Raw genomic sequence first — 455031 nt, forward strand, 5'->3', positions numbered from 1 at the left:
CATCGACCGTCAGATCGATGGCGATGCCGCGCGCGAACACGATGGGGCCCGGCTCCGGCACTCGCCGGTAGACCGGACGCAGGTTGCAGTGGCGCACGCCCTGAATTTGTTTGGCGATCGCCGGCTCGCTCAGGTTGCCGTACAGCCCCATCAGCTGGCGCAGGCTGGCGGCACCCTGTTCCGGATCGCCGTCCATCATGCTGAGGTAGTTCAGCTGCAGCTGGCTGATCAGCCGCCAGGTGATCATCCCTTCGGCCAGCGCCGGGCGCGGCGGGGTGGGGCCTTTGCGCAGCGAGACCTGCTTGATCGGGATTGAATCGGGCATCACGAAGTTGCCCTGATCTTGCTGCAGCAACATCAACGGCAGGTCGCGGCTGGTGCACAATACGTCGGCGGTGAGGTATTTCAGATCGCTGTGCCACGGCGATTGCCGTTCGTCCACCAGCGATACGAACACTTCCGATCCGGCATAGCCGGTGCGGGTGCCATAGCGGCGGGCGTGCTCCGAGAGCGTGCGCTGTTCGCGCCGCAGCGAGAAGTAGGCGCCATAGTTGCCGTCGTCCGCGCTCAGGGTGCTGTAAAACGGCCGAAACTCTTGCTCGTAGCGTTTTTCGCTGGCGCTGCCGCCGAGCCGCTGCACCGAGAACACTTCGTAATCCAGCGGCCGGATATTGTCGACCACCAGATGGTATTCGTGGTTTTTTTCGTTGATCGCGATGCGTTCGGCGATCTTCGGAAACAGGTTGATCACCGGCGTGCAGTGCAGCGCCAAATGGGCAACGTCGACCACCCGTTCCAGCGCGGCGTCGTGCCTATCGAGCAGCACCACGATCTCGAACTGGCGCAGCGCTTTTTTCCCTTCGCGCACGCTCTGCAGCAGCGGACGCAGGCCGTTGACGCTGAAAAACTGGAAGCGCGCCGGGAAGGCGAAATACTCCTGCAGCAGCCGGTAGCCTTCAAAGTTGCGCAGGTCGTTGGGCAGCAGCGCCTGCTCGGCGGCGAAGCCCTCCTGCCGCAGCCCGTCCAGCGCCAGCGCCCGCCGCTGCGGTTGCGCCTCCACCGTTTGGCAGACAAGCCCGACGCTGTGCTGCATCAGCAACTCCAGCAGCTGCTGCGCCTGCATGTCCGGCCCGGCCAGGTAAAACATCAATTGGTCCAGCTGCAGGTTGTTGAGCGTTACGCTTTCGTAGCACTCGAGACGAATGCGCAGCGCGCTGACGCAGCCGCTGTGCTGCAGCCCCAGCGAGGCCAGCGGGATATCGGCCGGAATGCCGCCCAGCTCGACGCCGGCGATGCGCACCGGCTGCAGCGTGACGTCATGGGCGGTGGTGTAGCTGCAGGTGATGCCGCTTTTCTTCAGCGTCTGGCTGTCCATCATGGTGCCGCGCGGCACCACGAAACCGTTGCTGATGTCGCCTTTGCTGCTGTCCGGCTGCAGCTCGGCGATCGCCATCGACGGCGTCGGTGACAGGTAATTGGGGTAGATGATCTCCAGCAAGCGCTGAGAAAAGCGCGGGAACTCGGCGTCCATTTTCAGCTGCACGCGCGAGGTGAGGAAGGCGAAGCCTTCCATCAGGCGCTCGATATAAGGGTCCGCCACGTCGATGCCGCGCATGCCGAGACGGCCCGCGACCTTCGGGTACTGTTCGGCGAACTCGGCGCCCATCTCACGCAGATAGGCCAGCTCGCGGTTGTAATAATCTAACAGTTTACTGTCCATCGCCTTACCCTATGTCTTTCAGATCGAAGTGGCCGTTTTCCAGATCCACGTCGGTACGGAACAGAAACTCCAGCGGATAGGGCACGCACCACAGGCGGCCCTTGATTTCGATCGACAGCACGTTGTGCAGCTCCAGCGAGCCGGTGTCCGAAATGCAGCGCACCTGCAGTCCTTCGGGCAGAATGCGCGGTTCGAAATGGAGGATGGAATCGGTCAGCGCGCGCTGAATGTCGAGCCATTCGATGTCCGACATGCGCTTGCCCGCCAGCGAGGCGATGCCGTAATTCAGCGTGGAGCGCCGCACCTGCGGAAAATCGCCGAGATCCAGATTGGATTCGCTGTTGACGCAGTTGAACAGCCACTGCAAATCGCGCAGCACCCGACGGCGCAGCTCGCTGTGCGACACCAGGTTGCGCACCTGCGCCTCCTTTTTTTTCTGCGGTTCGTCGTCGGTCAGCATGTCGAGCAGCACCGGCTGCATTTTGTCGCGCGACGTCAGGCGCTCGCTGTCCTGACGATTGCGATAGCCCTGGCGGCGCAGATCGCCGCCGTCGTAGTGGGGTGGGCGTTTATCGTTCATGTTCAGGCGCTCGCGTCGAAGCTCAGCTGCCGCAGGCTGTGCAGCGGGAATTCGTCGCTTTCGCTGAGCCAGGTCTTCAGGCCCAGCCCCGCATAGTGGGTGCCGTCGCCCAGCGGTTGCCATTCGGTGCGTTTGCCAAGCAGCAGCGCGTCGTCGCTGCCTTCGGCCAGCGGGTAACGGGCGGGCAGTTGGCATACCTGTTCGCGGCCGTCGGTCAGACGCACCAGTGCATGGCTCCACACCAGATCGATGGCGCTCTGCGGCGCCTGGAACTGGATCGCGGCGATATCGGCGAACGGCAGCCAGTAGTAAACGCCGTTCAGCGCCAGCTCGCATACCGGCCCGAGGCGGCCGTCACCGTCGGTCAGCCAGTCGAAACTCAGCTGCCGCTCTTGGTTCCCTTCAGCCAGCGTTAACTGCCCGGCGCCGGCCGGTGCGGCCTCCAGCGCTTCGTCGCGCAGCGTCTGGGCCTGTTCGGCCGCCCCTTGCGCATCCTGATGCAGCGCCTGCACCAGCAGTTGCAGCCAGGGCTGATCCTGCCGCAGCAGCGCCGGCGCGGCCGCGCCGGCAAACACCGCCTGGCGTTGCAGCTCGGCGTTGACCGACTGCATCAGCAGCAGCGTGGTCGGTTGAGCGATCGGTTTCAGCGCCTGCCAGGATTTCAGCTGCGCGTTGGCGCGCGTCCAGTTGCCGCTCAGGCACAGCAGTTGCACCAGCGCAGCGCGCAGGTCGGCATCCGCCGGTTTCGCCTTGATATCGTTTTCGACGGCGGTGATGGCCGCGGCGATCGACTGGCCTTGCAGCATGCTTGCTAATGATTTCACAGGCTTTCCTTATAATCAGTGAGTGGCGCCGTTAACCGACAGGTAGCTGCCGCTGGCGGGATCGACGCGGTCTGCGGCCAGCTTTTCCACCAGCTTGAAGGTCAGCGGGGCGGGGGCGCTTAGCAGCGGCTGCCAGGCGGTTTGCGCCTGCTGTACGCGCTGTTTGACCTTGTTCTCGTCGGCGGCATCGACGCGCGGCATTTCAACGATCGCTTCACCGTTGAACGCCCAGGCGTGCAGCTTCGGTTCGAAGCTCAGCAGCAGGAAGCTGCCCGGCGCCTGCGGGTTGCCGCCCAAAACCAGCCGTTGGGCGTTGGCGCTGACGACGGTCAGCGCGCGATCGCCGCCGTTCACCTTCGCCAGCGGGTAACCTTGCAGGAACCACAGCGTCGGCGAGAGGGTTTGGCCGCCCTGTTGCAGCGTGACCGCGCCGCTGCCCTGCAGCCAGCCGTCCTCGCCGCAGCGCAGCGCCTCACCAGCGGGAATGAATAGCGCGCCGCCGTTGGCTTCGTCACCCCAGAAGGTGCGGAAGTGGCAGCCCTGCGGCAGGCTGAAACGCTGAGGCGGCGCGGTGTCCGCCTGCGGAGATGTGACGGCCACCGCCGCAGGAATGGTCGGCGGCGGCGGGGTTTGCGCCTGCTCGACGGCCTCCTGTTTGACCACCGGTTTCCAGCCGCGCACTTTGGCGGCTTCGCCGCTGGCCAGCTTCTCACCGCGCTTGTCGGTCAGCGTCCAGGGCAGGTGGCCGGCTTTCGGGCACTGCTTTTCCAACAGATTGCCGACGCGCGGCAGGAAGTCGTTCAGCACCGCCGGATCCTGGCTTTGCGCCGAGACGATGCGCAGCGGGATGCTCTTGCCGCACCAGCTTGCCGGATTGCTGTTTTTGACGTCATCGATAAACACTTCCAGCTTCTGGCTGGGGGAGTAAACCAGGCGATAGTTCATCGCCTGCGCGGTCGGCACCGCCATCAGGGCGACGAGCCCCGGCATCCAATATTTCATAGTGAACCTTGCTGTGAATGTGCGCTGCTCAGTCGCGGCTCAGAAACCGCTCCGCATCCGCCAGCGAATGCAGCAGGGTGGTTTCCTGCGGTGAGCCAATCCAGACGGCGATAGCGCTGTAGTTATCGCTGTTATTGTTTTTCTTCCATGCCTGCTGCATCAGGGCGATCCACTCGCTGGGGGAGTTGACCATATGCAGCGACTGTTCCAGTTCGGCCTGGCTGAAGCTGTGCCAGAAGCCGTCGGTGCACAGCAGGAAAACGTCGCCGTCTTCCAGCTGCAGCACGTCGCTGTAGGTGGCGTCGCGCTCTTCGTTGAGCCCCAGCGCGAAATACAGCAGGTTGCTGTTGATGCCGTTGGTCTGGTAGCCGGCGTCCTGCATCTGTTGGATCAGGCTGTGGTCGGTGGTGACGGTATGCAGGTAGCCGCGGCGGAACAGGTACAGGCGGCTGTCGCCGGCGTGCGCCCAGTAGGCCAGCTGGTAATCGCGATCGATAAACAGACTGACCAGCGTGGTGCCCATCTTGCTGTATTCGTCCGACTGCCGCTGCTGCTGGTGGATGGCGGCGTTGGCGCTGGTGATGTGCTGGCGAATGCTCTGGGCGTTCAGGTGCTTTTCGCCGTCGAAGTTTTGCAAAATGGTGTCGCGTGCCAGTTTGGCGGCGATATCGCCGCCCGGAAAACCGGCGATGCCGTCGCACACCACGAAGCAGGCGGCGCGGTTGCCGAGCACCTCGCCGGTCTGATCCTGGTTGGAGGCGCGGCCGCCCTGGTTGGAGGTAGAGGCTATGGTGATATTCATTACGCGTCCGGTTTGGTCTGTGAGTCTTTGTATTGATTCACTTCAACGTCATAGGCGTGCAGGAAGGCTTCGCCGAACAGGGTGTGGAAATCGTCCTCGATTTCGCCGGAGGTTTGCTGATAGTTCTTCACGAAGTAGTCCCACAGCGCGGCCTTGCGGTTGGCGGGCAGCGACAGACGCGGCGCCACGCCTTCCTTGCGCGCTTCTTCTTCGAGACGCTCCGGGTTGAACGACTGCAGCATGGCGGCGATGATGGCGCGAATACCGGCGATCATCCCCAGCTGGTGCGCCTGCAGGTCGATCAGCGCGTCACGCACCGCCTGTTCCGGCGGCATAAAGCCCGGCATCTGGCTACCGAACATCTGCATCAGCACCGTTTTTCCCGAAGGCAGCAGCTTGAACGGGTTGTTGGCTTCGTCGAGGATCATGGTCATCTCGGCCTTCACGCCGCGCTTGAGGATCGAGCGGGATGAGAGCAGGGCGACGGTGCCTTGCGAGAACAGGCTCAGCAGGCGACCGGCCTGGCGGATCTGTTGTTCGTCAAAGTGCGGCTGCGGTTGCAGATCGTCGAGACCGATGCCTTGCAGCAGCGCCGCCAGCAACGGCCCTTCCAATGCGTCGCCACTTGGCGCGGCGGCGTGCTGCCGCTGAGCGGATTGGTAGGCGACCGGATCGATGCCCAGGCGGTTGCCCTGGCGCGGGCGCGGCGGCTGTGCAGGCGGTTCCTGCTGGCTGAACTGCGGCGCAGGTTGGGGCTGTGGCTCAGGCGTCTGCACGGGCGGCGGCGTCGGCTGTGGGCGCTGCGCTACCGGCTGTGCGGCGACCGGAGCCGGTGCTGGCGGCGGGGACGGCGGCTGTACCGCTTCCTCCGGCTGAGCCAGCGGCACGGCGCCGCCCATCAGCAGCCCCAGCGGATCGTTGCTGTTTAACGTCTCTGGCGAAGCGGGCGCGGATGAACCGCCGAACAGCGCCAGCGGATCCAGCTCTTGCTCCGGTTGCTGCGCATTCTGGACGGGGGGAGCCGGGCGCGTCGGCGCAGCCTGCTCCGCCAGCAGCGCGCTGGGGGTGGTGTCGGCCAGAATGTGTTCGCGCTCAAAGGTGGTGTCGGTGTTGAACAGCGCCGCCGGATCGGTTTGTTGCTGCTGCAGCTGGCGCAGATCGACCTCGCCCGCCAGCTGCGCCAGCGGATCGGCCGGGTTCAGCTCGCGAGCGGGAGTCTCCAGCAGCGGATGATTGTCCGGATTGGTGATCGGCGGCGGTATGACGGCGGCCGGCGCGTTCGGCGTAAATTCTTCCACCAGGCTGTCCCAGATTTCGTTGGGGATCGGCGCGGCGGATTTTTCTTTGGCGGCGGCTGCAGGGGCCGCAGCCGCGGCAACGGCCTTGGCCACCGGTTGAGCCTGCGGCGCGGCGTGCTGTTGCAGCGCGCTGACTTCAATCTGGTAATCGTCGATGCCGAGCACGTCGCCGTCCTGCAGTTCAACCTGGCGGCCACGTTCCAGCGGAATGTCGTTCAGCAGCACGCGGGTAACGTTGCCGCGATTGGTGATGCGGCATTCGCCGTCAGCGGAAATGTGCACGATCGCCTGCAGGCGGGAAATGGCGCGCTCTTCGTCCGGCAGCACCAGGTTGTTGTCCACGCTGCGGCCGATGGTGCCGCCCGGCGGCAGAAAATCGCAACTGCTCTGCGGCGGAACCTGGCCGCTTTTATTTTTTACAATGGAAAATCGCATAAGGCATTCCTGCTGATAAGATCTTATGGCTAGACAGTGGAACTCAATAACGGGATGAGTTCGACTTTATTTCTTTCCTAAGAGAGAACTTTGAACGTGAGTGACTAAATTTTTTTTGGTTAACGCATTATATGGTCGAAAACTTCAATGTAATAACGTGAGGCTGTATGTGTCAGGTGATGCCTTTGCTATTGCTAGCATTATTCTTACCCTTTTTCTTGTAATAGAGATTAGTCGGTAGTTGAGATAAGTAAATTAGGGCGAATATAATACTGGCGTACCATACCTCGTCATAATCTTGGAATTTTATATTGAGCATTGAATCCAGTATCTCAGAACCATAGTTAAATATTAAACCTTGGGTGATGCTTGTAAATAGATTTACTATGGTAACTATCACAAAAAGAGAATAAGATTTTTTATTGTTAACTTTCTTTTTTAGGTGATACAGCCCGACAAAAACTACAACTGACAGGAAAAAGTATAAAAACACAAATGAGTAAGAGTAGGTGGAAAGCGTGACGTCATCGCTCACTGTTTTGTTTCCTCATCGATTAATTTGTAAATTCCATAGCCGGTTATGGCATTGGAAAAAACCTCTGTGCCTAATGGAACCGTGCCAAGCTTTTTCCATCCAATAATATAATCGCTATTTATGTGTTTAAACAACCGCCAAGAGTCTGGTCTTAATGACTTGCTAAATATACCGTACCCAGATAGTGAGATGTCAACGGAACTATAAACGATGTCAGCTTCATTTTTATTATAGCCTAGATAGTTAGCCGCGTAGTGGTATGCCTCTCTTATACTGCTAACCTTATCTTTTCTGAAAAGTAAATAATAGCCACTTTCGTAAAAATTATTTGCTCCTTGAGCCATTAACGGTACGCCAACGCCCCCGCAGGCCATGCCTGCAGAAAGTGCACAGGTTCCGATTCCTGCAAATATCTGAGAGCCGCCACTGACAAAACCAACTTGTTTCATCACCAGATTTGAAAATCTTTCTCTTTTTTCTTTTTTTATTGCGATAAAGAGCTTGGCTTTACCTGTATTAATGTTGAATTCTTGTTGTTTGAGGTTGTTGATTTCCTCTTCAATTATACTGATTGCCCCAGAGTAGGATGTGCAGTATATACTGATATCCCTTTTTGCAAACTGAATAAGTTGGTCTATTTCCAGTGAGAAATTAGCTCTTGATTCGTTGGTGTATAGATACTGTCGTGAAAACGTTCTTGATAGTTTTTTGAGTTCATCGATAGATCTATCCAGATCTACTTTTGTTTTGTATTGCATAAGGATTCCTTTCCTATTCTTTATACCAATATTTACTCTGTGAAGGGATGCGGATTTACTCTCAGTTGTCGTCTTTCCCTTGGTATTTCTTGATGATGGCTTGCAGCGCTTGGCTGTGTACAAGATCGATGCACTTGGCCATCGTCATCGGCTCCCCTGACATACTGTCATAGGGCTTTGCCAGAAATTCTTTTGCCAGCGCCCTGACGGCGGTATGCGCTTCCAGAGAATAATCGCCGAATTCCGTGTAACCCCGAGCGGCGGCGGCGGCATCGTTTTTGACTTCTTTTGCTGAGTACCCCTCGGCGATGCAAACGCTAAGCGCGTAGTTTTTGAGGTACTCGGCAGAGGAGTACTTTCCGTTGGCGGAAGCTTCAGTATTCAATACCGCCAACGTGAGTAGGAATACAGTTTTAATCGTATGATGTGAGTTCATCGATTCGTTTTTGCATCGTATCGGCCAGGCAGTCTTTGTCATCTCGGCATTTATCCCTTTGCAGTAACCAAGATTTTTGCGTGCTGTTTAAAGAGGCTGCCAGCTTTTTATCTCCTGCATCGGTCGCCTGCTTTTTTGCCAACAGCCAAGCTTGGGAAACGCTTTTGTCATAGGCGGATAAATTGAAATCTGAGCAGATAGTTTTTTCAACAATACTTTTAGATTTAGCGCAGTCGAAAGACGCTGCAGGTTTAGGAGCTTTCGGTAACCGTTCTAATTGCAGTAGCGAGCCATCGTACCAATTAACCAGCATTTTTTGTGGATTGAGAGCAGCAAAACTGGAGCCTACACCATTATCGGATGGGCCGAATGATCCGGAGTGACACGCGATCTTGAAAAGAGAGACTTCTGCTTGGCCGTTTTCTTTCAATGAATAGTTTTTAGCCGAGATGCTTTTATCTCCGCCCATCGACTTGCCGATGAATTGATTTAGCGTGCTTCTCTCAATACTTAAGGTTGGCGCTGTGCAGACGTCTTTTTCCGGCAAATTGTTTTCTATTGATTGAGTGGAAATAGTGATTACCCTTCCTAGTAATCGAGGATCGTTAAATTGATAACTAAGCGTGCGGGTAGTCTCATTGTCTATGTTGACCTGAGTTACTTGCCATAAGCCATCAATAGTTGATGATGTCGGGGCATTAACGTTTTTTTCTGCTGCACATACTGTGAGTGGTAACAATACGCTACTGATTAAAAATGCAGATAATTTCATCATGGCGAAACCCTTAGCGATAGTTTCCATTTAAATAGAGCTTGGCTTGATAATTTCTTCTTTATTAGCTGCCATTTTTTTTGCCTGAAGCATTGGTGAGCTTTAGTGATATTTAAATTTTATCAGTACGCAATATTATGTCGACTATATGTAGCGTTTCTCTTACTTTTTATCGCCCAAAGGGGCATCATTGACTCTGTCAGGATTGTCTTTCACCCAATTATCATTAGGGCGCTGTACATAGTCTTTCGCGAGTTTGTCAAGATTTTCACTATGGTACATATCCATGCACTTCATTAAGTCTAAGCGGCTTTTTCCGTCCTTAGCATTGTAATTCTTTTGCAAGTACTGCTTTGTCAGTGCAATGATAGGGGACTCTTCATCACGAATTGCATAGTATGACCAAGCATCGATTCCATTCGATGAGGCAATTGCATCTTTGCTGGCTTCTGGTGATGTCTTATAAGCGACGGAAATGCAGTAGGTTAGAGCAATATCCTTGTAGTTTTGCAAATAGCTTCTGTATGCCGCTTGCGGCGGCCAATTTTCAATCGACTCTTTTTGATTTTTCTGCGCTATAGCACAAGTGGCATATAGACAAAAAAAGGAGATAAGGATTTTTTTCATCTCAACACTCCAAAATCCGTATGGTTTGTGCAGAGTAATACATAACCAGCGCATGAGTATCACAATGCTTGATGGCTAATACCCAGTGAAAATAATTAATAGAACTCTAATTTGCTTGAGCTGATGGTTTTTATAAAATTGCAATCTACAATGTTAATTATTGCTTTGAGTAACGTTCGAAGATGGCTTTAGCCTCACTGGAACTCTGCAGCGAAAGGCAATCTAAAGTATGATAACTTCCTTTAACTGAGCCTTGACTATTTTTATTTGCGTACTGTTCAGCCAGTTTTTCGCCTTGTTCGAATGCATCCATGGGGAGTTTACTGAATTCTAAATAGGCGGAAGCGGAACGGAAGGCATCTTGCTTGGTTTTTTCTGAGTCAGTAGACTTCCCAATACAGCGGCTAATCAGCCAATTTTCATAAATTTCGCTTTGAGGTAAGTTTTCTATTTTTATATCTTCCGCCAGCAACATAGGAGAAACGAGAAGAAGAGCAAGGGCGATGTGGGTAGTCTTCATTTTAATATCCAAAGTGATGCGACTTCAGGAACAAAAGATCCATTCTCAGGATCCCCCATGAAATGACAAGAGTCAGAGCAAATGTCACCGTTCCATAATGTGACATGCCCTCTGGCATTTCGCCAGCCATTTCCTTGTATAACCATTATCCCTTTTTTACCTGAAAATTTAGCTGGGGTAGGGGATTTCACCGTGATATCAGGCTTGCCGAAGTTCTTTTCTAAAAAGAGAATCATATCGTTAACACGATAAAGATACCATTTTTTATCTTTACCAGACACAGTCGCATAACCGGAGTTAGAGGGAATTGGTATGCCTGTATAGTTGAGTACATAACTCATTCGTATAGGACAAGCATTTTCAAAAATACCGTTTTCAATATTGCTTTCTACTTTTCCACCAATCAATGCACCCACTTTTTTTACATTGATATTGACTTCAGAAAAACGAATCCATGCGGGCCCAAATAGAGGTTTTTTCATCCTGACTCTCCATTGTATCCATGTTATGAACCCCCGGCCGTAGCCGGGGGCAGACAAATTAAGCTTCGCGGTTTTCCTTGATGTTCCAACCTGCGCTGCTTTCGGCGCCTTTGCCGCCTTTGTCGCTCTGCTCCCAGTATTGCTGTTTCACTTTCGCCGCCTGGAAGGAGTAGGTGACGCCCACGGTATCTTCGCCGCCTGCACCGGTGTACTGCACGGCGGTGACCAGCACGTCTTCCAGGGTGATTTTTGCGTATTCAACCTGGCTACCACCCGCCTTACAAACCGACAGCTCAATCTTGGTCAGGTGTTTGCCGCTTGAGCAGTGTTTCAGCAAGGCCGGGGTTGACTTGTCGATCAGCGCGTTGACGTGCAGATCGTTGAAGCACACTTTGCCGGCGCCACCGCCGCCGCCAACGCCCATATTGCCCGGTTGAGAAGCGCCCCAGGAGAAAGAAGTAATGTCGGTCCAGCCTTTGTGATTCGAATCTTTGGATTCGCCGCTGGCACCTTCAACTTTCAGGAACATATCAATAGCCATAGTTTCTTCACTCTTTATTAAGGGTTAACAGTAGTATTAACGTTACGTTGAAAAACTCAGGTAATAGCAGCAGGAATTGCAAGTGTGGTAATGCATTACCAATTTATATCCTTGTGCCATGCACCTTCTTAAATACCGAAAACTATCGGTACGGGTTACCGAGCCACTATTAAGTGCTAATGGCTCAATGCTTAATTATTTCGCGTTGTCTTGGTCCATGTGCGTTCTGGGTTGCTGACGATATAAAGGTTTCATGCTTTGCCTCCTTTGCAGGGGAAGCGAGTCGCCAGAGCCTCTTCAATCAGGGGGGCAGCCCTTTCGTGCAGGCGCGCAGCGGGAAGTTTATTAAAGAATTCGAACACAAACTCCTGCAGAGTGACGGTTTGTAGCTGGCTGTATTGGCACCAGCTTTTTCCTTCCGTCGCGTCCAGCACGCCCAGCAAATAAATCCGCGCTTTCTCTTTTTCCTGTTTATCTGCACTGCGATAGAAACGGAAAAAGTCGCTGCCTGGCAGATTGACATCATCGGACGTCAAATGCGCTATCGATGTCTGCTCTGCGAAAGCTGGCGGCGCGGCGGAGAGCGAGCAGACGACTGCCAACAGCGATGCCAGATAAAACCGTTTTGTCTTCATCTTTCTTTCCCTGTGATGAGGTTAATGTATCAGCCAGGCCGCACTACCGCGGCCTGACTTCAGTCCATCAGGACGCGTCGTTTTGCTTCAGCGAAGGCAGCTTCGACACCAGGCGCAGGGAGACGGTCAGGCCTTCCAGCTGGTAGTGCGGGCGCAGGAAGAACTTGGCGCTGTAATAGCCCGGGTTGTCTTCGATCTCTTCCACCTGCACTTCCGCCGCGGCCAGCGGTTTGCGCGACTTGGTTTCCTGCGAGGAGTTGGCCGGATCGCCGTCCACGTAGTTCATGATCCAGTCGTTCAGCCAGCGTTCCATGTCGTCGCGCTCGCGGAAGGAGCCAATTTTGTCGCGCACGATGCACTTCAGATAGTGCGCGAAGCGGCAGCAGGCGAACAGGTACGGCAGGCGCGCGGAAAGCTGGGCGTTGGCGGAGGCGTCGGCGTCGTAGTATTCCGCCGGCTTCTGCAGCGACTGCGCGCCGATAAAGGCGGCGAAGTCGGAGTTTTTGCGGTGCACCAGCGGCATAAAGCCGTTTTTGGCCAGCTCGGCTTCACGGCGGTCGCTGATGGCGATCTCGGTCGGGCACTTCATGTCCACGCCGCCGTCGTCGCTCGGGAAGGTGTGGCACGGCAGGTTTTCCACCGCACCGCCGGATTCCACCCCGCGAATGGCGGTGCACCAGCCGAACTCTTTGAACGAACGGTTGATGTTGGCGGCCATGGCGTAGGCGGCGTTGGTCCAGGTGTAATTGCCGTGGGTCGCGCCGTCGGTGTCTTCTTCGAAGTCAAACTCGTCTACCGGGTTGGTGCGGATGCCATACGGCAGGCGCGCCAGGAAGCGCGGCATCACCAGCCCCAGGTAGCGCGCGTCTTCCGATTCGCGCAGGCTGCGCCAGGCGGCGTACTCGGTGTTCTGGAAAATCTTGGTCAGATCGCGCGGGTTGGAGAGCTCCTGCCAGGACTCCATCTGCATCACGCTCGGCGCGGTGCCGGCGATGAACGGGCAGTGCGAGGCGGCGCCGATCTTGGCCATTTCGCCCAGCAGCTCCACGTCCTGCGGGCTGTGATCGAAGTAGTAGTCGCCCACCAGGCAGCCGAACGGTTCGCCGCCGAACTGGCCATACTCTTCTTCGTAGACTTTCTTGAAGATCGGGCTCTGGTCCCAACCCACGCCTTTATAGCGCTTCAGCGTGCGGCCCAGCTCCTGCTTGGAAATGCTCATGAAGCGGATCTTCAGCATCTCGTCGGTTTCGGAGTTGTTGACCAGATAATGCAGGCCGTGCCAGGCGCCTTCCAGCTTCTGGAAGTCGTCGTGGTGAATGATCTGGTTGATCTGCTGCGACAGCTTTTCGTCGATTTCCGCGATCAGCGCCTGGATGGTGCGATAGGCGTCGGAAGAAACGGTGACGGTGTTTTCCAGCGCCTGCTGCGCCAGGGTTTTCACCGCGTTCTCGACCGCTTCTTTGGCCTGATCGGTCTTCGGCCGGAACTCTTTGTTCAGCAGCGCGCTGAACTCATCGCTGGAAAAAGTCTCGGTGGTTTGCAACGCATTCTGTTGCTGAGGCGAGTTGCTCATCGATTAATCCTCACGCTCGTTGTTGTCGTCGTTAACCGCCGGCTTCGGCGCGTCGGTCAGGGATTGCAGCAGCGCCGGGTTTTGCAGGATCTTGGAGATCAGCTCTTCGGCGCCGTTCTTGCCGTCCATGTAGGACAGCAGGTTGGAAAGCTGGGTGCGGGCGTCCAGCAGATTGTCCAGCGCGTCGACCTTGCGGGCGATAGCGGCGGGGGAGAAGTCTTCCATGCTTTCGAAGGTCAGATCGATGTTCAGCTTGCCTTCGCCGGTCAGGGTGTTGTCGACCTGGTAAGCGACGCGCGGCTTCAGCGATTTCATACGCTCGTCGAAGTTGTCGACGTCGATTTCCATGAATTTGCGCTCTTCCACGCTGGCTTGCGGGTCGACCGCTTTCCCCACCAGATCCGCCATCACGCCCATCACGAACGGCAGCTGGATTTTGCGCTCTGCGCCATAAATTTCGACATCGTATTCAATCTGTACGCGCGGCGCGCGGTTGCGGGCGATGAATTTCTGCCCGCTGCGGGATTTCGAGTTTGACATGATTTACTCCATCTAATGGCGATTGGGAACGCGCCTCGTCCGGCTGGGAGAGTCAGGTTCTGATTCGGGTCTGCGCAGGGCAGACGGTATCGGATGCGTCAAGAGAACAAAGGTCGGCGGCTAGCTGTTCTCCTCGTTGTCGGGGCGACCGAGAATGGTCTCCAGTTGGTTAAGCCCATCGGGCGCCAAATCGCGGACGATTTGCATAAAGTCCAGCGTAATCAGTCGCTGGACCCGATCGATCATCAGTGGCGCCGGGTGGCTCGGTTCATGAAGACGAAAATAGTTTTTCACCTTGTCCAGCATTAACTGGGCGTCGTCGCGCGACTGGATCTGCGCGCTGCGCCAGTTGAGTGGAGCGGTGGCGCTCTGTACGGCGGCCGGTTGCTGCATGGCAGCCGCTTCAGGCGTCGCGTCTGGTTCGTCGGCGGCCGGGGCATCGCTCTGGCCGGCGAGCGCCACCAGAGAAAACACCTTGGTCAGCGCGCTCATTTCCGGCAGCGCGCTTTCCCCCAGATGGCGGGTCACTTCGCTGCGAATGGCGCTCAGGGTGTTGGCGATGCGCGTCACCAGGGCGCCTTCGGGGCGATCCTGCTGCGCCAGTTCATCCTGCAGCCGCGCACGGCCGCCGGGAAAGTTGGGGCACTCCTGTTTGCTGCCGTCGAGCAGGGCACCGGCATCGCGCAGCGAGATTTCTCCGGCGGCGCTTTTCAGCAGCGGCGCGGCGCGTACGCTGGCGGCCAGCGCCGCTTTGTCGCCAAGGTCGGCCAGCGCGTTGATGCGAAACAGCGGATCGGCTTCTCCATCGAACTCCAGCGGCGGCTGCAGGGTGTTCCAGTAACGGGTCATCGACTGGTGGACCAGCGTCAGCCCGTCGGCGTAGCCCGGCAACCCGCGCAGCTGGGTCCAGGCGCGGGTGAGATACAGCATGACGCGCAGGTCTTTGGTGCGCGTTAGCAGCGAGGTCGCGAGGCGCTCGACCTGCACCCAATCCGGCGCTTCTTCCGGAATGATGGTGCTGCCGAACTGTTGTTCGGCCTTGCCGGTGGCGGCTTGTTCCATCGCCAGAAAGTCGGCGTCGTATTCCAGGTTGTCGCCGCAGGGATTGTCCGCGTCAACCGGGGCCAGCAGGGTATCGGTATCGATAGCCATAGAATTTCCTTCAACGAACGATGTTAATCAAACATTTGCGGGTACTGGCCGCCGCGGCCGGGGCGCGCCCAGCCGTTGGGTTCGAACAGCAGTGAAAACAGCTGCACGGTGAGGTTGCCGCTGTGCACGTGGGTGTAGAGCGGATGTCCGTCGGCCTGATTGGTCCACCAGAAGCTGGTGTACTGCGCCGGATCGAAGCAGTCGGCGGCCTGTTGCCAGCCGAGGCCCGGTACGTCCGGATGCTGGAAACCGATAATCGACAATATCTCGGAATCCGCTTCCGCCGGTGGGCTGGGCAGCGCCGGGATCGCCTGCAACGTGCGGTCGATCTGCTCGGCGGAGAAACCGTTGCGCACGCCGTTCAGCAGGGTATGGCCGAGCTGTTGATACCAGCTCGCCGCCATGTTCAGCTGTTGCGGGCGCCATTCTTGCAGGCTGAACAGGCGCAGTGCGCAGATGGGGTAGCGCCGCCCGACGCGATCGCGCGCCGGCAACAGGCAACCCATCTGCACGTACGGGCTGCCGAGCGTGGCGGGGATCACGAAGTTCCACACCGGTGCGTTGCTGAACGGGTGGCCGTTCGGCCCCTGTGCATCGCGCTGTAAATTCACCAGCCCGTTATGGAACCAGTGGGCCCAGTTGTTGACCACCGGGTCAGGCAAACGGCGTTGCAGGAAGTCACCGGCGGAAGGAAGTTTGCCGTACCAGCCGATGCTCGTCGGGGCGCTTGAATCAGTGCTCATGGTCATGTCCTTTCGGGGCTACGGGCACGAGAAGGCCGGCAGTTGGAACGGATTGCGGATGCTGTTGGGCGTGAACTCCAGCGTGACGCGGTGGCCGTCGAGATTGAACGTCGCCTGGCGGCCGAGGCCGCCGGTGCCCGACGATTGCGCCATGTCGACCAGGCGATTCAGCGCCCATGGTCCGCTGGTCACCAGGCTGGCGGTGGTGCCGTTGGCCAGCGCCAGCTGCAGATGCACCTGGTTGGTATTGCGGGTGCCCGGCCAACTGACCACCAGCGGTACCTGTGGGCCGTGGCTGTATTTGAACAGCTGCCCGTCGATATCCAGCGTCAGGTTGAGGATGTCGTTATCCATCCGCACCGGCCGCACGGTCACGCGGTAGGAGGGCGTCGCCGTGCCGTTGGCGAAAAAGGCGTCGCGGATGCGCTGCGCCTGCTGGAACGACCGCAGGATGCCTTCGCCGCCGGGCAGCGTCTTGCCGTCCACGCCGGGCGTGAAACGCCAGTTGGCGCGGGTGGTATCGACCTTGCCCTGCAGATTGTCGCGGAAGAAGCTGTCCATCAGCCCGCTGTTCGGCGCGAACATGCGCGCCAGATCGTCCGGCGTCACTTCCTGCCGCGCCCGGGCCACCAGCGGATAACGGCCGGCGATCGCCTGGCGGCAGAAGCTACCGACCTCGAAGCTGATGCGCTTTTTCACGTTCTCCATCTCTTTGCGCTGGGTATCGCTGCTGGCGCCGATCGCCAGCGACAGCAGCATCTGTTTGAACGGCACCGGCAAGCGGCCGGATTCGGCCTGCAGACGCGGGATAATGTCGCTCGGCGGCGCCGACATGCCGCTGTTGGCCGCGCCCTGCACCGCCGTCAGGTAACTGTACAGTTCATCGACCTGTTTCAGCACGCTGTCGAAAGGGATCGCCTTATTGCCTTCGCCCTGGCTTTGCGCCAGCTCCAGCAGCGGCGCGAAGTGCGCCATCACCAGCTGTTCCGGCTGGGCCGACACGTCACCGTCGGCGTTGGCCGGTCGGTTGGTGAACAGCGCTTCCAGCGTGCGGTTGGCATTTTGGTTCAGCTTATCTTCGGTTTTTGCCAGCAGCGAGCGCGAATCGGCGTCGTTTTTTTCGTCGCGCAGGGTGACGTTTTTGCTGACGTTGACCAGCAGATTGCGCATTGGCGACGGGTTGCCGGACAGCAGGCGCGCGCTGCTGATGCGCTGGGTCAGGTTGCCGATGTTGGCCAGTTGGATATCCCCCAGCAGCTCATCCCAGGCGCTGATGAAATCTTGCATGTACAGCTGGCGGATGGTCTTGGTCAGATCGGCGCTTTTCTGCTCCGGCGTCTGGCTGTTCAACACCCAGACGTCTTCCTTGCGCAAGGTGTCGGTCACCGGGTCGATGTTGTCGTTGAACGCTTTCCAGTACCCTTGTGAGGTGAACAGGCCCGGTACGCCGTCGGTGACCGGTTTGCCGCTTTTGCGGCTGAACGCCAGTTCGGTCTGCGGGCCGGCCAAATCGACCAGGCTGACCGGCTTGATGTCGGTCTGTTTCAGCAGCAGGCGCTTGAGGCGGCCATAGACGCGCTGCGACAGCGGCGCCCGATTGAGTGCGGCCTGCGCCTGCGCCACCAGCTGTTCGTCTTTGGCGTAAGGCGAGGCCTGGATCTGCGCATCCAGCAGTTGGCTGAGGTGCCATTCGATCTGCTGCAGCTGTTTCTGCGTGCTGCCCTGCGGCAGGTTGCGTTGCAGGTTGAGCATCACCCAGGCGCGCAGGAATTTACCGTCGTACTGCTTTGGCAGATACAGCATCTGATAGGCCTTCAGCGCTTCGTAGCTGAAGTCCGCGTCGCCGTGGTTGTCGTTGCGCAGCGTGGTGGCGATCTGTTGCGCCACCTGCGGCAGCAGCAGCTCTTTCAGCGCTTTTTGGTACAACGCATTGCCGGCGTCGCCCACCTGATCGCCGCGGAACAGCCCCATGCGGTAGGTGAACGGCGGATCGTCCAGCGAAAAGTTCTGGCTGTCCGGCAGATGCAGCAGGCTGTTGAGGAACGGCAGCAGCGAGAACATGTCGCCGTTGCCCAACTGGGTCAGGCTTTGCCCCTGTCGCTCGACGCCGGGCACCTTGGCGGCCACTTCCGCCAGATAGGCCTTGTTGTTGCCGTAGCTGGTGAACCACAACATCGCCAGCACCGCCAGGATCACCGCCAGCGCGATGTACCCTGCCCAGTGCAGAGCGCGGTTGCGGTATTCCCACCAGCGGTTGCTGCCCGCCAGCCCGGACTCCTGGAAGACCACCGATTCCAGCGTCTCTTTCAGGAAGAAGCTCTGGCCTTTGGCTGCCGGGATCGGCGTTTCCTGCCCCACGCTGTCCCAGGCCGCGTTGGCCTGCACCCCTGAGTTGGCCGTCGGCAGCTGCAGGTAGCGGTTCAGTTCGCCCATCACCCGGTCAAACGGCAGACCTTCCTGCGTGCCGCTGGTGAAATAGATGCCGCGCGGGGTAAAGCGGGTTTCAAAACTGGAGGTGGCGAACACCTGTTCCAGATATTGGCCGAGCAGCGGGCGCAGCGCGGCGAACTCCTGCGGGAACAGGTAGCTTTCGGCGCGTTGGCGCGCGTCGTGCTCCATCAGCAGCGTATCCGGCAGCGCCGCATCCAGCCGTTGTTGCAGCAGGGCGTATTGTTGTTCGAAGGCGGCGTTCAGGTTGAAGTCCGGCTGCCGTGAGCGCTCGTAAGGGAAGGTGAATCCCCAGATCTGGTCGCGCTGCGCTTTATCGAAGCTGCCGAAGTAGGCCATAAAGCCGTTGAGCAGGTCGGTTTTGGTCACCAGCACATAGACCGGGAAGTGAATGCCCAACTGTTCGTGCAGTTCAATCAGGCGTTTGCGCAGTGCGCTGGCCTGGGCGGCGCGTGCTTCGGCGCTGTCGCTCAGCAGATCGGCGACGCTGATGGTCACCATCACGCCGTTGATCGGCTGGCGGGTGCGGTATTTTTTCAGCAGCGCGACGAAGCTTTGCCATTCACCGGCGTCTTCTTCGCGCTGGCTTTCCTGGGTGGTGTAGCGGCCGGCGGTGTCGAGCAGCACGGCGTCGTTGGTAAACCACCAGTCGCAGTTGCGGGTGCCGCCCACGCCGCGCAGCGCGGCTTTGCCGAAGCGATCCGCCAGTGGGAAGTGCAGGCCGGAGTTGACCAGCGCGGTGGTTTTGCCGGCGCCGGGTGCGCCGATGATCACATACCACGGCAACTGGTACAGATATTGACGGCTGAAGCGGGTCATCCAGCGATGTTTACCGTCGCCCTGGCCCGGTGCGAAGCGCGCCTTTTTCAGCAGCTGCGCCGCTTCGTCGAAACGCTGCGCCAACTGATCGTCTTGTTTGACCTCGGGCTTGCCGTCTTCCGCCGGCACCGCTTCGGCGGCGCGCAGATTGCTCAGCAGGCGGCTGTTGAACCAGGCACTGTAGAGGCGCGGGATCAGGCGGCACAGGAACCAGATCAGGTAAATCACGCCGATGGCGATCTGGCGGTTGAGTTCCGGCTCCAGCGGGCGATAGTCGCCGATGGCCACCAGCGGGCCGATCGTCCAGATGATGAACGCCAGCGCGGTGATGCCGACAAAGCCCCACAGCAGGCGGCTGGTGATGATGGAGAATAACGTACTGAGCATTACTTTCCGGTTCCTTGCGGCAAGCCGTTGATTTCCGCCTGGGTATTTTCAGGGGCGACCAACAGCGTAATTTCTACCCGGCGGTTCAACGCGCGGTTCACTTTGTTATCGTTCGGCGCGACGGGGTTGCTCTCGCCGCGGCCCTCGGCCTTGACCCGCTGCGGGTTGGCGAGGTGTTTTTGCAAGCGGGCGCTGACCGCTTCGGCGCGCGCCAACGACAGCTCCCAGTTGGAGGCGAAACGGGCGCTGCGGATCGGCACGTTGTCGCTGTAACCGGTGACCAGGATCTTGCCGCTGACGCCGTTCATGGCGGCGGCGATGCGGTCGATGACCGGAATATAGTTGGCGCGTACCGTGGTGGCGGCAGAGTCGAACAGCCCGTCGCCTTTGAGGATCACCACGCTTTGCTGCGCTTCGTCGCGCACCACCACCAACCCCTCGGCGATCTCTTTGCGCAGGAAACTTTTCAGGCTCAGCGTCGGCGGCGCAGCCGGCGCCGGGTTACCGATCGCCACCTGCGGCAGATTGGTTTGGTAAATCGCCGCCAGCACCGGGCTGGTGTTGTCGCCCAGTCGCCAGTTGAGGGCGATGAACAGCAGCGAAGCCAGGAAGCCGGTCAGCGCCACGCAGGCCCACAGCGGCACCAGCGGCCGCCACAGCTTCTGCTGTACCGGCAGATCCAGCGCATGAGGCGACAGCGGCGGGGCATAGCCGCCACGCACCGATCGGATCAGTTGCAGCAGGCGCTGCTTCATGGTTTCCAGCTGTGAGCGGCCGTTTTCCATCACCCGGTAGCGGCCTTCAAAGCCCAACAGCAGGCAATAATTGATCAGCTCCAGCAGGTTGATGTGCTCGCGCGGGCTTTGCGACAGCTTGGCCAGCAGCTGGAAAAACTTCTCGCCACCCCAGGTTTCGTTATGGAAAGTCACCAGCAGCCCGCTGCCGGACCACACGCTGTTGCTGCCCCACGGGGTCAGCGCCGCCGCTTCATCCAGTGCGGTGCACAGACAATAACGCGCGCCGATGATCACCTCGTAAGGCAGGTTGGCGCGTTGGCCGCGGATCTCGAAGCGGCGCATTTCGTCAATCAGCTGTTGGCGCAGCTGCGCCGGGTTGGCGTGCGTGGCCGATTGGCGGATCTGCGAAATGGCGTTCAGCAGCGGGTTGGCGGCGTCTACCAGCGGGTTGGCCGCCGGCGCCATGCTATTTTCCTGAGTCATAGGTTACCGGTCCGTATGGCTGCGAATCGCCCAAAATTCCATGTCCAGCCCCGGGAATTCGCCGGCTAGGTGCAGGGCGAAGGCGCTGGATTTTTCCATCTGTTTCCACAGGTCGCCGCCTTTTTCCAGCTCGAAGTAGGTGTAGCCGGCGTGATAGGGGATCTGGCGCGGCGCAGCGGGCATGGTGCGCAGACCGATGCCCGGCAGCTGCAGCTGCACCAGATCGCGGATGCGCGTGACCGGGGCGATCTTCATCTGCGCCGGGAAATGGGTCAGCAACACCTCGGCGGCCACGTCGGCGCGCACTGCCAGCACGAAGCCAAAATCGCGCATCATTTTGGCGTCCTGCACGGTGGCGACGTTCAGCCCGTGGGAGCGTTCGACCAGCGTCAGCTGAATGGCGTTGTCTTCCAGCACCACCGACAGCCCCTGACGCAGCAGCAGCTTCAGCTTGCCGAAGCACAGCGCCAGGTTGTCGTGGTCATACACCGGCAGGCGGCCTTCCGGGGTGCGCTGCGCCGAGAAGCTGGCGAGCTCGGTGGCGAACTGCAGCCAATCGGCGAACAGGCGCTCCGGGTGCAGATGATCGAGGTGGTAGGCGTGGCTCACCTGGCCGAGATGGCGGTTGATCAGCTGCAGCAGCATGAAATCGACCATTTCGGAACTGCCGCCGCGGCCCGGCTGCAGCAGGCGCTGGCTCATCTGCTGGCTGCGCTGTTGCAGCAGGCCCTGCAGATCGTTGATGAAGGTTTTCAGTACCGGGTTGCCCTGGCAGTTCAGCATCGGCGGGATCTGCGTGGTATCGAGACGCAGGCTGTTGTCGCCGCGCTTTTCCAGCACGCGGGTCACGCCGAGCGCCGTCCATTCGGCGTTGAGCTCACTCTCCAGCATCAGCCGCAGGCGCAGGCGACCGAACTGCAAGGCCGCGCTGCCCACCGAGACGGCGTTGAGATCGTCGACTTCGTTCTCATAAGCCAGATAGCGCGCCAGCGCCTCCGGGCTTTCCTGAAAGATCACGTCTTCACGCCCCGCGCGGTAGGTCGGCAGAGCCAGCACCACGTTTTCACCGGTCTTGTTTTCAGCGATGGTCAGCGGCGCGGGTGCCTGCTGGGCGCCGGAGAAGCGAAACGGCGTGCCGTCCGGCATGATGCCGCTGGCGGCGTTGAGCGCAATCTTGCCCTGGCGCAGCAGCGTTTGGTCCAGATCCAGGGTGAGGAACCCCCAGAAACAGCCGCTGTGGGCCTGGCCCCAGTTGCGCATATAGCCTTCGAGATAGTTTTCCGCCTGCTGGAAATGGTGAGGGCGCAAAAACATCCCCTCAGTCCAGACAACCTTATGAGCATCTTTCATCATCACACCTATAGTTACTTCGCTTCAGCGCAGCGGTAGGTCAGTCGACCTTTTTTACGGGGCGCAGGCCACTCACGCCCGCGACGATATGCGCTTCCAGCTCATCCGGCGAGAATTGCCATACCTTGTAGAAATTGGTTTCGGTAGGTTCCGGCAGCGGCAGTGACATGCGCCAGGTCTTGCCGTCCAGATTTTGATATTCGGCGATCACGCCGATGTAACGTGCGTCCAATGCGCTTTGCCCACCGAGCTTCTTGCCGGTCTGGCCCGGCGTCAGGAAGAACTGATCGCTGTCCAGCAGGCTGTTGCCGAGCACGCTTTTGGCGTCGTTTTGCAGACTGAAGAAGTCGGCATCCATGAATTCCGCATCCGAACGCAGCAGCAGCACGCGAATTTTGATCGGCGCCGGTTGCGCGCCGGCGGCGGCGTTGACCTGGCGGTCAGCGTCAAACACCAGACTGTAACGCGACGGCACGCTTTTGGCGGAAGACATGCAGCCGCCGAGCGCCAGCGCGCCCAGCAGCAGAAACAGCATCCCGCACCAGCGGGAAGCGATAGGGGTCGTCATCATAGGAATCTCGTCGCCCGCAGGCGTGCTGACTACTGGAGGATCCAGGTGGCTGAGCCGGCGTTTTTACACGCCTTGCTGTCGCCGCCGACTTTGACGCAGTCCTGTTTGGCGGCGCGCGCGCGACGCGGCAGATCTTTGCGCAGCGTTGATTTGTAGCGCGCTTCCGGCACGCCGGCGTTGGCCTGGATATACCCCATCAGATCGCCCCCGCGGATGGCGGAGATCGCCAGCCAGTTGTTTTCCACTTCGCCCAGCGCGTAGAACGCGGCGGCGTTGTCCAGGCTGCCGACGGCGGTGCCGGTATAATTCGGGCTACTCATGATGCTGGCGGCATACAGGCTGCGGTACTCCTCACCGATCGGCTTGAACTGTTTCGGCGCGCTTACCGCGGCGCGGTGCTGCAGGGTGACGCCGTTGACTTCACTGCTGATGAGGGCGTCGTTATTGAGCGCCGGCGGCGGTGGCGGCGGGGTGGAACAACCGGCAAGCGTCAGGGCGGTCAGCAGCGTCAGGGTAATCCGTGTTTTCACAATGTCCTCTTTTTCTTGATTGAATGGCTGTGTAATAAGGCGCCGTCATCAGGGCGCAAGCAGCAACACTTTTAATTGGCTCGGCACGATGCGCATGCCGAGCGCGTTGGTGGAATTCTGCAGGCTGAGGCTGGTCAGCCGGGTGGCCGGAGTGCCTTTGAGCAACACGGTAAAGGCGCCGGTCAGGTGGCGGGATGGCCCCATCACCGTCCCGGAAGCGACACCGGTGGCTACGCCGGGGTTGTCGCCGTTGGTCAGGGGCGTTACCGTCGCCATGTTGTGCGCCGGGGTACCGACGAACAGAATGTTGAACGCGTTCGGGATGGCGGTCGGCGCGAGGGCGATATCCGGGTAGGGCACGGGCACCGGCGCCGGGCTTGGCGTCAGACAGACGTCGGGAAACGCCAGGTCCACGCCGATCATTTGGCTGTTGGCAAACATAAAAGGCCTCCGCAGGTTATCCGACGTGGATTTGTTCCGAATCCAGCTTGGTGATGTCTTTTGAGGTAATGAGCGTGTTGCGGGCATGAATGCGGGCGTAATCTTCCGCCTGATAATCCAGCTGCCCGGCGCGCACGTGCTCGGTTTGGCGCACTTTGCGGAACAGCGAATGGCTGATCTGGCTGACCGAATGCCACAGCGACTCGCAGCGTTTACCGACCAAACGGCTGATGCTGACGAAGGCCGACAGCTCTTCGCCGCTGTATTTCATCTTGTCGACGTGGCAGTCGCCGCTGTTCGCCTGCAGCGTCATGGCGTCGCCGCTCAGTTTCAGCGCCTGCGCGCTGTGCAACGACAGCGAGCCGTTCGGCGTTTCAATCTGCAGATCGCCTGCGACGCAGAGCCGCGCCGTGCTTTGCGGCTCTGCCCGCTCGAGGACGGCGATCGCCCACAGCTGGTGGCCGCAGCCGGCGACCAGCACGTTATCGCCGAGGGCCGGCGTCAGCAGGCAGCTCGCCGCCCGGCGACAATGCCAGCCACGACCTTCACATTCCACCACCAGACTGCCGTCCGGCAACAGGTTGACGACCTGGCCAGCGGCCTGTTGGGGCGGTGCGATGTTGACGGCGCGAGTTGTGTTGGCAACGCTCATGGTGATCCCCTCGTGAAGTGGTCAATGCATTCAGATTCGGCTCTGGCGCTGTGCGCTCCAGGTTTCGGCGGCGTACAGCTCTTCGTCGCTCTCGAGGATCCCGCTGCGATCGCTCCAGCGCGTTTGCTGCTGGTGGGCGCGATGCATACGGGTGCGCATAAAGCGCGCGCGCCGGAAATCGGCGGCGCCAATGTCGGCATAACAGAAGTCGGCGTAGGTCAGGTCGCTGTCGCTGAAATCACAACGCGCCGATCGGCTGTGCTGAAATACGCATTGATACAGGCGCGCCTGGCTGAAGTTGGCGGCATCCAACGTCGCTTCGCTGAAGATCGCCTGATCGAACTGCCCGCCGCGACACTGCGCCTGAGTCAGATTGGCCTCCAGCCACAGCGACTGCTGCGCCTGTACGCTGGTCAGGTTGGCGCGCCGCAGCGAAGCGCCCTTGAAATTGCTCTGGCGCAGCGTCGCCTGGCTGAAGTCGACGTCGTCCAATTGGTTATCGGTAAACTGGCAGGCGATCAGGCTCTGCCCGGCGTAACTTTTGCCGCGGTGGTCACATTCGAAAAACGTGACGCGGTCGAAGTTCACGCCTTCAAACTGCGTTTTACAGAGATTTAATCGAAAGAACGTGACAAGGCATAAGCGCGCCTGATTCAACATGGCGCCGTCGAGCGGGCTTTCGTAAAAGGTAGTGCGATCGTGCTGAGTGGCGGAAAAATTCGCGCCGGCCAATTGGCACGACATCCAGTGACTTTGGTTGAGCGACAGCCGGCTGAAGTCGCTCTGTTCAAGCCGACAATCGTTGAACATCGTCAGTTCGATATGGCTCTCGCTGAAGCGGCTGGCCGACATGGCGCACTGATTGAAGGCCGTTTGCTTCAGATCCGCCCGCGTAAATTGTGCGTGTTCGAGCTGGCAATCGCTGAAAACGCTGTCGCGCAGATCGCAGTCAGAGAAGTTCACGCCGTTCAGGTTCAGTTCGTTGAACATGCCGCCGGCCAAATCCAGACCGGCGAATGACAGACCGTGCAAGTCCTCTCCGGCGATCGGCTCGCCGCGTTTTACGCGCTGGCGTATCTGCTCTGGTTTTGAGGTCATACTTCCTTCCCGTTGTGGCGAGGCAATGTTTTCACCCTGGCGGTATAGGCTCTCTCTAGCCGGGTTGCCTGATCCACTTGCGACTGCGACAGGTCAGCCCGGAACAGATTGGCGCCCTGCAGGTCGGCGCCTGACAGCACACATTTTTGCAGGATAGCCGCAATGAAATTGGCATCGCGCAGGCTGGCGCGAGACAAATCGCTGCGGATGAACAGGCTGCCACTGCCGTTGGCCTGGCGGAAATCGGCCTCGTTCAATCGGGTTTCCGACAGATCGCAATTATTGAGGCGCGCACGGCTAAAATTGGCCCGCTGCAACGGCATCTGGCGTAAATTGCACTGGTTTAGCGTCGCGTCGCTGAAATCCGCCTGCGGCAACAGTGTCTTCGCTGCAAAGGCGCAGGCCGTGAGACGTGCGGCGTGGAAGCTGAGACTTTGCGTCTCGGTGTCAACCCAGGCGCAACTTTCCAGCCGCGCCTGACTGAAGTTCACCGCCAGCAACCGGCATTTGACGAAGCTGACTTTGTCGAGCCGGGCGTGGCTGAATGTCAGCTGCTCCAGCTGCAGTTCCATCAGGGTAATGTTGGCCAGCGTGGCGCGGCTGAAATCACATTGTCCGAGCAAGGTTTCGTATCCCAGCAAATCGCGTAATGACGCCATCGTGAAATCGCAGCGTTGAAACAACGTTTGCTGAATACTGGTCTCATGCAGCTGCGCGCCGCCGAAATCTGTCGCTTCGCATTTCGCCAGGGCCAAAGAGGCGTGGCTCAGATCGGCCTGCTGCAAGACGGCGCCGCTGAGATCGGCGCGCGCCAACATCGCCTCGCGAAGATCGCAACCCACCAGTCGGGTTTGGCGTAGATTGGCGTTTTCCAATAAAGCGCCGCGTAAGTTAGCCTGGCAGAGATCCATGCCGGACAGATCGGCGCCGGTGAGATCAAGGCCGCTGAGATCTTTATCGCGCAGCATGGCGGCGGCGACGCGTTGGCGAATGATTTGCGCCAGATCGCCACTTAAGCGCAGTGCAGGGCTTTGCGCCTGCGCTGACATTAAATACATTTGGTGCAGCGCGCGCTCGCTTTCCCCCAGCTGCTTCTCGCTGAACGCGTCGGGATGCTGGCGCGCCTCCTGGAACAGCAGATCGCGCTGCTGCTGGTAGCTTTCCGCACCGGAGGGCGACACGTGATCCCCTCCGGGGTTAAGCGGATCGATACCCTCGGCGTGCGCCAGCTTGAGCATGTCCTGATACTGCACCTCGGCCTGGCTTTCCAGACGCTCGACGAATTCGGCGAGTTGGTCCAGCTTCGGCGGCGCTTCTTGCGACGGTAGCGGGAACAGTTCATCGATGTCCTGGCCTTCACGCAGCAGGCGCTGGCGATGCTCTTCGCGCTGCTGGTGCTCGTAGGCGGCGATATTTTCCGCCATTGGGCTTTGCTGCGTCGGCGTTTCCGTATCCAGCCAGGCACCGATGCACGCCTCCGGCAGCAATTCTTGTTCGCGAAAAGCGTGCAAAGCACCCTGTTCTTTATCCAGCCGCTGGGCCAACACCTGCCGATAATGCGCGGTGGAACGGGGCTCCCCTTCGGTTTCCAGGGCCGGCATCAGTTGCATCACGTCGGCGGCATCGTCCTCATTGATGCGCGCGCTACCCTGATAGATCAACAGCATCTGTTCCCGATGCGGGAAGAACCAGACGGTGGTATGGCGCATCGCGATCTCTTCGAAATGCGTTTCACCGCCGCGCAGTCGGTTGATGAAGCAGCGCGCGCGCCACGGCGGTAAATGCCCTTGCTGCACCGGTTCTGAAGGGTGCATATTCCAAATCCGATAGGCAGCCCGCGGCGGCAAGCTATCACGTTGAGGAAACTGCTGATCGCTTTCTGCCATGTTGAACAGGCGCCAGTCGATATCGTTGGCGAAGCCGGGAAAGCCGTGCTTCAACCAGTCGGCGTCGTAGTTTTTACCGATGCGGGAGAAGCGACGCGGCCAGGTGATATCCAGCGCGTCAAAGCTTGCCGGCTGGGCGCTTTGCCGAGGAGACGCAAGGCGTCCCTGCAGCGGTTCAACATTGGGTAGGCGATGGATGCGGCCCTGCGGAAATGTTTCGGGAGTGGCGCCGATGCCGTGCGGATTATCGGCGAACTGAGTACCGCCGTAAGCCCGGCGCCAGTCCAGACGCATTTCTGCAAAGGGTAGAGGCGTGGAGGGACGATCGTTGATCCAATGGCGATCGCCGAAAACCACCAGCGTTTTCTCCAGCGAATCAAACTGGATCTTCACGGCGCAGGCGGTTTTGTCTTGTTGATGGTGGGTGTAGGCGTTGCCAGTGGCGAGAAACTCCGCACAGGCTTTTGGGATAGCCAGATCGAGCACGCCGCCACTTAACGTAAGTTCGTCGGCGGCCAACTGCCACAGTTCCGGTTCGGGGCGCAGACGCGGGGAGGCCCCCATGTCGGCCAAGGCCAAAACGGAAACGCCCAGATGATTTTGCCCTTGCCAAGAGAAGGGGCGATGAAGCGCGCTGAGGCGCAGAGGTTTTACGACTTTCATTGTGTGTGTAAAGCTTCCTGTGGATATCAGCTGGCAGCCAGGCTGCTTGCTCAAAAACAATCCGTTTTTCGGTTTAATAGATATCAGGCTATGTCACAACAGATGAAGAAAACGATGCGGCGTTCAGCGCCGATCGCTAATGCGGGGAGAGTCCCACTTCGAAATGGATGATCAAGAGGACAGTGCGTTGTCCTTCCCGTTTATTCCGCGAGCCAGCAGCACGGCGGCGACGGACAATGACGCGGCGATCGCCTTGGCGGTAAATTGGCCGGTGCTCTCCAGGTGATAGGGCGCAAAAAATCCGACGCCGGCGGTGCTCAGAACCAGCAGCGCGACGAGCGCCGCAAAACAGGGCAGCTCTATCGCCAGCGTCAGTCTGCCGGGTGTCGCCGCACCGAGGTAACGCATCAAAAAACCGGGCAAAATCAGGAACCCGATCAGCTCTGCGGGAGCATTCACCGCAGACATCACCTGCTGATTGTATTTCAGGAGCGCCAGCATCAGCGCGACAAAGATCAGCAACCGCATGGGCAACGCGGCCGTTCGGCTTGCCGACAAAAAGGTTTTGCCGATCGCGGCGAGCAATACGCAGCCGACCAGGATGCCAAAGACGGTAAACAGGATCTGTCCCCAGAGGCTGTCCTGTGTCGAAAAGGCAATGAACGCGCCCATCGTGACACTTCCTTATGCAAGGTGATTTAGCGAACTGATGAACGATAAGCCGTTTGCAGAACGTTGAAATCGGATCGCGTGATTGAGGGATCCTTTTCGCTTAAAGCCGGGAAAGCTCTTCGATCACCGCTTTTTTGGGGTTCTTCGGGTCGTACTTTATCGCGGTGAAATGGCCCGGTTGATAACGCGGCAGATCCACGACGCTGATCGGGCCTTTCGCCACGGCCGTATGGTTTTTTCCGTCTTGGGCGATGTACTTGACTTCGACTTCGCAGACCGGCCGATTTCCGTCCCACAGGTTGGTCTGGCGAATGCTGACGATTTGCCCGGAAGCGGAAATACCGTTCTCCATCACGCTGAGGGAAGAACCGATATGTTTGAAATAACCCCAGATATCGACCGTGATGAATTTGAAAAAACCCACCAGACTGAGGATGGGAGCCAATAAAATCAACCCGATAACGGTGAAAACATTTTTGGCCTTCGACATGGGAGTCCCTTTACAAGAAGATCGCCAGCGCCTTGGTGCTCAATCGTAAGGCACCGTTGGTGACCAGCGCGCCAAGCTGAGTGAACGTCATGGGATCATTACTGAGCTTGAAATTGGTTTTGCTGATCGACAGCGGGTTATGCGAGATATCCAGCATCGTGTGTTTAAGGCTGGTCGCCGTCAACGAAAGATTGGAGCCGTAGAAGGCAAAATTGGCCCCGGTCGCCACCCATTTCCAGCCGTGGCAGTTATCTTTCCAGTTCGGCGTTTGTACCGAGACGCCATCCGCACTGGTGATATCAATGGTTTTCGCCTTGATGGTCAGCGTGCCGGTGATCGTCGTGTTCTGGTTATTATTATAGGTTTCGGTGACATCCCCGCTCACGGTAGCGGTCTGGCCGCCCGCTTCAATCGTCAGGACTTGCCCGCCGGCAGTAATGGTGGTGTGCTGACCGCCGGCGGTGATGTTGACGGTCTGCCCCTGCTTGATGGTGCTGGTCTGTTGCCCTTCGGTAATGTCGAGGGTCTGGTTGCCTTTCACCGTGACATGCTGGGTTTGCGTAATGTTTTGCGTCTGCGCGCCGTCAAGCTTGAAAGACTGATTGCCGGTGATGTCGATTTTATCGCCGCCGTCGATAATCGTCAGGTCGCGGCCGCCTTTGATGTTCACCGTCTGGTGAGCGTTCAGGTTGGCGGTGTCCAGCCCATTGACGGTCGTCGTGCGTTTCGCTTTGTACAGGAACGTGGCGTCGCCGGTGACGGTGTCGTCCTGCTGGCGCCCGATGGTGGTGGTGCGACTGCCGTCAATATTGACGTTCTTGTCGTTTTCCACCGTCATGTTCATGTTGCGTTCGGCATGCATGTCGAACGATTCGTTGCCGGGCGAGTCTTCCAGGAACAGGAAGCTGGCGTTGTCGGCGCCGCCGCCTTTACTGCGGCTCATAAAGCCCATTTTAGTGGCGTCGCCGGGCAGATCCCACGGCGGCATGCTGTCTTCGTTGTAAACGCGGCCGGTGATGATAGGGCGATCCGGATCGCCGTTGATAAAGTCGACCACCACTTCCTCACCCACGCGCGGGATCTGGATCCCACCGTATTTCCAGCCGGCCCAGGCGCTCGAGACGCGCACCCAACAGGAACTGGTTTCATTGCCGCTGCCGTGGCGATCCCAACGGAATTTGAGTTTCACCCGGCCATATTTATCGGTCCAGATGCTTTCGCCTTCCGGGCCCACTACTTCGGCAGTTTGCGGGCCGTGGGTTTTCGGCCAAGGCGTGGTGCGCGCCGGGCGCCAATTGATGTCCGCCGGAACGACCTGAAATTCGGTTCGCTGCTCGCCAACATCATTATCGTTGCTGGCGTAGCTGTTTTCCTGCATGAAGTACTGCGCGCTGACCACCAGGTAGGCGCGGTTGTCTTCCATACGCGGCGCCTGGGTCAGTTGAAAACGGTAGCCGGGCGCAATGCCCTGCGAATTGCCTTCGCCGCTCATCTGCTCGTGCTGCGCTTCGAACTCCTGTTGGCGAACCTTGACGTAAAACTGGCCGTGGGCGTGATCGGTATAGCGACCGGGCCAGTCGAACACCTCGGCTTTGTCCTGCGCGAACGAGGCGGGATTCTGCCGGGCCTCCAGCAACCGCGCGCGTGGCTTACGAAAATCGTAGTCATCCAGGCTATAGAGGCTGGGCGTGATGGCGTCAGAAACGCTCCAGCTATTGATGCTGTCCTTGTTTTCCACCAGGCCACCTTCCGCGAGCTGGTAGGGAATGCTGGCGTAGCCGGCGAGTTCCTGATGGGCCGCCGGCGCGTCAGCCAGCACCAGCGTATGGCCGTCTTGCTGGTGCGTGAAATAATAATAGATGCCTTCGTGTTCCATCAGACGGCTGATGAAATCGAAATCGCTCTCCTGATACTGCACGCAGTATCCCCAGATGCGGTAGTCGTAACTCAGGCGGTTATCGATTTTCACCTGATACTGCCCCAGCACCTGAGTCAGGATGTCGGGAACGGTTTTTTCCTGGTGGATGCGAAAATCGCGGTTTTGCGTCAGATACCACAGCGTGGGGCGCAGCACGGCGCGGTAGATATAGTAACGGTTGCCGCCAGCTTCTCGGCCGGAGAGGGTCATGCGCGTGATATTGCCGTTGAGATAACGCGGTGCCAACGGATTGCCCCGCAGCTCCAGCGTGATTTTTTGTCCCAGCAGCGCTTTCAGATCGAGCCGATTGTCGGGGCTGAGCAACTCGACGTCGAACTCGAACAATCCGGCCAGTTTTTCCTCGCCGGAAAGGCTTCTGAACAACAGCTGATGGGAGGGCAAGGGCGTGTGCGCAATGATAAGACGATCCATACTATTCCCCGCTTTAGGCATAGCTACCGCACGAGAATTGACGCGCGATCCCGATGGCGTATCTGTCACGAATAGAGACAGGAACTGACGAAAGATTTAACAAAGTTTACACAAAGGCACGATTTGTGCAGTCTACAATAGAGCTCTGCATTTGCAAAATAGCCTTGTGGATCAATGCTTAATTCGTTAACTTGCTCACGATCTTGTTTTTTATTATCTAAAACATATAGATGCGAGCAGATCATTTTTTATCTAAAATTATTGGGAAATTGGTAATACCAAAGAATAAATGTGTAACACATAAGCCAACGTGCTTATAAAACAACTCTTTTTTTACGTAAAAAAAGTCGCTGACTGTTTTTTATCCTTACCATTTGCCAGTTAAAGATGATCAAATATATAAATTTGGCGAATGTTAATTCGGATGATTCCTATTTGGTGGGCGTCCCAGGGCCCACCGACGGGCCTGGGAACATGCGTTTGAACGGTTGAAAATGCAGCGAATACCGTCGTTAACGTGGAGAGGAGTCGAAGGAGAGTTGACCTACCAGCTCGCAGAGCCAGATTAACGCCGGGTCGCGTTGCGCCTGCCGGCCGGCGATCAGCTCAATGGGGAAAGGCGCGATGGCCAACTCGTCAGGCAGCGGGAGAATGCGTACGCGTTGCGGATCGGAAAAATGCCGGGCCGCGCTGGCGGCCAGCGTGGCGATCAGATCGCTGTCGGCGACCACGGCCGGCAGAGCGGCAATATGTGAAAAGGTCACGGCGACGCGCCGCTGACCGCCGATTTCCGCCAGACGCCGGTCGACCAGCCCTCTGGCAGAGCCATCGTCTGCCGGTGCGTACAGCCCATGCGGCAGGCTGAGGTAGCGTGCCAGATCCCAGCGGCCATCCGCCAGCTGTGGGTGTGAACGGCTGGCGATACACACCAGATGCTCTTCAAACAACGTGCGCACATAGTGGCTCTCCGCACCGGAAAGGTGCCCTCCCAGCGCGATATCCACCTCGCCGCGATCCAGTTGCCGATAAATATTGTGGCGATCCAGACGCGAAACGCGAATATCGATGCCGGGGGCGGTCTGACGCAACCGGCTGATGAGGGTGGGCAGCAGCAAGATATCGGCATAGTCGCCGGCCGCCAGCGTAAAACGCCGCTGCCCGGCGGTAGCCGGATCGAAACGGGCAGGGGGGGCCAACGCCAGATGGATCTGTTCAAGCACCTGCTGTATTTGCGGCATCAATTGGTGGGCGCGCGGCGTGGGTGACATGCCGCCGCCGCTGCGCACAAACAGGGGATCGTTGAGAAGAATGCGCAGCCGCGCCAATGCATTGCTGACGGAGGGCTGAGCGCGGTTAAGACGCCGGCCTGCGGCGGTGACGTTGCGCGTCTGATACAACGCCTCAAACACCACCAGCAAGTTGAGATCGACGCTGGCTAAATTCATTTTATGAATACTCTATATACAGATAATCCATTTCCAGAATCATACTGTGTTCTTTAGGCTGAAAGCACACAAATTTAGCCTTCAATCAGGGGAAATGATGAACAAAGTCTTGGTCACCGGCATTGAGCCGTTCGATGGTGATGCGGTGAATCCTTCCTGGCAAATTGCGCAGGCGCTGGCCGGTGAACATATTGCCGGCGCGGAGATCGCGGTGCTCGAGCTGCCCTGCGTATTGGGCGTGGCCAATCAGCAATTGATCGCGGCGATTGAGGCGCTGCAGCCGCTGGCGGTGATTTGTCTGGGCCTGGCCGGCGGCCGGGCCGAGATTTCGCTGGAACGGGTGGCCATCAATCTGATCGATGCCCGCATTCCCGACAATGCCGGTAAACAGCCGATCGACGTACCGGTGGTGGCGGGCGGGCCGGTAGGGTATTTTAGCACGTTGCCGGTGAAGGCCGCAGTGCAGCAGCTGCGCCGACAGGGGATCCCGGCGGCGGTTTCTTATACGGCAGGTACCTATAACTGCAACCATATTTTTTACGGTCTGCGGCACTATCTGGAGACGCAGCACGTGAGTGTCAGGGGTGGATTCGTACATATTCCGTACAGTCATGAACTGGCGGCGTCCCATCCGGGCAAGCCGAGCATGGCGCTGGCGACGATGGTGGAAGCGGTGCGCACGGTCGTACAGGTGACGCTGACGGTAGAGGAAGATGTGCGATTCGGCGACGGCGCCGTACATTAAAAGCAGGGCGTGGTGTACCACGCCCTGCTACGGGTTATTCGTCGGCGACGCGGATCACCAGTTTGCCGAAGTTTTTGCCCTGCAGCAGGCCGATAAACGCCTGCGGCGCCTGCTCCAGCCCATCAACGATGTCCTCGCGGAACTTGATTTTCCCCTGTTCGACCCAACTGCTCATTTGTTGCAAGAATTCGTCAAAGCGTGAGCCGTAGTCGTCGAAGATGATAAAGCCCTGCATGCGGATGCGTTTGCGCAGGATCAGCCCTTCCAGCAGGGGCAAGCGGTCCGGCCCCGCAGGTAATCCGGTGGCATTGTAATGGGCGATGATGCCGCACACCGGAATGCGTGCTTTGGTGTTCAACAGCGGCAGCACGGCGTCGAACACCGCCCCACCGACGTTTTCGTAATAGATGTCGATGCCTTTTGGGCAGGCGGCCGCCAGCTGTTCGGCAAAGTCAGGGGCGCGGTGATCGAGACAGGCGTCGAAACCCAACTCTTCCACCACATAGCGGCATTTTTCCGCACCGCCGGCGACGCCGACGACGCGGCAGCCTTTCAGCTTCCCGATTTGGCCGACCACCGAACCGACCGCACCGCTGGCGGCGGCGACCACCAGCGTTTCACCTGCCTGCGGTTGGCCGATGTCGAGCAACCCCATGTAAGCGGTAAATCCCGGCATGCCCAGCACGCCCAGCAGGCGGGAAGGATGCGGCAGGTGCGGGCCTAGGTTGCGCAGGCCGCTGCCGTCAGACAGGGCGTAATCCTGCCAGCCGTCATAACCCAACACCCAATCGCCGACGTTGAAATCGGGATGCTGTGAAGCCGCCACGCGCGATACCGTACCGCCCACCATGACCTGACCGATCTCCACCGGCGGCGCGTAGGAGGGGGCATCGCTCATGCGCCCGCGCATATAAGGATCCAGCGACAGATAAACAGTGCGCAGCACCAGCTGCCCGGCGGCGGGCTGCGGTGCGGGGACGGTATCGAGACGGAAGTTGGCCGCCGTCGGTTCGCCGTGCGGACGCGAAGCCAGCAGGAAGCGGCGGTTCTGTTGAGAAGGGGACATCGAAAGCTCCTTTGCGTTGCGACAAACAAGATTCGTTAAGCCTAGTCCAGGGGCGGCAAGGCAACGTTACCGAATGTGCTTAGCCTTAGAGCGGAACGATCAGCACGTCGATATGGCTGATATTGATAAAGCGGGCGGCGGAACAGGAGACCTTATTCATCATGCCGTCGCGATGGTTGCCGCAGAGCAGCAGGTCGAACGGCTGACGGCGGCTGGCGTATTCCAGGCTATCACCCAGCTCGCCGTGCACGATCAACGTATCGGCGATCGGGTAACCGGCGCGTTGACGCAGTTCCTCCATAAACAGCCGGGTTTCCTCCTCCATCAACGTGCGTAAATCGCCCAGCATTGGCCCGGCGAAATTATTGTACATTTCCGGGTTGGCGAGCGTGCTCAGCAAGGTGATGCTGCCGCTGTAAGGGCGGACGATGGAGACGGCCTTTTCCACCAGACGGTGGCTGTCAGGGGCAACGGCAACGGTGACCAGAACGTTTTGATACCCCATATCCTACTCCTTGTTGTATCCATCGTGTTTCAGGCTGCCGCATCGGTGGCCTTGGTGGAAGTCTTGCGTCGGATAAAGGGTAGAACCTGGCGGGTGGAATAAATGTGTTTCGCATCACGCGCGGCAATAAAAGCTGAATTTGCACCGGTTATATAGCAATAAAAGATAAAACCGTTGCCGCACGTAATTTCACTGAATTAAAGCACCTGCGTCCACAGCGTTTTCGGCACTTTGCCCAGATCGAACAGTTTACCGGCAACCAGCTCAGCGCGACGGTGGTCGGCAGCGCGGTACATATTGCTCATTTCTGTATCATTTTCAATGGAGTAGTTCAGTTTGTCGTACACCTTCTCCAGGCTGTCCAAAGAGGAGCATTTACGGAATGTCAGCAGATATTCGAGCGTATCGGTCATGATTAAAATATAGCCTGTTAATAGTTAAAGCCGGGTGAATAACACATCGGCGGCTCACGGCGACGCCGTCGAGGTAGCGATGTACGACCTGACAAAAATCATTTCAAGTAGATAAATTGCACTGGGTAATGATGTCACGCCGCCCGTAGCGGCGCTTTGATAAATCATAATATGCCCGTGCGCCGTCAGCAATCTCATCCTGCTGATAAATGGAGAAATAGGGAAAGTCTCAGGGCGGCTGACGGCAGACGCGTCGTCGTCGCTGCTGTGCACAAGCACGCGCTGCCGTGCCAGGCCTCATTCTGCAGTGATTTTTTCACCCGGCCGCGGCATTGGGTGGTGTTTTTCGCCGCCGCTGACGTTAAAACGCCGTTTTTCTCGATGGAGAAATATGAAGAGTAAAACAAAACTGCGTTTTATTTTATGACCATAAGGGGATGAAATCGTAAGCCATGTAAATAATCATCTGGGGATGAGGGGAAATTATCACGACGACAAAAAAGAAATAAAAAGCATTAAAGTTTTATGGCGTGCTGCCGATATATCGTTTTGGCGGAATTTAACGCAAAAAAAGTATTCTTGCATCGTGCTAATACGGAAACATATCGTTACGTCTGTGAGCTTGTTCACTACGCCCGCGAATCATTGATAAGCCATAATCACCTGATGTTGAAAATTAAAACAGCCTCAGGCTGGGGGCTTAAGTCAAATCCGATAGCTAATAACCTTATAGTTTACACTGGTTATTTTTCAGCTTGGATATTTTTTAGTAACTCAAATGGTTATTTATACTGAGTTTGTTGCCTATATACAGATTTTTGTTCTGTTATTTTGGTTTGGTGATGCTTTTGTTCGAATTGATCTAAAAAAGATAATTTTTTGGCGGATAAACATTGTTTTTAAGACGTTTTTTTACCTATGGTTGTTTTGTGTACAAAATGGCGGTCAATAAGTGAGCGTATTTGGGGGTATTTGGCTTAATTATTTTTTATTTTTGTGATCTATGTCACATTGTATTTAAAATTGCCTCTCACTTACATTGTGTGTGCTAATGGTTCGGGGGTAGAGTTGCGCTGCTTTAGGAATAATCTTATTAAATTTGTAAAAATAGTTTCATGGTGACTAAACACTATCGAAGCAGAATGCTGTACATCCATACACGTAGGTTTACGCTCGTAGCAAATACTGAACAGTGGTCGAATTTAGCGATTGTAGAAAATTATAGCAGTCGTTTTTGAGAGATTAATTTGCCAACTTTGGGAAACAACCCAAGTCACGGGCGATAAAATTTATCACCCAGCGTATGTTTTTAAACATAGTCTGTCGGGATGGGGAATATGGGTACGTCTGAATTACTTAAGCATATTTATGACATCAATTTGTCATATTTACTTTTAGCACAGCGTTTGATCAACGATGAAAAAGCGTCCGCGATGTTCCGCCTGGGTATTGATGAAACCATGGCCGATGCGCTGGCGCAGCTGACTTTGCCGCAAATGGTCAAACTGGCCGAGACCAACCAGCTGGTTTGCCACTTCCGCTTTAACGAAAGCCAGACCATCGAACGCCTGACCAAAGAGTCGCGCGTCGACGATCTGCAACAAATCCATACCGGCATTTTGCTATCAAGCCATTTACTGCAAGAGCTATCGAGTAAAGACGCTAGCCCGACGAAGAAAAGAGCCTGATGATGGTTGAGAAAAGTATCGTTCAAGAAGCCAAGGACATTCAGCTCGCTATGGAGCTGATTTCGCTGGGAGCCCGACTGCAGATGCTGGAGAGTGAAACTCAGCTCAGCCGTGGGCGCTTGATTAAACTTTACAAGGAGTTACGCGGCAGCCCGCCGCCAAAAGGAATGTTACCGTTCTCAACCGACTGGTTTATGACCTGGGAACAAAATATTCACTCGTCGATGTTTTACAACGCCTACCTGTTTCTGATGAAAAGCGGGCAGTGCAGCGGAGTGGAGGCGGTGATCAAAGCCTATCGCCTCTACCTGGAACAGTGCCCGCAGCAGGCCGGCGAGGCGCCGCTGCTGGCGCTGACCCGTGCCTGGACGCTGGTGCGTTTCGTCGATAGCGGCATGTTGCAGCTCTCCGCCTGCAGCTGCTGCGGCGGCGCATTTATCACTCATGCGCATCAGCCGCTGAATGGTTTCATCTGCAGTTTATGCCAACCCCCATCCCGCGCCGTAAAAAGACGTAAACTTTCGCCGCAACTGGCCGATATTATTCCTCAACTGCTGGACGAGCAGGTCAAACGCGCCATTTGAGCCGCCACGTTGCCGGCTCTCGGCAATGAATACCGACGTGTGATACGCAGGGGCGGCATGCCGCCCCCAGACACGCAGCCTGGTCTGTCGCGCCAGGGCGCGTTTGCCCCACCTTCCATCCACATTGTTAATTTAAGGAATGCGTGTGCTAGTTATTTTGGGTTATCTCGTGGTATTGGGTGCGGTGTTTGGCGGCTACCTGATCGTGGGCGGTCATCTCGGTGCGTTATACCAACCGGCGGAGTTTCTGATTATCGGCGGGGCGGGTGTCGGCGCTTTCATCGTCGGCAACAACGGCAAGGCGATCAAGGCCACGCTGCGCGCGCTGCCGCGGCTGATGCGCCGTTCCAAATACAACAAAGATCTGTACATGGATCTGATGGCGCTGTTGTTCCGCCTGCTGGCCAAATCGCGTCAGCAAGGCATGCTGTCGCTCGAGTTCGACATCGATAATCCGCAAGAAAGTGAAATTTTCTCTAATTATCCGCGCATCCTTGCCGATAACACCCTGGTGGAGTTCATTACCGACTATTTACGGCTGATGGTGAGCGGCAATATGAATGCGTTCGAGATCGAAGCGCTGATGGACGAAGAGATCGAAACCTACGAGCAGGAAAGCGAAGTGCCCGCCGGCAGTTTGGCGATGGTGGGTGACTCCTTGCCTGCGTTCGGTATCGTCGCGGCGGTGATGGGGGTGGTACACGCCCTGGCTTCGGCCGATCGGCCGGCTGCGGAACTGGGGGCGCTCATCGCTAACGCCATGGTTGGTACTTTCCTCGGTATTCTGCTGGCCTACGGCTTCATCTCGCCGCTGGCCACGTTGCTGCGCCAGAAGAGCGCCGAAAACGTCAAGATGATGCAGTGCATCAAGGTCACGCTGCTGTCGAGCCTGAACGGATACGCACCGCAGATCGCGGTCGAGTTTGGCCGCAAAACGCTGTATACCACCGAACGTCCTTCTTTCGTTGAGCTGGAAGAACACGTGCGCCGCGTGAAAGCGCCGGCGCAGCAGGCGACGGAAGAAGAAGAAGCATGAAACAGAATCATCCGGTCGTTCTGGTCAGAAAGCGCAAGTCGCATCATGCCGCCCATCACGGCGGCTCCTGGAAGATCGCTTATGCCGACTTTATGACGGCGATGATGGCGTTCTTCCTGGTGATGTGGCTGCTGGCGATCGCCAGCCCGCAGGAGCTGACGCAAATCGCCGAATATTTCCGCACGCCGCTCAAGGTTGCCCTGACCAGCGGCGACAAGAGCAGTTCCGAAAGCAGCCCAATCCCGGGCGGCGGCGACGATCCTACGCAACAGCATGGCCTGGTGAGAAAGCAGGTCGACTCGCCGGACTCGCGCGCCGAAGAGCTGCGCCTGAACAAGCTGCGCGAAAAGCTGGATGAGTTGATTGAGTCCGATCCGCGCCTGAAGGCGCTGCGTCCGCATCTGTTGATCAACATGATGGATGAGGGGCTGCGCATTCAGATTATCGATAGCCAGAACCGGCCGATGTTCAAAACCGGCAGCGCGCAGGTCGAGAGTTATATGCGCGATATTCTGCGGGCGATAGCGCCGATCCTCAACGACCTGCCGAACAAGATCAGCCTGTCCGGCCACACCGATGATATCCCTTACGCCACCGGCGAGCGCGGCTACAGCAACTGGGAACTGTCGGCCGATCGCGCCAACGCCTCCCGACGCGAGCTGATTGCCGGCGGCCTGGCGGAAGGCAAGGTGCTGCGGGTGGTGGGCATGGCGGCCACCATGAGCCTGAAACAGCACGGCGCCGATGATGCGATCAACCGTCGTATCACCGTGCTGGTGCTGAACAAGCAAACGCAAGAGGGCATCGAACACGAAAATGCCGAAAGCAACGCGATGGATATCGCCCAGCCGGATAGCCTGAAGCAGCTGGCGCCGTCGGCGACTGCGCCGGCCAGCCAAACGCCGGAACCCCAGGCGGTAACGCCGACCGATCAAGCGACGCCGCCGGCGATGGACCCTGCCGCCCAATCGCAGACATCCCCGGCGATAGCCCCGGCCGGCCAAACGCCGGAACAATCGGCGGCTGCGCCCGCACCGACTAACCGCGACTCACAGCCAGAGGTGACCCCGTGAGCATGGACATTAGCGATTTTTATCAGACCTTCTTTGATGAGGCGGACGAGTTGCTGGCCGACATGGAGCAACACCTGCTGGAGCTGGATCCGCTGGCCCCCGATATCGAGCCGTTGAACGCCATCTTCCGCGCGGCACACTCGATCAAGGGCGGTGCGGCGACCTTTGGCTTTTCGGTGCTGCAGGAAACTACCCACCTGCTGGAGAACCTGCTGGACGGTGCAAGACGCCAGGAAATGAGCCTGAGCACCGAGATTATCAACCTGTTTCTGGAAACCAAAGACATTATGCAGGAGCAACTGGACGCCTATAAAACCTCGCAACAGCCTGACGCCGAAAGCTTTGAATACATTTGCCAGGCGCTGCGCCAGCTGGCGTTGGAAGCGCAACAGCAGCAGGAGGCGCCCGCGGTTCAACCGGCCGTTCAGCAGCCCGTTGTTCAGCACGCAGCCGCGCCGGCGGCGATCGAAGGCGGCATGCGCATCAGCCTGAACGGGCTAAAAGCCAGTGAAATCCCCTTGATGTTGGAAGAGCTGGGCAACCTCGGCGAGGTTAAAGATCCGCATCAGACGGAACACAGTCTGGACGTGACGTTGCTCACCTCCGCCAGCGAAGACGACATCAGCGCCGTGCTGTGCTTCGTGTTGGAACCGGAACAAATCAGCTTCTCGACGCCGACGCAAAGCGAACCGGCCGCCGTGGAAGCGAGCTTACCGGAAGCGGTCGCCGTGCCGGAACCTGCGCCAGCGCCGGTCGCCAGCGCCGTGCCGCCCGCCACTAAACCGGCCGCCGCAGCGGCGGAAGCGCCAAAAGCGCGCGCCAAGGCGAGCGAATCCACCAGCATTCGCGTGGCGGTGGAAAAAGTGGATCAGCTGATCAACCTGGTGGGCGAACTGGTGATCACCCAGTCGATGCTGGCGCAACGCTCCGGCACGCTGGATCCGGTGAACCACGGCGATCTGCTGAACAGCATGAGCCAGCTGGAGCGTAACGCGCGCGATCTTCAAGAGTCGGTCATGTCGATCCGCATGATGCCGATGGAATATGTCTTCAGCCGCTACCCGCGCCTGGTGCGCGATTTGGCCGGCAAGCTGAACAAACAGGTGGAACTGACGCTGCAGGGCAGCTCCACCGAACTGGACAAGAGCCTGATCGAACGGATTATCGATCCGTTGACGCACCTGGTGCGCAACAGCCTCGATCACGGTATCGAAGAACCGGCCACCCGCATCGCCGCCGGTAAATCGGCGGTGGGCAATCTGGTGCTGTCGGCCGAACATCAGGGTGGCAACATCTGTATTGAGGTCATCGACGATGGCGCCGGCCTGAACCGCGAAAAAATTCTCGCCAAGGCCGCGTCGCAAGGGCTGGCGGTGAGCGACAGCATGAGCGACGAAGAGGTCGGCATGCTGATCTTTGCTCCGGGCTTCTCTACCGCCGAGCAGGTGACCGACGTTTCCGGCCGTGGCGTCGGCATGGACGTGGTGAAACGGAATATTCAGGAGATGGGCGGCCACGTCGAGATCCGTTCACAGGCCGGTAAGGGCACCACCATCCGCATCCTGCTGCCGTTGACGCTGGCGATCCTTGACGGCATGTCGGTCAAAGTGAACGACGAAGTCTTTATCCTGCCGCTGAACGCGGTGATGGAATCGCTGCAGCCTCAGGCGGAAGACTTGCACCCGCTGGCCGGCGGCGAACGCGTGCTGCAGGTGCGCGGCGAATACCTGCCGCTGGTGGAGCTGTATCGGGTATTTGAAGTGGAAGGCGCCAAAACCGACGCTACGCAGGGCATCGTCGTCATCCTGCAAAGTGCCGGCCGCCGCTATGCGTTGCTGGTGGATCAGCTGATCGGCCAGCATCAGGTGGTGGTGAAGAATCTGGAAAGCAACTACCGCAAAGTGCCGGGCATCTCCGCCGCGACCATTTTGGGCGACGGCAGCGTGGCCTTGATCGTCGATGTCTCGGCGTTGCAAACCTTGAACCGTGAAAAGCGTCTGACGGACGCCGCCGCATAATAATGAGTTTATTGATTTAAAAGGTGAATGATATGGCAGGATTGGCAGCCGTCAGCAAATTGGCTGGCGAAACGGTAGGGCAAGAGTTTCTGATTTTCACCCTGGGCAACGAGGAGTACGGCATCGATATCCTCAAGGTGCAGGAAATTCGCGGCTACGATCAGGTGACCCGCATCGCCAACACCCCGGCGTTCATCAAGGGGGTCACTAACCTGCGCGGCGTGATCGTCCCGATCATCGATCTGCGGGTGAAATTCTCCCAGCAAAGCGTGTCTTACGATGAGAACACCGTGGTGATCGTGCTGAACTTTGGCCAGCGCGTGGTGGGCATCGTGGTCGACGGCGTTTCCGACGTGCTGTCATTGACCGCCGAGCAGATCCGCCCGGCGCCGGAGTTTGCGGTGACCCTCGCGACCGAGTACCTCACCGGGCTCGGTTCGCTGGGCGAGCGCATGCTGATCCTGGTGGATATCGAAAAGCTGCTGAGCAGCGAAGAGATGTCGCTGGTCGACAGCGTGGCGAAAAGCGTCTGATTCAAGACTCCAGGGGGGCAGGGCGCTGCCCCCTTGACCCATCACTCTTCCTGACCTGTCGCGATGCCGTCAGCCGCGCCCGGAACCCTTACTAAAAATAGTTACTTTCCCGCATAAAGTTTTGCCGCGCGGCGCCGATAACTCTCTCATTCAACGTCATCAGAGCCTGTCTGCGCGGGCTTCAACAAGGGAAATCATGTTAAATCGTATGAAGGTGGTCACCAGCCTGTTGCTGGTGTTGGTGCTGTTTGGCGCCTTGCAGTTGATTTCGGGCGGACTCTTTTTCTCCTCGCTGAAAAGCGATAAGGAAAACTTTACCGTCCTGCAAACTATCCGCCAGCAGCAGCTGCAGCTGAGTGAAAGCCGCGTTGACCTGCTGCAGGCGCGCAACTCCCTGAACCGTGCCGGTATTCGCTACATGATGGATACCAACAAGATCGGCAGCGGCGCCACCATTGATGAACTGCTGGCCAAGGCGAAAGAAGAGCTGGGCGAAGCGGAAAGACACTATGCCGCTTACGAAAAAATCCCGCAGGATCCGCGTCAGGACCCCCAGTCGGCGGAACGCGTTAAACAGCAATACGACATTCTGTACGGCGCGCTCTCCGAGCTGATCCAACTGTTGGGCGAAGGCAAAATCAACGCGTTCTTCGATCAGCCTACGCAGAGCTACCAGGACAACTTTGAGCAGAGCTACAACGTTTACCTGGAGCAAAATGGCAAGCTGTACCAGATCGCAGTCGACGGCAGCAACAGCTCCTATAACTCGGCCATCTGGACGCTGATCGTGATCCTGGTGGTGGTGCTGGCGGTGATCGTGCTGGTCTGGACCGGTATCCATCACATCCTGGTGCGCCCGCTGAACCGCATGATCGATCACATCAAACAGATCGCCGCCGGCGACCTGACTCAGCAGATCGTCGTCAACAGCCGCAACGAAATGGGCGTGCTGGCGGCCAGCCTGAAACACATGCAAGGCGAACTGATTGAAACCGTCAGCGGCGTACGTCAGGGCGCGGATGCCATCTACAGCGGCGCGTCAGAAATCGCTGCGGGCAACAACGATCTCTCCTCCCGCACCGAGCAGCAGGCCGCGTCGCTGGAAGAGACCGCCGCCAGCATGGAACAGCTGACCGCGACGGTGAAACAGAACGCCGAAAACGCCCGTCAGGCTTCACAGCTGGCGTTGAGCGCCTCCGAAACCGCACAGAAAGGCGGCAAGGTTGTGGCCAACGTGGTGCAGACCATGCATGACATCGCCGGCAGCTCGCAGAAAATTGCCGATATCACCGGCGTGATCGACGGTATCGCCTTCCAGACCAACATCCTGGCGTTGAACGCCGCGGTGGAAGCGGCGCGTGCCGGCGAGCAGGGCCGCGGCTTCGCGGTGGTGGCCGGCGAAGTGCGTAACCTGGCGCAGCGCAGCGCGCAGGCGGCGAAAGAGATCAAAGGCCTGATCGAAGATTCGGTCAGCCGCGTCGATATGGGCTCTGTGCTGGTCGAAAGCGCCGGTGAAACCATGGGCGACATCGTCAATGCCGTCACCCGCGTGACCGACATCATGGGCGAAATCGCCTCGGCGTCGGACGAGCAGAGCCGCGGTATCGATCAGGTTGGACAGGCGGTAGCGGAAATGGACCGCGTCACCCAGCAGAACGCCTCGTTGGTGGAAGAATCCGCCTCGGCGGCGGCGGCGCTGGAAGAACAGGCCAGCATGCTGACCCAGTCGGTGGCGGTATTCCGCCTGAGGTCGGAAGGCCAGGAAGAGTTTAAAGCGCCTGTCACCAGCAAGGCGACGGTAACACCGGTAATCAATCATAAGAAAATGAACGCCAGCGATCTGCAGGATAACTGGGAAACGTTCTGACCGGTATCGGGCCTCTCTCGCAGGGGCCCTTTTCCCTACGTAGGCCGGTCGCCGGCCGGCTGCAAGGAGGTTCACAGTGTTTAACCGAATCCGTATCTCTACCAGCTTATTCCTGTTGTTGATGACCTTCTGCGTTCTGCAGTTGGCCAGCAGCGGCCTGTCGTATTCCGCGTTTCGCTCCGATAACCACAACCTCGACATCATCACCCTCGGCAGCCAGCAGCGCGATTCGCTCAGCCTGAGTTGGGTGTCGCTGTTGCAGGCGCGCAATACGCTGAACCGCGCCGGCACCCGCGCGGCGCTGAAGCTGCCGCAGGAGCAGGTGAACGAACTGATGAGCAGCGCCCGCAGTTCGCTGCAGAAGGCCGATCTCTATTTCAATCAGTTCATGGCGGTTGAACGCAGCAGTGAACAGCAAAGCCAGCAGACGGCCACCACCAAGGCCAGCTACGAGCGGCTGCGCGGCGCGCTGCGTGAACTGATCGGTTTCCTGGAAAAGGGCGAGCTGCAGGCGTTTATGGATCAGCCGACGCAGAAAACCCAGGACCTGTTCGAGGCCGACTTCGTGCAGTACCTGCAGTTGGTCAACGGCGACATCAGCGAAGCCAGGGACGCCAACCAGTTCTCCTTCACGCTGGCGGGCCTGATGCTGGCGGGGGCGGTCTTGATGCTGATCGTGGTGACCGGCAGCGCCATGTGGTGGTTGCGCACCATGTTGGTACAGCCGTTGAACCAAATCCGCAGCCACTTTGAACGCATCGCCGCCGGCGATTTGGCGACGCCGATTCAGGTGTACGGCCGCAATGAAATCAGCATGCTGTTCGCCAGCCTGCAACGCACGCAGCAGTCGCTGATCGGCACCGTCGGCGCGGTGCGCGACGGGGCGGAGTCGATTCTGATCGGCCTGCAGGAAATCTCCGAAGGCAATAACGATCTGTCTTCCCGCACCGAGCAGCAGGCCGCTTCGCTGGAAGAGACCGCCGCCAGCATGGAACAGCTGACCGCGACGGTGAAGCAGAACGCCGACAATGCGCGGCAGGCCTCTCAGCTGGCGCGTGACGCCTCGGCCACCGCGGCCAAGGGCGGCGAGCTGGCCGGCGATGTGGTCACCACCATGCACGATATCGCCAACAGTTCGCAGAAAATCGGCGCCATCACCAGCGTGATTGACGGCATCGCCTTCCAGACCAACATTCTGGCGCTCAATGCGGCGGTGGAAGCGGCGCGCGCCGGTGAACAAGGGCGCGGTTTCGCCGTGGTCGCCGGCGAAGTGCGCAACCTGGCGAGCCGCAGCGCGCAGGCGGCGAAAGAGATCAAGGGGCTGATCGACGAATCGGTCAGCCGCGTCAAACACGGCTCGGTGCTGGTGGAAAACTCCGGCGCCACCATGCAGGACATTGTGCGTTCGGTGACCCGCGTGACCGACATCATGGGCGAGATCGCGTCGGCGTCGGATGAACAGAGCCGCGGCATCGAGCAGGTGACGCAGGCGGTGACCCAGATGGATCAGGTCACCCAGCAGAACGCCGCGTTGGTGGAAGAGTCCGCTTCTGCCGCCACCGCGCTGGAAGAGCAGGCCATTACCCTGGCCGACGCGGTCGCGGTATTCCGTCTGGCGGACGATAACTTCGTCGCGCCAGGTAACAGCAGCAACGCAGTTTCACCCGTGGTAAAGGAAGCCCAAGATTGTTAAACCGCATAAGCAGCACGTTTTTCTCCGGTGAGGCGGCATGAAACAGGCGCCGTCAACTTCTAACCGGGATACAGCGTCGATGTTGACGCAAATGGTGCAGCGTCTGCCGCTGTCGGACGTGCATTTTCGCCGCATCAGCCAGTTGATTTATCAACGCGCCGGCATCGTGCTGGCGGAGCATAAGCGCGAGATGGTTTACAACCGTCTGGTGCGCCGGCTGCGGCTGTTGGGATTGCACGATTTCGGCGACTATCTGGCGCTGCTGGAAAGCGATCCGAACAGCGCGGAGTGGCAGGCGTTCATCAACGCGTTGACCACCAACCTGACGGCCTTTTTCCGCGAGGCGCATCACTTCCCGATCCTGGCGGAGCATGCGCGCTCGCGGCCGAACGGCTACAGCGTCTGGAGCACCGCGGCCTCGACCGGTGAAGAGCCGTATTCGATCGCCATCACGCTGAGCGATGCATTGGGCCAGCGGGCCGGCAGTTGCCAGGTCTGGGCCAGCGACATCGACACGCAGGTGCTGGAAAAAGCGGAAGCGGGCGTTTACCGCCAGGAAGATCTGCGCACCCTGACGCCGACCCAAATGCAGCGCTATTTCCTGCGTGGCACCGGGCCGCATCAGGGGCTGGTGCGCGTGCGGCCGGAGCTGGCGGCGCGGGTGAACTTCCAGCCGCTGAACCTGCTGGCGCCGGAGTGGGCGCTGCCGGGGCAATTCGACGCCATTTTTTGCCGCAACGTCATGATCTATTTCGATAAGGCGACGCAGGAGCGCATCCTGCGCCGCTTCGTTCCCTTGCTTAAGCCGGGGGGGCTGATGTTCGCTGGCCACTCCGAGAACTTCAGCCAGATCAGCCGGGATTTCTACTTGCGTGGGCAGACCGTGTATGGGCTGACCAAGGAGAGGTAATGAGTAAAATCAGAGTGTTATGCGTAGACGATTCGGCACTGATGCGTCAGCTGATGACGGAAATCGTGAACGGCCATCCCGACATGGAAATGGTGGCGACCGCGCCGGATCCGCTGGTGGCGCGCGATCTGATCAAAAAATTTAATCCCCAGGTGCTGACGCTGGACGTCGAGATGCCGCGCATGGACGGGCTGGATTTCCTCGAGAAGCTGATGCGCCTGCGGCCGATGCCGGTGGTGATGGTCTCTTCGCTGACCGGTAAAGGGTCTGAGATCACGCTGCGCGCGCTGGAGCTGGGCGCGGTGGATTTCGTCACCAAACCGCAGCTCGGTATCCGTGAGGGCATGTTGGCCTACAGCGAACTGATTGCCGAGAAGATCCGCACCGCCGCCAGAGCGCGCCTGCCGCAGCGTTCCAACAGCCCGGCGCCGGCGATCCTCAGCCACGCGCCGCTGCTGAGCAGTGAAAAATTGATCGCCATCGGCGCTTCCACCGGCGGTACCGAAGCGATCCGCCAGGTACTGCAGCCGCTGCCGGCCACCAGCCCGGCGCTGCTGATCACCCAGCACATGCCGCCCGGTTTCACCCGTTCGTTCGCCGAACGGCTGAACAAACTGTGCCAGATCACGGTGAAAGAAGCGGAGGACGGCGAGCGCGTGCTGCCGGGCCATGCCTACATCGCACCGGGGGACCGCCACCTGGAGCTGGCGCGCAGCGGCGCCAACTATCAGGTGAAGCTGCATGACGGCCCGGCGGTCAACCGCCATCGTCCGTCTGTCGACGTGCTGTTCCGTTCGGTGGCGCAATATGCCGGCCGCAATGCGGTGGGGGTGATCCTCACCGGCATGGGGAACGACGGTGCGGCGGGGATGCTGGAGATGCACCGCGCCGGGGCCTATACCCTGGCGCAGAACGAGGCGAGCTGCGTGGTGTTCGGCATGCCGCGCGAGGCGATCGCCAGCGGCGGCGTCAGCGAAGTGGTCGAGTTGGACAGGATGAGCCAGCGCATGTTGGCGCAGATTTCCGGCGGCCAGGCATTGCGCATTTGATTTTAGTCCGCAGGGTTTACCCGGCGGCGATATGACCCTGGTTCGCCGCGCGGCGGCCTGCGGTTTTGCATCATTAAACGGTTAACTATTTCAGGAGTAACAATGGCAGACAAGAACCTCAGATTTCTGGTTGTGGACGACTTTTCCACCATGCGCCGCATCGTCAGAAATTTGCTCAAAGAGCTGGGCTTCAACAACGTCGAAGAAGCTGAAGATGGCGCGGATGCGCTGAACAAGCTGCGCGCCGGCGGTTTCGACTTCGTGGTGTCCGATTGGAACATGCCGAACATGGACGGACTCGAACTGTTACAGACCATTCGCGCCGATAGCGCGCTGGCCGCGATGCCGGTACTGATGGTGACGGCGGAAGCCAAGAAAGAAAATATCATCGCGGCGGCGCAGGCCGGCGCCAGCGGTTATGTAGTGAAACCATTTACGGCGGCGACGCTGGAAGAAAAGCTCAACAAGATTTTTGAAAAATTGGGCATGTAAGGAGAGGGCGATGAGAGACATTCCAATGCCTGCCAGCGATGCAGCGACCGCGGGAGAGATCATCTCCCGCATCGGCCAACTGACCCGAATGCTGCGCGACAGCATGCGCGAACTGGGGCTCGATCAGGCGATCGCCCAGGCGGCAGAGGCGATCCCGGATGCGCGCGACCGTCTTGACTATGTCGTAACCATGACGGCGCAGGCGGCGGAACGGGCGTTGAACTGCGTGGAGGCGGCGCAACCGCGCCAGGCGGAGCTGGAATCCGGCGCCAACGCGTTGAAAGGGCGCTGGGACGAGTGGTTCGCCAATCCCATCGAACTGGACGATGCGCGTTCTCTGGTCAACGACACGCGCCAGTATCTGGATCAGGTGCCGGGCCATACGGCCTTCACCAATGCCCAGCTACTGGAAATCATGATGGCGCAGGACTTCCAGGATCTGACCGGTCAGGTGATCAAGCGCATGATGGATGTGGTGCAGGAGATCGAAAAGCAGCTGCTGATGGTGCTGATGGAAAACATGCCGGAGCAGCCGGTGAAGGAAAAACGGCCGAACGACAGCCTGCTGAACGGCCCGCAGCTCGACCAGAACGGCGTCGGCGTCATCGCCAACCAGGCGCAGGTCGACGATCTGCTCGACAGCCTCGGTTTCTGAGGCTTTTCGGGGCGCGCGACGGCGCGCCCCGAAAGTTGCGCGGTGTCCCGCAAAGATTAATGTATATAGCATTACTATATACATCATGGCGGTTATAATTTGTACTCCAATTTAAGGAGGTCGCCATGACGTTAGGTTCTGTCTTTACCAATAATCGGACACAGGCTGTACGCTTGCCCGCAGAGGTGCGTTTCCCTGATACCGTTTCTAAAGTGACCGTTCGCGTAGTGGGCAAAGAGCGCATTCTTGCCCCCCTGGAGAATACTTGGGACAGTTTCTTCTGTGCGGCAAATGAGGTGAGCGATGATTTCCTCAATGAACGTGCAGGACAGCACCAGGGTGAGCGGGAAGATTTTTGATGTTCAGTCATATGCTGGACACCAACATTGTTATCTATGTCATCAAGCGCCGGCCGCTGGAAGTGCTGGAGGCATTCAATCGCTATGCAGGTAAAATGGTCATTTCGTCGATCACCTATGGCGAATTGGTTCACGGGTGGAGAAAAGCGCTCGTCCAGCGGTGAACGCCAGAGTCGTTGAAGATTTTGTCTCCCGATTGGACATTCTCGATTACAGCGCCAAAGCGACATCGCACTATGGCAATATCCGGGCTGCGCTGGAACGCCAGGGAACGCCTATTGGCGTAAACGATCTACATATCGCCAGGCATGCGCGCAGCGAAGGATTGATCCTGGTGACCAATAATCGACGCGAACTTGAGCGCGTTGAGGGTTTGCGGCTGGAAAATTGGTTGTAACGTCTCCCTGATGGTCTCATCCCCTAAATAACCCGCCTTTTTCCCCGTTGTTCCGCCAATGACATCGCCAATTTTTTGGCATGCTGACCGCCATTCTTTACCCTCCCGACACAGGAACGGCGTTTCGTGGCTGAAGACAGCGATCTGGAAAAAAGCGAGGCCCCCACGCCCCACCGGCTGGAGAAGGCGCGTGAAGACGGCCAGATCCCGCGCTCCCGCGAGCTGACCTCGGTACTGATGCTGCTCTCGGGCCTCGCGATCATCCTGATGTCCGGCAGCAACATGGCGCAACAGCTGGCGGCGATGCTCACGCAGGGGTTGAACTTCGACCATGGCATGGTCAGCAACGATAAACAGATGGTACGCCAACTCGGCATGTTGCTGCGTCAGGCGGTGCTGGCGCTGTTGCCGATCATGGCGGGGCTGGTACTGGTGGCGCTCGCCGCGCCGATGCTGCTGGGGGGCATTCTGTTCAGCGGCAAGTCGATTAAATTCGACTTGAAGCGGTTGAACCCGCTGTCCGGGTTGAAGCGCATCTTTTCCACCCAGGTGCTGGCCGAGCTGCTGAAAGGGATCCTGAAAGCGACGCTGGTCGGTTGGGTGACCGGTCTTTATCTGTGGCACAACTGGGCGGCGATGCTGCATCTGATGACTCAGCAGCCGCTCGACGCGTTGGGCAATGCGCTGCAGATGATCCTGTTCTGCGGTTTTCTGGTGGTGCTGGGATTGACGCCGATGGTGGCGTTTGACGTGTTCTACCAGCTGTGGAGCCACTTCAAAAAGCTGAAGATGACCAAGCAGGATATTCGCGACGAATTCAAAGACCAGGAGGGGGATCCGCACGTCAAGGGACGCATTCGCCAGCAGCAGCGGGCGATCGCCCGGCGCCGCATGATGGCCGACGTGCCTAAGGCGGACGTGATCGTCACCAACCCGACGCACTACGCCGTCGCGTTGCAGTACAACGACAAAAAAATGAGTGCGCCGAAAGTGCTGGCCAAAGGGGCCGGCGAAATCGCCTTGCGCATTCGTGAGCTCGGTGCGGAGCACCGCATTCCGATGCTGGAGGCGCCGCCGCTGGCGCGTGCGCTGTATCGGCACAGCGAGATTGGACAACATATTCCGGCCACCCTGTATGCCGCCGTCGCCGAAGTGCTGGCCTGGGTGTACCAGCTGCGCCGCTGGCGGCGCGAGGGCGGCCTGATCCCGAAAAAACCTGAACGTTTACCGGTGCCGGAAGCACTGGATTTTGCAAGAGAGAGTGACTCTGATGGCTAATTTGGCCTCCCTGCTTCGTTTGCCGGGCAATTTTAAAGATACGCAGTGGCAGGTGTTGGCCGGCCCGGTGCTGATTCTGTTGATCCTGTCGATGATGGTGCTGCCGCTGCCGGCGTTTATCCTCGATCTGCTGTTTACCTTCAACATCGCGCTGTCAATCATGGTGCTGCTGGTGGCGATGTTCACCCAGCGCACGCTCGAATTCGCCGCCTTCCCGACCATTCTGCTGTTCTCCACATTGCTGCGTTTGTCGCTCAACGTCGCGTCGACGCGCATCATCTTGCTGGAGGGCCACACCGGTTCCGCCGCCGCCGGGCGCGTGGTGGAAGCCTTTGGCCACTTCCTGGTGGGGGGCAACTTCGCCATCGGCATCGTGGTGTTCATCATCCTGGTGCTGATCAACTTTATGGTAATTACCAAGGGGGCCGGGCGTATCGCCGAAGTGGGCGCGCGCTTCGTGCTGGACGGCATGCCGGGTAAACAGATGGCGATCGACGCCGACCTGAACGCCGGGCTGATCGGTGAAGACGAAGCGAAGAAACGCCGCGCTGAAGTGACCCAGGAGGCCGATTTCTACGGCTCGATGGACGGTGCCAGTAAATTCGTACGTGGCGATGCCATTGCCGGCCTGATGATCATGGTGCTGAACGTCGTCGGCGGCCTGTTGGTCGGTGTCGTGCAGCATGGCATGGAGCTGGGGGCGGCGGCGGAAAGCTATACGCTGCTGACCATCGGTGACGGCCTGGTGGCGCAGATCCCAGCGCTGGTGATCTCCACCGCCGCCGGCGTCATCGTCACCCGCGTCGCGACCGATCAGGACGTCGGCGAGCAGATGGTGGGCCAGCTGTTCAACAATCCGCGCGTGATGTTGCTGAGCGCCGGGGTACTGGGGCTGTTGGGCCTGGTGCCGGGCATGCCGAACCTGGTGTTCCTGCTGTTTACCGCCGCTTTGCTGGGCCTGGCCTGGTGGCTGCGTGGCCGTGAACAACAGGCACCGAAAACGGTGGAAGAACCGGCGATGCCGGAGAATCCGCAGGCCGCCGAGGCCAGCTGGGCCGACGTTCAGTTGGAAGATCCGCTGGGGATGGAAGTGGGCTACCGGCTGATTCCGATGGTCGATTTTCAACAGAACGGCGAGCTGCTGGGGCGTATCCGCGGGATCCGCAAGAAATTCGCGCAGGACATGGGCTATCTGCCGCCGGTGGTGCACATCCGCGACAATCTGGAACTGCCGCCAGCCAGCTACCGCATCCTGATGAAAGGCGTTGAGATCGGCAGCGGTGAAGCGCAGCCGGGCCGTTGGCTGGCGATCAACCCCGGCAATGCCGTGGGCGAGCTGGCGGGAGACAAAACCGTCGATCCCGCCTTTGGGCTCGAGGCGGTATGGATCGACAGCGCCTTGCGAGAGCAGGCGCAGATCCAGGGTTTTACCGTGGTGGAAGCCAGTACCGTAGTGGCGACGCACCTTAATCACCTGATCGGCCAGTTCGCCAGCGAGCTGTTTGGCCGCCAGGAAACTCAGCAGCTGCTGGACCGTGTTTCACAAGAGATGCCGAAGCTGACCGAAGACTTCGTGCCGGGCGTGGTGTCGCTGACGACGCTGCACAAAGTGCTGCAAAACCTGTTGGCCGAACGCGTTTCTATCCGCGATATGCGCACCATCGTCGAAACGCTGGCGGAACATGCCCCGGCGCAAAGCGATCCTTATGAGCTGACGACCGTGGTGCGGGTGGCGCTGGGCCGGGCGATCACGCAGCAGTGGTTCCCGGGCAACGGCGAGATTCAGGTTATCGGCTTGGATACCCAGCTGGAGCGCCTGTTGCTGCAGGCGTTGCAGGGCGGCGGCGGTCTGGAGCCGGGGCTGGCCGACCGCCTGCTGGAACAGGCGCGTCAAGCGCTGCAACGGCAAGAGATGCTCAGCGCGCCGCCGGTGCTGTTGGTTAACCATGCGCTGCGTCCTTTACTGGCGCGCTTCCTGCGCCGCAGCCTGCCGCAGCTCGTGGTGCTGTCCAACCTGGAGATTAACGACGATCGCCAGATTCGCATGACCTCGACCATTGGAGCCGCCTGATGAAACGTTGTCTGTTCGTGCTGTGTTTGCTGGCGCCGTTAACCGCCGGTGCGGTGTCCGGCTCCTGGGTGGCCGAAGGGGCGGGCGTGACGTTGGAACAGGGCGGCATGCGCGATGAGTCCGCCGGTTTGCGGCCGCCGAACGCGCTGCCGGATGCCAATGCGCGCATCACCCGCGTCAGCTGGCGCTACCGTTTACTGGGGCCTGAACCATTGGGGCTGCAGGCCCAGCTGTGTACGGTGAACCGTTGCATTCCGCTCGGCGGCGGCAGCGGCAGCAGCAACGGCCTGCAGGGCGAACCGGCCAATGCGGAATTGCGCTTTGTCTATTACGTGCAGTCGCAAGGCGGGCTGAACCCGCCGCTGCGGGTGATTGGCAATCAGGTGATCGTCAATTATCAGTAGGATCAGGCCAGAATTTGCAGGCCGTTGCGTTCGACCAGTGACAGCAGCTTCATTGCGGCGGAGTTCGGTTGTGCTTCGCCGCGCTCCCATTTCTGCACCGCCTTTTTACTGACGTTGAGATACAGCGCAAACACCGGCTGACTGACGTTTTCCCGTTCGCGCAGCGCGCGGATCTCGGCCGGCCCGAACTGCTTCACCGGCCGCAGGCACAGCATGTCGAAAGTGCGCATGGTCACGTCGTCGACGAAACCGGCGCGGTGCAGGCCCTGAACTTCCTGGTGGATCTCGGCAAGAATTTTACTCATCGCTTAGCCTCCGTAACTCCCTGTTGTTGACCAGCTGGTAGAGTCTGAATGGCGAATAATCCAGATACAGCGCAGCCAGATGTTTCAATCCCTGTAACTCATCCGCACTGATGTTTTCTCTCTCGCTTTTGGCAAAGCCGCGCATAAAAAACAGGCGGTCTTCATCGCGAAAAACGATCAGCACCCGATAGCCGCCACGTTTGCCCGCACCAGCCCGAGCGATGCGCTTTTTGTATACGCAACCGCCAAGATTGGCGTCGTACCGCTGATGCTGCATTTCTCGCGCCGCTTTCACTATCGTGGCGTCGCTAATGCGCTCGCGTGCGGCAAAACCCTGAAAGGTTTTGGTGAGATAGATATCAGCCATTCGCTCTCCCTGCGAATCTATACCCGTTAAGGGTATATTTCAAGTGATTTAAAAATCACCACAGGGTGACAAGTGGCCAAAGGGAAAGAAACAGCCAAATTCACGTTCTGCGCAGCCTGACGCATAACGTTAAGGGAACTCAGGAGGTGATGAGGTGAAAATGCGAGGGGATGCGCAAAAGTCGGCTAACGCGTGCCCGGTGATAGGCTCACCGGGCGAAATGAGTCAGGTCAGACGCCGATTTTTCTGCCGAGCAGGCTGCCGGCGTGCGACTGGCCGTCCGGGCCATACAGCGATTTGTTGTTCTTACTGAGGATAGCCAGTGCCTGAGCGTTGTGGTCGATCTGCTGATTGAGCAGCAGGCCGTTGTGCTGGTTCTTCTCACGCAGCGTTTGGCTCAGCAACTGAACGCGTTGCCAGCGATCGGCCAGAGGCGCATGGCTGGCATAGGGCGCGCGTTGCCCGCAGGTTTTTTCCTGCCCCAGGCGCTGTTGCTCGAGGTAAGCGACCGTCGCCAGCAGTTGGCTTTTGGCATCGGTGACGCGCTGCAAGGCCACGCCGGGCAACTGGCCGGAACACAGCAAGTCGTGCTCTTCCTCCAGCACGCCATTGAGCGCCTGCAGTGTTTCCAACAGTTTGTCCAGCAGTTGTACCAGCTTTTCCATAGTGATGACTTATCCTTTATCGCTACCCGCCGCCGCGTTGTCAGTCGCGTCCGGCGATCCATTGAACATCGCTCTGCGCGTCTTGCAGCAGTGCGTCGGCGATTTTGCCGGCGTCCATCTTCAGTTCACCGTTGCGGATCGCCTGTTTGATGGCCTCGACCCGGCCCATATCGATATCCTGGGTGCCCGGTTGCATCAGGCGCGCCTGCGCCTCGCTCAGTTTGACCTGCGTGCCGCTGACGGCGGTTTCGGCCACGGCGGCCTTGCGCGGTTGGAGCGGGTTGTCGGCCGGGGTTTCACGCGGTTGCACAGTGGAAACCGGCTGTAACCGCTGGGTGCGATCGATACTCATGGTCCATCTCCGTTTACGCCGTGGCCGCTCGGGGGCGACGACGCTGCAATGAAAGTTTTGCGGCCCTGGTGGCCAATAAAATGCTGCTTGATTTGTCTTATCGGCAAGGTTTGCGGAACCTTTACTTTTTTATAACGTAATGCGGATCGCGCCGTCGTCCCCGACCACGCCGCTGACGATCTGCCCGGACGCCATGCGCACCCGCACGCTGTCTTCGGCGGCGGCGTTGTTCATCGCCTTACCCGCACCGCTGATGCTGAATCCTTCGCCCTGTGCATTGACCTGTACCGATTGCCCGGCCTTGATAATCCAGGCGCGGCGCAGCATGGCGAGGGTCAGCGGCTGACCGGGGCTAATGTTGCGCAGGCTGACGGCGCCTAACGCTTTGCTCGCTTCGGTCAGCGCACGCGGCGGCAGGGTATCGAGCCGGCCTGCTTTCAACGTCAGGTCCGCCGCGGTCAACCGGCTGCCGGCGCTGATGCCGCGCGCCGAAACGAGATAGCGGCCAAACACCTGCACCTGCGTCTGGATAAAACGCCGCTCCTGGCCACAGCGCGCCGAAATGCTGACGTTGCCGCCGATCCGCGCGTTGGGCGGCAGCGACAGCTGCGGCAGTTCGCAAGCGGGCCATTGGTTCGGCGGCGTGCGCACCCGCACTTTCACCTGTACCGGTTCGCCGCTGAACTTGCCTTGGATGAAGCTTTCGATTTGCGTCGCCAGATCGTCGGCGCGCGCGTTCAGACTGCACAGCAGGCCGATAAGCAGCAGCATTTTACCTTTCATCGTCATCTTCTCAAGCTTCATCGGGATACGCGTAAGTGTACCCGCAGCGCGCGCAGGCTAAGCAGATAAATAGCGCCCCATTTTGCGTTTATTCCCGCGATAGGGTAGCGCGGGGGGCGTTTATGCTGTCGACTCCAAATTCTAACCTCGCGGAGGGAGCATGCTCGACAAACTGGACGCGGCTCTGCGCTTTGGCCAAGAGGCGCTGAACTTGCGCGCCCAGCGGCAGGAAATTCTGGCCGCCAACATCGCCAACGCAGACACACCGGGTTATCAGGCGCGGGATATCGATTTCGCCAGCCAATTGAACAAAGTGATGGAGCAGGGGCGCGTCAGCGGCAACGGCATGTCGCTGAACCTGACGGCGGCGCGCCACATCCCGGCGCAGACCCTGCAGCCGCCGCAGCTCGATCTGCTGTTCCGGGTGCCGGATCAGCCGTCGATGGACGGCAACACGGTGGACATGGATCGCGAACGCACCAACTTTGCCGATAACAGCCTGAAATATCAGACCGACCTGACGCTGCTCAACGGTCAGATCAAAGGGATGATGTCCGTGCTGCAACAAGGATAAGGCGCATGTCTTTACTGAATATTTTTGATATCTCCGGCTCGGCGTTATCGGCGCAATCCCAGCGCATGAACGTCAGCGCCAGCAACATGGCCAACGCCGACAGCGTGACCGGTCCGGACGGCGAGCCTTACCGCGCCAAGCAGGTGGTGTTCCAGGTCGCGGCGGCCCCCGGGCAGCCGACCGGCGGCGTACGCGTCGCTCAGGTGGTGGACGATCCGGCGCCCGAGCGTTTGGTCTATCAACCGGGCAACCCGCTGGCGGACGCCAAGGGCTACGTGCGCATGCCGAACGTCGACGTGGTGGGTGAAATGGTCAACACCATCTCCGCTTCCCGCAGCTACCAGGCCAATGTCGAGGTGCTCAACACCACCAAGTCGATGATGATGAAAACCCTGACGTTGGGTCAGTAACCGGAGGTTCCCATGGCTATCGCCGCAACCACGAACGAGTCGTTGGACAACACCGTCATCGGTAACAACAGCAAAAATACCAACAGCCAGGATCTGCACAACAGTTTCCTGACGCTGCTGGTGGCGCAGTTGAAAAACCAGGATCCGACCAATCCGATGCAGAACAACGAACTGACCTCGCAGCTAGCGCAGATCAACACCGTGCAGGGCATCGAAAAACTCAACACCACGCTGGGGTCGATCTCCGGCCAGATCAACAGCAACCAGTCGCTGCAAGCCACTGCGCTGATCGGCCACGGCGTGATGGTGCCGGGCAATAACATTCTGGTCGGCAGCAAGGACGGCAAGGTCAGCACGACGCCGTTCGGCGTGGAACTGGAGCGCGCTGCCGATCAGGTGACCGCTACCATCACCAACGCCAGTGGGCAGGTGGTGCGCACCATCGAAATCGGCGGCCTGACCGCCGGTGTGCATGCCTTCACCTGGGACGGTTCGTTGGATGACGGCTCTACCGCACCCGACGGCGCCTACAAAGTGGCGATTAACGCCAAAGGCAATGGCGAGCAACTGGTGGCGCGCAGCCTGCACTTCGGCCTGGTGAACGGCGTGATCCGCGACGGCAACGGCGCCAAGCTGGATCTCGGTCTGGCGGGCAACGCCACCCTGGAAGACGTGCGACAGATCTTATAACCCTAAGCATCAGGCTCAATCGGACGATAGCCTGACCACTATTCGGAGAATAACATGGCTTTTTCTCAGGCAGTCAGCGGCTTGAACGCGGCAGCAACCAACCTGGACGTGATCGGTAACAACATCGCCAACTCCGCGACTGCGGGCTTCAAATCCGGCAGCGTCTCCTTTGCCGACATGTTCGCTGGCTCGCAAGTCGGTCTGGGCGTCAAAGTGTCCGGCATCACCCAGAACTTCAAGGGTGGCACCACCACCGGTACCAGCCGTGCGCTGGATGTGGCCATCAACGGCAACGGTTTTTTCCGCATGCAGGATAAAGACGGCGGCATCTTCTATACCCGCAACGGTCAGTTCAAGCTGGACGAGAACCGCAACCTGACCAACATGCAGGGGCTGCAGCTGACCGGCTACCCGGCGGCCGGTTCTCCGCCGACCATCCAACAGGGTGCCAACCCGGTGCCGTTGAGCATTCCTGAAGGTATGATGAACGCCAAGGCATCCACCTCCGGCGAGATGGTGGCCAACCTGAAGTCCACCCATAAAGTGCCGGAGAACAAGACCTTCGATCCGACCAAACAGGACAGCTACAACTACGTCAACACCATCACCGCTTACGACTCGCTGGGTAACGCGCACAACATCAACGCCTACTTCGTGAAGACAACAGACAATAAATGGCAGGTCTACACCCAGGACGGCAGCGCCGCGCCAGTGAACGCCGGCACCATGGAGTTCAGCACCAGCGGCAACCTGGTGAAAACCACCAGCACCAACGGCGCGCCGGGCGAGTTCAGCATGGTGATCCCGATGACCGCCAAAGACGGCGCACCGGCGCAAAACTTCACCCTGAGCTTCGCCGGCAGCATGCAGCAGAACGTGGGCAGCGACTCGGTGAGCAAGGTATCGCAAGACGGCTATGCCGCCGGTGAATACACCAACTTCCAGATCAACAACGACGGCACAGTGGTGGGCATCTACTCCAACCAGCAGACTCAGGTGCTGGGCCAGATCGTCATGGCCAACTTCTCCAACCCGGAAGGGCTGGCGTCGCAGGGCGATAACGTGTGGCAGGAAACCGGTGCGTCCGGTCAGCCGCGCGTTGGTCTGTCGGGCGGCGGCGGCTTCGGTAAGCTGACCAGCGGCGCGCTGGAGTCTTCCAACGTCGATCTGAGCCAGGAGCTGGTGAACATGATCGTCGCACAGCGTAACTACCAGTCCAACGCCCAGACCATCAAGACGCAGGACTCCATCCTGCAGACGTTGGTTAGCCTGCGCTAATAAGGCCGAGTTATGGATCACGCGATTTATACCGCGATGGGCGCGGCGCGCCAAACGCTGGAACAGCAGTCCATTACCGCCAACAACCTGGCCAATGCGTCGACGCCGGGCTTTCGCGCCCAGCTCGCCGCATTGCGCGCGGTGCCGGTCGACGGGCCGAGCCTGGCGACGCGCACCTTGGTGACCGCGTCGACGCCGGGCGCCGATATGAGCCAGGGGGCGCTGAACTACACAGCGCGTCCGCTGGACGTGGCGCTGCAGCAGGACGGTTTCCTGGCGGTGAGCCTGCCGGGTGGGGGGGAAGCCTATACCCGCAACGGCAACATTCAGATCTCCTCCACCGGGCAGTTGACGGTGCAGGGATTGCCGGTGATGGGTGACGGCGGCCCGATCGAGGTGCCGCCGTCGGCGGAGATCACCATCGCGGCCGACGGTACCATTTCGGCGCTGAACGCCGGCGATCCGCCGAACACCATCGCGCAGATCGGCCGTCTGAAGCTGGTGAAAGCCGATGCGCGCGAAGTGATGCGCGGTGACGACGGGCTGTTCCGCCTGACGCCGGAAACTCAACAGCAGCGCGGCAATCAGTTGCAAAACGATCCGCAGGTGCGGGTGATGCCGGGCGTGCTGGAGGGCAGCAACGTCAAGCCGATGGAGACCATGGTCGACATGATCGCCAACGCCCGCCGTTTTGAAATGCAAATGAAAGTCATCCACAGCGTGGATGAAAACGAACAGCGTGCCAACTCACTGCTCTCAATGAGTTAAGCAGCAAGGAAATAACCGATGATTCCATCCTTATGGATTGCCAAAACCGGTCTGGACGCGCAGCAGACCAACATGGACGTGATCGCCAACAACCTGGCGAACGTCAGCACCAACGGCTTCAAACGCCAGCGTGCGGTATTTGAAGATCTGCTGTACCAGACCATGCGTCAGCCGGGGGCACAGTCTTCCGAGCAGACCACGCTGCCTTCCGGTCTGCAGATCGGCACCGGCGTGCGTCCGGTGGCGACCGAGCGTCTGCACAGCCAGGGCAACCTGTCGCAGACGAACAACAGTAAAGACGTCGCCATCAAGGGGCAGGGTTTCTTCCAGGTGATGCTGCCGGACGGCACCCAGGCCTACACGCGCGACGGCTCGTTCCAGATCGATCAGAACGGCCAGCTGGTCACATCCAGCGGTTTCCAGGTGCAGCCGGCGATCACCATTCCGGCGAACGCGCTGTCCATCACCGTCGGCCGCGACGGCATCGTCAGCGTCACCCAGCAGGGGCAAACCGCCGCCCAGCAGGTGGGTCAACTGACGCTGACGACCTTTGTCAACGACAGCGGTCTGGAGAGCGTGGGCGAGAACCTGTATCAGGAAACCGAAAGCTCGGGCGCGCCGAACGAGAGCACGCCGGGGCTGAACGGCGCCGGTCTGCTGTATCAGGGCTACGTGGAGACCTCCAACGTTAACGTGGCGGAAGAGCTGGTCAACATGATCCAGACTCAGCGCGCTTACGAGATCAACAGCAAAGCGGTTTCGACTTCCGATCAGATGCTGCAAAAGCTGACGCAACTGTAATCTGTCATTGACGGGCCCGGCTTGCCGCGCCCGTCATTCTCTTTCGTGAAACAAAGGCGATACCCGTGGTAACCACATATTCGATGGCAATCCTGCCGCGGCAGGGACAACGCTGGCTGGCGGGAATGGTGATGCTGACGCTGAGCGGCTGCGCTTATATTCCGCATAAACCGCTGGTGGACGGTGCGACCACGGCGCAGCCCGCGCCGGCCAGCGCGCCGATGCCGAACGGCTCGATCTTCCAGACGGTGCAGCCGATGAACTACGGCTATCAGCCGCTGTTCGAAGACCGCCGTCCGCGCAACGTCGGTGACACCCTGACCATCGTGCTGCAGGAAAACGTCAGCGCCAGCAAGAGCTCTTCCGCCAACGCCAGCCGCAACGGCGCCAGCAAGTTCGGCGTCGCCACCTCGCCGCGTTACCTTGACGGCCTGTTGGGCAATGCGCGCGCCGATATGGACATTTCCGGCGACAGCACCTTCGGCGGCAAGGGCGGCGCCAACGCCAACAACACCTTCAACGGCACCATTACGGTGACGGTCAACCAGGTGCTGGCCAACGGCAACCTGCACGTGGTGGGGGAAAAGCAGATCGCCATCAACCAGGGCACCGAATTCATTCGTTTCTCCGGCGTCGTCAACCCGCGCACCATCAGCGGCAACAACTCGGTCACCTCGACGCAGGTGGCGGACGCGCGGATCGAATACGTCGGCAATGGCTATATCAACGAAGCGCAGACCATGGGCTGGCTGCAGCGCTTCTTCTTAAATGTTTCACCGTTCTAAGGATTGACTGATGCTGAAAAAATGGTTTATCGCGCTGTGCGTCGGGCTGGTGTGCTTGCCGGCGGCGGCGGAGCGCATCCGCGATCTGGTGACGGTGCAGGGCGTGCGAGACAACGCCCTGATCGGCTACGGCCTGGTGGTGGGGCTGGACGGTTCCGGCGACCAGACCATGCAGACGCCGTTCACCACCCAAAGCCTGAGCAACATGCTGTCGCAGCTGGGCATCACCGTGCCGCCGGGCACTAACATGCAGCTGAAAAACGTGGCGGCGGTGATGGTGACCGCCAAACTGCCGCCGTTCTCGCGCGCCGGGCAGAACATCGACGTGGTGGTTTCATCGATGGGCAACGCCAAGAGCCTGCGCGGCGGCACCTTGCTGATGACGCCGCTCAAAGGCGTGGATAACCAGGTCTATGCGCTGGCGCAGGGCAACGTGCTGGTCGGCGGCGCGGGCGCGGCGGCCGGCGGCAGCAGCGTGCAGGTCAACCAGCTGGCGGGCGGGCGCATCAGCAACGGCGCCACCATTGAGCGCGAGCTGCCGACCACCTTCGGCAGCGGCGGCGTACTCAACCTGCAGCTGAACGACGAAGACTTCACGCTGGCGCAGCAGATCAGCGACGCCATCAACCGCCAACGCGGCGGCGGCACCGCGACGCCGCTCGACGCCCGCACGATCCAGGTGCTGGTGCCGCAGGGCAACAGCTCTCAGGTGCGCTTCCTGGCGGAGATTCAAAACATCACCGTCAACGTCGGCGCGATGGACGCCAAAGTGATCATCAACTCGCGCACCGGGTCGGTGGTGATGAACCGCGATGTGATCCTCGATTCTTGCGCCGTCGCCCAGGGCAACCTGTCGGTGGTGGTCGATCGGCAGAACACCGTCAGCCAACCGACGACGCCGTTCGGCGGCGGCCAGACGGTGGTGACGCCAAACACCCAGATCTCGGTGCAACAGCAGGGCGGATCGCTGCAGAAGGTGAACGCCAGCGCCAACCTGAACAACGTCATTCGCGCGCTGAACGCGCTGGGCGCCACGCCGATCGATCTGATGTCGATCCTGCAGGCGATGCAGAGCGCCGGCTGCCTGCGCGCCAAGCTGGAAATCATCTGATGGCCGGCGATCTGATGGCAATGTCGGGTGCGGCCTATGACGCCCAGGCGCTGAACGGTCTGAAGCGCGATGCGGCGGCCGACCCGCAGGGCAACCTCAAGCAGGTGGCCCAGCAGGTAGAAGGCATGTTCGTGCAGATGATGCTGAAAAGCATGCGATCCGCCTTGCCGCAGGACGGGGTATTGAGCAGCGATCAAACGCGGCTCTATACCTCGATGTACGACCAGCAAATCGCCCAGCAGATGTCGCAAAAAGGGCTGGGGCTGGCCGACATGATGGTCAAGCAGATGAGCAACGCCAACGCGGTGCCGAGTGAAACGGCGGGCCTGTCGCCGATGGCGCTGGACAACGAGGTGCTGCAAACGCTGCCGAACCAGGCGCTGGAGCAGATGGTGCGCCGCGCGATGCCGAAAGCCCCGCCGGCCGCCGCGCCACTGTCGCTCAACAACGGCAACTTCGTCGCTCGCCTGTCGATCCCGGCGAAGGTCGCCAGCCAGCAGAGCGGCATTCCGCATCAGCTGATCGTCGCGCAGGCGGCGCTGGAATCCGGCTGGGGGCAGCGCGAGATCCCGACCTCAGACGGCACGCCGAGCTACAACCTGTTCGGCATCAAGGCCGGCGGCAGCTGGAGCGGGCCGGTGACGGAGATCACCACCACCGAGTTCGAACAGGGCGCGGCGAAGAAGGTGAAGGCGAAGTTCCGCGTCTACGGTTCGTATGTCGAAGCGATTGCCGACTACGTCAAACTGCTGACCAACAACCCGCGCTATGCCGACGTGGCCGCCGCGCGCAGCCCGGAGCAGGCGGCGCATGCGCTGCAGCGCGCCGGGTACGCCACCGATCCCCAGTACGCCAGCAAACTGGTCAGCGTGATTCAGCAGATGAAGAACGCGGGGGAACAGGCGGTGAAAGCTTACACCCACGATCTGAAAGATTTGTTCTAAATCCCCGTCATTCTTGACGCCGCAGCGGCGTTGACTGCACAAGCTCGCCCCGGTCACTTGGCTTAACCAAGCGCCCGGGGACGCCCTTGCTTGTCGCCTTGCTGCGACGCCAATTATTTAGGGGATAGGCGGTAACGAAGGCTAGCTGGATGCTGACCGCGTTGCCGCTTTTTTTCCTCAAGTTCTTCTCATTTTGGCCGATAACCGAAACAGGCTGAGCGAACAGGCTCAGCAGCTCAATTAAGAACCCTGTGGGCCACCGGCGCCGCAGCATAAGGAATTCCGATGTCCAATAGCTTAATCAATACCGCGATGAGCGGGCTGAATGCGGCTCAGGTGGCGCTCAGTACCGTCAGCAACAACATCTCCAACTACAACGTGGCGGGCTACAACCGCCAGACCGCGATCCTGGCGCAGAACGGCGGCATGGCCACCATGAGCGGCTTTATCGGCAACGGCGTGACCGTCACCAGCGTTAACCGCGAGTACAACCAGTTCATCACCAACCAGCTGCGCGGCGCACAAAGCGCGTTCGGGGCGCAGAACGCCTATTACGAGAAGATTTCGCAGATCGACAATCTGTTGGCGAGCAAGACCAACCCGCTGTCGACCAACATGCAGGATTTCTTTACCAACCTGCAGAACCTGGTGAGCAACGCCGGTGACGACGCCGCGCGCCAGACGGTGCTGGGCAAGGCCAACGGTCTGGTGAACCAGTTCAACAACACCGATAAATTCCTGCGCGACATGGACAACGGCGTTAATCAGCAGATCAGCGATACGGCGCAGCAGATCAACAGCTACGGCCAGCAGATCGCGAAGCTGAACGATGAGATCACCCGTTTGCGCGGCAGCGCCGGCGGCGAGCCAAATGCGTTGCTGGATCAGCGCGATCAACTGGTCACCGAATTGAACCAGCTGGTGGGCGTACAGGTCACGCAACAGGACGGCGACGCCTATACCGTCTCCTTCGCCAACGGCTTGACGCTGGTGCAGGGCAGCAATACGTATCAGGTGGAAGCCGTGCCTTCCAGCAGCGATCCTTCCCGTCTGACTATCGGCTATAACCGCGGCAACGGCGCCAGCGAAGTGCCGGAAGGCCAGATCACCAGCGGCACGCTGAGCGGCGTGCTGAAATTCCGCAGCGAAACGCTGGACGGCGTGCGCAATCAGCTGGGCCAGTTGGCGCTGGCGATGGCGGACAGCTTTAACCAACAGCATCGCGCCGGCTTCGATCTGAACGGTGACGCAGGCGGCGACTTCTTCAGCTTCAGCGGTGGCCGGGTGGTGGATAACACCCGCAACACCGGCGACGCGTCGCTGTCGGTCTCTTACACCGATACCGGCAAGGTGAAAGCCAACGATTATCGCGTCGAGTTCGACGGCAGCAACTGGCAGGTCAGCCGCCTGCCGGACAACGTGAAAGTCAACGCCACGCCGGGTACCAGCGCCGACGGCAAACCGACGCTGAACTTCGACGGGCTGGAAGTGAGCATCGACGGCAATGCGCAGGCTAAAGACAGCTTCACCGTGAAGCCGGTCAGCGACGTGGCGGGCAACCTGAAAGTGGCCATCACCGATTCGTCCAAGATCGCCGCCGCCGGTAAAGACGACAGCGGCCGCGGTGATAACGAAAATGCCAAGAAACTGCTGGATCTGCAGACCAAAAACCTGGTGGACGGTAAGGCGACCCTGAGCGGCGCTTACGCCGGCATTGTCAGCGGCGTCGGCAACCAGACCGCTGCCGCCAAGGCCATCGCCACGTCGCAGGCCAAGATCGTGACGCAGCTGGGTGCGCAACAGCAGTCGATGTCCGGCGTCAACCTTGACGAAGAGTATGGCGAGCTGCTGCGTTTCCAGCAGTACTACATGGCCAACGCGCAGGTGATTCAGACCGCCAGCTCGCTGTTCGATGCGTTGCTGAATATTCGTTGATTTCATTGTTAATCGGCGCCGATAACGGCGCCGGTCGCTCAGAGTAAGGAACCCACAGCATGCGCATGAGCACCAGCATGATGTACCAACAGAACATGAACGGCATCACGGGCAACCAGTCGCTGTTCATGAAGGCGGCCGAGCAGCTTTCCTCGGGCAAGCGGGTGATCAACCCGTCCGACGATCCGCTGGCGGCGTCGCGCGCGGTGATGTTGTCGCAGTCGCAGGCGGAAAACAGCCAGTACACGCTGGCGCGCACCTTCGCCCGTCAGAACGTGTCGATGGAAGAAACGGTATTGGCCGGCGCGACCTCCACCATCGCGGATATGAAGGCGTTGATCGTCAACGCCGGCGGCACCGAAAGCGATAACGATCGCCAGTCGCTGGCCACCCAACTGCAGGGGCTGAAAGATCAGCTGCTGAACCAGGCCAACAGCACCGACGGCAACGGCCGCTATATGTTCGGCGGATACGTGAACGACAAGGCGCCGTTCGTCGATAACGGCGGCACCGTCAGTTATCAGGGCGGGGACAAGACGGTTCAGCAGAAAGTGGACGCCAACCGCACCATGACCATCGGCCATACCGGCAACGCGGTGTTCATGTCGTTGACCAGCAATCCGAAGCCCGAGCCGGACGGCAGCGCGCCGGTCAGCAACGTATTCGAGAGCATCGATATTGCGCTGAACGCGTTGAAAACCCCGCTGCAGGGCGCCGATGAGGCCACCAAGCAGCAGGTGAACGATGCGTTGGCGAAAGCCAACCGCGGTCTGGACAACTCCTACAACAACGTGTTGAGCGTGCGCGCCGAGCTGGGCAGTCAGCTGCAGGAAATGGATCAGCTGGACAGCATCGGTAAAGAGCGTGACATGACCAACCAGATCCAGATGAGCGCGTTGACGGATGCCGATCTGGCCGAGTCTATCTCGTCTTATTTCATGCAGCAGGCAGCGCTGCAGGCGTCGTATAAAACCTTCAGCGATATGCAGGGCATGTCGCTGTTCCAGATGAATCGTTAAGAGCAATACCCCGTTGCCTGACCGCGACGGGTTTCCCTTTAGTGCGCTTAGAAAATGCCTTCTCCGTCTCGCGGGGAGGGAGGCTTCTTGAAACCGGGTGCACTCGTTTGGCGCGTCGCTCGTTCTCCCACTACTGACTGAGTGACGCGCCTTTTTTTCATCAGGAAAGAAATAATACGATTGTCACCCCTGTTTAATGCGCAATGGCATTATTGAAATCAGTGGCGGAATAATCGCGATGGATATTATTTTCCTGACGATAAATAGCGCTGCTATTTCTTTTTCTTCTCCACTTTCCATTTTCCGCCGTCGGCCGTCTCGGTAAACGAAACTCTAAATTTGTTGCTTTTCCAGTGGGTCAAACCGAATAACCGGCGTGCTTTGCGGTTGCTTTTCGCTTTAATCATGAACTCGCTCCTGTGGTTAGCAAAGGTCGATGCTGCGCCCTGCAGCCGGTAGGCGCCGGACGCATTTATTCAGGGTGTAAGTTATCTGTCGCGCATTTTACCCTGCGTGACTGCGTTATTTTTTATTTCCAATTGGGAGTCAGCGTTTTTATCGCCGCTGATGGCTAGCGTGGTACAAGCGATATTTCTGTTGCCGGGTCTATTCTAGGTCGGGGTTTTATTTATTCAAGCCGCCGGAGACATTTGAACCTTAATCCGGATAAAAGGCGTTTCTCAGGCTTTTGTCCCAAGAAAGCGTTTTTATTGCCATTTTGTCTCAGGCAGATAAGGGGGAAAGGGAGGGGCGTTGCAGGGGCTTAGAAGGTCATGCCGCCGATTACCGCCGCCAGTCGATCGAAGATTTCACCGAACAGATGTTCACAGAACGGCGCCAGCATCGGCATCATCATACCCAGCGTCATGATGCCGAAGGTCATGGTGACCGGGAAACCGATCACGAAGACCGACAGCTGCGGTGTCATGCGATTGAGCAGGCCGAGCGCCATGTTCAGCGTCAACAGCAGGCAGATCAGCGGCAGCGCCAGCATCATGCCGTTGATGAAAATCAGCGAGCCAACCTGGGTCAACACCAGGAAGCCGTTGCCGTTCAGCGGCTGCGTTTGGATAGGCAGGGTATGGAAGCTGTCCGCCAGCAGTGAAATCAGCCACAGATGGCCGTCGAAGCTGAGGAACAGCAGCATCGCCAGCAGGTTAAGCAGGCGCGCCAGCACCGGCATGTTCGGGCCGCCGCTGGGATCGAAGAAGGTGGCGAACGACAGGCCCATCTGCATGCCGATCACTTCGCCCGCCAGGCGCACCGCCGCGAAGGCGAACTGCATGGTCAATCCCAGCGCCACGCCGATCAGAATCTGTTGAACCGCCAGCCACAGGCCGGCGGCGGAGAAGATCGGGATATTGCTGGCGGGCAGCGTCGGCGCGATCAGGATGACGATCAGCCCGCCAAGGCCGATTTTGACCTTTTTGCTGATTTGTTTTTCGCTGAATATCGGCGCGGTGCTGATCAGCGCCAGAATGCGCAGCAGCGGCCAAAAATAGTGGCTGAGCCAGACGGTGAGCTGGGCGCTGTCGAAGGTGAGCACGGTCAGCCGATCAGGGTGGGCAGGTTGCTGAACAGAGTGCGCATGTAGTCCAGCAACAGATTCAACATCCAGGGACCGGCGATGATGATGGTGGCCACCACCGCCAGAATTTTAGGGATGAACGACAGCGTCATTTCGTTGATCTGGGTGGCGGCCTGCAGCAGGCTGACGACCAGGCCGCTGATCAGCGCCGCCAGCAGCAGCGGGGCGGCCAGCGCCAGCGCGACTTTCATCGCTTCGGTGCCGAGCGCCATAACCGATTCAGGTGTCATCTCGCGTTCTCCGGTCAGGGGTTACGAATAGAAGCTCTGCGCCAGCGAGCCGAGCAGCAGCTGCCAGCCATCGACCAGCACGAACAGCATCAGCTTGAACGGCAGCGAGATGGTGGCGGGCGGCACCATCATCATCCCCAGCGCCATCAGCACGCTGGCGACCACCAGGTCGATAATCAGGAACGGAATGAACACCGTAAAGCCGATCTGGAAGGCGGTTTTCAGTTCGCTGGTGACGTAGGCGGGCAGCAGGATGCGCATCGGCACCGCCTCAGGGCCGGCCAGCGGCGGCTGATTGGCCAGTCTGGCGTACAGCGCGAGATCGGTTTCGCGCGTTTGGCGCAGCATGAATTCGCGCAGCGGCTGCGCGCCTTTATCCAGCGCGACTTCCAGCCCGATTTTGTCCTGGCTGAACGGCAGGTAGGCGTCCTGATAAACCTTGTCGAACACCGGCGACATGATGAAGAAGGTCAGGAACAACGCCAGCCCCAGCATCACCTGGTTCGGCGGCGCCGAAGGCGTGCCCAGCGCGTTGCGCAGCAGGCCGAGCACGATGATGATGCGGGTGAAGCTGGTCATCATCAGCAGCATGGCCGGCAGGAAGGTCAGCGAGGTCAACAGAACCAGCGTCTGCACCGGCAGCGACCAGCTTTGGCCGCCATTGGCCAGCGGCTGACTGATCAGCCCCGGCAGTTGTGCCAAAGCCGCCGGGCTGATGAACAGCAGGGCGGCAGGGAGCCAAACCGCCGGACGGCGGACGAGGGTATGAAGAGTCGAGGTCATGCCGATTTTTCCGGGCGTTTCAGAACTTTTTGCATCAGTTGGCGGAAGTCCGCCGGCGTCGCCACGTCGGCCGCGCCCTCGTCTTTCGGCGGGGCGGGCAGGGTGTGCAGCGGGGTGATCTGCTGGGCGGTGACGCCCAGTACCAGCAAGGTGTCATCGACTTCCACCACCACCACGCGCTCGCGCTGCCCGACCTGGCAACTGGCGCGCAGGTTGAGCAGTTTGTTGTTGCGCGCCTGCGGGGCGAAACCCAGCCGACGGAACAGCCAACCGGCCAGCAGGATCAGCAGCAGAATGCCGCCGAGCGCGCTGCTGACCTGCATCAACACCGAACCGGCCGGCAGGGCCGGCGCGGCGGGGGATTGGCTGCTTTGAACGGTTACGGGCGCCGCAACGGTCATCAGCGGCTCAGTCGACGCATGCGTTCGGACGGGGTGATAATGTCGGTGATGCGCACACCGAACTTGTCGGCCACCACCACCACTTCACCTTGTGCGATCAGGTAACCGTTGATCAGGATGTCCAGCGGCTCGCCGGCCAGGCCGTCCAGCGCCACCACCGAGCCTTGCGACAGGCGCAGCAGCTCTTTGATGGTCATCTTGGTGCGCCCCAGTTCCACGGTCAGCTTGACCGGAATATCCAGGATCAGGTCGATATCCTGCAGGCTGCCGAGCGCATCCTGAGCTTCCAGCGACTTGAACACCCCTTCGGTGCTCGCGCCGGATTTCTCTGTCGACTGCTGCTCGTTAAACGCATCAGCCCACAGATCGTCTACGGATTCCTTTCCTTCGCCAGACGGTTGCTTAGGATCACTCATTGGGCTGTTCCTCACTCAGAGCATTCAAAATAGGGTTAATCAAATGTTCAACACGCAGGGCATATTGCCCGTTTAACGTGCCGTATTGGCTGGTCAGAACCGGTACGCCGTCCACATGGGCGATCAGGCGTTCCGGCTTGTCTATCGGTAATACATCGCCCGGTTGCAGCTTCAGGACTTTCGACAGCCGCATCGGGATATCGACGAAGTTGGCGATCAGCTCCAGTTCGGAGTGCTGCACCTGCTTCACCAGCGTTTCGCGCCAGTGGCTGTCTTCCTGCCGCGAATTTTCCAGCGGCGGGTTGGTCAACAGCTCGCGCAGCGGTTCGATCATCGCGAACGGAATGCAGATGTTGAACTCGCCGGTCAGCGCGCCGATCTCTACCTGGAACGGCGTGGTGACCACGATGTCGTTCGGCGAGGTGGTGATGTTGGTGAACTTCACCTGCATTTCGGCACGCACGTACTCCACGTCGATCTTGTAGATGGCGCTCCAGGCGTCGCCATAGGCGTCCAGCGCCAGGCGCAGCATGCGTTTGATCACCCGCTGTTCGGTCGGGGTGAATTCGCGGCCTTCGACTTTGGTCGGGAAGCGGCCGTCGCCGCCGAACAGGTTGTCGACGGCGATGAACACCAGACTCGGCGCGAACACGAACAGGGCAGTGCCGCGCAGCGGATTCAGATGCACCAGGTTCAGGTTGGTCGGCACCGGCAGGTTGCGGGCGAACTCGTGATACGGCTGGATTTTGATCGGGCCGACGGTAATGTCCGGGCTGCGGCGCAGCAGGTTGAACAACCCCATGCGGAACTGCCGGGCAAAACGTTCGTTGATGATTTCCAGCGCGTGCAGACGCTCGCGCACCACGCGGCGCTGGGTGTTCGGATCGTAAGGCTTAACCTCGCTCTCTTTGCCGACTATCGCTTCGGGTTCATCACCCGCGCTGTCGCCGTTGAGCAAGGCGTCGATCTCTGCCTGTGAAAGAATGCTATCGCCCATAGTGATTACCGCAGTATGAAGGCGGTGAACAGCACGTCGCTGACCACCTGCTTCGGTTGTCCCTTAACCAGCGGCGGGCTGAGCACGTCCTTAATCTGCGCCACCAGCTGTTGCTTCCCTTGTTCATTGGCCAGCTGGCCCGCTTCCTGACGGGAGAGCAGCATCAGCAAGCGGCTGCGCACTTCCGGCAGAAAATCGTTCAGCTGACGGCGGGTACTTTCGTCCGGCAGACGCAGCGTGAGGCCGATATACAGCACGCGATCCGGGTTGTTGTCCGGCGTCACCAGGTTGACGGTAAAGGTGTCGAGCGGCATGAACACCGGCGCGGCCGGCGGTTGCTGTTTGACGGCGGCCGGTTCGGCGCCGTTTTTATGCTGTTGCAGCAGCCACCAGCTGTAGCCCGCGGCGCCACAGGCGACGACGCTGATCAATACCAGCATGATGACCAGAAGGGAGCGTTTCGGTGCTGCCGGAAGGGTGTTCTGAGACATAGCCAAATCTAATTCCTGTTGTTCCACCCGCAGCCTGCGAGGCGGCGGGCATGGCGCGCGGCAAAGCCGCACGCATGACATGTAAAGGTATTATCGCGTCTATCACGGCGTGCAATAGCCTGAATAGACGCGCAAATGGGTGCCAGCTTGGGCGTTTGCGGCGGCTCAGGCGAAAATATCGACGCCGTTGACCGCACTGGCCATGCGCTGCAGCGCCACCGGCGCGCTGACGCCGTCGGCGGCCGCAGCCTCACCGCCAGCATGTTCAGCATAGCTGGAACGCCCCTGGCCGTTGGACGCCTGCTGCTGCCCCTGTTGCCATTGCGGGGTGGACTCGCCGCCCACGCTGCTTTGCCCCAGGTTGATGCCGCTCTCCGCCAGCGCGTGACGCAGCTGCGGCATCGCTGCTTCCACCGCCGCGCGCACCTGACCGTGGGCGGAGGCAATGTGCAATTGCGCCTGCTGATCGTCCAGTTTCAGCGTGATCTGCAAGGCGCCCAGCTCCTGCGGGTGCAGGCGCAGCTCGGCACTTTGCTGGCCGTTGCGGTGGAACATCAGCACCTGTTGGTTCAACGCCTGCTGCCATTCCGGGCTGCCCAGCTGCGCGTTGAGCTGCGGCGTAGGCGGTGCGGTCACCAGTGCGCTGGCCGGTGCGGCCGTTTGCGTTGGGCTGGCGGCGGCCAGGGCGACGGCATGGTTGAGCGTCGGTTGCTGCTGCGCATCGCTCGCCGGCAGCGGCTGTGCGGTACTTGCGCGCTCACCGCTGGTCGGTTGCGGGAGCGCCGCCTTGGCATTATCGTCGCCGGTGGCCGGCGTTTTCGCCCCTGTCAGCGACGAAGCAGGGGATGCCGATGAACGCGCGGCGGTTTTATCACCGGCCGCCGCAATGTTCAGCAGGCCATTGCCGGGCAGCAGTGCAGTCGCCTCGTCAGCGTTTTCCACCGGCAGCGAACGTTGGCCTTCGGTCGGTTGCGCCTGGGCGACGAGCGCGGCCGGCAGCATGGCGTACAGCGCCTGCAGCGTTGCGGCATCCAGCTCTTTGGCGGCGGCGATCGGTGGTTGCGCCGGTTTGTCGCCGGCGGTGGGTGCCTCGGCTTCGGCGCCTTCAGGTGAAAGCGCATCGGCTGGGGTGGCCGGGTTCTGCAGCAGGCCGCCGCGCTCGCCGAAGGTGGCTAGCAGTTGATTGAGCTGGTTGCGGCTCAGGGCCGGGGCGCGTTCCTCGTCCGCGCTCAGCGTGACCGGCGGCTGTTTGCCATCGGCGGCGGGCGCGAAACGTGCGCCGAGCAGCTGGGCGAAGGCCGACGACAACTGGCTCTCATCCAGCGCCGACGTCAGTTCGGCCAGGCCGCCGGCGTCGCCGGGTAAGGCCAGGCCGGGCAGGGCGTTCAGATTCATGGGTTGATATTCCTTTGTGCACTGCGTTGAGCGAACTCATCCATCAGTTTTTGATCCCGTTTGTTCTCCTGCTGCTGCTCCGCATTTAAGGCGCGGGTATGCAGGGTCTCGAAAGCGTTCAGCCGCTGTTGTTTGTCTTGCCATTGCTTCACCGCATGATCCACTTTCTGCCCCCACTGCAGCAGCTGCTGGCGGTGCTGGTCGATGGCCTGTTCCAGCGTGCCGATAAACTGCTGGTAGTTTTGCCAGCTAGAGCTGTCCATGCCGTCGCAAAGTGTATGATTCAGCTTCTGGCGGTATTCGTCCTGATAGTTGAGCAGCATCGACAGCTGTTGCTCTGCCGCCTGCTGCGCCTGCCGTACCTGGCCCAGCTGTTGCGCGGCCTGTTCCACCGCATCCTGCGCCAGATCTCGCAGGGTAATCAGGGGAGATTGTGATTTCATCGCTGTGCGCCTCTGGTGACGTTAAACAATCAACTGCTGCAGCTGTTGACAGGCTTCATCGTAGCCGCTGCGTTCAAAGATGCCCTGTTGCAGGTACGCTTCCATCTGCGGGTACAGCGTCATCGCTTTGTCCAGCAACGGATCGCTGCCGGCCGCGTAGGCGCCGACGCTGATCAGATCGCGGTTGCGCTGATAGCTGGCCAGCATCTGCTTGAAGGTGCGTACCCGGCGATAATGCTCTTCGTCGATCAGCGACGTCATGGCGCGGCTGATTGACGCTTCGATGTCGATAGCCGGGTAATGGCCGGCTTCCGCCAGGCGCCGGGACAGCACCACGTGGCCGTCGAGGATGGCGCGCGCCGAGTCGGCGATCGGGTCTTGCTGATCGTCCCCTTCGGTCAATACGGTGTAGAAGGCGGTAATGGAACCGCCGCCGCTGATGCCGTTACCCGCGCGTTCCACCAGCGCAGGCAGTTTGGCGAAGACCGAAGGCGGATAGCCTTTGGTCGCCGGCGGTTCGCCGATGGCCAGGGCGATCTCACGCTGCGCCATGGCGTAGCGGGTAAGGGAGTCCATGATCAGCAACACGTGCTGCCCGCGATCGCGGAAATCTTCGGCGATGCGGGTGGCGTAGGCCGCCCCCTGCATGCGCAGCAACGGCGATACGTCCGCCGGCGCAGCGATCACCACCGAGCGCGCCCGGCCTTCGGCACCGAGAATGTTCTCGATAAAGTCTTTGACCTCGCGGCCGCGCTCGCCGATCAGGCCAACGACGATCACATCCGCCTGGGTATAACGGGCCATCATGCCGAGCAACACGCTCTTGCCGACGCCGGAGCCGGCGAACAGGCCCATGCGCTGGCCGCGACCGACGGTCAGCAGACCGTTGATGGTGCGCACCCCCACGTCCAGCACCTGCTCGATCGGCGTGCGCTGCAAGGGGTTGAACGGCGCGGTGATCAGCGGCGCGCGGTAACCGGTTTCCGGTGAAGGCAGGCCGTCGAGCGGTTTGGCGCTGCCGTCCAGCACCCGTCCCAACAGGGCTGGGCCGAGCGGCAGCTGTTTGCCGGCGCTTTGGCCTTCCGGCGCGATGCGGGCGTAAACCCGCGCGCCCGGCACGATACCTTCCACTTCTTCCAGCGGCATCAGGAACAGCCGCTGGCCGTTGAAGCCGACCACTTCGCTTTCCACTTCCTGCACTTCACCGGCGTCGTGCCGTTCGATGAGGCAGGTCGCGCCGAGCGGCAGCTGCAGGCCGGTAGCCTCCAGCACCAGCCCGGTCGCGCGGGTCAGGCGGCCGTAGCGGCGCACCGTCGGCGCGCGGGCGATGCGTTTTTCCAGCGTATCCAGAGAACTCAGCCAGCGGCCGAGACGCGCGGTCATCAGACTTCTCCCGGTGCCGCCAGGCGGCACAGTTCATGCCAGCGCGTCGCCAGGCTGGCGTCGAGATCGCCTTCCTCTGCGCTGACCTTGCAGCCGCCCGGATGCAGTTCGCCGTCCGCCAACAGGCGCCAGCCGTGCAGGCTGAGGGTAACCCCCAACTGTTGCTCGACGCGGGGGTAGTCGTCCGGGTGGACCCGCAGCTGCGGCTTGCCGTTGAACATCGGCTCCTGCTGGATCAGCTGTTGGATCTGCGCGAGCAGGGCGGTGCCGTCGCACACCGGCGGCTGGCCCAGCACCTGTTTGGCGGCGGTCAACGCCAGCTGCATCAACCGTGAAGCGATCACGCTGTCGAGCGCGTCCAGCGTGTGCTGGAATTCGGTAACCAACTGCTGCCAGTGGGCGGTCAGCGGCTGTTGCTGCTGCTGCGCTTCCAGCAGCCCTTGCTGACGGCCTTCTTCCAGACCGGACTGAAAACCGGCTTCATAGCCTTTTTGCTGGCCGTCGGCATAGCCCAACTGCTGGCCCTGTTGCTCAGCCTGTAGCCGCAGCGTCGCCAGCTGCTGTTGCAATTCGGCCTGCGCGTCCGGCGCCGGATCGCTTTGTTCGAGATCCGGCAGCGGCGGCAGGTCGAACGCCGGTTTCTGTTCGCCCAAATCGTTGAGCGACCAGGGTTGCCAGGGCAGGGTGTTAATGTGATCAGACATAGGTGTCCTCGCCGCCGCCAATGATCATTTCGCCGGTTTCCGCCAGGCGTCTTACCACCAACAGGATGGCTTTCTGCTCGTTCTCCACCTGCGACATGCGCACCGGCCCACGGTTGGCCAGATCGTCGCGCAGGATGTCGGCGGCGCGTTGCGACATGTTCTTGAGGAACTTCTCGCGCAGCGGCTGTTCGGCGCCTTTCAATGCGATCAGCAGCGACTCGCCTTCCACTTCCTGCAGCAGACGCTGGATGCTGCGATCGTCGACTTCCACCAGGTTTTCGAACAGGAACATCTCGTCGATGATCTTCTGCGCCAGCTCGCCGTCGTATTCGCGCATCGCGTCGATGACCGCTTCTTCTTGCTGGGTTTTCATCAGGTTGATGATCTCGGCGGCGGTGCGCACCCCGCCCATTTTGCTGCGCTTGAGGTTCTGGCCGTCGAGCAGGTTGTTCAGCACTTCGGTCAGCTCCGCCAACGCCGCCGGCTGCACGCCGCCGAAGGTGGCGATACGCAGCATCACGTCGTTGCGCAGACGTTCGTCGAACAGGGCCAGGATATCCGCCGCCTGGCCGCGTTTGAGGTGCACCAGAATAGTGGCGATGATCTGCGGGTGTTCGTCGCGGATCAGATCGGCAGCGCTCTGCGGCTCCATAAAGTTGAGCGTTTCCATGCCGGTGGTGGTCTCGCGCGATTCGAGAATGTCTTCCAGCAGGCTGGCGGCGCGCTCTTCGCCCAGGGCCTTGACCAGCACCGAGCGCAGATAGTCGCTGGCGTTGACGCTCAGCGCCGCGTATTGCTCGGCGTCGTCTTCAAACTCGGTCAGTACTTCGCCGAGCTGTTTGTGCGAAACCTGGCTCATGCCGGCCATGGTGCCGCTCAGCAGCTGTACTTCGCGCGAGGAGAGGTGCTTGAACACCTCCGCCGCGCGATCTTCACCCAGCGTCATCAGCAAGATGGCGCTTTTGTCGGTTCCGGTCAGGCTCATATCTCGTTACTCATCCATTGGCGGATTACCAGAGCGACCACGCGTGGGTCTTTATCAGCCAGATCGCGGATCCGCTGGCTCTGGACTTCTGCGCTGACGCGCTGCTGCGATTTACGACGCTGCGCCAGCTCCTCGTTGCTCGGTTTGCCGCTGTCGGCCGGTTTGGCGGCAGGGGCATTGGCGGCGGCGATGGCGGCCTGTTGCGCCGCCTGGCGCTGTTGCAGCTGTGGCCGCACCAGTTTGCGCCACAGCAGCCAGGCCACCAGCAGCACCAGCAGATAGCGGCCCGCGTCGATCAGGCGATCGATAAACGACTGGCTTTGCCAGAACGGCAGTTCGCCACCGGTCACCTGACTGTCGGTAAACGGCGTGTTGACCACGTTCAGGGTATCGCCACGGCTGCTGGAGTAGCCCATCGCTTCACGCACCAGCGCTTCGATCTGCGCCAACTGCTCTTTGCTCATCGGCTGCGGTTTGCCGTCTTTATCTACGCCGAGGTAGTTGACTACCACGGCGACCGACAGACGCTGCACGGTGCCGGCTTTTTGCTGGGTGTGGCGAATGGTGCGGTCGAGTTCGTAGTTGGTGGTCGCGTCGCGACGGGTATTTTGCGGTACGCCGTTGGCCGCCGCGCTGCGGGTGGTTGCGGCGTTTTGCGCGGTGGCATTGTTGCCTGCGGCGTTGGCCGGCTTGGCGGTCTCAATCGGCGCGGTGGCCGGTGCGCTTGGCTGATTGGACAGCGCGCCTGGCACGCCGCCCACCTGTGGCCCGCCGATCTGCTCGCTCAGGCTGGTTTGCTGAGAGCGAATAGCGGCTTTGTCAGGCTGTTGGTTAGGTTGGTACTGTTCATCGGTTTGTTCGCGCGTGGCGAAGTCGATCTGCGCCGTGACCTGCGCGCGCACGTTGGCGCTGCCGACCACCGGGGCGAGGATCGCCTCGATGCGGCGCTGGAAGCCGTTTTCCACTTCGTTGGCGTATTTCAGCTGCGAGGCGTTGAGATCGCGCCCGGTGCCGTCGGACTGCGTCAGCAGGCGGCCAGCCTGGTCGACTACGGTCACGTTGCCCGGCGGCAGGCCGGCGACGCTGCTCGACACCATATAAACGATGGCGTTGATCTGGCCGTCGTCCAGCGCACGGCCGGGTTGCAGGGTCAGCGTCACCGACGCGGAAGGGGATTTCTGTTCGCGTACGAACAGCGAAGGTTTCGGCAACGCCAGGTGAACGCGGGCGTTTTGCACCGGCCCCAGCGACTCGATGGTGCGCGACAGCTCGCCTTCAAGGGCGCGCTGATAGTTGATCTGCTCGCTGAACTGGCTGATGCCGAATTTTTCCTGATCCAGCAGTTCGAAACCGACGGCGCCGCCTTTCGGCAGCCCTTGCTGCGCGAGGCGCAGACGGGTTTCATGCACTTTTTCCGCCGGGATCAGCAGCGCTGCGCCATTTTCGGCAAAGCGATAAGGGATATTCATCTGCGTCAGCTGGGTGACGATGGCGCCGCCGTCGCGGTCGTTCAGATTGCTGTACAGCACGCGGTAGTCGGGGCTTTTCACCCACAACAGCAGCGCGACGACGATCGCGATCGCGGCGGAAGCGGCGACCAGCAACGGAATTTTCGGGTTGGCGCGCAGACGATTCCAGATGGCTTGCAGGCCGTTGTCGCGGCTTTCGCCGGCGGTTATCGAAGCACTCATTTTAGGTCTCGTCCTTCAATGGCGCTCACGATCCCGTATGGGCGGCTGAGCAGCTCCCTGCCAGGCTGATGAACGGTATGGTTAGCGTTGTGTGACAAAACAGACTCCCTGATACACATATCTTCTAAATAGCGGCGCTCCCATTTCTGGGCAGGCCATTATTCGCCTTATCAGACGATTCCGATTGCCCGATAAGCCGGGTTTTTTGCAGTTAATTAACCGCTTTAGGTCTGAAAACGCTGTGCTAGGGTGTGCATCATTGGAGAAGTGCAGGGTGAAAACGTCACCCGGCGAGACGAGATGATTGAGGATCAGATGGCGATTCAGGGCATTGAAGGGGTACTGCAGCAGATGCAGACCATGGCGGTTCAGGCCGGCAAGATGGGGCAGAATGCGGCGCCGCAGGGCGTCAGCTTCGCCAGCGAACTGACCGCGGCGCTCGGCAAGATCAGCGAGACCCAGCAAACGGCGCGCAAACAGGCGCAGGATTTCGAACTGGGCGTGCCGGGCATCAGCCTGAACGATGTGATGGTCGATCTGCAGAAATCGTCGGTGTCTTTACAGCTGGGCGTACAGGTGCGCAACAAGCTGGTGGCGGCCTACCAGGATATTATGAATATGCCGGTGTGATGAACGTGCCGATCATTTTTCAGTGAAATTTGGGTCGGCGCTGTTACCCTATAGCGACGGTCATTTATCGGGATAGGATGATGTACAAATCGCTGTATCTTGCTCTGGGTATCATGGCGTTGTCTGGATGCGCCGGGCAAAACGATGACTATTCATCGGCACAAAAAAATGCGGCTCATCAGGACGCCGGCAAAGAATGGAAAGCGTTTGTCGCGCCACTGTCGGTGAAAACGCAGTCGCCCGGCGAGCGAGAAATGAAACGCGCTGCCCGGCAATACTGAAGTCACGACTTCAGCCAATAGGCAAAAAAAACCAGCTATCGAAATAGCTGGCTGAAGGTGCGATAAAACATTTATGTATGTGATGTAGGAGCGTCGACGCCCGCTCGAAGTGGTGCCGACGCGGTTATCATATTTGTTATGTTATAACAAATCAATGCTGCTGTGCGTTTGCTTCAGCCTGCCAATTCTGCGATCCGCTCGCGGGCGTTCGCCAACCCCTGAGCGAGGCCGTGCGGTTTCATATCCAGCCCTTCGGCATAGATAAACTGCACGTCGCCGATCCCCATCAGCCCCATCACCGAGCGCAGGTACGGCGTCACGGCGTCGGTCGGCTGGCCGGCGTGTATGCCGCCGCGTGAACTGAATACCAGCGCATTGACGCCTTCTACCAGCCCCACTGGGTAAGTGGCTGTATAGTTGAACGTCACCCGGGCGCGGGCCACCAGATCGAACCAGTTTTTCAGCTGGGTTGGAACGTTGAGGTTATACATCGGCGCGCCGATCAGCAGCAGATCGCTCCCTTTCAGTTCGGCAATCAGCCGGTCGGAGAGCGCTACCGTCGCTTTGGCGCGTGGACTGATGTTTTCTGCGCCTCGCAGCGCATCGAACAGCTCGCCGTCCAATACCGGCAGATCCAAGGCCGTCAAATCGTGTTCGACGATCTGATCTTCATATCCTTTGGCCCGACGCGCCGCCAGATAGTGGTCAATCAGATTATTGGTCTGCGAGTCGTTTCCCATAATGCTGGATTTGAGTACCAGTATTTTTTTCATGCTGTTGTCCTCTGACGGTAATCTGTGGTTTTCACCGGGACTCCGGAATAACTGCAGGTTACCATTGCCTGATTCTCACCAGTGGTGATAGGTTTTCACTTGATTGATTCCAATTTGGAAGCATTAAGATGAAAAGCGATCTCAGCGCACTGCCGGCGTTTGTTGCCGTAGCGGAAGGCGGCAGTTTTGCCGCCGCCGCAGAAAAACTGCATCTGACACGTTCTGCGGTCAGCAAAATCGTGTCGCGTCTGGAGGCGCGGCTGGGCGTGATGTTGTTTATGCGCACGACGCGCAGTCTGAGCCTGACGGATGAAGGGGCGTTGTACTACGAGCACTGCCGGCAGGCGTTGGCGAACGTTCAGGCGGCGGAAAACCAGTTGGACAGTGGCAAGATGCAGGTCCGAGGCCGGCTCAGGATCTCGATGCCGGTGTTGTTCGGCCATCTGTGCATTGCACCCTTGATGACGGCACTGGCGAATGAGCATCCCTTACTGACGCTGGAAATTTCGTTCAACGACCGCAGGATCGATCTGATCGATGAGGGGTTCGATCTGGCGGTTCGCATCGGCGAACTGGCGGACAGCGGCAGTTTGGTTGCCCGGCGCTTGGGCGAACACGGCATGCTGCTGTGCGCCTCGCCCGACTACCTGCGGCGCAGTGGTGAACCGAGCACGCTGGACGCGTTAAGCCAACACCAGGCGGTGGGGTATCTGCACGCCGGCGCCGTGTTGCCCTGGCAACTTCGCGGCGAAAACGGTGAGCTGCAGTCGTTCAGGCCACCGGCCAAGATGATGATGGATGACATGCAGGGGATCGTCGATGCCGTTTCCGCCGGAGCCGGTATTGCCTGGCTGCCGGAGTGGCTGGTACGCGAGCGGCTGATGGCAGGGACGCTGGTGGAAATCATGCGCGGTGGATCCAGCCTCAGTTTTCCGGTGAATGCCGTGTGGCCCTATATGCCTTACCAGCCGCTCAAGGTGCGGCTGGCGGTGGAAAAACTGGTGGCGGAGCTACCGGGGAAATTGGCGCTTGTGGCACCACCGGTATTGCCGTGCTAATGGCCGGTGTCGCAACCGACAAGGAATGGGCGCTAATCTACCGAATAGAGGGGCGAAAACGGTGCTGTCAGGCTTATTGAATACGCAGGTGACCGTTTATTATAGCCTGATTAGTAGGGTTATTATTCGAGGCAGGTCAATGAGCACGAAAAGCGAATCCAGATGGCGTCTGATCAGTATTTTAATGCTGACGGTACTTGCCGTATTAATTGGCGTTCTGGTTAAACTGGACTGAAGTCTGACCAGGCGATAAAAAGCCTGGCCGTTTTATTGTGCGGCAAGTAAACGCATCATGTCTTCTTCATACAACAATACCAACAGCCACAGCCCCAACAACGTGATTGCTAGAGAAAATAATCGCTTTTCATTACGCATCATTTATTTCGCTCTTCGGCGGATGAACGTTGCGTAGCGTATCTCGGCGGTGTGACAATCGTTAGGGATCTGTGTCAAATAAAGCCATTTTGTTACGCGTCTATTTAGGTTTCTCCGGCGACCAGCGACTCAATGCCTTGAGAGCCGGGTTCCATAATCCTTTGATGACCGCGAATAGCGGTAGGGGCGAAACCGAAACGTTTGCGAAAACGTTCGGCGAAACGTGATGCGCTTTCATAGCCGACATGTTGCGCAATGGCGGAGATCGGCCAGTCGGTCGACTGCAGCAGGGCCAGCGCGCTACTCATGCGCACGTCGATCATCAGATTACGCAATGCGGTATTTTCCATCGACAGTTTGCGGCGCAGCATCACTTCACTCATCGACAGGCTTTCCGCCACTTTGGCCGCCGTCCAAATACTGTGCGGATCGGTTGCCAGGCAGCGACGCACGCGTTGGGTGAGGTCTTTGGCTTCGTTGTGGATGAAGCGAATGCCGAACTGGGCCAGCCACAGTAGAATTTCCAGCATTTTGTGCCGCACGATGATGGTGGGAAACCGCTGCCGGAGCGCCAGCGCCAGGCTGGTCGTCTCAAAACTGTGCTTCAGGGCGCAGGGCAGGTTGCGCAGCGCCAGGACGGCATCGAACGGCATTGGCGTCGGCGCTTCCTCAGCCGGAGGCTGAATCGTGAGCAGCCGTGGATCGCAGGTCAGCAACTGGCAGCTGAAAACACCTTCTGCGGATGGGCCATTAATAATATCCACCGTTTGCCCCCCGTCGATAATCAACAGCTCGCCGGCATGAGCCACCACCTCGTGTTGTTGCCAGCGTACGCGCTTATGGCCTTGTTGTATCAGATACAGATGTGGTTGCTCAAAATAGACTGAAGGGAATAATAATTCAGTATGCTGAATGATGTGCGCTGAGGCGCCAATTCCTGGACAGAGATTAATTGTACGTTCCATCGATATTCATTTCGCAGCCATTATCTGAGAATATCTTTACGCTTTGATCCGCGTTGGAGCAACATTTTTCCATGGGCCGTGAAACACAGCGGCGTGTTTTATCTATCAAAAATCAATTTCCTGCTGAACAGAAAACGTCCGTGTCGGGATAATGTTTATCCATTAAAGTGAGAGCCAGGCTCGAAGCGCGCATTTTACCAATTACCCATAAACTGAATAATTCAAATGCCATAGATTAATATCCTAACGTAACCCGAGAGTAATAGCGCATAGTGCTATTTAATCCATTTTCGTCAGTATTGTCGATCTTATCGGACCTGTGGTTCCCCCAGCAACAGCGCACGATCATGAAACTGGCCGTAGGTATTGTTGACCACGTTCTGGCGCGTGGACTGTTCGATCAGCATCTTCAGCTCATCCATCCGCTGCTGTAACAGACGTTTGAGCTCGGTTTCGTTGTCGAGGATCTGTTGCAGCTTATTGCGCAGCATTTCCTGCAGCGCCATTGACGGGCCGGCTTGCCCGGTGAAGGCGGCGGTTTTTTCCACCGCCGTCACGTAAGCGAATTCGAGCTCGACGAGCTCCTCCCAGCGCCCGGTTTGCGCCAGCGCGATCATCTGGCTGCTCAGGCTATAAATTTGTTGATAAGCGGCTAACAGCTGCTGTTGACGTTCCATTACATGGCGTCCTGCGAAGGTTGGTAGTTAGGGCCAATCTGGCGCCAGGCGTCGGCGATGTTTTCCAGCAGTTTGACCACTTCGGCGATCGCCGCTTCGTCGTTGTGCAGGTTGGCCTGCATCAGCCGACGCTTCATATAGTCGTACAACGCCGCCAGGTTTTCGGCGATCTCGCCGCCCTGCTGAGGATCGAGGCCGCTTTTCAGGCCGTTGTCGATGATGTTGATGGCTTTGGACAGCGCCATACCTTTGCCGGCGATATCGCCCTGGTTCATCAGGATGCGTGCGCGAAGCAGGGCGCTGAGCGCCCCGTCGAACAACATCACGATTAACTGGTGCGGGCTGGCGCTCATGGCGCCGCTTTCCAGACTGACCTGCGCATAGGCCTGAGTGCCGCTACGGTTATACATGCTGTTTTCTTTACCTTGTTAAAGGGTTACTTGAACTGTTGAGCCAAATAGTTACTGGTGCCGTTCATTTTCGACATCATGGTATCCAGCTGAACGAACTGTTGTTTATAACGATCGATGGTGTTCTGAATGCTGGCGGTGACCGTGGTGATCTGGCTGTTCAGGCGATCGAGGTTGGTGTTGATGCTTTTGGTCGAGTTCTCGATGATGCCGCCGGATTTGATGTAGCTTTGGATCTGGTTGTGGATCTCGGTGGCCATGCCGGTGTCTTTGCCGTTGCCGACGAAGAAGTTGCTGACCTGATCCGGCTTCTCATCCATCGCTTTCTTCAGCTTGGCGCTGTCGATTTCCAACTTGCCGGTTTTGGTGTTGGTGGAAATGCCGAGGTTGCCCAGGCCTTTCAACTCCGGGTTGTCCTGGGCTGCACTCAGGGCGCTTTTGATCGACGACTGAACGCCGCGCAGGGTGTTGTCGCCCAGCAGCGGACCGTTGCTGGGGTTTGGCGCTTCGCCGGTTTTCACCGGGGTGAACTTGGACAACGCGTTGAAGGTATCCAGCAATGAGTTATAGCTGTCGACCCACTCTTTGATTTTGTCGGTGGTGCCGGCGGTGTTGGTGCTGATCACCAGGTGCTGCGGTTCATCGGTTTTGGTTTTGGTTTTCAAATCGATGGTGACGCCCTGCAGGGCATCGCTGATCGAGTTGGTGCTGCGTTTGATGGCCGTGCCGTTCACCATCAGCTCCGCATCCTGCGGCGCGACCGTCTGCTTCATGGCGGTGGAGGTGCCACGCGTGGCGTTGTAGTTCAGGATATCGCCCAGCTTATCGTCGTTATCGACCTGGAGGGAAATCTTGTTGTTTTCGCCGGTGGTGGAGGAACTGACCGCCAATTGATAATCGTTGTCGCCGACGCGCATGATGCTGGCGGTGACGCCGGCTTTGGCGCCGTTGATGGCGTCGCGCAGCTCAACCAGCGAAGTTTGATCGTCGCTGAGCGGGATTTTGGTTTCTTTCGGCGGGTTGCCGGCGGTGATGGTCAGCGAGCGGTCGGTGGCGCCTTCGGTACCTAATTTAGCGCCTTGGTCGCTGACTTTCGCCTGAGTGGTCAAAGTTTGCGCCTGCGCCAGGTTCTTGACTTCTACCACGTAGTTGCCCGGCACCGCCTTGGCGTTGGTGGTGATTTTAAAGGCGTCGTGTTCGGTGGCGGTAGTCGCCTTGAAGAAATCCTCCTTCGCCATCTCTTTGCTGAGGTTGTCGAATTTTTCCAGCGCGCCTTTCAACGTGCCGTAACCGGTCAACTGGGCGTTATAGCTGGATTGCTTGGTGGTGTAAGGGGTCAGACGCTGTTGTTCCGCTTTGGTCAGCTTATCCAGCAAGCCGTTGAGGTCGAGTCCTGAGCCGAGACCTAATGAACTGATCGTTGCCATGAGTAATTCTCCTTGATGATGACTTTATTCGCTTTACGCGTTATCGGCCCAGTGATGAAAAAGTTTACCGATAAAAGCAAAAAACCGATGGCGCAATAGAGGAGGGAAAAACCGCGTTATTTCTGCCATTGCCGCAGACGCAAAAAATTTTAAAAAATTGCTAAAGGTTGTTAGGGGAGGGCCGATACCTGAGGGGACGGTGGTTGACGCCGTGGGCAAATAAGCCCGAACCTTTTAACCGTGTTGCGAAGAACGCAACTGACTCGTAAGGAAAGCAAACAATGGCACAAGTAATCAACACTAACAGCCTGTCGCTGATGGCGCAGAACAACCTGAACAAATCTCAGTCTTCTCTGGGCACTGCGATTGAGCGTCTGTCTTCCGGTCTGCGTATCAACAGCGCGAAAGACGATGCTGCGGGTCAGGCGATCTCCAACCGTTTCACCGCGAACATCAAAGGCCTGACTCAGGCTTCTCGCAACGCCAACGACGGTATCTCTCTGGCGCAGACCACTGAAGGCGCACTGAACGAAGTTAACGACAACCTGCAGAACATCCGTCGTCTGACCGTACAGGCGCAGAACGGTTCCAACTCCACCAGCGACCTGAACTCTATCCAGGACGAAATCACTCAGCGCCTGAAAGAGATCAACCGTATCTCCGAACAAACTGACTTCAACGGCGTGAAAGTGCTGAGCAGCGATCAGAAACTGACCATTCAGGTTGGCGCTAACGACGGTGAAACCATCGATATCGACCTGAAAAAAATCGACGCTAAGCAACTGGGCCTGGAAAAATTTGATGTAACTGCAAAACCAGTAGCTATCGCTGACGGCGCTACAATCAATAACGGTACTAAAGACATCACTTACGATTCTAAAACATCGGGTCTGAAAGATGGCGAAGCTTTAGTAACTGCCAAAGATAAAGACGGCAAGGAAGCTTTCTATGTCCAAACCACCGCTTCAGATGGTGCTAAAACTTATAAAGCCGCAACCATCGCTGATGATGGTAAAGTGACTGCTGGTGCAGATGCCGATCTGAAACAAACGCCACTGGACACTCTGGACAAAGCGCTGGCACAGGTTGACGGCCTGCGTTCTTCTCTGGGTGCGGTACAGAACCGTTTCGATTCTGTTATCAACAACCTGAACAGCACCGTGAACAACCTGTCCGCTTCTCAGTCCCGTATCCAGGATGCTGACTACGCGACCGAAGTGTCCAACATGAGCCGTGCCAACATCCTGCAACAGGCTGGCACCTCTGTTCTGGCACAGGCTAACCAGTCTACTCAGAACGTTCTGTCCCTGCTGCGTTAATCGTCTCTCCCGATTAACTGTCGCAAAGAAACCCCGCTTAGGCGGGGTTTTTTTATGCTCGCGCACCGCGCGGTTATTACATGGCGCAAATAAAGCCTGTTTTGTGCGACTGTTCAGCCGATTGGCATTTCGCCCCCTACGCATAATAGCGCTGACTCTCTTATCCGCAGGTTTAAGACATAGTGAGCGATCTGTATACCGCCGAAGGCGTGATGGACAAAAATTCTCTCTGGCTGCGCTACGTGCCGTTAGTGCGCCACGAGGCGTTGCGCCTGCAGGTCAGGCTGCCCGCCAGCGTGGAGCTTGACGACCTGCTGCAGGCCGGGGGAATCGGGCTATTGAACGCCGTTGAGCGTTATGACGCCCTACAGGGAACCGCCTTTACCACCTATGCGGTGCAGCGCATTCGCGGCGCGATGCTCGATGAGCTGCGCAGCCGCGACTGGGTGCCGCGCAGCGTGCGGCGCCATGCGCGCGAGGTCGCGCAGGTGATGCGGCAACTGGAACAGCGTTACGGCCGCCCGGCGAGCGAGACGGAAGTGGCGCAGACGCTGAATATCTCGCTGGATGAGTACCGTCAAATTCTGTTGGACACCAATAACAGCCAGCTTTTCTCCTACGACGAATGGCGCGAGGAGCATGGCGAGAACGCGGAACCGATGCTGGAAGGGCATGAAGAGGCCAACCCGCTGCATCACCTGTTGGAAGGCAGCCTGCGCCAGCGGGTGATTGACGCCATCGAGGCGTTGCCGGAGCGCGAAAAAATGGTGCTGACGCTGTATTACCAGGAAGAGTTGAATCTCAAAGAGATCGGCGCCGTGCTGGACGTCGGGGAGTCCCGCGTCAGCCAACTGCACAGTCAGGCGATCAAACGGCTGCGTGCGCGGCTGGCGAACGATACCTGACGGCGACCCGCCGCCCCTCAACTCGATGACTCATGCGACAATCGGACTGCCCTTTATGCCAGGAATACTGTTGAAGAAACGGCCGCTTAGCCGTTACCTGAAAGACTACAAGCACAGCCAGACCCATTGCTCCCAGTGCGGCAAACTGTTGGACCGCATGGCGCTGGTGTTTCGCGGCAAGATTATCAATAAAGAAGCCATCGCGCGCATGGATCAGCCGATCGACGATGCGGTCTGGCAAAACGTGCAGCACGAGCTGACCGCGCTGTGCCGCTTTTGCAGCGAGATCTCCTGCAACAGCCACCCGAGCTATTTCGACATCATGGCGTTCAAGCAGTATCTGTTCGAACAGACCGAGATGAGCCACAGCACTATCCGTGAGTATGTAGTGCGGCTGCGCCGGCTGGACGAAATGCTGGTGGCGCGCAACTATCCGGCGGATAAATTCGCCAGCAGCGCCAGCCATCAGCGCATCATCGACGATCTGCCTACCGCGGCGCACAATAACTACCGCATTGCGCTGCGCAAATACGATCAGTATCTCGCCTGGCAGCGCAGCTACTGAGACTTTTCCCCGGCCGTTGGGCCGGGGCCTGCTGTTTCCCCCGTGATAAAGGATGATTATTCAGTTCACATCTGCTAAATCTATCGGTTATCAGATGTTGATATTCGATTCCCTGGGGGGAAGTAGTGAACCTGCAACAACAACTGGCGCAATTTCCGCGTCTGGATCTGGTTGGCACCGCCACACCGCTCGAAAAGCTGTCCCGTCTCTCCGATTACCTCGGCCGCGAAATCTACCTTAAACGTGACGATGTCACTCCTATGGCCATGGGCGGCAACAAGCTGAGAAAGCTCGAGTTTCTGGCCGCCGATGCGCTGAGGCAAGGCGCCGATACGCTGGTCACCGCCGGCGCCATTCAATCCAACCACGTGCGCCAGACGGCGGCGGTGGCGGCGAAGCTGGGCCTGCACTGCGTCGCGCTGCTGGAAAACCCTATCGACACCCGCGCGGAAAACTACCTGACCAACGGCAACCGCCTGTTGCTCGGCCTGTTCAACGCCGAGGTGGTGATGTGCGAAGCGCTGCACGATCCGCAGCAACAGCTGGCGGAACTGGCGACGCGCCTTGAGGCGCAGGGGTTCCGGCCTTACGTGGTGCCGGTGGGTGGTTCCAATGCCCTGGGCGCGCTGGGATACGTGCAGTGCGCATTGGAAATTGCCGAACAGAGCCAACGCAGCAACGTGGCGTTCAGTTCTGTGGTGGTGGCGTCCGGCAGCGCCGGCACTCACGCCGGGCTGGCGGTAGGATTGCAGCAGCTGTTGCCGGAAACCGAGTTGATCGGCGTGACGGTCTCGCGCACCGTGATCGATCAACTGCCGAAGGTGGAGCAGATCCAGAAAGCCCTGGCTTGTTCGCTGAATATCGACGAGCTGGCGCCGATCGCGCTGTGGGACGATTATTTCGCGCCGCAGTACGGCATGCCGAACGAAGAGGGCATGGCGGCCGTGCAGCTGCTGGCGCAGCAAGAGGGCGTGTTGCTGGATCCGGTATACACCGGCAAAGCGATGGCCGGTTTGATCGACGGCATCGCCCAGCGGCGCTTCCGCGATGAGGGCCCTATTCTGTTCGTTCACACCGGTGGTGCGCCGGCGCTGTTCGCCTACCATCCGCAGGTGTAAAAACCGCTTGTTATTCCATTTTGAACTATATTTATAAAGTTATATTCCTTTATGCGGGCGGTCGCACTGTTAAAGTGCTGATATCAAAAAAGATAAATAACACACAGGGGTGTTTATGATGTTTGCGAAAGTTCGTCGTCAATGGTTGTTGGGCGTGGTGGGTATTGCGTTGGCCGCCGGTGTGACGACTCAAACCTACGCCGCTGATAACCTGCTGCAGCAGGTGAAACAGCGCGGCACGCTGATCGTCGGGCTGGAAGGCACCTATCCGCCGTTCAGCTTCCAGGGTGAAGACGGCAAGTTGACCGGTTTTGAAGTGGATTTCGCCAACGCGCTGGCGGAACATCTGGGCGTGAAAGCCAAGCTGAACCCGACCAAGTGGGACGGCATGCTGGCGTCGTTGGACTCGAAACGTATCGACGTGGTTATCAACCAGGTGACGCTCTCCGATGAGCGCAAGAAGAAATATGACTTCTCCACTCCGTATACCGTTTCCGGTATTCAGGCGCTGGTGAAAAAGGGCAACGAAGGCACCATCACCAAGCCGGAGGACCTGAAGGGCAAGAAGGTCGGCGTTGGCCTGGGCACCAACTATGAGCAATGGCTGCGCGAGAACGTGCAGGGCGTAGACGTGCGCACCTACGACGACGATCCGACCAAGTATCAGGATCTGCGCGTTGGCCGCATCAACGCCATTCTGGTGGATCGCCTGGCGGCGCTGGATCTGGTGAAGAAAACCGGCGATACGCTGGCGGTAGCCGGCCCGGCGTTCTCTCGCCAGGAATCCGGCGTGGCGCTGCGCAAGAACAACCCAGAGCTGCTGGCCGCGATTGACCAGGCGATCGCCGAGATGCAAAAAGACGGCACGCTGGCGAAGATCTCCGAGAAATGGTTTGGCGCGGACGTAACTAAATAATGCACGAAAGTATTCAACTGGCGCTGGATTCAGCGCCATTTTTATTGAAGGGCGCAATACTGACGCTTCAGCTCAGCCTGGGCGGTATGGCGTTGGGGTTGCTGCTCGGTTTTCTGCTGGCGCTGATGCGTCTTTCACCGCTTTGGCCGCTGTCGTGGCTGTCGCGTATCTACGTGTCGCTGTTCCGCGGTACGCCGTTGATCGCCCAACTGTTTATGATCTATTACGGTCTGCCGCAGTTCGGCATCGAGTTCGATCCTTTCCCGGCGGCGCTGATTGGCCTGTCGCTCAATACCGCCGCCTACACCTCGGAAACGCTGCGTGCGGCGATTTCGTCGATCGACAAAGGGCAGTGGGAAGCCGCCGCCAGCATCGGTATGACCCGTTGGCAAACCCTGCGTCGGGTGATCTTGCCGCAGGCGGCGCGCACCGCCTTGCCGCCGCTGGGCAACAGCTTTATCGGCCTGGTGAAAGACACCTCGCTGGCCGCCACCATACAGGTGCCGGAACTGTTCCGCCAGGCGCAGCTGATCACCTCGCGCACGCTGGAAGTGTTCACCATGTACCTGGCGGCATCGCTGATTTATTGGGTGATGGCAACCCTGCTTTCCGCGCTGCAAAACCGTCTGGAAGCCCACGTTAATCGCCAGGATCAGGAGTAGCGCATGAGTGCCATTGAAGTTAAGCAATTGACCAAGCAGTTCAAGGGTCAGACGGTGCTGCATGGGATCGATCTGGCGGTGGACGCCGGCGAAGTGGTGGCGATCATCGGGCCGAGCGGTTCGGGGAAAACCACCTTGTTGCGCTGCATCAACCTGCTGGAGGAGCCGGATTCCGGCACCATTCGCGTCGGCGATATCCTGATCGACGGCAGCAAGCCGCTGAGCAAACAGAAAAATCAGGTGCGGGCGCTGCGTCAGCAGGTCGGTTTCGTGTTCCAGAACTTCAACCTGTTCCCGCACCGTTCGGTGCTGGAAAACATCATCGAAGGGCCGGTTATCGTTAAAGGCGAGGCGAAAGCCAGCGCGGAACAGCGCGCCCGCGCGTTGCTGGCCAAGGTGGGCCTGAGCGGCAAAGAGCAGGCTTATCCGCGGCGTCTGTCCGGCGGGCAGCAGCAGCGGGTGGCTATCGCGCGCGCGCTGGCGATGCAGCCGGAGGTGATTTTGTTCGATGAGCCGACGTCGGCGCTCGATCCCGAGCTGGTGGGGGAAGTGCTCAATACCATGCGCTCACTGGCGGAAGAGAAACGCACTATGGTGATCGTCACGCATGAGATGAGCTTCGCCCGCGACGTGGCCGACCGGGTTATCTTTATGGATCACGGCCGCATCGTCGAACAGGGCCCGGCCAAAGCGCTGTTCGCCAACCCGCAGCATCAGCGCACCCAGCAATTCCTCGACAAGTTCCGGAATCAATAAGGCGTCGGGGGCGTTTCCCCCGACCGCATTCACTCCGCTTTCAACCATTCGTTTCGCGCGGCGGCGAGAAATCCGCTGCGGCTGCCGTATCCCGGATATTGCCGAACCCGAGAGTCAATGCGTCTCGTAGCGCTCTGACGCGGCTTTCAAACAGAATAATCCGTCTATGTTGTTATCGTCCAAGAGCGACGCCCCACCCTGTAAGGATAATAAGGCGCTAACGGCTGATCGGCCTGCGGACAATAAAAAACCCTGCACGAGTGCAGGGTTTGCGTAGCGGTGAGCCAATCAGGCGGCCATGCATGGCCGCCTTGGCGATGCGTTAACCGATGGTCATCAGGCTGGCGTTACCGCCGGCGGCGGCGGTGTTGACGCTCAGCGAACGTTCGATCAGCAGGCGTTCCAACAGGATGTTGGTTTCACCGTGGGCGAAGCCCTGCACCGAAACGATGGCGCCGCCGCGCTGCGCGATCTGCTCGCACAGGGTGCGCAGCTGGTCGGCATCGCCGTGGTAGATGGCGGCGTCGAACTCGACCTTATCCTGCTGCCAGTCTTTGCTGAAGGCGATGCGCGCCTGCACATCGTTCGGCAAGCGGCGGAACAGATTGCGCTGCAGTTCCGCTTCCGGCCACAGCACGCAGCTGCCAACCGCCAGCACGGCGGCCAGCTGGGTCAGCGCGTCGGTTTCGTTATCCGCCAGGCACAGCACGCGTTCACGCGGCAACAGGGCATAGGTATTGCGCTCGCCGGTTGGGCCCGGCAGCGGGCGTACGGTGCCGCCCTGGCCCAGTTCCGCATAGCGCTGCGCCAATGCCGCCAGTTCGCCGTGTTGGCTGGTGACCGCCCATTTCTCCAGCGATTGCAGCGCACCCAGCAGCTGCGGCCGTGCGGTGGCTTCCATCGGGCGCTCTTCGTCCTGACGGTGCAGCGTACGTTGCAGCGCGTCGTCCGGGCGGTTGGCCAGCAGACGGTACAGGTACAGCGGACCGCCGGCTTTCGGGCCGGTGCCTGACAGGCCTTCGCCGCCGAACGGCTGCACGCCGACCACTGCGCCGACCATGTTGCGGTTGACGTACAGGTTGCCGACCTTGGCACGTTCGGTCACCCGGGCGATGGTTTCATCGATACGGGTGTGAATGCCCAGCGTCAGGCCATAACCGGCGGCGTTGATCTGATCGACCAGCGCGTCCAGATTGTTGCGCTGGAAGCGCACCACGTGCAACACCGGGCCGAAGATCTCTTTCTGCAGCTCGTCGAAGCTGTCGAGCTCGATCAGCGTCGGCTTGATGAAGGTGCCGCGCGCCCACTCTTTCTCATCCTGCGCGCTGCCTTTGGCGGCCTGGTACACCTTGCGGCCTTTGGCACGCATCGCTTGGATGTGGCGTTCGATGCCGGTTTTGGCTTCGGCGTCGATCACCGGGCCCACGTCGGTCGACAGGCGCTCCGGATTGCCCATGCGGCATTCGGCCATCGCGCCGCGCAGCATTTGCAGCGTGTGCTCGGCCACGTCTTCCTGAATGCACAGGATTCGCAGCGCGGAGCAGCGTTGGCCGGCGCTGTCGAAGGCGGAGGCCACTACGTCAGTCACCACCTGTTCGGTCAGGGCGGAGGAGTCGACGATCATGGCGTTCAGGCCGCCGGTTTCGGCGATCAGCGGCGTCGGACGGCCTTGAGGATCCAGACGGCCGGCGATGCTGCGCTGCAGAATGCCGGCGACGTCGGTGGAGCCGGTAAACATCACGCCGCGGACGCGGGCGTCGTTAACCAGCGTCGAGCCGACGGTTTCACCCTGGCCCGGCAGCAGCTGCAGCACGCCTTGCGGAATGCCGGCTTCCAGCAGGATACGCACCGCCTGCGCGGCCACCAGCGGCGTTTGCTCGGCCGGTTTGGCCAGCACGCTGTTGCCCGCCGCCAGCGCGGCGGCGATTTGGCCGGTGAAGATCGCCAGCGGGAAGTTCCACGGGCTGATGCAGACCACCGGGCCCAGCGGGCGGTGGCTGTCGTTGGCGAAGTCGTCGCGCACCTGGCCGGCGTAGTAGTGCAGGAAGTCGACCGCTTCACGTACTTCGGCGATGGCGTTGTTGAAGGTTTTACCCGCTTCGCGCACCAGAATGCCCAGCAGGCTTTGCAGCTGGCTCTCCATCAGCTCGGCGGCGCGTTCGAGGATCGCGGCGCGCTCCGTCGGCGGCGTAGCGAACCAGATTGGGCCGGCGGCCGCGGCGGCGTCGAGCGCACGGCTGACTTCGCCTTCGGTGGCTTCACGCACGTAGCCGACCACATCGCCTGGCTCTGCCGGGTTGATCACCGGCTGCTCGACGCCCTGATCCAACTCGGCATCGATGATAGGTTCCGCGCGCCATGGATGGCTAGCGCTGGTGAGCAGGGCGCTGGACAGCGAAGCCAAACGCTGTTCGTTGGACAGATCCAGGCCGCTGGAGTTAGTGCGTTTCTCGCCATACAGCTCGCGCGGCAGCGGAATGCGCGGATGCGGCAGACCAATCTGGCCTTCGCTGGCCGCCAGCGCTTCCACGGCGCTGACCGGATCGGCCACCAGCTCGTCGAGCGGCAGGGTGGCGTCGGCGATGCGGTTGACGAACGAGGTGTTGGCGCCGTTTTCCAGCAGGCGGCGCACCAGGTAAGCCAGCAGCGTTTCATGGGTGCCGACCGGTGCATAGATGCGGCAAGGGCGGTTCAGTTTGCCGTCGGCCACTTTGCCCACTACCTGTTCGTACAACGGTTCACCCATGCCGTGCAGGCATTGGAACTCATACTGGCCAGGGTAGTAGTTATTGCCGGCCAGGTGATAAATGGCGCTCAGCGTATGGGCGTTGTGGGTCGCGAACTGCGGATAAATCAGGTTCGGCACCGACAGCAGCTTGCGGGCGCAGGCCAGGTAGGATACGTCGGTGTACACCTTGCGGGTGTAAACCGGATAACCTTCCAGGCCGTCCATTTGGGCGCGTTTGATTTCGCTGTCCCAGTAAGCGCCTTTCACCAGACGGATCATCAGGCGACGGCGGCTGCGTTGCGCCATGTCGATCACCGCGTCGATGGCGAACGGGCAACGTTTTTGGTAGGCCTGGATCACGAAACCGATGCCGTTCCAGCCGGCCAACTGCGGCTCGAAGCACAGCTTCTCCAGCAGATCGAGCGAGATTTCCAGTCGGTCGGCCTCTTCGGCGTCGATGTTGATGCCGATATCATACTGGCGTGCCTGCAGGGTCAGCGACAGCAGGCGCGGGTAAAGCTCTTCCATCACGCGTTCGTACTGCGCGCGGCTGTAGCGCGGGTGCAGGGCGGACAATTTGATGGAGATGCCGGGGCCTTCATAGATGCCGCGGCCGTTGGAGGCTTTGCCGATGGCGTGGATCGCCTGCTGGTAGGAAACCAGGTAGGCCTGGGCGTCAGCTTCGGTCAGGGCGGCTTCGCCCAGCATGTCGTAGGAGTAGCGGAAACCTTTTTCTTCCAGCTTGCGCGCGTTGGCCAGCGCCTCGGCGATGGTTTCGCCGGTCACGAACTGTTCGCCCATCAGGCGCATCGCCATGTCCACGCCTTTGCGGATCAGCGGCTCGCCGCTCTTGCCGATAATGCGGTTCAGCGAGCGGGACAGATTGGCTTCGTTATGGGTCGACACCAGCTTGCCGGTGAACAGCAGGCCCCAGGTGGCGGCGTTGACGAACAGCGACGGGCTGCGCCCGAGGTGCGAATGCCAGTTGCCGTTGCTGATCTTGTCGCGGATCAGGGCATCGCGGGTCGGTTTGTCCGGAATGCGCAGCAGCGCTTCCGCCAGGCACATCAGCGCTACGCCTTCCTGCGAGGAGAGGGAGAACTCTTGCAGCAGGCCTTGCACCATGCCGGCGCGGCCGTTTGCACTTTTTTGGTTACGCAACTTCTCGGCGATGCCGTAGGCCATTTTGTGAGTAGCCTGAGCAAGATCGGCAGGTAATCGCGCCTGTTCGAGCAACATCGGCACCGCTTCGGTCTCCGGGCGACGATAGGCGGCGGTGATGGCGGCGCGGGTCACCGATTGCGGCAGAATTTGTTCGGCGAAATCGAGGAATGGCTGGTGTGACTCTTCCTGCGCTTGCGGCATAATGTCGTCCGCTTCAGGCTGGCCCACAGCGGCCAGCGCTGGAATTTCAGGAATATCGGTACCGCTCTCGAGACGCTCGAGGTAATTAAAGATGGCCTGCTTGATGAGCCAGTGCGGCGTGCGATCGATGCGCTGCGCGGCGCTCTTGATCCGGTCGCGTGTTGCCTCGTCGAGTTTCACGCCCATTGTGGTAGTGCCCATGCCTATCCAACTCCTGTGTTTAGAACCTATCCCATCAGGCTAGACAAACAGCAGGCTGGAAAGCCTGTTGGGATAGGTTCGTGTGATGTGTGGTGTCAAGAATGCAGACAATATCCTGCATGTTGCAACTTTGTGCAACCTTGTTAAATCAGGCGGATGAACGAAGTGTGAGTTTCATCGATTTTTTAACACAGGCAGTTGGCACGAATGTTGCGTTATTGAGCGAACGCGGCGGGGTTTATTACGCCGCAGGCGCTTTACCTTGCGGTATATGAGGGTAATAGCAGGGTGCAACTCATTTTGTTTGTCGTGAGTGCAACCTTTGAGCCCGGTAAATGTGACGCAGGGTAAACTTTGTGTAACTTTGTTGTTAAATATCTTGTTGGTTGATGAAAGGCTCATCTAGGATAACCGACGGTCAACAATTACGGGCAGAAACTATTTTACCTGCACTTGCTCGCAGGCTGCGCCACGTTCCGGCGCGGCGGCCAGTGAAATGCATTGCGCGTGGGTTTACCGGCGCCGGCTTGGCCGGAGCGAAACGCGAATAATAATGAAAGTGGAGAATTAAATGACAATGAGCACACCTATGCTGGTGACCTTCCTGGTGTACATTTTCGGGATGGTGCTGATCGGCCTGCTTGCCTACCGGGCAACCAACAACTTTGATGACTATATTCTCGGCGGTCGCAGTTTGGGCAGCGTGGTGACCGCGCTGTCCGCCGGCGCTTCCGACATGAGCGGCTGGTTGCTGATGGGCCTGCCGGGCGCCATCTTCCTCTCCGGCATCTCCGAAAGCTGGATCGCCATCGGCCTGACCATTGGCGCTTACCTGAACTGGAAGCTGGTGGCAGGAAGGCTGCGCGTACATACCGAAGCCAACAACAACGCCCTGACGCTGCCGGACTATTTCACCAGCCGCTTTGAAGACAACAGCAAGTTGCTGCGGGTGATCTCGGCCATCGTCATCCTGGTGTTCTTCACCATTTACTGCGCCTCCGGCATCGTGGCCGGCGCGCGCCTGTTCGAAAGCACCTTCGGCATGAGCTACGAAACCGCCCTGTGGGCCGGCGCCGCAGCGACCATCCTCTACACCTTTATCGGCGGTTTCCTGGCGGTGAGCTGGACCGACACCGTGCAGGCCAGCCTGATGATTTTCGCGCTGATCCTGACGCCGGTGATCGTGATCTTCGCCGTCGGCGGCATCGATACCTCGATGCTGGTGATCCAGGCGCAGAACCCGGCCAACCTCGACATGCTGAAGGGGCTGAACTTCGTCGCCATCCTGTCGCTGCTGGGGTGGGGCCTGGGCTACTTCGGCCAGCCGCACATCCTCGCGCGTTTCATGGCGGCGGATTCTCACCGCACCATCCGCAGCGCGCGTCGCATCAGCATGACCTGGATGATCCTGTGCCTGGCCGGCACCATCGCCGTCGGTTTCTTCGGCATTGCTTACTTCGCCAACAACCCGGATCAAGCCGGTAACGTGTCGCAGAACGGCGAACGCGTGTTCATCGAACTGGCGATGCTGCTGTTTAACCCATGGGTAGCGGGCGTGCTGCTGTCGGCGATTCTGGCGGCGGTCATGAGTACCCTGAGCTGCCAGCTGCTGGTGTGCTCCAGCGCGATCACCGAAGACCTGTACAAGGCGTTCCTGCGTAAAGGTGCCAGCCAGCGCGAGCTGGTGTGGGTCGGCCGCGTGATGGTGCTGGTGGTGGCGTTGATCGCCATCGCGCTGGCGGCCAACCCGGAGAACCGCGTGCTGGGGCTGGTGAGCTACGCCTGGGCCGGTTTTGGCGCCGCCTTCGGCCCGGTGGTGCTGATTTCGGTGATGTGGTCGCGCATGACCCGCAACGGCGCGCTGGCCGGCATGCTGGTCGGTGCAGTGACGGTGATCGTCTGGAAACAATACGAATGGCTGGGCCTGTATGAAATCATCCCGGGCTTCATCCTGGGCTGCCTCGCCATCGTGGTGGTGAGCCTGATGGGCCGCCAGCCTTCCGCCACCATGACCGAGCGTTTCGATCAGGCGGAAGCCGAGTACAAAACGGTGTAACGCCGTTCGATGTCAGTCGGTAAGGGGCGCGCAGAGCGTCCCTTTTTTTTGCCTGTTCGCCACTGTCACTCAGCTGTAACACCTGGCGACATTTGATTAGAAAAAATCACGCTTGCGCCTCTTGTATTTCTTCTTGGCAGAATGATAATCACTCTCGTTGGTTTTTACGTTTCTTTACAGAGTTGCCGCCGCTCATTTCGAGTCAGTTTTCTCTGCCGCTGCGGTCTTTTCAGGGGTGATTATTTATGTTCGTTCCCTTTCTTATCATGTTCCGCGAGGGGCTGGAGGCTGCGCTGATCGTCAGCCTGATCGCCAGCTACCTGAAACGCACGCAGCGCAGCCAATGGCTGGGCGCGGTGTGGATCGGCGTGATTGTCGCCGCGGCGCTGTGTCTGGCGCTCGGCATCTTCATCAATGAAACCACCGGCGAGTTCCCGCAGAAACAGCAGGAGCTGTTCGAGGGCATCGTGGCGGTGGTGGCGGTGCTGATCCTCACCTATATGGTGTTCTGGATGCGTAAGGTGTCCAAGTCGGTCAAGGTGCATCTGGAAGGGGCGATCGATCAGGCGCTCAACGCCGGTAAAGGGCAGGGGTGGGCGCTGGTGGCGATGGTGTTCTTCGCCGTGGCGCGCGAAGGGCTGGAGTCGGTGTTCTTCCTGCTGGCGGCGTTCCAGCAAGACGTGGGCGCCGCAGCGCCGATCGGCGCGGTGCTCGGCCTGGTGGCCGCCATCGTGCTGGGCATGATGATTTATTGGGGTGGGGTGAAGCTGCACCTGGCCAAGTTTTTCAAATGGACCAGCCTGTTCATTCTGTTCGTCGCCGCCGGCCTGGCCGCCGGAGCGATCCGCGCCTTCCACGAAGCCGGCCTGTGGAACCACTTCCAGGCTATCGCCTTCGATTTCAGCAGCACCCTGTCGACCCATTCGCTGTTCGGCACCCTGCTGGAAGGCATCCTCGGGTACCAGGAAGCGCCGACGGTCAGCGAAGTGGCGGTCTACTTCTTGTATCTGATCCCGGCGCTGATTTTCTTTTTCCTGCCGCAGCGCGCGGAGCCGGTAGCGGCCCCGGCGCAACGTAAAATCAATCATTAATGTTTAATAGGGAATCTCGTATGTCTACTCCGTTATTTCGCCGCAAGGCGTTGCACGCAGCATTACTGGCTATCCCGGCGTTTGCGCTGAGCATCGACGCGTTGGCGGCGGACGTGCCGCAGGTCAAGGTTACGGTTAACGACAAGCAGTGCGAACCGATGCAGCTGACGGTGCCGGCAGGCAAAACGCAGTTTGTGGTGCATAACACCAGCCAGAAAAACGTCGAATGGGAAATCCTGAAAGGGGTGATGGTGGTGGAAGAGCGCGAGAACATCGCGCCGGGCTTCACCCAGAAAATGACCGCCACGCTGGAAGCGGGCGAATACGACATGACCTGTGGGCTGCTCAGCAACCCGAAAGGCAAACTGACCGTCACCGCGGCAAGCAATGGCGCCACCGACGGTAAACCGAACGCGCTGGACTTGGTTGGCCCGATCGCCGAATACAAAGTCTACGTCATCAAAGAAGTCGATGGGCTGGTGAAACAGACCAAGCTGTTCACCGACGCGGTGAAGGCCGGCAACGTGGAGCAAGCGCGCAAGCTGTACGCGCCGACCCGCCAGCATTATGAACGCATCGAGCCGATCGCCGAGCTGTTCTCCGATCTGGATGGCAGCATCGACGCCCGTGAAGACGACTACGAGAAGAAATCGGCGGATCCGAACTTCACCGGTTTCCACCGTCTGGAGAAGGCGCTGTTTGCCGACAACTCAACCAAAGACATGGGCGCCTACGCCGATCGCCTGTACCACGACACCGTTGAGCTGCAAAAGCGCGTGAGTGAACTGACCTTCCCGCCGAGCAAAGTGGTGGGCGGCGCAGCCGGGCTGATCGAAGAGGTGGCGGCCAGCAAGATCAGCGGTGAAGAAGACCGCTACAGCCGTACCGACCTGTGGGACTTCCAGGCCAACGTCGACGGCGCACAGAAGATAGTCAACCTGCTGCGTCCTTTGCTGGTCAAGGCCAATAAGCCGCTGCTGGACAAGATCGACGCCAACTTCAAAACCGTGGACACCATCTTGGCGAAGTACCAAACCAAAGACGGCTATGAGTCCTATGAGAAGCTGACCGATGCCGATCGCAATGCGTTGAAAGGGCCGATCACCACGCTGGCGGAAGATCTTTCCCAACTGCGCGGCGTGTTGGGTCTGGACTGAGGCATAAGGTTATGAGCAACAAGGCAGGCCCGAATAACGGGCCTCATCCGCACTCTCAGGGGGCGGCATCGCCTTCGCGGCGCCGTTTGCTGCAAGGGCTGGGGCTGGGCGCACTGGCACTGGGCGGCACCCGTCTGGTGCAGGCGGCGGACAAAGCGGCGGAGCCGTTGGCGACGCCGCAGGATGAGCGCTGGCAGAAGCAGCCGTTTTATGGCCGCCATCAGGCCGGGGTGCTGACGCCGCAACAGGCGGCGATGATGCTGGTGGCGTTCGATGTGCTGGCGACCGACAAAGCGGGGCTGGAGCGCCTGTTCCGGCTACTGACCGATCGCATCGCCTTCCTGACTCTCGGCGGCAAGGCGCCGGAGGTGGACGCCAAACTACCACCGCTCGATTCCGGCATCATGGGGCCGGAGATTTACCCGGACAACCTGACCATCACCGTCTCGGTCGGCGCATCGCTGTTCGACGAACGCTTTGGTCTGCAGGCGCACAAACCGCTGAAATTGCAGAAAATGACCCGCTTCCCCAACGATGCGTTGGACGCCGGGCTTTGCCACGGCGACCTGCTGCTGCAGATCTGCGCCAACACCAACGAAACCGCTCTCCACGCGCTGCGTGATATCATCAAGCACTCGCCGGATCTGCTCAGCGTGCGCTGGAAGCGGGAAGGGTTCATCTCCGCGCACGCGGCGCGCAGCAAAGGCAAAGAGACGCCGATTAACCTGTTGGGGTTCAAAGACGGCACCGCCAACCCGAAGACCGACGACAAATCGCTGATGGATAAAGTGGTCTGGGTCGGCGACAGCGTTGGTGAACCGGCGTGGACGGCCGGCGGCAGCTATCAGGCGGCGCGTATTATTCGTTTCCGCGTCGAGTTTTGGGATCGCACGCCGCTGCAGGAGCAGGAAACCATTTTCGGCCGCGAGAAGCACAGCGGTGCGCCGCTCGGCATGAAGCATGAACATGACGAGCCGAATTACGCGAACGATCCCGATGGTAAGGTGATCCCGATGGATGCGCACATTCGATTGGCTAACCCCCGTACGCCGGAAAGCCAAAGCAACCTGATGCTGCGGCGTGGCTACAGCTATTCGCTGGGGGTATCCAATGCCGGGCAGTTGGAAATGGGGCTGCTGTTTGTCTGCTATCAGGCCGATCTGGAGAAAGGCTTCCTGACGGTGCAAAAAAGGCTGAACGGCGAAGCGTTGGAGGAATACATCAAGCCGATTGGCGGCGGGTATTTCTTCGTGCTGCCGGGCGTGAAAGAGAACGGTGACTATCTGGCCAGCGGCCTGCTCAAGGCCTGAACCCGAAATGACGAGGCGGGATCGCCTGCCTCGTTTTACTTTGTTTTGCCTGCCGTACGGAAGATTGAGCGTCGAAACTCAATTCAACACCTGGCCTATGGATTAAAAAGCACGCACCGCGTGCGCTTTTGTGGTGTGCAAAATTTAATCAGAAAACCAAAGTGTCATTCGCACTGTTTAATTATAATTTATTGATATTTATAGATTATAAATTCTTGTGGAATGATGTGTCGTGCGTGATATAGTGTTTTAGCGATAACTAAAAACAAAAAATATAAATTTTTTTACATTTTAGTAACGCGACAGGATTGAATGTCATTATACTGTAATCATCTGGCGGTAGTTTTCACACGGTGCACAGCTTGAAGCTGTAAATATCACTGCGGGGATCGCTAATGGTAAAGTCCTTGGTTGGGCTGGAAAGAAAAAATAACACATCTCCCCTGATTTCTCGTTGTAACGAGGGTTCTCTCTCCGACTCTCTTTTACCGGCAACTCCGCACTCTTATCGCTACCGAATCTCACCACTTTTTACTCCACGTTTATTGATGCAGTCCGCGTTGTCCCGTGAAAAAACGGCGCTTAAGCGTTGCCGTCAATTCACATTGTCCCTTGGCTCTTATTGGCTCGGAGGAGGCCAAAACCTAATACGTGTGTGAAACATAATCGCACGGCCTGGCCGTTGCGGTAGGTGAAACAAACTGTAAGGTGCCACTATGGGTAGACAGAAAGCAGTGATCAAAGCACGTCGTGAAGCGAAACGCGTTATTCGTCGTGACGCTCGTAGTCATCGCCAGCTGGAAGAAGAGTCTGTGACCTCGCTGGTGCAAATGGGGGGAGTCGAGTCTATCGGCATGGCGCGAGACAAGCGCGATAGCTCACCCATCGAGGCTAGAACCGAAGCTCAGGGTCATTACTTATCAGCCATAGAGAATAAGCAGCTGATCTTCGCCACCGGCGAAGCGGGCTGTGGCAAAACATTTATCAGCGCCGCCAAGGCGGCGGAGGCGCTGATCCATAAAGAGGTGGATCGGATTATCGTTACCCGTCCTGTTTTGCAGGCGGATGAAGACCTCGGCTTCTTGCCGGGGGATATCTCCGAGAAGTTCGCCCCTTATTTCCGCCCGGTGTATGACATTCTGGTACGTCGTTTAGGATCTTCCTTTATGCAGTACTGCCTGCGCCCGGAAATCGGTAAGGTAGAGATTGCGCCGTTCGCTTATATGCGCGGACGCACCTTCGAAAATGCGGTCGTTATCCTGGATGAAGCCCAGAACGTGACCGCCAGCCAGATGAAAATGTTCCTGACCCGCCTGGGGGAAAACGTGACGGTTATCGTTAACGGCGACGTGACCCAGTGCGACCTGCCGCGCGGCGTGAAATCCGGCCTCAGCGATGCCCTGGAACGCTTCGAAGAGGACGAGATGATCGGCGTTATCCGCTTTGAAAAACAGGACTGCGTACGCTCCGCTTTGTGCCAGCGCACGCTCAACGCTTACAGTTAACCTATCCGCTAATGGAAAGGCCGCTTCGGCGGCCTTTTTTATCGCCCCTCATTTATCATTTCGTTTAACCTTTGTGTAAATTATTGTGGTTTTCTGTATAGATTTTCGTTGAGTTAGCGTTAATGATTAATGGGTTCCAGATTGGCGCGCAATTTGCCTGTGCCGCCAAAAGGACATTATCTGGGGTGTGCGCCGCGCGGCGCATAGCGTGTGGGTTCCTTGATGCGATTCAAACATGAAATACATCATTCTGATTTTGCTTATTTTATGCGTCGTCTATGTGCATTACCGCGGACGGGTGCGCTACAACGTGTGGCGACAGCTGTCTGACCATTCTACCTTTACTGCACCGTTGAACGTTTTCATGTATCTGTTTTCCCGTGTGCCGACTACGCCGTACCTGAAGCCGGAGCAGTTCCCTGAGTTGGCGGTACTGCGGGAGAACTGGGAAACCATCCGCGACGAAGGACAGAAGCTGATGGAGATCCAGCAGATCAAGGCGTCCGATCAATTCAACGACGCCGGTTTCAACTCATTCTTCAAAACTGGTTGGAAACGCTTTTATCTTAAATGGTATGAAGACAGCCATCCTTCCGCCATGACCCTGTGCCCGCAGACCACGGAACTGCTGCGCAGCCTGCCTTCGGTCAAGGCGGCGATGTTCGCCGAACTGCCGGACGGCAGCCGGTTGCCGCGCCACCGCGATCCTTACGCCGGTTCGCTGCGTTATCACCTGGGGCTGATTACTCCCAACGATGACCGCTGCTTCATTGAGGTGGACGGCGAACGCTACAGCTGGCGCGACGGTGAAGGCGTGATGTTCGATGAAACCTATCTGCACTATGCGGAAAATCAGAGCGGGCAGAATCGTCTGATCCTGTTCTGCGACATCGAACGGCCGATGCGCTACCGCTGGGCACAGGCGGTGAACCACTGGCTGGGGCGCAATCTGATGAGCGCCGCCACCGCGCCGAACGAAGAGGGCGATCGCACCGGCGGCGTCAACAAGATGTTCAAATACATCTATGCGATACGCCGGGTGGGGAAACGCTTGAAGGCCTGGAACCGCACCGGTTATTACATCATCAAGTGGATTTTGTTCGGGGGGATCGCCGCGGCGATATTCTTCTCGGTATAACGAAGGCAGGGGCGCACAGAGTGCGCCCCTTTTTGATCAGGCGAAGATAGTCATCATGTAGGCGGCGAACAGCGCCAGGTGGGCGGTGCCGTTCAGCACGTTGGTGCGTCCGGTCGAGAACGACAGCTGGCACAGCAGCAGCACCGTCAGCATCACCACGATATGCGGCGTTTGCAGGCCGAAGATCAGCGTCTGCCCGGTCAGGGTGGCGATGATGGTCACCGCCGGCACGGTCAGGGAGATGGTCGCCAGCACCGAACCGAAGAACAGGTTCATGGCGCGTTGCACCTGATTGTTCAACACGGCGCGCAGCGCGCCCAGACCTTCCGGCGACAGGATCAACAGCGCCACCAGGAAACCGGTGAACTGCGCCGGTGCATTCATCTTGGTCAGCAGGCCTTCCAGCGGATTGGCGTTGAACTTGGTGACGGCGATAACCGCGATCAGGTGCACGATGAGCCAGGCGGCGTGCCAGGCGCTGCTGTGCGAAGAGGGCTTGCCGTGATGCGGATCGCCATCGTCGTCTTCATGCTCGTACACGAACAGGCTCTGATGGGTTTTGGTCTGGATCACCAGGAACACGCCATACATGGCGGCGGAGATCAACGCCACCAGCAGCGCTTGCCCGGTGCTGAAGTTGCCGCCAGGCAGCGCGCTCGGGAACACCAGCACGATCACCGCCAACGGGAAAATCGCCATCAGATACTGTTTGATGCCGCCGAGGTTGACGTACTGGGTGGCGAACTTGCGCCCGCCGAGCAGCAGCGCGAAACCGACCAGGCCGGCGGAAACGATCATAATGATGGAATACAGCGTGTCGCGCATCAGCGCCGGTGCGGCGTCGCCGGTGGCCATCAGCGCGGAAATCAGGCTGACCTCGAGGATCACCACCGACAAACTGAGGATCAGCGAGCCATAGGGTTCGCCCAATCGGTGGGCCAGCACGTCGGCGTGGCGCACCACGCTGAAGGCGCTGCTGAGGATCCCCACCAGCGCGAGAATATTGATGCCGACGATTAGCGGAAAGTTATCGGTGCTACCCCATAGATTTAGCACTACCAACGCGGCGATAGGGAAGATCAGAGAGTATTCGGTGTGGCGAGATTTGGTGGATCGGCCAGGATCGTGTTGCGACTTCATGAGGGTGGCACTCCTTCTCAAACAGCGTAGCCCGTCAGCGCCGGTTGCCGTGATACGGCAACTCTGCGTTTCCAGTAGGTATTTTATATTAGGATACACCCACGGCGCCGGTGTGATGTTGTTTTTATCTGAGAAAGCAATTGCTTGCTTTATGTGATCAGGGTAGCAAAAAAACCGCACGGGGTGCGGTTTTATTTACTTACTTTTACGCAATAACGTCAAGTTTTAACGTTAGATTTGAGAAAAGTCATGTTTACTTGTTTAGTACTCGGTTAATCAAGGAAAATGAGACGATCAGTCGTCAATGTTATCCATGATTTCATGCCGTTTATTGTGGTAACCCTCTTCATTTAGCCCCTCACGCCAGTAAGGCACAGCATAAAGACGATTACGATCGCATTGACGTTCACGGCGTAGGTAGCGGCGCAGCTCTACCACCAGGCGATCTTCACCGGCGAGCCAGAAGTGGGTATCGCTCTGCGGCACGGACTGCGCGCGGAACCGAGCGACCAATTCGTCGGTTTTCTCTGTGCCGCCGACAACCCAATTCACCTCAACGCCGGCAGGCTTTTTCAGGTCAATGACGTCAGCGTTGCTGTCGACGCGGACGAAAGCGCGTCCGGCGCTGTGCGGCGGCAGGTTTTCCAACAGCGCGGCCAGCGCAGGCAGTGAGGAGGGATCGCCCGCCAGGGAGTAGAAATCGGCGGCCGGCAGCATCGGTTTGGGGCCGCCCGGGTTGCTGATGCCGATTTTATCGCCGGCTTTCGCCTGGCGCGCAAAGTCGACCGCCGGGCCCTGATGGTCATGAATGGCGAACTCGATGTCCACTTCCGCCAGTTCCGGGCGCACGGCGCGGATGGAATAGGTGCGCACGATCGGGCGTACGGCATCTGCGGCCCAACGCGGGCCGTTTTCGGTCAGCGTCGGCAGGTCCGGCTGCGTCTGGCCGGCGAGCGGCAAAAAGACTTTGATGTGTGCAGCGGCGGCATTGGCCGGGTAGTAACGCAGATCGGGGGCGGTAAAGGTAATGCGGCGCAGGTGCGGCGTAATGTCCTGTACGCGGCTGACGGCGATCAGGTAGGGGGCGCGTGAGCGAGGGGCTTCGGTAGTCACGGGGATCTCCTTATAGTTCGTTTGGCGGTGAGTATAACATGTCGTTTGATAATGAGAATTGTTTGCTAATTGAGACGAAACCGCATGTGGGCTAGGCTTAAGGTTCACTCATCCTGAAAGGGGAGGCCATATGCCCTACCACAGCACGAACGACTTGCCGGACAATGTGAAGCATGTGCTGCCGGAACATGCGCAGGCGATCTATAAAGAAGCGTTCAACAGCGCCTGGCAACAATACCGCGATCCCGATGACCGGCGCGGTGACGACAGCCGTGAAGAGACGGCGCATAAGGTGGCTTGGGCGGCGGTCAAGCAAAGCTATCGTAAGGGCGATGACGAACGTTGGCATAAAAAGTAACGAATTATCACGCAGTAAAAATCGCGCAGACATTATGTGGAGCCCGGCAATTAATATTATTGCTGCTCAGTACAAATACTTTTTCACTTTAACGCCGCTTTGTAACTTGATTGCACGTCAGGAAAAGAATAAGGTCATTCTTATAAGGCGCGGTGATTGAATTAATAAAAATCCGCAGCCGAAAATAAAACATCAAAGGTTCAGCAGTGGCGAGGGAAGGCGAGAAATCGTATTCCCGGGAGGTAATATCAGTGTTAACGCGAGATTTTCTGCAAAAAGCGGATTGCAAAACTGCATTCGGCGCTATTGAGGAGTCGTTGTTGCTGACGCCTGAACAGCGTGCAGCCTCGTTGGATTGCACCTTATCGCGCCGGCCGGGTCACAGCCCCGTATGGATATTCGGTTACGGTTCGCTGATGTGGAACCCGGTTTTCGAATCGGAAGAAGTGCGGCCGGCCAAGCTGCAGGGCTGGCACCGGGCGTTCTGTATGCGCTTGACTGCCGGGCGTGGCACGCTGCATCAGCCGGGGCGCATGCTGGCGTTGAAAGCCGGCGGCCACACTACGGGCCTGGCCTTTCGCTTGCCGGAAAGCAAGCTGCGTGAAGAATTGGAGCTGCTTTGGAAGCGCGAAATGGTGACCGATTGCTACGTGCCGACCTGGTGCGAGCTGGAGTTGGATGGCGGCGAGAAGGTTACTGCGTTGGTATTCGTGATGAACCCGCAGCATCCGCTGTTTGAAGAAGACACCAGCTACCAGGTGATCGCGCCATTGATCGCCAGCGCCAGCGGCCCGCTGGGCACCAACGCGCAATATCTGTTTGCGCTGGATAACGAGTTGAAGTACCACGGCATGCAGGATGATTGCATCGGCGATCTGGTGCGCTGCGTACAGCAATGGCTGCAGCAGAACCGCACCGGCGGCATCGGCAGCGAGGCCACCGCCTGAGGCTGCTGCGGGAATGCGAACGGTGAGGGGCTCAGCATGCTGGGCCCTTTTTTATATCTAATGCCTATATTTAATAACTTTAATTTGCACAGTTATTGAAGGCATGTTTTTGTTGTGGTTATCTATCTCATTATTTTTAAAGCCATTCATCATCTACTCCTGTCTTTACCCCCCGAAAGTAACGATAAATAATTCACTTAGTATTAAATTGCATAACTAAAGGCTATTTCTTATTTGTTCAGCCCCGCGTGACTCCGTATCAATATGACAGAGGTTATCGCAAGAAACAGGGAGACGGGATGAACTTTCAACAATTAAAAATTATTCGCGAATCGGCGCGCTGCAACTACAACCTGACCGAGGTCGCCAATACGTTATTTACCTCGCAGTCCGGCGTCAGTCGGCATATTCGCGAACTGGAAGAAGAGCTGGGCATCGAAATATTCATTCGCCGCGGCAAACGGCTGCTGGGCATGACCGAGCCCGGCAAAGAGCTGCTGGTGGTGGCGGAGCGCATTCTCAACGACGCCAATAACATCCGTCGCCTGGCGGACGTCTTCAGCAGCAACGACTCAGGGCAACTGCATATCGCGACAACGCACACCCAGGCACGCTACAGTCTGCCGGGGGTGATCAAAGAGTTTCGCGCGCTTTATCCGCGGGTGCGGGTGGTGCTCAATCAGGGCAGCCCTGAAGAGATCGTCTCGATGTTGGCCGCCGGAGAAGCCGATATCGGCATTGCCAGCGAACGGCTGATGAGCGACGAATCGCTGGCGGCGTTCCCATACTACCGCTGGCATCACACCATTCTGGTGCCGGAAGGGCACGAGTTGACGCGTCAGCCGCAGGTGACGCTGGAAATGCTCAGCACTTTGCCGCTGATCACTTACCGGCAGGGCATTACCGGGCGGGCGAAGCTGGATGCGGCGTTCAAATCGGCGGGCCTGACCCCGGACATCGCGCTCAGCGCGCAAGACTCCGACGTGATTAAAACCTATGTTGAACTGGGATTGGGCGTGGGCGTGCTGGCGGACATGTCGTATGAAAAAGAGCGCGATCGCGGGTTGGTCAGCCTCAACGCCGAGCATTTGTTTGAACCCAATACGGTATGGCTGGGCCTGAAACGCAGCCAGCTGCAGCGCAACTATGCCTGGCGCTTTATCCAGCTGTGCAACCCGACGCTGTCGCTGACCGAAATCAAAGACAAGGTCTTCTCGTCGCAGCTGGACGCGGTGATTGATTACCAGATTTAACCGATAAGCGGCAGGCTATTCCTGCCGCGCATTCTGCATTGCCCGCCTAATAATCAAAACCCCATCTATATACATAAAAAGAATATCTATAGTGATTTAAGTACCTTCAGCTGCCGATCGCGCTCGCATACACTCGAAAAATTATTATAAATTCCATCCGCTTGGAGAGTTTCAGATGAAAGCGCTCGTTCCTTCTTTGCTGTTTTTGGCCGTGGCGGCCAGCGTTAACGCACAGGCGGCGACGCCGGCCAACACGTTGGTGATCGCACAGTCTATCGATGACGTGGTCAGCTTTGACCCGGCCCAGGGATTTGAGTTAACCACGGTGCAGTCGTTCAACAGCCTGTATCAACGTTTGATCCAGTCCGATCCGCACAACCCCATCGATCTCAAGCCGACTCTGGCCAGCAGTTGGCAGGCCGGCGCCGATAACCGCAGCCTGACTTTCAGCCTGCGCCCGGACGCTAAATTCGCCAGCGGTAACCCGCTGCGGCCGGAGGACGTGATCTTTTCGCTTTCACGGGTGGTGAAATTGAATCTGGAGCCGTCGTTTATCCTGACGCAGCTGGGCTGGAACGCGAAGAACGTGGATCAACACCTGACCAAGGTGGATGACCATACGGTAAAAATCAGCTGGGATGAAAACGTCAGCCCGGCCTTCGTGCTCAGCCTGCTGTCGGCGCCGGTATCCTCGATTGTCGACGCCAAAGAGGCGCTGGCGCACCAGCAGGGCGACGATCTGGGGCACCAATGGTTGAACAGCCATTCCGCCGGCAGCGGCCCTTACAAAATTCGCACCTATGTGCCGCACGAAGTGGTGGTGCTGGACGCGAACCCCGGGTCGCCGGAAGGGGCGCCGACGTTGAAAACCATCCTGATCAAAAACGTGCCCGATCCGGCCGCGCGCCGTTTGCTGATTGAGCAGGGCGATGCCGATATCGCCCGCAACCTGGGGGCGGACCAGATGGCGGCCCTGAAGGGCAAGCCGGGCGTCAAACCGTTGGCCATTCCTTACGCCTCGCTTTATTACCTGCAGTTCAACGCCAAGGCGTCGCCGGCGCTCGGCAACCCGGCGTTTTGGGAGGCGGCGCGCTGGCTGTTCGATTACCAAGGCATCGCCGACGATCTGCTGAAAGGGCAGTTCCAGAGCCATCAGGCATTCCTGCCGGACGGTTATCTGGGCGCGCTCAAGGATCAGCCGTACAGCTTCAATCCACAGAAAGCCAAAGAAATACTGGCCAAAGCGGGGCTGAGCAACGTCAGTTTCCGTCTGGACGTCAACAACCAGCCGCCGTACCTGGATATCGCTCAGGCGCTGCAGGCCAGTTTTGCTCAGGGCGGCGTGAAGGTCGAACTGGTACCGGGCATCAGCTCACAGGTCTCCACCAAGGTGAAAACGCTTAACTACGATGCGACGCTGACTTCCTGGGGACCGGATTACTTCGATCCTAACACCAACGCGGCCGCCTTTGCCTACAACCCGGAGGACGGCAGCAAGACGCTGGCCTGGCGAGCCAACTGGCAGATCCCGGCGCTGAGCAAGTTGACGCTGGCCGCCACTGCAGAAAACGACACCGCCAAACGGGTGGCCGACTACCAGCAACTGCAGAAAGAGGTGCAGCAAAGCTCGCCGTTTGTCATCGGCCTGCAGGCGCGCAGCCTGATCGCAGTGCGTGACAACCTTAAGGGCTATGTGCAGGGCATCAACCCTGACATGGTGTTCTACAGCAAGGTCAGCAAGTAATGGCTGCTGACCTGTCCGCCAGCGCCGGGGCGGCCCGGCGGTATTGGCGCAGGGGCGGGCGGCTGCTCGGCGGCGCGCTGTCGCTGGCGTTAACGCTGCTCGGTCTGCTGCTGTTCACCTTCATGCTGTCGCACCTGGCGCCGATCGATCCGGCGCTGCAGGTGGCGGGCGATCACGCCAGCGAAGCCACCTATGCGCAGGTGCGGCACGAGCTGGGGCTGGATCAGCCTCTGCCGGTGCAATTTTGGCGCTATCTGGTGCACCTGGCGCATGGCGATCTGGGCATTTCGCGCATCACCGCCCAGCCGGTGTTGAGCGATCTGCTGCGTACCTTCCCGGCGACGGTGGAACTGGCCACCTGCGCCATTATCCTCGGCGCTCTCGGCGGCATTACGCTGGCGTTTCTGGCGGTGCTCAAACCGGGCAGTTGGCTGGATAACGCGGCGCGCTTGCTGTCGCTGATCGGTTATTCGGTGCCGATTTTCTGGTTGAGCCTGCTCGGGCTACTGCTGTTCTACGCCACGCTGCACTGGTCGGCGGGGCCGGGGCGGCTGGATGACATTTACTTGTACAGCATGGAGCCGCGTACGGGTTTCGTGTTGATTGACAGCTGGCTGTCCGGCGATCGCGAAATGTTCTACAACGCCATCAGCCACCTGTGGCTGCCGGTGGTGGCGCTGGCGCTGCTGTCGATGGCGGGTATCACCCGGCTGCTGCGCGCGGCGATGCTGGAAGAATGCAACAAGGAATACGTGACGCTGGCGCGCTCCAAGGGCGCCGGCCGCCTGCGCATTCTGCTGCGCCATGTGTTCCCCAACGTGCTGGGCACGCTGATCACCGTACTGTCTCTCTCCTACGCCAGCCTGCTCGAGGGCGCGGTATTGACCGAAACGGTGTTCGCCTGGCCCGGCGTCGGGCGTTACCTGACCTCGGCGCTGTTTGCCGCCGACACGCCGGCGATCCTCGGCGCCACGCTGCTGATCGGCACCTGTTTCGTGCTGTTGAATGCGCTGGCTGACGCCTTGACCTATTTAGTGGATCCGCGAACCCGATGAGCCAATATCTCTCTGAACACGAACCGCAAAGCGAGCCGGCCGTCGGTTACCGCCGCGGTCGGCGCCTGACCACGCTGACGCTGGGCGCGGCGCTGGTGGCGATCCTGATCGTCACCGCGCTGCTGGCTCCGTGGCTGGCGCCTTTCGATCCCAATCTGCAGCATATCGAGCTGCGGTTACTGCCGCCTTCCGCCGCACATTGGCTGGGCACCGACGGCTTCGGCCGCGACTTGCTCTCCCGCGTGATTTACGGCGCACGGCCGACGTTGATCCTGGTGTCGTTGATTCTGGTGTTGACCATTCCCATTGGTCTGCTGGTCGGCATTTGCGCCGGTTATCTCGGCGGCTGGGTAGAGCGTATTTTGATGCGTCTGACCGACATTTTCCTGTCGTTGCCGAGCCTGGTGATCGCGCTGGCGTTCGTGGCGGTCATGGGGCCGGGGCTGATGAACGGCGCGCTGGCGTTGGCATTGACCAGCTGGCCGGCCTTTGCCCGCCAAGCGCGGGCCGAAACCCTGGCGCTGCGCCGCAGCGACTACCTGGCGGCAGCGCGCATGCAGGGCATCAACGGGCTGCGGCTGATGGTCGGCCACATTTTGCCTTTATGTCTGCCGAGCGCGGTGGTGCGCGCGGCGTTGAGTCTGGGCGGCATCATCTTGTCCGCCGCCGGTCTGGGGTTCCTCGGCATGGGCGTCGCGCCGCCGACCGCCGAATGGGGATCGATGGTGGCCGAAGGCAGTAAAGTGATTTTCGACCAATGGTGGGTCGCCGCCGCACCGGGCGGGGCGATCCTGTTCGCCAGCCTGGCGTTTAACCTGCTGGGCGATGGCCTGCGCGACAAAATGGATCCTCGTCATGGGCACTGATAACACCTTATTGACCGTTGAACGTTTGGCGATCGGCGTGCCGGGGCCGCAGCCGGTGGCGCTGGTGAAGAATATTTCGTTCAGCATGGGGCGGGAGCGACTGGCGCTGGTCGGTGAGTCCGGCTCCGGCAAATCGTTGACCGCGCGTGCGCTGATGGGGCTATTGCCGCCGCCGTTGCAGCTGCAGGCGCAGCGCCTGACGTTGGGCGATGAAGACTTGACGCGCCTGAGCGAACGCCAGTGGAGCCGCCTGCGCGGCGACCGGGTGGCGATGGTGATGCAAGATCCCAAACATGCGCTGAATCCCAATCAGCCGATCGGCCGTCAGGTGGAGGAACCGCTGGTGCTGCATGCCAAGCTAAGCCGCGCCGAGCGGCGTGAAAAAGTGCTGGATATGTTGGCGGCGGTGGGTTTGCCCGATCCGGCGGCGCTGTGCGGCCGTTATCCGCATCAGCTCTCCGGCGGGATGGGGCAGCGGGTGATGCTGGCCATTGCGTTGATCAACGATCCGCAGCTGTTGATTGCCGATGAACCCACGTCGGCGCTGGATCACCAGATGCGCGATCAGGTGCTGCAACTGATAGACAATCTGGTGGCGCAACGCAACATGGGGCTGATCCTGATCAGCCACGATTTGCAGCAGGTGGCGCACCACTGCGAGCGGGTGCTGGTGATGTACAAAGGCGAGCTGTTGGATCAACTGCCGGCAGCAGAGCTGGCGCAGGCCACGCACCCTTATACTCGCACGCTGTGGGCGTGTCGGCCGAGCCGCGAGACGCGCGGCAAACCGCTGCCGGTACTGGACCGCGCGCTGTTGGAGACGTTGAAATGAGCGTAATTGCACTGGAGAACCTCAGCGTCAGTCACCGTCAGGGCTATGAACAGCGCACCGTGGTGCACGACGTTAACCTGCGCATCGAACCGGGCGAGTGTTTCGGCCTGGTGGGGCCTTCCGGCTGCGGCAAGTCCTCGTTGCTGTGGGTGCTGGCCGGGCTGAACGACAGCTGGCGCGGCGGTTTTGAACTGCTCGGGCGGCAGCTACAACCGGGGCAGGCATTTACCGGCGAACTGCGGCGCGAGGTGCAGATGGTGTTTCAAGATCCCTATGCTTCGCTACACCCTAAACACCGGCTGTTGCGTACGCTGTCGGAACCGCTAAAACTGCTGCAGGAAAGCGACATCGAACGCAAAATCGGCGCGGGCTTTCGCCAGGTGGGGTTGGATCCGCGCCTGCTGGATCGCTATCCGCATCAGCTGTCGGGCGGGCAGCGGCAGCGCGTGGCGATCGTGCGCGCATTGCTGCTGCGGCCGAAGCTGTTGCTGCTGGATGAGCCGACCTCGGCGCTGGACATGTCAGTGCAGGCGGAAATCCTTAACCTGCTTAACGAGCTGAAACAGGCGGGCGATCTGACTATGGTGCTGGTCAGCCACGATGCGGACGTGATTGACCACATGTGCGATCGTTCGGTGGCAATGGCGCACGGCCGCATCATCGTTTGACCCTATGCCCGCCAACGTGGCGGGCATATCCATCTTGGTAATAAATAAAGCAATTTATCGTCGTTCTTCTGCTAATTCTTACCCTCTACACTCGTCAAACAGCGCAACCGCGTGATTGTGGAGAGTGTATCGATGAAACGGTTAATCCCAACCTTGTTGTATGGCGCGCTGGCGGCCGCTTTCGGTGCGCAGGCCGCCACCCCGCAGGATACCTTGGTGGTGGTCAGTTCGCTGGAGGGCATTATCAGCCTCGATCCGGCGGAGAGCTTTGAAACCGTCAGCTCGGCCAATCTGGTCAACCTCTATCAGCGCCTGGTGGCGCCGGATCGCGCCGCGCCGCAAAAGCTGGCGCCGGACGCCGCAGGCAGTTGGCAGGCGGGCGCCGATGGCCACAGCCTGACCTTTACCCTGAAACCGCAGCAACGTTTTGCTTCCGGCAATCCGCTGCGGCCTGAAGACGTGATTTTCTCGCTGGTGCGTGCGGTAAAGCTGAACAAGGCGCCGTCGTTTATTCTCGGTGAGTTTGGCTGGACGCCGGATAACGTTGAGCAGCAGCTGAAGAAGGTGGGGGATAACCAGGTGCAACTCACTTGGCCCGCCAACATCGGCAGCGAGCTGGCGCTGCGGCTGCTGACGGCGAACGTGGCTTCGATCGTGGATGAGAAGCTGCTGAACGAGCACGCGCAGCAGGGGGACTACGGTAACGCCTGGCTGCGCAGCCATTCCGCCGGCGGCGGCCCGTATCGGGTAAATAACTATGTGCCGCATGAGGCGCTGCTGTTTGGCCGCAACGATTACGCGCCGTCGCCGGCAAGGTTGAAAACGGTGCTATTCAAGAACGTCAGCGACGCCGGCACCCGCCGTTTGCTGTTGCTGAAGGGGGATGCCGACGTGGCCTACGATCTGGGCGCCGACCAGTTCGACTCGCTGCGCAACGCGCCGGGCGTGCGCATCGAACAGGCCGATGCGCCCCGGATCTATTACCTCGGTTTCAACACCGGCAGCAAAGACAATCCGGCGCTGGGCAATCCGGCGTTGTGGCAGGCCGCGCGCTGGCTGGTGGATTATCAGAGCATCGCCGAGCAGCTGCTGAAAGGGCAATATCGCGTGCATCAGGCCTTCTTGCCGCAGGGATTGGACGGCGCGCTCGACGATCGGCCATTTAAGCTCGACGTAGACAAAGCCAAACAGATCCTGCGCGATGCCGGCATCGCTGAAGGTACGCGCATCGATCTTATCGTCATCAACCAACCGCCGTATACCGACATCGCGCAGGCGCTGCAGGCCAGTTTTGCGCAGGCCGGACTGCGGTTGGATATCCATCCGGTGGTGGAAAGCGATCTGTGGGGCAAGATGCGCGGCCGCGATTTTCAGGCGATCTTCACCTACTGGGGCGCCGACTACCTGGATCCGAACACCAACGCCAGTGCCTTTGCTTACAACGTGTCAGGCGGGCCGAAAACCTTGGCCTGGCGCACCCAGTGGGGCATTCCCGCCATCAGCGCGGAAACGCGTGCCGCGGCTGCGGAAGGGAATAGCGCCGCGCGCAGCGCACGCTACGTCACGTTGCAACGGGAATTACAGGCCAGTTCGCCCTATGTGGTGGCGCTGCAGGGGCAAACGCTGGTGGCATTGCGGGACAATGTCGAAGGTGCCCGGCTGGATATCGCCAACAGCATGTTGTATCTGGATCGGGTCAGTAAGTGACGGCAACGCCGTGCGCCTGGCCGAGCTTTCTGTCGCGCCATAGGCCGACAGCGCGTGAAATCGCTTGCTGTTGCCACCACGAATCGTGAAATGTTGTGTCAGGGTGAAATAAAATGAAATTTCATAGCGTGCTCATATGACGGTGATAGATTGGCTTCGAAAGGCGGCGTTGTTTACGCCTTTCACCGCGGTCGTCCGCAATGATGCGGACACATCACGTCAGGAGAGATTATGGACAATAACGAAAAGGCTTCAGCAGCGCGCGCAGCAACCTTGCTTGCCACCGGTGAGGTGGTTACGCCGGAACAGTTTTATCAGGACAGCGACGGAAGCAACTGGGGGCCGGCGATCAACAAAGCGGCGGCGGCGGCGCTGCAAGCCGGCGGTACGTTGTCCCTGGGGAAGCGGGTGTATACGGTCGCCGGACACGTACTCATTCAGACGACAACGGACATCTACGGCGGCATCGGTTTACGGGTGGTCGGATTGGGGCGGGCGACCAAAATTGTCAAGACGGTAGACAGCAGTTACACCAACGAACAGGGCGAAACGAAGAAAGCGGTGATCGTGGTGAAAGGCTTCGCCAATCTGACGCTGCACGGCTTGACGTTGCGGGATGATACCGGCGTAGACGACACCCACGGCGTGTGGTTCAGCGACCGCAATATGACGAAGTTTGATATTCGCGACATTTACACCAAGGTCGGCGGTTATTCGCTGTTTGTCTCGGGCGACATGTTCATCAACTGGTTGGTGAACGTGCAGATGGAGGCAAACGCCAATCGCCCGGGCGATGGGGTGCTGTGGATGGACAAGTCTGGCACCACCAATTTTATAGACGGCCTCTACGCCGCTCGCGCCAAGGGTACGGCGTTCAGAATTTCAGGGTTTTACTCTACTATCGGCTCGTTGGCTGCGGATGACTGCATCGGCGATATCTACTCTTTCAAAGATTTTAACGGCACGATCAATTCGTTGGGTTGCGAGAACCGCAACACGCGGCGCGCCGCCAATGTCAGCGTGCTGTCCACCAACTTTGCTCAAGGCACGATAGGCAATATCAATATCCAGGACGCGCAGAATGTGGAGAGCGGGGGCGTGCTGTGCCGGTTTATCAACGAATCTCGTTGGGATATCGGTCAGTTGACTCTTTACAGCGGTTCTAAGACGCCTTTCCCGGTGGCGATCGCTGCCTGCAGCAACAATACCGAGGTAACCTTCAGTAACGTATACAACGGCGGCGTCCCGGTGGCCGGCAAAAGCACCGTCGATGTGACGTCGTTTTTAAGCGGGGTTGAAGCGATGTACAGTCTGGGCGAGCGGGGTATTGCCCCTTCCGCCTCCAGCAATCATTTGCCGCGCAATATATCGAAACAGCCATCGTGGACTTTTTTAGGCACCCTGACTGCGCCGGATCGGCAACCTACAACGCGCATTACTCTTCAACAGGGCGTAAGCACCAAGGTGCTGGCGTGCGATTTATATATCACGTTCGATCTGACCTCGCAGGCGACCGCCTTTGTCGTCAATAAAGGCAGCTATAGCGCGAAAGGCGCCTTTATGTTGCGTCGCACTGGGCCGTTGAGCTGTGAAATATATTACCGTGTCGAGAAAGATTTCGGCTTTGGCAGTTATCAGGTGCAGGCTACACGCGGCAGCTACTGGCGGCCGGACGGCGTTTCGTTGAGCACGCCGCCCTCCGATGCGTTGGAAATCCGCAGCGATGAGGTGTTATCCACGACCAGACTCGCGGTGATCCAACCACTGGCCAATCCGACAACGGCCAGCACGGCGGAAGTGGCCGGATTGCTCAATCGGCTGATCGAGACACTGAAGAATTAACCGAATAACGCCGGCGCGTTCTGGCCGGCGTCCATCAAGAGCAGCAACCAGCCGGCGGCCGCCAAGGCGATGCCGAAAGGCTGCGGCGTTCGCCAGGCGCGACGGTTGCGTCGGCCGCGCGCCAATGCCATGCCTAATCCGAACATTGCCGCCAGGCAGACCAGCAGCGGCAATATTGTCCAACCGAGCCAGGCGCCCAGCGCGGCCAACAGTTTGAAATCGCCCTGTCCGATGCCGTTACGCCGCCGCACCTGCCGATAAAGCGCGTTGAGCAGCCACAATGCCCCGTAACCGGCCACGGCGCCGAGAACCGCGTCGTCAAGCGTTGCCCAGCGAGCGTCAAGATTGCACAGCAGCCCACCCCACAGCAGCGGCTGGGTTAGCCGGTCCGGCAGCCACCGGTGACGTCCGTCTAGCCAGGCCAGGGCGATCAGCAGTGCCGCGGCCGGCGGTAACCACAGCCGGTGTGCTGCCGGCAGGTCGAAGGGCAACGCCGTCAACGCCAAACCCAGGGCCGTTAGCAGCAGGCTGCGGCGGCGCAATCTCGGCGGGCTGGCGCGCACGGCCGCCGTTCGCTCCAAGCGGGTGATGAGCGCGAAGGCGACCAGACCCGCCGACAGCAGCGCGGTGAAAAACAGCGCGTGCCACAGTGAGGAAATAAACATCAAGGCTCCGCCAGTCGTGAAACAGATGTTTAAAATAACGGCAAAATGCATATTTCATCGGGGTGAAATGCGGTGGATTGTGAGGAATGCGCAGTCGTACGCATCGCCACTTTACGTATTGCAGAGTGATACAATGCCTTGCGCGGTGGCGCTCAGCAGTGGTGTGCTGTGCTTTTTATCGGCAAAATCGACGCTAAAATGCGGTGAATTCATTTGGCGGCGGGAATGGATCGGTAAATGGTGCAAGTGACGCTGTCACTGAAGAGCGATTGGGGTTTATCCTATTGTTTCTGCTCGTCAAGTCGTTAGGCTTTAAGAGAGAGGCGTCCCCGCCAGGCCGGGACGTAATGTTTTTCAGATCTGCCGTGGGAAAGGCGGCAGCAAAGCAGTGGGTTGGCATGCTCCAGGAGGGAGGGAGGCCAACGGTGTCATGAAAGACGTGATTCAGGCAATACTTATCAAGACCAAAAAACGATTCTGGCGCCGACGCCAGACGGCGTGGCTGGCCGGGCCACTGGTGTGGCTGGCCGGCGCAGCGGCCGCGTGCGCCGAATCCCCGCCGGCGCCGGACAGCGTCATCTCTTCTGAACAGGCCGCCGCGGACCCGGCCGCGAATTTGCCGGAGTTGGGCGGTGCGCCCGACGATGCCGCGCGCGAGAAGCAGTGGGCCGAGATGGCCAAGCAACTCGGCGAAAAAGAGTTGAACAACGTTTCACGTCAACAGATGCGCAGCCGCGCCGAAGATTATTTGCTGGGCCAGGCGACCGGTGCGCTGCAGCAACAGGCGCAGGAGCTGTTGTCGCCGTTGGGTACCGCCAGGCTATCGCTGAAGATGAGCGGCGAGGGGGACTTTACCGGCAGCAACGGGCAGTTATTCAGCCCGCTGTACGACGTCGATGGATTGTTGACCTACAGCCAGATCGGCTGGCTGCAGCAAAGCGCCGGGGCGCTTGGCAATTTCGCGCTGGGGCAACGCTGGATCGCCGGCGACTGGCTGCTGGGGTACAACACGGCGCTCGACAGCGATTTTGCTCGGCAGCGCAATAGAGGCAGCGTCGGTGCGGAAGCCTGGGGGGATTATCTGCGTTTCTCCACCAACTATTACTACCCGCTGTCGGCGTTGTCGCAACAGCCCGGCGATGGGGTATTTTTCAGCCGTCCGGCGCGCGGTTACGACATCACGACGCAAGGTTATCTGCCGTTTTATCGCCAGATCGGCGGTTCGCTCAGTTATGAGCAGTATCTGGGCGATAATGTCGATCTGTTCGGCAGCGGCAAAAAACAAAACGATCCGCGCGCGATGCAGCTGGGGCTCAATTACACTCCGGTGCCGCTGGTGACGATGAAGGCACTGCATAAGATTGGCGCGGGCGGGCAGAGCCAGGATCAGGTCGAACTGGCGCTGAGCTATCGGCTCGGGGTACCGCTGGTGAAGCAGATTTCGCCGGAGTATGTGGCGCAGGCCAAGTCGCTGCGCGGCAGCCGCTACGATCCTATCGAACGCAAGAACGTGCCGGTGCTGGAGTTCCGTCAGCGCAAGTCGCTGCAGGTGTTCCTGGCTACGCCGCCGTGGAGCCTGCAAGCGGGGGAAACCGTGCCGCTGGTGCTGGAAATCAAGGCGCTGAACGGCATCACTCACGTCAGTTGGCAGGGGGATACGCAGGCGCTGAGCCTGACGCCGCCGCACAACGCCAACGATCCGCAGGGCTGGACAGCGATCGTGCCGCCGTGGGACGACGCGCCGGACGCCGCCAACAGCTACCGGCTATCGGTCACGCTGGAGGATGATAAACAGCAGCGCGTGACGTCCAACTGGATAGAGCTGAAAGTGGCGCCGCCGCTGACGGCAACCGCCGGCGATGACGCGGGCCTGCCGCCGATCAAAACCCTGACGCCACCGCCGATCCCGGCGCAAACCGGGCCGCTGTACGGCGGCGATTAACCGTTTTTGCCCTGCAGCACCCATACGGCGGCCTCGACGCGGGATTTTAGCTTCATCTTTTTCAGCAGGTGTTTGACGTGTACCTTGACGGTGCTTTCAGTGATGGTCAGGCGACGGGCGATCAGCTTGTTTGGCAGCCCTTGGGCGATCAGCTTCAGGATATCTCGTTCCCGCGGCGTTAGTTGCTGAATATCACGATCGGCGCTGGGGCGGTTTTCCCGCAGGCTGGCGGCGAGGATCGGCGTCAGCGCTTCGCTCAGTACCATCTGCCCGGCTGCCGCCTGATGCAGCGCCTTCAGCAGATCCTCCGGCTCCATGTCTTTCAACAGATAGCCGTCGGCGCCGCGTTTGAGCGCGCTGACGACGTCATCTTCATGGTTGGACACGCTGAACACCACGATGCGCCCTGACAGGTCGGTTTGGCGCAGACGATCCAGCGTTTCCAGCCCGTTGATGCCGGGCATGTTCAGGTCGAGCAGGATCAGATCCGGATCGTGCTGCTCCGCCAGCGTGACCCCTTGTTCACCGTTGCTGGCTTCGGCAATGACCTGCAGACGAGCGTCCATGCCAATCAGCTGTTTTACGCCGTTGCGCAGCATCGGGTGGTCGTCGATCAGTAAGATGGTGGCGGCGGTTTCTGTCGTCATGGTGTCTCCGTTAGTCGATTGCGTGGTTATCTGGCGTGAAGCTGACCCGCACCTCAGTGCCGCCGCCGCTGCGCGGTAAAATGTCGCAGCGGCCGTGCAGGCTCTTGGCGCGATCGCGCATGATGATCAAGCCGTAATGGTCGGGGCGAGACGTCTCGGCCGGCAGGCCGCGTCCGTTGTCGCAGACGCTTAGGGTCACTTCGCCCCGTTTATTGATGACCTGAATGCTCACCTCACTGGCGGCGGCATGCTTAAGGATGTTGCTGAGCGCCTCGCGGGCGATCTGCAGCAGGTGAATGGCCTGATAGGCCGGAACCGTGCGTGGCCCCAGCTGGTAATCGAGGCTGATGGTCAGCCCAGCTTGGGATTGAACTCCGCCACCGTCGATTGCAGCGCCGCCAGCAGGCCCGGTTCGGTCAGCTGCAGGCGGAAGGTGGTCAACAACTCGCGCAGCTGGCGATAGGCGCCGTTCAGCTCTTCACGCATCTGTTGCACCAGCGCCTGGCTGGCCGAAGTGAGCGTTTCTCCCTGCATCTGCAGACAGGCGATCTGCATTTTCAGGCAGGAGAGCGATTGGGCGATGGAGTCGTGCAGCTCGCGGGCGATCGCCGCCCGCTCCTCCATCAGCATCAGCTGCTGTTGGTGGTCGACCTGACGCTCGATGGCCAGCACGCTGGTCAGCTGTTCCACCAGGGTATTGATCAGTTGGCGATGTTCATCGTTCAGCGGTTGCTGCGGCGCATGCTGTGCCACGATCACGCCGTAGTCGCCGAGCTTGTCGCTCAGGCTCCAGCTCAGCGACGGATTGTCGGGATGCTGGCGGTGGCTGTCGTTCAGGCAGGCGCTGCACACCGGGTTATGGCAATGCTCCGGCCTTAGCGGTTGGTTGCCGCTCAGCTGCAGCAGCGGTTCCCGGCTGTCGTTTTCATACAGCCGCACCTGAATGGCGCGCAACGGCGTCAGGGTTTGCAGTTGGTTGAGCAGCGGCGTCAGGCGGCTGCACAACGGCTCGCTGGCGTGCAGCTGGCGGCTGGCGCGGTAGAGGAAGCTCAGCACCTGATTTTTCTGCTGCAGGTCGGCGGTCTTCTCGGCCACGCGCTGCTCCAGCCCACTGTAGGTCGCCGACAGCTCGTCGGACATGGTGTTCAATGCGCCGCCAAGCGACGCCATTTCATCCTGGTGGCCGCGTTGTGCATAGCGGCGGCTAAAATCGCCGCGGCCTACCGCCAAGGCCATCTCCACCAGTTGCCGCCACGGATGCAGCAACCGGCGCCGCAGGTAGCAGGTGGTGCCGATCAACAGCAGCAGGGTCAGCGCGATGAAGCCGGCCTGCACCAGCGTCACCATCAGCAGGCGGCGCTCGGTTTGCCTGTCGATATCCGAGACCAGCTTGTCCAGCAGCTGCACGAAGTGCGCCACCTGCGGGGCGGCATCGGCCGGGCGCTGCGCGCTGCGCAGGCGAGGTTGCAGAGTCTGTTGCCAGTAATCACGCAAGGCGTCGAACGGTTGGGTCAACCCTTCCTGCTCCACCGAACGCTGCAGATCGGGGCTGTTTTCGTCGCGCTCCAGTTCGCGGATCAACGTTTCATGCCGTTCATCCAGCGGTACCTGCGCCAGCAGTCGGTAGCTTTGCATACGCAGCGAGCCGGCTTTGTTGATGGCATGCGCGTTGCCCTGAATGCTTTGCGACATCCAGGCGGAAATCCCCATGCCGGCCACGCCCAGAATGCCCGACAGCAACATCAGCAGGGCGACCTGATTCACGATCGAAAGCGGGGCCAACAGGCGTTTCATAAGCGCGGGTTCCTGGCATTTGGCGCCGCTGAAGCTCAGGGGCGAAGGCGGCGACGAGGTAAATAAGTAACGATTCAGCCGTATTTTTGATTATCCCTGAGCATAACCCCATACCTCGAATGAAGTACCCATTAGTTTCCAGCAGGACGGTGAAGCGGTAAAAATGACGGAGTGATGCTTTCTAATGCATTGATTAAAAGCGATTTAATTTTTATTCGAGGTGTACCCCTAAGGGGATGAAGGCGCTATTTGTGCCGCCAACTACTTGCATTCGGGTTGATATACATCAACTTTGCCGCCGGGGCCGCCCCCTAGGGTGTGCGGAATGATCCCCCGTGTCTGAGGTTTTTATGTCGCAACTTGCAACGCCTTCATCAAAGAAAACCGGTGCGCTGATTCAGGACTGGCGTCCTGAAGACAGCGCCTTTTGGCAGCAGCGTGGCCATCGCATCGCCACCCGCAACCTGTGGATTTCCATTCCCTGCCTGCTGCTGGCCTTCTGCGTCTGGATGCTGTTCAGCGCCGTTGCGGTCAACCTGAACAAGGTCGGTTTCAACTTCACCACCGACCAACTGTTCCTGTTGACCGCGCTGCCGTCGGTCTCGGGCGCTATTTTACGCGTGCCGTATTCCTTCGTGATCCCGCTGTTTGGTGGCCGTCGCTGGACCGCCATCAGCACCTGCTTCCTGCTGGTGCCGTGCCTGTGGCTGGGGTTCGCGGTGCAGGACAGCAGCACGCCGTACAGCGTGTTCGTCATTATTTCCCTGCTGTGCGGTTTCGCCGGCGCGAACTTTGCCTCCAGCATGGCCAATATCAGCTTCTTCTTCCCGAAAGCGCGTCAGGGCGGTGCGTTGGGGCTCAACGGCGGTCTGGGAAATCTGGGCGTCAGCGTCATGCAACTGGTCGCGCCGCTGGCGATTTCTTTCAGCCTGTTTGGCCTGTTTGGCGGCACGGCGCAAAATCAGGCAGAGGGGGGGCAGCTGTGGCTGGAAAACGCCGCCTGGATCTGGGTACCGTTCCTGCTGGTTGCCACCCTGGCGGCCTGGTTCGGCATGAACGATCTGGCCGCGGCCAAGGCATCACTGCGCCAGCAACTGCCGGTGCTCAAGCGTGGGCATTTATGGATGCTGAGTTTGCTGTACCTCGCGACCTTTGGTTCTTTCATCGGTTTCTCCGCCGGTTTCGCCATGCTGTCGAAGACGCAATTTCCGGACGTAGTGATCCTGCATTACGCCTTCTTTGGGCCATTCCTCGGTGCGCTGGCACGGCCAGTCGGCGGCGCGCTGTCTGACCGTTTCGGCGGCGTGCGGGTGACGTTGATCAACTTTGTAGTGATGGCCGTGTTCGCCGCGCTGTTGTTCCTGACCTTGCCGATGGCGGGTGAGGGCGGTTCGTTCATCGCCTTCTACGGTATCTTTATGGTGCTGTTTCTCACGGCGGGGCTGGGCAGCGGGTCGACTTTCCAAATGATCGCCGTCATTTTCCGTAAAATCACTGTCGATCGCGTGAAAGCGGCCGGCGGCAGCGACGAGAGCGCGCAGCGTGAAGCGGTGACGGACTCCGCCGCCGCATTGGGTTTTATCTCGGCGATCGGTGCCGCAGGCGGCTTCTTCATTCCCCAGGCATTCGGCACTTCGCTGGCTCTGACCGGTTCCCCGGCGGGGGCAATGAAAGTATTCCTGGTGTTCTATATCTTGTGTGTGGTCATCACTTGGGCGGTGTATGGCCGCAAGAAAAAGGCCTGAGTATCAAACGATTTTCTCAATCCCTCCCGACAGGGGAGGGATATTTCGCTCATTCCGAGTCATCTCTCCTCGCTCTCTCAGTGAAATTTTCTGCCTTTAGGTAAAATTCTCATCTCCGCTTGCCGTTTTTTTCTTTTTTTATAGTTATATCTCTCAATATGGGAATGTCTTCTCCCAAGCGTATTATATTATTTGCACGGTTTTTTCGTTTTGTTGAGAGTATTCTTACATTAAAAGATTAATGTCTTTCCCGCAGGTTAAATGAAATTTCTGGGAGGGTAAGGCATAATTAGTGCGATTGTTATAAAATCAGCAATAGGGTTTTGTCTTAGATGCTGCACGCGCCGTGTGGAATGTGTGACAGGGTTAAATCAGATAACTCTCATTCTGTTTTTTCCGGCTTTTTGTAGTCTATCTGACAATCCGATTAGGTGGAAAAACACAATGAACTCACGGAGAAGAATGAAATTTCACAATTTCATTCGGTTAACAACTGAACAGGGTTGTTATTTTTTTCTTTTTAAATCAATGAGGTGATCATTTGAACTTTACGGTAGTCATGAAGGAAATCCATGTTGCCAACAGGGAAAAAGAGTCATTTGGATAAACGGAACATCCTTAATAAGGCCTAATGTAAAAAATGAAATCAGAAAATTTTTATAAAGGCCAATATCCGATGAATGCAACCTGTTGAGTTTACATTTAATTTCTTGAACATTTTTTGATATTTCTATACAAAGTGTGCAGGACAGGCACGCTAAGGAAATGAAAAGTGAATCTTGATAGAAGAATAAAGATTAGGAATCTCGATGTTCTGACTCCTGCCGGGGAGAAATTTCGTCTGCGTTGGAAGGAGTATCAAATTCTTTCGCTGCTTGTCGCCAGATCACCAGAACTGGTAACCCGAACGGAAATTATAGAAAATATCTGGAAAGGAACTTACTGCTCAGATTCAACGATAAATCAAACAATTAAATCTATTCGCCAAAAAATCAGCGACTCGGAACATACGCTTATCAGAACCATTCCTCGGCTGGGTTACAAGGTGGAAAATCAAGCGGCTTTTCAATTTATATCCGAGGATGAAGACTACGCTGATGATGATATATTAAATAGTGGTGAGGATATTGGTGTTAATATTCAAGCGGAACTTTCTGAAAGTGAAAGTGAGTCCCCTGAGGCACACGATGAAAAAATAGATAAGCCGCGTAAAACGACGCTTGTTGCAGCGCCTGTTGCAACGGTAGAACCCTCCCAGGAACCCACTCGTGATAAAAAGTCGGCGACGGTGCGCCGATTTTTCAGCATGCCCGCCAGTCGCGTAGTGAAATACCTGACGGCATTTGCTTCTTTGCTGGTTATTTCACATTTTTCATATGTGCTCGGCAACCAAACTCGCCCGCCGGTGATCAATGATATTCAGAACAATACGCGCGTCGTGTTGACGCTGACGTTGAATAACCCCCATACCAACAGCCCACAAACCCTGTTCTGCCTGTACCAGGGGGAGAGCATGGAGCAGGCGACCATCGAATGTGTCGACCCTAAGCAGGGGCAGCTTAAATTACCGGTAAAATATGAGACCTCTTCTACGCCGGGTAAAGGTCGGATTAATCTCATATTGCCGAATAAAACCTTGCAATATCAAGTTGCTTACGATGTTAAAAATTAGTGCTAAATGAGGTTTTATCTTTAGCGATAATTTTACATTTGATGAAATATTTTATTTCATTATTTGTTATTTGAAAGCCGGGTTCGATTTGTCCAGTCTGGAACTCATTACCTAACGCATATTAGCGTCCTGTTTCCATCGAGGTGACAGGAATAATGAGAACCTGCTGAGTGACAAATTATGGATAAGCGTAAAGTAGCTATTATCGGGGGTTCCGGTTTTATCGGAACACGCCTGGCGAAACGTCTCAGTGTGCGCGATGATCTGACGTTGGTCATCGTTGATAAACAACCTAGCGCACATTTTCCGGCGCTCTATCAGTATGGCGACGTGACGCAACCCGAGACCCTGCAAGAGCCGCTGGCGGGCTGCGACGCCATCATTAATCTGGCGGCGGAACATCAGGACAACGTCGATCCCATTTCGCTCTATTATCAGGTCAATGTAGAAGGTGCACGGCATGTCTGCATGACCGCCTCCGCGTTGAATATCCACCAAGTCATTTTCACTTCCTCGGTTGCCGTTTATGGGTTCGTCGAGCAGGAAACCGATGAAGGAGGGCGTTTCGATCCTTTCAATCATTACGGCAAATCCAAGCTCGAAGCGGAATACGTTTATGAAGCGTGGCGCAAGGCGGATAGCGCCAACAAATTGACCATCATTCGCCCGACGGTGGTATTCGGTGAAGGCAACCGCGGCAATGTGTATAACCTGTTCCGCCAGATCGCCAGCGGCCGATTCGTGATGATTGGCAGTGGCAATAATATGAAGTCGATGGCTTACGTTGAAAATATTGCCGCGCGGCTGGAGCATGCGTTGGACCAGCAGTCAAGTTATCAGGTCAGCAACTACGTCGATAAACCGGACTTTACGATGAATCAATTGGTCGACGTTATTTCCTCCTCGCTGGGCAGAGAAAATAAGACGATTCGCATTCCTTATGTGGTGGGAATATGCGGGGCGACCGCATTGGATGTCGTGAGTAAAATAAGTCGTAAAAAATTCCCAATCAGTCGCGTCAGAGTGCAGAAATTCTGCGCCAGAACGCAATTTAAAAGTAATGTGCAAAATAATTTCGTGGCGCCGGTTGAACTTGATTCGGCAATCGAAAGAACCATTAAACATGAGTTTTCTGATAGATAACTTAACCGCACGCTGACGTTATTTACTTATTTCCGCCGACAAGCGGATAAATCTGTATTTTTCAGGATTAATTCATGCTGACTTATATCCTGGCAGGATCAATTTTGTTTTTGTTAATAGCGCATTGGGAGCTGTAACTCAAGGGCGGTAGCGTGCTTATTCGCTGGAGGAACGATGTTATATCAACTGAGCGTGATATTTGTGCTGGCGGTAGCGTGGGTCCTTATTGCCCGCCGGGCCGCCTTAACGGTGGGATTAGTGGATAAGCCCAATGCGCGTAAGCAACATCTGGGACACATTCCGCTGGTCGGCGGTATCGCCGTGTACCTGACGCTGATGCTGATGACGCTGTGGCAACCCGCCTGGTTGCCTGACAGCACCGTCTATCTGCTGTGCATTACGGCGCTGGTGGTGTTGGGCGTGCTGGATGACCGCTTTGATCTGCCCGTGGCGCCACGCGTCATGGTGCAGGGAGGGATCGCGCTGGCGATGATGCTGGCGGCAGGGATGCAGCTTTCCTCATTGGGCTATGTTTGGGGGCATCAGGAAGTGATGCTCGGTTATGGCGCGTTGCTGCTCACGCCGCTGGCGGTATGGGGAGCGATCAACGCCTACAACATGGTGGATGGCATCGATGGGCAACTGGGCGCCTTGTCCTGCGTGACCTTCGTCGCGTTGGCTATCGTGTTCGGATTGGGCGGCAGGGAAGATCTGGCGCTGTGGTGCCTGGGCCTGATCGTCGCGCTGGCGGCCTATCTGTTGTTCAACCTGAGCCTGTTCGGCGCGCGCAACAAGATCTTTATGGGGGACGCCGGCAGCATGGTGATCGGCTTCAGCGTGCTGTGGCTGGTGTTGCTGGCGACGCAGGGGCCACAGGCGGTAATGCGTCCGGTCACCGCGCTGTGGCTGATCGCCATTCCTCTGATGGACATGGTGACTGTGATGGTGCGTCGCCTGTTGCGTCGCCAAAGCCCCTTCAAAGCGGGCCGCGATCATTTGCACCATATTCTGATGCGTCGTGGGCTCAATGCGCGTCAGGCGCTGGCGATGAGCACCATGCTGGCGGTGACGTTGGCCTGCATTGGCATTTGCAGTGAAGTGTTGCAGCTGCAGGAAAACCAAATGTTGGTGGCGTTTCTGTTCTGTTTTTGCGGTTATTTCGTCATGTTGCGCGAACCGCGTCAGGCGACGGTGTTCAGCGATAATCCGACCGTCGGCCGTTAATCCCCTCACGGGCTGCGGCAGCAGCCCGTTTATCACGGTACTTCCATGAATTTTCATTTGCCTCTTTTGATGCCATTGGCCTTCACCTCCGCGCTGTTGAGTGGATGTACGGTGGTTCCCGGTTCACATTTACCGACCAGCGGAAAAGCCATCGTCGTGCAACAGGACGACGATTTCGATTTGAATGACCAGGTACAGGTTTATCGCATGTCGCCGATGCTGCTGCAGAAAATGCGGCGCGTAGAACCGGTCGCCCGGCCGAACCCGGCGCTGGATCAGCGATTGCAGAGCTATCAATACCGCATCGGCGTCGGCGACGTGTTGAACGTCACCGTCTGGGATCACCCCGAGTTGACCACGCCGGCCGGGCAATACCGCAGCGCCAGCGACACCGGCAACTGGGTGCATGCGGATGGCACGATTTTTTATCCCTATATCGGGCGAGTGGCGGTGGTGGGCAAGACCGTCACCGAAGTGCGCAGCCTGATCGCCGGCCGTCTGGCGCAGTATGTGGAAAGCCCTCAGGTAGACGTCAGTATTGCCGCTTTCCGTTCGCAGAAGGCTTACGTGACCGGCGAAGTGAAAACCTCCGGCCAACAGGCGATCACCAACGTGCCGTTGACCATTCTGGATGCGATTAACGCCGCCGGCGGCCTGACGGACAACGCCGATTGGCGCAACGTGGTGCTGACTCATCAGGGCAAAGAGCGGGCTATCTCGCTGCAGGCGCTGATGCAGCGCGGCGACATCAGCCAGAACGCGCTGCTGCAGCCGGGCGACATCCTCTACATCCCGCGCAATGACGAATTGAAAGTGTTCGTGATGGGCGAGGTGGGCAAGCAAGCGACGCTGAAGATGGATCGCAGCGGCATGACCCTGACCGAGGCCCTCGGATCTTCCGAAGGGATCAGCCAGACGGTGGCGGATGCGACCGGGGTGTTCGTGATCCGGCCGAGCGGCGGTAAAACACCGCAGCGACTGGCGACGCTGTATCAGTTCGATCTCTCCGACGCCAGCGCGCTGGCGATGGGCGCTGAATTTCAGCTGCAACCTTACGACGTCGTGTACGTCACTGCGGCGCCGGTCGCGCGCTGGAACCGTTTGATCAGCCAGCTGGTGCCGACCATCAGCAGCTTTAACGATCTCAGCGAGGCGACCTTGCGCGTGCGCAACTGGTAACTCCGCAGGGTGAATAAGGAACAGAAGATGAAAAATAATGCGCTGTCCGTGATGGTGGCCGAACAAGACGAAAAGCTGGAGTGGGAACGCCTGATTGGGCCGCTGTGGGATAACCGCTGGCGGATCGCCGTCGTGACCGGCGTGGCAGGCATGTTGGGCGTCGCCTACGCCCTGTTGGCCACCCCGGTGTACCAGGCTACGGCGGTGGTGCAGGTGGAGAAGCAGCTGTCCGGCGATTCGCTGCTGCGTGAAACGTTGGACAGTTCAATGATGGGGCAAAATTCGGCGACACAGGATGAGGTGACGCTGGCTAAGTCGCGCTACGTGCTGGGAAAAACGGTGGACACCCTCGGTCTGACGGTGCGCGTCAGCCCGGACTATTTTCCGGTGTTCGGCAAAGGCTTTGCCCGCTTGAGCGGTGAAAAGCCGCCGGTGCTGAGCATTGCCACGCTGACGACGCCGGCGGACATGGAGGGCGAAGCGCTGACGCTGACGGTGCGCGATGGGCAGCATTACGAGCTGAGTTATGACGGCAGCAAACTGTTCAGCGGCGTGGTCGGGCAGCCGGTGGCGCAAGGCGGTTGGAACATGACCGTCTCGGCGCTGGACGCTTCGCCGGGCGCCAGCTTTACCGTGGTCAAAGTCGCGCGTCAAGAAGCGGTGGACGATCTGCGTAAATACCTGGACGTGGTGCCGGGTGGCAAGGATAGCGGCATCATGACCTTTACGCTGCCGAGCGAAGATCCGCAGAGCGCCGAGGCAATGCTGAAGAACATCACCGACAACTACCTGCAGCAGAACGTGGACCGCAAAACGGAAGAAGCTCAGCGAATGCTGGCGTTCCTGCAAGAGCAGCTGCCGCAAACGCAAACCTCGTTGAACAACGCCGAAACCCAACTTAATCAGTTCCGCCAGCAAAATGACTCGGTGGATCTGTCGCTTGAAGCCAAATCGGTGCTGGATACTCAAGTGCAGCTCGAGGCCCAGCTCAACGAGCTGACCTTCAAGGAAGCGGAAATCTCCAAACTCTACACCCGCGCGCACCCGGCTTACCGGGCGCTGCTGGAGAAGCGCGCCACGCTGGAGGCGGAAAAGGCACGGCTGGGTAAACAGGTGCAGACGTTGCCGAAAATGCAGCAGGAGATCCTGCGTCTTACCCGCGACGTGCAGGTGGATCAGCAGGTTTACATGCAGCTGATGAACAAGCAGCAGGAACTGAGCATCAGCAAGGCCGGCACGGTGGGCAATGTGCGCATCATCGACGAAGCGGAAACCGCGCTGCGGCCGATTAAGCCGCAAAAGATGCTGATCGTATTGTTGGCGCTGCTGCTTGGCGCCGGGGGCGGCGCCATCGTAGTGCTGCTGCGTGCGGCCTTCCATCGCGGCATCAATGACATCGATACCCTGGAGAAGCGGGGCATCAACGTCTACGCCACCGTGCCGCTGTCGCCGTGGCAGGTGAAGCGCAACCGCGAGCAACGTCAGCTGCTGCCAAGGTCCGGGGGGCGGCGCTTGCCGATCCTGGCGGTGGCCGAACCGACGGACCTGTCGGTGGAAGCGATCCGCAGCCTGCGCACCAGCCTGCATTTCGCCATGATGGAGGCCAAGAACAACATTCTGATGGTCTCCGGCGCCAGCCCGGAAAGCGGCAAGAGCTTTACCAGCACCAACCTGGCGGTGGTGGTGGCGCAGGCCGGGCAGCGGGTGCTGTTGATCGACGCCGATATGCGCAAAGGCTTCCTGCACCGCTGGCTGGCGGATGATGGGCATCAGGGGCTGTCCGACATGCTGGTGGGCAACGTGATGGCGGAACAGGCGGTGCGGAAAACCGCCATCGCCAATCTGGACTTCGTGCCGCGCGGTCAGGTGCCGCCGAACCCGTCCGAACTGCTGATGCACCGCCGCTTCGCCGACTTCCTGCGCTGGGCCGGGCAGAACTACGATCTGGTGCTGATCGATACGCCGCCGATTCTGGCGGTGACGGACGCGGCGATCGTCGGCAATCACGCGGGTACCTCACTGCTGGTGGTGCGCTTTGAGGTGAATACCGTCAAGCAGATCGAAACCAGCATGCGTCGTTTCGAACAGAATGGCGTGGCGATCAAGGGCGTGATCCTCAACGGGATGGTGAAGAAGGCGGCAACCGACATGAGCTATTACAACTTCGCCTACCCAAGCCATCGGGAAGATCACCCGCAGGCAGGGGAATAAGCGGGTGAAGGCCATTATCACCAATGCCCTGTGGCTGATGCTTGAACGCGTTTCGCTCAGCCTGTCCGGCATCTTCGTCTCCATTTACGTTGCGCGCTATCTGGGGCCCGCGCAGTTTGGCACCCTCAACTATCTGTTGGCGACGATCGCCATCGTAGTGCCACTGGTGCAGTTGGGCGCCGACAGCATCATTTTCAACCGCGTCGCCCGCCGACAGCCGAGCGGCATTCGCCTGATGCTGGCGTCAATACGCCTGCGTCGTTGGCTGTTCCTGGTGGTGGCGCTGCCGATGCTGATATGGAGCTATTTCAGCCAATCGCCCGCCAGCCAACTGATGACGCTGTTGCTGCTTATCAGCGCCTATTTCTCGATTCAGGACGTGTACAAAATTTATTACGATGCCCGCCTGCAGTCGAAACGCAATACGCTGATCAACAACCTGGCGCTGCTGCTGTCGATCGGGCTGCGGCTGGCGCTGGTGAGCGCGGCGCTGCCGCTGGTGTGGTTCGCGGTACCCTACATCCTCAGCAGCGCCGTACCTTACCTGGCGCGCCTCTGGTTATTCCGTGCGGAAGCGGCGGCCTCGCCGCGGGTTACGCCGCGCCAGGCCAGGCGCTATGGCCGTTATTTGCTAAAGGTGGGCCTGCCGTTGGCCATCTCCAGCCTGTCGATAGTGATCTATACCCGCATCGATCAAATCATGCTGGGCAATCTGGTCGGCGAGCAGGCGGTAGGCTGGTTCAGTGCCGCCACCACCCTCAGCCAAGGCTGGGTTTTCGTGCCGATGGCGCTGATCACTTCGTTGATGCCGGGCATTGCCAGCTGTCGCGATCCGTTGGAGCAGGAGTACCGTATTCGGGTGCTTTATTTGGTGGTCTTGGGCCTGTCGTTGCCGGTGTTGCTGGGCCTATGGTGGTTCGCCCACCCGGCGATTGCGCTGCTGTACGGCGCCGCTTTCCAACCGGCCGCCAATATCCTGGCTATTTGCACGCTGACCTCGCTGTTCTCGGTAATGGGGACGGTTTCGTACCGCAGCATCGTGCTGTTCGCCGGCTATCGTTTTATCGCCATCAAGATGCCGTTGGTGGCGGTGGCGAACGTGGTGATGAATCTGCTGCTGATCCCGCGCTACGGCCTGATCGGTGCGGCGGTATCTACGCTGTTGGCGGAGTTCATTTCGTTCTTCGTGCTGAACAGTTTATTCCGTGGCGGAAAAATTACCCGACTGCAGCTGACCTGTTTTTACTGCCTGCCGCGTCTTGTCAGCAAATTAAGGAGAGAGCATGTTAAACATCCTGGTTAAAAATATTTCCAAGCGCCTGCCTGATGCCTGGCACCATCAGGTTAAATACGCGCTCTATTTCAAGAAGCTGCCGCACCTGTCAAAACCGACCGGCTTCAGCGAAAAGATCATGCGCCGCAAAATTTATCCGCGCAGCATCTACACCACTTTGTCGGACAAGTTCAAGGTGCGTGAATTTATCGCCGGCCTGTGGGGCGAGGAGTATCTGGTGGAGCTGTATGCGCATGGCACTGAACTTAGCTACGACATGTTCAGGCAATTGCCTAACGCCTTTGTGCTGAAGGCCAACCACGGCAGCGGCTATAACCGCTTGGTGTTCGACAAACAGCAGATTAGCTACGCGGAGTTGTACGATCTCAGCAACGCGTGGATGCGCAGCAACTTTTATGAGCAGAGCCGCGAAAAGCATTATCTGGATATCGAACCCTGCATCATGGTGGAGCGCCTGTTGCTGGATGGCGAACAGGTGCCGAACGATATCAAGTTTCATTGTTTCAACGACAATCATGAAATTCGTATGTTCATCCAGGTGGATTACCAGCGTTTCGGCACCCATCGGCGCGATATTTTTGATATCGACTGGAACCGCACCGAAATTCGTATCAACTTGCCGAATGCAGACGAACCGATGCCGCGTCCTACACGGCTGGAGGAAATGATACGTTTGGCTCGCCAGACCGCGCAGCAGTTCTCTTATGTCCGTGTGGATTTCTACCAGGTCGGTGAGAAGGTGTATTTCGGTGAGTTGACGTTTACGCCTGGCGCGGGGTTAAGCAAGCTGATGCCGAAAAACATTGAGCAGGAATGGGGCAGTTATTTTACTGAGTAAACGCTTATGCAAAGAGTCGCCTCCAATTTTCAAATGCATGCCAATGCGGGTTATAATCAGTCGCGAGATTTAGTCAATCAATCAATTGTATTGACCTTCCTGCTGATGTTTTTCGTGAAAACGTTCCTGACCTCGGGATCGTTCAATAGCGAGCTGATTAATAAAGCGGTCATGGGGCTTAATGGCTTGATGTTGCTCTATGTTGGCTATGCATTTTTTATCGCTACGCTGGCGGAAAAGGCGGTTGCGGGTTTTTTGGTTCTGCTGTTTCTTGTTAATATTGCCACCGATCATGGTGATTATCTGTTTGGTGCGGTATTCAGCACGGCGGTGATCATTTTATTTCGTCGCATCGAAATGGGGCGTGGCGCTGAAATGTTTGCCATCACCTTTGTGGTGGCAGGGTTACTGGTGGTTATTCCCTATATCTTTTACACCGATGGGTTTGTTTACCTTGATGAGCGTTACGGCAATCGATTAACGCTGGGGTTCGATAATCCGAATACCCTGGCGTATTATTCTTTTGCCTTGTTCGCCACATTGCTGTGCCTGATCGACCATGCGAAATTAACGCGAGGAATGAAAAATATCGCTTCGCTGGCGGTATCGGCGTTAATTCTCCCGGTGCTGATGTATTCCTATTCTCGCACCTGTTTTATGTTGGCGCTGTTGATGTTGTTGCTGTTTTGGTTGGCGCCGCTGCTGCGTGTCGCGCCGAACAGAAAAGTCTGCATCGCGCTGACGTTGGCCATTGTAGGCTTTCAATTCGCCAGCGTTATACGCTGGGGGAGTAATCCGGCCTTGGACGTCCTCTTGAACCAGGCGTTGACCGGGCGAATCTGGTTCTCCTGGCAGATGTTTCAGGCGGTGGGGCTACCCAATCCGCTGTTCGGCATGAATATAGAGCCTTATAAGCCCGTCGATTTCTTCTTCATCGCCATGTTTTATTCGGCCGGTGGCATCGCTTCTGTCGTCATGCTTTTTTGTTATTTTCACCTGTTGGGCAATATGCGCAGGCTGAGTCGGTTCATGCGCTGGGTGGTGGTTGTTTTCCTGCTGACAACCTTTACGGAAACCTATTTTTTGGTCCCGGTATTTAACGTGTCGTTATTGTTGCTTTGCCGTGGAAAAGAAATGATAAATTCTAAGTTGGAGGGTTAAGAAATGGATTTCTCGATCGTTATCCCTATTTATAATAGTGCACGCTACCTGCCGAAAACGCTGAAGCGGATTTTCAACGCTTGCCAAGGATTCGACTATCAGGTGATTTTGGTTGATGATTGCTCTGACGAGGATGATATCAAGTATATTCGTCAGATAGCGGCGACGAATAGCAATGTGATGCTGCATGAGAAAAAACAGAAGAGCAATGCGGCGGTGTCGCGCAACTTAGGTACCAAGTTAGCGCAATCGGAGATCGTGTTTTTCCTCGACTCTGATGATTACTTCACGACCAACTATATTATTCGTCGCATGAATAAACATGAGGATCGCCATATTGATATTATCTTCGGCAACTATGCGGAGGTGAGCGGCGATTCGGTGCGTGATTTCAACTTCCATTATAAATCCGGTTCCTCCGGCGAGGATTTTCTTTTTCTGGAAATGGGCGATATTCGTTCATCCACCATCAGCATCCGTAAAAAAAGCGATCGCCGCTTTTTATTTCCCGAGTTCCTCAATAAGCATCAGGACTGGGGTTTTTTGGTCAATGCCACCAATTTGGGCGCGCATGTGGCGCACGACGCCGGCGGAGGGGTGTTTCTCGACGTAGGGCGCTATGGGCGCATGACGGCGAAGCTCAATCTGGAGGCCAGCGACCGCTTTATCAATACCTTCCTCAGCCCCAGCGATCGCCATATCAGCGGATTCGCCTGCAAGCATCTGCTGGCCTCGCTGTATTCGGAAAACGCCCAGGCGTTCAATTATTACTCGTCGCGCATCGTGCGGCACAGCCTGAGCGGCAAGTTCAAGGTGATCAAATGGTATGGCGATTGTCTGGCGCGGTTGGGATTGTTCTCGGTTGGCGGCCGGCTGCTGCGCAATGTGCGCCAGGGATTCAGGAGATGATATGCAAGCACGCAAGGTAATCATCGTTATCGAAAATATCGCGGGCAAGGGCGGTACTGAACGGGTCGCCAGCGGTTTGGCCAACGCGCTGGCGCGTCTGCCGGGTTATGAGGTGGCGGTGTTTTCGCTGTTTGGCGAGCGGAGCTTCTTTCCGCTGGCGAGTGACGTCCGGTTGCGCTGCGGCGGTGGCGATTCGCTGTTCTGGCCATGGCGGCTGGCATTGGCGCTGCGGCGTGAACGCGCGGACGTGATCATTACCGTTTCTATGGGAAAACTGTCGGTGGTGATGACGCCTTTTCTGCGTTTGTTCTGTGCCCGCAGCCGGTTGCTATTAAGTGAGCACGTCAGCTTTCACCAGTATCCGCGCGTATTTAAGTGGCTGAAGTTGCTGGTTTACCGGCTGAGCGATCGCGTGATTTTCCTGACGCGGCAAGATAGCGACGCCATCGCTCGCTGGGTGGGGGCCGGAAAATGTCGGGTGATCGAGAACGTTTCGCCATTCGGCGCACAGGCGCCGACGCCGGCGCTGCAAAAAAAGGTGGCGCTGGCGGTGGGGCGATTGAGCAATCAGAAAGGCTTCGATCGACTGATCGCACTGTGGCGAGGGGTGGTGGCACAGGCGCCGGATTGGCGTCTGCTGATTATTGGCGACGGTCCGGAGCGCGACGCTTTGAGGCGACAGATTGAAGACGCCGGGCTGGAGCAGCAGGTGAGTCTGCTGCCGGCCACCGCTAACGTGGCGGACTATTATCGCCAGGCCAGCCTGTATTTGATGACCTCTCGCTATGAGGGATTGCCGATGGTGCTGATCGAAGCCATGAGTTTCGGCCTGCCGCTGGTGGCCTACGACTGCAAGACCGGCCCGGCCGAGTTGATAGACGATGGCGTCAACGGCTATCTGGTGCCCGATGACGACGCCGCCGCCTTCAGCGAAGGGGTGATCAAACTGATGCTCGATCCGGGTTTGCGCGAGCACTTCTCTATCGCCGCGTTAGAGAAGTCTCGTCGTTTTTCTCCCGAACGTATTTATCCCCAGTGGCAACAGCTCACCGAGTGAGGACAGAATGGAAAAGATATCCGTGATAATGCCGGCCTACAATGCTGCGAACTCTATTAAAGAGTCGATTCTAGGCGTGCTGAATCAGCGATTTACCGATTATCACCTGTATGTGATCGATGATGCGTCTACCGACGATACTGCCGAGGTGGTACGGCCGTTCATCCACGATCGCCTCACCTATATCCGTAATGAGCATAACCAGGGCGTGGCGGAAACGCGCAACATCGGCATTGAGGCGGCGAAAGGCGACTATATCGCCTTCTGCGACAGTGATGACGTATGGCTGCCCAACAAGCTGTCGCGCCAGGCGAGCATTTTGCAAACCCGCCGCTACGACGTGGTGTGCTCCCATTATTACACCTTCGAAGACGACCTGAAATTGATCAAAAACACCCGTGGTGCGGATGAGCTTATTGGCTATCAGGATATGTTGAAAAGCAACTGGATTGGCAATCTCACCGGCATCTACAACCAGAAGCGCATCGGTAAGGTGTATCAGCAAAAAGTGGGCCATGAGGACTATTTGATGTGGCTGGCGGTGCTGCAGAAGGCGCGTAACGGCCTGGCCTACTGCATTCCCGAACCGCTGGCCTGTTACCGATTGTCTACCCATTCGCTGTCGGGCAACAAAATCCGCGCCGCGGACTGGCAATGGCGGATTTACCGTCAGCATTTGGGGCTGTCTTACCAGAAATCCTGCTATCTGTTCGCCACCTATCTGTTCAATGCCGTGGTGAAAAGGAAGTGACCATGAGGGGGATGTATCAGAGGGTGGCTCTGGGCTGTTGCGCCTTGTGGAGCGCTTCGGCTCTGGCGCAGAGCTGCCAACCCAATCTGTTGGCCAACCCCGGCTTTGAGCAGGGGCTCAGCGGCTGGCGCGCGCAGGGCGCACAGGGCGACGGCGATACGCACAGCGGCCGTGGCAGTCTGCGTTATGACAATGCAGATGCAGCGCAGTACCGTACCTTCAACCAGGCGCTGCAGGTTGTACCCGGGCAGACGATCGATTTCGGCGTCTGGCTCAAGACCCGCGGCGTACGCGGGCAAAGCCGCGACGGCGGCGCCGGGGTTTATCTGCAAAGCTTTGATGCGCAGGGGCGCTTTCTGGAAGGCAGCTATCCGGCTGGCGTGACCGGCGACAGCGGTTGGCGGCAGGTGAACGCCAGCTATACCGTGCCGCCGCAGGCGGCGCGAATCACTTTTGGCGTTTACCTGCGTAAGGGGAGCACCGGTACCGTCTGGTTTGACGACGCCTATGCGTGTACTCGAGCGCCTAAGCCGGCATTGTATCAGCTCGGCGCGTCGGCGCAGGGAAAGGTCGACACGCTGATAGTCACTGCGCAGCCGCAGCATTTGCAGGTCGATAGCGAATTGCTTAATGCCGAGGGGCAGGTTGTTCACCGTAGCCGCGACCGTTATCAAGTTGAAGGGCAGCGCCGTATCGAATACCCACTGCCGACCGGCCTGGCCCAGGGAGAGTACCGCCTGCGTCAGCAGGTCACCGGTCAGCAATCCCAGCCGGCACAGGGCAGCGAGCTGTCTTTTCGCGTTGGCCAGCCTGCGGCCAAAGTGGCGATCGACAGCAAAGGCTTTACCCTGCGCGATGGTCAACGGCTTTTCCCGTTGGGCATTTACGCCAACGTGGCTACCGATGAACATTTGGCGCGCATCGCCTCGGCGGGATTCAACACGGTGCTGAACTATGATTATGGGGAAAAGAAAGATCCTTACGCCTTTTTCCGCAACGCACGCAAGCGCGGGCTGCTGGTCATTTACTCCGTCAAAGATCAGTACCGCGGCAGCCGTTTCGCGCCGGCCGTGCGTGGTGGCGGCTACGCGGCGATGACGGCCTGGTACGTGCAGCGCTTGCGCTCTCAGCCCAACCTGCTCGCCTGGTACATCAACGATGAACTGGGGCCGGAATATCTCGATAAGATCGAGGAAAAAAACCTGCAAATAAAGCGGCTTGACGGCGATCACCCCACCTTCCAGGTGTTGAACAAAACCGGGGAGTTGGACGCCTACTTTAACAGCAGCGACATTTTGGCGACCGACCCTTACCCGGTGGGGAACGATCGCGATCTGACGCGCACTACGCGTTATACCGAACTGACGGTGCAGGCCGCCCGCCAGGCACGCGGGGCCTGGGTGGTGATGCAAATCATGGATCACGCCGCTTATGACGCCCGCCGCAAGCCACATCCGCCGTCAGAGGCGGAAATCCGCAACCAGGCCTGGCAGGCGCTGATCGGCGGCGCTAAGGGGCTGTTGTTTTATTCTTATACCGATCTGTTTTACAAGCGTAAAACCGGCCGCTTCGACCAACGGGAGTTTGACGCCACCTGGCGTGGCGTGGCTGCCGTGTCGCAGCAAATTGCCGCTTTCACCCCTTATCTGCTGACGGGAAAATCGACGCCGCTGGCGGGAAGCGACCCGCAAATGCCGGCGCGGATGTTTATTCTGGGCGATCGCGCCTTGCTGCTGGTAGCCAACCCCTACTATCGAGAGGGAAGCACCCGCTTGCGCCTTCCGGCGGGCTGGCGGCGGCAGGGAGAGGGCACGGAGGTCAAGCTGGCGTTGCCCGCCGTGGGCACCGCGACGCTGTGGCTTCAACGCTGAAAGCGACGAGTTAGCATCACGCGGGAGGTTTCTCCCGCGTCCTACCCCCAAATACCCCACCTTGCCCCTCGCCCGTCAGTCTCTGTCATGAATTCCTGGTTTATTCATTCAAATTCAATTAATTAAAGTTAATTCTCGCACCTATACTTTGGTGGTATTTCATCCCCGATGCGCGCGTCGCCTCCCGCTTTCTCTTGATCGCAATCAATTTGCCGCCGGTTGGCCGTCAGTAGGCTGGCGGCAGATTGAGCATGTCTTCTTATAACGACAAGAGCCTTCAGGAGCATTCCGGATGAGCAAATTTTTAGACCGTTTCCGCTATTTCAAGCAGTTGGCGGAGCCTTTTTCTGGCGATCACGGCCAGACCTTGAACACCAACCGCGACTGGGAAGACGGCTACCGCAGCCGTTGGCAACACGACAAAGTGGTGCGTTCCACCCACGGCGTGAACTGCACCGGTTCCTGCAGTTGGAAGATCTATGTGAAGAATGGTCTGGTGACCTGGGAAACCCAGCAAACCGATTATCCACGCACCCGTCCCGATCTGCCTAACCATGAACCGCGCGGCTGCCCGCGCGGCGCCAGCTACTCCTGGTACCTGTACAGCGCCAACCGGCTGAAATACCCGCTGATGCGCAAGCGTCTGCTCAAACTGTGGCGCGAAGCGAAAGCGCAGCACAGCGATCCGGTCGCGGCCTGGGGCTCTATCGTCGGCGATGCGGAAAAAGCCAAAAGCTACAAGGTGGCGCGCGGCCGCGGCGGTTTCGTCCGCTCCAGCTGGCAAGAGGTCAATGAACTGATCGCCGCCGCCAACGTCTATACCGCCAAAACCTTCGGCCCGGACCGCATTATCGGCTTCTCGCCGATCCCGGCGATGTCGATGGTGTCCTACGCCGCCGGCGCCCGCTACCTGTCGCTGATCGGCGGCGCCTGCCTGAGCTTCTACGATTGGTACTGCGATCTGCCGCCGGCCTCGCCGATGACCTGGGGCGAGCAGACCGACGTGCCGGAATCCGCCGACTGGTACAACTCCTCCTACATTATCGCCTGGGGCTCCAACGTGCCTCAGACGCGTACCCCGGACGCCCACTTCTTTACCGAAGTGCGTTACAAGGGCACCAAAACCGTGGCGGTGACGCCGGACTATGCCGAAGTCGCCAAGCTGTGCGACCACTGGCTGAATCCGAAGCAGGGCACCGACAGCGCGATGGCGCTGGCGATGGGCCACGTAATGCTGAAAGAGTTCCATCTCGACCGCGAAGTTGGCTACTTCCGCGACTATGTACGCCGCTATACCGACATGCCGATGCTGGTGCTGCTGGAGCCGCGTGAAGGCGGCCACTACGCCGCCGGCCGCCTGCTGCGCGCCGCCGATCTGGTGGACGGATTGGGCCAGGAAAACAACCCCGAGTGGAAAACCGTCGCCATCGACAGCCACAGCGGCGATCTGGTGGCGCCGCAGGGTTCCATCGGTTTCCGCTGGGGCGAGAAGGGCAAGTGGAACCTGGAACAGCGCGAGGGCAAATCGCAACAGGAAGTCGAGCTGCAGCTCAGCCTGTTGGGCATGCATGACGACGTCGCCGAGGTGGGCTTCCCGTACTTCGGCGGAGCCGACAGCGAGCATTTCAACAGCGTGGCACTGGACGAGATCCTGCTGCACAAGCTGCCGGTGAAACGCCTGCGGCTGGCGGACGGCAGCGAAGCGCTGGTGACCAGCGTGTATGACCTGACGCTGGCCAATTACGGCCTGGAACGCGGGCTGGACGACGCCAACTGCGCCGCCGACTATGACGAGGTCAAGGCCTACAGCCCGGCCTGGGCCGAACAGATCACTGGCGTGTCGCGTCACAACATCATCCGCATTGCCCGCGAGTTCGCGGAAAACGCCGAGAAGACCCACGGCCGTTCGATGATCATCGTCGGCGCCGGCGTCAACCACTGGTATCACATGGACATGACCTACCGCGGCCTGATCAATATGCTGATCTTCTGCGGTTGCGTCGGCCAGAGCGGCGGCGGCTGGGCGCACTACGTCGGCCAGGAAAAACTGCGGCCGCAAACCGGCTGGCTGCCGCTGGCGTTTGGCCTCGACTGGCAGCGCCCGCCGCGCCACATGAACAGCACCTCGTTCTTCTACAACCATTCCAGCCAATGGCGCTATGAAACTGTCGGCACCGACGAGTTGCTGTCGCCGCTGGCGGACAAGTCGCGCTTCGGCGGCAGCCTGATCGACTTCAACGTGCGCGCCGAGCGCATGGGCTGGCTGCCGTCGGCGCCGCAGCTGGGCACCAATCCGTTGCGCCTGGCGGAGCAGGCCCGCGCCGCCGGCCAGTCACCGGTCGAGTTCACCGTCGACGGCCTGAAAAACGGCACGCTGGGCTTCGCCGCCGAGCAGCCGGACAATCCGCAGAACTTCCCGCGCAACCTGTTCGTCTGGCGCTCCAACCTGCTGGGGTCTTCCGGCAAGGGCCATGAGTACATGCTCAAATACCTGTTGGGCACCGAAAACGGCATCCAGGGGAAAGATCTCGGCCAGCAGGGCGGCGTGAAGCCACAGGAAGTGGAGTGGCGCGAGCAGGGCGGCGAAGGCAAGCTGGATCTGGTGGTGACGCTCGATTTCCGTATGTCGAGCACCTGCCTGTACTCCGACGTGGTGCTGCCGACCGCCACCTGGTACGAAAAAGACGATATGAACACCTCCGACATGCACCCGTTCATCCATCCGCTGTCGGCGGCGGTCGATCCGGCCTGGGATTCGAAGAGCGACTGGGAGATTTACAAGGGCATCGCCAAGGCCTTCTCCGAAGTGTGCGTCGGCCATCTGGGCCAGGAAACCGACGTGGTGACCTTGCCTATCCAGCACGACTCCGCCGCCGAACTGGCACAGCCTTACGGCGTGCAGGACTGGAAGAAAGGCGAATGCGATCTGATCCCCGGCAAAACCGCGCCGCACATCATCGCGGTGGAACGCGATTACCCGGCCACCTACGAGCGCTTCACCTCGCTGGGGCCGCTGCTGGACAAACTGGGCAACGGCGGCAAGGGCATCAGTTGGAACACCCAAACCGAGGTCGACTTCCTCAAGCAGCTTAACTACGTCAAGGCCGACGGCCCGGCGGTAGGGCGGCCGAAGATCGAGAGCGCGATTGACGCGGCGGAAGTGATCCTGTCGCTGGCGCCGGAAACCAACGGCCAGGTGGCGGTAAAAGCCTGGGAGGCCCTGAGCAACGTCACCGGCCGCGATCACCGGCATCTGGCGCTGAACAAGGAAGACGAGAAAATTCGCTTCCGCGACATTCAGGCGCAGCCGCGCAAAATTATCTCCAGCCCGACCTGGTCCGGTCTGGAGGATGAACATGTTTCCTATAACGCCTGCTACACCAACGTGCACGAGTTGATCCCGTGGCGCACCCTCAGCGGCCGTCAACAGCTGTATCAGGACCATGAGTGGATGCGCGCCTTCGGTGAAAGCCTGCTGGTATACCGGCCGCCGATCGACACCCGTGCCGCGCAGCCGCTGCTGAACAGCAAGCCGAACGGCAACAAGGAGAAGGCGCTGAACTTCCTGACGCCGCACCAGAAGTGGGGCATTCACTCCACCTACAGCGACAACCTGTTGATGCTGACGCTGTCGCGCGGCGGCCCGATCGTCTGGCTGAGCGAAGACGACGCCAAAGATCTGGGCATCGCGGACAACGATTGGATCGAGGCCTTCAACGCCAACGGCGCGCTGACGGCGCGCGCGGTGGTCAGCCAGCGTATCCCGGCCGGCATGACCATGATGTACCACGCGCAGGAGCGCATCGTGAACCTGCCGGGCTCGGAGATCACCAGCCAACGCGGCGGCATCCACAACTCGGTGACCCGCGCCTGTCCGAAGCCGACCCACATGATCGGCGGCTACGCGCAGCTGGCCTACGGCTTCAACTACTACGGCACCGTTGGCTCCAACCGCGACGAGTTCGTGGTGGTGCGCAAGATGAACCGCATTGATTGGTTGGACGACGAAGGCAACGACTACGCGCAGGGCAGTCAGCAGGAGAACAGCAAATGAAAATTCGTTCGCAAGTCGGCATGGTGCTGAATCTGGACAAGTGCATCGGTTGCCACACCTGTTCGGTCACCTGCAAAAACGTCTGGACCAGCCGTGAAGGTATGGAATACGCCTGGTTCAACAACGTGGAAAGCAAGCCTGGCGTCGGGTATCCGCACGCCTGGGAAGATCAGGAAAAATGGAAGGGCGGCTGGATCCGCAAAATCAACGGCAAGCTGGAGCCGCGCATGGGCAGCCGCGTCGGCGTGTTGGCGAAAATCTTCGCCAACCCGGACGTGCCGGCGCTGGACGACTACTACGAGCCGTTCGATTACGACTACCAGCATCTGCACACCGCCAAACAGGGCAAGCACCAGCCGGTGGCCCGCCCGCGCTCGCTGATTACCGGCCAGCGCATGAACAAGATCGAAAGCGGCCCGAACTGGGAGGAGATCCTCGGCGGGGAATTCGAAAAACGCTCGCAGGACAAGAACTTCGATAACCTGCAGAAGGCGATGTACGGCCAGTTCGAAAACACCTTCATGATGTACCTGCCGCGCCTGTGCGAGCACTGCCTCAACCCGGCCTGCGTCGCCACCTGCCCGAGCGGGGCGATCTACAAACGCGGCGAAGACGGCATCGTGCTGATCGACCAGGACAAGTGCCGCGGCTGGCGCATGTGCCTGACCGGCTGCCCGTACAAGAAAATCTATTTCAACTGGAAAAGCGGCAAGTCCGAGAAGTGCATCTTCTGTTACCCGCGTATCGAAGCCGGGCAGCCGACGGTCTGTTCGGAGACCTGCGTGGGCCGCATCCGCTATCTCGGCGTGCTGCTGTACGACGCCGATCGCATCGAGCAGGCGGCGGCGGTGGAGAACGACAAAGATCTGTATCAGAGCCAGCTCGATATCTTCCTCGATCCGCATGATCCTAAGGTGATTGCTCAGGCGCTGGCGGACGGCGTGCCGCAGGGCGTCATTGAAGCCGCCCAGCAGTCGCCGGTGTACAAAATGGCGATGGACTGGAAGCTGGCGCTGCCGCTGCACCCGGAATACCGCACGCTGCCGATGGTGTGGTACGTGCCGCCGTTGTCGCCGATTCAGTCCGCCGCCGACGCCGGCGAGCTGGCGCACAACGGCGTATTGCCGGACGTCGAGAGCCTGCGCATTCCGGTGCAGTATCTGGCGAATCTGCTGACCGCCGGCGATACCGAACCGGTACTGCTGGCGCTGAAGCGCATGCTGGCGATGCGCCACTACAAACGGGCGGAAACCGTCGACGGCGTGGTGGACACCAGCGCGCTGGAGCAGGTTGGCCTGAGCGAAGCGCAGGCGCAGGAGATGTATCGCTACCTGGCGATCGCCAACTATGAAGATCGCTTTGTGGTGCCGTCGAGCCACCGCGAACTGGCGCGCGAAGCCTTCCCGGAAAGCAAGGGGTGCGGCTTCAGCTTCGGCGACGGCTGCCACGGCAGCGATGGCAAGTTCAATCTGTTCAACAGCCGCCGTATCGACGCCATCGACGTGACCGCGAAAACCGCGCGGCCGGAGGATGCCTCATGATCAGCCTGAAAGTGATCGCCCGCCTGCTGGATTATCCGGAGCAGGTGCTGTTTGACCATCAGCAGGCGCTGATCGAAGCGCTGGAGCCGGCCAGCGAGCTGGATCTGCACCACAGCGCGCAGCTGATTCTGTTTATCCGCCGCCTGTGCGCGCGCCCGTTGCTGGATGCTCAGGCTGACTATTGCGAGCTGTTCGATCGCGGCCGCGCCACCTCGCTGCTGCTGTTTGAGCACGTGCACGGTGAGTCGCGCGATCGCGGCCAGGCGATGGTTGACCTGATGGCGCAGTACCGCACCGCCGGGCTGGAGATCGACAGCCGCGAGCTGCCGGACTTCCTGCCGCTGTACCTGGAGTATTTGGCCAGCCGCAGCGCGGCGCAGGCGCGGGAAGGGCTGCAGGACATCGCGCCGATCCTGGCGCTGCTGGGCGCGCGCCTGCAACAGCGTGAAAGCCCGTACGCGGTGCTGTTCGATCTGCTGCTGGCGCTGTCCGGCAGCGAGGTGCAGGCCCAGGCGCTGGAGACCCAGGTGGCGCAAGAGGCGCGCGACGATACGCCGCAGGCGCTGGATGCGGTGTGGGAAGAGGAGCAGGTCAAGTTTCTCGGCGAACAGGGCTGCGCCTCCGCCCAGCAGACGGCGCACCAGCGGCGCTTCGCCGGCGCGGTGGCGCCACAGTATCTGGATCTGACGGATGCGTTAACCGGAACCAAAGGACGCTAATCATGCAATTTTTGAATCAGTTCTTCTTCGATATCTACCCTTATCTGGCCGGCGCGGTATTCCTGATCGGCAGCTGGTTGCGTTACGACTACGGGCAGTACAGCTGGCGCGCCGGCTCCAGCCAGATGCTGGATAAAAAGGGCATGAGGCTGGCGTCCAACCTGTTCCACATCGGGATTATCGGCATCTTCGCGGGCCACTTCCTCGGCATGCTGACGCCGCACTGGATGTATGAGGCCTTCCTGCCGATCGACGTGAAGCAGAAGCTGGCGATGATCGCCGGCGGCGCCTGCGGCCTGATGACGCTGATCGGCGGCGCGCTGTTGCTGAAGCGCCGGTTGACCAACCCACGGGTGCGCGCCACCAGCAGCTTCGCCGACATCATGATCCTGACGTTGCTGGTGGTGCAGGTGTGTCTGGGGCTGCTGACCATTCCGTTCTCCGCCCAGCATATGGACGGCAGCGAAATGATGAAGCTGGTGGCCTGGGCGCAGGCGGTAGTGACCTTCCACGCCGGCGCCTCTGCGCACCTGGAAGGGGTGGCGATTATCTTCAAACTGCACATGGTGCTGGGCATGACGCTGTTCGTGCTGTTCCCGTTCTGCCGCCTGGTGCATATCTGGAGTGCGCCGGTAGAGTACCTGACCCGCCGTTATCAGCTGGTGCGCAACCGCCGCTGAGCCTGACCCCGCCGCCGCCGATCGCCAGCGGCGGCGCTATTCCGATAATTCCCCCGCCGTCTGCCCATTCTCGCCGCCTTGTCGTAAACTAATTATCTCAGTCATGTTACGCTTATGCTTCCGCCGACGGACGTCGGCCCGTGGTAGCCGATAACAAGAGATACCGCCTTGATGAAAGGCATTTTGGGACATAAAAACCGGGGATGATCCGCGTGGCCTTCGTGCCGTGCGGGAGAATCGCTTTATGGATAGTCAGGTTAATCAATAACAATAATGACCACACAATGTCGCTCACCCGAGCTGTTGCCTCTGAAAATCATTGCCACCGGGGCCGCGTTGCCGCCCAACCGCGTGGCGTCTTCTACGCTCGACGTTCGCCTGGGGAAACCGGCCGGCTACGTTGAAAAACGCTCGGGCATCGTTTGCCGCTATCACGCCGCCGACGATGCCAGCCAGGCCGAACTCGCTGCCGCTGCGCTGCAAGATGCGCTGGCTCGCCACGCCATCCCGGCAGCTTCCATTGACCTGCTGATCTCCGCCTCGGCGATATCGGTGCAGGCGCTGCCATGCACCGCCGCGCATATTCTCAAGGTGGCGGGGCTGGCGGCGGGCACGCCGGGCTTCGACATCAACAGCAGCTGCGTCAGCTTTATCTCTGCGCTGCAGGTGGCGGCGGGGCTGTTGAACGCCGGGACGTATCGGCGTATCGCCATCGTTTCGGCGGATCTCGCTTCACGCGGCATCGACTGGCAGCACGAAGAATCGTCGCTGATCTTCGGCGATGGCGCCGCCTGCGCCATTGTGGAGCGCGGCGACGGCGCCAGCGGCATCCTCGCCAGCCTGGTGGAAACCTACCCCGCCGGCAGCGAACTGTGCGAGATCCGCGCCGGCGGCACGCGTCGCAACCCGCGCGCCGGCATGTGTGAGCAAGACTTCCTGTTTCATATGCAGGGCAAGCCGCTGTTCCGCCAGGCCTCGGCGCTGATTGAGGGCTACCTCGACCGGCTGCTGAACGCCAGCGGCCTGACCCTGGCGCAGATCGCCACCGTAGTGCCGCATCAGGCCAGCCATCTGTCGCTCGAACATATGCGCAAACGGCTGCACGTCTCCAGCGAGGCGCTGGTCGATATCTACCGCCATCATGGCAATCAGGTGGCGGCGTCTATCCCGACGGCGCTGCATGCCGCCGTGACCACCGGGCGCTTCAATCCCGGTCAGCCGGTGATGCTGATCGGCACCGCCGCCGGGCTGGCGCTGGCCGGCATGGTGTTGCTGCCATGAGGGTGCTGGTCACCGGGGCGACCAGCGGGCTGGGACGCAACGCGGCGCAGTGGTTGCTGGAGGCCGGACATCAGGTGCGCGCCACCGGCCGCGATGAGCGGGCCGGCGCAACGCTGCGCCGGCTGGGCGCCGAGTTTTGCGCGCTCGATCTGGCGCAGGCCACGCCGCAGCAATGTCGGGAGCTGGTGACCGACTGCGAGTGGGTGTGGCACTGTGCGGCCAAGTCTTCGCCCTGGGGCAGCAAGGCGGAATTTCACCGCATCAACGCCGCGGCGACGGAGAAGCTGGCGGAGGCGGCGGGGCGCTGCGGCGTGCGGCGCTTCGTGCATATCTCCACGCCGGCAATCTACTTCGATTTTCAGCCGCATTACGATCTTGACGAGGGTTACCGCGCCCGGCGCTTCGCCAATCACTATGCCGCCAGCAAGTATGCGGCCGAACAGCGCCTGTTGGCGCAGGCGAAGATCTATCCGCAAACCACCTACATTATGCTGCGGCCGCGCGGCCTGTTTGGCCCGCACGATCGGGTGATCGTGCCGCGGCTGTTGCAGCAGCTCGAACGCGATCGCGGCGTATTGCGATTGCCCGGCGGTGGACAGGCATTGCTGGATCTGACCTTTGCCCCCAATGTGGTGCACGCCATGGAGCTGGCCAGCCGGCAGCGCGGATTGCCGTCCGGCGCCGTGTACAACATCACCAATCACCAACCGCAGCGGCTGGCGGACATGCTGGATGCGCTGCTGCGTCAGGCGCTGGGGCTGAGTTACCGGCTGCAGGCCGTGCCCTATCCGCTGCTGCATTCACTGGCCGGTGGCATGGAGCTGTGGGCAAGCCTGAGCGGCAAGGAACCGATGCTGACGCGCTACAGCGTGGCGGCGGTGCACTTCGACATGACCCTGAGCCAGACCCGCGCGATCGAAGAACTGGGCTATCGGCCGCGTTACTCGATGGAAGAGGGGATCCGCCTGACCGGCGAGTGGCTGCGGCAGCAAGGAGGCGGACAACATGGCTAAAGTCACCGTTTTTGAAGTGGGCTATTGCACGCATATCGGCTGCATGGCGCTGCGCGGTGCCGGGTTCCGGGTGTGCAAATTCCCGGCGCGCGCCTATCTGCTGGAGGTAGGGGAGCGCCGCTGGCTGTGGGATACCGGCTACGCGCATTATTTTCAGCAGCACACGCAGTCGGGGCTGTTCAGCCTTTACCGCCGCATGACGCCGGTCTATTTCGATCCCGCCGAGTCGTTGGCGCACCAGCTGCGCGAAGCCGGTTACACCGAAGGTGACATCCAGGCGCTGATCGTCTCGCATTTTCACGCGGATCACATCGCCGGGCTGCAGGATTTCAGCCAACTCGACTTTATTTGCTCTGGCGAAGGCTGGCAGCAAACCCGTGGGCTGCGCGGTTTTGCGGCGCTGAAGCGCGCCTTTATTCCCGGCCTGATCCCGGCGGACTTCGAGAGCCGCCTGCAGTTTATGGAGGCTTTTCCCTCGGTGGCGTTGCCCGCGCTGCTGGCGCCGTTCGATCGCGGTTACGTGCTGCCGGGCAGCGAAGGGCAGATCGTGCTGGTGCCGCTGCCGGGGCATGCGGCCGGCCATATCGGCGCCTTTATCCTCACCGATGCCGGTTGGACACTGCTGGCCAGCGACGCCGCCTGGTCGCCGCAGAGCTACCAGACGCTGCGCGGGCCTTCGCGCCTGGCCAATCTGGTGATGGACGACGCGGCGGCGTACACCCGCACGCTGGAGCGGCTCAACCAGCTGTGGGCGGGCGGCCAGGTCAACATTTTGCTGTGTCATGAGGGGGACCTGTGATCCCCTTCATGACCCTTTGGCACTATTTTCGCGCCCGACGCCTGCGCTTTGGCGATCGTGCGGCGCTGGAGGCGTATCAGGCCCGGCAGCTCACGGGCTTTGCCCGCCGGGTGCTGAGCAAGAGCCCCTATTTTCAGCGGTTCAGCCGCCGGCCGTTCGCCGAATGGCCGCAGATGGACAAGGCGCTGATGATGGCGCAGTTCGACCGGATGAATACCGCCGGGCTGCAGCGCGATGCGGTGCTGGCCTGCGCGCAGCGCAGCGAGGCGGATCGCGATTTCACGCCGAAGATCGGGCGCTACAGCGTCGGATTGTCGTCCGGCACCTCCGGACAGCGCGGCGTGTTTGTCGTCAGCCCGCGCGAACAGCAGGTGTGGGCCGGCGGCATGCTGGCGAAAATGCTGCCGGACGGGCTGTTGGCCGGCGAGCGCGTTGCGCTGTTTCTGCGGGCGGACAATAACCTCTATCACAGCGTGAACAACCGTTGGCTGAGCCTGGCGTTTTACGATCTGCTCGCGCCGTTCAATGCGCATCTGCCCGCCTTGGAACGGCAGGCGCCCAGCATCATCGTGGCGCCGGCGCAGGTGCTGCGCGCCCTGGCGCTGGCGGTGCTGGCCGGGCAGGTGACGCTGCCGGTCAAAAAAGCGATCTCGGTCGCCGAGGTGTTGGAAGAGCAGGATCGCCGCCTGCTGCTGCAGGTGTTTCCGGCGGTTGGCGAAGTGTATCAGGCCACCGAGGGGTTCCTGGCCGCCACCTGCGCGCACGGCACGCTACATCTGAACGAAGAGTTTTTGCATATCGAACCGCAGTGGATCGACGAACTGCGCTTCACGCCGCTGATCACCGACTTTACCCGCAGTACGCAGCCGATCGTGCGCTATCGGCTGGATGATGTATTGGTGCTGCGCCAGGAACCCTGCCCATGCGGGCAACCGACGCGGGCGATCGCGCGTATCGAAGGGCGGCGCGACGATCAGCTGATGTTACCCGATGCGCAGCGGCAACCGCAGGCGGTGTTCGCCGATGCCTGCAGCCGGACGATCGCCAATGCGTTGCCGCTGACCAGCGATTACCGCCTGATCCAGCGCGGCGAGCAGCGGCTGGAGCTGATTGCCGATTGCAGCCAAGCGGAATTGGCGCACTGCCAGGCGCAGCTGATCGCACTGTTCGCCCGTCAGGGCATCGCCACCGAGCGGCTCGAATGGCGGCTGACGACGCAGGCGGTGCTGCCGCAGTTCGATCGCAAGCGGCGGCGCATCGTGCGCCAGGCGGAGGAAGCATGAAAAATACGCTGTTCAGGCTAGGGCACATGTTGCTCGGCTGGGGGACGGTCGGGGTCGTGTATAGCCTGACCGATCGCCTGCAGGGGGCGGGAACCCTGTTGCCGCCGTCGGCGCTTGATCGGGCGATCCCGTTCAACCCGGCGGCCATCTGGCTCTATCTGTCGTTTTTTCTCATCGTCCCGGCAGGCTATTTGCTGGCGCCGCTGCGGCGAATCAAATGGCTGACGCTGGCGATGCAGCTGACGGCGCTGGGCGCCGGAGCGGTTTACCTGCTGTGGCCGACCACCATGGCCTATCCGCAGAACGAGGGCGTTGGGATCAGCGCGCAGCTGCTGGCGGCGTTAACGCAGGTGGATTCGGCGCAGAACTGCCTGCCTTCGTTGCACATGGCGCTGACGGTGCTGGCGGTGTGGGCGCTGAGCGACGGCGAGCGCAAAATGCGGACGGCGCTGTGGATGCTGTGGGGCGTGGCGATCGCGTTCTCCATTCTGCAGCTGCGCCGTCACTTGTTTGTCGATTTGGCAGGTGGCGCCTTGCTGGCGCTGTGCGCCGGTGGGCTGGCGCTGCGTATAAAGGCCCTGCGCAGGCGCGTGGTTAAAGGAGAAATGGGATGAGCGATCTGGCGTTGCCGATAGTGTTCATGCTGTTCATCGTGGTGGCCGAGGCGGTGGCGCTGCAATGGGGGCGCCGTGAGCCGGTCAACTGGCACGATCTGGTGTTCAATCTGAACTCCGGCCATATCATGCTGTGGCTGTTCCGCGGGCTGGAGATCACCTGCTACGGCTACGTGGCCGCGCATTTCAGCCTGGGGCTGCTGGACGCCTGGCCGCCGCTGCTGATGTGGCTGTTCGCCCTGCTGGCGTGGGACTTCGGTTTCTACTGGCTGCATCGCCTGCACCACCGCTTCCGCGTGCTGTGGGCGGTACACGTGGTGCACCACCAGGGGGAGCACTTCAACCTGTCGCTGGGGGTGCGCAACTCCTGGTATTCGTCGCTGACGTCGATCCCGTTCTTTTTGCTGCTGGCGCTGGCGGGCGTGCCGCTGTCGGTGTTCGTCGCGGTGTCGATTTTTCACTACAGCATTCAGCTGTTTAACCACAATGCGCTGACGCCGAAGCTGGGCGTGCTGGAAAAAATCCTGGTCACGCCAGCGCACCACCGGGTGCACCACGTCAAGGACATGGCGTATTCCAATAAGAACTTCGGCGGCAGCTTTATCTTTTGGGACAAGCTGTTCGGCACCTTCTGCCCGGCGTTGCCGACCACGCCGTTCAGCTATGGCGTCAGCGGTGACAGGCCGTCTGCCAACCCGTTCTGGGCGAGTAATCTGCCGTTCCTGCGCTATTTGCGTCTGACATGGCGCCCGGCGCCGGGCCGACCACGCGACCGCCGTTCGGCACTCAGCGTATTCAGCGGCGCCATGCTGTTGTTCACGCTGGTGGTCGGCTACGTCTACCAATACGGCTATGGTTACGGCGACATCAGCTGGCCGCAAATGGCGCTGCTGGTGCTGCTGGCGTTGGGATCGGTAGCGCTGGGCGGCATGACGGAAGGGCGGCCGTGGGCGAGCGCCGTCTGGCTGCTGATCGCGCTGGGCATGCCGCTGCTGTTTATCGGCTATCTTGGCTGGCCGCAGCGCTATTGGCATATCGCCATGGCCGCCGTGGCGCTGCATGCCCTGTGCATCGCGCTGGGCTGGGGGCGAGTGGCCGCATCGGCCGCCGTGGAGGAACCGCATGGCTGAGTCATTGCCGCCGCTGCGTTTTCCCGCCGATGGCGAGCAGGCGTTTCATCGCGATCTCAAGCGCGCGGCGCACGCCTGCCTGGCGGGCGATCATCGCTATGCCGATGCCGCGCGGCTGGTCAAGGCCGCGCTGTTGTTGGTGTTGTGCGCCGGGTTTTACGCGCTCAGCCTGATGCAGCATCAGCCATGGGCGTTTTTCCTTTGCTATTTCCTGTTCGTGACCATGGGTATGCTGCTCAACGTCAACGTCAACCACGATGCTTCGCATAACGCCTTCCTGCGTGCGCCCTGGGCCAATCGCCTGGTGGGGCGGGTGGTGACGCTGCCGCTGGGCGTCGATCCGGACTATTGGCGTACGCGGCACGTGGATTACCACCACGTTTACGCCAACGTGGAGCATTACGATCTGGACACCGAAGAGAACGGCTTTTTCCGCCAGACGCCTTTCCAGCGCTGGCGGCCCCATATGCGCTATCAGCATCTGTACTGGCCGCTGATCGCCGCGCTCTCCTTGCCCTATATCGCCTGGATTTTCGATTGGTCCGATCGGCTCGATAAAACGCCGCTGCGGGAAAAACGCGTGCTGGCGGGGCGCGGCGGTTGGACGCTGTTCGTGCTGTGCAAGCTCGCGCATCTGGCGCTGGTGCTGGTGGTGCCGCTGATCGTGGGCCACTTGCACGGCATCGGCTGGGGCTGGGTGTTGCTGGCTTACGCGCTCAGCCAGATGTGCGCCTCGCTGCTGGTGGTGTTCTTGCTGCTGGGCACCCATTGGGCGCAGGCCGAGTTTTACCCGGCGCCGACGGGCGACAGCATGCCGCAAGGCTGGTATCGGCACAATTTCGCCACCGCCTGCGACTGGCAGCCCGAAACGCGCTGGCTGGAGCATCTGACCGGCGGGCTGAACTATCACCTGACCCATCACCTGTTTCCCGGTTGGAATCACCGCCACTATCCGGCGCTGGCCGCCGCGGTGGCGGAAGTGGCACAGCGGCACGGCATGGCGTACCGCTGCATCGGCTATCGCGAACTGCTGGCGCAGCAACAGCGCTTCTTGCGGCGGATGGGGCAGCCATGAAACCGCTGCGTCCGTTAGCCTATCGGCGCGACGACAACGGATTGCACCGCGCGCTGATGCAGGCCGCCCAGCATTATCTGGCGGCCAACGGCGATCACCGTTTCGCCGACGGCGGCATGCTGGCGAAGGTCGCGCTGCTGCTGGCGCTGTGCGGCCTGTGTTACGGGCTGAGCCTGCAGCAGCAAAACGGCTGGGCGTTTTTCGCTTGCTATTTCGGTTTTATCTTTATCGGCATGTTCCTGACGGTGAACGTGGTGCACGATGCTTCGCACAACGCGTTTTTCCGTCGGCCCTGGGCCAACCGTTGGCTGAACGCCCTGGTGAGTGTGCCGCTGGGACTGGACCCCGACTGCTGGCGCGTGCGGCACGTGCTGTTCCACCATGCCCATAACAATATCGAACATTACGATCCCGACATCGACGCCAACGGCGTGCTGCGGCAAACGCCGTTCCAGCGCTGGCGCCCCTTTATGCGCGCGCAGCGTTACTATTGGCCGCTGGTGGCGGCGCTGACGTTCCCGTACTACATCTGGTTGTTCGATTGGCTGGACAGGGCGGGCCGCACCCGCGTGGCGGCGCGCATGGCGCAGCAGGGCGTGCGTGGCTGGTGCGGGTTTCTGGCGGGTAAGGCGGCACACCTGCTGCTGGCGCTGGCGATCCCATGCTGGCTGCTGCCGCCGGCTATCGGCATCGGGCAAATTCTGCTGGTCTATTTGCTGAGCCAAATGCTTTCTTCCTTGCTGTTCGTGATGTTGATCATCGGCACCCACTGGGCCAAGGCCAACTTTTATCAGGCGCCGGCGCAGGGCACGATGCCGCACGGCTGGTATCACCACGTGTTCGCCACCACCTTCGACTGGCTGACCCGGCCGCGTTGGCTGGGGTACTGGCTCGGCGGGGCGAACCTGCATTTGACGCATCATCTGTTCCCGCACTGGAGCCACCGCCATTACCCGGCGCTGAGCCGCATCATCGGCGAGGTGGCGCCGCGTTTCGGCATCGACTACCGCCTGCTGGAACTGGAGGAGCTGTTGCGTCTGCAGCAACGCTTCCTCAGCGCGATGGGCCGCAAGCCGCACTAGCGTTGCATGCGGATTGTGCGAGGCGTTACGCAGTTCACTAATTGAACGATATTTGCCCTTCCAGTAGACTTTCCCTCTGTGAATCAACGGCCACAGGAGGTGGACTATGCGCAGCTTGCCGATTCGGTTATCGAACAAAATTGATGATGATCTGAACGATATCGCCCGGCGTCACGGGATGGAAAAAACCGAGGTAATCAAAATGGCGTTTGCACTGATTACCCTTGCCGATAAGTACTGGATGAAACAGGATGGTACTTCTCTTGGCATTGTACGGGAGAAGGGTGAACAGCTTGAAGCGGTGGGGCGGGTCGTGGAGATCTTCCCATGAACATCGAAAGCCGTAATCTGCGCGATGAGGCCAGCCAGGTTTATCTGGAGCAGGTCTTGGTCTTCGACGAAATGGAGCGGCTGCGCCTGGCACGCCAGGTGCTGTGCGGGATATTCGCCGTCAGCGTGGGCGTATTCGCCGCCCACGCGTATTGGGAGAAAAACGAAGCGCTGAATCAGGTGTTTGAGCTGGTGAAGATCGGCGCCTTGCCGCTGGTCACGCTGGTGGTCTCTTTTTACTTTCCCAACAGCGCGTCCAAATAAGGCGCCGCGTCAATGCGACTTCATGCCCGCCGCGGTCATCAGCAGGCGGAACAGTGAGGCAACCACGAATAACCCCAGCACGCTGGCGCTCCAGATGATCACCAGCCAACCGATGCGTTTCCACCAGGGCGCCGGAGCGGCGGTTGCCGTTTTATCTTGCATAGCGTCCTCCCTTCTCAATGATAGCCGTGTTCATGGCTGATCTTGCCGCGGAACACGTAGTAGCTCCAGAAGGTGTAGACCAGAATGATTGGGATGATGAACAGCGCGCCCACCAGCATAAAGCCGAGGCTCTGCGGTGGTGCTGCGGCGTCCCACAGGCTGATGGCCGGCGGGATCAGGTGCGGCCAGATGCTGATGCCAAGTCCGCTCAGGCCGAGGAACACCAGCAGCAGCGTCAGCATAAACGGCGAGTAGTGCGCGCCGCGTTTCACTCCGCGTTGAATTCCCCAGGCGCTGAGCAGCACCAGCAGCGGTACCGGCAGCAGCCAGAACAGGTTAGGCAGCGTAAACCAGCGGGCGGCGATTTCCGGATGGGCGATCGGCGTCCAGACACTGACCGCAGCCAGCACCAGCAACAGGATGGCCAGCAGCGGCGTCGCCAGGTGATACATGCGTGCCTGCAGTTCACCGGCGGTTTTCATCACCAGCCAGGTACAGCCGAGCAGGGCATAGGTCACCACCAGCCCCAGCCCGCAGAACAGCGCGAACGGCGTTAGCCAGTCCAGCGCGCCGCCGGCGTATGTGCGGCCTTCTACCGGGAAGCCGTTGATCACGGCGCCCACCACCACACCCTGGCTGAAGGTGGCGAACAGTGAGCCCCAAATAAACGCCTTGTCCCAGATATGGCGCTTCTCCGGCGTCGCCTTGAAGCGAAACTCGAAGGCCACGCCGCGGAAAATCAGCCCGATCAGCATCAGCGTCAGCGGGATCGCCAGCGCGTCGAGGATGACCGAATAGGCCAGCGGGAAGGCGCCGAACAGTGCGGCGCCGCCCAGCACCAGCCAGGTCTCATTGCCGTCCCACACCGGGGCGACGGTGTTCATCATCAGATCGCGGTCGCCGCTCTCTTTCACCCACGGAAACAGGATGCCGATGCCCAGGTCGAAACCGTCCATCACCACGTACATCATGGTGCTGAACACGATGATGACAAACCAAATCAGCGGAAGATCGATACCCATGTTCAGCTCCTGTCGTCCAGAGTGTCGTTGACCGCGGACAGCGGACGCGCCGGCCGGCCCTCGGTATTGTCTTCTTGGTGTTCATGCGGCTGCGGCCCTTTGCGGATCAGGCGCATCATGTAGGAATACCCCACGCCGAACACCGAACAGTAGACGATGATGAACGCCAGCAGGCTGATGCTCATGTGCAGGTCGCCGTGCGCGGAGACTGCATCCTTGGTGCGCAGCAGGCCGTACACCACCCACGGTTGGCGGCCGATCTCGGTGGTGAACCAGCCCGCCAGCAGCGCCAGCAGCCCGGAAGGGCCCATCCACAAAATGAAGTACAGGAACGGACGCGACTGATACAGCCCGCCGCGCCAGCGCAGCCACAGGCTCCACACCCCGGCCAGAATCATCAGCATGCCCAGCCCGACCATGATGCGGAACGACCAGAACACCACGGTGGAGTTGGGGCGATCTTCCGGCGGGAAGGATTTGAGCGCCGGTACCTGTTCGGTCAGGCTGTGCGTCAGGATCAGGCTGCCGAGGTAAGGCACCTCCAGCTTGAAGCGGGTTTCTTCGCGCTGCATGTCCGGCCAACCGACCAGGATCAGCGGCGTGGCTTCGCCCGGCGGATTTTCCCAGTGGCCTTCGATGGCGGCGATCTTCGCCGGCTGGTGTTTCAGCGTATTCAGGCCGTGCGCATCGCCGATCATCGCCTGCACCGGCGCGACGATCAGCGCCATCCACATCGCCATCGACAGCATTTTGCGCATCGCCGGGGTATCGCGGCCACGCAGCAGGTGCCAGGCGGCGGAGGCGCCGACGAAGAACGCCGAGGAGAGGAAGGCGGCGGTGGACATGTGCAGCAGGCGGTACGGGAAGGATGGGTTGAAGATCACCTTCAGCCAGTCGACCGGCACCACCTGGCCGTTGATGATTTCATGCCCCTGCGGCGTCTGCATCCAGCTGTTGGAGGCCAGGATCCAGAAGGTGGAGATCAGTGTGCCGAGCGCGACCATGCAGGTGGCGAAGAAGTGCAGGCCGGGGCCGACGCGGTTCCAGCCGAACAGCATCACGCCGAGGAAACCGGCTTCGAGGAAGAAGGCGGTCAGCACTTCATAGGTCAGCAGCGGCCCGGTAATGCTGCCGGCGAACTCGGAGAAGAAGCTCCAGTTGGTGCCGAACTGATAGGCCATCACCAGCCCGGAGACCACGCCCATGCCGAAGTTAACGGCGAAAATCTTTGACCAGAAATGGTAAAGCTCGCGGTAGGCTTCATTGTGCGTTTTCAACCATAACCCTTCCAGCACCGCCAGATAGCTGGCTAAACCGATGGTGATGGCGGGGAAGATGATATGGAAAGACACGGTGAAGGCGAACTGTATTCTGGCGAGTTCCAGTGCATCAAGACCCAGCATGGCGCCTCCTAGGGTTGAACATAAATTAACCTCTTGAGTATAGCTGTCATTTTTATGTGAAATACTTGGCGTTAAGTTAAGCACGGAGTACAGTGACTATAATAGTGACAGTTATTTTACTTTTTCATATAACAGTTAATGGTTATGACCCGATACGAGCAGCTTGCGCAGCAGATTAGAGAACAGATCCAGAACCGGGTGTGGCGGGCGGGCGACAAGCTGCCTTCGCTGCGCGAGAGCGGCAAACGCGCCGGATTAAGCCTGATGACGGTGGTGCAGTCTTACCAACTGCTGGAGAGCCAGGGGTGGATCGTCGCCCGCCCGCAGTCGGGCTACTATGTGGCGGCGCGTCCGCAGCCGCTGCCTCAGCCTTCGCGCGGCGAGAAACTGTTGCTGAGCGAGCAGGTGGACATCAACGCCTTTATTTTTGACGTGCTGCAGGCCTGCAAGGATCCGGACATCGTGCCTTTCGGTTCGGCCTTTCCCGACGCCACGCTGTTCGCCCAGCCGAAGCTGGCGCGGGCGCTGAGCAGCGTAGCGCGCAAGTTCACGCCGCACAGTTCGCTGGCCAACCTGCCGCCGGGCAACGACGCGCTGCGGCGGCACATTGCCCAACGCTATGCGCTGAGCGGCATGCAGGTTGCCCCGGACGAAATCGTCATCACCGCCGGGGCGATGGAGTCGCTCAGCCTCAGCCTGCAGGCGGTGACCCAGCCGGGCGACTATGTGGCGATCGAATCGCCGGCGTTTTACGGCGCGCTGCAGGCGCTGGAACGGCTGCGGTTAAAGGCGGTGGCGATCGCCACGCATCCGCAGGACGGTATCGATCTGGACGCGTTGCAGCAGGCGGTGGAACAGTATCCGATCAAGGCCTGCTGGCTAATGACCCACTTCCAAAATCCGCAGGGCGCCACCCTGCCGGAGGCCAACAAGCAGCGCCTGGTGGAGCTGCTGCGCGAACGGCAGATTTCGCTGATCGAAGACGATGTCTACGGTGAGCTGTACTTCAGCGCCGAACGGCCGCTGCCAGCCAAGGCGCTCGACAGCGGCGGCCAGATCTTGCACTGCTCGTCGTTTTCCAAATGCCTGGCGCCGGGCTTTCGCGTCGGCTGGGTGGCGGCGGGGCGTTATGCGCAGCAGATCCAGCGTTTGCAGCTGATGAGCACCGTTTCCACCAGCGTGCCGACCCAGATGGCGCTGGCGGATTATCTGCTGCACGGCGGCTACGATACCCATCTGCGGCGGCTGCGGCGCCTGCTGGCTCAACGCCAAAGCGCGATGCGTCAGGCGATCGCCCACCATTTCCCGCCGACGGTGAAGGTCAGCCAGCCCGACGGCGGGTATTTCCTGTGGCTGGAGCTGGATCCGGCGCTGTCGTCGATGGAACTGTACCGGCGGGCCCTTTCCCGGGGCATCAGCATCGCGCCGGGGCGCATGTTCACCACCGGCGACCATTTCAACCACTGCTTCCGCCTCAACGCCTCTTTTGAATGGAACGATCGGTTTGAAGAGGCGATCAAAACCTTAGCCAAACTTATCCGGGGGCTGGCTGCGACCGGTTGAACCGCGATTTGCAGCGGGCTTTGCCCCAGAAAAATTCATAATGCTTTTTTCGGCAATGGAATGCCGGTTTCGTTGTTAGACAGCCCTCCAGCCGCCCATTACTCTGCGATAAATTTTGTCACATTTTTATCAACGGGTAGACGAGGGGCAGTGGGTGAGTAGAATAAAAAACAAGCTAAACAAACTGTTGCGTTATCGGTTGACGCCGCTGGCGTTGATCTGCGCGCTGGGATTGAGCGCCGGCGCGCAGGCGGAAACGCTGGCCGAAGGCATCACGCCTGCCAGCGACGTCAGCCGGGTGCCGGCCGCCGCCAAGCTGCGCAAAGACACCGTGGTGGCGGGCATCTCGGAACCGCAGGGGATTTTCAACCCGTATCTGTTCACCAACGGCTGGGACGAGAACGTGACCGACGTGATCTTCAGCCGCCTGATCGGCCTGGACAGCCAGGGCAAGCCAGAAGGGCGATTGGCGGAGTCCTGGCAGGTCAGCCCCGATAATCTGACCTATACCATCAGGCTGCGGCCGAATCTGGTCTACAGCGACGGCTCGCCGCTGAAAGCCGACGATATCGCCTTTACCCTGACGCTGCTGCACGATCCGGCCTATGACGGCGACACCGATATCACGCCGGCGCACATCCAGGGCGGCGCCGAGTATAAAAACGGTACCGCCGCCGGCATCAGCGGGCTGAAGGTGATCGACGATCGCACCATTCAGATCGTCACCACCCAACCGGGCGCCACTACGTTGCAACTGATTGGCGGGCCGGTATTGTCGCGGGCTTACTACGGCAAAGACTATCAGCGCGGCAAGCTCGACGGCGTGCGCGCCTTGAACGGCAAGCCGCTCGGCAACGGCCCCTATATTTACGACAAGTACGTGCCGGGGCAGGAGATCCGCTTCCACGCCAATCCGAACTTCTACCTCGGCCCGCCGCCGATGGCGCGCTTTATCTACCGCGTCACCAACCCGGCCACCAACTTCCAGCTGTTCCAGACCGGTGAGACCGACTACGACGCCTTTACCGCCAAGCCGGACGATATCGAACAGCTCAAGCTGCTCGGCTTCGCCAATATCAACCTTTACAGCTCAAGCGATTACAGCCGCGTTGATTTCAACCTCAGACGCCCGGCCCTGCAGGACAAGCGGGTGCGTCAGGCGCTGATTTACGGCCTGGATCGGCAAAAACTGATCGCCGTGGTGTACCAAGGGTATGGCAAGGTCGCCAACCAGCCGATTTCGCCGATCTCCTGGGCTTACGACGCCAACGGCATCAATCCTTACGCTTACGATCTCGATAAGGCCAAAAAGCTGTTGGACGAGGCTGGCTGGCAGGTGGGCGCTGACGGTATCCGGCAGAAAGACGGTAAAAAGCTGGAGCTGACGCTGCTGGTGACCAAAAAGCTGATCAACGACGCGCTGGTGCCGATCGCCAAGGATAACTACCGCCGGCTCGGCGTGGTGCTGAAACCGCAGGTATTGGATTTCAACGCGCTGCTGGCGCAGCGCAAGGCGGGCAATTACGACCTGGCGTCCCTCAGTACCAGCACGCTGAACGATCCGCACGACGGCGTGCGCGATTTCATCAGCCGCGAGAGCGAGACCGGCTACCACAACCCGCAGGTGGATGCGCTGATCGCCAGGGCCAACGCCACGCTGGATATCGCCCAGCGCAAGCCGCTGTACCACCAGCTGTATCAGGCGCTGTCGGACGATCCGCCGGTGATCCTGCTCGGCAACCGCGAGATTTTGAGCGCCAGCAGCGCGCGCGTCACCGGCTTTAAACCGGATATCTACAACGGATTGGTCGGCAGCCTGCCGAACGTCAAACCGGCGCCGTAACGCCCTGACGCCGCCGCGCCATTCCGTGCGGCGGCGATGGAACCCGCGATGAGAAACTTTATCTTGCGCCGTCTGTTGCAGACTATCCCGATGCTGTTGTTGGCTTCCTTGCTGATTTTTTGCATTTTCGCCCTGGCGCCCGGCGATTTTATCGACGGCAACATCAATTTGACCGCGCAACGCGCCGCCGAGCTGCGGGCGCTGTATGGGTTGGATCAGCCGTTGTTCAGCCGCTACCTGCACTGGCTCGGCCGCTTGCTGCAGGGCGATCTCGGTTTTTCGCTGCAGTATCAGATCCCGGTCAGCACGTTGCTGAATCAATACATCTGGAACTCGTTCCTGCTGGCGGCGGTGGCGATGGTGCTGTATTGGGGCATCGCGTTGGCGGTGGGGGTGATCTCGGCGATGAAACCCTATTCGCTGTTCGATCATCTGATCACCGTGGCGGTGTTCGCCGCTATGTCGTTTCCGACGTTCTTCCTGTGTCTGCTGCTGATCAAATGGTTCGCCGTCGACCTGCACTGGCTACCGGCGGGCGGCATGTTGCGTACCGGCAGCGAAGCGAGCGGACTGGCCTGGGCGCTGGAGGTGGCGGCGCACCTGCTGTTGCCGGTGCTGGCGCTGGTGATGCTGCAGGCCGGCAGCCTGACGCGCTATTTTCGCGCCAGCATGCTGGAGGTGATCCGCATGGACTATATCCGCACCGCGCGCGCCAAGGGGCTCAGGGAGAAAACGGTGATCCTCAAACACGCGCTGCGCAATGCGCTGTTGCCGATCATCACCCTGCTGGGGTTCGAGCTGCCGGGATTGTTCTCCGGCGCGCTGATCACCGAAAAAATCTTCAACTGGCCGGGCGCCGGACATATCCATATCGATTCGTTGGCGGCGCGTGATTACCCGGTATTGATGGGGTTCACGCTGTTTCTGGCCGCCTTGACCATTCTCGGCAATCTGCTGGCGGATATTCTGTACGCCTACGCCGACCCGCGCATTCGCTTGAGGTAACACGATGTTGGTTACGCTGTTTTTCGGCCGCCGTCGCCGCTGGCGCCAGGCGCAACTGCCTGCGCTGGCGCAACTGTCGCCACCGCCCGCCGCTCAGGCCTGGCGACGTTTGCGCCGCCACCGACCGGCGATGATTTCGCTGGCGTTGCTGGTGCTGTTGGCGCTGCTGTGCCTGATTGGGCCGTCGCTGTCGCCGTGGCACGACGATGCCGGCGACGTGCTGAATATCAACCAGGCGCCGAGCGGCGCGCACTGGCTGGGCACCGACTTTCTCGGCCGCGATATCTGCACCCGGCTGCTGCTGGCGGGGCGGATATCGCTGACCATCGGCCTGGTGTCGATGCTGCTGTCGGTAACGCTGGGCTACGTGCTGGGGGCGCTCGCCGGTTATCTGGGGGGCGTGGCGGACAGGCTGATCATGCGCTTCGCCGATCTGCTGATGACCATTCCCGGCCTGCCGCTGTTGATCATCATGGGCGCGATGCTGACCGAACTCGACGTGTCGCCGGACTACCGCATCTACATGGTGATGATCATGCTGAGCCTGCTGGGCTGGCCGTCGCTGGCGCGGCTGGTGCGCGGCCAGATCCTGTCGCTGCGCGAGCGGGATTTCATGTTGGCCACCGAAGTGCTGGGACTCTCCACCCGGCGGCGCCTCTTCGGCCATCTGTTGCCCAATACCGTGCCGATTTTGGTGGTGGTCGCCACCATGGCGGTGGCCAACGCCATCCTCAGCGAGTCGGCGTTGAGCTACCTTGGGCTGGGCGTGGTGCCGCCGACGCCGTCGTGGGGCAACATGATGGACGCCGCCAATAGCCTGATCGACTTTCAGCGCCGCCCCTGGCTGTGGATGCCGCCCGGGCTGGCGATCTTCGTCACCGTGGCGGCGATCAATATTTTGGGCGACGGCCTGCGGGACGCGCTCGATCCGAAAATGAACGGGGTAACACGATGAGCCAACCGCTGGTGGCGTTCGAGCGACTGTCGGTGTCGTTTCAGGGGGAACAAGGGCCGGTGCGGGCGGTGCAGCAGGTCAGCCTTGAGCTGCAGGCCGGGCAAACGCTGGGGATCGTCGGTGAGTCGGGCTGCGGCAAAAGCGTGACCGCCATGGCGCTGATGGGGCTGTTGCCGCAGCCGCTGGCGCAGGTAGACGGCGGTGAAATTCGCTTTGAAGGGCAAAACCTGCTGTCGCTGCGGGCCTCCAAGATGGCCGATCTGCGCGGCAACCGACTGGCGATGATCTTTCAGGAACCGATGAGCGCGCTCAATCCGGTGTTGACCCTCGGCGAACAGCTGGTGGAGCCGCTGATTCGCCACCTGACCCTGTCGCCGAAAGCGGCCTGGCGTCAGGCGATTCAACTCTTGACTGAAGTGGGGTTGGCGCGCGCCGAGGCACTGATGCGCTGCTATCCGCATCAGCTTTCCGGCGGCATGCTGCAGCGCGTGATGATCGCTATGGCGATCGGGTGCCGTCCGGCGCTGCTGATTGCCGACGAACCGACCACGGCGCTCGACGTTACGGTGCAAGCGCAGATCCTGGCGTTGCTGCGTGAGCAGAACCGGCGACACAACATGGCGATGATCTTGATCACCCACGATCTTGGGGTGCTCGCTCAGATGGCGGATCGGCTGGCGGTGATGTACGCCGGGCGCGTCGTCGAGCAGGGCACGACGCGGGAAGTGCTGGCCGAACCGCGGCACCCTTATACTCAGGGGCTGATCGCCTCGCGGCCGGTGCCGGGGCAGCGGCGTCGCCGTCTGTATTCCATTCCCGGCCAGGTGCCGGATCTGGCGCGCTTGCCTGATCACTGTGCGTTTGCCGAGCGCTGTGCGCAGGCTTCCGCTCGCTGCCGCGATGGCATTCCGCCGCTGTACGGCACGCCGCAGCGCCAGTCCGCCTGTTTCCTCAACGCCGGAGGGCGCCCGCATGTCGACTGAACCTTTGGTGGAAGTGAAAGGATTAAAGAAATATTTTCCGCTGCGCGACGGACTGTTCGGGCGCACCACCGGTCAACTGAAGGCGGTGGACGACGTCAGCTTCAGCATTCGCAAGGGGCGCATTTTCGGGCTGGTGGGCGAGTCAGGCAGCGGAAAAACCACCGTCGGCCGCACGCTGCTCGGCCTGCACGACAAGACCGCCGGTGAGGTAATGTTCAAAGGGCTGGCACTGGATAGCCTGAGCAAAGATGCGCTGCGCGCCCTGCGGCCGAAAATGCAGTTAGTGTTTCAAGATCCGTACAGTTCGCTGAACCCGCGCCTGCGCGTGGGCGACGCCATCGGCGAAGCGCTGTTGCAGCACGGCCTGGCAAGCAAGGCAGAACTGCGCGAACGCGTGCTCGATACCCTGGCGATCTGCGGGCTGTCGTCGCAGCATTATGGGCGGTTTCCGCATGAGTTTTCCGGCGGCCAGCGGCAGCGCATCGGCATCGCGCGCGCGCTGATCCTGCAGCCGGAGTTTATCGTCGCAGACGAACCGATATCGGCGCTCGACGTGTCGATTCAGGCGCAGATCATCAATCTGTTCTCCGATTTGCAGGAACGGCAGGGGGTGACGCTGCTGTTTATCTCGCACGATCTCGGCGTGGTGGAGCATCTGTGCCAGGATGTGGCAGTGATGTATCTGGGGCAGATCGTTGAGAGCGCCGATCGCGACGCGCTGTTTCGCCAACCGCTGCATCCCTACACGCAGGCCTTGTTGGCAGCGGTGCCGACGCTGGATGTGCAACGCGCGCCGGCGTGGGTGGCCGGCGGCGAGCCACCGAACCCCGCCAACCCGCCGCGCGGCTGCCGTTTCCATCCCCGCTGCCCGCTGGCCACGGCGCAGTGCCGCGAACAGGCGCCGCAGCTGCGCAGCGTGGCGCCCGGTCATCAGGTGGCTTGCCACCTGGTCGGCTAGCGTCAGGACAGGTAGTGCTTCAACGCGCGCCCGGCCTGGTGGATCGCCGAATGCACCGCCGGGGCGTGGGCGAGCGGATTCAACAGGCCGTAGTCGTGGATCAGCCCGTTGTAGCGGGTGGCGGTGACCTCGACGCCGGCGGCATCGAGCAGACGCGCGTAAGCTTCGCCTTCATCGCGCAGCACATCCAGCTCGGCGGTCTGCACCAGCGCCGGCGGCAAGCCCCGCAGCTGTTCCGGCGTGGCGTTGAGCGGCGAAGCGTAGATATCTTTGCGCTGCGCCTTATCGGGCGCGTAGCTGTCCCAAAACCACTTCATCATGTTGCGGGTCAGGAAATGGCCTTCGGCGAACTGATGATAGGAGTCGGTATCAAACTGGGCACGGGTGACGGGCCACAGCAGGATCTGGCAACGCAGTGCCGGTATGCCTTTCTCTTTGGCCATCAGGCTGACCACCGCCGCCATATTGCCGCCGGCGCTGTTGCCGACCACCGCCAGCCGTGAACCGTCGACGTTGATCTTCTCACCGTACTCGGCCACCCATTCGGTGGCGGCGTAAGCCAGGTTGATCGCCTCGGGGTAGCGCACCTCCGGTGAGCGGGGATAGTTGACGAACACCGCCGCCGCGCCGGAGCTGTAAACTAGATCGCGCACCAGGCGCTCGTGGGTGGGGAAATCGCCCAGCACCCAGCCGCCGCCGTGAAAGAACATGAATACCGGCGGCGCCTCGTTGACCCTGGCCGGACGCACCAGCTGCAGCAGAATATCCTGACCTTCTACGTGAATCGTTTTTTCGCTGATCTCGACCTCGCGCAGCGGCACCTCGACGCTGCGTTGCGCGTCCTCCAAGACCCTGCGTGCCTCTTTAGGCTTCATCTGTTCCATGGGTTTACCGCCGGCGGCATTCAGCGCGTCGAGAAATGCGCGGATGTCGTGCTGGGCGTGTGGCTGGCTGAGATCGACGGTTTTCTTGGGCATGGTGACTCCTTGGGCGCAGAAGAGAAGGGGCGGTCAGGATCACAGTGTAGCCGCTGGCAAACAAAGCGGGAGCGGAGGCTGACGGCGGTCAGCGCGGCCCGTGTTTTGGGGATATTGCAGGTGGGATCTCCGCGTCACTGCCGTCTTGCACAATCCTGACGCACCGCTGCACCCAATTGGGGCAAAAAGTGTGAGGGCGAGCAAATTGGGTGAAATTATTTTTGCGAGCCCGATCAGAAATTCTAAAGTTTTTCGTAATTGAATAGGATTTCGCGCGCAATGATGATTTTAGGCCTTATTTTTTAATTTATGCATTACCAATGCATAGAAAATGAATAAATATTCAATATAAGCCGTTGTTTTAACGTAAAAAATAGCAAAATCCGGCAAAAATCCCGTTTTGGCACGATAGCTGCTCTACACTCTTTATCAAACGACATGTATTTTAACTGCTCGTTAACATTTACTCCCCGCTCAGGGACCGGATATACGCCATAAATAGTGAAAAATCGATTTTATGTAACAGATTTGTTTCTAAATCAGCGGTAAGGGACAGTATTTTCTCCGCCGCGAAAGTCGGTTTTGAACAACGGTTTTTTTGCATTGTGGCGGCCTAACCGGGCTTGAGCGACCCTTACAGTCAAAATTCAGCCTTTGCTGAGATTATGAGGTCACTATGGAACAGCCAATCGCAGTTACCCGCCAGTCTTTCGATGACTGGATGGTCCCGGTTTATGCCCCTGCCGATTTTATTCTGGTGCGGGGCGAAGGATCGCAGGTGTGGGATCAGCAGGGTAAGTCTTATATCGATTTCGCCGGTGGCATCGCGGTTAACGCGTTGGGGCATGCGCACCCGGCGGTCAAGGCGGCGCTGGTGGAGCAGGCAGGCAAGCTGTGGCATCTGGGCAATGGCTATACCAACGAACCGGTGCTGCGCCTGGCCAAAAAACTGATCGACGCCACCTTCGCCGACAAGGTGTTCTTCTGTAACTCGGGCGCCGAAGCTAACGAAGCGGCGCTGAAACTGGCACGCAAACATGCGCACGATCAGCACGGCGCCGGTAAAGATCAGATTGTGGCGTTCAACAACGCGTTCCACGGCCGCACGCTGTTTACCGTGTCCGCCGGCGGCCAGCCAAAATATTCGCAGGACTTTGCGCCGCTGCCGGGCGGTATCACTCATACGCCGTATAACGATCTGGCCGCAGCGGCCGAGCTTATCAACGATCGCACCTGCGCGGTGATCGTCGAGCCGATCCAGGGCGAAGGCGGCGTGCTGCCGGCGGAAGCCAGTTTCCTGCAGGGGCTGCGTGAACTGTGCGATCGTCATAACGCGCTGCTGATCTTCGACGAAGTACAGACCGGCGTCGGCCGCACCGGCCACCTGTATGCCTATATGCAGTACGGCGTGGTGCCGGACGTGTTGACCACCGCCAAAGCGCTGGGCGGCGGCTTCCCGATCGGCGCCATGCTGACCACCGATGCGCTGGCGAAAACGCTGGGCGTCGGCACCCACGGCACCACCTACGGCGGCAACCCGCTGGCGACGGCGGTGGCGGGGGAAGTGTTCTCCATCATCAACACGCCGGAAGTGCTGGAAGGCGTCAAACAGCGTCACCAGTGGTTCATCGACGGGTTGAACGACATCAATCGCCAGTACCCGATCTTCGCCGACATTCGCGGCGGCGGTTTGCTGATCGGCTGCCAATTGACGAAGGACTATGCCGGCAAAGCGAAGCAGATCACCCAACTGGCCAACGAAGAAGGCGTCATCGCGCTGATCGCCGGTCCGGACGTGGTGCGTTTCACGCCGTCGCTGATCATCCCTGAGCAGGATGTGAAAGAGGGGCTGGCGCGATTCGCGCGCGCCGTGGCGCGCATTTGCAGCTAATCAGCGGGCTGCGCCTTCACCGGCGCAGCCTGATTCAGAAGAGGTTCGCATTATGATGATTATTCGCCCTATAGAGCGTCGCGATCTGGCGGATTTGTTGACGCTTGCCGGTAAATCTGGCATCGGTCTCACTTCACTGCCGCAAAATGAAGATACCCTGTCGGCACGCATTGAGCGGGCGTTAAAAACCTGGCAAGGCGAACTTCCGCAAAGTGACCAGTGTTATCTGTTCGTGTTGGAGGATAGCGAGCGCCGGCAGGCGGTGGGGGTCTGCGCGATCGAAGTGGCTGTCGGCCTGGCAGAACCCTGGTACAGCTTCCGCGTCGGCACGCAGGTACATGCCTCCAAACAGCTGAACGTCTATAAATCGGTACCGACCCTGTTCCTCAGCAACGATCATACCGGCCATTCGGAGCTGTGCACGCTGTTCCTCGATCCGGACTATCGCCACGGTGAGAACGGCAAACTGCTGTCGAAGGTGCGTTTCCTGTTTATTGCCGCATTCCGCGAGCGTTTCTCCCGCCGTCTGATCGCCGAGATGCGCGGCTTCTCAGATGAAAACGGCCGTTCGCCGTTCTGGGAGAGCGTCGGCCACCGTTTCTTCTCCATCGAGTTCGCCAAGGCGGACTACCTGAGCGGCACCGGACAAAAGGCGTTTATCGCTGAACTGATGCCGAAACATCCGCTGTATGTCGATTTCCTGGCCGAAGACGCGCAGAAAGTGATCGGCGAAGTGCATCCGCAAACCCTGCCGGCACGCCGGTTGCTGGAGGCGGAAGGCCTGAGCTATCAGGGCTACGTCGATATCTTCGACGGCGGCCCGACGCTGGAAGCCGAGATCGACCATATCCGCGCGGTGAAGCAGAGCCGCCTGGTGAAAGTGGTGCTGGATGACACGCCGATGCGCGCCGATGCGCCGGTGCATCTGGTGGCCAACGACAACTATCAGAACTACCGCGCACTGTTGGTCAATGCCGAACTGTATGACGACCGCCTGCATATCAACGCCGCCACCGCTGCGGCGCTGGGCGTCGAGCAGGGCAGCCCGGTGCGGGTGCTCCCCCTTATTGCACAGGAGAAAGCATGATGTCCCATCCTGCTCTGTTGATTAACGGCGTCTGGCGGCAGGGCCGCGGCGCCGAGTTCGGCAAAGCCGATCCGGTCGGCAACCAGCCGCTGTGGCGCGCTAACGCCGCCGATACTGACGACGTCGCCGCCGCCTGCGAGGCCGCGCGTGCCGCGTTTCCCGCCTGGGCGCGTACGCCGTTTGAACAGCGCGAACAGCTGGTGAAACGCTTCGCCGCCTTGCTGGAAGAGCACAAACAGCCGCTGGCGGAAACCATCAGCCGTGAGACCGGTAAACCGCGTTGGGAAACGTTGACCGAAATTCAGGCGATGATCGGTAAAGTAGGCATTTCGCTGCAGGCCTACCAATCGCGCACCGGTTTTAGCCAGACGGCGATGGCCGACGGCGCTTCGGTGCTGCGTCATCGCCCGCACGGCGTGCTGGCGGTGTTTGGACCTTACAACTTCCCCGGCCATCTGCCGAACGGCCATATCGTGCCGGCGCTGCTGGCCGGAAACTGCGTGGTGTTCAAACCGAGCGAGCTGACGCCGCTGACCGCCGAGGAAACCCTGAAGCTGTGGCAGCAGGCCGGCCTGCCGGACGGGGTGATCAATCTGGTGCAAGGCGGCCGGGAAACCGGCGAAGCGCTGGCGGCCAGTGCGGATATCGACGGCCTGCTGTTCACCGGCAGCGCCGGCACCGGCTATCACCTGCATCGCCAATTGGCGGGGCAGCCGGAGAAGATCCTGGCGCTGGAGATGGGCGGTAACAACGCGCTGATCGTCGATGGCTTCGAGGATCGCGACGCGGCGGTCAACCTGGCTATCCAATCGGCGTTTATCTCCGCCGGCCAACGCTGCACCTGTTCACGCCGCATTTTGGTGAAGCAGGGGGCGGAAGGCGACGCCTTTATCGCGCGTTTGGTTCAGGTGGCGGGCGAACTGCGCGTCGGCCGTTGGGATGCCGAACCGCAGCCGTTCATGGGGGGCGTCGTGTCGGCAGCCGCGGCGGAGAACATGCTGAAAGCGCAGCAAAACTTGCTGGCGCTGGGCGGCAAATCGCTGCTGACCATGCGCCTGCTGGAGCCGGGCAGTTCGCTGCTCAGCCCGGGCATCATCGAGCTGACCGGCGTGGCCGGCGTACCGGACGAAGAGTACTTCGGGCCGTTGACCACGATTGTGCGTTACCGCGATTTCGACGAGGCGCTGCAGCTGACCAACCGGACGCGCTACGGCCTGTCGGTGGGGCTGGTATCGCCGCAGCGTGAGCTGTTCGAGCGGTTGCTATTGGAAGCGCGTGCCGGCATCGTCAACTGGAACAAGCCGCTGACCGGAGCGTCCAGCGCGGCGCCGTTCGGTGGCGTGGGAGCCTCCGGCAACCATCGCCCAAGCGCCTTCTATGCGGCGGACTATTGCGCCTGGCCGATGGCGTCGCTGGAAAGCGAAAGCCTGTCGCTGCCGGCGACGCTCTCGCCGGGCTTGTCGTTCCGTTAATCGTCTGCGGCGGCGCGATGGCGCTGCCGCAGGCCATCCCCAGGGGATAGCCATGTCAGGATATGAAGTCAATTTCGACGGTTTGGTGGGGCCGACGCACCACTATGCCGGGCTGTCGTTCGGTAACGAGGCCTCTACGCAGCATCAAAACAGCGTATCGAACCCGAAGCTGGCGGCGAAGCAAGGTCTGCTGAAAATGAAGGCGCTGGCCGATCTCGGTTTCCAGCAAGGGGTATTGCCGCCGCAGGAGCGGCCGCATTTGCCGATGCTGCGTCGCCTGGGCTTCAGCGGCAGCGATGAGACGGTGCTGGCGCAGGTGATGCGTCAATCACCGCGTTTGCTGTCGGCGCTCAGCTCGGCGTCTTGCATGTGGACCGCCAATGCGGCCACCGTGTCGCCCTCGGCGGACAGCGCCGACGGCAAGGTGCACTTCACTGCCGCCAACCTGAACAATAAATTCCACCGCGCCATTGAGGCGGAAACCACCACCGCCGTATTGCGGGCGATGTTCAGCGACGATCGGCATTTTGCCCACCACGAGGCGCTGCCGCAGGTGGCGTTATTCGGCGACGAAGGGGCGGCCAACCATAACCGTCTGGGCGGCGACTACGCCAAGCGCAGCGTGCAGATGTTCGTCTACGGTCGTCAGGAATTCGGTGGCGAAACGGCGCCGACGCGTTATCCGGCGCGCCAAACGCGCGAAGCCGGCGAGGCAATCGCTCGCCTGCACCAACTGGACGAGCAGCATACGGTCTTCGTACAGCAAAACCCGGCGGTGATCGATCAGGGCGTATTCCATAACGACGTGATAGCGGTCAGTAACCAGAACGTGCTGTTCCACCACCAGCAGGCGTTTTACCGCCAGCAACAGGCGTTGGATGACGTGCGCCGCAAGATGGCGACGCTGGACAGCGAGCTGGTGGCAATCGAGGTGCCGACAGAGCGCGTCTCGGTGGCGGACGCGGTAGCGACCTATCTGTTCAACAGCCAAATTCTCACCAAGCCGAACGGCAAGATGATGATCGTGGTGCCAGAAGAGTCGCGCCAACATGCCGGCGTGTGGCGTTATCTGAACGACATGGTCGGCAGCGGCGGCCCGATCGATGAAATTCGCGTGTTTGACCTGCGCGAAAGCATGCGCAACGGCGGCGGCCCGGCCTGCCTGCGGTTGCGGGTGGCGCTCAACGAGCAGGAGCTGCGGGCGGTGAATCCACGCGTGATGATGAACGAGCGGCTGTTCGCGACGCTGAACGAGTGGGTGGATCGCCATTACCGCGATCGCCTGACGCAGGATGACCTGGCCGATCCGCTGCTGCTGCGCGAAGGGCGTGAGGCGCTGGATTCGCTGACGTCGATCCTCGGTCTCGGCGCTATTTATCCGTTCCAACGCTAAGGGAGGCGGCATGATCGATCTACTGCCCCTGACGCTGGAAGGGAACGAACCCGTCGAATGGCAAGGTGAAACGCCGCAGCTGCGCTGGCGTTGGCAGGGGGAAGGCGTGCTGGAGCTTATGCCGCGGCAGCCTTACCGCCAGGCGATGGTCATGTCGGCGGGCGTGCACGGCAACGAAACCGCGCCGATTGAACTGCTCAATCAGCTGGTTGGCGATCTGCTGATCGGCCGGTTGCCGCTGACGGTGCGGCTGTTGGTGGTGCTGGGCAACCCGGCAGCGATGCGGGCCGGCAAGCGTTATCTGCACAGCGACATGAACCGCATGTTCGGCGGCCGCTACCGCAACTTCGCCGCCAGCGGCGAGACCGTGCGTGCGCAGCAGTTGGAGCGTGCGCTCGCCGCCTTTTTCGATGGGGAACTGGCGGCGCGTTTCCATTACGATCTGCACACCGCCATCCGTGAATCGCGGTTGCCACGTTTCGGCATTCTGCCTTTCCAGAAACGCCCGTACAGTGAGCCGATGTTGAAGCTGCTGGATGCCGCCGATTTGGATGCGCTGGTGGTGCACAGCGCACCAGGCGGGACGTTTAGCCACTATTCCAGCGAGCATCTCAATGCGGCGAGCTGTACGCTCGAGCTGGGCAAGGCGCGACCGTTTGGCAGCAACGATCTACAGCAGTTTGCTGCCATCGATCGCGCTTTGCGGGCGGCGGTCAGCGAGGGGCCGTTGCCGGAGCGCGAGGGCGAGGCGATCCGGGTATTCCGTGTGATGCATTCGTTGATCAAACACAGCGAGGATTTCAAGCTGCACCTGGATGATGACACGGCCAACTTCACCGAGTTGAAACCGGGGATGTTGCTGTGCGAGCAGCCGCAGGAGGACTATCGCGTTGGCCAAGAGGGCGCGTGGATACTGTTCCCTAACCCCACTGTGGCGCTGGGCCTGCGCGCTGGCATGCTGTTGAGCGAAGTTTCCCGTTCTACGCTCTATTGATTTATCCTCGGCGGCGCCGTCAGCGCGCCGCCGTTATTCCGTTCATTATTTTGCTCTGCTATTTCCCGCTATTTTAATTGCCCTAAGGCGAATTTTATTCGTTCCTAATACCTCCTTTTATACGCGTAAATAAAAGGAGGTATTAGGTCGTTATCTGAAAGCCTTAATTGCCTGGTGAGATTGTTAAGATAAAAATGTGAAATAAGTAACGTTTTTAATAACCATGCTAATTTTGTTGTTACTTTTGAATCGCGCAGAAAGCACGCAAAACGAAACCAAAATGCACCAAAAGAGTGCGATGCACCATTTTGGTTATAAGTTATGTGATAAAAAATTCTTATATTCAATAGGTTATATGCTTTCTTGTTGGAAATATTTAGTTACAAATAAACATGCTTTCTCCTCGTTGTTTCATGAACTTTTTGATTTTAAGTTTTGATTCATGATGCTAATGTCACATCACCCCACATTAGGGGGGCTCATAAAATACCAAAAGATAAAATCACAGCCCAAACTATAAATTGGGCGTGACGGGCAGGGTTCTAATTATAATATCTAGGAAAATAAATGATGAAACGCAGTGTATTAGCCTTAGCTGTCGCCCTCGGGGCGATCACCTCCTTCGCCAACGCGGCTGAAATCTACAATAAGGATGGTAATAAACTCGACCTGTACGGCCGCGTTAACGCCAAGCATTATTTCAGCGACAGTAAGTCCAATGACGGCGATATGACCTATGTTCGCCTGGGCTTCAAAGGCGAAACGCAAATCAATGACCAGTTGACCGGTTACGGTCAGTGGGAATACAACGTCCAGGCCAATCACGACGAAGCGCAGGGCACCGCCGGCACCAAAACGCGTCTGGGCTTCGCGGGGCTGAAATTCGGCAACTACGGTTCTTTCGACTACGGCCGTAACTACGGTGTGGTGTATGACGCCGAGGCTTACACCGACATGCTGCCAGAATTCGGCGGCGACTCCTACAGCTATACCGATAACTTTATGACCGCCCGTTCCAACGGTTTGGCTACCTACCGTAACCGTGATTTCTTCGGTTTGGTGGAAGGCCTGAATCTGGCGGTGCAGTATCAGGGTAAAAACGACGGCGACGGTCGCAGCGTGACCAAGCAAAACGGCGACGGTTACGGCCTGTCCCTGGACTACCAGGACATCGGCGGTTCCGGCATCGGCGTAGCGGCGGCGTTCTCTGATTCTAACCGCACCAGCAAGCAAAAAGAGCTGCAGTATGGTAAGGGCGACAGCGCCACTGCATGGACCACCGCAGTGAAATACGACGCCAACCAGGTTTACCTGGCCGCGATGTATGCCGAAACCCGTAACATGACGCCGATCAGCGTCAATGGCACCTCCGGCTTCGCCAATAAAACGCAAAACTTCGAAGTGGTGGCCCAGTATCAGTTCGAAAACGGCCTGCGTCCTTCCTTGGGCTACGTGCAGTCCAAAGGCAAGGATATCGAAGGGATCGGTGATGCCGACCTGGTGAAATATGTGGAAGTGGGGGCGACTTACTACTTCAACAAAAATATGTACACCTACGTTGATTATCAAATCAACCAGCTGAGCGACAATAACAAACTGAAACTGGCCAACGATGATATCGTTGCCGTCAGCTTGACGTATCGCTTCTAAGCGGCAATTTCATTACCTTCATCCTGTGTCGGGAGTGGTAATCAGGCAGGGCGTAAGCCCTGCCTTAGCTTGCTGACAAAGGAGGAAAAAGCGTGGTTTTTCCTCCTTTGTGGTGAGCAGTCGAAAATCAATGAATTGATTTTCCTTATTTTAAAGGTTGTCTTCGGTAAACCTGGTAATGTCATCAGGTTTGTCATTAACCTCAGGCAGGGCGCAAGCCCTGCCTTTGTTTTATCGGGAACTCAGCCTTTGGGTGCCAACCCGACCAGCTCAATGGCGGAACGCAGCGCGGCGAAACGTTGCTGATCCTGCTCCCGCTCTATTTCGGTCACCAGCTGTGAAAGAATATTGCCGCCGGATACTTTTTTATGGTTTTTGATTAACTGCAACACTGCGTCGCCTAACGCCAGGCTGACGTCGCGCAGCAGAGTTTCATATTGCTCGTTGGAATGAGCTGATGCTGGCATGACCTTTCTCTGTCTCTCTCTTCTTCGGGAGCCGCAATTTAGCAAAACAGCGGCCTTATGCCTCGGAGGAAGGCGAAGTTTCTGATGAAATCAGAAATTCCTCAGCATCGCGCGGGGAGGGAATTAAAAATCCGAATATTCGCTGGCTGGCAACCAGAAGCCGTCAATGAACTCTTCCATGGGATAACAACCGGCGTGTCGCAAGTTCTGTTCCTTCATCGCGACCAGGCATTGTGGCTCGTCGCGCAATATGTCGACCACCATTTCACTGCAGCCACCATCCAGATAACAGACAAACATCACCAATGCGTACATCGTTGCACGCCTCCTTCGTCGAGTTGCCTTGTCTGCAACAGTGTAGGTAAAAAAGCACGATTTTTCAGCATCATTGCGCAATTAATCACCGTTGAAACGCCGCTGACGACACTTTCGGAATACTCTACCCGTTTCTGGCGCCGTGAGCGGATGGCATATCCTTTTGACGATGCTAAGCTTAACAAGCCTTACTTAAACGCATTAATGCAACCATCAAAAGGAGTGAATATGGGCTTGTTTAACTTCGTCAAAGAAGCGGGAGAAAAACTGTGGGACACAGTCACCGGCAATGCCTCCGCCGAAGATCAAGGCGCCAAACTCAAGGAGCATCTCGATAAGAGCGGCTTGCCGGGCACCGACAAAGTCGATGTGCAGGTGGTCGATGGTAAAGCCGTAGTGACCGGCGATGCCGTCAGCCAGGAGTTAAAAGAGAAGATCCTGGTGGCTATCGGCAACGTGGCGGGTATCAGCGGGGTGGAAGACAAGGTGGCGGTGACGCAACCCGACGCCGAGAGCCGCTTCTATACCGTGAAGAAGGGCGATACGCTGAGCGCGATCTCTAAAGAGATGTACGGCAACGCCAATCTGTACAACAAGATTTTTGAAGCCAACAAGCCGATGCTGTCGAGCCCGGACAAGATTTATCCGGGGCAGGTATTGCGTATCCCGCAATAACGCGTAGGTCTGCCATAGCCCGGTTGCGTACCGGGCTTTTTTTTGTCCTCTGCAATAGGCGTCTCTTATTTCCCTGCGATCTCCATGCCAGTTACATCTCCCCTGTGTCCCTGCTCGCTCGCCGGCAGGGGCGGTGTTGACCCTGATGGGGAAAATTGATAGCGTCATCTCCCGGTTGAGGCCGGAACGACCAAGGCGCCAACGTGCGTGCCTTATTCTGAGGGGATATTTTGCCCCGTCAAACAGCAATGCAGCAGTTGAACGAGTGAAAACCGATTTAGTGAAACAACAGCGTAACGCCTCAACGGATAAAAATTATCGAGAAACCTTGGGTGATGCGCAATTTGCGATCGTCGTGTTGGCGGTGGCGTCCTGCTCACTGATTATCTTTACGCTGGCGGTCACGCTGTGGGTGACCTGACGCGATTAACTAGGGGAGATAAAATGGAGCCTAATCTCCATGATGAAACCAAACTGCTGGCGATCATCGGCCTGTTGGTGTCCGTGCTGCTGGTGGTATCAATTCTCTTTGGCGTGACCTATTTCTCCGATCTCAGGCACGCGCATGACGATATAGACATCAAGAGCTGCTATATCAAAGCGTCCTGAATCGCGCGAACGCGCTGAGCGTCACCGCTCTGTGGAGGCTACCCTGTGTTAAGATTGGGGGGTACCCTTGGCGAATCGGCGCCATTCAGGAGGTCTTTGCGATGAGTCAGTCACGTCCTACGCTCTCTTCATCTTCACGCGAATGCCCTGTCGTTGACGGCGTGCGCCAGATACAACGTATTGCCGTGCGTAATGCCGAAGTGGGAGGTATCCCGATCAATCGTGCGTTGCCAACTCGGGAGCGGCGCACCGTCGGCGCCTGGTGTTTTCTCGATCACGCTGGACCGACGGTATTCAACGGCACCTCGCCCGGCATGGATGTGGGGCCGCATCCGCACATCGGGCTGCAAACGTTCACCTGGATGATAGAGGGTGAAGTGCTGCACCGTGACAGCCTCGGCAGTGAGCAAGTGATTCGCCCAGGGCAGGTTAATCTGATGACCGCAGGGCGTGGCATTGCGCATACGGAACAGTCGGTGGGCGAGCAGCGGCGATTGCATGCCGCACAATTATGGATCGCGCTGCCGGCCGAACATGCCGACATGGCGCCACGTTTCGATCACTATCCTGACTTGCCACAATGGCAGAATAACGGCGTGAATCACCGTTTGTTGGTCGGGGAGTTTGGCGCTTATCGTTCACCGGTGTTTGCTTTCTCGCCACTAATTGCCATTGATATGGAGTGGCAGGAAGCGGCGAGGATAGAATTGCCGCTGCGCGATGATTATGAAATCGGCTTTTTGCCCCTTATTGGTGCATTTGAACTTAATGGTGAAACTTTTTCACCTGATGAGTTTGCCTATTTGGGCATGAAGAATAACTCTATTGGGTTAAATGCACGGAAGGGCAGCCGGGGATTATTAATCGGTGGAGTGCCACTAAACGAAGAGATCCTTATCTGGTGGAATTTCGTTGGCCATACCAAAGCTGAAATTACTCAGGCTCAGCATGATTGGGAGCAAGAGGCGCCGCGTTTCCCGGCGGTTGACGGTTATTCTGGTGAGCGCATGACCGCGCCACGCCTGCCCTGGAGCGATGTTTGATAGCGTTAGGATATAATCGCCGCGGTTATTCGGCTTATTTCGCTCTAATAAGACGTAATTAATGTGATCGCGGCTCCAGCTTTAGGACAATATAAGGTTTCTCGGCGGAAAAGTGATCTGGCGCATATAATGACAACGAGAAGAAGTTTAGGATAATCCTCAGGAAGTCAGGTTGTCTCCCGTTAGTCAGATGTCAGTGAGGTCATTATGAGCCAGGTACTCTATCGTGCAAGACTGTCCCATGTCGTGGTTGCCACGGCGTTGTTTTGGGTCTCTGTCGCGGCATTGTTGGTCGCCGTATTAAACTAACCTCAAAAAATGACTCCTGCATAAACCCGCTTCGGCGGGTTTTTTTATCTCTATCGATGGGGAGGTGAGAGGCGGCGTTTATAATTGACGACATCTTCAATAAACGACAGGGATCATCATGAAGCTCTTTGCCGATATTTTGTTGCTGCTCATCGCAGCGCTCCATCTTTATATCCTGGTGTTGGAAATGTTCCTGTGGCGTACGCCACTCGGCAGACGCGCATTTGGCACGACGGCGGAGTTCGCTGCAGCCACGCGGGTGTTGGCCGCCAATCAGGGGTTGTACAACGGCTTTCTGGCGTTGGGGTTGGCATGGAGCTACTGGCGTGAGGATATGGCGCTGCAGCTGTTTTTTCTCGGGTGTGTGCTGGCGGCCGGCGTATTCGGCGGCCTGAGCGCCAGCCGTAAAATTCTCTGGGTGCAGGCTCTGCCGGCCGCGATCGCGATACTGGCGGTCTGGGGAACGCGTTAACCCGCCGGTTTACGGCGGGCTTCAGGCGGATTTTTGATGAATGACGTGCAGCGGCGGATCGATGTGCAGATCGACGCTCAAATCCTGGCGAAAATCATAGGGCGTGATATTAAAACGCTTTCTGAACATGTAGGTGAAGTGGGACTGTGAACCGAAGCCAAAGTCCAGGGCGATATCGAAGATCGACGCTTCACTGCTGCGCAGTTGATAGACCGCGCCGGCCAGACGGCGTTCGCGAATGTATTTGCCGAGCGAAATCCCTGTCGCTTCTTTGAACAGCTTCTGCATGTGCCACAGCGAGTAGCCGGAGTACTCGGCCAACTCTTCGAGATGGATCACTCGTCCGAGGTGAGTTTCGACCCATTTGCTGAGGGCGCAGACCAATGAGAGGTGGTGTTCTTGTATCATCAGTGCGTCAGTGTGAGACCTACATAGCGGTGAAGTATACACAACTTGCCGCCGTGGACAAAAACGCCACCGATGACCGGGGGGGATTATTCGGAAAAACCGTTGAACCGCCGCTTGTCAGCAGAAAGGAAAAACGGCTAATCTGAGACTGTCGCCGCCGCGGTGGGGGACGGAAAGAAGGCCACAGCAAGTAACCGCCAAAACAGAGTCAGCCGTAACAACTCAACGTTGATGGGGTGATCGCATGTTAATGACAGTGATTATTACTCTGGTTGTAATCGTGGGCGTCGGCGCTTTTATGGCGATGCCGGTGATGAGCATGAAAAATGCGGAAAGTGTGGGAGGTGAAGAGCCGTGAGAGCAAGAGACATTGCACGCCGCTGAGCGGGGCGTTCGCTAATCGGGAAAGCCTGGGTCAGAAACCCGGGCTTTTTGTTGCGCGGGCGCTCAAACGTTTTTCCGCTCGACGGTTTCCTCTCCCCAATAAAGCTGGTCGGCGGTGGTTTTGGCAAAGGCCTTCTCCAGTGCTTCATCGCTGCCTTCTTCCCAGATTTTCTGCGCCAACACTTCGTCGTTCCCTGCCAGCTCAAAAATGGCTTCGGCGATTTCCACCGAAGTTTCACGCACTGTCGCCCAGGATTTCACATTGTGATTCGCCATAACTTTCTCCTGTTGGTTGTGGCTTATGGGTGGTTTTTGCCACCGTCATGCTGCAAGTATAGGCTAATCCGACGCGGGCTTTTGCCCGGCGGTGCGCAGAAGGGGAAAAAAACGGGGAGAGCGGGCAATGGCGCGGACGCCGTGCTATTCTGTGCGGCGTTTGAATCAAGAGGGAAAATTATTATGTCTGACATGCTGAGCAACGAGCAGGAACTGGCCTCCGATCTGGTCGCTTGCCAACTGGTCATCAAACAGATTTTGGACGTTATCGACGTGATTGCGCCGACCGAAGTGCGCGACAAGATGGCGGGTCAGCTAAAAAGCATCGATTTCTCCACGCACCCGGCAGGTGCCGATCCGGTGACACGCCGAGCGATTGACAAGGCGATTGCGCTGATCGAGATGAAATTCACCCGCAGCTGAGGCGGGGCCGCCGCAAAGCGACGGCGTCGGGCGGTGGCGGTTAATCCACCACCGTTTCGATTTTCTTGAACAACGGGCAGTCGGCTACGCCGATGAAACCGTTGTCGCCATTCACGTACTGGGCGATCGCCACGTTGCGCGCCGTCAGGTATTTGCACTGCAATCCCAACCCGCCAACGTTTTTGTTGCTGCCGATCAGCACGCCGTAACCCGAGATCAAAAAACCGCCGTAAATGACCGCTAGCACCAGTACCCACTTAATCAATTTGCTCATTGCGCTTCCTCATTATCCCTGAGGGTTCATCTAGCCATGACTGCCGCGCGACGACAAGGGTAACAGTCTGAAAACCGGGCAATAGCCAGAAATCTAAACGGAAAGTTAAACTTCGTTTAACTTCGCTGTGATAACATGCGCGATAGATTACCCAGATAACAATGAGGCTGCTAAATTTGTTGCGAAAAAAAATCCTCGTGATAATGACGGCCGTCGCTGCCTGCCTGTTTTTCTACCTGCTGGCGCTGGATAGCTATTGCGACGACGGTGGAAATTTTGCGTTGGGCATCTGTTCGGTGACCCGCTTCGTGCCCTGGTAAGCAATTTTCGGTAGGGATGTTCGCACGGCCGCCGCGAGTGCTAAGATGGCGGCCTGAATTTCGCAGTAGATAGGGTTGTCCATGTACGATTTAGGTTTTGGCCAGAACGGCCTGTTGTCGCTGGCGCTCGCCGTTGTGGCATTGTTGGCCGGGCTGTGGGTTTGGTTCCTGGTGAACCGCGCCAGTGTGCGCGCCAACGAGCAGATTCGCCTGCTGCAGGAAATTGCCGAGCAACAACGCCAGCAAACGGCGCTGTTGAAGCGTTTGGCGCACAGCGCAGGCGCTGACGGCGCCGCTGCGGCTGACGACGACGATCTCAGCCCCGCGCTGGATTTCAAAGGTTTTATCCCCGAACGTTGAGCATGATGCTCCGGCCGGCGGCAGCGTCGCCGGGGCGTTTCAGTAAAACACCATGCCCTGATACGGTTTTTCCCGGCATGCCGCCAGGCGGCTGGCCAGATCGCCGGCATGGATCTCCAACTGATGCCCATCGGGATCGAGAAAGTAGAGCGATTCGCCTTCGCTGCGATTGCTTTTCCACTCTTCGACGCCGGCCTGGCGCAGCCGCTCGCTGACCCGTTCAATGTGTTCCGGCGCGACGCTGAAGGCGTAATGGGTGTAATCACGCTCCCGTGGTTGCATGCGGGCCTCATCCAATGACAGACACAGCCACAACGCCCCCAACGACAGATAGGCGCCGCCTTGCCAGCGGGCGTGAGGGGTAAACCCCAACAGATGACGATAAAAATCGAAGCTGCGATCGAGATCGCTGACGGCGAGCGTCAGGTGGTTGAGGCCGGTCAACATGCGTGCGTTTCCTGGGCGCTAAACAGAGGAAAAGTGTACGCAGAAGGGGAGAAAAGTTAAAGGGAGCAAAACATTAGTTCAGATAATGTGAAAACCGGCGGCACTGTCATAAAACTGTCTTACAGACATCGTAATGTAGCGCGAACCTTACGAAAGATGGATGAAGCCGATGATTAAATGGTACGAAGAAAGCGATGCCGAAGTGAACCGCAGCATCGCGCTGCTGACCGGAGAGAACCCGGACAAGTGGTATCCCTACGGTGGCGTGAAAGGTAAAGATTACTGCAAGAATCCCTCCGATGCCTGGCCGATCATTTGCGCCAACAAAATCAGTCTGAACCCCGACAACCAAAGCGACAGCCCGCAGTGGCAGGCGCGCATGAGCACCCAGGGCGGTGAATGGCAGGCGGACAGCGCCAGCCCGCTGCGCGCGGCGATGATCTGCTTCCTGATGAGCCGGCAGGCTAACTGAGTCGAACAATACCGGTGATTGGTAAGAGTTTCTCCTTTTTCTAATAACAGAGCTGTCGTTGGCGGAGGCTGTTTATGAAGCGCATTATCAAAGGTGATAAAAACTTGTCTCATCTGGTGATTGCCCATGCGGCGATCGATCGTCATGCCGAAAGCTTTGGCCAGCGTCGTCAGGGTTGGCCCTCGACCTACCTGATAAAATATCAAAACGATCGCGTGGCGGTGGAAGTGGTCACGCGTCGCCAATCTTATGTCGCCACGCTGATGATAGGCGCGCGCAACCTGACCAAACTGTGCGGCATGCCAGGCTGAACGCCGCCATTTCACGCTTTCTCACGGTTAAAAAATCGCGCTCCGCTACGCCGTCTCGGGGCGCTTCTCCTTGATGCTCACGGGGTTAAGTGTTAAAAAGCCGCCCGCAGATACATTTATTGATTGGTGAAATCTTGGCCGATAACGGCAAGGGTGTACGCCATATGAGGATAAGATGGGCGGTCAGCATCAGGATACTCCGCTAAAACGCGGCTTAAAAAACAGACATATACAGCTTATTGCCCTCGGGGGCGCCATCGGTACCGGTTTATTTCTCGGCATTGCGCAAACCATCAAGATGGCCGGCCCCGCCGTGCTGTTGGGCTACGCCATCGGCGGTTTTATCGCGTTTTTGATCATGCGCCAGCTGGGCGAAATGGTGGTGGAGGAGCCGGTCGCCGGATCTTTCAGCCACTTTGCCTATAAGTATTGGGGCGACTTCGCCGGCTTTCTTTCCGGCTGGAATTATTGGGCGATGTTCATTCTGGTCGGCATGGCGGAATTGACCGCCGTCGGCATCTACATTCAGTACTGGTGGCCGGAGATCCCCACCTGGGCCTCCGCCGCGCTGTTTTTCGTGCTGATCAACCTGATTAACCTGGTAAATGTGCGCCTGTATGGCGAAACCGAGTTCTGGTTCGCCATCATCAAGGTGGTGGCGATTGTCGGCATGATCGTGTTCGGCGCCTGGCTGTTGGCGAGCGGCAACGGCGGGCCACAGGCCAGCATCACCAACCTGTGGCAGCAGGGTGGCTTTATGCCGCACGGCTTCTCGGGGCTGGTGATGGCGATGGCGGTGATCATGTTCTCGTTCGGCGGCCTGGAAATGGTCGGCATCACCGCGGCGGAGGCCGCCGATCCGCGTCGCAGCATTCCTAAAGCCACCAATCAGGTGGTGTACCGCATTCTGATCTTCTATATCGGCTCGCTGACTGTGCTGCTGTCGCTCTATCCGTGGGGGCAAGTGGTGGAGGGCGGTAGCCCGTTCGTGTTGATCTTCCATGCGCTGAACAGCAATCTGGTGGCAACCGTGCTCAACGTGGTGGTATTGACCGCCGCGCTGTCGGTTTACAACAGCGGTGTCTACGCCAACAGCCGCATGCTGTTTGGGCTGGCCAGCCAAGGCAATGCACCGAAGGCGCTGACGCGCGTTAACAAGCGCGGCGTGCCGGTGCTGTCCATCGCGCTGTCGGCGTTGATTACTTCGATCGGCGTGCTGATTAACTACCTGATGCCCGGTAAGGCGTTCGAGTTACTGATGGCGCTGGTGGTTTCAACGTTGGTCATCAACTGGGTGATGATCTGCCTGGCGCACCTGAAATTCCGCGCTGCCAAGAACCGCCAGGGCGTCATTCCCAGCTTTAAGGCGCTATGGTATCCGTTCGGCAACTACCTGTGTCTGGCGTTCCTCGGCCTGATTCTGGTGATTATGTATTTCAGCGAAGGGATCCGTATTTCGGTGCTTTTGATGCCGCTGTGGGTTGCGGTGCTGTGGTGCGGGTTTATGCTGACGCGCCGCAAAGACGCCAAGCGTTAATCTGTTTGCTGCGGAGGCGTATGGCGCGCCTCCGCTTCTCTTCTCGTTAGCCGCGCGGCATAAAGGCGCGCCCCTCTCCGTGCCCCCGCCCCAGCAGTTTCCGGCACAGCAACAGCAGAGTACTGATCACGTCGATGGCAACCACGCTGAGCATCAGCAGGGTCAACATGAAGAATCCGAGCAGCGAACCGCCCAGCAGCACCAGCGGTGCAGGTACGCGCAGACGGCGCAACTTCATGGCGAAATACATTTTCCAGTATTGCTTCTGCGCCAGCAGCGCGCTGCGAATACGGCGCCCCAGGCTTGAGCCTGATTTGCGGGATGTAGAACGACTCATAACTTCTCCTTTTCTGTATGCCCTACAAGTCAATCACAAAGATCTTAAGAGAGTCTTAACGGGCTCTTGGCGGCCCTGGCTGTCTCACCGGAGTGAGACAACAGCATACGGCAAAAGGTCCCGAGATGCAGCGCACGGCTGACAAAGTGCGAGCTTCATCGGGTTTGTTACACTGAAAGTCATGCCCGTGCAGGGCGCAGTGGTCGGGAGAAAAGGCTGGATGAAAAGAATCAACCGTTATTACGACGCGGCCAAGGCGCATCATACGCCGGAGGGATTTCGCAACCTGGAACCTTCGCGGCGTCAGGAGGGGGACCTTCAACGTTGGCAAGATGAACGCAAGCGCCAGGGATTGCCCAAGCCGCCGCAGCAGGGTTACGCACAATTTACCGAACGCTGGTGGCAGCCTGCCGATCTCAGCGGCAACGACGACAGCGTCTGGTGGTTGGGGCATGCCTCGATGCTGCTGCGGTTGAGCGGGCGTTATATCCTGATCGATCCGGTGTTGTCCGAACGTGCATCGCCACTGAGCTTTTACGGCCCGAAGCGCAGAACGCCGCCGCCCCTGACGGTGGAGCAACTGCCGGCGGTGGATGCGGTACTGATCTCCCATAACCATTATGACCACCTTGACAGGCGCACGGTGCGGCAATTGGCGCGGCGTTTCCCTCAGGCCGAGTTCATCGTGCCGCTCGGCTTGAAGCGCTGGTTCCGCCGTTATCGGCTGAAGGTGCATGAGCTGGACTGGTGGCAAAGTCTGCCGTTGGGCGAGCTGACGGTCTACGCCACGCCGGCGCGGCACTGGAGCATGCGCACGCTGTGGGATCGCAATCGCTCACTGTGGTGTGGATGGGTGATCCACCATCCGGGGCTGCGGTTTTATTTTTCCGGCGACAGCGGTTATTCGGAACGGCTGGCGGAGATTGGTCAACGGCTGGGGCCGTTCGACGTGGCGGCGCTGCCCATCGGCGCCTACGCACCGCGCTGGTTTATGCAGGAGCAGCATATGGATCCGCAGCAGTCGGTGACGCTGTACCGTCAACTCAATCAGCCGCGCGCCATTCCCATCCATTGGGGGGTATTCGAATTGGCGGATGAGTCGCTGGACGAACCGCCGCAGCAGTTGAATCTGGCGCTGAGTGAGGCGGGGCTTGAACAGCATCAATTCCACCCGCTGAAGATTGGCGAGCGCATCGCGTTGCAGGATTCTCAGCAAGCGTGGTCTCTTCGCCCTGCGGTACAGAGGAAAGAATAAGAGCAACGGTTTGAAAGCGCGGCAGTAATTAGCAAAATTGATAAGTGCGGGTGGTGATTCAAATAACCACCCGATCTTCAGGATTTAATTCAACGCCACACTTTTGCTATTCATAAGATTATTCCGGTTATTCGGACTGATGGTTTTCGGATTATTTAGGATGAAGCCACTGGCCAGCGGGAGAGGCGTCTGGACGTTGCATGCTTATGCAACCGTTGTGCAGGACGGTAACATCATCGCCCGCCTGTGTGCTGCTCCTGCTCGCGCGGTGTGGCGGCAGGGCTGAAGGCTGATGATGATGCGTTTTCGACGGTAAAGGGGCGGAGCAGCGATGAATAAATTGGCCCCCGTTCATCGATATTCAAATGTTGCATATCAAATTCCATAAAGATTCAAATTTTTTAACGCTATAAGCGGCAAAAAAGCGAAAATGACGAGACGGACATGCGACAAAACGATGAAAGTTTTGTTAAAACTCCACCAGAATGCGGGGTCTGGTGCGGTGGTTTTAGCAAGCAGAAAATAGCCGATGCTTCAACATCTTTTGGCCTATTTAAGCAAATGTGGCTCTCGACCGTTTCAAATATGTGCGACATGTCGTTCAGTGATTAAAAATGGCTTGCCATCGCATACAGAGTATGTGATAACGCATCTGGGTAAAACGAGGTACAGTTCTGTATATGTGTGGCATTTTCAGTAAAGAAGTTCTGAGTAAAGACGTTAGCGTTGAATACCGCTTCTCTGCCGATCCTTATCTTAGTGCCTCAAGCAGTAACGACTCTAGTTTGTCTATGTAACGCCCACGGGCGGTTTAAACAATCCAAAGGAAATACTCAAGATGGCAAAGATCAAAGGTCAAGTTAAGTGGTTCAACGAGTCTAAAGGTTTCGGTTTCATCACCCCGGCTGACGGCAGCAAAGACGTGTTCGTACACTTCTCTGCAATCCAGGGTAACGGCTTCAAAACCCTGGCTGAAGGCCAGAACGTTGAGTTCGAAATCCAAGATGGCCAGAAAGGCCCATCTGCAGTAAACGTTACTGCTATCTAATCAGCGTCAGCTGTACAAAAAGCCCGCCTTCGCGCGGGCTTTTTCGTTTCCGTCATCCGGCGGCGATGACGATGCCTGCGTACTGGTTGCGGCCTTTGATCCCCGGATGCGTCGGATCCTGCGCGCGCCGATGGCTGTTGCGGCGATAGCTGGTGTATTTGAAGCGCTGCGGCCGCTGCGGGTCGACGTCCGGCGTGCAGATGGTGCAACTGCCGGCGCGGTCAACGGCGGCGAAACCGAGCGCCGTCAGCTTGTATTCGGCAATTGCGGCCAGATCCAGATGCCGGTAATGCGGGCTGATCAGCGTGGTGGGCAGCGGCAGGCGCTGTTTAAAATTCTCCACCAGCGCTTCATCGACTTCGTAGCAGCATGGGCCGGCGGCGGGGCCGATAGACACCACCCAATCGGCGGTGTCGCCATCTTGGCGAATGCGGGACGCCATCTGCTCCAGAATGCCGTCCAGTAACCCGCGCCAGCCGGCGTGTACCGCCGCGATAGCGCCACCGTCGCGGCGGCTGAACAGCACCGGCAGACAGTCCGCCGTCAGTACGCTGATCAGAATGCCGGGCTGGCGAGTGTAGAAACCATCGGCCTCGCCGCACGCCTGCGCCGGTTGCAGCACGTCGACGATGCGGGTGCCGTGTACCTGCTTTTTTTCCGGCAGCGTGGCGCTGTAGGGCAGCAGATGCCCTGGCAGCAGCGCGAGTTTGCTGCCGAAGCCGTGCTGAATGTGGGGCACCGCATCGAGCAGCGCGGAACGATCGCTCATAAGTTATGTTCACCTGCGTGAGAAAACAGACTCTCAGTGTAGCCAGCTTTTTCCCCGCTTGGCCAGGTGTTGTTGGCGGCGAAAGCGAGTGGGGATGCGCCTTGCATCAAACCGGTGCCTTCTTTAGACTAGCCGCGCCCTGTATCTCTGGAAGCCCATTCATGTCTTATCAATGTCCCCTGTGTCATCAATCGCTGCATTTTTCATCACAACACTGGCGTTGTGACGGCAATCATCAGTTCGATCAGGCCAAAGAGGGCTACGTCAATCTGCTGCCGGTACAGCACAAGCGATCGAAGCAGCCGGGAGACAGCGCGGAAATGATGCAGGCGCGGCGAGCGTTTCTCGACGGTGGATATTATCAGCCGTTGCAAGAGCAGGTGGCCGAGTGGCTGGATTTGGCGCTGGCGGCCGATGCTGGCGCGTTGTTGGACATAGGCTGTGGGGAAGGGTATTACACTGCCGCGGTGGCCGCCAGGCTGGCCCAGGAGCGCAATATGGCGGTCAATGGGCTGGATGTCGCCAAGGTGGCGATCCGCTACGCCGCTAAACGTTATCCGGCGGTCTCGTTCTGCGTCGCTTCCAGTCACCGTTTGCCGTTCGCCGATGGGGCGTTGGATGCGGTCTTGCGCATTTATGCACCTTGCAAGGCGGAGGAGCTGGCACGGGTAGTGAAGCCGGGCGGCGTGGTGCTGACGGTGTCGCCGGGCCCGCGTCATCTGTACCAGCTGAAAGAGCAGGTGTACCAGCAGGTGCAGCTGCATGCCGAACAGGATGAACAGTTCGCCGGATTCGACTGCGAGCGCAAAGAGGCGCTGGCCTATACGATGACCCTACCGGGCACGCAGGCCGCCAATCTGCTGCAGATGACGCCGTTCGCCTGGCGCGCCACGCCGGAGGTGCAACAGCGGTTGGCCGAGAGCGGCGAGTTTGTGTGCGAGACGGACTTCGTGCTGGCGTTGTACCGACGTCGCGCTTAAGGGGCCTTGAACTCAAAAACAAAAAAACCTGCCGCGGCAGGTTTTTTTCAAAGCGAGCGCTTCAGGCCAGGTAGCCGAGGTGCTCCAGCAGAATGTTGACGCCGATACCGATCAGCACCACGCCGCCGAGGATTTCGGCGCGCTTGCCCAGCAGTGGGCCGATAAAGCGGCCGATCATCATGCCTAGCGTCGCCATGATCATGGTGGCGCAGCCGATGGCCATCGCGGTATGCACGATGTTCACCTGCAGGAAAGCCAGACCGACGCCGATGGCCATCGCGTCGAGGCTGGTGGCGATGGCGGTGGCGACCAGCAACCAGAAACCATGACGTTTGACCTTCTCTTCTTCATCGGGCTTGTTACGTACCCCTTCGACGATCATGCGCATGCCGAGAATGAACAGCAGCGAGAAGGCGACCCAGTGGTCCCATTCCATGATGTATTGACTGGCGAACAGGCCGATGGCCCAACCGATGAGCGGGGTGATCGCTTCGACCACGCCGAAGATCAGGCCGGTGCGGATCGCTTCGCGGAAACGGGGTTGATGCAAGCTGGCACCTTTGCCGATCGACGCGGCGAAAGCATCCATGGACATGCCAAAAGCGAGAATAAGCGTTGCTGAAAGGTTCATGTGAAATAGCCTCGGCCGGGTGGCTCCATATACACGTAACCCACCCCCAACCAAACGACGGAGTTACGTGTCTATGGTCTCGCCAACCTTACCTGGCTGCCCGCACCACGTTTCTTACGGCGAAACGAGTATGTTGATACGGGCGTTTCTGGCTTTTTATTCTCCAGAAACCGGCTACTCCCCAATGACGGCGCAACCATATCATATTATTTCCGCCACGGACAACCTTATTCTATGGCAATGTTTGTTCTTAATTGAGACTCGTTTTCATTAATCTAATTTCATGCGGGAATATAATGTAGCCAGGGGTAACAATGTTGCAGAAATAATAGTCAGAAAGGAGATTGCGCTGCCGATTAATTACCCATAAGCAGCGCAAGGTTTGAGCTAAAATAACGTTAATTTTTCTTTATTTATTGATTATCAACAAAAAAGTGGTAAATCTTCTCCAGGTCGTCCAGGTGGGTCACCTGAACCAACAGCCGGCGCTGTTCCAGGTCGACGGCCAGAATGCCGTCCTCCGATAAATTCATGGCTTTAATGCGGTTATATTCGACAAACACATTGGCGAAGAAAAAACCGTGCGCTTTAAACACCATCTTGGGAGCGCGAATATAAGAAATATAGATGGCGAGCAACGCCAAAGAAATAAGCAGATAGGTGGTTAATACCGCACCGTTGTCGGTGACATTGCGGTAAATCAGAATGGCGATCAGGCTGACGAAAATCAGGCTGTCGAGGCGGTGGCGGCGTTTAAGCGGTACTTTGAGCCGCGTTTTACCTTTCAGCAGATCCATGCCGAATTCGTCGTACAGCGAATACAGCAACAGCAGGGCGATAAACAGCATCAGTACGGCGTCGGTCAGTGACATCTCTTGCTCCATAAAAAAGCCGGGGGTTGCCCCCCGGCCGTTTCGAACGATTACAGGCCCAGCAGGCCAATCCAATAGCCAAAGATACCGATGACGAAGAAGCCGATGATGATCCACAGCGCGTTGACTTTCTTGCGCAGCAGCCACATACAGGCGAAGGTCAGCAGCAACGGCACCAGGCCCGGCATCAGCTGGTCGAGGATGGTCTGCACCGTGGTGACGTTGGTATGCCCGGTCTGGTCGGTTATCTTGGACACCACCAGCGGGATATTCACGTGCGTCCACTTGTTGACCAGCGCCCCCATGACAAACAGGCCGAGAATGGACGCTCCTTCCGTCAGTTTCTGCAGGAAGCCGCCGCCCATGTCGTTGACGATATCGACCCCTTTACGGTAACCGTAGGCCACGCCGTAGTAGCGGGTCAGCAGGCGCACCAGGTTGAACAGCACGAAGAACAGGATCGGTCCAAGCAGGCTGCCGCTCATGGCGATGCCCGCCCCAAGCGCGGCGAACACCGGTCGCACGGTGCCCCAGAAGATCGGGTCACCGACGCCCGCTAAAGGCCCCATCAAACCGACCTTGATGCCGTTGATTGCGGCGTCATCGATCGGCGCGCCGTTGGCGCGTTGCTCTTCCATCGCCATGGTCACACCGAGCACCGGCGCCGCCACGTAAGGGTGGGTGTTGAAGAACTCCAGGTGACGCTTGATCGCCTGTTTGCGATCGTCATTGTTTTCCGGATACAGGCGGCGGATCACCGGCACCATCGAGAAGCAAAAACCCAGCGCCTGCATGCGTTCGAAGTTCCATGAACCCTGGAACAGGTTCGAACGCAGGAATACGCCGCGAATATCGGCCGGCGTGAGTTTCTTTTGAGCAGTTGTATCAACCATTTCTCTCACCTATTCCTAGTCGAGTTCGTTATCGAGATCGTTCGCGTTAGCCGGGCCGGCCTGTACAACTTGAGACTTGTTGTATTTCGGGCTGAGCTGGATATACAGCACGGCCATCACCACGCCAATGACGCCGAGCGCCACCAGGTTGAAGTTGGTGAAGGCGGCGGTAACGAAACCGAGATAGAAGAACGGCATCAGGTAGCCGGCGCGCATCATGTTAATCACCATTGCGTAACCGACCACGACGATCATGCCGCCGGCGATGTTCAGGCCGCTGGTGACCACTTCCGGGATCGAGTTGAGCAAGGCGTGTACCCCGGCGGTGCCGACCGAGATGGCGACAATGACCGCCGGGATGGCGATACGCATCGCCTGCAGCAGCAGGGCGCCGACATGGATCCAGCTAATGGCGCGCAGGCTGCCGCGCTCCGCTGCGCTATCCGCCGCGTGCTGGAACGCCACGGTGAGGGTACGCACGATGATGGTTAATACCTGGCCGGCCGCCGCCAGCGGAATGGCCAGGGCGATACCGGCGCCGACGCTTTGCCCGCCGGCGATGACCAGAATGGTCGAGATGATGGACGCCAGGGCAGCATCCGGCGCGACGGCCGCACCGATGTTCATCCAGCCCAGGGCGATCATTTCCAGCGTACCGCCGATGATGATGCCGGTTTTCATATCGCCGAGGATAAAGCCGATCAGGGTACAGGCGACCAGCGGACGGTGGAACTGGAACTCGTCGAGGACGGAACCCATCCCGGCGATACAGGCAACGATAAATATCAGCACAATCTGAAGAGTGGTGATCTCCATTGCACTTCTCCTATGACCAAAAAAGCTCTGAGTAAAATAATTAGCGGCTGGCGCCACTAACTGAGTTTGTTAATCAGGTCCATCATTTTTAGCCGGCTGTCGGACGAGACCTTACGCACCTCCAGCTCGATACCGCGATCGTTCAGTTTCTTAAACGCTTCGATATCTTTTTCATCGACGGAAACGGCGTTGTTCACCTGGGTTTTCCCCTGGCGGAACGCCATGCCGCCGATATTGACGGATGTAATCTCCACGCCGCCTTCCACCAAACGCCAGACGTCGGTCGGGTTGGTGAATAACAGCATCACGCGATCGTTGGCGTATTTCGGGTTGTTCCAGACGCGGATGGCCTTCGCCACGTCCACCACGTGGGCGGTGACGCCCGGCGGGGCAACCTGGGTCAGCAGGGTCTTGCGCACATGGTCGGCGGCGACTTCATCGCTGACGACGATAATGCGGCTGACGTTGGTCTCTTTGGTCCAGCGGGTAGCGACCTGGCCGTGGATTAAGCGATCATCGATGCGCGCCAGGCCGATTTTCATGTGGTCGTTCGGCCCCAGCGGCGCCTGAGGGGCAGCGGCTTTGGCGACGGGTGCTGCGGGTTTTGCGGGTTCTTCCTGCGGTTTTTTCAGCGCTTTCACGCCTTCACGGCCGGTTTCCAACGCCAGCGCCACCAGTTCATCGAAAGCGGGGTTGTCGTCCCGCGCCATGAAGGTTTCCACCAGCATCGGGATGTTGACCCCGGTGACGACCTCATAGTTTTCTTTGTCGACCGCAATGCGGCTGGCGGCGTTGAACGGGCTGCCGCCCCAGGTATCCACCAGGAACAGCACGCCGCCGCTGGTATCCAACCCACTGATTTTTTCGTTGTACTTGACGATTAACGTTTCGGCATTCTCACCGGGAACGAAGTCTATAAAGGCGACGTTGTCCTGCTCGCCCAATAGCATCTCCGCCGTTTTCAGCAGTTGTTCCGCTGCAGCCCCGTGTGTGCCGATGATAATAGCTATTGCCACTCGCTACCTCCTCGTTGAACTCCAGACGCGGTGTGTGTCGTTTCTCCGCGCCGTCTTGGCAGTCACTTCCGCGGTTCAGATACATTATGGTAGAAAAAAAGAAACGCACGCCTAACATTTCTCACGCAGTTTCAAATGCCTGTGCGTGATACTTCACGAACGCGAGATTTATTTTAGTGAGTGAAAAAATATTTTTTGTGACGCTGCTCCGCTATTGAATGCTCGGAGAAATCTTAGCTGTCGCAGACGATATGGTGTGGCGCCACCCTAAACCGCCGTTGAAAAAGCCGCTTTGTCCCCCAGAAAAATCCTGATACAGTAATTTCTTCTTTCATCACTAAGGAGTGAAGGGCCTCAGCCCTCCCTATGGACTGTCACCGAAGTTACTGTTTTTCCAGGTTTCACCCGCCACCTGCTGGCGTTGTATATGCTGTTCGGCCCTTCGGCCATCTCCCGGTAACCCCATCCCGTCACCTTGCTATTGTCGACTGCGCCCATGCAGCGGCGGCATCGTCACGTCTGAGCGGCGAGCGCTCATTCCCACTTTTTTCTGGAGTCTGATATGGAATTTTTAATGGACCCCTCTATTTGGGCGGGGTTGCTTACGCTGGTGGTGCTGGAAATCGTGCTGGGCATCGACAACCTGGTGTTCATCGCCATTTTGGCCGACAAATTGCCGCCGAAGCAGCGCGATAAGGCGCGCGTTATCGGCCTGTCGCTGGCGTTGCTGATGCGTTTGGGCCTGCTGTCGGTGATCTCCTGGATGGTAACCCTGACCACACCGCTGTTCAGCGTCGGCGATTTCAGCTTCTCTGGCCGCGATCTTATCCTGCTGTTCGGCGGGGTATTCCTGCTGTTCAAGGCCACCATGGAGCTGCATGAGCGGTTGGAAGGGCAGACGCACCAGGATGGCGCCAACCGCGGTTATGCCAAGTTCTGGGCGGTGGTGGTGCAAATCGTGATCCTGGACGCGGTGTTTTCGCTTGATGCGGTGATTACCGCCGTAGGCATGGTGAACGATCTGCCGGTAATGATGGCGGCGGTGGTGATCGCGATGGCGGTGATGCTGTTGGCATCCAAGCCATTGACCAACTTCGTCAATGCGCACCCGACCATCGTGGTGCTGTGCCTGAGCTTCCTGTTGATGATCGGCCTGAGCCTGATCGCCGAAGGCTTCGGTTTGCATATTCCGAAAGGCTATCTGTACGCCGCGATCGGCTTCTCGATCCTGATTGAATTGTTCAACCAGATCGCGCGTCGCAACTTCATCAAGCATCAAGCGCGTCGGCCGATGCGCGAGCGCACCGCGGAAGCGATCATGCGCCTGATGGGGCAGCAGCGCGCGCAGCAGTCGGACGATGAGGTCGCTTTGCCGAGGGATGAAACCTTTGCGGCGGAAGAGCGTTATATGATCAGCGGCGTGTTGACGCTCGCCTCGCGTTCATTACGCAGTGTGATGACGCCTCGCACGGACATCTCCTGGGTCGACTGCGAGCGCTCCCGCGAGGAGGTGCGCGCCCAGTTGCTGGATACGCCACACAGCCTGTTCCCGGTGTGTCGTGATTCGGTGGATGAGATCGTCGGCGTGGTACGCGCCAAGGATCTGCTGGTGGCGCTGGAGCAAGGGGAAGATATTGCCGAGTTTGCCGCCCGCACGCCGCCGATCGTGGTGCCGGAAACCATGGACGTCATCAAACTGCTGGCGGTGCTGCGCCGTGCCAAAGGGCGTCTGGTGGTGGTCACCAATGAATTTGGCGTTGTGCAGGGGCTGGTGACGCCGCTGGACGTGCTGGAAGCGATTGCCGGTGAGTTCCCGGACGAGGATGAAACGCCGGATATCGTGGCGGAAGGCGACGGCTGGCTGGTGAAGGGGGGAACCGATTTGCACTCGCTGGAACAGGCACTGGCCTGCGATGACCTGGTCAGCCCAACCGCAGACTACGCCACCCTGGCGGGGCTGCTGTTGGCTCACTACGGCCAGATGCCGGTGGTGGGGGACACCATTGAACTGAACCACCTGCGTTTCGATATCGTCGAGGTCTCCGACTATCGCATCGAATTGGTGCGTGTTACCCGCGTCGTCTTTGACGAGCCGACGCAGTCGTAACCCTCCCGCCGGGGGCTCAGGCCTCCGGCGGATCCTCTTCCGCTTTCCTGACGCGCGATTCGTACTGTTGCAACCACAGCGGGAAAACGTGGATCGGCATCGGCTTGGCGAAATAATACCCCTGCAGGGCATTGACCTCGCGTGAGCGCAGATAGTCGGCCTGTTCCTCCGTTTCGACCCCCTCTGCCACCAGTTTCAGCTTCAGCCTCTGCGCCAGCGTAATGATGGTGTCGGTCACCGTGGCGTTGACCGCGTCGGTGCCGATGGCCGCGGTAAACCCGCGGTCGATCTTCAACACGTCCGGGCTGAGGTTTTTCAGGTAGCTCAGCGAGCTGTGGCCGGTGCCGAAATCGTCGATGGCCAGCATGATCCCCATGTCTTTCAGCGTGCGAATCTGGTCATACTGGATCGCCGACAGCGCGGTGCGTTCGGTCAGCTCCAGCATCAATGAGGGCATCGGATGTGCCGGCAGCCAAATCTGGCGGATATCGTCGATGATGTTGAGCGTTTTAAAATGCTCGGCAGCAACGTTAATGCTGATGTAGAAGGACGGTCGTGGCGGGAACAGCTGCAGATTTTCCGTCACGGTGTTCATCAGATAGCGAGTGAGCGGAATGATGAGGTCATGCTGCTCGGCCAACGGAATAAACACGTCTGGCGAGATCCACCCCTGCCGCTTCTTTTTCCAACGCAGCAGCATCTCTACGCCGGCACAGCGCCCGGTATCGCTGTGAATGATCGGTTGGCAGTAAACGCGGAACTCCCGATGGGTAATGGCATGGCCAATGTGGTAAGACAGGCTCATGCGGTTAGCGGTGAGCAGGTAGACCACATAGGCCGCCAGCAGGCTGATCAGCAGCGCCAGCGGGATATGGCGCGGCAGTGCGGAAAACGCCAACATGCCGACCTGCGGGCCGAACAGCGAAATCGAGAACGGGTAACGCTCGGAACCGGCGGTGTAACGCAGATCGTTGGTCAGGGTGTCGCGGCGCAGGATTTCGCGGCGCCCGTATTCCAGGCTGCTGTCGGCTACGTTCAGCACCATGCGCTGAACATAAGGCTCCTGGGGTTCGAGTAAAAAGTTCGATAACAGCTCGATATTGAAGACGTGCAGCACGCCGCTGCTTCTATCGCCGGGGGAGGGTGTCCACATCACCAACGTGGGCAGTCCTTTGCTCACCGCCAACGAAGGGCGCAGCGCCAGCCTGACGTTGCTGTTGACGAAAATCGGCAGCACTGCAGCCAACTGATAATGTCGGGCGCCAAACAGACTGGAGCAGTAGATGATGCCATTTTTTACCAGCAGCATGGCGCGCAGCGCCTGATTTTGCGCGGCGCGAAAGCGCAGGGTCGATGAGACGTTCTCGCAGGGTTGTTCCAGCATGTCCATACTGCGTTCCGCCTGCAGCTGCGCGGGGGACAACAGCTGGTCAATTTTGCCGACGGTGCGGGTGGCCAACGTTTGCTGGCTCTGCTCGATGCTTTTGACCTCTTGATAGTAACGGGTATACAGCGATACCAACAGAATAGCCACGCCCACCGCTCCGGCCAGCAGCCAACGGTAGTAACGATATTGGGACGCGGCGAGGTGGGTCATCAACATCCGGTAAATCCTTGTTCGGTAATCCAGCTCCGAGTCACAGTCAGGCCACAGCTCCTTAAGTTGCGCTCGGCTAATTCTAGCCTGAGGTTATACAAGATTGATGGTAACTCAGTAAATTATTTCGATTTGGCAAAACAGAAGGTCAATTTGCAGGCTAACCGCTGGATCGATGAGAAAAATGCAGGATATTTTCTGGTGACATTGTCACTAAAAACGGTCAATGAATTGATTGCCCATAAAAAACCCCGCCGGGCGGCGGGGTTGTCTGTCAGTCGCATTGCACCTTGATTGCCAGGCCACCGCGTGACGTTTCTCGGTACTTGGCGTTCATGTCTTTGCCGGTTTCGTACATGGTCTCGATCACCTTATCCAGCGAAACGCGCGGTTCGCTGGTGCGGCGCAGAGCCATGCGGGCGGCGTTGATCGCCTTGACCGAGGCGATGGCGTTGCGCTCGATGCACGGCACCTGTACCTGGCCGGCGACCGGGTCACAGGTCAGCCCCAGGTTGTGTTCCATGCCGATTTCCGCCGCCACACAGACCTGCTCAGGGCTGCCGCCCAGCAGTTCAGCCAGGCCGGCGGCCGCCATGGAGCAGGCCACGCCGACTTCGCCCTGACAGCCGACTTCGGCGCCGGAAATGGACGCGTTCATCTTGTACAACGCGCCGATGGCGCCCGCTGCCATAAAGTAACGGATGTAGATATCCGGGCTGACGGACTCGATAAAGTGATCGTAGTAAGCCAGCACCGCAGGCACGATGCCGCAGGCACCGTTGGTCGGCGCGGTGACGACGCGGCCGCCGGCGGCGTTTTCTTCGTTAACCGCCAGTGCGAACATGTTGACCCAGTCGATCACGTTCATCGGATCGTTGGACAGTTTGTCCGACGCCACCAGCATGCGGCGCAACGCGGAAGCACGGCGCGGCACGCGCAGCGGGCCCGGCAGCACGCCTTCGGTGTTCAGACCGCGATCGATGCAGGCGCGCATGGTTTGCCAGACGTTACCGAAGTAGGTGTCGATCTCTTGCTTGCTGTGCAGCGCCAGTTCGTTCTGCATCACCATGCCGGACAGTGACAGCCCGGTCTCGCGGCAGTGGTCGAGCATTTCGCGCGCGGAGTTGAATGGATAAGGCATTTGCAGCTCTTGCTCGGCGTCCTTACCGAAGTTCTCCTCGTCGACGATGAAACCGCCGCCGATGGAGTAATAGGTCTTGCTGTACACTTCTTTATCGCCGGCGAAGGCGTGGATTTGCATGCCGTTCTCGTGCAGCGGCAGGTTGTCGCTGCGGAAGACCATGCCGCCGTCGCGTGGGAAATCGACTTCATGCAGGCCGTTGGCCAGCATCAGGCGTTGACGTTGTTCTACATCGCGAATAAAGCCAGGAATGCTATCGATATCGACGGTGTCCGGCATGTTGCCGGCCAGGCCGAGAATGATGGCGATATCGGTATGGTGACCTTTACCGGTCAATGAGAGTGAGCCGTAAACGTCTACGGCAACACGCGTGATAGAAGGCATCAGGCCTTTATTTACCAGATCGTCGACAAACTGTTTGCCGGCTTTCATCGGTCCAACCGTATGAGAGCTGGACGGGCCGATGCCGATCTTAAACATGTCGAAAACGCTAATCACGCTAAAACTCCTTAAAGAGACGTATTGTTATGGCTGCAGCGGTTAAAAACCGCGCAGGGAACAGCGATATTGTAAAAGGGCCGTGCGGGTTCGGCTGCCTTTTTCGCATGAAATTAAATAATCCGTGGTGTCGCTTTTTTTACTGATTACCCGGGGCGAACCCTTATGCGAGGTATCCGCTTTCGCCCAAGCTCCATTAGCGGTAATCGCGCCAGCTTTCCGTGCTGAACGCCGCCGGCTTAATCCCTGTTTCTACAGTGGTTTATCTCGGACGGTGGTATTTTACAGGTATTTCGTAAGGTTTAAGAGAGGGTTTACAGTTTTTTTAAAACCATTCAATCGGAACGGTAGTTGAAAAAGCGTTCAAATGAAGTGATTTCGATCGCTTTACCGGCAGCGGAGGCCGTCGGCCATGCCAGATTGCGAGTCAGATCACGTAATATGGGCTAAATACTGACCTGCTGCGCCAGACGCCGAATGATGGCTGCGGTCAGCCCCCAGATAAACTGGCTGTGATACCAGGAGAGGTAAATGCGGTGCGTATGGCCGGCGCGATGAATATCCAGCGGATAGTAACGCGACAGGGTCAGCGCTTCCCTCAAGGGCATCTCGAACACGTCCGCCACTTCACCCTCATTGGCGTGGAACTGCACATCCGGCGAGACCAGGCCGACGATGGGCGTGACCTGAAATCCGGTGCTGCTGTCGAGCGGCGCCATTTGGCCGAGGACGGTCACCGCCTGCGGCGGTATCGCCACTTCTTCCTGCGCTTCTCGCAGCGCCGTGACGATCGCCGACCCGTCTTCAGCGTCGGTTTTACCGCCGGGGAAGGCCACCTGGCCGGCATGTTTGCGCAGCGAGTCGGCGCGGCGGGTCAACAGCAGCGTCGGCTCTGCGCGGCAAACGATCGGGATCAGCACCGCCGCCGGGCGCACATTGTGCGAGATCTGCGCCGCCTGGGGCAGCTGCAGTTGAAAACGGCTGATAAAGGCGTGCAGTGAGGCTGGTGTGTTCGATGGGATCACGACAGGGCACACTCCCCAAGCTGCGGCAGAATACGGCCAACCTTGTCGAAGGTCTCCTGGTATTCCGCCTGCTCCTGGCTGTCCGCCACGATGCCGCCACCGGCGGAGCAGTGGATGCGGCCGTTTTCGGTGACGAGCGTGCGGATGGTGATATTGGTGTCCATGGTGCCGCAGGCGCTTAGGTAACCGATACTGCCGCAATAGGCATTGCGGCGCTGCGGCTCCAGCTCTTCGATGATTTCCATCGCCCGCACCTTGGGCGCGCCGGTGATCGAGCCGCCGGGGAAGCAGGCGCGCAGCAGTTCGGCCGCCGAGGTCTGTTCCGGCAGGGTTGCGGTGATAGTGCTCACCAGGTGATGCACGGCGGGAAACGGCTCCACGGCAAACAGTTCCGGCACCCGTACGCTGCCAGGCTGGGCGACGCGGCCGATATCGTTGCGCAGCAGATCGACGATCATCAGATTTTCAGCGCGATCCTTGGGGGAATCGGCCAAACGGCGAGCCTGAGCGGCGTCCTGTTCCGCGTCCGCCAGCCGCGGCAGCGTGCCCTTGATCGGGCGGGTTTGGATGCGCTGCTGCTCCAGCCACAGGAAGCGCTCGGGAGAGACGCTCAGTACGCTGTTGTGCGGCAGGCGCAGGAAGGCCGAGAACGGCGCGCGGTTGCAGGCGCTCAATCGACAGAAAGCCTGCCACTCATCTCCCTGATAGTCGGCGGAGAACCGTTGCGCCAGATTAATTTGGTAACAGTCACCGCTGCGCAGGTAGCGCTGAATACGTTGGAATTTCTCGCCGTATTGCCGCCGGCTCATATTGGCGCGCCAGTCGCTCAGCAGCGTGAAAGGGCGTTCTGTCGGCGCGGTTTGGCTATTGAGCCAGCACCAGCGCTGTTCCACGTCGCCATAGCTGAGCAGCGTCAGGGTTTGCAGACGGTGATCGGCGATCAGCGCCCAGTCATAAATGCCCACCGCCATGTCCGGCAAGGCGAGGTCGGCTGCGGCCCACTGCGGCAAGCTTTCCACCCGCCGCCCGAGATCGTAGCCGAACAGCCCCAGTGCGCCGCCCTGAAATGGCAGATCCGGGTTAAACGCCGGTTGCCAACCTTGCGCCACCAGGTGTTGCTGCAGCAGGGAGAATGGATCTTCCTTTGACTGGATAGTGACGCCGTCACTTTCTATTTTCGTGCTGGCGCCCTGGGTGGTGAGCGTAACGCACGGCTGCGCGACCAGGATGTCGAAGCGGTTATGCGAATGGTCGGCGAAGCCCGAATGCAGCAGCATCGCCCACGGGTGGGTTGAAATCGGGGCGAAAAGCGTCATCAGGGCACTGCGGCTGTAGGGCAAAGATTTTATGTTTGGGGCGGTTACGCTCATGAACGTCAATAAACCTGGCTGTGAGGACGGCGATATCTGGCGGCTAGTGTGCCATAGACGGTCACGTCATGCATGTTTTGCCACGCGCGACATGGAGCACAGTTCACATAAACGGCAGTTCAATAAACCTGAGATAAGGCATTTTTTGCGCCATTGATTATACTTCGATATGTTAAAAATTTAACGTCAAATGCACTGGACGTTTATTCATCGAGGGCGCAAGACCCGAGAAATATAAAAAAGGTTCGTTAATTTCATACTTTTATTGTTGCTTGCTGTTATTAAGCTGGCGATGCGAAACGGTTTTGCCTGTGTTTTTTCATGGTGGCCGTCTTGTGAAAGTTATCCCTTGTTGTGGAACGCTTTTCTTGTCGAAAGCATGAAAAGACAAACAAGATTAATCTTATTTAGCCTGCGGCGGAAATGTGAAGGTTCGCGTTTTATTTCGCTCGTGCGCTGAAGCGGTTTCTATTTTTTAAAAAAATAAAATTATCATTTTGTTACATTATTAGTGAAGAGCTACCTATGTCGTTAATGCTGAGCGTCATCGTCCCGATGCACAATGCGGGGGAGTTATTGGAGCCGTTCCTGGTCTCGCTGCTGGCCCAGCGCGAGCAACGGTTGGAGGTGATCATCGTCAACGATGGTTCCACCGACGGTTCGGGAGAGATCGCGCACCGTTACGCGGCGGTGCATCCGCATATTCGCGTGATCGATCAAGCCAATGCCGGCGTTTCTAATGCACGTAATGCCGGGCTCGCCGTTGCCCGAGGTAAATATGTGGCGTTTCCGGACGCCGACGATTTATTGGCGCCCGAGATGTATTCCACGCTGTTGGAGCAGGCAGAACGACACCAATTAGACGTGATGCAATGTAATGGTGAACGCTATTTTACCAGCCAAGACGAATTACAGCCGATTTTTCCCGAGGCGCGTTTACGCACTACCGACGTTATCACTGGCGTTCAGTGGTTCGAACGTGCATTGAAGTCGCGAAAGTTTATTCATGTTGTATGGTTGGCAATATATCGCCTCGATTTTATTCGCCAGCATCGGCTTTATTTTGAGCCGGGGTTGCATCACCAGGATATTCCCTGGACGACGGAGGTCATGTTTAATGCCAAACGGGTCAAATATTTAAGCACGCCGCTGTACCGGCAACGGGTGCACGACAAGTCGATCAGTAACCGTCGTCGCACCGGCAAAGCGAACGTAGAGTATCAGCGTCACTATATGAAAATCGTCGAAATGCTGGAGCGGCTCAACCGGCGCTATGCGGGCACTGTCGCCATTCGTCCCGCTTTCCATTGGCAAATCACCCGTGAGGCGTTGGGCATTTGTCACAGTATCCGTCGTGAGCCGGATCCGGCCGCCCAGAGTCAGATTACCGAAGAGTTCTATCAGCGCGGCATCGACAGAGCGATGTTCGCCAATACGCGCGGCCTGAAGCAGGGGTGGCATGTCATGCTGTGGCGGCATCGCCTGAAGCAGTGGCGCAGCGATAACGGCTGTTCGCAACCGGCCTGAGCCACAAGACGTTGGGATCCGCCGCGTTAGCGCGTATACTCGCTCTCCCTTTTGCCGGAGAGAACGACACATGCATGCAGGTATGCCATTACTGAGCCACGCGGAGCAGCAGGAAGCGGCGGATCGCATCCATCAGCTGATGGAACAGGGCATGAGCAGCGGTGAGGCCATTGCTCGCGTTGCGCAGGAAATTCGTGAGCAGCATCAGGGCGCTCAGGTTGCGGTGCTGTTCGATGACGAAGACGAGCAGCAGGATGCCGCACCGGAGGCGTCGCGGGATGACGATGCTGAAGAAGACGAAGACTATTGATGTTATCGGGGCCGCGCAAGCGGCCCCGTGAGTGTCAACCGTTGACCACCACTGCGGTGGCGGCCTGTTTCGCTTGTTCCACCGCCTGTTCCGTGGTGTCCGCCGTCGCCAGCGCTACACCCAGGCGGCGTTGGCCGGCGATTTCCGGCTTGCCGAACAGACGCAGCTGGTTGTGCCCGCGCAGCGCGTTTTCCAATCCGCTGAAGCGCACATCGGTGCTGGTGAGCTGTGGCAGGATCACCGCCGAAGCGGAAGGGCCGAACTGGCGGATAGCGCCGATCGGCAAACCGAGAAACGCGCGCACGTGCAGGGCGAACTCAGACAGATCCTGTGAAATCATTGTGACCATGCCGGTATCGTGCGGGCGTGGCGACACTTCGCTGAAGATCACGTCGTCGCCGCAGACGAACAGCTCCACGCCGAACAGGCCGAAGCCACCCAGGGCTTTCACCACCTTCTCCGCGATAGCCTGAGCACGGCTCAGCGCCGTAGCCGACATACGCTGAGGCTGCCAGGATTCGCGATAATCTCCGTCTTCCTGACGGTGCCCGATCGGCTCGCAGAAATGCACGCCGTCCACGGCGCTGATGGTCAGCAGCGTAATTTCAAAATCAAATCTTACCAGCCCTTCGACGATCACCCGGCCACCACCGGCACGACCACCCTGTTGGGCGTAATCCCAGGCGCTTTGCAGCTGTTCGGGCGTGCGGATCAGGCTTTGGCCTTTGCCGGAGGAGCTCATCACCGGTTTGACGATGCACGGGTAGCCGATGTGTTCGACCGCCTGCCGGAAGGCGATTTCACTGTCGGCAAAGCGGTAGCTTGAGGTGGGCAGAGCGAGCTCTTCCGCCGCCAGACGGCGGATGCCTTCACGGTTCATCGTCAGGCGGGTGGCTTCGGCACAGGGCACCACGCGGTGGCCCTGGCGTTCAAGCTCGACCAGCATGGCAGTGGCGATCGCTTCGATTTCGGGAACGATATAGTCAGGCCGCTCTTGTTCGATAACGGCTTTCAGCGCGTCACCATCTAGCATATTGATGACGTGGCTGCGGTGCGCCACATGCATGGCGGGGGCGTCGGGATAGCGATCGACGGCGATCACTTCCAGACCGAGGCGCTGGCATTCAATGGCGACTTCTTTACCCAGCTCCCCGGAGCCGAGCAACATAACGCGGGTGGCGGAAGGGCGCAGGGCGGTTCCAATCGTTAACATAGTGTCGTACCTGGATCGGTGAAAGTAAGCGGATTGATTATCGGCGGGCAGTATATACGAAAACGATTGCGTTCACAGCCGCTGCGCCAGGTTTGTTGCTAACTGACTGTTTTTATAACAAACAGAAATATTTGCCCTGCATGAGCGATTATGCGTTAATAACCGACGGCGAAAGAAGGCCTACATATAACAGGGTTTTCGCGTCTCGTGCCGTTAAGGCAGGTTTATCAAGTAAAGGAAACACAAATGAGCAAGATCACTGGTCACGTTAAATGGTTCAACGAAAGCAAAGGTTTCGGCTTCATCACGCCTGCCGACGGTTCTAAAGACGTTTTCGTTCATTTTTCCGCTATCGTTAGCGATGGGTTCAAAACCCTGGCTGAAGGCCAGCAGGTTGAATTCTCCATCCAGGACAGCCAACGTGGCCCTGCTGCAGCCAACGTCGTTGCGATTTAACGACTGCGTTGCCAAGAAACCCGCCGCCGGCGGGTTTTTTTATGCCCGCACCCCGTAACGCCGCCCATCTCTGTTATCATTTACCCCTGATTCGGCGCCAACCTGCGGGCGCGCCGCCATTCCATTCGTCATATAAGAGTTATCGCCGTGAGCACAGTTTCTTTTTCTTCCCTGCCGCTGCCAGCCGAACAGTTGGCCAACCTCAACGAACTGGGGTACGCCGAAATGACGCCGGTACAGGCCGCCGCATTGCCCGCCATCCTGCAAGGGCGGGACGTGCGCGCCAAGGCGAAAACCGGCAGCGGTAAAACGGCGGCCTTCGGCATTGGTCTGCTGAACAGTATCGTCGTCGGTCAGGTCGCCACGCAGGCGCTGGTGCTCTGTCCCACCCGCGAGCTGGCCGATCAGGTGAGCAAAGAGCTGCGCCGCCTGGCGCGTTTCACGCAAAACATCAAGATCCTGACGCTGTGCGGCGGTCAGCCGATGGGGCCGCAGCTCGATTCGCTAGTGCATGCGCCGCACATCGTGGTGGGGACGCCGGGCCGTATCCAGGAACACCTGCGCAAGAAAACGCTGCAGCTGGACGAGCTGAAGGTGCTGGTGCTGGATGAGGCCGATCGCATGCTGGACATGGGGTTCGCCGACGACATCGACGATGTGATCAGCTATACGCCGCCGCAACGTCAGACGCTGCTGTTTTCCGCCACGTACCCGGCAGGCATCGAGCGCATCAGCGCGCGCGTTCAACGCCAGCCGCTGAGCGTCGAGGTGGACGATGGAGAAGCGCAGGCCTCCATCGAACAACGCTTTTATGAGACTACGCGCGATCAGCGCCCGGCGCTCCTGGTGTCGGCTATTCGCTATCATCAACCCGCGTCCTGCGTGGTGTTCTGCAATACCAAACGCGATTGTCAGACGGTGCTTGAGGCCCTGGAGGCCCGCGGCATCAGCGCGCTGGCGCTGCATGGCGATCTGGAACAGCGCGACCGCGACCAGGTGTTGGTGCGTTTCGCCAACCGCAGTTGCCGAGTATTGGTGGCGACCGACGTTGCCGCACGCGGGCTGGATATTAAAGAGCTGGAGCTGGTGGTCAACTACGAACTGGCGTTCGATCCCGAAGTGCATGTGCACCGTATTGGCCGTACCGGCCGCGCCGGCATGAGCGGGTTGGCGATCAGCCTGTGCACGCCGCAGGAAATGGCGCGTGCGCACGCGATTGAAGACTATCTGCAGATGAGCGTCGACTGGTCGCCGGTGTCCGAGCTGAGCGGGGCGGCCAACGGCTCGCTGGAGGCGGAGATGGTGACGCTGTGCATCGACGGCGGCCGCAAGGCGAAGATCCGTCCCGGCGATATTCTCGGGGCGCTGACCGGTGATGCCGGGCTGACGGCGGCGGAAGTGGGCAAGATTGACATGTTCCCAGTGCATGCCTATGTCGCAATCCGCAAAGCCAGCGCGCGCAAGGCGCTGCAACAGTTGCAGCAGGGCAAAATCAAAGGCAAAAGCTGCAAGGTGCGGCTGCTGAAATAAGCCGAAGGCGGGCGGCGGTTTGCCTTCCCGCCACGATCTATTTATACTGTACATAATTACAGTAATTTGAGTTTTTGAGGACGCACGCATGGCGGTTGAAGTTAAATATGTGGTGGTGAGAAACGGTGAGGAAAAAATGACTTTCGCGAGCAAGAAAGAAGCCGACGCCTACGACAAAATGCTGGATCTGGCGGACAACCTCGGGGAGTGGCTGCAGCAGGCACCGCTGACTCTGGATGACGAACAGCGCGAAGGCTTGAGCTTCTTCCTGGCGGAGAATAAGGACGCGCTGGGTCTGATTTTGCGTGGCGCTTCGCCGGCGGAAACCCTCAAAAAACCGGCGGAAAGCAAAGCGAAAAAAGCGACATCTAACCCAAAAGAGGGATCTGCGTCAGAAAAGCAAGCAGCATAATGACTTATGTTGCGGTGTTGTGATGAAAAAGGATCTAAAATGAGCCGTGAAATAACTTTCTTCAGCCGCTTTGAGCAAGACATTCTGGCCGGGCGTAAAACCATCACCATTCGGGATGCCAGTGAGTCGCACTTCGAACCGGGCGAGGTATTGCGCGTAAGCCGCAATGAAGACGGCGTCTTTTTCTGTTTTATCGAAGTGCTGTCGGTAACGCCGGTGCGCCTGGATGCGCTGACCGAACGCCACGCACAGCAGGAAAACATGTCGCTCGGCGAACTGAAGCAGGTGATCAAGGAAATCTATCCGGGCCTGGATGCGCTGTTTGTCATCGAGTTCGTCAAACGGTAACTCTTTGCCGAAACCCTGTTGTGAGCCAGGGATGGGCGCCCGGATAGCGCTAATCACAACGGGAGGACATATGAAAAAAATGGGTTTGGCTATCGCCTTGTTGGCCATGATGGGAGCATCAACCGCGGTGTGGGCGCAGGATCACGAGCAACGCACCGCCAAGGTGGGGCAGTGTGCAGGCCTGCAGCCGGCGGATATCGCCGCCCAGGTCAAGCGCGACTTCTTGCAGAACCGCATCACGCGTTGGGAGGCGGACAAAAAACTGCTGGGCACCGCAACCCCGATCGCCTGGGTGAGCCCGGATGCCATCACCGGCAAGGATCAGGTGTGGCAGGTACCGTTGACGGTGCGTGGCACCAAGGCAGATAAAACCTACAACGTGACGCTCAACTGCAACACCGGCGAAATCGCCTACAGCGCGCCGCAGTAATACTGTTTTGCAATAAAAAGCCCGCCTGGTGGCGGGCTTGATGCATCAAGACGAGGTCAGTCGCTGAACGGGATCACCAACTCACCCGGCTTCACTTCCAACCCCTTCGCCAGTTTTTTCGCCAGCGCTTCGGTTTTGCTGTTGTCAGGATTTAGCACATAAGCCGGCTTTTGGTCGAAGTAAGACTTCAGTGACTGGTTCAGATACGGCGTCAGCGCTTTCATTACCGTCTGCATTTTTTCCGGCTGCACGCTGTAATCAGTCAGCTCCATGTCCTTCAGGAAAATGGCGCCCTGCGCCCGGTCGTAAACCGGCTGCGCCTTCAGCGTCAGCTTCAGATCCGCGGTCTGCGGGCCGAGAATCGACGTGATATTGACCTTGGCGTCGCCGGAAAGGGTAACTTTACCCGGTTCGCTGCGGCCGATTTGGCTTTGCAGCTGAGTCAGCACGATATTGGCGTCCACCAAGCCGGGCACGCCGATCTGCTTCTGATAGTCGTTGTGTTTCTGCAGGTAATCATTCACTTCCTGCTCGCTCAGGGTGTACTGGGTCAGTTGATTGCAACCGGCCAATACGCCGGCGAACAGCAGGGCGGCTGCGCCCATCAGGATCTTCTTCATTAATGCCTCATTGCGACTGCTGGCGAAAAGTGCTGCAGATAATTGATTAATCATTATAAACCTTCCGCCTGCGCGTGAAAACGACAGGCGGCGATGTGCAAAGGATAGTGCGCGCAAAAGCGGGTGAGACCTATCGGATAACGCCGAAAGCATCAGCGCCGCAATCGTAGCGCCAAGAGAATTACGCCGGCCACGCAGGCCGCGCTCCCCAACAGCGGGAACAGCGGGATGCCCCACAGCCGCAGCGAAGAATGCATCAGATAAGGCGCCAGGCCCAGAGCAAAAGCGGCGGTGACGATGGCGATAGCCAGCGTGACGGCGGCGCGTTCCAGCGCTTTGCTCAATTGGCCGAGGTTCTTGACGTTGATCTCGGCATTGAGCTGCCCCCGCTTCAGGCGACGTACCAACAACCGCAGGGTTTGCGGCAGCTCCTCTCCGGCGTCGAGCGCTTCCCCGCCCAGGGCCAACAACCGCTGGCGCACGGCGTCGGGGGCATAGCGCTGCAGCACCGTTTGTTGCAACATCGGCTTGAGCGTGGCGACGATGTCGAAGGCCGGATCCAATCGGTGCAGTACGCCGTCGGCGGTGATTAACGCCTTGAACAGCAGCACCAGATCGGGCGGCAGCGCCAGCTGGTGTTCACGCGCCATCACCAGCAGGTCGGTCAAGGCTTTACCCAGCGTCAGGGTGGCGGCGGCCTGTTTGTCGAGAAAGTTTTGCGCTGCCAACTCCAGATCCATCAGGTCCAATAGCTCGCTGTCCGACCAAGCGATCAGCGTGTTGACGATGCCTTCTGATTGACGATCGGCGATGGCTTGCAGCAGCAAAAGTAACTGGTTGCGCCGCCGCTCGGACAGCTGGCCCACCATGCCGAAGTCGATAAAGCCGACGCGGTCGCCGCTCAGCGCCATGACGTTGCCGGGGTGGGGATCGGCGTGATACAGCCGATGCTCCAGCACCATGCTCATAAAGGCGCGGGCGCCGCGTTGTGCCAGCAGCGGGCCGTCAAAGCCTGCCGCCGCCAATTGCTGAGGGTTCTCCGGCGCGGTACCGGGCAAGTATTCCTGCACTAACAGACGCGGAGACGACCATTGCCAATAGATTTTCGGCACGACCACGTCGGGTTCTCGTGCAAACATCTTGGCGACGCGATCGCAGTTATGCCCTTCGTGAGTCAAATCCAGCTCGTGATTGAGCGCCGTCGCCAGCGCTCGGATCATCTGCCGCGGCCGATAGCGTGCCAGCGTGGGGCTCTGCTGCTCCACGGTTTCCGCCAGCGAGGCCAGCAGCCGCAGATCGGCGTGGATGGTTTTCGCCAGGCCGGGCCGCAGCACTTTCACCACCACCTGTTCGCCACTGTGCAAGCGGGCGCGGTAAATTTGCGCCATCGACGCTGCCGCCAGCGGCGTGCGATCGAACTCGGCAAACAGGTGCTCGGGCTCGCCCCCCAGATCGGCAACGAGCTGCGGCGCCAGTGTCTCCCATGGCAATACCGCCGCTTGGCTGTGCAGGCGATCCAGTTCGTCGGTCCAGGCCGGATCCAGGAGGTCAGAACGCGTGGCCAGGATCTGACCGAATTTGACGAAGGTGGGGCCCAGCGCCTCGAGCGCCTCCCGCAGCCGTTCAGGCAGGGTCTGTGCGTCCTGCAGGGCGGGCTCGCCGCGGACACCGCGCAGCAATGCCCCCAGGCCCAGCAAGCGCAGAACGTCTTGCAGACCATAACGAATCAGAACGGAGGTAATTTCCTTCAGCCGCGCCCGATCGCGAGCGGTGGCGAGCACCATTTTCAACATCAGTACGCCATGTCCTTTTTGTGACTCTCGAACGTTATTGTTCCATATCCAGTAGCAACGGCACCTCGCTGCGCTGCGCCATGCGGTTGCGGTAGGCTTCCACGTTATCCGGCAGCGCAACCCCGGCGACGATCGACAACGAACGTAGCAGCGGGAACAGATGAATGTCGTCCTCGGACAGCTCGCCGTTCACCGCGTCAGCGGAGACGATCAGCGGTGACAGGGTTTGCAGATCGGCCTCCAACTGAGCGATCAGATCGGCGCTGTTGGCGAGATGTTCGGCGAAATCTCCGATTGACGCCTGTTTTTTATCGATAAAGTACTGGCGCGCACTGGCGGTGGCAAACTCTTCGAAATCGGCGTGCGCAATACGCGGCAGCAGCAATTTTGCGCTGTAACCGCCGACCCGCTGCAGCCATTCGGCGATAGCCGGGTTGGTGCGGCCGGTCAGGACCGGCTTGCCGTCCAACCCATCGACATAGCGTACGATATCCAGGCTTTCCGGCATCGCTTCACCGTTGTCTTTAATCAGAATCGGCACCATTTTTTTGCCGATCAGGTTGAACGGGGTCGTCTCATCGTCGTTGAGCAACGTGACCAGGCGAATCGGCAAACGTTTCAGGCCGAAAATCATGCGGGCTTTAACGCAGAATGGGCAATGATCGTAAATGAACAGTTTCATGCTTGCTCCGGGTTGTCAGGTTTTAACAGCAATAGTTACCACAGCTTATCGAGGCTGTCTTGACGTGCGTGTGTTGGATGGTGCGTTATTGCGATATTGCCCGCGCACCGGCACGGGCTAGAGGGCGTTATTTCTTGGCCGGTACCGAGTTGAGCACATCGATCAGGTGAATGCGAGCTTCTTCGAGGTCGATTCTGTCACGTTCGTTGGCGGCGGTGACGACCTGCAGCTGCTTGATAATATCGTCCTTCAGGCCGGCGTCACTGGCGAGGATGTGGGCCAGTGCTTTTTCCACCAGGGTGGAACGCGCATAAATCATGCGCAAGTTCAGTATCATATGTTCGAGTAGTTGCGGTAATTTTGCTTCTTCGCTCATGCCGACGGGCTCCTGTGGGTGTTTTTACTAACAGGATAGCAGCTGTTGCCGATTCGGCCGGATTTCTATGGCGTTAACCGCCGCGCAGCATCATCGGGGCGCTGCGTCGTGGGCTGAACTGCCAGTACAGCGCCAGCAGCGTAGCGAAGCCTACTGCCCCAAGCAGCAACCAGGGCAGCTCCGGCATGTTCATCGTGCGTCCGGTATCGTACATCCAGCCGCCGCCGGTGTAACCCAACGCGCCACCCAGCGCCAGGCCAAGGCGACTGAAGCCCATATAGCTGCCGCGTGCACGCGGATCCGCCAGCGAAGCGCTTAGCGTTTCGCGCGCCGGCTCGGCGATAATCGATCCCAGATAGAAGCAGCAGATCAGTGTGAACACCCCCTGCAGGGTGGTGGCGAGGCCAATCGGCAGCAGGCTGAGCGTCATTAGCAACAGGCCCGCCATCAGGCGCTGCTCAAGCCGGAAGTGTTTTTCTCCCCAACGCGCCAACGGATAGAGCAGCGACAATGACAGCGCCGCTTCAATCGCATACATCCATTTTACTGCCGCCGGTGAACCGGCGATTTCGTTGACCACGATCGGCAGCATCAGCATCACCTGTACCGCCAGCATATAGTAACCGGTCAGCGTCAGGACATAGGTGAGGAAGCGGCGATCGCGCAGTACCCGCAACATGCCTTCCTTCATCGGTATACGCACGGTAGAGATGCGGTAAGCCGGCAGTAGCCAAGCGTTCCAGCCAGCGGCGAGCACGAAGATCGCCGCCCCAACCCAGCAGACAAAGTGGAAATCGTACTGCAGCAGCCAACTGCCGATCAGCGCGCCGACCACCGCCCCCGCGCTGTCCTGCATCATCAGCAGCGAGAAAAAACGGCCGCGTTCATGCGGGCGGGTCAACTTGATTACCAAAGCGGTGCGCGGCGGATCGAATAACGTGCCGCCGAGGGCGGACAGCGCGCAGGAGAACCACAGGATCCAAGGCTCATCCGCCATCGCCATGGTAGCGAAACCGGCGGCGCGCAGCAGCATGCCGGTGACGATCATCGGCTTGGCACCGAAGCGATCGGCGATGGCGCCGCCAAAGATGCCGAGCCCTTGTTGCAGCAGCTGACGCAAACCCAGCGCGATGCCGACGATCAGCGCCGCCCACCCTAATTGATCGACAAAGCGGATCGAAATAAGCGGGAACACGACAAAGAAGCCTAAAACCACCAGCAGGTTGTCGAGCAACAGAAAATATTTACCCAAGCTGCGCGCTTGCGACACCAGAGACATGCATCACCATGAGCAATTAAGAGAGAGGGGAAGGCAACCCCACCATTCTCTACCCAATTGCCAGACGGCGACAGGGGCGGAGTAGATAATATTTTTTTATCGTCAAGGTGTTACCTGCGCTGCAAAATGGGCGGAAAAACGCCGTAAAACGCGTATTCGGCGATTTACTGAGCGACCGGGATTTTACCTCGGGGGCGGGCTACGGTTATATTGAATGCAGGGAAGTGCGGTTCTGAGGCGCTATTGGCTAAATAAAGTCATGGCATTAGATCGGCGCCGGATAATTAACCATGCGACTTCCCAATAAATACTTCTTATCGAACCGTTTTGACTGCGGGGGAAATGATGTTCGGCTACCGCTCTGCATCGCCAAAAGTACGTCTTACTACCGACCGGATGGTGGTCCGTTTAGTGCATGAACGGGACGCCTATCGTCTGGCGGACTATTATGCCGAGAACCGGACCTTTCTCAAACCCTGGGAGCCGGTGCGCGATGAAAGCCACTGTTATCCGTCCGGCTGGCAGGCGCGCCTGGGGATGATCGCTGAAATGCAAAAGCAGGGCAGCGCCTACTATTTTATCCTGCTCGATCCGGAAGAGCAGGAAGTCCGCGGTGTGGCGAACTTCAGTAACGTATTGCGCGGTTCGTTTCACGCCTGTTTCCTCGGTTATTCGCTGGGGGAGAAATGGCAGGGGCAAGGGCTGATGTTCGAAGCCTTGCAGTCCGCCATCCGCTATATGCTGCGCCAACAGCGCATGCACCGCATCATGGCCAACTATATGCCGCACAACCAGCGCAGCGGCGCATTGCTGACGCGTCTGGGATTTGAACGCGAAGGTTACGCCAAGGATTACCTGCTGATCGATGGCCAGTGGCAAGACCACGTTTTGACGGCATACACCAATAAAGAGTGGCTCCCCCCACGTTGAGGCCAAACGATGAAATATGAATTGAACGCCAAAGAGGCCCGGGTCATCGGCTGCCTGTTGGAAAAACAGGTGACGACGCCGGACCAATACCCGCTTTCGCTTAACGCCATTACCCTGGCCTGTAACCAAAAGACCAACCGCGAGCCGGTGATGGATCTGAGCGAGAGTGAGGTGCAGCAACTCCTCGATCTGTTGCTGCGCAAACATTTCCTGCGCACCCTCAGCGGATTCGGCAATCGGGTAGTGAAATACGAGCAGCGGTTTTGCAATTCCGAGTTTGGCCAGCTGAAACTTTCACCCGCCGAACTGGCGGTGATCGCCACTTTGTTGCTGCGCGGTGCGCAAACACCGGGCGAGCTACGCACCCGCACCAATCGGATGCACGAGTTCAGCGATGTCAGCGAGGTCGAGCAGGTGCTGCAACAGCTGGCCACGCGGGAAGATGGCCCGTTCGTGGTGCGCCTGGCTCGTGAGCCGGGCAAGCGCGAAAGCCGGTTCATGCATCTGTTCAGCGGCCAGATTGATGAAGCGCCGCCGGCGGCGTTCGAATCCGAGGAAGACAGCGAACTGAGCGCCAGGGTCAGCGCATTGGAAAACGAAGTGGCGGAGCTGAAACGGCAGCTGCAACACCTGTTGGCGAGGGATGCGAATGACTAAATTACGAGTAGGCGTGGTGGGATTGGGCAGTATCGCGCAGAAGGCTTACCTGCCAATCCTCGGCCAAGCGGCGGATTGGACGCTGGTGGGCGGTTTTTCGCCCAATCAGCAAAAAGCGCAGCCGCTGTGCGACAGCTACCGCATGGCCTGTTTCTCCCGGCTGGACAGCCTGGCCGAACAGTGCGACGCCGTATTTGTCCACAGCAGCACCGCCAGCCATTTTTCGGTCATTGGCGAGCTGCTAAACCGCGGCGTGCACGTTTACGTCGATAAGCCGCTGGCGGAAACGCTGGAGCAGGGCGAGCAGCTGCTCGAGTTGGCCGAGCGGCGAGGCAAAACGCTGATGGTGGGGTTCAACCGCCGTTTCGCGCCGCTTTACCGGCAGCTCAAGCTGGAAATGAACCAGCCGGCCTCTATCCGTATGGATAAACATCGGGCGGACAGCGTCGGTCCGCACGATCTGCGTTTTACCCTATTGGATGATTACCTGCACGTGGTAGACACTGCGCTGTGGCTGGCGGGCGGACGCGAGCAACTGTTGAGCGGCAGCTTACGGGCCAGCGCCGCAGGCGAAATGCTGTACGCCGAGCACCACTTCGCCTGCGGCGACACGCAGGTGACGACCAGTATGCATCGCCGCGGTGGCAGCCAGCGCGAAAGCGTGCAGGCGGTGACCGACGGCGCGCTGTATCAGTTGACCGATATGCGCCACTGGCTGCGTGAAGATGTACAGGGTGAGTTGGAACAGCCGGTGCCGGGTTGGCAAAGCACGCTGGTGCAACGCGGCTTCGACGGGGCGGTACGGCATTTCCTTGATGCCGTCGCCAACCAGAGCGCGCCGGAAACCGGCGGCGAACAGGCGCTGGTCGCCCAGCGGGTGGTCGAGCGTTTGCTGCGGGATAACTCTATGTAACATATGGCGGTAGCTATTCTTTTCCGGATGCGTAAACTGAGCCGATTGTTTCACTGACGCCTGCTGTTGCAGGCGTTGATATTTACGGTACCTATCAGACAACCACATGAACCTACTCAAATCCTTGGCTGCCGTCAGCTCGATGACGATGTTTTCGCGGGTGTTGGGCTTTGCCCGCGATGCGATCGTCGCGCGCGTGTTCGGGGCCGGCATGGCAACGGACGCCTTCTTCGTGGCGTTCAAACTCCCTAATCTGCTGCGCCGTATCTTTGCCGAAGGCGCGTTTTCGCAGGCCTTCGTGCCGATCCTGGCCGAATACAAGAGCCAGCAGGGTGAAGAAGCGACGCGCACCTTTATCGCCTATGTCTCCGGGCTGTTGACGCTGGTACTGGCGGTGGTGACGGTGTTGGGGATGCTGGCCGCGCCCTGGGTGATCTACATTACTGCGCCGGGCTTTACCGACACGCCCGACAAATTTGCGTTGACCTCGGCGCTGCTGCGCATCACGTTCCCCTACATTTTGTTGATCTCACTGGCGTCGCTGGTGGGGGCTATTCTCAATACCTGGAACCGCTTCTCGATCCCGGCCTTTGCCCCCACGTTGCTTAACGTCAGCATGATCGGCTTCGCGCTGTTCGCCGCCCCGTATTTCCACCCGCCGGTGCTGGCGCTGGCGTGGGCGGTGGTGGTCGGCGGCGTGCTGCAGCTGGGTTATCAGCTGCCGCACCTGCGTAAGATCGGCATGCTGGTATTGCCGCGCCTCAAACTGGGTGATGCCGGGGTCTGGCGCGTGATGCGCCAGATGGGGCCGGCGATCCTCGGGGTGTCGGTCAGCCAAATCTCGCTGATCATCAACACCATTTTCGCTTCGTTCCTGGTGTCCGGCTCGGTGTCCTGGATGTACTACGCTGACCGCCTGATGGAGTTTCCGTCCGGCGTGTTGGGCGTGGCGTTGGGCACCATCCTGCTGCCGTCGCTGGCCAAAAGCTTCTCAAGCGGCAACCACGACGAGTATTCGCGCCTGATGGATTGGGGGCTGCGCCTGTGCTTCCTGCTGGCGTTGCCGAGCGCCATCGCGCTGGGTATTTTGGCCAAGCCGTTGACCGTCTCGTTATTCCAGTACGGCAAGTTCAGCGCCTTTGACGCAGCGATGACGCAACGCGCGTTGGTGGCGTACTCGGTAGGGCTGATGGGGCTGATCGTGGTTAAAGTGTTGGCGCCAGGCTTCTATTCGCGGCAGGACATTAAAACGCCGGTCAAGATCGCCATCATCACGCTCATCATGACACAGGTGATGAACCTGGCGTTTATTGGTCCGCTTAAGCATGCCGGTCTGGCGCTGTCGATCGGTTTGGCGGCCTGCCTGAACGCCACGTTGTTGTATTGGCAGCTGCGCAAGCAGAAGATCTTCCAGCCACAGCCGGGTTGGGCACTGTTCCTCACCAAGCTGGTGATCGCCGTGCTGGTGATGTCGGCGGTGCTGATTGGTGTGATGTGGCTGATGCCGGCCTGGGATCAGGGCAATATGCTGGAGCGTTTGCTGCGCTTGGCGGCGGTGGTCGTGGCCGGCGTGGTGGCCTACTTCGGCGTGCTGGCCGGGTTGGGTTTCCGCCCGCGTGATTTTGCGCGCCGCGTCGCCTGAGCCGAATGCAAGAATAAAAAAGGTCGCCTTGGCGACCTTTTTGCTTTCCGCGCAGTGCGGTTTACATACGTTCGACGGTTTCGATGCCGAGCGTATCCAGACCCGTTTTCAGCGTTTTAGAGGTCAGCAGCGCCAGCTTCAGGCGGCTCTGACGCGCTTCTTCGCTGTCGGCGTTGAGGATCTGGCAGTGCTCGTAGAAACCGGAGAACAAGCCCGCCAGATCGTACAGGTAGCTGCACATGACGTGCGGCGTGCCTTCACGTGCAACGGTAGTGAGCACCTCTTCGAACTGCAGCAGGCGAGTGGCCAGTGCAATTTCACGCTCTTCGGTCAGTGTCAGCGGCAGCGTCAGGCTGCTTTCGTCGATCCCGGCGCGTTTGAATACCGATGCCACGCGGGTATAGGCGTATTGCATATAAGGCGCGGTATTGCCTTCGAAGGCCAGCATGTTATCCCAGTCGAAAACATAGTCGGTGGTGCGGCTTTTCGACAGATCGGCGTATTTCACCGCGCCGATGCCGACCACGCGGGCCACGGTTTTCATTTCCTCTTCCGGCATGTCCGGGTTTTTGCCGGCGATCAGCTGTTCGGCGCGTTCGATGGCCTCATCCAGCAGATCGGAGAGCTTCACGGTGCCGCCTGAGCGGGTTTTGAACGGCTTGCCGTCTTTGCCCAGCATCATGCCGAACATGTGGTGTTCCAGCGAGACGGACTCAGGCACGTAACCGGCTTTGCGCACGATGGTCCAGGCCTGCATCAGGTGCTGATGCTGGCGGGAGTCGATGTAATACAGCACGCGGTTGGCGCCCAGGGTCTCGTAGCGATATTTGGCGCAGGCGATATCGGTGGTGGTGTAGAGGTAGCCGCCATCCTTTTTCTGGATGATGACGCCCATCGGGTCGCCGTCCTTGTTCTTGTATTCGTCGAGGAACACCACGGTGGCGCCTTCGCTTTCCACCGCCAGCCCTTTGGCTTTCAGATCGGCGACGATGCCCGGCAGCATCGCGTTATACAGGCTTTCGCCCATCACGTCGTCTTCGGTCAGCGTGACGTTCAGGCGGTTATAGGTCAGCTGGTTTTGCGCCATGGTGATGTCGACCAGCTTGCGCCACATTTTCAGGCAGTACTGATCGCCGCCCTGTAGCTTCACGACGTAAGCGCGCGCGCGCTCGGCGAACTCGGCGTCTTCGTCGTAATGTTTCTTGGCTTCGCGATAAAACTGTTCGAGATCGGACAGGCCCATATCGCTGGCGTTTTCATTCTGCATTTTTTCCAGGTAGGCAATCAGCATGCCGAACTGGGTGCCCCAGTCGCCGACGTGGTTGGCGCGGATCACTTTGTGGCCCAGAAACTCCTGGGTACGTGCCGCGGCGTCGCCGATGATGGTGGAGCGCAGATGGCCGACGTGCATCTCTTTCGCCACGTTCGGCGCAGAGTAGTCGATAACGATGGTTTGCGGTTCAACCGGGGCAATGCCCAGCTTCGGTGCATTCAGCACCTGGTCGGCCTGGCGGGCGACCCAGTCGCTGTTCAGGAAAATGTTGATAAAGCCGGGACCGGCGATTTCCACTTTACTGGCGACATCGCCGAGATCCAGCAGTTGCACCACTTTTTCCGCCAGCTGACGGGGCGGCATGCCCAGCTTTTTGGCGACTGACATCACGCCGTTGGCCTGGTAATCACCAAACTGCGCCTTGGCGGAAGGGCGGACCTGCGCTTCGCAATCGGCTGGCGCACCAGCGGCGATCAGCGCCTGGCTGACTTTATCTGAAAGAAGAACCTGAATATTCACCGGGTTACCTTAATGACGAACGAGGAGCTGAAGCCAGCCCCTGCGGGATTCAACGGTGGCGGGCGCGACGGGCGACCTCCACAAAACAGCCTGCAATTGTAACCGATCTGACGGAGCCCGTCAGCAGTTGGCGCGGCCGCTGCGATGAAACAGTTGTCGGGTGCGGCGCGTAGAATGCCTGAAGGTGAAAAGCAGAATGACCTGACCAGAATGTACGGAGGGGAGAGTTATGAGGCTAACGCTTTTTATTGTGACGCCTGGCATCCAGCGTGTTGGTGCGGCGTGATTTAAAATGACGGTAGATGGCGTATACGGCGATAATTATCAACACCAAGGAAATCGTCAGCAATAACATAATGATCATCTCGAATTTAAATTTTCTCCAAAGTAGCTGAGTTGTACTGGTGAATCAATTGTCCGAGGTTAAATTAAGATAATCCTTAGTTTTTTATTAATTATTGAATTTTATTGTCTTTATTTACAATGGGTTGATTGTTGTTTTTTTGTGAATTTGATAAGTGGATAAAGTGTGATTAAATGAAGCGATTCAATCGGTTTAACCCGCGAATCACGAATGGTTTTGTGAAAAATAACTTAAATCATAACGTCATGATGAAGGGTTATAATGGCTTGCGAAAATTCTTAATTTTTATTTTTCTGTTGACTTAATAAGCTGCCTTCTTAATAAAAAGTTGGTTTTTTGCTCTCTCCGCACGCAACCGAAAATCATTCTGAATGACTGCTGAAAACCCTCTCAACGCTGGCGAGCGCTGTCGCCACCGTGTAAATTACGGCGTTTAACTTTGTGCTCCGTTGTTTTGAGGTTCCTATGACCACTCCCTTGCAGGCCATTGCCGAGCTTGACGATCTGAAGCTCGACCTGCCGCGTTTCGAGCAGGCGTTGCAACAATTTGCCGCCAGATTGCGGCTTGATCTGTCTGCCTTTATCGCCGATCACATCTCCCTGCGTTGTCACCAGAACGCTACCGCCGAACGCTGGCGCCAGGGATTGATGCAGTGTGGGACACTGCTGTCCGAATCGATGATCAACGGGCGGCCTATCTGTTTGTTTGATTTACAGCAGCCGCTGGCCGTGGGGCCGTGGCGCATAGATTGCGTCGAGCTGCCGTACCCCGGGGAGAAACGCTATCCGCATGAAGGGTGGGAACATGTCGAATTGGTGCTCAGCGGCGATCCGCAGACGCTGCATGCACGGGCGTTGAGTCACCTTGCTGATGAAGCGTTGTTGGCGCCGGGGATCAAGCTGAAGCAAAGTTCGCCAAAAGGCGAAGGCGAACGGCTGCCGAACCCGACGCTGGCCATCACCGATGGAACGGTTACGATCAAGTTTCATCCTTATTCCATTAGAGACATCGTCGCCAGCGAACAAGGCTAGCCAGCCAGTGCCGCACAGGCTTGCGCCATGCGATCGAGCGCTTCATTGAGCAGGGCCCGCCGGCAACCGAAGTTCAGCCGTACAAAGCGCCGATCGCCGAAATCCAAACCGGCGCTTAACCCAACGCCTGCGCGCTCGAAGAACTGATGCGGGTTATCCACCGGCAAAGCGCTGCAGTCGATCCAGGCCAAATAGGTGGCTTCGATCGGTAACAACGTCAATCCCGGCATAGCGTTGATGCGCTCTGTCAACCGATCGCGATTGGCGCGCAGATAAATTAACTGCTCATCCAGCCAGGGTTGCCCGTATTGATAGGCCGCCTGAGCGGCGACCAGCGCCAGCAGATTAACCTCCGGGACAATGCCGCTGCGTGCGCGTTTCAGCTTTTGTCTCAACGCTTCGTTGGGGACGATCGCCATCGAGGCGCCGAGCCCGGCGAGATTGAATGTCTTTGACGGTGACATCAGCGTCACGCTGCGTTGGGCCGCATCTTCATTCAGGGTGGCGAAAGGGATATGTCGCACGCCGGGTTCAAGTAGCAGCTCGCAGTGGATTTCATCGGAGCAGACGATTAAATCGTGCTCGCGAGCGAACTGATGGTGCTGCAACAGTTCGTCCCGGCGATAAACGGTGCCTCCGGGATTTTGCGGGTTGCACAGCAGCAGGAGCTTCTCGTTGCCGCTGAGCAGCCCATGCAGCGCGGAAAAATCCAGCACCCAACGTTGGTTTGCCGCCGTTAGCGGCACCGTGAGGTGTTTACGCCCGGCGAATTTGGCCGCTTTGCGAAACGGCGGATAAATGGGAGAGGGAGCCAGCGTGCTCTGATGTTCTTCGGTGCAGGCGCGCACGCACAGGTTCAGGCCGCACACCAACCCAGGCAGGAAAATGATCCATTCAGGCTTGATGTGCCAACCGTAGCGCACTACCATGCGGCGGATAAAAACCTCAAGAAGATCAGGGGATGGGTGGGTGTAGCCGAATACGCCGTGCGCTACGCGCCGCTGCAAGGCTTCGATCACCGCTGGCGGCGAGGCGAAATCGCTGTCGGCGACCCAAAGCGGGAGGATGTCGCGGCCGCGATATTTATCCCACTTAACGCTGTCACTGTGACTGCGGTCTACCCATTGATCAAAATTGAATGCCATAGTTACAACCCTGAACCGGTTTATGCCTATGCATGAGCCTACGTGAGAAATGAAGAAATGAACAATTGCCGCCGTATGTTGGCCGTTATCTGGGGGTGACAATGATAAAACTGGAAGTTTGTTGCTTTAGCGTCGACTGTGCGCTGACGGCCGAACGGGCGGGCGCCGATCGCATCGAGTTGTGCGCCAGCCAGAGCGAAGGGGGATTGACGCCGAGCTATGGCACGCTGCGTCTGGCGCGCGAGCGGGTTGCGATCCCGGTGCATCCGATCGTTCGCCCTCGCGGTGGCGATTTTTGCTACGGCGCGGTGGATTTCGAGGTGATCAAGCAAGATATCCGCCACATCCGCGAGATGGGATTCCCCGGCGTAGTGGTAGGCATGTTGGACGAAGAAGGGCACATCGATCTGCCGCGCATGCGCGAAGTGATGAGGCTGTGCGAGGGGATGGCGGTGACGTTCCACCGCGCGTTCGACATGTGCCAGAATCCGATGGTGGCGCTGGAGCAACTGACTGAGCTGGGCGTGGCGCGCATTCTGACCTCCGGCCAACAGCAGAGCGCCGAACTTGGCCTGCCGTTGCTGCGTGATTTGCGTCAGGCCAGCCAGGGCCCGGTGATCATGGCGGGTGCCGGTGTGCGCCTCAGCAATCTGCACAAGTTCGTCGATATCGGCCTGCATGAACTGCACAGCTCTTCCGGCCATCTAGCGCCGTCGACCATGCGTTATCGCAAGGCGGGTGTCACCATGTGCTCCGATAACGAGTTTGACGAATTTAGCCATTATTGCGTGGATGGCGAAATGGTGGAGGCGATGAAAAACGCGCTGGCCTTGGTTGATCCCCTGGCGCAAAGCGCATAAACACGCAGCTAACCGTGTTTGATAACCCGTTTCCGGGCCGTAAGACCCCTTTGCGTGTCACCGAGCCCTCGGCGATCACGCAAGTACCAGGCCCCGGCGTTTTGCCGGGGCTTTTTTTATTTCACTATGACTCCAGCACGGTAGTTCGCTGGACTACGCCAAGACTCGACATAGCAGGTTTATCAACGGGTTAGGTTGATTCATCATATGCCGGTGCTTTACGAAACATGGCCCGGCTTCCTTTCGCGTGGCTCCCATGCAGCTCTTGGAAACCGGGCTTTCCGAGGAGTCATCATGGCGAAGATCAAACTCACCAAGACCGCAGTCGATGCGGCGCAACCCCAGGCGCAGGTTGTTGAACTCCGGGACACTGTGGTGCCCGGTTTCCTGTGCAAGATTACTCCAACTGGCCGCAAGGTGTTCATGCTGCAGTACCGCACGAACGCCGGGGAGCGCCGTAAGCCCGCATTGGGCCAGTACGGGGAATTGACTGTAGAACAGGCCCGTTCACTGGCTCAGGAATGGTTGGCCGAAGTGCGTAGGGGGGGCGACCCCAGCGCCGATAAGGCTGCTGCCCGTGCAGCGCCCACGGTCAAGGAGTTGTGCATCAAGTTTATGGAGGACTACTCCAAACAACGCAACAAGCCCAGCACCCAGCGCGGGTATCAGGGCGCCATTGACCGCTGCATCGTTCCGTTGCTGGGCCGTGTGAAGGTCCAGGATGTGAAACGGCCAGATGTGGCGACGGTGATGAAGAAAATGGCCCACAAACCCGCTGAGGCGAACCGTGCTTTCAGCGTGATGCGCAAGATGTTCAACCTGGCTGAAGTGTGGGGGTTCAGACCTGACGGTAGCAACCCCTGCCGTCACGTCCCGATGTACCCAAACGGGAGAGCCACTCATCTCATCAGCGACGAGGACATGGTTCGTATCTTCCGTCAACTGGATAAGGTGGAATCCGAAGGGCTGGAAAACTACGTCATTCCGTTGGCGATCCGCCTGCAATTCGAGTTCGCTGCTCGTTACTCCGAAATCGCCATGCTCCAGTGGCTATGGGTCGATTTGGAAAACCGGCGCGTGGTATGGCCCGACAGCAAGACTGGAGGCATATCCAAGCCCATGAGCGATGAAGCCTATCGCCTGCTTTCGGCCGCGCCGAGGGAGGAAGGTGTCCCCCATGTACTGCCATCCCCTAGTTGTCCCGGTAGCCATCTGACCGAGGGGGAGTACTACAGCGGCTGGTGCCGTGTGCTCAAAGCTGCGGGCGCGACGCATGTGGGTACGCATGGTATCCGCCATCGTTCGGCCACCGACATTGCCAATTCGGGCATTCCGGTCAAGGTCGGCATGGCGCTGACGGCGCATAAGACCGTGGTGATGTTCATGCGCTACGTTCACACCGAGGATGAGCCAGTTCGCCAGGCCGCGGATCTGGTCGCTAAGCGGCGCAAGACAATCACAGGCGCAAGCCATGTTGATGAGGTGGCAGAATGACCAGGCAGCGAAAGATCATTACTTCACCAACTGACTCCACGGTGCTGCTGGGTGACATCCGAGCGCTGATCGAATCGGCGCGCCAGCGCGCAGTCTCGGCGGTCAATAGTGAATTGACGATGCTCTATTGGCGTATCGGTCAACGCATCTATACACAGGTTTTGGCGGGACGGCGGGCTGAGTATGGCGAAGAGGTATTGCCCACTTTGGCGGCACAATTGGTGCAGGAGTATGGCGGTAGCTTCGCGGTCAAGAACCTGCGTCGAATGGTGCAGTTCGCCAGCACTTTTCCTGATGAGCAGATTGTCGTATCGCTGATACGACAATTGAGTTGGACACATTTCATTGCCCTGATCCCGCTGAAAGACCCGCTCCAGCGGGACTACTACGCGCAGATGGCCAGTGCCGAGCGCTGGAGCGTGCGAACGTTGCGTGAGCGCATCGACTCCATGCTGTATGAGCGTACGGCACTTTCCAAGAAGCCGTGCGAGACGATCGCAGAGGAACTGGCAACCTTGCGCGACGCACAGCGTATGTCGCCGGCACTAGTCATGCGTGACCCGTACCTCCTTGATTTCCTTGACCTGCGGGACACTTGGCAGGAAGGCGACCTAGAAGCGGCGATCGTCCGCGAGATGGAATCGTTCCTGCTGGAACTTGGTGCGGGGTTTAGCTTCGTAGCCCGGCAGAAGCGCATCCTGATTGACGACGAGGATTTCCATCTCGATCTGTTGTTCTACAACCGAAAGCTGCGGCGGCTGGTTGCAATAGAGTTGAAGGTTGGTGAGTTCAAGGCGGCTTATAAGGGGCAGATGGAGCTTTACCTTCGGTGGCTGGACAAGCACGAACGGGAGCCGGAGGAAGCCTCGCCGTTAGACATCATTCTTTGCACGGGAAAGAAGCGCGAGCAAATCGAATTACTGGAACTGGACAAGTCAGGCATCCACGTCGCTGAGTACCTGACGGCCTTACCACCGAGGGGGGTGTTGGCGGCGAGACTGCAGCAAGCAATGCAGCGGGCGCAATTGCAGATTGGAGCGCGTGGCGGCGAAGACCGTGAGCGATAAACCGATTGGGTGCGAGACTCTGGGGAACACCATCTTCACAGTATCCTTGGAGGCCAAGTGATAGCAACTGCGTTTTCCCATATCACGCTATTTTGACGTCGACAATTTCTACGGTTTATGAGATGCAGGCTCGGGCAGGAGCCTGTCACCCATCAGGGTAAAGTTGTTGACAGCAGTAGTCTTTCGAGCTGTACTGCTGCGAGTCCAGCTCTACATTTTTCCGAGCATTTGTGGAACATAAACGTGCGCCGCATATTGGGAGTTTGTTCATATTCTGTGCGGGTGCTACCCTGACTGCCTACCACTAAAGTCGCTGCAGAAAGGTAGACGTTGCAGTTAAGTCGCTGTAGAAATGGGGAAATATTCCCTCTCATCCTGCGAATCACTAGAACATGGCCAATAGCGAAGCCCGTATATTTATTGCCAAGCCATTCTCCTATTTTGATCTCAAGGGGGAATGCTGCTTCCCCGGCTCAGAGCTCATTCAATCCAATGCGCGGGAAGGCATTGTGACAGCCTTGGTGCTGGATGCGAACATCTGTCTTAACCTGGCTAACTACGCACGTGGGCAAAAGGACCCTATCAAAGAATCGATGTTTCGCCAATTCCTGTTGGCTGTTGAGTTCGTCAAAGTGGATGTCGTTCCTTACTTTGGTTGCATGGAACTAGCGTCAAATCGTGAGAGCGATCAGCTCGACACGGATAAGCTCTCCAGCATCGCTTCGAATGTCGCACGTGCTCTTGCGCAGAGTGAGGATTCCTTGGCGCGGGGGAGACAAGCTTCTGCCCGAATCGCGGACGGGTTGGAGATGACCGACAAGTCCTTGTCGGTGGCGTTTCCAATGCTGCGCTACGCTTATTGTTGTTTCCTGAAAATTTTTGAGATCCGTTCACGCGGATTCTTGAAGGCTCGTGCTGCAAAAAATTTCATCGAATTCTTTGATTGGTGCGAAGCCATGGAGTGTCATATAGGGCTGATTTCGCAAGCCGCGTTCGCCTTATTCGGGGGCGCGAAAGAAGCGGATAAGCTGTTGAGCCTGCGTGAAGGCAAGACACCGCTTGATGCTGCGTGGGGCGCTGCCTGGGACATCTGGCATTGCTGGATGGTGCAGAACTACTTTCCTGCGCTACCGGTGGACGGAAAGCCGCAACATGCAATCTTTGTCACCGATGATGCTGCAGCAGCCTTCATTGCTGGCCAGTGCTTGCCTCGTGCACTGTTTCTCAATGCCGGTGAACCGTTTTTGTCTGCATCTGTTTTGAGCTACAACTTTCCGTTCTATGCGGACAAGGGCGAACGCCTTAACGAGCTCTTGAGACAACGGGACTCACAGCGATTACGCCGCATATTATCCAATGTGAGCAACACCAATGAGTTTGATCACGCTCGTGTCCAGGTTGAGATTGAGAGGCTTGAGCAAGCCATCATGACCTCTTGGTGAGTCGGAGAGTCTGTGTAAGACAGGTTCCCTCGTTAAACATGTTGTCTTCACGCGCCTGGGCTGCGCACCATATCGTGGCCATCCAATTATGACCCCTGACCCCTACGGCCCTGATGGGCCTGCGCGCTTCGCTTGCTCAAAGATAGATATGAGCAGAGGGCAGCAGGGTGGGGGCGGTCTTGCTGTTCCCTTCACCTCATCACGGCGTTCTCGCCGTCAAGGGCTGCGCGTGCTTGCACGCTTGCGGCCTGGCTGCCGTCTCTGACCCCTGACTGCTTGCGCTGCGCCGTGCTCCTCACGGTTCCGGGCAATTCCGCCCGAGCAACCGGAGCACGATCATGTCGCAACTGTCCTTTTCCTCGTTCGATACCACGCTGATGGTGCGTGACACCCAGGGCCGCTATCTGCCGGCGACGGTAGACCAGATTCTGGAAGCCGCGCGCCAGGTCGTTGAGCAGAAGATGCAGCGTGGTACATCCTTCACGTCGCCAGCAGTGGTCAAAGAATATCTGTGCGCCAAGCTGGCTGGCTACGAGCGCGAAATCTTCTCGGTACTCTTTCTCGATTCACAGCACCGCCTGATCGAATACGTAGAGATGTTCCGTGGCTCCATCAGCAGCACATCGGTGCATCCGCGCGAGGTGGTCAAGCAGGCGCTGCGGCTCAATGCGGCGGCGGCAATCCTGGCCCACAACCATCCGAGTGGAAGCGCGGATCCGAGCGAGGCGGACCGCGCTCTGACCAAGAGGCTCAAGGAGACATTGGCACTGGTGGACGTGAACGTGCTTGATCATGTCATCGTCGCTGACGTCAACACCACGTCATTTGCCGAATGCAGCTTGCTTTGACTTCTGGGGGCATTGCCCCCTTTTGTTTCTTATGCGGCAGATAGTTTTCGATTTCAACAAGTCTTAGCCCTGTGACAGGGTCGTCTGGTACATTTTGCTCAACAACGGCTCCATCAATTTCTCCGTAGATTCCCATTCATCTTTATTGAGCATCCCGTACTTCTCTGTCAGGGTGACTTGATGATCGAAGAGAAAGTCGGTTGGTGTTTCTAAGCCGACAATGAGCTGCATGCCAGCGGGCAAGTCCTTTGCGATGAACTTGAGAACCGCCGGTAGATTGAAGTCGTCTTGAGCTTGCTGGTTGGGCGAGTCGATGACAACTGGGACGTCATATGTGCCCATCTTGCCTTGAATGGTCTGCCAGATAGCAGCGTAATAGGCAAGGATTGACCGCGGTCCGCCGCTGCCCGAAAGAGAGGGGCGTGATGCCAGCTGCATGGTTTTGGTTGCAACGGAGTGAAGCTGTAATGCGATGCGGCTAGCCGCATAGTGCTCACGGAACTCAGTCAAAATTGCCTTCGTGCGTTTGGGAGAACGCAGCTCGGCCATCTTCGTCTCGAGCACGTCGATAGTGAGAACCACTGAGTCGATAGAGTTTTGAATCTGCTTGCGTTCAGCCTCGAAAGCTGCAAATGCAGACTCTGCGCCCAGGCTTCCTACGACATCTTGGAACTTCAACTCACCTTTACGCGTGTCCAGCAAGCGGGAGATGCGTAGGTAGTTCTCGTTGAGTGAGTTTAGCTCCGTGAAGGCTTTCTGCGTCCGCTTTCGAACCTCTGTAGCATCCTCACGCAGTCGGGCGGCTAGCTCGCGTAGAACACGGGCGTCTTCTGCGAACTCCAGCAGGTCGAGGAAGGGTTTCTCGTGCTCGGCATGACAGGTGGGGCAGACTAGTGGCGCTGCGCCTTCTCTGAGGAGGTATTTTGTGTCACTGTCATATGCTGAAAGAGCGCTGTCGGCGAGCTGAATCTGATGGTCCAGATTCTTCAGAAGCTCTTGCTCGCGCACGGCCACATTGCGCAGTGCTTCCTGTCGGACGTTGAGTTCGTTGACTTCCTTGGTGAGCTGCTCAATCTCGACGACAAAGTTGTTGGCATTGACCTTTGGGCCTGATAACGGGACTGTCTTACTAAATCGCTCAATGGCGCGCTCGAGCAGGCGGTACTCGCGGCGGTGTTCTTCAAGAACCTTGGAGTACTGAGATCTTTCTGCGCTTGCCGTGTAGTACTCTGGTGGACATACGCCGGTGAAGTACTCAAGGATTGGCTTGAACGGTGCACTGAAGCGTTTCATGCCTCCGAACGTGTTCCAGTCAGATTGCCAACTGCCATCTTGGTTCACGTAGAACGGTGCGAAGAAGCACGCGGGGTCAGCGGAAACCACCTCTGCCTGTTTCTTGTCTGAGAACACCAGGTTGAAGTCGGTTATCTCGCAAAATCGCTTGGACCAATCGCCGAACTTTGAAGTTGAAATGAGAAGGTTGAACGTTTCGTCAAATAGCGCGCGCCGCCCATCTTGATGGAGGGCGAAGTAGTGTTTGTCATTAACCGAGAACTCAAGCAGCGAGGCTGCGTTCTCGTCCCACTGTTCGAGTTTTCCTTGCGGCTTCGCGCCAAGCGTCTCAAACAGACTCCGGATCAACGTCGTTTTTCCCGTGTGGTTCCTCCCCACCAGTAGGTTCTTGCTCGGATGGAATTTCACGTGTCGAGCTGTCTTCTCGCGATGAGAGAGCAGCCAAATGTTTTTGAATCGGAAGCGATGCATAGTCTTTTGTTCTCAGGCTTCGGACGAGGAGTCTCAGTTCTGGTCCACGCATTTCGTTATCGCTCTCATGACAAACCTCGCCATCAGGTCATAGTCGCGATGTCCGCAGAACTTGACCTTGAGCGCGGCAAGCGCGGCTTCTACGAAAGGCCGCAAGTTGGATGTCCATGGATTGGCTGCTATCCATTCGTCGCAGAAAGTGTCGATTTCGTTTGAGAGCTTGGTTCCCCCAATGAGTCGATCCTGCTGTGCACGTGCTGCAGCAATACGTACCGATGTGATAGTCATGAAGTCCAAACCCTCGGTTTGGAGTTGTTGCAGCCAGACGTCGAGCAACGCAAGGCGGTCTGGCACCGTCTCCAGCGCAGCCAGCGCTGCCAGGAACGCGTTTTTCGAGAAGCCACGCTCATTGACAAGTTCTTCGAACGATAAACAAGTGTCCGTGCGGCGGGTCAGTGGCGAAAGCTGCATCACCAATGAATCGACGAACGATTTTGCCTGGCCTGCATGCTCTGGGCTACGTTCGTTCAATAGCTCTAATGCTGCGGCAATAACCGGTGCGGTCAAGTTGTCGGGATGTATAGCGACCTTCTGCAACTTAACTCTTGTCAAATCTGGTGGAGGGGTGCTTGGTGACAGTGATGCGAAGGCATCTGTAAGCAATTGCACATGGTCGGGCGCAAGGTCTGCAAGCGAGCATGGCATCGTCGTGGCTGCAGAGCCTCCGTTGGCGAGCGGGAAGTCACAGCCTGCGTTAGAGATAAATACTCCTTCGACGGGCAATGCGTCAAAGGCGCTCAGGCTGAGATGCAGCTTGCCGAGAGCCGATTGTGGGACCTTCTCAAAAGTCGGTGCCTTCGCTGGTGCAACTGTCGTTGTAGCGGACTTCCTTGACTTGACCGACGGGGCCTTGGGGGCGATAGTGCCGGTGAGGACAGACCATGTCCAAGTGCCGGCATCTTTCTTCTTGACTTGGTAGACCTTAGCACGGGTTGGCATGGTCGCGGAGTCAAGTTCTGCGACGTCCTGGACGGACTCAAAAAGTAGGAGAAAGTCGGGTTCATTGGCCTTCTCCAACTCTATCATCCGGAAGACAGCCCACCAGCGAGGGAAGTCGACGCCCTTGGCCCCGTGCCCACCACCAGTTTCCGAATATTTAGGATTGTTAGCGACGAGCAAAAGCTCCGCCGTGCCATTAACTACGCCCAACGCATCCCCCATTTGCCCCCGTTATACGGAGAAATTCGGTTCTGAGCCAGCAATCATCGATGATTGTTGAGAATATGTAAAGTCTTGAAACGGCAGATTCGCTGTTGAATTGAGATAAGCGAGCTTGCAGAGTGACTGTTCCCAACATGGAATGTCATTGTGTCGCCTCGACCAGTTGAGTCCGTAGTCAATACAGTCACTCTGTAGCAATAAATAATACGCGAAATACTCCGTGCGTCTCCGCTCTGCGGACCACGCTGTTCCAGGTTCGCTATTCGCTCATCCCTGACGGGACTGGCTATCGCCAGCCTTCCGCATTCCTGACGCCTTCGGCCCGGCTTCCAGCTTCGGGCCTGCGCGCTTCGCTTGCCGTGCTATCAGCACATGGAGGCGGCCGTTGCCATGTCCAGCCGTCTTCCCTGACTCCATCACCTTGTCCGCGACTGTAGCCCGCTTCCGGGCGCCATCAAGGCGCGCGGGGCCGTGTCCTCGGCTACGCCTGCGGGCCGCACCAACCCCCACGCTTATCTCCTTGACAGCTCCCGTTCGCGCGCTCCTGACCGTCGCGGGCGATGAACTCAGGAAAGACGGTGGCAACAGGGCCAACCGGGTTCCTCGTGCCGACCGCACAGAACAGCCGACAGGCTGGGCTCCGAATCTTGGAATCCGGTGTGCGGTGTGAACAGCAACCCTTTTTTTGTCAGGAGAAAGATCAGGCAACTCGCATCCCGTTTCGCTTCCCATTCCCCGGCGCTGCGCAGCGATTACCCGCTGTCTGACGACCAGATCCGCCGCGTGGCTCCGTCCATCTTTGCGGATGCCCCGCACGAAAGTCGTTCGCAGCGATACGCCTACATCCCTACGGCGGCGGTGTTGACCGAACTGCGCAAGGAGGGGTTTCAGCCCTTCATGGTGTGTCAGACCCGCGTCCGCGACGAAGGCAAGCGCGAGCACACCAAGCACATGCTGCGCCTGCGCCATGCGAGCCAGATCAACGGTGCCGAGGCCAACGAAATTGTGTTGTTGAACTCGCACGACGGCACCAGCAGCTACCAGATGCTGGCCGGCATGTTCCGCTTTGTGTGCAGCAATGGCCTTGTATGCGGCGACACCGTGGCCGATGTGCGCGTCCCTCATAAAGGCAATGTGGCCGAGCAAGTCATTGAAGGCGCTTTCGAGGTGTTGAGCGGTTTCGAGCGGGTGAAGGAATCCCGCGACCTGATGCGCGGTATCACCTTGGACAACGGTGAGTCGGAGGTGTTCGCCCGCGCTGCGCTGGCTCTCAAGTACGACGACCCGGACAAGCCCGCTCCTATCACGGAAGCGCAAATCCTGATGCCGCGCCGGTTCGACGACCGCCGCCCCGACCTATGGAGCGTTTTCAACCGTACGCAGGAAAACCTGACCAAAGGCGGTTTGTCCGGCCGTAGTGCCAACGGACGCCGCCAGCGCACCCGCCCCGTGCAGGGCATTGATTCCGATGTGCGCCTGAACCGCGCCCTGTGGTTGCTGGCCGATGGCCTGCGTCAGCTGAAAGCCTGAATCCCGAAGTGGCAGGGGTAGGCAGCAGCCCTTGCCGCTTTTTCTCAACGCCGCATCCCTGAACCAGATAGGAGTACGAACCATGAACGCAATGACCCAAACCGAAGCCCGCGCCCTCAACACCGCCGCAGCTATTCCGTTGGAAGCTGCCGACCCGACCAAGAACCTGATTCTGGTGCCGCTGTCGCGGCTGGTGCTGCGCCCTGTGGGCCGCAACGTGCGCAAGACTCCGCGCATGTCCATCCCCGAGCTGGCCGCATCCATTCAGCGTGTCGGCCTGCTGCAAAACCTCATCGTGATTCTTGCCGCCGATGGCGAGCATTACGAAGTGGTTGCCGGTGGCCGTCGCCTCGCAGCCCTCAAGCTGTTGGCGAAAAAGCACCGCATCGCCAAAGATTGGGAAGTGCCTTGCCTTCTGGTGGCCGATGGCACGGCACGCACCGCCAGCCTCACCGAGAACGTGCAGCGCGAGGACATGCACCCGGCAGACCAGTTTGAAGCCTTCGCGGGACTGGTGGCCGAAGGCCGCCCCATCGAGGACATAGCGGCGGATTTCTCCGTTACGCCGCTGGTGGTGCAACGGCGCTTGAAACTGGCGAATGTCTCGCCGCGCCTGATGGCCGACTATCGGGCCGATGCTGTCACGCTCGATCAATTGATGGCCTTGTCCATCACCGACGACCACGCCGCGCAGGAAAGCGCCTTCTACGATGCGCCGACATGGCAGCGCCAGCCGTCCGCTCTGCGCGAACGCCTCACCGAGCGCGAAATCGACGCCTACCGGCATCCGCTGGTGCGGTTTGTGGGGTTGGATGTGTACGAGCAGGCAGGCGGTGGCACCCGGCGCGACCTGTTCGCGGAAGGCGATGCGGGCGTGTATCTGCTTGACGCCGCATTGCTGGAGCAGTTGGCACAAGGCAAGCTGGCGGACATTGCCGCCGCTGTTCGCGCCGAGGGCTGGGCTTGGGTGGATGCCACGCCCGCCATGACTTACGCCGACCTGCATTCTTTCCAGCAGGCACCGAAGGAGCGCCGCAGCCCGAACAAGCGCGAAGCCCTACGCATCGAAAAGCTGCAAGCCAAGATGTGGGAGCTTGGAAATGTCATTGACGCCGCCATGGATGCAGGGGACGAGGACAAGGCCGAGACCTTGCAGGAAGAAGGTGAAGCCTTGGGCCAGCAGTTGCAAGCGCTGGAAGACGGCTTGCAGGACTTTAGCCCGAACGTAAAAGCCGCAGCCGGTGCTATCGTCACCATCGACCGCAACGGCAAGCCCATGGTGCATCGCGGGCTGCTGCGCGAGGCCGAAGCCAAGGCGCTGCGCACGCTGGAAAGGCTGCGGCAGGGGGGAGGCAGTGAAGGCACTGCCGGGTGTGGCGACGAAGGCGAGGACAAGAACGATGGCAGGTCGCCCAAGACCGCTGACATGTCCGATAAGCTGGCGCAGCAGTTGAGCGCCCACCGCACGGCAGCGCTGCAAATCGAAGTTGCCCGGCACCCGCAAGTGGCGCTGGCTGCCGTGGTGCATGGCATGGTGCAGACCGTCTTGCAGAGCCGCCACTACGGCCATAGCTTGCCGCTGGGCGTCAGCCTCAAAGTGCAAGACCGGTTGGAAGGCATGGCCCCGGACATGCCTCACTCTCCGGCCGCTGTGGCGCTGCGAGAACTGCAACAGGTGGCAGGCGAAGCCTTGCCCGAGGACAGCGCCGAACTGTTTGCCGCACTGCTGGTGAAGCCGCAAGACGAACTGGTCAAGCTGCTGGCCGTGTGTGTGGCTTCCACGGTGGACGTAGTGACACCTCGCGCCACGGCGCATCAGCCCGGCGCAGAACTGGCGCAGGCCATGGAGTTGGACATGGCAGCATGGTGGAAACCGACCAGCGAGGGCTACTTCCGGCATGTGCCGAAGGCCGCGATTCTGGAAGCCGTGGGCGAATTTGCTCCCTCGCACGTCACCCGGCTGGCGAAGTTGAAGAAGGGCGACATTGTCAGTGAGGCCGAACGGTTGACTGATGGCACTGGCTGGATGCCTGCTATCTTCCGTGCCGAAAGTACGCAGCAGGCCGGGCAGGATGCGGCAACCGAAGCCGAAGCGCTGGAGAATGCCGCCGTGGTAGATGAGCAGTCGAAGGTCGAAGCACTGGCCGCGTGATCATTTATGTTAGCAAGCGCCTTGGTTTCGGCCAGGGCGTTTTGCTGTCCGATCAGCACCGGCCCCGAGCCGTTCCGCTTTGGGGCCGGTGGCAAAAAAATCCGGGCGCGGCGACGGCCGCGCCCGGATTTTCCCTCAACCGCCCTTGGTCAGGCGGCTGAGGGCGTGCGCGCAAGTAGCCTTGCGCGCGAGAAAACCTTGAAACCCCAAGCACGGCAACTGCGTGCCGGCAACATTCCAAGCCAGACCCGCTTTCTCTACAGCTTGGATAAAAGATCAACTGAGGGGCCCACGACAACTTGCGCCGCATTGTCGGCTTGAACGCCATTGATCGCTCTAACCTCTGCGGTGTTGGCGATTCGCCGAGCTACCGTTGTTGGCGTGATCGTACTTTGGGCTTGGGTCGCACACACAGCAAGCGACTTCGACAGCGGAACTGAAAAACCAAGCCCCAAGTTGGATTGTGGAAGCGGGGTATCACCAAGCACAAATGCTTCGCCAGAAGGAGCGTCCAACAAACACAATTCCAGCGTTTTTATAACGTCCGCGATCTGGGGTGCTGCCAAAAGCGCTTCCTGTTCGGGAAGCTCTGGTGACTGGGGTGAAAGAGCGTGCAAATCGGCTAGCTCGGAAGCCAATTGTTCTTCCGTTTTCTGAGCAAGCACCGTGTAGAAAGTATGCGCGTCCGTGTCATGGATACCGAATGTCGAGGCACGGCATGTGAATTCATCAAGAGACATGGAGTGAGCATCCGCGAGGAAGGCTCCGAACTCCTTTGAGAGCTTATGGCTGCGCGCCAGAACGTCTGGATGGCGGCTTGCCTGTAAAGCCAATGCTTGGCAAATTTGATCTCGATCACCGGGTGTTGGCATGTAGCCAGGTGTGTGTAGCTGCCGAAACAGTTGCGCATGCTTGGCTTCTACCGTGGAGAGTGTGTCTTCCAGCGTGTCCGATGGATTCCATTGATCATCAAAAACCGTGTAAAGCCAGTCGCGTTGCATGATCCTTTTTGGCGATACGCGCCTGATGATTGAGCCGAACTTGCCGTACAGATAGCCATCCGATCCTTTGAAACCACGTTGCCAATACTGAGGGACGTAGTGATGATTCTTTTTTTCAAACTTCTCCATGCTTTCCTTCTTGGTCTGTTATGAGCTGTTCAAGTTCCTGCCGGACTTGTGCCAGGAGCAGTTCCATCTTACGTGTGCTGTCGCCGGCATACGCCAGCGTCAGCAATGTGAGCGGATGCACGTCCATCACTTCGCACAACTCGGCCAATTTGTTGATCGTCGGGCTCTTCAAGTCCCGCTCCAGCGTACTCAGGTAAGTGCGGCTGGACACGTCGGAGAATGCCTCCTGGCTCAAGCCACGCGCTTTTCTTACTGTTCGTATCGCCACTGCCAATGAGTTCTTCGCTGTCACCTATGCTCTTCCCTCAAAAGCCAAGATGACAGCCCATTGAGCCCTATAGAGCTACAATCTATAGTGTTCATTTCGTGCGACTGTTTAGCTATTCCGTGCTTTTACGGAAATCCGTATCGGCGGATTTCCTCACACCCAGGGAAACGCATCCGTGTCTTTCCTGACTTCCGGCAATGCTCTTTCGTGTCTTTGCGGATTTGTGGCTTCACTCGATCTTGCCGATGGTCATTCAGCCGCTGGATTGGCCTCGGGTCGCCGGTCTCAGGAGTGATGCAGCACCCCGACCAGGTATCTCGCGTCGGGGCGCATTCTGACTATTTCTATCTCAGTCGATACACGGCCCATCTGAATCCACACTGTGTTGTGTGGCGCCACGCCTGCGCTCAAAATAGTCATGATCTCTGGCGTGTGCTGCGGCATGGTGTCCGATGCTGCAAGCCAATTTCCGGCGTTGCAGCCGTCGCATTAAGACAATCTCTGCCATGCCTTGGCGTCCTCGGTCTTGCCCCGGCAGACACAGCTTACCCCGATTCCGATGGCGGCTCGATGGCTACTCGATAGCTGCCGCGTGACGGTATAGAGCGACGTTCCTGCTTATCGACGGAGGGGCAGCGCCATGATGGGATCGAACACTGGGCAGTGGTATCCGACCGCAGCGTATCTGTACACGCTGCACCTCGATGGCCCCGCGCTGGCTTGGGAATACTTGCGCAGAAGCCCCCAATACCGGCTTGACTGGCTGCACCGTCATCGTCAGCCAGAAACGGCGCAGGCGTGGGGCCTGCGCTTTCTGGAAGATCCCGCCTTGGACGCACGCGATGCGCATCCAACTTGGCTTCCCCATCACGATACTGAGGTTCAGCTTCACCCTGACACCGATCCGCCGCCCACGGCGCAAGCCTTCGCGTTTTGGGGTGTCCCTGGGCACAAGCAACTGACCCACGACGGCAAGCGCCTGGTCCTCACATCGCACTGGCCGGGCCGCCGCCTGCGGCTCGCCCTTGGACCGGGCCTGGAGGACGGTATGGCTTATTTCTACGCCATTCGCGCGCTGGCCAAGCCCTACGCGCGCTATCGCACGCTCATTGCTGAACTTGAGGCCACGGCCATGGATGTCCTGCCTGCAGCAGCCCGCTCCCGGCCTACGGCCGCCGCGCTGATGGAATTGCATACCTTGCAAGCACTCGATGCTACCCAGGCAGGTGCGTCCCTGCGGGAGGTCGCCGATGGGCTGTTTGGCGCGGATGCCGTCGCGGCCGACTGGCACAAAGACAGCGCCTTGCGCGCCCGCGTGCGGCGGCTGGTGCGCCGTGGCGATGCGCTGATGCACGGCGGCTACCGCCGCCTGGCACAGCTTCCGCCGTTCCCGCTGCGCTAGGGGGACGTTTCGCGTCCCTTGCAGAACGTCCCTTAGCAAACAGCCTTGCTTTCTTGAAAGTACTTCCATCCGGCTGCGTGGTGTGGCCGGGCTTGATGGAGGACCACCCCATGCGACCCGCTCCCTTGCGGCCCCCTGTGACCGCTTCCACTGCTGCTGTCGCTGTGCCCGCGCAGCCCCAGCGCTATCTGACCAACGACGAAGCTGCAGAATACCTGCGGCTGTCGCCGCGCACGCTGGAGAAACGAGGCGTCGGACAGCCATTTCGAGAGCGTCTACCACTTCACGTTGCAATATCTGCCGCCGCAGGAGTCCCGCGCCCACGCTGCGGGTTTGCTGTACGAGAACCGGCCCTCTGAAGGCGTGGACTGGCGCGAGCGCCTGACGGCCTTCGTGGCGGAGACGGATCGGGTCTTTGACCTTCTCGATGGTGTGTTGCCGGAAATCGCCTGGCTGGATGATGGGCAGACGCTGACCTACCTGCATGCGGCCATCTCGACGCGGCGCTATCCGCTGGCGATGCCCGAGGTGCCGTTCCACCTCGATGCGCTGCTGAGCGACTGCGCACTGGCCGGCGGCCTGGCACCGATGCTTGGCGACCAGCACCTGCGGGTGGTATCGGTGCGGGGATTCCCGACATCGACCTGGCCGGGAATGCTGGACGACCTCAACCGCATGGGCTTTGCGTACCGCTGGAGTACGCGCTTTCTTTGCCTGGACAAAACCGAGGCGGAAAAAGAACTCTCTCGCCTGCGCCGCCAGTGGTTCGCCAAGCGCAAGAACGTCATCGCGCTGCTGCGCGAAACCATCTTCCAGCAAGAAAGCCCTCTGGTTGATACCGACGCCAACAACAAGGCAGCCGATGCGGACGCGGCGTTGCAGGAGCTGGGCAGCGATCAGGTAGCCTTCGGCTATGTGACTGCGACCGTGGCGGTCATGGACACGGACGCCGCCGTGGCCGACGAGAAGCTGCGCAGGGTGGAACGTGTCATCCAGGGCCGGGGATTTGTGACCATTCCCGAAACACTCAATGCCGTGGATGCGTGGTTGTCCTCGATCCCTGGCCATGCCTACGCCAATGTCCGCCAGCCCATTGTCTCGACGCTGAACCTGGCGCACTTGATGCCAATGTCGGCCGTGTGGGCGGGCCCCGAGCGCAATGACCATCTCGATGGTCCGCCGCTGATCGTGACCCGCACCGAAGGCGCGACGCCGTTTCGGCTGGTCACGCACATCGGCGATGTGGGGCACACACTGGTGGCCGGCCCCACCGGCATGGGCAAGTCGGTCTTGCTTGCCACGCTGGCGATGCAGTTTCGCCGCTATCCCGGCGCGCGTATCTTCGCCTTCGATATGGGGCGCTCGATGCGTGCCACGATCCTCGGGCTGGGCGGCGAGCACTACGACCTCGGGGTGGATGGCGGGATCGCTTTCCAGCCGCTGGCGCGCATCGACAGCGAGGGCTACCCCACCTGGGCGGCCGAATGGGTCGAAGGCCGCTTGCTGCACGAAGGCGTAGCCGTTGGCCCTGACGAGAAGGCCGCCATCTGGTCGGCACTGGAAAGCCTTGCCGGGGCGCCGGTAGAGCAGCGCACGATGACCGGCCTTTCCGTGCTGCTGCAATCGAACACGCTGCGTCAGGCGCTCGCACCCTATGTGCTTGGCGGCGCGCACGGCAAGCTGCTGGATGCCGAGCATGACCGTCTGGGCATGGCCGACGTGCAGGGCTTCGAGATGGAGGAGCTGATGCACAGCAAGGCTGCTGTCATGGCCGTGCTGCATTACCTCTTTGCGCGCTTCGATGAACGCTTCGACGGGGCGCCCACGCTGCTGATCCTTGATGAAGCATGGCTGTTCCTCGATGACCCGGTATTCGCCGCGCGCATCCGCCAGTGGCTCAAGACGCTGCGCAAGAAGAACGTGAGCGTCATCTTTGCCACACAGAGCCTTGCCGACATCAAGGATTCGAGCATCGCGCCCGCGATCATCGAGAGCTGCGCCAGCCGCAGCATCGTAGCCAGAGGGGAGGTGGGCGTCGCCGGACTGAGTTTGCCGGTGGTGTGTTATCTAGCTGTCGGCTCCGCAAAGTATGTCGCTGGTCTTCCGGCACTCATGTCTTGCGAATTTGTCATAGATCTTCTTCGTCAAGATCGTCTAGAAGCCCATCTTTGATCTGCTTGTCAATGTGCTGAATGGCGGCGTCGACATCCAGGACGAGCTGGTGAACCTCATCCATCGTTAGTTGATGGATGATCCCGTCGAGGGTCTTGCCATTGCGATGAACAATGTCATGGCGTATTGCGATGGCCTTCACCAGCTTGTCCATGTGTAGCTTTGGAATATCGGTCAGCAGCACATTCTTGTACAGCTTGTTGACGCTTACGATATTGTGGAAGCTCTCTGAGTCGATGACATCAGTAATAAACGAATCCAATTTCTCAAGCCATGTGTAGATGTCGCTCAAGTCAAGATGGTTGCCCTTAAATTTTCCGTGCGCTTCAACGAATCTGCGTTTGATCGCTGGCTTCACGAATACCTGTTTCCTGAGGGTATCAGAGAGATAGGTTTCCATTGCAGAGATCACGGCGGCATAGAGCATGCGAGCCAGTGTTTTGTTATCAGGTGCAATCTGTGTTAACGCCGAGATGTCCTCAAGTGATGCTTTGAAGATGCCATAGAAAGTGGTGAAATCCTGTTTGAACTCAACCAAGTCATCGAAGGCATTTGTCCAGCCACCTGCTATCAGTTCGCTGATGTCAAGAACGCACTCAATATTCTTCGGAAGTACCTCAAGTAGTGCGATTGCGTAGCCCTCGTATGTTTGGCAAGGGAAGTTGTAGTCGCCAGCTCCGGGATTGTCACTGAAATAGTATCCATCGGCGCTCATCATAAAGTTGAGCAACGTGTCACCGAATTCCTTGTCGACCTCACCAAAATGAATTCTTTCTAACTTTTGCTCAACAATTTTTCGAAGCCTCTGTAGCCAGTCGGCAAGTGTCGATTCGGCTAGGATCGGCAACAGTTCTTTTGTCTTGCCATCAGGGTCAATGTCGATCATCTCCTCACAGTCAGATTTCATCTGTGCAAGTTGCTTATTGAACTCCCTCTGGAGGCTTGCCATGTTGTGGCCATCCAACTCCAAGCGTCGCCGCAGGGTTTCACCCGACATCACATACTTATAGAGGGTGTCGCCCGTCGTGGGATTCTTTTCAATCACTCGCTCCTTATTGCGAAAGAACCATGTACTGAAGTGATTTTGAGTGGTGAGGATGGTTTGTCCATCTAACTTGATATCGGCCCAACTGGACATTTAAAAATCTCTATGCAATAAGGAGGCTGTGCCTCAGTTATGAACGGTTTTTTGGTGCTATTTTTTATTGGCCTCATTGCCAATCTATGGCTAGTGACGAGCGTGGTCTACTATCGTAAAATATATGACGATCGAAACCTATCGACAATACCGATGGATGCTGGAGAGCACTCCTTTTAAGGGGAAATACGCCCCATATGAATGGGGGGCACTTCCTCAGGCTCTGCATATGGTCTGGTTGCCCTATAGTCAGATGTTCAACGAGTTCTCCGGAGAATTGGCAAACGCGCTGAACGAGCTCGTAGGTTACACGCATCAGTTGGCTGCTTGGCGCGACCTGCTGGCTCCGATGGCTCAACAGCAGCAACTGGATGCTGCCGTTGATTTCGTTGATCCGGTGGCTACTGTCGCGCTCAATCTGCCATATGTAATCCGTTCGCGCTTCATTTTCGCCTCTGCGCATCTGTGTCATCAAGCCAATCGCGCGAAGCAAGGGGCTATATGGAAGGACGAATTTCCGCTGGATGGGGAGGTTTGGTTCGATGCGGCAGACAAGTACGGGAAAGCTTGGAAGCGTTACAACACTTTCAAGACTCGACTGGAGAAAGTCGGAGCCAAGGACTACCAGGCGGCTACCCACGACTTCCGAAACGCCTACAACCATCGGTTCTCACCTCGGATCGTGCTCGGGATCTCCAATTTGGTGACGCGACAGGTAAACAAGGCTACAGGTGCCGTGACCTACGGCTTTGGGGAGACTCCGGCCCTGACGCTGCCGCATATCGTCGAACACCTGGAAATTCAGTGTGATCGCGCTCATCGAACATTTGAGTCTTTCCAAAAGTTGGTCAGGGAGCACGAAGCCGCGATCCGCCTCCACAACACCGCGTCCCTAGCTTCTGTGAAAGCGCCCTCCCATGTAAACGGTGTTTAAGGAAGACGCAGTGCCTTTGAGGCGCGTTATCCTGGAAGGTGAGTAATGCATTTCCGTTGGTGACGATGCCTCGAACGCGCAGCTTTGGGCCGTGCGTTCTTCGTTCTTGGAGACGAGAGGGTATCCGCCGTCTGCGAGCTATTGGCACTGATGCAGCATGCTCAGGCTTCCTATCGCGATGCTCCTATGTGGCACCTAGCCCACAATGACGTTCTTCTGTAAGGTGATCAAAGTAGGGCTAACTCCACGTCTTATATAGTCTTTTTTCTATCAATCTGCATTCGCCAATGCTTGACGTGGATCTTTTTTTATTTTGCGGATGATTAGTGCTTTGCATCGGGCGAGAAGTTGAAGACTTCGCCCGGAGTAATGCCGCAGTTTAAAACGCGCACCGCATTATTGCCACTTCCGGGATTGACCAGGATATCGTGGATAGTGCGATTGTTGTTCATGACAAAACGCGCGTAGTAGAGGTTGCCGATGCGTATCCAGGGAATAGCTTCATTGCTCTCGACAGTGTCGGTATAATTATCGTTGTACGAGCGGGCCCAAATGCCAGTCGAAGCTTGCGCGGTAGATTGATCGCCGATAGAGGATGCGATGGCCCAGAATGTTCTCAATCCCATGCTCCGATGAATACGTTGACCCAAACCTTTATAAGCCGGGTTGTCTCCATTGGCGGTCAGGATATTGCTATCCGCCGTCAGATTCCCGTCAATAAACCAGCCAACAGGCTGTTTGTCAGCACCGATGGCGATCATATTGCTGTTCGTCAAACAATTTAGCGGAGCCGCATGTAGCTGATAGCTGCGTTGCGCAATGCTCAGTGTGCCTCTAAGAATGTTGTAACCCGCTTCATTGTTCAGACTGCCGTTCGTCCACATTGGCATGACGGTGTTGCTGAATGAAAGTTGATACCCGCCGTTCGCTTCGAAGCGAATGGCCTGAGGGGAGAGTGAACCCTTCGGTCCATTAGCGGTAGCGAAGTTAACATTGCTGATTTGCACTGGGGTAATATTTGATTGGCCAGTAGACTTTCTTAATACCAGGAACCCTCCAACGGTATCACCATAGTCATTAATATAAGAACCGTTGGCGATTTGAATATTGGCGGAGGAATCCGAGTCGATATCAATTCCGGTACCATTTCTGTCTGCCATGAAATTGCTCAGGCTAAGGCCGCCTAAATAGGAAGTTCCTTGTGTTGTAGTTTTGATAAAGATCTTTTTGCCATAAGAGAATACATTCACCATAAACGTATTGTCGTGGCGATCGAGATTGAAAGCACAAGAACCGGCTACGGCGATAGAGGCAGTCACCGCGTTTTCTGTCGGGCGCACGACGTTGGCATTGACGTGAACATTGGTAAATCTGTTGATGTCCCTGCTTTCATAAACCCTGTAGTCGCAGCGTACTGCCCAACCGTAGATATTCTCAAAGCTGTTGGCTTCTCCACGAGCTTCAACAAAATCATAGGCGCCTACATAACGGCAGTTGGCGACTGACAGAGCGCCGGTTGCGGTAATGGTGGCTCCGTATGGAACAAACGCCTCCGGCTGGGTGGCAGTATATTTCTGATCTGGATAGAGGAACGACCACCCATCAAAGACAACGTTCTTATCACAGGCGAAACAAACCGTACCTGCCGGCTTTTTGATGATGAAAGCACTATCGTCAGCAAGGCCTGCCCGATTAGGGCCATTGTTTGTAAGACTTGCAGGGCCTTGAGCAATACCGCGGCGGGATCCTCTGACTGTGACGCCATTTGCGACGTTGATAGGTTGAGTGCTGGTCAGCAGATATTGAGCATTTTCCGAAGCATAGACCACTTTGTTTTTTAAACTCGCGGCATAGTTTAATGTCGCGCTGATTGCTGCGTCAGAGGCGGAAGTGCCACTAGGATCGGCACCGAAGTGATCGAAAGTCAGTTTCTGATCCAGTCGTTTCCAGCGCGCTCCTCCCGTTGTAACCACCACGGTACCGTTATTGTCCGCACTGGTTGTATCCGTTTTCGCATAATAGAATTCGCCGCCTCCGGTGAAGTGTCCAGCGGTGTGAGAAACTAAAAAGACAATCTGGTCATCTGTAACTGGCGTCAGATTACGCAATTCACTGATGTTATTAACACTAATCATATTGTTCATGAAATTTCTCCTGTTGGTTGGCAACACTATTCTCAATCAGGCTGGACGTTTCAAAAAGTCGATGAGGTTTGCTGGGTGCTGATACAGCGTGAAGTTCAGGCCGCGGAAAGTGGAGCATGGATTGGCCTGGTACCTTGTAAAGACGCAGCACCGTTTCAACGCTGTTATTCGGTCGGCGGCCCCATCTCTTCTTGCGCTCGCTATGCCCTGCTGATAAATTTGTGAGTTAAAATCCTTTAAATATCATGATATTAAATGATTTTTTGGTATTTATTTGCGTGGTGAATGATTTGCGCTCTGCCGCTCATTATCGCGTCTGCATTTTATACCTGCTCACCGCCGGTTTTATGGCCGGAACATCACAGCATCAATTGAGGAGAGCCGTCGGCGCAGCCACAGAGCACGCCGACGGCGGACTTTACAAGGAGATAACGATAATGACCCGAACGGCACACTGTTTGACCGCTGCGCTTTTGCTGACGTTGGCCCTGACCGGCTGCCAGACCGCCAAGCGGCCTGTTTCTACATTAAGTAAGCCGCCCAGCGCGGAAGAAGTTGCCGAGCAAGACAAACGGCAGCGTGAAGCTGAGCGCTTGCAGCAGTGCCAGCGCGAGCTGGATGCCATGCGCGGTATGGATAACGAAAAATACCAAAAATTCAAACGCGAGTTCGATACTTTGATGGGCGGCGCGGCGCAGTATGCCGGGGTACGCCAGCGGGTCAACACGGGCACGCAGGAAACCGTTGACGCCCTGTATCGTTATCGCACCAGCCGTCTGTGCGCAGACATCAGTTCTGCCATGATGACCGGCCTGGCTGAGCGTGGAGAACGCGCCCAATGACTCTCCGTGCGAGAAAGGCGCTACTGAGCCTGATGATAGCGTTGGCGTTTGCGCCGGCGGTGGTCGCTGCGGATGACGACGTGCCGGCGTTATTGCAGTTTGCCGAGCGCTATCAGCGGCAAGATGCACCGGCAGCGGATACCGCAGTCACTCAATCCCAGGCCCCACAAAAGTCAGCATCCCGGCCGGTTCAAACGCGTGAGACGGCGGCGCATAAGAAGCAGCTGGCGCAGTGGCAAAAGGCGCTGCGCGAGAAAGAGGCCCGATTGGAGCAACAGCAGACGGTAATTCAATCACTGCAGCAGGAGCTGACCGCGTTGCGCGTCGCGTCCACCCTGACGGCTGCCGACAAACCGTCACCGGCACCCGATCTGAGCGCGTTGAGCAACTTCGCCAGCGGCGTGCGGCAGGCGCTGAACCTGACGCCGCAGGAGCGTAAGGCTCAGGCGCAGATCGCCGAAACGCAAGCGGCGTTAGCGCGGCAAAAGCAACAAACCGCGGAGCGCGATCGGCGTATTGCCTTGCTGGAACAACGGCTGGCGGTGCTGCCTGGCCAGGCGGATAACGCCTGGCAGGAGAAATTGGCCGCGGTGCAGACCGCCCACGATAAAGCGCGCCAACGTTATGAGCAGGATAAAAAAGCGGCCGCCGCTGAGCTGGAACAGCAGAAGGCCGAGGCTGCCAGGCTGACGGGCGAACTGCAGCAGCAGCTGGCGAAACTGCAAAAAGAGCAGGAGAGTCAACGGCAGCAGGGGGGGCAGCAAGAGCAAAGCCTGAAGACGGCGCTGGCGCAGCAAAAGGCCGAAACCGCCAAGGCTGCGGGTGAACTTCAGCAGCAGCTGGCGCAGGTGCAAAAAGAGAGGGATATCGTACGCCAACAGGCCGAGTGGCAAGAAAAAAGCCTGAAGACGGCGCTGGCGCAGCAAAAGGCGGAAGCCGCTAAGGCTGCGGGTGAACTTCAGCAGCAGCTGGCGCAGGTGCAAAAAGAGAGGGATATCGTACGCCAACAGGCCGAGCGGCAAGAAAAAAGCCTGAAGACGGCGCTGGCGCAGCAAAAGGTCGAAGCCGCCAAGGCTGCGGCTGAACTTCAGCAGCAGCTGACTCAGCTGCAGAAAGAGCGTGATGGTCAACGCCAACAGGCTGAGCAACAAGAGCAAAACCTGAAGATGGCGCTGGCACAGCAAAAGGCCGAGGCCGCCAAAGCGACGGGTGAACTTCAGCAGCAGTTGGCAACGCTGCAGGGAAAAAACAAAACGCAAACCGAGCAGGCTAAGGCGCTGGAACAGCGTCTGGCGGCGCTGACGACGGAAAACGCGCAGACAGTGCAGCTACGGAATAAAGCGGCACAACAGGCGGATAAAACGGCGACGGAGCTGGCGGCCGCGCAACAGGCACAGCAAGCCTTGCGCGAGGAACTGGATGGGCTGAGATCGCGGGCTAAATGGCTGCCGGATACGCAGTCGCTCAAGAAAAAGCCGGAGCAACAGAGCTACGCCGCCGGTGTCGCTTTGGGGCGCGATATTCAAACGATGCTGGCGGAACGTAAAAATTGGGGTATCACGCCCGACAAAACCGTGCTGCTGGCGGGCGTGATCGATACCTTCAGCGGCCATTACCAGTTGAGCGATGCGCAGTTGACCAGCGCACTGGCGGAGTCGGAAAAAGCGGTAAATGACGCCAGAAACCAGGCGGCGAAGACGCAGACCAGCAAGGGTGAGGCGTTCGTCGCCGAGTTTAAAAAGAAGAAGGGTACGCAGAAGTCGCCTGCCGGTTTCTGGTATCGCATCGATTATGCGGGTGATGAGGCCATTAAGGAAAACGCGCGGGTGGACATCGTGGTGAAAGAAAGTTTAACCGACGGTCGCGTGATTCAGGATATGGATCGCAGTGGGAAGGTGATGTCCCAGCCGCTCTCCGCCTATCCGCCGTTGTTCCGCGAGGCGATCGGCCACCTGAAAAATCACGGCTCGCTGACGATGGTGGTGCCGCCGGCGTTGGCGTACGGTGAAACCGGCTATGCGCCGCAGATCCCGCCGAACGCGACGATGGTCTATGAGCTGCGAATTGTCGATGTCAGTAACGGGTGAATTCGGGCCGGCGCAGGCCGGCCCGATTAGCGAGTACTAGGGTTTTTTGGCGGTCAGTACGGCGCGCAGGGGCGCCGGATAGCCTTCGACCGTTTTGCTGCGATCGTTCGGATCGAGGAATTCTGCCAGCGACTCGCTGGTCATCCAGTCGGTGCGGCGCTGCTCCTCGAGGCTAGTGACGCACATATCGGCGATCTTCACGTCGACGAAGCCACACTTCTCTAGCCAGCACTTCAGCGCTTCGGCGGAAGGGATGAAATACACGTTGCGCATCTGCGCATAACGATCGCCCGGCACCAGCACCTGGTGGCGAGCGCCTTCCACCACCAGCGTTTCCAGCACCAGTTCACCTTCAGCCACCAGCTGATTTTTCAGCTGATACAGATGATCAAGCGGCGAGCGGCGATGATACAGCACCCCCATCGAGAACACGGTGTCGAACGCCGCCAAATCTGGCAACTGCTCGATGCCGAGCGGCAGCAGGTGGGCGCGCTGATCGCCGCCCAACAGCTTGCGCACCGCTTCGAACTGGCATAGGAACAGCTGCATGGGATCGATGCCTACGGCGAAGTGGGCACCGGCGCCGATCATGCGCCACAGGTGATAACCACTGCCGCAGCCAACGTCGAGAATGGTGCGGCCGGCCAGCGGAGAAATGTGCGGCAGCACGCGATCCCACTTCCAGTCGGAATGCCATTCGGTATCGATATCGATGCCATACAGCGAGAACGGCCCTTTACGCCACGGCATCAGGGTGCGCAGCATTTTCTCGATGCCTTCGAGCTGGCCCGGCGACAGGCCGGGCTCCATTTCGGCGCGCACGCCGTGCAGCAGATCGAGGCGGGTTGGGGTCAGCGTCGGCAAATGTTCTACCGAGTTGAACCACTGTTTGAATTTGCCGTGCAGCGATTCGCGTTGCCAGGCGCTGAGCTGCGCGGGCAGGGTATCCAACCAATGGCTGAGGGGACTCTTGGCAATATGCTGATAGAAATCACCGAACTCGATCATTGCGCCTCTCCCGCTTTCAGGGCGATCAGCGAACCGAAGTTGAAGCACTGGAACCACACTTCGGCATGCTCGAACCCGGCCTGTTGCAGTCGCGCTTTGTGCGCTTCTACCGAGTCGGTGAGCATCACATTTTCCAGCATGCTGCGTTTTTGGCTGATCTCCAGCTCGCTGTACCCGTTAGCGCGTTTGAAATCGTGATGCATGTTGAACAGCAGTTCGCCGACTTCGGCGTCTTCAAAGCTGAATTTCTCCGACAGCACCAGTGCGCCGCCTGGGCGCAGGCCGCGATAGATTTTCTCCAGCAGACGCAGGCGATCGGCCGGCTCGAGGAACTGCAGCGTAAAGTTCAGCACCACCATCGAGGCGTTTTCGATGTCGATGTCGCGAATGTCGGCTTCGATGATGTCGACCGGCGTGTCGGCGCGGAAGGCGTCGATATGGCGGCGGCAACGTTCCACCATCGCCGGCGAATTGTCGACGGCGATGATAGTGCAGCCAGGCACCTTGATATTCCGCCGCATCGACAGCGTCGCCGCGCCCAGCGAGCAGCCCAAGTCATACACCCGGCTGTCGGGTTGCACAAAGCGTTCGGCTAGCATACCGATCATCGAGATGATGTTGGAATAGCCGGGAACGGAGCGTTGGATCATGTCGGGAAACACTTCGGCGACGCGTTCGTCGAAGGTCCAGTCGCCCAGTTTGGCGATGGGGGCGGAGAAAAGGGTATCGCGGTTTGGCATAGCGGCAAATCAGTTCAGAATTCGAAGCTGCGTAGTCTAACAGAAAAGCGTAAAAAAGCGGAGCGGAAGCAGGCGGCGCGGCCGCCTGATGATAAAACGGGATCAATGCAGGCTGAAAATTAGATCCCAGGGCAGATAGAAGATATTTGCCAGAACCATCAACAACAAAGAGATATAGGTCGCGGCCATGCCTGAACGACGCCAGCGAACCTCGCGGTTGCGCAAACCGTAGTAATGCACCAGTCGCCCGGCCATCAGCATCAGGCCGCAAAGGTGAATCATCCAGATTTCCGCGCCGTTCATCTCCATGATCACCAGCAATACGGCAGCGATAGGAATGTATTCAACGGCGTTGCCATGCACGCGGATGGCGGTCTGCAATTCGTAAAAACCGCCGTCGCCGTAGGCTACGCGGTACTGCATCCTTAATCTGACTACGTCATAAGAGAGTTTGATCAACAACAATGCGCCGAGCACTACATAAAGCGCGCTTACCATTTTTAACTCCGTTCCCTAACCAAAACTGGCAGCCAGCATCATAGCCGTCATTGTATTCACTGTCGCGGGGAAATATTTGATGTTATTGGTCAGATTAATAGGTCAAAACAGTGCATCTTGCTCTGGCCAGTCCGGCGGCGCAGGCAAATCGGGGATCGCCCGGCGCAGCTGCTGCCAAATTTTTTGCGCTTGCTGGGGTGAATCGCCGTTGTCCGGCGTATGAATAAACAGATACGGTTGATGTTGTTGCTGCCACAGCGGCAGTTTTTGCTGCCAGGCTTCGAACCAGCGCAGGTTGTCGGCCAATTGGTCGCCGCCGATAAAGCGCACCAGCGGTTGGTCGGCGGTGACCAGAGCGTGCACCGGCAGCTTCGGTTTTTTCTGCTGGGCATCGCGCACGGCGGCGGTATGGGGGGCGGCGTGATGCACCGGGCGGCTGTCGAGGATCACCCGATTGATGCCGCGCTGATGCAGCCCCTGATTCAACGCGCGCTCTTCCTCGCCTTTGGCGAAAAATGCCGGATGACGCACTTCGACGCCGTAGGTGAATTCCTGCGGCAGGCTTTCGAAGAACTGCCACATGCGCGGCAGCTCGTCGGGGCCGAAGGCGGCGGGCAACTGCAGCCACAATTGCCCGATGCGTTGATGCACCGGGCTCAGGCAGTGGTAAAACGCCTGCAGCTCGGCGGCGCAGTTGCGTAGGGCGGCCTTGTGGCTGATGTCCGACGGGAATTTGAAGCAGAAGCGAAAATCGTCGCCGGTCATGTCGCGCCAGCGCTGCACGATGTCCAGCTTCGGCAGCGCGTAGAAGGTGGTGTTGCCTTCCACGCAGTTGAAGTAGCGGCTGTAATCCGCCAAGTCACGCAGCCCGATACGATTCCAGGCTGAATGTTGCCACTGGGGCAGTCCGATGTAGATCACGGCGTCGTCTTCCTTTACTTATCCTTGGCTTATCAGGCTACAACTTAACGTTACCGGTCGAGCGCGGCAAGAATTTCGCCGGTGTCGCGCACTCGCGCCAAACGCGGGAAGATGTGTTCGAACGCGAAACGGTGCATTTCCGCGTTCTGCGCGCTGCAGACGTCTTCGGCGATCACCAGCTCATAGCCGTGTTCCCAGGCGGCGCGGGCGGTGGATTCCACGCCGATATTGGTGGAAATACCGCCCAGCACCACAGACTTGATGCCGCGACGGCGCAGCTGCAAGTCCAGATCGGTGCCGTAGAAGGCGCCCCATTGGCGCTTGGTGATCAGAATATCGCTGTCGCAGACCGCCAGCGGCGCGGGGAACTCCCACCAGCTGGCCGGCAAACCGCCGGCGGGCGCGGGAGCCGGTTTATCCACCGGTTGTTTCAGCGCTTCGGCGAAGGAGTCTGACCAACCGACGCGCACCAACAGCACCGGCGCGCCTAGCAGACGAAAACGCGCGGCCAGCAGGGCGGCGTTCGCCACCACCTGCTCGGCGCCGTGCGGGCCGCCGGCGTAGGGCAGAATGCCATTTTGCAAATCGATCAGCACCAGAGCGGTGGTTTGGGCGTCAAGTTTCAGCATGGATTTCATCTCGTTGCGAAGTGGATAAAAACTGTTCGGCGCGTCGGGCGAGCTGCGTTCGGCGCAAAACCGGGGGAGAATCAGGCTACGTGAAAAAACTGTCGCAGGTTAATGGGAAATTTGTTAACCGATGTGTTGATTCGAGCAAAAACGCGCCATTTAGTGCAGTAACAATGCTGTGTTCGCACTTATCGGGCGGATGAATTTCCTTTATAATGACTCCCTTTTTTCAACACTCTTTAATCCAACGACCTATGCCGATTTATGAATATGCATGTGGTGCTTGCAACCATCGGTTAGAGAAATTGCAAAAATTTTCCGATGCGCCGCTGGCAGACTGCCCGGCGTGTGGGCAGCCCGCGTTGACCAAGTTGATTTCATCCTCCGGCTTCCAGCTTAAGGGCACCGGGTGGTATGCGACGGATTTTAAACCGGGTAACAAGTAGAATTTATCAGATAACAGCCGCGCGACAGGGGCGCAGTAGCCCGGCGCGGCATCGGCTGTGTAAAAGGATAGCGTATGCGTACTGAATATTGCGGACAGTTGAATCTGTCCCACGTGGGCCAGGAAGTCACTCTGTGTGGTTGGGTCAATCGTCGTCGCGATCTCGGCGGCCTGATCTTTATTGATATGCGCGACCGCGAAGGCATCGTGCAGGTGTTCTTCGATCCGGACGAGAAAGTGGCGTTCGACAAGGCCTACGACCTGCGCAATGAGTTCTGCATCCAGATCGTCGGCACCGTGCGTGCGCGTCCGGACAGCCAGATCAATAAAGATATGGCCACCGGCGAAGTGGAAGTGTTTGCCCACGCGCTGGAGATCATCAACCGCTCCGAGCCGCTGCCGCTGGACTCCAACCAGGTCAACAGTGAAGAAGCGCGCCTGAAATACCGCTACCTGGATCTGCGCCGCCCGGAAATGGCTGAGCGTCTGAAGACCCGCGCCAAAATCACCAGCTTCGTACGCCGCTTCATGGACAGCCATGGCTTCCTCGATATCGAAACGCCGATGCTGACCAAGGCGACGCCGGAAGGCGCCCGCGATTACCTGGTGCCGAGCCGCGTGCACAAGGGCAAATTCTACGCGCTGCCGCAGTCCCCACAGCTGTTCAAACAGCTGCTGATGATGTCCGGCTTCGATCGTTACTATCAGATCGTCAAATGCTTCCGTGACGAAGACCTGCGTGCGGACCGTCAGCCTGAATTCACCCAGATCGACGTCGAAACCTCCTTCATGACCGCCGATCAGGTGCGTGAAGTGATGGAGAAACTGGCGCGCGAGCTGTGGCTGGACGTGAAGGGCGTGGATCTGGGCGATTTCCCGGTCATGACCTTCGCCGAAGCGATGCGTCGCTTTGGCTCCGACAAGCCGGACCTGCGTAACCCGCTGGAGCTGGTGGACGTGGCCGACCTGGTCAAAGAGGTCGAGTTTAAAGTGTTCTCCGGCCCGGCTAACGACGCCAAAGGCCGCGTGGCGGCAATCCGCGTACCGGGCGGCGCACAGCTGACACGCAAGCAGATCGACGAGTACGGCGCTTTCGTCAACATCTACGGCGCGAAAGGCCTGGCCTGGCTGAAGGTCAACGACCGCGCCGCCGGCATGGAAGGCGTGCAGAGCCCGATCGCCAAATTCCTCAGCGCGGAAGTGCTGGAAGCTGTCCTGGCGCGCACCAACGCGCAGACCGGCGACATCCTGTTCTTCGGCGCAGACAGTTTCAAGATTGTCACCGACGCGATGGGCGCGCTGCGCCTGAAGCTGGGTCGCGATCTGGGGCTGACCCAACTCGACAGCTGGGCGCCGCTGTGGGTGGTCGACTTCCCGATGTTCGAAGAAGACGAAGAGGGCGGCCTGGCGGCGATGCACCACCCGTTCACCTCGCCGCGCGACATGAGCCCGGAAGAGCTGGCGGCAGCGCCGGTCAACGCTATCGCCAACGCCTATGACATGGTGATCAACGGTTACGAAGTGGGCGGCGGTTCGGTGCGTATTCACCGCAGCGAAATGCAGCAGACGGTATTCAGCATTCTGGGCATTAACGAACATGAACAGCGCGAGAAGTTCGGCTTCCTGCTGGACGCGCTGAAGTACGGTACGCCGCCGCACGCCGGCCTGGCCTTCGGCCTGGATCGTCTGGTGATGCTGCTGACCGGCACCGACAACATCCGCGACGTGATCGCCTTCCCGAAAACCACCGCGGCGGCCTGTCTGATGACCGACGCACCGAGCTTCGCCAACCCGGCGTCGCTGCAGGAGCTGGCGATCAGCGTGGTAAAGAAAGCCGGTGCGGAACAAGAGAGCGAGTGATGAGTTATAAGCGCCCTGAATCTATCCTGGTAGTGATTTACGCGAAATCCAGTGGTCGGGTGCTGATGTTACAGCGGCGCGACGATACCGAGTTCTGGCAGTCGGTCACCGGTAGCCTGGAACAGGATGAGTCACCGCCGCATGCCGCGCGGCGTGAAGTCATGGAAGAAGTCGGCATCGATATCGAAGCAGAGCACCTGCCGTTGTTCGATTGCCAACGCTGCGTGGAGTTTGAACTCTTTGTCCATTTGCGACATCGCTATGCGCCGGGAACCACGCGCAATAAAGAGCACTGGTTCTGTCTGGCGTTGCCCGAGGAGCGCGATCCGGTGATTACCGAGCACCACGCTTACCAATGGCTTGAGGCGGCCGAAGCCGTGAAGTTGACCAAGTCATGGAGCAATCAGCAGGCGATTGAAGAGTTCGTGATCAATTCAGTCCAGTAGTTTTTTTCGGAGATTTTTTATGGCAGGTCATAGTAAGTGGGCCAACACAAAGCACCGTAAAGCGGCGCAGGACGCCAAGCGCGGTAAAATTTTCACCAAGATTATTCGTGAGCTGGTCACTGCCGCGAAGCTGGGCGGCGGCGATCCGGATTCCAACCCGCGTCTGCGCGCGGCGATGGACAAGGCGCTGTCGAACAACATGACGCGCGACACCATGAACCGTGCGATCGCGCGCGGCGTGGGCGGCGATGATGATACCAATATGGAAACCATCATCTATGAAGGTTACGGCCCTGGCGGCACCGCCGTCATGATCGAATGCCTGAGTGACAACCGCAACCGCACCGTGGCGGAAGTGCGTCACGCTTTCACCAAGTGTGGCGGCAACCTCGGCACCGACGGTTCCGTAGCTTATCTGTTCACCAAGAAGGGCGTGATCACTTACGCACCGGGCCTGGATGAAGACAGCGTGATGGAAGCGGCGCTGGAAGCCGGTGCGGAAGACATCGTGACCTATGACGATGGCGCCATCGACGTGTTCACCGCCTGGGAAAGCCTGGGCGCGGTGAAAGACGCGCTGACCGCGGCGGGCTTCGAGGCCGAAGCGGCGGAAGTGTCGATGATCCCATCGACCAAGGCCGACATGGACGCGGAAACCGCGCCTAAGCTGTTGCGTCTGATCGATATGCTGGAAGACTGCGACGACGTGCAGGAAGTTTACCATAACGGTGAAATCTCCGACGAAGTGGCGGCGACGCTGTAATCCGGTAAAACGGGCGCCGCCGTTCGGCGGCGCCGTGCATGCAAGGTGGATGTAGATATGGCGATCATACTCGGTATCGATCCCGGTTCACGCGTCACCGGCTATGGCCTTATCCGCCAGCAGGGGCGTCAGTTGAGCTATATCGCCAGCGGCTGCATCCGCACGGTGGTGGACGACATGCCGACGCGGCTGAAGCTGATTTACGCCGGCGTCAGTGAGATCATCACCCAGTTTCAGCCCGACTTCTTCGCCATCGAACAGGTGTTTATGGCTAAGAATCCGGATTCGGCGCTCAAGCTCGGCCAGGCACGCGGCGTCGCGATCGTGGCGGCGGTGAATCAGAATCTGGAAGTGTTCGAGTATGCGGCGCGGCAGGTCAAACAGACCGTGGTCGGCACCGGTGCGGCCGAAAAGGCGCAGGTACAGCACATGGTGCGCTCGCTGCTCAAACTCTCGGCCAACCCGCAGGCGGACGCCGCCGATGCTCTGGCTATCGCCATCACCCACTGCCACCTCAGCCAGAACGTGCTGCGGATGAGCGAAGGGCGGTTGAACCTGGCGCGCGGGCGTTTGCGCTGACGCAAAGCGATGATTGCTCAGGCTGGATATTCATCCAGCCTTTTTTATGTTATAAGCTTTACCAGCAACGGCATGGCAGGGCGCCATGCCCGGTCATTCTGCAGGAGGGTAAATGATAGGTCGTCTCAGAGGAAATATTCTGGAAAAGCAGCCGCCGCTGGTGTTACTGGAGGCGAACGGCGTGGGCTACGAGGTACACATGCCGATGACCTGCTTTTACGAGCTGCCTGAACTGGGGCAAGAGGCCATCGTGTTTACCCACTTCGTGGTGCGTGAAGACGCGCAGCTGCTGTACGGTTTCAACGACAAGCAGGAGCGTGCGCTGTTCCGCGAGCTGATCAAGGTCAACGGCGTCGGGCCGAAGCTGGCGCTGGCGATCCTGTCAGGCATGTCCGCGCAGCAGTTCGTCAGCGCGGTGGAGCGTGAAGAGATCACCGCACTGGTCAAGCTGCCGGGCGTGGGCAAAAAAACCGCCGAGCGCCTGGTGGTAGAGATGAAAGACCGCTTCAAAGGGCTTAACGGCGACCTGTTCAACAACAGCAGCGAGATCAGCCTGCCGTCCGCCGCCGACAACGCGCCGGAAGCGGACGCGGAAGCCGAAGCCGTTTCGGCGCTGGTGGCGCTGGGCTACAAGCCACAGGAAGCGAGTCGCATGGTCAGCAAAATTGCCAAACCGGGCGCCGACTGCGAGACGCTGATCCGCGACGCGTTGCGCGCTGCTTTGTAAGGCCGCTAAGAGGTAGATAATGATTGAAGCCGATCGCCTGATCTCCGCCGAACCGATCAACGAGGAAGAAGTCCTCGATCGCGCCATTCGTCCCAAGCTGTTGACTGAATACGTGGGTCAGCCGCACGTACGCGAGCAGATGGAGATCTTCATCCAGGCGGCCAAGCAGCGCGGCGACGCGCTCGACCACCTGCTGATCTTCGGCCCGCCGGGCCTGGGGAAAACCACCCTGGCCAACATCGTGGCCAACGAAATGGGCGTGAATCTGCGCACCACTTCCGGCCCGGTGCTGGAGAAGGCGGGCGATCTGGCGGCGATGCTGACCAACCTTGAACCGCATGACGTGTTGTTCATCGATGAGATTCACCGTCTGTCACCGGTGGTGGAAGAGGTGCTGTATCCGGCGATGGAAGACTATCAGCTGGATATCATGATCGGCGAAGGGCCGGCGGCGCGTTCGATTAAGCTCGATCTGCCGCCGTTTACCTTGGTGGGTGCAACCACCCGCGCCGGTTCGCTGACCTCGCCGCTGCGCGATCGCTTCGGCATTGTCCAGCGGCTGGAGTTTTATCAGGTGGCGGATCTGCAGCATATCGTCTCACGCAGCGCCGGGTGCCTGGGGTTGGAGCTGTCCGACGAGGGCGCCCATGAGGTGGCCCGCCGCGCGCGCGGTACGCCGCGTATCGCCAACCGCCTGCTGCGCCGGGTGCGTGACTTCGCCGAAGTGCGCGCCAACGGCGTGATCAGCGGCGCAGTGGCGGCGCAGGCACTCGATATGCTCAACGTCGATGCCGAAGGCTTCGACTATATGGATCGCAAGCTGCTGCTGGCGATTATCGACAAGTTTACCGGCGGCCCGGTCGGGTTGGACAACCTGGCGGCGGCGATCGGCGAAGAGCGTGAAACCATCGAAGATGTGATCGAACCGTTCCTGATCCAGCAGGGCTTTATCCAGCGCACGCCGCGCGGCCGTTTGGCGACGCAGCATGCCTACCGGCATTTCGGCCTCGAACGCGAAGCATAAGTTTTCCACCCATCATAACAAAGGGCCGCAGATGCGGCCCTTGTCATATCCCGGCTTTAATCAAGCCTGCTGTTTTTTGAACAGGCTCAGCGTGAACAGCACGGCGGCGCTCAGCACAACTGAAGGGCCGGCCGGCGTATCGTAAAATGCCGAGAAGGTCAGGCCGCCGGTGACGGCCATCATGCCGAGCAGCACTGCGACGCCCGCCATCTGCTCCGGCGTGCGTGCGAAGCGCCGAGCGGTGGCTGCCGGAATGATCAGCAGTGAGGTGATGATCAGCGCGCCGACGAATTTCATCGCCAGACCGATGGTCAAGGCGGTGACCAGCATCAACACGGTGCGTGCGCGCACCAGATTAACGCCGTCGACGTGCGCCAGCTCCGGGCTGATGGTCATCGACAGCAGATCGCGCCACTGCCACCACAGCACCAACAGCACCACGGCGACGCCGCCGGCAATCATCACGATATCGCTCAGCGTAACCGACAGCAGATCGCCGAACAGGTAGGCCATCAGATCGACCCGCACGTTAGACATCAACGCCACCACCACCAGTCCCAGCGACAGGGCGCTATGCGCCAGAATGCCGAGCAGGGTATCCACCGAAAGCTGCGGGCGACGTTCCAGCCAAACCAGGGCCAGAGCCAGCAGCAGCGTAATGGCGATCACCGCATAGAAGGGGTTGATGTCGAGCAGCAGACCAAAGGCGACGCCGAGCAGCGAGGCGTGCGCCAGGGTATCACCAAAGTAGGACATGCGGCGCCAGACCACGAAGGAACCCAGCGGCCCGGCGGCGCTAGCCAGCAACACGCCGGCCAGCCAGCCGGGAAGTAACAGTTCAATCATGCTTCGCGGCTCCCGGTTTTCTTCAAGACAATTCTTCCCTGCAGATCGTGGCGGTGGTTGTGATGGTGGCGATACACCGCCAGCTGCTCTGCGCCGCGGTTGCCGAACATGGCGATGAATTCGGGATGCATCGAGACCACCTCCGGCGCGCCGGAGCAGCAGATGTGCTGATTGAGGCACAACACCTCGTCGGTTTTCGCCATCACCAGATGCAGATCGTGCGAGACCATCAGCACGGCGCACCCCAGCTCCTTGCGCAGCTGATCGATCAGATCGTACAGCGCCAGCTGGCCGTTGACGTCTACCCCTTGCGTGGGTTCGTCCAGCACCAGCAGCTGCGGTTTATTCAGCAGCGCTCGCGCCAGCAGCACGCGCTGGTTTTCACCGCCGGAGAGCTTTTGCATCGGCTGGTCGAGCAGGTGGGCGGCGTGCACGCGTTTGAGCGCCGGCAGAATGTCGGCTTTCTTTACGCCAGGTTTAAGACGCATAAAGCGGCTGACGGTCAGCGGCAGGGTGGCGTCGAGGTGCAGCTTTTGCGGCACATAGCCGATGCGCAGATCGGGCTCACGCTCCAGCGTGCCGGCGGTCGGTTTGACCAATCCCAGCACCACGCGCACCAGCGTGGATTTGCCCGCGCCGTTCGGGCCAAGCAGCGTGAGAATACGGCCGGGTTGCAGGCTGAGGGAAATGTTCGACAGCACCTTGCGGCTGCCGAAGGCGACGGAGATATTTTTTAGCGTTATCAGTGTAGACATCTCGAGATTACAGGTTGCAGAACGAAGCGAATGTTATAATATCACGCCTTGTTGATGAAAACGATGGGATTACTGATGATGGCAAAGAAAAATAAATGGCTGCAGCGTACGCTGTTGGCCAGCGCATTGTTGATGGCCGGCCCGCTGAGCAGCGCTTCCGCGGCGGTGGTGACCACGATTCGTCCGCTGGGCTTTATCGCTTCGGCGATCGCCGACGGCGTGACGCCGACCGAGGTGTTGCTGCCGGACGGCGCTTCACCGCACGATTTTGCGCTGCGTCCTTCCGATATCCAGCGTTTGCGCTCTGCGGACCTGGTGCTATGGGTTGGGCCGGACATGGAAGCGTTCCTGAACAAGGCGCTGGTGCCTATCTCGGCAACCCGAAAGCTGGCTGTCAGCGAACTGCCGGCGGTGAAGCCGTTGCTGATGAAAGGCGAAGATGACGACGATCATGATCATGCAGGCGAAGCGCATAACCATGCCGATGACGATCATGGGCATCATCACGGCGAGTACAATATGCACGTTTGGCTGTCGCCGGAGATAGCAAAAGTGACCGCGATCGCGATTCACGACAGATTGTTGGAACTTATGCCGCAAAACAAGGACAAATTAGACGCAAACCTGCGCCAGTTCGAGAATCTGCTGACGCAAACTGACAAAAATGTTGGTAACATGCTTACGCCTGTGCAAGGTAAGGGTTATTTTGTTTTTCATGATGCTTACGGCTACTTTGAGAAACACTACGGTTTGAGTCCGCTGGGCCATTTCACCGTCAATCCCGAAATTCAGCCTGGAGCACAGCGCCTACACCAAATTCGAACACAGTTGGTTGAGCAGAAAGCGGTATGCGTTTTTGCTGAGCCACAATTCAGGCCGGCCGTAATCAATGCCGTCGCCAAGGGTACCAAAGTGCGTTCCGGAACGCTGGACCCGCTGGGCATCGGCATCGCTCTGGGGAAGGACAGCTACGGGAAATTCCTGACTCAGCTGTCAAACCAGTACGTGAGCTGCCTGAAGTAAAGCTTATGAGGATAATATCGAGTGCAGCAGATAGTCCGAACTATCGCTCTGGCGTATAACAACCTGCCACGGCCCCATCGCGTCATGCTGGGGTCGCTGACAGTCGTCACATTGGCCGTCGCTGTTTGGCGGCCTTTTGTTTACCACCCAGAACACAACCCCATCGCCAAGAGCGTCGAGTTAGAATCCAGCCAGATGCGGTCATTGCTCCCCGAAGCCAGTGAACCGATAGATGTCGACCAACCCACCCCCGATGACGAAATCCCGCAGGATGAGCTGGATCAAAAAGATGCCGGCGATGATGGCGTGCATGAATATGTGGTTTCCACCGGCGATACCCTCGGCAGCATTCTGACGCAGTACGGCATCGATATGTCGGATGTCACGCTGCTGGCTTCGCAAAACCGCGATCTGCGCAACCTTAAGATCGGCCAACAGCTGTCGTGGACTGTGAATGATGCGGGCGATTTGCAGCAGTTGACCTGGGAAGTTTCCCGCCGCGAAACCCGCACCTACGATCGCGTCGGCAACAGCTTCAAAGAGTCGAAAGAGGCGCAGCAGGGCGAATGGCGCAACAACGTGATCAGCGGCCGGGTTAACGGCAGCTTCGTCAGCAGCGCCGGCGACGCCGGGCTGAGCCGTAACGAAATCAACTCGGTGATCAAAGCCCTGCAGTGGCAGCTCGATTTCCGCAAGCTGCGCAAAGGCGACCAGTTCTCCGTGCTGATGTCGCGCGAGCATTTCGACGGTAAGAAATCGCAAAGCCAGCTGTTGGGCGTGCGTCTGCGCACCGGCGGCAAAGATTACTATGCGATCCGCGCCGAAGACGGCAAATTCTACGATCGCCAAGGCTCTGGCCTGGCGCGCGGCTTCATGCGTTTCCCGACCATGAAACAGTTCCGCATCTCCTCCAACTTCAACCCGCGCCGCGTGAACCCGGTGACTGGCCGCGTGGCGCCGCACAAGGGCGTCGATTTCGCCATGCCGGTCGGCACGCCGGTGCTGGCGGTCGGCGACGGTGAGGTGGTGATCGCCAAACGCAGCGGCGCAGCGGGCAACTATGTGGCGATCCGCCACGGTCGTCAGTACACCACGCGCTATATGCACCTGAAAAAACTGCTGGTGAAACCAGGCCAGAAGGTGAAACGCGGCGATCGCATTGCGCTCTCCGGCAACACCGGCCGTTCCACCGGGCCACACCTGCACTTTGAACTGTGGACCGGCCAACAGGCGGTGAACCCGCTGACGGCCAAACTGCCGCGTTCCGAAGGGCTGGGCGGCAAAGACCGCAGCGATTATCTGGCACAGGTGAAGGAAGTGGTTCCTCAGCTGCAGTTGGATTAACGTCCCCCTTTTTTCCGGCGCTCCGGCGCCGTTAATTTCATCGGCCTGATTGCGGGCCGATGCTGTTTTATCTGGGTGGTTCGCGGTTGTTAATTGCAAAATCGGTGATGGCAATTATGATTAGCCGAATCGCTAAGCGAAGAGCACGTGCATGCAAAACGAGAAGAAATCGAACGTAGAGTTCATCCCGCAGTTTCAAAAAGCCTTTTTATATCCGCGCTACTGGGGCGTGTGGTTGGGAACCGGTCTGATGGCCGGCATTTCGCTGGTGCCTGCGCGCCTGCGCGATCCGGTGCTGGGTGCGGTCGGCAAACTGGCCGGCAAGCTGGCGAAGGGCGCGCGCCGTCGTGCCCGCATCAACCTGCTGTATTGCTTGCCTGAGCTGCCTGAAAGCGAACGCGAGCACATTATCGACCAGATGTTCGCCTGCGCGCCGCAGTCGATGGTGCTGATGGCGGAACTGGCCTGCACCAAGCCCGAAAAAGTGCTAAAGCGCGTGCGTTGGCACGGTGAAGAGGTGCTGGACAAGATCCGGGCGGAAGGGCGTAACGTGATTTTCCTGGTGCCTCACGGCTGGGCGGTGGATGTGCCGGCGATGCTGATGGCTGCGCGCGGCCAACCGATGGCTGCGATGTTCCACAACCAGCGCAATCAGCTGATCGACTACCTGTGGAATGCCGTGCGTCGTAAATTCGGCGGCCGCATGCACGCGCGCAACGACGGCATCAAACCGTTTATCAGTTCGGTACGGCAGGGGTACTGGGGCTACTACCTGCCCGATCAGGATCACGGCGCCGAGCACAGTGAGTTCGTCGATTTCTTCGCGACCTATAAGGCGACGCTGCCGGCGGTAGGCCGGTTGATGAAAGTGTGTCGTGCGGCGATCGTGCCTTTGTTCCCGGTGTACGATGGCAAAACCAGCATGCTGGATATTTATATTCGCGAGCCCATGGACGATCTGGCCGAAGCCGATGACCCACGGATTGCGCGCCGCATGAATGAAGAAGTGGAAAACCTGGTGGGCCCGAACCCTGAGCAGTACACCTGGATCCTAAAACTGTTGAAGACGCGCAAGGAAGGGGAGATTGAGCCTTACTCGCGCGACGATCTGTATCGCTAATCCTTCCTAACGTTAACGCCGGTCGGGCTATAACCCGGCCGGTATCACTTCAGATGTGCACCATACAGCCGCGCGCCCGCAGGATGTCGATGACTTTAGGCGTGCGGGTGAAATCATTCCAGCGCAGATCCAGCTTGCGCAGCCGGCTCAGTTCGCCGAGGCTTTCCGGCAGCTCGCTCAGGCGGTTGGCGCGCAGATCCAGACTTCTCAGCGCCGTCAGCTCACCGATATTTTCCGGCAGGCGCGTCAGTTGATTGAAACGCAGGTTCAGCTCGCTCAATCGCGGCAGGTGGCAGAAGGCTGCCGGCAGTTCGGTGATAGCATTGTTGGCCGCATCGAGTATCTCCAACTCACCGAGCAGAGCCATTTCCGCCGGCAGCGTGGTCAGGGCATTTTTCATGATATGCAGTTCGCGCAGCGCGCGCAGCTGCCCGATTTCGGCGGGCAGGTGGCTGATGCGATTGTTGTATAAACGCAGCTCCTGCAACGCCGCCAGCCTCGGTATTGCCTGCGGCAAGGCGGTCAGTTGGTTATCGGTCGCGTTGAGATAGATGAGCTGCTGCAGCTGTGCCAGCGAATGGGGCAGGTCGCTAAAACCGTTATCGCTCAGATAGAGGTATTTCAGCCGGTGCAGTTGCCCCAACGCTTCAGGCAGTTCGCTCGCGCGATTGTGGCCAAAGTCGAACATCTCGAGCTGTTGCAACTGACCAATCTCCGGCGGCAGACGGTCGAGCTGATTGCAGGAGATATTCAGCACCTGCAGATTCTGGTGCCGGAAGATTGGGGTGGGGAAGGCCGTCAGCTGATTGTCGTACAGGCTGACCTTGCGCAGCGCGCGGCCGGCAAGCTGCGATTCGTCGAGCTGCGTCAGGCTACGGCCGTCGAGATCGAGCTCATCAGCGCTCGCTGCGGGGTTGTGTTGGTGGAGCATGGCGTTCTCCGTCGTTTATGGCGATGTCAGCGCAAAAAAAATGCCGGCCAACGTGAGCCGGCCGGCATTTCGTCTGCGGCGTGAATTACTCGACGCGCAAGATACGGCTGGTATTGGTGGTACCGACGGTTTCCATCACGTCGCCCTGGGTGACGATCACCAGATCGCCGGAGACCAGGAAGCCTTTGTCACGCAGGCGATTGACGGCTTCATTGGCGGCGATCACGCCGTCTTTGTGGCTGTCGAAATATACCGGCGTCACGCCGCGATACAGCGCAGTCAGGTTCAGCGTGTGCTCATGACGCGACATGGCGAAGATCGGCAGGCCGGAGCTGATGCGTGACATCATCAGCGCGGTGCGCCCGGACTCAGTCATGGCGATCAGCGCGGTGACGCCTTTCAGGTGGTTGGCCGCATACATCGAAGACATGGCGATCGCCTCTTCGATATTGTCGAACTGCACGTCCAGACGGTGTTTGGAAACGTTGATGCTCGGGATCTTCTCGGCGCCCAGACAAACGCGCGCCATCGCCGCCACGGTTTCCGCCGGGTATTGGCCAGCAGCGGTTTCCGCCGACAACATGACGGCGTCGGTGCCGTCCAGCACGGCGTTGGCCACGTCCATGACTTCGGCGCGGGTCGGCATCGGGTTGGTGATCATCGACTCCATCATCTGGGTCGCAGTGATCACCGCGCGGTTCAGGGTGCGGGCGCGGCGGATCAGTTTCTTCTGAATGCCGACCAGTTCCGGATCGCCGATTTCGACGCCGAGGTCGCCACGGGCAACCATCACCACGTCGGAGGCCAGAATAATGTCGTCCATCGCTTCGTCGGTGCAAACCGCTTCGGCGCGCTCAACCTTGGACACGATCTTGGCGTTGCAGCCCGCATCGCGCGCCAGGCGGCGGGCATAGTTCAGGTCTTCACCGGTACGCGGGAAGGAGACCGCCAGATAGTCGACGCCAATCTTGGCGGCGGTCACGATGTCCGCCTTGTCTTTTTCGGTCAGCGCTTCGGCTGACAGGCCACCGCCTAGCTTGTTGATGCCCTTGTTGTTGGACAGCGGGCCGCCGACGGTCACTTCGGTAAACACTTTCATGCCCTGAACTTCGAGCACTTTTAACTGAACGCGGCCGTCGTCAAGCAGCAGGACATCGCCCGGCACGACGTCGGCAGGCAGGCCTTTATAGTCGATACCGACTTTTTCTTTATCGCCTTCGCCTTTTGACAGGTTGGCGTCCAGCAGGAATTTATCACCCACGTTGAGGAAGATTTTGCCTTCCTTGAAGGTGGATACGCGGATTTTCGGCCCTTGCAGATCGCCGAGGATAGCGACGTGACGTCCCAGTTTGGCCGCGATTTCGCGCACTTTGTCTGCGCGAGCCTGGTGATCTTCCGGGCTGCCGTGGGAGAAGTTAAGCCGAACTACGTTGGCACCGGCGGCAATGATCTTTTCCAGATTATTGTCGCGGTCTGTAGCCGGACCCAGGGTGGTAACGATTTTGGTTCTTCTGAGCCGTCTGGACATGTATTACTCCGTTGACTGGTGAAGCAAATATTGGTGTTGCGATAACGTCGGATAACGAAACCAGGCGTGAAATGTAATTTTACAACACTGATATTTCACCCGGGTTACCCGCATGAGCATGTTAACAGGGTACCGCCTCTGATGCCGTCATTCAAATGTCTGTTGAACGGCGATTTTTTTCTTCGTCGGGTCACGAATCAAAACTGTTGGGAATGACCACGCCTTTATCAAAGCGCGATTCTTTGAGCGCTTCTTTGACCCGCTTCAAGTTATCTCTGAATTTAGCCCCTCGGCGCAAGGTAAATCCGGTGGCAAGCACGTCAATGAGCGTTAATTGCGCGATCCGCGACACCATCGGCATGTAAACGTCGGTGTCTTCGGGCACATCGAGCAGCAACGCGAGGGTCGCCGCTTGGGCGAGCGGGGTGTCGCGCGAGGTGATAGCCAGTACCGTGGCGTCGTTCTCCCGCGCCAGGTGAGCCATCTCCACCAGATTTTTGGTGCGGCCGGTGTGTGAGATCAGCACCACCACGTCGCCCTCGCCGGAGTTCATGCAGCTCATGCGTTGCATGACGATGTCATCGAAGTAAACCACCGGAATGTTGAAGCGGAAAAATTTGTTCATCGCGTCGTGCGCCACCGCTGCGGAGGCACCCAGGCCGAAGAAAGAGATCTTTTTTGCCTGGGTGAGCAGGTCAACCGCACGATTGATTGCGGCAATATCCAAATTTGCCTTTACTGTATCCAGGCTGGCCATGACCGATTCGAAGATCTTGCTGGTATAGGAATCGACGCTGTCGTCTTCCTCAACGTTACGGTTTACGTAGGGCGTGCCGTTAGCCAGGCTTTGGGCGAGGTGCAGTTTGAAATCGGGAAAGCCTTTGGTATCAAGGCGGCGGCAAAAACGGTTGACGGTAGGTTCGCTGACGTCGGCCATGCGCGCCAGCGTGGCAATGCTGGAGTGAATGGCGGTCTGTGGGGAGGCCAGGATCACCTCGGCGACTTTCCTTTCAGATTTGCTCAGGCGTTCCAGATGGTTCTGGATTTTGTCCAGCGTATTCATATAACGAGAGTCACTCATGGTTTTATCCCTGTGGCTTTCAAGCAACAGCGCCGAATTTCGCCCGTGTTCGCCGTGCACGCAGACGCCAAACGAGCGGCTGTAACCTGGAATCGATAGGGTATGTCGATTTCAAACAAAGGAGAAATCAATGCCGGTTTAGTGAAAATATACTACGTGCTGGTAACCGTTGGCAGTCTCGACAGGGCGTATGCAGGCTTTTTTCACCAGAATATGACCTGTGTCTAACTTTCATAATGGTAACAGAGCGTCAAAAAAGACGAAAAATTACAGTTTTGCCCGCCTGTGCGGGCTCTGGCGCGCGTTGGCGCTACCGCTGGAATCTTGAGGTCTTTTTTCCTGCTTCTGCACCGGGTTTGCTGGCCGTAGTCAAACAGAGTACATTAGTAATGTAAGAAAATTACAAATATCCTGCAACGAGGAGATGAACATGGCGGTAACCTCTACAGCCCAGGCGTGTGACCTGGTTATTTTCGGCGCGAAAGGTGATTTGGCGCGCCGTAAGCTGCTGCCTTCCCTGTACCAGTTAGAGAAAGCCGGACACATCCACCCGGATACGCGGATTATCGGCGTCGGCCGCGCGGAGTGGGATAAAAAAGCGTATACCGAAGTGGTCAAGGAAGCGCTTGGCACCTTCATGAAAGAAAAATTGGATGACGAACTCTGGGCCACGCTGAGCGCACGCCTGGACTTCTGCAATCTGGACGTCAACGACAGCAAGAACTTTACCAAACTGGGTAAAATGCTGGATCAGAAACACCGCACCACCATCAACTACTTCGCCATGCCGCCAAGCACCTTTGGCGCCATCTGCAAAGGGTTGGGCGAAGCCAAGCTGAACCATGAACCGGCGCGCGTGGTGATGGAGAAGCCGCTGGGTACCGATCTGGCGTCTTCCCGCGTGATCAACGATCAGGTGGCGGAGTACTTCAACGAATCCCAGGTTTACCGTATCGACCACTATCTCGGCAAAGAGACGGTGCTGAACCTGTTGGCGCTGCGTTTCGCCAACTCGCTGTTCGCATCCAACTGGGATAACCGCACCATCGATTCGGTGCAGATCACCGTGGCGGAAGAGGTGGGCATCGAAGGGCGCTGGGGTTACTTCGACCAGGCCGGCCAGATGCGCGACATGATCCAGAACCACCTGCTGCAGATCCTGACCATGATCGCCATGTCGCCGCCGGCGGACCTGACGACCGACCGTATCCGCGACGAGAAGGTGAAGGTATTGCGCTCGCTGCGCCGCATCGATCAGACCAATGTACGGGAAACCACCGTGCGCGGGCAGTACACCGCCGGTTTCGTCCAGGGCAAGAAAGTGCCGGGTTATCTGGAAGAGGAAGGCGCGAACAAGAGCAGCAGCACCGAAACCTTCGTCTCCATCCGCGTGGATATCGACAACTGGCAGTGGGCCGGGGTGCCGTTCTACCTGCGTACCGGTAAACGCCTGCCGACCAAATGTTCGGAAGTGGTGGTGTACTTCAAAAACCCGCCGCTGAACCTGTTCAGCGATTCGTACCAGCAGCTGCCGCAGAACAAGCTGACCATCCGTCTGCAACCGGACGAAGGCATCGAAATTCAGGTACTGAACAAGGTGCCGGGGCTGGATCACAAGCACCGTCTGCAGACCACCAAGCTGGACCTGAGCTTCTCGGAAACCTTCAACCAGGAGCACGTGGCGGACGCCTACGAGCGCCTGCTGCTGGAGACCATGCGAGGCATTCAGGCGCTGTTCGTGCGCCGCGATGAAGTGGAAGAGGCCTGGAAGTGGGTCGACTCCATCATGGATGCATGGAAAGCCGACAACGAGGCGCCTAAACCTTATCAGGCGGGCACCTGGGGGCCGGTGGCCTCGGTGGCAATGATCACCCGCGACGGCCGTTCCTGGAACGAGTTCGAATAATGCGCAATGCCGGCAGCCTGTCTGCCGGCTTTTTTTTGCCTGCGATCTGCGCGTGGGCCACATCACTTACGGTACGGCCGGACGTTCGCGCGCTTGCGCGGAGCCCTGTGGCAGGGGCGTGCCATTGTTAACCGCGAGTCATGGAGAAATAACGATGAAAAACTGGAAAACCAGCGCCGAGCAGATCCTGACGGCAGGGCCGGTGGTGCCTGTTATCGTGATCAACAAGTTGGAGCAGGCGGTGCCGCTGGCGAAAGCGTTGGTTGCCGGCGGCGTGCGGGTATTGGAGGTGACGCTGCGCACCGCCTGCGGGCTGGAGGCTATCCGCGCTATCGCCAAAGAGGTGCCGGAGGCGATCATCGGCGCCGGTACGGTGATCAATCCGCAGCAGCTGCGGGAGGTGACCGAGGCGGGGGCGCAGTTCGCCATCAGCCCGGGGCTGACCGACGCTTTGCTGCAGGCGGCGACGGCGGGGTCAATCCCGCTGATCCCGGGCATCAGCACCGTATCTGAACTGATGCTGGGCATGGATTACGGCCTGCGCGAATTCAAATTCTTCCCGGCGGAAGCCAACGGCGGCGTGAAGGCGCTGCAGGCGATCGGCGGCCCGTTCCCGCAGGTGCGTTTTTGCCCGACCGGCGGCATTACGCCGAACAATTACCGCGATTATCTGGCGCTAAAAAGCGTATTGTGCATCGGCGGCTCCTGGTTGGTGCCGGCCGATGCGCTCGAAAGCGGCGACTATGCGCGCATCACTGAACTGGCGCGCAGCGCGGTCAGCGGCGCCGCGTTGTAACCCGCGCCAGGCCTGGGGTTGGCGCTTATTTGCTCACCCGCGGATATCGCAAGGCTCAACGCTCCGTTGGGCCTTTTTTAATTTTTATCGCAATTAACTTTCTTATTTTTAACCCGTTTTTTTCTGCTTTTTTATGAAAACGGCAGTTTGCTTTCTAATTTTGGCTGTGGTAAAAATATCTCAGTTGAAAATTTTACTTTTATGAGGATATTGGGCAAATCGCACGGTGTGCGGCTGATAATAGAGAACTATTATGATGACTATTAACGGAACTACCCTCAGAACCTCTACGTGCCAACTCTTCCTGTCTGCGATCCTTGCCAGTGAGCATCACTGGTGCAGCGAGCTATAGCGTCTTTCTCCCTTAACCGGTGCTGGTAGCGGGCTTAGGCCTTCGCATTACCGTTCAGCCGGGCAAACATTCTTTTTGCGTTTGGGTCAGTTTATCCCCAGGGATCTCTGCGTCTTGCGCGCCGCATTGCGGCCGTCCGACGAGATAAATCGGGATAAATATGCCTTGGCGCGCGTTATTCGCCGTTTGGGAGAAAAATTATGATTTATTGGATCTTTTTAGGTTTGGCCATCATGACCGAAATCATCGGCACCTTGTCGATGAAATACGCTAGCGTCAATGGCGGCATGATCGGGCACATCGTGATGTACGTGATGATTACCGCGTCTTATGTATTGTTGTCGGTAGCGATAAAACGCGTGGCGCTGGGTGTGGCCTATGCGCTATGGGAAGGCATCGGCATTCTGTTCATCACCCTGTTCAGCGTACTGTGGTTCGACGAACCGATCTCGGCGCTGAAGGTGTTGGGCTTGGCTACGCTGATCGCCGGCATCATGCTGGTGAAATCCGGTACCCGCAAAGAGCGAAAACAGGTCAGCCCGCGAGGTGACAACCATGCAACAGTTTGAGTTGTACCACATTGGGTTCCTGGGGCTGGCCATCGTGCTGGAAATTATCGCCAACATCTTCCTGAAGATGTCGGACGGCTTCCGTAAAATTTGGCTGGGATTGCTGTCGCTGCTGTCGGTGCTCGGTGCGTTCAGCGCCCTGGCGCAGGCGGTTAAGGGTATCGATCTGTCGATCGCCTATGCGCTGTGGGGCGGTTTCGGTATCGCCGCCACCATCGCCGCAGGCTGGATCATGTTCGGCCAGCGGTTGAACGCCAAAGGCTGGATTGGCCTGGCGCTGTTGCTGACGGGGATGGTGATCCTTAAACTGTCTTGATAGCGGGCAATAAAAAACCGCAGGCGTCGCCGTCTGCGGTTTTTTTTCGTCTGCGCTCAGGCTTACAGCGCGGCGATGATTTTGATTTCCACCTTGTACTTCGGATTCATCAGCTGCGCCTGCACCGTGCAGCGCACCGGCGCGCTGCCGGCGACCACCCAGGCGTCCCAGGCGGCGTTCATCGCGGCGAAGTCGGCGCTGTTGGCCAGGAAAATGGTGGCATCCAGAATACGGCTTTTGTCCGACCCTACGCGTTCCAGCAGCACGTCGATGGCGGCGAGGGCGTTGGCGGTCTGCGCGGTCGCGTCGTCGTCCAGGTTCTCCGGCACGCTGGTGTAGTAAACGGTCTCGTTGTGCACTACGGCTTCGGACCAGCGCTGATCGGGATCAATTCTTTCGATATTCATTTGCTTATCTCCATATCATAGTCGCGCTAAGGGTAGCACAGCCGGTGATAAAAAAGCGCGGCGATAAAGTGGGTGGTAGCCGGGCGGCAGGCTTGGCATAATCACCGTTGAATGACACCGGCAGAGAGACAGCGTGACAGACGATTTTGCAACAGACGGCGCATTGGCGCAGGCTATCAAGGGATTTAAACCGCGTGAGCCGCAGCGGCAGATGGCGCAAGCCGTTACCGAAGCGATCAATTTCAAGCAGGAACTGGTGGTGGAAGCCGGCACCGGCACCGGCAAAACCTTCGCTTATCTGGCGCCGGCGCTGCGTGCCGATCGCAAAGTGATCATCTCCACCGGTTCGAAAGCGCTGCAGGATCAGCTGTATGCGCGCGATCTGCCCACCGTCGCCAAGGCGTTGAAGTACAAAGGCAAGCTGGCGCTGCTCAAAGGGCGCTCCAATTACCTGTGTCTGGAGCGGCTGGAGCAGCAGTCGATGGCCGGCGGCGAGCTGGCGGGGCAGACGCTGATCGATCTGGTGCAGCTGCGCAAGTGGTCGTCGCAGACCAAAGAGGGTGATATCAGCACCTGTAGCGAAGTGGCGGAAGACAGCTTCGTCTGGCCATTGGTGACCAGCACCAATGACAACTGTCTGGGCAGCGACTGCCCGCTGTATCAGGATTGCTTCGTGGTCAAGGCGCGTCGCCGCGCGATGGATGCAGATGTGGTGGTGGTAAACCATCACCTGTTCCTGGCGGATATGGTGGTAAAAGAGGGCGGTTTCGCCGAGCTGATCCCGGAAGCCGAGGTGATGATTTTCGACGAGGCGCACCAAATCCCCGACATCGCCAGCCAGTATTTCGGCCAGCAGCTCACCAGCCGCCAGCTGCTGGATCTGGCGAAGGACATCACCATCGCCTACCGCACCGAGGTGCGCGATGCGGCTCAGCTGCAAAAGAGCGCCGATCGTCTCAGCCTGAGCACGCAAGATTTCCGTCTGAATCTGGGAGAACCGGGGTTCCGCGGAAATCTGCGTGACGTGCTCGGCGAACCCAACGTGCAGCGTGCTCTGTTGCTGCTCGATGACGCGCTGGAGCTGTGTTATGACGTGATGAAGCTGTCGCTGGGGCGTTCGGCGCTGCTGGACGCCGCCTTTGAGCGCGCCACGCTGTACCGCGCGCGTCTCAAACGCCTCAAGGCGGTAACGGAACCGGGCTACAGCTATTGGTATGAGTGCAATTCGCGCCACTTCGTGCTGGCGCTGACGCCGCTGACGGTAGCCGATCGTTTCCGCGAAATGCTGGACGAGAAGCCGGGCAGCTGGATCTTTACCTCGGCCACGCTGTCGGTCAACGATCAGTTGGGCCACTTCACCGAACGGCTGGGGCTGACCAAGGCCAAAACGCTGCTGTTGCCGAGCCCGTTCGACTATGCCAAACAGGCGTTGCTGTGCGTGCCGCGCTTTTTGCCTTCGCCGAATCAGCCCGGTGGGGCGCGCCAGCTGGCGCGCATGCTGCGCCCATTAATCGAAGCCAACAACGGCCGCTGCTTCTTCTTGTGCACATCGCACCAGATGATGCGCGAGCTGGCGGAAGAGTTCCGCGCCACGATGACGCTGCCGGTCTTATTGCAAGGGGAAACCAGCAAAGGGCAGCTGTTGGCGCAGTTCGTCGCCGCCGGTAACGCGCTGTTGGTGGCGACCAGCAGCTTCTGGGAAGGGGTGGACGTGCGTGGCGATGCGCTGTCGTGTGTCATCATCGATAAGCTGCCGTTTACTTCACCGGACGATCCGCTGCTGAAGGCGCGCATTGAAGATTGCCGCCTGCGCGGCGGCGATCCGTTCAATGACGTACAGTTACCGGATGCGGTCATCACCCTGAAACAGGGGGTGGGCCGTTTGATCCGCGATACCGACGACCGTGGCGTGCTGGTGATTTGCGATAACCGTCTGGTGATGCGCCCTTATGGCGAGGTGTTCCTCAATAGCCTACCGCCTACGCCGCGTACCCGCGATCTGAAACAGGCCATCGCCTTCCTGCAGGCCGCCGATACGTCGGCCACGTGAAAGATGAAGGGCTTACGGGGCTGTGCTACAATGCGCGCCCTGTATGAAAAACCCAGTTTTATTCCCGCCAGAGGTTGGCATGTCCACGCGAATTTTAGCGATCGATACCGCGACGGAAGCCTGTTCCGTCGCCGTCTGGAATCAAGGCGAAATCCACGCCCTGTTTGAGCTGTGCCCACGCGAGCATACGCAACGAATTTTACCTATGGTGCAGCAGGTGCTGGCGGAATCCGGTCTGGCGCTCAACCAGCTCGATGCGCTGGCCTTCGGCCGCGGCCCCGGCAGTTTTACCGGGGTGCGCATCGGCATCGGCATCGCTCAGGGCCTGGCGCTGGGCGCCGATTTGCCGATGATTGGCATTTCCACGCTGCAAACCATGGCGCAGGGCGCCTGGCGCGTCAGCGGCGCGGCGCGCGTGCTGGCAGCGATCGATGCGCGCATGGGGGAAGTCTACTGGGGGCAGTTCGAACGCCAAGTGGACGGCAGCTGGTTGGAAAGCGAAGGCGAGGCGGTGCTGTCGCCGGCGCAGGCGCTCGAGCGTGCACAGCGTCTGCAGGGCGAATGGGCCCACGTCGGCACCGGCTGGCAAACCTATCCCGACCTGGTCAACGGTTCTACGCTGAGCGTGCGTGACGGCCAAATGCTGCTGCCGCAGGCGCAAGACATGCTGCCGCTGGCGCTGCACGCCTGGCAACAGGGGTTGGCGGTGGCGGTGGAAAACGCCGAGCCGACCTATCTGCGCAATGAAGTCACCTGGAAAAAACTGCCGGGCCGCGAGTAATCGCGGCGTATTGTGCTGTTGTTGATGCCGGGCGATGAAGGCCTGCAACTTGAACGACGAAACGCGGTCAAAGTTACAGGCATTTCAGGAGATTGCGACCATGTTAATCCGCACTGCAAGTAAAAAGCTGTCGCTGCTGGCCGTCGCCTGCGGCGCGCTGGTTCTGACTGGGTGCGTCACCGTACCGGATGCGATCAAAGGCTCCAGCCCTTCGCCGGTGACTCAGCTTTCCTCGGTACAAAATGCACCGAACCTGTTTACTGGCGCGGAAGCCCGCTTCGGCGGCACTGTGGTGAACGTCGCCAACGAACAAGGGCGTACGCTGCTGGAGATCGCGGCGGTGCCGCTCGACAGCGGTGCGCGGCCGATACTGGGTGAACCGTCGAACGGCCGCTTGCTGGCCACGGTGAACGGCTTCCTCGAACCGGTCGATTTCAAAGGCCAACTGGTGACCGTCGTCGGCCCGATCACCGGCCTGAAAGAGGGGCGGATCGGCATGACGCCATATCGTTTCGTAACGATGAACGTGACCGGTTTCAAGCGCTGGCATCTGGTGCAGCAGGTGGTGATGCCGCCTGCGCCGATGGGCCCTTGGGGCTGGCGCGGTGGTCCGTGGGGGCCCGGCTGGGGCGCAGGCTATGGCTGGTACAACCCCGGTCCGGCACAGGTGCAAACCATCGTAACCGAGTAGCATACGCTTGATGTGAACATATTTGACAGGGCGGCTCAGGCCGCCCTTTTGCTTTTTGGGATAGGGAATATCCGACAATTAGTGACGTACATCGCAACCTGAATAATGTTTAAAACCCGAACTGGTCTGCTGAGTTAAAATATTGTTATGGTTAGGCTGCGAGTTTGAGGGCTGCGATGATAATTAGTAATGATTTCAGGAGTAATACCTTGGATAAGGTCTGGTTAAAACGGTATCCGGCAGATGTGCCCGCAGAGATTGATGCCGATCGCTATTCGTCGTTGATCGAAATGTTTGAGCATGCCGTGCAGCGCTATGCCGATCAGCCCGCCTTTATCAACATGGGCGAGGTGATGACCTTCCGCAAACTGGAAGAACGCAGCCGGGCTTTCGCGGCTTACCTGCAAAATGAACTGGGCCTGAAGAAAGGCGACCGTGTCGCGCTGATGATGCCTAACCTGTTGCAATACCCCATCGCTCTGTTCGGCATTCTGCGTGCCGGCATGGTGGTGGTCAACGTCAACCCGTTGTATACCCCGCGCGAGCTGGAGCACCAGTTGAACGACAGCGGCGCCAGCGCCATCGTTATCGTTTCCAACTTTGCCCATACGCTGGAAAAAGTGGTGTTCAACACCCAGGTCAAACACGTGATCCTGACGCGCATGGGCGACCAGCTTTCGGCCGCCAAAGGCACGCTGGTTAACTTCGTGGTCAAATACGTCAAGCGCCTGGTGCCCAAATACAACCTGCCGGACGCCATTTCATTCCGCAGCGCGCTGCAACGCGGCCGCCGTCTGCAATATGTAAAACCGGACATCATTAATAGCGATTTGGCTTTCCTGCAATACACCGGCGGTACCACCGGCGTGGCGAAGGGCGCGATGCTGACGCACCGTAACATGCAGGCCAACCTTGAGCAGGCCAAGGCCGCTTATTCGCCGCTGTTCCGTGAAGGGCAGGAACTGGTGGTGACGGCGTTGCCGCTATACCACATTTTCGCGCTGACGGTGAACTGCCTGCTGTTTATCGATCTGGGCGGGCGCAATTTGCTGATCACCAACCCGCGCGATATTCCGGGGCTGGTGAAGGAGCTGGGTAAATATCCGTTCACCGCCATGAGCGGGGTGAATACGCTGTTCAACGCGTTGCTGAACAACGAAGAGTTCCACAAACTCGATTTCTCTACGCTGCGTTTCTCGGTCGGCGGCGGTATGTCGGTGCAAAAAGCGGTGGCCGAGAAGTGGGAGAAAACCACCGGTAAACACCTGCTGGAAGGCTATGGTCTGACTGAGTGCGCGCCGCTGGTGGCCGGTAACCCTTACGATCTGAAACACTACAGCGGCAGCATCGGCCTGCCGGTGCCGTCGACGGACATTCGGTTGGTGGACGACAACGGCCATGACGTGCCGCCGGGCGAACCGGGCGAACTGTGGGTCAAAGGGCCGCAAGTTATGTTAGGCTATTGGCAGCGCCCGGAAGCCACCGATGAAGTGCTTAAAGATGGCTGGCTGGCGACCGGCGATGTGGTGACCGTGGACGATCAGGGATTTGTGCGCATCGTCGACCGCAAGAAAGACATGATCCTGGTCTCGGGTTTCAACGTGTATCCGAACGAGATTGAAGATGTGGTCAGCCAGCACCCGAAAGTGCTGGAATGTGCGGCAATCGGCGTGCCCAGCGAGGCCTCCGGTGAAACGGTGAAGATCTGCGTGGTGAAGAAAGACGCCTCGCTGACCAAGGAAGAGCTGTTGACCCATTGCCGTCGCCACCTGACCGGGTATAAAGTGCCTAAAATTGTTGAGTTCCGCGATGAACTGCCGAAGTCGAACGTCGGCAAGATTTTGCGGCGAGAACTGCGCGATGAGCTAAAAACGCCGAAGCCGGCCGATGCCGCCTAGGTGTCGCTTTCGCGTCTGACTATCAACAACGCCGGTGAATGCCGGCGTTGTTGTGTTTGAATCCTACAAGAGAATGATGTTTTGAATTATCAGTTGATCACTACCGATGCCGGATTGCAGCAGGTCTGCGAGCAGGCGAGAAAGCATGCCCAGATTGCGCTGGACACCGAGTTTGTCAGAACGCGCACCTACTATCCTCAGCTGGGCCTGATCCAGCTCTACGACGGTGAACAACTCTCCCTCATCGATCCTCTGCCGATCAAGCAATGGCAGCCGTTTGTCGACCTGCTGGCCGACACCGCCGTGGTGAAGTTCCTGCATGCCGGCAGTGAAGATCTTGAAGTGTTTCTCAACGCCTTTAAAACGCTGCCGACGCCGATGATCGACACCCAGATCCTGGCGGCCTTTACCGGTCGGCCGCTCTCCTGCGGTTTTGCGACGCTGGTGGCGGAGTACATGAAGGTTGAACTGGACAAGAGCGAGTCGCGCACCGACTGGCTGGCGCGCCCGCTGACTGAAAGACAGTGCGTGTATGCGGCCGCCGACGTGTTCTACCTGCTGCCGATGGCCAAACAGCTGGTGCAGGAGACCGAAGAGGCCGGCTGGACTGCTGCGGCCCATAACGAGTGCCTGCTGCTGTGCCAACGCCGTAGCGAGACGCTGGCGCCGGAAGTGGCCTATCGCGAAATCAGCAATGCCTGGCAGCTACGCCCGCGTCAGCTCGGCTGTTTGCAGAAGTTGGCAGAATGGCGGTTGCGCCAGGCGCGCGAGCGCGATCTGGCGGTGAACTTCGTGGTGCGTGAGGAGAACCTATGGCAGGTGGCGCGCTATATGCCGTCTTCGCTCGGAGAACTGGATTCTCTGGGGCTGAGCGGGCCGGAGATCCGTTATCACGGCAAAACGCTGCTGGCGCTGGTGGCCGAAGCCGAAGCGCTGGAGGAGTCCGAGTTGCCCGCGCCATTGGCTAACCTTATCGATCAGCCGGGCTACAAGAAGGTGTTTAAGGACATCAAGGCCGCTATCGCTACCGTCAGCGAGCAAAGCGGGTTGAGCAGCGAGCTGCTCGCATCCCGTCGCCAAATTAACCAATTGTTGAACTGGCATTGGAAACTGAAGGACGGCGAGAGTCGCCCTGAATTAATCAGCGGCTGGCGCGGCGATTTATTAATGGCGCCGTTGCAGGACATCCTGAAAGATTATTAATCGCTGGTTATCACCAGGGCAGGGTAGGGAAACTCTGCTCGGGTGAATATAGGCAGGAAATAATGCGTTGAAGGTAAATCTGGCCAGAATTTACTTTAAACGAGGTGGCGGCAAAGTTAATTGGGAATTGTCCCAAAGGGAAAAATCAATTTTTTGCTGCCGATAATGCTTAATAACTGGATACACATACAGTTACCCCCTGCATAAAATATACAGGGGGTAATTAATGCGTCGCAATCATTTAGCTGCTTCTTCCGATTCCGGTAATGTCACGTTAAGTTCAAGTACCGAAATATCGTCCCCTTTCTGCTCGAACTGCACATGCAGCATTTCAGGATCGATCTGAATGTATTTGCAAATAACCGCCAGAATATCGCGTTTCAGATCAGGCAGATACGGGGGCTCACTGTCCCCGCGACGACGCTCTGCGACGATAATCTGCAGCCGTTCCTTGGCTATATTGGCTGTCTGTTTTTTGCGGGACAGAAAGAAGTCTAATAAGGCCATGGTTTATCCCCCAAAAAGGCGTTTCAGGAAACCCTTCTTCTCTTCTTCAATGAAGCGGAATGGGCGTTCTTCCCCCAACAAGCGGCAAACGGTATCGTCGTACGCCTTACCGGCGTCTGACTCGGCATCCAGAATGACAGGCTCACCCTGGTTGGAAGCGCGCAGCACGGACTGGTCTTCCGGGATCACACCCACCAGCGGAATGCGCAGAATTTCAAGCACGTCTTCCATGCTCAGCATGTCGCCACGGCTGACGCGGCCCGGGTTGTAACGGGTCAGCAGCAGGTGTTCCTTGATTGGCGATTCGCCTTTCTCGGCGCGGCGTGACTTGGAAGAGAGGATACCCAGGATACGGTCAGAGTCGCGTACCGAAGACACTTCCGGGTTGGTGGTGATGATAGCTTCGTCGGCGAAGTACAGCGCCATCAGCGCACCGGTTTCGATACCGGCCGGTGAATCGCACACCACGAAGTCAAAATCCATCTCGCCGAGATCGTTGAGGATTTTTTCAACGCCTTCGCGGGTCAACGCGTCTTTGTCGCGCGTCTGCGAAGCCGGCAGGATATAGAGGTTTTCAGTGCGTTTGTCTTTGATCAACGCCTGATTCAGCGTGGCATCGCCCTGAATCACGTTCACGAAATCATACACTACCCGACGTTCGCAGCCCATAATCAGGTCAAGATTACGCAGGCCGATATCGAAATCGATCACGACGGTTTTCTTGCCTTTCTGGGCCAGGCCGGTAGCGATGGCCGCGCTCGAAGTGGTCTTGCCAACGCCCCCTTTACCCGATGTAACAACAATAATGCGTGCCATGAAATGGATTCCTTGTCAAAAGGGCTTAATTTAAAGGTTGTATGGTTAAAGCGTTATCCAACAGGCTGAGTCGTACGGCCTGCCCGACGTAATCGGACGGGATTTGGTCGCTCAACCAGTACTGCCCTGCGATAGAGACTAGCTCAGCCGCCAGGTGGGTGCAAAAAATCTGACATTGCGTGTCGCCTGACGCGCCTGCCAGTGCGCGACCGCGCATCATGCCGTAGACATGAATATTGCCATCGGCAATCAATTCGGCGCCGGCGCTGACGCTGCTGGTCACGATAAGATCGCAGTTGCGGGCGTAAATCTGTTGGCCGGAACGGACAGGCGTACTGATGATGCGCGTTTTGGCGGGGGCGTTATCCGCCACCACGGGCGCAGGTGCAGGCTCCGGCGCAGCCATCTTCTGGCCTTTGCCTTCGCTCAGCAGCGGCAGCCCGGCACGGGCTATCGCGCGCTTTTGACGCTCATCTCTGCAACCGCTGATACCCACAACGCGCAGGCCTGCTGCCGCGACAGCCTGTTGAAGTTCTTTCCAGTTCGCATCGCCTTCCAGCGTTGCGACGTTGATAACAACAGGGGCGTTTTTCAGAAAAGCGGGCGCTTGCTCAACTTTTTCCTGTAACGCCTGACGTATTACCTCGGGCTGTGAATTATGCAAATGAACAACCGATAGGGTAAAACTGCTGCCTTTTAGCTCAATTGGCGATTGTGACATCTATCCTGACTCAGTCTCAGCAACTTTAAATCCCCGGAATACCACTCGGGGTGCGATATTCCGATGTACTATAAGCATGTTATAGTCAGAGTTATATCCAGGCAAGACGCTCCCTCAATTAAATAGAGTTAAAAAAATGCTTTGTGTGATCTATAGAAGCCCGAAACGCGATCAAACTTATCTTTATGTCGAAAAAAAAGACGATTTCTCTCGTGTGCCGGAAGCGCTGATGAAAAGTTTCGGCGTACCGCAATTCGCCATGATGCTGTCGCTCGATGAGCGCAAGAAATTGGCCTCGGCGGATATCGAAAAGGTGAAGCAGGCGTTGAAAGACGAAGGCTATTACCTGCAGTTCCCGCCGCCGGTAGAAAACCTGCTCAACCAGCATCTGGCGGGCGACAAGGCCTGAGACAGTTGCCACGGCCAGGGGAGGCGCGATGACACCTTCGGCAAGAAGAATTGTATTGGCCGCCTGGCTGACGTTGGGCGGGGTGCTGATGCCGGGCGCAGCGCAGGCGGCGCAGGAGACGACGCTGGCGACGAGCGGCCGGGATCCGGCGCAGTTCCCGGCGTATGTCGAACAGCTCAAGCGCCGGGCGCGGGAGCAGGGCATCAGTCAGGCCACCCTCGACCGCGCTTTTGCGCAAATCCATTTCGTCGATCGGGTGATCAAGGCCGATCGCAATCAGCCGGAGCAGAAGGTAACTCTGGACGACTATCTGCGGCGGGTGATGACGCCCGTTAAAGTGCGCCAGGGGCGCGAACTGTACCGGCAGCGCCACGCGCAATGGACGCGCGCCGGCGAGCGCTACCGGGTGCCGGGGCGCTATATCATCGCGCTGTGGGGCATGGAGAGCGCCTACGGCAAGATTCAGGGGCGGGAAGATGTGGTGTCCGCGCTGGCGACGCTGGCGTTTGAAGGGCGCCGCGAAGCCTTTTTCAGCCAGGAGCTGATGGCGGCACTGCAGATAGTCGAGCAGGGGCACGTCGGCGATACACCGCTGAAAGGTTCCTGGGCCGGCGCGATGGGGCAATGCCAGTTTATGCCGAGCTCTTTCCTGCGCTATGCGGCGGACGGTGACGGTGACGGGCGCATCGATATCTGGAACAACATTGATGATGTCTTCGCGTCTACGGCCAGTTATTTGTCCAAAGAGGGCTGGCAGCCCGGCATCGGCTGGGGGCGTGAGGTCAAACTGCCCGCCGGTTTCAATCGGGCCGAGCTGGGGTTGAAAGACGCGCAGGCGCGCAGCGTCAACGCCTGGCAACAACGCGGGGTACGTCGTGCGGATGGCAGTGCGTTGCCGCATGCCGTTCAGCGCGGTTGGATCATTGCGCCGGATGATCTGCAGGGCCGGACGTTCCTGGTCTATGATAATTTCCGCACCCTCATGCACTGGAATCGCTCTTACTATTTCGCTATCGCCGTGGGTATGATGGCGGACGCGATCGGACATTGATCCGGCACACCAATAATCGGCTTGGCGCGCCAAGCCTCTACAGTTTGGGAGAAGCGGTATGTATCAACATAGAGACTGGCAGGGTTCGCTGCTCGATTTCCCGGTGAACAAGGTGGTTTGCGTCGGCAGTAACTATGCCGATCACATCAAGGAAATGGGCAGCGCGGTTTCCGTCGAGCCGGTGGTATTCATCAAACCGGAAACGGCGCTGTGCGATATTCGTCAGCCGGTGGCCATCCCCAAAGAGTTCGGTGCGGTGCATCATGAGGTGGAGCTGGCGGTACTGATCGGCACGCCGTTGAAACAGGCCAACGAAGATCGCGTTGCGCGGGCGATCGCCGGCTACGGTGTGGCGCTCGATCTGACGTTGCGCGATTTGCAGGCGGGCTTTAAAAAAGCCGGCCAACCGTGGGAAAAGGCCAAGGCCTTCGACGGTTCCTGCCCGATGTCGGGGTTTATTCCGGTGGCGGAATTCGGCGATCCGCAAAACGCCGAGCTGTCGTTGACCGTCAACGATCAACTGCGCCAGCAGGGCAATACGCGCGACATGATCACGCCGATCCTGCCGCTAATCAGCTATATGAGCCGTTTCTTCACGCTGCGCGCCGGCGACATCATCCTGACCGGCACGCCGCAGGGCGTGGGCCCGATGGCTTCCGGAGACATGCTGAAAATCAGCCTGAACGGCAAAACGCTCAGCACCCGGGTGATCTGATTTTTCCTTGCCGCCGGCGGTGTCGGCGGCAAAGCTTGCATCTTGTGGCTAAAATGTCTATATAGTCCCCCCTCGAACCTGTGCGCAGGTGACTTATCCATTTACCGAAACCGGACGCTAACATGTCACAACTCGCTTTTTGGCAACAGAAAACGCTGGCGGAAATGTCAGAACAAGAGTGGGAATCGCTGTGCGACGGGTGCGGGCAATGCTGTTTGAATAAGCTGATCGACGAAGATACCGACGAGATTTATTTTACCAACGTAGCCTGCAACCAGCTCAACATCAAATCCTGCCAATGCCGTAACTATGAGCGGCGCTTCGAGCTGGAAGAAGACTGCATCAAATTGACGCGCGAGAATCTCACCACCTTCGAGTGGTTGCCGCCGACCTGCGCCTATCGCCTGATCGGTGAAGGCAAGCCGCTGTTCCCCTGGCATCCGCTGCTGAGCGGTTCCAAGGCGGCAATGCACGGCGAGCGCATTACGGTGCGGCATATCGCGGTGCGTGAAAGCGAGGTGGTGGACTGGCAGGACCATATCCTCAACAAGCCGGACTGGGCTAGGTAAAGGCGGGCGCCTGCAGAGCAATACGCGTTTTCATGCAAGAGGGCGGCGTGTTCAGACATGCCGCCCTCTGCGTTATTGAGCTAACCAACGGGTGTGGGGCTCATGGCATAAGCCGCCATTTCACGCTTTTTTGTCGCGGCGATGCCAGTTAGCCAGATTTTTCAGCGGCTGCTTCACATACGGGCTGGCCTTGATCAGGCTGAACAGCAGTTTATTCACCGCCGTACCTACTTTGTCCATTGGCCGGTCGATATCGAGAAACAGCACAGCGCGCAGTTCGTCGGTATCATTGCGAACCTCGTGTTCGTAGGAATCATCAAACAAAATCACCTTGCCTTCATCCCAGTGCAGAATTTGGTCGTCAACGCGGATCCAGAGCTTTTCCCGATCCTTTGGCACGATTAATCCCAAATGCGCGCGCACCACGGCACGAGTCGGGCCTTTGTGGGGGACGATGTGATAGTGCGGCTTAAGGATCGAAAACATGGCGGTGCGCATGCCGGGGATCTCGCTGACCGCCTGTGCGGTCTGCGGGCAAATGGCGCAGTTCTCATCAACCCGCTGCCCGTAGACAAACAGCCCGAAGGTTTTCCAATTATCCCCTTTGGAGATGCGTTGCTGATCCGGTGATATTTGGTGGAACGCGGGGATATCCTCCGGGTGCTCCAGCAACCGATCCAACTCCTCGCGAATGGCAGGCCAACGGGCTTCCAGCGCCGTGACCCAATTAAATTCATGATTACCGATCCGCGGTGTGGTGGAGATCAGCGAATGGCGAGTCTGAAAATCGCCGTTCCAGCGCAGGAATTTTTTCCCTGCTTTGAGCAGCATGCGCCGCAGGAACGGGCGCTGAGACGAAGGGGGCAATGTGGTATCCGGCATAGTATCGTGTCCTTGATGTCATATGATGTGCAGTAGTCAGCCAAAGCCTGGCTCACAGGAAGAAAGGGTGAAAGTCAACACGTCATTCAGCATAGGGAAAGCATCGCGAACGATTTTAATCTTTAATGCGCGAATGGCGTTGATGCTTGGTGCCGGATAGAGGGAAATTCCAACAATTTATTTAAGGCGGGTAAGGGGTTGCGTGATGGGGGATAGGGGGAAAAAAGCCCCTGCAAAGATGAGGGGCAAGACACACAACAACACCAGGGAAATCGGTAGTACTCACGTTGCCGATACTATAAGGATTTTATGGGTAAACTTCACCAAAATATTGTGCTCTGAATGTGACAAAGGCGCAGTCGTTCATAAGTAACGGTAATTTATTGATGCTCGAAGGTTGAAAGGAAGGGCCGGTTTTAGCCGCAGGTATTGCAGAAGTTTAATGTTATGTAAATTACGTGCTGAACTGAGCCGGGATGCTTCTTTTTAAACGATAAGTTGGGTAATTTGGCCGCTCTCCCGCAAGTTCGAGAGCATAACAATGAAAATGGTCCGTCTGTTTGCCGTAGCTGGAGCGCTAATCGTGCTCGTTTACTTCCTTACACATACCTGAAATGGGGTTATCTCTGAATTTGACAGTAATACCCTAAAAAAACGGCGCCTGGTGGCGCCGTTTTTTGTTTGTCTGCCGTTCAGCGGCCGAACAGATCGCGGCGGCGTGGGCGGACAAACTGTGCGATCAGTACAATCAGCGCCACCAGCAGATAGGCGCCGAAGATACCAACCAGCCATTGTGGCATTTCCAGCGTCAGGAACTGCCATTGACGCACGGAACAGTCACCGGAAGCGTGGAACACCGCCGGCAACCATTTGTCCAGCGGCAGCCAGGACGGGAAGCTGACGAAGAAATCGCAGGTATTGAATGGCGAAGGATGCAACTGGATCATGGTGTGCTTCCACGCCAGCTGTACGCCTTCCCAGGCGCTGTAGATCCACAGCAAGATCGCCGCGTAGCGCAGCGGGGTTTTCGGCGCGATAGCGCCTACCAACGAGGCGCCGAGGATGCCGAATAGCGCGCAACGCTCGTAAATGCACATCACGCACGGCTGCAGCAGCATAACGTGCTGGAAATAGAGCGCGACCAGTTCCAACACCAACGCTGTCAGGGCCATCAGCAGCCAGGCGCCGCGTCCTTGTGAACAGCGGTTAAAGAATTGCAACATATCTAGATTCTTCCATGCAGTAAGCAATTGAACCGGCAGTGTAAACCAATTCCCCCTCGCTGCCAGCCACTTGGGCCGGTTTCAGCGTAAAAATATCGGTTCACCCTGCCGGCGCCGTCTCAGTGGCTGACGGTGTCGATGGGCGGCAGCGTCAGCCAATGCCACTGCGTCAACAGCTCGGTCGCCGGCTCCAAAGTGAATTGGACGCACAGCAGGCCAACTACCGTCAACACCACCGTATAAGGCAGGGCCATCCAGACCATGCGGCCATACGACAGACGCACCAGCGGCGCCAATGCCGACGTCAGCAGGAACAGAAACGCCGCCTGCCCATTAGGGGTGGCGACCGAGGGCAGGTTGGTGCCGGTATTGATGGCGACCGCCAGCAGCTCGAACTGCTTCAGCCCGATCGCGCCGGTTTCCAGCGCGGTGCGCGCCTCGTTGATGTAAACGGTGCCGACGAACACGTTGTCGGAAACCGACGACAGCAGGCCGTTGAACAGGTAGAACAGCGAAAGCTGAGAGGAGGGCTCGGCGCGCAGCACAAACTGGATCACCGGGCTGAACAGGTGCTGTTCGATGATCACTGCGACCACGGTGAAGAACACCGTCAGCAGAGCGGTGAATGGCAGCGCTTCCTGGAACGCTTTGCCGATGGCGTGCTCGTCATTCACGCCGCACAGGGAGGTGGCGAGAACGATGACCGACAGGCCGATCAGCCCAACTTCTGCCAGATGGAAGGCCAACGCCAGCACCAGCCAAACGCCGATCAGCGCCTGCATCACCAATTTAAGCCGTTCTTGTTTGCTACGGCCTGCGCTGGCCTTGCGGTCATACTCTTTCAGCACGTCGCGCACCGCTCCCGGCAATTGCGCGCCGTAGCCAAACAGGCGAAAACGTTCTACCAGCCAACACACCAGCAGGCCGCACACCAACACCGGCAGCGTGACCGGCGCCATACGCAGGAAGAAATCGATAAAACCCCAGCCCGCGTTTTTGGCGATAATCAGGTTTTGCGGCTCGCCCACCATGGTCATGACCCCGCCGAGCGCGGTGCCGACGCCGGCGTGCATCAGCAGGCTGCGCAGAAAGGCGCGGAATTGCTCCAGCGTCTGTTTGCGCTCTTCGCCGGTAAAATCACTGTCATCGCCAATGTCACCGTCAGGGCGGTTTGACGTCACGTTGTGATAGATGGAATAGAAACCGGTGGCCACGCTGATCACTACCGCCACGACCGTCAGCGCGTCGAGGAAGGCAGAAAGGAAGGCGGCGGCCAGGCAAAACGCCAGCGACAGCAGCGTTTTCGAACGGATGTTGAGCAGCAGCTTGGTGAACACGAACAGCAGCAGCTGCTTCATAAAGTAGATGCCTGCCACCATAAAGATCAGCAGCAGCAACACTTCCAGATTATGTTCGATTTCCTGCGAAACCTGCGCCGGGCTGGTCATGCCGATGGCCACGGCCTCTAGCGCCAGCAGGCCGCCCGGCAGCAACGGGTAGCATTTCAGCGCCATCGCCAGGGTAAAGATGAACTCGACCACCAGCAGCCAACCCGCAATAAACGGGCTGGCGAAAAAGAACACCAGGGGGTTGATCGCCAGAAAAATGAGAATGGTCAGTTTGTACCAGTCGGGAGATTGCCCCAGAAAATTTTTGAGCAGGGCGCTGCGCAGGGTTGTTTCCATTGTCCTCTATGCATCCTTAATCAGTCGTAGCACGTACCCTAACAATGCGGTGGGGGCGTGTGCAACCGGAGCTTGTTTTACGGCGGCAAATTTCCTTCGGCCGGTGTTTTTGCGCGTTTTTTGCCACTTTATGCACACTTTCGTTTATTGTTTTTGGCTCACGCTATGTCATGTCAGCACGATCTGGTATGATGAGCTGATTACTTTTACTGATTTTATCGTCGCAACGGAACGTCAAACACATGGTCATAAAGGCGCAGAGTCCTGCCGGTTTCGCGGAAGAGTACATTATTGAGAGTATTTGGAATAATCGCTTCCCCCCTGGCTCTATTTTGCCCGCGGAGCGTGAGCTTTCGGAGTTGATTGGCGTCACGCGCACTACGTTACGTGAAGTGTTGCAACGTCTGGCCCGCGATGGTTGGTTGACCATTCAGCATGGCAAACCGACCAAAGTGAACAATTTCTGGGAAACGTCCGGCCTCAATATCCTTGAGACCGTAGCCCGTCTCGATCACAAAAGCGTCCCGCAGCTGATCGATAACCTGCTGTCCGTGCGCACCAATATCGCGTCGATCTTTATTCGCGCCGCGGTGCGCAATCATCCGGAACAGGCCCAGGAAGTGCTGGCGAAAGCCGCCGAGGTAGAAGATCAGGCAGACGCGTTCAATCTGCTCGATTACGAGATCTTCCGTGGTTTGGCGTTCGCTTCTGGCAACCCGATCTACGGCTTGATTTTCAACGGCCTGAAAGGGCTGTACACCCGCGTGGGCCGTTACTACTTCTCCAACCCGGAAGCGCGTAAGCTGGCGCTGACCTTCTACAGCAAGCTGTCCACGCTGTGCCATGAGAAGCTGTACGACCAGGTGATGGACACCGTGCGCAACTACGGTAAAGACAGCGGGGCGATTTGGCAGAGCATGCAGGGCACCATGCCGAGCGATCTGACCGAAGCGCGTCGCTGATTGCGTATTAATGAAATTAAGAAAGGGCGCCATTTTGGCGCCCTTTGTCGTTATGGCGGATTACAGCGGCGTTGGTCGCGGCGGGCACCGATCGAGCAGCTCCACGCTGCCGTCTTCGTTTTGCTGTTCTAGGATCACGTCGAAGCCCCACAGGCGGTGCAGGTGCTTCAACACGTCGCGACGGCTTTTATCCAACGGCGCACGCTCCTGTGGGATATAACGCAATGTTAGCGAGCGGTCGCCGCGCAGGTCCACGTTCCAGATCTGAATGTTCGGCTCGTGATTGCTCAGGTTGTATTGTGCAGACAGCTCCTGACGGATCGCCCGGTAGCCGGCCTCGTTGTGGATCGCGGCAATTTCCAGATAGTTGTTGCGATCGTCGTCCAGCACGGTGAACAAGCGGAAGTCGCGCATCACTTTGGGCGACAGGAACTGGCTGATAAAGCTCTCGTCCTTGAAGTCGCGCATGGCGAAGTGCAGTGTCTCCAACCAGTCTTTTCCGGCGATGTCCGGGAACCAGTAGCGGTCTTCCTCGGTCGGTGATTGGCAGATGCGCTTGATGTCCTGGAACATGGCGAAGCCCAGTGCATAAGGGTTGATGCCGTTATAGTACGGGCTGTTGTAAGGCGGCTGATACACCACGTTGGTGTGGCTGTGTAAAAACTCCAGCATAAACCGCTCGGTCACACGGCCCTCGTCGTACAAATGGTTGAGGATGGTGTAGTGCCAGAAGGTGGCCCAGCCCTCGTTCATCACCTGAGTCTGTTTTTGCGGGTAGAAATACTGGCTGACTTTGCGCACGATGCGTAACACCTCACGCTGCCAAGGTTCCAGTAGCGGTGCGTTCTTCTCGATAAAATAGAGGATATTTTCCTGCGGTTCGCTTGGATAGCGACGAGCCTGCTCCGGCGACTCTTCGCGCTCGACGCGTGGCAGGGTCTTCCACAGCGTGTTCACCTGGCTTTGCAGATATTCTTCGCGGCTTTTCTGGCGCGCTTTCTCTTCCACCAAGGAGATTTTCTGCGGGCGTTTGTACCTGTCGACGCCGTAGCTCATCAGTGCGTGGCAGGAGTCCAGCAACCGTTCCACTTCTTCTACGCCGTAGCGTTCTTCGCACTGGCTGATGTAGTGACGGGCGAACAACAGATAATCGACGATGGAACTGGCGTCGGTCCAGCTGCGGAACAGATAGTTATTCTTGAAGAACGAGTTGTGGCCATAGCAGGCGTGTGCCATCACCAGCGCCTGCATGGTGATGGTGTTCTCCTCCATCAGGTAGGCGATGCAGGGATTGGAGTTGATGACGATTTCATACGCCAGCCCTTGCTGGCCCTGTTTGTAGCGCTGTTCGGTTTCGATGAACTTCTTGCCGAAGGACCAATGGGTATAGTTGATCGGCATGCCGACGCTCGAATAGGCGTCCATCATCTGCTCGGAGGTGATCACCTCGATCTGATGGGGGTAGGTGTCGAGCCGGTAATGCTTGGCGACGCGGTCGATCTGCTCCAAATACACCTGCAGCAGTTCGAACGTCCAGTCCGGTCCATCGCTCAGACGTTTATCATCCTTAACCTTTTCATGTGTTGAAGTAGTCATCAGCGCACCCTCATTATTCACGGGTCTTGCTCAAACGGCAGACCCTGTAACAAGCATAGTTCAAGTCATAATTAATCATTGCAAATCAGTGAAATAAAAATGCCGGTACGCAAAGGCGCGAACGGCGCTCAATTCGACGCCCGTCCTGGCAGAAGGCGGCACAGCACCGCGCGTCTTCTCCGAGTATAGCCCTGCGGCAAGGGCGTGCAACACATGCCTGTTGTACGACAGGGATTGAAAGTTGTTATGTTATATTGTAACTTTTCATTTTCTCAATAACGGACAAGGAGCGCATTTTGGCGAGGCATTTTGGCAAAGTGGCGGTGGCGCTGGCAGCGCTGTTTATCAGCGGGCAGGCGTTTGCCCACGGGCATCATTCACATGGCAAGCCGCTGACGGAAGTGGAAAAAAAGGCCGAGGCGGGCGTGTTCGACGATAAGGACGTCAAAGATCGCGACCTGGCGGATTGGGAGGGTGTGTGGCAATCCGTGTACCCTTACCTGCTCAATGGGGATCTCGATCCGGTGTTCAAGAAGAAAGCGGCGCAGGATAAGAGCAAGACCTTCGCAGAAGTGAAGGCGTATTACCGTAAAGGGTACGCCACCGATGTGGATACCATCGGTATTGAAAACGGCGTCATGGAGTTTCACCGCGGCGACCAAGCCAGCGCTTGTCAGTATAAGTACGCCGGGCATAAGATCCTGACCTATGTCTCTGGTAAAAAGGGCGTGCGTTATCTGTTCGAATGCCAGGAAGCCGGCAGCCTGGCGCCGAAATTCGTGCAGTTCAGCGATCACATTATCGGCCCGCGCAAATCGGCGCATTTCCATATCTTTATGGGCAACACCTCGCAGGAAGCGTTGCTGAAAGAAATGGATAACTGGCCGACTTACTACCCATTCCAACTGCAGACCAAAGAAGTCGTGGACGAGATGCTGCATCATTGATGCCCCCCGCTCCCGCGACCCCAAGCCCGCTTAGGTGGGCTTGTCCTCAGTCAAACGGTCTGACTTGCAGATAATCGTCCGTCACTTCCATTTCAAACAGCGTTTTATCCGCCAGCAAGGTCGCACGCATTCGTTCCCGGGCTTGCCGGTAGCGTTCATCCAACTGAATATCACCGGCGCTTTCCCATGCGACTCGGCTTGGCCATTGTGCATAGCCGATAAACTGCCCGCTCACATCCTGATGCAGGCGCGAGCCTAGGCTGCCGCGCTGCAGATAGATACCTTGGGTCAATTCAAGCCAGGCCTGGCGAAAGGCGTGTTCGTGCCCGGTTTTGACTGAAAATTGGTAGATGGCGATGAACATAAGGCGTTCTCCACGATAGCGACAGTGTGAACTTTAGGCGTTGCTTCTGGCGTTAACGTTCATATCGTGCTGCAGCGTTCAATGTAAACGGGCGGGCTAAGGGCTCGGGTGTTTTATTCCAGCACTGAAAGCAAGGTTAACGGTAGCTGTAATTTTACGCGATTTTTCTGCTGCGGAGGGAGGGGGCTCTCTTTGTTTGTTATGTTGGAATTTTTTATTTTATTAGTTTTTTGTTCTGTTTATGTGTTGGCTGGTATTTTTATATTCTGTTAAATCAATGTTGCTTATTACGCCTTTTTTGATTGCTGTCATTGATAGCATTGCTATCTATTCAGCGGCGGTTTGACGCCATAGGCCCCTCTAAACCGCATCTTATCGCTATTTTCAGGTGGCTATTGCAAATGCATGACCCATCGACGATAAATTAATTGTGAATATTGTCACGTTTGATGACGAAGTTGTTGGACGGATTTTTTCACTGAGTTAATTTCCTGTGAGCAGAAGATTATGCTTTGTGAAGCCTTAGGCTGGAGTCAGCGATGCGAGTGGTAATTTTAGGTAGTGGAGTGGTGGGCGTAGCCAGTGCCTGGTATTTGGCGAAGGCGGGGCATGAGGTGACGGTGATCGATCGTCAGCCAGGCCCCGCACTGGAAACCAGCGCTGCGAACGCTGGGCAGATCTCACCGGGCTATGCCGCACCCTGGGCGGCGCCGGGCGTGCCGCTTAAGGCCATCAAGTGGATGTTCCAGCGCCATGCGCCGCTGGCCATCCGTCTCGATGGCAGCAGCTTCCAGCTGAACTGGATGTGGCAGATGCTGAAAAACTGCAACACCGAACACTACATGACCAACAAAGGCCGCATGGTACGTCTGGCGGAATACAGCCGCGATTGTATCAAGGCGCTGCGTCAGGAAACCGGTATCCAGTACGAAGGTCGCCAGGGCGGCACGCTGCAGCTGTTCCGCACTCAACAACAGTTCGAAAACGCCGCGAAAGACATTGCGGTATTGGAAGATGCCGGCGTGCCTTACCGATTGCTGGAAGCCGGCCAACTCGGTAGCGTCGAGCCGGCGTTGGCGCAGGTGGCGCACAAGCTGACCGGCGGCCTGCAGTTGCCGAACGACGAGACCGGCGATTGCCAGCTGTTTACGCAACAGTTGGCGAAGATGGCAGAGCAGGCGGGCGTAACCTTCCTGTTCAACCGCGGCGTCGATCGTCTGCTGGTTGAAGGCGACAAGATCGCCGGCGTCCAGTGCGGCGAGGAAGTGTTTAAGGCCGACAGCTATGTGGTGGCGTTCGGCTCGTACTCCACGGCGCTGCTGCGCGGCCTGGTGTCCATTCCGGTTTACCCGCTGAAGGGCTATTCGTTGACCATTCCTATCACCGACGAAGCGGCGGCGCCGTTCTCTACGGTATTGGATGAGACGTATAAAATCGCCATCACGCGTTTTGACCAGCGCATTCGCGTCGGCGGCATGGCGGAGATCGTCGGTTTCAATACCCAGTTGGAGCAAAAACGGCGCGAAACGCTGGAGATGGTGGTGCGCGATCTCTACCCGAACGGCGGCAGAGTGGAAGAGGCGACGTTCTGGACCGGCCTGCGGCCGATGACGCCGGACGGCACGCCAATTGTCGGCCGCACTTCGCTGAAGAACCTGTATCTCAATACCGGGCATGGTACGTTGGGCTGGACGATGGCCTGCGGCTCCGGGCAGTTGTTGTCCGATCTGATGTCCGGCATTACGCCGGCGATCCCTTCCGATGACCTGGCGGTGGCGCGTTACAGCGCCGGGTTTCGCCAGCAACACGCGGTTCCGCTGAACGACGTGCATCCCGCACGTTAGTCGTCGACGCTGTCATAGACTTTTCCGGCCACGCGCAGGCGCGCGTGGCCGCTGTACGCTGCCCCAAGGAGAACCGATGCCCCGTCCGATAACCGCCACGATGCATCTCGGCGCGATTGAAAATAACCTGCAGGTGGTGCGCCGTTTCGCTCCCGGCGCCAAAGTTTGGGCGGTGGTCAAGGCCAACGCCTATGGCCACGGCATCAAACACGTTTGGCGCAGCATGGCGCAAACCGACGGCTTCGCCATGCTGGATCTGGCCGAAGCGGTGCTGCTGCGCGAGTCGGGTTGGCGAGGGCCGATTCTTCTGCTGGAGGGATTCTTCCAGCCGCAGGATCTGGCGTTGCTCGACCGTTATCGCCTGACGACGGCGGTGCACAGCGACTGGCAGCTGGCGGCGATCGCCGACGCCACGCTGAACGCGCCGCTCAATGTCTATCTGAAAGTGAACAGCGGCATGAATCGGTTGGGGTTCGCACCCGATCGGCTGCATGAGGTGTGGCGCAGGGCGCAGGCGGTTGCCAATATCGGCGAGCTTACGCTGATGAGCCATTTCGCCACCGCCGACGGCCCGGAAGGCGTGGCCCAGCAGATGGCCACTATCGAGGCAGCGGCAGTCGATATACCGTTGCCGCGCTGCCTGGCCAACTCGGCCGCCACGCTGTGGCACCCTTCGACCCACGGCAGTTGGGTCCGCCCTGGGATTGTTCTCTATGGCGCTTCGCCGAGCGGTTGCTGGAATGATGTTGCGGGGACGGGGCTGCAGCCGGCGATGACGCTGAGCAGCGAGATCATCGGCATTCAGCAACTGAAGTCTGGCGATCGCGTGGGGTACGGCGGCCGTTACAGCGCCGCCGGCACGCAGCGTATCGGCGTGGTGGCCTGCGGTTACGCCGACGGCTATCCGCGTCATGCGCCGACCGGTACGCCGGTGTGGGTTGACGGCGTGCTGACGCGCACCCTGGGAACGGTGTCGATGGATATGCTGGCGGTGGATCTGACGCCCTGTCCACAAGTCGAATTGGGCGCCGACGTGGAGCTGTGGGGGAAACGCCTGCCGGTGGACGAGGTGGCCACGGCGGCAGGAACGTTGGGTTATGAGCTGCTGTCGGCGTTAGCGGCGCGGGTGCCGGTCGTCACCGAAGCCTGAGCCGCGGCTCAGGCGACTTTTTTTATCTGCCCTTTAATCTGCTTGCTGAGCCGCCGTGCGTGCAGCGCCAGCAGGCAGCCCGCCAGCATGACCAATGCCAGCGACAACTTCGGCTGCAACGGCAACGCCATCGCCACCAGCCCCAGTGCGGCACCGCCGGCCATCTGTACGAAACCGACCAGCGCGGACGCGACGCCTGCCTCATTGGAGTACGGCTCCAACGCGTAGCTGGTGGCCGGACCCATCACGAACGCCAACCCGGCGCAGGCGCTGGCGACCGGCAGCATATACGCCAGCCAGTGCGCTTGCGCCGCCGCGGGCAGCAGCATGACGCCCAGCAGCAACCCCAGACAGCCCAGCCCCATCAAAATGCCGCCGGTCGCCAGGCAAACCGGACGGCCTACCTTGTGGATGATGCGGTTGGCGAAGAAGCTGACCAGCATGATCCAGAAACCGTTGGCGCCGAACACCAGCGAAAATTGCAGCGGGGTCAGGCCGGCGGTGCCCATTAGCACGTTCGGTGCCAGGGAAACGTAGGTCAGCGCCATGCCCATCGCCCCGGAGTTCACTACCGCAAAGGAAAGGAAACGCCGTTCGCTGAGGATGCGCGCATATTGGCGTACCGGCAGCCCCTTGACCGGGACGGTGTCGGCAGGGCGGGTTTCCGGCAGGCGCAGCGCGATGAGCACCAACACCAGCAGCGCATAACCGACCAGGAACCAGAAAGGGGCTCGCCAGCCGAAGGCTTCGGCGAGCAGGCCGCCGAGCAGCGGCGCCAGCGCGGGGATGATGTTCAGCGTGCCATTGAGAAAGCCGAAGGCGCGGGCAGCGTCGTCACCATTCAGGCGGTCGCGCACGCCGCTGAAGGCGACGACGGCGGTGCAGCAAACCGCCACCCCTTGCAGCAGACGCGAAGCGATGAAAAGCGTCGGGCTGGTAGCCAGCGCCGCCATCGCGGCGCCGATCATGTAGAGGATAATGCCGGCCAGCGCCACCGGCTTGCGGCCATAGTTATCCACCAGCGGGCCGGCGATGACCTGGCCGAGGCCGAGCACCAGAATAAACAGTGAAATGGTGGATTGGATCAGCGCTTCGCTGCTGCCCAGGCCGACGGCAATGGCGGGAATGGTCGGCAGGTAAAGATCGATGCCTAATGGGCCGAGCAGCACCAGGCTGAGAAGCATAAACAGAAACTTTTGCATAACAGGAAAGGCACGTCCGAGTGACAAAGAGGGCTAGAGTAGAGACTCCGGCGACAAATGAAAAGGGGCAAAGCGGGTCAGCGCTACGCCCCCTGGCGGTAATAGAGCGCCGAGACGGCATCGGCCACGTAACGGGCCTGGTGGCGAGCATCATCCAACGCACGGTGCGGCATGCCTTCGAACGGGCGTGTCTTTTTGGGGTTAAAGCCGTGAAGTTCTGCCAACGTGATCACCGTGCGCACGTCCTGAGTATCCCAGAATTTCCACGGGCAGGGCATTTCCAGCTGCTGGAAGGCGTGTTCGAGGATCGCACAGTCGAACTCTTTGCCGTTGCCCCAGACTTTCACCGTATCGGTGCTGTTCATATGGATAAAGCGGCTGAGGCTGCTCAACACGCGTTTCAGGCTCTCGGTGCCGCCGAAGGCCTGTTTGCGCGCTTCGTCGGACTGTTTCGCCCACCAGGCAACCGTATCCAGGCTGATGGTACGGCCCGGTTGCTCTTTCTGGCAACTGACGGCGGCTTCGAATTCGGCGCCCAGTTCCCCGGTTTGGGGATCGAAAAACACCGCCGCAACCACCAGAATGACGGCGCTGGGTTTTGTGTCCAGGGTTTCAATGTCTAACATCAGATGGTGCATCGGCGTTTCCGGTGGTAGGCGTGGTGGCTTAATATTACTACAGAACGTGCGCCGATGCGGGCCGATGCGCACATGAAATCCTTTTAAAGCGCCGCGTTCAGGTTATGATGCTCGGGATACTCTTATCAGGTTGGTCGTTATCGGTGAGAACGCTTATCTTTATTCTGTGCATGGTCGGCTACTTGCTGTTGCTGGGCTACCTTAGCATGTTCGTCACGGACAAGATCTGTGAGAAGGCGGGCAACTTCACTAAAATATGCCGCGTCGTAGACATTTCCGAACCTCATATCCCTAAGTAGCAGTCTGTTTACCCCAGATAGTCGGTGGTAATCAACGGGGTCAGGATGGCCGCCAGCGCCATGAGCGCTCCCCATTGCCGCCAGCCCAGCCGCGCCAGCCAGTCATGTCGCTGCGGCGGCGTGGCCAACTGCCCGACGGCCACGCCGCCGGTCAGCAGCAGCGTCAGAATCAGCAGCACCAGGCCGCGGCTCACCAGCGTGAACTCGACATGCAGCACATTGGCGTAATAGAGGCGCATCAGAATAAAATAGCTCAGCAAGATCCAGGCGAAAACGACGTTCTTCCTGAGTACCTGCTGCAGCATCAACGCGATGAACAGGCTGTGAAAAAGCGACAGTAGCGGGGCTTCGATCGGATGCCGAACGCAGACGTTGTAGACCGCCATGTAAATGTTGAAAACCAGCAGGATATAGATCACGTAAATATACCAGCCGTAGATGACTTTGAGCTTTTTCGGGTTCGGCGGCAGGGAGAGTGCGTCCGGTTTCATTAATGCCTCCTGATGATGCCATGCAAACGCTGCGGTTGAAGACGACGCGGCGACATCGTAATTTTAAATCCACTGGGTATATATCACCCGTGCGCTAAATGACAATTAAACGCATGAACGGCTTTATTTCCGCGTTGACCTGGAACTCTTTGGCGCTTGCGGGGTCGATTAGCGTGCGAATGTCTGGCGGTTTTCCCGCCACAATGGAAGACGTAATACATTGATATGAGAGATTATAAAAACACTTCTGGCACAAAAATCCTGCTGCTGTTCAGCCTGACATTTTACACACTGTTGCCACCGTTGTTGACGACGGCCGTGTTCAACCGTTTCAATCTTAATCCGTTCGCGATCGTCAAATTTTTTCACTTTAACCCGTTTTTGGCCGATCGGGGCATACCCAGCTATCAGACTTTCTTCTATTTGCTGATGCTATGGTTGGGGTTCAATGTTTTGCTCTGGCTGCTGGTGTGGGGGGGAGGGCGACTGTATCAGCGCTGGCGAGCGCCGCGCGGCTGATAGTTTTCCAAAGGGAAAAAGTTGCGTGGGGAAATGACTTTACATTCAATAATGAGACGTATTATCATTTGTTTCGCCGGTGAGGGGAAAAGGGTTGTCTCCTTCTGTGCCCCCCGATCCGGCACGACATTGCTCACATTGCTTCCAGTTTTCATGCCAGCCTTGCGCTGGCGTTTTTTTATCCCTCGCCCAAAACCACGACGTCGGTGGTCAGCCTCATTTCATTAACACGATTGCTTAAAAGCAACCGCGCGGCATGGGGGGCGTTAGAACAGCGAAAACAGCAACACGACCGGCAGGCTCAACGGCCAGGTTAACCCGATGGTCACTGCGCTGATACAGCGAATTTTGACGGTGTCCCGGCTAACCAGGTAGGTGAAAACCATAGAAACTAAAAGACCAATAAAATAACAGTATTGCGTTGCAACCCACAGCGGCGACATGAAACCCGATCCCAATTGTATTTTTACGCGCGAATTCTAGGAGCTTGGCGGGGGATAATCAATGACCAAAGGCCGTTTATTCAAACCTTTATTCATAAGGACGCATAATTCATTTCTATAAAGAACGTGGGGTTATTAACGGCTTTACGTTTATTACCAAAAGAAATCAACAGCATAGTTACCGGTAATATTCTGCGTCAGGCAAGCCATCGTTTTGGAGGAACTCCGCTGAGCAATAAAAGGGCCTGTGAGGGGGGAAACGCGATGAGTCTATAATTCATAAAGATTAATGATGTATTTGCGGCAAAAGGCTGAGGTGAAGTGCCGTTGTCCGTTCGCGAGCCCTTTAAGCGTCGGTTTTAGCGCATCGTAACGATGCGCCGCTGACGAGTCGGGAAGAGGGATTGTTGTCGTTGTAGGTTTAATGAATGTTAAGACCGTAGACGAACAGCCACGAAAACAGCAGCGCCAGCAGGCATGCCATAAAAACGATGGAGATCATTTCCTTCACAACTTCATTCCTTTTCCCGTGAGTCAAATTTACTTCTCTTTGTTTTTGCGCGAAATTTTAGATCGCCATGGGTAAAAATCCTAGTTTTAATCCCGTTTTTTTCTCTGGCATTGCGGCGTAAGCCGCGTCGATAGGCCGTGGCGACGCCGGAAAAGCAGGGGGCGTTAACTCGTCGTAGCTATTGCTGAACGCTGTGGGGCTGACTATATAAAATAGGGACTGTGTGACGTCGAAGGCAGCCAGGCGTGTCTCTTAAGGGGGGCCGTTCATCTGTCTACGGCGCTTTCCTATGAGATGAGGAGTCGGCAATGAGCACAAAACCCACTATCGTGCTGGTACATGGATTCTGGGGCGGCGCCGCGCACTGGAGTAAGGTTATCATCGAGTTGTCACGCAGGGGCTATTCGGCGATTCATGCGGTAGAAATGCCGTTGACCTCGTTGGCTGAGGATGCGGAACGTACGCGTAAGATGGTCGCGCAGCAAGCGGGACCGGTAGTGTTGGTAGGGCACTCTTACGGTGGTGCCGTGATCACGGAAATGGGCAACCAGCCTAACGTGGTTGGCCTGGTCTACATCGCCGCGTTTGCGCCGGATGCCGGTGAAAGTGCCGGCGATATTACGCAAGCGCATCCTCCTGCGGCAGTCGAGAATTTGACCCCGGACAGCGACGGTTATCTGTGGATCAAAACCGACAAGTTTCACGAAAGCTTTTGCCAGGATCTGACCGCCGACGAGGCGCTGGTGATGGCGGTGACGCAGAAGGCTCCGCTGGCTGATACCTTTGGTAACACCCTCGGTGAACCTGCCTGGAAACATAAACCGTCATGGTATCAACTCTCCAGCGACGATCGCATGATAGCCCCGGAGAATCAGCGACGTATGGCGCAGCGGCTGCAGCCTAAGAAAGTGATGGTACTCAATGCCAGCCACGCCTCGCTGGTCTCTCACGCCGAGGAGGTGGCGAGTTTGATTGACGAAGCGGCCGGTTCGCAATAAAGCAAGAGCCGAAAGGTTCTTCGGAATAAAAGGTGACAGACTATTCCTCCGCTGCCTATTACGCCGGGCTAAAGAGCCGGCGTAATAGGGGCCCATTAAGGATAAACGCTGATATCGCTATCGATATTAATGATTAACAGCATCATCAGCACGACGGCGGTGGCAATAATGGCGTAGATGTCTGCCTTACGCATATCGCCTTAACGCCCGTTAACCCCGATCATTTCTATTGCCGCACGATGCAGCCTCTGAAAATAATCATCGGGCTGTTTTTCTATCTCCTGGATAAGGCTGGCGAGCAGGTTCTGTTTGGTTATCGGCTTGTTGGCGGTCAGCACCAGAAGCACGTTTTTGCCGAGCAGGCAGCATATTTGCTTATGGTATTCATCAACGTCGTGTTTGTTGAGGCCATAGAGGGTGTAGTCGATCATGATGTTTAACCTGCTGACAGGTAGATGCCCGCCGCAGCGGGCTGAGAAGCCATAGAAAAATAAAATGAGGCAAATTTCGCTTAGGAAAGGTCTTAAGCGATGGGATAACGATAACTGAATGGGAATATTCCTATCAAGCCGTGTGGACGTGGAGGCGAATGTTTAGGAATAACCTCAGAAGAACAAATAATAGAGAGGGTCGTTCTGGGGAACGCGACTTATTATTGACATTGTTATTGTGTAAAAAACAAACACGGATGATGTAAATATAATGCGGAAAAGAAACAGCCGGAAAACGGCGTTTTCCGGCTGTGGTGACATTCATGCGATGTTATTCACACGGTCTGCTTGCGAAACAGTTCGCGGAATACCGGATAGATATCGTCCGGTTCGCGGATATGCTGCATGGCGAAGTTGTCGAACTTCGCCTGCAGATCCTCATATTCACGCCACAGCGTTTGGTGAGCGCGGCGAGTGATCTCTATGTAGCTATAATAACGCACCATCGGCAGGATCTTCTTCGCCAACAGTTCATGGCACAGCGGTGAATCGTCGGCCCAGTTGTCGCCGTCCGAGGCTTGCGCGGCGTAGATATTCCATTGCGCCGGGTCATAACGTTCTTCGACGACGTCGTTCATCAATTTCAGCGCACTGGAGACGATGGTGCCGCCGGTTTCCTGTGAATAGAAGAACTCCTGTTCATCCACCTCTTTTGCCTGGGTGTGATGGCGAATATAGACCACCTCAACGTTTTTGTAGGTTCGGCTCAGGAACAGATAAAGCAGAATGTAAAAACGCTTGGCCATGTCTTTGGTCGCCTGATCCATCGAACCGGACACGTCCATCAGGCAGAACATCACCGCCTGGCTCGAGGGCTCCGGCCGGCGCTCATAGTTTTTGTAGCGCAGGTCGAAGGTATCGATAAACGGCACGCTTTCGATTTTCTTGCGCAGTTCGGCAATTTCTTTGCGCAGCCGCTCCTCTTCCAGCAATTGCACGGGTTCGGTGTTTTCCAACTGGGTCAGCGCGTCTTCCAACTCGTGCAACGCGCGTCTTTTACCGGCGGTCATGGCGGTACGCCGCGCCAGCGAGTTCTGCAGCGAACGCACGACGCTGATGTTGGCCGGCACGCCGTTGGCGGTATAGCCGGCGCGATGGGTTTTGAACTCGGTCAATTGCTTGTACTGATTCTTCTTCAAGTTGGGCAGGGCGAGATCCTCGAACAAAAGATCGAGATACTCATCTTTGGATATCTGGAAGACGAATTCATCCTGGCCCTCACCGTCCTGACTGGCGTTCCCTTGGCCGCCGCCACCGCCTGCGCCACCCTGAGGCCGCTCAACGCGATCGTTCTGCACGAAGTGGTCATTGCCCGGGTGAACGCGATGGCGAGTGCCGCCGCGCCCCTGATGAAACATCGGTTCGTTGATATCGTCAGTGGGGATGGAGACCGACTCCCCGCTGTCTACGTCGGTGACCGAACGCTTGTTGATGGCTTCGGCAATCGACTGTTTGATTTGCGACTTGTAACGGCGCAAGAAGCGCTGGCGGTTCACCATGCTCTTGTTTTTGCCGTTCAGCCGTCGGTCAATGAAATAGGCCATACTTCCCCCAAACGACGTTGCCAACTCTTCATGTCCCGGTCGCGGCAGCGCAATGTGCCAGCCCCTCCGTGGGCTGCGCTGCAACGTCCATGACTGTGGACATGGCCCTGATAATGCCGCTTACCTGAGGCGTTATGAGGATTTTCTGACCCGCAGATACCATTCACACAGCAGGCGCACCTGCTTGCGGGTATAGCCTTTCTCCATCATGCGGTCGACGAAGTCGTCGTGTTTTTTCTGCTCGTCCGTCGACGTTTTGGCGTTGAACGAAATCACCGGCAACAGCTCTTCGGTATTGGAGAACATTTTTTTCTCGATCACGGTGCGCAGCTTCTCGTAGCTGGTCCAGTTCGGATTGCGGCCGTTGTTGTTGGCGCGAGCGCGCAGCACGAAGTTCACGATTTCGTTACGGAAATCTTTCGGGTTGCTGATACCGGCCGGTTTTTCAATTTTTTCCAGTTCGGCGTTCAAAGACTCACGATCGAACAGCTGGCCGGTATCAGGATCGCGATACTCCTGATCCTGGATCCAGAAGTCCGCGTAGGTCACATAACGGTCAAAAATGTTCTGTCCGTATTCCGAGTAGGATTCCAGATAGGCGGTCTGGATCTCTTTGCCGATAAACTCGGCGTATTTCGGGATCAGATAGCCTTTCAGGTGTTCCAGGTATTTCTCGGCCAAATCCTGCGGGAACTGTTCGCGTTCGATCTGCTGCTCCAGCACATAGAACAGGTGTACCGGGTTGGCCGCCACCTCAGCGTGATCGAAGTTGAATACCCGCGAGAGGATTTTAAAGGCGAAACGGGTGGAGAGGCCGTTCATGCCTTCGTCAACCCCAGCGTAGTCGCGGTACTCCTGATAGGACTTGGCTTTCGGATCGGTATCCTTGAGACTTTCGCCGTCATACACGCGCATTTTCGAGTAAATGCTCGAGTTTTCCGGCTCTTTCAACCGCGACAGCACGCTGAACCGCGCCAATGTTTCGAGGGTGCCCGGTGCGCAAGGCGCGTGGGTCAGCTCACTGTGATCCAGCAGCTTGTCGTAAATTTTGATCTCTTCAGACACGCGCAGGCAGTAAGGTACTTTGACGATGTACACGCGGTCGAGGAACGCTTCGTTGTTCTTGTTGTTGCGGAAGGTCACCCACTCGGATTCGTTGGAGTGCGCCAGAATAATGCCGCTGAACGGCAGGGCGGAGATGCCTTCAGTGCCGTTGTAGTTGCCTTCCTGGGTCGCGGTCAGCAGCGGATGCAGCACCTTGATCGGCGCTTTGAACATCTCGACGAACTCCATAATCCCCTGGTTGGCGCGGCACAGGGCGCCGGAGTAACCGTAAGCGTCCGGATCGTTCTGCGCGTGGTTCTCCAGTTTACGGATATCCACTTTACCGACCAGCGCCGAGATGTCCTGGTTGTTTTCATCGCCCGGTTCGGTTTTGGCGATGGCGATCTGTTCCAGAATGGAAGGGCGCACCTTCACGACTTTAAATTTGGTGATGTCGCCGCCGAACTCATGCAGGCGTTTCGCCGCCCACGGCGACATGATAGTGCCGAGGTAGCGACTCGGGATGTTGAACTCTTTCTCCAGGATCGAGGCATCTTCCTGCGGGTTGAACAGGCACAGCGGATGATCGTTGACCGGGCTGCGCTCGCCGTTGGCGCTGAGGGTGTAGATGGGCACGCGCTGCATCAACGCCTTAAGACGTTCTGCCAGCGAAGACTTACCGCCGCCCACCGGGCCCAGCAGGTAAAGGATCTGTTTCTTCTCTTCCAGGCCCTGCGCGGCGTGTTTCAGGTAAGAGACGATCTGTTCGATGGCCTCTTCCATGCCATAGAATTCCTCGAAGGCCGGATAGCGTGCGATCACGCGATTGGAGAACAGGCGCGACAGGCGTGATTCTAGCGCAGTGTCGACCATCACAGGTTCACCGATAGCCATCAGCAGACGTTCGGCCGCGTTGGCATAGGCACTGCGATCTTGCCGGCAAATGGTAAGAAATTCCTGCAGTGTGAACTCTTCGTCCTTGGCAGCTTCGTAGCGCTGGCGATAGTGGTCAAATATGTTCATGATGCCCGTCCTTTCGTTATTAGCACAGGTTAAAGAGAGCGTGTGATAGTGTTCTGGCCCCCGGAAGATGAGAATACGCCTGAGTACAGCAACCCGTATGCCAACTTGGTGCGCTTATTATCGCGAGTTGCGCTGTATGCCACTGGGCCCAGGATAAATTCGCCTTCTGATTTAAGCTTAGTTTGCTTGCCGGAAAATTTCCTGCCGCAGAAAAAGCTTTTTTTAAGTCATATCAATGACTCAGTTATTACCGTGTTAGCCAAATGCCTTGTCTGGCGCGGCCTGCGGGATAAAACGTCATCGATCCGCCATGATTAATTCATAATTCCGCTATAAGTTATTCGATCTTGGTCGTTTTCTATTGTAAAGATTAGGCGCGCAACTAAATTTTCACATAAACTATTGCGGCTATTAACCCTGTAATTTATGGAAAAAGAACCAGTGAAGATTTCAAAACTCAAAACGCTAGCAATTATCGCTTCCGCAATGGTTTGTGCGCAAAGTGCTCAGGCGGGGACCTGGTCACTTGGCGCTGCCGCGCTGGTTAGCCCGGACGCGTATCGCGGTTATCAGGACCGCGTTTATCCGGTGCCCGTCATCGACTATGAAGGTGATGACTTCTACTTCCGTACTCTGACCGCCGGTTACTACCTGTGGAAAGATCAAGAAAACCAGCTGAGCATCATGGGTTACTACACGCCATGGGGCTACCGTCCGGGCGACAGCGACGACGATCGCATGAAGCGCCTCGACAAGCGTCGCGGCACGCTGATGGCCGGCCTGGCCTATTCGCACAACGCGGAGTGGGGCACTATCCGTACTACTTTCACCGGCGACACGCTGAACAACAGCAACGGGCTGGTGGGCGATGTGGCTTACCTGTACAAGTTTGATCTGGACGCATTGACGCTGGTCCCGGGCGTGGGCGTAATGTGGAACAGCAAGAACCAGAACAAATATTACTACGGCGTCAGCGCCAATGAATCCCGCCGCAGCGGCCTGGATAGCTACACCCCAGGCGATAGCTGGGCACCGTATCTCGAGCTGAGCGCCAATTACCAGATCAACAAGAGCTGGAACGCTTTCTTCGTCGGCCGCTATGTGAAGCTGTCGGATGAAGTAAAAGACAGTCCGATGGTGGATAAATCCTACACCGGTTTGTTGATGACGGGTGTGAGCTACACCTTCTAATCACGCATTGCACGATTATCGTGCATGGCGTGCATTAAAAAGGGGCGCAAGCGCCCCTTTTGCACATCTGCAGTGCGCTGCCGCGCACGATCCCTCAGGCTTTTTTACGGCTGCGGAAGGTGACTCCCAAACGGGCGGGTTGCTCGCCGGCGGCGATCAGCGGTTTGCTGACGCGCCCGGTCTCGATACAAACCATGGTCTTGTAACCGTCGTTCGGCATATCCCCCATGCTGCAGGAGAGTTCTGCGCCGGGGTTCCAGGCGATGACGTCGCTCATATGATGGTGGTGAACCTCGATGGTGCGTGCGAGCGCCGGATCGCGGATCTGGCTGAAGGCCTCCGGGCGAGTATAGACACGGTCGGTTTGGCCGACGAAGGTCACTTCACCTGCCTGACGTGCCTCTGCACCGCCCGCCACCTTGTCGATATAAGGCTCGCCCAGACCCGCCACGCTGACCCGTTCGATGTCGCCGACCTGGAAGTAGCTATGTAGCGCCGCCGTGGCCTGATAATCGCCGTGCGATTCCAGTTCGATCTCGCACTCTGCACCCAGTTTGAAGCGGGCAATCAGCGTGAAGGCGTGCGGCCACAGTTTTCGGGTCTGCTCATTGTCTTTCAGCGTGAAGGTCAGAATGACGCCGTTGTCATCTTCATCGTGCGCCGTCAGGCTCCAGGGCTGGTTACGGGCAAAGCCGTGGGAAGGTTGCGCCACTGGACCGAACCACGGCCAGCAGATCGGTACCCCACCGCGGATGGCCTTGCCTTTGGCAAACGGGGTATTGTTGCTGAGCCAAATTACCGGCTGCTCACCGCTGGGCTGCCAGGCCAGCAAATGGGCGCCCTGCAGCGCGACGGCCGCGCGCACTTTCGGGTGCGAGACCACCACCACGCCCAGCTCATCGAGCTGACGTTGGCTGATGTAAGGTGAAATCTGTTCGGAAACGGGCAGGGTGAAAATTTTCTCGTTCATTTCATGACCTATTGTTTGCCGGAGAGACAAATAAAAAAGGGCGACAAAAATGTCGCCCTCATTATCAGCTTAACATCATGCCATTACTTGGAGATGTGAGCGATCAGATCCAAAACCTTGTTGGAATAACCGGTTTCGTTGTCGTACCAGGAAACCAGCTTCACGAAGTTGTCGTTCAGTGCGATACCGGCTTTGGCATCGAACACGGAAGTCAGCACTTCGCCGTTGAAATCGGTGGAAACCACGTCGTCTTCAACGTAGCCCAGAACGCCTTTCATAGAACCTTCAGCGGCGTCTTTGATGGCTTTCTTGATTTCTTCGTAGGTAGCCGCTTTTTCCAGACGTACGGTCAGGTCAACAACGGATACGTTAGGCGTCGGTACGCGGAACGCCATACCGGTCAGTTTGCCTTTCAGCTCTGGCAGAACCACGCCAACCGCTTTCGCTGCGCCGGTAGAAGAAGGGATGATGTTTTGGGATGCGCCGCGGCCGCCGCGCCAGTCTTTGTGGGACGGGCCATCAACGGTTTTCTGAGTAGCGGTGGTCGCGTGAACGGTGGTCATCAGACCTTCAACGATACCGAAGTTGTCGTTGATGACTTTAGCCAGTGGCGCCAGGCAGTTGGTGGTGCAAGAGGCGTTGGACACGATGTCCTGGCCGGCATATTTGTCAAAGTTAGCGCCGCGCACGAACATTGGGGTCGCATCTTTGGATGGGCCAGTCAGAACCACTTTTTTAGCGCCGGCGGTGATGTGTTTACGCGCGGTTTCGTCGGTCAGGAAGATACCGGTCGCTTCAGCAACCACGTCAACGCCTACTTCGTTCCACTTCAGGTTAGCCGGGTCTTTCTCTGCGGTAACACGGATGGTTTTGCCGTTAACAACCAGGTGGCCGTCTTTAACTTCTACCGTACCGTTGAAACGGCCGTGAGTAGAGTCATACTTCAGCATGTAAGCCATGTACTCTGCGTCCAACAGGTCGTTGATTGCAACGATCTCGATGTCAGAACGCTCTTGAGCAGCACGGAAAACAATGCGACCGATACGGCCAAAACCGTTGATACCTACTTTGATAGTCATATATTCCACCAGCTATTTGTTAGTGAATAAAAGGTTGGTTGTAAAATTACAAAAACCTTACCCAGCGTCAAGCGGAATCGTGTCAATTCTTGCGGCAAGTCAAACCAGAAGGGTGGTTTTGCACGCTTATTGCACAGTCCATTTGCGCTTGGCCTCATCCGTTATATGGGGACAAGCCGCCAAGTATAAAGTCAGCATACGCAAGATGTGTGATCGCTATCACATATCATCGTGACGTAGCCTTTATGGGCTACAGTTTAGGCCAAAAACCCCTGCAGCGGTGTTAATTTTTTGTTATTATTAATCATTGTTTTCGTTGACATTATCCACATTCAGAGATAAGCACAAATGGCTAAAGAGACAACCCCCGGTCATCCGGTCACGGAACTGAATGAAATCCAACGTTATGTGACGCAACAGCGTGGTACTGAAGCGCCGTTCAGCGGCAAATTGCTGCACAACAAGCGCGAGGGCGTGTACCATTGCCTGTGCTGCAACCAGCCGCTGTTCTATTCCGAAACCAAATACGATTCCGGCTGCGGTTGGCCGAGTTTTTATGAGCCGGTTTCCGCCGATGCAATCCGCTATCTTGATGATAATTCGCATAATATGCATCGTGTTGAAATCCGCTGCGGCCACTGCGACGCGCACCTGGGGCACGTTTTCCCCGATGGCCCGCAGCCGACAGGCGACCGCTACTGCGTCAACTCCGCCTCGCTGAGTTTCACCGATGGCGAAAATGGCGACCAAACGGCCGGTTAAGTGGTAATTTAACTAACAAAATCGATTCAGCTAATTATTCATCCGTAAGCGAGAAGGGCTCTGATGGACGTGAAAGATCTGATTGCGGCGATGACGCCCGAGATATACCAGCGCCTGGTACTGGCGGTTGAGCTGGGTAAATGGCCGGACGGCGTGGCGCTGACGCCGGAGCAAAAAGAAAACAGCCTGCAGGCGGTGATGCTGTGGCAGTCGATGAACAACGTCGATCCGCAGCACATGAGCATCGGCACCGACGGGCAGATCGTGATGAAGAGCAAGCAAGAGCTGAAACAGCAGTTCGTTGCCGAGCCGCTGGCCAAACTCAAACCGCAGTAAGGTTGCCCTAAAGCGGGGCGATGCCGCCATCGCCCCGTCGATTCACCGTTTTTCGCCCTTTATGCCCAGCGATTCCGCCAGCTGCTGCGCCAGCCGGTTGTTGTCGTCCGCGCCATACTCCCAGAACATCGCCCCTCCCAATCCCTGGCTTTTGATGTACTCGGCCTTGATGGCCACCGAACGCGGGTTCTCGTAGGAGATAGCGAACAAGGGTTTGCCTTCGGCGGATTGCAGCGTCAGGTAAGGTACCTTGGCGTCGTCATCCCAGTGTTCGCGAAAACGATGCTGCGGATCGTTGAGCAATTTGCTGACGATATCGTGGTATTTAAAGTAAGTGTCTTTGCTGAGATCCAGCCCCAGCGCGTTGAACAGGGCGGTTTCGCGCGCGCTGAAGTCAGGCTGCGTCACCGGATGCTTGGCGGCGTCCGGTTTGTCCCAGTCGATGCCCGCCTCGGTCGCCCGTTTCGGCACCCGGCCGTAGAAACCGATGCCCAGGTTCATCTGTGCCGGTTTCAGACCGGCGGCCAGATAATGCTTTACCACGTTATCGGCGCTGTAGCGATCGGCGGCGGCTACGGTTGGCCAACGCGTTGAATCGTACAGGTTGGCATTGAAGTACTGCGTGCCGTAAGCCATGTCGTAAGTCATCAGATTGATGTAATTGAGGTAGGGCGCAATATTTTTCACATCGACCCATTCCTGTGGGCTTTTGACGTTGGCCCCGACGGCGATGGTTAACAGCTTGCCTTGCCCCAGTGCTTGGTGAAGCTCTTTCAGCAGCAGGGTGAAGTTATCGCGATCCGCCGGTTGGCTTTCCACCAGCCCCCAGGCGCCGTTCACCGGGTATTCCCAGTCCAGATCGATCCCATCCAGCCGGTACTGTGCGATCACCTGCTGCGCGGAGCGAATGAATATCGCCCGGTTTTCCGCGGTAGCGGCGGCGGCGGAGAAACCGCGTGCGCCCCAGCCACCGACCGACAGCAGCACTTTCAGCTCGGGGTTCTGTTTGCGCAGCACCGGCAGCCGTTGCAGATCGGCCGTGACTTTCGGCGACAGGTAGATCTGGTGGCGGCGAGCGGGGTCTTTCAGCGCCGCATTGGTTTCGTCTTTCTCGCCGTTGTAGATCAGGCCGAACGAATAGTTGAGGTGGGTGATTTGCGTGACGTCCAGCTTATCGATATCGCCACCGGGGCCGGCGGTGACGTCGCCGCCGCCGTTGAAGTAGCCGACGGAGAGATAGGCCGCCTGGGCCGTGCTTGCGCCAGCCATAGCCAATTGCACCGCCGCCAGCAAAGGCAGCAGTTTTCGGGTTATTTTCATGTCAGTCTCCTTGTGGTCGGCAAGGCCGACCGTACCGCCAGGGGCGGGCACAATAAAGCCGGGCTCAGCGGGCCCCGGATGCGTATAACCGATTGACGCCAAAAGCGTCGCAGTCATAACAGCAAAAGCGCCTGCCGGTCACAAGCCGTTGGGGAAGAAGAAAGGCGGTATTGTGAGCAGCGTCGATAATTTCGCCGCCGCGCAGAGAGGGCGCCGGTGGCGCCCGAGCGGATTTAGTTGGCGAGAAACTGTGACAGGGTAACTAGCTGCGCGCCGGCGCGCGCCATGTCCTGCAGCGCTCGCTCACTGTCGTCCGGCTGCAGATTCACGCCGCGGCAGCCGTCGACGATCACTTGCGTCGGATAGCCGGCAGCCAGCGCATCCAGCACGCTGAACTTCACGCAGTAGTCGGTCGCCAGGCCCATGACAGCTAACCGCCGGACGCCCTGTGATTGCAGCCAGCCGTGGAGTTCGGTTTGCGCACGGTGGCCGTTATCGAAGAACGCGCTGTAGCTGTCGATGTTCGTATCTTGCCCTTTGCGAAAGACGGCATTGATGTGTTGCCGCTGTAACTGGGGATGAAAATCGGCGCCGTGGCTCCCTTGCACGCAGTGCACCGGCCACCACACCTGCGGCAGGCCTTCCAGCTCACCGAGAGTGCCGACCTGCGCATCGGAGTTCACCGCAAAGCTGCGGTGATTGGCGGGGTGCCAGTCCTGGCTGGCCACCACCGGCTCTCCCCGCGCCAGGCAGGCGGCGATCGCCTGATTGGCGACCGGGATGACGGCGTCGCCCGCCGTGACCGCCAGCGCGCCGCCGGGGCAGAAGTCGTTTTGCAGATCGATCAACAACAGGGCCGTTTTCATCGCCGCTCCAGAGTTCAGTCGATTAACCGTTGATGCTCAGCTCGCCGCGCAGATCTTGCTGCATCAGGGCGCGGATTTGTTCCGGCGTCAGCGGCTGGCTCAACAGATAGTGCAGCTTGGTCAGGGCGGCTTCCACCGTCATGTCGAAACCGCTGATAACCCCGGCGTGCGCCAGCGCGTTGCCGGTGGCGTAGCCTTCCATATTGACGCGCCCGGAGATGCACTGCGTCAGGTTGACCACCACGATGCCGCGTTCGGAGGCCGCACGCAACTCGTCGATCAGCTCGGCCTTCTGCGGCGCGTTGCCGACGCCGTAGGAACGCAGGATCAGCGCCTTGACCGGCTGCAGCAGGAAGTTACGCACCACCGCGCCGGAAATGCCCGGATAGATAGTGACCACGCCGATCGGCTGCGGCGTGATGTCGTGCACTCGTAACCCGCCGTTGCAAGTCGGGCTGTCGATGCCGTGCTGGCGACGAATGTGGATACCGGCTTCCAGCAGCGGCGGCAGGTTGGGTGAAGCGAAAGCGTCGAAGCCGTCGGCGTGCGCCTTGGTGGTGCGGTTGCCGCGGAACAGCTTGTTGTTGAAGAACAGGCTGACTTCGTTCACCGGATGGTTGGCTGCCAGGTACAATGCATTCAGCAGATTGGTTTGGCCATCGGAGCGCAGCTCCGCCAGCGGAATCTGCGAGCCGGTGACGATCACCGGCTTAGCCAGGTTCTCCAGCATGAAGGAAAGCGCCGAGGCGGTGAACGCCATGGTGTCGGTGCCGTGCAGGATCACGAAGCCGTCGTAGCGATCGTAGTTCTGCTTGATGTCGTCGGCGATGTGCTGCCAGTCTTCCGGCGTCATGTCCGAAGAGTCAATCAATGGCGCGTATTCATGAATGGTGAAATCCGGCATTTCCGGCCGATGGAATTCCGGCATCAGCGCCAGTTGGCGCTGCAGGTGGCCGGAAACCGGGATATAGCCGTGATCGGATCGCTGCATGCCGATGGTGCCGCCGGTGTAGGCGACGTAAATGGATTTCTTTTGCATGGTCATGATTTTAACAAAGATAAGATGGGCTGAATTATAGGGGCATGGCGGCAGAAAAAAAGCCCGGCGATGGCCGGGCTGCAGAATTATTTGTTAGCGGACTTCTCCGCAGGTCAGACAGATCGCGTAACGGTTCTGCGGATCGTTCAAGTTATTGAACAAACCCGGCTGCTCTTTCACCGCATTGGCGACCGAGGCCAGCGGGGCAGGTAGCATGGCCTGAATCGCCGCCGGCAGCATGGCGTGAATGGAAACGCCGAACTGGCTGAGCACCATATCGCTCAGGCTCGGGGTATCGACGAACCAGTCAAGCTGCCACTGCTGCAGCTTCGCCAGCTCAGCGGCTTTCTTCACCGCGTCGTCGAAATCGCCCAACTGATCGACCAGGCCGTTGGCCTTGGCGTCGCTGCCGAGCCAGACGTGGCCTTGGGCGATTTGATCGACCTGCTGCGGGGTCATCTTGCGCGATTTGGCAACCAAATCGAGGAAGTTCTTATACCCGTTTTCGATGTTCAGCTGCATCATCTGCGAGAACTCCTGCGGCAACGCCTTGGTGACCGCGATGTCGGCCAGCGGCGAGGTCGCCACGCCGTCGGTGTGCACGCCCAGCGTGTCCAGGGTTTTCTCGTAGGTATTGATGATGCCGAAAATGCCGATGGATCCAGTCAGCGTACTCGGGCTGGCGATGATGTAGTCGGCCGGCGTCGAGACCCAGTAACCGCCCGATGCGGCCATGCCGCCCATCGACACCACCACCGGTTTGCCGGCGGCGCGCACGGCGGCCAGCTCGGAGCGGATCACTTCGGACGCGCTGACGCTGCCGCCAGGGCTGTTGACACGGAACACCACGGCTTTGATGGCCGGATCCAGACGTGCCTGACGCAGCTCGGCGGCGGTGGTGTCGCCCCCGACGTTACCCGGCGTCTGCGGGCCGTCCATGATGGCGCCGTTGGCGAAGACGACGGCGATCTTGCCGCCCTGGTTCGCGTCCGGTTTCGGCTGATAGTCGTAGATGCTGATGGCGTTGAAATCGTTTACCTGTTTGTCCCAGCCGAAGGTCTTGACCAGCTGATTTTCGATCGCGGTGCGCGACGCCAGCTCGTCCACCAGCTTGTTGTCCAGCGCATAGCGAGCGGTGTCGCCACCGGCCGCCTGCAGGCCGCTCAGCACGCCGGCGGCGCCGGGGAACAGCTGCTGCGGCGTCAGCTGGCGGTTGGCCGCGACGGTCTCCAGATAGTTCTGCCACAGGCCGCCAATCCAACGGCTGTCTGCTTCGCGCGCCGCCGGAGACATATCGTCGCGGATCAGCGGTTCGACCGCCGATTTATAGGTGCCGACGCGGAAGATATTGGTGGTGACCTTGAGCATGTCCAGCAACGACTTGTAATACAGGTTGTTGGTGGCGAAACCGTGCAGATCGACCGCGCCCTGCGGCGACAGGTAGACCTTGTTGGCGTAGCTGGCCAGATAGTATTGCGTCTGGTTGTAGCTGTCGCCGATGGCGAAGATCGGTTTGCCGCTGTCGCGGAACTCGCGCAGCGCTTTGCCGATATAGCGCAGCGACGGCTGATCGGCGCCGACGAAATCATTCAGCTGCAACACCATGCCGGTAATGTTTTTGTCGTCTTTGGCCTTGCGGATGCTGTCGACTACGTCGAACAGCGAGTTTTCCTGTAGGCGGCTGCTGGAGGCACCCAACAGTTCGCGGCCCCATTGCCGCACCCGGTTGTTTACCGAAGGCTGATCGACCACCACGCCGCTTAAATCGACCAGCAGCGCGCCGCGCGCCGGGGCCGTCGAGGTGGAGGAACTTTGGAAGGACAGATAGATGCCGACCCCAACCAGGATCAGCAAGACCAGGAACAGGTTAAGGATCAGTTCCCTGATAAAATTCAGCAGACGCCATGTCCACCGGAAAATGCCGGCAATAATTTGCCACAATGTGCGCATGTGCTCTCCAACAAGAGTCGAGAATGTTCCGCTATCCTAATGAGCGGCCGGGTAAATGTCAGCTTTAAATCGTGGCACACAGACGCTATCGCCGAGGCTGTAACTCGTCGTTTAGCTATGTTAACGTGGCCGGAATGAAAATTGTTATCAGGAGTTTACGATGGATGCTCTGGATCTTTTATTGAATCGTCGCTCGGCTTCGCGCCTGGCGGAACCGGCGCCGGCGGGGGAAGTGCGCCAAAATATCATCAACGCGGGCCTGCGTGCACCCGATCACGGCGCGCTGCAGCCGTGGCGTTTCGTGATGATCGAGAATCAGGGCCTGGAACGCTTCAGTCAGCTGCTGCAGGCGGCGGCGAAGCAGGATCAGCTGGACGAGGCGGCGATCGAAAAAGCCACCAAGGCGCCGTTCCGCGCACCGCTGATCATCACCGTCATCGCGCACTGCACGGAAGAGACCAAAGTGCCGCGCTGGGAGCAGGTGGTTTCCGCCGGTTGCGCCGTGCAGGCGATGCAGATGGCGGCGCTGGCGCAGGGCTTTAACGGCATCTGGCGCACCGGCGCCTGGACCGAGCATGCGCTGGTGCGTGAAGCCTTCGGTTGCCGCGAGCAGGACGAGATCGTCGGCTTCCTCTATCTGGGGACGCCGCAGCTGAAGGCTGCCACCAAGGTGACGCCGCCGGACAGCACGCCTTTCGTCAGCTATTTCTGAGTTTTTTCCAACGGGGCGCGGTGAAAATGCGCCAAACCCCGCAAAATTGCATGGTTTCTGAGCAGGCCGTTCGCTTATCGGCGGCCCGCTCTTATCAATCCCCTCGGCAAGCGCTACCCTATGTTATCTTGAGTGCCGTTACCGAAGGGAGTGGACTATGACATCGCCAGCGATCCGTTTAACCCAGTACAGCCATGGCGCTGGCTGCGGCTGCAAAATCTCACCGAAAGTTCTCGAAACCATCCTGCATAGCGAGCGGGAAAAGTTTGTCGATCCGCGCCTGCTGGTCGGCAATGAAACCCGCGACGATGCGGCGGTGTACGACATTGGCAACGGCGTCGGCATCATCAGCACCACCGACTTCTTCATGCCGATCGTCGACGATCCATTCGATTTCGGCCGCATTGCGGCTGCCAACGCCATCAGCGACGTGTACGCCATGGGCGGCAAACCGATCATGGCGATCGCCATTCTCGGCTGGCCGATCGCCAAGCTGCCGCCGGAGGTGGCGCAGCAGGTGATCGACGGCGGCCGTTTCGCCTGCCAGCAGGCGGGGATCGCGCTGGCCGGTGGCCATTCTATCGATGCACCGGAACCTATTTTCGGCCTGGCGGTGACCGGCGTGGTCAATACCGAGCGGGTGAAGAAAAACAGCGCGGCACAGGCCGGATCAAAACTTTATCTGACCAAGCCGTTGGGCATCGGTGTGCTGACGACCGCCGAGAAGCAAAGCAAGCTGCGCCCTGAGCATCAGGGCCTGGCGACTGAAGTGATGTGTCGCCTGAATAAACCGGGTGCTGATTTTGCCGAGGTGGCGGGCGTCACAGCGATGACCGACATCACCGGCTTTGGCCTGCTGGGCCACCTGAGCGAGGTATGCCAGGGCTCCGGTCTGCAGGCGACGGTCTGGTTTGATCGGGTGCCGAAACTGCCGGACGTTGAGGCGTATATCGCCGAGGGCTGTGTGCCGGGCGGCACCGGGCGCAACTTCGACAGCTATGGCCATCTGGTGGGCGAGATGAGCGATTTGCAGCGCCAGCTGCTGTGCGATCCGCAAACCTCCGGCGGCTTGCTGTTGGCGGTATTGCCGGAGGCGGAAGCGCAGGTGCTGGCGATTGCCGAACAGCACGGTATCACGCTCAACGCTATCGGTGAATTGCATGTGGCATCGGCTGATAAGCCGCTGATCGAGGTCGCGTAGTGTCCAACATGCAAGGAAGGGCGGACAGCGACGATTACCAACGCATTTTCCTGCAGGACGTGCCGCTGATTGACGTGCGCGCACCGATCGAGTTTCAGCAGGGCGCCTTCGCTCAGGCACTGAATCTGCCGCTGATGATCGACAGCGAACGCCAGGCGGTCGGCACCTGCTATAAGCAGCATGGGCAACAAGCGGCGATCGCGCTCGGCCACAGCCTAGTGAACGGCAAACTGCGCGAACAGCGCACCGCCGCCTGGCTGGCGGCCTGCGCAGAGCGGCCCGAAGGCTATATTTACTGCTTCCGCGGCGGGCTGCGCTCGCAGCTGGTGCAGCAATGGCTGCATGAGGCCGGCGTCGAGTACCCGCGTATCATTGGCGGTTATAAGGCGCTGCGCAATTATTTGCTCGGCGTGCTGGCGCAAAGCGCGGCATTGCCGATGGCCCTGGTGGGCGGCAATACCGGCAGCGGCAAGACGTTGCTGGTCAACGAACTGGCCGACGGCGTCGATCTGGAAGGCGTGGCGCGCCATCGCGGTTCATCTTTTGGTCGAACGCTGGCGGGCCAGAGCTCGCAGATCGATTTTGAGAATCGTCTGGCTGTGTTATTGCTGAAAAAACAGCATGGTGGCAGCCGCCGTTGGGTGCTGGAAGACGAAGGGCGGATCATCGGCAGCAACAATCTGCCGCTGCCGCTGTTCAATGGGATGCAGCAGGCGCCGGTGGCGGTGATCGACGATCCGTTCGACATTCGTCTGGCGCGTCTGCAGGCGGAATATATCGACGGCATGCGCGAACAGTTCGAACAGGCCTATGGTGTGGAAGACGGCTGGCGACAGTACGACGACTATCTGCACCACGGTCTGTTCGCCATACGCCGCCGCCTGGGGCTGGAACGCTTCCAGCAGCTGACGCAACGACTGGAAGCGGCGCTGCGGACACAGCGGCTCAGCGGCCAGGGCGAGGCGCACCGCGAGTGGCTGGCGCCCCTGTTGCAGCAGTACTACGATCCGATGTATTGCTATCAGTTGGAAAAGAAAGCCCAGCGGATTGTCTTCCGTGGGAACTATGCAGAAGTAAGAGAATTCTTGATGACGTTCAGCCAGAAAAACGGTGAATAATGCGACTGTTCATAGCCGAGAAACCGAGTTTGGCGCGCGCCATTGCCGACGTCTTGCCCAAGCCGCATCGCCGCGGCGACGGGTATATCGCCTGTGGCAACAACGACGTGGTGACCTGGTGCGTCGGCCACCTGTTGGAGCAGGCTCAGCCTGACGCTTATGACAGCCGCTATGCGCGCTGGTCGTTGGCGGATCTGCCGATCATTCCCGAAAAATGGCGGTTGCAGCCGCGGCCTTCGGTCAGTAAACAGCTCAACGCCATTAAAAAGTTGCTGCTTGAAGCCGATGAAGTGGTTCACGCCGGCGACCCGGATCGCGAAGGGCAACTGCTGGTGGATGAGGTGCTGGACTACCTGGATTTGACGGCGGAGAAGCGCCAGAACGTGCGCCGCTGTCTGATCAACGATCTCAACCCGCAGGCGGTGGAGCGCGCGGTCGAGCGGCTGCGCGACAACCGAGACTTTATCCCGCTGTGCGTGTCTGCGCTCGCGCGTTCGCGTGCCGACTGGCTGTACGGCATCAATATGACCCGCGCTTATACGCTGCTGGGCCGCAACGCCGGTTACGACGGCGTGCTGTCGGTGGGCAGGGTGCAGACGCCGGTGCTGGGATTGGTGGTGCGGCGCGATGAAGAGATCGAAAACTTCGTGCCGAAAGATTTCTTTGAGGTCAAAGCGCACATCGTTACGCCGAAAGAAGAACGCTTTGTGGCGCTGTGGCAACCCAGCGACTCCTGCGAGCCTTATCAGGATGAAGAGGGGCGTTTGCTGCACCGGCCGTTGGCGGAGCACGTGGTCAAGCGCATCGAAGGCCAGCCGGCCCTGGTCACGTCTTATAACGATAAACGGGAATCAGATACCGCGCCGCTGCCGTTTTCGCTCTCCACGCTGCAAATCGAAGCGGCCCGGCGTTATAACCTCAGCGCGCAACAGGTGCTGGACGTTTGCCAGCGGCTGTACGAAACCCACAAATTGATCACCTATCCGCGTTCCGACTGTCGCTATCTGCCGGAAGAGCATTTCGCCGGCCGCCACGCGGTGCTGAACGCCATCAGCGTGCACCAGCCTGAACTGTACCCGCAGCCGGTGATCGACAGCGATCGCCGCAACCGCTGCTGGGACGATAAAAAGGTCGATGCGCACCACGCTATCATTCCTACCGCCCGTGCCGGCAAGATTAACCTGACGCAGGATGAACGGAACGTGTATGGGCTGGTGGCGCGCCAGTATCTGATGCAGTTTTGTCCGGATGCGGTGTTCCGCAAATGCGTGATCGAGCTGGATATCGCCGGCGGCAAATTCATAGCCAAGGCGCGTTTTCTGGCAGAGGCCGGTTGGCGCACGCTGCTGGGCAGCAAGGAACGCGACGAGGAAAATGAGGGCGCCCCGTTGCCGGTGGTGGCTAAAGATGATGAGCTGCTGTGTGAGCGCGGTGAAGTGGTGGAGCGCCAGACGCAGCCCCCGCGGCCGTTTACCGACGCCAGCCTGTTGTCGGCCATGACCGGCATCGCGCGGTTCGTACAAGATAAAGCGCTAAAGAAAATCCTGCGAGCGACCGATGGTTTAGGTACGGAAGCGACGCGAGCGGGGATCATCGAATTGCTGTTCAAGCGGGCGTTTCTGTACAAGAAGGGACGCTATATTCACTCCAGCGAAACCGGGCGCGCGTTGATTCACTCGCTGCCGGATCTTGCTGCGCGTCCTGATATGACGGCAAACTGGGAAGCCACGCTGACGCAAATCAGCGAGAAATCCTGCCGCTATCAGGACTTTATGCAGCCGTTGGTCGGCACGCTGCAAGAGCTGATTTATCAGGCCAAGCAGAGCCGGGCGAGCATGGCGTTTCGTGGATTGCCGCCGCCGCCTTCCAGCGGAGGCAAAAAACGCAGGAAAAGCGCCAGCAAGGCGCAGGAGAAGAGTGAATGAAGCGTGGACTCACTGGGGCGCTGGCTGCCGCTATCTTGGCGTACTGCGGCCTGGCGGCCGCCAACCGGGGCGATGTGGACGTGGTGTTGCCGGTTTCGCCGGAGATTTGGGGCACGGCCAAAAGCGGCGTCAACCCGCCGCCGGCGCAGCCCTGCAACCGCTGTTGCGTCTACCAGAACCAGAACTATTCCGAGGGCGCGGTGCTTAAAGTGGAAGGGGAAGTGCTGCAGTGCGTGCGTGAGCCTAACACCATCGGCACCAACCCCTTAATTTGGGTGCGATTGAAGAAGTGACGATGTAACCTATCGCCGCGCTCAGCGTACATCGCCTTGCGCGGCAATATAGCCCTCCAGCAGTGGAACGTCAGCGGGTGCCAGAGCGTATTCCTGCGCCTGTTGCGGCGTGACCCAGACCAGCGCCGAGTGGCAGCGCTGTTGCAGTTCACCGGAGAACTCCGCGACTTGCCAGGCGTGCAGCCGGATGAGGCGTTCGCCTTGCTGCCACTGATTGCTGCCCACATAGTTGCCGATACGGGCGCAAATTCCCAATTCTTCATCCAGCTCGCGCGCCAGCGCCTCTGGCTGGCTTTCGCCGGCTTCAACCTTGCCGCCGGGGAATTCCCACAGACCGGCCTGGTCGCTGCCTGCGCCGCGCTGGGCCAGCAAAATGCGGCCATTTTTTTCCAGAATGGCGGCTACCACGTCGATAATTTTCATTGGCTTCACAGAGTAAAACCCCGGCGAGCGCCGGGGTGATGGGGTTACAGCGTAAATTCCGCCCAGACCGGTGCATGGTCGGAAGGTTTCTCCATACCACGGGTTTGGTAATCGATGCCGGTGGCGATGCAGCGCGAAGCCAGCGGGGTGCTGGCGAGCAGCAGATCGATACGCAGGCCGCGGTTGTCGTCGAACCCTTTGGAGCGGTAGTCGAACCACGAGAATTCGTCGCTGCGCCCCGGGTTGGCGTGGCGGTAGGTATCCACCAGGCCCCAGTTCAGCAGGCGGTCCATCCATTCACGTTCTTCCGGCAGGAAGGAGCATTTACCGGTGCGCAGCCAGCGTTTGCGGTTGTCTTCGCCGATGCCGATATCGTAATCGCTGGGGCTGATATTCATGTCGCCCATGATCAGCACCGGGGATTCTGCCGACAGCTGTTGCTCCAGGTAATTTTGCAGGTCCTGATAAAACCGCGTTTTAGCCGGGAATTTGATCGGATGGTCGCGGCTTTCACCTTGCGGGAAGTAGCCGTTGATCACCGTCAGCGTGCCCTGTGGCGTAGCCAGATCGGCCATGATGATGCGACGCTGCGCATCTTCTTCATCGGTCGGGAAACCGCGGCGCACGGCCAGAGGCTCCGCTTTGGTCAGCAGCGCCACGCCGTAATGGCCTTTTTGCCCGTGATAGAATACGTGGTAGCCGTGTTGGCTGACGTCTTCCAATGGGAACATGTCATCGTGAACTTTGGTTTCCTGCAGACCGATCACGTCGGGCTGGTGCTGTTCGATAATTGCCGCCAGCTGATGCGGACGCGCGCGCAGTCCATTGATATTAAAAGAGACAAACTTCATGAGCGGTGCCGTTTTCACGAGAAAAATGTGCTGTGATAGTAGCAGAGTTTGGCGGGAAATGTAACGCAGACAGCGGCGGGACCGCTGACTGCGCAGCGGGTTTATTTCGCCCAGCGGTCGTAATTTTTAGGTTGATAGTCGTCAAACTGTTGCAGCAGCGTTTGTGCCGATTCACTGATGTGCAGGGTACCGAGATAGTCGTGGCGCATGAAACCCTGATCGGCGACGTGCTCGAGGAACTGGCTCAGTGGGCGGTAGAATCCGTTGACGTTCAGCAGGCCGACCGGTTTGTTGTGATAGCCGATTTGCCCCCAGGTCCAGATTTCAAACAGCTCTTCCAGTGTGCCGATGCCGCCGGGCAGGGCGATAAAACTGTCCGCCAGCGCCGCCATACGGGCTTTGCGCGTATGCATATCGGGTACCACTTCCAGTTCGGTCAGGCCGCGATGCGCCGTTTCCGCTTCCACCAGGCGCTCGGGGATAATGCCGACAGCTTCACCGCCCGCTGCCAACACCGCGTCTGCCACGATCCCCATCAATCCTTTTTTGCCGCCGCCGTAGATTAAACGGCGCCCCTGAGCGGCCAGCAGCTGCCCCAGTTGACGAGCCTGCTCGGCATAAGCGGGATTGACGCCCTCACTGGCGCCACAAAAAACGCAAATATTGTTTCGCATCCACCTGTTCCTTACTGCACTAAAGAAGCCAGTGGTATAGCGAATTGTCGGCCGGAGTTCAAGTTACGGGCGGAGGAGAGAAATAAAACGTCTGGATGGAAGCGGTTAATAAGGGGAGATAACTTGATTTATTGATACGAAAACATTGGATGCAACGAGTTTTAAGTAGGGTTTGGATTTTTCTGCAAGAGATGGTGGTGGGGGAAGGATTCGAACCTTCGAAGTCTGTGACGGCAGATTTACAGTCTGCTCCCTTTGGCCGCTCGGGAACCCCACCATGGTATTCATGGATTTACAAATTGTTGTTCTGGTTTTATCCAGAAGAAACCTGGCCGGTTTCTTTACTGCGTCTTCGCTCCTGGCGGAGAGAAGATGGTGGTGGGGGAATGATTATTCGTCACTTCGTTCCTCACCCTTTGGGCCGCGCTAAAGCGCGTTATCCTTCCCTTTCTGACTCGCTTAAACTCAGTGCGTATCAGCAACGAAAAGATGGTGGTGGGGGAAGGATTCGAACCTTCGAAGTCAGTGACGGCAGATTTACAGTCTGCTCCCTTTGGCCGCTCGGGAACCCCACCATATTACATGGCTATTTAACTGGCCTTGCTTGCGAGAGCGCTGTCTCGGTAAGCGGGGCGCATCATATCAAATGAAGCGGATGTGTAAAGCATTGAAATGCAGAAAATGAATCGTTTGCCGTTTTTTTATTCTTGGCGGTGCATCCCTGAACGAAATGCACCGATTTATTGAGCGATTACAGAATAACGGTGCGGTTGCCGTAAACGAAGACACGCTGCGCCAGCACCTGATACAGCGCGCGGCTAAGCACATTTTTCTCTACGTCGCGCCCGGCGCGCATCATATCCTCGGCGGAATAGGTGTGATCGACGTGGATCACGTCCTGCATGATGATCGGGCCTTCGTCGAGATTGTCGTTAACGTAGTGGGCGGTGGCGCCGATGATTTTTACCCCGCGCTCATAGGCCTGGTGATAAGGGCGCGCGCCGATAAATGCCGGCAGGAACGAATGGTGAATGTTGATCACCTGATTCGGATAATGTTGCACGAAGGCCGGGGTCAGCACGCGCATATATTTGGCCAGCACCACGTAATCCGGCTGGTATTGATCGATCTTGGCCGTCATTTCGCGGTCGTGTTGCTCACGCGTCAAGCCTTCGTGGCTCACCAAATGGAAAGGAATATCGAAACGCTCCACCAGCGTTTGCAGCGTGTCGTGGTTGCCGATCACGGCGGCGATTTCAACGTCGAGGCCGCCATAGGCGCTTTTCATCAACAAGTCGCCCAGGCAGTGAGCCTCTTTGGTGACCAGTACCACGATGCGACGGCGCCCGGTGCTGTGCAGCTCGCGCAGCGAACCTTCCGGCAGCGCGCTGTCCAGATCGGCCAGCAGCGTGTTGTCGTTGAAAATGCCTTCCAGCTCGGTGCGCATAAAGAAACGCCCGGTGCGGTGATCGACGAACTCATTATTCTGGACGATATTGAGTTCGTGCTTGTAACAGATGTTGGTGATCTTGGCGATCAGCCCTTTGGCGTCCGGGCAGATGGTGCGTAACACTTTTCGTTGTACATTTTGGTGTGGCATGGGTTTGAGGATCCTGTCTGATACTGAACGGCCTGTCTGCGCAGGCGTAAACGTGAAGCGCCGGCCGGCTAGCGCCCGCAGCACTTCTTATATTTTTTCCCTGAGCCACAGGGACACATCGCATTTCTGCCGGGCTGGGGTTTGGTGCCGTCGATATAATACCAACGTTGATCGCGACGAAGGAAGCGTGAGCGCTCATGCATCGCTTGCGGTTCGCCGCTTTCGCCATCGGTAAAACGGGCGATGAATTCGACGAAGCCTTCATCCGGCTCATGACCGGCTTTCTCTTCCACGACAGTCAGGCCCAGCCATTCGGTATTCTTAAAACTGTCGACGATTGCATTGCGCCACGCTTCGGCACCGCAGTCGGGGTGCCAGGTGGCGATCAGATAGTCGACGTTATGACTCACGTAGGCGGTGAAGCGTGAACGCATCAGCTGGCCGGGCGTCGGCGCTGGCTGATTGCCGCTGATAAAAGGGGCGCAGCACGCGTTATACGCCAGTCCGCTGCCGCATGGGCATAATTCGGGCAAAATAACTCCTGAGAACACGAGGCAGAAAATGAATTTAGCGCATATGTTACCTAACAATATTCGTCAGTGACAATCTACCCTGAAAGCAGAGAACACCTTTCACCCTGAGGATGGCGCGATGCGGCAAATCAAGATCGGACTGGCGCTGGGAGCGGGCTCGGCCAAAGGCTGGGCGCACATCGGCGTGATCAATGCGATAAAGAAACTGGGGATTGAGGTTGACGTCGTTGCTGGCTGTTCTGTCGGCGCGTTGGTGGGCGCGGCGTTCGCCAGCCATCGTCTGCCGGCGATGGAGCAGTGGGTGCGATCGTTCAGCTATTGGGACGTCATTCGCCTGATGGATTTTTCCTGGCAGCGCGGCGGCCTGTTGCGCGGCGAGCGGGTGTTTAACGCCGTCGGACAGCTGCTGAAGGTCAATGATATCGCCGATTGCGCGTTGAAGTTCGGTGCCGTGACCACCAATCTCAGCACCGGGCGCGAGCTGTGGCTGACCGAAGGCGATATTCATCAGGCGATACGCGCCTCCTGCAGCATGCCTGGCCTGTTGGCGCCAGTATGGGCCGACGGCTATTGGCTGGTGGATGGCGCGGTGGTCAATCCTGTGCCGGTGTCGCTTTGCCGCGCCATGGGCGCCGATATCGTCATCGCGGTCGATCTGCAGCATGATGCGCATCTGATGCAGCAGGATCTGTTCTCGATACGTATCGAGGAAGAAAGCCCGGGCGATGCGCCTGCGGCGACCTGGCGCGGGCGTCTGCGGGAACGCATCGGCAAAATGCGACAGCGCAAACCGGCGACGGCGCCGACGGCGATGGAGATCATGAGCACCTCGATTCAAATGCTGGAAAATCGTTTGAAGCGTAATCGGATGGCGAGCGATCCGCCGGATGTGTTGATTCAACCTTTTTGTCCGCAAATCTCGACGCTGGATTTCCACCGCGCCGATGAAGCGATCGCAGCGGGGTTGCTGGCGGTGGAAAAACAACTGGATCGGTTGTTGCCGTTGATAAAAAATAGATAATTCTCGGTTCTCGGTTGGCAATGCGCGGTCAGTCTGTTTCAGACGAGCATAAGTGACCTTTTTGAGCCACTATTACACTATGGAAAGGGACGAGGCTCGGCTGATGGCATTACCACTTACTCACAAGCGCATCTTGATCGTTGAGGACGAACAGGTTTTTCGTTCAGTGCTGGTCGGTTATTTGGCCTCACTGGGTGCTGAAACCGGCGAGGCGACCAACGGTATACAGGCGCTGGGTGCCGTCGATGACTTCAAGCCGGATCTGATCCTGTGCGATCTCGCGATGCCGGAAATGGGGGGGATCGAATTCGTTGAGCACCTGCGTTTGCAGGGGCTGCAAATCCCGGTGCTGGTGATCTCGGCCACCGACAAGATGGCTGACATCGCCAAGGTGCTGAGGTTGGGCGTGCAGGATGTGCTGCTCAAGCCGCTGACCGATCTCAATCGCCTGCGTGAAGCGGTGTTGGCATGCTTATACCCCAATATGTTCACTTCCCAGGCGATTGAAGAGGTTGAACTGTTTCAGGACTGGGATGCGTTGAGCAAAAATCCCTCCGAAGCCGTCAAACTGCTTAAACAATTGCAACCGCCGGTACAGCAGACTATTGCGCATTGCCGGATCAACTATCGGCAGTTAACCACCGGCGAAAATCCTGGCCTGGTGCTGGATATCGCCGCTTTGTCAGAAAAGGATCTGGCATTCTATTGCCTGGACGTCACGCGCGCCGGCGATAATGGCGTATTGGCGGCATTGCTGTTGCGTGCATTATTTAATGGGCTGCTGCAAGACCATCTGGCTAATCAACAGCATCGTCTGCCGCAAATGTCGGCATTGTTAAAGCAGGTTAATCAATTATTGCGGCAGGGGAAATTAGACGGTCAATTCCCGCTGTTGCTGGGATATTATCACGCCGAAAATAAAAACCTGATTCTGGTTTCTGCCGGGCTGCATGCCAACGTCAATACCGGTGACAATCAAATCCAGCTGAGCAATGGCGTGCCACTGGGGACGCTGGGGGCCACCTACATGAATCAGATCAGCCAGCGCTGCACTGCCTGGCAGTGTCAGGTATGGGGAAGCGGTGGTCGGTTGCGGCTGATGCTCAGCGCTGAATAACAGGCAACGAACGGCGAGATCTTAAGCTATTCACTTATCGGTAATTAAACCGTTTATTTATTCTCCCGATTATCCGAACGGGTAATAGTCCTAAATGTTTTCTATTTGTGTTCTGGTTAATGCCAGGCGCGCATAAGCTGGTATACTCCGAAGGTTTTTTATATTGAGCCCAAGCTCATAAAATGAGCGCTTTAGCTTCAAGAGAGGAAATAATGCCTGCTGTAAATCGCAAAGTCAGAAAAGCCGTGATCCCGGTTGCAGGCTTGGGTACGCGGATGTTGCCGGCCACCAAAGCCATTCCGAAAGAAATGCTGCCGCTGGTTGATAAACCGCTGATCCAATACGTCGTTAATGAGTGCATTGCGGCGGGGATTAACGAGATTGTGCTGGTCACCCACTCCTCCAAGAACTCGATCGAAAACCATTTTGATACCAGTTTCGAACTTGAAGCGATGCTGGAAAAACGCGTCAAGCGCCAATTGCTGGATGAAGTGCAGTCGATCTGCCCGAAAGGCGTTACCGTGATGCAGGTTCGTCAGGGCAATGCCAAAGGCCTGGGGCACGCGATTATGTGTGCCTACCCGATGGTGGGCGATGAACCGGTGGCGGTGGTGTTGCCGGACGTGATCCTCGACGAATACAGCGCCGATCCGAAAAAAGACAACCTCCGCGAAATGCTGCAGCGCTTCGAAACTACCGGCGTCAGCCAGATCATGGTTGAACCCGTGCCGCATAAAGATGTCGGAAACTACGGCGTAGCCGACTGTAAGGGCGTTGCTTTGCAACCGGGCGAAAGTGCGCCGATGGTGAGTGTGGTTGAGAAACCTTCGCCGGATAAAGCCCCTTCCAACCTGGCGATTGTCGGTCGTTACGTGTTATCCGCCGATATTTGGCCGCTGTTGGCTAAAACGCCCCCTGGCGCCGGCGACGAAATTCAGCTGACTGACAGTATCGAAATGTTGATGCAGCAGGAAACGGTGGAAGCGTATCACCTGAAGGGCGTAAGCCATGACTGCGGTAACAAGTTGGGGTACATGCAGGCTTTTGTAGAGTACGGCATGCGTCATGCCAGCCTGGGCAAAGAATTTTCTCAGTGGCTGCAACAGGTTGTTGCCGCTGACAAGAAGTAATTTGATCTTTCGTATTAATTTGAAAAACTAGGATTTTCACATGAAAGTAACAGTTTTTGGTATTGGTTATGTGGGGCTGGTACAGGCCGCCGTACTGGCTGAAGTTGGCCATGACGTTATGTGCATTGATGTTGATGAGCGAAAAGTCGAAAACCTGAAAAAAGGGAATATCCCGATTTTTGAACCGGGCCTGACGCCGCTGGTACAGCAAAACTATGAGGCTGGGCGCCTGCATTTCACCACCGATGCCAAAGCGGGCGTGGCACACGGGAATATCCAGTTTATTGCCGTCGGCACGCCGCCGGATGAGGACGGCTCCGCCGATCTGAAATATGTCACCGCGGTTGCACGTACCATCGCCGAACACATGACCGATCGCAAAGTGGTGATCGATAAATCCACCGTGCCGGTCGGTACGGCGGACAAGGTGCGTCAGGTGATGGCGGAAACGCTGGCTAAACGCGGCAGCAACGTGGCGTTCGACGTGGTATCCAACCCTGAATTCCTGAAGGAAGGCGCTGCGGTAGCTGACTGCATGCGCCCTGAACGCATCGTGATCGGTACCGATAATAAAGAGGTAATCGAACCGATTCGCGAACTGTACGAGCCATTTAACCGCAATCACGATCGTATGATCATGATGGATATCCGCAGCGCAGAGCTGACCAAATACGCTGCCAACTGCATGCTGGCGACCAAAATCAGCTTTATGAACGAGATGTCCAATCTGGCGGAAATGCTGGGTGCGGACATCGAGAAAGTGCGTCAGGGCATCGGTTCCGACTCACGCATCGGTTATCACTTCATCTACCCTGGCTGCGGCTACGGTGGTTCTTGCTTCCCGAAAGATGTCCAGGCGTTGATCCGCACGGCGGAGCAGATCGGTTACCAACCGAAGCTGCTGCAGGCGGTAGAGCAGGTCAACTACCAACAGAAAGATAAGTTGAACAGCTTTATCAAAGATTACTTCGGCAGCGATCTGAAGGGGAAAACCTTTGCGCTGTGGGGCCTGGCGTTCAAGCCGAATACCGATGACATGCGTGAAGCATCCAGTCGCGTGCTGATGGAGCAATTGTGGGCTGCCGGCGCCACCGTTCAAGCCTACGATCCTGAAGCGATGAACGAAGTTCAGCGCATCTATGGCCAGCGCGACGACTTGAAGCTGATGGGGACCAAAGAGGCTGCATTGCACGGCGCCGATGCTCTGGTGATCTGCACCGAATGGCAGAATTTCCGCGCACCGGACTTCGATGTGATCAAGAGTGCGTTGAAGCAGCCGGTGATCTTCGATGGACGTAACCTGTACGATCCGGAGCGTTTGGAGAATCGCGGCTTTACCTATTACGCGATTGGCCGCGGCGCCTCGATTAAACCGGTTATTTAAGGAGTGGGCATGAAATTCCTGGTTACAGGCGCCGCAGGGTTTATTGGTTATCACGTTGCAGAGCGTTTGTTGACCGCCGGGCATCAGGTTGTCGGCATCGATAACCTGAATGACTATTATGACGTGGGCCTGAAAATGGCCCGTCTGGACAGACTGGCGGATAAGCCGGGATTCCGCTTTATCAAGCTGGATTTGGCCGATCGTGAAGGGATGGCGGCATTGTTCGCCGAGCATCAGTTCCAACGAGTCATTCATTTGGGGGCACAAGCCGGCGTGCGTTATTCGTTGGTTAACCCGTTGGCTTATGCGGACGCCAACCTGATCGGCCATTTGAACGTTCTGGAAGGCTGCCGCCATAATAAGGTCGAGCATTTACTTTATGCTTCCTCCAGCTCTGTTTATGGCCTCAATCGCAAGCTGCCGTTTGCTACCGAAGATTCTGTCGATCACCCTGTGTCACTGTATGCGGCCACCAAAAAAGCCAATGAGCTGATGTCACACAGCTACTCTCATTTATACGGTCTCCCGACGACGGGGTTACGCTTCTTTACCGTATATGGTCCCTGGGGGCGTCCGGATATGGCGCTGTTCAAGTTTACCAAGGCCATATTGGCGGGGGAGAGCATCGATGTATATAACCACGGTGAAATGCACCGTGACTTTACCTACATCGATGATATCACCGAGGCGATTGTGCGGCTGCAGGCGGTTATTCCGCAGGCAGATCCGTCATGGAGCGTTGAACAGGGATCGCCAGCGACCAGTTCCGCACCGTATCATGTTTATAATATCGGCAATAACACCCCCGTTAAACTGATGGAATATATCACGGCGCTGGAGCAGGCTTTGGGGGTAACTGCCCGCAAGAATATGCTGCCGATGCAACCTGGCGACGTGATGGATACCAGTGCGGACACCGCAGAGCTTTATCGTGACATTGGTTTTAAACCGGAAACCAGCGTTGAAGAGGGTGTAAAGCGCTTTGTTGATTGGTATAAGGCATTCTACCAGGTTCAATAATTGAACGAGGGTAAATGCGATAAAGGGGCCTTAGGGCCCCTTTTTTTCATTGGGGCTCCATGCAGGGAAGAAAATGCGAATTAGGATATTTACTAAAAGGAGAGGGGTGAGGTGGGATCACGTCGATAAGCTTTAAAATGAAAAGGCCCCCCGGAGGGAGCCTTTCAGATACGGACTGAATCGCTATTACAGCAGGAAATCGTCCAGAGATTTACCTTGCTCTTCGATAGCTTTCTTAATCACCGCAGGCGTACGGCCTTGGCCGGTCCAGGTTTTCAGTTCGCCGTTTTCATCTTTATATTGGTATTTAGCAGGACGTGCTGCACGCTTTGCTTTGCCGGCAGCCTTGTTGGCAGCCATGGTTTGCAGCAGCTCATTTGGATCGATACCATCAGCAATCAGCATTTCGCGGTATTGCTGCAGTTTACGAGTGCGTTCTTCGATTTCTGCTTGAGCCTGGCTGTCTTCTTCGCGACGTTCGTTCACAACAACTTCCAGTTTCTCGAGCATTTCTTCCAGCGTTTCCAGTGTGCATTCTCTTGCCTGGGCGCGCAGAGTGCGGATGTTGTTCAAAATCTTTAATGCTTCGCTCATTGTCCTAGTCTCAAATTATATTGGTGGGGGGCGTCTCGATAATAATAGAGTGCTATTTTCTTTTCTGCAATAGCCAAATTGACTTGAATACTCAAATTTACCTTTTAAAAAACCGTTAATCGGATCTGTCCGACTAATATAGGAAGGGCTGTTAACTATTATCCTCACCGCACTTAAGTCAAAATTTCAGCAGGCATGCTTTAAAAGGCGCGTGTCGCAAGGCTTTCATCGATAAGTTATCGTCGTAATTTATATCAATATTACAATGAGTTCTGTGGGCTTAATCACGCCATGGTAAGGCAGACATTGTAAACAATAGGGGTATATAGGTAAAGGTTGCGTCAGGAAACGTCGGGGGGATAGCGAAGGTGATTAAATGCCCTGTATTGGCCTCACGTATAATAGACAAGCACTCTCCCGCGGCTGCGGTGCCTGCCGCAGTGAAAGAGGATTATGCATTAATGGGCAAATGTTCGGGGTTAACCATTAGCAAGAATTAATAGTGATGACAGGCATACATTATCCTGTAAATAGCTGTAAAAAGAACGGGCCGACAGAACGATATGTTTCGCTTGAAAGCGCATTATTACGGCGAACGCAATATTCGTTCGCTTTGGGCTGAGCCGGGGGGCGGCTTATGGTACACTTACCGTCCTAATCAACATTTGAATATTTCTTATACCATCGGAGTTGCGGGGCCATGGCTCAACTTTATTTTTATTACTCTGCGATGAATGCCGGCAAGTCCACCGCGCTGCTACAGTCTTCATATAACTATCAAGAACGTGGTATGCGCACGCTGGTGTTCACCGCGGAGATCGATCACCGCTTTGGCGTCGGTAAAGTCAGCTCGCGCATCGGTTTATCCTCGCAGGCCCAGCTCTATAACAACGACTCGATGCTGTACGCCATGATTCAGCAAGAGCATCAACAGCAGCCGGTGCATTGTGTGCTGCTGGATGAAAGCCAGTTCCTGACCAAGGCGCAGGTTGAGCAATTGTGCGATGTGGTGGACCAACTGGACATTCCCGTATTGTGCTACGGCCTGCGTACCGATTTTCTCGGTGAGCTGTTTACCGGCAGCCAATATTTGCTGGCCTGGGCCGATAAGCTGGTGGAATTGAAAACCATCTGTCACTGTGGGCGCAAAGCCAACATGGTGTTGCGGTTGGATGAAAACGGCCAGGCGATGCACGCTGGTGAACAGGTGGTGATTGGCGGTAACGAGAGCTATGTCTCCGTCTGTCGCAAGCATTATAAAGAGGCGATTCACTCCCTGGAGTAGGAGCGAAAATGCCGCCAGCGCCCGCTGAGGCGTTTTGGCGGCGGGATAAGAAAAACCGCGCGCCAGGCGCAATAAAAAACCCGCCGTTTGGCGGGTTTTTTTATCGGTTCACGGAACCGTTATTTCTTGGGCTTCTTTACCGCGGTTTTGGCTGCAGCCGGAGCCGCCGCTTCCTCGTCGACCGCTTCGCTGAATTCGCGGCCGTAGAAGGTATCCAGCATGATTTGCTTCAGTTCGGCAATCAGCGGGTAGCGCGGGTTGGCGCCGGTGCATTGGTCGTCGAATGCGTCTTCCGACAGCTTGTCGACTTTCGCCAGGAAGTCCGCCTCCTGCACACCCGCCTCACGGATGGAGGTTGGGATGCCCAACTCGGTTTTCAGCTCGTCCAGCCAGGCCAGCAGTTTCTCAATCTTCTGCGCGGTGCGGTCGCCCGGTGCGCTCAGGCCGAGGTGGTCGGCGATTTCAGCGTAGCGGCGGCGCGCCTGAGGGCGGTCGTACTGGCTGAAGGCCGTTTGCTTGGTCGGGTTGTCGTTCGCGTTGTAGCGAATGACGTTGGAAATCAGCATCGCGTTGGCCAGGCCGTGCGGAATGTGGAACTCCGAGCCCAGCTTGTGCGCCATGGAGTGACAAACCCCGAGGAAGGCGTTGGCGAAAGCGATACCGGCGATGGTGGCGGCGTTGTGCACGCGTTCACGGGCAACCGGGTTTTTCGCGCCTTCTTTATAGCTGGCCGGCAGATACTCTTTCAACAGTTTCAGCGCCTGCAGCGCCTGGCCGTCGGAGTATTCGTTCGCCAGCACCGACACGTAGGCTTCCAGCGCGTGGGTTACCGCATCCAGACCGCCGAAGGCGCACAGGGATTTTGGCATGTTCATCACCAGGTTGGCGTCGACAATCGCCATGTCCGGGGTCAGCGCATAGTCGGCCAGCGGGTATTTCTGTCCGGTGGTGTCGTCGGTCACGACGGCGAATGGCGTGACTTCCGAACCGGTGCCTGAGGTGGTGGTGATGGCGATCATCTTCGCTTTCACGCCCATTTTCGGGAACTTGTAGATACGCTTGCGGATGTCCATGAAGCGCAGCGCCAGATCCTCGAAGTGGGTTTCAGGATGTTCGTACAGCACCCACATGATTTTCGCGGCGTCCATCGGCGAACCGCCGCCCAGCGCGATGATGACGTCCGGTTTGAAGGAGTTCATCTGCTCGGCGCCTTTGCGCACGATGCTCAGCGTCGGATCGGCTTCCACTTCAAAGAACACTTCAGTTTCGATACCGTGAGACTTCAGAACCTTGGTGATCTGGTCGGCATAGCCGTTGTTGAACAGGAAACGGTCGGTCACGATGAAGGCGCGTTTCGCCCCGTCGGTCGCCACTTCTTCCAGCGCGATAGGCAGTGAGCCACGGCGGAAGTAGATCGATTTCGGAAGTTTATGCCACAACATGTTTTCTGCTCGCTTCGCTACAGTTTTCTTGTTGATCAGGTGTTTAGGTCCGACGTTTTCAGAGATGGAGTTACCACCCCAGGAACCGCAACCCAGCGTCAGCGAAGGCGCAAGTTTGAAGTTGTACAGGTCGCCGATACCGCCCTGAGAAGCCGGGGTGTTGATCAGAATGCGAGCCGTTTTCATTTTATCGCCGAAGTAGGCGATGCGAGCCGTTTGGTTATCCTGGTCGGTGTACAGGCAGGACGTGTGGCCGATACCGCCCATTGCGACCAGTTTTTCGGCTTTGGCGACGGCGTCTTCGAAGTCTTTGGCACGGTACATCGCCAGGGTAGGCGACAGTTTTTCATGTGCGAAAGGTTCAGACTCGTCGACCAGCTTCACTTCACCGATCAGCACTTTGGTGTTGGCCGGCACTTTGATGCCTGCCATTTCGGCGATTTTCGGTGCGGATTGCCCGACGATGGCCGCGTTCAGGCCGCCGTTTTTCAGGATGATGTCCTGCACCGCTTTCAGTTCTTTACCCTGCAGCAGATAGCCGCCGTGGGAAGCGAAGCGCTCGCGTACCGCATCATAGATAGCGTCAACGACGATGACCGACTGTTCGGAAGCGCAGATAACGCCGCTGTCGAAGGTTTTGGACATCAGGATAGAGGCGACCACGCGTTTGATATCTGCGGTTTCGTCTACCACGACCGGCGTATTGCCGGCGCCGACGCCGATTGCCGGTTTGCCGGAGCTGTAGGCGGCTTTCACCATGCCCGGGCCACCGGTGGCGAGGATCAGGTTGATGTCAGGGTGGTGCATCAGTTGGTTGGACAGCTCGACGGTAGGTTGGTCGATCCAACCGATAATGTCTTTCGGCGCACCGGCGGCGATAGCGGCTTGCAGCACGATATCGGCGGCTTTGTTGGTGGCATTCTTCGCACGCGGGTGCGGCGAGAAGATGATGCCATTGCGGGTTTTCAGGCTGATCAGCGCTTTGAAGATCGCGGTAGAAGTTGGGTTGGTGGTAGGCACGATACCGCAAATCAGGCCGATAGGTTCGGCGATGGTGATGGTACCGAAAGTGTCATCTTCAGACAGGATGCCACAGGTTTTTTCATCTTTATAGGCGTTGTAGATGTACTCGGAAGCGAAGTGGTTTTTGATCACTTTGTCTTCGACGATACCCATTCCGGATTCTTCCACGGCCATTTTGGCCAATGGGATACGGGCATCAGCAGCGGCGAGGGCGGCAGCGCGGAAGATTTTATCCACTTGCTCTTGAGTGAAGTTGGCATATTCGCGCTGGGCTTTTTTGACACGTGCGACAAGCTCGTTCAGTTCAGCGACATTCGTTACAGCCATAATGCTCTCCTGATAATGTTAAACTCTTTCAGTAAATAAGCCGTGCGAGCCACTAGTATAGTCGTAACGGGGATAAGCGGTGATGAGAATACCGGGGTCTTCCCGCGTTATTTCTTCGCATGCTGCTGATTTGCTTAAAGAGCTTCACCCTACGCCAACCGGAGGGGCAGGCAGTGAGGAGAACGGAACCGGCGATGCTGCTGCCGACTTTGTTCTACTCCCTGACTACGACTAAGAGCTTACCCACTGTTGGGTAGTTGATTTGTGATCTAAATCATGAAAACTGCAAGCTGACACCTTTCAGCTTGCTGGTGTTGGGAATTATTCTCGATAACTGCGAGCGGTGACTCTTTTTTCAACATAAAAAATCAAAAGGCCATACATCACTTTAACAAAGGGCATTTGTTTTGTTGCATAACCTGCTGGTAGTCAAAAATGCTGCTCTGGCCGGATGGATTACCCGCGGCAATTCCATTACATTAGCGCGCATAGGCAGCACACCTTTTTATAGTACTTAATGCGGAGCCATCTGTGGGCCAATCTCTGTTGGATCTTTCCGGCTTTATCAAGTTCTTTGTCGGTCTGTTTGCGCTGGTCAACCCGGTGGGCATCTTGCCGGTGTTTATCAGTATGACCAGTTATCAGGCGGAAGCGGGGCGCAACAAAACCAACCTGACCGCCAACCTGTCGGTCGCCATCATTCTGTGGACCTCGCTGTTCCTGGGCGAAGGGATCCTGCGGATGTTCGGCATCTCTATCGATTCGTTCCGCATCGCCGGCGGTATTCTGGTGGTGACCATCGCCATGTCGATGATCAGCGGCAAGCTGGGGGAAGACAAACAGAACAAACAAGAGAAGTCGGAGAGCGCGATCCGCGAAAGTATCGGCGTGGTGCCGTTAGCGCTGCCGCTGATGGCGGGGCCAGGGGCGATCAGTTCTACCATCGTCTGGAGTTCACGTTATCACAACTGGCAAAGCCTGCTCGGTTTTACGGTGGCGATCGCCTTGTTCGCCTTTTGCTGCTGGCTGTTGTTCCGCGCCGCGCCGCTGTTGGTGCGTTTGCTTGGGCAGACCGGCATCAACGTGATCACCCGAATCATGGGCCTGTTGCTGATGGCGCTCGGGATCGAGTTTATCGTTACCGGCATTAAGGCGATATTCCCCGGCCTGTTGTAATACCCTTTGTTTAGCCGCGCACCTTTCGCGTTGGCGCGGCTAAAATTAATTTTAAAATTTAAATTATTTATTGGTTCGCATTATTATAGTGCAGAGGATGAATAAAATTTATTCGGTTGCACCCTTATGTTGCATAAATCTCATCTTGCTGTGCAAAAAAAACGCTAAGCGTTATTTCAGACACTTTTCTTCCCCCATTTCCGCGCGTTTTGTCCCCGTTCAACGGTAAAGCTGTTGTTAAATTAATCACATCATTCTGTGGGGCTTGTCTCACTTTCATCCAGGTGTTATTAGTGATTAACCGACCATAGGCAGGTGTTTGTTCTTTGAATGGCTGGATTGTTAACTGAATGTTTCTTTGTGCGGCGGTGAGATGACGCTGACGGTTTCAAACGAAATGATTTTGGTTTTTTTGTCTTTAAAATCAATGTGGTGATTTTGTTTCTCCGTCGCCCCAATCTCGGGAGGCGGATCGGGCTTCGTGCGATAAAAGAGAATTGCTTAACATTTTCGTAAAATTTATTGGCTATGGAATTTGGCTTCTGCTAATTTCCGAGCAACTTTCCCGTGGTCAATTAACTGAAATGCGCCATAAAAACGGGAATGATTTTTGCTGGTATCCGTTTATTTAGAATTCTTATAAACACTTCACAAACTTCGATAAGCGATGCTTGTCGGTGAAAAGGAGCCTCGATTATGCAGCAAACCCTGAAGCGTACTTCTTTGACCTTGTTGATTAGCGGCGCGCTGAGCGTCGGCGTCATAAATAACAGTTTGGCGGCGGAAGTGCCGGCCGGCGTTCAGTTGGCGCAGCAACAGAATATTGTGATCAACAACGGCAGCGAAGTGGCTTCATTGGATCCGCATAAGGTCGAGGGGGTACCGGAAAGCAATATCATTCTTAACCTGCTGGAAGGGCTGGTGAGCACCGACGCCAACGGGCATGTGGTGCCGGCGGCGGCGGCGAGCTGGGAAAACCAGAATTATCAGCAATGGACCTTCCACCTGCGCCCCGGCGCGGTGTGGAGCGACGGCACTCCGGTGACCGCGCAGGACTTCGTCTACAGCTGGCAGCGCCTGGCCGATCCGAAAATCGCCTCGCCTTACGCCAGCTATCTGCAATACACCAAAGTCGACAATATCGACGACATCCTGACCGGCAAGAAGCCTCCGCAGACCCTCGGCGTCAAGGCGTTGGATGACCAGACGCTGCAGGTGACGCTCAGCGAACCGGTGCCGTATTTCATCAGCATGCTGAGCCACACGTCGCTCAAACCGGTCAAACGGGCGGTGGTGGAGAAATTCGGCGATAAATGGACGCTACCCGCCAACTACGTCGGCAACGGCGCTTACCGCCTGAAAGAGTGGGTGGTGAACGAGCGCATCGTGCTGGAGCGCAGCCCGAGCTACTGGAACAACAAGCAGACGGTGATCAATCAGGCAACCTTCCTGCCAATTACCTCGGAAGTCAGCGACGTCAACCGCTTCCGCAGCGGCGAGATCGACATCACCAACAGCGCGATCCCGCCGTACCTGTACGTCAAGATGAAGCGCGAAATGCCCGAACAGCTGCACGTTAACCCTTATCTGTGCACCTTCTATTACGAGCTCAATAACAAGCGGGCGCCGTTTACCGATCCACGCGTGCGTACGGCGGTGAAGATGACGCTGGATCGCGACATCATCGCCAACAAGATCATGGGCCAGGGGCAGATCCCGGCCTACAGTTTCACGCCGACCTTTACGGAAGGCGCCAACTTTACGCAGCCCGCCTGGGCCGGCTGGAGCCAGGAACAGCGCAACGCCGAAGCCAGGAAGCTGCTGGCGGAGGCGGGCTACAGCGATGCCAAACCGCTGAAGTTCTCGTTGCTCTACAACACCTCCGATCAAAACAAACAGCAGGCGATCGCCGCCGCATCGATGTGGAAGAAGAACCTCGGTGCCGAGGTCACGCTGCGTAATCAGGAGTGGAAGACTTCGCTGGAGAGCCGCCATCAGGGGCAATACGACGTGGCGCGCGCCACGTGGTGCGGGGATTACAACGAACCCAGCGCGTTCCTGAATCTGGTGCTGTCCAACAGCAGTATCAATACCGTGTTCTATAAGAGCCCGGCGTTCGACGCCATCATGGCCGCCACGCTGAAGGCGCCGGATGAGGCCGCGCGCGCCGCGCTCTATCAGCAGGCGGAAGCTCAGCTGGACAAAGACTCCGCGTTGATCCCGGTGTATTACCGCGTCAGCGCACGGTTGATCAAGCCGACGGTAGGCGGGTTCACCGGCAAAGACCCGCTGGACTATACCGACGTTAAAAATCTGTACATTATCAAGCAGTAAAAGGGGTATTCCTTGCGCTAACTCGCGGAGGAATATAGGGAAGGCCGGCCGCCGCATTCGTTCCGCGGCGGCGGGAAAACAGAGTCCGCTTACGGGCAACGCAGGTTCCACGAAGAGCCTGTGATAATAAAAAACTGGAGTCGATAAGTATGACCAACATCACGAAGAAAACGCTCATTGCCGCCGGCGTCATCGCCGCGCTGGGCATCACAGCAACCACCTCCGCCTTTGCCGCCGACGTTCCTGCCGGCGTGCAACTGGCCGACAAGCAAGAAATTGTCAAAAATAACGGTTCCGAAGTGCAGTCGCTTGACCCGCATAAAATCGAGGGCGTGCCGGAAAACAACGTCACCCGCGATCTGATGGAAGGCTTGGCGAACAACAGCCCGGACGGTTCCATCGTGCCGGGCGTCGCGGAAAGCTGGGATAACAAAGATTTCAAAGTCTGGACCTTCCACCTGCGTAAAGACGCCAAATGGTCCAACGGCAAGCCGGTGACGGCGCAAGATTTCGTCTACAGCTGGCAGCGCGTAGTGGATCCGAAAACTGCATCGCCTTACGCCAGCTACCTGCAGTATGCCCATGTGGAAAACGTCGATGACATCATCGCCGGTAAAAAAGACAAGTCGACGCTGGGCGTGAAGGCCATCGACGACCACACCTTCCAGGTGACCCTGAGCGAGCCGGTGCCTTATCTGGTTGAAATGACCCCACACTACGCCATGAAGCCGGTTTACAAAGACGCGGTGGAGAAGTTTGGCGAGAAGTGGACGCTGCCAGCCAACTACGTCAGCAACGGCGCTTACAAACTGAAAGACTGGATTGTCAACGAACGCATCGTACTGGAACGCAACCCGGAATATTGGGATAACGCCAAAACCATCATCAATAAAGTGACGTTCCTGCCTATTTCGTCGGAAGTGACCGACGTTAACCGCTACCGCACCGGCGAAATCGACATGACCTACAACAACATGCCGATCGAACTGTTCCAGAAGCTGAAGAAAGAGATCCCGAAAGAGGTGCATGTCGATCCTTACCTGTGCACCTACTACTACGAAATCAACAACCAGAAGGCGCCGTTCACCGATGCGCGCGTGCGTGAAGCGCTGAAGCTGGGCATGGACCGCGACATCATCGTCAACAAGGTGAAAAACCAGGGCGATCTGCCGGCCTACAGCTTTACGCCGCCATACACCGACGGCGCCAAGCTGACTCCGCCGGAGTGGTTCGGCTGGACGCAGGAAAAACGCAACGAAGTGGCGAAGAAACTGCTGGCGGAAGCCGGCTACGGCCCGGGCAAACCGCTGACCTTCTCCCTGCTGTACAACACCTCCGATCTGCACAAGAAGCTGGCGATCGCCGCCGCGTCCATCTGGAAGAAAAACCTGGGCGTGGACGTGAAGCTGGTGAACCAGGAGTGGAAAACCTTCCTGGATACCCGTCATCAGGGGACCTATGACGTGGCGCGCGCCGGCTGGTGCGCCGACTATAACGAGCCGAGTTCGTTCCTGAACATGATGCTGTCCGACAGCAGCAGTAACACCCCGCACTATAAGAGCGCCGAGTTCGACAAGCTGATGGCCAACGTGTTGACCGCGAAGAGCAAAGACGAGCGCGCCGATCTGTATCAGAAAGCGGAAGTTCAGCTGGATAAAGATTCCGCCATCGTTCCGCTGTATTACTACGTGAACGCCCGTTTGGTGAAACCTTACGTCGGTGGCTACACCGGCAAAGACCCGCTTGATAACGTGTACGACAAAAACCTGTACATCATCAAGCATTGATACGGTAAGAGCCGGCGGCGCAGGCCGCCGGCCCATGTTGAGAATAATAAGCCGTCATCAGGCTGTCGCACAGGGTTAGGGCAATGCTTAAATTTATACTTCGTCGCTTATTGGAAGCGATCCCGACACTATTTATCCTTATCACCATCTCATTCTTCATGATGCGCCTGGCGCCCGGCAGTCCATTTACCGGGGAACGCGCATTGCCGCCGGAAGTTATGGCGAATATCGAAGCCAAATACCATTTGAACGACCCGATCTGGAAACAGTACGGTCATTATCTGGCGCAGCTTGCGCAGGGAGACTTCGGCCCGTCCTTTAAATACAAGGACTATTCGGTCAACGATCTGGTCGCCAGCTCTTTCCCGGTTTCCGCCAAACTCGGCCTGGCCGCGTTTCTGCTGGCGGTGGTGCTGGGCGTGAGCGCCGGCGTGATCGCCGCGTTGAATCAGAACACCAAATGGGACTACACGGTGATGGGGTTCGCCATGACCGGGGTGGTGATACCCAGTTTCGTGGTGGCGCCGCTGTTGGTGCTGATCTTCGCCATCACGTTGAAATGGCTGCCGGGCGGCGGCTGGAACGGCGGCGCGCCTAAGTTCATCATCTTGCCGATGGTAGCGCTGTCTCTGGCCTATATCGCCAGCATCGCCCGTATCACGCGCGGCTCGATGATTGAAGTGCTGCACTCCAACTTCATTCGCACCGCGCGCGCTAAAGGCTTGCCGATGCGCCGCATCATTTTCCGCCACGCGCTGAAGCCGGCGCTGTTGCCGGTGCTGTCCTATATGGGCCCGGCGTTCGTCGGGATCATCACCGGTTCGATGGTGATCGAAACCATCTACGGCCTGCCGGGGATCGGCCAGCTGTTCGTTAACGGCGCGCTGAACCGCGACTACTCCCTGGTGTTGAGCCTGACCATTCTGGTGGGCGCTCTGACCATTCTGTTCAACGCGATCGTCGATGTGCTGTATGCGGTCATCGATCCGAAAATCCGTTATTAATCTGGAGCACGCGAATGATGTTGACTAAAAAGAACAGCGAAGCTCTGGAACACTTCAGCGAGAAGCTGGAAGTGGAAGGACGCAGCCTGTGGCAAGACGCGCGCCGGCGCTTTATGCATAACCGTGCGGCGGTCAGCAGCCTGTTCATCCTGGTGTTGATCACGCTGTTTGTGGTGCTGGCGCCGATGCTGTCGCAATTTGCCTACGACGATACCGATTGGGCGATGATGTCCGCCGCGCCAAGCTTGGAATCGGGGCACTATTTCGGCACCGATTCCTCCGGGCGCGACCTACTGGTGCGCGTGGCGATTGGCGGGCGTATCTCGCTGATGGTCGGCGTGGCGGCGGCGCTGGTGGCGGTGATCGTCGGCACCCTGTACGGCGCGATGTCCGGTTATCTGGGCGGCAAGATCGACTCGGTGATGATGCGTCTGCTGGAGATCCTCAACTCCTTCCCGTTCATGTTCTTCGTGATCCTGCTGGTGACCTTCTTCGGCCAGAATATCCTGTTGATCTTCGTGGCGATCGGTATGGTGTCGTGGCTGGATATGGCGCGTATCGTGCGCGGCCAAACGCTCGGTCTCAAGCGTAAGGAGTTCATCGAAGCGGCGCTGGTGTGCGGCGTCTCCACGCGCAACATCGTGCTGCGGCATATCGTGCCTAACGTGCTCGGCGTGGTAGTGGTGTACGCGTCGCTGCTGGTGCCGAGCATGATCCTGTTCGAATCCTTCCTCAGCTTCCTGGGGCTGGGCACGCAGGAGCCGCTGAGCAGCTGGGGCGCATTGCTCAGCGACGGCGCCAACTCAATGGAAGTTTCACCGTGGTTGCTGCTGTTCCCGGCGGGTTTCCTGGTAGTCACTCTGTTCTGTTTCAACTTTATCGGCGATGGCCTGCGTGACGCCCTCGACCCGAAAGATCGTTAAGGAGTGCAACCATGAGCACCATTGAACATCCTCAACTGCAAACCGGCGCCGGCGTCAAAACGTCGCCGCTGCTGGACGTAAAAGACCTGCGCGTCACGTTTTCCACGCCGGACGGCGACGTGACGGCGGTAAACGATCTGAACTTCGATCTGCGCGCCGGCGAAACGCTGGGCATCGTCGGTGAATCTGGCTCAGGCAAATCGCAGACCGCGTTCGCCCTGATGGGGCTGCTGGCGAGCAATGGCCGCATCGGCGGCTCGGCCAAATTCAACGGCCGCGAGATCCTCAACCTGCCGGAAAATCAGCTTAACAAGCTGCGGGCCGAGGAGATCTCGATGATCTTCCAGGACCCGATGACCTCGCTCAACCCTTATATGCGCGTTGGCGAACAGCTGATGGAAGTGCTGATGCTGCATAAGAAACTGAGCAAAAGCGAAGCCTTCGAAGAGTCGGTCCGCATGCTCGACGCGGTGAAAATGCCGGAGGCGCGCAAGCGCATGCGCATGTACCCGCACGAGTTTTCCGGCGGTATGCGCCAGCGCGTGATGATCGCCATGGCGTTGCTGTGCCGGCCGAAGCTGCTGATCGCCGACGAGCCGACCACCGCGCTGGACGTGACCGTCCAGGCGCAGATCATGACGCTGCTCAACGAGCTGAAGCGCGAGTTCAACACCGCCATCATCATGATCACCCACGACCTGGGCGTGGTGGCCGGCATCTGCAACAAGGTGCTGGTGATGTACGCCGGCCGCACCATGGAATACGGCAGCGCGCGCGAGGTGTTCTACCAGCCGAGCCATCCGTACTCCATTGGTCTGTTGAATGCGGTGCCGCGTCTCGACGCCGAAGGCGAAGCGTTGTTGACCATTCCCGGCAACCCGCCGAACCTACTGCGGTTGCCGAAAGGCTGCCCGTTCCAGCCGCGCTGCCCGTACGCCATGGAACAGTGCGCGAGCGCTCCGCCGTTGGAGCAATTTGGGGAAGGGCGCCTGCGCGCCTGCTTTAAACCGGTGGAGGCGTTAGTATGACAGCGGTAACCGACAAGAAAGTGCTGCTCGAAGTCGCCGATCTGAAAGTGCACTTCGACATTCATGACGACAAACAGTGGTTCTGGCAGCCGCCGAAAACCCTGAAGGCGGTCGATGGCGTTACGCTGCGGCTGTTCGAGGGGGAAACCCTGGGCGTGGTCGGCGAATCCGGCTGCGGCAAATCCACCTTCGCGCGCGCCATCATCGGCCTGGTGAAGGCCACCAGCGGGCGCGTCGCCTGGCTGGGCAAAGATCTGCTGGGCATGAGCGACGCCGACTGGCGTAAAACCCGCAGCGATATCCAGATGATCTTCCAGGATCCGCTGGCTTCGCTCAACCCGCGCATGACCATCGGCGAGATCATCGCCGAGCCGCTGCGCACCTACTACCCGAAAATGCCGCGTCAGGAAGTGAAGGACAAGGTCAAGGCGATGATGCTGAAGGTCGGCCTGTTGCCTAACCTGATCAACCGCTACCCGCACGAGTTCTCCGGCGGTCAGTGCCAGCGTATCGGCATCGCGCGCGCGCTGATCCTCGAACCGAAGCTGGTGATCTGCGACGAGCCGGTCTCCGCGTTGGACGTGTCGATTCAGGCGCAGGTGGTGAACCTGTTGCAGCAGCTGCAGCGCGAGATGGGGCTGTCATTGATCTTTATCGCCCACGATTTGGCGGTGGTGAAGCACATTTCCGATCGCGTGCTGGTGATGTACCTGGGCCATGCGGTGGAGCTGGGCACCTATGACGAGGTGTATCACAACCCACAGCATCCTTACACCAAAGCGCTGATGTCGGCGGTGCCGATCCCGGATCCGGACAAGGAGAAGGAAAAACAGATCCAGCTGTTGGAAGGGGAGCTGCCTTCGCCGATCAACCCGCCGACCGGCTGCGTGTTCCGCACCCGCTGCCCGATCGCCGGGCCGGAGTGCGCCAAGACGCGTCCGCTGCTGGAGGGCAGCTTCCGCCACGCGGTATCCTGCCTGAAGGTCGATCCTCTGTAATGCGACGCTAGCCGGCAACAAAAAGCCCCGCTGAATAAGCGGGGCTTTTTTATCCGATGCGCTGGCGGCGAATCACTCTTTCCACAGAATGTGGCACAGCTTGTGGTCTTTCTCGCGGCAGATCAGCACGCGGGCGAACACGTCGTTGATTGGCTCGCCGTCGCTGTCCGCCAGACCGATCACCACTTCGGCGAAGAAGTCTGGGTTCAGATCGTAGTCCACGTGCTCGCTCCAGTCTTCGGAGGGATCGTACAGTTCTGCGCCGCCGCGCTCTTCAAACTGCAGATTGAACAGCAGAATATCCGCCGGATCCAGATTGTCGCCGGCCAATTCGAGAAAGATGTCGTAGGCCTGTTCCAGCGTTTCGTCTTCGGTAAGGCGGTTATTCAAATCCATAAAAAAATCCTGATAACAAATGATTTGGCGCTATTAAAGCACGCTCGTTGCGGCTTTTACAGCAGCGGGCTGAAAAAGTAGAACAGGCGCTCAACCAGGCGATGCCAGAACGGCCGCTTCAGCCACTCTTTGGCGTTCAGCAACTGGGAACGGGCGATGTAATCTTCCTGCACGCAGGCCAGATCGCTGCCGAAGCCGTCGTCGTCGATCACCAGGGTGATTTCGAAATTCAGCCACAGGCTGCGCATATCCAGATTGACGGTGCCGACCAGGCTAAGCTGGCCGTCAACCAGCACACTCTTGGTGTGCAGCAGACCGCCTTCGAACTGATAAATTTTCACTCCGGCTTCCAGCAGCTCGGAGAAGAACGCGCGGCTGGCCCAGCGCACCATCATCGAATCGTTGTCGCGCGGCACGATGATGCTGACCTCGACGCCGCGCAGGGCGGCGGTGCAGATGGCGTGCAGCAGATCGTCGCTCGGCACGAAGTACGGCGTGGTCATGATCAGCTGCTCGCGCGCGGAATAAACCGCGGTTAGCAGCGCCTGGTGGATCATTTCCTCGGGGAAGCCGGGGCCGGAGGCGATCACCTGAATGGTGTGGCCGCTTTCCTGCTCGAACGGCATGATGTTGACGTCCGGCGGCGGCGGCAGAATGCGCTTGCCGGTTTCAATTTCCCAGTCGCAGGCATAGACGATGCCCATGGTGGTGGCCACCGGGCCTTCCATGCGCGCCATCAGATCGATCCATTGGCCGACGCCCGCATCCTGTTTGAAGTAGCGCGGATCGACCATGTTCATGCTGCCGGTATAGGCGATATAGTTGTCGATCAGCACTACTTTGCGGTGCTGACGCAGATCCATGCGGCGCAGGAACACGCGCAAGAGGTTGACCTTCAACGCTTCGACCACTTCGATGCCGGCGTTGCGCATCATCGCCGGGTAGGGGCTGCGGAAAAATTGCAGGCTGCCGGCGGAGTCCAGCATCAGGCGGCAGTGTACGCCGCGCCGGGCGGCGGCCATCAGCGATTCGGCCACCTGATCGACCAGGCCGCCGGGCTGCCAGATATAGAACACCATTTCGATGTTGTGGCGCGCCAGCTCGATGTCGCGGATCAGCGCTTTCAGCGTGTCGTCGGTGGTGGTGAGCAGCTGCAGCTGGTTGCCCTTGACGCCGTCGATGCCCTGGCGGCGGTTGCACAGCTGGAACAGCGGTTCGGCGACTTTACTGTATTCGGTGGCGAAGATGCGACGGCTCTCTTTCAGTTCCTTCAGCCAGCGCGCGGTCGACGGCCACATGGCCTTGGCGCGCTCGGCCCGGCGCTTGCCCAGATGCAGCTCGCCGAACGATAAATAGGCCACGATGCCGAACAGCGGCAGAATATAGATAACCAGCAGCCAGGCCATGGCAGAGGGAACCGCACGGCGTTTCATCAAAATGCGCATCGTCACGCCGGCGATCAGCAGCCAGTAGCCGAACACCATGAGCCAACTGATTACGGTATAAAATGTTGTCATAAAGGCGAAAAATCCCGTTCGCAAACCACCAATGATGAGTGTACGCACAGATCGGGCAAGGCGAAACCTTTTATCGGCGCTTATGTTACATAAATATGATGAAGTTAAGGCACTTGCCGAAATTGAAAGGGGGGCTTTTGCCGGTGCGACGTCCGGTATGTTGCCGATAACGGCGGCTTGGATCACGGGCGGAAAGGGCTATAATGCCCGCGGTTGGCATTAGACGAACGAGTGACGGAATTATGAGACGCAGTAGAAATGAAGTGGGCCGTTGGCGCATGTTGCGACAGAGCCAACGTCGCCGGCATCGCTGGCTGGAACGCCAGTCGTGCAGCAATCGCCATATTATCCGGGTGCGGCGCCGCCTGGACGATCAGCATCGGCGTGCGCTGCTGTTTGCGGTATCCTGCGAGTGGTAAAACGAAAACAGTCCCGAGAGGGACTGTTTTGTTATGGCGTCAGGGTTATTTGCCCAGATAGGCGTTGAGCATCCAGACCTGTTTTTCCTGCTCTTTGATATAATCGCTCATCAATGACGCGGTGCCTTCGTCGCCGGCGTCTGCCGCTACCGTCAGCAGTTCACGCTGCTGCTGCAGCAAGATTGAATACCCTTCCAACAGGCCGCGCAGCGTGCCCTTATCATCGGTCACGTTGGTGTGTTCCTTGATGTCGGCGGTTTTCAGATAGTCGCTGAAAGCGTGACGCGGCTGCGAGCCCAGCGTCAGGATACGTTCCGCCAGCTCATCCACCTTGGTCAGCAGATCGTTGTAAGTTTCTTCGAATTTCGCGTGCAGCTCAAAGAACTGCGGGCCGGTAATATTCCAGTGATAGCCGCGCACGTTCATATACAGCACCTGATAATTCGCCAACAGCGCATTCAGCGCTTCGGCGAGTTTTGCCGATTGTTTACTGTCGAGGCCGATATGGGTTTTCGCTGCTTTCTTCGCCGTTGCCATAATAATCTTCTCCTGATTATTCGTTCCAAGGGTAGACAGAATCAATTTCCATAGCTGTTACAGTAACCGGATTTATCGCAGGGTTAAACACGATAACAGGCATCATTACCATCGCTTAAACCGATGACGATAAATCCGTCGAGCAAATTGCCGAATCAGTTTACGCAGGATCCGCCGGCGAAAAAAGCCGCTTTTATCGGTTACTTGCGCAGCGCCAGTTTTACCACGCCGGCGCCCAGCGCCATTAACAGCGCGGCGGCGATCAGCACCGTAATAAAGGCGCGATCGAAGGCCAAACGCGCCAGCTGCGTCAGCTGCTGCGCGCGATCGGCCGCCATTCCGGCGGCCAGCCGCAGGGCTTCGTCGATACTGTCGTAGGCCAAATCGCTGACCGGCAGCGCCGCCGGCAGCGCCAGGCTGTGACTGTAGACCGCCGTCATCAACCCACCGAGCAGCGTCACGCCCAGCACGCCACCCAGCTCGTAGGAGACGTCTTCGATAGATGCCGCCATGCCGGATTTCTCCTCCGGCGCGTTCAGCATGATGGCGGTGGACGCGGCGGTGATCACGCCGCCGAGGCCAAAGCCCACCAACGCCAGGCTCACCAGCTGCGGTGCCATGCTGCTTTGATACCACAGGGCGAGGCCGGCGATGCCGAAGGCGGTCAGGACGAAACCGCCGAGGATGATGCTGCGCTCACCGTAGCGCGGCAACAGTAAACCGGCCATTGGCCCCGCCAGCGCCGAGGCCAGCGGGATCGGCAAGATGAACAGCGCTGCCTGCAGCGGGCTGAGGCCGAGCACCAGCTGCAAGCGTTGGCTGAGCACCAGCTCGACGCCGATCAGGGCCACCATCGACAGCAACGCCACGCCGATGCCGCCGGCGAACAGCCGGTTGCGGAACAGGGAGAAATCGATCATCGGGTGAGCGCTGCGCTGCTGACGACGCACAAACAGCACCAGGAACAGGATGCCGATCAGGGCCGCTGCGAGCAACGCGCTGAGGTCAGGCGCCGGCTTGCTCAGTTCCTTCAGCGCATAGATAGCGCCGACCAGACCGATCATGATCTGCACCGAGCCGACGATATCGGCGGGGCGCGGGTTATCACCGCCGCAGCGCGGGATCAGTTTCCACGCCAGCGGCCAGACCAGCAACACCACCGGTACGTTGATCAGGAACACCGATCCCCACCAGAAATACTCCAGCAGCAGGCCGCCGACCACCGGGCCGATGGCCGCGCCGCCGGAGGCCACCGAGGCCCAGATGCCGATCGCCAGCGCGCGTTCGCGTTCGTCGGTAAAGACGTGACGCACGATGGACAGCGTGGCGGGCATCATCATTGCCGCGCCAACGGCGAGGAATACCCGCGCGGCGATCAGCCACTCGGCGGTGGGCGAGAAAGCGGCGCACAGCGACGCGACGGCAAACACCGGCAGCCCGGCGAGAAACAGCCGCTTATGGCCGATGCGATCGCTCAGCATGCCGGCGCCGGGCAGTAGCCCGGCGACCACCAGCGGGTAGGCGTTGACGATCCAGAGTTTTTGCGAGGCGCTGGCGTCCAGCGCCTGGGTTAAGCGTGGCAGAGCGGTATAGAGCACCGTCATGTCGATAACAATCAGGAACAGGGCGCTGGCGACCATTGTCAGGATTAACCAGCGGTTCTTGGCGTACATAAGTCATAATCCAGTTAACGTGGGCGGCGCGAAGGCGCCGCCATTGTGGTAACCCTCCGGCGATGCCGGGTGGTATACTGGCGATAATATATATCCATACGTTCGTATTGAAAAGAAGGGTTTCTTAATGGGACGTCAACGCAGCATCGATCGCGACAAAGTTTTGGACACCGCCGAAGAGATCGTCGCCACCCAGGGCGCCGCCGGCTTGACCATTGACGCCGTCGCCAAAGCGATGGGGATCTCCAAGGGCGGGGTGCAGTACTGTTTCGGCAGCAAAGACGCCCTGATCGACGCGATGTTCGATCGCTGGGGCAGCGCCTACGAGACGCTGTTCGCCGCTATCGCCGGTGACGATCCTTCGCCGCAGACCGGCGTGCGGGCGCATATGTTGGCGACGCAAAGCTCGGATCAGACCGCCAGCGCCAAGGCCGCCGGGCTAATGGCGACGCTGATTCAAACGCCGGAGCATCTGGCGAGCACGCGTGAATGGTATCGCAGCCGCATCGCCGGTTTGGATTTGACGACGGAAGAAGGCAAGCGCGCGCGCCTGGCGTTTCTCGCCACCGAAGGCGCCTTTATGCTGCGTTACTTTGGTTTAATGGATATCGACCAGGCGGAATGGGAAACGATGTTCACCGATATGCAGGCGTTGATTTTAACTGAGGGTGCCTATCGCACTGATAGCTAGTAAAGCCCGCAGTGAAAGGCGTATGTTTATCGCACAAGATATTCCCTCGAAGAACTTTTTAGCCAGCCACTCCGTGCTGGCTTTTTTTTTTGCCTGCGGCAAGCTTCGGAGCAAAGGCCCCCTGCGTGCAGGGGGCTCCGGACATTACTTGCGCGCGTCCAACAGTTGCTGGGCATTCTCTGTGGTAACGACGGTCCACGGAATGTAGTAATGCTTCTGCGTGCCACCCTCCCATTTCAGATCCTTGGCGTACTGTTTCCAGATATCCGACTGTGGTTGATAGCTTTCACCTTTCACGGCGCGCAGCGCGACGTCGATGGAACCCTGCATCTGGCCTTTGGCATCTTGCAGAATAGAGACCATTTCACCGGCCTGCACCGCATGAATCGCGTCGGAGACGCCGTCAACGCCGGCAATCGCGAAGTCCTTCACATTCAGGCCAGCGCCTTTGATCGCTTCGATAGCGCCCAGCGCCATCTCGTCGTTTTGGCCAATCACGCCGTTGATTTTACCCCGGTGCTTCTGCAGCCAGTTTTCCATCAGCGGCTGCGCTTCCGCGCGTGACCAGTTGGCCGTTTTGCGCTCAAGTACCGTGACCTGGCCGGCGCCGCACTCGGCAATCGCTTTATCGTTACCCTTGCCGCGCTGGATCTCGCCGCTGCCGCCTTTCGGGCCTTCGATAATCACCACATTCACCTTCTGATTCTTGCAGTCGAGTTTGTCCAGGACGGCTTTGGCTTCCAGATACCCCCCCAACTCGTCATTAGACACCACTTCAGACGTCATCGCGTCCGTGTTCAGGCGCGCGTTGGTGACCACCACCGGGATTTTGGCTTCGTTGGCATTAGTGACGATATCGATATTGGCCTCAAAATCCATCGGGTTGACGATAATGGCATCGGCGCGCGTTTGGATAGCGGTGGCGGCCTGATCGTTTTGCACCGATGCATCATAACGCCCATCGTAGAAGGTCAGCACGGCTTCGCCGCTTTTCACCGCCGGGTGCTCCTTCCCGAACCTTTCCATCAATTGCACGAACTCGGCTTTGTTGCCGTACATCAATACCGCGATTTTTACCGGGGCGGCCTGAGCTGCCGACAGGCTACCGAGCATCATGGCAGAGGCAAACAACGCTATCTTGGTCTTATTCATGGTTTTCTCCTGGTAGAGTTGGGTCTGATGTTATTAATCGCGCTGTTGCTTACGCGATGGGTCGAGCAATACGGCAAGAACGATCAATGCGCCTTTGATAATTTGTTGGTAATACGATTGCACGCCGAGCAGATCGAGGCCGTTATTCATCACCCCGATAATCAGCACGCCGAAGAAGGTGCCGACCAGCGTACCGACACCGCCGGCCATGCTGGTGCCACCGATCACCACCGCCGCGATGGCGTCCAGCTCATACCCTGCGCCGGCGTTGGTCTGCGCCGAACCGGTGCGTGCGGTGAGGATCAGGCCGGCGATGCCGGCCAGTGCGCCGCACAGCGTATACACCAGTATTTTGATGCGGGTGACGTTAATCCCCGAGGTGCGCGCGCTTTTCGGGTTGCCGCCGACGGCGTAGATGTAACGCCCGAAGAGGGTTTTATTCAGCACCAGCCAGGCGAGGGCGAACAGCACGATGAAGATGATGACGGGCACCGGAACGCCGCCGACATAGCCATTGCCTAACCAGCGGAAATCGCTGTTCAATTGCGATACTGGATTGCCGTTGGTGGTCAACATGGTTAACCCGCGCGCCGCGGAGAGCATGCCCATGGTGACGATAAACGGCTGCAGCCGATAACGGGCTAACACGGTGCCGTTCACCAGGCCGCAAACGATGCCGATGCCCAGCGCCACAATCAGCGGCGCCATGACGGCGGTCGCGGTGTCGCCGATAGCTAATCCGCTGTTGTTGGTGGCGAAGCGAGCGGCGACGATCCCGCTTAACGCCAGCACCGAGCCCACGGAGAGATCGACGCCGGCCGTAATAATGACAAAGGTCATGCCGATCGCCAGAATGCCGTTGATCGAGACCTGGCGCAGGACGATCAGGGTGTTTTCATTGCTGAGAAAATAATTGCTGCTCCAGGCGCCCTGAGCGACCTGATATTCGCCAATCAGCGCCACGATCAGGCACAGGGCGAAAAAGGCGATGATAATGCCGTACTTGTGCATACGGCGCTTATTGCGGGTGAAAAATGAAATTCCTGGTGATAAGGAGTGGGCGCTGCTCATTTTTTTTCTCTCTCTGTTAAACCGCAAGTTTCATCAGTGCTGCCTGAGTCGCATCGGCCGCCGAAAGCTCGCCGGCCAACTGCCCGTCGCGAAACACCAATATGCGATCGCTCATGCCGATAATTTCCGAAAGCTCGGAGGAAACCATGATGATCCCTTTGTTTTGCAAGGCGAACTCCGACATAAATCGGTAGATCTCTTTCTTGGCGCCGACGTCGATGCCGCGCGTCGGCTCGTCGAGCAGCAAAACCTCCGGATCCAGCAGCGCCCAACGGCCCAGCACCACTTTTTGCTGGTTGCCGCCGCTCAGGTTACCCACGGGTTGTTCGCCATCGTGGGTTTTAACGTTGAAGCGCTGGATCATGTCGCGGGTTCGCGCCTGCTCCCGTTTCTCGCTGACAAACCCCATCCGGCTGATGCCGGCAAAAGAGGCGATATTGATGTTTTCACTGACGGAACGGCACAGCACTAGGCCGGTTTCCTTGCGATCTTCCGTCACGTAGGCAATACCGCTGTCGATGGCCTTGCGCGGAGAATGGCGGTTCAGCGTCTTGTCACCCAAGCGGATCGTGCCGCTGTCGGCATGCTGAATGCCGAAGATAAGATCGAGAAACTCGCTGCGGCCCGATCCCACCAGGCCGTAGATGCCCAGGATCTCACCGTGCTTAAGCTGCAGGCTGATATCCTTTATCTTGCTGCGCCAACACAGGCCGTTGACCTCCAACAAGACCTCTTCACCGGGCTGATTGAATTTGGCGAACTCGCTGTCGTACTCGCCGCCAATAATGTGTTCGATCAGCTGCTCACGGGTAATGTCAGCGATATAGCCTTCATGGATATAGGCGCCGTCGCGGAAAATGGTGTAGCTGTCCGCGATTTGGAATATCTCTGACAAACGGTGGGAGACGTAGATAATGCCTTTACCTTTCGCCGCCAGTTGCTGAAGCGTCTGAAAGATTTTTTGCGCATCCTCCTCGCCAATCGCCGAGGTGGGTTCATCCATGATGATGATGTCGGCATTGGCATGCGACAGCGCTTTGGCGATCTCGACCAACTGTTGCTCGGCGACGCTCAGGTTGCGCATTTTCTCTCGGGCGTCGATCTTGAAATCGAGTTCCTTGAGCAAGCTGGTGGTGCGTTGATTGAGCGTCGCGAAATCGACGAACCCTAGGCGTCTCGGCTCGCGGCCCAGCCAAATGTTTTCGGCCACCGTCAGATCCGGGATCGCGCTCAGTTCCTGCTGCACGATGGCGATGCCGGCGTTGAGGGCTTCCCGGGGATGATGAAATTCACAGCGTTGGCCATTGATAAAAATGTCGCCGCCATCGGGTTGAATAAAGCCCATCAGAATGCTGAGAAAGGTGGATTTACCCGCGCCGTTGCCACCGCACAGGGCATGGATGGATCCACGCCGCAGGCAAAACTCCGCATTCTTGAGGGCCACGACCGGGCCAAAAGCTTTCCTGACGCCGCTGACCTCCAGCAGGTAGGCGGGCGCTTGCGTCTGGGGATCTCGCGTCACAGTTGCACCTCCGGATAGGTCTGCTGCAAGCGTTGCAGGTACCGTTGATAAAGCGTCTCGTATTGCGCCTGTCTGCCGGCATGTGGCCGTGTGCGCGTGGTCTCATCCAGCGCAACGAAACGTCGGCACAGTTCGGCCAGCAACGCGCCGGCGTTCCACTGCGGATCGTCGGCCAACGTCGTCGCCCACATCGCCTGAATGGCGCCGCCCAGCGCGGCGGTCTCTTTGGCTTTCAGACAGACTACCGGGCACCCCATCACGTCCGCGACGATTTGTCGCCAGGCGGCGCTGCGGGCGCCGCCGCCGGTGAGGCGGATCTCGCGCGCTTCGATGCCCTGACGGCGAAACAGCTCGGTGCCATAGCGCAACCCATACGTAGCGCTTTCGACTACCGCCAGGCAGAGATTGGCACGGGTAAAATTGTCGCTATCGAGGTTATGCAGACTGGCGCGCGCGTGGGGCAACGGCGGAACACGTTCGCCATTGAAGAACGGCAGCATCTCGACACCGCCTGCACCGGGCGCGGCCTGCGTCAACAAAGCGTTAAAGCCGGCAAGGTCTTCGTCCAGCAGCGTTTGTACCGCAGTGGTGGCCGAGGTGACATTCATGGTGCAAATCAATGGCAGCCACCCATTGGTGCTGGAGCAGAAGCCGGCAATCATGTCCGATTCCGCCGTGACGGGGGCGGCAGACCAGGCGAATAGCGTACCGGAGGTGCCCAGACTCAGGGTAAGGGTGCCGGCCTCGATGTTGCCGGAACCGATGGCCGCCATCATGTTGTCGCCGCCGCCGGTCGATACCCGAACTGCCGGGCCGAGGCCGAGTTTTTCCGCGGCGGCGGGGCGCACCGTGCCGATGCAGCACTCCGCGCTTTTGAGCGGCGGCAGAGCCTGCCACAGGCGGCCGCTGTCGTCGATGAGATCGACCGCGGTTTTGCTCCAGCGACGGGTGCGTACATCGAACAACCCGGTGCCGGAAGCGTCGCCATATTCCGCTACGCGCTCCCCGGTCAGCCAGAAGTTCAAATAATCATGAGGCAACAACACGGTGTGCAGTTTTGCCCAGAGCGCCGGATGGTGTGTTTTGAACCAAAGGATTTTTGACGCGGTATAACCGGTGGCGATCCGCAGGCCGAGTGTTTCCAGCGAGCCGTTGGCTCCGCCGAGCTGTTGCAGGAGCCGTTCGTTTTCCTCTGCGGTTTCGGTATCGCACCACAGCTTGACGCTGTGCAGCACGTTGCCGTCTGCGTCCAGTGGCACAAACCCATGTTGTTGGCCCGAGACCCCCAGAGCATGAATCTCCCGTGCATCAACGCCGGCGTTAGTCACGGCTTGGCGAAAAGCGATGACTAACGCCTCAATCCACCAGTCGGCCTCTTGTTCGCGCCGGCCATTGGCTTGGCTGATGAGACGGTGAGGGGCGTTGCCCTCACCGAGGATCACGCCCTGTGTGCTGTCGACAATCACGACTTTCGTGCCTTGCGTACCGCAGTCTATGCCAGCATAGAGCGCCATAGGATCACTCCATTTCCAGCATGATTTTGATGTCCGAGGCATGTCCTGCCGCCGCGCGCTCGAAAGCGGCTACGCTGTCGGAAAACTTGTAGGTTTGGCTTATCAACGGCTGGACGCGCAATTTGCCGCTGCTCAACAGCCGCAGCGTGCGCGGGTACATGTTGGCGTAGCGGAAAATGGTCTTGAAGGTGATTTCCTTGGCCTGCGCGGCGACGATATCCATCGGCGCGGCATCGATCGGCATGCCGACCAGCACGGCGGTCGCCCCGGGCGCCGCATGCTCGGCCAGCGTAGCGATAGCCGGTTTGGCGCCGCTGCATTCAAACACGACATCGGCGCCATTGCCGCTGGTGAGCGCGGCCACTTTCCCCGCCAGGTCGCCGGTTTTGATATTGACGGCGTGCAGCCCCTCATAACTGGCCGCCACGGCGAGTTTTTCGTCAAACAGGTCGCAGATAATGACGTCCGAACAGCCGCCCGCCAGCGCCGCGAGGGCGGTGACCACGCCGATCGGCCCGGCGCCGATCACCAGTGCGATATCGCCGGGTTTGATCCCGGCTTTGGTGGCCGCTTGCATGCCGATGGCTAAGGGTTCCACCATGGCGCCCTCAGCGAAACTGACGTTGTCCGGCAATTTGAACGTGAAGGCGGCGGGGTGGATGACGGTTTCGCGCAGGCAGCCGTGCACCGGTGGCGTCGCCCAGAAGCGAACGGCGGGATCCAGATTGTAAATCCCGGCGCGCGTCTGCGCCGAGTTGAGATCGGGAATGCCGGGCTCCATGCAAACGCGATCGCCGATGCTGAGGTGAGTGACGTTTTTACCGGTCGCGAGCACCACGCCGGCGGCTTCATGGCCGAGCACCATCGGGGCGTTAACCACGAACGGGCCAATGCGGCCATGTTGGTAATAGTGCACATCGCTGCCGCAGATGCCCACGGAATGAATTTTTATCTGCACATCATCGGGCCCCAGCGTTTCGGCAAGCTGGACGTCCTCGATAGCGATTTCCCCCGCTTTGGCCAACACTAATGCTTTCATATTGCCTCCTGGTGAATCATTTTTATGGTAACGATATCATTTCAATGCGGCGATAGTGGGCTAAAGCGGGGGGTTAAACTGTGATCGATGTTGGAATTACTCGACGGGAGTTAATTTTGCTGGTGGGTTGTTATTCAATATAGGGATGAAGATCACAAAATCGGCGATGCAATGACGGTTTTAATATCAGCATGCTGATATCGATACCGTTACTTTGCAGGGGAAATGATGAACAAACAACAACGTGCCATAGCCGCTACGCTGGAATACTTGCGTGAGGCGGACATTGTTTTGACTGAGGAAGAACAGCAACGTATTGAAATTGCGACGTTTGGCTTGGCTGACTATCCCGTCTCAGGGCTGCAGCTGCTGACCTATGTCAACTCACCTCGGTATTGCGCGAAAGAGCTGGTGCTGTTTCCTGGTCAGACTTGCCCGGAACATTTACATCCTCCCTTTGCCGGCACACCCGGCAAGCAAGAGACGTTCCGTTGCCGTTGGGGAGAGGTGTTTTTGTTTGTCGATGATGAAAACCTGACGCTTAATGATGCCGGCGGCGAACCGGTATGTCGGGTGCCAGAGGGCGCAGAACCTTGGTACACCTGCAATCGCTATATTCTCTTGCGGCCTGGCGAACAATACACCATCGCCCCCAATACCCGGCACTGGTTTCAGGCGGGGAAGCGGGGTGCGGTGGTGTCCGAGTTTTCTTCCGAGAGCCGTGACGAGCTGGATATCTTTACCGATCCCCGGATTAACCGCCTGGCAGGCGTAAACCATTAGCGCCACGATGGAAGTTCTGTCATGATGTTGCCAATGGTACAAAATGATACTTTAAGCTAAGGAGCTGCATTTGGCAGTGGGTCGAGGACGGAAAGCGACGCTGGCTAGCGTGGCCGCACAGGCAAACGTCAGTAAAATCACCGCGTCGCGGGCATTTTCACAGCCGGACAAGGTTCATCCGGAAACGCTGCGCCGCATTCGGGAGACGGCTGCCGAACTCGGCTATGTGGTCAATGCCGCGGCGCGCAACCTGCGGGCGAAAAGCAGCAGAACCATTGGCATCGTCAACCCGGATATGGCCAACCCGTTCTTTGGCGGCCTGACACGCCTGATGACGCTTGAAGCGCAAAAAATGGGGTACGACACCCTGGTGTTCGACTCCTATGAGTCTCAGGAAAGCGAAGACAGAATCATCGACAAACTGATTGGCTACAACGTCGATGCGATCATTCTCTCGGTCATTTCCAACGATCATCTGTACCAGCCTTCCTATCTAAAACGGTTGGAAACATTGAATATCCCGGTGGTGCTGATCGACCGGGAACTGGACAATCGCCACTGCAGCGGCGTGTATATCGATAACCTGGACTGCGGTCTCCAGGCGGGGCGCTGGCTTTTGGAACAGAAAGCGCAGCGGGTGGTGGTGGTGTCCGGACCGGAGAACTCCAACGTTGCACGGGACAGGGTCACAGGGCTGCAGGCGGCGTTGCAAGGGAAAGTGGCGTCGTTTGAAGTGCTGTATGCCGATTTCTTTATGGACGTCGCCTGGCAAGAGACGAGCCGCTGGCTGGCCAATCACCGCGCGCCGGACTTTTTCGTCGGCTGCAATAACCAGATCTCCCTTGGTATCATCAAGGCCTGTATCGAACATCGGCTGCCGTTGATGCAGGACGTGTCGCTGTTCAGCATCGATGAGGTTTCGCATGCCGAGATCTACGGTTTCCATTTCCCTTGCGTGTCGCATGATTTGCAAGAGATCGCCTGGCAAGCCTTGAATCTGGCGATCCGTCGTATTGCCGACCCCGAGATCAAACCGGGCAAAGTGGTGGTACGGGGAAAACTCGTTATATAACGGCAGGTGCAACCTTTATGGGGAGGCTTTGGCTCACTCGTTCCGGGCGTTAGTTTGCGCCCAGTCCAAACAGCGTTGCCGCATTGCGATCCAAAATGGCGTTCATCTTTTCTTCGGGTAATCCCGCGCGCCGGATGTAGTCCACCGTGGTTTGAAACAGCTCGCCCGGCTGGAACGGGAAATCCGTGCCGAACAGCAACCGCTCGGTGCCGAACGTCGCTGCTGCCGCTTGCAGCGCGGGCACCTGATCGTGGCCTACCGTGTCGTACCACATGCGCAGGGCGGCGCGGCTTGGCGGTTCCGGCGTGTTCGGCGCCTCCCACGCGACGGTTTGGTCAAGGCGTTCCAGCGTCATCGGCAGCAGGCCGCCCAGGTGCGGCACAATGATTTTCATCTCAGGAAAGCGTTGGGGGATGCCGTTGAGGATAAAGTGCATGGCGGCGACTGTGTCTTCGATCGGCGCGCCGATCGACCAGGTCAAGGCGTAATCGGCGATGAGCGGCGAGTGCGCGCCGCGGCCGGCGGGATGAATGGCCAGCACGCTGCGGCGGCGATTGAGTTCCTGATAGAGCGGCTCGAACAGCGGGTTGGCGATAGACAGCCCGAGCACCGAGGTGGTGATGCAGGCGCCCAGCATATTGAGCTGGGTAAAGGCCCTTTCAAGCTCGCGTAACGCAGCGTCGATATGCGGCAGCGGCAAGGAAGCGATAGCCCGAAAACGGGTGGGATAACGCGCTACCAGCTCCGCATATTCATCATTGATCCGGCGCGCGGCCTCTACGGCGGCCTGTTCGTCTTCCAGATGCGGCGACAGCGGCGTCGCAGACAGGATTTGCATGTCGATGCCGGCGTTGTCCAGCAGGGCGAAACGCGCGTCGAGTTCGCGTTCGGTGCGGCCGGCGCCCAGGTGCCGATAGGCGGCAACGTCGTGTACGCCATGCGCTTGCAAAAGATCCAGATACTCCGTGCTCCACAGGTGAGCGTGTACGTCGAGTCGCATCGGTCGATCTCCAGAGTTCGCGGCGATGCCGCGGGTTCAGGAGAGTATAGGCAGGCGGCGTGACGTCCCCTGGCGAGAGAGCATTTTTTCTACCGACGGGTTAGGGTGAGAGCACGCATTGATCCGGGAGCGGCGCGCCGCTCCCGATCAGGCAACGTGCAGCAGGTCAGAACACCTGTTTGAACGGTTTCACCGTCACGTCGGCGTAGACGCCGGCGGCGATATAAGGATCCTGCTGCGCCCAGGCCTGAGCTTGCGCCAGCGAGGCGAATTCGGCGATCACCGTCGAACCGGTAAAGCCGGCGGCGCCGGGATCGTTGCTGTCGATGGCCGGGTTAGGGCCGGCGACCACCAGGCGACCGGCGTCACGCAGCGCCTGCAGGCGCGCCAGGTGTGCCGGGCGCACCGCCAGACGGTTTTCCAACGAGTTGGGGACGTCTTGCGCGTAGATCAGATAAAGCATGTTTCACCTTTAAAATCATGGCTATAAAACGGTGTTACCAAGGTAGCGCAAAAGGCGCGGCAGGGGAACGGTGCGCGGCGAATTTCCCCGCGGATTGGCGCTTATGCCTTGAAGCCGCTACTTTTTATTCGTATAGTGCGGCGCGCTTAAACTGATATGCCATTGAGGTGAGGATATGACGGAACTGGTAAGGGAAAAACTCGATTTGCCTGCGGGCAAAAGCAAACTGCTGCTGCATTCGTGCTGCGCGCCCTGTTCCGGCGAGGTGATGGAAGCGATCCAGGCCTCCGGGATCGAGTACGCCATTTTCTTCTATAACCCCAACATTCACCCGCAAAAAGAGTATCTGCTGCGCAAGGAAGAGAACATCCGTTTCGCCGAGCAGCACGGGGTGCCGATCATTGATGCCGATTACGACACCGACAACTGGTTCGCCCGCGCCAAGGGGATGGAGAATGAGCCGGAGCGCGGTATTCGTTGCACCATGTGTTTTGACATGCGTTTCGAGCGCACGGCGCTGTATGCGCATGAGCACGGTTACGACACCATCTCCAGCTCGCTGGGCATTTCGCGCTGGAAGAATATGCAGCAGATCACCGACTGCGGCATCCGGGCGGCGGAAAAGTATCCCGATCTGGTGTACTGGGATTACAACTGGCGCAAGAAGGGCGGTTCGTCGCGCATGATAGAGATCAGCAAGCGCGAACGCTTCTATCAGCAGGAATACTGCGGCTGCGTCTATTCGCTGCGCGACACCAACCTGCACCGTAAGGCGCAAGGGCGACCGCTGATCAAACTGGGCGTGCTTTACTATGGTGATGAAGAATAGCGCTGACTCACCGCAATTAACCCGCTCCGGCGGGTTTTTTACTTTTTGACGCCTGGCCAAACGTTAATGAAGCGTGTCGCCCCGGCGGTAAAAAAGCAACGGCCAGGTTAATATCCTTATGAGTTTGCTGGTTTTAGCCGCGCATACTGACGATTAAAGCGATAGTTTGCCTTTCGTTATTGAATATGATTGCTATTTGCATTTAAACTTGGCGAACCAGAGGAAACAGAATCATTATGCCGCTAAAAAAGATGTTCCTTAATCGCCGTATATCCGTGCCTTTCGTCTTGTCCGTAGGCCTGCACAGCGCCCTGGTGGCGGGATTGCTTTACGCTTCGGTAAACGAAGTGGTGGAGCTGCCGAAGCCAGAGGACGCGCCGATCAGCGTCATGATGGTCAATACCGCCACGATGGCCGAACCGCCTCCGCCGGCGCCGGCCGAGCCGGCGCCGCCGCAGGTCGAACCTGAGCCGGAGCCAGAACCGGAACCTATTGTGGAGCCGCCGCCGAAGGCGATCGTGAAGCCGGAGCCGGTCAAGCCGAAACCAAAACCTAAGCCGAAGCCAAAGGTCGAAAAACAGGTCAAACCGGAGCCGAAAAAAGTCGAGCCGCGCGAACCGTCACCGTTCAACAACGATTCGCCGGCCAAGCCGATCGACAAAGCGCCGGTGAAACAGGCGCCTGCCGCGCCGGTGCAGGGCAATTCGCGCGAGGTCGTGCCGAAGGCGTTGGTGCAGTCCAAACCGATGTATCCGCCGCGCGCGCTGGCCTTACAGATTGAAGGCAGTGTTAGGGTCCAGTTTGATGTCGACAGCGATGGTCGCTTGAGTAACGTGCGTATCTTGTCGGCCGAACCGCGCAATATGTTCGAGCGCGAAGTGAAGCAGGCGCTACGCAAATGGCGCTATGAAGCCAAAGAAGCGAAAGACCTCATCGTCAACATTCGCTTCAAGCTGGATGGCTCGACCGAATTGAACTGAGGTAGATCTGGCGACAGATATCAAGCGTGTTGATCGTTTGTCGCTTCATCTGACTACCGTCCTTGACTTCCTCGCCCGATGCCTGGGCGAGGAAGCTATCCAGACCTGATAATTCACGTTGATTGTTTTACGTGGACGTCCTCTTTTTTCCTACCGCAATGCCAAATTTATCCTCATAAATATTCGCAATCTGCCGGCAAACTTCACCGTTCTCATAGCAATACTTTTACATGCCTGTTGAAAAACATTCATTTTCATCAGGTTATGAGTTTTTTTGACATGGATACGCAGGTTTTAAATTTATTCCTGTCGTGATTATGCGCCAAGTCTGTGTAAAAAATAATCAATAGTAAACGTGTAATATTTAATTCAGGTTTACAATGGAGGGGTGATTTGCTTGAATGCGGAGCGAGATTTGTCACTACGCCCGCTAAGCCGACGACCACTGCATTGTTCGTCGGTGAGCGAGGGAAGGTGCGGTCTCAAACAGCCACTCAGATCAGTGAAGTCTCCGTTAATCTGTGTGACAGAACGGGGGCTGTCTGATGGGGCTGTCACTGCGAATAACATCAGGATGAAAATATGAGCTGGACGATTGATAAAGTGAAAGTGCTGTTTAATAAGCCTTTGTTGGATTTGCTCTATGATGCGCAAAAGGTGCATCGTCAACATTTTGATCCGCTGGAAATACAAATGAGCACTTTGCTGTCTGTTAAAACAGGAGGGTGCCCAGAGGACTGCAAATATTGTTCGCAAAGCGCAAGGTATAAAACAGGATTGCGGGCAGAAAAGTTGTTGCAGGTAGAAAAAGTCTTACAGTCAGCCCGTACAGCGAAAGAGGCTGGCTCCTCGAGATTTTGCATGGGAGCGGCCTGGAGTAATCCTCACGAACGCGATATGCCTTATTTGGAGGAGATGGTCAGAGGGGTTAAGGCGTTGGGGTTGGAAACCTGCATGACGCTGGGAAAACTGACTGATTCTCAGGTCGAGCGATTGGCTAACGTTGGCTTAGACTACTATAGCCACAATCTGGATACCTCTCCCGAATATTATGGCAGCATCATCACAACCCGCACTTATCAGGATAGATTAACGACGATCGATAAAGTCAGGGCGGCTGGCATCAAGGTCTGCTCCGGTGGAATATTGGGTCTAGGTGAAAGTAACCTAGACCGGATTGGTCTGCTTTTGCAATTGGCAAACCTTTCTAAAGCGCCGGAAAGTGTGCCCATTAACATGCTGGTCAAGGTGGCGGGCACCCCCCTGGAAGACAGTGAGCCGGTGGATGCCTTTGACTATATCCGCGTCATTGCCGTTGCCAGAATCATGATGCCGACCTCCTACGTGCGCATCGCGGCAGGGCGCGAGAAAATGAATGAGCAAATGCAGGCCATGTGTTTTATGGCGGGGGCCAATTCAATTTTCTATGGATGCAAATTGTTAACGGCAACGAATCCCGATGAGGATCAGGATATGAAATTGATACGGAAGTTGGGTCTGAAAACACAAAAAGTGCACCAATCACTGACAGACGAGGAAGAGGGCGCTTCATTGCTGAAAGACGTAATGACTATGGATGATGAGAAGTATTATCAGGTTATTTGATGCGGCATTTAAATATGCCCACGGATAAAGCGGCAAGCCAACAGCAGTATGCTGTTGGCTTCAATCATCTTATTCTTCGAAACCGACGCGGAAATTCATTTTGCCCTCAGGCAGCGCGCGCGAGTTGCCTTCTGCATCGACCGCCACATAGGTGAACACCGCTTCGGTCGCCCGGTAACGCTGGCCGATCGGGGCGGAAGAAACTTTCTTTACCCACACTTCAATATTGATGGTGATCGAGCTACGCCCGGTGCGGATACAGTGCGCATAGCAGCAAACCACGTCGCCTACCGCCACCGGTTTCAGGAAGGTCATGCCGTCTACGCGCACCGTCACCACGCGCCCTTCGGCGATCTCTTTTGCCTGGATGGCGCCGCCGATATCCATTTGCGACATCAGCCAGCCGCCGAAGATATCACCGTTAGCATTGGTATCGGCCGGCATCGCCAGCGTGCGCAGCACCAGCTCGCCGCTGGGTAAAGGTCGTTGTTGTGTCATAGCAGTCTGCTTTTAAAAGGAAGGGATAACATCATACTGCCCGCGGCAAATGCCGCAGGCATTAACAATTTTGTAACTATTTTGTTTCTTCTGCCGGTACGTGCCGGTATTTGTAACTATTTTTTCTGTTCTTCCGGCATGTGCCGGTAAATATAGATACCGCTGAGGAGGGTGAAGACCAGCGTCAGTACCGTCAGGCCAAAGACTTTGAAATTGACCCAGACGCTTTGCGGCAGCCAGAAGGCGACATAGATGTTCGCCAGGCCGCAGGCCAGGAAGAAGATCGCCCAGGCCAGGTTAAGGTTGCTCCACACTTTGTCCGGCAGCGTCAGCTCTTTACCCAGCATGCGCTGAACCAGCGGTTTTTTGAGTACCCATTGGCTGATCAGCAGCGCCAGCGCGAACAGCGCGTAAATCACCGTGACCTTCCATTTGATGAACAAATCGTTGTGGAACACCAGCGTCAGGGTGCCGAATACCAGCACCATCAGGAAGGTGATCAACGTCATCTTCTCGACCTTGCGGTATTTCACCCAGGTGAACACCAGCGCCAGCGCGGTGGCGACAATTAACGCGCCGGAAGCAACGTAAATGTCGTACAGCTTGTAAAACGCGAAAAAGACAATTAACGGGAGGAAATCAAGAAACTGCTTCATAAATCAATCCATCATCTGTTCATCGGCCGACTATACCGGATTCGGCGAGCTCTGTGTACCGCCGGGCGTTGCCGATTATCGGCGTTTAGCCGGCGGATTTCTGCCGCGAAAGCAGGAATTTGCATAAACTTACGCTAGAAAGAGCCGGCACATTGCCAGCGCGGGCCGCAGGCCGCATAGTAAGTGTCATAATAACCAGATAATTTACCGCGGAAAACAAGCATGCAGTGGAAATCTCTCCAGGCCCTGACGCCTGGTTTGACGCATTTATTGGGCTATCAACGCAGTTGGCTCAAGCCGGATATTCGCGCCGGCCTTTCCGTCGCCGCCGTCGCCCTACCGGTGGCCATCGCCTACGCCGAACTGGCCGGGGTTAGCCCGGTGGTGGGGCTCTATTCCTGTATCTTGCCGATGATGGCCTACGCGCTGTTCGGCTCGTCGCGCCAGCTGATCGTCGGGCCCGACGCTGCCACCTGCGCGGTGATCGCCGCCGTGGTGACGCCGCTGGCAGCGGGCAATATGGAACGCCATTGGCAACTGACCATTATGATGACCGCCATGATGGGCGGCTGGTGCCTGCTGGCCAGCCGGTTCAAGCTGGGGGCGCTGGCGGATTTGCTGTCGCGGCCGATCCTCAGTGGGCTGCTGAACGGGGTGGCGATCACCATTATTGTCGATCAGATCGGCAAGGTGTTAGGGTTTACGATGCGCCCGGCACAGCTGATCGAGCGCATCTACGCGCTGCCCGGTAACCTGCTGCACAGCGACTGGCTGACGATGGCGGTGTCGTTGCTGACGCTGGTGACGCTGCTCGGATTTAAAAAATGGCGGCCTAACTGGCCGGCGCCGCTGTTCGCTATCGTGCTGGCGGCGTTCGTGACCTGGGCGGGCGGCCTGCAGCAGCATGGCGTGGTGACGGTGGGCGGTTTCAGCGGCGTGCTGCCGATCGTCCAGTGGCCGGACTTCCAGCCCGGTTTGCTGCGCGACATGGTGATCCCGGCGCTTAACCTGGCGGTGGTGAGTTTTGTCAGCATGATGCTCACCGCCCGCAGCTTCGCCGCCAAAAACGGTTATGAGGTGAACGCCGACGCCGAGTTTCGCGCGCTGGGGCTGGTGAATATCGTCTCTGCGCTGTCGCAAGGTTTCGCCATCAGCGGCGCGGATTCGCGCACCGCGGTGAATGATGCCAACGGCGGCAAGAGCCAACTGGTGTCGATCATCGCCGCCGCGGTCATTGCCTTTGTCTTGCTGTTCCTGATGGCGCCGCTGCAGTTTATTCCGGTGGCCGGGTTGGGCGTGGTGCTGATGTATGCGGCCTGGTCGCTGCTGGATATCCGCGGCATCTGGATCTTGCGCCGTCGCAACGCGCAGGCGTTTCGCCTGGCGCTGTTTACCTTCCTCAGCGTGCTGCTGGTGGGGGTGATCAGCGGCATCGGGCTGGCGGTGTTGCTGGGGCTGATGCAGTTTCTGCGTACCGTCTTTCGGCCGACGGAACAACTGCTGGGCGTCAACGATGAAGGCATGATCCACTCCATGGGCAACAACAATGGGGTGAAGGCGGTGCCTGGCGTCATGATGTATCGCTTCAATTCGCCGCTGACCTATTTCAACGTGGCGTATTTCAAACGCCGTATTCTCAATTTGGTCGACGGCACGCCGTTCCAGCCACGTTGGGTGGTGGTGGATGCGGTGGCCAGTTTCACCCACGCCGATATCAGCGTGCTGGCGGCCATCGACGAACTGAAACGCGACCTGTTACAGCGTAACGTAAGGCTGGTGCTGGCGGGGCGCCGCACCGAGCTGACGCGTTGGTTCCGCATCAACCGCTTAGGGCGCGACAAAGAGCTGATTTTGGTGCCGGACCTGTATCTGGCCCTGAAGCTGATTCAGAGTAAGGAGCAGGCGGAAGCCGCCGTGGTGGGGTAAACAAAAAAAGGGGCGCGCCGAAGCGTGCCCCTTGGTTTTTGCTTGCGCCGGCGTTAGCCGCGCAGCAGCATGTACAGACGGAACAGGTAGATCAGCAGCAGAGCAGACACCAGGTTGCTCAACGCGGTCAGTACCACGCTGGCGACGTTCGGCGTCAGTACCGACAGATGGCTCACCAAAAACAGCACCAGCAGCTTGGCCGCCAGCCACAGCATCATCGCCGGCACCAGCACGCGCGCATTGGCGAAGGCTAATTTGCTGCTCAGCTTGAGCGAAGCGAAGACGCCTTTTTTGTCGACGGAGGCGATCACCGGCGCCAGTGCGAAGGCGATAGCCATCAGCACGCCCGGCACCACAAACAGCGTCAGGCCAAGTTGGATCAGCAGGGTGCAGATAAACAGCAGCAACAACAGGCGCGGCAGATCGGGCGCCGAAGCGCCGAGCGCGCGCAGGGCGCTGGTGCGTTGCCCTTGCGACACCAGACGGATCAGCGTCAGCATCCCGCCGACCAGCAGCACGTTGCCGACCAGCGCGGAGAAGGTGGCGGCCGCCGACACTTTCAGCAACACCATCTGCTGTTCCGGCGTCATCTGCTGGATCACTTCCTGAATGCCCATGCCGGTAGAGGAAGCGAAATCGCTGGTGGTGGCAGCGAGCGTCGCCAACTGTTCGGCATCGGGGCTGAAGGCCTGATTCAGCAGCACGGAGATAAACGCCGTCAACAGCGCCAGCATCAGGATGCTGGCCAGTTGATTGCGTAAAAAGTTAAAACTGTCACGGTACAAAGCGTTGGCCGTGATAGGCATGCAGACTCCTTGGCGTCGGGAAAACAGAGATAAATCAGTGGGTGATTGTACCCTGTTCCACGCCGCTGTGGCACCCCGCGAATTGCACTACGCCTATTTCTTCAACGATCGTCGTCTCAGGCAGCGATAGCGGCAAGGGCACCGGCAAGGGGGGCAGGCCGTAGCGTTCCCGGGCGCGATCGCAGGCTTCGTTACGCAGGCCGTTTTCACCGGACTGATCGAACTCTCTGCACGGGCTGGGTCGATTGAGGTAGATCGAGCAGGACACGGCTTTGCCGATCTCGCCGTCCAGCGCGGTGCAGCGGGGGGACTTGCTGTTGGTCCCCTGCATGCAGCGCAGGAACGGGCTCAAAGGCTCCGTCAGGGAAAGGGGGACGGTGCCGCCGCCGTCTTCGGCTTCGGCCCAATAGAATGACACTCGAAAATAACCGCAGCATGCGCCGCAGCTGACACAGGGATTAAGGATTTCGCTCATCTTGATTGCCCGCCGACTCCTCACGGCACCAACCAAAACCAACACGGAAAATGAAATTACCTCAGCCGCATTTTTCTCCGCAACTGAAATTTGAACATGTAGATAATTTGCAACAAAATCGTTTTTTTGATGCAGATCAATCCTTGATTTATTAGACGGTTAGGTAACCTTGTTTTTAGTGGGATTTTAAATTTTTACACATAAGATGTGATCTCGATGGGATCACAAATACCCGAAAGTAGGTATATTCCCCCTCGAGCGATTAACCACACAAATGGAATGGATAATGAAAAAGACAACTCTGATGGTATTGGCGACGATGATGGCGCCTATGTTGGCAAGTGCGCATCAGGCCGGTGATTTCCTGTTCCGCGCGGGAACCGCGACCGTGCGTCCAAATGCGGGTTCAGACAACGTACTGGGGTTGGGCTCGCTGGATGCGAAAAACAACACCCAGCTCGGTCTGACCTTCGGTTACATGGTGACGGACAACATCGGCGTTGAGTTGTTGGCCGCAACGCCATTCCGCCACAAGGTGACGCTGGGCGGTACCGATCTGGCGACCGTTCACCAACTGCCGCCTACGCTGATGGCGCAATACTACTTCGGCGACAAGCAGGACAAACTGCGTCCTTACCTGGGCGTTGGCGTTAACTACACCACCTTCTTCGACGAGAAGTTCAACGACTACGGCAAAAGCGCCGGGTTGAGCGACCTCGATCTGAAAGATTCCTGGGGCGTGGCGGCGCAGGCCGGCCTGGATTACAACCTGGATGAGCACTGGATGCTGAACATGTCGGTGTGGTGGATGAACATCGAAACCAAAACTCGCTTCAACGATGCGAATGGTGGGCACCATAGCTTCGATACGCGTCTGGATCCGTGGGTGTTCATGTTCGGGGCGGGTTACCGCTTCTGATGAAGGCTTCAAGCAGGGAGGCGTTGCGCCTCCCTGTGTCAGTATTATTTAATCTGCATCACGTTTTCAACAGATTTCACGCCGGCTACGCCGCGTGTGACCTGCACCGCACGGTTGGCGTCATCGCTGGACGTCACGAAGCCGCTCAGCTGTACGCGCCCTTTAAAGGTTTCCACGCTAATCTCGCGTGACTTGATGTTTTTATCCGCCAGCAACGCCGATTTCACTTTGGTGGTGACCACGGTGTCATCGATATAACCGCCTGTTCCCTCTGATTTTGCCGTCGGCGCGCAAGCGCTCACCGCGACCGCCACAACGGCTGCCATGCACAAGGCCGAAAGGGTTTTAAACAGCTTCATAAATTACTCTCCATGCAATGTTATGGTTGAAATTCGCTACGGTTTTTCGCCGCAGCGAGCGCATTCCCCAAATCAAACGAAGAAATGCATAGCGAACAAAGTTCATTGTGAGACAAGACTGGGTTTTGTTCAAATTTTTGCTGTAAATAAATGGAACAAACTTTGAGGGGAAACAAGCTGTTAAAGCGAGCGCCGGCAGGGCGCTCGCTAAAGAGGATCACGCCCGGGTGGCGCGCTTCATATTGCTGACAAAGGCCGCCAGCTTAGTCAGCATCTCCGCCGGGTTGGCATGGTGCTGTTCGATGATTTTGACGATTGCCGAGCCGGAGATCGCGCCGGCGGCCCCGGCCTGCAGCGCCGCCTTCACCTGCTCGGGTTCGGAGATGCCGAAGCCCTGCAGCGGCGGCGCGGCGTGATACTCGCGCAGCTTGTTCACCAGGTGATGCAACGGCAGCCGCGCTCGGCTTTCGGTGCCGGTGACGCCGGCGCGCGACAGCAGGTAGGTGTAGCCGCGGCCGTGCGACGCGATTTCACGCAGCAGATCGTCATCGGCGTTCGGCGGGCAGATGAAGATCGGTGCGATACCGTGGCGAATGGCCGCGGCGCGGAACGGCGCAGACTCTTCAAACGGCACGTCGGCGACCAGCACCGAATCCACGCCCACTTCGGCGCAGCGTTGGTAAAACGCATCGATGCCTTTATGGAACACCAGATTGGCGTACATCAGCAGCCCAATGGGAATGGTCGGGTGCTTCTGGCGGATGGCCGCCAGCATCTCGAAGCACTGGGTCGGCGTGACGCCGGCGGCGAAAGCGCGCAGCGTCGCGCTCTGGATAGTGGGGCCATCCGCCAGCGGATCGGAGAAGGGGATGCCCAACTCCAGCGCGTCCGCACCGGCTTCGATCAGGGTGTCGATAATCTGCAGCGATAGCGTCGGATTGGGATCGCCTAACGTCACGAACGGGACGAAGGCGCCTTCCTTGCTGCTTTCCAGACGCGTGAACAGTTGCTGATAACGTTCCATCAGATTTCTCCCCGAGCTTTCAAAATGTCGTGAACGGTAAATATGTCTTTGTCGCCGCGGCCGGACAGGTTGACCACCAAGATTTGCTCTTTCTGCGGCGTTTCACGGATCATTCTCAGCGCGTGCGCCAGGGCGTGTGAGGATTCCAGCGCCGGGATAATGCCTTCATGGCGCGACAGCGCCTTGAACGCTTCCAGCGCTTCGTCGTCGGTGATCGACACGTATTCGGCGCGGCCGGTGCTGTTCAGGTAGGCGTGCTGCGGCCCGACGGACGGGAAGTCCAGCCCGGCGGAAATCGAATAGGACTCTTCAATCTGGCCTTCGTCGGTCTGCATCATCGGCGCCTTCATGCCGAAGTAGATGCCGACGTGGCCGTGCTTGAGCGGCGCGCCGTGCTGACCGGTTTCGATACCCAGGCCGGCAGGTTCCACGCCGATAAGCCCAACGTCGGCGTCATCGATAAAATCGGCGAACATGCCGATGGCGTTGGAGCCGCCGCCGACGCAGGCGATGACCGCATCCGGCAGGCGGCCTTCGCGCTCCAGCACCTGCGCTTTGGTTTCTTCGCCGATCATGCGCTGGAATTCACGCACGATAGTCGGGTACGGATGCGGGCCGGCGGCGGTGCCGAGCATATAGTGCGCGGTTTCATAGCTGCCGGACCAGTCGCGCAACGCTTCGTTGCAGGCGTCTTTCAGGGTGGCGGAGCCGCTGTGCACCGGGATCACTTCCGCGCCCATCAGCCGCATGCGGAACACGTTCGGCGACTGGCGCTCGACGTCTTTGGCGCCCATATAGATGCGGCATTTCAGGCCGAGCAGCGCGCAGGCCAGCGCCGACGCGACGCCGTGTTGGCCTGCGCCGGTTTCCGCGATGATCTCGGTTTTGCCCATGCGCTTGGCCAGCAACGCCTGGCCCAGCACCTGGTTTGTCTTGTGTGCGCCGCCGTGCAGCAGGTCTTCACGCTTCAGATAAAGCTTGGTGTTGCTGCCGGCGGTGAGGTTTTTGCACAGCGTCAGCGCCGTCGGGCGGCCTGCGTAGTTCTTTAGCAGATCGATGAATTCCGCCTGAAACGCCGGATCGCGCTGAGCGCTGACAAAGGCTTCTTCCAGTTGTTTCAGGGCCGGCATCAGAATTTGCGGCACATACTGGCCACCAAATTCGCCGAAGTAGGGGTTAAGCAGCGTCATGAGAGTTCCCGTTATTATCCGTTATTAATGTTGAGCCGTATTCAGTAGGCGCGCAGGGTCTGGAAGACCGAGGCCAGGCGCGCGGGATCTTTGATGCCCGGTTCGCTTTCCACGCCGGAGTTGAAGTCCAGCCCGGCGCAGCCGAGCTTGGCCGCTTCGACGCAGTTGTCGGCGCGCAGGCCGCCCGCCAGCATCACGTTAGTCAGATCTTCGTCTTGCAATACCGACCAGTCGAAGCGTTGGCCGGTGCCACCGGCACCGTTGTCGAGCAGGTAGCGATCGACATACTGCAAATCGCGCGCCGGCACCCGATCTTTCACGCTCAGCGCTTTCCAGATGCGGCAATCGGCCGGCAAGCGGGCGCGCAGGGCGCTGATATAGGCCTGGTCTTCCGCGCCGTGTAATTGCACCGCGTGCAGACCGAGGCGCTCAACGGTCAACGCCACGGTCTCGACCTGGGCGTCGCAGAATACGCCGACGTACTTCAGCGGCGCGCCGGAAATCACTTCGCGGGCGCGGGTGATATCCACGTAGCGCGGGGAGCGGCCGACGAAAATCAGCCCGCCGTAGATGGCGCCCGCCTGATACGCGGCGGCGGCGTCCTGTGGGCGGGTCAGGCCGCACACTTTGTTGTCGCCCAGGATCACGCGGCGCACGGCGGCGCGCAGATCGGGTTCAGACATCAGCGCGCTGCCGATCAGAAAGCCGTTGGCGTAATGGCTCAGCTCGCGGATCTGCCCGTAGTTGTTGATGCCCGACTCGCTGATCACCGTTACGCCATGCGGCACGCGCGGCGCCAGCTCACGGGTGCGGTTCAGGTCGATGCTCAGATCGCGCAGATCGCGGTTATTGATGCCGACCACGCGCGCTTCCAGCGCGATCGCACGCTGCAGCTCTTCTTCACTGATCACTTCGGTCAGCACGCCCATATTGAGGCTGTGGGCCACCGCGGCCAGCTGGCGGTACTGCTCGTCGGTTAACACCGACAGCATCAGCAGAATGGCGTCGGCCTGATAGTAGCGCGCCAGGTAAATCTGATACGGGTCGACGATAAAGTCTTTGCACAATACCGGCTGGCTGACGGTCTTACTGACCAGCGGCAGGAAATCGAAGCTGCCCTGGAAGTATTTCTCGTCGGTCAGCACCGAGATCGCCGAGGCGAAATCTTTATAGACCGTGGCGATCTCCACCGGATCAAAGCTCTCGCGAATCAGCCCCTTGGAAGGCGAGGCCTTCTTGCATTCGAGAATGAAAGCCGTCCGGGTGCCCTGCAGCGCGTGGTAGAAGCTGCGTTCGCTCGGTACGATGTCATTCTGAAAGCCGGCCAGGGGCTGTTGCTGTTGTCGCGCCGCGATCCATTGCGCTTTGTCGCGGACAATCTTGTGTAGCACGGTTTCCTGCATCATTTATCCTCTTGCCGCCAGTGCGATGACACGCTCATAGGCCTGCCCGCTGTTGATCATATCCAGTGCCTGCCGCGCATTTTGGCGCAGGTCTTCATGTCCGAATAACTTCAGAAGCAACGCGACGTTGGCCGCGACCGCCGCGGCGTGCGCCGGCTCGCCTTTACCTTGTAACAGCCGCGCCAAAATGTCACGGTTTTCTTCCGGCGTGCCGCCCAGCAAGGCTTCCAGCGGATAGGTTTCCAATCCGAAGGACTGCGGCGTGAGCTGGTAGCTGCTGATTTCGCCGTTGTTCAATTCCGCTACGTGCGTCGGGGCGTGGATCGCCACCTCGTCCATGCCGCCGCCGTGAACCACCGCCGCACGTTGATAACCCAGCACGCGCAGGGTTTCGGCAATCGGCAGCACCAGTTCCGGGCTGTATACGCCGATCAGCGCCAGCGGCGGACGCGCCGGGTTAATCAGCGGGCCCAGCACGTTGAACAGCGTGCGGGTCTTCAGCTGCTGGCGCACCGGCATGGCGTGGCGAAAACCGGTGTGGTACTGCGGCGCGAACAGGAAGCACACGCCGAGGTCGTCCAGCGCCTTGCGCGCTTCTTCCGCCGGCAGATCCAGACGGATGCCGAACGCCGCCAGCAGATCCGAAGAGCCGGAACGGCTGGAGACGCTGCGGTTGCCGTGTTTGGCGATTTTCGCGCCGCACGCCGCCGCCACAAAGGCGCTGGCGGTGGAAATATTGATGCTGTTGGTGCCGTCGCCGCCGGTGCCGACGATATCGGCGAACGGGTAGTCAGGGCGCGGAAACGGCTGAGCGTCGTCCAGCAGCGCTTTGGCGGCGCCGGCGATCTCTTCCGGGCGCTCGCCGCGGACTTTCATGCTGATCAACGCCGCCGCCAGTTGGCTAGGTTCCAGTTCGCCGCGTACGATGGCGCTGAACAGCTGTTGGCTTTCCTGCTGGCTCATCGACTCGGCGCGGTACAGTTTCTCAAGAATAGGTTGCATCGTCGTGTTCCTTATATTACTTCGCCAGCGCCCAGGCGAGGGTCTGCTCAAGCAGGCGCGCGCCATGGGTGGTCAGAATCGATTCCGGGTGGAACTGGAAGCCGCACACGCGGCGGTGGTCGTCGCGCACCGCCATCACCATCTCGCCGAAATGGGCGTTGACGGTGAGATCGGCCGGGATGTTGCTGCCGACCAGCGAGTGGTAGCGCGCCACCGGCAGCGGGTTGGCCATGCCGGCGAACATGCCTTCGCCATCGTGAGCGATCGCCGAGGCTTTGCCGTGCAGGATCTCACCCGCCTGGCCGACCTGGCCGCCGTAGGCTTCGACGATCGCCTGGTGGCCGAGGCAGATGCCGATAATCGGCAGCCGGCCGCGCAGGCGCTGCAGCAGTTCCGGCATGCAGCCCGCTTCGGACGGCGTGCCGGGGCCGGGCGACAGCATCAGTACCGGCTGAGTCATGTGCTCCAGGCGTTCGATGATCACCTCGGCGGCGATCTGGTTACGGTAAATCACCACCTGGTGGCCGCTGGCGCGCAGCTGATCGACCAGGTTGTAAGTAAAGGAGTCGACGTTGTCGAGCAACAGGATATCGGCCATCAGAACACCTCCTTGGCATGGTGCGCAGTGGCGATGGCGCGCAGCACGGCACGGGCTTTGTTGCGGGTTTCGTCGGCTTCCGCCTGCGGGATGGAATCCAGTACCACACCGGCGCCGGCCTGCACGGTGGCGATGCCGTCTTCAACGTAGGCAGAGCGAATGACGATGCAGGTATCCAGATCGCCGGTGGCGGTGAAGTAGCCCACCGCGCCGCCGTAGCTGCCGCGGCGCGTGCCTTCTGAGGCGGCGATCAGCTGCATCGCCCGCACTTTCGGCGCGCCGCTGAGGGTGCCCATGTTCATGCAGGCCTGATAGGCGTGCAGCACGTCGAGATCGGCGCGCAGGGTGCCCACCACGCGGGAAACCAGGTGCATGACGAACGAATAGCGATCCACCTTGGTCAGGTCGGCCACGTAGCGGCTGCCGGCCTGGCAGATGCGTGCCAGATCGTTGCGCGCCAGATCGACCAGCATCAGGTGCTCGGCCAGCTCTTTGTGGTCGGTGCGCATTTCCAGCTCAATGCGGCTGTCGAGATCCAGATCCAGCGAACCATCGGCACGGCGTCCGCGCGGGCGGGTGCCGGCGATCGGGTAGATTTCGATCTGGCGATTGCCCGCGTCGTATTTCAGCGCGCTCTCCGGCGAAGCGCCGAACAGGGTGAAGTCATCATCCTGCATGAAGAACATGTACGGGCTGGGGTTGTTGTCTTTCAACGTCTGGTAGGCCGCCAGCGGCGCCGGGCACGGCAGGGTGAAGCGGCGCGACGGCACCACCTGGAAAATCTCGCCCTGGCGGATCGCTTCCTGCAGCTCGCTGACCACCGCGCCGTACTCTTCGTCGCTCTGGTTACAGCTCAGCTGCATGTTTTCCAGCGTTTGGTGCGGGATCGGCTGCGGGGTTTGTTGCAACTCGGCCTGAAGTTGTTCCAGACGTTGCTGCAAACGCTGCGCTTCACTCGCTTGTTCACTGAAGACGCTGGCCTGCAGACGGGCCGTACCGCGTTGGTGATCAAGCACCAACAGCGTTTCAGCCAGATAGAAGCAGAAGTCCGGGCAGCGCTGATCCTGGCGCAGTGCCGGCAGGTCTTCGAAACCGGCGACCAAATCGTAGGCGAACAGGCCGCCCAGCATCACGGCTTCGCGCTCGTCCGCCGGTGAGTCCACCAGGGTCAGCAGCGTACGCAGCGCGTCGAACACCGACAGTGAGCGCAGGCGGGCATCTTCGTCCTGCACCGCGTCGATCGCCGGGAAGGTCAGCTCGCGGCCGTTGGGGCGTGCCTGGTTGCGTACCTCAGGCGGCAGCGCTTCGTCCAGCAGCGGCAGCAGCGCCGCGCCGTTGGCGGTCAGTGCCTGCACGCTGACGGTGTGGCCCAGTGCGGTAATGCGCAGCGCGCTGTCGATCACCAGCAGGCTCTGCAGATTCTGTTTGCTGTTGATTTCCGCCGATTCCAGCAGCAGGGTGGCCGGACGGGCGCCGCACAGCTGGTGGAAAAGGGTGGTGGGGTCGCCCCGGTAGCTGGCTTGCGCCTTCAGCAATGTCAGTTGTGGTTTGGTGTTCATCATCGGTGGTTCCAGTGAATTCTGTCCATAAAAAAGCCCGCATCAAGTGCGGGCTCAGGAAATCTGCATTGTCAGATGACAGCTATGCGCGATTACACCGCCCGCAAGAGGGAGGTACGCCACCAACCGTGAAGAGAAATATAGTTGTTCATTTGCCGACTCTCTCTGTTAACGCTCATCTGACACGGCCGTTGCCGTGAACTTGTGTACTAGTTAACTGGTTCGTGGCGGCAAAGTCAACCCTCTTTTTGCACAATGTTTTAGCGGCCAGGGTGAATTCTATTCATCATCCGCCTGGCGCCTGCGGCCAGGGCAGAATAGATTTCCGTCCGGCCGTCGATCGCGGGTATGATAGAAAACCAAGCCATTGCCGGATAGCCGTTTTGACAGACAGTAACCCCCCATCCACCGCTTTTACTCTGTACGATCTCCACAGCCACACGACCGCCTCCGACGGTTACCTGACGCCGACGCAGCTGGTACTGCGGGCGGTCGAGATGCGTGTAGGCGTGCTGGCGATCACCGATCACGATACCACCGCCGGATTGGCCGAGGCCGCCGCGGCCATTGCGGAGCAGGCGTTGCCGTTGCGGTTGGTCAACGGGGTTGAAATCTCGACGCTGTGGGAAAATCATGAAATTCATATCGTTGGGTTGGGCATGGACGTCACGCATCCGGCGCTGGTGGCACTGTTGGCGGAACAAACCGAACGCCGCAACTGGCGGGCGCAGGAGATTGGCGTGCGCCTGGGTAAAGCGCGGATCCCTGACGCCTATGCCGGCGCGCAACGGCTGGCGGGCGCCGGCGCGGTCACCCGCGGCCATTTCGCCCGTTACCTGGTGGAGCTTGGCGTGGCGAACAACATGGCGCAGGTGTTCAAGAAATACTTGGCCAAGGGCAAAACCGGCTACGTGCCGCCGCAGTGGTGTACAATAGAACAAGCCATTGATGCGATTCATCAATCGGGCGGTCAGGCGGTGATGGCGCATCCCGGCCGTTACGATCTGACCGCGAAGTGGTTGAAACGTTTACTGGCGCATTTCGCCGAACACGGCGGCGACGCCATGGAAGTGGCGCAGTGTCAGCAGGCGCCGCATGAGCGCGCGCAGCTGGCGAAATACGCGCAGGACTACCACCTGTTGGCCTCGCAAGGCTCTGATTTCCATCAACCTTGTTCGTGGATCGAACTGGGGCGCAAGCTGTGGCTGCCGGGCGGTGTCGAGCCAGTGTGGCGCGATTGGCCGCAACCGGGCCAGGCGGTCTGATTTTACGCGCGTGGCAACGCGCGCGGGCATCATTTTAGGAGCAAGTCATGAGTCAGCTTTTTTATATTCATCCGGACAACCCGCAGCCGCGTTTGATTAACCAGGCGGTCGACGTGCTACGCAAGGGCGGAGTGATCGTTTATCCCACCGATTCCGGCTATGCGTTGGGTTGCATGCTGGAAGAGAAGGCGGCGATGGAGCGCATTTGCCGCATCCGTCAACTGGACGGCAACCACAACTTTACCCTGATGTGCCGCGATCTGTCCGAATTATCGACCTATGCGCACGTCGATAACACGGCCTTCCGCCTGATCAAAAACAATACGCCGGGCCACTACACGTTCATTCTGAAGGCGACCAAAGAAGTGCCGCGCCGCCTGATGAATGAAAAGCGTAAAACTATCGGCCTGCGCGTGCCCTCAAACCCGATCGCGCTGGCGCTATTGGAGGCGTTGAACGAACCGATGATGTCCACCACCCTGATGCTGCCGGGCAATGATTTTGCCGAGTCCGATCCGGAAGAGATCAGCGATCATTTGGGCAAGGTGGTCGATCTGGTGATCCACGGCGGCTTCCTCGGCCAACAGCCGACTACGGTTATCGATCTGACCGAATCCACGCCGGAAGTGGTGCGCGAAGGGGCGGGCGACGCGGCGCCTTTCCGCTGATGTAAAAGGTTGCCACCTTGCCCATTGTCTGAAAATCGGCTGAAGCGAGGCTATTTCGCGTGAAAGCCGCTATTCTTGATTACTTCAGAATTGATAATGGGCAGGATGCGCAGCAATGATTAAACAGGTTTCTTTTTTAGCGGCCTTATTATTTTCCTCAATGGCAAATGCGGGTTTTTATTCAGGCAGCGGTTTGCTGGCGGAATCCGGCGGTTACGTAAAAAATAAAAGCGGTGAAGCCACCGTGGCCGAAGCGCTGAATGGTGGCATGTTTATGGGATACGTCGCCGGCGTATTCGATACCTATTCTATGCAGGGCAATCGCAATATCTGTCCGGCTGCCGGGATGAGCATCGGTGTCGCCGCCGACGCGGTGATGAAGTATTTGAACGAGCACCCAGAGCAACTGCATTATTCCGCTCCGTCGGTGATCATGCTGGCATTAAGCGCTGCCTATCCCTGCGTGCGCCATTAAGTTCCCGTTCCAATTAGTGCGCATTTTTTCATAAGATGCGCTCGGGGCGCATTCCGCACGAACTTCAATAGATCAATGCCTGCTGCGCTGTCACCTTATTCCCGTCGGTATTTCCCGAACGGGTCGGGGAGAGACGCGCAGGAGGTAATATGACCGCATTTCACAGTGCCAACATGATGCTCGACTATCAGGATATCGGCTCAGGGCCGCTCACGCTGGTGCTGTTGCCCGGCTGGTGCGAACCGAAAACCGTGTTCGAGCCGTTCATTGCTTTGGCGGCCGAACGTTATCGGGTGATCAACATCGACTGGCGGGGCCATGGCCTGTCGTCGAAAGCCGCGGAGATGTCGCTGACGGCGGACGATTTGCTGGAGGATGTGCGCCAACTGCTGACGGCGCTGCGTTTGGATAACGTGGTCACCCTGTCGGTGGCGCACGCCAGCTGGCTGGCGGTAGCGTTAGCTGAAGCGTTGCCGCAGAGGGTGCAGGGCATGGTGTTTCTCGACTGGATCATGACGCAGCCGGAACCGGCGTTCTTTACGGCGGTGAGCCGCATGCAGGAGCCGCAGCAGTGGCTGGCGGCGCGCGACGCCTTGTTCGACTTCTGGCAGGGCGGCATCCGCCACGATCGGGTCAAACGCCATCTGGAGGTTGAGATGGCGCAGGAAGATTACCGGCTCTGGCGTGCCGCCGGCGTGGCCATCGAACAGGCCTATCGGCAATTCGGCTCACCGCTGCAACGCCTGGCGGGAATGAGCGCACCGCCGCCGTGCCGGCACATCTACTCGTTGGATCGCCGTGACGACTATCTGCGGCAACAGCAGGCCTTTGCCGCCGAGCAGCCGTTTTTCTCCGTGGTGCGTCTCGGGGAGGCCCGCACTCACCTCGGCATTCTGGAACGGCCTGACTCGGTGCTGTGGGCTGTGGAGGATTTTTTGGCGCCGTGAACGCCGTCTGAAGGGGGGCACCGCCGATAAAGTGGGTTTCAACACCCTAGAAAGCCTGTATAATACGCGGTTCGATCCTGATAAACGTATTATGACCGTTGTGGCTGTTGGCCACGACGGTATCCCCCCGACGCCTGTGAAGGCGACATTAGAGGTTGCTCAATGAGCGAAAAGTTACAGAAAGTATTAGCGCGCGCCGGGCATGGCTCGCGTCGTGAAATCGAAACCATGATTGAAGCCGGGCGCGTCAGCGTCGACGGCAAGGTCGCCAAGCTGGGCGACCGCGTTGAAGTGACCCCGGCGATGAAAATTCGTCTGGATGGCCATGTCCTGTCGATCAAAGAATCCGAAGAGGTGGTTTGCCGGGTGCTGGCTTACTACAAACCGGAAGGCGAGCTGTGTACCCGCAGCGATCCTGAAGGCCGCCCGACGGTGTTCGATCGCTTGCCGAAGCTGCGCGGTTCACGCTGGGTGGCGGTAGGGCGACTGGACGTCAACACCTCCGGTCTGCTGCTGTTCACCACCGACGGTGAACTGGCCAACCGTCTAATGCACCCAAGCCGTGAAGTGGAACGTGAGTACGCGGTACGCGTGTTCGGCCAGGTTGACGATGCGAAAGTGAAGCAGCTGAGCAAGGGTGTGCAATTGGAAGACGGCCCGGCCGCCTTCCGCACTATCAGCTTCCAGGGCGGTGAAGGCCTCAACCAGTGGTACAACGTGACCCTGACCGAAGGCCGCAACCGTGAAGTGCGTCGCCTGTGGGAAGCGGTGGGCGTGCAGGTGAGCCGCCTGATCCGCGTGCGTTACGGCGACATCGATCTGCCGAAAGGCCTGCCGCGCGGCGGCTGGGCCGAACTGGACCTGCCGGCGATCAACTACCTGCGCGAGCTGGTGGAACTGAAGCCGGAAACGGTCAGCAAAATGCCGGTGGAGCGTGAGCGCCGCCGCGTGAAGGCTAACCAGATCCGCCGTGCGGTCAAGCGCCACTCGCAGGTAGCCGGCAGCGGCCGCCGCAGCGCCCCTGGCAGCAAACCGGGTAAACCGGGCAAGCCAAGCAAACGCAGCTAATTCCTCATTCTGGCCCCGTTCGGGGCCAGAACTTTTTGTTACCAATCGATCCCTTGTTGCGCCTTCACGCCTGCGTCGAACGCGTGTTTCACCGGTCGCATCTCCGTGACCGTATCAGCCAGTTCCAATAGATCGCGATGGCAACCGCGCCCGGTCAGGATCACCGTTTGGTGCACAGGGCGCCGTAGGAGCGCTTCCTTCAACTCGTCCAGTTCCAGATAGCCGTAGGTCAGCATGTAGGTCACTTCGTCCAGCAGCACCAGGTCCAGGCTGCTGTCGGCCAGCATGCGTTTACCGTGCTGCCACACCGCCTGGCAGGCGGCGGTGTCGCCGGCCTTGTTCTGCGTCTCCCAGGTGAAACCGGTGGCCATTACCTGAAATTCAACGCCGTGTTGCTGTAGCAGATTCTTTTCGCCATTGGGCCATTCGCCCTTGATGAACTGGATCACCCCGGCGCGCATGCCGTGGCCAACCGCCCGGGTGACGGTGCCGAAGGCGGCGGTGGTTTTACCCTTGCCGTTACCGGTAAACACCAGCAGCAGGCCGCGGGTATCCTGCGCCGCGGCGATGCGCGCATCGACCTGTTCTTTCAGGCGCTGCTGGCGCTGTTGATGACGATCTTCCGCCATGAAACGCTCCTTATTATTCGGCCGCGCCGGGTTTACGGTTCGGCTGCGCGTCGAAGCTCATGCCAGTTTTGCGGCGGCTGTCCTCGCCCATCAGATACAGGTACAACGGCATGATATCGGCGGGGGTCTTCAGTTTGTTCTTGTCTTCGTGTGGGAAGGCGGATGCGCGCATTTTGGTGCGGGTGCCACCCGGATTGATGCAGTTCACCCGCAAATTGCGAGTTTTGTACTCGTCGGCCAATACCTGCATCATGCCCTCGGTGGCGAACTTCGACACCGCATAGGCACCCCAGTCTGCGCGGCCGGTACGCCCGACGCTGGAGCTGGTGAACACCAGCGAACCGGCGTGGGATTTCAGCAGCAGTGGCAACAGTGCCTGGGTCAGCATAAAGGTGGCGTTGACGTTAACCTGCATCACCTCTTGCCACATGGTCATCGACAGCTCGGCCATCGGCGCGATGTCGCCGAGCAGGCCGGCGTTGTGCAGCACGCCGTCAAGGCGGGGGATCTGGCTAGCCAGATCGTCGGCTATCTGCCGGCATTGCTCCTGAGTGGCGTGCAGCAAGTCCAGCGTCACCACCAAGGCCGGGGCGCCGCCCTGGGCCGCAATTTCTTGTTGTACCGCCAGCAGTTTGCTCTCGGTACGGCCCAGCAGCACCAGTTGGGCACCGAAGCGCGCGTAGGTCAGCGCCGCTTCACGGCCGATGCCGTCACCGGCGCCGGTAACTAAAATGATACGTTGTTCGAGCAGGTCTTGTTTGGGTTGGTAATGCACGATACATCCTCGCCTGGGTGGCTGTTCTCCCGCGAATATCGGGGAGCAAGGGTGAAACGCGCGGCCGGGGCGGGAGCAAAGGCTCGACCGTCTGCGGGCCGCGCAGCGAATCCGTCTCATCGTATTGATGAATAATGGGTGTTATATGCCTTAATCCGCGGGCATTTTCAATGCGTAGCAGGCTGAAATGGCATTCTTTTGTAACAAAAGCGCGGCAGCGGCGGCTTGGTTCGACCGTAAATCGTCCCCATAGTGATGCTCCGTGCGCAATGAATTTTCATTTAGCCGCGACAGCAGCCGCTGCGGTTGGCTAGAATGGAAAGAAGTATACTAACAACCTGTAAATAAAGGCGGAATCTGTGGAGTTTATATCTGTTTATGGCCTGTTTCTGGCCAAGGTCGCCACGGTGGTGCTCGCCATCGCCGCGTTGGCCATATTGGCGGTCAGCCTGGGGCAACGCAAGAGCCGCCAAAAAGGGGAGTTGCAGCTGACCGACCTCGGCGAACAGTATCGCGAGATGCAGCGCGATATGCGCCTGGCGCGCATGGATGCCGCCGAGCAGAAGGTCTGGCTGAAACAGTTCAAGAAGCAGACCAAATCTGATAACAAATTGAAGAAGCAGCGCGCCAAGTCCGGCGCGGTGGAAGTGGCCAAGCCGTGCCTGTATGTGCTGGATTTCAAAGGCAGCATGGACGCGCACGAGGTGACGTCGTTGCGTGAAGAGATCTCGGCGGTGCTGGCGGTGGCGTCGGCGCAGGATGAAGTCCTGCTGCGCCTGGAAAGCCCTGGCGGGGTGGTGCATGGCTATGGCCTGGCGGCCTCGCAGTTGGAGCGCCTGCGCAAGGGCGGCATTCGCCTGACGGTAGCGGTGGATAAAGTGGCGGCCAGCGGCGGCTACATGATGGCCTGCGTCGCGGATCGCATCGTGGCGGCACCGTTCGCCATCATCGGTTCCATCGGCGTGGTGGCGCAGATCCCGAACTTCCACCGCCTGCTGAAAAAGAATGACATCGACGTGGAGCTGCACACCGCCGGGCAGTTCAAACGCACGCTGACGCTGTTCGGTGAAAACACCGAGCAAGGGCGCGAGAAGTTTCGTGAAGATCTGAACGAAACCCACGAGCTGTTCAAGCGCTTCGTGCATGAGCAGCGCCCGTCGCTGGATATCGATAGCGTCGCCACCGGTGAGCACTGGTTCGGTTCTCAGGCCAAAGAAAAGGGGCTGATCGACGCCATCGGCACCAGCGACGATTTGCTGATCGCCGAGTTGGATAACCACGAAGTGATCGCCGTGCGCTACGCGCGCCGCAAACGCCTGATGGATCGCTTCACCGGCAGCGCGGCGGAAAGCGTCGATCGTCTGCTGTTGCGCTGGTGGCAGCGTGGGGAAAAGCCGTTGTTGTAACGGCGATGAGAGCAGGAATCAACGGGGGCCACCAGGTGCCCCCGTTTTCTTTACTCAATCGACCAGGTGGTATTTTTCCGAAAGCAGATGGGCCAAATGTTTAAACATATTAAATACCGCGGTGGTTTTGGCGGTGGGCAATCCGTCGGCATCCAAAAAGTATTCGCCGCGAAAAACTAAAACGCCGCTTTTTTGTTCAACGTCGGTGGCGATCATGCCGTGCAGATAATCTTCGTGTTGGCGGATGATGTTATTTGCTTCCGCCAGTAGGGCCTCGCGGCCGATAGGTGCAGTATTCTTGTGCATTTATTAGACTCCAAACAAAAAACGCTGCGCATATTCTAACGCCGGTTCGCTTTTATCCGCAAACCGACTAAGGTTTATTTGCCGTCTGGATGGCCATGGGCGGCCGCCGGTTGGCGAAATCTGCCTTTCCGTGCTAATTAGGTTGCGTGACGCTTTTTATCAGGTACAGTGTGGGATTTTGCGGCGTCGGGTGGAAGGTTTTGTTTACGCCATGAATAAAACTCACACAGCCATACTTCTGGGGCATGGGTGAATAGCAGGCAGGATCAACAACTTGCGTTCAGGTTGAGCAATTGGGCAACCAAAAGAAAAAAATCTGTTGATCTCTTGCCAGACTGCCGCAATATAAAAAAAGAGACACGAATTGCCGCGGCACGGCGAGATAAAAGACTTCTTTTTAGAAGAAATAAATTAGGTAAAGGTAAATATGGGTAAAGCTCTCGTAATAGTTGAGTCCCCGGCAAAAGCCAAAACTATTAATAAATATTTAGGAAGTGACTACGTGGTGAAGTCCAGCGTCGGTCATATCCGTGATTTGCCGACCAGTGGCTCAGCCAGCAAAAAGAGCGCTGACTCAACCGAAGACAAAGCCAAGAAAAAAGTTAAAAAAGATGAGAAGGCGGCGCTGGTAAATCGCATGGGCGTCGACCCTTACCACGGCTGGAAAGCGCATTATGAAATCCTGCCGGGTAAAGAAAAAGTGGTCGCCGAGTTAAAATCGTTGGCGGAAAACGCCGACCACATTTATCTCGCAACCGACCTTGACCGCGAAGGGGAAGCCATCGCCTGGCACCTGCGGGAAGTGATCGGTGGGGATGACAAACGCTTTAGCCGCGTGGTGTTTAACGAAATCACCAAAAACGCAATCCAACAGGCGTTCAAACAGCCGGGCGAGCTGAACATTGACCGCGTCAACGCGCAGCAGGCACGTCGGTTTATGGACCGTGTGGTGGGCTATATGGTCTCGCCGCTGCTGTGGAAGAAAATCGCCCGCGGCCTGTCCGCCGGCCGCGTGCAGTCGGTGGCGGTGCGTCTGGTGGTTGAGCGCGAACGAGACATCAAGGCGTTCGTGCCGGAAGAGTATTGGGAGCTGCATGCCGATCTGCTGGCGAAGGGTGAAACCGCGCTGCAGATGGAAGTGACCCATGCGCACGACAAACCGTTCAAGCCGGTCAACCGCGAGCAGACTCACGCCGCGGTCAAGCTGCTGGAAAAAGCCCGTTATACGGTGCTGGATCGCGAAGATAAACCGACCAGCAGCAAGCCGGGCGCGCCTTTCATTACCTCCACGCTGCAACAGGCCGCCAGTACCCGCCTGAGCTTCGGCGTGAAGAAAACCATGATGATGGCGCAACGGCTGTATGAAGCCGGCCACATCACCTATATGCGTACCGATTCCACCAACCTGAGCCAGGATGCGCTCAACATGGTGCGTGGCTATATCGGTGACAACTTCGGCGACAAATACCTGCCGAAGGCGCCGAATCAGTACAGCAGCAAAGAGAATTCGCAGGAAGCGCACGAAGCGATCCGTCCTTCGGACGTGAACGTGCTCGCCGAGCAGTTGAAAGACATGGAGGCGGACGCGCAGAAGCTGTATCAGCTGATCTGGCGCCAGTTCGTTGCCTGCCAGATGACACCGGCGCAATACGATTCCACCACGCTGACGGTGAAAGCCGGCGATTATCAACTGCGCGCCAAGGGCCGTACGCTGCGCTTTGACGGCTGGACCAAGGTGATGCCGGCGCTGCGCAAGGGCGATGAAGATCGCACTCTGCCATACGTCGAAATCGGCAGCGAACTTGATCTGCAGAAACTGATCCCAAGCCAGCACTTCACCAAGCCGCCGGCGCGCTACAGCGAAGCCTCACTGGTGAAAGAGCTGGAAAAACGCGGTATCGGCCGTCCGTCCACCTACGCCTCCATCATCTCGACCATTCAGGATCGCGGTTATGTGCGGGTGGAAAGCCGCCGCTTCTATGCCGAGAAAATGGGCGAGATCGTCACCGATCGCCTGGAAGAGAACTTCCGCGAGCTGATGAACTATGACTTCACCGCGCGCATGGAAGACGGCCTTGATGAGGTCGCCAACAACCAGGCCGAGTGGAAAGCGGTGTTGGACGAATTCTTCGTCGACTTCAGCGAGCAGCTGGAAACGGCGGAGAAGGATCCGGAAGAAGGCGGCATGCGGCCTAACCAGATGGTGATGACCAGCATTGACTGCCCGACCTGCGGCCGCAAGATGGGCATCCGTACCGCCAGCACCGGTGTGTTCCTCGGCTGTTCCGGCTACGCGCTGCCGCCGAAGGAGCGTTGCAAAACCACCATCAACCTGGTGCCTGAAGCGGAAGTGCTCAACATCCTCGAAGGCGACGACGCGGAAACCAACGCGCTGCGCGCACGCCGCCGCTGCCAGAAATGCGGTACGGCGATGGACAGCTATCTGATCGACAACCAGCGTAAGCTGCACGTCTGCGGTAACAACCCGGCGTGTGACGGTTATGAGATCGAAGAGGGCGAGTTCCGTCTGAAAGGCTATGACGGCCCGGTGGTGGAGTGCGACAAATGCGGCTCGGAAATGCACCTGAAAATGGGGCGCTTCGGCAAGTACATGGGCTGCACCAACGAGAACTGCAAAAACACCCGTAAGATCCTGCGTAACGGCGATGTCGCGCCGCCGAAGGAAGATCCGGTACCGTTGCCAGAGCTGCCGTGCGAGAAGTCCGACGCCTATTTCGTGCTGCGTGACGGCGCTGCTGGCGTGTTCCTGGCGGCCAATACCTTCCCTAAATCGCGCGAAACCCGTGCGCCGCTGGTGGAAGAGCTGGCTCGCTTCAAGGATCGTCTGCCGGAGAAACTGCGTTATCTGGCCGATGCGCCGGTCGCGGATGCCGAAGGCAATAAAACGCTGGTGCGTTTCAGCCGTAAAACCAAGCAGCAGTACGTCTCCTCTGAAAAAGACGGCAAGGCGACCGGTTGGTCTGCGTTCTACGTGGACGGCAAGTGGGTTGAAGGCAAGAAGTAAGGCTGATGTCCTGCCTGCAAGATGAAAAACCAGCCCTGGCGGCTGGTTTTTTATTGGTGAAAAGGGGCAAACGGATCTATCCTTTGCTGTTTTTATCCCTCCGACACCGCCGTTTCACGTTGATACCAATGCAAAATAATCGTTATCATAGTGTGACGCGGATCTATACTTGAAGCTGCAACGTGGTATAGTGGTTATATAAAAAGTTTTTTTATTATTAAAGCTTATTAACAACGGCGCTTTCTTCACCATCAGGGTAGAACACGGTGTTTATGGCTTGTGAGTTTCAGCATACCGGGGCGACACCGATATACCTGGCTGCGGGTAAGCCGCAGTGTTTAACCTAGGATGGTATAAGATATGAAATTGCAGCAGCTTCGTTACATTGTGGAAGTGGTTAACCACAACCTGAATGTCTCCTCGACGGCAGAAGGGCTCTATACCTCGCAACCCGGCATCAGTAAACAGGTGCGCATGCTCGAAGATGAGCTGGGCATCCAGATTTTCGCCCGTAGCGGCAAGCACCTGACCCAGGTCACCCCCGCCGGCCAGGAAATCATTCGCATCGCGCGTGAAGTATTGTCCAAAGTGGACGCCATCAAAGCCGTTGCCGGTGAACACACTTACCCGGACAAAGGCTCGCTGTACGTCGCCACCACGCATACGCAGGCTCGCTACGCCTTGCCCAACGTGATCAAGGGCTTTATCGAGCGTTACCCGCGCGTCTCGCTGCACATGCACCAGGGGTCGCCGACGCAGATCGCCGAAGCGGTCTCCAAGGGCACCGCCGATTTCGCCATCGCCACCGAAGCGCTGCACCTGTACGACGATCTCATCATGCTGCCGTGCTACCACTGGAACCGTGCGGTGGTGGTGAAGCCCGATCATCCTTTGGCGGGCAAAAGCAGCATCAGCATTGAAGAACTGGCGGCTTACCCGATCGTCACTTACACCTTCGGCTTTACCGGCCGCTCGGAGCTGGACACCGCCTTCAACCGCGCCGGCCTGACGCCGCGCATCGTCTTTACCGCCACCGACGCCGACGTGATCAAAACCTATGTGCGTCTGGGACTGGGGGTGGGGGTGATCGCCAGCATGGCGGTGGATCCGGTGCAGGATCCGGATCTGGTGACGGTGGATGCGCGCGATATCTTCACCTACAGCACCACCAAGATCGGCTTCCGCCGCAGCACCTTCCTGCGCAGCTACATGTACGACTTTATTCAGCGCTTCGCGCCGCACCTGACGCGCGACGTGGTCGACAGCGCGGTGGCGTTGCGTTCCAACGAAGAGATTGAAGCGATGTTCAAGGACATCAAGCTGCCGATTAAATAGCCGCCAGCGTTGACGACATCAAACAACACCCGGACAGGCCTGCGCCTCTCCGGGTTTTTTATGCGTAAAACCCTGCGCCATAACACACCCCATTCGCAAGCTGCGCTAATCCAATCTTGGTTGGGGGAACGCGTAATGGCGCTTTAACGTCAGACCGACTCCCTCTGTCATTTCCACTAAGTTTCTGAATAACGCCCATTCTGCCTTAAGACAGCTTATGTCTTCCTTGTTAGGAATCATCTGAAAACAAAGTGTTTTTGTTCTGGCAAAGAGTTTTTTTTCTCTCGGAAGTTAAAGTAATGCTAACCAATTGCCAGCGGAGCCGCTTATCTCATGACCAGCCGTATCTCTGTTCAATTGCCCGTTGAGGGCCTGCTTTTTTGGAAGCTGGCGGGCCGTGAGGCCTTGTCCGAGCCGTTTGCGCTTACGCTGACCTTGCTGGGCCGGGATGCCCGCATTAATCGCAGCGAGCTGTTGGGGCAACCGGTCACGGTGAATCTACCGACGGGACTGCTGTCAGCGGATCGCCATATCAATGGCAAAGTGACCCGCGTTGCCGTCAGTGCCGTCGAATTAAGTGGCACGCGTTATGCTGTGTATACGCTGACGGTGGAATCGGATCTATGGCCGATGAAGCGGGATCGCAATCTGCGCATCTTCCAGGGCCAGACGGTGCCGCAAACGGTGCATGCTTTGCTCAGCGAATATCAGGTTAACGTAGAGGATAAACTCACCGGTCGCTATCGGGTGTGGGATTACTGTGTTCAGTATCAGGAGAGCAGTCTCGATTTTATCAGCCGCCTCATGGAGCTGGAGGGTATTGTTTACCATTTTCGCCATGAGGCGGGCCGCCACACGCTGGTGCTGACGGATGCGGCAGGGCAGTATCAGCCGTTTAGCGGCTACGAGACGATTCCTTACCATCAGACTCCGTCTGGCGGCAGCACCCTCGAGCAGGGCATCGGCCAATGGGCACCGGAAGACAGCGTAACGCCGGGCATTTACGGTTTGGACGACTATGACTTTCGCAAACCGAACGCCTGGCTGTTCCAGGCTCGCCAAAACCCGGCCTCGCCGATGCCGGGCAGCATCGACGTCTACGATTGGCCGGGCCGCTATGTCGAGCACGCCGATGGAGAATTCTACGCACGCGTGCGCCAGGAACGCTGGCAGGTGGAACATCAGCAGGTACATGGCACAGCAACGGCGATCGGAATCGCGCCGGGCTATACCTTTACCCTGATCAACGCCCCGTTTTTCAGCGATAACGGCGAATACCTGACGACGGCCGCCGATTACACGTTCTCCGAGAACCGCTACGCCAGCGGCGAAGAAGGAGAGACGATTCATCGCATCGACTTTACGGTTATCCCGGCTGCTACCGTCTTTCGTCCGATGACGGTGACGCCGTGGCCGCGCACCTATGGCCCGCAAACGGCCAAGGTGGTGGGGCCCGTCGGCGAGAATATCTGGACGGACAAATACGGCCGGATAAAAGTGAAGTTTCACTGGGATCGCCGCGCCAAAGGGGATGATACCAGTTCGTGCTGGGTGAGGGTCTCGAGTGCCTGGGCGGGGCAAGGGTTCGGTTCGGTACAGATACCGCGCGTCGGTGATGAAGTGGTGGTGGACTTTATTAATGGCGATCCGGATCGGCCGATTGTCACCGGGCGCGTCTACAATGAAGCGAGCATGCCGCCGTGGGTGTTGCCGGCGGCGGCTACGCAAATGGGTTTTATGACTCGCAGTAAGGACGGAAGCCGGGACAACGCCAGCTATCTTTTTTTCGAAGATAAGGTGGGCAGCGAGGCCGTGGAACTGCACTCCGAAAAGGATATGAAGGTTTCGGTGGAAAATGACCAGCAGGTCAATATTGATGGTAACCGGTCGACAACTATCCTCAAGCAACAGCAAGACGAAGTGACGGGCAATGCCACCTTCCATTACAAGAGCCAGCGCACCACCACGGTGGATAAAAAAGAAACCGGCTATTTTAATGGCGGTGTCGCTACGGAGATCAAGGCAGGGCGGACGTTCGACATTAAGGACGGCGGTGACAAGGTAACGATCAAAGGCGACCGTACCAGCGATATCGACGGGAATGAAAGCCACCATGTCTCCGGCAAACTGACTGAGACCCTGGATAAAGGGCGGGACGTTACGATCGGCGCTGGCGGCCATAAAGAGAACATCACGGGGGGCGTTACCAGCGAGATCAAGGGCGGCGTCAACGAAACGATCAAAGACGGCGTTACCACCAATATCAATAGCGGCGACTGGACGCAAAACGTCAACGCGGGAACCATTACGATTTACAGCCCGCATCAGATAAAAATTGTCAGCGGCGAAAAGATCAGCCTCGAAGCGCCGGAGTCCGTGTTCAATCCCAAGCTGCACAGCCTGACCGTGACAGCCTTCAGTGAAAGCATTACCGGTAATAGCGTATCGGCATCGGCGATAGCCAGCAGCATCGTTGGCGTGTCCAACGGCCTGACGGGGCTATCCAATTCTTATAAGCTGAAAGAGTTTTCAAAGACGGCGTTCAAAACGGAAACGAACGGGGTGGTGGTGAATGTCGAGGTGACCAATATCAGCAACAGAACGCTGAATGTAACGAATAACTCGTTGTTTATAATTACATAAAATGGAGCAGCACGCTTATGTCTCTGGCTGATATGTCGAAGTACTTCCTGTATGCGGGGATCGCCACCCCTGTCGTGATGGGCATTTTCTTTTACTGTATTTTTAAAAACAACGGCGGTAACTCGACCGAGATGTCTGCAGTTAAAAACTATCTCAACAAGGACAGCTGGCAAGGTGAAATTATCGCCTCACACCTCGAATCCTGTCGGCAAACCAACACTCGATATGGCAATGACTTTTTCTTTGACGTTGATTTTTATCTCCCGGGCGACACCCGACTCCACACTGCCAAGGCCCTGGTTCAACCAGGCCAGATGCATCTACTGCGCAAAGGGATGGACATCAAGGTAAAGAAGGGGCGTAAGAATCAGCTGGCGGTTGTGGAGATGGATTTCCCCGCTGAGCTGTTGTAGCTAACCTTTCCCTGCCAAAGCGCCGCATCGTTGCGGCGTTTTTGTTGGCGTATTGCCTAACCCCTTGGCTGGGCTCGCACTTCCTTCCCGCTGATTGTTCCCACCTATCGTTGTGATCAAATCGTGTTGTTATCAAAACGTTAACTTATCTTTGTGGTATCTTTAAACAAGACCTCACTGATTACCCTGTTTTAGTCACAATAAGAAATGGAGGAGCTATGTCGTCCGATCTTCGTGAAACAAGTCTGGATAAGCTGGTTGCGCTGAATAGCGAATATTACTACTACAGTCTGCCGCTGGCGGCGAAGCAGCTGGGTGATATCGACCGGTTGCCGAAATCAATGAAAGTGCTGTTGGAAAACCTGCTGCGCCATGTGGATGGTGACACCGTGCAGGTTGACGACCTCAAGGCCATCGTCGCCTGGCTGCAAACCGGCCATGCTGACCGTGAGATCGCCTATCGTCCGGCGCGCGTGCTGATGCAGGATTTTACCGGCGTTCCGGCGGTGGTGGATCTGGCCGCGATGCGCGAAGCGGTGCGGCGACTGGGCGGCAACGTCGACCAGGTGAATCCGCTGTCGCCGGTGGACCTGGTGATTGACCACTCGGTCACCGTCGATGAATTTGGCGACGATAACGCCTTCGAAGACAACGTGCGTATCGAAATGCAGCGCAACCACGAGCGCTACACCTTCCTGCGCTGGGGGCAGAAAGCCTTCAACCGCTTCCGCGTGGTGCCACCGGGCACCGGCATCTGCCACCAGGTCAACCTCGAATACCTCGGCCAAACGGTCTGGCACAGCGACGAAAGCGGCCGCCGCGTGGCTTATCCGGATACGCTGGTGGGCACCGATTCCCACACCACCATGATCAACGGCCTGGGTATCCTCGGCTGGGGCGTCGGCGGCATCGAAGCGGAAGCGGCGATGCTGGGCCAGCCGGTGTCGATGCTGATCCCGGACGTGGTCGGCTTCAAGCTGACCGGCAAGCTCCGCGAGGGCATTACCGCCACTGACCTGGTGCTGACGGTGACTCAAATGCTGCGCAAGCACGGCGTGGTCGGCAAGTTCGTCGAGTTTTACGGCGATGGGCTGGACGATCTGCCGCTGGCGGACCGGGCAACCATCGCCAACATGTCGCCGGAGTTCGGCGCCACCTGCGGTTTCTTCCCGGTGGATGACGTTACGCTCGGCTATATGAAGCTCAGCGGCCGCAGCGCCGAACAAATCGCGCTGGTGGAAGCCTACGTCAAAGCGCAGGGCATGTGGCGCAATCCGGGGGATGAGCCGGTCTTCACCAGCTCGCTGGCGCTGGATATGTCGACGGTGGAAGCCAGCCTCGCCGGGCCGAAACGCCCGCAGGATCGCGTCGCGCTGCCGAATGTGCCGCAGGCGTTCACGGCCGCGACCGAGCTGGATATCGGCGGCCACAAGGCCAAGACAGACAGCAAAACCTTTACGCTGGACGGGCAGCAGCACGAACTGCGCGACGGCGCGGTAGTGATCGCGGCGATCACCTCCTGCACCAACACCTCCAACCCGAGCGTCATGATGGCGGCCGGCCTGCTGGCGAAAAACGCCGTCAAGAAAGGGCTACGCAGCAAACCCTGGGTAAAAACCTCGCTGGCGCCGGGTTCCAAAGTGGTGACCGACTACTTTGACAGTGCCAAACTCACCGCCTATCTGGAAGAACTGGGGTTCAACCTGGTGGGATATGGCTGTACCACCTGTATCGGCAACTCCGGGCCGCTGCCGGATCCCATCGAGCAGGCGATCAAAGAGGGCGATCTGACCGTGGGCGCGGTGCTGTCGGGCAACCGTAACTTCGAAGGGCGCATCCACCCGCTGGTGAAAACCAACTGGCTGGCCTCGCCGCCGCTGGTAGTGGCTTATGCGCTGGCGGGCAGCATGAAGATCGATCTGACCAAAGAGCCGCTGGGCGAGGGTAATGACGGTCAGCCGGTCTATTTGAAGGACATCTGGCCGAGCAGCCAGGACATCGCTCAGGCGGTGGAAGAAGTGCGCACCGAGATGTTCCACAAGGAATACGGCGAAGTGTTCGACGGCGACGCCAACTGGCAGGCGATCCAGGTGACCGGTTCGGCGACCTATCAATGGCAGGAGGATTCTACCTATATCCGCCATCCTCCGTTCTTCAGCACCATGAAGGTGAAGCCGGATCCGGTGCAGGACATCAAGGACGCGCGCATTCTGGCGATTCTGGCCGACTCGGTGACCACCGACCACATCTCGCCGGCGGGTAACATCAAGCGCGACAGCCCGGCGGGGCGCTACTTGAGCGAGCACGGCGTGGCGCCGCAGGATTTTAACTCCTACGGTTCACGCCGCGGCAACCACGAAGTGATGATGCGCGGCACCTTCGCCAACATCCGCATTCGCAACGAAATGGTACCGGGCGTCGAAGGCGGCTATACCCGCCATATTCCGTCGCAGCAGCAGCTGTCTATCTACGACGCCGCCATGCAGTACCAGCAGGAGAAAGTGCCGCTGGCGGTGATCGCCGGTAAAGAGTACGGTTCCGGCTCCAGCCGCGACTGGGCGGCGAAGGGGCCGCGCCTGCTGGGCGTGCGGGTGGTGATAGCCGAATCCTTCGAGCGCATTCACCGCTCCAACCTGATTGGCATGGGGATTTTGCCGCTGGAGTTCCCGCAAGGGGTGACGCGCAAAACCCTGGGGCTGACCGGGGATGAGCAGATTAGCGTCGGCGGCCTGCAGCAGCTGCAGCCGGGCCAGACGGTGCCGGTGCATATCACCTATGCCGACGGGCGCAAGGACGTGATCGACACCCGTTGCCGCATCGATACCGGCAATGAGCTGACCTACTACGAAAACGACGGCATCCTGCACTATGTGATCAGGAAAATGCTGTAATTAGGCAATAAAAAGGGCGCCGCAAGGCGCCCTGATTGTTTCCGCCGCGGCGGCGATCACTTCTGATCGAGCAAATGGCCCATTTTGGCGGCCTTGGTCGCCAGATAGTGTTCGTTCTTCGGGTTGCGGCCGACGATCAGCGGCACGCGCTCGCTGATGTTGATGCCGGCTTCGGTCAGGATCTCGACCTTTTTCGGGTTGTTGGTCAGCAAACGCACCGCGTCGACGCCCAGCAGTTTGAACATGTCGGCGCACAGGGTGAAGTCGCGCTCGTCGGCGGCAAAGCCGAGCTGGTGGTTGGCTTCCACGGTGTCTGCGCCCTTATCCTGCAGGGCATAGGCGCGGATCTTGTTCAACAGGCCGATATTGCGGCCCTCCTGGCGATGATAAAGCAGGATGCCACGGCCTTCTTCGGCAATCTGCTCCAGCGCGGCTTCCAGTTGAAAACCGCAGTCGCAGCGCAGGCTGAACAGGGCATCGCCGGTCAGACATTCGGAATGCACGCGTGCGAGCACCGGCGTTTCGCCGGAAATATCACCGAATACCAGCGCCAGATGGTCATGCCCGGTCGCCAGTTCTTCGAATCCTACCATCAGGAAATCGCCCCAAGGTGTCGGCAGTTTAGCCTCTGCCACCCGTTTAAGCTGCATGTCATTCTCCACAAAAAACTACGATTCAATCATTGTCGCGCATCCTAAGTCCGGTTCGGTAAATTGACCAAGACTAAAACGTGCTACGCCGATCTCTATTTCGTTAATTATCGGCTATTTTGCCACAACTTCTTGCCGGGCGGTGCTCAGCAAACCAGCAGATGGCGTTTTCTGGCCACCTATTACTGCGATAGGTTGCCTATCTGTTTAATTTTTCGCGTGTTATCAATATTGCACTCTTGTTACACTGCTGCCTGATTCACGCAGAGGAAGAATAGAATGTATGAGATAGCAAAACGCACGGCGGGCGGCGCGCTGTTGTTGCTGTTGATGCCGCTGGTAGTATGGGCATCCGGCTGGCACTGGCAGCCCGGCGGCAACGAGCCGCTGCTCAAAGCGCTGTACTGGGTGACCGAAACCGTGACCTCGCCGTGGGGCATTCTGACCAGCGCTATCCTTTGCGGCTGGTTTTTGTGGTGCCTGCGCTTTCGGTTGAAGGCGGCCATCGGTCTGGCAATCCTGCTTTCCGCCGCGTTGGTGATTGGGCAGGGGGTCAAATCGTTGATCAAGGATCGGGTGCAAGAACCGCGACCGTTTGTGGTATGGCTGGAGCAAACCCACGGTGTGGACGGAAAATATTTCTATTCGCTGCACCGCAAAGAGCGCAGCGTGCTGGTGCGCGAGCAGTTGCAAGACCAGACGCTGGTGCCGAACTGGCTGCGCAAGCACTGGCAGTTTGAAACCGGCTTCGCTTTCCCGTCGGGGCATACGATGTTCGCCGCCACCTGGGCACTGTTGGGCGTAGGGCTGCTGTGGCCGCGCCGCCATTATAAAACTGTCGCGCTGCTGATGGTGTGGGCAACGGGTGTGATGGGCAGCCGTCTGCTGCTGGGTATGCACTGGCCGCGCGATCTGGCAATGGCCACGTTGATCAGTTGGTTGCTGGTGGTGATCACCTGCTGGCTGGCGCAGCGTTGGTTCGGTCCGCTGACGCCGCCGCCGCAAGAGCAGCAGGAAATCGCGGCGCGCAAGCCGGAATAATCACTTCTTTCACAGGCGCCGTTCAGGCGCCTGCCACCAAGACCTTAACGCCTACCTTTTCAAATGCCTGCAGTGCGGAATCGCCAATTCCGTTGTCGGTAATCAAATAGTCGATATGCTGCCAGTCACAAGGCAGCGCAAACATTGAAACCTTATCGATCTTGCTTGAGTCGGCCACCACATACACCGTGTTGGCTGCATTGATCATCGCCATTTTCAGTTTGATGTCGGTTTCGCTTGGGAAACTGAGCCCGTGGCGGGGCGAGATGCAGGCCGTCGCGAGGAACAGCTTTTGCGCCAGCACGTTTTCGAAGAAGCTGGCGGCTTTGTCCCCGGAGGTGGAGAGCGTGGGGAATTTGAATGAGCCCCCGGTCAGCAAAATATTCACGCCCGGTTCGCCGCCCAGCTGCAGTGCAATATTGACGCCGGTGGTGATAACGGACAGTTTCTTTATGTGATTCAGGTGATTGGCGATAGCCGTGGTGGTGGTGCCCGAATCAAGAATGATGGTGTCGCCGGGCTCGATAAAACCGGCGGCGAGCTTGCCGATGCGATCTTTGGCGGTCAGGTTAACCTGGCGTTCCAGCAGCATGGCATGAGTATTTTGCTTGCCATCAACCAGAGTTGCACCACCGTGGAAGCGCTGCACATAGCCTTGCTGCTGCAGGACGCGCAGATCGGTACGAATGGTCGCCTCGGTCAGCTTGAAGGTATCGGTAAGCATTTTGACCGTCGCCGAGCCGTCTTCGCGGATCATGTCGAGGATCTTTTCGCGCCGTTGCTGCATTTCCGCCAGCTGTTCGCTTTTGCTTTTCAATCGAAAGACTCCTGCACCTGTCAGTTCCCGCCGCGCGGTTTGCCACGGCCACTCCTTATTGATGCGCTGAATTTTAGCTCGCGATTATTGATAAAGCCACGGATAAACCCGGTTAAGCAGTATTGATTTTTATTCGAAAATCATTGGTATCCGATGAAATCAACGGTGAAAACTAAATCAAAGCAGCCGAGTGATTTTTATCATGTTGTTATTTATTGGTTTTTATCGGCATGAGTGTTGTCTGGTAAGCGCTTTTGCTTGAAATTTGATCTTGCCCACATTAATTATCGTTTTTGCTGCATATGATTTCCATTCGAAAATCAATGATGGGTTAACGGATCGCTTTTGATGCGATAACGATAATCAAGGCGCTTAAGTAGAGGTGACGATGGACTTTCAAGCGATTAAAAACACGGCACGCCAGGCGCGCCGACATGTGGTGACCATGAACCATAAGGCAGGCAAGGGTCATACCGGCGCCGATCTGTCGGAAATCGACATCATCTGCACTTTGTATATGGCAGTGATGGATCGCAGCAATGCCCGGCCCGATCAGGATCGGTTCATTTTGTCTAAAGGGCATGGCGCCGGCGGTTTCTACTGCAGTTGCGCGGCGATGGGCTTGCTGGATCCTGCGGTGCTCGATCAGTTCATGGGCGACGACACCTTGTTGGCCGGGCATCCGGTGCGGCAGAAGCTGCCGGAGCTGGTGGAGATCAACTCTGGCGGTTTGGGGCATGGGCTGCCGATCGGCGTGGGGCTGGCGCTGGGCAACAAGCTGGCGGGGCGTGCGCATCGCCGCGCTTTCGTGTTGCTGGGCGACGGCGAACTGGCAGAGGGTTCCAATTGGGAGGCGGCGATGGCGGCCAGCAAATTTAAGCTGGATAACCTGATTGCCATCGTCGATCGCAACCGGCTGCAGCTGGCGGGAAAGACAGAGGCCATCATGCCGCTGGAACCGTTGGCGGAAAAATGGCGCGCTTTCGGCTTTGAAACTCTGGAATGTGACGGCCACGATCCGGCGGCGCTGGTGGCGGCGATCCAACGCCCGAGCCAGGACAAGCCGCGAGTGATTTTGGCCAATACCGAAAAGGGGCACGGCGTGTCGTTTATGGCTAACGTTGCCGCCTGGCATCACGCGGTACCGGACGAACAACAGCTGGCGCAGGCGCTGGCGGAACTGGAGGGGTAAACATGCAGGATTTACGCGATGCGGTGGTAACGGCGTTGATCGAACAGCAACGGGCGGGTGCGGATCTGAGCGTGATGGTGGCGGATTCCACGTCCACGTCGAAAATCGCGCCCTTTGAGCAGGCTTATCCGGAGCGGGTGGTGAACGTCGGTATCGCCGAGCAGAACATGGTAGGCATGGCCGCCGGCATGGCGCTCAGCGGCCGCACGGTCTTTACCGCCAACGCGGCACCTTTCCTTTTCGCTCGTTCTAACGAACAGATGAAAAACGATGTTTGCTACACGGAGACCAACGTGAAAATGCTCGGCCTGAATGCCGGATTCGGCTATGGGCCGCTGGGGGCGACGCACCATTGCATGAACGATATCGCCATTGCCCGCACGCTGGGCAATCTCTGCGTCTATGCGCCTGCGGATGCGCGGCAAGCGGCAGAGATTGTCCGTTATGTTATCGCACAACCCGGCCCAGCCTATATCCGTATGGACAGCGACAAGTTGCCGGTATTGAACGCGGACTATCATTTCCGTCCCGGAGAGCCGGAGGTGTTGCACCAGGGGACCGATAGCCTGGTGTTTTGTCTCGGGACGGTAGCGCATGAGGCGATGAAGGTACTGGAATTGGGCGACAACCCGACCATCGTCTCTCTCCCTTCGCTCTGGCCACTCAATGAGGCGGCGGTAGTGGCGCTAATGCGCTCGCACCGCCGGGTGCTGACCATGGAGGAACATGCGCTCAGCGGTGGTTTAGGCACCATCATCGGTGAATTGTTGCTGCGGCATCAGCTGCCGCGGCCGTTTACCGCGCTGGGCATGCCGGCTTACGAATTTACCCACAGCAGCAGCCGGGCGGCGCTGCGGCGGCAATACGCCATCGATGCGGCAGGATTGCACGCACAGTTAACGCAATAGGGGGATGCGATGGAGCGGAACGAATATGACGTTAATTTACGCTACGGTGTCGATAGCCGGATGTCGCTGGCAGGGAAGGTTGCGGTAATCACCGGCGGTTTGGGCGGCATCGCGATGGCAGCCAATCGCCTGCTGTTGGAAAAGGGCGCGCGCCTGGTGTTGATGTATCCGGCCTTTGAACAAGACAAGGCCGCGGCAGCGCTGCGAGAGTTGGGCGATGAACAGGTGTTCTGTCAGGTGTGCGACGTGACCGAACCCGACTCGGTGGCTGCCGCCTTCAACGCGGCTGAGCGGCGCTTTGGCCGGCTCGATATCCTGGTCAACTGCGCCGGCTACGTTAATTTGCAGCCGGCGACGGAGGTCACGCTTGAGGAGTGGCAGCGCCATTTGGCGGTCAACCTCACCGGACCTTTTCTATGTTCGCAAGAACTGGCGCGCCGCGCGATAACCGCCGGTCACGGCGGAAAAATCATCAATATCGCGTCGCAGGCGGCCTCCATCGCCATTGACGATCACTGTGCTTACACCTCCGCCAAGGCGGGGCTGCTGGGCATGACCAAGGTGATGGCCAAAGAGTGGGCGCCGCACGGCATCACCGTCAATACGTTATCGCCCACCGTGGTGCTGACGCCTATGGGAGAGAAAGCCTGGCGAGGCGAAAAGGGCGAGGCGATGAAAAAGCTGATCCCACTGGGGCGTTTTGCTTATACCGATGAAATCGCGGCGGCGATCCTGTTTTTTGCCAGCAACGGCAGCGACATGATTACCGGCGCGGACCTGATGATCGACGGCGGTTTTACCATTTGGTAAGCGGCAACCGCAGCGATCGCCAACACCAGACGATGTTCAACACAACGATAAGAGAACACCATCATGAGAAAAATAGCCACTTACCTCACCCTGCTCACCGGTTTTGCCTTCACCTCTGCCATGGCGGCGGAAAAGGGCACGATCGCCATCCTCGTCAACTCATTGGACAACCCTTATTACTCCGCGGAAGCCAAGGGGGCCGAGGCCAAAGCCAAGTCTCTCGGCTATCAGACGCTGGTGCTGTCGCACGGCGAAGACGTTAAGCGCCAGGGAGAGCTCATCAGCCTGGTTATCGGCCGTAAGGTTCAGGGCATCATTTTGGATAACGCCGATTCCCAGGCCAGCGTCGCCGCCGTACAGCAGGCTAAAAACGCCGGCATTCCGGTGGTGCTGATCAACCGCGAGATCCCGGTCGATGGCGTGGCGTTGGCGCAGATCACCCATAACAACTTCCAGGCCGGCTCGGACGTCGCCAACCAGTTTGTGGAAAAAATGGGGGAAACCGGCAAATACGCCGAGCTGACCTGCAACCTGGCGGACAATAACTGCGTTACGCGTTCGCAGTCGTTCCACAACGTGATCGACCAATATCCTGAGATGGTCAGCGTGGCGCGTCAGGATGCCAAGGGTAATCTGCTGGAGGGGAAACGCATCATGGACAGCATTTTGCAGGCGCATCCGGACATCAAAGGTGTGATCTGCGGCAACGGACCGGTGGCGCTGGGCGCAGTGGCGGCGCTGAAAGCCGCTGGCCGGCAGGATGTCACCGTGGTGGGCATCGACGGCAGCAACGATGAACGTGACGCCATTCTCAACGGCAACCTTTACGCCAGCGTGATGTTGCAGGCGCAGGCTATCGCTGCTCAGGGCGTTGAAATCCTCGACGGCTATTTCCAATCCGGCAGCTATACCGGCAAGGAACGCGTGATGTTCCGCGGCATCCTGATCGGCAAAGACAATGCGCAACGGGTCAGTGACTTCAACTTCAAACCGTAACCCGCGCTGAGCGGCGTCTTTCACCACCCCGTCCTGGCGGCGGGGTGCGATCGGAGGTGTTGTTATGTCGATGCGCATTGCGTTGACCCTCATCGTCGTCCTGGCGTTGAGCGGTTGCCGTATCGTCTCGGAGAAAAAGCTGGCGGAGCTTCGCTCCCCGGTGAATCCACATGTGGCGCAGGCAGCGGAGATTTACCGCAGCAAAATCGCCCCGCAAGTGGTCAAAACGGCGCAGCCGCTGGGCGAGCTGATCGCCCGGATCGCCCAGGCCAAGGATTTTGACAGCGCTTGCGGCCTGCTGGGGTACCGTGCTCAACCGGAGTTTCCTTGTTACTTCAACGTTAAGGTCAGCGGTGAAGTTGCGGCGGTCAACACCCGCTCGCGCAGCGGAAAATTAACGCTCGCACTGACCGATGCGCCGCTCAGCAGCGTGGAGGTGCAGATCGGGCCGGTCTACCGCGGTACGGCGTTACGCGACAGCTATCGCGGCCTGAGCTACAGCGATTTCAATGACCAAGCGCTGTTCGGCGATTTTGCCAGGGCGATTAACCAGGCTTCGATCGACGAACTGGCCGGATCCCAGCCCAAGGTGGGTGACCACATTACCGTGTATGGCGTATTCAGCAGCTGGCAGGCACCTGCCGAGCCGCTGTTGATCACGCCGGTGCGCATTCAACCTTAAGGGGGCGTGATGAGCGATCCGATCATTATTCAAACGCGCAACGTTTCGCGTCTCTATCCGGGCGTCACCGCGTTGGATAGCGTGTGTTATCAAGTGTTTCGCAACCAGGTCAACGTGCTGATCGGCGAGAATGGCGCCGGCAAGTCGACCATGATGAAGCTGCTGGCGGGGGTGGAAACCCCGTCCTCCGGCACTATCGAGCTGGAGGGGAAAGCGGTGACGTTAACCTCCACGCAGCAGGCGGAGCGGCTCGGGATCAGCATTATTTTTCAGGAGCTGAACCTGTTCCCCAACATGTCGGTCATGGACAACATTTTTATGGCCAACGAGTTCTTCCAGCGCGGCCGTATCAATGTGGACTATCAGTATCAGCTGGCCAAATCCTTGCTGCAGCGGCTGGAGTTGGATATCGATCCGCATACGCCGTTGGGCAGCCTCGGTATCGGTCATCAGCAGCTGGTTGAAATTGCCCGTGCCCTGGCGAAGGACACCCGGGTGCTGATCATGGATGAGCCGACGTCGGCGCTGAGTCAGGCCGAAGTGCGCACGCTGTTTCGGGTGATCGCCGATCTGAAAAAACGCGGCGTCACCATCATCTACATTTCTCACCGACTGGAAGAGCTGATGGAAATTGGCGATCGCATCACGGTATTTCGCGATGGGCGTTTTGTTGCCGCCGAACCGGTCAGTAACGTCAGCATTCCGTGGATCATCGAAAAGATGGTGGGGGAAAAGAGCAAGCACTTTGATTATTGCGCGGCAGAACAAGGGGATGAAGTGCTGAAGGTCGAACAGCTGACGCTGCCGCGTGAAAACGGCGGCTATTGCCTTAACGACGTCAGTTTTTCACTGCGCAAAGGGGAAGTGATCGGCATTTATGGCCTGTTGGGAGCCGGCCGTACCGAACTGTTCAAAGTGCTCAACGGCGTGATGCGTCAGACGGCAGGTCGCATTTTGCTCAATGGCAAAAGCGTGGAGCGGCTGGGATTCCGTCAACGCATGGCGTTGGGCATGGCGCTGGTGCCGGAAGACAGGCAGGCGGAGGGGTTGGTGCAGATGATGTCGATCAAGGCCAACATGACCCTGGCCAGCCTGGGACGTAATGCGCTACGGCCGTTGGCGTCGGCCGGGGAGTGTGCGTTGGTCGATGGCATGATCGAAAAACTGGCGATCAAGGTCAGTGACCGGGAGCTGCCAATTACTAGCCTGAGCGGCGGCAATCAGCAGAAAGTGGTGTTGGGCAAGGCGCTGCTGACCGGGCCGCAGGTGGTGTTTCTTGATGAGCCGACGCGCGGAATTGACGTCGGTGCCAAAACGGACGTTTACCACCTGATTGGTGCGATGGCGCGCCAGGGGCTGGCGGTGATGTTCTCTTCGTCGGAGCTGGATGAGGTGGTCTCACTGGCCGACCGGGTGATGGTGATGGCGGACGGGCAGCTGACGGCCGATCTGCCGCGTGAACGGGCCGATCGCGAAACGCTGATCCGCGCCTCAACCCCTCATGCATAAGGATAAGGCAATGCAAACCAAGTATCGGTTGTATATGTATTTGCTGCAGGCGCGCACCTTCATCGCCCTGTTGCTGGTGGTGCTGTTCTTCAGCAGCATGGTGCCGAATTTTCTGACCGTCTCCAATCTGCTGATCATGACGCAGCACGTGGCGATTACCGGGTTGCTGGCGGTTGGCATGACGCTGGTGATCCTCACCGGCGGCATCGACTTGTCGGTCGGCGCGGTGGCGGGCTTGTGCGGGATGATTGCCGGTGCGCTATTGACCGTCGGTATCCCGCTGTGGGAGGGCAATCGGCTGTTTCTCAACGTTTTTGAAGTGATCGGCGCGGTGGCGCTGTTGGGCGTGTTGTTGGGTTTGATCAACGGCACGCTGATCACGCGGTTCGGCGTTGCGCCATTCATCTGCACCCTGGGGGCGATGTACGTGGCGCGTGGGGCGGCGTTGCTGACGGCGGACGGCAAAACCTATCCCAATCTGGTGGGCATGGAAGCGCTGGGCAACACCGGTTTCGCTGCCCTGGGGTCTGGTACCTTCCTGGGAATTTACAACCCGATTTGGCTGATGTTGGCCATCGTGTTGTTGGGGATCTATCTCACTAAGAAAACGCCGCTGGGCCGTTATATCTATGCCATTGGCGGCAATGAGCCGGCGGCGCGGCTGTCGGGGGTGCCGATCGTCAAAGTGAAAATGTTCGTCTATGCGTTTTCCGGGCTGTGTGCGGCGCTGGTGGGGCTGGTCATCGCTTCACAATTGCAAACCGCGCACCCGATGACCGGCAATATGTTCGAGATGGACGCCATCGGCGCGACGGTGCTGGGCGGTACGGCGCTCAGCGGTGGTCGCGGCAGGGTATTCGGTTCGATCATCGGCGCCTTTGTGATCGTTTTTCTGGCGGACGGCTTGGTGATGATGGGCGTCAGCGAATTCTGGCAAATGGTGATTAAAGGGCTGGTGATCGTCACCGCCGTGGTGATTGACCAGTTCCAGCAGCGTTTGCAGAGCAAGGTCATTTTGATGCAGCGCCAGGAAAAAAAAGCGGTGCAGCCGCTGGCTGAGGTGAGCCATGGCTAAAGCGGATTGCATTGTCGCGTTGGACGAGGGCACCAGCAACGCCAAGGCCGTGGTGGTGGATGCGCAGGGTACGATCGTCGCCAGAGCCAGCAGGCCACTGACGTTGCAGACGCCGCAGCCCGGTTGGGTGGAGCAACGGGGTGAGACCTTGCTGGCGGCCTCTTTGGCGGTGTTGCGGGAGGCTATTGCGTTGGCCGGATCATCCCGCATTGCCGGTATCGCCATCAGCAACCAGCGTGAAACCGCCATCGGCTGGCGGCGTTCCAACGGCCAGCCTATTGGGCCAGCCTTAACTTGGCAATGCGCGCGTTCCGCCGATTTCTGCGAACGGCTGCGGTGCGATCGGCAGGAGGAAGCAGTGCGTCGCGCCACCGGTTTGCCGCTTTCACCGTTGTTCTCGGCGTCGAAAATGCGCTGGTTGCTCGATCACTGCGAAGAGGGACAACGGCTGGCGGAGAACGGCGAGCTGTGCCTGGGCACCATCGATGCCTGGCTGCTGTGGCAGTTGAGCGGAGGACAGGCATTCGGTTGCGATATCTCCAACGCCGCTCGCACTCAGCTGCTGAACCTTGTTTCCGGCGATTGGGACGAGCAGATGCTGGCGCTGTTCAATATTCCCCGTCAGGCGCTGCCGACGATCCATCCCTCCAGCCATCTGTTCGGTACGACGTTGGGATTGGACGGCATTGCCGACGGCATTCCAATTGCTGCGATGGTAGGGGATTCGCATGCGGCGCTTTATGGCCATGCGCTGGGTCAGGCTGGGCAGGTCAAAGCCACCTATGGCACCGGATCATCGGTGATGGCGCCAATCGCCGACGCGCAATGCGATACGAGCGCTCTGGCAACGACCATCGCTTGGCATGACGGTGGACGCATGCAGTACGCACTGGAGGGCAATATTCCCCACACCGGCGACGCTATCGCCTGGATGCTGGATATCGCCGCCATGCCGTCGGAGGACGAAGCGCCGTTGAGTGAACTGCCTGTTCGCGTGCCCGACAGCGGTGGCGTCTATTTTGTACCTGCGCTGACCGGTGCCGGCGCACCCTGGTGGGATGAGCAGGCGCGCGGCGTGGTTTGCGGGCTCAGCCGCGGCACGCGGCGAGAACATTTGGTGCGGGCCGCTTTTGAATCGGTGGCTTATCAAATCGCCGATGTGATCGGCGTACTGCGGCAACAACCGGGTTTTGCGCTGCAGGGGCTGATGGCCGATGGCGGCCCCAGCCGCAATGACTGGCTGATGCAGTTTCAGGCCGATCTGCTGGGTTGCCCGGTGTGGCGCAGCAACACGGCGGAACTGTCGGCCCTGGGGGCGGCGTTGATGGCGATGCGCAGCCTGTGGGGCGCTACCGATCGGCAACTGGCGGCACTGTTGCCTCAACATGATGAGTTTAAACCCGATATGCAGCGCCACCACCAGCTGCAGGAAAACTACAGCGCGTGGCGGCAGGCGGTACAGCGCACCTTGTGGCGGCCGCAGACGGCCTCATTGATAACAGGAGAACAATCATGAATCGTGACTTCACGGGGAAAACCGTGGTGATTACCGGCGCATGCCGCGGCATTGGCGCCGGTATCGCCGAGCATTTCGCCAGTTTGGGTGCCAATCTGGCGATCGCATCGAATGCGGAGCGCATTCTGACCGCGGCGGAAACGCTGCGCCAGCGTTATCGGGTGGCGGTGCTGCCGGTCATCCTCGACGTTACCGATGAAGCACAGGTAGTTGATTTTTATCGTCAGGTCTGGGAGCGATTTGGCGCGATCGACGTTTCTATTCAGAACGCCGGGGTGATCACTATCGATCGTTTTGACCAGATGCCCAAAAGCGATTTTGAGAAAGTGTTGGCGGTAAATACTACGGCGGTCTGGCTCTGTTGCCGGGAGGCGGCTAAATATATGGTCGGCCAGCGCAAGGGGCGCCTGATCAACACCTCTTCCGGCCAGGGGCGTAACGGGTTTATTTACACACCGCATTACGCCGCCAGCAAAATGGGGGTGATCGGCATTACGCAGAGTTTAGCGCTTGAGCTGGCGCCACATGGCATCACCGTCAATGCATTCTGCCCCGGCATCATTGAAAGCGAGATGTGGGAATATAACGACCGCGTTTGGGGAGAAATTCTCAGCGGCCCGGAAAAAACTTACGGCAAAGGGGAGTTGATGGCCGAGTGGGTGGCGGGTATTCCGCTCAAGCGTGCCGGGCAACCCGAAGATGTGGCGGGTCTCGTGGCCTTCCTTGCCTCAGATGATGCCGATTATATCACCGGCCAAACCATCAATGTGGATGGCGGGTTAATCATGTCTTAACGTGACGATGTCACAAAAAGCGCGGCGTCGGATCGGCGCCGCATCAATCGCTTACATTTTCCCGCCATTGCAATCCACACGGTTGCCCCCATATCCTTATAAATTCGACGTTTTGAGAAGCTTTCTCATCAATTTGTTCGCTAAAGCCGTTTACTGCCGAATATGCCAGCAGATATGTGGTTTTATCGTGCCGCAGGGTTTCCCTGCCGCAGCGGGAAATGCTAACTTAAGGGTTAGGGACGCCACGTTTTGGCATCGTTCATCCGATTCACTCGGCATCGCGGGAAAGAATGTGAAATATTTGCTGATTTTTTTGTTGGTTCTGGTGATCTTCGTGATTTCCGTCACTTTGGGTGCGCATAACGATCAGGTGGTCAATTTTAACTATCTGGTTGCGCAGGGCGATTATCGCGTATCGACCCTGTTGGCCACGCTGTTTGGCGCCGGCTTCGTTCTCGGTTGGATCATTTGCGGCCTGTTCTACCTGCGCACGCGCATTGCGCTGGGCCGCGCCGAGCGCAAGATCAAAAGGCTGGAGCTGCAGCTTGAGCAGCCCGCTGAACCGGCGGCTCAGGCCGTTGTCAGCAAGGAATAACCCTCTATGTTAGAACTGCTGTTTCTGTTGCTGCCCGTGGCTGCCGCGTACGGTTGGTACATGGGGCGCAGAAGCGCTCAGCAGGATAAACAGCAAGAAGCCAACCGCCTGTCGCGCGAATACGTGGCAGGGGTGAACTTTCTGCTTTCCAACCAGCAGGACAAGGCGGTCGATCTGTTCCTCGACATGTTGAAAGAGGACAGCAACACCGTTGAAGCCCACCTGACGCTGGGTAACCTGTTCCGTTCGCGCGGTGAAGTCGACCGCGCCATCCGCATCCATCAGGCTTTGATGGAAAGCGCTTCCCTGACCTTCGAACAGCGCCTGCTGGCGGTACAGCAGCTGGGCCGCGACTATATGGCGGCCGGGCTGTACGATCGCGCGGAAGACATGTTCAGCCAGTTGACTGACGAAGCGGATTTCCGCGTATCGGCGCTGCAGCAGTTGCTGGTGATCCATCAGGCCACCAGCGATTGGCAGAAAGCCATCGACGTGGCGGAAAAGCTGGTCAAGCTGGGCAAAGAGAAACAGCGCGTCGAGATTGCGCATTTCTACTGTGAGCTGGCATTGCAGGCGATGGGCAGTGACGATCTCGATCGGGCGATGAGCTTACTTAAGCGTGCGGACGCGGCCGATAAACAGTGTGCACGAGTATCCATCATGTTCGGGCGCATCTACATGGCGCAAAACGACTACGCCAAAGCGGCAGAGTCGCTGCAGCGCGTACTGAGCCAGGACAAAGAATTGGTCAGCGAAACGCTGCCGATGCTGCAGGAATGCTACACGCATCTGCCGGAACAACAGCACAACTGGGCTGAATTCCTTAAGCGCTGCGTAGAAGAAAACACCGGCGCTACCGCCGATCTGATGTTGGCCGAGATCATCGAGCAGCACGAAGGGCGCGACGTGGTGCAGGTCTATATCAACCGTCAGCTACAGCGTCATCCTACTATGCGGGTGTTTTATCGGTTGATGGATTATCACCTGGCGGACGCCGAAGACGGCCGTGCGAAAGAGAGTCTGCTGTTGTTGCGCGATATGGTCGGCGAGCAAATTCGCACCAAGCCGCGTTACCGCTGCCACAAGTGCGGATTTACCGCACACTCGCTCTATTGGCATTGTCCGTCGTGCCGCGCCTGGTCATCGGTCAAACCGATCCGCGGTCTGGACGGACAATAACGCGGCGGCGCGACAAAATAAAACGGGGCGATTCATCGCCCCGTTTTTCTACGTTCATCGCTTACTTTTTCTTGCCGCCTTTGGCGCCGGTTTTCAACAGCTGACGCAGTTTCTTCAGCTCTTTCTGGCTCAGCGGCTGTTCAATCTCTTCTTCGGTGCTTTGATTGTCGATCTCGCCGTGGTGCAGCTCATCCGCCTTTTTGGTCGGTTTTTCTGCCTTGGCGGCGGGGGCGCTGAAGCTGCTTTCCAGGCGCTGGCACACTTCCACGCTCAATGAAAACTCGTTTTCAGCGGCGGCGGCGCGGATTTTTTCCTTCAGTGCCAGAGGAATTTTAATGGTAAGTGTCGATATCTCGCTCATTTTGAAAGCCTTTCTGCAGGAAGATGCCTTCAAGCTAAGCCACTGGCGATCGGGTGTCTAGTGTGTAATAAAAATTTAATATTTTTGTAACAGTGTAAGGCGAGCAAGATGCGGTTTTTTCAGGCGGGAAACAGAGGCAGGGCCCGAGCGAGCGGGCCCTGTACGGAAACATTATTTGTAGATGACCGCGGTGCCGCTCAGCATGTTGTTACCACCGGCGGAGATGATGCGGTAGCTGCTGGCGCCCTGGGCATCCGCTTTAGCGGCCAGTTTTTTCTCCAGGCTGCTGAGGGTGGTCGCATGACCTGCGGAAACGACGCCGGTGGCGGTCAGGCTATCGGCCTGCTGGCTGCTGATCGGCTCAGCGGCGAAAGTGGCGAAAGAGGTCAGTGCGATAGCGGCAGCGGCTGCAAAATATTTGATGGTTTTCATAGGTGACTCCAGTCTGTTTATTTAGGAAGGAAGCCATTCGCTTCCGATGTGGTGAATAATAAAGCATCTTGGCCGATTGAAAATCTGATAATGCTGAGTAATTTATTCAAAATATTTGATTGATAATTTACGCATCTTTACGGCGTTTTACGCTGCGTGGTTTATCGCTGGCGCGCTTTCGTTGACGCGCCATGACAAAGGTGAGAGGTAACATGACAGAGCGCCGGTGCGCGCTGCGGCTGGGATTTCTGGCCCCCGGCATGTAGAATGCGGCGGTCAGTTTCGCGGGTGAGTCCCTGATTATGTCTATTTTACAGAAGGTAGAAGAAATGAAGTCTAAAAATAACGCTAATAACAATGACTTAAAATCATCTCCAATCGTTGTGGCGTTAGATTACGCCGATAAGAATGCCGCGCTGGCGTTCGCCGACCGTATCGATCCGCAAGACTGCCGGCTGAAAGTGGGCAAAGAAATGTTCACGCTGTTCGGGCCGCAGCTGGTGCGCGATCTGCACGGGCGTGGCTTCGACGTATTTCTTGACCTGAAATTCCACGATATTCCCAATACCACCGCGCATGCGGTCGCGGCGGCGGCCGAGCTGGGCGTTTGGATGGTCAACGTCCACGCCAGCGGCGGCGCGCGCATGATGACCGCCGCTAAAGAAGCGCTGACGTCATTCGGGGCGGATGCGCCGCTGCTGATCGCCGTGACGGTGCTCACCAGTATGGAAGCGGAAGACCTGCGCGGCATTGGTATCGAAGCCAGCCCGGCGGAACACGCCGAGCGCCTGGCGCGCCTGACCCGCGACTGCGGGCTGGACGGCGTGGTGTGTTCGGCTCATGAAGCGCAGCGCCTGAAGGCCGCCTGCGGGCAGGCTTTCCAGCTGGTGACGCCGGGGATCCGCCCTGAAGGCAGCGCGGCGGGCGATCAGCGCCGCATTATGACGCCAGTGCAGGCGCAGGCCGCTGGCGTGGACTACATGGTGATTGGGCGTCCGATCACCCAATCTGCGGATCCGGCCGCGACGCTGCGCGCGATCCGCGCCTCTTTGGCCTGAGGAACCGCCGATGAATGACGATAACAGCCGCCTGGTGTATTCCACGGACACCGGCCGCATCAAGCAGGAAGACGTTAAACCGCAACGCGCCAAGGGCGACGGCATCGTGCGCATCCAGCGTCAGACTAGCGGCCGCAAGGGGAAGGGCGTGTGCCTGATTACCGGCGTCGATCTGGATGACGCTGCGCTCGACAAACTGGCGGCCGAACTGAAAAAGAAATGCGGCTGCGGCGGTTCGGTGAAAGACGGGATCATCGAGATCCAGGGCGATAAACGCGATCTGCTCAAACAGCTACTGGAAGCCAAAGGCATGAAGGTCAAACTGGCGGGCGGTTGAGGCGAATCGCCATGCCGCAGTGCAATGCTGCGGCATGGCTTGAGGCTGTTGCTGCCGGGAGTTAGCCCGTTAACGGCGAAAGAACCATAGACTTAAAGTAAAGCAGACCTGAAATCATCGTTATTCTGGTTAATACGTCAAAGCGCCTCGGCGCTTTTGCCCGCCTGTCGGCAGAGGAACATCGGAAAGGTTATTTGCCAACCTGGTGACCGATGATGCCCCCTACCGCAGCCCCACCCAGCGTGCCCAACGCGCTGCCGTCTGTCAGCACTGCGCCGCCGACTGCACCGGCGCCGGCGCCGATAGCGGTGTTGCGATCGCGTTTGGACATGTTGGAACAGGCGCTCAGTGAAAACGCCAGAGTCAGAGCCAGAGCGGCGGTGGCGAAACGTTTATTGATAATCATCATAATGACTTCTCCTTAGCATTGGCTATATGGAAGTGCCCTCTAAGTATAGGCGCTAACCATAAATCAGGCCTGCTGTTGATTCCCGTACAGTATCGATATAAAAAATGGCACTTTTTGTTAACGGCCGAATAATTAGCAGGTTACGGCCCAAAAGTGACCGAAACTGAGTATAGGTTTCTCTGAAAGGATAAACAGGTAAATAGTCTTAAAATCCCGTTGTACAAGGGAAACGGCGCGCGGCGTGGCCCGCGCGACGCGAGAGGTGCGGTGGCGGCCCGCGTTATTCGTTGACCAGCTCCACCTGTACGCCCTGGCGTTTCAGCTGATGCTGATACTCCAGCGCCAGGCGTGAATCGGTGATCACTCGGCTGATTTGCCCCGGCTGCGCCAGCGGGTTGGGTTGGATCTGGCCGAATTTGCTGGAGTCCGTCAGCACGATATTCTCCACGCCCTTGGCCAGCACCGCGCTGACCACGTCGGCGCGCATCATGTCGCGGCCGGTAAAGCCGGTTTCGGCCTGAAAGCCGTCAATGCCGATAAACGCCTTGTTGAAATGCACCTGCTGGATGCACAGCCGTGTGAGCGGGCCGACCACGGTCTCGCTTTTCTTCTGATACATGCCGCCGAGGACAATCACGTCGCAGTCGGTTTCTTTCAGCAGGTTGGCGATATAGTGGCTGACGGTGATCAGCGTAATACGCTTGCGTTCGGCGATGTAGCGCGCCAGCAGGGCGTTGGCGCTGCCGCTCTCGATGAAGATCGTCTCACCGTCGTTGACCTGCGCCGCGGCGTACTGTGCCAATCGTTGTTTGAGGGTGAAATTGGACATCATGCGAGCGTCGACGTCGTCGCTTTCCAACGCCACGGCGGAACCGTGTACGCGCTTCAAATAACTGCGTTTTTCCAGCAGGTTGAGATCCTGCCGGATGGTGACTTCCGATACGCCCGAGGCCCGCGCCAGCTCATTGACGCTGATCCGCCGGCGATCGTTAACCAACTGCAATATGGTCTGTTGTCGTAAATTCATATCGGCCTGATGATGCGGCCGCCAAGGCGCGGCCGCTAAGAGTCAAAGGTTTAAAGAGTATGTTCTGTGCGCGCAATAATATCATCCTGCGCCTCAGGGGATAATGCGGTAAAGAAAGCGGAATAGCCAGCTACGCGAACCACTAAATCACGATATTGGTCAGGGTGTTGCTTCGCCGCCAGCAGCGTTTCGCGCGACACGATGTTGTACTGCACATGCCAACCGCGATAGCTCTCGAAGAAGGTGCGCAACATCAGCATCAGCTTTTCCCGATCGCGCGGGTTGTCCAGCGTCGCCGGATTCAGCTTCTGATTGAGCAGCACGCCGCCAAGGATCGCCTCGGTTGGCAACTTGGCGAGCGAATTGAACACCGCCGTTGGCCCCAGGTGGTCGGTGCCGGACGCCGGGCTGGCGCCTTCCGCCAGAGGCTGGTGCGCCTTGCGCCCATCCGGCGTGGCCAGGGTGGCGGCGCCGAAGGGCACGTTGGCCGAAATCGACGAGGTGCCGGCGTAGTAGCCGCCGCCGATCGGCCCGCGGCCGAAGCGGGTGTTGCGGTACTGTTTCAGTTCTTCGATGTAGGTTTGGTAGGCGCGCACCAGCAGCCGATCGACCTCGTCCACATCGTTGCCGTATTTGGGCGCGGCGTTGAGCAGCCGCTGACGCAGCTGTTCGCCATTCAGTCCGGCGAAGTCTTCGGCCAGCGCGGCCGCCAGCTGCTGCTGGCCGATTGCCCCTTGGTCGAACACCAGTTTGCGCACCGCCGCCAGGCTGTTGCCCAGGTTGGCGATGCCGACCTGCAGGCCGGAAACCCAGTCGTATTTGGCGCCGCCTTGCTTGATGCTTTTGCCGCGTTCAATGCAGTCATCCACCAGCGCGGAGCAGAGGATATCGTGGGCGTTCTCCTCCAGCACGCTGTCCACCACGCACTCGATCTCGATCGACTTGCGCGTGTAGTAGCGAATTTGCCGATCCCAGGCGGTTAAGACCTGTTCGAAATCGGCGAAGTTTCCTTTGGACAGCGCCTGTTCTTGCGGCAGGAAGATCTGCCCGGAGGTGGCGTCGCGGCCTTGTTCCAGCGCCGCCAGCAGCACGCGGGCGAAGTTGATGAAGCTCATGCCGGTGCAGCGATAACCCCATTTGCCGCCGACGGCGGTCTCGATACAGCCGATGGCGGCGTAGTCGTAAGCGTCCTGCGGCTCGACCCCCAGCTTGATGAACTCGGGAATGACGATTTCGTCGTTATTGAATGCCGGCATGCCGAAGCCGCAGCGGATCACCTGTACGCAGGCGTCGAGGAAATCGGCGCTCATCCCGGCGTGGTAACGCACGCTGAGGTTGGGCTGGGTGGAACGCAGGCGGCCGCAGGATTCGAGAATGGCGTAGGACAGCGGATTGACCGCGTCACACGGCCGCCCATCGACCCGTTTTTGCCCGCCGATGGTGACGTTTTGGTACAGCGGGCTGCCGGCGGAGGCCTTGGAGTGCGAGCCGGAGCGGATCTTGTTGATCTCCAGCAGCTTCAGCCAGCAGCTGTGCAGCAGCTCGATGGCGTCTTCCCGCGCCAGGTTTTGCTCCAGCTCCACGTCGCGCCGATACCAGGGATAAAGATATTGGTCGAGGCGACCGAAGGAAACCGAATGGCCGTTGGATTCGATCTGCAACGTCAGCTGGATGAAGTAGCACAGTTGCAGCGCCTGCCAGAAGGTTTGCGGCGGGCGATGGGCGATCAGGTCGCAGTTGTCTGCGATAGCCAGCAGCTCGGTGCGACGCCAGTCGCGGGTTTCGCGTTGCGCCATATCGCGCGCCAGGCGTGCGAAGCGTAGGATGTGCTCACTCAGCGCCGTCAGCACGATATCGATAGCGTTGAGAAACTGCGCTTTGTGCAGATCTTCCCACTCGGTCAGGCGCAGGCGGCTGCGGCGCGCGTTCACTTTTTCGCGCAGGCCGTCGAGGCCATGTTCCAGTAGCAGCGGGAAGTTGACCGCCAGATGGGCGTCGCCAGAGGTCATGTTGCCCTCGGCCTTGATGATGCCGGTGGCCAGCAGCGCCTTTTGTTCGTCGGTGAACATGCCGTAGCAGCGATCCTGCACCGTTTGGCCGCGCCACCATGGGCACAGACGGTGCAAAATCGCCTTATTCTCTTCGCTGACCGAGAAGCCGGCACCCGGCCGGTCTGCCAACTGGTCTATCTCGTTTTCTATCCAGCCGACGGTGTATTCGGGGAAGATCGGCGCGGCGCGCAGCTCGCTGGCCTGGTTGCCGACGATCAGCTCGTCGTTGGCGATCCAGATGCTGCGCTTCGCCAGGTGGTTGGCCAGCGCCAGCGCACGGCGCACCGGCAGCGGCCGATCCTGATGCTGCTGATAGGCCTCGGTATAGTGCTGCGCGCGTTCGGTGCACACCGGCGGTTTGACGATGTGGATCAGCGCGTTCTTATGCGCCTGAATACGGGCGCTGAGGGTGGTCAAATCCAATGTGGTCATGGCGTTATCCTCGCAAAATGGCGGTCAGGCCTTTGGCGCCGGCGTACGTTTCGGCGAAGGCCAGCAGATCGGGCGCGTCCAGCGGTGTGCGGGCGGCGCGGTAGGGTTCGCCGAGCAGGTGATACTTGTTGATGCCCAGCGTGTGGTACGGCAGAAAGTGGATCTCCGATACGCCGATCTCGTCGGCGGCGAAGTCGACAATCGCGCGGACAGAGTGGCGATCGGCATTGAAATCGGGGATCAGCGGTACGCGCACGGTCATTGGCACGCCGTGCGCCGCCAGCCGGCGAAAATTGTTCATCACCCGGCGGGCCGAGCCGCCGGTCCAGGTTTTGAAACGCGCTTCATCGGTGTGTTTGAGATCGGCCAACAGCAGATCCAGCCAGGGCAACGAAGGGGCGATGTAATGCCACGGCACGTGCAGACAGGATTCGACGGCGGTGTGGATGCCGGCTTCGCGACCGCGCCGCAGCAGCTCCGCCGCGACCTCCGGCTGCATAAAGGGTTCGCCGCCGGACAGCGTTAAACCGCCGCCGCTGCGCAGGTAGAAAGGCTTATCCCGCATCACCTCGGCCATGATATCGTCGGGGTTGACCACGCTGCCGCACAGGCTGAGCGCGCCGGTTGGGCAGGCGGCGGCCAGCGCCGCGTAGTCGTCTGCGCTGATGACGTCGCGCCGCAGCGTCAGTGCGCCCTCGTCACGTAGCAGGTCTTGTGGGCAGCGCTCGGTGCACAGCGTACAGCCGCTCAGACACAGGCGCTCGTCAAACAGCAGATCCGCGTGGCGCGAGCGGCTTTCCGGGTTCTGACACCAGCGGCAGCTCAGCGGGCACCCTTTTAAAAAGACCACGCTGCGGATGCCGGGGCCATCATGGGTCGAGTAGCGCTGCAGATTGAAGAACATGAATCACCCGTTTGGTGTTGCTGAATCTTTCGCCATTAAAGATCTTTCGAATGAAAGTTGAATTGATTTTGATCAAAAGTTGACGGGGTTTTTGCCCTATGATGATCAGAGTTTGAATCCGCCCACAGAACATGACACAGGAGTCCGTGATGGAGCTTTATCTCGATACCGCCGATGTGACCGCGGTAAAACGCCTGGCGCGCATTCTGCCGCTGCACGGCGTCACCACCAACCCGAGCATCGTGGCGAAGGAAGGCAAGCCGATCTGGGAAGTGCTGCCCGCGCTGCGCGACGCCCTTGGCGGCACCGGCAAGCTATTCGCGCAGGTGATGGCGGCCGATGCGGAGCGCATGGTGGCGGAGGCGTCGCTGCTCAGCCAGCGGGTACCGGGGCTGGTGGTGAAGATCCCGGCAACCGCGGAGGGATTGGCGGCGATCAAGAAGCTTAAAACGATGTCCATCCCGACGCTGGGCACCGCGGTGTACGGTGCCGGGCAGGGGCTGTTGGCCGCCTTGGCCGGGGCGGAATATGTGGCGCCTTACGTCAATCGGGTTGACGCGCAGGGCGGCGACGGTATTGAAATGGTGCACGAGCTGCAGCAGCTGCTGAGCCTGCACGCGCCGTCGGCGCAGGTGCTGGCCGCCAGCTTCAAAACGCCGCGCCAGGCGCTGGAATGCCTGCTGGCGGGCTGCCAGGCCATCACGCTGCCGGTGGATGTGGCGGAGCAGTTCCTCAGTGCGCCGGCGGTGCAGGCCGCGGTCGAGAAGTTCGAGCAGGATTGGCAGGGGGCGTTCGGCTCAACGCTGTTAGGCTAAAGCCAGTAAAAAGGGCGCCGCGGCGCCCTTGCTTGATGCTCGGTTCGCTTAGCCGCGGCCGGTCTCCTCTCGCAGCGCGGCGCCGACCTCGTGCGTCGTCGGCTGTTCGGAACGCAGCGCCCGGCGGATCGCGAAGAAGGCGGCAATCAGCATGGTTACCGCCACCAGCATAAAGAACCCGCACAGCGCGGCGTTGATCTGGTTGCTGAACACGATGGTTTCCATGTCTTTCAAAGACTTGGCCGGCGCAATGATCGTGCCTTGCTCGATGCCGGTGGAGAACTTCTTCGCCTGCGCCAGGAAGCCGATGCTCGGTTTTTCGTGGAAGATCTTCTGCCAGCCGGCGGTCATGGAGGTCACGAACAGCCAGGCGGTCGGTAAAATGGTGACCCAAGCGTAGCGCTGTTTTTTCATCTTGAACAGCACCACGGTGCCGAGGATTAGCGCCATCGACGCCAGCATCTGGTTGCCGATACCGAACAGCGGCCACAGGGTATTGATGCCGCCGAGCGGATCGACCACGCCCTGATACACGAAGAAACCCCAGCCGGCCACCGCCACCGTGGTGCCCGCCAGGTTGCCGAACCAGGAGCGGTTGTTGGCCAACTGCGGTACCGCCACGCCCACCAAATCCTGCACCATAAAGCGACAGGCGCGGGTACCGGCGTCGACGGCGGTCAGGATGAACAGCGCTTCGAACAGAATGGCGAAGTGGTACCAGAAGGCCATCATCGCCCGGCTGTTGAACACCTCGCTGATGATGTGCGCCATGCCCACGGCGAAGGTCGGGGCGCCGCCGGCGCGCGACAGGATGGAGTTCTCGCCCACCTCTTTGGCGATCAGCGCCAGCGTTTCCGGCGTGACGATAAAGCCCCAGCTGTTGATCACCTGCGAAGCATTTTCCACCGTGGTGCCGATCAGTGCCGCCGGCGAGTTCATGGCGAAGTAAACGCCCGGATCCAGCACCGAGGCACAGATCAGCGCCATGATGGCGACGAAAGACTCCATCAGCATGGCACCGTAGCCAATAAAGCGAATGTGGCTTTCGCGTTCCACCAGCTTGGGCGTGGTGCCGCTGGAGACCAGCGCGTGGAAGCCGGAAATGGCGCCGCAGGCGATGGTGATGAACAGGAACGGGAACAGGGCGCCGGCGAACACCGGGCCGCTGCCGTCGATGAAGCGCGAGACCGCCGGCATTTTCATCTCCGGCATGGCGAAGACGATGCCGATAGCCAGGCCGATGATGACGCCGATTTTCATAAAGGTGGAAAGGTAATCGCGCGGCGCCAGCAGCAGCCACACCGGCAGCACCGAGGCGACGAAGCCGTAGATCACCAGCACCCAGGTCAGGGTGGTGCCGTGCAGCGTGAAGAACGGCCCCCAATAGGGATCTTGCGCCACGTTGCCGCCGTAAACGATCGCCAGCAGCATCAGCACGAAGCCAATCACCGAAATTTCAGCGATTTTGCCCGGCCGGATAAAGCGCATGTAGATGCCCATGAACAGGGCGATCGGGATGGTGGCGGCGATGGTGAACAGCCCCCACGGGCTGTCGGCCAACGCTTTTACCACCACCAGCGCCAGCGCCGACAGGATGATGATCATCACCCCCAGTGCGCCGAGCATGGTGATCACCCCGGCGAACGCGCCCAGCTCTTGCTTGGCCATTTCCCCCAGCGAACGGCCGTCGCGGCGTGTGGAGATGAACAGCACCAGGAAATCCTGCACCGCGCCGGCCAGCATGACGCCGACCAGGATCCAGATGGTTCCCGGCAGGAAGCCCATCTGCGCGGCCAGGATCGGCCCCACCAGCGGCCCGGCACCGGCGATGGCGGCGAAGTGGTGGCCGAACAGCACCCATTTGTTGGTGGGCACGTAGTCCAGGCCGTCGTTGTGACGTTCTGCCGGGGTCAGACGACGGTCATCCAGTTCAAAGACCTTGTCGGCAATGAACCGGCTGTAGAAGCGGTAGGCGATGCTGTAGCAGGCGACGGCGGCGACCACCAGCCAGACGGCGTTGACGTGCTCGCCACGGCTGAGCGCCAGCATGGCGAAAGCGAAGGCGCCGACCAACGCCACCAGCAGCCAGATAAATCCGGACCTGATGTTTTTCATGAAACAACTCCTTGGCGTGCAGAGGTAAAAATCAACGTTGTTATTAGGAATGACGTTTTAACAGTAGAAGTTTTGCCGCCGAACCGCGGCAGGTCGGATGAGAAATGTGAAGCAGGTGGGGTTTTAGTGTAAAAACAACGTGATGAAACCGCGTTGGCGCAGGCTGTCGCCCACACCATCCTGAGCAGTTATTCATTCTGCATTTTCACGGCGCGCACAGCGAATTATCGTCGTTTTTTATCTGGGCACGGTGTCTGGCGGATTATTATTTTATCTGTCGAGGCGTGCCGAAATAAAATTATTCATGCCGTGTTATACCTTTATTTTCACCCGCAGGCTTAATCATTCATCAAATAAATAATAAAGCTACGAAAGGAATTTAATTATGATAAATAAAATCATCGAAGGGTATTTACCGCAGCTCACGGCCATTCGGCACGATATTCATCAGCACCCTGAATTGGGTTTCGAAGAGTTTCGCACCAGCGATCTGGTGGCGGATTATCTGAGTTCGTGGGGCTATGAGGTGCACCGCGGATTGGCGGGCACCGGCGTGGTGGGTACGTTGCGGGTGGGCGACGGCGTTAAACGCCTCGGATTGCGTGCCGATATGGACGCTCTGCCGATCGAAGAGAACAACGGCAAGCCCTGGAGCAGCAGCGTGGCCAACCGCATGCACGCCTGCGGCCATGATGGTCACACCACTATGTTGCTCGGTGCCGCCCGCTATCTGGCGCAAACGCGCAACTTCAACGGCACGCTGCACCTGATTTTCCAACCGGCGGAAGAGATGCTGAACGGCGGCGCGCGCATGGTGGAACAGGGGCTGTTCGAGCGCTTCCCCTGCGACGCCATCTTCGCCATGCACAACATGCCGGGGATGCCGCTCGGCGAGTTCTTCTTCCAACACGGTCCGTTTATGGCCTCGATGGATCAGTTCAACGTGCGGGTGCAGGGGCGTGGCGGCCACGGCGCCATCCCGCAGCTGGCGGTCGATCCGGTGCTGGTGGCTTCGCATATCACTGTCGCCCTACAGAGCATCGTTTCGCGTAATATCGATCCGCTGGAGGCGGCCGTGATCACCGTCGGCAGCATCAAGGCCGGTGAGGCGGCCAACGTGATCCCGGACAGCGCGGAAATGAAGCTCAGCGTACGCTCTCTGGATCGTCAGGCGCGCGCAATCCTGCTGGCGCGCATTCCGGCGCTGATCGAGGCGCAGGCGGCAAGCTTCGGTGCCCACGCGGTGGTGGAGCACGTTAACGGTACGCCGGTGTTGGTCAACGACGAAGCGATGACCCGCTTTGCCCACCGTGTGGCGGAGCAGCAGTTCGGCGCCGCCCGCGCGCACTACGGTGCCCGGCCGCTGATGGGCAGCGAAGATTTCGCCTTCATGCTCGATGCACATCCGCAGGGCTGCTACCTGATCGTTGGCAACGGCGATGGCGAAGGCAGCTGCATGGTGCATAACCCGGGATATGACTTCAATGACGGCTGTCTGGCAGCCGGCAGCCAGTATTGGGGAGCGTTGGCGGAAGCGTATTTAAAATAAACGCGAAAAATAATAACAGGGAAGATAATGATGAGTGAAAATACGGCTGAAACCCAAACGGAAATAATATCGGCCCCGAAGGTCGGTGGCAAAAAGGTCATATTCGCCGCCTCCTTCGGTAATGCGCTGGAGTTTTTCGATTTCGGTATTTATAACTTCTTCGTTATTTATATCAGCGTATTGTTTTTTCCCCCGTCTAGCGATCCGCATCTGGCGTTGCTGTTGGCGTTTGCCACGTTCGGCGTCAGCTTTTTCATGCGGCCGCTGGGCGGCATTCTGATTGGCGCCTATGCCGATCGCTGTGGCCGCAAGCCGGCGATGATCCTGACGATTTCCTTGATGAGCCTGGGCACGGCGATGATCGGCTTTGCGCCGACCTACGCCAGCGCCGGCTATTGGGGAACCGCCACGCTGGTGGCCGCGCGTCTGATCCAGGGCGTAGCGGCGGGCGGCGAGGTGGGGGCGTCGATGTCGTTGCTGGTGGAGTCGGCGCCGCCCCATCGGCGCGGTTTCTATTCCAGCTGGTCACTGGCGACGCAGGGCATCGCCACCGTGGTTGGCGGCGTCACCGCGCTGGCGCTCAGTGCGGCCTTGCCGGTGCTTTCCGGCGAACCGAACGCCATGGCCGAGTGGGGATGGCGCATTCCATTCTTTATCGGCGTGGCGCTGGCGCCGCTCGGTTGCTGGCTGCGTCTCGGGCTGGAAAGCGATCGGCCGTCGGTGGCGCGGGCTCACGAGCCGCCTGCTCAGCTGCGCCAGCACTCGCGGGCGGTAGTGCTCGGTGTGATGCTGACCATCGGCGCCACCGTCGCCACTTACATCTCGATGTATTATCTCGGCACCTACGCGGTGAAATACCTGGGAATGGCGCAGGCCTACGGTTATGCCGCGATGCTATTGGCGGGGCTCATCACCTTCGGCGGCAGTCTGCTGGTCGGGCACTGGTGCGATCGTTACGGCCGTCTGCCGCTGATCCGCGGGTCGCGGATCGCGATTCTGATCGTGGCCCTGCCGGCGTTTTGGTGGCTGAGCGCGGTGCCGCATCCTGCGGTGCTGCTGCTGATCGTCGCGGTGCTGGTCGGGTTGACCACGCTCGGTTCGGTGCCGACCATGTTGATGATTTCGGAGCTGTTCCCGCAGCGCATTCGTGCGCTGGGGTTTGCGTTGGTCTACAGCCTCGGGGTGGCGATCTTCGGCGGCTTCGCCCAGTACATCGCTTCGCAGTCGATCGCGCTGAGCGGTTCGCTGCTGGCGCCCGCCGTCTATCTGATGGTGGCTACGCTGGCTTCGCTGGCGGTGCTGCCATTGCTGCGTGAAACCGGCGGAGAGCCGCTGCGCTAGCCGAAAAAAAACGCCGGCGGTTTTCACCGTCGGCGCTTTGCGTTGCGACCGTTTCAGGCTGGCGTTCAGACCGCCGGGCGGGCGATCACGCTGCGGGTTTCCATGCGCACTTCGGCGATGGTGACCTGCAAGGTATCGCTCTGGCGGTAAACCACTTCGCCTTTAATCTGCACGGTGCCGGTTTCCTGGCTGCACTGCATCTCGTCACGCACCGCGTGAATGAACGGTGCCGGGATGAAGGCAACCGCGCCGTTGTCCAGCAGGCGTACACGCAGGCCGCCACGGGTCACGTCGATGATCTCGGCGTTGAAGCGGGTATCGGTACCGGCCTTGTCCTGCAGGAAGCGGGCGTACAGCCAGTCGCCGACGTCGCGCTCCGCCATGCGGTTCAGGCGGCGGCGTTCCGCCAGCTGCACCGTCACGTCATCCTGCGGTTTTTCCGCCGGCTGCTGGTTGATGATCGCCTTCAGCAGGCGGTGGTTGACCATATCGCCGTATTTACGGATCGGCGATGTCCAGGTGGCGTAAGCCTCCAGACCCAGACCGAAGTGTGGCCCCGGCGTAGTGCTGATCTCGGCGAAGGTCTGGAAGCGACGGATGCGGCTGTCGAGGAACTGGGTCGGCTGCGCATCCAGGTGGCGGCGCAGTTCGCAGAAACCGTCGAGGGTCAGCAGCTTCTCGGCTTCGGCTTCCACGCCGTTGGCCTGCAGCACGGTGACCGCTTGTTCAACCAGCGCTGGATCGAAACCGGTGTGCACGTTGTACACGCCGAAGCCCAGGCGATCGCGCAGCACGATGGCGGCGCAGACGTTGGCGGCGATCATGCACTCTTCAACGATGCGGTTGGCGCTGCGGCGCTGCTCGGTAACGATCTCCAGCACGTCGCCTTTTTCACCCAGCACGAAGCGGTAGTCCGGACGATCTTTGAACACCAGCGCATGCTGGTGGCGCCAGGCATTGCGCGCATCGCAAACGCGCTTCAGCAGGGTGATTTGTTGCGCGATGGCGTCGCTCGGCGGTTGCCAGCCGGCAATGCCGTCCAGCCAGTCGGAGACTTCGTCGTACACCAGTTTGGCTTTGGATTCGATCTCGGCGGCGAAGAACTGAATATCGTCGCCTAGCGCGCCGTCGGCGGCGATGGTCACGCGGCAAGCCAGCACCTGGCGGCGCTCGTTAGGGCGCAGCGAGCACAGGTTGTCCGACAGATCGCGCGGCAGCATCGGGATGTTGAAGCCCGGCAGGTAATTGGTGAAGGCGCGCACGCGGGCGATATCGTCCAGCTTGCTGCCTTGTTCGACGTAGGCAGTCGGATCGGCGATGGCGATGGTCAACTGCAGCGAACCGTCACCGTTGTCGGTCACGTACAGCGCATCGTCCATGTCCTCGGTGCTGGCGCTGTCGATGGTGACGAATTCGAGCGCGGTCAGATCTTCACGCACCAGCGCAGCGTCCGGCTCGCTGAGGGCCTGCATCTCCGGCGCCTCTTTTTCCAGGTTGTGACGCGCCAGCGTCACCCACCACGGGGCGAAATGGTCTTCGCCTTCGGTGATAAAGTGGGTCAGGTCGGCGTTGAAGCCGCGATCGCCTTTCAGCGGATGGCGGCGCATTTCCGCCACCGCCCAGTCGCCGGCCTGGAAATTGTGGGTCAGTTCACGCACCGGGCGGCACGGAATCGCATCTTTCAGCAACGGATGATCGGGCACGATGGACAGGCGATCGTCGCGCTTTTGCACGCGGCCGACAAAGCGCGACAGGAACGGCTCGACCAGGGTTTCCGGCTCGGCGATTTCGCGCTCTTTCTCGGTGTGCAGGGTGGCGATAATGCGATCCCCGTGCATGACTTTCTTCATGTACGGCGGTGGAATGAAGTAGCTTTTTTGACCGTCTACTTCAAGGAAGCCAAAGCCTTTCTCGGTCCCTTTCACGACGCCTTCAACGCGCGGGGTCTGAGAGTGAAGTTGCTGTTTAAGCTGCGCCAGCAGCGGGTTATCTTGAAACATATCGTCCAGTGAATGGGTTGTGAGTGGCAAGATTTGCGGCTGACAGTTTTACGCGAATCACCCGTTGCGAGCAAGCCTAACGTCACGGAACCCCGCGTTGCCGCGCGATTTTGCGCAAGAATGGTCAATCGAAGGGCGAACGATGAAAAACCCCGGCGCGCAGGCCGGGGTGAAGGGCGTGGGACAATCAGTCCCGCAGCGGCGTCGGCTGCAGGATTTCAATCCAGTAATCGTCTGGATCGCGAATGAACGCCACGTAGTTCATGCGGCCTTCATGCAGGCGTTTCTGGAAGGTGACGCCCAGGCGCTCAAACCGCTCGCAGGCGGCGCGCACGTCCGGCACCGTGACGCACAGGTGGCCAAAGCCGCGCGGTTCGCTGTTGCCGTTGTGGTAGTGGAAATCCGCCTGATTTTCGGTGCCGTGGTTATGGGTCAGCTCGAGAATACCCGGCTGGCTCAGCGCCCAGCGTTTGCGTTCGTCGTCATCCTGCGGGATCTGCTCGCGCGGGCTGCGCGTCAGGTAGCAGATGGTGAAAGCGGCTTCTTTGAACTCTTCCAGATAGACCGGGGTAAAGCCCAGTACGCGCGTATAGAAATCCAGCGCTTTGGCCAGATCCTTCACGCGGATCATGGTGTGGTTGAACACGTAACCGTCGGTTACCGCGTCCGGTTGGGCCGCCACGCCGGGCAGCGTCAGTAAATCATTCAGTGGCATCAGTGATCCTCCTCAGGGTGTCGGCAGACTGTAGGTGAAATCGATGCTAATCTAAAGTAATTGTTTTTAACTAAAACACTAACTAAAAGTGAATGATAGATGAAGCTGAGCCAGCTGAAGTTTTTCTGCACCGTGGTGGAACACAAAACCATCGCCGCCGCCGCCCGCGAGCTGCACTGCGTGCCTTCCAACGTCACGCTGCGGCTGCGTGAACTAGAGGAGTCGCTGGGCGGCGAGCTGTTTTTCCGCGACAAGAACCGGCTGTACGTCAATCCCAAAGGGCGGCTGTTCTATCAGCAGGCGCGCGACATCGTGGCGCAGGCGGAGCGCAGCAAGCAGCTGTTCGCCGGCGAGCATCAGCATGGGCTGCTGAACCTCGGGGCGCTGGATTTCTCGCTGGTCAGCCATTTACCGGCGCGTATTGCCAGGCTGCGCCGTTTACAGCCTCATCTGCACATCAACGTACTGAGCCGCGACTCGCTGGTGCTGGAACGCATGCTGATCGACAGCGATCTCGACCTGGCGATCACCGACGGCCCGATTGAGCATCCGTTACTGGCCAGCCAAAAGGCATTCGATGAACGGCTGGTATTGCTGATGCCGGCCGATGTCGGGGAACCCGACGCCGCCACGCTGGTGCCGCTGGAGTTTTACACGTTCAGCCGCGAATGTTCGTTTCGCCTGAAGGTGGATCACTGGCTGGCCTCGCGCGGGCTGAAACCGCGCATGACGCTGGAAATGGAGTCTTATGCCGCGATGGCGGCCTGCGTGCAGGCCGGTTGCGGCGTGGCCTGCGTGCCCGGTTCGTTGCTGCCGCTGATCTTGCCGGCACCAGGGTTGAAGGTGGTGGAAATGGGTGAGGAGGGCGTGAGCGATCTGTACTTCGTCTGGCGACGGCATCAGTTGTCCGACGAGTTGCAGACTATCCTGGAAATATTGGCGCGCCCGGCGTGAACCGGGCGCGCATGTTCAGGCAATACGCAGCGAGGGTTGCTGCTCGCTGCGGCGAATCACCACCGGGATCGACTTCGAGGTCGGGGTGCCGGTACCGTCGCCGAAGCTGGCCAGCGGCACCAGCGGGTTGGTTTCCGGGTAGTAGGCCGCCAGGTTGCCACGCGGAATGTCGTAACTCACCAGCTTGAACCCGTCCACTTTACGCACCACGCCATCGTTCCACAGGGTTTCTATCTCTACCCGTTCGCCATCCTGTAGGCCCAGTGCCGCCAGATCCTCCGGATGGATGAACAACACTTCGCGCTGGCCGTAAACGCCGCGATAGCGGTCATCCAGACCATAGATGGTGGTGTTGTACTGATCGTGCGAGCGCAGCGTCTGCAGGGTAAACGGCGCTTGCTCGTCGCCCAGCTGCGGGAACAGGGTGGTCGGCAGCGCGGCGGCGCTGAATTCCGCCTTGCCGCTCGGCGTGGCGAAGCGCAGTTCGGCGGCAGCATTGCCCAGGTAGAAACCGCCGGGCTGGTCGCAGCGCCGGTTGAAATCTTCGAAGCCGGGAATGGTGGCGGCGATATGATCGCGGATCAGCGAATAGTCGTCGGCCAGTTCCAGCCAGTCCAGCTGTTGCGTACCTAGCACGGCGTCGGCGATGCCGCAGACGATCGCCGTCTCTGAACGTTGAGTATCCGCCAGCGGTTTGCCGATGCCTTCCGAAGCGTGAACCATGCTGAATGAATCCTCGACCGTGATGTACTGCGAGCCGCTGGCCTGCATGTCCAGTTCGGTGCGGCCGAGCGTCGGCAGGATCAGCGCGTCTTTGCCGGTCACCAGGTGGCTGCGGTTAAGCTTGGTGCTGATATGCACCGTCAAATCGCAGTTGCGCAGGGCGCGGGCGGTGCGTTCGGTGTCCGGCGCTGCGGCGGCCAGGTTGCCGCCCAGCGCGATCAGCACTTTCACTTCGCCGCGCAGCATCGCTTCGATCGCTTCCACCGTGTTGTGCCCCACCGCGCGATTGGCGGTGAAGTTAAAGTGGCGTTCCAGGCTGTCGAGCAGCGCCTTCGGCGACTTCTCATCAATCCCCATGGTGCGGTTACCCTGGACGTTGCTGTGGCCGCGCACCGGGCACAGACCGGCGCCTGGTTTGCCCAGTTGCCCGAACAGCAGCTGCAGGTTGGTGATTTCACGCACCGTCGCAATAGAGTGTTTATGCTGAGTCACGCCCATCGCCCAGGTGCAGATCACCCGTTCGGCACCCTGGTAGGTGGCCGCCGCCTGGCGCAATTGCGCTTCGCTCAGGCCCGATTGCGCGGTAATGGTCTGCCACTCGGTCGCGTCCACCTGCGCCAGGTAAGCCTCCACGCCGACGCTGTGCTGTTCGATAAATGCCAGGTCGAACAGGGCGGGTTCACCAGCGGCCATACGCTGGCGGTGAGTTTCCAGCAGCGCTTTCACCATGCCGCGCACCGCTGCCATATCGCCGCCCAGATTTGGCTGGTAATAGGAAGAGCTGATCGGCGAGGATTTTGGCGTCAGCATCTGTACCGGATCCTGCGGATCGGCGAACCTTTCCAGCCCACGTTCGCGCAGGGTGTTGAAACTGACGATACGCGCGCCGCGTCGGGCGGCGTTTTTCAGGCTGTGCAACATGCGCGGGTGGTTGGTGCCGGGGTTTTGACCGAACACGAAGATGGCGTCGGCCTTTTCGAAGTCATCGATGCGGATGGTGCCTTTGCCAACGCCGATGCTCTGCTTCAGCCCGACGCCGCTCGCTTCGTGACACATGTTGGAGCAGTCGGGGAAATTGCTGGTGCCGAGCATGCGGCCGAACAGCTGATAAAGGTACGACGCTTCGTTGCTGGCGCGGCCCGAGGTATACAGCTCGATCTGGTTCGGGTTGTCCATACCGTTGATGTGCTTGGCGATCAGCGCCAGCGCGTCCGGCCAATGGATAGGCTCATAGTGGTCGGTTTCGGCGTTGTAGCGCATCGGATGGGTGAGGCGACCCTGGTATTCGAGGAAATAGTCGCTCTGCTGCTGCAGGGTGCTGACGCTGTGGGCGGCGAAGAACTCAGGCTCCACGGCGCTGCGCGTCGCTTCCCAACTGACCGCTTTGGCGCCGTTTTCGCAGAAGCTGAAGGTGCTGTGGTTGTCGTCGCCCCAGGCGCAACCGGGGCAGTCGAAGCCGCGTGCCTTGTTGACGAGCATCAGGTTGCGCATGTTTTTTAGCGTTTGTTTACTGTCGAGGACAAAGCGGGTGGTGGCTTCAAGCGAACCCCAGCCGCCCGCTGGGCCGGTATAAGGCTTGATTGACGGTTTGAATTTCATGGTGACACTTCGCAGGTGGTTGTAGCTAAAAAGTAAACGCTTTTTTATGCGTCTTGCGTATTTATGTCACAAGTTTAGGGGCGTGGCAGGCAGGCGTCTAATCGAATGGGGCAATGGCGGCATAGAGCGTATCTATCGCAGGCGGACGCTGACCTAAACAAATGGTTGCATAAAGACACCCGCTGCAAAAGAGTAATGGTTTCGTCTGAAAGTGAATTCATGCAGTCTATCTCGCGGATTATATTGGCATTTTATTCAGCCTGCGGGCCTGAGGAACACAGCGTGAAGCGTTCAGTATCAGTGGTGATCGGCGGTATATTACTGCCTTTAGCGGCGCAGGCGGCGGAAACGACGCCCCATTTTCCCACCATGACCCCACCGGCGATAGACGCCGCCTCTTACGTTTTGATGGATTACACCACCGGCCAGGTACTGGCGGCCGGCAATGCCGACGAACGGCGCAACCCGGCCAGCTTGACCAAACTCATGACCGGGTTGGTGATCGACCACGCGCTCGATCAGCACAAGATTGGCCTCGACGATGTCGTCACCGTGGGGAAAGACGCCTGGGCGCAGGGCAACCCGGTGTTCAAAGGTTCTTCGTTGATGTTCCTGAAGCCTGGTGACAGGGTCACGGTTCGCGATCTCAGCCGCGGTATCATCATCGATTCCGGCAACGACGCCTGCGTGGCGATGGCGGACTATGTGGCGGGCAGCCAGGCCAACTTCGTCAAGCTGATGAACGAGAAGAGCGCGCAGCTGGGCCTGCAGAACACCCATTTCGAAACGGTACACGGGCTGGATGCGCCGGGGCAATTCACCACCGCCGGCGATCTGGCGGTGATTGCGCGCGCCATCATCATGAGTGAGCCGGCGGAATACCACATGTACAGCGAGAAATCGCTGACCTGGAACGGTATCACGCAGCAGAACCGCAACGGCCTGCTGTGGGATAAGACGCTGCACGTCGATGGGTTGAAAACTGGGCACACCGCCTCTGCCGGCTTCAACATCATCGCCTCCGCCACCGAAGGGGATCGCCGCCTGATTGCCGTGGTGATGGGCGGCAAAAGTTCCAAAGGCCGCGAGGAACAGGCGCGCAAGCTGCTGAGCTGGGGGATGCGCGACTTTACCACGGTACACCTGTTCAGCGCCGGCCAGAGCCTGGGGGAAGAGCCAGTCTGGTACGGCGAGAATCACCGGTTACCGGTCGGCAGCGTGCAAGAGCAGTCGCTCAGCCTGCCAAAAAACGAAGCGGACAAGCTGAAGGCGCAGTACGTGATCAATACCGCGCGGCTGGAAGCGCCGATTGGTAAAGGGCAAACCGTCGGCGAGATCCGCATCAGCAACAATGGCCAGGTAGTGAAAACCCTACCGCTGGTGGCGCTGCAGGCGGTACCGCAGGGCGGCGTGTTCTCGCGCCTGGTGGATTACGTGAAGCTGAGGCTCTGACTCGTCGGGCGGGCGGCGGCCCCCGGTGGTATACTGGTGCGAATGCCGATCATTGAGCTGCGCTATGGATATTAAACAACTGATTTATTTGTGCAATCTGGAACGAGAGCGCCACTTCGGCCGGGCGGCGGAGGCCAGCTTCGTCAGCCAGCCGACGCTATCCATGCGATTGAAAAATTTGGAAAAAGAGCTGGGCGTTTCGCTGATTAACCGCGGCAACCATTTCGGCGGTTTTACCGCCGAAGGCGAGCGGGTGTTGGCGTGGGCGCGTGAGATCGTCTCGGTTTATCAGGGGCTGAAGCTGGAAGTGGAGTCGCTCAAGCACGGTTTGCACGGCACGCTGCGCCTCGGCGTGGTGCCGCAGTGCAGTATCTCGGTATCGGAAATGCTCAAGGCGGTCAGCGAACGTTACCCGCATCTCGATTACCGGCTGGCGGTGCTGAGCGCTGATCAGCTGTTGGAGGCGCTGACGGCGCACACCGTCGACATCGGCATCGGCTTTTTCGAGCTGTCGACCTTGAAGGAGCTGCATTTCCAATCGCAACCGCTGGTGGAAACCGGCGTCGAGCTGGTATTTCATCCGCAACATTTCCCGAAGCTGGTGGGCGATACGCCGTTGCCGCTGGAGGCGGTGGCCGCCTTGCCGTTGTGTCTCGCCGAGCCGACGCGTTATTTCCGCCGCTATCTCGATCAACACTTTCGCGACGCCGGGTTGACGCTGCACACGCGGCTTGAGACCGCGTCGATCTTCCAACTGCTCGAAGGTATTTTCGTCGGTTTGGGCTGCGGACTGTTCCCGCGCGGCCAGCTGCAATCGCCGTTGATGCCGGCGTTGCAGCGGCGTCCGGTGGCCATCGGCGCCATGCCGCGTCATGCGGCGGTGGTCGTCGATATGGCGGAGCGCGCTACGCCGTTGGCGCAAAAGTTCTTCGATGCCGCCAGCGAGTGGCTGCGTCAGCAGAATGTCTAAAACGCGCCGTATTGCGGCCGGTAATAAGGTCGCATAGCGGTATTCAGTCGGCGGTGATGGAAGATGTTGCATCGCCCAACGTTTGGCGCAGGCGATTTTCCCAGGCGTAGAGTGCGGCGGTGAGGATCACTTCCAGCGCCTGCGCCTGATTCAGACCGCTGTTGAACAACGGCTGCACGCTCTGCGGGGTAAATTTCTCCGGTGCGCGCGTCAGCTCGGCGGCGGTGTGGATCACCGCGCGTTTGACCGTATCCTCGGTAGAGGCCAATCCCTGAGGCAGCCCGGTGAACAGCGCCTGTACCAATCCGTCATCCTGCATTTCATGCGCCACCGTGGCCGCGCAGTAACGGCTGCCGTTGATGCGCGAGACCACCAGCGTCGCCAGCGCCTTCAGGCGGCTCGATAACCCATACCCTTCGGCATTGATGCCATTGAACACGCCGTTGCGTTCGCGCAGTGCGGCGGAATCGTGCGCTAACAGCAGATAATAAGATTCGGCGCGCGCCTGCGGGTGGCTCTGATCCAACACGTCAAGCTGTTCGGCGGCGGCGGTTTCCGTGTCGATCGGCGACAGCCGCGCAGTCCAGCTCAATTCTTCGGTACTGAAAGCGACGCCATCGGCGTCTTCGACATTCGGGAAGCCGGGCACCACTACCGCCGGTCGGCCGGCTAACGCCGCGATGCCAGCTACCACACGCGCCTGATAGCTGACAAAACCGATGATTTGCGAAAAGGTGACGATATCCGCAGGGCTCAGCCCGACGTCGACAAGCTGTTGCAGCGCCTTGCGGCAAATCAGCGTGGGTTGGCTGGCAAGCTGGCGGGCATATTGGGTGATCTGGGCGAGCCGGATATTGCTTTCCCGGGAGGCGTCCGGGCTGTGCAGCGGGGCGAGGCGGGCGGCATAGTGGCTACAGAGGGACTGCACGCCGGTCACCTGCGCGACGGTCAGTGCGGTGCTGAGGCGATCGTAGGGTGACAATGTCACGTATCGTGATAGCGACACCTGGTCGGGAAACAGGGCGTGGTAACCGGCCAGTGAGGCGTTGAATACCCCGGCGCGGGCGCCGAGCGCGCTGTTTAACGCTTCATCGGCGAAGGCACCCAGCCCCAGCAGAAAACGATCGCGCAGGGTAGCCGCCTGCGGCTCCAACGGCGCATCGCCCCGCACGCTGCTTTGGGTTTCGTGATACCACTGGGCATTATGTTGTCGACGGAGTCGTTCCATAGGGTCAATCCTTAATCATGATCAACAGCCACCGCTGCGTACGGCAGCGGTGGCTGGACAAAGAGGCAACATGCCCGCAGGCGGGGCGAAAGGCGGATTTAGCGCAGCTCATCGCAGTACAGCGCGTGGCCGTAAACAGAGAAACCGGTGGCCAGCGTGAGCAGAAACTGCGCGAAGCGGCGATGGCGAAGGCTGTTCATCAGTGCGATATCCTGTCGTATGAGAGGCTCAACGTAGGGGATATCCTCACCGATCGCCCTGGCGAGATAAAATAATGTTACGGACTAATCAATAACTGAAAGGAATAAAATATAAGGATATATAACAAGAATGTAATTTGTATGTGCATTTTCTCGCTAAGCGACCGAGGCGCGCAGCAATAAAAAACCCGCCGCAGCGGGTTTGTTGCAGGCCAGGACGGGGCTCAGAAACGGCCGCCGTCGCGTCGCCAGGCGTCGGCGGTCAGCGCCTCGCCGAAGTGGCTGGCGATAAGACGCTTGGTCAATTCGTGCAGCGGCGCCGCCAACACCTCGGCGGTGCTGCCGCGTTCGACGATTTCCCCTTCGTGCATCACCAGCACCTGGTCGCTGATATGCTTCATCATGCCGAGATGCTGGGTGACGTAGATATAGGAAATGCCGTGTTTTTCCTGCAGTTCCAGCATCAGGTTGATGATTTGCGAGCGCATCGACATGTCCAGCGAGGCCAGCGCCTCATCGGCGACGATCACCTTCGGCTGCAGGATCAGCGCACGGGCCAGCGCGACGCGCTGTTTTTGCCCAGAAGCCAGCATGTGCGGATAGTAGTAAGCATGATCCGGCAGCATGCCGACCTGGCGCAGCGTTTGGTTGATACGCTGCTCGCGCTCGGCGGGCTCCAGATCGGTGTTCAACCGCAGCGGCGCATCCAGCAGCTGGCCGATGCGCTGACGCGGGTTGAGCGAGGTGCTCGGATCCTGAAAAATCATGCGAATGCGCTGGCTGCGGTAGCGATAATCACCGAACGCCAGCGGATGATCGTCGATCAGCAGTTCGCCGGCGGTCGGTTCCACCATGCCGGAGAGCATTTTCGCCAGCGTGGATTTGCCAGAGCCGTTCTCACCGATCACCGCCAGCGTCTGACCTTCACGCAGGGTAAAGCTGACGGACTTCACCGCCTCGACGTGCTGACGGCGGAACAGCCCGGTGCGGTAGCGGTAGGTTTTGCTCAGGTTGCGCACTTCCAACAGCGTTTCCATGTTATTGCTCCTCCATGTTCAGCGGGAAGTGGCAGGCGAAGAAGTGGTTTTTGACCGGGCGCAGGCGCGGCGTTTCGATGCACTTCTTCTGCGCGTAAGGGCAGCGTGGCCCCAGGCGGCAGCCGATCGGCAGGTGTTCCAGTGAAGGAATGGCGCCCGGTAGCGTGTTCAACCGGCTTTTGTGCGGCAGCGAGCGGCCGAAGTCCGGCATGGCGCGGATCAGCGCCTGGGTATAAGGGTGGTGCGGCGCCGCCAGCAGCTCTTCGCACTGGGCGCTTTCCACCGTTTGCCCGCAGTACAAGACGTTCACCCGGTCGGCCCACTTGCTCATCATCTGCAGGTCGTGGCTGATCAGCAGAATGGTGGTGTTGTTGTTTTGGTTGAGGCGCGCCAACAGGCGGAAAATCTGCGCCTGAGTGGTCGGCTCCATGGCGTTGGTCGGCTCATCGGCGATCAGCAGGCGCGGCTGGTTGGCCAGCGCGATGGCGATCATCACTTTCTGGCACTCGCCCTCGGTCAGCTCGTACGGGAAGCTGCCCATGATGTCGTCGTGATCCTTGATGCCGACGCGGTGCAGCAGTTCGATGGCGCGGCGTTTGCGCCAGTTGAAGCGTTGCCACCAGCGGCCCTTGTAGGTCCAGCCTGGGATGGCCTGCGCCAGCTGGCGGCCGATGCTTTCGGAAGGATCGAGACAGGACTGCGGCTCCTGGAAGATCATCGAGACGTTGTGGCCCACCAGCCTGCGCCGCTCGCGCGGGCTTAGCTGCAGCAGGTCGATGTCGTCGAAGCGAAAGCGATCGGCGGTGACGCGCCAGTTGTCTTTGGTCACGCCGCAGATGGCCTTGGCGATCAGGCTCTTGCCGGAGCCCGATTCACCCACCAGGCCGCGCACCTCGCCCTCGGTCAGCGTCATGCTGACGCGATCGACCGCCTTGACCGGCCCTTCGGCGGTCATAAATTCAATCGTCAGATTGCGGATATCGAGTAACGGCATTATTCCACCCCGGCATTGATTGCGCGGCGCATACCGTCGCCTAACAGGTTAACCAGCAGCACGCTGACGAGGATGGCCGCGCCGGGCAGCATCACCGTCCAGGGCGCAACGTACACCAGCTCGAGCGAATCGCCGAGCATCGCTCCCCATTCCGGCGAAGGCAGCTGCGCGCCGAGATCGAGGAAGCCGAGTGCGGCGATATCCAAAATGGCCATCGACAGCGCGCGGGTGAATTCGGTCACCAACACCGCCGCGATGTTCGGCATGACCGCGTACCACAAGATCTGCAGCGTGGAAGCGCCGTCAAGCCGGGCCGCCACCACGTACTCTTTCTCCAGTTCGTCGTGCACCGCGCTGTAGATAGTGCGCACCATGCGCGGCAACAAGGCGAGCCACACCGCCAGCATGGCGTGTTCAAGTTTGGGGCCGATAAACGCCACCACCACGATCGCCAGCAGCAGCGAGGGAATCGACAGCAGGGTATCGAGGATGTGGTTGAGCACCGCCGAGCGCAGCCCGTGGGTGACGCCGGCGAACACGCCGAGGATCACCCCGCAGAACGCCGCGGCCAGCGTCACCGCCAGCGCGGAGCCGAAGGTGGCGGCGGTGCCGGTCAACAGGCGGCTGAGGATGTCGCGCCCGAGATCGTCGGTGCCGAGGAAAAACGACACGTTGCCATAGCGCGACCACGACGGCGGTAGCAGCTGATAACCAAGGAACTGCTGATCCAGCGCGTAGGGCGCCAGCAGGCTGCCGAACAGCGACAGTAGCAGCAGGGCGATCACCCCGTAAAAACCGATCATCGCCAGCGCGTCGCCATAGAAAATCCGCCAGGTGTAGCGCAGCGGGCTCGGCATCTTTTTCTCGCGGTATACGTTATCGAAGGGCATACCATTCCTTATGTTTCAGCGGGTTGGTTGCCGCACCCAGAATGTCGGCCAGAACGTTAATGGTGATCACCAGCGTGCCGACCACCATGACGCCGGCGGAAATTGCCGCATAGTCCTGCTGGCGAATGGCGTTGATCAGCCACCGGCCGAGGCCCGGCCAACTGAACACCACTTCGGTGATCATTGCCAGCGTGAGCATGGTGGAGAACTGCAGCCCCAGCTTGGGCACAATTGGCGGCAGCGCATTGTGCAACACGTGGCGGCGAATGATGGTGAAGCGCGACAGGCCGCGGGTAGCGGCGGCCTTGATGTAGTTTTGGCTCAGCACATCGTCGGTGCTGATGCGCATCAGGCGCACCACTTCGGTGGTGGGCGCCACCGCCAGCGCGGCGATCGGCAGGATCATGTGACGCAGTGCGCTGCCGATCATCTCGGCGCGGTACGGCGAGTCCGACAGCCAGGCGTCGATCAGCGCGAAACCGGTGATAGGCTTCACCTGATACAGCAGATCGAAACGGCCGGAAACCGGCAGCCAGCCGAGATGCAGCGAGAAGAACAGCATCAGCAGCAGCGCCAGCCAGAACACCGGCATTGAAAAGCCCAGCAGCGCGAAGGTGCTGATGGCGGTGTCCTGCCACTTGCCGCGCAGCACGCCGGCGATGATGCCCAGCGGAATGCCGATAAACAGCGCCAGGGCGAACGCCAGCAGGCACAGTTCCATGGTGGCCGGGAATACTTCGCGCAGCTGTTCGCTGATCGCCTGGCCGTTGATGCTGGAGACGCCGAAGTCCCAATGGAGCAGGCTGACGAAGTAGAACTGATAGGCGTCCAGCAGGGCGGCGCCGTTCAGCGGCGCGCGCGGCGTGAAATAGCTCAGGCTGAAGCTGACCAGCGTCAGGAAGAACAGCGTGATCAGCAGCAGCAGAATGCGGCGCAGGGTAAAGATAATCACTTGTTCACCTCCGGCGCGGATTCACGGTACACCCCGGCGAACGAGGCGTTGCCGAACGGGCTCAGCACCAATCCCTTGATGTCGTAGCGGTAGGCCTGCAGACGCAAAGAAGAGGCCAGCGGCAGCACCGGCAGTTGCTGCTCGAGGATTTTCTGCGCCTTGCGGTAGTTGTCGATGCGCTGAGACAGCTGCTGCGACAACAGCGCGTTCTGCAGCACCTCGTCGAAGCCTGGGTCACACCAGTGAGCATAGTTGGTTTGCGAACGGATTGCCGCGCAGCTCAGCAGCGGCCGGAAGAAGCTGTCCGGGTCGTTGCTGTCGGTGGCCCAGCCGGTCAGGGTCAGATCGTGGTTCATCTCCATCAGGCGCGCCTCCTGGAAGCGCCCCTCTACCGGCACGATGGTGACGTTGATGCCCACCTGGCCGAGATCGGCCTGGATCAGCTCGGCGGTTTTCAGCGGGCTCGGGTTGTAAGATTGCGAGGCGGTCGGCACCCACAGCTTCAGGTTCAGTTGGCCGACGCCGGCCTGCCGCAGCATTTCGCGTGATTTGGCCGGATCGTACTCGGTGACGTGCGCGTCGTTGTCATAGGCCCAGGAGGCGCGCGGCAGGATTGAGGCGGCGGTTTCCGCCGTGCCGTAATAGATCGACTGCATCAATCGTTGGTTGTTGATCGCCAGCGAGATCGCCTGGCGCACATTGAGGTTGTCGAGCGGCGGTTTGCGGGTGTTGAACGCCAGATAGGCGATGTTCATCCCCGGGCGCAGCGTCAGGCGCAGGCGCGGATCGTCGCGCAGGATAGACAGCTGGCTGGCCGCCGGATAAGCCAGTACGTCGCACTCGCCGGTCAGCAGCTTGGAGAGGCGGCCGGTGCCGCCGGCGCCCAGATCGATCACCACCTGCGGCATGCGCGGCAGGCCTTTCCAGTAGGCGGCGTTGCGCGCCAGGCGAATATATTGCCCCGAGCGGTATTCGTTGAGCAGGAACGGGCCGCTGCCGACCGGCTCGCGGTCGATCAGCTCCTGATGGCCTTGGCGCGTCAGCGTGTCGGCGTATTCGGCGGACAGCACCGGCGCGTAGTGGGTCGCCAGGTGCCACAGGAACGAGGCGTCCGGTGACTGTAGGCGAATCTCCACCGTGTAGTCGTCGAGCTTTCTCACGCTCTGCACCGAATCGCCGAACTGCAGGCTGTCGAAATAGGGGTATTCGCCACCGTTGACGTCGTGATACGGGTGCTTTTGGTCAAATACGCGCGCGAAGCTGAACACCACGTCGTCGGCGTTCATCTTGCGGGTGGGCGTAAACCAGGCGGTGGTCTGGAACGGCACGTCCTTGCGCAGATGGAAGCGGTAGGTGGCGCCGTTGTCCAGCACCTCCCAGCTTTGCGCCAGTTCGGGGATCAGCCGGTAGGTGTACGGGTCGACGTCCAGCAGGCGATCGTACAGCTGGGCGGCCAGGGTATCCACCGTCAGGCCGCTGCTGGCCATTTGCGGGTTGAAGGTATTCAGTATGCCGCTGACGCAATAAACAAAGCCGCTCTGGCGAATGTCCGGCAGCGGCGCCGCGCTGGGCACGGGCGGTGTTGTCGCGGCCAGGGCAGAGCCCGTCAGGCACAACGACAGTATCCAAAGGGGTAAACCACGCATAGAGGCTCATGGGTTAATCAGCAATAGCGTTAGTGTATCGTACTCTGACCAGCAGCCCAATCCATTGAACAAAATCGCTGAGTTTTCTGCGACTTGATTAATCAGGCCGTTCAGCGGCAAGAAAAAAGTTTTTCATGTTATGTTATAATATAACAAAACCGTGTTACCGTTCCCCGGCAAAGTCACAATAACGCAAGGGGATGTATGAACGAAGTTGCACTTCCACCACGCCGTTCGCTGCCGGACGCTCAGGCATGGCGCGGCGAAATGAGTGATGTCGGGCTCGATTGGGTCGGGATGCAAGGGATCGCGCTGCCGCTGGAACTGGCTGGCAAGCCATTGATGGCGAAGGTCGACGCCGGCATCAACCTGCGCGCCGAAGCGGCGGGCGAACGCGGTATTCACATGTCGCGCCTGTATCTGGCGCTGGACGAATTGACGCAGGGCGAGCTGACGCCGCAGCGCATCGGCCGAACGCTGCAAGCCTTTCTGGATTCACAACCGGAACACAGCGATCGCGCCAGCCTGACGCTCAGCGGCGAGCTGTTGCTGTCACGTCCGGCGCTGCTGTCGCCACAGCGTGGCTGGAAGGCTTACCCGCTGCGCATCGAGGCCACCCTGGCAGGCAGGCTGACGCTGGCGCTGACCGTCGGCGTGCCTTACTCCTCTACCTGCCCGAGTTCGGCGGCGCTCAGCCGTCAGTTGGCGCAGCAACAGTTTCAGTTTGATTTTGAACAGGCGGCGGAGCGGGTCAGCCAACGCCAGGTGAGCGAGTGGCTGCTGGAGCAAGGTATGCCGGCCACGCCCCACAGCCAACGCAGCTGGGCCTGGATCACCGTGACGCCCGAGAATGAACGGGCGTTCGAACCGGTGAAACTGATTGACCGCATCGAACACGCGCTGGGCACGCCGGTACAAACGCTGGTGAAACGCCGCGACGAACAGGCTTTCGCATTGGCCAACGGTCAGAACCTGATGTTTTGTGAGGACGCGGCGCGCCGTCTGTATGGCATGCTGCGCAGCCAGTGCGACTACCGCGCTTTTTCGCTGCGCGTCGAGCATCAGGAGAGCCTGCATGCCCACAATGCGGTGGCGGAGCTGAGCTGGCGGGGAGAACACCATGCTGCGTAAAAATCCCAGCGGCCATCTGCCGCAGGTCTCGCCGCTGGCCTACATCGATCCCACCGCCATTATTTGCGGCCGGGTGATCGTCGAAGATTTCGTCTACGTCGGGCCGTATGCGGTAATTCGCGCCGACGAGTTGAACGCCGCCGGCGACATGGAGCCGATCGTCATCGGCTCGCACTCCAATATTCAGGACGGTGTGGTGATCCATTCCAAGAGCGGGGCGGCGGTCACCATTGGCCGTTACAGCTCTATCGCCCACCGCGCCATCGTTCACGGCCCGTGTCGCATCGACGATCGGGTGTTTATCGGTTTCAACAGCGTGCTGTTCAACTGCCACATCCAGTCCGGCTGCGTGGTGCGTTATAACGCGGTGGTGGATGGCGTGACGCTGCCGGAAAACCGCTATATCCCCTCGACCGAGCGCGTGGGGCCGGACAGCGACCTGTCGCGCTATCGCCAGGTCGACCGCGGCGCGCTGCAGTTTTCGGAAGAAGTGGCCGCCACCAACGTCGAGCTGGTGCGCGGTTACCAGGCATTACGCAATGAATTTTAGTGAGGCTCTCATGAAACAACTTCCCGTGACCGTGCTTTCCGGCTTTCTCGGCGCCGGCAAGACCACGGTGCTGAACCACATCCTGAACAACCGGCAGGGCATGCGCGTGGCGGTGATCGTCAACGACATGAGCGAGGTGAATATCGACGCCGCGCTGGTGGAGAATGAAGTGCACCTCGATCGCCAGCAGGAAAAGCTGGTGGAGATGAGCAACGGCTGCATCTGCTGTACGCTGCGCGAAGACCTGCTGGTGTCGGTGCGCGAGCTGGCGCAGGACGGGCGCTTCGATTATCTGCTGATCGAATCGAGCGGCATCTCCGAACCGCTGCCGGTGGCGGAAACCTTTACTTTCGAGGATGAAGAAGGGGAAAGCCTGTCGCAGTTCGCCCGGCTGGATACCCTGGTGACGGTGGTCGACGGGGTGAATTTCATCCAGCAATATCAGCAGGCGCAAAGCCTTCAGGAGGCCGGTCAAAGCCTGGGCGAGGACGATCTGCGCAGCGTGGCGGACCTGTTGATTGAGCAGATCGAATTCTGCGACGTGATCCTGGTCAGCAAAACCGATCTGTTGACGCCATCCCAGCAGGGCGAAGTGATGGCGCTGCTGGCCAGCCTGAACCCCGACGCCCGCATTGTGCCGATCGCGCCGGGCAAACTGCCGCTGGAGGTAGTGCTGAATACCGGCAGCTTCAGCTTTGAAAAGGCTCAGCAGGCACCCGGCTGGCTGAAAGAGCTGCGTGGCGAACACGTGCCGGAAACGGAAAGCTACGGCATCAGTAGCTTTGTCTATCAGGCGCGGCGGCCGTTTGCGCCAGACAAGTTCTACCGCGTGATCAACGGCGACTGGGGAGGCGGCAAGCTGCTGCGGTCGAAGGGCTTCTTCTGGCTGGCGACGCGGCCGCGGCAGGCCGGGCAGTGGAGCCAGGCGGGCGGCATCGCCCATTATGGCCTCGCGGGCACCTTTTGGCGCGCCATCCCGCAAGATAACTGGCCGCAGGATCCCGAAACGCGGGCGCATATTCAGGAGAAATGGGTGGAACCGTTCGGCGACATGCGCCAGGAGCTGGTGTTTATTGGCCAGCATTTGCAGCAGGCGACGATCGTGCGTCTGCTGGACGACTGCCTGCTGAGCGACGATGAAATGGCCGCCGGCGTGGACTATTGGCTGGACATGGCGGACCCGTTCCCTGAGTGGTAATTGCGCAATCTTCGTGTGGTAATGAGAAAAATTCTCAACAAAGTGCTTTACAGACGATACTGATAACTATTATCATCGCCTGGCAGTTCACGGAAGGCCACAGTTTGCGGCTCTGATGTGGAAGGCACGACATTGCTCACATTGCTTCCAGTGTTTTTTAAGCCAGCTCGGGTGCTGGCTTTTTTTTTGCCTGTTATTCCTCGTCCGCTTCGCCGTTTTGCAGCAGCGCATGCTTTTTCAGCATACCGCGCAGCTGATGATAGGTGAGCCCCAGCAGCTGCGCCGCCTTGCGCTGATTGAACCGCCCGTGCTGCAGCGCCGCTTCGATCAATGCCTTCTCCTGCTCCAGCTGCCAGAGTTTCAAATCCAACGGCAGCGGCGGTAACGCGCCGGCGTCTTCAGGAATGGGCGCGACCGGCGTGGCCTCGCGTGGCGCAAACGGGTTGATGACGATCTCATCCAGCGGGCTGTCGCTGTCGCCGTGACGATAGACTGAACGCTCCACCACGTTTTTCAGTTCGCGCACGTTGCCCGGCCAGCCATACTCGAGCAACGTTTGCCTGGCACGTTCGGTAAAGCCGGGAAACAGCGGCAGCGCCAGCTCGCGGCACATTTGAATGGCGAAATGCTCGGCCAACAGCATGATATCGGGCCGCCGTTGGCGCAGTGGCGGCAGTTGCACCACGTCGAACGCCAGCCGATCCAGCAGATCGGCGCGGAATTTGCCCGCCGCCGCCAGCGCCGGCAGATCGTCGTTGGTGGCGCACACCAGGCGCACATCCACCCGCAGCGGCTGGCTGCCGCCCACGCGTTCCAACTGACCGTATTCGATCACCCGCAGCAATTTCTCCTGCACCAGCATCGGTGCGGTTGCCAGCTCATCGAGGAACAGCGTACCGCCGTCGGCGCGTTCGAAGCGGCCCAGATGGCGCTTTTGGGCGCCGGTAAACGCGCCGGCCTCGTGGCCGAACAGTTCGGAATCCAGCAGGTTTTCATTCAGCGCCGCGCAGTTAAGCGAGATGAACGGCCCTTGCCAACGGTTGGAGAGGTAGTGCAGACGGTGGGCGATCAACTCCTTGCCGGTGCCGCGTTCGCCGATCACCAGCACCGGCTTGTTCAGCTTGGCGACCTGGGAGACTTGCTCCAAGACTTCGACAAAGGCGTTTGCCTCGCCCAACAAATTCTCTGGCTGTTCGTTCATGATGAAATTCGCCAATGTTTGGTGAAAATAATCACTCTACAGCAAGCGCGCAGAGAGTCAAAAATAAAGAGTTGTTGTTTTTCAATGATTTAAAAGTTGGCACGGGTTTTGATTATCTCTTTGGGCAAGCTGTACGACTTAACGCGGCGCTTCAGACGCCATCAGAACCAAGAGGAAGTGAATTATGGGTATTTTTTCTCGTTTTGCCGACATCGTGAACGCCAACATCAACACCCTGCTGGACAAGGCGGAAGATCCGCAGAAGCTGGTGCGGTTGATGATCCAAGAGATGGAAGACACGCTGGTTGAAGTTCGCTCTACGTCGGCGCGTGCGCTGGCGGAGAAAAAGCAGCTGCTGCGTCGCATCGAGCAGGGTGAAAACCAGGTCAGTGACTGGCAGGAAAAAGCCGAACTGGCGCTGCGCAAAGATAAAGAAGACTTGGCCCGTGCGGCGCTGATCGAAAAACAAAAGGTGGCCGATCTGATCGCTACGCTGACGCAGGAAGTGGCGACCGTAGAAGAAACGCTGGCGCGCATGAAGAGCGAAATCGGCGAGCTGGAAAACAAGCTGACAGAAACCCGTGCGCGGCAGCAGGCGTTGGCGCTGCGTCATCAGGCCGCATCTTCTTCTCGTGACGTGCGCCGCCAGCTCGACAGCGGCAAGCTGGATGAGGCGATGGCGCGTTTCGAACAGTTCGAACGTCGCATCGACCATATGGAAGCCGAAGCGGAAAGCATCAGCATTGGTAAAAAGAAGTCGCTGGACCAGGAGTTTGCCGAGCTGAAAGCCGACGACGCCATCAGTGAGCAGTTGGCGGCGCTGAAAGCCAAAATGAACCGCTCCGAGTAAGGCGAGCCGCGGCCACACGCCGGAGGTGGCCGCCTATCCAGGATCCGATAAGAAGGAACAACAATGAGTGCTTTATTACTTGCCATTCCGCTGACAATTTTCGTGCTGTTTGTCGCGCCGATTTGGCTTTGGCTGCATTACAGCAATCGGCAACAGACCGGCATCCAGCTGAGTCAGCAAGAAATGCAGCGCCTGGCGCAGCTGGCGGAAGATGCCAAACGCATGCGTGAACGCATTCAGGCGCTGGAAGAGATCCTCGATGCGGAACACCCGAACTGGAGACAGTCCTGATGAGCACGACGCTGGGCAGTAAAAAGCTTTATCGCGTTCCCGAAGAAGGCATGGTGAAAGGCGTCTGCGCCGGTTTGGCGCACTATTTCGACGTACCGGTGCGACTGATCCGCGTGATGGTGGTGCTGTCGCTGTTCTTCGGGCTGTTCTTCTTCACGCTGGTGGCCTATATCGCGCTGGTGTTCGTGTTGGATGAAGCGCCGGCCAGCCGTTTCGAAGGCGAGCATCAGAAGACGCCGCGCCAGCTGCTCGATCAGCTGGAGTATGAGTTGGGCAGCGGCGAGCAGCAGCTGCGTCAGGTCGAGCGCTACGTGACGTCCGATACCTTCGGCGTACAGAGCCGTTTCCGCAAGCTGTAACCCTTCTTGCGATACCCGGCCTGCGCAGGCCGGGCATCTTCGCCGCCGTTATCCCGTTGAATGTACCTTAATCTCTTGTGCCGGAGGGCATTGTCATGAATAAAATCGATGTTGCAAACACCGCCAGAACGGGTGGATTTAAACGAGGAGCGGCGGCAATGTTGAAGACATTGGCTAAAGTCATCATCATAGCGTTATTGAACTATGGCCCGGCGGGCGCCGCCGGCTGGCTGCTGAAAACCGTCGGCCGTAAACCGGTGCGCGTCGTGCTGGCGCTGGTGCTGGAACCGCTGTTCCGTAAAGGCCTGAACAAGGCATTCGGGCGTTACGTCAAGGAGAGCAATGAAACGACTGCAAAATGAGTTAACCTCGCTGGTCAACCGCGGAATGGATCGCCATCTGCGCCTGGCGGTGACCGGCCTGAGCCGCAGCGGCAAAACCGCCTTTATCACCGCCTTCGTCAACCAACTGCTGCATGTGCACAGCGGCGCGCGCATGCCGCTGTTTTCACCGGTGCGCGAAGAGCGCCTGCTGGGCGTCAAACGCATCCCGCAACGCGATCTCGGCATCCAGCGTTTCACCTATGACGAAGGGCTGGCGCAGCTGTACGGCACGCCGCCGGCCTGGCCGACGCCGACGCGCGGCGTCAGCGAAATCCGGCTGGCGCTGCGTTACCGCTCCAACGATTCGCTGCTGCGGCACTTCAAAGACACCTCCACGCTGTACCTGGAGATCGTCGATTATCCGGGCGAATGGTTGCTGGATCTGCCGATGCTCGAACAGGATTACCTGGCCTGGTCGCGCCAGATGACCGGGCTGCTGCAGGGCGAACGCGCCGAATGGGCCAAGCCCTGGCTTGAACTGTGCAAGGCCTGCGATCCGCTGGCCCCGGCCGACGAAAACCGGCTGGCGGCGATCGCCCAGGCCTACACCGATTATCTGTTGCGCTGCAAAAGCGAAGGGCTGCACTTCATTCAGCCGGGGCGTTTCGTGCTGCCGGGCGACATGGCCGGCGCGCCGGCGCTGCAGTTTTTCCCGTGGCCCGACGTGGCCGCGATCGGCGAATCGAAGCTGGCGCAGGCCGACAAACACACCAACATCGGCATGTTGCGCGCTCGCTTCAACTACTACTGCCAGTCGATCGTCAAAAACTTCTACAAAGAACACTTCGTTCGTTTCGATCGGCAAATCGTGCTGGTTGACTGCCTGCAGCCGCTCAACAGCGGCCCGCAGGCGTTCAACGACATGCGACTGGCGCTGACCCAACTGATGCAGAGCTTCCATTACGGCAAGCGCACGCTGTTTCGCCGCTTGTTCTCGCCGACCATCGACAAACTGATGTTCGCCGCCACCAAGGCGGACCATATCACCGCCGATCAGCACGCCAATCTGGTGTCATTGCTGCAGCAGCTGGTGCAAGAGGCGTGGCAGAACGCGGCGTTCGAGGGCATTAGCATGGATTGCGTCGGCCTGGCCTCGGTGCAGGCGACCGAGAGCGGCATCGTCGATCACCAGGGGCAACGCATTCCGGCATTGAAGGGCAACCGCCTGAGCGACGGCGCGCCGCTGACGGTGTTCCCCGGCGAAGTGCCCGCCCGCCTGCCGGGGCCGGCGTTCTGGCAGAACCAGGGGTTCCACTTCGATGAGTTTCGTCCGCGCGCCATGAGCGTGGACAGCCCGTTGCCGCACATCCGCCTGGATGCAGTGATGGAGTTTTTATTGGGAGACAAATTGCGATGAGCGAGCCGATCAAACCGCGTATCGATTTTGACGAGCCGCTGCAGCCGCCGCAGGAGCCGGCGTTGCGCGCCGGCGTCGCTTTCGATGCCGAACAGGCAGAAAGCTTCTTTCCGGCGGCGCCGGAGCTGCAGCAGGAAGAGGAAGAAGGGCGCGCCGAAGGCATCATTAATGCCGCGCTGAAACCTAAACGCAGCCTGTGGCGCAAAATGGTCACCGCCGGGCTGGCGCTGTTCGGCGTCAGCGTGGTGGCGCAGGGTGTGCAGTGGGTGCATACCGCCTGGGTGCAGCAGGACTGGATCGCCATGGGCGGCGGTGTGGCCGGCGGCCTGATCGTGTTCGCCGGCGTCGGTTCGGTGGTCACCGAATGGCGGCGTTTGTATCGGCTGCGCCAGCGCGTGGAAGAGCGCGACGTGGCGCGCGAGCTGTTGCACAGCCACGGGCTGGGGCAAGGGCGCGAATTCTGCGAGAAGCTGGCGCGTCAGGCCGGGCTGGATCAGGGGCATCCGGCGTTGCAGCGCTGGCAGGCCTCGTTGCATGAAACCCAAAATGACCGTGAAGTGGTGGAGCTGTACGCCAAGCTGGTACAGCCAGTGCTCGACAACCAGGCGCGGCGCGAAATCAGCCGCTCCGCCGCCGAATCGACGCTGATGATTGCCGTCAGCCCGTTGGCGCTGGTGGATATGGCGTTTATCGCCTGGCGCAACATCCGTTTGATTAACCGCATCGCGGCGCTGTACGGCATCGAACTGGGTTACTTCAGCCGCATTCGTCTGTTCCGCCTGGTGCTGCTCAACATCGCCTTCGCCGGCGCCTCTGAACTGGTGCGTGAAGTGGGCATGGACTGGATGTCGCAGGATTTGGCGGCGCGGCTGTCGGCGCGTGCGGCGCAGGGTATCGGCGCCGGGTTATTGACCGCGCGGCTGGGCATCAAGGCGATGGAGCTGTGCCGCCCGCTGCCGTGGCTGGAGGGGGAAAAGCCGAAGCTTGGCGATTTCCGCAGCCAGCTGATCGGCCAGTTGAAAGACACGCTGAAAAAGAGCGACGGCAAGGCCAAATAACCCCGCGATGGCGCTCCCAGGAGCGCCGTTTTCTCAACGGCACCGACGCCGGACGTAATCGAGACTTGACGACAGTCGATCCCCCTGTGATTGCGTGATAAATCTCTGCAAAATTAATTCTGATTGTGATAACTCTCTGTTTGTAGGCTAAAATGACGCCGATGCTGTTATCCGCTTGCGTTTAAAATCAGCAACCACGGCAATAAATCAGAGTTCTGTCAACTTTTGCTGACAGATCGCTTCTACCGCCCGGTGCGAGGGAGTATCATCATCGTCAACGATCCCCGCACCTGCAGAGATAAGGCCAACACTGATGCGTTTGGAAGTATTTTGCGAAGACCGCCTCGGTCTCACTCGAGAATTACTCGATCTTTTGGTATCGCGCAGCATTGACTTACGTGGCATCGAAATCGATCCCATCGGCCGCATTTACCTCAATTTCTCCCAGCTGGATTTCGATACTTTCCGCGCGCTGATGGCGGAGATCCGCCGCATCGCCGGCGTGACCGACGTGCGCACCGTCAGCTTTATGCCTTCCGAACGCGAGCATCGCGCGCTGCGTGCGCTGCTGGAATCGATGCCGGAACCGGTGTTCTCTATCGACATGAAGGGCAAGGTCGAGCTGGCCAACCCGGCGGCGCAGGCGCTGTTCAGCCTGAACGAAGACAAGATCCGCAACCAGACTGCCGGAGCGCTGATCGGCGGCTATAACTTCAGCCGCTGGCTGGAGAGCGAGCATACGGCGCCGCACGCCGAGCGGGTGGTGATCCGCAGCCAGGACTTCCTGATGGACATCACGCCTATCTATCTGGAAGACGAACAGCAGCAGGCGGCCGCGGTCGGCGCGGTGGTGATGCTGAAGTCCACCGCGCGCATGGGCCGCCAGCTGCAAAATCTATCGGTGAACGACGATACCGAATTCGACCACATCGTGGCGGTGAGCGCCAAGATGCGTCACGTGCTGGAGCAGGCGCGCAAGCTGGCGATGCTCGATGCGCCGCTGCTGATCGTCGGCGATACCGGTACCGGCAAGGATATTCTGGCCCGCGCCTGCCATTTGCGCAGCCCGCGTGGCAAACAGCCGTTCCTGGCGCTGAACTGCGCCGCGCTGCCGGATGACGTGGTGGAGAGCGAACTGTTCGGCCATGCGCCGGGCGCTTATCCCAACGCGCTGGAAGGCAAGAAGGGCTTCTTCGAGCAGGCCAACGGCGGTTCGGTGCTGCTGGATGAGATCGGCGAAATGTCGCCGCGTATGCAGACCAAGCTGCTGCGTTTCCTCAACGACGGCACGTTCCGCCGCGTTGGCGAAGAGCATGAGGTGCACGTCGACGTGCGCGTGATCTGCGCCACCCAGAAAAACCTTACCGAGCTGGTGCAGCGCGGCGAATTCCGCGAAGATCTCTATTATCGCCTCAACGTACTGACCATCACCATCCCGCCGCTGCGCGAACGTCCGCAGGACATCATGCCGTTGACCGAGCTGTTCGTGGCGCGCTTCGCCGATGAGCAGGGGGTGTCGCGGCCCAAGCTGGCGAACGATCTGGGCGGCTTCCTCAGCAAGTACGGCTGGCCGGGCAACGTGCGTCAGCTGAAAAACGCTATCTACCGCGCGCTGACGCAAACTGAAGGCTACGAACTGCGGCCGCAGGATATCGTGTTGCCGGAGTTCGAGGTGGAGATGTCGCTGGGCGACGAGGTGCTGGACGGCTCGCTGGACGACATCAGCAAGCGTTTCGAGCGCTCGGTGCTGACGCGCCTGTATCGCACCTATCCCAGCACCCGCAAGCTGGCGAAGCGGCTGGGCGTTTCCCATACTGCCATCGCCAACAAGCTGCGCGAGTATGGCCTGAGCAGCCGCAAAGGCGGCGTTGAGGGCGAGGAATAAAAAAGGCGCCTTGCGGCGCCTTTAACGGGTTTCCAAAGCCGGCGTTCGCCGGCTTTGTTATTTCAGCGCAGCTAGCGCCGCGTCGTAGTCAGGCTCGGTGGTGATTTCGTTCACCAGCTCGCTGTACAGCACGTTGTCCTGGCCATCCAGCACCACGACCGCACGCGCGGTCAGGCCTGCCAACGGGCCTTCGGCGATTTCGACGCCGTACGCCTGCTTGAACTCGGCGCCGCGCAGGGTAGACAGGGTAACCACGTTGCTCAGGCCTTCCGCGCCGCAGAAGCGAGACTGCGCGAACGGCAGATCGGCGGAGATGCACAGCACCACGGTGTTATCCAGGCCGCTGGCCAGCTGGTTGAATTTACGCACCGACGTCGCGCAGACGCCGGTATCGATGCTTGGGAAGATGTTCAGGACTTTGCGTTTACCCGCGAAGCTGCTCAGCGCCACGTCTGACAGGTCTTTGGCAACCAGCGAGAAGGCCTTGGCCTGTTCGCCCTGCTGTGGCAGTTTGCCTGCTACGCTGACCGGATTGCCTTGAAAATGTACTGTCTGAGTCATTGCTAGATTCCTTTTACAGGTGTTTATACAAAGGGTATGAACCTGATGAAACGGCGCGCCGGCAACGGCATTTAACATCAGGTTCACACCCTGGCGCCAGTTTATGACAACCGGGGCGGATTGGATATCAAAGTTTGCTAAATAGTTGTATATATTAGGCTGTTCTATAAAACATCACCGGCGCATCAGCCTGGCTGAATGCGCAGTTTTCGCTCAGGAGCCGTTATGAGAGACATGCGTTTTTACCCGGAAGCCTGGCCGCTGCATACTGCCTTCGTGATTGCGCGCGGCAGCCGCACCGAAGCCCGGGTGGTGGTGGTCGAAATCGAACAGCAGGGCGTGCGCGGCACCGGTGAATGTACGCCGTACCCGCGTTACGGCGAGAGCGAGGAATCGGTGATGGCACAGCTGGCAGAGATGGCGCCGGCGATCGCACAAGGCATGACCCGCGAACAGCTGCTGGTGCAGATGCCGGCGGGCGCCGCCCGCAACGCGCTGGATTCGGCGCTGTGGGATCTGGAGTGCCGCCTGCACGGGCAGAGCCTGTGGCAGCGCAGCGGTGTGACGGCCCCGGCGCATATCCGTATGGCGCAGACCGTCAGCATCGGCACGCCGGAAGCGATGGCCTTCGCCGCGCGTGAACTGGAGCAGCAGGGCGCCACGCTGCTGAAGATCAAACTCGACGATCACTATATCAGCGAACGATTGGTAGCGATCCGCGCCGCGGTACCGCAGGCGACGCTGATCGTCGACGCCAATGAGTCCTGGCAGGCGGAAGGGCTGGCGGCGCGCTGCCAGCTACTGGCCGATCTCGGCGTGGCGATGCTGGAGCAGCCGCTGCCGGCCGGTGACGACGCTGCGTTGGAGCACTTTATCCATCCGCTGCCGATCTGCGCCGATGAGAGCTGCCACACCCGTGCCGATCTGCCGCGGCTGGCGCAACGCTATCAGATGGTCAATATCAAACTGGACAAAACCGGCGGCTTGACCGAGGCGCTGGCGCTGGCGCAGGCCGCGCGCGAACAAGGGTTCGCCATCATGCTCGGCTGCATGTTGTGCACGTCACGGGCGATATCCGCCGCCTTGCCGCTGGCGCCGGCGGCGCGCTTCGTCGATCTGGACGGCCCGACCTGGCTGGCGCGGGACGTCGAACCGGGTCTGGCGTTCGAATGCGGGGCGATCGTCGATATCGCCCCGTAGGGATTAATTCGGGTAGGTCAGCAGCTCGATCATCGCGTCGATGTAGCGCTCGCTGGCGGCATCGGCGGAGATCGGCGGGAATTCGGCGGTGATGCACGGTAGCGACAGATCTGCGCACCAGCTGCCGAACGAACCGGGCGTTTCATAGCCGACGCTGGTCACCAGCGGCAGTTCGAACTTGTGCGACAGCCAAACGCCGAGCCGCGAGCTGGCGGGATCTTCGATGCAGGCCAGCGGTTCGTGGAACGACACCACCCAGTGCGGCTTCAGACGATGGATCAGATGACACAGCGCCTGGGTTTCCGGTTCGGAACCGGGGCGCCCACCGGTGGAGAGCTTGACGTCGCGCACCGGCGCCGCGCTGTTCCAGCGGTAGACGGTATCGCCGGAGCGCCAGTTGGCGGCCGGGAAGTTGCGATTCAGATCGACGCCGTTGGCATTGGCGCGCAGCCCCAGCTGACAGCCGTCGGGGTTGACCGCCAGCACCACGTGGTGACGCAGTCGTTCGGGGGCGATGCTGCGCAGCGCGCAAGACAGGGTCACGATGGCGGCGCTCTCATCGCCGTGGGTGCCGGCGATGATAAGCCCGGTCTCCGGGCCGCTGATCGCCGCCGGGAAATAGAGCAGCGGCGCGCCCAGCAGCGAGCTGCCGTAGTTCTCTCCTGCGATGGCCAACTGGCCACGTTCACTGCGTGGTCGATGTTCGGTCATGGTGTTGTCCCTGGATTAAAGGTCGAGAGTCATTGTCATTTTATTCAGTGTATTACGCTTTGAGGCATCTTTCCCATCGCAATTGTGCGACGTTTGCGCAATCTGTGACGCCGCGGCGGTGAAAACGCCAATTAAACCGCACCTGGCCTGACGCTGTTGTTATACTAACGGCAGAGCTAAGCCAATCACCCGCAAGAGGATTTAACATGCCAGTAGCCAGAATCATCGCCAGCTATAGCGAAAATGAAAATGACACCATCACGCTGCTGTGCGGCGTGGATGCTGAAAACCAGATCCGTCAGGGGGAATGGTTCGGCGTGGTGAAAAATGACGACGGGCGCGGGGACGAATCGAACTATCCGTTCACCCTGCATATCGATTACCAAAAAGATGTCTTCTACCTCGACTACGGCTACGACGACGCCGACGCGCGCCAGCTGCAAAAAACCGATATCTCGGCCCGTCCGCTGGCCGAGAAAGGCTTTTTCACCGTGTTCGATGAAGAAGAGGGTGAAGAGTTCAGCTACCGCATCAACAGCATCCACCTGTACGACTGACGGTCGCCGCTGCAAACACCGCCCGTGCCGCCCTGCGCCGCACGGGTTTTTTATTGCCTGAATCGCACTTTTTGCAACTTCTCGGCCGTGAGCGCTAGGCCGGACGGATCTTGTGCTATATGATAAAAAATTCAGATGGTTAACGGGGGTAAATCATAATGACGGGAAGAAAAATGCAACGGGGTTTTCGTTTGGCGCTTTGCGCGGCGGCGATCGGCGCCTGTATGAGCAGCGCTATGGCGGCGCAGGTTCCCCCGGGCACCGCGTTGGCGGCCAAACAGGAAATCGTGCGCCACATTAAAGACGAACCGGCCTCGCTCGATCCGATTAAAGCGGTAGGCCTGCCGGAGGCCCAGCTGGCGCGCGACCTGTTCGAAGGGCTGGTCAATCAGGACGCCAATGGGAAAGTGATCCCCGGCGTCGCCACGCGCTGGCAGACCAGCGATAACCAGACTTATATTTTCCATCTGCGCAAAGATGCGCGGTGGTCAAACGGTGACCCTGTCACGGCGAAGGATTTCGTCTACAGCTGGCAGCGGCTGGTCGAACCGAAAAACCTGTCGCCGTTCGCCTGGTTCGCGCAGTTAGCGGGGATCCAGAACGCCGAGCAGATCATCAGCGGCAAACTGCCGGCCGATCGCTTGGGCGTGTCGGCGCCGGACGACTATACGCTTAAAGTACAGCTGGACAAGCCGGTGCCGTACTTCGTCAGCCTGACGGCTAACTTCAGCCTGTTCCCGGTGAATAAGGCGGTGGTGGAAAAATACGGCAACGACTGGACCAAGGTCGGCAATCTGGTGGGCAACGGCGCGTTCAAACTGCAAGAGCGGGTGGTGAACGAGAAGCTGGTGCTGACGCCTAACGATCATTACTGGGATCATGCGCAAACCGTGCTGACCAAAGTGACCTTCGTGCCGATCAATCAGGAATCCAACGCCACCAAGCGTTACCTGGCGGGCGATATCGACATCACCGAATCCTTCCCGAAAAACATGTATCAGAAGCTGCTGAAAGATATTCCGGGGCAGGTGTACACGCCGGATCAGCTCGGCACCTATTACTACGCGTTCAACACCCAGCGCGCGCCGACCAACGACGTGCGGGTGCGCCAGGCCTTGTCCTACGCCATCGATCGCAAGATTATCGCGGAAAAAGTGCTGGGCACCGGCGAAAAGCCTGCCTATCACTTCACGCCGGACGTGACTGCCGGGTTCAAACCGGAGGCGAGTTTGCTGCAACAGCAATCGCAGGCGGAGCTGGATGCGCAGGCCAAGGCGTTGTTGCAGGCGGCCGGTTACGGCCCGAACAACCCGCTGAAGCTGACGCTGTTGTATAACACCTCGGAAAGCCACCAGAAGATCGCCATCGCCGTGGCCTCAATGTGGAAGAAAAAGCTCGGCATTGACGTCAAGCTGCAAAACCAGGAGTGGAAAACCTATATCGACAGCCGTAATACCGGTAATTTCGACGTGATCCGCGCCTCCTGGGTAGGTGACTATAACGAGGCGTCGACCTTCCTGTCGCTGTTGACCTCTACCCACAGCGGCAACATTGCCAAGTTCAAGAACGCGGACTACGACAAGCTGCTGGCGCAGGCGGGACGGGAAACCAACCCGGCGGCGGTGACCGCCGATTACAACAAGATGGAGCAAATCATTGCCGATCAGGCACCGATCGCGCCGATTTACCAGTACACCAACGGCCGCCTGATCAAACCGTGGGTAAAAGGCTACCCGATCACCAATCCGGAAGACGTGGCCTATAGCCAAACGATGTATATTATCAAACATTGATTGGGCTTATTTTTCACCCCCGCGTAACGCGGGGGATTTATTTTTATTGACGGTTAAATGAAGAAGGTAATTAATTTATCCACGCGATAAACCCCGTTTAATAATAAACAGGGTTGCCATCATCACATTATTTTTTGCTATTTCAGAGAGCGGTTACGCTTATAGACAGTCTCGCATGGCATCCACCACCACACGGCCGCTCATGTCGGTTTGGGTGATGCGATAGCTGGTGGGATAAGAGCGGCGAGTGCTGAAACGATCGTGGACGGAGACCTTGCCAATCTGCAGGCCGGCGGCGTTTTTTACCACGAATTCACTGATCTCTTCCTGCCCCTGGTTTTGCAAATGGATATTGCTGATTTTTTCCAGCGTATCGCTGGCGTTTATTTTTAAATGGTCGCGTAACATAACTACCTCCTCGTAGTGAGAAAAGTATATGCCCCTAAAATTTGCGCTGAAACAGCTTTATGTTGATTTATTATTATCATTTTGAATTAAAAGTGATAGCAATATGTTAAGTCATAATAATAACGGCATTACCAGTGCTTTATCGGCGATATTGTCCGATTTATCGGCAATGGTTTATTTCATTACCGTTATTATTAGTCTGCATTAATCGGGAAAAGCGCCTGCCTGGCCGCCGGGGCGGGAAAGACGCAGGCGACGTTGTGCCCGCAGCCGGGAACGATCGTTAACCGATGCGGCTTATCCGGCGCCAGGTAACGCCGGTCATAGTCGGCATAGGCCAGGGCGCGCTGCAATCGATAGGGGCCCTGCAGCTGGGCGGCGCAGGATTTGTCGAGTATCCGATAGTAGGCGCCCGGCGCGGTGCCGGTATCCTCGGCGGCAGCCAGATAGGTGATATCGGCGGCGGCGTAACGCCGGCGCGCCGTGTCTGCGGGGCGCTGTAGATGAACGGGAAGCGCTTCCAGGCCGTATTTCCACTGGTTGGCCCGTGGACACTGGCCGGCGTTCAGCGTTTGCCAACGGAAGCGGCAGGTTGTTTCACTGCCGCAGCTTCCCCAGCTTGTGGGCTGAGGACGCAGATTCTCAAAGTAGAGCCAGCTGCCGGGATCGGCCACCACATAGCGCAGACGCACCCCGTTTGGCGGATGGGCAAAGCCGACATAGTGCTGCACGAACTGGGCGCCGGCGGAAAAACCGGCCACGGTTATCGACTGCAGCGATGGCCAGCGCCGTTTCAGATCGGCCAGCAGGTTATCCAGGGCGTTGAACGAACCGGTTTTCCCGCTATTATCCAAATCGCCTGCGATCCAGGAGCCGCAGCGCCACAGGGCATCGCCGTCTTGCGGTGACGGGAGCCCGGCGGAATGGCAATGAACGGCAAGTTTCTCCGGCACCTGGAACAGCGGGGCGACCAATAAGCCATTGTCTCCCGCTTCCTGCGCGGCATCGATCGCCGCTTGCAACGTCTTGGCGACATCGCGCGGGAGGCCGTGCATCACCACCAGTGCGGTGCGCGGCTGGCGGGAGCGAGCGTGAGCGACAAAATAAGGCAGTGAACCCGCCGCCGTCGGCGCGTGATAGGGCGTGGCGAGGCGTTCTAATACCGGCTCTGCACGAACCGATTGGCCGAACAGCAGCAGGGCGGCCATTGCGATGTAGCGCAGGCGGCGCATCCTCGTCAGGTTCGGCGCAGCGCAGTGCGCAGTTGTCTCAGGACTTCCCGGCATCGTTGTTCCTCACGCGCTCGTTGATAGTAGCGATAAAAGGCGCGTTCCGAACTGAGGTTACCCGCCAGCGCCAGTTGCCTGAAGATTAAGTATGTCAGACTGAGCATGATGATAATAAATATAAAGCCGGGGAACAGCAGCTGCCAGCCGTCGGTGATGCGCGCACCGGACATAAACACCAGCGACGGCGCGATAACCAGCACGCCAAGCTGCCGCAAGCCCCATTGCGCCAGCACAGGCATTAGCACCAACAGAGTGACGAATAGCAGGTATTTCAACAGATAGCGACAGGAAAGCAGCGAGCGTTTTAACGCACTGTCGGCGCGTCGTTGCAAAACGAAACCCTTGGACGTGGTGCGCAGGATCTGCTGTCGGCCGCCAGTAGGTCTGTAGCGCTCCAGCGCCGTTACGCCGTCCGGCAGTGCCAGCAATTGCTGCAACTCCGCCAGCCCGGCGGTTTTGCTACCGATGTAATCCCTAAACAGCAAGAGCTGCATGCGCTCACTGTGGGGCTTCTCGACGGATTCGAGTAGCTTGAGCAGCTTGTCATGGTTTTCCCGCCGAATACGAAATGGCGTTTTAACAACGGCGATAAACAGGGTGATAACGGTCAAACTGACTTTGAGAATATCTGCGGCGCTGATCTCAAACATGGGGGCTTCCTGTCGTTGCGATGTGTTCCCTAAGGCCAGAAGTATAGAGCACGTTTTTCACCTGGCGTGAAAACTGGCGTTACAGCTTGGCCTTTGATCTCCAAGGCGTTAAGGCTAGACTCAGCAACATAAGTAAGACTGAGGGGATAAATGAATGGATGTGATTGAGGGGAGCGAGCTGCAGATCGCCGATGCGGTTTACGCCTACCAGCTGGACGGCAAGGGCGGCGTCACGCCGATCGAGCAAGATGACAAGATCACCTGCGACGCGCCGTGCTGGCTGCATCTTGATTACGCGCACCCGGCCAGCGCCGAATGGCTGAGCACCACGCCGCTGCTGCCGGACTCGGTGCGCGAAGCGCTCTCCGGCGAAAGCTCTCGGCCACGTGTCAGCCGCCAGGGCGAAGGCACCATGATCACCTTGCGCAGCATCAACTTCAACGCCAACTCACGGCCGGACCAGTTGGTCACCATCCGTGTGTACATCACCGATAAACTGATTATCTCCACGCGGCACCGCAAGGTGTATTCCATCGATCAGGTGGTGAACGATTTGCAAAGCGGCGCCGGGCCGACCAACAGCGGCAACTGGCTGGTGGAGATTTCCGATGCGTTGACCGATCACACCAGCGAATTCATTGAGGATCTGCACGACAAGATTATCGATCTGGAGGACGCCTTGCTGGAACAGCAGGTGCCGGAGCGTGGTCAGCTGGCGTTGATCCGTAAACAGCTTATCGTGCTGCGCCGTTACATGGCGCCGCAGCGTGACGTTTTCGCACGGCTGGCCAGCGACCGCCTGCCGTGGATGAGCGACGACGATCGCCGCCGCATGCAGGACATCGCCGATCGCCTGGGGCGCGGGTTGGACGATCTGGACGGCAGCATCGCGCGCACCGCTATCTTGTCCGACGAAATCACCACAGTGATGGCCGACGCGATGAACCGCCGCACTTACACCATGTCATTGTTAGCGATGGTCTTTTTACCTACCACCTTCCTGACCGGGCTGTTTGGCGTCAACCTTGGCGGCATACCGGGCGGCGGCAACCCCTTCGGTTTCGCGGCATTTTGCCTGATGTTGGTCGGGTTGGTGCTTGGCGTCGCCTGGTGGCTGAAGCGCAGCCGCTGGCTGTAGGTGAAAATGACGAAAACCCGGTTAACATTGAGCAAAATCAACATTTAGCCGGGGGAAATGGGGCATGATCTCTCTCGCAGGTGAATGCAACGTCAAGCGATGGGCGTTGCGCTCCATAATTGTCTTACTTTCTTATTTTTGAATTACTGCATAGCACATTTGATTCGTACAATGCCGGTTTAATCACCGGCATTTTTTTATTCGGCTTCCCTTCTTCTTCAGGCCGCGCTTTCATCCCAGAAGCTGGCTTCAATCTTGTGCCCATCCAAATCCCGGACAAAGCAGCCGTAGTAAGCCTCACCGTAATGCGGCCGCGAACCGGGCGCGCCTTCATCGACGGCACCGGCCAGCAGCGCCTGGCGATGGAATTCATCCACCTGTTGCTTACTGGTGGCGAAAAAACCGACGTGCGTACCGTTGCCGGGTGAGGCCGGGCGGCCGTCGATCGGCACCTGCAGCCAAAACTCCGGGTAGTCGCGGCCGTAACCGATGGCGCCGGGATGCTCCAGCACCCGTCGGCATCCCAAGGCGGCCAGCGCACGATCGTAAAAGGCGGCGGCGGCCTCGAAATCGTTGGAGCCCAGCGAGATGTGGGACAGGCAGGGGGTAATATTCATTGCGCGATCTCCATATAACTGTATAAATAAACAGTATAGGGTAAAAACGGCACTGCCGAGTAAATTTTGCGCAAACTGTGAACAGGATCGAGATCGTCGAGAAAGGGAAATGTCGCCGCTCGCAGGATGGCAAGCGGCGAGGGGGCTTATTTGATTTCCAGCACGTTCAAACGTTCTGGCGCAGGTATCGCGTCGTCCGAGTCTTCCGGCTGCCAGCCGACCGGCTGCATCGGGATGTCTTCGCGATCGAAGGCCAAATCGCCGCCGTCTACCACGGCGCTCCCGTGGTGAATGCCCTTGAAATCGAACAGATTGATATCGCTCAGGTGCGAAGGCACCACGTTTTGCATGGCGCTGAACATGGTTTCCAGCCGGCCAGGATAGCGTTTGTCCCAGTCACGCAGCATATCGCCGATCACCTGGCGCTGCAGGTTAGGCTGCGAGCCGCACAGGTTGCATGGAATGATCGGGAACGCTTTGGCGATCGAGAAACGCTCGATGTCTTTCTCGCGGCAATAGGCCAGCGGGCGAATGACCACGTGCTTGCCGTCGTCGCTCATCAGTTTGGGCGGCATGCCTTTCATCTTGCCGCCGTAGAACATGTTGAGGAACAACGTCTGCAGAATGTCGTCACGGTGATGGCCCAGCGCGATCTTGGTGGCACCCAGTTCGGTGGCGGTGCGGTACAGAATGCCGCGGCGCAGGCGCGAGCACAGTGAACAGGTGGTTTTGCCTTCCGGGATCTTGTCTTTGACGATGCTGTAGGTGTTCTCTTCGACGATCTTGTATTCCACCCCCAGGCTTTCCAGGTAGGCAGGCAAAATATGCTCAGGGAAGCCGGGCTGTTTCTGATCGAGATTCACCGCGATCAGCGAGAAGTTGATCGGCGCGCTCTGCTGCAGGTTGCGCAGGATCTCCAGCATGGTGTAGCTGTCTTTACCGCCGGACAGGCAGACCATGATACGGTCGCCTTCTTCAATCATATTGAAATCGGCGATCGCTTCGCCCACGTTGCGGCGCAGGCGTTTTTGCAATTTATTCAGGTTGTACTGCTCTTTTTGGCTAACGGATTGCTTTTCTGACATTTAAATCGTGCTCATTCTCAATAGGGGGCACTAGGGGCATGGCGTTGTAGACCGCGAGTTTACCATTCAACCGGCCGATTTTGATCATTATTCATCATCCAGCTTCAACGCGCCCGACGCGAGGCCTGTATGGTACGGATTACGCGCAGGAATGCCAGCGGGTTTTATTGAGTCATCCCAACGATCTTCTTCGCGGCAGAAGGGGCGATGTGAATTACTCAGTATTGGGGCGAGCGAAAGCACGCAACGCGTCGTTTTCCAGACGGAAGTACTGTTTGGCCGTGACTTCGTCGGCGCCCAGCCGGCGATAGAAAAGCCCGGCGTTGGGGTTGGACTTTTCAGCTGTCCAGTCCAGACGGCTACAGCCATGTTCGAGCGCAATGGTTGCGATAAAACGCATCATTGCCTTGCCTACGCCCAACCCTCTGGCAGTGCGGCTGACGAACAGCTCTTTCATAAACATTTGACCGCTGAGCTTAGGGGCAGGGTGCATGATGCAAAAGGTACAAAATCCGCAGACCTTACCTTGTGACCAAGCACTGGCGACAGTAATACCTGAGTAGGGGCCAAACAGGGCGTTATTGAGGTAAGGGAGCACCTCTTGGCGTTTTATCACGTCGGGGCCGAAATAATATTCTTCCATTTCGATGATGATATCGACCAATGCTTCCGAATGGCTGCGATCTGAGATGATGATTTCCATGCGTTCTTTGGCTTCCTTTGGCTTCTGGCGCAATTGCAATGAGAATAGAAGGAAAAGCAACAGGGCGCGAATCGCTCGCGCCCTGAGGGAGGTTACTCAGCAGCGGACTTTTCCGCCTTACCGGCCAGCAGGCTGAGGAAATCGTATTTCTCCTTCAGCTCTTTCTCGGCGGCCTGATACAGCGCGCTGGCCACCTCCGGCTGCTGAGCGTTCAGGCGGCGGAAACGCTGTTCTTTCAGCAGCGTTTCCGACAGGTTGCTGTTTGGCGGCCGCGAATCCAACGCTAACGCGGCCTTGCCCTCGGCGCTGCGGCGCGGATCGAAGCGGTACAGCGGCCAGAAGCCGGTGGCGGTCAGCTGTTTCATCTGATCGTGGCTGAGCGCCAGATCGTAGCCGTGTTCTTCGCACGGGCTGTAGGCGATGATCAGCGACGGGCCCGGATAGGCCTCGGCCTCCTGAATCGCTTTCACCGTTTGGTTAAGCTGCGCCCCCAGCGAGATCTGCGCGACGTAGACATGGCCGTACATCATCATGCTGACGCCCAAATCTTTGCGCGCCTTGCGCTTGCCGTGTTCGCCGAACTTGGTCACCGCGCCAAGCGGTGTGGCTTTCGACTGCTGGCCGCCGGTGTTGGAGTAGCACTGGGTGTCGAGCACCAGCACGTTGACGTTCTCCGTCAGGCTGAGGACGTGATCCAACCCGCCGAAGCCGATGTCGTAGGCCCAGCCGTCCCCGCCGATCAGCCAGATGGATTTATCCACCAGGTAGTCGGCGTCGGCCGCCAGCTGGCGTGCGTCTTCACCTCCAATACTCGCCAGCAGCGTGCGCAGTTCGGCGATTTGCTTCCGGCGCGGCTCCGGTGCCACATCTTCCATCTGCAGGGCATTGACCAACTGCTCCGGCAGCTGCGGCGCCAGCGAATTCAGCAGGCGCAGCACCCGTGCGCGATGTTGATCGACCGTCAGGCGGAAGCCCAGGCCGAATTCGGCGTTGTCTTCGAACAGCGAGTTGGCCCACGCCGGCCCGCGCCCTTCGGCGTTGGTGGTGTAAGGCGTGGTCGGCAGATTGCCGCCGTAGATCGAGGAACAGCCGGTGGCGTTGGCGATCAGCAAACGGTCGCCATAGAGCTGGGTCAGCAGCTTGATGTACGGCGTTTCGCCGCAGCCGGAGCAGGCACCGGAGTATTCGAACAGCGGCGTGATCAGCTGCGAGGTGCGAATGTCGATGCGCTCCAGCTGCGCTGGATCGATTTCCGGCAGCTGCAGGAAGAAGTCGTAGTTGTCTTTTTCCGCCGTCAGATTATCGAGGCGCGAAGCCATGTTGATGGCCTTGATCTCTGGGTTCTGGCGATCTTTCGCCGGGCAGACCTCGACGCACAGGTTACAGCCGGTGCAATCTTCCGGCGCCACTTGCAGTACGTATTTCTGGCCGCGCATATCGCGTGATTTGACATCCAGAGACTGCAGGGAAGCGGGGGCGTGTTCCATCTCCGACGGCTGAACCACTTTGGCGCGAATGGCGGAGTGCGGGCAGGCGGCGACGCAGTGGTTGCACTGGGTGCACAGATCGGGCTGCCAGACCGGGATCTCTTCGGCGATGTTGCGCTTTTCCCACTGGGTGGTGCCCACCGGCCAGGTGCCGTCCGGCGGGAAGGCGGAAACCGGCAGCGCATCGCCCAGCCCGGCCAGCATCGCGGCGGTAACGGTTTTGACGAAGTCCGGCGCGGCGTCCGAGACCACCGGTGGGCGCATCGGGCTGCTGTCGTCGACCGGCTGCAGTGGAATTTCAATCAGTGCGCCACGGGTGGCGCCCAGCGCCTGCCAGTTGCGCTCGACGATCTCCTGGCCCTTGTTGCTATAGCTGCGCGCGATGGCATCCTGCAGCTGTTGCAGCGCCACGTCGCTCGGCAGGATCTGCGTCAGGTGGAAGAACGCCATCTGCATTACGGTGTTGATGCGCGCGCCGAGCCGGCATTCGCGCGCCAGCTTGGCGGCGTTGATGATATAGAAACGCGCCTGGCGTTGATGCAGCAGCGCCTGTACCTCCTGCGGCAAGCGTGACCAGACCTCGTCGGCGCCGTAAGGGGTATTGAGCAGGAAGGTACCGCCGGGTTTGAGACGTTCAACCATCTGATACTTATCGATAAACTGCAGCTGGTGGCAGCCGACGAAATCCGCCTGGCTGACCAGATAGGCCGAGTTGATCGGCTGCTCGCTGACGCGCAGATGCGACACCGTCAGGCCGCCGGCCTTTTTGGAGTCGTAGACGAAATAGCCCTGCGCATACAGCGGCGTGGCGTTGCCGATGATTTTGATGTTGTTCTTGGTGGCCGAGACCGAACCGTCGCTGCCCAAACCGTAGAACAGCGCTTCCAGCGAGGCGCGCTGCGGCAGGATTTCGTCGCTCAGCGGCAGTGAAAGCCCGGTGACATCATCGAAGATGCCGACGGTAAAGCGCGGGCGCGGCTGCGGCTGGGCCAGCTCGCGAAACACCGCCAGCGCACAGTCCGGGCCGAACTCTTTCGACGACAGGCCGTAACGGCCGCCGATCACCCGCGGCAGCGTGGCGCGCTCACCCCGGCTGTAGGCCTCCGCCAGCGCGGTCATCACGTCCAGATACAGCGGTTCGGCCAGCGCGCCCGGTTCTTTGGTGCGATCGAGCACCGCGACGTTGCGCACGCTGTCCGGCAGCGCGCCGAGCAGGTATTTGGCGGAGAACGGCCGGAACAACCGGACTTTCAGCACGCCGACTTTCTCGCCGCGGGCCAGCAGGGTGTCAATCACCTCTTCGCAGGTGCCGGCGGCGGATCCCATCACCACCACCACGCGCTCGGCCTGCGGGTGGCCGTAATAGTCGAACGGCCGATAGTGGCGGCCGGTGAGGGCGGCGAAGGCCGCCATGGCGTCGATCACGTGTTGGCCGGTGGCGTCATACCACGGGTTGGTGGCTTCGCGCGACTGGAAATAAGTGTCCGGGTTGGCGGAAGTGCCGCGCACCACCGGATGATCGGGCGACAGCGCCCGGCTGCGGTGAGCGTCGATCGCCGCCTGCGGCAGCATTTGCCGCAGCGTATCGTCGCTGAGCGGCACGATCTTGTTGATTTCGTGCGAGGTGCGGAACCCGTCGAAGAAGTGGATAAACGGCACGCGCGCGTTGAGAGTGGCGGTCTGTGAGATCAGCGCGAAGTCCTGCGCCTCCTGCACGTTGCTGGCGCACAGCATGGCGCAGCCGGTTTGGCGCACCGCCATCACGTCCGAATGGTCGCCGAAGATCGACAGCGCGTGTGTGGCTACGGTGCGGGCGGCGACGTGCAGCACGAACGGCGTCAGCTCTCCGGCCAGTTTGTACAGCGTCGGGATCATCAGCAGCAGACCCTGCGATGAAGTGAACGAAGTCGACAGTGCGCCGGTTTGCAAGGCGCCGTGCACGGTGGCGATCGCGCCGCCCTCAGACTGCATTTCCACCACCCGCGGAGTATCGCCCCAGATGTTTTGCCGGCCATCGCCTGACCAAGCGTCTGCTTGCTCCGCCATGGTGGAACTTGGCGTGATAGGGTAGATGGCAATCACTTCGTTGGTGCGATAGGCCACGGAAGCGACTGCGTTATTACCATCTGTAGTTATCATCGATATTACCTTTTCATTGCTCACAAAGCCGCGAAAGCACACTTTCGCAGTAATGGGAAAAAGTCTAACAGAGGGTTTGAACGTGGCTTTATCGCGTTTGTGTGGCGGGTGATAAATCGTCAATGGCGTATTTCCTCGCCGAATGAGATGCAGTGGCAATAAATTGTTTTGACCGTTTAAAGACAATTTATTTCCGGCGCGTCATAATTGCGCATCGGCAAACTGACAGAAGAAAATCATGAGCGCATTTATGTATTTGACGATGGCGATAGTCGCGGAAGTGATCGCCACCACCATGTTGAAAGCCTCCGAGGGCTTTACCCGCCTGTGGCCGTCGCTGCTGGTGGTGCTGGGTTACGGCGTGGCCTTTTGGGGGCTGTCGATGGTGGTCAAGAGCATGCCGCTGGGCATCGTGTATGCGATTTGGTCGGGTATGGGCATCGTGCTGGTGTCGATCGCCGCGGTATTCGTTTACCAGCAAAAATTGGATTGGCCAGCGATTGTCGGCATGGGATTAATTATTGCCGGCGTGCTGGTGATTAATTTACTGTCTAAAGCCTCGGTGCACTGAGTGTTATTTTAATGTGAAAAAAGGCCGGCGTGACAGCAAGTCGCGCCGGTTGAAGAATTCAGCCATCATTCACTGAAAATAGTGGAATGCTAATTACTTAGCGCCGCCAGCATAGACGCAAATATCGTCCTCTCCGGTAGCAAAAAATGCGTCGTCTCACTGAAAGCACGTGAAGATAATGAATACCGATATCGCGGGACAAATCTCTTCGTCAGCAGCGGTGACGTTATCACTTTCTTCGTGCGGCCGGGGCCAGGCACAGGGTGGCGCTGTCACGTTTGGCGTATCGCGCCGGGGCGGAAATATTCTGCAAACAAAATAAATGTCCGGCCGGTGCAAAAAAATGACAAATAATGGCTGGAATATATTTTCATTATTTATATATCGAGCTAGATTAAACAAGTTTGCATCAAAGATAGCGAAACGTGTCCGCTAAGTGACGCGCGTTATCAGCAATGGCGATTTTACACAGCGCAGTTCCGGGTTCAGGAGTGGGATAATGACGACATCAAAATGGTTGCTTGCCAGCGCCGTGCTGCTTTTAGCCGCCTGCAGCAGCAATAACGAAGAGCCAGTACAGCAGGGCAACAGTGCCAGAATCAATACGTTGCAGACCAGCGCCGGTTGCGCGGCGGTCGGCGGCGTTACTACCATCGCGCATAACCTGAACGGTGAAGCGCTGCGCATGTGCCAAATGCCGAATGGCAAGCAGTGCGAAGAACGCACGCTGGGCCTGGGCAGCTGCGCCGGGTAAGCCCGCAGCGACAGGCCCGGATCAATACACCCAGTCGCGCAGGGTATAAACCAGCGTGTGGCCGCTGCCGTTGAGCGTCAGTTGCTGCGCGTTCAGCATCACGTCGGCGCCGTTTTCGAGCACGGTGCCGATCACCTGATCCCAGCGGTTGCGCTGCTCATCAGGGCACAGCTTGCGCGTCGAGGCCAACGGTTTTACCGTCAGCACGCCGTCGCGTAACTGCCCCTGGCCGAAGAAGCGGTTGCACATTGCGCCGGAGACATGCAGGTTCTCGCCAAATTCCAAATTGAGCAGGCCGCCATCCGTTCGTGATTGTGCCGCTTCACCATCTACGCTCTGCAACACGAAGTTGTGATGCAACAGATCGCCGGGTGTGACGGTAGACTGTGGTTTCATGCTGCATCCCCCTAGGACCAGCGTCGTAAGGGCGGCCACCGTGGTTTTTCTCATTGCGTTCTCTCAAATAAACAGGGCGCCGCAAGGGCGCCCCGAAGTTACGCTCAGGCGTTCAGCTGGTTCGGGCAGGCTTCGCCGCGATCCAACAGGCTGATGTTCTGCAGCGTGGTTTGCGAAATGCTGGTCAGCGCCTCTTCGGTCAGGAAAGCCTGATGGCCGGTGAACAGCACGTTGTGGCAGGCCGACAGGCGGCGGAACACGTCATCCTGAATCACGTCGTTAGACTTGTCTTCAAAGAACAGATCGCGTTCGTTCTCGTAGACGTCCATCCCGAGCGCGCCGATTTTTTGCTGCTTCAACGCGTCGATGGCGGCGGTAGAGTCGATCAGCGCGCCGCGGCTGGTGTTGATCACCATTACGCCGTTTTTCATCATCGCGAAGGCGTCGGCATTCAGCAGATGGTGGTTTTCCGGCGTCAACGGGCAGTGCAGGGTAATCACGTCGGATTGCGCGTACAGCGTTTTCAGGTCGACATACTCCGCGCCCAGCGCCAGCGCCTGTTCGCTCGGGAACGGATCGTAGGCCAGCAGCTTCATGCCGAAGCCTTTCAAAATGCGCATCGTCGCCACGCCGATTTTACCGGTGCCGATCACGCCGGCGGTGCGGTTGTGCATGTTAAAACCGATCAGCCCTTCCAGCGAGAAGTTGGCGTCGCGAGTGCGTTGATAAGCGCGGTGAATACGGCGGTTCAGGCACATCATCATGCCTACCGCGTGTTCTGCCACGGCCTCCGGCGAGTAGGCCGGCACGCGCACCACCTTGATGCCCAGTTCTTTGGCGGCGTCCAGATCGACGTTATTAAAACCGGCGCAGCGCAGGGCGAGGATCTCGACGCCCAGTGCCGCCAGTTCTTCGAGCACTTCACGGCTGCCGTCGTCGTTGACGAAGATACACACCGCCTTGCAACCGGCGGCCGTTTTGGCGGTTTTTTTGCTGAGTAAAAAGTCGAAGAATTCCAGCTCATAGCCAAACTGCTGATTCACCAGTTCGAGATATTTACGGTCATACTGTTTGGTACTGTATATCGCCAATTTCATCGTGGTTTCTCCACCGTGATTTTGTGATCAATTTAACAGATTTTAGTAAATTCGACAATTGGTTAGCGGTTTGGCCAGCGTGGGGTTTGTTCGGTCAACCAGGAGGATGAAACCGGCCCGCATTGGGCCGGTTCACGCGATGTTAGCGAGCGATTTCCGTGTAATGATGCTCATCGTAGTCATGGGTCAAGTACCCGTTGACGGCATCGTTAAAGGCGACCCAATGCGGGGTTTTCTGGTGTGCCGAAAGCGCCGCCTTATCGTCCCAGTTTTCGATCAGCGCGTAGCTGTTTTCATCGTTCTGGCATTGCCAAAGCTGGTAAAAAGAGCAGCCGGTTTCTTTATTGGATTCCTGCACCATGGTGTTGAGCAGGCTGAGAAACGCGGGGCGTTTGGCCGGATTGACCTGAAAAAAGACATTGAGCGTGATCATGGTTTATTTCCTCAGTCGATAATGAAACTGGAATTTCCAGGTGGCAGCAATGTGCTGACTGCGAGGATTCTACGGACTTGATGGTTGACTAAAAGTGAAATAAAGTTCCGTTGCTATTCATTTTTGGTGAAGGCTTGTGATGTTGAAACGTGCTCAGTTGGTGACCTTTTGCATGGTGGTTGAGTCAGAGAGTCTCACGGCAGCGGCTGAGAGGCTGTTTTGCGTGCCCTCTAACGTGACCAAGAAATTAAAAGAGTTGGAAATGGCGTGTGGCGTTACGCTATTTGATCGTGAGCGCAATCGACTGTCGCTCACACCGGAAGGCCGGGCGCTTTACCATAAAGCCAAGCGCTTTTTGGCTATCGAAGAGCGGGCGCGAGCGCAGCTTGAACAGGATCCGGTGCAGGGTGAACTGAAGCTTGGCGCGCTGGATATCGCCTTGAGTCATCATCTGCCGCAAAAGTTGGCGCATTACCGTGCGCAGAACCGCCGCGTTCAGTTGAGTGTGGTGCAGGGTTATTCGCTGGATCTGGAGTTTCAATTGCAAAAAGGAACTCTGGACGTGGTGTTTTCAGATGGGCCGATAGAACATCCGCAGCTGCAGAGCCGGCGTG

At 58.6% G+C, this 455031-nt stretch carries 432 protein-coding genes, 2 tRNA genes, 5 pseudogenes, 1 riboswitch and 1 other annotated feature (2 of these 441 cut by a window edge); of the genes and pseudogenes, 243 read left to right on the top strand and 196 right to left on the bottom strand.

The annotated features are described in order from the left end of the window. From tssF to ACJ8J5_RS03025, 31 genes are all read right to left on the bottom strand, one after another. Window positions 1-1720: the 5' portion of a type VI secretion system baseplate subunit TssF gene (gene tssF, locus ACJ8J5_RS02875; RefSeq protein ID WP_414104407.1), read on the bottom strand. The gene continues 167 nt to the left of window position 1, outside the view; 1720 of the gene's 1887 nt are visible here — the first part of the coding sequence; it begins with the start codon at window positions 1718-1720; the stop codon falls past the left edge of the window. A gap of 4 nt (window positions 1721-1724) precedes the next feature. Continuing rightward, window positions 1725-2300: a type VI secretion system baseplate subunit TssE gene (locus tag ACJ8J5_RS02880; RefSeq protein WP_173890286.1), complete on the bottom strand. Its 576-nt coding sequence runs from the start codon at window positions 2298-2300 to the stop codon at window positions 1725-1727. A gap of 2 nt (window positions 2301-2302) precedes the next feature. Beyond that, a complete protein-coding gene (locus ACJ8J5_RS02885; protein WP_043138708.1) occupies window positions 2303-3124 on the bottom strand; it encodes a type VI secretion system accessory protein TagJ in 822 nt (273 codons plus the stop codon). 15 nt (window positions 3125-3139) lie between these two features. Continuing rightward, entirely contained in the window at window positions 3140-4126 is a 987-nt protein-coding gene (locus tag ACJ8J5_RS02890; protein WP_060433404.1) for a hypothetical protein, read from the bottom strand. A gap of 28 nt (window positions 4127-4154) precedes the next feature. Beyond that, entirely contained in the window at window positions 4155-4928 is a 774-nt protein-coding gene (locus ACJ8J5_RS02895; protein WP_025303297.1) for a PP2C family protein-serine/threonine phosphatase, read from the bottom strand. Next, on the bottom strand, window positions 4928-6661 hold the full coding sequence (tagH, locus tag ACJ8J5_RS02900) for a type VI secretion system-associated FHA domain protein TagH (RefSeq protein WP_173890283.1): 1734 nt from the start codon (window positions 6659-6661) through the stop codon (window positions 4928-4930). The genes ACJ8J5_RS02895 and tagH overlap by 1 nt, the downstream gene beginning before the upstream one ends. 531 nt (window positions 6662-7192) lie before the next feature. Beyond that, window positions 7193-7954: a DUF4225 domain-containing protein gene (locus ACJ8J5_RS02905; RefSeq protein WP_414104409.1), complete on the bottom strand. Its 762-nt coding sequence runs from the start codon at window positions 7952-7954 to the stop codon at window positions 7193-7195. Between the two features lie 61 nt (window positions 7955-8015). Beyond that, the gene (locus ACJ8J5_RS02910) at window positions 8016-8390 is read right to left on the bottom strand and encodes a T6SS amidase immunity protein Tai4 family protein (protein WP_049206018.1); all 375 of its coding nucleotides are present in this window, start codon (window positions 8388-8390) and stop codon (window positions 8016-8018) included. Continuing rightward, window positions 8368-9165 carry a lysozyme inhibitor LprI family protein gene (locus ACJ8J5_RS02915; RefSeq protein ID WP_254599112.1) on the bottom strand — a complete coding sequence of 266 codons (798 nt, stop codon included), beginning with the start codon at window positions 9163-9165 and terminating at the stop codon, window positions 8368-8370. The genes ACJ8J5_RS02910 and ACJ8J5_RS02915 overlap by 23 nt, the downstream gene beginning before the upstream one ends. 159 nt (window positions 9166-9324) lie before the next feature. Then, window positions 9325-9789 carry a T6SS amidase immunity protein Tai4 family protein gene (locus ACJ8J5_RS02920; protein ID WP_173890278.1) on the bottom strand — a complete coding sequence of 155 codons (465 nt, stop codon included), beginning with the start codon at window positions 9787-9789 and terminating at the stop codon, window positions 9325-9327. Between the two features lie 157 nt (window positions 9790-9946). Further along, the gene (locus ACJ8J5_RS02925; protein WP_060433395.1) at window positions 9947-10309 is read right to left on the bottom strand and encodes a T6SS amidase immunity protein Tai4 family protein; all 363 of its coding nucleotides are present in this window, start codon (window positions 10307-10309) and stop codon (window positions 9947-9949) included. Next, entirely contained in the window at window positions 10306-10791 is a 486-nt protein-coding gene (locus ACJ8J5_RS02930) for a type VI secretion system amidase effector protein Tae4 (protein ID WP_071796739.1), read from the bottom strand. The genes ACJ8J5_RS02925 and ACJ8J5_RS02930 overlap by 4 nt, the downstream gene beginning before the upstream one ends. Window positions 10792-10849: 58 nt before the next feature. Continuing rightward, a complete protein-coding gene (locus tag ACJ8J5_RS02935; RefSeq protein WP_038876771.1) occupies window positions 10850-11332 on the bottom strand; it encodes an Hcp family type VI secretion system effector in 483 nt (160 codons plus the stop codon). A 251-nt stretch (window positions 11333-11583) separates the two neighbouring features. Further along, window positions 11584-11967 carry a Rap1a/Tai family immunity protein gene (locus ACJ8J5_RS02940; protein ID WP_025303292.1) on the bottom strand — a complete coding sequence of 128 codons (384 nt, stop codon included), beginning with the start codon at window positions 11965-11967 and terminating at the stop codon, window positions 11584-11586. A gap of 67 nt (window positions 11968-12034) precedes the next feature. Beyond that, the gene (gene tssC / locus ACJ8J5_RS02945) at window positions 12035-13540 is read right to left on the bottom strand and encodes a type VI secretion system contractile sheath large subunit (RefSeq protein WP_016927259.1); all 1506 of its coding nucleotides are present in this window, start codon (window positions 13538-13540) and stop codon (window positions 12035-12037) included. Window positions 13541-13543: 3 nt separating this feature from the next. Beyond that, on the bottom strand, window positions 13544-14080 hold the full coding sequence (gene tssB / locus ACJ8J5_RS02950; protein ID WP_016927260.1) for a type VI secretion system contractile sheath small subunit: 537 nt from the start codon (window positions 14078-14080) through the stop codon (window positions 13544-13546). Window positions 14081-14200: 120 nt separating this feature from the next. After that, the gene (tssA, locus tag ACJ8J5_RS02955; RefSeq protein WP_049206021.1) at window positions 14201-15232 is read right to left on the bottom strand and encodes a type VI secretion system protein TssA; all 1032 of its coding nucleotides are present in this window, start codon (window positions 15230-15232) and stop codon (window positions 14201-14203) included. 23 nt (window positions 15233-15255) lie between these two features. Next, window positions 15256-15975, bottom strand: a complete 720-nt coding sequence (gene tagF / locus ACJ8J5_RS02960; protein WP_025303290.1) for a type VI secretion system-associated protein TagF — start codon at window positions 15973-15975, stop codon at window positions 15256-15258. A gap of 18 nt (window positions 15976-15993) precedes the next feature. Then, window positions 15994-19629, bottom strand: a complete 3636-nt coding sequence (gene tssM / locus ACJ8J5_RS02965; RefSeq protein WP_025303289.1) for a type VI secretion system membrane subunit TssM — start codon at window positions 19627-19629, stop codon at window positions 15994-15996. Next, the gene (locus ACJ8J5_RS02970) at window positions 19629-20831 is read right to left on the bottom strand and encodes a DotU family type VI secretion system protein (protein ID WP_049272050.1); all 1203 of its coding nucleotides are present in this window, start codon (window positions 20829-20831) and stop codon (window positions 19629-19631) included. Before ACJ8J5_RS02970 ends, tssM begins: the two co-directional genes overlap by 1 nt. Before the next feature lie 21 nt (window positions 20832-20852). Next, complete coding sequence (gene tssK, locus ACJ8J5_RS02975) at window positions 20853-22199, bottom strand: type VI secretion system baseplate subunit TssK (protein ID WP_414104411.1); 1347 nt, start codon at window positions 22197-22199, stop codon at window positions 20853-20855. Between the two features lie 40 nt (window positions 22200-22239). Then, on the bottom strand, window positions 22240-22770 hold the full coding sequence (gene tssJ, locus ACJ8J5_RS02980; protein ID WP_049209066.1) for a type VI secretion system lipoprotein TssJ: 531 nt from the start codon (window positions 22768-22770) through the stop codon (window positions 22240-22242). Between the two features lie 29 nt (window positions 22771-22799). Continuing rightward, on the bottom strand, window positions 22800-23300 hold the full coding sequence (gene tagV, locus ACJ8J5_RS02985; protein WP_025303285.1) for a type VI secretion system accessory protein TagV: 501 nt from the start codon (window positions 23298-23300) through the stop codon (window positions 22800-22802). Between the two features lie 48 nt (window positions 23301-23348). Further along, a complete protein-coding gene (locus ACJ8J5_RS02990) occupies window positions 23349-23741 on the bottom strand; it encodes a DUF4150 domain-containing protein (RefSeq protein WP_004934933.1) in 393 nt (130 codons plus the stop codon). A gap of 16 nt (window positions 23742-23757) precedes the next feature. Continuing rightward, entirely contained in the window at window positions 23758-24393 is a 636-nt protein-coding gene (locus ACJ8J5_RS02995; RefSeq protein ID WP_025303284.1) for a DUF3540 domain-containing protein, read from the bottom strand. A 30-nt stretch (window positions 24394-24423) separates the two neighbouring features. Next, window positions 24424-25491 carry a pentapeptide repeat-containing protein gene (locus tag ACJ8J5_RS03000; RefSeq protein ID WP_043138675.1) on the bottom strand — a complete coding sequence of 356 codons (1068 nt, stop codon included), beginning with the start codon at window positions 25489-25491 and terminating at the stop codon, window positions 24424-24426. After that, window positions 25488-28040, bottom strand: coding sequence for a DUF2169 family type VI secretion system accessory protein (locus ACJ8J5_RS03005; protein WP_173890274.1), 2553 nt, complete (start codon window positions 28038-28040; stop codon window positions 25488-25490). Before ACJ8J5_RS03005 ends, ACJ8J5_RS03000 begins: the two co-directional genes overlap by 4 nt. Before the next feature lie 171 nt (window positions 28041-28211). Further along, a complete protein-coding gene (locus ACJ8J5_RS03010; RefSeq protein WP_197780463.1) occupies window positions 28212-28712 on the bottom strand; it encodes a hypothetical protein in 501 nt (166 codons plus the stop codon). A 100-nt stretch (window positions 28713-28812) separates the two neighbouring features. After that, window positions 28813-29202, bottom strand: a complete 390-nt coding sequence (locus ACJ8J5_RS03015) for a DUF3592 domain-containing protein (RefSeq protein ID WP_025303280.1) — start codon at window positions 29200-29202, stop codon at window positions 28813-28815. Between the two features lie 10 nt (window positions 29203-29212). Beyond that, window positions 29213-31552: a type VI secretion system Vgr family protein gene (locus ACJ8J5_RS03020; protein ID WP_311271758.1), complete on the bottom strand. Its 2340-nt coding sequence runs from the start codon at window positions 31550-31552 to the stop codon at window positions 29213-29215. A 512-nt stretch (window positions 31553-32064) separates the two neighbouring features. After that, on the bottom strand, window positions 32065-32997 hold the full coding sequence (locus ACJ8J5_RS03025) for a LysR family transcriptional regulator (RefSeq protein WP_025303278.1): 933 nt from the start codon (window positions 32995-32997) through the stop codon (window positions 32065-32067). Between the two features lie 97 nt (window positions 32998-33094). Here ACJ8J5_RS03025 and pcp point away from each other — a divergent pair, with 97 nt between their 5' ends. Then, window positions 33095-33742, top strand: a complete 648-nt coding sequence (gene pcp, locus ACJ8J5_RS03030) for a pyroglutamyl-peptidase I (protein ID WP_025303277.1) — start codon at window positions 33095-33097, stop codon at window positions 33740-33742. 34 nt (window positions 33743-33776) lie between these two features. Here the strand turns inward: pcp and ACJ8J5_RS03035 are convergent, their stop codons facing one another. The 3 genes from ACJ8J5_RS03035 to ydgT form a co-directional block, all read right to left on the bottom strand. Continuing rightward, a complete protein-coding gene (locus ACJ8J5_RS03035; protein WP_025303276.1) occupies window positions 33777-34808 on the bottom strand; it encodes an NADP-dependent oxidoreductase in 1032 nt (343 codons plus the stop codon). 85 nt (window positions 34809-34893) lie between these two features. Beyond that, window positions 34894-35313, bottom strand: coding sequence for a universal stress protein UspC (uspC, locus tag ACJ8J5_RS03040; protein WP_025303275.1), 420 nt, complete (start codon window positions 35311-35313; stop codon window positions 34894-34896). Window positions 35314-35510: 197 nt separating this feature from the next. After that, a complete protein-coding gene (gene ydgT / locus ACJ8J5_RS03045; protein WP_025303274.1) occupies window positions 35511-35726 on the bottom strand; it encodes a transcription modulator YdgT in 216 nt (71 codons plus the stop codon). A gap of 1337 nt (window positions 35727-37063) precedes the next feature. Here ydgT and flhD point away from each other — a divergent pair. From flhD to ACJ8J5_RS03130, 17 genes and pseudogenes are all read left to right on the top strand, one after another. After that, window positions 37064-37414 carry a flagellar transcriptional regulator FlhD gene (flhD, locus tag ACJ8J5_RS03050; RefSeq protein ID WP_004934891.1) on the top strand — a complete coding sequence of 117 codons (351 nt, stop codon included), beginning with the start codon at window positions 37064-37066 and terminating at the stop codon, window positions 37412-37414. Then, window positions 37414-37998: a flagellar transcriptional regulator FlhC gene (gene flhC, locus ACJ8J5_RS03055; protein ID WP_016927281.1), complete on the top strand. Its 585-nt coding sequence runs from the start codon at window positions 37414-37416 to the stop codon at window positions 37996-37998. The genes flhD and flhC overlap by 1 nt, the downstream gene beginning before the upstream one ends. A 145-nt stretch (window positions 37999-38143) precedes the next feature. After that, window positions 38144-39034, top strand: coding sequence for a flagellar motor stator protein MotA (motA, locus tag ACJ8J5_RS03060; protein WP_015378266.1), 891 nt, complete (start codon window positions 38144-38146; stop codon window positions 39032-39034). Next, window positions 39031-40107 (top strand): flagellar motor protein MotB, encoded by a 1077-nt coding sequence (gene motB, locus ACJ8J5_RS03065; protein ID WP_043138656.1) that lies wholly within the window; start codon window positions 39031-39033, stop codon window positions 40105-40107. Before motA ends, motB begins: the two co-directional genes overlap by 4 nt. Beyond that, window positions 40104-42125 (top strand): chemotaxis protein CheA, encoded by a 2022-nt coding sequence (cheA, locus tag ACJ8J5_RS03070; RefSeq protein WP_049206033.1) that lies wholly within the window; start codon window positions 40104-40106, stop codon window positions 42123-42125. The genes motB and cheA overlap by 4 nt, the downstream gene beginning before the upstream one ends. Before the next feature lie 32 nt (window positions 42126-42157). Then, a complete protein-coding gene (gene cheW, locus ACJ8J5_RS03075; RefSeq protein ID WP_025303271.1) occupies window positions 42158-42658 on the top strand; it encodes a chemotaxis protein CheW in 501 nt (166 codons plus the stop codon). Window positions 42659-42854: 196 nt separating this feature from the next. Next, window positions 42855-44525 carry a methyl-accepting chemotaxis protein gene (tsr, locus tag ACJ8J5_RS03080; protein ID WP_164063083.1) on the top strand — a complete coding sequence of 557 codons (1671 nt, stop codon included), beginning with the start codon at window positions 42855-42857 and terminating at the stop codon, window positions 44523-44525. Window positions 44526-44601: 76 nt separating this feature from the next. After that, window positions 44602-46218, top strand: a complete 1617-nt coding sequence (locus tag ACJ8J5_RS03085; protein WP_038629515.1) for a methyl-accepting chemotaxis protein — start codon at window positions 44602-44604, stop codon at window positions 46216-46218. A gap of 37 nt (window positions 46219-46255) precedes the next feature. Next, a complete protein-coding gene (gene cheR / locus ACJ8J5_RS03090; RefSeq protein ID WP_025159837.1) occupies window positions 46256-47128 on the top strand; it encodes a protein-glutamate O-methyltransferase CheR in 873 nt (290 codons plus the stop codon). Further along, entirely contained in the window at window positions 47128-48177 is a 1050-nt protein-coding gene (locus ACJ8J5_RS03095) for a protein-glutamate methylesterase/protein-glutamine glutaminase (RefSeq protein WP_025303269.1), read from the top strand. Before cheR ends, ACJ8J5_RS03095 begins: the two co-directional genes overlap by 1 nt. Window positions 48178-48279: 102 nt before the next feature. After that, the gene (gene cheY / locus ACJ8J5_RS03100) at window positions 48280-48669 is read left to right on the top strand and encodes a chemotaxis response regulator CheY (protein ID WP_004934862.1); all 390 of its coding nucleotides are present in this window, start codon (window positions 48280-48282) and stop codon (window positions 48667-48669) included. Between the two features lie 10 nt (window positions 48670-48679). After that, on the top strand, window positions 48680-49324 hold the full coding sequence (gene cheZ / locus ACJ8J5_RS03105; protein ID WP_004934858.1) for a protein phosphatase CheZ: 645 nt from the start codon (window positions 48680-48682) through the stop codon (window positions 49322-49324). A 125-nt stretch (window positions 49325-49449) separates the two neighbouring features. Then, window positions 49450-49683, top strand: coding sequence for a type II toxin-antitoxin system VapB family antitoxin (gene vapB, locus ACJ8J5_RS03110; protein ID WP_089195989.1), 234 nt, complete (start codon window positions 49450-49452; stop codon window positions 49681-49683). Further along, window positions 49683-50080 (top strand): annotated as a pseudogene (gene vapC, locus ACJ8J5_RS03115) (type II toxin-antitoxin system tRNA(fMet)-specific endonuclease VapC). The gene vapB and the pseudogene vapC overlap by 1 nt, the downstream one beginning before the upstream one ends. Before the next feature lie 126 nt (window positions 50081-50206). Beyond that, on the top strand, window positions 50207-51358 hold the full coding sequence (gene flhB / locus ACJ8J5_RS03120; protein WP_043138644.1) for a flagellar biosynthesis protein FlhB: 1152 nt from the start codon (window positions 50207-50209) through the stop codon (window positions 51356-51358). Next, window positions 51351-53429: a flagellar biosynthesis protein FlhA gene (gene flhA / locus ACJ8J5_RS03125; protein WP_025303268.1), complete on the top strand. Its 2079-nt coding sequence runs from the start codon at window positions 51351-51353 to the stop codon at window positions 53427-53429. Before flhB ends, flhA begins: the two co-directional genes overlap by 8 nt. Then, entirely contained in the window at window positions 53429-53833 is a 405-nt protein-coding gene (locus ACJ8J5_RS03130; protein WP_038876830.1) for a flagellar protein FlhE, read from the top strand. Before flhA ends, ACJ8J5_RS03130 begins: the two co-directional genes overlap by 1 nt. A 2-nt stretch (window positions 53834-53835) precedes the next feature. On the opposite strand, the gene ACJ8J5_RS03135 is transcribed toward ACJ8J5_RS03130, so the two are convergent. From ACJ8J5_RS03135 to flgA, 5 genes are all read right to left on the bottom strand, one after another. Continuing rightward, window positions 53836-54138, bottom strand: coding sequence for a helix-turn-helix domain-containing protein (locus tag ACJ8J5_RS03135; RefSeq protein ID WP_084827646.1), 303 nt, complete (start codon window positions 54136-54138; stop codon window positions 53836-53838). After that, window positions 54131-54505, bottom strand: a complete 375-nt coding sequence (locus ACJ8J5_RS03140; protein ID WP_025303266.1) for a type II toxin-antitoxin system RelE/ParE family toxin — start codon at window positions 54503-54505, stop codon at window positions 54131-54133. Before ACJ8J5_RS03140 ends, ACJ8J5_RS03135 begins: the two co-directional genes overlap by 8 nt. Before the next feature lie 230 nt (window positions 54506-54735). Beyond that, complete coding sequence (locus tag ACJ8J5_RS03145; RefSeq protein ID WP_025303265.1) at window positions 54736-55170, bottom strand: flagella synthesis protein FlgN; 435 nt, start codon at window positions 55168-55170, stop codon at window positions 54736-54738. A gap of 40 nt (window positions 55171-55210) precedes the next feature. Further along, window positions 55211-55522: a flagellar biosynthesis anti-sigma factor FlgM gene (gene flgM, locus ACJ8J5_RS03150; protein WP_004934832.1), complete on the bottom strand. Its 312-nt coding sequence runs from the start codon at window positions 55520-55522 to the stop codon at window positions 55211-55213. Window positions 55523-55651: 129 nt separating this feature from the next. Then, window positions 55652-56305: a flagellar basal body P-ring formation chaperone FlgA gene (flgA, locus tag ACJ8J5_RS03155; RefSeq protein WP_025303264.1), complete on the bottom strand. Its 654-nt coding sequence runs from the start codon at window positions 56303-56305 to the stop codon at window positions 55652-55654. Window positions 56306-56465: 160 nt separating this feature from the next. On the opposite strand from flgA, the gene flgB reads away from it, so the two are divergent. The 11 genes from flgB to flgL all read left to right on the top strand — a co-directional run bounded on the left by flgB (window position 56466) and on the right by flgL (window position 66620). Beyond that, a complete protein-coding gene (flgB, locus tag ACJ8J5_RS03160; protein WP_025303263.1) occupies window positions 56466-56879 on the top strand; it encodes a flagellar basal body rod protein FlgB in 414 nt (137 codons plus the stop codon). A 5-nt stretch (window positions 56880-56884) separates the two neighbouring features. After that, window positions 56885-57289 (top strand): flagellar basal body rod protein FlgC, encoded by a 405-nt coding sequence (gene flgC / locus ACJ8J5_RS03165; protein ID WP_004934826.1) that lies wholly within the window; start codon window positions 56885-56887, stop codon window positions 57287-57289. Between the two features lie 12 nt (window positions 57290-57301). After that, window positions 57302-57979 carry a flagellar hook assembly protein FlgD gene (gene flgD / locus ACJ8J5_RS03170; protein WP_016927297.1) on the top strand — a complete coding sequence of 226 codons (678 nt, stop codon included), beginning with the start codon at window positions 57302-57304 and terminating at the stop codon, window positions 57977-57979. A gap of 54 nt (window positions 57980-58033) precedes the next feature. Beyond that, the gene (flgE, locus tag ACJ8J5_RS03175; RefSeq protein WP_414104412.1) at window positions 58034-59257 is read left to right on the top strand and encodes a flagellar hook protein FlgE; all 1224 of its coding nucleotides are present in this window, start codon (window positions 58034-58036) and stop codon (window positions 59255-59257) included. 12 nt (window positions 59258-59269) lie between these two features. Further along, window positions 59270-60025, top strand: a complete 756-nt coding sequence (locus tag ACJ8J5_RS03180) for a flagellar basal body rod protein FlgF (protein WP_025303261.1) — start codon at window positions 59270-59272, stop codon at window positions 60023-60025. An 18-nt stretch (window positions 60026-60043) separates the two neighbouring features. Then, the gene (flgG, locus tag ACJ8J5_RS03185; protein ID WP_004934819.1) at window positions 60044-60826 is read left to right on the top strand and encodes a flagellar basal-body rod protein FlgG; all 783 of its coding nucleotides are present in this window, start codon (window positions 60044-60046) and stop codon (window positions 60824-60826) included. An 83-nt stretch (window positions 60827-60909) separates the two neighbouring features. Then, the gene (gene flgH, locus ACJ8J5_RS03190) at window positions 60910-61611 is read left to right on the top strand and encodes a flagellar basal body L-ring protein FlgH (RefSeq protein ID WP_004934817.1); all 702 of its coding nucleotides are present in this window, start codon (window positions 60910-60912) and stop codon (window positions 61609-61611) included. A 10-nt stretch (window positions 61612-61621) separates the two neighbouring features. Continuing rightward, on the top strand, window positions 61622-62722 hold the full coding sequence (locus tag ACJ8J5_RS03195) for a flagellar basal body P-ring protein FlgI (RefSeq protein ID WP_004934816.1): 1101 nt from the start codon (window positions 61622-61624) through the stop codon (window positions 62720-62722). Next, window positions 62722-63666, top strand: coding sequence for a flagellar assembly peptidoglycan hydrolase FlgJ (gene flgJ / locus ACJ8J5_RS03200; protein ID WP_342577114.1), 945 nt, complete (start codon window positions 62722-62724; stop codon window positions 63664-63666). Before ACJ8J5_RS03195 ends, flgJ begins: the two co-directional genes overlap by 1 nt. 285 nt (window positions 63667-63951) lie before the next feature. Next, a complete protein-coding gene (gene flgK, locus ACJ8J5_RS03205) occupies window positions 63952-65601 on the top strand; it encodes a flagellar hook-associated protein FlgK (RefSeq protein WP_033643519.1) in 1650 nt (549 codons plus the stop codon). 59 nt (window positions 65602-65660) lie between these two features. After that, a complete protein-coding gene (flgL, locus tag ACJ8J5_RS03210) occupies window positions 65661-66620 on the top strand; it encodes a flagellar hook-associated protein FlgL (protein ID WP_016927302.1) in 960 nt (319 codons plus the stop codon). A gap of 272 nt (window positions 66621-66892) precedes the next feature. On the opposite strand, the gene sra is transcribed toward flgL, so the two are convergent. From sra to fliF, 14 genes are all read right to left on the bottom strand, one after another. Next, window positions 66893-67027, bottom strand: coding sequence for a stationary-phase-induced ribosome-associated protein (gene sra / locus ACJ8J5_RS03215; RefSeq protein ID WP_087763075.1), 135 nt, complete (start codon window positions 67025-67027; stop codon window positions 66893-66895). Window positions 67028-67383: 356 nt separating this feature from the next. Then, entirely contained in the window at window positions 67384-68166 is a 783-nt protein-coding gene (fliR, locus tag ACJ8J5_RS03220; protein WP_043138626.1) for a flagellar biosynthetic protein FliR, read from the bottom strand. A 2-nt stretch (window positions 68167-68168) separates the two neighbouring features. Then, window positions 68169-68438, bottom strand: coding sequence for a flagellar biosynthesis protein FliQ (fliQ, locus tag ACJ8J5_RS03225; protein WP_004934803.1), 270 nt, complete (start codon window positions 68436-68438; stop codon window positions 68169-68171). 21 nt (window positions 68439-68459) lie between these two features. Continuing rightward, window positions 68460-69221: a flagellar type III secretion system pore protein FliP gene (gene fliP / locus ACJ8J5_RS03230; protein WP_025303257.1), complete on the bottom strand. Its 762-nt coding sequence runs from the start codon at window positions 69219-69221 to the stop codon at window positions 68460-68462. Then, window positions 69218-69622, bottom strand: a complete 405-nt coding sequence (gene fliO, locus ACJ8J5_RS03235) for a flagellar biosynthetic protein FliO (protein WP_025303256.1) — start codon at window positions 69620-69622, stop codon at window positions 69218-69220. The genes fliP and fliO overlap by 4 nt, the downstream gene beginning before the upstream one ends. Further along, the gene (gene fliN / locus ACJ8J5_RS03240) at window positions 69622-70038 is read right to left on the bottom strand and encodes a flagellar motor switch protein FliN (RefSeq protein WP_038876868.1); all 417 of its coding nucleotides are present in this window, start codon (window positions 70036-70038) and stop codon (window positions 69622-69624) included. The genes fliO and fliN overlap by 1 nt, the downstream gene beginning before the upstream one ends. Continuing rightward, window positions 70031-71035 (bottom strand): flagellar motor switch protein FliM, encoded by a 1005-nt coding sequence (fliM, locus tag ACJ8J5_RS03245; RefSeq protein WP_025303254.1) that lies wholly within the window; start codon window positions 71033-71035, stop codon window positions 70031-70033. Before fliM ends, fliN begins: the two co-directional genes overlap by 8 nt. A 5-nt stretch (window positions 71036-71040) precedes the next feature. Then, window positions 71041-71526, bottom strand: coding sequence for a flagellar basal body-associated protein FliL (gene fliL, locus ACJ8J5_RS03250; RefSeq protein WP_406903620.1), 486 nt, complete (start codon window positions 71524-71526; stop codon window positions 71041-71043). A 165-nt stretch (window positions 71527-71691) separates the two neighbouring features. Further along, window positions 71692-72921 (bottom strand): flagellar hook-length control protein FliK, encoded by a 1230-nt coding sequence (locus tag ACJ8J5_RS03255; protein WP_414104413.1) that lies wholly within the window; start codon window positions 72919-72921, stop codon window positions 71692-71694. Next, a complete protein-coding gene (fliJ, locus tag ACJ8J5_RS03260; RefSeq protein ID WP_043138615.1) occupies window positions 72918-73364 on the bottom strand; it encodes a flagellar export protein FliJ in 447 nt (148 codons plus the stop codon). Before fliJ ends, ACJ8J5_RS03255 begins: the two co-directional genes overlap by 4 nt. Before the next feature lie 21 nt (window positions 73365-73385). Further along, window positions 73386-74747, bottom strand: a complete 1362-nt coding sequence (gene fliI / locus ACJ8J5_RS03265) for a flagellar protein export ATPase FliI (RefSeq protein WP_004934781.1) — start codon at window positions 74745-74747, stop codon at window positions 73386-73388. Beyond that, window positions 74747-75451 carry a flagellar assembly protein FliH gene (gene fliH / locus ACJ8J5_RS03270; RefSeq protein ID WP_442520467.1) on the bottom strand — a complete coding sequence of 235 codons (705 nt, stop codon included), beginning with the start codon at window positions 75449-75451 and terminating at the stop codon, window positions 74747-74749. Before fliH ends, fliI begins: the two co-directional genes overlap by 1 nt. Beyond that, complete coding sequence (fliG, locus tag ACJ8J5_RS03275; protein ID WP_025303249.1) at window positions 75444-76436, bottom strand: flagellar motor switch protein FliG; 993 nt, start codon at window positions 76434-76436, stop codon at window positions 75444-75446. Before fliG ends, fliH begins: the two co-directional genes overlap by 8 nt. Beyond that, complete coding sequence (fliF, locus tag ACJ8J5_RS03280; protein WP_049204117.1) at window positions 76433-78127, bottom strand: flagellar basal-body MS-ring/collar protein FliF; 1695 nt, start codon at window positions 78125-78127, stop codon at window positions 76433-76435. Before fliF ends, fliG begins: the two co-directional genes overlap by 4 nt. A gap of 315 nt (window positions 78128-78442) precedes the next feature. On the opposite strand from fliF, the gene fliE reads away from it, so the two are divergent. Together fliE and ACJ8J5_RS03290 are read left to right on the top strand one after the other, a co-directional pair. Further along, the gene (gene fliE / locus ACJ8J5_RS03285; RefSeq protein WP_025159836.1) at window positions 78443-78757 is read left to right on the top strand and encodes a flagellar hook-basal body complex protein FliE; all 315 of its coding nucleotides are present in this window, start codon (window positions 78443-78445) and stop codon (window positions 78755-78757) included. An 80-nt stretch (window positions 78758-78837) separates the two neighbouring features. Beyond that, a complete protein-coding gene (locus tag ACJ8J5_RS03290; protein ID WP_025303247.1) occupies window positions 78838-79038 on the top strand; it encodes a hypothetical protein in 201 nt (66 codons plus the stop codon). A 173-nt stretch (window positions 79039-79211) separates the two neighbouring features. Here the strand turns inward: ACJ8J5_RS03290 and ACJ8J5_RS03295 are convergent, their stop codons facing one another. Continuing rightward, a complete protein-coding gene (locus ACJ8J5_RS03295; protein WP_025303246.1) occupies window positions 79212-79811 on the bottom strand; it encodes an FMN-dependent NADH-azoreductase in 600 nt (199 codons plus the stop codon). 128 nt (window positions 79812-79939) lie between these two features. Here ACJ8J5_RS03295 and ACJ8J5_RS03300 point away from each other — a divergent pair, with 128 nt between their 5' ends. Continuing rightward, on the top strand, window positions 79940-80869 hold the full coding sequence (locus tag ACJ8J5_RS03300) for a LysR family transcriptional regulator (protein WP_025303245.1): 930 nt from the start codon (window positions 79940-79942) through the stop codon (window positions 80867-80869). A gap of 479 nt (window positions 80870-81348) precedes the next feature. On the opposite strand, the gene ACJ8J5_RS03305 is transcribed toward ACJ8J5_RS03300, so the two are convergent. The 4 genes from ACJ8J5_RS03305 to fliD form a co-directional block, all read right to left on the bottom strand. After that, the gene (locus tag ACJ8J5_RS03305; RefSeq protein WP_025303244.1) at window positions 81349-82209 is read right to left on the bottom strand and encodes a helix-turn-helix transcriptional regulator; all 861 of its coding nucleotides are present in this window, start codon (window positions 82207-82209) and stop codon (window positions 81349-81351) included. 308 nt (window positions 82210-82517) lie between these two features. Next, window positions 82518-82886 (bottom strand): flagella biosynthesis regulatory protein FliT, encoded by a 369-nt coding sequence (gene fliT / locus ACJ8J5_RS03310; RefSeq protein WP_004934765.1) that lies wholly within the window; start codon window positions 82884-82886, stop codon window positions 82518-82520. Next, window positions 82886-83296 (bottom strand): flagellar export chaperone FliS, encoded by a 411-nt coding sequence (gene fliS / locus ACJ8J5_RS03315; RefSeq protein ID WP_025303243.1) that lies wholly within the window; start codon window positions 83294-83296, stop codon window positions 82886-82888. The genes fliT and fliS overlap by 1 nt, the downstream gene beginning before the upstream one ends. Before the next feature lie 26 nt (window positions 83297-83322). After that, complete coding sequence (fliD, locus tag ACJ8J5_RS03320; RefSeq protein ID WP_127146012.1) at window positions 83323-84723, bottom strand: flagellar filament capping protein FliD; 1401 nt, start codon at window positions 84721-84723, stop codon at window positions 83323-83325. A gap of 281 nt (window positions 84724-85004) precedes the next feature. On the opposite strand from fliD, the gene ACJ8J5_RS03325 reads away from it, so the two are divergent. The 7 genes from ACJ8J5_RS03325 to tcyN all read left to right on the top strand — a co-directional run bounded on the left by ACJ8J5_RS03325 (window position 85005) and on the right by tcyN (window position 90964). Further along, window positions 85005-86042, top strand: coding sequence for a flagellin FliC (locus ACJ8J5_RS03325; protein WP_025303241.1), 1038 nt, complete (start codon window positions 85005-85007; stop codon window positions 86040-86042). 182 nt (window positions 86043-86224) lie between these two features. Continuing rightward, window positions 86225-86947 carry an RNA polymerase sigma factor FliA gene (locus tag ACJ8J5_RS03330; RefSeq protein WP_004934752.1) on the top strand — a complete coding sequence of 241 codons (723 nt, stop codon included), beginning with the start codon at window positions 86225-86227 and terminating at the stop codon, window positions 86945-86947. A gap of 55 nt (window positions 86948-87002) precedes the next feature. Then, the gene (fliZ, locus tag ACJ8J5_RS03335) at window positions 87003-87512 is read left to right on the top strand and encodes a flagella biosynthesis regulatory protein FliZ (protein WP_025303240.1); all 510 of its coding nucleotides are present in this window, start codon (window positions 87003-87005) and stop codon (window positions 87510-87512) included. 125 nt (window positions 87513-87637) lie between these two features. After that, window positions 87638-88630: a D-cysteine desulfhydrase gene (locus ACJ8J5_RS03340; RefSeq protein WP_025303239.1), complete on the top strand. Its 993-nt coding sequence runs from the start codon at window positions 87638-87640 to the stop codon at window positions 88628-88630. A 115-nt stretch (window positions 88631-88745) separates the two neighbouring features. Beyond that, window positions 88746-89546, top strand: coding sequence for a cystine ABC transporter substrate-binding protein (gene tcyJ, locus ACJ8J5_RS03345; protein ID WP_025303238.1), 801 nt, complete (start codon window positions 88746-88748; stop codon window positions 89544-89546). Continuing rightward, on the top strand, window positions 89546-90208 hold the full coding sequence (gene tcyL, locus ACJ8J5_RS03350) for a cystine ABC transporter permease (RefSeq protein WP_025303237.1): 663 nt from the start codon (window positions 89546-89548) through the stop codon (window positions 90206-90208). The genes tcyJ and tcyL overlap by 1 nt, the downstream gene beginning before the upstream one ends. A 3-nt stretch (window positions 90209-90211) precedes the next feature. Continuing rightward, window positions 90212-90964 carry an L-cystine ABC transporter ATP-binding protein TcyN gene (gene tcyN / locus ACJ8J5_RS03355; RefSeq protein WP_089195983.1) on the top strand — a complete coding sequence of 251 codons (753 nt, stop codon included), beginning with the start codon at window positions 90212-90214 and terminating at the stop codon, window positions 90962-90964. A 29-nt stretch (window positions 90965-90993) separates the two neighbouring features. Here the strand turns inward: tcyN and ACJ8J5_RS03360 are convergent. Both ACJ8J5_RS03360 and putA read right to left on the bottom strand, forming a co-directional pair. Further along, window positions 90994-91086 (bottom strand): annotated as a pseudogene (locus ACJ8J5_RS03360) (type II toxin-antitoxin system HicB family antitoxin); the annotation flags it as partial. 200 nt (window positions 91087-91286) lie between these two features. Beyond that, the gene (gene putA, locus ACJ8J5_RS03365; RefSeq protein WP_197812481.1) at window positions 91287-95258 is read right to left on the bottom strand and encodes a trifunctional transcriptional regulator/proline dehydrogenase/L-glutamate gamma-semialdehyde dehydrogenase; all 3972 of its coding nucleotides are present in this window, start codon (window positions 95256-95258) and stop codon (window positions 91287-91289) included. 571 nt (window positions 95259-95829) lie between these two features. On the opposite strand from putA, the gene putP reads away from it, so the two are divergent. From putP to lpxO, 6 genes are all read left to right on the top strand, one after another. Then, a complete protein-coding gene (gene putP / locus ACJ8J5_RS03370; protein ID WP_033634960.1) occupies window positions 95830-97314 on the top strand; it encodes a sodium/proline symporter PutP in 1485 nt (494 codons plus the stop codon). Window positions 97315-97559: 245 nt separating this feature from the next. Further along, window positions 97560-98405 (top strand): iron uptake transporter permease EfeU, encoded by an 846-nt coding sequence (gene efeU, locus ACJ8J5_RS03375; protein WP_060433347.1) that lies wholly within the window; start codon window positions 97560-97562, stop codon window positions 98403-98405. Window positions 98406-98425: 20 nt separating this feature from the next. Continuing rightward, complete coding sequence (gene efeO, locus ACJ8J5_RS03380; protein ID WP_197769135.1) at window positions 98426-99562, top strand: iron uptake system protein EfeO; 1137 nt, start codon at window positions 98426-98428, stop codon at window positions 99560-99562. A gap of 11 nt (window positions 99563-99573) precedes the next feature. Beyond that, a complete protein-coding gene (gene efeB, locus ACJ8J5_RS03385) occupies window positions 99574-100872 on the top strand; it encodes an iron uptake transporter deferrochelatase/peroxidase subunit (protein ID WP_414104414.1) in 1299 nt (432 codons plus the stop codon). A 716-nt stretch (window positions 100873-101588) separates the two neighbouring features. Next, window positions 101589-102377: a phosphate starvation-inducible protein PhoH gene (gene phoH / locus ACJ8J5_RS03390; protein WP_015378226.1), complete on the top strand. Its 789-nt coding sequence runs from the start codon at window positions 101589-101591 to the stop codon at window positions 102375-102377. A gap of 235 nt (window positions 102378-102612) precedes the next feature. Further along, a complete protein-coding gene (lpxO, locus tag ACJ8J5_RS03395; protein ID WP_025303230.1) occupies window positions 102613-103515 on the top strand; it encodes a lipid A hydroxylase LpxO in 903 nt (300 codons plus the stop codon). A 36-nt stretch (window positions 103516-103551) separates the two neighbouring features. Here the strand turns inward: lpxO and chaA are convergent, their stop codons facing one another. Both chaA and ACJ8J5_RS03405 read right to left on the bottom strand, forming a co-directional pair. Continuing rightward, complete coding sequence (gene chaA, locus ACJ8J5_RS03400; protein WP_025303229.1) at window positions 103552-104655, bottom strand: sodium-potassium/proton antiporter ChaA; 1104 nt, start codon at window positions 104653-104655, stop codon at window positions 103552-103554. Window positions 104656-104949: 294 nt separating this feature from the next. Then, window positions 104950-105768, bottom strand: coding sequence for a siderophore-interacting protein (locus ACJ8J5_RS03405; protein ID WP_025303228.1), 819 nt, complete (start codon window positions 105766-105768; stop codon window positions 104950-104952). A 130-nt stretch (window positions 105769-105898) separates the two neighbouring features. Here ACJ8J5_RS03405 and chaB point away from each other — a divergent pair, with 130 nt between their 5' ends. From chaB to ACJ8J5_RS03455, 10 genes are all read left to right on the top strand, one after another. Further along, entirely contained in the window at window positions 105899-106126 is a 228-nt protein-coding gene (gene chaB / locus ACJ8J5_RS03410; RefSeq protein WP_025303227.1) for a putative cation transport regulator ChaB, read from the top strand. 251 nt (window positions 106127-106377) lie between these two features. Next, complete coding sequence (locus ACJ8J5_RS03415; protein WP_414104415.1) at window positions 106378-107073, top strand: gamma-glutamylcyclotransferase; 696 nt, start codon at window positions 106378-106380, stop codon at window positions 107071-107073. A gap of 299 nt (window positions 107074-107372) precedes the next feature. Beyond that, window positions 107373-108326, top strand: coding sequence for an HTH-type transcriptional regulator Cbl (gene cbl / locus ACJ8J5_RS03420; RefSeq protein ID WP_004934716.1), 954 nt, complete (start codon window positions 107373-107375; stop codon window positions 108324-108326). A 175-nt stretch (window positions 108327-108501) separates the two neighbouring features. After that, window positions 108502-110070: an ABC transporter substrate-binding protein gene (locus ACJ8J5_RS03425; protein ID WP_060447833.1), complete on the top strand. Its 1569-nt coding sequence runs from the start codon at window positions 108502-108504 to the stop codon at window positions 110068-110070. Continuing rightward, on the top strand, window positions 110070-111125 hold the full coding sequence (locus ACJ8J5_RS03430; protein ID WP_049204111.1) for an ABC transporter permease: 1056 nt from the start codon (window positions 110070-110072) through the stop codon (window positions 111123-111125). The genes ACJ8J5_RS03425 and ACJ8J5_RS03430 overlap by 1 nt, the downstream gene beginning before the upstream one ends. Beyond that, a complete protein-coding gene (locus ACJ8J5_RS03435) occupies window positions 111122-111991 on the top strand; it encodes an ABC transporter permease (RefSeq protein ID WP_016927339.1) in 870 nt (289 codons plus the stop codon). The genes ACJ8J5_RS03430 and ACJ8J5_RS03435 overlap by 4 nt, the downstream gene beginning before the upstream one ends. Further along, on the top strand, window positions 111981-112823 hold the full coding sequence (locus tag ACJ8J5_RS03440) for an ABC transporter ATP-binding protein (RefSeq protein WP_025303222.1): 843 nt from the start codon (window positions 111981-111983) through the stop codon (window positions 112821-112823). Before ACJ8J5_RS03435 ends, ACJ8J5_RS03440 begins: the two co-directional genes overlap by 11 nt. Continuing rightward, window positions 112820-113491 carry an ABC transporter ATP-binding protein gene (locus ACJ8J5_RS03445; protein WP_043138574.1) on the top strand — a complete coding sequence of 224 codons (672 nt, stop codon included), beginning with the start codon at window positions 112820-112822 and terminating at the stop codon, window positions 113489-113491. Before ACJ8J5_RS03440 ends, ACJ8J5_RS03445 begins: the two co-directional genes overlap by 4 nt. Before the next feature lie 132 nt (window positions 113492-113623). Then, entirely contained in the window at window positions 113624-115198 is a 1575-nt protein-coding gene (locus ACJ8J5_RS03450) for an ABC transporter substrate-binding protein (protein ID WP_025303220.1), read from the top strand. Window positions 115199-115429: 231 nt separating this feature from the next. Beyond that, window positions 115430-117040: a hypothetical protein gene (locus ACJ8J5_RS03455; RefSeq protein ID WP_197780448.1), complete on the top strand. Its 1611-nt coding sequence runs from the start codon at window positions 115430-115432 to the stop codon at window positions 117038-117040. On the opposite strand, the gene ACJ8J5_RS03460 is transcribed toward ACJ8J5_RS03455, so the two are convergent. Next, window positions 117037-117705, bottom strand: a complete 669-nt coding sequence (locus ACJ8J5_RS03460) for a prepilin peptidase (protein WP_127146005.1) — start codon at window positions 117703-117705, stop codon at window positions 117037-117039. The genes ACJ8J5_RS03455 and ACJ8J5_RS03460 overlap by 4 nt on opposite strands. 430 nt (window positions 117706-118135) lie before the next feature. Here ACJ8J5_RS03460 and ACJ8J5_RS03465 point away from each other — a divergent pair, with 430 nt between their 5' ends. Then, window positions 118136-119647 (top strand): YchO/YchP family invasin, encoded by a 1512-nt coding sequence (locus tag ACJ8J5_RS03465; RefSeq protein ID WP_089180477.1) that lies wholly within the window; start codon window positions 118136-118138, stop codon window positions 119645-119647. On the opposite strand, the gene narL is transcribed toward ACJ8J5_RS03465, so the two are convergent. Both narL and narX read right to left on the bottom strand, forming a co-directional pair. Further along, the gene (gene narL, locus ACJ8J5_RS03470) at window positions 119644-120294 is read right to left on the bottom strand and encodes a two-component system response regulator NarL (protein WP_025303216.1); all 651 of its coding nucleotides are present in this window, start codon (window positions 120292-120294) and stop codon (window positions 119644-119646) included. The genes ACJ8J5_RS03465 and narL overlap by 4 nt on opposite strands. 10 nt (window positions 120295-120304) lie before the next feature. Then, window positions 120305-122088 (bottom strand): annotated as a pseudogene (gene narX, locus ACJ8J5_RS03475) (nitrate/nitrite two-component system sensor histidine kinase NarX). A 350-nt stretch (window positions 122089-122438) separates the two neighbouring features. On the opposite strand from narX, the gene ACJ8J5_RS03480 reads away from it, so the two are divergent. The 27 genes from ACJ8J5_RS03480 to ACJ8J5_RS03610 all read left to right on the top strand — a co-directional run bounded on the left by ACJ8J5_RS03480 (window position 122439) and on the right by ACJ8J5_RS03610 (window position 155008). Further along, the gene (locus ACJ8J5_RS03480) at window positions 122439-123833 is read left to right on the top strand and encodes a NarK family nitrate/nitrite MFS transporter (RefSeq protein ID WP_025303214.1); all 1395 of its coding nucleotides are present in this window, start codon (window positions 122439-122441) and stop codon (window positions 123831-123833) included. Window positions 123834-124605: 772 nt separating this feature from the next. Continuing rightward, a complete protein-coding gene (locus ACJ8J5_RS03485; RefSeq protein WP_414104416.1) occupies window positions 124606-125505 on the top strand; it encodes a winged helix-turn-helix domain-containing protein in 900 nt (299 codons plus the stop codon). 180 nt (window positions 125506-125685) lie between these two features. After that, on the top strand, window positions 125686-126648 hold the full coding sequence (locus tag ACJ8J5_RS03490) for an NAD-dependent epimerase/dehydratase family protein (protein ID WP_025303213.1): 963 nt from the start codon (window positions 125686-125688) through the stop codon (window positions 126646-126648). A 174-nt stretch (window positions 126649-126822) separates the two neighbouring features. Further along, on the top strand, window positions 126823-127872 hold the full coding sequence (wecA, locus tag ACJ8J5_RS03495; protein WP_173890137.1) for a UDP-N-acetylglucosamine--undecaprenyl-phosphate N-acetylglucosaminephosphotransferase: 1050 nt from the start codon (window positions 126823-126825) through the stop codon (window positions 127870-127872). Window positions 127873-127917: 45 nt separating this feature from the next. Continuing rightward, window positions 127918-129051: a polysaccharide export protein gene (locus tag ACJ8J5_RS03500; RefSeq protein WP_025303211.1), complete on the top strand. Its 1134-nt coding sequence runs from the start codon at window positions 127918-127920 to the stop codon at window positions 129049-129051. Between the two features lie 27 nt (window positions 129052-129078). Then, window positions 129079-131262: a polysaccharide biosynthesis tyrosine autokinase gene (locus ACJ8J5_RS03505; RefSeq protein WP_060433316.1), complete on the top strand. Its 2184-nt coding sequence runs from the start codon at window positions 129079-129081 to the stop codon at window positions 131260-131262. 4 nt (window positions 131263-131266) lie between these two features. Next, the gene (locus ACJ8J5_RS03510; protein ID WP_049204106.1) at window positions 131267-132565 is read left to right on the top strand and encodes a flippase; all 1299 of its coding nucleotides are present in this window, start codon (window positions 131267-131269) and stop codon (window positions 132563-132565) included. Then, window positions 132546-133394 carry an ATP-grasp fold amidoligase family protein gene (locus ACJ8J5_RS03515; RefSeq protein ID WP_025303208.1) on the top strand — a complete coding sequence of 283 codons (849 nt, stop codon included), beginning with the start codon at window positions 132546-132548 and terminating at the stop codon, window positions 133392-133394. Before ACJ8J5_RS03510 ends, ACJ8J5_RS03515 begins: the two co-directional genes overlap by 20 nt. Window positions 133395-133400: 6 nt before the next feature. Next, a complete protein-coding gene (locus ACJ8J5_RS03520) occupies window positions 133401-134555 on the top strand; it encodes a hypothetical protein (protein ID WP_414104417.1) in 1155 nt (384 codons plus the stop codon). Window positions 134556-134558: 3 nt separating this feature from the next. Then, window positions 134559-135464 carry a glycosyltransferase family 2 protein gene (locus ACJ8J5_RS03525; protein ID WP_025303206.1) on the top strand — a complete coding sequence of 302 codons (906 nt, stop codon included), beginning with the start codon at window positions 134559-134561 and terminating at the stop codon, window positions 135462-135464. A gap of 1 nt (window position 135465) precedes the next feature. Beyond that, window positions 135466-136521 carry a glycosyltransferase family 4 protein gene (locus tag ACJ8J5_RS03530; protein ID WP_025303205.1) on the top strand — a complete coding sequence of 352 codons (1056 nt, stop codon included), beginning with the start codon at window positions 135466-135468 and terminating at the stop codon, window positions 136519-136521. Window positions 136522-136528: 7 nt separating this feature from the next. Further along, on the top strand, window positions 136529-137272 hold the full coding sequence (locus ACJ8J5_RS03535) for a glycosyltransferase family 2 protein (RefSeq protein WP_038876984.1): 744 nt from the start codon (window positions 136529-136531) through the stop codon (window positions 137270-137272). Window positions 137273-137283: 11 nt separating this feature from the next. After that, window positions 137284-139143 carry a carbohydrate-binding protein CenC gene (locus tag ACJ8J5_RS03540; protein ID WP_414104520.1) on the top strand — a complete coding sequence of 620 codons (1860 nt, stop codon included), beginning with the start codon at window positions 137284-137286 and terminating at the stop codon, window positions 139141-139143. A gap of 292 nt (window positions 139144-139435) precedes the next feature. Then, entirely contained in the window at window positions 139436-143197 is a 3762-nt protein-coding gene (locus ACJ8J5_RS03545) for a nitrate reductase subunit alpha (RefSeq protein ID WP_060433303.1), read from the top strand. Continuing rightward, the gene (gene narH, locus ACJ8J5_RS03550; RefSeq protein ID WP_025303201.1) at window positions 143194-144738 is read left to right on the top strand and encodes a nitrate reductase subunit beta; all 1545 of its coding nucleotides are present in this window, start codon (window positions 143194-143196) and stop codon (window positions 144736-144738) included. Before ACJ8J5_RS03545 ends, narH begins: the two co-directional genes overlap by 4 nt. Further along, on the top strand, window positions 144735-145457 hold the full coding sequence (gene narJ / locus ACJ8J5_RS03555; protein WP_025303200.1) for a nitrate reductase molybdenum cofactor assembly chaperone: 723 nt from the start codon (window positions 144735-144737) through the stop codon (window positions 145455-145457). The genes narH and narJ overlap by 4 nt, the downstream gene beginning before the upstream one ends. 2 nt (window positions 145458-145459) lie before the next feature. Beyond that, entirely contained in the window at window positions 145460-146137 is a 678-nt protein-coding gene (gene narI / locus ACJ8J5_RS03560; RefSeq protein WP_025303199.1) for a respiratory nitrate reductase subunit gamma, read from the top strand. A 273-nt stretch (window positions 146138-146410) separates the two neighbouring features. After that, on the top strand, window positions 146411-147418 hold the full coding sequence (locus ACJ8J5_RS03565) for a 3-oxoacyl-[acyl-carrier-protein] synthase III C-terminal domain-containing protein (protein WP_414104418.1): 1008 nt from the start codon (window positions 146411-146413) through the stop codon (window positions 147416-147418). Then, entirely contained in the window at window positions 147415-148431 is a 1017-nt protein-coding gene (locus ACJ8J5_RS03570; protein WP_025303197.1) for an NAD-dependent epimerase/dehydratase family protein, read from the top strand. The genes ACJ8J5_RS03565 and ACJ8J5_RS03570 overlap by 4 nt, the downstream gene beginning before the upstream one ends. Beyond that, on the top strand, window positions 148424-149230 hold the full coding sequence (locus ACJ8J5_RS03575; protein WP_043138513.1) for an MBL fold metallo-hydrolase: 807 nt from the start codon (window positions 148424-148426) through the stop codon (window positions 149228-149230). The genes ACJ8J5_RS03570 and ACJ8J5_RS03575 overlap by 8 nt, the downstream gene beginning before the upstream one ends. Beyond that, the gene (locus ACJ8J5_RS03580) at window positions 149227-150513 is read left to right on the top strand and encodes a F390 synthetase-related protein (RefSeq protein ID WP_164067328.1); all 1287 of its coding nucleotides are present in this window, start codon (window positions 149227-149229) and stop codon (window positions 150511-150513) included. The genes ACJ8J5_RS03575 and ACJ8J5_RS03580 overlap by 4 nt, the downstream gene beginning before the upstream one ends. Further along, window positions 150510-151127 (top strand): phosphatase PAP2 family protein, encoded by a 618-nt coding sequence (locus tag ACJ8J5_RS03585; RefSeq protein ID WP_089181016.1) that lies wholly within the window; start codon window positions 150510-150512, stop codon window positions 151125-151127. The genes ACJ8J5_RS03580 and ACJ8J5_RS03585 overlap by 4 nt, the downstream gene beginning before the upstream one ends. Beyond that, a complete protein-coding gene (locus ACJ8J5_RS03590) occupies window positions 151124-152257 on the top strand; it encodes a sterol desaturase family protein (RefSeq protein ID WP_025303193.1) in 1134 nt (377 codons plus the stop codon). The genes ACJ8J5_RS03585 and ACJ8J5_RS03590 overlap by 4 nt, the downstream gene beginning before the upstream one ends. Next, entirely contained in the window at window positions 152250-153332 is a 1083-nt protein-coding gene (locus tag ACJ8J5_RS03595; RefSeq protein ID WP_414104419.1) for a fatty acid desaturase family protein, read from the top strand. Before ACJ8J5_RS03590 ends, ACJ8J5_RS03595 begins: the two co-directional genes overlap by 8 nt. Next, window positions 153329-154414, top strand: coding sequence for an acyl-CoA desaturase (locus ACJ8J5_RS03600; RefSeq protein ID WP_043138502.1), 1086 nt, complete (start codon window positions 153329-153331; stop codon window positions 154412-154414). The genes ACJ8J5_RS03595 and ACJ8J5_RS03600 overlap by 4 nt, the downstream gene beginning before the upstream one ends. A gap of 106 nt (window positions 154415-154520) precedes the next feature. Beyond that, window positions 154521-154745 (top strand): hypothetical protein, encoded by a 225-nt coding sequence (locus ACJ8J5_RS03605; RefSeq protein WP_025303190.1) that lies wholly within the window; start codon window positions 154521-154523, stop codon window positions 154743-154745. Beyond that, window positions 154742-155008: a hypothetical protein gene (locus ACJ8J5_RS03610; RefSeq protein ID WP_167324385.1), complete on the top strand. Its 267-nt coding sequence runs from the start codon at window positions 154742-154744 to the stop codon at window positions 155006-155008. Before ACJ8J5_RS03605 ends, ACJ8J5_RS03610 begins: the two co-directional genes overlap by 4 nt. Window positions 155009-155017: 9 nt before the next feature. On the opposite strand, the gene ACJ8J5_RS03615 is transcribed toward ACJ8J5_RS03610, so the two are convergent. From ACJ8J5_RS03615 to ACJ8J5_RS03625, 3 genes are read right to left on the bottom strand one after another with little or no spacing between them, the layout of a single operon-like run. Next, the gene (locus ACJ8J5_RS03615; RefSeq protein WP_071605360.1) at window positions 155018-155170 is read right to left on the bottom strand and encodes a DUF2474 domain-containing protein; all 153 of its coding nucleotides are present in this window, start codon (window positions 155168-155170) and stop codon (window positions 155018-155020) included. A 14-nt stretch (window positions 155171-155184) separates the two neighbouring features. Continuing rightward, window positions 155185-156192 (bottom strand): cytochrome d ubiquinol oxidase subunit II, encoded by a 1008-nt coding sequence (gene cydB / locus ACJ8J5_RS03620; RefSeq protein WP_025303188.1) that lies wholly within the window; start codon window positions 156190-156192, stop codon window positions 155185-155187. 2 nt (window positions 156193-156194) lie between these two features. Beyond that, window positions 156195-157595 (bottom strand): cytochrome ubiquinol oxidase subunit I, encoded by a 1401-nt coding sequence (locus ACJ8J5_RS03625; RefSeq protein WP_016927376.1) that lies wholly within the window; start codon window positions 157593-157595, stop codon window positions 156195-156197. Window positions 157596-157739: 144 nt separating this feature from the next. Between ACJ8J5_RS03625 and ACJ8J5_RS03630 the strand changes: the two genes are divergently transcribed. The 6 genes from ACJ8J5_RS03630 to ACJ8J5_RS03655 all read left to right on the top strand — a co-directional run bounded on the left by ACJ8J5_RS03630 (window position 157740) and on the right by ACJ8J5_RS03655 (window position 164902). Further along, a complete protein-coding gene (locus ACJ8J5_RS03630) occupies window positions 157740-159158 on the top strand; it encodes an aminotransferase-like domain-containing protein (protein ID WP_025303187.1) in 1419 nt (472 codons plus the stop codon). A gap of 187 nt (window positions 159159-159345) precedes the next feature. Beyond that, a complete protein-coding gene (locus ACJ8J5_RS03635; protein WP_414104521.1) occupies window positions 159346-161001 on the top strand; it encodes an ABC transporter substrate-binding protein in 1656 nt (551 codons plus the stop codon). 48 nt (window positions 161002-161049) lie between these two features. Continuing rightward, entirely contained in the window at window positions 161050-162006 is a 957-nt protein-coding gene (locus ACJ8J5_RS03640) for an ABC transporter permease (protein WP_004934604.1), read from the top strand. Between the two features lie 4 nt (window positions 162007-162010). Further along, window positions 162011-162961, top strand: coding sequence for an oligopeptide ABC transporter permease (opp4C, locus tag ACJ8J5_RS03645; RefSeq protein WP_414104420.1), 951 nt, complete (start codon window positions 162011-162013; stop codon window positions 162959-162961). After that, window positions 162958-163944 carry an ABC transporter ATP-binding protein gene (locus ACJ8J5_RS03650; protein WP_197835002.1) on the top strand — a complete coding sequence of 329 codons (987 nt, stop codon included), beginning with the start codon at window positions 162958-162960 and terminating at the stop codon, window positions 163942-163944. Before opp4C ends, ACJ8J5_RS03650 begins: the two co-directional genes overlap by 4 nt. Then, a complete protein-coding gene (locus ACJ8J5_RS03655) occupies window positions 163934-164902 on the top strand; it encodes an oligopeptide/dipeptide ABC transporter ATP-binding protein (RefSeq protein ID WP_197824055.1) in 969 nt (322 codons plus the stop codon). The genes ACJ8J5_RS03650 and ACJ8J5_RS03655 overlap by 11 nt, the downstream gene beginning before the upstream one ends. Window positions 164903-164904: 2 nt before the next feature. On the opposite strand, the gene ACJ8J5_RS03660 is transcribed toward ACJ8J5_RS03655, so the two are convergent. After that, window positions 164905-165879 (bottom strand): alpha/beta hydrolase, encoded by a 975-nt coding sequence (locus ACJ8J5_RS03660; RefSeq protein WP_197824054.1) that lies wholly within the window; start codon window positions 165877-165879, stop codon window positions 164905-164907. Window positions 165880-166555: 676 nt separating this feature from the next. On the opposite strand from ACJ8J5_RS03660, the gene ACJ8J5_RS03665 reads away from it, so the two are divergent. The 6 genes from ACJ8J5_RS03665 (at window position 166556) to ACJ8J5_RS03690 (ending at window position 174366) form a co-directional block, all read left to right on the top strand. Beyond that, complete coding sequence (locus ACJ8J5_RS03665) at window positions 166556-167770, top strand: aspartate aminotransferase family protein (protein ID WP_025303180.1); 1215 nt, start codon at window positions 166556-166558, stop codon at window positions 167768-167770. Between the two features lie 52 nt (window positions 167771-167822). Then, on the top strand, window positions 167823-168857 hold the full coding sequence (gene astA / locus ACJ8J5_RS03670) for an arginine N-succinyltransferase (RefSeq protein ID WP_049204091.1): 1035 nt from the start codon (window positions 167823-167825) through the stop codon (window positions 168855-168857). After that, entirely contained in the window at window positions 168857-170329 is a 1473-nt protein-coding gene (gene astD / locus ACJ8J5_RS03675) for a succinylglutamate-semialdehyde dehydrogenase (RefSeq protein WP_414104522.1), read from the top strand. The genes astA and astD overlap by 1 nt, the downstream gene beginning before the upstream one ends. 52 nt (window positions 170330-170381) lie before the next feature. Further along, the gene (gene astB / locus ACJ8J5_RS03680; RefSeq protein WP_043143870.1) at window positions 170382-171722 is read left to right on the top strand and encodes an N-succinylarginine dihydrolase; all 1341 of its coding nucleotides are present in this window, start codon (window positions 170382-170384) and stop codon (window positions 171720-171722) included. A gap of 10 nt (window positions 171723-171732) precedes the next feature. Continuing rightward, a complete protein-coding gene (gene astE, locus ACJ8J5_RS03685; protein ID WP_043143868.1) occupies window positions 171733-172716 on the top strand; it encodes a succinylglutamate desuccinylase in 984 nt (327 codons plus the stop codon). 567 nt (window positions 172717-173283) lie between these two features. Then, entirely contained in the window at window positions 173284-174366 is a 1083-nt protein-coding gene (locus tag ACJ8J5_RS03690) for a porin (protein WP_025303175.1), read from the top strand. A gap of 242 nt (window positions 174367-174608) precedes the next feature. Here ACJ8J5_RS03690 and ACJ8J5_RS03695 read toward each other — a convergent pair whose 3' ends face one another. Both ACJ8J5_RS03695 and ACJ8J5_RS03700 read right to left on the bottom strand, forming a co-directional pair. After that, entirely contained in the window at window positions 174609-174833 is a 225-nt protein-coding gene (locus tag ACJ8J5_RS03695; protein ID WP_016927388.1) for a biofilm development regulator YmgB/AriR family protein, read from the bottom strand. A 123-nt stretch (window positions 174834-174956) separates the two neighbouring features. Further along, window positions 174957-175148, bottom strand: coding sequence for a YebW family protein (locus ACJ8J5_RS03700; protein WP_004934567.1), 192 nt, complete (start codon window positions 175146-175148; stop codon window positions 174957-174959). Window positions 175149-175376: 228 nt separating this feature from the next. Between ACJ8J5_RS03700 and lysM the strand changes: the two genes are divergently transcribed. The 5 genes from lysM to ACJ8J5_RS03725 all read left to right on the top strand — a co-directional run bounded on the left by lysM (window position 175377) and on the right by ACJ8J5_RS03725 (window position 178256). After that, window positions 175377-175823, top strand: a complete 447-nt coding sequence (gene lysM, locus ACJ8J5_RS03705) for a peptidoglycan-binding protein LysM (protein WP_025303174.1) — start codon at window positions 175377-175379, stop codon at window positions 175821-175823. A 265-nt stretch (window positions 175824-176088) separates the two neighbouring features. After that, window positions 176089-176244: a hypothetical protein gene (locus tag ACJ8J5_RS03710; protein WP_016927390.1), complete on the top strand. Its 156-nt coding sequence runs from the start codon at window positions 176089-176091 to the stop codon at window positions 176242-176244. 23 nt (window positions 176245-176267) lie between these two features. After that, complete coding sequence (locus ACJ8J5_RS03715; protein WP_162837923.1) at window positions 176268-176432, top strand: hypothetical protein; 165 nt, start codon at window positions 176268-176270, stop codon at window positions 176430-176432. A 101-nt stretch (window positions 176433-176533) separates the two neighbouring features. Next, a complete protein-coding gene (locus tag ACJ8J5_RS03720; protein ID WP_049203954.1) occupies window positions 176534-177475 on the top strand; it encodes a pirin family protein in 942 nt (313 codons plus the stop codon). A gap of 427 nt (window positions 177476-177902) precedes the next feature. Next, complete coding sequence (locus tag ACJ8J5_RS03725; RefSeq protein WP_025303172.1) at window positions 177903-178256, top strand: DUF1304 domain-containing protein; 354 nt, start codon at window positions 177903-177905, stop codon at window positions 178254-178256. Window positions 178257-178277: 21 nt separating this feature from the next. Here the strand turns inward: ACJ8J5_RS03725 and ACJ8J5_RS03730 are convergent, their stop codons facing one another. Together ACJ8J5_RS03730 and ACJ8J5_RS03735 are read right to left on the bottom strand one after the other, a co-directional pair. After that, on the bottom strand, window positions 178278-178664 hold the full coding sequence (locus ACJ8J5_RS03730) for a helix-turn-helix domain-containing protein (RefSeq protein WP_004927697.1): 387 nt from the start codon (window positions 178662-178664) through the stop codon (window positions 178278-178280). Between the two features lie 447 nt (window positions 178665-179111). Further along, entirely contained in the window at window positions 179112-179324 is a 213-nt protein-coding gene (locus tag ACJ8J5_RS03735) for a YccJ family protein (RefSeq protein WP_004927694.1), read from the bottom strand. Between the two features lie 183 nt (window positions 179325-179507). On the opposite strand from ACJ8J5_RS03735, the gene ACJ8J5_RS03740 reads away from it, so the two are divergent. Beyond that, window positions 179508-179747, top strand: a complete 240-nt coding sequence (locus ACJ8J5_RS03740; RefSeq protein ID WP_025303170.1) for a DUF2766 family protein — start codon at window positions 179508-179510, stop codon at window positions 179745-179747. Between the two features lie 40 nt (window positions 179748-179787). Here the strand turns inward: ACJ8J5_RS03740 and ACJ8J5_RS03745 are convergent, their stop codons facing one another. Further along, window positions 179788-180021, bottom strand: a complete 234-nt coding sequence (locus ACJ8J5_RS03745) for a YobH family protein (RefSeq protein WP_004927690.1) — start codon at window positions 180019-180021, stop codon at window positions 179788-179790. Between the two features lie 161 nt (window positions 180022-180182). On the opposite strand from ACJ8J5_RS03745, the gene ACJ8J5_RS03750 reads away from it, so the two are divergent. Both ACJ8J5_RS03750 and ACJ8J5_RS03755 read left to right on the top strand, forming a co-directional pair. Next, entirely contained in the window at window positions 180183-180341 is a 159-nt protein-coding gene (locus ACJ8J5_RS03750) for a PhoP/PhoQ regulator MgrB (protein WP_004927688.1), read from the top strand. A gap of 81 nt (window positions 180342-180422) precedes the next feature. Next, complete coding sequence (locus ACJ8J5_RS03755) at window positions 180423-180701, top strand: YebO family protein (RefSeq protein ID WP_025303169.1); 279 nt, start codon at window positions 180423-180425, stop codon at window positions 180699-180701. Between the two features lie 39 nt (window positions 180702-180740). On the opposite strand, the gene fos is transcribed toward ACJ8J5_RS03755, so the two are convergent. Continuing rightward, window positions 180741-181148: a fosfomycin resistance glutathione transferase gene (fos, locus tag ACJ8J5_RS03760; protein WP_025303168.1), complete on the bottom strand. Its 408-nt coding sequence runs from the start codon at window positions 181146-181148 to the stop codon at window positions 180741-180743. Between the two features lie 169 nt (window positions 181149-181317). Between fos and ACJ8J5_RS03765 the strand changes: the two genes are divergently transcribed. From ACJ8J5_RS03765 to ACJ8J5_RS03775, 3 genes are all read left to right on the top strand, one after another. Then, window positions 181318-181620: a phage protein NinX family protein gene (locus ACJ8J5_RS03765; protein ID WP_004927682.1), complete on the top strand. Its 303-nt coding sequence runs from the start codon at window positions 181318-181320 to the stop codon at window positions 181618-181620. Between the two features lie 74 nt (window positions 181621-181694). Further along, a complete protein-coding gene (locus ACJ8J5_RS03770; protein ID WP_025303167.1) occupies window positions 181695-181931 on the top strand; it encodes a DUF4060 family protein in 237 nt (78 codons plus the stop codon). A 175-nt stretch (window positions 181932-182106) separates the two neighbouring features. Next, complete coding sequence (locus ACJ8J5_RS03775) at window positions 182107-183468, top strand: amino acid permease (RefSeq protein ID WP_043143564.1); 1362 nt, start codon at window positions 182107-182109, stop codon at window positions 183466-183468. A 46-nt stretch (window positions 183469-183514) separates the two neighbouring features. Here the strand turns inward: ACJ8J5_RS03775 and ACJ8J5_RS03780 are convergent, their stop codons facing one another. Further along, window positions 183515-183805, bottom strand: a complete 291-nt coding sequence (locus ACJ8J5_RS03780) for a hypothetical protein (RefSeq protein ID WP_033640076.1) — start codon at window positions 183803-183805, stop codon at window positions 183515-183517. A gap of 220 nt (window positions 183806-184025) precedes the next feature. On the opposite strand from ACJ8J5_RS03780, the gene ACJ8J5_RS03785 reads away from it, so the two are divergent. The 3 genes from ACJ8J5_RS03785 (at window position 184026) to cspE (ACJ8J5_RS03795) (ending at window position 186108) form a co-directional block, all read left to right on the top strand. Further along, window positions 184026-185060, top strand: coding sequence for an MBL fold metallo-hydrolase (locus ACJ8J5_RS03785; RefSeq protein WP_043143568.1), 1035 nt, complete (start codon window positions 184026-184028; stop codon window positions 185058-185060). A 680-nt stretch (window positions 185061-185740) separates the two neighbouring features. Next, entirely contained in the window at window positions 185741-185857 is a 117-nt protein-coding gene (locus ACJ8J5_RS03790; protein WP_002211058.1) for a DUF2627 domain-containing protein, read from the top strand. Between the two features lie 41 nt (window positions 185858-185898). Next, window positions 185899-186108, top strand: a complete 210-nt coding sequence (cspE, locus tag ACJ8J5_RS03795; RefSeq protein WP_002221949.1) for a transcription antiterminator/RNA stability regulator CspE — start codon at window positions 185899-185901, stop codon at window positions 186106-186108. A gap of 52 nt (window positions 186109-186160) precedes the next feature. Here cspE (ACJ8J5_RS03795) and pgeF read toward each other — a convergent pair whose 3' ends face one another. Beyond that, window positions 186161-186877 (bottom strand): peptidoglycan editing factor PgeF, encoded by a 717-nt coding sequence (pgeF, locus tag ACJ8J5_RS03800; RefSeq protein WP_342095557.1) that lies wholly within the window; start codon window positions 186875-186877, stop codon window positions 186161-186163. A 161-nt stretch (window positions 186878-187038) separates the two neighbouring features. On the opposite strand from pgeF, the gene rlmA reads away from it, so the two are divergent. Beyond that, window positions 187039-187857 carry a 23S rRNA (guanine(745)-N(1))-methyltransferase gene (gene rlmA, locus ACJ8J5_RS03805; RefSeq protein ID WP_025303162.1) on the top strand — a complete coding sequence of 273 codons (819 nt, stop codon included), beginning with the start codon at window positions 187039-187041 and terminating at the stop codon, window positions 187855-187857. A 61-nt stretch (window positions 187858-187918) separates the two neighbouring features. Here rlmA and mntP read toward each other — a convergent pair whose 3' ends face one another. The 5 genes from mntP to manX all read right to left on the bottom strand — a co-directional run bounded on the left by mntP (window position 187919) and on the right by manX (window position 192085). Further along, the gene (mntP, locus tag ACJ8J5_RS03810; RefSeq protein WP_025303161.1) at window positions 187919-188488 is read right to left on the bottom strand and encodes a manganese efflux pump MntP; all 570 of its coding nucleotides are present in this window, start codon (window positions 188486-188488) and stop codon (window positions 187919-187921) included. A gap of 11 nt (window positions 188489-188499) precedes the next feature. Continuing rightward, window positions 188500-188683, bottom strand: a riboswitch (yybP-ykoY riboswitch). A 218-nt stretch (window positions 188684-188901) separates the two neighbouring features. Next, on the bottom strand, window positions 188902-189360 hold the full coding sequence (locus ACJ8J5_RS03815) for a DUF986 family protein (protein ID WP_414104422.1): 459 nt from the start codon (window positions 189358-189360) through the stop codon (window positions 188902-188904). A gap of 50 nt (window positions 189361-189410) precedes the next feature. Then, window positions 189411-190253: a PTS mannose transporter subunit IID gene (locus tag ACJ8J5_RS03820; protein WP_015378157.1), complete on the bottom strand. Its 843-nt coding sequence runs from the start codon at window positions 190251-190253 to the stop codon at window positions 189411-189413. A gap of 15 nt (window positions 190254-190268) precedes the next feature. Next, window positions 190269-191069 (bottom strand): PTS mannose/fructose/sorbose transporter subunit IIC, encoded by an 801-nt coding sequence (locus ACJ8J5_RS03825; protein ID WP_015378156.1) that lies wholly within the window; start codon window positions 191067-191069, stop codon window positions 190269-190271. Window positions 191070-191125: 56 nt separating this feature from the next. Beyond that, window positions 191126-192085 carry a PTS mannose transporter subunit IIAB gene (gene manX / locus ACJ8J5_RS03830; RefSeq protein ID WP_043143571.1) on the bottom strand — a complete coding sequence of 320 codons (960 nt, stop codon included), beginning with the start codon at window positions 192083-192085 and terminating at the stop codon, window positions 191126-191128. Window positions 192086-192647: 562 nt separating this feature from the next. Between manX and ACJ8J5_RS03835 the strand changes: the two genes are divergently transcribed. Next, window positions 192648-194192 (top strand): TerC family protein, encoded by a 1545-nt coding sequence (locus tag ACJ8J5_RS03835; RefSeq protein WP_025303158.1) that lies wholly within the window; start codon window positions 192648-192650, stop codon window positions 194190-194192. Between the two features lie 16 nt (window positions 194193-194208). Here ACJ8J5_RS03835 and ACJ8J5_RS03840 read toward each other — a convergent pair whose 3' ends face one another. From ACJ8J5_RS03840 to pabB, 4 genes are all read right to left on the bottom strand, one after another. Beyond that, window positions 194209-195795 carry an EAL domain-containing protein gene (locus ACJ8J5_RS03840; protein ID WP_025303157.1) on the bottom strand — a complete coding sequence of 529 codons (1587 nt, stop codon included), beginning with the start codon at window positions 195793-195795 and terminating at the stop codon, window positions 194209-194211. A gap of 268 nt (window positions 195796-196063) precedes the next feature. Then, window positions 196064-197428 (bottom strand): L-serine ammonia-lyase, encoded by a 1365-nt coding sequence (gene sdaA / locus ACJ8J5_RS03845; RefSeq protein WP_197815063.1) that lies wholly within the window; start codon window positions 197426-197428, stop codon window positions 196064-196066. 446 nt (window positions 197429-197874) lie between these two features. Beyond that, complete coding sequence (locus ACJ8J5_RS03850) at window positions 197875-198453, bottom strand: CoA pyrophosphatase (RefSeq protein WP_025303155.1); 579 nt, start codon at window positions 198451-198453, stop codon at window positions 197875-197877. Further along, window positions 198450-199823: an aminodeoxychorismate synthase component 1 gene (gene pabB, locus ACJ8J5_RS03855; RefSeq protein ID WP_197769162.1), complete on the bottom strand. Its 1374-nt coding sequence runs from the start codon at window positions 199821-199823 to the stop codon at window positions 198450-198452. Before pabB ends, ACJ8J5_RS03850 begins: the two co-directional genes overlap by 4 nt. 525 nt (window positions 199824-200348) lie before the next feature. Between pabB and ACJ8J5_RS03860 the strand changes: the two genes are divergently transcribed. Both ACJ8J5_RS03860 and ACJ8J5_RS03865 read left to right on the top strand, forming a co-directional pair. Then, window positions 200349-201350: a glycosyltransferase gene (locus ACJ8J5_RS03860; RefSeq protein WP_049209167.1), complete on the top strand. Its 1002-nt coding sequence runs from the start codon at window positions 200349-200351 to the stop codon at window positions 201348-201350. A gap of 70 nt (window positions 201351-201420) precedes the next feature. Continuing rightward, a complete protein-coding gene (locus ACJ8J5_RS03865) occupies window positions 201421-201660 on the top strand; it encodes a YoaH family protein (RefSeq protein WP_025303152.1) in 240 nt (79 codons plus the stop codon). A gap of 34 nt (window positions 201661-201694) precedes the next feature. On the opposite strand, the gene purT is transcribed toward ACJ8J5_RS03865, so the two are convergent. Next, complete coding sequence (gene purT / locus ACJ8J5_RS03870) at window positions 201695-202873, bottom strand: formate-dependent phosphoribosylglycinamide formyltransferase (protein WP_173889469.1); 1179 nt, start codon at window positions 202871-202873, stop codon at window positions 201695-201697. 246 nt (window positions 202874-203119) lie between these two features. Here purT and cspE (ACJ8J5_RS03875) point away from each other — a divergent pair, with 246 nt between their 5' ends. The 5 genes from cspE (ACJ8J5_RS03875) (at window position 203120) to yebF (ending at window position 206049) form a co-directional block, all read left to right on the top strand. Further along, entirely contained in the window at window positions 203120-203329 is a 210-nt protein-coding gene (gene cspE, locus ACJ8J5_RS03875) for a transcription antiterminator/RNA stability regulator CspE (RefSeq protein ID WP_004927572.1), read from the top strand. A 147-nt stretch (window positions 203330-203476) separates the two neighbouring features. Further along, on the top strand, window positions 203477-204859 hold the full coding sequence (gene dbpA, locus ACJ8J5_RS03880; protein WP_043143580.1) for an ATP-dependent RNA helicase DbpA: 1383 nt from the start codon (window positions 203477-203479) through the stop codon (window positions 204857-204859). A gap of 88 nt (window positions 204860-204947) precedes the next feature. Beyond that, a complete protein-coding gene (locus tag ACJ8J5_RS03885; RefSeq protein ID WP_025303149.1) occupies window positions 204948-205271 on the top strand; it encodes a YebG family protein in 324 nt (107 codons plus the stop codon). 39 nt (window positions 205272-205310) lie between these two features. Then, complete coding sequence (gene yqfB / locus ACJ8J5_RS03890) at window positions 205311-205619, top strand: N(4)-acetylcytidine aminohydrolase (protein WP_004927562.1); 309 nt, start codon at window positions 205311-205313, stop codon at window positions 205617-205619. Window positions 205620-205689: 70 nt separating this feature from the next. Further along, window positions 205690-206049: a protein YebF gene (yebF, locus tag ACJ8J5_RS03895; RefSeq protein ID WP_060433258.1), complete on the top strand. Its 360-nt coding sequence runs from the start codon at window positions 205690-205692 to the stop codon at window positions 206047-206049. Between the two features lie 56 nt (window positions 206050-206105). Here the strand turns inward: yebF and ACJ8J5_RS03900 are convergent, their stop codons facing one another. From ACJ8J5_RS03900 to mdtH, 5 genes are all read right to left on the bottom strand, one after another. Further along, the gene (locus tag ACJ8J5_RS03900; protein ID WP_025303147.1) at window positions 206106-206669 is read right to left on the bottom strand and encodes a lipoprotein; all 564 of its coding nucleotides are present in this window, start codon (window positions 206667-206669) and stop codon (window positions 206106-206108) included. A gap of 152 nt (window positions 206670-206821) precedes the next feature. Beyond that, window positions 206822-208462: an ABC1 kinase family protein gene (locus tag ACJ8J5_RS03905; RefSeq protein WP_414104423.1), complete on the bottom strand. Its 1641-nt coding sequence runs from the start codon at window positions 208460-208462 to the stop codon at window positions 206822-206824. A gap of 34 nt (window positions 208463-208496) precedes the next feature. Then, entirely contained in the window at window positions 208497-209144 is a 648-nt protein-coding gene (gene grxB / locus ACJ8J5_RS03910; RefSeq protein ID WP_049295784.1) for a glutaredoxin 2, read from the bottom strand. A 127-nt stretch (window positions 209145-209271) separates the two neighbouring features. Then, window positions 209272-209520: a hypothetical protein gene (locus ACJ8J5_RS03915; RefSeq protein WP_043143592.1), complete on the bottom strand. Its 249-nt coding sequence runs from the start codon at window positions 209518-209520 to the stop codon at window positions 209272-209274. Between the two features lie 73 nt (window positions 209521-209593). Continuing rightward, on the bottom strand, window positions 209594-210799 hold the full coding sequence (gene mdtH, locus ACJ8J5_RS03920) for a multidrug efflux MFS transporter MdtH (RefSeq protein ID WP_043143594.1): 1206 nt from the start codon (window positions 210797-210799) through the stop codon (window positions 209594-209596). Window positions 210800-211144: 345 nt separating this feature from the next. Between mdtH and rimJ the strand changes: the two genes are divergently transcribed. The 4 genes from rimJ to murJ all read left to right on the top strand — a co-directional run bounded on the left by rimJ (window position 211145) and on the right by murJ (window position 214941). Further along, window positions 211145-211729 carry a ribosomal protein S5-alanine N-acetyltransferase gene (gene rimJ, locus ACJ8J5_RS03925; protein ID WP_025303142.1) on the top strand — a complete coding sequence of 195 codons (585 nt, stop codon included), beginning with the start codon at window positions 211145-211147 and terminating at the stop codon, window positions 211727-211729. 9 nt (window positions 211730-211738) lie between these two features. Continuing rightward, window positions 211739-212386, top strand: coding sequence for a YceH family protein (locus ACJ8J5_RS03930; RefSeq protein WP_025303141.1), 648 nt, complete (start codon window positions 211739-211741; stop codon window positions 212384-212386). Then, window positions 212379-213299: a Gfo/Idh/MocA family protein gene (locus tag ACJ8J5_RS03935; protein WP_043143598.1), complete on the top strand. Its 921-nt coding sequence runs from the start codon at window positions 212379-212381 to the stop codon at window positions 213297-213299. Before ACJ8J5_RS03930 ends, ACJ8J5_RS03935 begins: the two co-directional genes overlap by 8 nt. Window positions 213300-213405: 106 nt before the next feature. After that, the gene (gene murJ, locus ACJ8J5_RS03940; RefSeq protein WP_043143599.1) at window positions 213406-214941 is read left to right on the top strand and encodes a murein biosynthesis integral membrane protein MurJ; all 1536 of its coding nucleotides are present in this window, start codon (window positions 213406-213408) and stop codon (window positions 214939-214941) included. A gap of 61 nt (window positions 214942-215002) precedes the next feature. On the opposite strand, the gene argS is transcribed toward murJ, so the two are convergent. After that, a complete protein-coding gene (argS, locus tag ACJ8J5_RS03945) occupies window positions 215003-216733 on the bottom strand; it encodes an arginine--tRNA ligase (RefSeq protein WP_025303138.1) in 1731 nt (576 codons plus the stop codon). 829 nt (window positions 216734-217562) lie between these two features. On the opposite strand from argS, the gene ACJ8J5_RS03950 reads away from it, so the two are divergent. Beyond that, a complete protein-coding gene (locus ACJ8J5_RS03950; protein WP_025303137.1) occupies window positions 217563-218129 on the top strand; it encodes a VOC family protein in 567 nt (188 codons plus the stop codon). On the opposite strand, the gene ACJ8J5_RS03955 is transcribed toward ACJ8J5_RS03950, so the two are convergent. Next, a complete protein-coding gene (locus tag ACJ8J5_RS03955) occupies window positions 218126-219274 on the bottom strand; it encodes a MalY/PatB family protein (RefSeq protein ID WP_414104424.1) in 1149 nt (382 codons plus the stop codon). The genes ACJ8J5_RS03950 and ACJ8J5_RS03955 overlap by 4 nt on opposite strands. Window positions 219275-219375: 101 nt before the next feature. Between ACJ8J5_RS03955 and cutC the strand changes: the two genes are divergently transcribed. From cutC to radC, 5 genes are all read left to right on the top strand, one after another. Next, the gene (gene cutC / locus ACJ8J5_RS03960; protein WP_043143046.1) at window positions 219376-220134 is read left to right on the top strand and encodes a copper homeostasis protein CutC; all 759 of its coding nucleotides are present in this window, start codon (window positions 219376-219378) and stop codon (window positions 220132-220134) included. Between the two features lie 294 nt (window positions 220135-220428). Further along, entirely contained in the window at window positions 220429-221628 is a 1200-nt protein-coding gene (locus ACJ8J5_RS03965; RefSeq protein WP_099817158.1) for a tyrosine-type recombinase/integrase, read from the top strand. Beyond that, window positions 221625-222695, top strand: coding sequence for a PDDEXK nuclease domain-containing protein (locus ACJ8J5_RS03970; RefSeq protein ID WP_414104425.1), 1071 nt, complete (start codon window positions 221625-221627; stop codon window positions 222693-222695). The genes ACJ8J5_RS03965 and ACJ8J5_RS03970 overlap by 4 nt, the downstream gene beginning before the upstream one ends. 392 nt (window positions 222696-223087) lie before the next feature. After that, a complete protein-coding gene (locus ACJ8J5_RS03975) occupies window positions 223088-224137 on the top strand; it encodes a hypothetical protein (RefSeq protein WP_099817160.1) in 1050 nt (349 codons plus the stop codon). A 338-nt stretch (window positions 224138-224475) separates the two neighbouring features. Then, on the top strand, window positions 224476-224985 hold the full coding sequence (gene radC, locus ACJ8J5_RS03980) for a RadC family protein (RefSeq protein WP_414104426.1): 510 nt from the start codon (window positions 224476-224478) through the stop codon (window positions 224983-224985). 63 nt (window positions 224986-225048) lie between these two features. Here radC and ACJ8J5_RS03985 read toward each other — a convergent pair whose 3' ends face one another. Both ACJ8J5_RS03985 and ACJ8J5_RS03990 read right to left on the bottom strand, forming a co-directional pair. Next, window positions 225049-226686, bottom strand: a complete 1638-nt coding sequence (locus tag ACJ8J5_RS03985; protein ID WP_197770122.1) for a hypothetical protein — start codon at window positions 226684-226686, stop codon at window positions 225049-225051. Window positions 226687-226782: 96 nt separating this feature from the next. Then, window positions 226783-227970, bottom strand: coding sequence for a dsDNA nuclease domain-containing protein (locus ACJ8J5_RS03990; protein ID WP_414104427.1), 1188 nt, complete (start codon window positions 227968-227970; stop codon window positions 226783-226785). A gap of 666 nt (window positions 227971-228636) precedes the next feature. On the opposite strand from ACJ8J5_RS03990, the gene ACJ8J5_RS03995 reads away from it, so the two are divergent. Further along, window positions 228637-229500: a DUF932 domain-containing protein gene (locus ACJ8J5_RS03995; protein ID WP_442520468.1), complete on the top strand. Its 864-nt coding sequence runs from the start codon at window positions 228637-228639 to the stop codon at window positions 229498-229500. Between the two features lie 82 nt (window positions 229501-229582). Continuing rightward, window positions 229583-231652 carry a ParB/RepB/Spo0J family partition protein gene (locus tag ACJ8J5_RS04000; protein WP_414104428.1) on the top strand — a complete coding sequence of 690 codons (2070 nt, stop codon included), beginning with the start codon at window positions 229583-229585 and terminating at the stop codon, window positions 231650-231652. A gap of 257 nt (window positions 231653-231909) precedes the next feature. Here ACJ8J5_RS04000 and ACJ8J5_RS04005 read toward each other — a convergent pair whose 3' ends face one another. Continuing rightward, window positions 231910-232782: a DUF4238 domain-containing protein gene (locus ACJ8J5_RS04005; protein WP_414104429.1), complete on the bottom strand. Its 873-nt coding sequence runs from the start codon at window positions 232780-232782 to the stop codon at window positions 231910-231912. Beyond that, window positions 232769-233074 carry a helix-turn-helix domain-containing protein gene (locus tag ACJ8J5_RS04010; RefSeq protein WP_099817167.1) on the bottom strand — a complete coding sequence of 102 codons (306 nt, stop codon included), beginning with the start codon at window positions 233072-233074 and terminating at the stop codon, window positions 232769-232771. The genes ACJ8J5_RS04005 and ACJ8J5_RS04010 overlap by 14 nt, the downstream gene beginning before the upstream one ends. A 616-nt stretch (window positions 233075-233690) precedes the next feature. Here ACJ8J5_RS04010 and ACJ8J5_RS04015 point away from each other — a divergent pair. Next, window positions 233691-234452 carry a DUF2285 domain-containing protein gene (locus tag ACJ8J5_RS04015; protein WP_099817168.1) on the top strand — a complete coding sequence of 254 codons (762 nt, stop codon included), beginning with the start codon at window positions 233691-233693 and terminating at the stop codon, window positions 234450-234452. Between the two features lie 252 nt (window positions 234453-234704). Next, window positions 234705-236459: pseudogene (gene trbE / locus ACJ8J5_RS04020) on the top strand (conjugal transfer protein TrbE); the annotation flags it as partial. A gap of 121 nt (window positions 236460-236580) precedes the next feature. Here trbE and ACJ8J5_RS04025 read toward each other — a convergent pair. Next, complete coding sequence (locus ACJ8J5_RS04025) at window positions 236581-237762, bottom strand: HEPN/Toprim-associated domain-containing protein (protein WP_099817176.1); 1182 nt, start codon at window positions 237760-237762, stop codon at window positions 236581-236583. A gap of 124 nt (window positions 237763-237886) precedes the next feature. Between ACJ8J5_RS04025 and ACJ8J5_RS04030 the strand changes: the two genes are divergently transcribed. After that, window positions 237887-238696: an integrase gene (locus tag ACJ8J5_RS04030; protein ID WP_099817177.1), complete on the top strand. Its 810-nt coding sequence runs from the start codon at window positions 237887-237889 to the stop codon at window positions 238694-238696. Window positions 238697-239019: 323 nt separating this feature from the next. On the opposite strand, the gene ACJ8J5_RS04035 is transcribed toward ACJ8J5_RS04030, so the two are convergent. Continuing rightward, entirely contained in the window at window positions 239020-240840 is a 1821-nt protein-coding gene (locus ACJ8J5_RS04035; RefSeq protein WP_414104431.1) for an exopolysaccharide biosynthesis protein, read from the bottom strand. Between the two features lie 437 nt (window positions 240841-241277). On the opposite strand from ACJ8J5_RS04035, the gene ACJ8J5_RS04040 reads away from it, so the two are divergent. Together ACJ8J5_RS04040 and ACJ8J5_RS04045 are read left to right on the top strand one after the other, a co-directional pair. Further along, on the top strand, window positions 241278-241682 hold the full coding sequence (locus tag ACJ8J5_RS04040; protein ID WP_414104432.1) for a hypothetical protein: 405 nt from the start codon (window positions 241278-241280) through the stop codon (window positions 241680-241682). Further along, window positions 241679-243769: an FKBP-type peptidyl-prolyl cis-trans isomerase N-terminal domain-containing protein gene (locus tag ACJ8J5_RS04045; RefSeq protein ID WP_442520469.1), complete on the top strand. Its 2091-nt coding sequence runs from the start codon at window positions 241679-241681 to the stop codon at window positions 243767-243769. The genes ACJ8J5_RS04040 and ACJ8J5_RS04045 overlap by 4 nt, the downstream gene beginning before the upstream one ends. Window positions 243770-243805: 36 nt before the next feature. Here the strand turns inward: ACJ8J5_RS04045 and cmoB are convergent, their stop codons facing one another. The 5 genes from cmoB to ACJ8J5_RS04070 all read right to left on the bottom strand — a co-directional run bounded on the left by cmoB (window position 243806) and on the right by ACJ8J5_RS04070 (window position 247565). Next, on the bottom strand, window positions 243806-244777 hold the full coding sequence (gene cmoB, locus ACJ8J5_RS04050; protein WP_414104434.1) for a tRNA 5-methoxyuridine(34)/uridine 5-oxyacetic acid(34) synthase CmoB: 972 nt from the start codon (window positions 244775-244777) through the stop codon (window positions 243806-243808). Further along, a complete protein-coding gene (gene cmoA, locus ACJ8J5_RS04055) occupies window positions 244774-245517 on the bottom strand; it encodes a carboxy-S-adenosyl-L-methionine synthase CmoA (protein WP_049209177.1) in 744 nt (247 codons plus the stop codon). The genes cmoB and cmoA overlap by 4 nt, the downstream gene beginning before the upstream one ends. A 102-nt stretch (window positions 245518-245619) precedes the next feature. Then, window positions 245620-246015: an MAPEG family protein gene (locus ACJ8J5_RS04060; RefSeq protein WP_004932387.1), complete on the bottom strand. Its 396-nt coding sequence runs from the start codon at window positions 246013-246015 to the stop codon at window positions 245620-245622. 102 nt (window positions 246016-246117) lie between these two features. Further along, complete coding sequence (locus tag ACJ8J5_RS04065) at window positions 246118-246933, bottom strand: DUF72 domain-containing protein (RefSeq protein WP_089180536.1); 816 nt, start codon at window positions 246931-246933, stop codon at window positions 246118-246120. Window positions 246934-246986: 53 nt separating this feature from the next. Continuing rightward, window positions 246987-247565: a hydrolase gene (locus ACJ8J5_RS04070; RefSeq protein ID WP_043143030.1), complete on the bottom strand. Its 579-nt coding sequence runs from the start codon at window positions 247563-247565 to the stop codon at window positions 246987-246989. A gap of 254 nt (window positions 247566-247819) precedes the next feature. On the opposite strand from ACJ8J5_RS04070, the gene ACJ8J5_RS04075 reads away from it, so the two are divergent. From ACJ8J5_RS04075 to ruvB, 7 genes are all read left to right on the top strand, one after another. Beyond that, window positions 247820-248011 carry an FmdB family zinc ribbon protein gene (locus tag ACJ8J5_RS04075; RefSeq protein WP_033632845.1) on the top strand — a complete coding sequence of 64 codons (192 nt, stop codon included), beginning with the start codon at window positions 247820-247822 and terminating at the stop codon, window positions 248009-248011. Window positions 248012-248085: 74 nt separating this feature from the next. Further along, window positions 248086-249870 carry an aspartate--tRNA ligase gene (gene aspS, locus ACJ8J5_RS04080; RefSeq protein WP_414104435.1) on the top strand — a complete coding sequence of 595 codons (1785 nt, stop codon included), beginning with the start codon at window positions 248086-248088 and terminating at the stop codon, window positions 249868-249870. Further along, window positions 249870-250316 (top strand): dihydroneopterin triphosphate diphosphatase, encoded by a 447-nt coding sequence (gene nudB, locus ACJ8J5_RS04085; RefSeq protein WP_004932373.1) that lies wholly within the window; start codon window positions 249870-249872, stop codon window positions 250314-250316. Before aspS ends, nudB begins: the two co-directional genes overlap by 1 nt. Before the next feature lie 19 nt (window positions 250317-250335). Continuing rightward, a complete protein-coding gene (locus ACJ8J5_RS04090; RefSeq protein ID WP_004932370.1) occupies window positions 250336-251079 on the top strand; it encodes a YebC/PmpR family DNA-binding transcriptional regulator in 744 nt (247 codons plus the stop codon). Between the two features lie 57 nt (window positions 251080-251136). Further along, window positions 251137-251658, top strand: a complete 522-nt coding sequence (gene ruvC / locus ACJ8J5_RS04095; RefSeq protein ID WP_004932367.1) for a crossover junction endodeoxyribonuclease RuvC — start codon at window positions 251137-251139, stop codon at window positions 251656-251658. 112 nt (window positions 251659-251770) lie between these two features. Continuing rightward, entirely contained in the window at window positions 251771-252385 is a 615-nt protein-coding gene (gene ruvA, locus ACJ8J5_RS04100) for a Holliday junction branch migration protein RuvA (protein ID WP_164064172.1), read from the top strand. 19 nt (window positions 252386-252404) lie between these two features. Then, entirely contained in the window at window positions 252405-253409 is a 1005-nt protein-coding gene (gene ruvB / locus ACJ8J5_RS04105; protein WP_025303125.1) for a Holliday junction branch migration DNA helicase RuvB, read from the top strand. A 60-nt stretch (window positions 253410-253469) separates the two neighbouring features. Here ruvB and znuB read toward each other — a convergent pair whose 3' ends face one another. Together znuB and znuC are read right to left on the bottom strand one after the other, a co-directional pair. Continuing rightward, complete coding sequence (znuB, locus tag ACJ8J5_RS04110) at window positions 253470-254255, bottom strand: zinc ABC transporter permease subunit ZnuB (RefSeq protein ID WP_414104436.1); 786 nt, start codon at window positions 254253-254255, stop codon at window positions 253470-253472. Beyond that, on the bottom strand, window positions 254252-255010 hold the full coding sequence (znuC, locus tag ACJ8J5_RS04115) for a zinc ABC transporter ATP-binding protein ZnuC (protein WP_004932357.1): 759 nt from the start codon (window positions 255008-255010) through the stop codon (window positions 254252-254254). Before znuC ends, znuB begins: the two co-directional genes overlap by 4 nt. 78 nt (window positions 255011-255088) lie before the next feature. Here znuC and znuA point away from each other — a divergent pair, with 78 nt between their 5' ends. The 3 genes from znuA to lpxM all read left to right on the top strand — a co-directional run bounded on the left by znuA (window position 255089) and on the right by lpxM (window position 258497). Continuing rightward, window positions 255089-256033 carry a zinc ABC transporter substrate-binding protein ZnuA gene (znuA, locus tag ACJ8J5_RS04120; RefSeq protein WP_025303123.1) on the top strand — a complete coding sequence of 315 codons (945 nt, stop codon included), beginning with the start codon at window positions 255089-255091 and terminating at the stop codon, window positions 256031-256033. A 21-nt stretch (window positions 256034-256054) separates the two neighbouring features. After that, the gene (mepM, locus tag ACJ8J5_RS04125; protein ID WP_004932347.1) at window positions 256055-257377 is read left to right on the top strand and encodes a murein DD-endopeptidase MepM; all 1323 of its coding nucleotides are present in this window, start codon (window positions 256055-256057) and stop codon (window positions 257375-257377) included. 151 nt (window positions 257378-257528) lie between these two features. Then, window positions 257529-258497 carry a lauroyl-Kdo(2)-lipid IV(A) myristoyltransferase gene (gene lpxM, locus ACJ8J5_RS04130; RefSeq protein WP_015378127.1) on the top strand — a complete coding sequence of 323 codons (969 nt, stop codon included), beginning with the start codon at window positions 257529-257531 and terminating at the stop codon, window positions 258495-258497. 49 nt (window positions 258498-258546) lie between these two features. Here lpxM and ACJ8J5_RS04135 read toward each other — a convergent pair whose 3' ends face one another. The 3 genes from ACJ8J5_RS04135 to ACJ8J5_RS04145 form a co-directional block, all read right to left on the bottom strand. Further along, window positions 258547-259428: a leucine-rich repeat domain-containing protein gene (locus ACJ8J5_RS04135; protein ID WP_025303121.1), complete on the bottom strand. Its 882-nt coding sequence runs from the start codon at window positions 259426-259428 to the stop codon at window positions 258547-258549. 85 nt (window positions 259429-259513) lie between these two features. Beyond that, window positions 259514-260956, bottom strand: coding sequence for a pyruvate kinase (gene pyk, locus ACJ8J5_RS04140; protein ID WP_004932339.1), 1443 nt, complete (start codon window positions 260954-260956; stop codon window positions 259514-259516). 190 nt (window positions 260957-261146) lie between these two features. Further along, window positions 261147-262019 (bottom strand): MurR/RpiR family transcriptional regulator, encoded by an 873-nt coding sequence (locus ACJ8J5_RS04145; RefSeq protein WP_025303120.1) that lies wholly within the window; start codon window positions 262017-262019, stop codon window positions 261147-261149. A 448-nt stretch (window positions 262020-262467) separates the two neighbouring features. Here ACJ8J5_RS04145 and zwf point away from each other — a divergent pair, with 448 nt between their 5' ends. The 4 genes from zwf to mdtI all read left to right on the top strand — a co-directional run bounded on the left by zwf (window position 262468) and on the right by mdtI (window position 265976). Next, a complete protein-coding gene (gene zwf, locus ACJ8J5_RS04150; RefSeq protein ID WP_019452799.1) occupies window positions 262468-263943 on the top strand; it encodes a glucose-6-phosphate dehydrogenase in 1476 nt (491 codons plus the stop codon). A gap of 154 nt (window positions 263944-264097) precedes the next feature. Further along, complete coding sequence (locus ACJ8J5_RS04155) at window positions 264098-264739, top strand: bifunctional 4-hydroxy-2-oxoglutarate aldolase/2-dehydro-3-deoxy-phosphogluconate aldolase (protein WP_025303119.1); 642 nt, start codon at window positions 264098-264100, stop codon at window positions 264737-264739. Window positions 264740-265291: 552 nt separating this feature from the next. Continuing rightward, window positions 265292-265660 carry a multidrug/spermidine efflux SMR transporter subunit MdtJ gene (gene mdtJ, locus ACJ8J5_RS04160; protein WP_025303118.1) on the top strand — a complete coding sequence of 123 codons (369 nt, stop codon included), beginning with the start codon at window positions 265292-265294 and terminating at the stop codon, window positions 265658-265660. Continuing rightward, window positions 265647-265976, top strand: coding sequence for a multidrug/spermidine efflux SMR transporter subunit MdtI (mdtI, locus tag ACJ8J5_RS04165; RefSeq protein ID WP_016927446.1), 330 nt, complete (start codon window positions 265647-265649; stop codon window positions 265974-265976). The genes mdtJ and mdtI overlap by 14 nt, the downstream gene beginning before the upstream one ends. A 62-nt stretch (window positions 265977-266038) precedes the next feature. On the opposite strand, the gene ACJ8J5_RS04170 is transcribed toward mdtI, so the two are convergent. After that, window positions 266039-266383 carry a RidA family protein gene (locus tag ACJ8J5_RS04170; protein WP_025303117.1) on the bottom strand — a complete coding sequence of 115 codons (345 nt, stop codon included), beginning with the start codon at window positions 266381-266383 and terminating at the stop codon, window positions 266039-266041. Between the two features lie 133 nt (window positions 266384-266516). Here ACJ8J5_RS04170 and ACJ8J5_RS04175 point away from each other — a divergent pair, with 133 nt between their 5' ends. From ACJ8J5_RS04175 to rnd, 5 genes are all read left to right on the top strand, one after another. Then, a complete protein-coding gene (locus ACJ8J5_RS04175; protein WP_004932318.1) occupies window positions 266517-268433 on the top strand; it encodes an ATP-dependent DNA helicase in 1917 nt (638 codons plus the stop codon). Between the two features lie 79 nt (window positions 268434-268512). Beyond that, window positions 268513-269214: a tRNA (adenosine(37)-N6)-threonylcarbamoyltransferase complex dimerization subunit type 1 TsaB gene (tsaB, locus tag ACJ8J5_RS04180; protein ID WP_025303116.1), complete on the top strand. Its 702-nt coding sequence runs from the start codon at window positions 268513-268515 to the stop codon at window positions 269212-269214. Between the two features lie 100 nt (window positions 269215-269314). Then, entirely contained in the window at window positions 269315-269905 is a 591-nt protein-coding gene (locus ACJ8J5_RS04185; protein ID WP_021503867.1) for a Slp family lipoprotein, read from the top strand. A 209-nt stretch (window positions 269906-270114) separates the two neighbouring features. Next, window positions 270115-271803 carry a long-chain-fatty-acid--CoA ligase FadD gene (fadD, locus tag ACJ8J5_RS04190; RefSeq protein WP_025303115.1) on the top strand — a complete coding sequence of 563 codons (1689 nt, stop codon included), beginning with the start codon at window positions 270115-270117 and terminating at the stop codon, window positions 271801-271803. Between the two features lie 81 nt (window positions 271804-271884). Beyond that, a complete protein-coding gene (gene rnd / locus ACJ8J5_RS04195) occupies window positions 271885-273006 on the top strand; it encodes a ribonuclease D (protein WP_025303114.1) in 1122 nt (373 codons plus the stop codon). Window positions 273007-273243: 237 nt separating this feature from the next. Here rnd and minE read toward each other — a convergent pair whose 3' ends face one another. Genes minE through minC form a run of 3 tightly spaced genes read right to left on the bottom strand, consistent with a single transcriptional unit; the run spans window position 273244 to window position 275050 of the window. Further along, entirely contained in the window at window positions 273244-273513 is a 270-nt protein-coding gene (gene minE / locus ACJ8J5_RS04200) for a cell division topological specificity factor MinE (RefSeq protein ID WP_004932303.1), read from the bottom strand. 3 nt (window positions 273514-273516) lie between these two features. Next, window positions 273517-274329, bottom strand: coding sequence for a septum site-determining protein MinD (minD, locus tag ACJ8J5_RS04205; protein ID WP_016927452.1), 813 nt, complete (start codon window positions 274327-274329; stop codon window positions 273517-273519). A gap of 25 nt (window positions 274330-274354) precedes the next feature. Further along, a complete protein-coding gene (gene minC / locus ACJ8J5_RS04210; protein ID WP_025303113.1) occupies window positions 274355-275050 on the bottom strand; it encodes a septum site-determining protein MinC in 696 nt (231 codons plus the stop codon). Between the two features lie 136 nt (window positions 275051-275186). On the opposite strand from minC, the gene ACJ8J5_RS04215 reads away from it, so the two are divergent. The 4 genes from ACJ8J5_RS04215 to ACJ8J5_RS04230 all read left to right on the top strand — a co-directional run bounded on the left by ACJ8J5_RS04215 (window position 275187) and on the right by ACJ8J5_RS04230 (window position 277794). Then, the gene (locus ACJ8J5_RS04215) at window positions 275187-275459 is read left to right on the top strand and encodes a YcgL domain-containing protein (protein WP_033643340.1); all 273 of its coding nucleotides are present in this window, start codon (window positions 275187-275189) and stop codon (window positions 275457-275459) included. A gap of 88 nt (window positions 275460-275547) precedes the next feature. Beyond that, entirely contained in the window at window positions 275548-276510 is a 963-nt protein-coding gene (locus ACJ8J5_RS04220; protein WP_225735592.1) for a lytic murein transglycosylase, read from the top strand. A gap of 58 nt (window positions 276511-276568) precedes the next feature. Next, window positions 276569-277225, top strand: a complete 657-nt coding sequence (locus ACJ8J5_RS04225) for a fumarylacetoacetate hydrolase family protein (protein ID WP_004932286.1) — start codon at window positions 276569-276571, stop codon at window positions 277223-277225. 122 nt (window positions 277226-277347) lie between these two features. Continuing rightward, complete coding sequence (locus tag ACJ8J5_RS04230; RefSeq protein WP_025303110.1) at window positions 277348-277794, top strand: YcgN family cysteine cluster protein; 447 nt, start codon at window positions 277348-277350, stop codon at window positions 277792-277794. A gap of 120 nt (window positions 277795-277914) precedes the next feature. Here ACJ8J5_RS04230 and ACJ8J5_RS04235 read toward each other — a convergent pair whose 3' ends face one another. The 3 genes from ACJ8J5_RS04235 to nhaB form a co-directional block, all read right to left on the bottom strand. After that, window positions 277915-278676, bottom strand: coding sequence for an aspartyl/asparaginyl beta-hydroxylase domain-containing protein (locus ACJ8J5_RS04235; protein WP_043143013.1), 762 nt, complete (start codon window positions 278674-278676; stop codon window positions 277915-277917). Window positions 278677-279368: 692 nt separating this feature from the next. Beyond that, entirely contained in the window at window positions 279369-279899 is a 531-nt protein-coding gene (gene dsbB / locus ACJ8J5_RS04240; RefSeq protein ID WP_004932277.1) for a disulfide bond formation protein DsbB, read from the bottom strand. A 119-nt stretch (window positions 279900-280018) separates the two neighbouring features. Then, a complete protein-coding gene (nhaB, locus tag ACJ8J5_RS04245; RefSeq protein WP_025303108.1) occupies window positions 280019-281584 on the bottom strand; it encodes a sodium/proton antiporter NhaB in 1566 nt (521 codons plus the stop codon). Window positions 281585-281826: 242 nt separating this feature from the next. Here nhaB and fadR point away from each other — a divergent pair, with 242 nt between their 5' ends. Beyond that, on the top strand, window positions 281827-282546 hold the full coding sequence (gene fadR, locus ACJ8J5_RS04250) for a fatty acid metabolism transcriptional regulator FadR (protein WP_025303107.1): 720 nt from the start codon (window positions 281827-281829) through the stop codon (window positions 282544-282546). Between the two features lie 60 nt (window positions 282547-282606). On the opposite strand, the gene ACJ8J5_RS04255 is transcribed toward fadR, so the two are convergent. After that, window positions 282607-284142 carry a SpoVR family protein gene (locus tag ACJ8J5_RS04255; protein WP_025303106.1) on the bottom strand — a complete coding sequence of 512 codons (1536 nt, stop codon included), beginning with the start codon at window positions 284140-284142 and terminating at the stop codon, window positions 282607-282609. A gap of 296 nt (window positions 284143-284438) precedes the next feature. On the opposite strand from ACJ8J5_RS04255, the gene zinT reads away from it, so the two are divergent. Further along, window positions 284439-285089, top strand: coding sequence for a metal-binding protein ZinT (gene zinT, locus ACJ8J5_RS04260; protein WP_025303105.1), 651 nt, complete (start codon window positions 284439-284441; stop codon window positions 285087-285089). A gap of 46 nt (window positions 285090-285135) precedes the next feature. Here the strand turns inward: zinT and ACJ8J5_RS04265 are convergent, their stop codons facing one another. After that, entirely contained in the window at window positions 285136-285453 is a 318-nt protein-coding gene (locus ACJ8J5_RS04265) for an antibiotic biosynthesis monooxygenase family protein (RefSeq protein WP_025303104.1), read from the bottom strand. A gap of 539 nt (window positions 285454-285992) precedes the next feature. Between ACJ8J5_RS04265 and ACJ8J5_RS04270 the strand changes: the two genes are divergently transcribed. Together ACJ8J5_RS04270 and dadX are read left to right on the top strand one after the other, a co-directional pair. Continuing rightward, the gene (locus ACJ8J5_RS04270; protein ID WP_049295776.1) at window positions 285993-287297 is read left to right on the top strand and encodes a D-amino acid dehydrogenase; all 1305 of its coding nucleotides are present in this window, start codon (window positions 285993-285995) and stop codon (window positions 287295-287297) included. A 76-nt stretch (window positions 287298-287373) separates the two neighbouring features. Then, a complete protein-coding gene (gene dadX, locus ACJ8J5_RS04275) occupies window positions 287374-288447 on the top strand; it encodes a catabolic alanine racemase DadX (protein WP_414104438.1) in 1074 nt (357 codons plus the stop codon). Window positions 288448-288455: 8 nt separating this feature from the next. Here dadX and ACJ8J5_RS04280 read toward each other — a convergent pair whose 3' ends face one another. The 3 genes from ACJ8J5_RS04280 to ACJ8J5_RS04290 form a co-directional block, all read right to left on the bottom strand. Next, window positions 288456-289649 carry a multidrug effflux MFS transporter gene (locus ACJ8J5_RS04280; RefSeq protein ID WP_025303101.1) on the bottom strand — a complete coding sequence of 398 codons (1194 nt, stop codon included), beginning with the start codon at window positions 289647-289649 and terminating at the stop codon, window positions 288456-288458. 83 nt (window positions 289650-289732) lie between these two features. After that, window positions 289733-290287, bottom strand: a complete 555-nt coding sequence (locus ACJ8J5_RS04285; protein WP_060433215.1) for a 3'-5' exonuclease — start codon at window positions 290285-290287, stop codon at window positions 289733-289735. Between the two features lie 307 nt (window positions 290288-290594). Continuing rightward, window positions 290595-291077 (bottom strand): hypothetical protein, encoded by a 483-nt coding sequence (locus ACJ8J5_RS04290; protein ID WP_025303100.1) that lies wholly within the window; start codon window positions 291075-291077, stop codon window positions 290595-290597. Window positions 291078-291302: 225 nt separating this feature from the next. On the opposite strand from ACJ8J5_RS04290, the gene ACJ8J5_RS04295 reads away from it, so the two are divergent. Continuing rightward, a complete protein-coding gene (locus ACJ8J5_RS04295) occupies window positions 291303-291596 on the top strand; it encodes a hypothetical protein (protein ID WP_043142999.1) in 294 nt (97 codons plus the stop codon). 266 nt (window positions 291597-291862) lie between these two features. Here ACJ8J5_RS04295 and ACJ8J5_RS04300 read toward each other — a convergent pair whose 3' ends face one another. Continuing rightward, a complete protein-coding gene (locus ACJ8J5_RS04300) occupies window positions 291863-292039 on the bottom strand; it encodes a GhoT/OrtT family toxin (RefSeq protein ID WP_025303098.1) in 177 nt (58 codons plus the stop codon). Window positions 292040-292858: 819 nt separating this feature from the next. On the opposite strand from ACJ8J5_RS04300, the gene ACJ8J5_RS04305 reads away from it, so the two are divergent. Then, window positions 292859-293548, top strand: coding sequence for an alpha/beta hydrolase (locus tag ACJ8J5_RS04305; protein WP_238969423.1), 690 nt, complete (start codon window positions 292859-292861; stop codon window positions 293546-293548). Window positions 293549-293748: 200 nt separating this feature from the next. Here the strand turns inward: ACJ8J5_RS04305 and ACJ8J5_RS04310 are convergent, their stop codons facing one another. The 3 genes from ACJ8J5_RS04310 to yeaG form a co-directional block, all read right to left on the bottom strand. Further along, window positions 293749-293979 carry a hypothetical protein gene (locus ACJ8J5_RS04310; protein ID WP_004932237.1) on the bottom strand — a complete coding sequence of 77 codons (231 nt, stop codon included), beginning with the start codon at window positions 293977-293979 and terminating at the stop codon, window positions 293749-293751. Window positions 293980-294314: 335 nt separating this feature from the next. Beyond that, on the bottom strand, window positions 294315-295583 hold the full coding sequence (locus ACJ8J5_RS04315; protein WP_004932234.1) for a YeaH/YhbH family protein: 1269 nt from the start codon (window positions 295581-295583) through the stop codon (window positions 294315-294317). A gap of 132 nt (window positions 295584-295715) precedes the next feature. Further along, window positions 295716-297650, bottom strand: coding sequence for a protein kinase YeaG (gene yeaG, locus ACJ8J5_RS04320; RefSeq protein WP_025303096.1), 1935 nt, complete (start codon window positions 297648-297650; stop codon window positions 295716-295718). A gap of 42 nt (window positions 297651-297692) precedes the next feature. Here yeaG and ACJ8J5_RS04325 point away from each other — a divergent pair, with 42 nt between their 5' ends. Both ACJ8J5_RS04325 and ACJ8J5_RS04330 read left to right on the top strand, forming a co-directional pair. Next, window positions 297693-297968, top strand: a complete 276-nt coding sequence (locus ACJ8J5_RS04325) for a hypothetical protein (RefSeq protein ID WP_173889450.1) — start codon at window positions 297693-297695, stop codon at window positions 297966-297968. A gap of 108 nt (window positions 297969-298076) precedes the next feature. Then, window positions 298077-298841, top strand: a complete 765-nt coding sequence (locus tag ACJ8J5_RS04330) for a MipA/OmpV family protein (protein ID WP_025303095.1) — start codon at window positions 298077-298079, stop codon at window positions 298839-298841. A gap of 94 nt (window positions 298842-298935) precedes the next feature. On the opposite strand, the gene ACJ8J5_RS04335 is transcribed toward ACJ8J5_RS04330, so the two are convergent. After that, complete coding sequence (locus ACJ8J5_RS04335; protein ID WP_025303094.1) at window positions 298936-299811, bottom strand: D-hexose-6-phosphate mutarotase; 876 nt, start codon at window positions 299809-299811, stop codon at window positions 298936-298938. Between the two features lie 83 nt (window positions 299812-299894). Further along, complete coding sequence (gapA, locus tag ACJ8J5_RS04340; protein ID WP_004932222.1) at window positions 299895-300890, bottom strand: glyceraldehyde-3-phosphate dehydrogenase; 996 nt, start codon at window positions 300888-300890, stop codon at window positions 299895-299897. Window positions 300891-301238: 348 nt separating this feature from the next. Between gapA and msrB the strand changes: the two genes are divergently transcribed. Together msrB and ACJ8J5_RS04350 are read left to right on the top strand one after the other, a co-directional pair. Beyond that, the gene (msrB, locus tag ACJ8J5_RS04345; protein ID WP_004932219.1) at window positions 301239-301652 is read left to right on the top strand and encodes a peptide-methionine (R)-S-oxide reductase MsrB; all 414 of its coding nucleotides are present in this window, start codon (window positions 301239-301241) and stop codon (window positions 301650-301652) included. Between the two features lie 63 nt (window positions 301653-301715). Continuing rightward, entirely contained in the window at window positions 301716-301988 is a 273-nt protein-coding gene (locus ACJ8J5_RS04350) for a YeaC family protein (RefSeq protein ID WP_414104439.1), read from the top strand. 42 nt (window positions 301989-302030) lie between these two features. Here ACJ8J5_RS04350 and ACJ8J5_RS04355 read toward each other — a convergent pair whose 3' ends face one another. The 4 genes from ACJ8J5_RS04355 to sppA form a co-directional block, all read right to left on the bottom strand. Then, window positions 302031-303308 carry a glycoside hydrolase family 18 protein gene (locus ACJ8J5_RS04355; RefSeq protein ID WP_414104440.1) on the bottom strand — a complete coding sequence of 426 codons (1278 nt, stop codon included), beginning with the start codon at window positions 303306-303308 and terminating at the stop codon, window positions 302031-302033. Window positions 303309-303541: 233 nt separating this feature from the next. Beyond that, a complete protein-coding gene (pncA, locus tag ACJ8J5_RS04360; RefSeq protein WP_049203352.1) occupies window positions 303542-304174 on the bottom strand; it encodes a bifunctional nicotinamidase/pyrazinamidase in 633 nt (210 codons plus the stop codon). A 22-nt stretch (window positions 304175-304196) separates the two neighbouring features. Then, a complete protein-coding gene (ansA, locus tag ACJ8J5_RS04365) occupies window positions 304197-305213 on the bottom strand; it encodes an asparaginase (RefSeq protein WP_025303090.1) in 1017 nt (338 codons plus the stop codon). A 93-nt stretch (window positions 305214-305306) separates the two neighbouring features. Next, on the bottom strand, window positions 305307-307163 hold the full coding sequence (gene sppA, locus ACJ8J5_RS04370) for a signal peptide peptidase SppA (protein WP_025303089.1): 1857 nt from the start codon (window positions 307161-307163) through the stop codon (window positions 305307-305309). A 160-nt stretch (window positions 307164-307323) separates the two neighbouring features. On the opposite strand from sppA, the gene ACJ8J5_RS04375 reads away from it, so the two are divergent. From ACJ8J5_RS04375 to ACJ8J5_RS04395, 5 genes are all read left to right on the top strand, one after another. Next, on the top strand, window positions 307324-307875 hold the full coding sequence (locus ACJ8J5_RS04375; protein ID WP_004932204.1) for an NAD(P)H nitroreductase: 552 nt from the start codon (window positions 307324-307326) through the stop codon (window positions 307873-307875). A 157-nt stretch (window positions 307876-308032) separates the two neighbouring features. Continuing rightward, the gene (gene selD / locus ACJ8J5_RS04380; protein WP_025303088.1) at window positions 308033-309076 is read left to right on the top strand and encodes a selenide, water dikinase SelD; all 1044 of its coding nucleotides are present in this window, start codon (window positions 308033-308035) and stop codon (window positions 309074-309076) included. Window positions 309077-309084: 8 nt separating this feature from the next. Continuing rightward, window positions 309085-310194, top strand: a complete 1110-nt coding sequence (gene mnmH / locus ACJ8J5_RS04385) for a tRNA 2-selenouridine(34) synthase MnmH (protein WP_060433206.1) — start codon at window positions 309085-309087, stop codon at window positions 310192-310194. Further along, complete coding sequence (locus tag ACJ8J5_RS04390; protein WP_025303086.1) at window positions 310194-312119, top strand: DNA topoisomerase III; 1926 nt, start codon at window positions 310194-310196, stop codon at window positions 312117-312119. Before mnmH ends, ACJ8J5_RS04390 begins: the two co-directional genes overlap by 1 nt. Beyond that, window positions 312116-312412, top strand: coding sequence for a YnjH family protein (locus ACJ8J5_RS04395; protein ID WP_173889446.1), 297 nt, complete (start codon window positions 312116-312118; stop codon window positions 312410-312412). The genes ACJ8J5_RS04390 and ACJ8J5_RS04395 overlap by 4 nt, the downstream gene beginning before the upstream one ends. Before the next feature lie 21 nt (window positions 312413-312433). On the opposite strand, the gene ACJ8J5_RS04400 is transcribed toward ACJ8J5_RS04395, so the two are convergent. The 7 genes from ACJ8J5_RS04400 to ACJ8J5_RS04430 form a co-directional block, all read right to left on the bottom strand. Further along, entirely contained in the window at window positions 312434-312835 is a 402-nt protein-coding gene (locus ACJ8J5_RS04400) for a pyrimidine (deoxy)nucleoside triphosphate diphosphatase (protein WP_414104524.1), read from the bottom strand. Between the two features lie 44 nt (window positions 312836-312879). After that, window positions 312880-313686, bottom strand: coding sequence for an exodeoxyribonuclease III (gene xthA, locus ACJ8J5_RS04405; RefSeq protein ID WP_025303083.1), 807 nt, complete (start codon window positions 313684-313686; stop codon window positions 312880-312882). Window positions 313687-313787: 101 nt separating this feature from the next. Further along, window positions 313788-314360 carry a TIGR00730 family Rossman fold protein gene (locus tag ACJ8J5_RS04410; RefSeq protein WP_004932190.1) on the bottom strand — a complete coding sequence of 191 codons (573 nt, stop codon included), beginning with the start codon at window positions 314358-314360 and terminating at the stop codon, window positions 313788-313790. Between the two features lie 192 nt (window positions 314361-314552). Then, window positions 314553-314637: transfer RNA gene (locus tag ACJ8J5_RS04415), tRNA-Tyr, on the bottom strand. A 213-nt stretch (window positions 314638-314850) separates the two neighbouring features. Further along, a tRNA-Tyr gene (locus ACJ8J5_RS04420) sits at window positions 314851-314935 on the bottom strand. 176 nt (window positions 314936-315111) lie between these two features. After that, window positions 315112-315960, bottom strand: a complete 849-nt coding sequence (gene purU, locus ACJ8J5_RS04425; RefSeq protein ID WP_004932187.1) for a formyltetrahydrofolate deformylase — start codon at window positions 315958-315960, stop codon at window positions 315112-315114. Between the two features lie 68 nt (window positions 315961-316028). Next, window positions 316029-316493: a YchJ family protein gene (locus tag ACJ8J5_RS04430; protein WP_025303082.1), complete on the bottom strand. Its 465-nt coding sequence runs from the start codon at window positions 316491-316493 to the stop codon at window positions 316029-316031. A gap of 118 nt (window positions 316494-316611) precedes the next feature. On the opposite strand from ACJ8J5_RS04430, the gene rssA reads away from it, so the two are divergent. The 5 genes from rssA (at window position 316612) to ACJ8J5_RS04455 (ending at window position 322165) form a co-directional block, all read left to right on the top strand. Continuing rightward, window positions 316612-317514 (top strand): patatin-like phospholipase RssA, encoded by a 903-nt coding sequence (rssA, locus tag ACJ8J5_RS04435; RefSeq protein ID WP_043142971.1) that lies wholly within the window; start codon window positions 316612-316614, stop codon window positions 317512-317514. Between the two features lie 103 nt (window positions 317515-317617). Beyond that, on the top strand, window positions 317618-318631 hold the full coding sequence (rssB, locus tag ACJ8J5_RS04440) for a two-component system response regulator RssB (protein WP_025303080.1): 1014 nt from the start codon (window positions 317618-317620) through the stop codon (window positions 318629-318631). Between the two features lie 212 nt (window positions 318632-318843). Continuing rightward, window positions 318844-319761 carry a UTP--glucose-1-phosphate uridylyltransferase GalU gene (gene galU, locus ACJ8J5_RS04445; protein ID WP_025303079.1) on the top strand — a complete coding sequence of 306 codons (918 nt, stop codon included), beginning with the start codon at window positions 318844-318846 and terminating at the stop codon, window positions 319759-319761. A 40-nt stretch (window positions 319762-319801) separates the two neighbouring features. After that, a complete protein-coding gene (locus ACJ8J5_RS04450; RefSeq protein WP_025303078.1) occupies window positions 319802-321145 on the top strand; it encodes a UDP-glucose dehydrogenase family protein in 1344 nt (447 codons plus the stop codon). Between the two features lie 9 nt (window positions 321146-321154). Beyond that, a complete protein-coding gene (locus ACJ8J5_RS04455) occupies window positions 321155-322165 on the top strand; it encodes an NAD-dependent epimerase (protein WP_025303077.1) in 1011 nt (336 codons plus the stop codon). Window positions 322166-322351: 186 nt separating this feature from the next. Here the strand turns inward: ACJ8J5_RS04455 and hns are convergent, their stop codons facing one another. Next, window positions 322352-322759 carry a histone-like nucleoid-structuring protein H-NS gene (gene hns, locus ACJ8J5_RS04460; protein ID WP_004932170.1) on the bottom strand — a complete coding sequence of 136 codons (408 nt, stop codon included), beginning with the start codon at window positions 322757-322759 and terminating at the stop codon, window positions 322352-322354. A gap of 700 nt (window positions 322760-323459) precedes the next feature. Here hns and ACJ8J5_RS04465 point away from each other — a divergent pair. After that, on the top strand, window positions 323460-324044 hold the full coding sequence (locus ACJ8J5_RS04465; protein WP_015378091.1) for a thymidine kinase: 585 nt from the start codon (window positions 323460-323462) through the stop codon (window positions 324042-324044). Window positions 324045-324163: 119 nt separating this feature from the next. Here the strand turns inward: ACJ8J5_RS04465 and adhE are convergent, their stop codons facing one another. Further along, window positions 324164-326836, bottom strand: coding sequence for a bifunctional acetaldehyde-CoA/alcohol dehydrogenase (gene adhE / locus ACJ8J5_RS04470; protein ID WP_025303076.1), 2673 nt, complete (start codon window positions 326834-326836; stop codon window positions 324164-324166). A gap of 531 nt (window positions 326837-327367) precedes the next feature. On the opposite strand from adhE, the gene ACJ8J5_RS04475 reads away from it, so the two are divergent. The 7 genes from ACJ8J5_RS04475 to oppF all read left to right on the top strand — a co-directional run bounded on the left by ACJ8J5_RS04475 (window position 327368) and on the right by oppF (window position 336086). Further along, a complete protein-coding gene (locus ACJ8J5_RS04475; protein ID WP_015378089.1) occupies window positions 327368-328012 on the top strand; it encodes a YchE family NAAT transporter in 645 nt (214 codons plus the stop codon). 696 nt (window positions 328013-328708) lie between these two features. After that, the gene (locus tag ACJ8J5_RS04480; RefSeq protein WP_173890058.1) at window positions 328709-330346 is read left to right on the top strand and encodes an ABC transporter substrate-binding protein; all 1638 of its coding nucleotides are present in this window, start codon (window positions 328709-328711) and stop codon (window positions 330344-330346) included. 149 nt (window positions 330347-330495) lie between these two features. Next, a complete protein-coding gene (gene oppA / locus ACJ8J5_RS04485) occupies window positions 330496-332133 on the top strand; it encodes an oligopeptide ABC transporter substrate-binding protein OppA (protein WP_025303074.1) in 1638 nt (545 codons plus the stop codon). Between the two features lie 83 nt (window positions 332134-332216). Then, a complete protein-coding gene (gene oppB, locus ACJ8J5_RS04490) occupies window positions 332217-333137 on the top strand; it encodes an oligopeptide ABC transporter permease OppB (RefSeq protein ID WP_004932150.1) in 921 nt (306 codons plus the stop codon). Between the two features lie 14 nt (window positions 333138-333151). Beyond that, entirely contained in the window at window positions 333152-334060 is a 909-nt protein-coding gene (gene oppC, locus ACJ8J5_RS04495) for an oligopeptide ABC transporter permease OppC (RefSeq protein WP_025303073.1), read from the top strand. An 11-nt stretch (window positions 334061-334071) separates the two neighbouring features. Next, the gene (locus tag ACJ8J5_RS04500) at window positions 334072-335088 is read left to right on the top strand and encodes an ABC transporter ATP-binding protein (RefSeq protein WP_043142468.1); all 1017 of its coding nucleotides are present in this window, start codon (window positions 334072-334074) and stop codon (window positions 335086-335088) included. Then, entirely contained in the window at window positions 335085-336086 is a 1002-nt protein-coding gene (gene oppF / locus ACJ8J5_RS04505; protein ID WP_025303071.1) for a murein tripeptide/oligopeptide ABC transporter ATP binding protein OppF, read from the top strand. The genes ACJ8J5_RS04500 and oppF overlap by 4 nt, the downstream gene beginning before the upstream one ends. A 72-nt stretch (window positions 336087-336158) precedes the next feature. Here the strand turns inward: oppF and ACJ8J5_RS04510 are convergent, their stop codons facing one another. Together ACJ8J5_RS04510 and cls are read right to left on the bottom strand one after the other, a co-directional pair. Then, window positions 336159-336482, bottom strand: a complete 324-nt coding sequence (locus ACJ8J5_RS04510) for an HI1450 family dsDNA-mimic protein (protein WP_004932139.1) — start codon at window positions 336480-336482, stop codon at window positions 336159-336161. Window positions 336483-336538: 56 nt separating this feature from the next. Beyond that, window positions 336539-337999 carry a cardiolipin synthase gene (gene cls / locus ACJ8J5_RS04515; RefSeq protein ID WP_025303070.1) on the bottom strand — a complete coding sequence of 487 codons (1461 nt, stop codon included), beginning with the start codon at window positions 337997-337999 and terminating at the stop codon, window positions 336539-336541. A 242-nt stretch (window positions 338000-338241) separates the two neighbouring features. Here cls and ACJ8J5_RS04520 point away from each other — a divergent pair, with 242 nt between their 5' ends. Next, entirely contained in the window at window positions 338242-338418 is a 177-nt protein-coding gene (locus tag ACJ8J5_RS04520; RefSeq protein ID WP_025159792.1) for a YciY family protein, read from the top strand. A gap of 45 nt (window positions 338419-338463) precedes the next feature. On the opposite strand, the gene ACJ8J5_RS04525 is transcribed toward ACJ8J5_RS04520, so the two are convergent. Together ACJ8J5_RS04525 and smfY are read right to left on the bottom strand one after the other, a co-directional pair. Then, on the bottom strand, window positions 338464-338955 hold the full coding sequence (locus ACJ8J5_RS04525) for a Dps family protein (protein ID WP_004932132.1): 492 nt from the start codon (window positions 338953-338955) through the stop codon (window positions 338464-338466). A gap of 200 nt (window positions 338956-339155) precedes the next feature. Beyond that, window positions 339156-340628, bottom strand: coding sequence for a multidrug efflux MFS transporter SmfY (gene smfY, locus ACJ8J5_RS04530; protein WP_025303068.1), 1473 nt, complete (start codon window positions 340626-340628; stop codon window positions 339156-339158). Between the two features lie 127 nt (window positions 340629-340755). Here smfY and ACJ8J5_RS04535 point away from each other — a divergent pair, with 127 nt between their 5' ends. Next, the gene (locus tag ACJ8J5_RS04535; protein ID WP_025303067.1) at window positions 340756-341319 is read left to right on the top strand and encodes a TetR/AcrR family transcriptional regulator; all 564 of its coding nucleotides are present in this window, start codon (window positions 340756-340758) and stop codon (window positions 341317-341319) included. A 144-nt stretch (window positions 341320-341463) separates the two neighbouring features. Here the strand turns inward: ACJ8J5_RS04535 and ACJ8J5_RS04540 are convergent, their stop codons facing one another. From ACJ8J5_RS04540 to ACJ8J5_RS04560, 5 genes are all read right to left on the bottom strand, one after another. Continuing rightward, a complete protein-coding gene (locus tag ACJ8J5_RS04540) occupies window positions 341464-342471 on the bottom strand; it encodes a substrate-binding domain-containing protein (protein WP_025303066.1) in 1008 nt (335 codons plus the stop codon). A gap of 33 nt (window positions 342472-342504) precedes the next feature. Next, a complete protein-coding gene (locus ACJ8J5_RS04545; RefSeq protein WP_016927501.1) occupies window positions 342505-343482 on the bottom strand; it encodes an ABC transporter permease in 978 nt (325 codons plus the stop codon). A gap of 76 nt (window positions 343483-343558) precedes the next feature. Then, window positions 343559-345064, bottom strand: a complete 1506-nt coding sequence (locus tag ACJ8J5_RS04550) for a sugar ABC transporter ATP-binding protein (protein ID WP_060447755.1) — start codon at window positions 345062-345064, stop codon at window positions 343559-343561. Then, window positions 345061-346578 carry a xylulokinase gene (xylB, locus tag ACJ8J5_RS04555; RefSeq protein ID WP_414104442.1) on the bottom strand — a complete coding sequence of 506 codons (1518 nt, stop codon included), beginning with the start codon at window positions 346576-346578 and terminating at the stop codon, window positions 345061-345063. The genes ACJ8J5_RS04550 and xylB overlap by 4 nt, the downstream gene beginning before the upstream one ends. A gap of 4 nt (window positions 346579-346582) precedes the next feature. After that, on the bottom strand, window positions 346583-347617 hold the full coding sequence (locus tag ACJ8J5_RS04560) for an NAD(P)-dependent alcohol dehydrogenase (protein WP_060447753.1): 1035 nt from the start codon (window positions 347615-347617) through the stop codon (window positions 346583-346585). A 228-nt stretch (window positions 347618-347845) separates the two neighbouring features. Between ACJ8J5_RS04560 and ACJ8J5_RS04565 the strand changes: the two genes are divergently transcribed. Together ACJ8J5_RS04565 and ACJ8J5_RS04570 are read left to right on the top strand one after the other, a co-directional pair. Beyond that, entirely contained in the window at window positions 347846-348400 is a 555-nt protein-coding gene (locus ACJ8J5_RS04565; protein ID WP_025303061.1) for a D-lyxose/D-mannose family sugar isomerase, read from the top strand. Between the two features lie 70 nt (window positions 348401-348470). Then, window positions 348471-349472: a LacI family DNA-binding transcriptional regulator gene (locus ACJ8J5_RS04570; protein WP_141968469.1), complete on the top strand. Its 1002-nt coding sequence runs from the start codon at window positions 348471-348473 to the stop codon at window positions 349470-349472. Window positions 349473-349521: 49 nt separating this feature from the next. Here the strand turns inward: ACJ8J5_RS04570 and ACJ8J5_RS04575 are convergent, their stop codons facing one another. After that, entirely contained in the window at window positions 349522-350472 is a 951-nt protein-coding gene (locus tag ACJ8J5_RS04575; RefSeq protein WP_197834390.1) for an amidohydrolase family protein, read from the bottom strand. A gap of 166 nt (window positions 350473-350638) precedes the next feature. Continuing rightward, window positions 350639-350935, bottom strand: coding sequence for a YciI family protein (locus tag ACJ8J5_RS04580; protein ID WP_060433188.1), 297 nt, complete (start codon window positions 350933-350935; stop codon window positions 350639-350641). A 175-nt stretch (window positions 350936-351110) separates the two neighbouring features. Here ACJ8J5_RS04580 and ACJ8J5_RS04585 point away from each other — a divergent pair, with 175 nt between their 5' ends. The 3 genes from ACJ8J5_RS04585 to bioB all read left to right on the top strand — a co-directional run bounded on the left by ACJ8J5_RS04585 (window position 351111) and on the right by bioB (window position 354349). Then, window positions 351111-351764, top strand: a complete 654-nt coding sequence (locus ACJ8J5_RS04585; RefSeq protein ID WP_025303057.1) for an epoxyqueuosine reductase QueH — start codon at window positions 351111-351113, stop codon at window positions 351762-351764. Window positions 351765-352000: 236 nt separating this feature from the next. Beyond that, complete coding sequence (gene tonB / locus ACJ8J5_RS04590; RefSeq protein ID WP_414104443.1) at window positions 352001-352744, top strand: TonB system transport protein TonB; 744 nt, start codon at window positions 352001-352003, stop codon at window positions 352742-352744. A 582-nt stretch (window positions 352745-353326) separates the two neighbouring features. Then, the gene (bioB, locus tag ACJ8J5_RS04595; protein ID WP_043142490.1) at window positions 353327-354349 is read left to right on the top strand and encodes a biotin synthase BioB; all 1023 of its coding nucleotides are present in this window, start codon (window positions 353327-353329) and stop codon (window positions 354347-354349) included. A gap of 69 nt (window positions 354350-354418) precedes the next feature. Here bioB and yciA read toward each other — a convergent pair whose 3' ends face one another. Together yciA and ACJ8J5_RS04605 are read right to left on the bottom strand one after the other, a co-directional pair. After that, window positions 354419-354847 carry an acyl-CoA thioester hydrolase YciA gene (yciA, locus tag ACJ8J5_RS04600; protein ID WP_004932085.1) on the bottom strand — a complete coding sequence of 143 codons (429 nt, stop codon included), beginning with the start codon at window positions 354845-354847 and terminating at the stop codon, window positions 354419-354421. Window positions 354848-354963: 116 nt separating this feature from the next. Continuing rightward, window positions 354964-355503: a septation protein A gene (locus ACJ8J5_RS04605; protein WP_016927511.1), complete on the bottom strand. Its 540-nt coding sequence runs from the start codon at window positions 355501-355503 to the stop codon at window positions 354964-354966. A gap of 222 nt (window positions 355504-355725) precedes the next feature. Here ACJ8J5_RS04605 and ACJ8J5_RS04610 point away from each other — a divergent pair, with 222 nt between their 5' ends. Next, window positions 355726-357429 carry a SulP family inorganic anion transporter gene (locus ACJ8J5_RS04610; RefSeq protein ID WP_025303055.1) on the top strand — a complete coding sequence of 568 codons (1704 nt, stop codon included), beginning with the start codon at window positions 355726-355728 and terminating at the stop codon, window positions 357427-357429. 53 nt (window positions 357430-357482) lie between these two features. Here the strand turns inward: ACJ8J5_RS04610 and ACJ8J5_RS04615 are convergent, their stop codons facing one another. Together ACJ8J5_RS04615 and ACJ8J5_RS04620 are read right to left on the bottom strand one after the other, a co-directional pair. Beyond that, complete coding sequence (locus tag ACJ8J5_RS04615) at window positions 357483-358235, bottom strand: YciC family protein (RefSeq protein ID WP_016927513.1); 753 nt, start codon at window positions 358233-358235, stop codon at window positions 357483-357485. 34 nt (window positions 358236-358269) lie between these two features. Then, complete coding sequence (locus tag ACJ8J5_RS04620) at window positions 358270-358710, bottom strand: YkgJ family cysteine cluster protein (RefSeq protein WP_025303054.1); 441 nt, start codon at window positions 358708-358710, stop codon at window positions 358270-358272. Window positions 358711-358996: 286 nt separating this feature from the next. On the opposite strand from ACJ8J5_RS04620, the gene ompW reads away from it, so the two are divergent. Then, a complete protein-coding gene (gene ompW / locus ACJ8J5_RS04625) occupies window positions 358997-359629 on the top strand; it encodes an outer membrane protein OmpW (protein WP_016927514.1) in 633 nt (210 codons plus the stop codon). Window positions 359630-359673: 44 nt separating this feature from the next. On the opposite strand, the gene ACJ8J5_RS04630 is transcribed toward ompW, so the two are convergent. The 6 genes and pseudogenes from ACJ8J5_RS04630 to ACJ8J5_RS04655 form a co-directional block, all read right to left on the bottom strand. Then, window positions 359674-359988 (bottom strand): BON domain-containing protein, encoded by a 315-nt coding sequence (locus tag ACJ8J5_RS04630; protein ID WP_025303053.1) that lies wholly within the window; start codon window positions 359986-359988, stop codon window positions 359674-359676. 217 nt (window positions 359989-360205) lie between these two features. Then, window positions 360206-361012: a tryptophan synthase subunit alpha gene (gene trpA, locus ACJ8J5_RS04635; protein ID WP_414104445.1), complete on the bottom strand. Its 807-nt coding sequence runs from the start codon at window positions 361010-361012 to the stop codon at window positions 360206-360208. Then, complete coding sequence (trpB, locus tag ACJ8J5_RS04640) at window positions 361012-362202, bottom strand: tryptophan synthase subunit beta (protein WP_025303051.1); 1191 nt, start codon at window positions 362200-362202, stop codon at window positions 361012-361014. Before trpB ends, trpA begins: the two co-directional genes overlap by 1 nt. A 41-nt stretch (window positions 362203-362243) precedes the next feature. Beyond that, window positions 362244-363605: a bifunctional indole-3-glycerol-phosphate synthase TrpC/phosphoribosylanthranilate isomerase TrpF gene (gene trpCF / locus ACJ8J5_RS04645; protein ID WP_099817284.1), complete on the bottom strand. Its 1362-nt coding sequence runs from the start codon at window positions 363603-363605 to the stop codon at window positions 362244-362246. A gap of 3 nt (window positions 363606-363608) precedes the next feature. Next, a pseudogene (trpD, locus tag ACJ8J5_RS04650) lies at window positions 363609-365205 on the bottom strand (bifunctional anthranilate synthase glutamate amidotransferase component TrpG/anthranilate phosphoribosyltransferase TrpD). Continuing rightward, window positions 365205-366767, bottom strand: coding sequence for an anthranilate synthase component 1 (locus ACJ8J5_RS04655; protein ID WP_025303047.1), 1563 nt, complete (start codon window positions 366765-366767; stop codon window positions 365205-365207). Before ACJ8J5_RS04655 ends, trpD begins: the two are co-directional and overlap by 1 nt. A gap of 24 nt (window positions 366768-366791) precedes the next feature. Beyond that, window positions 366792-366895, bottom strand: a sequence feature (Trp leader region). Between the two features lie 252 nt (window positions 366896-367147). Here ACJ8J5_RS04655 and rnm point away from each other — a divergent pair. From rnm to rluB, 5 genes are all read left to right on the top strand, one after another. Beyond that, window positions 367148-368029 (top strand): RNase RNM, encoded by an 882-nt coding sequence (gene rnm / locus ACJ8J5_RS04660; protein ID WP_049205503.1) that lies wholly within the window; start codon window positions 367148-367150, stop codon window positions 368027-368029. Between the two features lie 47 nt (window positions 368030-368076). Further along, window positions 368077-368697: an L-threonylcarbamoyladenylate synthase gene (locus tag ACJ8J5_RS04665; RefSeq protein WP_025303045.1), complete on the top strand. Its 621-nt coding sequence runs from the start codon at window positions 368077-368079 to the stop codon at window positions 368695-368697. A 115-nt stretch (window positions 368698-368812) separates the two neighbouring features. Then, the gene (locus ACJ8J5_RS04670; RefSeq protein ID WP_025303044.1) at window positions 368813-369172 is read left to right on the top strand and encodes a Rap1a/Tai family immunity protein; all 360 of its coding nucleotides are present in this window, start codon (window positions 368813-368815) and stop codon (window positions 369170-369172) included. A 149-nt stretch (window positions 369173-369321) separates the two neighbouring features. Then, window positions 369322-370119: an alpha/beta fold hydrolase gene (locus ACJ8J5_RS04675; RefSeq protein WP_049205501.1), complete on the top strand. Its 798-nt coding sequence runs from the start codon at window positions 369322-369324 to the stop codon at window positions 370117-370119. 162 nt (window positions 370120-370281) lie between these two features. Further along, window positions 370282-371187 carry a 23S rRNA pseudouridine(2605) synthase RluB gene (gene rluB / locus ACJ8J5_RS04680; protein WP_025303042.1) on the top strand — a complete coding sequence of 302 codons (906 nt, stop codon included), beginning with the start codon at window positions 370282-370284 and terminating at the stop codon, window positions 371185-371187. Between the two features lie 38 nt (window positions 371188-371225). Here rluB and cobO read toward each other — a convergent pair whose 3' ends face one another. Further along, the gene (gene cobO, locus ACJ8J5_RS04685; RefSeq protein WP_025303041.1) at window positions 371226-371816 is read right to left on the bottom strand and encodes a cob(I)yrinic acid a,c-diamide adenosyltransferase; all 591 of its coding nucleotides are present in this window, start codon (window positions 371814-371816) and stop codon (window positions 371226-371228) included. A gap of 13 nt (window positions 371817-371829) precedes the next feature. Further along, a complete protein-coding gene (locus ACJ8J5_RS04690; protein WP_025303040.1) occupies window positions 371830-372591 on the bottom strand; it encodes a YciK family oxidoreductase in 762 nt (253 codons plus the stop codon). Window positions 372592-372950: 359 nt separating this feature from the next. Between ACJ8J5_RS04690 and sohB the strand changes: the two genes are divergently transcribed. After that, window positions 372951-373997 carry a protease SohB gene (gene sohB / locus ACJ8J5_RS04695; protein ID WP_193402303.1) on the top strand — a complete coding sequence of 349 codons (1047 nt, stop codon included), beginning with the start codon at window positions 372951-372953 and terminating at the stop codon, window positions 373995-373997. Between the two features lie 54 nt (window positions 373998-374051). Here the strand turns inward: sohB and ACJ8J5_RS04700 are convergent, their stop codons facing one another. Then, on the bottom strand, window positions 374052-374303 hold the full coding sequence (locus ACJ8J5_RS04700) for a YciN family protein (protein ID WP_033650243.1): 252 nt from the start codon (window positions 374301-374303) through the stop codon (window positions 374052-374054). A 427-nt stretch (window positions 374304-374730) separates the two neighbouring features. Here ACJ8J5_RS04700 and topA point away from each other — a divergent pair, with 427 nt between their 5' ends. The 5 genes from topA (at window position 374731) to acnA (ending at window position 384610) form a co-directional block, all read left to right on the top strand. Next, a complete protein-coding gene (topA, locus tag ACJ8J5_RS04705; RefSeq protein WP_004930691.1) occupies window positions 374731-377328 on the top strand; it encodes a type I DNA topoisomerase in 2598 nt (865 codons plus the stop codon). Between the two features lie 360 nt (window positions 377329-377688). Further along, window positions 377689-378663 carry an HTH-type transcriptional regulator CysB gene (gene cysB, locus ACJ8J5_RS04710; RefSeq protein WP_004930690.1) on the top strand — a complete coding sequence of 325 codons (975 nt, stop codon included), beginning with the start codon at window positions 377689-377691 and terminating at the stop codon, window positions 378661-378663. A 333-nt stretch (window positions 378664-378996) separates the two neighbouring features. Continuing rightward, window positions 378997-381306 carry a type VI secretion system Vgr family protein gene (locus tag ACJ8J5_RS04715; RefSeq protein ID WP_142590323.1) on the top strand — a complete coding sequence of 770 codons (2310 nt, stop codon included), beginning with the start codon at window positions 378997-378999 and terminating at the stop codon, window positions 381304-381306. 17 nt (window positions 381307-381323) lie between these two features. Continuing rightward, on the top strand, window positions 381324-381719 hold the full coding sequence (locus ACJ8J5_RS04720; protein ID WP_043142513.1) for a hypothetical protein: 396 nt from the start codon (window positions 381324-381326) through the stop codon (window positions 381717-381719). 218 nt (window positions 381720-381937) lie between these two features. Further along, entirely contained in the window at window positions 381938-384610 is a 2673-nt protein-coding gene (gene acnA / locus ACJ8J5_RS04725; protein ID WP_414104447.1) for an aconitate hydratase AcnA, read from the top strand. Between the two features lie 56 nt (window positions 384611-384666). Here the strand turns inward: acnA and ribA are convergent, their stop codons facing one another. Beyond that, window positions 384667-385260 (bottom strand): GTP cyclohydrolase II, encoded by a 594-nt coding sequence (gene ribA / locus ACJ8J5_RS04730; RefSeq protein WP_141968504.1) that lies wholly within the window; start codon window positions 385258-385260, stop codon window positions 384667-384669. Between the two features lie 279 nt (window positions 385261-385539). Between ribA and pgpB the strand changes: the two genes are divergently transcribed. Beyond that, window positions 385540-386301 (top strand): phosphatidylglycerophosphatase B, encoded by a 762-nt coding sequence (pgpB, locus tag ACJ8J5_RS04735; protein WP_197834986.1) that lies wholly within the window; start codon window positions 385540-385542, stop codon window positions 386299-386301. A 22-nt stretch (window positions 386302-386323) separates the two neighbouring features. Here pgpB and ACJ8J5_RS04740 read toward each other — a convergent pair whose 3' ends face one another. Continuing rightward, window positions 386324-387118 (bottom strand): DeoR/GlpR family DNA-binding transcription regulator, encoded by a 795-nt coding sequence (locus ACJ8J5_RS04740; protein WP_025303034.1) that lies wholly within the window; start codon window positions 387116-387118, stop codon window positions 386324-386326. A gap of 388 nt (window positions 387119-387506) precedes the next feature. Between ACJ8J5_RS04740 and ACJ8J5_RS04745 the strand changes: the two genes are divergently transcribed. The 11 genes from ACJ8J5_RS04745 to lapB all read left to right on the top strand — a co-directional run bounded on the left by ACJ8J5_RS04745 (window position 387507) and on the right by lapB (window position 398374). Beyond that, window positions 387507-388310, top strand: a complete 804-nt coding sequence (locus tag ACJ8J5_RS04745; RefSeq protein ID WP_060433173.1) for a transketolase — start codon at window positions 387507-387509, stop codon at window positions 388308-388310. A 2-nt stretch (window positions 388311-388312) separates the two neighbouring features. After that, entirely contained in the window at window positions 388313-389218 is a 906-nt protein-coding gene (locus tag ACJ8J5_RS04750; RefSeq protein ID WP_147823869.1) for a transketolase family protein, read from the top strand. A gap of 9 nt (window positions 389219-389227) precedes the next feature. After that, entirely contained in the window at window positions 389228-390028 is an 801-nt protein-coding gene (locus ACJ8J5_RS04755; RefSeq protein ID WP_025303031.1) for a GolD/DthD family dehydrogenase, read from the top strand. Window positions 390029-390091: 63 nt separating this feature from the next. Further along, window positions 390092-391024 (top strand): D-ribose ABC transporter substrate-binding protein, encoded by a 933-nt coding sequence (locus ACJ8J5_RS04760; protein ID WP_025303030.1) that lies wholly within the window; start codon window positions 390092-390094, stop codon window positions 391022-391024. A gap of 64 nt (window positions 391025-391088) precedes the next feature. Then, window positions 391089-391706, top strand: a complete 618-nt coding sequence (locus ACJ8J5_RS04765) for a DUF2291 family protein (protein WP_060447745.1) — start codon at window positions 391089-391091, stop codon at window positions 391704-391706. Window positions 391707-391715: 9 nt separating this feature from the next. Continuing rightward, complete coding sequence (locus ACJ8J5_RS04770; protein ID WP_197780423.1) at window positions 391716-393215, top strand: sugar ABC transporter ATP-binding protein; 1500 nt, start codon at window positions 391716-391718, stop codon at window positions 393213-393215. Between the two features lie 10 nt (window positions 393216-393225). Next, window positions 393226-394290, top strand: coding sequence for an ABC transporter permease (locus ACJ8J5_RS04775; protein ID WP_414104448.1), 1065 nt, complete (start codon window positions 393226-393228; stop codon window positions 394288-394290). Further along, window positions 394283-395806, top strand: coding sequence for an FGGY family carbohydrate kinase (locus ACJ8J5_RS04780; protein WP_060433168.1), 1524 nt, complete (start codon window positions 394283-394285; stop codon window positions 395804-395806). The genes ACJ8J5_RS04775 and ACJ8J5_RS04780 overlap by 8 nt, the downstream gene beginning before the upstream one ends. Further along, window positions 395803-396600 carry an SDR family oxidoreductase gene (locus tag ACJ8J5_RS04785; protein ID WP_060433167.1) on the top strand — a complete coding sequence of 266 codons (798 nt, stop codon included), beginning with the start codon at window positions 395803-395805 and terminating at the stop codon, window positions 396598-396600. The genes ACJ8J5_RS04780 and ACJ8J5_RS04785 overlap by 4 nt, the downstream gene beginning before the upstream one ends. A 292-nt stretch (window positions 396601-396892) precedes the next feature. Then, window positions 396893-397195, top strand: coding sequence for a LapA family protein (locus ACJ8J5_RS04790; protein WP_025303024.1), 303 nt, complete (start codon window positions 396893-396895; stop codon window positions 397193-397195). A 6-nt stretch (window positions 397196-397201) separates the two neighbouring features. Beyond that, on the top strand, window positions 397202-398374 hold the full coding sequence (gene lapB / locus ACJ8J5_RS04795; RefSeq protein WP_025303023.1) for a lipopolysaccharide assembly protein LapB: 1173 nt from the start codon (window positions 397202-397204) through the stop codon (window positions 398372-398374). Between the two features lie 61 nt (window positions 398375-398435). Here the strand turns inward: lapB and ACJ8J5_RS04800 are convergent, their stop codons facing one another. Next, window positions 398436-398735, bottom strand: coding sequence for an Arc family DNA-binding protein (locus ACJ8J5_RS04800; RefSeq protein WP_025303022.1), 300 nt, complete (start codon window positions 398733-398735; stop codon window positions 398436-398438). A gap of 171 nt (window positions 398736-398906) precedes the next feature. Beyond that, a complete protein-coding gene (bhsA, locus tag ACJ8J5_RS04805; protein WP_025303021.1) occupies window positions 398907-399167 on the bottom strand; it encodes a multiple stress resistance protein BhsA in 261 nt (86 codons plus the stop codon). 329 nt (window positions 399168-399496) lie between these two features. Here bhsA and pyrF point away from each other — a divergent pair, with 329 nt between their 5' ends. Together pyrF and yciH are read left to right on the top strand one after the other, a co-directional pair. After that, window positions 399497-400225, top strand: a complete 729-nt coding sequence (pyrF, locus tag ACJ8J5_RS04810; RefSeq protein ID WP_414104449.1) for an orotidine-5'-phosphate decarboxylase — start codon at window positions 399497-399499, stop codon at window positions 400223-400225. Between the two features lie 10 nt (window positions 400226-400235). Beyond that, entirely contained in the window at window positions 400236-400562 is a 327-nt protein-coding gene (gene yciH / locus ACJ8J5_RS04815) for a stress response translation initiation inhibitor YciH (RefSeq protein WP_025303019.1), read from the top strand. Window positions 400563-400752: 190 nt separating this feature from the next. Here the strand turns inward: yciH and osmB are convergent, their stop codons facing one another. From osmB to ACJ8J5_RS04835, 4 genes are all read right to left on the bottom strand, one after another. Next, window positions 400753-400971: an osmotically-inducible lipoprotein OsmB gene (gene osmB / locus ACJ8J5_RS04820; RefSeq protein WP_004945176.1), complete on the bottom strand. Its 219-nt coding sequence runs from the start codon at window positions 400969-400971 to the stop codon at window positions 400753-400755. A 280-nt stretch (window positions 400972-401251) separates the two neighbouring features. Further along, window positions 401252-401998, bottom strand: a complete 747-nt coding sequence (locus ACJ8J5_RS04825; RefSeq protein ID WP_004930631.1) for a DeoR/GlpR family DNA-binding transcription regulator — start codon at window positions 401996-401998, stop codon at window positions 401252-401254. 50 nt (window positions 401999-402048) lie between these two features. Then, the gene (locus ACJ8J5_RS04830) at window positions 402049-404481 is read right to left on the bottom strand and encodes a formate C-acetyltransferase/glycerol dehydratase family glycyl radical enzyme (RefSeq protein WP_414104450.1); all 2433 of its coding nucleotides are present in this window, start codon (window positions 404479-404481) and stop codon (window positions 402049-402051) included. A gap of 4 nt (window positions 404482-404485) precedes the next feature. Further along, window positions 404486-405385, bottom strand: a complete 900-nt coding sequence (locus ACJ8J5_RS04835) for a glycyl-radical enzyme activating protein (protein ID WP_414104451.1) — start codon at window positions 405383-405385, stop codon at window positions 404486-404488. A 149-nt stretch (window positions 405386-405534) separates the two neighbouring features. Here ACJ8J5_RS04835 and fsa point away from each other — a divergent pair, with 149 nt between their 5' ends. After that, entirely contained in the window at window positions 405535-406200 is a 666-nt protein-coding gene (gene fsa, locus ACJ8J5_RS04840) for a fructose-6-phosphate aldolase (protein WP_049205488.1), read from the top strand. 48 nt (window positions 406201-406248) lie between these two features. Here the strand turns inward: fsa and ACJ8J5_RS04845 are convergent, their stop codons facing one another. Continuing rightward, entirely contained in the window at window positions 406249-408315 is a 2067-nt protein-coding gene (locus tag ACJ8J5_RS04845) for a carbon starvation CstA family protein (protein WP_025303016.1), read from the bottom strand. A gap of 385 nt (window positions 408316-408700) precedes the next feature. Here ACJ8J5_RS04845 and ACJ8J5_RS04850 point away from each other — a divergent pair, with 385 nt between their 5' ends. Both ACJ8J5_RS04850 and ACJ8J5_RS04855 read left to right on the top strand, forming a co-directional pair. Further along, on the top strand, window positions 408701-409864 hold the full coding sequence (locus tag ACJ8J5_RS04850; RefSeq protein ID WP_197790931.1) for a M20 aminoacylase family protein: 1164 nt from the start codon (window positions 408701-408703) through the stop codon (window positions 409862-409864). 30 nt (window positions 409865-409894) lie between these two features. Continuing rightward, complete coding sequence (locus tag ACJ8J5_RS04855; protein ID WP_060447740.1) at window positions 409895-411205, top strand: MFS transporter; 1311 nt, start codon at window positions 409895-409897, stop codon at window positions 411203-411205. 65 nt (window positions 411206-411270) lie between these two features. On the opposite strand, the gene ACJ8J5_RS04860 is transcribed toward ACJ8J5_RS04855, so the two are convergent. After that, window positions 411271-413205, bottom strand: a complete 1935-nt coding sequence (locus ACJ8J5_RS04860) for an exoribonuclease II (RefSeq protein ID WP_142590324.1) — start codon at window positions 413203-413205, stop codon at window positions 411271-411273. A gap of 187 nt (window positions 413206-413392) precedes the next feature. Continuing rightward, window positions 413393-413920: a lactoylglutathione lyase gene (gloA, locus tag ACJ8J5_RS04865; protein WP_025303012.1), complete on the bottom strand. Its 528-nt coding sequence runs from the start codon at window positions 413918-413920 to the stop codon at window positions 413393-413395. A 99-nt stretch (window positions 413921-414019) separates the two neighbouring features. Here gloA and ACJ8J5_RS04870 point away from each other — a divergent pair, with 99 nt between their 5' ends. Further along, the gene (locus ACJ8J5_RS04870; RefSeq protein WP_049205484.1) at window positions 414020-414874 is read left to right on the top strand and encodes a LysR family transcriptional regulator; all 855 of its coding nucleotides are present in this window, start codon (window positions 414020-414022) and stop codon (window positions 414872-414874) included. Window positions 414875-414889: 15 nt separating this feature from the next. Here the strand turns inward: ACJ8J5_RS04870 and ACJ8J5_RS04875 are convergent, their stop codons facing one another. After that, window positions 414890-417196, bottom strand: a complete 2307-nt coding sequence (locus ACJ8J5_RS04875; RefSeq protein ID WP_414104452.1) for an FdhF/YdeP family oxidoreductase — start codon at window positions 417194-417196, stop codon at window positions 414890-414892. Window positions 417197-417478: 282 nt separating this feature from the next. Between ACJ8J5_RS04875 and dacD the strand changes: the two genes are divergently transcribed. Together dacD and ACJ8J5_RS04885 are read left to right on the top strand one after the other, a co-directional pair. Next, the gene (gene dacD, locus ACJ8J5_RS04880) at window positions 417479-418648 is read left to right on the top strand and encodes a serine-type D-Ala-D-Ala carboxypeptidase DacD (protein WP_414104453.1); all 1170 of its coding nucleotides are present in this window, start codon (window positions 417479-417481) and stop codon (window positions 418646-418648) included. A gap of 64 nt (window positions 418649-418712) precedes the next feature. Next, window positions 418713-419618, top strand: coding sequence for a LysR family transcriptional regulator (locus ACJ8J5_RS04885; RefSeq protein WP_025303008.1), 906 nt, complete (start codon window positions 418713-418715; stop codon window positions 419616-419618). A gap of 43 nt (window positions 419619-419661) precedes the next feature. Here the strand turns inward: ACJ8J5_RS04885 and ACJ8J5_RS04890 are convergent, their stop codons facing one another. The 6 genes from ACJ8J5_RS04890 to sapA all read right to left on the bottom strand — a co-directional run bounded on the left by ACJ8J5_RS04890 (window position 419662) and on the right by sapA (window position 426565). Beyond that, on the bottom strand, window positions 419662-420846 hold the full coding sequence (locus ACJ8J5_RS04890; protein WP_414104454.1) for a CMD domain-containing protein: 1185 nt from the start codon (window positions 420844-420846) through the stop codon (window positions 419662-419664). Between the two features lie 424 nt (window positions 420847-421270). Beyond that, a complete protein-coding gene (sapF, locus tag ACJ8J5_RS04895) occupies window positions 421271-422083 on the bottom strand; it encodes a putrescine export ABC transporter ATP-binding protein SapF (protein ID WP_016927550.1) in 813 nt (270 codons plus the stop codon). A 1-nt stretch (window position 422084) separates the two neighbouring features. After that, entirely contained in the window at window positions 422085-423077 is a 993-nt protein-coding gene (gene sapD, locus ACJ8J5_RS04900; RefSeq protein ID WP_019452674.1) for a putrescine export ABC transporter ATP-binding protein SapD, read from the bottom strand. Then, complete coding sequence (gene sapC / locus ACJ8J5_RS04905; RefSeq protein ID WP_004930580.1) at window positions 423077-423967, bottom strand: putrescine export ABC transporter permease SapC; 891 nt, start codon at window positions 423965-423967, stop codon at window positions 423077-423079. Before sapC ends, sapD begins: the two co-directional genes overlap by 1 nt. Continuing rightward, a complete protein-coding gene (gene sapB, locus ACJ8J5_RS04910; RefSeq protein ID WP_004930575.1) occupies window positions 423954-424919 on the bottom strand; it encodes a putrescine export ABC transporter permease SapB in 966 nt (321 codons plus the stop codon). Before sapB ends, sapC begins: the two co-directional genes overlap by 14 nt. Continuing rightward, window positions 424916-426565, bottom strand: a complete 1650-nt coding sequence (gene sapA / locus ACJ8J5_RS04915) for an ABC transporter substrate-binding protein SapA (RefSeq protein WP_342095753.1) — start codon at window positions 426563-426565, stop codon at window positions 424916-424918. Before sapA ends, sapB begins: the two co-directional genes overlap by 4 nt. 204 nt (window positions 426566-426769) lie before the next feature. On the opposite strand from sapA, the gene folE2 reads away from it, so the two are divergent. From folE2 to zigA, 3 genes are read left to right on the top strand one after another with little or no spacing between them, the layout of a single operon-like run. Beyond that, window positions 426770-427696, top strand: a complete 927-nt coding sequence (gene folE2, locus ACJ8J5_RS04920; RefSeq protein WP_414104455.1) for a GTP cyclohydrolase FolE2 — start codon at window positions 426770-426772, stop codon at window positions 427694-427696. Further along, complete coding sequence (locus ACJ8J5_RS04925; RefSeq protein ID WP_025303003.1) at window positions 427686-428246, top strand: carbonate dehydratase; 561 nt, start codon at window positions 427686-427688, stop codon at window positions 428244-428246. Before folE2 ends, ACJ8J5_RS04925 begins: the two co-directional genes overlap by 11 nt. 10 nt (window positions 428247-428256) lie before the next feature. Beyond that, window positions 428257-429444, top strand: a complete 1188-nt coding sequence (gene zigA, locus ACJ8J5_RS04930; RefSeq protein ID WP_414104456.1) for a zinc metallochaperone GTPase ZigA — start codon at window positions 428257-428259, stop codon at window positions 429442-429444. Window positions 429445-429637: 193 nt separating this feature from the next. Here zigA and pspF read toward each other — a convergent pair whose 3' ends face one another. Then, the gene (gene pspF / locus ACJ8J5_RS04935) at window positions 429638-430645 is read right to left on the bottom strand and encodes a phage shock protein operon transcriptional activator (protein WP_043143644.1); all 1008 of its coding nucleotides are present in this window, start codon (window positions 430643-430645) and stop codon (window positions 429638-429640) included. A gap of 184 nt (window positions 430646-430829) precedes the next feature. Here pspF and pspA point away from each other — a divergent pair, with 184 nt between their 5' ends. The 7 genes from pspA to tyrR all read left to right on the top strand — a co-directional run bounded on the left by pspA (window position 430830) and on the right by tyrR (window position 436828). After that, window positions 430830-431495 (top strand): phage shock protein PspA, encoded by a 666-nt coding sequence (gene pspA, locus ACJ8J5_RS04940; RefSeq protein WP_025303000.1) that lies wholly within the window; start codon window positions 430830-430832, stop codon window positions 431493-431495. A 63-nt stretch (window positions 431496-431558) separates the two neighbouring features. Beyond that, complete coding sequence (gene pspB / locus ACJ8J5_RS04945) at window positions 431559-431786, top strand: envelope stress response membrane protein PspB (protein ID WP_004930553.1); 228 nt, start codon at window positions 431559-431561, stop codon at window positions 431784-431786. Next, a complete protein-coding gene (gene pspC / locus ACJ8J5_RS04950; protein WP_004930552.1) occupies window positions 431786-432145 on the top strand; it encodes an envelope stress response membrane protein PspC in 360 nt (119 codons plus the stop codon). The genes pspB and pspC overlap by 1 nt, the downstream gene beginning before the upstream one ends. Window positions 432146-432240: 95 nt before the next feature. Then, entirely contained in the window at window positions 432241-432507 is a 267-nt protein-coding gene (gene pspD, locus ACJ8J5_RS04955; RefSeq protein ID WP_025302999.1) for a phage shock protein PspD, read from the top strand. Continuing rightward, window positions 432488-433885: a YcjX family protein gene (locus ACJ8J5_RS04960; protein WP_025302998.1), complete on the top strand. Its 1398-nt coding sequence runs from the start codon at window positions 432488-432490 to the stop codon at window positions 433883-433885. The genes pspD and ACJ8J5_RS04960 overlap by 20 nt, the downstream gene beginning before the upstream one ends. Then, window positions 433882-434943: a TIGR01620 family protein gene (locus tag ACJ8J5_RS04965; protein WP_414104457.1), complete on the top strand. Its 1062-nt coding sequence runs from the start codon at window positions 433882-433884 to the stop codon at window positions 434941-434943. The genes ACJ8J5_RS04960 and ACJ8J5_RS04965 overlap by 4 nt, the downstream gene beginning before the upstream one ends. 313 nt (window positions 434944-435256) lie before the next feature. Next, complete coding sequence (gene tyrR, locus ACJ8J5_RS04970; RefSeq protein ID WP_414104458.1) at window positions 435257-436828, top strand: transcriptional regulator TyrR; 1572 nt, start codon at window positions 435257-435259, stop codon at window positions 436826-436828. A 57-nt stretch (window positions 436829-436885) separates the two neighbouring features. On the opposite strand, the gene tpx is transcribed toward tyrR, so the two are convergent. Further along, window positions 436886-437389, bottom strand: coding sequence for a thiol peroxidase (gene tpx / locus ACJ8J5_RS04975; RefSeq protein ID WP_004930536.1), 504 nt, complete (start codon window positions 437387-437389; stop codon window positions 436886-436888). 225 nt (window positions 437390-437614) lie between these two features. Here tpx and ycjG point away from each other — a divergent pair, with 225 nt between their 5' ends. After that, the gene (gene ycjG / locus ACJ8J5_RS04980) at window positions 437615-438589 is read left to right on the top strand and encodes an L-Ala-D/L-Glu epimerase (RefSeq protein ID WP_043143636.1); all 975 of its coding nucleotides are present in this window, start codon (window positions 437615-437617) and stop codon (window positions 438587-438589) included. Between the two features lie 3 nt (window positions 438590-438592). Here the strand turns inward: ycjG and mpaA are convergent, their stop codons facing one another. After that, the gene (gene mpaA / locus ACJ8J5_RS04985; RefSeq protein WP_043143634.1) at window positions 438593-439300 is read right to left on the bottom strand and encodes a murein tripeptide amidase MpaA; all 708 of its coding nucleotides are present in this window, start codon (window positions 439298-439300) and stop codon (window positions 438593-438595) included. Between the two features lie 206 nt (window positions 439301-439506). Here mpaA and ACJ8J5_RS04990 point away from each other — a divergent pair, with 206 nt between their 5' ends. Both ACJ8J5_RS04990 and ACJ8J5_RS04995 read left to right on the top strand, forming a co-directional pair. Continuing rightward, on the top strand, window positions 439507-439857 hold the full coding sequence (locus ACJ8J5_RS04990; protein ID WP_025302994.1) for a hypothetical protein: 351 nt from the start codon (window positions 439507-439509) through the stop codon (window positions 439855-439857). 158 nt (window positions 439858-440015) lie between these two features. Further along, window positions 440016-441650, top strand: a complete 1635-nt coding sequence (locus ACJ8J5_RS04995) for a peptide ABC transporter substrate-binding protein (RefSeq protein WP_049205471.1) — start codon at window positions 440016-440018, stop codon at window positions 441648-441650. Window positions 441651-441809: 159 nt separating this feature from the next. Here ACJ8J5_RS04995 and ACJ8J5_RS05000 read toward each other — a convergent pair whose 3' ends face one another. The 3 genes from ACJ8J5_RS05000 to ACJ8J5_RS05010 form a co-directional block, all read right to left on the bottom strand. Then, complete coding sequence (locus tag ACJ8J5_RS05000) at window positions 441810-442058, bottom strand: hypothetical protein (protein ID WP_004930507.1); 249 nt, start codon at window positions 442056-442058, stop codon at window positions 441810-441812. A 194-nt stretch (window positions 442059-442252) separates the two neighbouring features. Then, entirely contained in the window at window positions 442253-443344 is a 1092-nt protein-coding gene (locus tag ACJ8J5_RS05005; RefSeq protein WP_414104459.1) for a hypothetical protein, read from the bottom strand. After that, on the bottom strand, window positions 443296-443997 hold the full coding sequence (locus ACJ8J5_RS05010; protein WP_197810815.1) for a hypothetical protein: 702 nt from the start codon (window positions 443995-443997) through the stop codon (window positions 443296-443298). The genes ACJ8J5_RS05005 and ACJ8J5_RS05010 overlap by 49 nt, the downstream gene beginning before the upstream one ends. 154 nt (window positions 443998-444151) lie before the next feature. Between ACJ8J5_RS05010 and zntB the strand changes: the two genes are divergently transcribed. After that, window positions 444152-445135, top strand: coding sequence for a zinc transporter ZntB (gene zntB / locus ACJ8J5_RS05015; RefSeq protein ID WP_025302990.1), 984 nt, complete (start codon window positions 444152-444154; stop codon window positions 445133-445135). Between the two features lie 218 nt (window positions 445136-445353). Here the strand turns inward: zntB and ACJ8J5_RS05020 are convergent, their stop codons facing one another. The 4 genes from ACJ8J5_RS05020 to nifJ form a co-directional block, all read right to left on the bottom strand. Then, the gene (locus ACJ8J5_RS05020; RefSeq protein WP_025302989.1) at window positions 445354-445752 is read right to left on the bottom strand and encodes a VOC family protein; all 399 of its coding nucleotides are present in this window, start codon (window positions 445750-445752) and stop codon (window positions 445354-445356) included. A gap of 146 nt (window positions 445753-445898) precedes the next feature. Continuing rightward, the gene (gene ttcA, locus ACJ8J5_RS05025) at window positions 445899-446837 is read right to left on the bottom strand and encodes a tRNA 2-thiocytidine(32) synthetase TtcA (protein WP_025302988.1); all 939 of its coding nucleotides are present in this window, start codon (window positions 446835-446837) and stop codon (window positions 445899-445901) included. A 214-nt stretch (window positions 446838-447051) separates the two neighbouring features. After that, window positions 447052-447540 carry a GNAT family N-acetyltransferase gene (locus tag ACJ8J5_RS05030; RefSeq protein WP_197780405.1) on the bottom strand — a complete coding sequence of 163 codons (489 nt, stop codon included), beginning with the start codon at window positions 447538-447540 and terminating at the stop codon, window positions 447052-447054. A gap of 92 nt (window positions 447541-447632) precedes the next feature. Next, the gene (nifJ, locus tag ACJ8J5_RS05035; protein WP_414104460.1) at window positions 447633-451166 is read right to left on the bottom strand and encodes a pyruvate:ferredoxin (flavodoxin) oxidoreductase; all 3534 of its coding nucleotides are present in this window, start codon (window positions 451164-451166) and stop codon (window positions 447633-447635) included. Between the two features lie 238 nt (window positions 451167-451404). On the opposite strand from nifJ, the gene ssmE reads away from it, so the two are divergent. Next, complete coding sequence (gene ssmE, locus ACJ8J5_RS05040) at window positions 451405-451737, top strand: multidrug efflux SMR transporter SsmE (protein ID WP_025302985.1); 333 nt, start codon at window positions 451405-451407, stop codon at window positions 451735-451737. Window positions 451738-452236: 499 nt separating this feature from the next. Continuing rightward, complete coding sequence (locus ACJ8J5_RS05045; protein ID WP_015377999.1) at window positions 452237-452491, top strand: DUF333 domain-containing protein; 255 nt, start codon at window positions 452237-452239, stop codon at window positions 452489-452491. 21 nt (window positions 452492-452512) lie between these two features. Here the strand turns inward: ACJ8J5_RS05045 and hslJ are convergent, their stop codons facing one another. From hslJ to ACJ8J5_RS05060, 3 genes are all read right to left on the bottom strand, one after another. Further along, window positions 452513-452941: a heat shock protein HslJ gene (hslJ, locus tag ACJ8J5_RS05050; protein WP_043143628.1), complete on the bottom strand. Its 429-nt coding sequence runs from the start codon at window positions 452939-452941 to the stop codon at window positions 452513-452515. 50 nt (window positions 452942-452991) lie between these two features. Continuing rightward, the gene (locus ACJ8J5_RS05055) at window positions 452992-453984 is read right to left on the bottom strand and encodes a 2-hydroxyacid dehydrogenase (RefSeq protein ID WP_025302983.1); all 993 of its coding nucleotides are present in this window, start codon (window positions 453982-453984) and stop codon (window positions 452992-452994) included. A 142-nt stretch (window positions 453985-454126) separates the two neighbouring features. Beyond that, window positions 454127-454417: a putative quinol monooxygenase gene (locus ACJ8J5_RS05060; protein ID WP_025302982.1), complete on the bottom strand. Its 291-nt coding sequence runs from the start codon at window positions 454415-454417 to the stop codon at window positions 454127-454129. Between the two features lie 139 nt (window positions 454418-454556). Here ACJ8J5_RS05060 and ACJ8J5_RS05065 point away from each other — a divergent pair, with 139 nt between their 5' ends. Continuing rightward, window positions 454557-455031 carry the 5' portion of a LysR family transcriptional regulator gene (locus ACJ8J5_RS05065; protein WP_080287156.1) on the top strand. It continues 350 nt past the right edge of the window, so the window shows 475 of its 825 coding nt (coding positions 1-475); the start codon lies at window positions 454557-454559; its stop codon lies off the right edge, out of view.

It is taken from the genome of Serratia sp. CY43202 (genome assembly GCF_052168755.1).
Taxonomy (GTDB): domain Bacteria; phylum Pseudomonadota; class Gammaproteobacteria; order Enterobacterales; family Enterobacteriaceae; genus Serratia; species Serratia bockelmannii.

Bases quoted from the DNA above. Each gene is read 5' to 3' on its own strand.
- ACJ8J5_RS04170 (WP_025303117.1), bottom strand. From the start codon at position 266,383: ATGAATATCGAAAGAATTGATCCCGATCAGCGCTGGTCCGAAGCCGTA.
- ACJ8J5_RS04575 (WP_197834390.1), bottom strand. From the start codon at position 350,472: ATGCGACTCGACGTACACGCTCACCTGTGGAGCACGGAGTATCTGGAT.
- mdtH (WP_043143594.1), bottom strand. From the start codon at position 210,799: ATGTCTCTGGTGTCGCAAGCGCGCAGCTTGGGTAAATATTTTCTGTTG.
- ACJ8J5_RS04965 (WP_414104457.1), top strand. From the start codon at position 433,882: ATGAGCGAGCCGATCAAACCGCGTATCGATTTTGACGAGCCGCTGCAG.
- pgeF (WP_342095557.1), bottom strand. From the start codon at position 186,877: ATGAGCGATCGTTCCGCGCTGCTCGATGCGGTGCCCCACATTCAGCAC.
- ACJ8J5_RS04265 (WP_025303104.1), bottom strand. From the start codon at position 285,453: ATGTTCATCGCCATCTACCAATTTTCAGTCAAAACCGGGCACGAACAC.
- flgD (WP_016927297.1), top strand. From the start codon at position 57,302: ATGGCTATCGCCGCAACCACGAACGAGTCGTTGGACAACACCGTCATC.
- ACJ8J5_RS04745 (WP_060433173.1), top strand. From the start codon at position 387,507: ATGGACTTTCAAGCGATTAAAAACACGGCACGCCAGGCGCGCCGACAT.
- flgE (WP_414104412.1), top strand. From the start codon at position 58,034: ATGGCTTTTTCTCAGGCAGTCAGCGGCTTGAACGCGGCAGCAACCAAC.
- pspA (WP_025303000.1), top strand. From the start codon at position 430,830: ATGGGTATTTTTTCTCGTTTTGCCGACATCGTGAACGCCAACATCAAC.
- cobO (WP_025303041.1), bottom strand. From the start codon at position 371,816: ATGGCGGAAGATCGTCATCAACAGCGCCAGCAGCGCCTGAAAGAACAG.
- tssC (WP_016927259.1), bottom strand. From the start codon at position 13,540: ATGAGCAACTCGCCTCAGCAACAGAATGCGTTGCAAACCACCGAGACT.
- ACJ8J5_RS05005 (WP_414104459.1), bottom strand. From the start codon at position 443,344: ATGCCGGGAAGTCCTGAGACAACTGCGCACTGCGCTGCGCCGAACCTG.
- ACJ8J5_RS03750 (WP_004927688.1), top strand. From the start codon at position 180,183: ATGAGGCTGCTAAATTTGTTGCGAAAAAAAATCCTCGTGATAATGACG.
- yqfB (WP_004927562.1), top strand. From the start codon at position 205,311: ATGAGCCGTGAAATAACTTTCTTCAGCCGCTTTGAGCAAGACATTCTG.
- ACJ8J5_RS03575 (WP_043138513.1), top strand. From the start codon at position 148,424: ATGGCTAAAGTCACCGTTTTTGAAGTGGGCTATTGCACGCATATCGGC.
- motB (WP_043138656.1), top strand. From the start codon at position 39,031: ATGAAACAGAATCATCCGGTCGTTCTGGTCAGAAAGCGCAAGTCGCAT.
- ACJ8J5_RS04825 (WP_004930631.1), bottom strand. From the start codon at position 401,998: ATGAATTTACGACAACAGACCATATTGCAGTTGGTTAACGATCGCCGG.
- lapB (WP_025303023.1), top strand. From the start codon at position 397,202: ATGTTAGAACTGCTGTTTCTGTTGCTGCCCGTGGCTGCCGCGTACGGT.
- ACJ8J5_RS03600 (WP_043138502.1), top strand. From the start codon at position 153,329: ATGAAACCGCTGCGTCCGTTAGCCTATCGGCGCGACGACAACGGATTG.
- ACJ8J5_RS04890 (WP_414104454.1), bottom strand. From the start codon at position 420,846: ATGGAACGACTCCGTCGACAACATAATGCCCAGTGGTATCACGAAACC.
- ACJ8J5_RS03295 (WP_025303246.1), bottom strand. From the start codon at position 79,811: ATGAAAAAAATACTGGTACTCAAATCCAGCATTATGGGAAACGACTCG.
- hns (WP_004932170.1), bottom strand. From the start codon at position 322,759: ATGAGCGAAGCATTAAAGATTTTGAACAACATCCGCACTCTGCGCGCC.
- ACJ8J5_RS04845 (WP_025303016.1), bottom strand. From the start codon at position 408,315: ATGAAAAACATCAGGTCCGGATTTATCTGGCTGCTGGTGGCGTTGGTC.
- efeB (WP_414104414.1), top strand. From the start codon at position 99,574: ATGAGCAACAAGGCAGGCCCGAATAACGGGCCTCATCCGCACTCTCAG.
- ACJ8J5_RS02970 (WP_049272050.1), bottom strand. From the start codon at position 20,831: ATGGCGCCGGCGGCCAACCCGCTGGTAGACGCCGCCAACCCGCTGCTG.
- fliN (WP_038876868.1), bottom strand. From the start codon at position 70,038: ATGAGTGATCCTAAGCAACCGTCTGGCGAAGGAAAGGAATCCGTAGAC.
- tsr (WP_164063083.1), top strand. From the start codon at position 42,855: ATGTTAAATCGTATGAAGGTGGTCACCAGCCTGTTGCTGGTGTTGGTG.
- pcp (WP_025303277.1), top strand. From the start codon at position 33,095: ATGAACAAAGTCTTGGTCACCGGCATTGAGCCGTTCGATGGTGATGCG.
- znuA (WP_025303123.1), top strand. From the start codon at position 255,089: ATGGCAAAGAAAAATAAATGGCTGCAGCGTACGCTGTTGGCCAGCGCA.
- ACJ8J5_RS05045 (WP_015377999.1), top strand. From the start codon at position 452,237: ATGACGACATCAAAATGGTTGCTTGCCAGCGCCGTGCTGCTTTTAGCC.
- ACJ8J5_RS03595 (WP_414104419.1), top strand. From the start codon at position 152,250: ATGGCTGAGTCATTGCCGCCGCTGCGTTTTCCCGCCGATGGCGAGCAG.
- trpCF (WP_099817284.1), bottom strand. From the start codon at position 363,605: ATGCAGGAAACCGTGCTACACAAGATTGTCCGCGACAAAGCGCAATGG.
- ACJ8J5_RS03505 (WP_060433316.1), top strand. From the start codon at position 129,079: ATGAAAAATAATGCGCTGTCCGTGATGGTGGCCGAACAAGACGAAAAG.
- ACJ8J5_RS04585 (WP_025303057.1), top strand. From the start codon at position 351,111: ATGACGGAACTGGTAAGGGAAAAACTCGATTTGCCTGCGGGCAAAAGC.
- ACJ8J5_RS03305 (WP_025303244.1), bottom strand. From the start codon at position 82,209: ATGGAACGTACAATTAATCTCTGTCCAGGAATTGGCGCCTCAGCGCAC.
- zigA (WP_414104456.1), top strand. From the start codon at position 428,257: ATGAAACAACTTCCCGTGACCGTGCTTTCCGGCTTTCTCGGCGCCGGC.
- fliT (WP_004934765.1), bottom strand. From the start codon at position 82,886: ATGGAACGTCAACAGCAGCTGTTAGCCGCTTATCAACAAATTTATAGC.
- ACJ8J5_RS04750 (WP_147823869.1), top strand. From the start codon at position 388,313: ATGCAGGATTTACGCGATGCGGTGGTAACGGCGTTGATCGAACAGCAA.
- mnmH (WP_060433206.1), top strand. From the start codon at position 309,085: ATGCAAGGAAGGGCGGACAGCGACGATTACCAACGCATTTTCCTGCAG.
- ACJ8J5_RS03650 (WP_197835002.1), top strand. From the start codon at position 162,958: ATGAGCCAACCGCTGGTGGCGTTCGAGCGACTGTCGGTGTCGTTTCAG.
- fliO (WP_025303256.1), bottom strand. From the start codon at position 69,622: ATGACCGTTGCGGCGCCCGTAACCGTTCAAAGCAGCCAATCCCCCGCC.
- osmB (WP_004945176.1), bottom strand. From the start codon at position 400,971: ATGATGATTATCAATAAACGTTTCGCCACCGCCGCTCTGGCTCTGACT.
- minE (WP_004932303.1), bottom strand. From the start codon at position 273,513: ATGGCCTTATTAGACTTCTTTCTGTCCCGCAAAAAACAGACAGCCAAT.
- astB (WP_043143870.1), top strand. From the start codon at position 170,382: ATGTCAGGATATGAAGTCAATTTCGACGGTTTGGTGGGGCCGACGCAC.
- ACJ8J5_RS04060 (WP_004932387.1), bottom strand. From the start codon at position 246,015: ATGGTAAGCGCGCTTTATGTAGTGCTCGGCGCATTGTTGTTGATCAAA.
- pspB (WP_004930553.1), top strand. From the start codon at position 431,559: ATGAGTGCTTTATTACTTGCCATTCCGCTGACAATTTTCGTGCTGTTT.
- ACJ8J5_RS04375 (WP_004932204.1), top strand. From the start codon at position 307,324: ATGGATGCTCTGGATCTTTTATTGAATCGTCGCTCGGCTTCGCGCCTG.
- cbl (WP_004934716.1), top strand. From the start codon at position 107,373: ATGAACTTTCAACAATTAAAAATTATTCGCGAATCGGCGCGCTGCAAC.
- ACJ8J5_RS03730 (WP_004927697.1), bottom strand. From the start codon at position 178,664: ATGATACAAGAACACCACCTCTCATTGGTCTGCGCCCTCAGCAAATGG.
- ACJ8J5_RS03700 (WP_004934567.1), bottom strand. From the start codon at position 175,148: ATGTACGCATTGGTGATGTTTGTCTGTTATCTGGATGGTGGCTGCAGT.
- pyk (WP_004932339.1), bottom strand. From the start codon at position 260,956: ATGTCCAGACGGCTCAGAAGAACCAAAATCGTTACCACCCTGGGTCCG.
- ACJ8J5_RS03655 (WP_197824055.1), top strand. From the start codon at position 163,934: ATGTCGACTGAACCTTTGGTGGAAGTGAAAGGATTAAAGAAATATTTT.
- ACJ8J5_RS04235 (WP_043143013.1), bottom strand. From the start codon at position 278,676: ATGCCGGATACCACATTGCCCCCTTCGTCTCAGCGCCCGTTCCTGCGG.
- mntP (WP_025303161.1), bottom strand. From the start codon at position 188,488: ATGAACCTTTCAGCAACGCTTATTCTCGCTTTTGGCATGTCCATGGAT.
- rssB (WP_025303080.1), top strand. From the start codon at position 317,618: ATGGCATTACCACTTACTCACAAGCGCATCTTGATCGTTGAGGACGAA.
- ACJ8J5_RS04005 (WP_414104429.1), bottom strand. From the start codon at position 232,782: ATGGAGAAGTTTGAAAAAAAGAATCATCACTACGTCCCTCAGTATTGG.
- cspE (WP_002221949.1), top strand. From the start codon at position 185,899: ATGGCAAAGATCAAAGGTCAAGTTAAGTGGTTCAACGAGTCTAAAGGT.
- ACJ8J5_RS04765 (WP_060447745.1), top strand. From the start codon at position 391,089: ATGTCGATGCGCATTGCGTTGACCCTCATCGTCGTCCTGGCGTTGAGC.
- rlmA (WP_025303162.1), top strand. From the start codon at position 187,039: ATGTCTTATCAATGTCCCCTGTGTCATCAATCGCTGCATTTTTCATCA.
- ACJ8J5_RS05010 (WP_197810815.1), bottom strand. From the start codon at position 443,997: ATGTTTGAGATCAGCGCCGCAGATATTCTCAAAGTCAGTTTGACCGTT.
- ACJ8J5_RS05000 (WP_004930507.1), bottom strand. From the start codon at position 442,058: ATGTTACGCGACCATTTAAAAATAAACGCCAGCGATACGCTGGAAAAA.
- fliQ (WP_004934803.1), bottom strand. From the start codon at position 68,438: ATGACACCTGAATCGGTTATGGCGCTCGGCACCGAAGCGATGAAAGTC.
- ACJ8J5_RS03255 (WP_414104413.1), bottom strand. From the start codon at position 72,921: ATGAATCTGAACGCCCTGCCCGGCCTGGCCTTACCCGGCGACGCCGGC.
- ACJ8J5_RS03145 (WP_025303265.1), bottom strand. From the start codon at position 55,170: ATGGAAAAGCTGGTACAACTGCTGGACAAACTGTTGGAAACACTGCAG.
- ACJ8J5_RS04540 (WP_025303066.1), bottom strand. From the start codon at position 342,471: ATGAATAAGACCAAGATAGCGTTGTTTGCCTCTGCCATGATGCTCGGT.
- tagH (WP_173890283.1), bottom strand. From the start codon at position 6,661: ATGCGATTTTCCATTGTAAAAAATAAAAGCGGCCAGGTTCCGCCGCAG.
- ACJ8J5_RS03640 (WP_004934604.1), top strand. From the start codon at position 161,050: ATGAGAAACTTTATCTTGCGCCGTCTGTTGCAGACTATCCCGATGCTG.
- pgpB (WP_197834986.1), top strand. From the start codon at position 385,540: ATGTATGAGATAGCAAAACGCACGGCGGGCGGCGCGCTGTTGTTGCTG.
- ACJ8J5_RS04565 (WP_025303061.1), top strand. From the start codon at position 347,846: ATGAACAAACAACAACGTGCCATAGCCGCTACGCTGGAATACTTGCGT.
- flhC (WP_016927281.1), top strand. From the start codon at position 37,414: ATGATGGTTGAGAAAAGTATCGTTCAAGAAGCCAAGGACATTCAGCTC.
- putP (WP_033634960.1), top strand. From the start codon at position 95,830: ATGACAATGAGCACACCTATGCTGGTGACCTTCCTGGTGTACATTTTC.
- ttcA (WP_025302988.1), bottom strand. From the start codon at position 446,837: ATGTCAGAAAAGCAATCCGTTAGCCAAAAAGAGCAGTACAACCTGAAT.
- ACJ8J5_RS03545 (WP_060433303.1), top strand. From the start codon at position 139,436: ATGAGCAAATTTTTAGACCGTTTCCGCTATTTCAAGCAGTTGGCGGAG.
- ACJ8J5_RS05060 (WP_025302982.1), bottom strand. From the start codon at position 454,417: ATGATCACGCTCAATGTCTTTTTTCAGGTCAATCCGGCCAAACGCCCC.
- ACJ8J5_RS03590 (WP_025303193.1), top strand. From the start codon at position 151,124: ATGAGCGATCTGGCGTTGCCGATAGTGTTCATGCTGTTCATCGTGGTG.
- oppF (WP_025303071.1), top strand. From the start codon at position 335,085: ATGACAGCGGTAACCGACAAGAAAGTGCTGCTCGAAGTCGCCGATCTG.
- tcyJ (WP_025303238.1), top strand. From the start codon at position 88,746: ATGATGTTTGCGAAAGTTCGTCGTCAATGGTTGTTGGGCGTGGTGGGT.
- ACJ8J5_RS04215 (WP_033643340.1), top strand. From the start codon at position 275,187: ATGCTTTGTGTGATCTATAGAAGCCCGAAACGCGATCAAACTTATCTT.
- ACJ8J5_RS03530 (WP_025303205.1), top strand. From the start codon at position 135,466: ATGCAAGCACGCAAGGTAATCATCGTTATCGAAAATATCGCGGGCAAG.
- cheY (WP_004934862.1), top strand. From the start codon at position 48,280: ATGGCAGACAAGAACCTCAGATTTCTGGTTGTGGACGACTTTTCCACC.
- ACJ8J5_RS04070 (WP_043143030.1), bottom strand. From the start codon at position 247,565: ATGCTGAAACTTGACGCCCAAACCACCGCTCTGGTGCTGATCGATTTG.
- ACJ8J5_RS04400 (WP_414104524.1), bottom strand. From the start codon at position 312,835: ATGAAAATTATCGACGTGGTAGCCGCCATTCTGGAAAAAAATGGCCGC.
- yciH (WP_025303019.1), top strand. From the start codon at position 400,236: ATGAATGACGATAACAGCCGCCTGGTGTATTCCACGGACACCGGCCGC.
- ACJ8J5_RS02880 (WP_173890286.1), bottom strand. From the start codon at position 2,300: ATGAACGATAAACGCCCACCCCACTACGACGGCGGCGATCTGCGCCGC.
- ACJ8J5_RS03010 (WP_197780463.1), bottom strand. From the start codon at position 28,712: ATGGGCGCGTTCATTGCCTTTTCGACACAGGACAGCCTCTGGGGACAG.
- ACJ8J5_RS03915 (WP_043143592.1), bottom strand. From the start codon at position 209,520: ATGAGCGAAGAAGCAAAATTACCGCAACTACTCGAACATATGATACTG.
- ACJ8J5_RS03455 (WP_197780448.1), top strand. From the start codon at position 115,430: ATGGACAATAACGAAAAGGCTTCAGCAGCGCGCGCAGCAACCTTGCTT.
- astD (WP_414104522.1), top strand. From the start codon at position 168,857: ATGTCCCATCCTGCTCTGTTGATTAACGGCGTCTGGCGGCAGGGCCGC.
- zntB (WP_025302990.1), top strand. From the start codon at position 444,152: ATGGATGTGATTGAGGGGAGCGAGCTGCAGATCGCCGATGCGGTTTAC.
- ACJ8J5_RS03625 (WP_016927376.1), bottom strand. From the start codon at position 157,595: ATGCTGGGTCTTGATGCACTGGAACTCGCCAGAATACAGTTCGCCTTC.
- flgB (WP_025303263.1), top strand. From the start codon at position 56,466: ATGCTCGACAAACTGGACGCGGCTCTGCGCTTTGGCCAAGAGGCGCTG.
- ACJ8J5_RS03660 (WP_197824054.1), bottom strand. From the start codon at position 165,879: ATGCCCAAGAAAACCGTCGATCTCAGCCAGCCACACGCCCAGCACGAC.
- galU (WP_025303079.1), top strand. From the start codon at position 318,844: ATGCCTGCTGTAAATCGCAAAGTCAGAAAAGCCGTGATCCCGGTTGCA.
- ACJ8J5_RS03820 (WP_015378157.1), bottom strand. From the start codon at position 190,253: ATGGTTGATACAACTGCTCAAAAGAAACTCACGCCGGCCGATATTCGC.
- pncA (WP_049203352.1), bottom strand. From the start codon at position 304,174: ATGAAAACGGCCCTGTTGTTGATCGATCTGCAAAACGACTTCTGCCCC.
- ACJ8J5_RS04135 (WP_025303121.1), bottom strand. From the start codon at position 259,428: ATGCTCCACCAACACAACCCCGCAGCGAGCGCTGATGAGCTCGATCTC.
- ACJ8J5_RS04665 (WP_025303045.1), top strand. From the start codon at position 368,077: ATGAGTCAGCTTTTTTATATTCATCCGGACAACCCGCAGCCGCGTTTG.
- mpaA (WP_043143634.1), bottom strand. From the start codon at position 439,300: ATGACCGAACATCGACCACGCAGTGAACGTGGCCAGTTGGCCATCGCA.
- ACJ8J5_RS04045 (WP_442520469.1), top strand. From the start codon at position 241,679: ATGACTCTCCGTGCGAGAAAGGCGCTACTGAGCCTGATGATAGCGTTG.
- fliS (WP_025303243.1), bottom strand. From the start codon at position 83,296: ATGTATAACCGTAGCGGCACTCAGGCCTATGCGCAGGTCAGTCTGGAA.
- ACJ8J5_RS03840 (WP_025303157.1), bottom strand. From the start codon at position 195,795: ATGTTGATGACCCACCTCGCCGCGTCCCAATATCGTTACTACCGTTGG.
- ACJ8J5_RS04850 (WP_197790931.1), top strand. From the start codon at position 408,701: ATGATAAATAAAATCATCGAAGGGTATTTACCGCAGCTCACGGCCATT.
- tyrR (WP_414104458.1), top strand. From the start codon at position 435,257: ATGCGTTTGGAAGTATTTTGCGAAGACCGCCTCGGTCTCACTCGAGAA.
- ACJ8J5_RS04335 (WP_025303094.1), bottom strand. From the start codon at position 299,811: ATGAACGAGAAAATTTTCACCCTGCCCGTTTCCGAACAGATTTCACCT.
- fliZ (WP_025303240.1), top strand. From the start codon at position 87,003: ATGCCAGGAATACTGTTGAAGAAACGGCCGCTTAGCCGTTACCTGAAA.
- ACJ8J5_RS03715 (WP_162837923.1), top strand. From the start codon at position 176,268: ATGGAGCCTAATCTCCATGATGAAACCAAACTGCTGGCGATCATCGGC.
- ACJ8J5_RS03015 (WP_025303280.1), bottom strand. From the start codon at position 29,202: ATGTCGAAGGCCAAAAATGTTTTCACCGTTATCGGGTTGATTTTATTG.
- ACJ8J5_RS04655 (WP_025303047.1), bottom strand. From the start codon at position 366,767: ATGATGAACACCAAACCACAACTGACATTGCTGAAGGCGCAAGCCAGC.
- ACJ8J5_RS03725 (WP_025303172.1), top strand. From the start codon at position 177,903: ATGAAGCTCTTTGCCGATATTTTGTTGCTGCTCATCGCAGCGCTCCAT.
- sra (WP_087763075.1), bottom strand. From the start codon at position 67,027: ATGATTAAAGCGAAAAGCAACCGCAAAGCACGCCGGTTATTCGGTTTG.
- flhD (WP_004934891.1), top strand. From the start codon at position 37,064: ATGGGTACGTCTGAATTACTTAAGCATATTTATGACATCAATTTGTCA.
- ACJ8J5_RS03835 (WP_025303158.1), top strand. From the start codon at position 192,648: ATGGAATTTTTAATGGACCCCTCTATTTGGGCGGGGTTGCTTACGCTG.
- tssB (WP_016927260.1), bottom strand. From the start codon at position 14,080: ATGTCAAACTCGAAATCCCGCAGCGGGCAGAAATTCATCGCCCGCAAC.
- ACJ8J5_RS04315 (WP_004932234.1), bottom strand. From the start codon at position 295,583: ATGGCCTATTTCATTGACCGACGGCTGAACGGCAAAAACAAGAGCATG.
- ACJ8J5_RS02995 (WP_025303284.1), bottom strand. From the start codon at position 24,393: ATGAGCGTTGCCAACACAACTCGCGCCGTCAACATCGCACCGCCCCAA.
- ruvA (WP_164064172.1), top strand. From the start codon at position 251,771: ATGATAGGTCGTCTCAGAGGAAATATTCTGGAAAAGCAGCCGCCGCTG.
- ACJ8J5_RS02930 (WP_071796739.1), bottom strand. From the start codon at position 10,791: ATGAAAAAACCTCTATTTGGGCCCGCATGGATTCGTTTTTCTGAAGTC.
- ACJ8J5_RS03790 (WP_002211058.1), top strand. From the start codon at position 185,741: ATGTGTGGCATTTTCAGTAAAGAAGTTCTGAGTAAAGACGTTAGCGTT.
- sapD (WP_019452674.1), bottom strand. From the start codon at position 423,077: ATGCCGTTACTCGATATCCGCAATCTGACGATTGAATTTATGACCGCC.
- radC (WP_414104426.1), top strand. From the start codon at position 224,476: ATGTCGCAACTGTCCTTTTCCTCGTTCGATACCACGCTGATGGTGCGT.
- ACJ8J5_RS04155 (WP_025303119.1), top strand. From the start codon at position 264,098: ATGAAAAACTGGAAAACCAGCGCCGAGCAGATCCTGACGGCAGGGCCG.
- pabB (WP_197769162.1), bottom strand. From the start codon at position 199,823: ATGAGCGTAACCGCCCCAAACATAAAATCTTTGCCCTACAGCCGCAGT.
- tagF (WP_025303290.1), bottom strand. From the start codon at position 15,975: ATGAGCACTGATTCAAGCGCCCCGACGAGCATCGGCTGGTACGGCAAA.
- fliL (WP_406903620.1), bottom strand. From the start codon at position 71,526: ATGTCTCAGAACACCCTTCCGGCAGCACCGAAACGCTCCCTTCTGGTC.
- ACJ8J5_RS03515 (WP_025303208.1), top strand. From the start codon at position 132,546: ATGTTAAACATCCTGGTTAAAAATATTTCCAAGCGCCTGCCTGATGCC.
- chaB (WP_025303227.1), top strand. From the start codon at position 105,899: ATGCCCTACCACAGCACGAACGACTTGCCGGACAATGTGAAGCATGTG.
- ACJ8J5_RS03615 (WP_071605360.1), bottom strand. From the start codon at position 155,170: ATGCAAGATAAAACGGCAACCGCCGCTCCGGCGCCCTGGTGGAAACGC.
- yeaG (WP_025303096.1), bottom strand. From the start codon at position 297,650: ATGAACATATTTGACCACTATCGCCAGCGCTACGAAGCTGCCAAGGAC.
- ssmE (WP_025302985.1), top strand. From the start codon at position 451,405: ATGAGCGCATTTATGTATTTGACGATGGCGATAGTCGCGGAAGTGATC.
- ACJ8J5_RS04510 (WP_004932139.1), bottom strand. From the start codon at position 336,482: ATGGATTTGAATAACCGCCTTACCGAAGACGAAACGCTGGAACAGGCC.
- ACJ8J5_RS04040 (WP_414104432.1), top strand. From the start codon at position 241,278: ATGACCCGAACGGCACACTGTTTGACCGCTGCGCTTTTGCTGACGTTG.
- ACJ8J5_RS04715 (WP_142590323.1), top strand. From the start codon at position 378,997: ATGACCAGCCGTATCTCTGTTCAATTGCCCGTTGAGGGCCTGCTTTTT.
- minC (WP_025303113.1), bottom strand. From the start codon at position 275,050: ATGTCACAATCGCCAATTGAGCTAAAAGGCAGCAGTTTTACCCTATCG.
- cheZ (WP_004934858.1), top strand. From the start codon at position 48,680: ATGAGAGACATTCCAATGCCTGCCAGCGATGCAGCGACCGCGGGAGAG.
- gloA (WP_025303012.1), bottom strand. From the start codon at position 413,920: ATGCCACTGAATGATTTACTGACGCTGCCCGGCGTGGCGGCCCAACCG.
- cmoA (WP_049209177.1), bottom strand. From the start codon at position 245,517: ATGCCAAACCGCGATACCCTTTTCTCCGCCCCCATCGCCAAACTGGGC.
- tssJ (WP_049209066.1), bottom strand. From the start codon at position 22,770: ATGATGACGACCCCTATCGCTTCCCGCTGGTGCGGGATGCTGTTTCTG.
- tsaB (WP_025303116.1), top strand. From the start codon at position 268,513: ATGTCCACGCGAATTTTAGCGATCGATACCGCGACGGAAGCCTGTTCC.
- fliF (WP_049204117.1), bottom strand. From the start codon at position 78,127: ATGAGTGCTTCGATAACCGCCGGCGAAAGCCGCGACAACGGCCTGCAA.
- ACJ8J5_RS04775 (WP_414104448.1), top strand. From the start codon at position 393,226: ATGCAAACCAAGTATCGGTTGTATATGTATTTGCTGCAGGCGCGCACC.
- efeO (WP_197769135.1), top strand. From the start codon at position 98,426: ATGTCTACTCCGTTATTTCGCCGCAAGGCGTTGCACGCAGCATTACTG.
- ACJ8J5_RS04925 (WP_025303003.1), top strand. From the start codon at position 427,686: ATGCTGCGTAAAAATCCCAGCGGCCATCTGCCGCAGGTCTCGCCGCTG.
- ACJ8J5_RS02890 (WP_060433404.1), bottom strand. From the start codon at position 4,126: ATGAAATATTGGATGCCGGGGCTCGTCGCCCTGATGGCGGTGCCGACC.
- ACJ8J5_RS04520 (WP_025159792.1), top strand. From the start codon at position 338,242: ATGAGACGCAGTAGAAATGAAGTGGGCCGTTGGCGCATGTTGCGACAG.
- ACJ8J5_RS03605 (WP_025303190.1), top strand. From the start codon at position 154,521: ATGCGCAGCTTGCCGATTCGGTTATCGAACAAAATTGATGATGATCTG.
- flhA (WP_025303268.1), top strand. From the start codon at position 51,351: ATGGCTAATTTGGCCTCCCTGCTTCGTTTGCCGGGCAATTTTAAAGAT.
- ACJ8J5_RS03445 (WP_043138574.1), top strand. From the start codon at position 112,820: ATGAGCGTAATTGCACTGGAGAACCTCAGCGTCAGTCACCGTCAGGGC.
- ACJ8J5_RS04270 (WP_049295776.1), top strand. From the start codon at position 285,993: ATGCGAGTGGTAATTTTAGGTAGTGGAGTGGTGGGCGTAGCCAGTGCC.
- pyrF (WP_414104449.1), top strand. From the start codon at position 399,497: ATGAAGTCTAAAAATAACGCTAATAACAATGACTTAAAATCATCTCCA.
- ACJ8J5_RS03975 (WP_099817160.1), top strand. From the start codon at position 223,088: ATGGCCAATAGCGAAGCCCGTATATTTATTGCCAAGCCATTCTCCTAT.
- ACJ8J5_RS03665 (WP_025303180.1), top strand. From the start codon at position 166,556: ATGGAACAGCCAATCGCAGTTACCCGCCAGTCTTTCGATGACTGGATG.
- tonB (WP_414104443.1), top strand. From the start codon at position 352,001: ATGCCGCTAAAAAAGATGTTCCTTAATCGCCGTATATCCGTGCCTTTC.
- selD (WP_025303088.1), top strand. From the start codon at position 308,033: ATGACATCGCCAGCGATCCGTTTAACCCAGTACAGCCATGGCGCTGGC.
- ACJ8J5_RS02925 (WP_060433395.1), bottom strand. From the start codon at position 10,309: ATGAAGACTACCCACATCGCCCTTGCTCTTCTTCTCGTTTCTCCTATG.
- ACJ8J5_RS03815 (WP_414104422.1), bottom strand. From the start codon at position 189,360: ATGTCACTGACCGACGCCGTACTGATGCTGTTTATCGCCCTGCTGTTG.
- fliG (WP_025303249.1), bottom strand. From the start codon at position 76,436: ATGAGCCTGACCGGAACCGACAAAAGCGCCATCTTGCTGATGACGCTG.
- ACJ8J5_RS03490 (WP_025303213.1), top strand. From the start codon at position 125,686: ATGGATAAGCGTAAAGTAGCTATTATCGGGGGTTCCGGTTTTATCGGA.
- vapB (WP_089195989.1), top strand. From the start codon at position 49,450: ATGACGTTAGGTTCTGTCTTTACCAATAATCGGACACAGGCTGTACGC.
- ACJ8J5_RS04090 (WP_004932370.1), top strand. From the start codon at position 250,336: ATGGCAGGTCATAGTAAGTGGGCCAACACAAAGCACCGTAAAGCGGCG.
- ACJ8J5_RS04670 (WP_025303044.1), top strand. From the start codon at position 368,813: ATGATTAAACAGGTTTCTTTTTTAGCGGCCTTATTATTTTCCTCAATG.
- fliJ (WP_043138615.1), bottom strand. From the start codon at position 73,364: ATGAAATCACAATCTCCCCTGATTACCCTGCGAGATCTGGCGCAGGAT.
- ompW (WP_016927514.1), top strand. From the start codon at position 358,997: ATGAAAAAGACAACTCTGATGGTATTGGCGACGATGATGGCGCCTATG.
- ACJ8J5_RS04760 (WP_025303030.1), top strand. From the start codon at position 390,092: ATGAGAAAAATAGCCACTTACCTCACCCTGCTCACCGGTTTTGCCTTC.
- ACJ8J5_RS04255 (WP_025303106.1), bottom strand. From the start codon at position 284,142: ATGACTACTTCAACACATGAAAAGGTTAAGGATGATAAACGTCTGAGC.
- aspS (WP_414104435.1), top strand. From the start codon at position 248,086: ATGCGTACTGAATATTGCGGACAGTTGAATCTGTCCCACGTGGGCCAG.
- ACJ8J5_RS03290 (WP_025303247.1), top strand. From the start codon at position 78,838: ATGTACAAATCGCTGTATCTTGCTCTGGGTATCATGGCGTTGTCTGGA.
- ACJ8J5_RS04145 (WP_025303120.1), bottom strand. From the start codon at position 262,019: ATGAATACGCTGGACAAAATCCAGAACCATCTGGAACGCCTGAGCAAA.
- ACJ8J5_RS04450 (WP_025303078.1), top strand. From the start codon at position 319,802: ATGAAAGTAACAGTTTTTGGTATTGGTTATGTGGGGCTGGTACAGGCC.
- tssA (WP_049206021.1), bottom strand. From the start codon at position 15,232: ATGGCTATCGATACCGATACCCTGCTGGCCCCGGTTGACGCGGACAAT.
- ACJ8J5_RS04455 (WP_025303077.1), top strand. From the start codon at position 321,155: ATGAAATTCCTGGTTACAGGCGCCGCAGGGTTTATTGGTTATCACGTT.
- flgM (WP_004934832.1), bottom strand. From the start codon at position 55,522: ATGAGTATCGATCGCACCCAGCGGTTACAGCCGGTTTCCACTGTGCAA.
- yciA (WP_004932085.1), bottom strand. From the start codon at position 354,847: ATGACACAACAACGACCTTTACCCAGCGGCGAGCTGGTGCTGCGCACG.
- murJ (WP_043143599.1), top strand. From the start codon at position 213,406: ATGAACCTACTCAAATCCTTGGCTGCCGTCAGCTCGATGACGATGTTT.
- efeU (WP_060433347.1), top strand. From the start codon at position 97,560: ATGTTCGTTCCCTTTCTTATCATGTTCCGCGAGGGGCTGGAGGCTGCG.
- sppA (WP_025303089.1), bottom strand. From the start codon at position 307,163: ATGCGCACATTGTGGCAAATTATTGCCGGCATTTTCCGGTGGACATGG.
- ACJ8J5_RS04620 (WP_025303054.1), bottom strand. From the start codon at position 358,710: ATGAGCGAAATCCTTAATCCCTGTGTCAGCTGCGGCGCATGCTGCGGT.
- zwf (WP_019452799.1), top strand. From the start codon at position 262,468: ATGGCGGTAACCTCTACAGCCCAGGCGTGTGACCTGGTTATTTTCGGC.
- ACJ8J5_RS04560 (WP_060447753.1), bottom strand. From the start codon at position 347,617: ATGAAAGCATTAGTGTTGGCCAAAGCGGGGGAAATCGCTATCGAGGAC.
- ruvC (WP_004932367.1), top strand. From the start codon at position 251,137: ATGGCGATCATACTCGGTATCGATCCCGGTTCACGCGTCACCGGCTAT.
- ACJ8J5_RS03440 (WP_025303222.1), top strand. From the start codon at position 111,981: ATGGGCACTGATAACACCTTATTGACCGTTGAACGTTTGGCGATCGGC.
- ACJ8J5_RS03955 (WP_414104424.1), bottom strand. From the start codon at position 219,274: ATGGCATTCAATTTTGATCAATGGGTAGACCGCAGTCACAGTGACAGC.
- oppB (WP_004932150.1), top strand. From the start codon at position 332,217: ATGCTTAAATTTATACTTCGTCGCTTATTGGAAGCGATCCCGACACTA.
- ACJ8J5_RS04755 (WP_025303031.1), top strand. From the start codon at position 389,228: ATGGAGCGGAACGAATATGACGTTAATTTACGCTACGGTGTCGATAGC.
- ACJ8J5_RS03610 (WP_167324385.1), top strand. From the start codon at position 154,742: ATGAACATCGAAAGCCGTAATCTGCGCGATGAGGCCAGCCAGGTTTAT.
- ACJ8J5_RS04465 (WP_015378091.1), top strand. From the start codon at position 323,460: ATGGCTCAACTTTATTTTTATTACTCTGCGATGAATGCCGGCAAGTCC.
- minD (WP_016927452.1), bottom strand. From the start codon at position 274,329: ATGGCACGCATTATTGTTGTTACATCGGGTAAAGGGGGCGTTGGCAAG.
- ACJ8J5_RS03180 (WP_025303261.1), top strand. From the start codon at position 59,270: ATGGATCACGCGATTTATACCGCGATGGGCGCGGCGCGCCAAACGCTG.
- ACJ8J5_RS04525 (WP_004932132.1), bottom strand. From the start codon at position 338,955: ATGGCAACGGCGAAGAAAGCAGCGAAAACCCATATCGGCCTCGACAGT.
- ACJ8J5_RS04700 (WP_033650243.1), bottom strand. From the start codon at position 374,303: ATGCACAAGAATACTGCACCTATCGGCCGCGAGGCCCTACTGGCGGAA.
- pspF (WP_043143644.1), bottom strand. From the start codon at position 430,645: ATGAACGAACAGCCAGAGAATTTGTTGGGCGAGGCAAACGCCTTTGTC.
- flgJ (WP_342577114.1), top strand. From the start codon at position 62,722: ATGGCCGGCGATCTGATGGCAATGTCGGGTGCGGCCTATGACGCCCAG.
- wecA (WP_173890137.1), top strand. From the start codon at position 126,823: ATGTTATATCAACTGAGCGTGATATTTGTGCTGGCGGTAGCGTGGGTC.
- ACJ8J5_RS03540 (WP_414104520.1), top strand. From the start codon at position 137,284: ATGTATCAGAGGGTGGCTCTGGGCTGTTGCGCCTTGTGGAGCGCTTCG.
- fliP (WP_025303257.1), bottom strand. From the start codon at position 69,221: ATGACCTCGACTCTTCATACCCTCGTCCGCCGTCCGGCGGTTTGGCTC.
- astA (WP_049204091.1), top strand. From the start codon at position 167,823: ATGATGATTATTCGCCCTATAGAGCGTCGCGATCTGGCGGATTTGTTG.
- ACJ8J5_RS02915 (WP_254599112.1), bottom strand. From the start codon at position 9,165: ATGATGAAATTATCTGCATTTTTAATCAGTAGCGTATTGTTACCACTC.
- ACJ8J5_RS04835 (WP_414104451.1), bottom strand. From the start codon at position 405,385: ATGTTCTTCAATCTGCAGCGCTACTCGACCCATGATGGCCCCGGCATC.
- ACJ8J5_RS04280 (WP_025303101.1), bottom strand. From the start codon at position 289,649: ATGCAAAAGTTTCTGTTTATGCTTCTCAGCCTGGTGCTGCTCGGCCCA.
- cheW (WP_025303271.1), top strand. From the start codon at position 42,158: ATGGCAGGATTGGCAGCCGTCAGCAAATTGGCTGGCGAAACGGTAGGG.
- ACJ8J5_RS04610 (WP_025303055.1), top strand. From the start codon at position 355,726: ATGCAGTGGAAATCTCTCCAGGCCCTGACGCCTGGTTTGACGCATTTA.
- ACJ8J5_RS04185 (WP_021503867.1), top strand. From the start codon at position 269,315: ATGTTAATCCGCACTGCAAGTAAAAAGCTGTCGCTGCTGGCCGTCGCC.
- ACJ8J5_RS03690 (WP_025303175.1), top strand. From the start codon at position 173,284: ATGATGAAACGCAGTGTATTAGCCTTAGCTGTCGCCCTCGGGGCGATC.
- pspD (WP_025302999.1), top strand. From the start codon at position 432,241: ATGAATAAAATCGATGTTGCAAACACCGCCAGAACGGGTGGATTTAAA.
- cmoB (WP_414104434.1), bottom strand. From the start codon at position 244,777: ATGATCGAGTTCGGTGATTTCTATCAGCATATTGCCAAGAGTCCCCTC.
- ACJ8J5_RS04035 (WP_414104431.1), bottom strand. From the start codon at position 240,840: ATGAACAATATGATTAGTGTTAATAACATCAGTGAATTGCGTAATCTG.
- ACJ8J5_RS04295 (WP_043142999.1), top strand. From the start codon at position 291,303: ATGAGAGATTATAAAAACACTTCTGGCACAAAAATCCTGCTGCTGTTC.
- lpxM (WP_015378127.1), top strand. From the start codon at position 257,529: ATGCAAAACGAGAAGAAATCGAACGTAGAGTTCATCCCGCAGTTTCAA.
- fliI (WP_004934781.1), bottom strand. From the start codon at position 74,747: ATGACCGCGCGTCTCGGCCGCTGGCTGAGTTCTCTGGATACGCTGGAA.
- msrB (WP_004932219.1), top strand. From the start codon at position 301,239: ATGGCTAAAGAGACAACCCCCGGTCATCCGGTCACGGAACTGAATGAA.
- ACJ8J5_RS05020 (WP_025302989.1), bottom strand. From the start codon at position 445,752: ATGAATATTACCCCCTGCCTGTCCCACATCTCGCTGGGCTCCAACGAT.
- ACJ8J5_RS03970 (WP_414104425.1), top strand. From the start codon at position 221,625: ATGACCAGGCAGCGAAAGATCATTACTTCACCAACTGACTCCACGGTG.
- sapF (WP_016927550.1), bottom strand. From the start codon at position 422,083: ATGGAAACGCTGTTGGAAGTGCGCAACCTGAGCAAAACCTACCGCTAC.
- ACJ8J5_RS04000 (WP_414104428.1), top strand. From the start codon at position 229,583: ATGAACGCAATGACCCAAACCGAAGCCCGCGCCCTCAACACCGCCGCA.
- ACJ8J5_RS03035 (WP_025303276.1), bottom strand. From the start codon at position 34,808: ATGTCCCCTTCTCAACAGAACCGCCGCTTCCTGCTGGCTTCGCGTCCG.
- ACJ8J5_RS03520 (WP_414104417.1), top strand. From the start codon at position 133,401: ATGCAAAGAGTCGCCTCCAATTTTCAAATGCATGCCAATGCGGGTTAT.
- ACJ8J5_RS05030 (WP_197780405.1), bottom strand. From the start codon at position 447,540: ATGGAAATCATCATCTCAGATCGCAGCCATTCGGAAGCATTGGTCGAT.
- fadR (WP_025303107.1), top strand. From the start codon at position 281,827: ATGGTCATAAAGGCGCAGAGTCCTGCCGGTTTCGCGGAAGAGTACATT.
- cheR (WP_025159837.1), top strand. From the start codon at position 46,256: ATGAAACAGGCGCCGTCAACTTCTAACCGGGATACAGCGTCGATGTTG.
- ACJ8J5_RS04305 (WP_238969423.1), top strand. From the start codon at position 292,859: ATGAGCACAAAACCCACTATCGTGCTGGTACATGGATTCTGGGGCGGC.
- ACJ8J5_RS04580 (WP_060433188.1), bottom strand. From the start codon at position 350,935: ATGCTTTATCTGATCTACGCGCAAGACGTCCCCAACTCGTTGGAAAAC.
- ACJ8J5_RS03930 (WP_025303141.1), top strand. From the start codon at position 211,739: ATGAAATATGAATTGAACGCCAAAGAGGCCCGGGTCATCGGCTGCCTG.
- ACJ8J5_RS03905 (WP_414104423.1), bottom strand. From the start codon at position 208,462: ATGTTGAAAATGGTGCTCGCCACCGCTCGCGATCGGGCGCGGCTGAAG.
- smfY (WP_025303068.1), bottom strand. From the start codon at position 340,628: ATGTACGCCAAGAACCGCTGGTTAATCCTGACAATGGTCGCCAGCGCC.
- narJ (WP_025303200.1), top strand. From the start codon at position 144,735: ATGATCAGCCTGAAAGTGATCGCCCGCCTGCTGGATTATCCGGAGCAG.
- ACJ8J5_RS03740 (WP_025303170.1), top strand. From the start codon at position 179,508: ATGTCTGACATGCTGAGCAACGAGCAGGAACTGGCCTCCGATCTGGTC.
- lpxO (WP_025303230.1), top strand. From the start codon at position 102,613: ATGAAATACATCATTCTGATTTTGCTTATTTTATGCGTCGTCTATGTG.
- phoH (WP_015378226.1), top strand. From the start codon at position 101,589: ATGGGTAGACAGAAAGCAGTGATCAAAGCACGTCGTGAAGCGAAACGC.
- ACJ8J5_RS04225 (WP_004932286.1), top strand. From the start codon at position 276,569: ATGTATCAACATAGAGACTGGCAGGGTTCGCTGCTCGATTTCCCGGTG.
- znuC (WP_004932357.1), bottom strand. From the start codon at position 255,010: ATGTCTACACTGATAACGCTAAAAAATATCTCCGTCGCCTTCGGCAGC.
- ACJ8J5_RS03450 (WP_025303220.1), top strand. From the start codon at position 113,624: ATGAAACGGTTAATCCCAACCTTGTTGTATGGCGCGCTGGCGGCCGCT.
- ydgT (WP_025303274.1), bottom strand. From the start codon at position 35,726: ATGACCGATACGCTCGAATATCTGCTGACATTCCGTAAATGCTCCTCT.
- ACJ8J5_RS03865 (WP_025303152.1), top strand. From the start codon at position 201,421: ATGCATGCAGGTATGCCATTACTGAGCCACGCGGAGCAGCAGGAAGCG.
- ACJ8J5_RS04015 (WP_099817168.1), top strand. From the start codon at position 233,691: ATGATGGGATCGAACACTGGGCAGTGGTATCCGACCGCAGCGTATCTG.
- dsbB (WP_004932277.1), bottom strand. From the start codon at position 279,899: ATGTTGCAATTCTTTAACCGCTGTTCACAAGGACGCGGCGCCTGGCTG.
- ACJ8J5_RS03325 (WP_025303241.1), top strand. From the start codon at position 85,005: ATGGCACAAGTAATCAACACTAACAGCCTGTCGCTGATGGCGCAGAAC.
- ACJ8J5_RS03825 (WP_015378156.1), bottom strand. From the start codon at position 191,069: ATGGAGATCACCACTCTTCAGATTGTGCTGATATTTATCGTTGCCTGT.
- rluB (WP_025303042.1), top strand. From the start codon at position 370,282: ATGAGCGAAAAGTTACAGAAAGTATTAGCGCGCGCCGGGCATGGCTCG.
- ACJ8J5_RS04675 (WP_049205501.1), top strand. From the start codon at position 369,322: ATGACCGCATTTCACAGTGCCAACATGATGCTCGACTATCAGGATATC.
- adhE (WP_025303076.1), bottom strand. From the start codon at position 326,836: ATGGCTGTAACGAATGTCGCTGAACTGAACGAGCTTGTCGCACGTGTC.
- narL (WP_025303216.1), bottom strand. From the start codon at position 120,294: ATGACGACAGAAACCGCCGCCACCATCTTACTGATCGACGACCACCCG.
- ACJ8J5_RS03460 (WP_127146005.1), bottom strand. From the start codon at position 117,705: ATGTTTATTTCCTCACTGTGGCACGCGCTGTTTTTCACCGCGCTGCTG.
- sapA (WP_342095753.1), bottom strand. From the start codon at position 426,565: ATGCGTGGTTTACCCCTTTGGATACTGTCGTTGTGCCTGACGGGCTCT.
- ACJ8J5_RS03005 (WP_173890274.1), bottom strand. From the start codon at position 28,040: ATGAAAGTCGTAAAACCTCTGCGCCTCAGCGCGCTTCATCGCCCCTTC.
- uspC (WP_025303275.1), bottom strand. From the start codon at position 35,313: ATGGGGTATCAAAACGTTCTGGTCACCGTTGCCGTTGCCCCTGACAGC.
- ACJ8J5_RS04780 (WP_060433168.1), top strand. From the start codon at position 394,283: ATGGCTAAAGCGGATTGCATTGTCGCGTTGGACGAGGGCACCAGCAAC.
- ACJ8J5_RS03535 (WP_038876984.1), top strand. From the start codon at position 136,529: ATGGAAAAGATATCCGTGATAATGCCGGCCTACAATGCTGCGAACTCT.
- ACJ8J5_RS04535 (WP_025303067.1), top strand. From the start codon at position 340,756: ATGGGACGTCAACGCAGCATCGATCGCGACAAAGTTTTGGACACCGCC.
- ACJ8J5_RS03630 (WP_025303187.1), top strand. From the start codon at position 157,740: ATGACCCGATACGAGCAGCTTGCGCAGCAGATTAGAGAACAGATCCAG.
- tssM (WP_025303289.1), bottom strand. From the start codon at position 19,629: ATGCTCAGTACGTTATTCTCCATCATCACCAGCCGCCTGCTGTGGGGC.
- cls (WP_025303070.1), bottom strand. From the start codon at position 337,999: ATGACAACATTTTATACCGTAATCAGTTGGCTCATGGTGTTCGGCTAC.
- tpx (WP_004930536.1), bottom strand. From the start codon at position 437,389: ATGACTCAGACAGTACATTTTCAAGGCAATCCGGTCAGCGTAGCAGGC.
- opp4C (WP_414104420.1), top strand. From the start codon at position 162,011: ATGTTGGTTACGCTGTTTTTCGGCCGCCGTCGCCGCTGGCGCCAGGCG.
- ACJ8J5_RS04355 (WP_414104440.1), bottom strand. From the start codon at position 303,308: ATGAAAATAACCCGAAAACTGCTGCCTTTGCTGGCGGCGGTGCAATTG.
- ACJ8J5_RS03965 (WP_099817158.1), top strand. From the start codon at position 220,429: ATGGCGAAGATCAAACTCACCAAGACCGCAGTCGATGCGGCGCAACCC.
- ACJ8J5_RS03585 (WP_089181016.1), top strand. From the start codon at position 150,510: ATGAAAAATACGCTGTTCAGGCTAGGGCACATGTTGCTCGGCTGGGGG.
- fos (WP_025303168.1), bottom strand. From the start codon at position 181,148: ATGTTGACCGGCCTCAACCACCTGACGCTCGCCGTCAGCGATCTCGAT.
- putA (WP_197812481.1), bottom strand. From the start codon at position 95,258: ATGGGCACTACCACAATGGGCGTGAAACTCGACGAGGCAACACGCGAC.
- ACJ8J5_RS03780 (WP_033640076.1), bottom strand. From the start codon at position 183,805: ATGAGTCGTTCTACATCCCGCAAATCAGGCTCAAGCCTGGGGCGCCGT.
- tcyL (WP_025303237.1), top strand. From the start codon at position 89,546: ATGCACGAAAGTATTCAACTGGCGCTGGATTCAGCGCCATTTTTATTG.
- purT (WP_173889469.1), bottom strand. From the start codon at position 202,873: ATGTTAACGATTGGAACCGCCCTGCGCCCTTCCGCCACCCGCGTTATG.
- cysB (WP_004930690.1), top strand. From the start codon at position 377,689: ATGAAATTGCAGCAGCTTCGTTACATTGTGGAAGTGGTTAACCACAAC.
- ACJ8J5_RS03860 (WP_049209167.1), top strand. From the start codon at position 200,349: ATGTCGTTAATGCTGAGCGTCATCGTCCCGATGCACAATGCGGGGGAG.
- topA (WP_004930691.1), top strand. From the start codon at position 374,731: ATGGGTAAAGCTCTCGTAATAGTTGAGTCCCCGGCAAAAGCCAAAACT.
- ACJ8J5_RS04300 (WP_025303098.1), bottom strand. From the start codon at position 292,039: ATGTCGCCGCTGTGGGTTGCAACGCAATACTGTTATTTTATTGGTCTT.
- ACJ8J5_RS04545 (WP_016927501.1), bottom strand. From the start codon at position 343,482: ATGCACAAGTACGGCATTATCATCGCCTTTTTCGCCCTGTGCCTGATC.
- ACJ8J5_RS04630 (WP_025303053.1), bottom strand. From the start codon at position 359,988: ATGAAGCTGTTTAAAACCCTTTCGGCCTTGTGCATGGCAGCCGTTGTG.
- grxB (WP_049295784.1), bottom strand. From the start codon at position 209,144: ATGAAACTGTTCATTTACGATCATTGCCCATTCTGCGTTAAAGCCCGC.
- ACJ8J5_RS04220 (WP_225735592.1), top strand. From the start codon at position 275,548: ATGCCGGGCGCAGCGCAGGCGGCGCAGGAGACGACGCTGGCGACGAGC.
- ACJ8J5_RS04785 (WP_060433167.1), top strand. From the start codon at position 395,803: ATGAATCGTGACTTCACGGGGAAAACCGTGGTGATTACCGGCGCATGC.
- ACJ8J5_RS03990 (WP_414104427.1), bottom strand. From the start codon at position 227,970: ATGGGGGATGCGTTGGGCGTAGTTAATGGCACGGCGGAGCTTTTGCTC.
- oppC (WP_025303073.1), top strand. From the start codon at position 333,152: ATGATGTTGACTAAAAAGAACAGCGAAGCTCTGGAACACTTCAGCGAG.
- flgG (WP_004934819.1), top strand. From the start codon at position 60,044: ATGATTCCATCCTTATGGATTGCCAAAACCGGTCTGGACGCGCAGCAG.
- fliE (WP_025159836.1), top strand. From the start codon at position 78,443: ATGGCGATTCAGGGCATTGAAGGGGTACTGCAGCAGATGCAGACCATG.
- ACJ8J5_RS04870 (WP_049205484.1), top strand. From the start codon at position 414,020: ATGAAGCTGAGCCAGCTGAAGTTTTTCTGCACCGTGGTGGAACACAAA.
- ACJ8J5_RS03735 (WP_004927694.1), bottom strand. From the start codon at position 179,324: ATGGCGAATCACAATGTGAAATCCTGGGCGACAGTGCGTGAAACTTCG.
- chaA (WP_025303229.1), bottom strand. From the start codon at position 104,655: ATGAAGTCGCAACACGATCCTGGCCGATCCACCAAATCTCGCCACACC.
- hslJ (WP_043143628.1), bottom strand. From the start codon at position 452,941: ATGAGAAAAACCACGGTGGCCGCCCTTACGACGCTGGTCCTAGGGGGA.
- ACJ8J5_RS04030 (WP_099817177.1), top strand. From the start codon at position 237,887: ATGACGATCGAAACCTATCGACAATACCGATGGATGCTGGAGAGCACT.
- flgH (WP_004934817.1), top strand. From the start codon at position 60,910: ATGGCAATCCTGCCGCGGCAGGGACAACGCTGGCTGGCGGGAATGGTG.
- ACJ8J5_RS03000 (WP_043138675.1), bottom strand. From the start codon at position 25,491: ATGACCTCAAAACCAGAGCAGATACGCCAGCGCGTAAAACGCGGCGAG.
- bioB (WP_043142490.1), top strand. From the start codon at position 353,327: ATGAGCTGGACGATTGATAAAGTGAAAGTGCTGTTTAATAAGCCTTTG.
- ycjG (WP_043143636.1), top strand. From the start codon at position 437,615: ATGAGAGACATGCGTTTTTACCCGGAAGCCTGGCCGCTGCATACTGCC.
- ACJ8J5_RS03885 (WP_025303149.1), top strand. From the start codon at position 204,948: ATGGCGGTTGAAGTTAAATATGTGGTGGTGAGAAACGGTGAGGAAAAA.
- fliH (WP_442520467.1), bottom strand. From the start codon at position 75,451: ATGTCTGATCACATTAACACCCTGCCCTGGCAACCCTGGTCGCTCAAC.
- ACJ8J5_RS04770 (WP_197780423.1), top strand. From the start codon at position 391,716: ATGAGCGATCCGATCATTATTCAAACGCGCAACGTTTCGCGTCTCTAT.
- pspC (WP_004930552.1), top strand. From the start codon at position 431,786: ATGAGCACGACGCTGGGCAGTAAAAAGCTTTATCGCGTTCCCGAAGAA.
- ACJ8J5_RS04390 (WP_025303086.1), top strand. From the start codon at position 310,194: ATGCGACTGTTCATAGCCGAGAAACCGAGTTTGGCGCGCGCCATTGCC.
- ACJ8J5_RS03430 (WP_049204111.1), top strand. From the start codon at position 110,070: ATGGCTGCTGACCTGTCCGCCAGCGCCGGGGCGGCCCGGCGGTATTGG.
- ansA (WP_025303090.1), bottom strand. From the start codon at position 305,213: ATGCAAAAGAAATCCATTTACGTCGCCTACACCGGCGGCACCATCGGC.
- astE (WP_043143868.1), top strand. From the start codon at position 171,733: ATGATCGATCTACTGCCCCTGACGCTGGAAGGGAACGAACCCGTCGAA.
- tcyN (WP_089195983.1), top strand. From the start codon at position 90,212: ATGAGTGCCATTGAAGTTAAGCAATTGACCAAGCAGTTCAAGGGTCAG.
- ACJ8J5_RS02990 (WP_004934933.1), bottom strand. From the start codon at position 23,741: ATGTTTGCCAACAGCCAAATGATCGGCGTGGACCTGGCGTTTCCCGAC.
- ACJ8J5_RS04860 (WP_142590324.1), bottom strand. From the start codon at position 413,205: ATGTTTCAAGATAACCCGCTGCTGGCGCAGCTTAAACAGCAACTTCAC.
- ACJ8J5_RS03480 (WP_025303214.1), top strand. From the start codon at position 122,439: ATGTCGCAACTTGCAACGCCTTCATCAAAGAAAACCGGTGCGCTGATT.
- mdtI (WP_016927446.1), top strand. From the start codon at position 265,647: ATGCAACAGTTTGAGTTGTACCACATTGGGTTCCTGGGGCTGGCCATC.
- ACJ8J5_RS02940 (WP_025303292.1), bottom strand. From the start codon at position 11,967: ATGAAGACAAAACGGTTTTATCTGGCATCGCTGTTGGCAGTCGTCTGC.
- ribA (WP_141968504.1), bottom strand. From the start codon at position 385,260: ATGCAGCTTAAACGGGTGGCAGAGGCTAAACTGCCGACACCTTGGGGC.
- ACJ8J5_RS03755 (WP_025303169.1), top strand. From the start codon at position 180,423: ATGTACGATTTAGGTTTTGGCCAGAACGGCCTGTTGTCGCTGGCGCTC.
- acnA (WP_414104447.1), top strand. From the start codon at position 381,938: ATGTCGTCCGATCTTCGTGAAACAAGTCTGGATAAGCTGGTTGCGCTG.
- ACJ8J5_RS03300 (WP_025303245.1), top strand. From the start codon at position 79,940: ATGAAAAGCGATCTCAGCGCACTGCCGGCGTTTGTTGCCGTAGCGGAA.
- ACJ8J5_RS04395 (WP_173889446.1), top strand. From the start codon at position 312,116: ATGAAGCGTGGACTCACTGGGGCGCTGGCTGCCGCTATCTTGGCGTAC.
- ACJ8J5_RS04800 (WP_025303022.1), bottom strand. From the start codon at position 398,735: ATGAGCGAGATATCGACACTTACCATTAAAATTCCTCTGGCACTGAAG.
- rssA (WP_043142971.1), top strand. From the start codon at position 316,612: ATGCGGCAAATCAAGATCGGACTGGCGCTGGGAGCGGGCTCGGCCAAA.
- ACJ8J5_RS04480 (WP_173890058.1), top strand. From the start codon at position 328,709: ATGCAGCAAACCCTGAAGCGTACTTCTTTGACCTTGTTGATTAGCGGC.
- ACJ8J5_RS03465 (WP_089180477.1), top strand. From the start codon at position 118,136: ATGAAAGACGTGATTCAGGCAATACTTATCAAGACCAAAAAACGATTC.
- ACJ8J5_RS03500 (WP_025303211.1), top strand. From the start codon at position 127,918: ATGAATTTTCATTTGCCTCTTTTGATGCCATTGGCCTTCACCTCCGCG.
- ACJ8J5_RS03570 (WP_025303197.1), top strand. From the start codon at position 147,415: ATGAGGGTGCTGGTCACCGGGGCGACCAGCGGGCTGGGACGCAACGCG.
- trpA (WP_414104445.1), bottom strand. From the start codon at position 361,012: ATGGAACGTTATCAGCAACTGTTCACGCGTCTGGAAAGCAGCAAGGAA.
- ACJ8J5_RS03565 (WP_414104418.1), top strand. From the start codon at position 146,411: ATGACCACACAATGTCGCTCACCCGAGCTGTTGCCTCTGAAAATCATT.
- nhaB (WP_025303108.1), bottom strand. From the start codon at position 281,584: ATGGAAACAACCCTGCGCAGCGCCCTGCTCAAAAATTTTCTGGGGCAA.
- ACJ8J5_RS03025 (WP_025303278.1), bottom strand. From the start codon at position 32,997: ATGAATTTAGCCAGCGTCGATCTCAACTTGCTGGTGGTGTTTGAGGCG.
- folE2 (WP_414104455.1), top strand. From the start codon at position 426,770: ATGAACGAAGTTGCACTTCCACCACGCCGTTCGCTGCCGGACGCTCAG.
- lysM (WP_025303174.1), top strand. From the start codon at position 175,377: ATGGGCTTGTTTAACTTCGTCAAAGAAGCGGGAGAAAAACTGTGGGAC.
- ACJ8J5_RS04025 (WP_099817176.1), bottom strand. From the start codon at position 237,762: ATGTCCAGTTGGGCCGATATCAAGTTAGATGGACAAACCATCCTCACC.
- ACJ8J5_RS03095 (WP_025303269.1), top strand. From the start codon at position 47,128: ATGAGTAAAATCAGAGTGTTATGCGTAGACGATTCGGCACTGATGCGT.
- flgL (WP_016927302.1), top strand. From the start codon at position 65,661: ATGCGCATGAGCACCAGCATGATGTACCAACAGAACATGAACGGCATC.
- purU (WP_004932187.1), bottom strand. From the start codon at position 315,960: ATGCCACACCAAAATGTACAACGAAAAGTGTTACGCACCATCTGCCCG.
- ACJ8J5_RS04230 (WP_025303110.1), top strand. From the start codon at position 277,348: ATGTCACAACTCGCTTTTTGGCAACAGAAAACGCTGGCGGAAATGTCA.
- gapA (WP_004932222.1), bottom strand. From the start codon at position 300,890: ATGACTATCAAAGTAGGTATCAACGGTTTTGGCCGTATCGGTCGCATT.
- nudB (WP_004932373.1), top strand. From the start codon at position 249,870: ATGAGTTATAAGCGCCCTGAATCTATCCTGGTAGTGATTTACGCGAAA.
- ACJ8J5_RS04855 (WP_060447740.1), top strand. From the start codon at position 409,895: ATGAGTGAAAATACGGCTGAAACCCAAACGGAAATAATATCGGCCCCG.
- mdtJ (WP_025303118.1), top strand. From the start codon at position 265,292: ATGATTTATTGGATCTTTTTAGGTTTGGCCATCATGACCGAAATCATC.
- ACJ8J5_RS02920 (WP_173890278.1), bottom strand. From the start codon at position 9,789: ATGAAAAAAATCCTTATCTCCTTTTTTTGTCTATATGCCACTTGTGCT.
- xylB (WP_414104442.1), bottom strand. From the start codon at position 346,578: ATGGCGCTCTATGCTGGCATAGACTGCGGTACGCAAGGCACGAAAGTC.
- ACJ8J5_RS03935 (WP_043143598.1), top strand. From the start codon at position 212,379: ATGACTAAATTACGAGTAGGCGTGGTGGGATTGGGCAGTATCGCGCAG.
- ACJ8J5_RS04285 (WP_060433215.1), bottom strand. From the start codon at position 290,287: ATGCACCATCTGATGTTAGACATTGAAACCCTGGACACAAAACCCAGC.
- ACJ8J5_RS03135 (WP_084827646.1), bottom strand. From the start codon at position 54,138: ATGAGTAAAATTCTTGCCGAGATCCACCAGGAAGTTCAGGGCCTGCAC.
- dadX (WP_414104438.1), top strand. From the start codon at position 287,374: ATGCCCCGTCCGATAACCGCCACGATGCATCTCGGCGCGATTGAAAAT.
- ACJ8J5_RS04330 (WP_025303095.1), top strand. From the start codon at position 298,077: ATGGAAAAAGAACCAGTGAAGATTTCAAAACTCAAAACGCTAGCAATT.
- trpB (WP_025303051.1), bottom strand. From the start codon at position 362,202: ATGACGCTGCTTAACCCCTACTTCGGCGAATTTGGTGGCCAGTATGTG.
- ACJ8J5_RS04410 (WP_004932190.1), bottom strand. From the start codon at position 314,360: ATGCGAAACAATATTTGCGTTTTTTGTGGCGCCAGTGAGGGCGTCAAT.
- ACJ8J5_RS04500 (WP_043142468.1), top strand. From the start codon at position 334,072: ATGAGCACCATTGAACATCCTCAACTGCAAACCGGCGCCGGCGTCAAA.
- znuB (WP_414104436.1), bottom strand. From the start codon at position 254,255: ATGATTGAACTGTTACTTCCCGGCTGGCTGGCCGGCGTGTTGCTGGCT.
- ACJ8J5_RS04720 (WP_043142513.1), top strand. From the start codon at position 381,324: ATGTCTCTGGCTGATATGTCGAAGTACTTCCTGTATGCGGGGATCGCC.
- rimJ (WP_025303142.1), top strand. From the start codon at position 211,145: ATGTTCGGCTACCGCTCTGCATCGCCAAAAGTACGTCTTACTACCGAC.
- ACJ8J5_RS04615 (WP_016927513.1), bottom strand. From the start codon at position 358,235: ATGCCTATCACGGCCAACGCTTTGTACCGTGACAGTTTTAACTTTTTA.
- ACJ8J5_RS03525 (WP_025303206.1), top strand. From the start codon at position 134,559: ATGGATTTCTCGATCGTTATCCCTATTTATAATAGTGCACGCTACCTG.
- ACJ8J5_RS03950 (WP_025303137.1), top strand. From the start codon at position 217,563: ATGACCACTCCCTTGCAGGCCATTGCCGAGCTTGACGATCTGAAGCTC.
- ACJ8J5_RS02905 (WP_414104409.1), bottom strand. From the start codon at position 7,954: ATGCAATACAAAACAAAAGTAGATCTGGATAGATCTATCGATGAACTC.
- ACJ8J5_RS03425 (WP_060447833.1), top strand. From the start codon at position 108,502: ATGAAAGCGCTCGTTCCTTCTTTGCTGTTTTTGGCCGTGGCGGCCAGC.
- ACJ8J5_RS03130 (WP_038876830.1), top strand. From the start codon at position 53,429: ATGAAACGTTGTCTGTTCGTGCTGTGTTTGCTGGCGCCGTTAACCGCC.
- ACJ8J5_RS03785 (WP_043143568.1), top strand. From the start codon at position 184,026: ATGAAAAGAATCAACCGTTATTACGACGCGGCCAAGGCGCATCATACG.
- oppA (WP_025303074.1), top strand. From the start codon at position 330,496: ATGACCAACATCACGAAGAAAACGCTCATTGCCGCCGGCGTCATCGCC.
- xthA (WP_025303083.1), bottom strand. From the start codon at position 313,686: ATGAAGTTTGTCTCTTTTAATATCAATGGACTGCGCGCGCGTCCGCAT.
- fliM (WP_025303254.1), bottom strand. From the start codon at position 71,035: ATGGGCGATAGCATTCTTTCACAGGCAGAGATCGACGCCTTGCTCAAC.
- ACJ8J5_RS03765 (WP_004927682.1), top strand. From the start codon at position 181,318: ATGATTAAATGGTACGAAGAAAGCGATGCCGAAGTGAACCGCAGCATC.
- ACJ8J5_RS04995 (WP_049205471.1), top strand. From the start codon at position 440,016: ATGACGGGAAGAAAAATGCAACGGGGTTTTCGTTTGGCGCTTTGCGCG.
- ACJ8J5_RS03775 (WP_043143564.1), top strand. From the start codon at position 182,107: ATGGGCGGTCAGCATCAGGATACTCCGCTAAAACGCGGCTTAAAAAAC.
- ACJ8J5_RS04605 (WP_016927511.1), bottom strand. From the start codon at position 355,503: ATGAAGCAGTTTCTTGATTTCCTCCCGTTAATTGTCTTTTTCGCGTTT.
- ACJ8J5_RS04960 (WP_025302998.1), top strand. From the start codon at position 432,488: ATGAAACGACTGCAAAATGAGTTAACCTCGCTGGTCAACCGCGGAATG.
- ACJ8J5_RS04310 (WP_004932237.1), bottom strand. From the start codon at position 293,979: ATGATCGACTACACCCTCTATGGCCTCAACAAACACGACGTTGATGAA.
- ACJ8J5_RS03140 (WP_025303266.1), bottom strand. From the start codon at position 54,505: ATGGCTGATATCTATCTCACCAAAACCTTTCAGGGTTTTGCCGCACGC.
- cspE (WP_004927572.1), top strand. From the start codon at position 203,120: ATGAGCAAGATCACTGGTCACGTTAAATGGTTCAACGAAAGCAAAGGT.
- ACJ8J5_RS03695 (WP_016927388.1), bottom strand. From the start codon at position 174,833: ATGCCAGCATCAGCTCATTCCAACGAGCAATATGAAACTCTGCTGCGC.
- ACJ8J5_RS02910 (WP_049206018.1), bottom strand. From the start codon at position 8,390: ATGAACTCACATCATACGATTAAAACTGTATTCCTACTCACGTTGGCG.
- tssK (WP_414104411.1), bottom strand. From the start codon at position 22,199: ATGAAAGATGCTCATAAGGTTGTCTGGACTGAGGGGATGTTTTTGCGC.
- ruvB (WP_025303125.1), top strand. From the start codon at position 252,405: ATGATTGAAGCCGATCGCCTGATCTCCGCCGAACCGATCAACGAGGAA.
- ACJ8J5_RS03745 (WP_004927690.1), bottom strand. From the start codon at position 180,021: ATGAGCAAATTGATTAAGTGGGTACTGGTGCTAGCGGTCATTTACGGC.
- flgA (WP_025303264.1), bottom strand. From the start codon at position 56,305: ATGAAAGGTAAAATGCTGCTGCTTATCGGCCTGCTGTGCAGTCTGAAC.
- flgC (WP_004934826.1), top strand. From the start codon at position 56,885: ATGTCTTTACTGAATATTTTTGATATCTCCGGCTCGGCGTTATCGGCG.
- sapC (WP_004930580.1), bottom strand. From the start codon at position 423,967: ATGCCCTTCGATAACGTATACCGCGAGAAAAAGATGCCGAGCCCGCTG.
- cutC (WP_043143046.1), top strand. From the start codon at position 219,376: ATGATAAAACTGGAAGTTTGTTGCTTTAGCGTCGACTGTGCGCTGACG.
- ACJ8J5_RS04875 (WP_414104452.1), bottom strand. From the start codon at position 417,196: ATGAAATTCAAACCGTCAATCAAGCCTTATACCGGCCCAGCGGGCGGC.
- ACJ8J5_RS04350 (WP_414104439.1), top strand. From the start codon at position 301,716: ATGGACGTGAAAGATCTGATTGCGGCGATGACGCCCGAGATATACCAG.
- ACJ8J5_RS03900 (WP_025303147.1), bottom strand. From the start codon at position 206,669: ATGAAGAAGATCCTGATGGGCGCAGCCGCCCTGCTGTTCGCCGGCGTA.
- ACJ8J5_RS03770 (WP_025303167.1), top strand. From the start codon at position 181,695: ATGAAGCGCATTATCAAAGGTGATAAAAACTTGTCTCATCTGGTGATT.
- fliD (WP_127146012.1), bottom strand. From the start codon at position 84,723: ATGGCAACGATCAGTTCATTAGGTCTCGGCTCAGGACTCGACCTCAAC.
- ACJ8J5_RS04885 (WP_025303008.1), top strand. From the start codon at position 418,713: ATGGATATTAAACAACTGATTTATTTGTGCAATCTGGAACGAGAGCGC.
- ACJ8J5_RS04990 (WP_025302994.1), top strand. From the start codon at position 439,507: ATGCCAGTAGCCAGAATCATCGCCAGCTATAGCGAAAATGAAAATGAC.
- fsa (WP_049205488.1), top strand. From the start codon at position 405,535: ATGGAGCTTTATCTCGATACCGCCGATGTGACCGCGGTAAAACGCCTG.
- ACJ8J5_RS04830 (WP_414104450.1), bottom strand. From the start codon at position 404,481: ATGACCACATTGGATTTGACCACCCTCAGCGCCCGTATTCAGGCGCAT.
- yebF (WP_060433258.1), top strand. From the start codon at position 205,690: ATGAAAAAAATGGGTTTGGCTATCGCCTTGTTGGCCATGATGGGAGCA.
- ACJ8J5_RS02895 (WP_025303297.1), bottom strand. From the start codon at position 4,928: ATGAATATCACCATAGCCTCTACCTCCAACCAGGGCGGCCGCGCCTCC.
- ACJ8J5_RS03720 (WP_049203954.1), top strand. From the start codon at position 176,534: ATGAGTCAGTCACGTCCTACGCTCTCTTCATCTTCACGCGAATGCCCT.
- ACJ8J5_RS03435 (WP_016927339.1), top strand. From the start codon at position 111,122: ATGAGCCAATATCTCTCTGAACACGAACCGCAAAGCGAGCCGGCCGTC.
- ACJ8J5_RS04290 (WP_025303100.1), bottom strand. From the start codon at position 291,077: ATGAAACCGGACGCACTCTCCCTGCCGCCGAACCCGAAAAAGCTCAAA.
- cydB (WP_025303188.1), bottom strand. From the start codon at position 156,192: ATGGGTATCGATCTTCCGCTGATTTGGTTTGTCATCATCGTGTTCAGC.
- ACJ8J5_RS03020 (WP_311271758.1), bottom strand. From the start codon at position 31,552: ATGGATCGTCTTATCATTGCGCACACGCCCTTGCCCTCCCATCAGCTG.
- ACJ8J5_RS05055 (WP_025302983.1), bottom strand. From the start codon at position 453,984: ATGAAATTGGCGATATACAGTACCAAACAGTATGACCGTAAATATCTC.
- nifJ (WP_414104460.1), bottom strand. From the start codon at position 451,166: ATGATAACTACAGATGGTAATAACGCAGTCGCTTCCGTGGCCTATCGC.
- ACJ8J5_RS03195 (WP_004934816.1), top strand. From the start codon at position 61,622: ATGCTGAAAAAATGGTTTATCGCGCTGTGCGTCGGGCTGGTGTGCTTG.
- bhsA (WP_025303021.1), bottom strand. From the start codon at position 399,167: ATGAAAACCATCAAATATTTTGCAGCCGCTGCCGCTATCGCACTGACC.
- ACJ8J5_RS02935 (WP_038876771.1), bottom strand. From the start codon at position 11,332: ATGGCTATTGATATGTTCCTGAAAGTTGAAGGTGCCAGCGGCGAATCC.
- narH (WP_025303201.1), top strand. From the start codon at position 143,194: ATGAAAATTCGTTCGCAAGTCGGCATGGTGCTGAATCTGGACAAGTGC.
- narI (WP_025303199.1), top strand. From the start codon at position 145,460: ATGCAATTTTTGAATCAGTTCTTCTTCGATATCTACCCTTATCTGGCC.
- flgK (WP_033643519.1), top strand. From the start codon at position 63,952: ATGTCCAATAGCTTAATCAATACCGCGATGAGCGGGCTGAATGCGGCT.
- ACJ8J5_RS04075 (WP_033632845.1), top strand. From the start codon at position 247,820: ATGCCGATTTATGAATATGCATGTGGTGCTTGCAACCATCGGTTAGAG.